A 461,373-nucleotide genomic window follows, 5' to 3' on the forward strand; every position below is an offset into this window, starting at 1 on the left:
AGAGACGATAACAGAGGAGAAAGAAAATCATTTGACAAGCCGTTCAACAGATCGGGTAGAGATGATAACAGAGGAGAAAGAAAATCATTTGACAAACCGTTCAACAGATCGGGTAGAGATGATAACAGAGGAGAAAGATCTTTTGACAAATCAGACTATAGAGGTAGCAAAAGAAACTTTAGCAGAGATGACGAGGGTAGTAACGGAGAAGATGGAAAACGCTTTTACCCAAGAAAAAAGATTGCAACGGCTGAGCCTAAAGATGACGGCTTAATTCGTTTAAACCGTTACATTTCCAATTCAGGTATTTGTTCGCGCAGAAAAGCGGATGAATTAATTGAGTCGGGTGTTGTCACTGTGAATGGAGAAGCAGTAACCGAACTAGGGACTAAAGTAGATCCAGCGAAAGACGAGATCCGTTATAACGGAGAACGTCTGAAACGTGAAAAAATGGTTTATATCCTTTTGAATAAACCGAAAGATTACATCACGACAACAGATGATCCACAAGAACGCCGTACGGTGATGCACCTTGTTGCAAAAGCAACAAAAGAGCGTATTTATCCTGTCGGTCGACTGGATAGAAATACGACAGGTCTTTTGCTATTGACCAACGATGGAAACTTAGCCGAGAAATTATCTCATCCTCGTAATAATATCAGTAAGATATATAACGTAGAACTGAACAAAAATCTAACACAAGGAGACTTCAATAAGATTGAGTTTGGTATTGAATTAGAAGATGGTTTAATTAAACCAGATGATTTGAGTTACGTACAGGGAGCGAGTAAGCGTGAAGTTGGGATTCAAATTCACTCCGGAAAGAACCGTATTGTTAGAAGAATATTCGAATCATTGGGTTACGAAGTCGTTAAATTAGATCGTGTCGTGTATGCTAACTTGACTAAGAAAGACCTTCCACGTGGAAGATGGCGTTATTTAGAAGACCGCGAATTGGTTCAAATAAAACACCTTATAAAATAATTAAAAGGCGCTTCTTAGAAGCGCTTTTTTGTTGCTACAAGATTTTGTATTTTTAACGCATATAATGAATAAAACTATGACAGATCCAAAAACGCTTACCTCGGTAGCAGAATTTCATAAAACATTTCAACACCCCATTTTAGAGGAACCGACAATCCCTTCACAAGCACGCTGCGAGCTACGCGTTTCGCTTATCGCTGAAGAGCTGAATGAACTTAAAGAGGCGATTGAGAATAAAGATCTAGTAGAAATTGCAGATGCATTATGCGACATACAATATGTGCTTTCAGGCGCTGTATTGGAGTTTGGGCTTAAAGACAAATTCAATGCGCTGTTTGAAGAAGTACAACGATCGAATATGAGTAAAGCGTGTAAAGACGAACAAGAGGCACAAGCGACCCAAGCTCATTACCGTGCAAAAGGAGTCGAGTCTTACTACAAAGAAGTTGATGGCTTGTACTTAGTTTACCGCGAGGGAGACAACAAGACCTTAAAGTCTATAAACTATTCTCCTGCGGACTTAAAAAGTATTGTAGAGGCATAGAAACCCTTTAATCCTAAAAGAAAAAAGGTGATCGTTAAAACGATCACCTTTTTTAAGCCTGGTAAAGACTTCCTTGCTTCACCCCTCGGGCTTCAAGTCCTTTATCAATATGTGTTTGAATTTTAGATTTTGGGAATCCCCAATTTGGCGCAATAAGTAATTCCTTATCAGCAATCCCGAAAACACGCTGTATAATAATATCAGGACGCAGCAAAGGGATAAAACGACTTAAAAAATCGGTATACTCTTCTATCGTAAATAGTTTGAAGGGCTCACGTTTGTACTTCACCCCCATAATCGAACCTTCCACAATATGTAAGTGATGCAGCTTAACAAACTTAATATCAGGTTGGCGATTGATTTCATGCGCATACGCTAACATCATCTCCTCAGTTTCCCACGGGAAACCAAAAATAGTATGCACACAGAGTTCCAATTTGGTACCTTTTAACATCTCCATTACATTCACGAACTCATCGTGTGAGCAACCTCTATTAATACGTTCTAACGTTTCATTATAAATAGATTCCATCCCCATCTCTAAATCTACGTCTAGTCGATCGGTATAGGACTCTAACAATGCGATTTTCTCAAAATCCAAACAATCCGGTCGCGTGCCTACAGATAGACCTACTGTATTTTCCGGATCAATACTTAAAGCTTCGTCGTACATCATCTTCAAAAGATGCGTCGGAGCATAAGTATTCGTATTGGGTTGAAAATAGATAATAAACTTCTCTGCGCCATAGGAGTTCCTGGCCCGTTCAATACCATTCTCTACTTGTTCACGTATAGAAGGTATCTTACGCGCTGTGTCCGGTGTAAAGGAGTCAACGTTACAATATGTACATCCACCAAACCCTTTGCTTCCATCGCGATTCGGACATGTAAAATTACCGTCAACAATAACCTTAAAAACTTTTTGTCCATTGTACTTATCTTTTAAATAAGCACCATAATGATTGTACGGCTTCACACCGCTATCTAATAATGTAGCCATCAGGGTGCAAAGATAGTAAAAAGTTAGTGTAGTTGGGGATAGTTCGTTGTTGCTAGTTTTTAGTTCGTTGTTGATAGTTGTTAGATCGTAGTTTATGGTTGGTTCTTTACAGACGATTCACTATAAACTACGAACTACTTTCCATAAAGTAAAGCCTACGAACTACCTTCCACAAACTACTTTCTATAAACTGCGAACTATTTTCTATCAACAAAAAAGCCCCTCCAGTTTCCTGAAGGGGCTTTCGTATAAAATTAGGCGCCGACCTACTCTCCCACCTGTTACGGCAATACCATCGGCTCTGGCGGGCTTGACTTCTCTGTTCGGAATGGGAAGAGGTAGACACCGCCGATATAGGCACCTGAATATCTTTATGTGCTTGCTATAAAATTTAAACAAACAACCAAATAACATATCAGGAAGAAAGAAGGGAAACAAGTAAGAAAACAACAGTGTTTCTATCGCTGTAGAAAGCTTCGGGCTATTAGTACTACTCGGCTTTGGTCTCTCAACCTTTACACCTATAGCCTATCAACGTTGTCATCTCCAACGACCCTATAAGGAAGTCTCATCTCGTGGCTAGTTTCGCACTTAGATGCTTTCAGCGCTTATCTATTCCAGACGTAGCTACCCTGCCGTACACCTGGCGGCATAACAGGTTCACCAGCGGTCTGTCCAACCCGGTCCTCTCGTACTAAGGTCAGATCCACTCAAACTTCCAACGCCCACAACAGATAGGGACCGAACTGTCTCGCGACGTTCTGAACCCAGCTCGCGTGCCACTTTAATGGGCGAACAGCCCAACCCTTGGGACCTTCTCCAGCCCCAGGATGTGACGAGCCGACATCGAGGTGCCAAACCTCCCCGTCGATATGAGCTCTTGGGGGAGATCAGCCTGTTATCCCCAGCGTACCTTTTATCCTTTGAGCGATGGCCCTTCCATACAGAACCACCGGATCACTATGTCCGTCTTTCGACCCTGGTCGACTTGTTGGTCTCACAGTCAAGCAAGCTTATGCCATTGCACTCCACGTACGGTTACCAAGCGTACTGAGCTTACCTTTGAAAGCCTCCGTTACCTTTTTGGAGGCGACCACCCCAGTCAAACTACCCACCAAACAATGTCCTCGATAAGATCGAGTTAGAAACCGAATACAGAAAGGGCGGTATTTCAAGGTTGATTCCACGACTCCTAGCGAAGCCGCTTCAACATCTCCCGCCTATCCTACACATCCTGTACCCAATTCCAATGTTAAGCTATAGTGAAGGTGCATGGGGTCTTTCCGTCCCGTTGCGGGTAACCGGCGTCTTCACCGATACCACAATTTCACCGAGCTCATGGCTGAGACAGCGCCCAGATCGTTACACCATTCGTGCAGGTCGGAACTTACCCGACAAGGAATTTCGCTACCTTAGGACCGTTATAGTTACGGCCGCCGTTTACTGGGGCTTCGATTCAATGCTTCTCTTGCGATGACATCCCCTCTTAACCTTCCAGCACCGGGCAGGTGTCAGGCCTTATACTTCATCTTTCGATTTCGCAAAGCCATATGTTTTTGCTAAACAGTCGCCTGGGCCTTTTCACTGCGGCTTCTCTATCTCTAGAGGAAGCGCCCCTTCTCCCGAAGTTACAGGGCCATTTTGCCGAGTTCCTTAGCCATGATTCACTCGAGCACCTTAGGATTCTCTCCTCGACTACCTGTGTCGGTTTACGGTACGGGTTTTTATAACCTGAAGCTTAGCGGGTTTTCTTGGAAGTCTGTTTACCTGCTCTATCAGCGCCACCGAAGCTTTGCTGTACTATTGGGTTTCAGCAGGGTCGGCGGATTTGCCTACCGTCCCTATACCTACGCCTTTCAACGAACTATTCCGTCAGTTCGCGGCAGTGTCACTACTCCGTCACCACATCGCAGTTATAAAAAGTACTGGAATATTAACCAGTTGTCCATCGGCTACCTCCTTTCGGATGCGCCTTAGGCCCCGACTAACCCTGATCCGATTAGCGTTGATCAGGAAACCTTAGTCTTTCGGTGGGCGGGTTTCTCACCCGCCTTATCGTTACTTATGCCTACATTTGCTTTTCTATGCTGTCCACAGCACATTACCATGCTGCTTCACCCACCATAGAATGCTCCCCTACCAGATGTAACCAATGTTACAAATCCATAGCTTCGGTAGTAATCTTGATGCCCGTTTATTATCCACGCCCGGCCGCTCGACTAGTGAGCTGTTACGCACTCTTTAAATGAATGGCTGCTTCCAAGCCAACATCCTAGCTGTCTGGGCAACCGGACCTCGTTAGTTCAACTTAGACTACATTTGGGGACCTTAGCTGATGGTCTGGGTTCTTTCCCTCTCGGCCTTGGACCTTAGCACCCAAAGCCTCACTGCAGATCATATCTAACAGCATTCGGAGTTCGTCTGGATTTGGTAGGATTTGACTCCCCCGCACCCAATCGGTAGCTCTACCTCTGCTAGACTTTATATCCACGCTGTTCCTAAAAACATTTCGGGGAGTACGAGCTATTTCCCAGTTTGATTGGCCTTTCACCCCTACCCTCAGGTCATCCGGAAACTTTTCAACGTTTATCGGTTCGGTCCTCCATTACATGTTACTGCAACTTCAACCTGCCCAAGGGTAGATCACAAGGTTTCGCGTCTACCTCTACTGACTATGCGCCCTATTCAGACTCGCTTTCGCTTCGGCTGCGTGGCTGAACCACTTAACCTTGCCAGTAAAGAGTAACTCGTAGGCTCATTATGCAAAAGGCACGCCGTCACTGGACCTGCCAGCTCCGACCGCTTGTAAGCACACGGTTTCAGGTTCTTTTCACTCCTCTGTTCGAGGTTCTTTTCACCTTTCCCTCACGGTACTGGTTCACTATCGGTCTCTCAGGAGTATTTAGCCTTACCAGATGGTGCTGGTGGATTCCCACAGGATTTCTCCGGTCCCGCGGTACTCAGGATACCACTATGCTGTCATTCTTTACCTGTACGGGGCTGTCACCCATATCGCGCAGTTTCCCACCTGCTTCCAGTTCATAGCGACAATACAATATCGTGGTCCTACAACCCCGGTATTGCCGTAACAATACCGGTTTGGGCTCTTTCCCGTTCGCTCGCCACTACTTGGGAAATCATTATTATTTTCTTCTCCTACGCTTACTTAGATGTTTCAGTTCGGCGCGTTCGCGTATTATACAACATACCTTCAGTATGTTAGGTTGCCCCATTCGGAAATCTTCGGATCAAATCGCATTTGCCAATCCCCGAAGCTTATCGCAGCTTATCACGTCCTTCATCGCCTCTGAGAGCCTAGGCATCCCCCGTGTGCCCTTATTTACTTTCTTCACCCATGCTCCTTTTGCTAAGCATGAGTTGCTTTTCGTGCCGCCCTAGCTAACCTCTACGATTAGTTAATAACGGACACTACTGTTGTTTTCTCTTGTGTCTTCTTTCTTCCAATATGTCAAAGAACTTTTCTTTTCGAACAGTCCATCTGTACCTATATACTATATATGTACAAACAGCGTCCAAAGATAGTGGAGAATAACGGATTCGAACCGTTGACCCCCTGCGTGCAAGGCAGGTGCTCTAGCCAGCTGAGCTAATTCCCCGTGTGATGGTAGTCCCGAGCAGATTTGAACTGCTGACCCCTACATTATCAGTGTAGTGCTCTAACCAACTGAGCTACGGGACTAGCTATTACTTCTCATCTTTCTCTCGGTGACCGAAACCCCTTAGGGATGGGCACTTTCTTCTTAATGTGTTTCTTTCCTATGAATCATGTGTGGCGTAACGAGCATCATTCCGGATACTCTAGAAAGGAGGTATTCCAGCCGCACCTTCCGGTACGGCTACCTTGTTACGACTTAGCCCCAATTATCGGTTTTGCCCTAACACGCTCCTTGCGGTTACATGCTTTAGGCACCCCCAACTTTCATGGCTTGACGGGCGGTGTGTACAAGGCCCGGGAACGTATTCACCGCGTCATTGCTGATACGCGATTACTAGCGAATCCAACTTCACGGGGTCGAGTTGCAGACCCCGATCCGAACTGTGAATGGCTTTTAGAGATTAGCATCACATTGCTGTGTAGCTGCCCGCTGTACCATCCATTGTAGCACGTGTGTAGCCCCGGACGTAAGGGCCATGATGACTTGACGTCGTCCCCGCCTTCCTCACTGCTTGCGCAGGCAGTCTGTTTAGAGTCCCCACCATTACATGCTGGCAACTAAACATAGGGGTTGCGCTCGTTGCGGGACTTAACCCAACACCTCACGGCACGAGCTGACGACAGCCATGCAGCACCTAGTTTCGTGTCCCGAAGGAAGGATGCGTCTCTGCATCCGTCACTAACTTTCAAGCCCGGGTAAGGTTCCTCGCGTATCATCGAATTAAACCACATGCTCCTCCGCTTGTGCGGGCCCCCGTCAATTCCTTTGAGTTTCACCCTTGCGGGCGTACTCCCCAGGTGGATAACTTAACGCTTTCGCTGGGACGCTTACTGTATATCGCAAACATCGAGTTATCATCGTTTAGGGCGTGGACTACCAGGGTATCTAATCCTGTTTGATCCCCACGCTTTCGTGCATCAGCGTCAATTATCGTTTAGATAGCTGCCTTCGCAATCGGAGTTCTGAGACATATCTATGCATTTCACCGCTACTTGTCTCATTCCGCCATCTTCAGCGACATTCAAGCCCATCAGTATCAAGAGCACTGCGACAGTTGAGCTGCCGTCTTTCACTCCTGACTTAATGGGCCGCCTACGCACCCTTTAAACCCAATAAATCCGGATAACGCTCGGATCCTCCGTATTACCGCGGCTGCTGGCACGGAGTTAGCCGATCCTTATTCTTCGAGTACATTCAGCTACTTACACGTAAGTAGGTTTATTCCTCGACAAAAGCAGTTTACAACCCATAGGGCAGTCATCCTGCACGCGGCATGGCTGGTTCAGAGTTCCCTCCATTGACCAATATTCCTTACTGCTGCCTCCCGTAGGAGTCTGGTCCGTGTCTCAGTACCAGTGTGGGGGATTCTCCTCTCAGAGCCCCTAGACATCGTCGCCTTGGTAAGCCGTTACCTTACCAACTAGCTAATGTCACGCGAGCCCATCCATATCCTATAAATATTTAAATACAGAACCATGCGTCCGTATTGTTATGCGGTGTTAATCCGACTTTCGCCGGGCTATCCCCCTGATATGGGTAGGTTGCTCACGCGTTACGCACCCGTGCGCCACTCTCACCAGAATGAAGCAAGCTTCACCCTGGATCCCGTTCGACTTGCATGTATTAGGCCTGCCGCTAGCGTTCATCCTGAGCCAGGATCAAACTCTCCATTGTAAAAATGAATTGTTCGACACCTAACTATTTATCAAAATAATTAGAATTGTCTTGTATTAATATCTAATCCGAATTGACTAAGGTTGATTTTGTTTTTTGTTAACTTTCGCTGAACAAAAATTCAACTACTCGTTACGCTACATGATATCATTTTCTTAAAGAACTGCTCTCGCCGCCGCGTCGCGCTTTGGCTTCTATATCTTGCCTTTTCAGGCTTGACCTATCTTGTTTATGTTCCTTGTTTTCGGCTTACCGGAGTCGGTAAGTTTCGGTTGGGATACCCTTCCTATCGGTTGGGACTGCAAAGGTAGAAAAGCTTTTTGGATTAACAAAATAAAAATGATTTTTATTTTGACCTTCCCGCTTTACAAAAATTCGGCAAAAACATGTTTAACTCACATGCCGACCTCGTTTTTGACCTCTATTTCAAGTGTTCCTCCCTTGCGGAGTGGTGCAAAGGTAGAAAACTTTACCTATTCCTTCCAAGACTTTGTCGGGTCTTTTTTTGGGATGCGGCATAATACGCTGTAAACGTGGTGGATATTTTTTGGCAGTTGGTGGTTCGTAGTAGGTGGTTGGTAGATCATAGTTGGTAGTTTGTAGAAAGTAGTTCGTAGATTATGGTTTGTAGATTATGGTTTGTAGGGGATAGATTATGTTTTGATAGAAAAGTGTGCGGGAATATGGAGCGACGTTCATGGATAATAGTTTTAAAGGAAGAGAGAATTTAGAAAAGAATAAGGACAAAAGGTTGCAGAAACATTAAGAGGACCGTAATAATGGTTGTTGCGTCGTGCCTCCGCGCAAGGACGACGCGGCATTCCTTGGCGTCTTTGCGAACCTGAGGCACGAAGCTGTGGCAATCTTACCAGCAACTAGTCTAATCTTTATGTGTGTTAGTTACAAACCTGCTTATCGCAGACTGCCTCATGTCAATGACACACCTCGCTAGTTCGATCCCACATAGTGCAGTGGCTTGAACCTCGGCTTTTTGATTTGGACACGAGCTACAAGCTCGCGCCAGCGAATTCGAAAACTCACCCGACAATCTATAAAACGACCAATTATAAACTAATCTCTATGAACTACCAACTAACTCTTCCGACAAACCACCAACCACAAACTAATCCCTATCAACGACCAACTATAATCTCTCCTCTATAAACTACCAATCATGACCTAACCTCTATCAACTATAATCTACCCTCTACAAACTACCACTCCCCCCCCTCTCAACTACCAACCAACTCTTCCGACAAACCACCAACCACAAACTAATCCCTATCAACGACCAACTATAATCTCTCCTCTATAAACTACCAATCATGAACTAACCTCTATCAACTATAATCTACCCTCTACAAACTACCAACCACAAACTAACATCTATCAACTACGAACTATAATCTACCCTCTACAAACTTCCAAGTACTATCAAATACGTATCGACAAAATTTGGTTTGGAACAATATTTGTTGTATATTGGGTAATTAACAGAAAGGTATATATATGATAAAAAAAGAAAAGATGAAAAAAACAAACCTACAAAAGAACCCTTACATGTATTACATGACAAACTGGGGATTTATCGAGCAAGGCTCACAAAAAACGGACAAACAGTCCAAATCAGTAAAAAGAAGCGAAGATTAAGCTTCAAGTATTAGACGAAACAAAAAGAGGTGCTTTATTAAGATAAAGCATTTTGTTTTTTATAAGGGCATCACACAATTCGACCTCACACGAAAGAAAACAATTAACTCTTCTTTGTTTCTGCCCTTTCATCTGCCACAACTTCATCATCGAATAGGATACGTACAGATGGCGTATATGTATCATCATGTTGACCAGTTCGGTTTGCCCAAAAGAAAGCTCCTAGAAAAATCAACGCAATCAATACGCTACAACCAATAAGAAAGAATATAATGTTCATATCAAATAATTTATTTTGCGTCTCGCGATTTTTTTGTGGTAACGAGATTATTCTTATCGTATAGGAGACTTAAAATTATGTCTCTTTCCTACAGCTTAATTCGTCAAACCCCACTCCACGGATTCACGCGCTTCTACTCCATTTAAACAAGTTACACTAATTTTCGTCTTTTAGCAAGCCATCTTGTGGACAAACTGGTAAACGAAATAATTGTTACCGTACTAATAGGCATCAAGATCGCCGCAAATAAAGGAGACATCGTTCCCTGCACGGCAAAACTCAAACCCACAACGTTATAGGTAAGCGATATCGCAAAGCTCAAGTGAATCACTTTCACCGCATCTTTTGCAAAAGCGAAAAATTTAGGCAGCTTTGCAAATGAATCCCCATCAAGAATCGCATCACAGCCTGGTGAGAAATTATTGATATCATCCGAAACCGCAATACCAAGATCTGCTTTACGTAAGGCTCCGGCATCATTCAACCCATCTCCCAACATACAGACTTGCTTTCCTTTATCTTGCCAAGCCTCAATTTCAAGAAGCTTCTCTCCAGGACTTTGGTTAAACAATAAACTAGACTCTTTCGGAAAGATCAGTTTTAGCGCATCCATTCTCCGTTCATTATCACCAGATATTAAATGCAAATCGTACCCCTCTTTCAAATCATTCACCACATCGACCAAACCTACTCGCCATGATTGTTCCAGCGTAAAGAAACCTTTTACTTCACCATCGATGGACACATAAACAACAGACCCATCCGCACTCCCCTGCTTCACACCGACAAAAGATGCAGACCCTACCAAAATAGAGACTTCACCTACTTGCGCCCGCATACCTTGTCCCGCAATTTCCTCAAAAGAAGATAGTTCTTGGAAAGATGATACATTCATCCATTTTACAATTTCACGACTGAGCGGATGTCCCGAATTACGACAAACAGACGCCACCGCTATTTTTTCAGCACCGGATAGCTGCCCTTCGAAAAACATAGAGGAGGATCTCGGTGACGATATCGTTCCTGTTTTATCAAAAACAATACAATCGATCGCTGCCATTTCTTCAATGGCAGCCGTATTTTTAATATAAAACTTATTGCGATCAAAAATACTCAGTGCTGCAGACAGTGTAAAAGGTGAACTCAGCGCTAATGCGCAAGGGCAAGCGATAATCAATACGGCCGTAAATGCTCCCCAGGCTTTCATAGAATCACCTCCCACAAGCCAAAAACCACAAGCCACCACCGCAATCGCGACTAAGCCTATTGTAAAATATTTACTGATAAACCCAATGAACGTATCAAACTGTTTTTCATACTGCTTAAAACTTTCATTGTTCCATAACTTGGTAAGGTAACTTTGAGAGACCGGTTTCACCACCTCCAATTCAATAGCCTCCCCAACCTGGCGACCTCCGGCATAGATCACCTCACCGAGTATTTTTTCCACCGCACGAGATTCGCCTGTTACAAAACTAAAATCTATCGATGCCTGTCCATTCAACAAGATAGAATCGGCAGGAATAATTTCATTGTTACGCACCAGAATACGATCTCCGACCTTTAGATCAGATAATTGCACCGGACGATCTACATTGTTTTCAATCCGTGTTACCGCAACCGGAAAATAAGAACGGTAATCCCGTTCGAAAGAGATGTGATAATAGGTACGCTGTTGCACCCACTTTCCGATAAGGATAAAGAAAACCAAACTACACAACGTGTCCGCGAACCCAGGCCCCGTCTTAGTTAGTACCTCAAAAGCGGTACGAATAAAAATAATAAAAATACCAAGCGCTAGAGGAACATCGAGGTTTAGCCGCTTTTGCTTCAGGCTCATCCATGCCGATTTAAAGTAATCGGAAGCACTGTAAAGTAAAGTCGGTACAGCAAAGGCTAAATTAAGATAACCGAACACACTAGCATATTGCTTTTCAAAATCCGCCATTCCAAAGTATTCTGGGAAACTCAGCATCATTGAATTACCAAAACAAAAACCAGCTACAGCAATCTTGGCAACCAACCCGTTTTGATTTACTTTTTTACCTTCTTTTACAACATCTTGCAGCGTTATTTTAGGCTCATAACCAATATGAATCAACAACTCAACTAAGCCCCGCAAGGATAGCTCATTATGTTTAAAAGTGATAGTCGCTTGCTTTTTCATAAAGTCGACCTGCGAGGTAACAACGGCAGGATTCAATTTATAAAGATGTTCCAAAAGCCATATGCAGGAACTACAATGAATTACAGGAATATAAAAGGTCATGACCGCAATATGGTCATCCTTAAAGTCAACTAACTTTGCTGCAATATTTGGTTCATCAAGATAAGAAACGTCAATCCCTTTCTTTTTTTGTGAACGTCCCGGATGCGTATTATACTTATAATAGTTTTGCATGTTACTATCATGCAAAACCTGATACACCGTTTGACATCCCAAACAACAAAAAGTATGTCCGTCTAATAAAAAGGGGGCTTCCTCAACTTTATCACCACAATGGAAGCACCCTTCTTCAACAACAGTATTTACAGTTTCGCTCATATATTGCAGGTATTAAATAGCCTGACTAAACAACTGCTCTCGTTCTTTAGAATGATGCAGTCTTTGGTCAAAGACCATACATATGTTTCTTAAAAATGATTTACCTACTTCGGTCACCTTAATAACTTGTTCATCGACCACCACTAAACCATCGTCTTCTAAAGACGTTAACCGATCTTTAATAATTGTATTTCCTTCAAATCCCGCTTGCAGCACCACCTTTCCTTTGCACATCATATCCAAAATATAGCGTCTCAATATCAAATCTTCATCATGCAAAAGGTGCCCTTTAAAAACAGGGAACTCCCCACTGTCCAATGCCTTATAATACTCCTCTACGGTTTTAACATTCTGTGCAAAAGCCGTCCAAGCATCACTAATCGACGATACACCAAGCCCAATCAAGACAGGCGTGTACCGATCGGCATACCCCATAAAGTTACGATGCAGCGTTTCATTACGAGAAGCTAAGAAAAGTTCGTCATTGGTCTTTGCAAAATGATCCATACCTACATCTCTATAACCCTTAGCTTCGATCATTTGTTTGCCTAACGTATAAAGAAATAACTTTGCCTCCCCCTGCGGAAGATCGTTCTCTGTAAAACGTCGTTGACCAGGTTTGATCCAGGGCACATGGGCGTAACTATAAAATGAAATTCGATCCGGCGACATGGCCAAAGCAAGGTCAATAGTTTGGGCTACCGTCGCTGCTGTTTGCAGCGGCAAACCATAGATAAGGTCAAAATTAATAGATGTATATCCAATATCGCGCGCTTCTTGCATCACACGCTCGACATCCGCGACACTTTGCTTTCGATTGATTATATACTGTACTTTCTCATCAAAGTCTTGAATTCCCAAACTCAAACGGCGAAAGCCAAGGTCAAACAGCACTTGAAGGTGTTCCTTGCTCGTATTCGCGGGGTGCGCCTCAAAAGAAAAGGACGCATTAGGTGTAATGGTTGCTCCTTGTAGCAAACCTTTCACCAACATCTCCAAATTTGTAGCCGTAAAAAAAGTAGGGGTTCCCCCTCCAAAATGAATTTCACTGATCACAATATCTGCTTCAAGCGCAGCCTTATACATCGTCCATTCCTTTAATACGTATTCGATGTAAGGGATTTCCACCTGATGATTTACCGTTATTCGTGTATTGCACCCACAATAGGTACATAAACTTTCACAAAAAGGAAGATGTACATACAAACTGATACCCTCTTCTTTATTTGCGTTGTAAGCAACCTGTAAGCGATCTATCCATTGTTTTGTTTCAAAACCCTGATTATCCCAAAAAGGAACGGTTGGATAACTAGTGTAACGAGGAGCCGCTACATTGTATTTTGCTATGAGATTGTTATTTACAAGCATATTGATTTTATCTATTCATTGATCTAAACTGCACTCCGTATTCATCGATCTAACGATGTCTTACCGAGACGGTGAAGAGTCTTGTTTTCCTGTTGTATTTGATGTATTATCGGGCAGCGCACTACAATTGTTTACACAGCAGCACGCTTTTCCAACACATTTTCCACCCCCCCATAGATTCAAGTTACGGATCGTTTGCTCCGCAATACCTCTTGGCGTTTGATCTGCATGTGGTGTATTGGCCACTTGAATTTTTAAATCGTGCGCTTTATATAGGTCGATATGGGTTGTGGTCAATGATCGTGTTATAATTTTCCGAACACCAATTTTGTATAGTTCATCAATCACCAACGCATCAAGCAGATCTTCTGCAGAGACGATAACCACCTCTTTGCCTTCCGCATAATGTATTGTATTAAGATTTAGCCCATTGGAAATCAATGTTAAATCATGAACCTTGCCGTTGGCTAGCGCCAACAGTTCCTTCTCATAATCTTTTATATTATAGGCTACCACTTTCATATAGCATGCATCGCTTTACTGTTTCTAACAAAAGTAGAACAGAAGCGCAGGTATTAGCATGCAGGCAATCAATAAATAAAATGATTTATATCACAAAGTGCCGGAAACCGGCACTTAGAATTTTATAGATTTTAGTTTGTTTATAGAGGCAATACGAATTGCATTCCCCTCTTTTGTAATCAGATGCTCATCTTTAAAGTCGGCCAACATACGACTTATGGTTTCATTGGCAGTTCCTGCCAACGCGGCTAAGTCATCGCGGGAGATACGTATCAAAGCTTCATCGCCATCTGGTGTTTCTACACTTTTTTCCGCAATATTAACCAGTGCGTTTGCAACTCGCTTGCGCACCGTATCATACGCAAAGCCCAACATTTGGCCTTCTTTATCACGAATATTACCAGAAAGTAGTTGAATAAACTTTCGAACAATAACCGGTTTATCATACATCAAGTCGAAAAATTTCTCCTTTGGCACCAAGGCTACTTCACAATCTTCCAATGCGGTAACGTTGTCACTATACTTCTCATTGAGAAGGACAGCCTCATAACCAAAGAAATTGCTGTCGACATAGATATCAGTAGACAACTCACGACCATCTTGATAAAAGAGAAAGCTACGAGCCCGACCTTTTACCAAAAAATAAATGAAGACGGGTGTATCGCCAGACTCATAAATAGCTTGTTTCTTCTTAAAGTTCTTAACGCGGACATCCTTTACCAGGCCATGCAAAAGCACTTCCTGTTCTTCTTCTGTAAATAGAACTGGATTTTTAGGGCGGGCTTTAAGTGCCAACTTTTCTCTCTTGCGTAAACGACTTTCAATCGCATTGAGAAGTTCAATGTCGTCAAATGGCTTGGTCAAGTAATCGTCTGCTCCCATCTCCATGGCCTTACGTAAATCAGAACGCTCCGTCTTCGCCGTCAGAAATATAAAGGGAATATCTGCGGTCACCTCATTCTTCGTCAGCATATACAATACACCATAGCCGTCTAGCTCTGGCATCATGATATCACACAGGATTAAATCTGGCAAATGCTTCAATGCCATATCAACACCTTTTTTCCCATCCGGTGCTGTGAGCACAGTATAGTCGCCCGTTAACTCGAGAACTTCGGCCGTCCCCTCCCGAATCTCTAAATTATCTTCAATAATTAATATTGTTTTAGCCATAACGTTCTATACTATTGCCAAAAAATCATTTTAAAAATTGCACCTTCATTCATCGCCGACATATAGGTAAGCTCACCTTCCATCAACTCTACATAACGTCGTACAATATTAAGGCCTAATCCTGTTCCCGGAATACTTCCTGTATTGTGCGCACGAAAGAACGCTTCAAACAAGTTTTTTTGATCTTCTTCCGGAATACCGATTCCATTATCCTTCACACAGACAATACAAACATCGTCTTTAATCTCTGTCGTAAATTCAATAAACGTATCCTCACCCGAGTACTTTATCGCATTGGATATCAGATTAATGATACTACTTTTCACCAAATGCTCATCTAACGAAAAAATACCGACATCACCTGTGTGCTGGTAAACGATATGTTGATTCTTCTTGCAGATCATCTGCATCTCTTCTGTAATTTCTTCCGCTAGCTGAACGAGGTTGATCGGTCTTTTATTCACCACAACGCGCCCCGCTTCTAGTTTCTCTAACGACAGAAAATCATTGAGTATATCATTCAACAACTTAACAGATCCACGAATACGATTCGTATGCTTCACCACATTGGCGAAATCCGGCTTTTCGATATATTTCTCAATCAACGAAGCCGATAATTGTACCGAGCTCAAAGGTGTACGAAACTCATGCGAAGCCATGGATACAAATCGAGACTTCAACTGATTTAGTTCCTTTTCTTTTTCGAGAGATATACTCACATCCGCTTTCGCTTTCTCTAACGCACTAACCAGCTTAATAAGATCCTGCGTTCGTTCACGCACCTTTTCTTCCAGCTCTACCGCATGCTTACGCAGCTGATCCTCCGCTTCGCGCTCTTTCGTTAGATCGTGAATAAATCCCGTAAAAATATTTTTATTTTTATAAAAAACCTCACTAACCGCTAACCGAAACGGAAAAGTGGTACCGTCTTTCTTTTGCCCATTCACTTCCCGACCGATACCTATAATCTTACGATGCCCCGTTTCCTGATAGTTGTGGATATATCCGTCATGACGACTGCGATCCGGCTCGGGCATTAACATCGAAATATTATTCCCTATAACCTCATCCGCCAAATAGCCAAACAGGGTTAGGGCGGCAGGATTAATGGACTCCACGAAACCACGATGGTCAATGGTAATAATCCCATCGATGGCATTATCAATAATTGCTTCCAGAAGTTTCGCGGACTCCATTTTCTATTTTACTAATTTTTTATACTTGATTCGCTTAGGCGCTACATCACCTAACCGCTTTTTACGATTTTCTTCATATTCGGTGTAATTCCCTTCAAAGAAATACACTTGCGAATCGCCTTCGAACGCCAAAATATGCGTACAGATACGGTCCAAGAACCATCTATCGTGGGAGATAACAACCGCACAACCACCAAAATTCTCCAATCCCTCTTCTAAAGCACGTAATGTATTCACGTCGATATCATTGGTCGGCTCATCCAGCAACAATACGTTAGAGGACTTTTTCAATGTTATAGCCAAGTGGACACGATTCCGCTCACCACCAGATAATACACCAACTTTCTTCTGCTGATCGGCACCGTTAAAGTTAAATTTCGACACATAAGCACGTGAATTTAACGATTTATTGCCCAACATGATGTTGTCGTTTCCATCTGTAATATTCTCCCAAACAGATTTCTCCGGATCAAGGTCATCGTGGTTTTGATCCACATAACCAAGAACTACAGTTTCACCAACTTTAAACGTTCCCGCATCGGGTTGCTCCTGTCCGGTAATCAGGCGGAACAAAGTTGTTTTACCCGCTCCATTCGGACCGATAATACCAACGATACCCGCTGGAGGCAATGAAAAACTTAAATCTTCAAATAAAATCCGATCGCCATACGCTTTCGAGATATTATTTGCCTCAATGACTACATTCCCCAAGCGAGGTCCTGGTGGAATAAACAATTCCAATTTCTCTTCGCGTTCTTTCGTTTCCTCTGAAGCTAACTTCTCATAGTTATGTAAACGCGCCTTAGATTTTGCATGACGCGCCTTTGGTGCCATACGCACCCATTCCAACTCGCGTTCCAACGTTTTTTGACGCTTCGTCTCTTGCTTCTCCTCTTGCGACAAACGCTTTGCCTTCTGATCCAACCAAGAAGAATAATTCCCTTTCCAAGGAATACCTTCACCGCGATCAAGCTCTAGGATCCATCCCGCTACGTTATCTAAGAAGTAACGATCGTGGGTCACGGCAATGACCGTTCCTTTATATTGTTGCAAATGCAATTCCAACCAATCGATAGACTCCGCATCCAAGTGGTTGGTCGGCTCGTCCAATAATAAAACATCTGGTTCCTGCAGCAATAGACGACAAAGTGCCACTCTTCTACGCTCCCCTCCTGACAAATTGGCAATGACCGCATCTGGCTCCGGACAACGCAACGCATCCATGGCACGCTCTAATTTACTATCTAATTCCCATGCATTTGTAGCATCGATTTTATCTTGTAACTCACCTTGTCGAGCCAAGAGTTTATCCATTTCATCAGCATTTTCATACACCTCTGGAAGTCCAAATTTCTCATTGATTTCTTCGTACTCCTTAAGGATAGCGGTGATCTCAGCAACCCCCTCTTCTACCACCTCTTTAACCGTCTTTTCGAGGTCCAGCTCAGGTTCCTGCGCTAAATAACCGACAGAATAGCCCGGTGAGAAAACGACTTCACCTTGATAAGATTTATCAAGACCTGCGATAATTTTCAAAAGAGATGACTTTCCAGAACCGTTCAAACCGATTACACCGATCTTAGCTCCATAGAAAAAGGAAAGATATATATTTTTAAGAACCTGTTTTTGAGGCGGGTATATCTTGCTTACACCAGCCATCGAAAAGATTATTTTTTCGTCAGACATAGATTAAAATAAACTGATTTTTTGTGCAAAGATAGTCATTTTTACTCGTTAAAGACTGACATTTTGCTACTTTCCGGCCTATGGCTCAATTGTTGATAAATTATACACTGTAAAGACATAGGGTTTATAATATATTTTATACATTTATACATCCTATTATCAAAAAAGGAAAGGAAAATACATGGAAGCAAAATTTTCACCACGCGTAAAGGATGTAATCTCCTACAGCCGAGAAGAAGCACTGCGGCTTCGCCATGACTATATCGGCACAGAGCATCTTTTGCTCGGGTTGATTCGAGAAGGTGATGGTGTGGCGATAAAGATTTTGAAAAACATTGGCATAGATACGGGTGCAATCCGACAATCTATTGAAGACGCTGTAAAAGGTTCTTCAATGTCTCGTGCACCTATTGGCAACATGCCTTTGACCAAGCAAGCAGAAAAAGTACTAAAAATAACTTATCTCGAAGCAAAAATTTTCAAGAGCGATGTTATTGGCACCGAACACCTATTGTTAGCTATTTTGAGGGACGAAGAAAATATTGCTTCTCAAATATTACAACAATACAGTGTTACATACGATCTGTTTAAAAACGAGGTTGAGCAAAATAAAACGACTATTACGGATGAGGCATCAAGTTCTCCAACCGGAGACGATGATTTCCCGGAGGACGATCAACAGTTCACCGCTCCCAAAAAAGTGTCCGATATTAAGTCAAAGACACCGGTATTGGATAATTTTGGTCGCGACTTAACAAAGGCGGCAGAGGAAGGTAAACTAGACCCTATCGTAGGCCGTGAGAAAGAGATAGAGCGCGTATCGCAAATATTATCGCGTCGTAAAAAGAACAACCCTATCCTGATCGGGGAACCTGGTGTTGGTAAATCAGCAATCGCTGAAGGTTTAGCGTTACGTATCGTGCAGCGTAAAGTTTCACGTGTATTGTTCAACAAACGTGTCGTTACCCTTGATTTAGCATCGTTGGTAGCCGGAACAAAATACCGTGGACAGTTCGAAGAGCGCATGAAAGCGGTCATGAATGAGCTGGAAAAATCACCCGATGTGATCTTATTTATCGATGAGATCCACACCATCGTAGGTGCTGGTGGAGCTTCAGGCTCGCTTGATGCATCGAATATGTTCAAACCGGCTTTGGCTCGTGGAGAAATTCAATGTATCGGTGCCACAACATTAGACGAGTACCGTCAATATATTGAGAAAGATGGTGCATTAGATCGTCGTTTCCAAAAAGTTGTCGTTGAACCTGCTTCGCATGATGAGACCGTGGAGATATTGAATAGAATCAAGGATAAATACGAAGAACACCACAATGTTTCGTATACGCCAGAGGCGATTGAAGCTTGTGTGTCTTTGACTACACGTTATATCACCGACCGTTTCTTACCGGACAAGGCGATTGATGCGTTAGACGAAGCGGGATCACGTGTACACTTGAACAATATCCACGTACCGCAATCTATTCTTGATATTGAAGAAAAGATTGAAGAGGTTAAAGTAGAAAAAAACAAGGTTGTCCGTAGCCAAAAGTATGAGGAAGCAGCAAAGCTTCGTGACACCGAGAAGAAGCTCCTAGAGCAACTGGAAAAGGAAAAGGCAGCCTGGGAAACGGAAACCAAATCAAAACGTTACACGGTAACGGAAGATAGTGTTGCTGAAGTGGTAGCGATGATGACAGGTATTCCTGTACAGCGCGTCAGTCAGTCAGATAGTCAAAAACTATTGAAGATGGGCGAATCCATGAAAGGCCGTATTATTGGTCAGGATGATGCCGTTCAGAAATTGGTTAAAGCGATTCAACGTACACGTGCAGGATTGAAGGATCCGAAAAAGCCAATAGGTTCATTCGTATTCTTAGGACCTACAGGTGTCGGTAAAACAGAACTTGCTAAAGAGTTAGCTCGTTTTATGTTTGATTCCGAGGATGCCTTGATTCAGATCGACATGAGTGAATACATGGAGAAATTTGCCGTATCACGTTTAGTAGGTGCGCCTCCGGGATATGTAGGTTACGAAGAAGGTGGACAGTTAACGGAGAAAGTACGTCGTAAACCGTACGCCGTTGTCTTACTGGATGAAATCGAGAAAGCACACCCTGATGTCTTCAACTTGTTGTTACAAGTTCTAGATGAAGGACAACTTACAGATAGCCTTGGTAGAAAAGTTGATTTCCGCAACACGATCATCATCATGACTTCGAATATCGGAGCGCGTCAGCTCAAAGAATTTGGACAAGGTGTTGGTTTCACTACGGCAGCCAAAGCGAATCAAGCCGATACACACTCTCGCGGTGTGATTGAAACGGCTTTGAAGCGTGCTTTTGCTCCTGAGTTCTTGAACCGTATCGATGATGTTATCGTATTCAACTCGTTGACTAAAGAAAATATCTTCAAAATTATCGATATTGAACTTAAGTCTTTATTCGGTCGTATCGAAAGTTTAGGCTACCAGATTACGTTAACAGAAAAAGCAAAAGACTATATCGCTGAAAAAGGATATGATAGTAATTTTGGTGCTCGTCCGTTGAAACGTGCAATTCAGAAATACTTGGAAGATCCGATTGCAGAAGAAATTCTGAAAGGCGAAGTAAAGGCTGGTTCTGAACTTCGTATTGACTACAACAGCGAGAAAGAAGAAATCGTTGTAGAAGCAATACATCCGGAAGTGAATGACAAGTCTATCGAGTCGGATGTAACGGAGTCTGACGATAAAGAAAAGGAATAGTCGAAAGACAGTTTTAAGTTAAAAAATAAGCCATAAAAGGGTGTTGTTTTACAAAACGCTCTTTTATGGCTTATTTTTTGTAGGAGAGATTAAACGATTAACATTTTTTAACGTCCTATTGAAATATAGAGCGGATTTTTAATAAAAATTGAAGTACAAAAAAATTGATAAAACCTTAAACACGATAGCGATGAAAAAAATTCTATTAGCCTTATTAATTGGTACAGCTACATTGGGAACATTGAGCAGCTGTACAAAGGAGTATTATGAAATGGTGCCAAGTATCTCCGTAATTTACACACGTGAAGCAAAAGACTGGAATACGAAGGACCCTCAAAGCGCTTACCTTGATTTAAATGTTCCAGAGCTTACAAATTATTATGTAAAACAAGGTGTCGTTAATATAGCCATAAGCTTTGATGGTGAAAAAACATACAATGCACTTCCTGCTACGATCGATGGAATATCGTATAACTATGATTACGCGACGCAGTCTGTAAGAATCTATGCGCAAGATCCGATTTTTGATGGCTTTCCTGTAGATGTACCTGCTAAAGCGGTTTTTAAGATTTCTCTTACCGACGCTGATTGGGTTCAATAAAAAAGCATATTAATAAAAAAACCGGATTGGTATTACCAATCCGGTTTTTTTATTGGGAGTTCCCTATTTACTTTTTCTTAAAACGCATCACCGCAATATCTCCCATCACGAGATTCAACGTATTACCGCTCACACCAAATGATGTCACCTTCTCTAAAGTCTGGAAAAACAAAGGCTCTCCCTGCCCTTCGCAAGCCATCTTTGTACCCGCTACCGGGCCAAATTTAATGGAAGCACCACTGATATCGACTTGAGATGTAAAGTTATTACAACTACCGTTTCCCTTAACACGCTTCTCACCTGCTTCAAAAATCAAGGTTGGTTTTTTACCTGGGTACAAACCATCGAAAGCGATACGTGGTCCTGAAATATAATCCAACTCCCATGTTCCCGTTAGGCTTGCTGATTGATCTTCCATAAGTTTAAATTTTGCTATTGGCGCCATTCTAGCTTTACTAAATGACAAAATATTTCCGCTTACTGCATAATTATCGGCCGTTTCAAACAACCTTCCTAAGCCTTGTTCGGCGCTCATATCCGGACAGGCCATCATCGTTGACATCCCACGCGTAAATTTCACACGATTGCCGGCCGCCAATGTATACTCGCCCCCCATACCATTACATCCACCACTCGCTTCATAGCGCCCTCCTGAAGCATTAAGCTCCAAGTAAGGTGTCTTACCATTGATCGTCGCCGGAACAGCCTTGCCATTCAATTCAATAAGTTGCCATTTTTTGCCAACAATATTCACCTGATCCTTACCTGGAGCCGGTACCGTAGGTTTGTTTGTTGCACAACCAGCAGACAATAAAACCATTGCTACCAGAGCGCCAAAATTCATTTTTCTCATAAGAAATAATATTAATTTATACAGTACAATATACAACAATGTTACATACAAAGCAATAACACCGATAGAATTCAATTGTTTCAATTCAATAAAAAAATAAAATCTATTAAGTTAGTATATTTACAAAAACCATGGGGTTTTGATTCGTTTTCCGTATGTTTGCGGTGCAATTAAGAATTATTCTAAAAAAGAATTGACCGAATGATCATCCATATCCTTACACCGATTGCAATATTTGGTTTTATTGCAGGTTTTACGCTATTTGCTGTTTATGCAGAGCGTAAAATAGCCGGTTTTGTACAGGATCGTCTAGGACCAATGGAAACGGGAAAATATGGCTTGATACAAACAATAGCCGATATTTTGAAGCTTCTCCAAAAAGAGTTTATTACCCCTTCTGCTGCGGACAAAGTGATGTTCGCCTTCGCTCCTATCTTAATCTTCACAGCTGTTTTCATTGGCTTTTCGGTTGTTCCGTGGGCAGCGGACTTCATGCCCAGCAACACACACACGGGGTTATTCTACTTAATGGCTGTCGTTTCCATCGATGCTATCGGAATACTTATGGCAGGATGGGGATCTAACAATAAGTACTCGCTACTCGGTTCCATCCGTGCTATAGCACAGATGGTTTCCTACGAAATACCAGTCGGGTTATCGCTTATTGCTGCCGTCATGATTACCCAAACATTAAACCTCAACGAAATCGCTTATCTTCAAGGTGTATCCTCACCGGAGACGATCTATTTTATGGGGTTCTGGGATGTAACCGATATCGGTGGTTTTCTAGCGTGGCATATTTTCCAGGCACCACACCTGTTGGTGGTTTATGTCATCTTCTTCATTGCATCATTAGCTGAATGTAATCGGGCACCGTTTGATATTCCGGAAGCAGAATCGGAATTAATTGGTGGCTTCCATACGGAGTATGGAGGTATAAAATTTGCCTTTTTGTTTCTGGCAGAATACGCCATGATGTTCTTGGTCGCATTGCTCGGTGTGGTAATCTTCTTGGGGGCATGGAATTCGCCCCTTCCTAATATGGGGCAGCTACGCCTGGCAGATTGGACCTCAGGCTTGGTCTGGGGTATATTTTGGACGTTGACCAAATCGCTATTAATCGTAGCGGTACAGATGTGGATTCGCTGGACACTTCCACGTTTCCGCGCCGATCAACTGATGACTCTGTGTTGGAAGATATTGATTCCTATCGCCTTTGTATGCATCGCTATTTCTGGTTTATGGCGTATATTCGTAATTGTTTAAGATTTGGTACTACGCACAACTATACAAGGATTTTTGACCGCCGTGAAAGGTTTAACACTCACGGTGCGACACCTCTTTGGTGCTCGAAAGTCACGTAGAGAATTGGATATCCGAAAGGAAAACTATTTTGAACAGCAAGCGGGTGTAACGACGGTACAATATCCAAAAGAAAAAATGCCTATCCCTGAAGTAGCACGCTACCAACTGGACGTTGAAATTGATGATTGCATTGTTTGTGACCTCTGCGCAAAAGCCTGTCCGGTAGACTGTATTGCAATCGAAGCCGTAAAATCGCCTGAAGCAATAGGAAAAACCTCGGACGGAAGTGTTAAACGTCTATACGCCGCACAATTCGACATCGACATGGCCAAGTGTATGTACTGCGGGCTGTGTACAGTCGTTTGTCCTACAGAATGTATCACTATGACCAACCAATATGACCGCAGCACACAAAAGCTGACGGATCTGATTTATGGTTTTTCGAAGATGAGTGATACAGAGGTAGCGCAACGAAAAGAAGAATGGACGCGTTTTCAAGCTGAAAAGGAGGCGGCCAAGAAAAAATAATTATGCTTGAAAGTATCATCTTTTACGCTTTTGCCTTCTTGGCAATCGGCTCGGCACTCCTCCTGGTGAATATCAAGAATACGGCACGCGCCTTATTCTTATTATTTGTCGTGCTATTCGCGATGGCCGCTCTATATCTATTTGCACTAGCTGATTTTGTCGCCATTACACAGATCTTAGTGTACGTGGGGGGCGTACTCATTCTTTTAATATTTGCTTTTATGCTCTCCAACAAAGAACTGTTGGACGATCTACAGAATACCTCAAAACGTTTTATTTCCATGCCTAATTGGCAAGCCACCATGCTGGCCTTGGCATTCTTTGGCCTAATGCTCTATGCCGTACAGGCATGGCATAGTCACATGCCACAATGGATAGTAGATGCAGAAGCAAAAGGATCTGTTATCCAGCCGCAAGACAATAACATTAAAGCCCTCGGTTTTAAATTTATGACACAGTATATACTACCATTTGAGGTCATATCAATCTTTCTTATGGTAGCCTTAATCGGGGCGGCTCACCTTTCACGGAAGGAGGATAATCGATGATTACACTAACACATTTCCTGATCGTCAGTGCCTGTATTTTTTGCATTGGTCTATATGCCGTATTGGCAAAACGAAACAGTATTATGATTTTAGTGGGTATCGAACTGATGATTAATGCAGCTATCCTGAATTTCGTCGCTTTCGGTCGCTATGACAAAGTCAATTACGGTGGTCAGATATTTGCGTTATTCGCCATCGTGTTAGCCGCGGCGGCTGTTGCCGTTGGTCTCGCTATTATTTTGAACGTCTATAGACAACATAAAACAATTAACCCAACCAAGATAAACGAATTAAAAGACTAGTTGGAATTTTTGACAAATATATCACCCATTCATATCAGCATCCTTGTGGTGCTACTGCCATTTCTAGCCTTCTTGACGCAAGCTATTGTTGGCAAGAAAGATCAATCCGGTAACATCGGTTTGATTGCCATTATCCTGAGCACGGTATGCAGTCTTGTTGGCGTTTTTATGGAGGTATGGAACCATATTCCAATGTATGAACGTATACATTGGTTCACCATTGGAGGAAAATCTTTCCATGTGGGAATACTCTTGAACAACTTAACTACCCTGATGCAGCTTGTTGTCTGCATTGTGGCTCTCCCTGTTCATATTTATTCGCGTGCTTATATGAAAAGTGATCCGGGCATACACCGCTATTGGATGTACTTGAGCCTATTTTGCTTTGCTATGCTGGGTTTAACGGTATCCATCAACTTGTTGCAATTGTATATTTTTTGGGAATTGGTGGGATTCGCATCCTATCTATTGATTGGATTTTGGTTCACCAAAGACAGTGCAGTCCAAGCCAACAAGAAAGCCTTTATAATAAACAGAATCGGAGACTTGGGTTTCTTGGTTGGTATTGCTTTATTATACAGCCAATTGGGGAGCATCGATTTGGTGGAATTATTTGGAAAAGAAGGATTAATCTATACAATGGACACACATGCCACATGGGTTACCTATGCTGGATTAGCGTTCTTTTTAGGAGCAATGGCGAAATCGGCGCAATTCCCATTACATGTATGGCTTCCCGATGCGATGGAAGGACCAACATCCGTATCATCCCTTATTCACGCAGCAACAATGGTGGCTGCCGGAGTTTTCCTGCTATGCACTGTATTTCCATTGTTCAATGAAACCGTACTGGCCGTCATTACAATTATCGGCTGTCTTACAGCGATCTTAGCAGCATTTTTTGCGTTGCCGCAATACGATATCAAAAAGATTCTTGCCTTCTCCACCATCTCCCAACTAGGCTTTATGATGGTTGCTGTCGGTATTGGAGCTTGGGACGCTGCGATGTTTCACCTGACCACGCACGCTTTTTTCAAATGTCTTCTCTTTCTTGGTGCAGGAGCGGTAATCCACGAGATGACACATCTCAAAGAACAAACCAACGCTACCTTTGACCCGCAGGATCTCCGCACTATGGGCGGTTTAAGGCACCATATGCCCAAGACGTTTGTTTTAATGGTTATTGCTTCATTGGCTTTAGCCGGATTCCCATTAACTTCGGGATACCTCTCGAAAGACAGTATTGTGATATCGGCTTTTGAATGGGCCAGTCAGTACGGAGGCTTATATTTCATTGTTCCGACATTCTTGATCTTCGTAAGTATCTTGACAGCCTTTTATATTGGAAGGTTGTTGTTTAAGGCCTTTTTTGGTCCATACAATTATACGGCTAAGGTACACGATGCACCCTCGACGATGCTTTACCCCATGTTGTTCTTGGGTAGCTGTAGTTTGTTCTTTGCATTCTCTTGGCAACCGCTCGATTACCACGCCTCATGGCTTATGGAAGCTTTTCACGTGAAAAAAAGTTTTGCAACCGTAGATATTGCACACATCATCATTCCATCCGTGCTAACCCTAGGCGCATTAGTGACCTGGGCCATCGGCTGGCAATGGTATGTAAAGTCTAAATACCCTTTTGCAACTGAAGGTCGCTGGATGACCTTTTTCCGCGAGCAAGGATACATCAATCAGTTGTATGCATTTACGTTTGTAAAAGGTACAGTTTACCTGAGTACGGTTTTATTCTGGTTCGATAAAAACATCGTTGATGGATGCACTAAATTACTTGCAACTGTTGTTCGCGAACTTGCACGAGTAGCAGATTGGTTCGATAAAAACATTGTCGATGGTTTAGTAAACGTCATCGCTCGATTTACATATTACCTTGGTCATTTGGTCCGCCAAGTGCAAAACGGTCAACTGCAAGGCTATTTAGGTTTTGCATTAACAATTGTTGTACTGGGCATTCTTTACTTGATAATTAAATAAAAATGGGCTTATTATCCATATTGATATTTTTACCACTCCTAGCTACGGCAATCATCTTAGCATTGCCAACCACGGCTAGAGCCTCCTATAAATACATTGCATTGGGCTTTACGGCGATACAATTCATCCTGTCGGCCTATATGTATACCCAGTTTAATCCACAACTTGGAGGCATTAACGAAATTGCGGCTTACCAATATGTGGAACAACTTCCCTGGATCCGTATGGATTTGGGATCAATTGGCAAACTAGAAATAGATTATTTCATTGGAATTGATGGTATTTCATTACCACTTATTGTACTAAGCAGTCTGGTTATGCTCATGGGAATTGGAGCTTCATGGAATATTTCAAAAAGCCTAAAAGGATATTTCGCTCTACTTATGGTGCTCAATACTGCCGTAATAGGGATTTTTTCTGCACTCGACTTTTTCCTTTTCTATGTTTTTTATGAGGTTATGCTCCTCCCCCTATATTTTCTTATTGGCATATGGGGAGGTGAACGTCGCGAGTATGCAGCCATTAAGTTCTTTATCTATACCTTGTTTGGATCGGTCTTTATGTTGCTTATTATCGTCGGACTCTACTTCTCGGTCGTCAACCCGGAAACAGGAGCTCACACCTTCAATATCTTGCACATGATGAACCCGAAAAATTATATCGAAGGTTCTTTCTTTGGATATCTGTCCAACTACCACGAAGTATTGGGTATTCCAGCGCGCATGATTGGCTTTATTGTCCTTTTCTTTGCCTTTGCTATCAAAGTACCCATCGTTCCACTTCATACCTGGTTACCTGATGCACACGTCGAAGCACCGACCCCCGTATCCATTATTCTTGCCGGTATCTTGTTAAAAATTGGAGGTTACGGCATCATCCGAATCTGCTACAGCATTTTTCCTGATATTGCTGCAGAGACCAACTATTGGATCGCATTGATCGGCGTAATATCTATTCTGTATGGCGCTTTCAATGCCTTAGCGCAAAAAGATTTAAAACGCATGATCGCCTATTCATCGGTTTCACATATGGGTTTTGTGTTGTTAGGTGTTGCTTCTCTTACGGCTGAAGGTATATCGGGAGCACTCTTTCAAATGATCTCGCACGGTTTTCTAAGTGCTGCCTTATTCTTTTTAGTGGGAGTCTTGTATGACCGCGTCCATGATCGATACATCTATAACTTCCGGGGACTTGCTACGATTATGCCAAAATACACTGCTTTTGTTGCGATTGCCTTCTTTGCTTCGCTCGGTCTACCTGGTTTTTCGGCCTTCATTGGGGAAGCTTTCGTCATTATCGGTGCCTTCAATGCGGAGAGTATGGCCACGGGGGTACCACGATGGATGGCTTTAGCCGGATCCGTTGGAATCCTCTTGAGTGCTGCCTATTTTTTATGGACCTTACAACGTATGTTTTTTGGATTACCAAGACTAAAAGGAGGAGATCAATGGAATGTTGCCTTGGTCGATGTGACGTCACGTGAACAGCTCATCCTCGTTCCTACTTTGGCATTAGCTTTAATACTCGGAATTATGCCATCATTGGTCTTTACAAACTTAAATGCATCTGTATTGCGACTGATCGAACTGATAACACCACACATTTAAAAACAACAACCTGTGAATATCAACAACATATTAGATCATATTATTGACTCGGTACCCTTCTTTAAGCCAGAGTTAAGCCTAATGGTAGCTTTTGTATGTTGTATTTTCGCCAGTCTGTTTATTCAAAAGTACTGGAAAAACATTACCTTCTGGATCAGTATAATTGGCTTCGCTGCAGCTTTTACTTTCCTTTTACCGCAGCTCAACACACCAAGCACCAGCTTCTTTGAGATGCTGGTCATCGACAACATGTCGATCTATGCTCGCATGCTGATCTTAGTAGGAACAAGCTGTACAGCTATTTTTATTCAGCAACGTCACCCAAAACATAATGGAGATATATTTAGTATCCTCATCGGCGCAACGATAGGTATGCACCTCCTAGCGGTAACCACCAATTGGCTCGTTGCTTTTATCGCCATTGAGATGGTTTCCATCTGTTCCTACATTTTGGTTGGTTATTTTGCACAGAACAAGGTGCAATCTGAAGCAACCATGAAATATGCTTTATTCGGATCCGTGTGCGCAGCGGTGATGCTGTATGGTCTTTCTTTGATTTACGGATTAACAGGAAATCTGGATTTCACTTCGGCTCAACATATTCGCGGTTTAATCGAAGCACCCGAAGTAATCATTATCATAGCGCTGCTATTTGTCTTTGTTGGTATTGGTTTTAAACTCAGTTTTGCTCCATTTCATGTTTGGAGTCCCGATGTATACCAAGGCGCCCCTACTGCTATAACAGCTTTTATTTCCACTGTTCCTAAGATCGGTGCTATTATTCTGTTTGCCCGTTTGTATAAAGCGTGGGCGGGAACAGGTTTTTATTTTTCAGATCTTATGATTTGGTTTATGGCGATTGCTGCCATAGCGACGATGCTTATTGGTAATCTCGCGGCGTTACGACAAACAGATCTTAAACGGATGATGGCTTATTCTGCCATCGGTCATACCGGCTTCTTACTGATGGCTATCTTTGCATACCAGGAGCATACCGATTATTTACTGTTTTACCTTGTGGCGTATACCGTCATGAATTTTGCAACATTCTTATTTATCGATCAGATTGAGCAACGAACTCTCTCGACTGAAATAAGTAGCTTTACAGGCCTAGGAAAGAAATTGCCTATTCTATTCACGGCGTTTACAATTACGCTAGTTTCATTGATAGGTCTTCCGCCTACAATCGGTTTTATAGGAAAGCTACTCGTCTTTTCAGCTGTATTTAGTGATTATCAACAAAATGAAGAAATAGCTGTGTTGATCTTGCTTATTGTGGGAGCCTTGACATCTGTGATCTCGTTGTTCTACTACTTTAAGATACCATTGTATGCCTTCTTGCGGGAATCCCAACAAGAAATTTCTTATAATGAGCAACGCAGTTTAATCCTTTTTGTCTTGGCCTTAATACTGGTTGGCATTATCCTTCTACTTGGCTTGTTTCCGAGCTTATTGTTAAATGCATTAAAGTAAGATTTATTAATCTTATCTTTGCTCCAACAATTTTTTATGTTAGAAGCATTAGTCATAACCCCCGTAAAAAACGCTCTAGAAAATACATTAGAGACGATAAAGGCTATTCAGAGAACAGAGTCTACTGTTTCTTATTTCGTGTATGATGATTTTAGTGACAAGGACGTTTCGCAAACTCTATTTGCCGAGCAAAGTAAATTAGGCTACAACTATATCCATCTTTCAGCGCTCACAAATACGCCATCTCCCAACTACCATACTGTATTAATCGACGCGCAAAAAAAAGCTATACAACTTGGTGTTCCGTTGATTATTGTGGAGTCGGATGTGGTGGTAAAGCCCCATGTTTTTAAATCTCTTTTAAGCTACATATCTCCCAAAACAGGTATGGTCGGAGCCATTACCGTTGACGATACAGGAACGATTAATTTTCCTTATCTCAAGTTTAAGAATGAAAAAGAAGCGGTGATAAAAACATCCCGAAGTCTTAGTTTTTGTTGTACCTTACTTTCTTTGGACTTCCTTAAAACTTTTGATTTCGCAGAATTAAATAGTGAAAAAGACTGGTTCGACACTATTATTTCGGAGAAATCAATTGAATCAGGATTTGAGAATTATGTTTTGCTGAACACTCCGGTACTACATAAACCACATGGTAGCAGACCTTGGAAACATCTTAAATATACCAATCCCTTAAAGTACTACTGGTTAAAGTTCACGCAAAAAAGAGATAAAATTTGATATGCCTCTAGTTCATAGCCTCCAAGAAGTTATTTTAAAACACAATGTACCTTTTGTTATCTGGTGTTATTGGGAAGGGGCGCCTATGAACAAAAATAGAGCTTTAAGTTTCGAGTATCTATGTGACAATATTGGGGTTCCTGTATTATTGGTGACTCGAGATAATCTACACCAATTTGTACGCCATGATTCGCCACTGCATCCATGTTTTGAACAGCTGAGCATTGTACATCGCTCCGATTATATTCGTGCATACCTCCTGCAGCACTATGGCGGGGGTTGGCATGATATTAAAGCGACAAAAGTTTCCTTCACGGACTCGTGGAACGACTTTGCTGACCAAAATATATGGATGATCGGTCGCCCGGAAACAGAGAACGGAGCTGCGCCCGTTTTTGATGCAAATGGTGCATACATGCCCGACAACTACCTGAATTTAATCAGTGTTCCGACTTGGATTGGAAGACCAGATACTCCTTTTTCGCGCGAGCTATATCAAGGCTTTCTGTCTCTTTTTGATACATATCAAAAGGAACTAAAAGAGCACCCGGCTCGACATCCACGAGAGAAAAAGATCAAAGCGAAGCACATGGGGCATCAGCTTGTTCTATTTTTCAAGTATTTACTTTCGGGCAGAAATCCGAATTATCCGTTACCGTGGACTGTTTTTGGTAATATCTTTCATCCCTTATGCTTGAAGTACAAAGAGCATATCGCTAGATCCCTTCCTATTGACATGGAAAAGAATGCAGGTATTTACCACCGGTAGACGCCGCTTCTTATTTCAACAATCCGAGCATACCTAATGCGATGTTATAGGGCCGGGACCAGCTCCGGTTTACACGCAATGGTCCTTTTAGTTCTCTCTTAAAAAATTCAGCGTGATGACTGTTTAGGTAGGATATTTCAGCTCTTTTCTTTGCCTTGGTCATACTTTTGCGTCGTGAATCAGTATGTATTCTATAGTAGAATCCAACAAAGGGTAATTTCACAACTTGCCCTCCATCTTTCAACAACTTGATCCAAAACTCCCAATCTTCACGTACACAGCGGGGATCGGTTGCGTATCCGCCCATCCGAATCCAATCTGCTTTACGAAACACAGCACTCACATAAATCATATTATCTAATGCCAACGCACGTAAAGAAAATGGTTTCAAGTGCCAATGTCTGGTCACAGCTCCAAATTTTTCGGCTTCCGCATATACAACCTTTACCGTCGGGTTGTTTTCTAAAACCGCGATCGCCTCTTCCAAATAATTTGGACTGATCAAATCATCCGCATCCAAAGGCAGAATGTATGTGCCTTTTGCTTTTTCAATTCCATGATTACGTGCACGTGATGGCCCCCCGTTCTCCTGGTAAAAATAGTGAACATTGCCATATCTAGCTGCCAAAGCTTCACCTACTTCACGACTATCATCTTTGGAACCATCATCGACAATAATAATTTCCAAGTCGGTCCAGGTTGAATCCAGGACAGATTGAACGGTAGATTCGAGAAAACGACCATGATTGAAACAAGGAACAACTACACTAAGCATTTTTATAACAATAAATCATTAGACCTAACCAAGGTTGATCAAATTTCTAATACATTAACGACTCAAAGTTCATTATTTCAAATTTGTATCGTCTGTTAATTTAGCAATTTGATTATCATTAACACAAAATAATAATCATTCTTATACCCTTAAATAGGGCTGTGTGGCATTTAAACGAAATAATACCAACAGCAAAACAATATGCATTAAAGCAAGTTAATAATTATTCAAAGATAGGCATAAAAATTGTGACACGCTTGGAACTAATATAGACATGAAATAGAGAGGAAATCAAAATTTATGAAAATAATAAATAAAAAACTGTAGCAGACACAAATATTGTAACGTTTATATTGTAATAAAAAAAATAAAATTAGATTTGTGTATGATAACGGTCATAATTCCAAACTATAATGGACGAGAGTTGCTGGAGCAATTCTTACCATCAATTTTTGCTTCGTTGGCTTATGCGAAAGTGGATTTTGAATTTATTATCGTGGATGACTGTTCAACAGACTCTTCCGTAGAATTTTTACAACAACAATACCCTGAAATCAAACTTTTAAAAAATGAGGTAAACTCTGGTTTTTCTAAAACGTGTAACTTGGGTATAGAGGCGGCTAGAGGCGAAAAACTATTATTACTCAATTCTGATATTCAATTGACTCCTTCCTATATCAAGACTTGTTTAGATAATTTTGTCGATGCGCAAACCTTTGCTGTGATGGGCCAAGCTATTGACGGAAGTGTTAAGCCGCAAACGACGGGTGTACTTTATAGACAGGGGCTTTTTTCAATCCAGAAATATGCGAACCATCAGAATAATGAAACCCACTTTGTATCTGGTGCAAACACATTGTACGATACAAGAAAATTAAAAGAGCTTGGTGGCTTTAACACTATTTTCAGTCCCTATTATTTTGAGGATGACGATTTAAGCTTCAGAGCCATGAAATGTGGTTGGAAATCTTATTTTATAAAAGAAGCAATTTGTTACCACTTAGGGTCAAAAACAATCAAATCTGCAGCTAAGAAGCAAAAAATAAAAAGAATCTACTTTCGAAATAAACTTATTTTTAACAGGTTGCATTGTAGATCTTCAGATACGTTTTACAACATCAGAGTGTTGACCACGAGCGTGGTACCCAAATATTGCGCAGGGCAGTTTTGGATTTGGAGTAGTTATAGAGACTCTCTCATCCTTGCACCTGGTTTCAAAGCCTAACATTAATAAAACCAATCTGTATCTTTGTTCTTAATGAGCGCTCCTGAAAAGCAAAAAACCCTTATCCTTTGTGCCCCGTCAGATTTTGGATTCTTTGATTGCATAAAAGTGCATCTAGAAAAATCTGGTTTTGAGGTATTTGGATTTCCAATTGAAGATGCGAACTACAAATATAAAAGCATATTAAATCGCATTTATAACAGCTATCGCAAAATCATACTTGGTGACAAACACTACAAAACAACGGTAAAACTAAAGGAGAGATATCAATCTTTAAGCCCCAAGCTAGAACGGTTACAAAATGTAGACTTTGCTCTTTTTATTCGTCCCGACATGTATCCTCAACAATTTATACAAGAGGTTAAAAATAAAGCCACTAAAACCGTTGCCTACCAATGGGACAGCTTCAATCGATTTCCACATGTCTTGAATTACATTAATCTCTTTGACCACTTCTTCACTTACGATTTCAGAGACTTAACATATGGTTCATCACTAAAATTGATCACGAACTTCTATATTGGAGAACCAGAGGTGTGCGCTAATACCGAACGTAAAACCGCTTATTTATTAGGTAGTTTTGATGAGGATAGATTCCAACAAGCTGTCGCACTCAAAAAAGAACTTGAATACTACGAATTCGATTGTAGTTTCACATTAAAGACAGCAAAAAAAGACCATATAAAAAGGCTCACTAAGTCTGGGTTAAAATCTATTACACGATCCATCTATTATCCCGAAAATTTAGCAGCTGTAAAAGAGTCAACCCTTTTAATTGATGTACAAAACACCAGCCAAGTAGGACTATCTTTCCGCGTCTTTGAGTCTCTTTGCTATGGAAAAAAACTTATCACGACAAATAAGCATATATCGAAATATGACTTCTTTCACCCTAACAATATCTTCATTTGGACTGGTGATAATCAAAAGGAATTAAAATCTTTTCTATCAACGAAGTACCATACCCTTGATACAGAAATTGTTCAAAAATACAGCCTAAAAAATTGGATACGGACAGTTTTTAATATCCCTCCCCATATTCAATAAAAATGAATATTTTACTTCATAATCCTGAAAACTAGATTAGTCTTTTCTTTTATTAGGGAACAATAGGTAATATAGCTTACGATACCATACATTATTATACTTTTCTTGATACTTTGCTTTCAAAAAGAGTTGATGTATTCCCAATTTATTGGATAAATAATATGCGTAATGCTTCTTGTAAATGTAATAGAAGCTTTGTTCAATAGTTTGACTTGCTTGGCTTAAATCGGTGATGGAGTTTCTAACTTCTCTCTTTCGGTAAAAATATAAATGTTCGGGTATTTGGTACACATGTGCACCAAATTTTTGAATAATTCGAATCCATAACTCCCAATCTTCATGATTTTTCAAAGACTCATCAAAACCGCCGACTCCCATTACTTGTTCACGACGTACCATTGCGAAGATGGGAATAACATTAGCCCGCAGAAAGGAAGAAATTTCAAACGCATTGAAAAGAAAGGCATTGTTTTCCCTCCCAAAATTTCGGATACCTGAATAGACTAGATTAAGCGAGGGCTTTCTTTTAAACATTTCTAAACAACGTACTATATAACTTGGATCGACGCGGTCATCAGCATCCATGAATACAACAAACTCTCCTCTAGCCTTTTCAATACCTACATTTCTCGCTTTGGAAGGTCCTTGATTCTCCTGTATAAATATGGAGAATTTTAAAAACTTATTAGTTAAAATAAATGATTCCACAACACTCGTTGTCGCATCAGAAGAACCATCGTCAATCACGATAACCTCAATATGGCTATAGGCTTGGTTTGCAACAGAGATTAAACATTCTTCTATAGTTTCTTCCACATTAAAAGCTGGAATAATCACGCTAACCAAAATATTATCTTTAATCATGACTTAAGATGTTATTAATTTTTGTGTCAATCCAAGAAGTAAAACTATACTTGGCAACAATACTTTTATCAATTCTTCTATACGGAAGCTTAAGAAAATTGGGAAGTTCGTGTAAATTGTCCTTTTCGAGAATAAAAAAGTTATGTTCATCATAAAAATCCGCTTCGCGTACAGTCGGATTTGTGGTGATTACTTTCTTCTCAAAACAAAGACCTTCAAATATACGAAATGAAAAGCCGACGTGACTGGAGATCACTAGATCTAAAATCAACTCCGACTTGGAAACATGCTGTAATTGATCATAAAAAGAAACATGCTGATGAACAATTTCCATGTGTTCATGTAAATAGGGAGGTAATGTCTGTGTTATATGCTTATTACAGACAACGACAAATCTAACCTTTTGAAACAATTCTGTTAATGCGCGATGAACAGCAATCAAGAAGTCTACTCGACTTTCATTATATGTACTCACATAGTAAACATTATAAACCTCCGTCTCTTTACTTTTCTTCGGAATAAGTCCCGGAAAATCAAAATAAAAATTCGTAGAATACATGAGATTAATATCGTTATATTTCATGACATCATTTCGATCAAAGACATAGAATTTATCAAAAAATTCAACGTAATCTAATACTTTAATATCTCGTCCGACTCCATCAAAATGAAAACCAATTAACAAATTGGTCTTACTACGTATGGTTTTAATTATTTCGAAATCAAAAAAGTCTGCACGTAAAACTAGTGCAAACTCAAAAGCCATATGCTGATCCAGAATCTCCTTCTGTTTATTCTGTAAGAATTTTTCACGAAGCTGACGTTTAAACTTCTTATCTCCTAAAAAAATTTTTCGTGCTATATTTTCGATTCTTTCAAAAATAGAGCTGTACCTAAAGGGGTAACCGGCATCTTGAATATGCACAACTTCGTAACCCAAAAACTCAAGATTACGAACAATAAGCTCATACAGTTTAAAACTATCAGTTGAAGCTAACAGAATTTTTTTTGACATCTTTAATATTAAAATTTCAGCACGTACAAATTTGTTGTACGCTAATTACAATTTTGTACCTTCGCCCATTAATTATTTAGCACAAAGGTATAGTATAGCACTTTTTATTTAACCATAATTGGATGGTCTTTTTAAAGACATAGACATTTTACCCACTCAGACAGGACAATATAATATAATGAATACAATAAAACCAGATAACCGAGCTAATAACTTTGATTTCCTAAGACTCCTTTTTGCTAGTTTAGTCGTGTTTTCTCATGCATTCGCGTTGACCGACACGAGTCCAGAAATACTTAGTAAGTATAGCTATGGACAGTTGAGTTTTGGCGGGTTAGCAGTAGACGTTTTTTTTATTATAAGTGGATTCTTAATTATCAGCAGTTTAAAACAAAGCAAGTCAATAAAGAACTACCTATGGAAACGCTGTTTAAGACTTTTCCCGGCTTTATTTTTCATGTTAATCTTCTCTTGTATCGTTATCAGTATCGTCTATACAGGAAACAATATCTTTAGAGAAAAAGATTTTTACAAATATTTTTTCGATAACATGACACTATACAAAGTAAGATACAGTATCCCTCATGTATTTGAAAATAATCCCTATCCGAGTGCAATAAATGGAAGTTTATGGTCTTTATCGTATGAATTTACAATGTATATCGTCCTACTATTAGCATATAAATTCAAAGAAAACAAAAAGATTCTTCTAACCTTTTTAATTTCTGCTTATCTACTTGCCGTATATGGACAATTTAACACCGCGATGCTAAAGACTTTTTTTAGTGAAATTCATCTCGACACCTCCCAACTATACCGTTTAGCAAGCTTGTTCCTTGCCGGAAGTATACTACGTATCATTGACATCAAGGCATTAAATAGATTGTCTATTAAATTAGTCATATTTTTTTTAATAATAGTAACCATACAGTTCCGAGTGTATAACTATTTTTCAATCATATTAACCCCCACATTAATCATTCTAATTGGTCTTTCCTATAGTGCAACCCTAAATTACATTCCTTCAAAAATAGGAGACCTATCCTATGGAATCTATATTTATGGTTTCCTTATTCAGCAGTTGTTTATGAATTATTTAGACCTGAACCCTTACCTCCTTACGCTCTACAGTCTAATAGTGACCTATATTCTCTCCTACATTTCATGGCATTTGATCGAGAAAAAATGTCTACGATTTAAAAACCGCTTTTAGCTCTTAAAACAATATTTGTCCTCGAAATAAGCAATACCTCGAAGGATAAAATACTGCGGTGAGTACAACAATTTAAAGCAATAACAGATATTATCATGAATCAAATCGTGCGTTATGTTATCATCAATTTGTTATAACTAAAGGGTATATATTCCTATATTTACGTAGTTTAAATGAGCTTGTTGGATTTACCTTAATTATCATCCATTTTTATATCATTATCAATGTCAAAATGAGAAAAAGGGAATTACAAATCCAACCGTTCAAAAAATACAACAAGCTTAGAGAATCGTAATAAATAAAGACTCATGGGAGTAATAAGTGCATTTTTAAGAAGAAATAAGCAAATTGCCGAATTAGATAAAGCCCACTCTTTTCAGGTTTCTGAACCAAATACCGAACGAAATCCTATACATTTTCCTTCTGTTGAAGAACCTTTGGTCTCTATTCTAATTTCATTTCATAATAGTGAAATGTATACGCGAAAATGTTTACAATCTATTTTAAAAAATCTCCCAAAAAATACCTTCGAAATATTATTAATTGACATCAACAGTTCAGAAGCTGTTGATTTCACCAATATAACCGGCGTTACACTCATTCAAAATCCAGCTCTTCATGATTTTGTTCAAGCCACAAACCAAGGCATTCATCAGGCACGAGGCGAATACATTTACCTACTTAACTCCTCCACTATAGTACGTGAAGGTTTTTTAGACGAATTACTACATGTCTTCGAGACAAACAACGATGTCGGTGCGGTGGGTTCTATGCTACTTGACAGCACAGGGAAACTATACGCTGCAGGTACAGCGGTGCTAAAGAATGCTAAAATAACACCAATAAAAGGTGTAAAATCTTATTTTCCACAAGTCAATTACACGTATAAAGTCGATTATTGCTCGGCGCACAGCCTTCTCTTTAAAAAGAAGGATATTCATGGCGATCTCAATCTACTAGATGATGCATTTTCACTATCCTCTTTTGCTGACGCCGATTTATGTTTTAGATTAAAGTATAACCAGGGTAGAAGCACTTATTACACTCCTTTTTCAAAAGTCGTGTGCTACACAAAAAATACTTCTAATGAAAACGTCTCCCATTCCGTAAGAAATAAATCGTTTAGCAAGAACTTGGAACTTTTCAAGCAAAAATGGAAGAGACAAATCGAGGCTATCAAGTCTACATCAATTCATCATCGAATTTTAGATTTTTACGATGGTCGACCAATGATCTTTTTTAATGATCAAGTGCCTCAATATGACAACAATTCAGGAGAGCTCCGATTGACGGAAATAATTAAGGCTTATAAAGAGCTGAATTATCATGTCACGTTGGTTACTTTAGACAACACGATTTATAACGCATACAACGCATATTTTCAAAAGTTAGGAATAGCCGTTCTCTACATAAATCGAAGACATTCCAACATATCTGACTATTTTAAGACAGTAAATTATGTTAATCCAATAATTTGGATGCATTCAGCGACAACCTTCAATCGATTTTACGAAACAGCAAGAAAAATTTTCAAAACATTTAGTTTGATTTTTGATATGGTAGATATACATCATCTCCGATACAAAAGAGAACTCGAATTATTTCCTAGGGACCTAGGCATCCAGCAGGCTTATGAAACCTATCTTGAAATAGAGACAAGAGCATCGCTCCTGGCTGATATAGTCATTCCTATTTCTGATCAAGAAAAACAATATATGCAATCCTTTTCTCCTGAGGAAAAGATGCTGGTTATATCGAATGTACATTACCCGAAAGTAAACGTGCAAGAAACGCCTAAATTTGAAGATCGAACAGGTTTACTTTTTATAGGCTCTAGACACACCCCAAATATTGATGCTATCAACTACATGATTGATGAAATAATGCCTATTATTTGGAAAACAGATAATACGATTAAACTACATATTGTAGGCAATGTTGCGCAATGTTTCTCGGAAGATAGAAAATCAATTTCAAATGTAATTTTCCATGGTTTTGTTCCTGAAGTTAGTTCATACTTCTTAAAACATAGGGTTATGGTCGCCCCGCTAAGATATGGGGCAGGCGTTAAAGGAAAAATTGGCCAAGCATTGGAATACCACCTCCCTGTTGTTTCAAGCAGCATAGGTGCGGAAGGCATGCACTTAGTAGATGGCAGACATATCCTTGTCGCTGAAAATCCAGAGGATTTTGCAAAAAAAACCATCTCGTTATATACTGATGAAAAAATATGGAAAGAAATTCAAGAAAATTCCATATCCGGACTAAAGCCTTTCTCTAAAGAAGTTCTGCATGAAAAAATTAAACAAATAGAAGAGATCTTGAAGTATGAATAAGCACTTTTTGAATTAATTTGTAATACGAGTTAGCAGCTCACTCCATCTTTGCAATACTAGCGCTGGCGCATAGCACCCCATAGATTTCTTGCCAGATTGACCTAATTCCTGGCGAAGAGAAGGCGATTCAATAAGTTTAACGAGATATGTCTGTAGATCTTCTTTCCCCTCCACCAGGTAACCATTGACCTCATGATTGATAAGCTCATTTACACCAGAACAAGACCGTAAACCCAATACTGGCAAACCGACGGACATCGCCTCCGTTAAGGCTAATGGAAAGCCTTCATACTTACTTGGAAACACAAAAACATCTGACTCTTTTAACTTATCTAATGGGTTCTCTGTAAAACCTTTTAGAAAAATTCTTTTTTCCATTCCCCGCTCTTCGATTAGACTTTGTAACATTTTTCGATCAGCTCCAATTCCCCAAAGTACCAGATCCCAATCAAGATAGCTATCCGCTATTTGTGCAAAGACCTCGATGGCGAGAGGCTGCTGTTTACCTGCATTATCTAATCGTCCAATATTTACGATTGTATATCTATCTTTATCTTTAAAATGATTGACAACTGCATTGTCAATAGGTTGCGGAACAGGATTCGGAATTACAAAACATTTGCCTTTAAATATAGTAGGTATAAACTCTTCGTAGCTCGCAAATAAGACTTGAACACCTGCTAATTTAGTGTATGCCGCTTTCAAAAGAGATGCTTCTTGTGTATCCCGATTCCAAAATGGAGACGCGTAATCATAATCTGGGCGACCGTTCACAGAATTTACTATAGGAAAAGCACAGCTATTCAGATAAGTAATCTCGAGCACAGACTCCAACGACATCGTCACAACCAACGCTGGTTTAACCCGTTCAAAATATCTATTCCATACCAATGCACGTTGTTTGAGATTGAACTCATATATCTTATCGTCATACGCCCGACGTATACGCTTATTAATGAGCTTAGCACGCTTCTTCCTTATCTTACTCAACAACCATTTCCATGGGTTTTTACCTGCATAATTAATTAACGGCTCTAACCGGACTTGTTCAATCGCTGCATCAAAGATATTCGTAACAGTGACTCCTTTATTTAGCGGAAACATGGGAGCACCAATAATATCTTCATTAGTAGCAATTTCAACAGTATATCCCATATCATGAAATCCGTTAGCCAGAAAACAACACATTTTCTCCGCTCCTCCTGAGCCATTAATAAAATCCTTATGTTGTACGAGAACTATTTTCATCGTTGATATGTTTTTCTAATCTTGGTCCTAAATTCACGACGCTTACCTGCAACAGGAATCAACTTACTTAGAAAAAGAAGGATCTTTCGCTTTATCGCTCTTCGTTTTTTGAAACGATTATAGAAATCATCAAATTCACGCGAATTCTTCGCTTTGAGAAAAAATCTAAAAGGTGTCGTTATGGGTAGTTTCTTCGAATCACATTTACCTAAAATTCTATGCTTTTTTTCAAAATCATGTATCAAATTAAACAGATAAGTTTTTTGCTCCTCATCTAAGGGTAATTCAAAATATCTAATATTAAAAGGCTCGTGCTCCAAAAAGAGTAAGAGATGTTCTACATGTGAATCCCATAAATCGTATTTATCGTAAAATGCAGTTAAAATCTCAAACCATTTCGGTATCTGTTTAAGTACAGCCCAACTATGTTCATTAATCCGTATATGATTTTGGCTATCATGCTGTCTATAAAAATACTGCGCCTCTGGATGAACCGTAACTTTCTTTGTTACTGCAAGCAAACGATGAGATAGTAAGCCATCTTCGCAAGGTTGTATCCCTTCAGGAAAACGAATATCAGGATACTCATTCAAGAATGATCGTTTTAAAAACTGAGCGCAGGTAGGGAGTGCTGCCGTATAGGGATGTGCGTGAACGAAATCCGCACCAACAATCACAATATCCGCACCACTATCTATCGCGACTTGGTAACAAGAAGTAAGAAAACCCGGTTCAATTGTATCATCTGCATCCATAAAAAAAACATAGTCTCCTTTAGCTCGTAAAAAACCATTGTTTCGAGCCACAGAGACTCCACCATTGCTTTGATACAGATAAGTAATATTTGAATGCGCAGCAGCATATTGCTGGCAGATTATTTCAGAATTGTCGTTACTACCATCATTCACCAGAATTACTTCAATATTTTCTAGTGTCTGACTCAAAATACTTTGAATCGCTTCCTCAATGTATCTTTCTATATTATAAATAGGAACAATGACGGAAACAAATATTTGATGAGGTACATTCATTTACTCGAAGGTAAGGAAATTGATTGAAGGACTTCCATTTTTAGTTACTCCAATGACTTTGAAAGCTTAGCCTTGCTGAGCATAAACTCACGATATTTAAACTCCCCACTTTTCAAACCAATAACGGCACCAAAATTTATTACATTTTCGTCTGACTTCATTTTAAAGAGGGCGGATCGGTAAGCGTTACGCTCCACCAGTGGCCTTGGAAACACCTGAAAATTAACACCATCTTTGGAATACGCCACATACAACGCTTCACAATTATATCGCGTGACATCACCTACCGCCAAACATAAAAAATAAAATCCGTCAACATACTCCGCATGAATATGCCAAGGAGAGTATTTCGCATCGACTTGCTCCCATGGCTTGCTCAAAAAATTAACAATCTTACTGCGATTAAAAGGTGTAAAATTAAGCCCATCTGCCGATGTACGTTGAATAACAAAAGATTTATCCTTTCCTTTAAAATTTTTCGCACCTGTGTTTAGTTCAATTTCATAACTTTTAAACTCAGAACCATCATGAATAAAGCTGGGAGACAAAAGATGATTATTCTTTGGCGTATATGGAGAGTTGCTTGTGAAAGCAACGTCTAAAGGTTTCCAATTTATTCCATCGACAGAAACTTGCCTTACAATAGTTCGTTGTGCATTTTTTACCAATTTTTCTTTGTTATTAAGACTCTTTGCTCCTCTTCGCTTTAAGCCTTCGGCTGTAACAAAACTGGCACGGGAATATAAACTAAACTTATTATTAGCATAAACCCAGTCTACGTCAGACCAAAACCCTTGCTTTGGCTCAGTTTTTTGATCAATAAAACTCTCTTTTAAGCTCGGCGTTTCCTGGAGTGGGCTCTTTATTCCAACCGGACTTATCCAATTCAACCCATCATTTGACACGACCAAAGTTGGGTTTTCATACCTCTTTGCATCTTGACTCGTACCAACGGCTCCAAAATAGGGGGTAAATACCATCCAGTAGCGATACCCACGAAAGCCATCCGGGAAATACAAAACATCAGGGTGACAATAACTGTGATTTGTACCCGATATATTTTTTAAAAAGGCATGATTAGTCTCGCCCTTATAATTTGCATTAGCAATGACATTGATATTAATATTTCCAATATCAGTCAGATAGTTCAAGTTATCTGCATACTCCCCGCCCCTTCCAACAGTCGGAACATCCTCCGCATAAAAGCTGTGCTCTTCTCTTGAGCATGAAAAGTTCAAACATATAAATATGATGAACAAACCAAAAAAACGATGCGACATAAATAATGATTAATGAATCAGTACCTTAACGGTGAGACAAATATAAACGCTACAGCGATATCTGCAATAGAAGGTGTCAAACTTTCTTTATTCTCCTAAAAAACCGATATTTTTGTACGGTTTTAAAATCAGTATATAATGCACAGAACACATACCTGCGGCGAGTTAACATTAGCCGATCTTGGAAAATCAGTAACCTTGAGTGGTTGGGTACAGAAATCACGTGACCTGGGAGGCATGACCTTCATTGATGTACGTGACCGTTATGGTATTACACAATTGACTTTTAACACTGATGATGACGAAACATTACGTGCACGTGCTCGCGAACTAGGTCGTGAATATGTTATTAAAGTTACTGGAACAGTAATCGAACGCTCCAGTAAGAATAGCAAAATCCCGACCGGAGAAATCGAAATCAAAGTAGCCGACTTAGAGATCCTAAACGCGGCGAAACTACCTCCTTTCACCATTGAGGATGAAACAGATGGAGGAGATGATATCCGAATGAAGTTTCGTTACCTCGACCTGCGTCGTAACCCTGTCCGTCAGAATCTAATCCTACGCCACAAAATGGCGCAGGAAATCCGTCGTTACCTTGATAGCGAAGACTTTTTGGAAGTAGAAACGCCCGTACTCATCAAATCGACACCCGAAGGGGCGCGCGACTTTGTTGTACCTTCCCGTATGAACCCCGGTGAATTCTACGCCCTTCCACAATCGCCTCAAACATTTAAACAACTGTTGATGGTTTCCGGTTTCGACCGCTACTTTCAAATTGTAAAATGTTTCCGTGATGAAGATTTACGTGCCGACCGTCAGCCGGAATTTACACAGATCGACTGTGAGATGGCTTTCGTAGAGCAAGAAGATATCCTAAACATGTTCGAGGGGCTTACAAAACACCTCTTCCAACACGTAAAAGGCATTGATCTGGGTACCGTACCACGAATGACCTATGCCGAAGCTATGCGTCTTTATGGTTCCGACAAACCCGATACCCGCTTTGGGATGCAGTTCGTTGAACTAAACGATATAACAAAAGACAAAGGGTTCCCTGTATTTGATGCGGCAGAACTTGTTGTCGGTATCAATGCCAAAGGTTGCGCACACTATACACGCAAGCAATTGGATGCATTGACTGATTTTGTGAAACGCCCACAGATTGGTGCAACAGGCCTTGTCTATGCACGTTACAACGAAGATGGAACTATTAAATCGTCGGTTGATAAATTCTATTCGCCTGAAGATTTACAAGCATGGTCAGCAGCATTTGATGGAGAAGCAGGTGACTTATTCCTGATCATGGCAGGCCCTAAAGATAAAGTGCGCAAACAACTGAACGAACTTCGTCTTGAAGTGGGACAACAACTCGGTTTACGTGATAAAAACAAATTCTCTCCACTGTGGGTAATCGACTTCCCACTGCTAGAGTGGGATGAAGATACAGAACGTTACCACGCTATGCACCACCCATTCACCTCCCCGAAACCAGAAGATATCGCACTTTTGGATAGTGCTCCGGGCGAAGTGCGTGCCAATGCATACGATTTAGTCATTAATGGTGTCGAAATTGGAGGAGGTTCAATCCGGATACACGACCGTGAGTTACAATCACTGATGTTTAAGCACTTAGGCTTTACACCAGAAGAAGCTCAAAAACAATTCGGCTTCTTGATGGAAGCATTTACATACGGTGCGCCACCACATGGCGGTCTAGCTTTCGGTTTCGATCGTCTGGTCTCCATCTTTGCCGGACTAGATACTATCCGTGATGTTATTGCATTCCCGAAAAACAACTCCGGAAGAGATGTCATGATTGATGCGCCAGCGACCGTAGCTCCAGCGCAACTAGATGAACTGAGCTTAGCGCTTAATATAAAAGCTAAATAAAGTACGAAACTATATTAGTACCGGCATACCTACCTGTACCAGAATGCGGCAGTTTTCGAATTAAAGAAGGCTGCCGCCTTTTTTTGCTGTAAGATCAGTTTACAACATAAGGGCCGAGATTTCAAAGAAAAAGCTTGTTGCAGCAAACAGGAGGTCCTACAATTCAGAAAAAAGCAGTAGTTTTGTTCTATGGCGCAAAAAATCGCAGACAAATTTCTAAAAGATAGTACAGAAAAAGCCTTTGACCAACGTCATCGCGATATTATCAATACCAATATTGATAAATACACCCATGCTTTTGAAAATGCTAAGGATAAGTTTTTTGATCTGCCTAACGCCAAAATAAAAGCTAATATCATCAAGTGGAAATCCATTGAAAACATGGATCGCTACCTCCTAGATTTCGAATCGAACTTCACCCGGCGGGGTGGGCATGTCATTTGGGCGAACGATGCAAAAGAGGCACAAGAGGAAATCCAAAAAATCGTTGAGCAGCACGAGGCTAAACTTATCGTGAAGTCTAAATCTATGGCCACTGAAGAAATCGAGCTCAACCACTTCTTAGAAAAGCTAGGTATCGAAGCCGTCGAGAGCGACTTGGGGGAATTTATCATCCAGTTGTTAGGACAAAAGCCGTATCATTTTGTGACGCCGGCCATGCACCTCAGCCTCGAAGATATCGCTAAATTATTCCACGAGAAGTTTGAAACGCCATTAGATGCAACCGCTGAACAGCTCACACAAAAAGCACGGGAACTACTCCGAGAAAAATATACCCAAGCTGATATCGGAATCTCGGGCGCAAATTTTATTATAGCGGATACAGGAAGCATAGCCATCACCGAAAATGAGGGCAATGCACGCTTGACAACGACCTTCCCAAAAGTACACATTGCAGTCGTTGGGATAGAGAAAATAATTCCAAGTATGCACGACCTGGATCTCTTTTGGCCGTTGCTTGCTTCACATGGAACAGGTCAAAATCTAACCGTATACAACACCATACTAAGTGGACCACGTCAATCGAGAGAGACAGACGGTCCAGAAGAAATGTATGTTATCCTGCTGGATAATGGACGAACCAATCTCTTGGCAGAAAAAGAACAGCGCCAGGGTCTCTATTGCATCCGTTGCGGAGCCTGTTTAAATGTATGTCCAATCTATCAAAATATTGGTGGGCATACCTATGAAACAACCTACCAAGGTCCAATAGGTTCGTTAATTTCTCCACACTTGCACGGCATGAAGTCATTTAAGCACCTTAGCTATGCTTCTTCACTTTGCGGAAAATGCACTGAAGTTTGTCCCGTCGGTATCGACATTCAGAAAATGCTCCTTTTAAATCGTCGGGATGCTGTCGAACAAAACCTGACAACGACCGCAGAAAAAAGAGCGTGGAAAGGGTTTACCTATGCCATTCAACGCCGAAAGTTAATCGACTTCTTTGGCGGCAAATTCAAAAACTTCTTCCTTCGGAATTTCTTTAAAAAGTCTTGGGGAGAACATCGAGACCTTCCAAAACTAGCCGATAAATCTTTCGCTAAGCAATGGAAGGAGCAAGATAAAAACGCAGGATAGCCGATACGTGGATTAATCGTCCCAGTCGTCGTCTTCCGACACACCCAAAGCCAAGTTATACGCACCTAACAACTCACCATAGGCATGGCGATTTCTTTTTTGTTGTGCGATCTCCATACCCTTTTGGTAAATGAGGAGTGCCTCCTCTTTTTCTTGTTGCTCTTCTAAGAACTTAGCATAGTGATAATACGTCCCTACATAATCAGCGTGGTCACGCACCAATTCCTCAAACCCAGCTCGTGTTTTTACAACATCACCCATTTTACGATATTCCATCGTCAATGCATATTTTAAAAATGGATCCTTCGGGCTCTCTTGTAAAAAAACAGTTAACTCCTCGATTCTATTTGACATATTACAATACTTGAATTTATCTACTCTTGATCCCTCAAAAATAATCATTTTGTTTTGTTAATACAGCCACCCTACTTAACCTCAAACAAGCAAACCCTCATTGTATTAATTCGAAGAAGCAAAATATTTTTAAATCACTAACTTCGGTTTTACCACTCGAGCTTTAACATATATTAAAATACTATGCTAGCATAGAAAAATGACACTTCGTTGACCTTTCTGAAAACACACTTTTTTTTTAACATTTCATCAATAAAAAATAAAACAATATAGCCCTAACAACAGTTTTATTAACGAAGTGGAATAAATAATAACAAATTGGCAAAAAAAGATACAATACATTAGCCCATTCAAGCCGCTTTAACATCTTGTAAATAGTCAAAAAAAATGATAGGTTTGTTATAATACGAACATTTAACAACCATTAGATAGTAAACCGAGCCGATTGAGGCTCCACAAAATTAGGATATATGAAGATATTAGTTTGTATAAGCAATGTGCCCGACACAACGTCTAAAATCACTTTTAGTGATAATAACAGCACTTTTAACAGTGCGGGTGTTCAATTCATTATCAATCCATACGATGAGATTGCTTTATCAAAAGCGGTAGAATTAGCAGAAGGCGGAAAAGGTACGGTTACCGTACTACACGTAGGCGATGCTTCCTCAGAAGCAACGATCCGTAAAGCTTTAGCTGTAGGCGCCGATGAAGCTGTTCGTGTCGATGCACCGGCACGCGACGCTTGGTTCGTTGCCAATCAAATCGCAACTTATGCTAAAGATCAAAATTTTGATTTGATCCTTACAGGGCGTGAGTCTATCGATTACAATGGAACACAAGTACCTGCTTTTGTTGCAGAACTCCTTTCTATTCCATCCGTATCCATTGCAAAAAAAATAGATATTTCTGACTCTTCAGCTACAGTCGAACGGGAGATTGAAGGAGGTAAAGAAATCTTAACAACGTCCCTCCCTTTAGTTGTAGGAACGGCGGAAGGTGTCGCAGAAGCGAAAATTCCGAATATGCGCGGTATTATGACGGCACGAACAAAACCGTTAAATGTGATTCCGGCAGTGGAAGTGGCCTCCTTATCAGCTATTAAAAGTTATGAAACACCAGCGCCAAGAAGCACTGTTAAACTTATCGACAAAGATAATGTGGCTCAACTCGTAGAATTATTACATAGCGAAGCGAAAGTAATTTAACCCCTTTAAGAAGAAATTTTATGTCAGTATTAGTATATATAGAGAATGTTGAAGGTACCTTTAAGAAATCTGCTTTTGAAGCAGTCTCTTATGCAAAGGCGGTTGCCGATCTAGCCGGACAGGACATTATTGCCTTGAGTATTGGTCAGGTCGAGGAATCGGAATTGAATAAAATCGGAACGTATGGTGTTTCTAATGTAGTGACGGTTAATACCGACCAACTGGGTCAGTTTGTAAACCAGGCTTACGCATCTGTAATTGCAGAGGTGGCAAAAAGTAAAAACGCATCTACCGTTATCTTATCCAATACCTTTTCAGGTAAAGGCCTAGCGCCTCGCATCGCGGCTAAGCTTTCTGCGGCCTTAGGCGCAGCGGCAACAGCTTTACCGACAGTAGACGGTAACAAATGGCAAATTAAACGCACGGTATTCTCAAGTAAAGCAATAGCGACAGAAGAACTATCGGCAGATAAACGCGTTATCTCATTAAGTCCAAATGCCTTTGAGGTCAAAGAAAATCCTGTTTCTGTATCCGTTGAGAATTTTCAACCGAATGTAGCAGGATCAGACTTATCGACCGTTATTAAAGACATCGTTCGTGCAACAGATAAAGTTTCTCTTCCTGAAGCAGAAATTGTTGTATCGGCAGGTCGGGGCTTAAAAGGCCCTGAAAACTGGGGCATGGTGGAAGAGTTAGCCGAAATATTAGGTGCCGCAACAGCATGCTCAAAACCCGTTTCGGATGCCGGTTGGCGCCCGCATTCTGAACACGTGGGACAAACAGGAATTGCTGTCAGTCCTAATTTATACATTGCTATAGGTATCTCAGGGGCAATCCAGCATCTTGCAGGCGTGAGCGCGTCAAAAACAATTGTTGTGATCAATAAAGACCCCGAAGCACCATTCTTCAAAGTAGCCGACTACGGTATTGTAGGTGATGCTTTTGAAGTTATTCCACAATTGATTGAAGCTTTCAAAGCGTATAAAAACAGTTAAACGTATACAGTGAAACAAAGTAAATGGCTAGACATCATTAAATTACGTCTAGCCATTTTTATTTTGTCTTGAATATTCCCATCTTTGTATTCCTGTAAGGCTTTAAGAATGAAGAAAATCAAATTAGATATTGTTGGATTATCCTACAGCCAAACGCAATCTGGCGCTTATGCCCTTGTGCTCGGAGAAGTTGGCGGAAACCGTAGGTTACCCATCATTATTGGCGGGTTTGAGGCGCAAGCTATAGCTGTCGAGATCGAAAAGATGCAACCTAGCAGACCTTTGACACACGATTTGTTTAAAACTTTCGCCGATAATTTCAACATCGTCATTCAAGAGGTATTGATATACAACCTTATTGATGGTATCTTCTTTGCCAAAATAATATGTTCAAATGGTGCAAAACCAATTGAAATCGATGCGCGGACTTCCGATGCGGTAGCCTTGGCGGTACGTTTTGGAGCACCTATTTTCACCTACGATTTTATTATGGATGCTTCAGGAATCGTTATCGAAACAAATGACTTGGCCTTCTTAGAAAATATCGACGCTCCAACAGCAAAAGAAAATATCACAACTCCAGCTCCAGACAAACCAAAGGAAAAAAGTCCAAAATCAACATATGGACACCTTAGCGACGAACAGCTGGAAGCGGATCTCAATAAAGCTATCGACAACGAACAGTACGAAGCTGCCGCAAAAATTCGCGACGAAATCGAGCGTAGAAAATCATAATTAAAATAATAAGCCCATATATGTCCGTTAAACTACGATTAACCATCATGAGTTTCTTCCAGTTTTTTGTTTGGGGAGCTTGGTTAATTACAATAGCGAATTACTGGTTTGGAACCAAACACTGGGATGGAACCCAATTTGGTGCTATATTCGCGACAATGGGAATTGCTTCCCTATTTATGCCTACTTTAATGGGTATTATCGCTGATCGATGGATTAATGCCGAAAAGCTATACAGTATCCTACACTTCTTGTACGCAGCAACGCTCTTTTATCTGCCTACGGTCAACGACCCGCAGATGTTTTTTTACATTATGCTACTGGCCATGTGTTTCTACATGCCGACGTTAGCACTATCCAATTCCATTTCTTACACCGCACTTACTTCGGGAAATTACGACTTAGTAAAATCCTTCCCCCCGATTCGCGTTTGGGGCACCATCGGCTTTATTGCCGCCATGTGGCTTGTAAACCTGACGGGAAATAAAGCTACAGGCCATCAATTCAACATTGCTGGTGGCGCAGCCTTAGCGCTAAGTCTATTTGCACTGTCCCTACCAAAGTGTCCCCCAAAAAATACGGGTGGAGAAAACAGAACACTTATGGAAACTTTTGGCTTGGAGGCCTTCAAACTTTTTGGCAACTACAAAATGGCCTTGTTCTTCGTCTTCTCTATGTTTCTGGGTGGCGCATTACAATTGACCAATGCCTATGGCGATGTTTTCTTGGATGAGTTCAAGTTCTATCCTAAATATGTAGATTCTTTCGTGATTAAATATTCCACGATTATCATGTCTATTTCACAAATATCAGAAACACTCTTCATCCTTGCTATACCGTTCTTCTTAAAGCGTTTTGGTATAAAAAATGTAATGTTGATATCGATGTTTGCGTGGGTATTACGTTTCGGGCTCTTTGCTTATGGCGACCCGGCAGGTGGATTATGGATGATTGTTCTTTCCTGTATTGTTTATGGGATGGCGTTTGATTTCTTCAATATCTCGGGGTCTCTCTTTGTAGAATCTTCGACCAATTCCCATATCCGCAGTTCTGCTCAAGGATTATTTATGATGATGACGAACGGATTTGGTGCGGTACTGGGAAGTTTGGTTTCTGGATGGGTGATTGATCATTATTTTACACTTTCTTTCCATGACATATCATCTTTAGCTACTTATCTGCATACAGAAGCAAGCAATACAACACTCTTATCGCTTGTACAGGAACGTGGTGTAAATATTGCGGAAAACGGACTATTTAACACCAGTATCCTACTAAAAGATTGGCATCAAATTTGGCTGGCCTTCGCCGGCTACACCTTAGTAATAGCCATCTTGTTTGCTTTTATGTTTAAGCATAAGCACGAAAAAAACACATAAAAAAAGAGACTTAATGTCTCTTTTTTTATGTGTAAAGCGATTCCACTTTTCCACAAATTGGTATTCCGAACAACTTTTTCTAAGTTTGTAAGACATGGAAGACAAAGATTTTATCGTAGTAGATGCAAAAAGAAACAGTAAGATTTTTGATTGGGCACTAGATTATGTAGAAAAAACGGGACTTCATGGTGGAATAGCTCAGTTCGTCACCTCTTTCCTTCTCCTAATTGCTATTACAGTCGGACTCCTGATCGTTGACTTTATCGTTCGAAAGATCCTGAGATCGCTCTTTGTGAATATCATAAAACGCACCAAAACACTTTGGGATGATTTATTGATAGAACACAAAGTACTCGATAATCTGAGCCATATTGTTCCGTTAATGATTGCACAACAGCTTTTACCTGTTGTATTTATAGACTCCCCTATTTGGTCGTCCTTCATTTTTAAAACCGTAACAATTTTTATCGTTTTTGTTATTTATCGATTGATCAATGGTTTTCTAAAAACTCTGCGGGATATTCTACGCGAGAAAAACGCCTTCATAGATAAACCCCTAGACAGTTATTTACAAGTCGTACAGATATTCCTTATTTTTATAGGCTTAACATTCGTTTTCTCGATTGTAACAGGCTCTTCTCCATGGGAGTTCTTAATCTCTTTAGGAGCAGCATCGGCAATCTTTATGCTTGTATTCAAAGATACCATTCTCGGCTTTGTAGCCAGCATACAAGTATCGGCAAACGATTCAGTTCGCGTTGGAGACTGGATCGAAATGACAAAATATGGAGCGGACGGCACCGTCCTTCAAATTAACTTGAACAACGTCAAAGTTCAAAACTTCGACAAAACAATTGTGACCATTCCCACGCATACACTTTTAACAGATTCCTTTAAGAATTACCGAGGCATGCAACAGTTTGGTGGTAGACGTATCAAACGTGCAATCAGTATCAAGATATCCTCGATTCGTTACTTAACAGATGAAGAAATCAATGAATTAAAAAAAATCAAGCTTTTAAAGGACTATATTGAGGAGCGGCAGCAAGAGATTGCAGCTTATAATGAAGAGACGCAAAACGATCCGCGTGTTATGGTTAATGGAAGGCGGATAACGAATGTAGGTACTTTTCGTGCATATATAACCCGTTATGCGCAAAACAATCCTAATATCCACCAAGACCGCATGCTTATGGTACGACAGCTACCACCCGATGAACATGGATTACCATTGGAACTGTATATGTTTACGACAAGTACCGAATGGACCTTTTTTGAGAATGTAATGGCGGATATATTTGACCACCTCTTCGCAGCAATAAAGTTTTTCCACTTAGAGGTTTTTGAATTACCTGCATCCGATGATCTCCGCGGGGTGATGAATAAGGTTAAAGAATTAGAGAAATAGAATGTTATTTAGCGGTCTCCAAATTCGACAGGATGATATGTTGGTGAGGAGTTGGAAAATTAGAGCGTTAGATAATTAGATAAAAAGAAAAAGGTTATCCCTAACACGATAACCTTTTCTCATTTGTTTGTATGAATAACAAATTCTTGGTTTGGCATATTTCACAACAGGCCTAACATTAACCATAACACTATGAACAAAAATTACTCTAACACAAAGGTGCTGTTCTCGTATTAAGTTAGTATTAGGCGCTTATTAAATAACAGCAAAATTTTTCTTTTACTCTTATTTGTTGCAAGCCTCTTATATTACCTGGCGTAAGCAACATTGATCCGGTCTAACACCTTCTCAATGGTTGTCTTGGCTGCATCCTTCATTTTTTGATTACCTGGGTAATCTGCATCTAATGTCACCCGCTTACTTTTCTCTTTATATTTGAACTCCAGCACATAACGAGGTACTTTAGCTCCTTCCGTCGAATCTTGCCGTGGGGTCGTCATATCATTATCTACATTCCAAAAGCCCATTTCCATTGCCTTACGGTGCAAGAACAGTAAGTCATCGTCAGACAACTTCAATCGTTCTTTAACAACCTGATTATTCTTATTGATGTATTGATACTCCTGCGTCGCCGTATTGTAGGTGTTCAACATGGAGTCCTGTAAGCCGTATTGGATCGAAATAGATTCAAAATCAGAAAATCGGAAAGGTGCATTCTTCAACATGTTTGAGTAGTAAAACACGCAGTAAATAAAAAATGACCCGATAATACACAAACCGAGGAAGATGGTTTTTGTTCTTTTACTCATAGTACATTAAAATATGTGCAAACATACGCAAATATGTGAAAACAATACAGCACTTGAATTTCACATTTCGGATGCTTATGTAATCTGAATGTTAGATTTTTGGCGAACCGCCGCGGACAAAATATTTATAATACCAGCTGTCCTTAATGTTGGAGATAATCACACCTTTTCGGGTCGATACATGAACAAATTTGTTGTTTCGTAAATAAACACCAACATGGTCAATGGTCTTCCCTCCGAATGAAAAGAAGATCAAATCACCTTCCTTCAATTCACGTTCATATTTACGTTTTACCTGCTCTCCCATATCGCGTGAGGTACGCGGCAGATCTTTACGATAAACTTGCTGAAAAAGTATACTGACAAAGGCAGAACAGTCAACACCCGACTTTTGAGTTCCTCCCAGCTGATGTGGACAACCCATCCAGTCATCAATAAAATGATACAACTGCTTATTGTCCAAATCTCGCACATCAACACCTAACAAGGACGCATAATTATCCATTTTTGAAGCATTGAGCACTTTACCACGAGCATCACTTGCATCGGTCAGAACAGCGGTCCCACGTCCCTCTGTTATTGGTCGCCCCGTACCTCGTCCTCCATGCGCAACCTTTCGCTTACTACCACAGGAGCTGAGAAGCAAAACCATAAAAAACAGGCTAAGCAGCGCTAAGTAAGGGGTTCGACGGATAAAGTACATATAACAAACTTAACCAAAAGAAAACCTTTCATCAAGTTTAATCGCGATTTTGTAACTTGCACCAAATATTATCATGGAAAAAACAAAAGGGGTTATCGCAGTTTTTTTGGGTGCAGCGAGTTTCGGTATCTTATCCACCTTTGTCAAAAAATCGTATGCATTAGGTTTCAATCTCGGCGAAGTAACAGGCATTCAGGCACTCTTTGGTATGCTTTTTTTATGGCTTCTGTTAGGTATTATTCTTATCTTCAATAAGTCATATTTCACGAAATATCCGTCAAAAACATCAAAGTGGAAAGTGTTGATTAGTGGCATTTCCACCGGTGCTGTAAGTATTCTCTATTACAAATGTGTACAACTGGTGCCCGCCTCACTCGCGATCGTTTTACTCATGCAATATATTTGGATCGGGCAACTAATCGAGTTTTTAGTCTTTAAGGCTAAACCCAGCAAGCGTAATATATGGGGAATTATTGTTATTCTAGCCAGTACACTCTTAGCCACGGGCTTATTTGAACACGATATTAACGGGATCAGTCTTTTGGGAATTGGTTATGGCCTTTTGGCAGCTACCGCCTATGCAGTTTTTATTATTGTTAATGGCCGTGTAGGTAATGATTACCCACCTTTATATAAGAGTGCACTGATGGTATCGGGCGCGTGCATATTGGTTTTTACACTTTTACGCCCCTTCTCGGTCCTTCAAATCGATACCCTCTCCAATCTATGGCAATACGGCCTGCTGCTTTCTATTTTTGGAACGGTACTACCTCCCGTGCTTTTCGCATACGGTATGCCGAAAACGGGTGTTTCCCTTGGTAGTATTCTTAGCTCCGTGGAATTGCCCGTAGCGGTATGCATGTCCTTTTTTGTATTGCACGAAGCTGTTACGCCATTGCAATTCGTAGGAGTTGCATTAATCTTAGCCGTTGTTGTAATATTGAATCTAAAAAAGGATGATGCTTCCACAGGCGCACCGTGACAAGCCCATCCACCGTGGCTAGACTCTCGATAGTTCGAGTCTGCGTTCCTTACAAACCAACAGCCATCTCTTCAATATCCACTTCACCGTGTTCCGTAATCGAAGTAAATTTGACCGGAATAATTTCATTCACCAATAGTGGATCGTATAGGCTACGTACTTTCACGTAGTTCTTCGAGAAGCCGTGCATATACCCATCTTTCACATCCCCTTCAAAAAGCACTTCACCTTCCTTCAGCAGCTGTGATTCGTAGAAAGCACGTCTCTTCTTTTCCGACAAGATATGGAGCATTTTGCTACGGTCACTGCGCTGTGCTCCAGGAACCGCGCCTTCCATTTGTGCAGCAATCGTATTCTCACGTTCCGAATAAGTGAATACGTGTAGATACGAGATATCCAACTCATTCAAGAAATTATAGGTATCCAAGAAATCTTCACGCGATTCATCGGGGAAACCAACGATAACATCGACCCCTATACAACAATCCGGCATTAAACTCTTGATCTTCGCTACACGTTCCGCATAAAGCTCCCGTTTGTAACGACGGCGCATCTTTGCAAGGACCTTATTATTCCCAGATTGCAATGGCATATGGAAATGCGGAACAAAACGTTTCGATTGCGCCACAAACTCAATAATCTCATTTGCCAATAGATTAGGCTCAATGGAAGAGATACGTATACGATCAATTCCATCCACCTCATCTAACGCTTTCACCAAATCCAAAAACTTATCTTGACGCTTTCCGTCGCGGATGCCAAAATCACCAATATTAACACCCGTCAACACAATCTCTTTTACACCGGATGCGGCAATCTCTTCCGCTTGACGCACAATATCTTCAATCTTTCCAGAACGACTAGCGCCACGTGCCAATGGGATTGTGCAGAACGTACACGAATAATCACATCCGTCTTGCACCTTCAAGAAAGTACGGGTACGGTCGCCAATCGAATATGCAGATACGAACTGGTTGGTCTCATCAATCGGTGCATTATGAACAACTGCTTTTTCATGCTTCGTCAGATCGTTGATGTGCTCAATAATATTAAATTTTTCCGCCGCACCAAGCACCATATCAACACCAGGGATCTCCGCAATCTCTTGTGGCTTTAGCTGCGCGTAGCAACCTACGATAGTGATATATGCATTTGGCGAATGCTTCAACGCCTCCTTCACCACCTTGCGACACTTCTTATCCGCATGATCGGTAACCGAACAGGTATTAATAACATACACATCTGCAGCGCTATTGAACGGCGTCGTTTCGTAGCCTGCATCCTTAAACAATCGACCTATAGAAGATGTCTCTGAAAAATTCAGCTTACATCCTAGAGTATAAAAAGCAACTTTTTTGTTCATAACAATTTTGCAAAAATACATAAAAACTCCTAGAATATAAGACTATGTAGAATTGTGATATTAACATGAGACAGAACATAATGCGGTACATCCTGTTTAAAGGATGTAATATGTCCTTTATTTTTTAGATATTGTACAGGCTAACATCCCATTTATAATGAAAACAACCCTCACTATCCTTGCCCTATGGAGTACATTATTTGTACAGGCACAAGTCAAACCACAGGTACCACAACCGGTCAGAATATATGCGGAAGAAAATAGAACCATGCGGGAGCCGCTCCTGGTCCTCGATCAAGGTTTCGTTTATCGGGAAGAGCGCAGCGCCTTCCGGGAGCCAATCTACAAATTTGAGGAAAACATGATGTACAAACTCGATCGCTGGCAAAACCGAAAAGAACCTATCCTGACGATAGAGAAAGGTAAAATCAAGCAAGGGGACGGACGCTTCTTTTCCAAGGTTATTTACACCGTTGATGGCAATCAGATTCGCGTTGGCGAAGGGACCTTCTTAAGCAATCCGGTTGTATATGTCATAGAAAATGGCACTATAAAACTAGGCGAAGGTGCTTGGGCACCGGTTCTTTATCGCATCCAGGGCGATTACACCATGGAACAGATTGCATGTTTGTTATTGACCTGCCTTTAGGCTCCAATTGTTAACGAAGATAAACCGGACGAAAGCCCATCAATTCGACTTGAAAACCGAGGTCAGTACTGAATAACAAAACAATAACTTGGATCAGCGTATAAATAAACATTAGGGCGACATACCTTTTAAAAGAATGTACTATCTTCGTATCGAATAACCCTCCTCCCATAGGCTCTGGATGACACGGAACAGGGAGGCAAAAAATAATAGAATCATGAAACAATATTTAGATTTACTAAAGCACGTATACGAAAATGGTGTAGACAAAACAGACCGGACAGGGACGGGAACACGTAGTGTATTTGGTTATCAGATGCGTTTCAACCTCAAGGAAGGCTTTCCCATGGTTACCACCAAAAAGCTACACCTACGTTCGATCTTACACGAATTGATTTGGTTCTTAAAAGGAGACACCAACATCAAATACCTTAAAGACAATGGCGTTAGTATCTGGGATGAATGGGCCGACGAAAACGGAAACCTAGGTCCCGTTTATGGTTCGCAATGGCGCTCCTGGCCAACACCCGATGGTCGCCATATCGACCAGATCGCGCAAGTTATTAAGCAGCTCAAAAACACACCCGACTCCAGACGGATTATCGTTTCCGCATGGAATGTCGCTGAAATCGAAAATATGGCACTTCCGCCATGTCACGCCTTCTTTCAGTTTTATGTCGCTCCAGCGCAGCCCGAAAAAGGCATACTAAAACCGCAGTTATCTTGCCAACTGTATCAACGTAGTGCTGATATTTTCTTGGGTGTCCCTTTCAATATCGCTTCATACGCACTTCTCACGATGATGGTTGCTCAAGTATGCGATATGGAAGCAGCCGATTTTGTCCATACCTTTGGTGATGCACATATCTATAGCAACCATTTTGAACAAACAGAGCTTCAGCTAAGCCGCGACCCTAAGCCTTTGCCAAAGCTTAAAATAAACCCTGCGGTGAACGATATTTTCGACTTTAAATTCGAAGATTTTGAGTTGTTCGACTACGAATTCCACCCACATATTAAAGCGCCTGTAGCTATTTAATTTTTTACTGCACACATTACATATAAAATGAGTAATCTTAAGATAACCCTTATCGTAGCGGCTTCTACTAATAATGTCATCGGAAAAGACAACAAAATGGTTTGGCATCTACCTGATGACTTTAAATACTTTAAAAAGAACACACTCGACCACAGTATTATTATGGGCAGAAAGACCTATGATTCTATTGGTAAGGCATTGCCAGATCGCCGAAATATAGTGTTAACAAACAACCAAGATTGGCTGGCTGAGGAAGTCGATGTAGCCAATTCCTTAGATGAAGTTTTGAGCTACTGCCGTGACGAACGCGAAATATTTATTATCGGTGGTGCAAACCTATATAAACAGACGCTGCCGATGGCGCAAAAGGTTCTCTTAACACGCGTACATACAGAAATCGAAGGAGATGCAGTATTCCCGGAACTATCCCCTGAAGAATGGAAATTGACGAGTCAGGAACAACATGCAAAGGATGAAAAACATGCATATGATTTTACTTTCGAAGTATGGGAGCGTCAATAAAGCAGATACTTTCGACCGTATCCCTCTCTATCTTCTTCGCTGTGGGCGTTAAGGGCCAAACGATGAATAACACCTACTTGGACAGCCTGCTCCAAGCACATCCCGATTTATTCGGTGATGTATTGGCGCATCCGCAAAAAAATGAAGTTCAGATTCTTTATACACGGATCGACAGGGATCAGCATAACACACCACATTTTACTAGTTTTGCTTATCGCCTAGACCCGACGTGGTATTTTTATCCGGCGAGTACCGTCAAACTCCCTACAGCAATCTTCGCCCTTGAAAAGATAAACGAACTGAATATCAAAGGGCTTACGAAAGAAACGTCCCTACGTATAGACTCGGCATACGAAAAACAAACAAAGGTCTTAACGGATCCAACGGCAGCAGATGGTTTACCTTCTATTGAACACTATATTAAAAAAGTTCTGCTCACCTCCGACAATGACGGACATAACAGATTATTCGAATTTGTAGGCCGCGCAGAGATCAATCGTAAACTCAAACAACACGGCACACAGCACAGCCGAATTGTTAATCGACTAGCTATTGGTGATAAAGGTATCTGGGCCAAGCACACCAATCCCATTACCTTTTACAATGGCAAAAAAAACATCTACAGTCAACCTGCACAATATGATGCAAATGACTATCCCATGCCATGGCTTCAAAATACAGTGCAAGGCATCGGATATACCGATGCCAACGATAACCTCATTCACGAGCCTTGGAGCTTCGAAGGGTTAAATGTATATGCTCTGGCAGATCAACAACTGATTCTCAAAAAGTTACTTTTTCCAGAAGCATTTCCAATCAAACAACGTTTCAACCTCAAAAAAGAAGATTACGCCTTCCTCTACAAATACATGTCGCGTTCGCCACAAGAAACAGATTTCCCGAAATACAATCCGGAAGAGTTTTGGCCCACTTATAGCAAATTTGTATACTTTGGCCGTGATAAAGGAATCGATGGTTTTACAACGATTCGTAGTTTCAATAAATACGGGGATTCTTACGGGTACAATATTGATAACGCTTACATTGTTGATTTCGAAAAAGGAATAGAATTCATGGTGGCGGTCGTCATACAATCCAACGACGATGGCATCTACAACGATGGAATCTATGGCTATGAAACTGTTACTTACCCTTTCCTGAAAAATTTAGGACAGATCCTGTATCAGGAAGAACAAAACAGAGTCAAGAAACACAAACCCAACCTAGAAAAGTTTAAGTTTTAAGAATAAAACCTTAACTTTGGTTATCGCACCGCAAATGACAGGGAGAATAATAACCATATTGCTTATTTTGATTAGCTACTTTAGCTTTCCGGAGCAAGCTATGGCTTGTGGTGACCAGAACAACTCCCCCCATCAGCAGGAACAGACGACAAAACACCAGAAAGAGACTAGCAACTGTACAGCAGAATGCTGTCAACGTGATCATCATAAACATGCCGACGGTGAAGAAAGCAACACTGATAACAGCCACGACTGTTCACCGCAACATTGTTTCAATATGTGCCACAGTGTGGTTAGTACTTTTGCGCACATGCAGTATGAACTGCAGATCTATTCAACAAGCAAAAGTGGACTAGATTTACCTTTGTATATATATCCTATTTACCAAAATCTGAACCACAACGTTTGGATTCCTCCGCGTATAGCTTAATCTATTTTACAATCTATTTATAGTGGCTCATAAACAATTAGTATGTTTTATGAGTTACCTTATTGTGTTATATTTTAATCTATAGAAAAATGAAATCAATCATATATGTGGTGTTGACCTTTATGGCCATCCACGCAAACAGTCGTGCATTCGCACAAATAAAAAATGCTGAAACAATCGAAGTTAAAGTCGAAGGGCTATGCAACATGTGCAAAAACACGATCGAAAAGGCAGGTTCAAGCGGCAATGTATCCACAACCAAATGGGACCGTACGAGCAAACTCGCAAGCATTACGTTTGACAACAAAAAGACCAATAAAAATGATATTTTAAAAAAAATAGCGTTAGTAGGTTACGACAATGCAGCATTCCTAGCACCTGATGAAGTATATAACGCACTTCCTGGTTGTTGCAAATACGAGCGGGAACCTAAGCGTAATGTAATGGCGAAGGACGCACATCAAAACCACGGTTCCACGCATAGTCCGTCAACAGACCACGATCAACATACAGCAACATCAGGCAACACATTTGAAGACGTACTCACAAGCTACTTTGCTATAAAAAATGCCTTGGTTGCAGACAACACGCAACAAGCGACCGCTAAGGCAAAAGATCTTGCTCAAGCCCTTCAATCTGTGAAAATGGACGAATTCTCTGATGATGCTCATACCTTATGGATGCGTACGCAGAAAGATATCACTGCACTTACCGCTAAAATTGTTGAAGCTAAAAACATCAGTCAGCAACGGGATACTTTTGCCCTCCTGTCAGATATACTATTTCCTATCCTACAAAAAACAAGTGTTGGAAACACGATCTACTACCAACATTGTCCGATGTATGCCAATGGAAAAGGAGCCAATTGGTTGAGCACAGAACAAGCTATAAAAAACCCGTATTACGGCAGTAAAATGTTAACCTGTGGCTCAACAGTAGAAACGATCACCAAGAAATAGGCTAATGAGATATATTGCAACACTATTTTTCTGGGCATGCGTATTAACACTGCATGCCCAGAAAGTGGTGCGCTACGACCTCTATGTCGCAGACACTACCGTTAACTTTACCGGCAAAGAACGCCGAGCCGTCGCCGTAAATGGACAGATTCCAATGCCCACATTGACTTTCACACAAGGCGACACTGCCGAGATTGTCGTGCATAACCGCTTAAAAGAAGGAACATCATTGCATTGGCATGGCGTCTTCCTTCCGAATCCCGAGGACGGCGTACCTTGGTTAACACAAAAACCAATCGCGCCTGGCGAAACTTTCATCTACCGATTTCCGGTTATCCAAAATGGCACGCACTGGTACCATAGCCACTCCGGCATGCAGGAACAGATTGGTATGTATGGTGCTTTAATTTTCAAAAAGCGCGCCGGCGATCCGACCTTTCGGAAAGGGATCGATGATCTGCCGAGTGTTCCTATCGTATTGAGCGAATGGACAGACTTGAACCCCGACAATGTACATCGCATGCTGCACAATGCAAATGATTATCCTGCAATCAAAAAAGGAAGTGTACAGAGTTATGCGGAAGCCATCAAAAAAGGGCATTTCAAAACCAAAGTGACCAACGAATGGAAGCGTATGTTGGCGATGGATGTGAGTGATATTTATTATGAACGGTTCCTCATTAATGCCGCTTCAGAAGAACAGCTTTCCCAATTCAAAGCGGGCGACAAGGTTCGTTTACAGATTTCGAACGGCGGTGCTTCCAGCTACTTCTGGCTGAACTATGCGGGCGGAAAGATAACGGTCGTTGCGAACGACGGCAATGATGTGGAACCCGTAGAGGTAGACCGCCTACTCATTGCAGTATCTGAAACCTATGACATCGTTGTCACCATTCCCGAAGAGGGAACAGCCTACGAATTTCTTGCTACTGCGGAAGATCGCACCAAGTCGGCTTCCCTCTATATTGGTGCCGGTAAAAAACAGCTACATGCTCCTCTACCGAAACTCAAGTATTTTGAAGGGATGAAGATGATGAACGACATGATGAAGATGAATGGAGACATGAAAGATATGGGCATGAAGATGAGCTTGCAGCAAATGGACATGAACACGGTGATGTACCCTGAAATATCTGGCCCAGAAACAAAGTCCAAGAAAGCAGAAGACCACAGTCAGCACAACAACGAGAAAACCGCAGCAACGAATAGTACTAATGGCCACGACGAACATGCTGGACATGGCACTTCATCAACAGATATGGTGACCTTGAACTACGGCATGCTACGCGCCACGCACAAAACAACATTAGACCCAGCCGCTCCCGTTCGGCAGCTGCGCTTTGAGCTAACAGGAAATATGAATCGATACGTATGGAGCATGGACAACCGCGTCCTATCGGAAGTAGACAAAATACTGATCAAAAAAGATGAAGTCCTACGCATTGTGCTCTATAACAACTCCATGATGCGCCACCCTATGCACCTACATGGTTTCGACTTCCGGGTGATAAATGGCCAAGGCGACTATGCCCCTTTAAAAAATGTGCTGGATATTATGCCTATGGAAACCGACACCATTGAATTTGCAGCCAACACACATGGCGATTGGTTTTTCCATTGCCACATTATGTACCACATGATGGCCGGCATGAATCGCGTATTCAGCACCGAAAATCAACCTCCAAATCCACGTCTTCCCAACAAAGAACATGCTTACAAAATGCTACAGCGAGAAAGCAATATGCCACATTTCATGTTTCGAAACGACTTTGCATCCAATGGTAATGATGGGATGGCCATGCTTCATAATGCAAGGTGGCAACTACAATCTGAATGGGGATTGGGTTACAACAAAAAACATGGTTACGAAGTGGAAACTCATTTAGGACGTTACATTGGAAAAATGCAATGGTTGATGCCTTTTATTGGTTTTGACTGGCGATACCGACGCATGGGACACAATGAAGTTGAAAAAAATATGTTTGGGCAAAAGAACAGCAAAGATAATAGAGCGATGTTCACAGCCGGGGTCGCATATACCCTACCTATGCTCGTTGTATTCCAAGCTGAAGTATACCACGATGGGAATCTACGTCTACAACTTATGCGGGAGGATATTCCCATATCAAACAGACTCCGAGCAGGCTTTATGGTAAACACGGACAAAGAGTACATGGTGGACTTCAGCTACATCATGACACGTCTATGGAGCATACGAACACACTATGATACGGATATGGGATATGGGATAGGCTTAAGTTTTACCTACTAGTAGCACGAAATTTACTTTCGTATGCAAGCATTTTAATTGCATATGAAAGTAAATTTATATATGTTTACAGATACAGCGGCCCAAGGTCATCCAAGTATTTATGAAGTATTTATTTATTAGTGCTGTGCTTTTTTTTAGCGCCGTACAGACTAGTTATGCACAGCTCTTACATGCAAGAGAAATATTCAGTAAAGCCGACTCGCTTCGCGGCACATTAACGCCCTTACGCACGTGCTATGACATACAGTATTATCACCTTGATGTTAAGGTAGATATACCCAATAAATCAATTTCGGGAACAAATCTTTTTCGCTTTAAAGCAACCACTGATTTCCAGAAACTTCAGTTCGACCTTTTCGAAAATCTATCCGTCGATAAGGTCACCTATCACGGACGTGAACTACCGTTTTCTCGCGCGTATAATGCTGTTTTCGTGGACTTCCCTCAGGTAATCGAAAAGGGACGAATCGACTCTTTTACGGTCCATTATTCTGGAACTCCAATTGCAGCAACCCGAGCACCGTGGGACGGTGGTTTCGACTGGAAAAAGGATAGCACCGGAAAGCCCTGGGTCGCAACCGCCTGCCAAGGATTAGGTGCCAGCGTATGGTGGCCTAACAAAGACCACCAATCTGATGAAGTGGACAGCATGCTTATTTCTGTGGCAGTTCCTACGGGATTGATGAACGTATCGAACGGCAGACTCATCAAAACAGAACAACTTCCCGATAACTATACCAAATACCATTGGAAAGTCGTGAATCCAATAAACAACTATAATGTGGCACTTAATATCGGGGATTACGCACATTTCAGCGAAATATACAACGGAGAGAAAGGACCGTTAACATTCGATTATTACGTATTGCAAGAAAATAAAGGTAAAATCGAACACCTCCGTAAAAATGCACGTGAAACCCTCCAAGCTTTTGAACATTGGTTTGGCCCATATCCATTCTACGAAGATGGTTATAAACTCGTCGAAACCGCCCACCTGGGCATGGAACATCAAAGTGCCGTCGCCTATGGTAATAAATACAAAAATGGATATTTAGGGAATGATGGATCTGGTACAGGATGGGGTCTGAAATGGGATTTCATTGTGGTTCATGAAACAGGACACGAGTGGTATGGCAATAATATTACTTCTAGAGACTTGGCAGACATGTGGATACACGAAAGCTACACAAACTATTCGGAAGCCTTATTTATTGATTATCACTACGGCAAACGTGCCAGTCAAGAGTATGTGTATGGAAATCGCAAGGCAATACGTAACGACCGTCCTATGCAGGGTCCCTATGGTGTAAACAAAGAGGGTTCGGGTGATATGTACCCCAAAGGGGGCGTATTTCACCATATGATCCGTACGATTATCGATGACGACGACAAATGGCGGAGTATCTTACGCAAGATGAACAAGACATTCTATCACCAGACCGTTGATTACGCTGATATCGTCACTTTCTTAAACGCGGAAACAGGGATAAATTTTGACAGTATTTTTGCACAGTATGTACAGCATAAAACATTACCGACACTCGAAGTAAAGCAAATGCCTAATGGTCAAATAGCCTGCCGATGGATGGCTGAAACACCTAACTTTCAGATGCCCATACACCTGGGAGTAAAGGGGCAGAAATCACAGCAATACAAGGTAGGTTCGACCTTCACAACAATACCACTTGAGATCGCAAAAATAGGAGATTTAGATATCGATACATTCAACTATTATATTCGTGTTTCAACACAATAATCACAGGTAGTAAAACGTTATGAAAGTTCTTCATCCTAGGTTATCAAAACATTTACGAGAAGGTTCATTTTTTCCTTAATAACAGATGGATAAAACCATTTTTTTTATTTAGGTTTGCATTAAATTAAAAACTAAGACAACACATACCAAATGGGGTTATTTAACTGGTTTACGCAAGAAGTTGCTATAGATTTGGGCACAGCCAACACCCTTATCATTCATAACGATAAAGTAGTAGTGGACGAGCCTTCTATCGTTGCTTTCGACCGCACCACCAACAAGGTGATTGCAATCGGTCGTCAAGCGATGCAAATGGAAGGAAAAACGCACGATAATATAAAAACTGTACGCCCCTTGCGGGATGGTGTAATTGCAGACTTTACGGCTGCTGAACACCTGATTCGCGGTATGGTAAAATTAGTAAACAACGGAAAATCTTGGTTCTTCCCTTCCTTGCGAATGGTCGTGTGTATTCCATCTGGAATCACCGAGGTAGAGAAACGTGCTGTACGTGACTCTGCTGAGATTGCTGGTGCAAAAGAAGTATATCTTATTCACGAGCCTATGGCAGCCGCGGTCGGTATCGGTATCGATGTAGAGGAGCCTGTAGGAAATATGATTATCGATATCGGTGGAGGGACCACAGAAATTGCTGTTATCGCCCTTTCAGGTATTGTATGCGACCAGTCCATTCGGGTAGCTGGAGATAATTTTGACTCGGATATCGTACAATACATCCGTCGTCAGCATAACATCATGATCGGTGACCGTACAGCAGAAAAAATTAAAATCGAGGTAGGTGCTGCACTCCCTGAGTTAGCAGATCCACCAGCAGACTTTGCCGTACAGGGACGTGACCTCATGACCGGTATTCCAAAACAAATTACGGTATCGTATACTGAAATTGCACATTGTCTGGATAAGTCTATCTCCAAAATTGAAGAAGCAATCCTAAAAGCATTGGAAATTACACCGCCAGAACTATCTGCAGATATTTACCAAACAGGGATTTACTTAACAGGTGGAGGTGCGCTGTTACGCGGTCTTGATCGTCGTATACAGGCGAAAACAAAATTACCGGTTCATGTGGCTGAGGACCCACTACGCGCTGTTGTACGTGGAACAGGCATCGCACTTAAGAATATCGGTAGATTTAAGTTTTTAATGCAGTAATTCGGATTAACGAACATATAGAAATTTTAAAATACGCGGTATAGAAAAAATAAGGATCTATATCGCGTATTTTTTCACAGATTAAGCAACAATAATAAATGAAAAACCTTTGGCTATTTCTTTCTAGATACAACGCTATTTTTTGGTTTATTATTTTTTTTGTTGTCGCTATTGTATTGGTCGTCCGAAATAACAGTTACCAGCGTGCCTCTTTTCTCAACTCTTCCAATGTTATGGTAGGCTCATTCTACAAACAGGTGAATTCCTGGAAAAGTTATCTTGCGCTAGCGGATGCCAACGAGAAATTGACACAAGAAAATGTTTTATTACGGCAGCAAGTCCAGAACATGATTCAGGCCAACCCTGTAGTAGACTCGGTACACCTTGTAGATTCAATTGAGCAAGGCCGCTATGCCTTTATCATTGCTAATGTTGCGAATAATAGTATACACCAAAAAAGTAATTACCTCACACTAGATAAAGGAAGTGCAGATGGCATCGAACGAGGAATGGGCGTTATTACATCCAATGGTGTCGTTGGTATTGTTTTAAACACGTCAGCACATTTCAGCTCGGTTCAGTCACTGCTACACCCAGATACAAAAATATCAGTGACACTAGATACCTCTAAAGTTTTTGGCTCACTTGTATGGGGCGGCAATATCGATCCGCGATTCGCTATGGTACGGGATATCCCTAACCACATCAAAGTGAAAAAAGGAGAAAAAGTGTATACCTCTGGTTATTCTCTTTTTCCTGCAGGAATTCAAGTGGGACATATCGTAGAGACGGGTATCACCTCCGGAGAGAGCTTCCTCGACTTAAAGATTAAGCTGACGACCAATTTCAGCAACCTTAACCACGTGTACATCGTGAAGGATTTGCTGGTTAAAGAAAAACAGGAACTCGAAGCAACACAAGACAATGGGTAAGGTTATTATTTTCAACGTAATACGTTTCTTAGTATTGATCCTATTACAAATAGCGCTCTTTAAAAACATTGGCTATTATAACCTTGTTTCTTTCTACCCATATATTTTAATTATCTTCCTATTACCAATAGGAATGCCAAATCTATTGCTCTTCACCCTCTCTTTTTTAACTGGGTTAACAATAGATGCTTTCTATGATTCGTTGGGGCTCCATGCGGCAGCCTGCGTGGCATTAGCTCTATTTCGCATTTTCTTTCATAAGATTACCTTGGAAGTAGATATGCAAGAGTCATTCAACACACCTTCTTTGGCAGAAATGGGAACAAAGTGGTTTCTCTCTTATGTCTTTTTTGGGACCTTAGTACACCATTTCACTTTGTTTATCATCGAGACTTTCTCTTTTACAAATTTCCTATACACGCTGGCAAGCATCATTTTAAGTAGTATATTTACAGTACTGACTATCCTGTTAATGAGCTTGTTAGTCTATAGAAAAAAATCACGCATTAGTAACATTTAAAAAGGACTTTGCGTTCATGAACAACAGTTTTTTTGCACGAAAATTCGTCATTCAAGGTATTTTTATTGCTATCGCTATCATTATTGTGGCGCGGCTTTTCTATATCCAAATAATTGACAAGAGCTACTTGCTGTCCGCTAATAACAACGTCTTACGTAAGGTGGTTGTATATCCTGCGCGAGGTGTAGTGTTTGACCGTAATGGTAAAGTCCTCGTGCAGAATGAGCCGGTTTATGATTTGATGGTTATTCCACAAGAAGCAAAAGAAATAGACACAGCTCTATTATGCCAGTTGATTGATATCCCGGTTGAAGGTTTTAAAAAGAGGATGGATAAAGCACGTGCACATTCACCGTATAGAGCTTCTCCCTTTGAAAAACAATTGCCTTCCACAACCTATGCGCAATTACAAGAACATCTTTATAAATTCCGTGGATTTTATGTGCAAAATAGAACTGTGCGTAGTTATCCAGACAGTGTCGCCGCGCAGGTTTTAGGCTATACCCTTGAAGCCAATGAGCGTGATATCGAACGATCAAAAGGCTTTTATCGTCCCGGCGACTATATTGGAGCTACTGGAATTGAACGATCCTATGAAGATCTACTACGAGGGCAACGCGGAGTTAAAAACCAAATGGTGGATGCTCTGAATCGACCTAAAGGTGTATTTATGGAAGGTAAATACGATACTTTAGCTGTTGCGGGTGATGGCTTGATATCAACGCTTGATAAAGACCTACAAGTACTTGCCGAAAAGCTCATGAAAGGAAAGATGGGTTCTATTGTTGCTATTGAACCATCCACTGGAGAAATCCTAACCTTTGTAAGTAGCCCGGGATACAACCCTAATATGATGGTCGGTCGTGAACGCGGCAACAACTATATGAAATTGCTGAACGATAAGACTAAACCGATGTTCGTGCGTCCTATTCAGGCGTATTATCCACCAGGATCAGTATTTAAGGTCGTTGCAGCATTAACGGCGCAACAGGCGGGCGTTATCGATGAACATACTGTTTTTAATTGTCCAGGCGGCTACCGTTATGGGGGTGGTCGTGCGATTATGCGCTGTACACACGTGGATGGTCCTACAGGGTTGATTAAATCAATTCAGAAGTCGTGTAATACATACTACGGTTATGTATACGCGCGGATGATTGATTCCCGTGGCATGCCTTCTACCAAAGCCTATGATCTATGGCGTGAAGCAATTGGTAAGTTTGGTATTGGTCACACCCTTGGGATTGACCTTCCGGGTGAAAAACCTGGACTTATTCCAACTTCATCCTGGTATACCAAACGATACGGCAACGACAAATGGAAATCGGGATATAACATTTCCTTATCTATCGGACAAGGCGAGATGGGAATTACACCACTACAAATGGCAAATATCATGGCCATTGTAGCAAATAGAGGTTTTTATTACCGTCCACATTTGGTAAAAGGAATTGGTGAAAAGAAAATTATCCGTAAAGAATATACAGAAAAGATACATGCCGGTGTTGATGCCAAATATTACGAAGCAGTAATCGAAGGGATGAGCCGTGCGGTAAACGTCCCTGGTGGAACTGGATACAGCGTACGTGTACCGGGAGTGGAAATGTGTGGAAAGACAGGAACTGCACAAAATCCACACGGTAAAGACCATGCTGTCTTCTTTGCCTTCGCTCCACGTGAAAACCCAAAGATTGCGATCGCTGTCTTTGTGGAGAATGCAGGGTTTGGAGGCGTATGGGCCGGGCCAATGGTTAATATGTTAGTCGAAAAGTACCTTAAAGACACCATCTCCTTACCGAAATACACGCAGGATCGTATTTTTAATGCGAACTTCCTTCCAAAAGAAACGGCTAAGAAAGAAGAGGTAAAGAAAGATTCAACAAAAACAAAAAAAGATACAGCAGCGGTGGTAAAAACTGCAGCGGTGCGGGATGAGAAAAAAGAAATGTTTGTTCACCATAGCCAAGTAACAAGACGTTAATGAACAGTACTACAGAAAAAAGCTTTTTTGGGCGTATCGATTGGATTACGATACTGATATGGTTAACCCTGTGTATCATTGGTTGGTTTAACATCCATGCAGCCGTCTTCAATCCAGAACATCCAGGACTCTTTAGTTTGGAGACAAACTACGGTAAGCAATCGATATACATTTTCACAGCGATGATCATTGGTTTCAGTATTCTGATTATCGATGCCAAGTTTTTTTTATCCTCTGCCCCTTTCATCTATGCGGTGGTCATTCTGCTTCTTATAGCCGTACTGGTCGTAGGACGAAGTGTTGGTGGAAATCAATCATGGATCCCTCTCGGTAGCTTTCGTTTACAACCTTCCGAATTTGGAAAACTAGCGACCTGTTTGCTTTTAGCCTCGTATCTCAGTAGTCAATCAAGTAAAGCGCCCAATATGCGCACTTTATTGACAGGTGCTGCGATTGTCGCATTACCCATTGCTTTGGTCATGCTCCAGAAAGATACAGGGTCGGCGCTCGTATTCTTTTCTTTAATCTTTGTGTTTTATAGAGAAGGTTATGTGGGCAACGGTCTTCTTATCTTGGCGGCTTTAGCAATTTTATTGTTTGTTCTAGCTTTGCTTATCAACCAATGGATCCTTATTGGCGTGATCTTCTTGATCTGTGGATTTTTCGCTTACAACTTACGTAAAAAAAGAAAACACCTTATTAATATAGGCCTACTATTTGCCCTAAGCTCCATTTACATCTTATGTGTAGATTTTGCCTATGAGCATATTTTGCAGCCACACCAGCGGAATCGCATCGATGTTATCTTAGGAAAAATAGATGACCCACGGGGCGAAGGCTACAACCTTAATCAATCAAAAATTGCAATTGGCTCCGGGCAGTTTTGGGGTAAAGGATATTTACAAGGAACACAGACCAAATACAATTTTGTTCCAGAACAAAGCACGGATTTTATCTTTTGTACAATTGGTGAAGAATGGGGGTTTGTAGGAAGTGTCATTTTGATTGCCCTCTATCTGACCCTACTTATACGGCTAGTGAATATTGCGGAACGACAGCGAACGGCCTTTGCCCGCATCTATGCATACGGGGTGGCTTCCATCCTCTTTTTCCACTTCTTTATCAATCTCGGTATGACTATCGGTATTGTCCCAGTAATTGGTATCCCCCTTCCTTTTTTAAGCTACGGAGGATCCTCTTTATGGAGTTTTACAATATTGCTATTTATCTTGTTACGATTCGATTCAAGCCGCAAGGGACTGAACAACTAAATTTTAGTCAAAACGTAACGAATCGCATTTTCAACAATCTCTTTCGGATTACTGGAAAACGTATCACTCAACCGGCTTGCCAAGATCGCGTTTACAGAGAGGGCATGGTGACCAAACATATTGGCCAACGCATAGATACCAGCCGTTTCCATCTCTAAATTGGTAATCGAACGGCCGTTTACACGGAAAGAATTAGCGCGTTGAATTAAATCGGGATAAACATTCACGGAACGCACAGAGCGACCTTGTGGCCCATAAAAACCAGGCGCAGTCATCGTAATTCCTTTTGGCAGATCTGTAGCGAATTGCTGCAGCAGCTTTTGGCTTGCCCGACCAACGTACGGTTTAAAGCTCAGTGTATTAAAATGCTGCTGAATAGCTTCCTGAATAACCTCTTCTTCGGCAGAATACTCTTTTACGTAATACTGCATTAACGCGTCAAACCCAATGGCATACTCACTCACCATAATGGTTCCCATCGTAATATCTCCTTGAATAGATCCAGACGTACCAATACGAATAATGTCAAGACTCGTCAGGTCTGTCTTCAACATACGCGTTTCAAAATCAATGTTTACTAAAGCATCGATTTCATTGCATACTATATCAATATTATCCGTACCTATACCGGTAGAAATTACAGATACACGCTTGCCATTTATTGTACCCGTATGCGTAATAAATTCACGCTTACCTTTACGCACTTCAATATGATCAAAATACTTAGACACCTCGCCCACACGGTCAGGATCCCCGACAAAAATGATGGTCGATGCCAAATCTTCAGGCAGTAAATTCAAATGGTAAATGCTACCGTCTGGGTTTAATATCAATTCTGAATCTGCAATCATAAGGTGGTTAAATAAGTATATCGAATATTGTCCAGTTTTTCCAACTTCTGAACAACTTGGTTAACCTGCATTTTTCGTATTTCTACTTCTATGGAACAAGCATTATCAAACTCTTGTTTTAAGATAGGTAAATTTTCCTCCTTCACCAAGCGCATTACATCGTTCATCTGCAAATAATCAAAATCAATACGATACATATCATTTACAGTGCGCTCTACTACAGTTGCCGCCTCAAGCGCTTCCAAGGTTGCCATTTTATACGCATTGATCAATCCCGGAACGCCTAACAACGTCCCCCCGAAATAACGAACAACTACAACAAAAATATTGGTGACATCTTTAGACAATAATACATTCAGGATAGGACGCCCTGCTGTACCCGAGGGCTCGCCATCATCATTGACCCGATAAACAGTACGATCGGGAGTTAACCGATAAGCCCAGCAATGGTGCCTTGCTTTGGGGTGCAAAGACTTCAGCTCGGCTATAATATCTTTTACAGCACGTTCGTCCCGAAATGGATAAGCATAAGCAATAAACTTACTTCCCTTATCCCTAAAAATACCTTCTGTAGGTTCCGCAATCGTAAAATATGTATCCTCAAATAAACTCACAGATATGCTATAATTAAAACAGAAATGACCGCCAAGGCTAAGCCGATCTTATTATACAATGTTAGGCGTTCATGAAAAAAAACTACGCCAATTAAGGCTCCAAGCAGGATCACGCCAATATTCATACCTGTAAAAACGACGGAGGGGCTCTCCGGTAAAGAGCGATGCGCTTTCATATAAAACAGGATATTCCCAAAATTAAACAATCCCAACAGGATTCCCCAACCAACAGACTTTATATTTATAGGTTCTTTTTTTATGACAACCCTGAACAAAAGCAATACAATAGTAAAAAACATCGCTAAAGCAAATACCATCAGCATAGAGAAGGAATAAGGGACTTGTTGATACAAGGCAACTTTCTTAAAAAGGACATCAATAACGCCCATACCAAAAAAGACCAATGCCGGATAAATCCATCTCATATTCTCTACCCCACTTCGTTTGTGCCAACCTATCGAGAAAAATATGGCACACAAACCAATCCCAATACCGATCAGTTTCGTATTGGCCATTTCTTCATGAAAGATAAAAATGGCAGCCATTAGTGGAATAAAGAGTGATAGTCGCTGGGCCACCTCCGTTTTCACTATACCGCTAAACTCTATGGAATAGGCAATGCAAATGAAGATAACCGGCAACAACAACGCTAGCGGTATATACAAATGCCATGGTAAAACGGCTTGTGAAAAGTCAATTTGACCCGGTTTAAGAAAAAAATAAGTCATTAACGTCGCCACAGGATAGTTCCACACGATAAGGTGAAGATGTTTAAATCCCCTATTTTTTGCCACCTTAATAATAACAGATACGGTGACGCTACAAAGCACACTTAATAATACGTATAACATAGAAAAGTAATACAACAATTAGAGGCTCAAGTCTACGAAAACTTTTGGAAAACGCCTCCATTTTTATCGTATGAATACCTACGTCACAGCCAGACCCAATAAAAAACCAATAAATAAACGCTAAAATTCTGTTAAAAAAACATTAAATTAATATAAATTTTACAGTTATTTTTCAAACAAAAAACACACAAAAATAAAGCTAATAAATCACATAAAACAAAAGATTAACTACACAAAAACAACACTAAAAAACAAATAAAAAACAGTTAAACATCTAATTAAAAGATTTTTACACAAAAACAAGAGATGAAAAACTGATTTAAAAAAACGCAAAAAAAATCAATAAATAACCATATAAAATGACAAAATAAACAACAATAAAAGCATTAATAATATATATTTAAAAAAAATATTTTGCATATATAAAATATATCCTCTACATTTGAACCATAAAGTTTGACAGATGACAAAGTGCACAACATATTTTTATTTTGGTTTCTTTTATTTTAACGATAAGAGCCGGGATTGATATGTTTATACACATAAAATTAAACAGAAGGTCCCGAGCAAATGTTCGGGACCTTTTTATTTGCCCTTAAACACAGACATGAAAACAAGAATAGCAATACAGGGTGTTAAAGCATCCTTCCACGAAGAAGCGGCCTTCAAGTATTTTGGTGAAGATATTGAAACCATCGAATGTGAATCTTTTAAGAAGACCTGTGAAATGCTAAAGCAAGGAAAGGCTGACTACGTGGTGATGGCCATAGAAAACTCGATTGCCGGGAGTATTTTACCAAACTACAATCTCTTGCGCGATTATCGTTTTCATATTATTGGTGAGGTACACTTAAATATTCAGCAAAATCTTTTGGCCCTGCCAGGCGTAAAAATAACTGATATTAAGTTTGTCGAATCACACCCTATTGCTATTCGTCAGTGTGACGAGTTTTTAAGTGACTATCCCGAGTGGACCGTAAAAGAAGGTATGGATACAGCCGCTTGTGCCAAAGGAATTGCCGATAACCAGCTTAAAAATACTGCTGCAATCGCAAGTGCTCTGGCAGCGAAACTGTATGGTCTCAATATCTTGGAAAAGCGAATCGAAACCAACAAGAAAAATGCAACGCGTTTTCTTATTTTGGCAAACCAGGTAATTGAACAAAAAAATGCAAACAAGGCATCCCTATCCTTTCAGACAGGCAACGCCGTCGGTGCCCTGGCAAATGTATTACAGTGCTTTGCCGAACAAAACGTGAACCTCAGTAAAATACAATCTATGCCCGTTGTAGGAAAACGAAATGAGTACGACTTTTATGTCGACGTAGAATGGAAAAAACAAAGTGATTATGATGCTGCAATCCGTAAAGTATTAAAGCACACCGTAAACTTCAATATCATGGGGGAATACCTCAAAAACGAAAAAGTGTAAATCAACCCACCCTATTTAACATATAAAAAAAACACAAAATGAAACATACATTAGACATCGTCCCTTTGAATTCTTGGTTAGATACAGGCGACAAACCTTTAATTATTGCAGGTCCTTGTAGTGCAGAAACGGAAGAACAACTTGTTTCTACGGCACACTTACTAGCGAACACCGGCAAAGTAAACATCCTTCGTGCTGGTATTTGGAAACCAAGAACGCGTCCTGGAGAATTTGAAGGAATCGGTAGTATCGGACTAACATGGTTAAAACGCGCTAAAGAAGAGACCGGTTTATTAACAGCGACAGAAGTTGCGACAGCAAAACATGTGGAAGAAGCCTTAGCAGCGGGCGTAGACGTATTATGGGTAGGTGCGCGCTCTACAGCAAACCCATTCACCGTACAAGAAATTGCTGACGCTTTAGTTGGCGTTGATATCCCTGTATTGGTGAAGAATCCAGTAAACCCAGATCTTTCACTTTGGATTGGTGCTTTGGAGCGTATCAACGGTGCCGGCATTAAAAAGCTAGCTGCGATTCACCGTGGGTTCTCTTCTTTCGAGAAAACAGCTTTCCGTAATGAACCGATGTGGGATCTTGCGATTCAATTGAAATCGGCTTGTCCAGACCTACCGATCATCAATGACCCAAGCCACATCTGCGGAAATAGAGAATTGATTCCTTACATTGCGCAAAAAGCGATGGATATGGATTTACAAGGATTAATCATTGAATCACACATCGATCCTTCTGTGGCATGGACAGATGCTAAACAGCAATTAACACCAGCCGCATTAGCCGAACTGATCGACAACCTATCTGTTCGTCGTCCAGAATCAAACAACCCGGCTTTCGAAGATAAACTTGCGGAGTTACGTCAGCAAATCGACAAATTAGATGACGCTATCTTGAAACAAATTGGTGATCGTATGAAAATCGCTGAAAAAATTGGTGAATACAAACGCGACAACAATGTGACCATCCTACAAGTAAATCGTTGGGATGAAATCGTAGAAAAAAGATTACAATTAGCAAAAGCATTAACACTAAGTGATGATTTTGCAACAAAATATCTTGAATTATTGCATAACGAATCTATTCGTAAGCAAAACGAAATCATGAACACTAAACCTGTTGCGGAGGCATAATGAGTTTAAAAAGCATTAGCCTAACCCACCCAACAAAAGCAATAAGCGGCACGGTACAATTGACTGGCTCTAAGTCAGAGAGTAACCGTGCGCTTATTCTTGAAGCATTGAGCCAGGGTCTCGTCCGGATCGAAAACCTCTCCGCGGCAGCAGATACGGTGATTATGCAACAGGCACTACAACAAGCCCAAGACACGCAGGCAACACACAAAACAATCGATATTGGTCCGGCAGGAACAGCTATGCGTTTCCTTACTTCGTACCTCAATCTTGCTAATGGTAGCTTTACATTGACGGGAACCGAACGGATGCAACAGCGTCCCATCGGAATATTAGTAGATGCCTTGCGCTCCATTGGTGCCGATATTACCTACGAGAAAGCAGAAGGATATCCACCGTTGCGTATTGTGGGAGGCTTCCAGCAAACAGCGGACAACTTACGGATTAAAGGTGATGTAAGTAGTCAATACTTATCATCTCTCCTCCTGGTAGCTGCTACTTTAGAGCAGGGACTGACCTTAAATATTGAAGGCGAGCTGACCTCTAAACCTTATGTCAGCATGACACTAGACATGCTTCAAGAAGCAGGAATTAAACACCATTGGTCGGAAAATAGTGTCGCTATTGCCAAACAACCATTTTTGGAAACTACGATCTATATCGAACCGGATTGGAGTGCCGCTTCATATTGGTATTCCATCGTTGCTCTTTCCGACAATGGACATATTATATTGCCGGGACTCAAAAGAAACAGTCTTCAAGGCGATATCGCCATTGCAGATATTATGCAACATTTTGGGGTCGAAAGTAGGTTTGAGATAGATGGCTTACACCTTATTAAAACCGACAATATTTCTACCGAAAAACTGTTTGATTTTAAGGAATGTCCTGACCTAGCACAAACTGTAGTTGCCTTAGCTGCGGGATTAAAACGCGACATCTCGATCACAGGCGTAGAGACCTTGAAAATTAAAGAAACAGACCGTATCGCTGCATTACGTCAAGAGATTTCAAAATTTGGAGCTGAACTAATTACCGATGGTGATATATATCACCTTCATACGGCAGGTGTGGCTTTGTCAGAACCCCTTACTTTTGACACCTACGAGGATCATAGAATGGCCATGGCATTCGCCCCATTAGCACTTATTTTCAACAACATAACCATAAACGAACCCATGGTTGTTGAAAAGTCATACCCACTATTCTGGGAACATTTGAAATCTCAGGGCTTCAAAATCGTGGAATAAACACACCAATTCAGCAATTACCCCTAGTTTGTTATTGCTGAATTGGTATATTTACCGAATAATACACAATTATGGCTGGAAATTCTTTTGGCACTCTGTTTAGCATAACAACCTTTGGCGAGTCGCATGGCAAAGCTATTGGTGTTATTATCGATGGATGCCCACCAAATATAGATATTGACGAAGATTTTATTCAATCTGAACTTGATAAACGGAGACCCGGACAATCTAAGATCACCACGCAACGTAAAGAAAGCGATACCGCACAAATCTTATCGGGTGTTTTTGAAGGTAAATCTACGGGTACTCCCATAGCAATTTTGATTCCCAATGAGGATCAACGCTCCAAGGATTATTCACATATAGCTGACAAATATCGTCCATCGCATGCCGATTTCACGTATCAGCAGAAATATGGTATCCGTGATTATCGTGGTGGCGGTCGCTCCTCTGCCCGTGAGACAGCTGCTCGCGTTGCCGCAGGTGCCGTGGCGAAGTTATTCCTAAAAAAACATGGTATCGAAATCTTTGCACACGTCTCCTCCGTTGGACCTATTGAAGCACCAAATTTAGACACAACGGATCTAAATGCGCTCCTAGAAAGACGTGAAAATAATATTGCGCGCTGTGCCGATCCTGCCACAGCTAATGAGATGATTGCACTGATCGACGAAGTACGTAAAGCAGGTGACACCATTGGTGGACAAGTTTCAACGATTGTCCGTCATGTTCCAGCAGGTCTAGGGGAACCGGTATTTGATAAACTACATGCTGATCTAGGAAAGGCTATGCTTAGCATTAACGCCGTACATGGATTTGAATACGGCTCTGGATTTATTGGTTCGCAGATGCGCGGCTCTGAACACAACGATATCTTCGTAAAAGAAAACGATAATGTACGCACCAGAACAAACTTCTCTGGCGGAATACAAGGCGGAATTTCTAATGGGATGGATATAACCTTCAGAACAGCATTTAAACCTGTAGCAACCATTATGCGCGACCAGGAAACGCTAAATGAAAGTGGTGAAGCTACCACAATAACAGGAAAAGGAAGACATGACCCTTGCGTTGTTACGCGTGCGGTTATTATTGTTGAGGCAATGACTGCATTGACCCTTGCAGATCATTTTTTACGGAATATGGCGTACACCAATGAGCGATAATTTAGTATTAACTGCCGATATTGGCGGAACACACATCACATCAGCAATAGTAGATATTTCGACATGGCAAATTCTAGAGGCTACAATCTCTAGAAGCCATGTTAATTCTAAATCGGATGCTAAATCGATTTTCTTATCGTGGAAAGACTGTCTCACAGATAGTTTACAGAAAACAGAACACATTATAAGCCATCTCGGAATTGCCATGCCCGGACCTTTTGATTATGAGAAAGGAATATCATTAATGTTAAATCAAGATAAGTACGATGCGCTATACCAACTTAATATACAGGAAGCGCTACAAGAAGTACTGGATTATAAAACTGAAATAAGGTTTATTAATGATGCGGCGGCATTTTTACAAGGAGAGGTTTTTGCCGGCGACCTAAACCAGCGTGCAGTTATGCTGGGGATTACACTCGGAACAGGACTCGGATCCGCTGTTTGGAAACGTGGACAAAAAGCGTTCGATGCGGATCTTTGGAGTAGCCCCTATAATGATACGATCTTCGAAGAGTACCTTGTAACGCGCTGGCTCACCAAACGATTCGAAGAACTTTCTGGTATCTCCGAAAAAGGATTTAAAGATATTATAGAAAAACACCGTCAAACAAAAGCCTTTGATATTTTACTCACGGAATATGCTAAATCGTTATATGACTTTCTGTGCTTTTTCTCGGAGAAACACCAATGCCACTCCTTTATCTTAGGTGGTAGCATTGCGAAAGCATGGCCGATTATTGAAAGCTATAATGCCTCAGATTTTCATGCTTTTGAAATATGGACGGGTCAATATGCAGAAAAAGCGGCCATGATGGGTGCCGCTTCTTTATTTAGATCTTAATTTCTTTCGGAATCAACCGCAAGAATATCCCAATTACGAATAAAGCTTGGGATATTCTTGCTCATTATATTCACTCATCATCTCATAGACCACCTCCACAACATCATCCACGGAAGGTTTTGTGAAGTAATCACCATCCGACCCATACGGAGGACGGTGTGCTTTTGCCGACAGCGTACGCGGTTGTCCATCGAGAAGGAAGTATCCTTTTTGCGTTTCCAAAATCTCCTGCAAAAGGTAAGCTGTTGCACCTCCAGGCATATCCTCATCAACAACGAGTAGTTTATTGGTTTTACTAAGCGACTTAACAGAAAGTTGTTCCCGATCAAAAGGCAACAAACATTGTGCATCAATAATCTCAATAGAGATACCGAGCTTTTCAAGCTCTATAGCAGCCTCTTGTACGACTCGTAAAGTTGCCCCATACGATACAACCGTTACATCTTTTCCTGGGCGAATAAGTTCTGCCACGCCTATTGGAACAGTAAATTCACCTACATTTGATGGCATTTTCTCTTTCAATCGATAGCCATTCAAGCATTCCACAACAAGTGCAGGTTCGTCCGAACGCAACAAGGTATTATACATACCCGCTGCTTGGGTCATATTACGGGGTACACAGACATGCATTCCCCGCAAACCACCTAACAAAACAGTCATCGGTGAACCCGAATGCCAGATTCCTTCCAAACGATGTCCCCGTGTACGAACAATTACAGGCGCCTTTTGCGTTCCTTTTGTACGATAACTTAAACTAGCCAAATCGTCACTCAGTACAGGCATTGCATAAATCAGATAATCCAAATACTGAATTTCGGCAATAGGTCTTAATCCACGCAAGGCCAAACCAATCCCCTTTCCGATGATAGCAGACTCCCGTATACCGGTATCAAAAACACGGAGTTCACCGAATTTCTCCTGCAGTCCCGCAAATCCTTGGTTCACATCGCCGATCTTCCCGACATCTTCACCAAAAGCTAAAATACGTTCATCTCGGATAAAATTCTCTTTGAAACAAGCATTGAGTACTTCGCGTCCATCGACTACCGCAGCATCATCGTCATACACCGCATCCGTCATGACTAAAGACAAAGGCGATTCATTCGTATCACTGAACAATTTATCATTATACCGGCTATGATTAATAGCCATCTTTTCTTTATACCAAGAAACAAGTGCTTCTTTTCCTGCCACATTCACCTGACGTAAGTCTCGAATAGCACGTCTCACATTCGCATACACTTCCTTGAGTGAAGGCTCAGCTAAGGACTGTAGCATTTTTAATGGCAGATCAACCATCGGATGCGGAATCTCTGAAAGTAGAGCGATGCTCTCATCAAGATCCACCTGAATAGTTTTATGATAATCAGCCCAAGCACGGCGCTGTTCGGTTCGTACAAAGGCCTTGGCCTCTTTTTCTATATGAGCAAGTTCTTCTGCATTGGCAACGCCAGAGGTCAACAACCACTCTCGAAATTTAACATTGCAATCATAGGCATCTTCCCATTCCAGGCGTTCTGCTGACTTGTAACGCTCATGCGACCCCGAAGTGGAGTGCCCTTGTGGCTGCGTTAATTCCGTAACATGTACCACACAAGGAACATGTTCCTCACGCGCAAACTTTGCAGCCCGTTCATATACCTCACATAGCGCTGCATAATCCCAACCACGGACTTTAAAAATCTCCACGCCAGATGTTCCAGCACTATCTCGCTGAAAGCCACGAATAGCTTCAGAAATATCCGACTTAGCTGTCTGGACTGCATTCGGAACCGAAATGCCATAACCATCATCCCATACCGATAAAACCACAGGAATCTGCTTTACCGCCATGGCATTAAGGGTTTCCCAAAAAACACCTTCCGATGTAGCAGCATTCCCAATCGTACAGAATACTACTTCATTCCCTTTTTGGGAAAAGTAGTTGAGATACTCGAGCTGATCATTTTCACGGTAAAGTTTTGAAGCAAGCCCCAAACCCATCACGCGCGACATCTGCCCACCAGTCGTAGAGATGTCAGAAGCCGAATTTTTCTGTTCGGTTTGGTTATACCAATTTCCAGCGCTATCTATCAATTGGGTCGAAAAGTGACAATTCATTTGTCGTCCTCCCGAAGAAGGATCCGCCTCTAAATCCGGATTTGCATATAATTGGGAGAAAAAATGATAGATATTGGATATCCCGGAGGCAAATATAAAAGTTTGATCCCGGTAGTATCCTGAACGCCAATCGCCTTCCTTAAAAACTTTTGACAAAGCAAGTTGTGCCACTTCCTTTCCGTCACCGAAAATTCCGAATTTAGCCTTCCCTGTCAAAACTTCTTTCCGTCCCAACAAACTTACATATCTGCTTTCCGCAGCGAGTTTATAATCGTTTAGAATGATTTCGCGAAAGTCTTCAAAACTGATTTTTGAAGTTTCAAAATCATTACTTATGTTCATGGTAATATCAGACATAGTTAAACTACGGTTTTAACAAAAGTAGTAAAATATAAGTTCTATCCCAATTCTTCCCTTCGTTTATCACTTGCTTAAAATGGTAAAGAAGTTTTTCATTACAGCAATTAATAGTTACTTTTAGGCTCTTTTTAGTAGCAGAAAGTAATGAGTAAGAATCCGAACAAGAACGAGCAGCAGCCCAATTTTTTAGGCGATTTAGAAAAGACCATCATTATCAATCAATTAATGGAAGTTCCTTTTACGGATCGCAATGAACAATGGCGGGATGATTTTTTGGCCCATATTGCGGGCGCCAATTTAAAGCTTGGCGATCCGGAGGTTATCATGAGTAACGACGGCTTTCCCTACATCCAACTACAAACGGTTGGTACAGACGAGAGTTTTCAAGCTTTTGTGTTACAGAATCAACTGGATGTTATCTTAGAACAGGGATTCGGAGTCGCTATCAATGCGCAATCAGGACAGCCAGATTGGGTATTTTCATACGGGGACTTAGTAAACCTGAGACTGAACCAATCTTTTTATTCTGAAGTGAGCTTGTTCTCAAATCCAAGCGAGTACCTCGGTATCGGACAAGATGAAGATATTTTGGTGGGTCAACCTTCCGAGGATATTTTTCCGGGCTACCTACGTCGGCAAGTCAAAGAGTTCTTACAGTATTCAGGGGTTAAAAATCCCAAAATGATGCTTATTGCCCGTAACTACACCGATGAAGAACGCGCTTCACAGGATTTGGTATTTAATATTATGCCAACACAATTTGCGACGGAAAAAGATTTCAACACGATTATGAACACGGTACAATGGTTTTTACCCAAGCACTATTCATTCTTCGGGGTTGACGAGATGAGTATCGAGAACGGGTTTCAACCTTTATAATTTTGGCGTAAACGATGTATTTATTTAATGTACGGGTATATGGCATACTCGTGAACGAAAATAACGAAGTGCTGATCAGTGATGAGAAATTATCAAAGGTCGCTTTCACAAAATTCCCGGGCGGTGGATTGGAATATGGAGAAGGATTAATTGACGCTTTAAAGCGGGAGTTCATGGAGGAATGCGAGCTCGAGGTTGAAGTATTGAGCCATCTATACACCACAGATTTCTATGAAAAATCGAGCTTTAACGAAAGTCAAATTTTATCTATTTACTATCAAATAAAAGCCGTCAGTCCTATTACATTTGAACTAAAGAAAAGCCCATTCGATTTCTCGAATGAAAAGCAACAGGAGAAAATGGAGGTCTTTCGGTTTATTCCTATAGCCGATCTTCAGGAGGACGATCTGACCTTCAAAACGGATAAAGCAGCGTGGAACGCTTTTAAACGGTTGCAGCAGAAGTAAGGTTTCTTATTTTAGTTAGACAAGAGTTTACCCTTACTATTTCTTACCCGCCTACTGCGGGCAAGCTTGTAGCTCCTAATTAGTTAGGATTAGTTCAGTAGTTCGAGTTTGTAGCTTGGACTCTTTTGAGAGGACACGAGCCAAAGGCTCGCGCCAGCGTGCGGTAGTTGGGTCGTTTGTAGAGCACAGCTAAATTTTGTATCTTGTTGAAAGATTTGCGACCACTTCTATACGCCAACAAATCTTAAAGATATGGTTCCCCTATTGGCAGCCACCTACTATGCTCTCTGTACTACAAACTCCTCACTACGAACTACAAACCACCAACTATATATACTTGAAAACGTAGTACAACACAATAATAATAACGATACAAGAAACGATAAGTGTTTTATTTCTTCTTCCATCGCTATAAGATTCCTCGCTCTTAAACTTATAATCTCGCTTAAAATTATTTAAGTCCATTTTAACCTCCTTTTATATATGAGATGCAAAAAAGCATCCTTTTTCACAATACACCAAAAATTATTCGTGATGATAAGGTTCCCCTCGCATAATGCTGAAAGCACGATAAAGCTGCTCCACAAAGAACATACGTATCATCTGATGGGAGAACGTCATCTTCGATAATGAAATCTGTTGGTTTGCTCGCGCATAAACCTCCGACGAAAAGCCATACGGTCCACCAATTACGAAAATAAGATGATTCACCGAGCCCACCATTTTTTGTTCGATAAACTTAGAAAAATCCACAGAACGATATTCTTTTCCCCGCTCATCCAAAAGCACAACAAAATCCAATGTACTCATATTTTTTAGGATCAATTCGCCCTCTTTTGTCTTCTGTTGCTCCTGACTCAAGTTTTTTACATTTTTAATATCAGGCAACACCACGATATTAAATGTAATATAGTGCTTCAAGCGCTTCACATAGTTTTCAATACCCGTCTGTACAAATCCCTCATCCGTCTTACCAATACAAAGCAATGTTATCTTCATCGTATACGATCTCGTTTTAAGAAAGCAAAATTAGTTAAAGTTTACCTGAATATAAGGCATAAAAAATGGTTCTGCGGTATTGCGCCCCAGAACCATTTTATATCAACGGCTATTAGCAATTTGCTGTTCGCCTATCGCATTACAGCTTACTGTTTATATCAATTGCATTAAGCTCTTCGAATGCTTGTGTCAAACGTGTAACAAAAGCCTCTTCACCTTTACGTAACCATACGCGTGGATCATAGTATTTTTTGTTTGGAGAATCTTCACCCTCTGGGTTACCGATCTGTCCTTGTAAGTAATCGTGGTTTTTCGCTTCATACGCACGAACACCATCCCAATATGCCCATTGCATATCCGTATCAATATTCATTTTGATAGCTCCGTAAGAGATTGCTTCTGCAATTTCTTCTGGGCTAGATCCTGATCCACCATGGAATACAAAGTTTACCGGCTTCTCTGCAGAAAGGTTAAATTTCTGACGGATAAACTCTTGTGAGTTATGTAAGATTACAGGTTGTAACTTCACGTTTCCTGGCTTGTACACCCCGTGTACATTCCCGAAAGCTGCCGCTACTGTAAATTTATCAGAAACTTGAGAAAGTTCTTCGTATGCATACGCTACCTCTTCTGGTTGTGTATAAAGTTTCGAACTATCAACATCCGAGTTATCAACACCATCTTCCTCACCACCTGTAACACCTAACTCGATTTCAACCGTCATACCTAGCGGTTTCATGCGCTCCAAGTATTTTTTTGATATCTCAATATTTTCTTCAATCGGCTCTTCAGATAAATCCAACATATGCGATGAAAACAAAGGCTTGCCATGTTGTGCAAAGAATTTCTCACCTGCATCCAATAAACCGTCGATCCAAGGCAACAATTTCTTCGCCGCGTGATCTGTGTGCAAAATTACCGCAACACCATAGTGCTCCGCCAATAAGTGTACATGTTGCGCCGCCGAAACAGCACCCAAGATACAAGCTTTCAACCCGTCATTATTTAATGTTTTACCCGCATAAAACTGTGCGCCACCATTAGATAATTGAATGATTACTGGGGAATTTACTGCCTTAGCAGTCTCCATAACAGCGTTAATAGAATTGGTACCAATAACGTTTACTGCTGGCAATGCGAATTTGTGTGTTTTTGCAATCTCAAAAAGCTCTTGCACTTGACTACCCGTCAAAACACCTTTAAAATCTTTTAGGCTCATTGTTTTATTTTAAGATATTGTCGATTTAATTATAATTCTGACTAAAGATACTACTTTTTTACAATACCCAACAATACTTAGTGTAAAAAATACACTATATAAAGCACCATTATTTTCCCAAAACTGAATTCGTCTCTTCTTAAATATATTAATATCTTTACTTTTCATAGACACAATTCATTTTTATGGTACATGTTTACGGCATTAAAAATTGTAACACAGTAAAGAAAGCATTAGACTGGCTTGATCATAACAAAGTTGCATACACTTTTCATGATTTCAAGAAAGAACCAGCGACAGAAGAAAAGCTTTTGGAATGGCAAAAGGAAGTAAGCTGGGAGGTTTTGGTTAATAAAAAAGGAACAACTTGGCGCAAATTAACGGATCCGGAGAAAGCAGCGGTAGTCGATCCTTCTTCGGCCAATCACGTTCTTTTAGCGAACAACAGTATGATCAAACGCCCGGTTATTGAAACAGCTAAAGGAATCATTTTGGGTTTTGATGAATCCGAATACACCAAAAAATTAGGATAAGATATGTTAAAGAGATTTTTGTTTATAGCGCTTTCGGGAAGCCTATTATGTAGCAACTTGTCTGCGCAAACACAAAGCATCTATGATTATACGGCAGCCTTTGATCCTATCTTTTACACGAACAATGGATCTGCATACCGTTCCGCCAGTGGAAAACCAGGACATGCGTACTGGCAGAATAAAGCCGATTATACTATTAAAGTTGCCTTAAACGATCAAACGGACAATGTCAACGGCACTGTTCGAATCACTTACACCAACAACAGTCCAGACGAACTTTCCTTTTTATGGTTTCAATTGGATCAAAATCTTTTCCATGAAGATTCCCGCGGCCAAGCCACAATCCCTTTAGACGAAAGTCGTTATGGATCCCCTAATTCCACGTTCAACGGTGGGTTTGCATTTGACAACATCCGCTTTGCTGATGGCACCAAAGCTACGTACCAAATTGTCGATACACGAATGCGATTGGAACTTCCTAAAGCCTTATCGGCGCAAGGAGGGACAGTAACATTGGATTTGTCATTCTCTTATACCGTGCCTGAATATGGAGCAGATAGAACCGGGATATTAACGACCCGAAACGGTAAAATTTACACTATAGCGCAATGGTATCCTCGGGTTTGTGTATATGATGATATCTTAGGCTGGAACACGGAACCTTATACGGGACCAGGTGAGTTTTACTTAGAGTATGGGGATTATGATATTGAGATAACCGCACCCGGCAATCATATTGTTGTCGCGGGCGGAGAGCTCCTCAATCCACAGGATGTTTGGACCGCAGAACAATTACAACGCTATAATCAAGCGGCGCAAAGTGATAAAACCATATTTATCCGTTCGGCTCAGGAGGTGACAGCACCAGGATCTCGCCCCAACAAGGCCCTTTTAACGTGGAAATACAAACTAAATCAAGCGCATGACTTTGCGTGGGCCTCATCACCAGCGTTTATTATTGATGGTGCAAAAATCAATAATCCGAGTGGTAAAAAAGCCTTGGCATTATCGGCCTATCCCGTAGAAAGCAGTGGAAACAACGGATGGGAACGTTCCACCGAATACACCAAAGCATCGATCGAATACTATAGCAAAAAATGGATGGAGTATCCCTACCCTGTGGCTGTAAATGTTGCATCAAATGTTGGTGGCATGGAATACCCGGGAATTTCGTTCTGTGGTCACCAGGCAAAGGGAGGAAACCTATGGGGGGTTACCGATCATGAATTCGGCCACAACTGGTTTCCTATGATTGTAGGCAGTAATGAACGCTTACACGGATGGATGGATGAAGGTTTCAATACCTTTATCAATGAATTATCTACTGAAGCATTCAACAAAGGTGAATACCACAAACGCTTTGGAAACCGCAATAGTATGACCCGCGCATTTTCAGCTCCTTCGCTAGAACCTGTCATGTCATCACCCCAAAATATGAAAGAACGGAACATCGGAACACTTGTTTACTACAAACCGGGATACGGTCTTCGTTTATTGCGTGATGAGATTATTGGTGCGGAGCGTTTTGACAAAGCATTTCGCAACTATATTGCTTACTGGGCATACAAACACCCTGCTCCGGATGACTTCTTCCGCACTATTGAAAATGAAACCGGAGAGAACCTAGCCTGGTTTTGGCGCGGTTGGTTTAAAAATAACTGGTCACTAGACCAAGCAATAAGCCGAGTAGAATACGACAAACTGGACCCGAAAAATGGTGCTTTAATTACGATCGAGAACTTACAAAAACTTCCAATGCCCGTTGTCATTGAAGCGACTACGGAATCAGGAGAAAAAATAAGAAAGAAATTGCCTGTCGAGATCTGGCAACGCAATAAATCGTGGACTTTTAAGTTAAAGACTACAGAAAAACTAACAAAAGTTGTTATCGACCCGGATCATGTTTATCCTGATATTAACCCTGATAATAATGTATGGCCGAAAAAATAAGTATATGAGAATTAAAAATTATATGTATCAGGTAGGCCTATGCCTATTCATTAGCGTGTTGACGAATCTTTCCGCGCAAGTTCAGGCACAAGAAGTCAAGGGGATTGTTCATGAACTGGAAAGCAGCCAACGCGTTAAAGATGTCAAAGTAAAAAACCTTCGCACTAAAGAAGAGACAAAAACAGACAGTCAAGGGAATTTCACGATCGGCGGACAGCTTAATGATTACCTAACATTTACACAAATAGGCTACAATGTTGATACCGCCTTTATCTATGCTGGCGGCGTGCAACGGATCTACTTAACACGCGATAATAAAAGCATTATAATTGACGAAGTCGTGGTAAGCCGTTTGACCGATAGCCGACTGATTGCAGAGATAGAACAGGCCCAAAATCAAGGAAAAGTAACGGAAGCTTCTCAGACCAGAGGTGGACTTCGCTTATCACCATCGCGTCTATTCGGAAAGAAAGGTAAGCAGGCGCGCAAAAACCTGGACTTACTTCTTGCGGAGCAAAACAAACGTAAGGTGGACCGCCTATTCTCCGACCAAACTATACTTTCCGTTGTTCCGTTGAACGATACGGAACTTCCTTTATTTAGGGAACAATTCCGTCCGACTTTAGAGTTTATCCAGACCGCCTCACCCGAGGATGTAAGGATATACATCTTGGATTCATACAGTAAATTTAAATCAAAAAAATAACTAGTAACACAACGACTATCATTAATACTACCTAATTTATGCTTTACAAAAAATCAATTCCTCAAATTATTCAAGAGGCTCGCGAAAGTGGCGAACACACGCTCAAGCGCACACTTTCCAGTACCGGCCTTATCTCTCTTGGTGTAGGGGCCATCATCGGAGCGGGTCTTTTCTCATTAACCGGTATTGCTGCTGCAGAAAATGCAGGACCTGCCGTTGTTCTTTCTTTCATTATTGCAGCCTTGGCCTGTTCATTTGCCGGTCTCTGTTATGCAGAATTTGCATCCATGATTCCAGTCGCCGGAAGCGCATACACTTATTCCTACGCAACAATGGGGGAGTTTGTCGCTTGGATTATTGGTTGGGATTTAGTCTTAGAATATGCACTTGCCAGTGCAACTGTTGCCGTAAGTTGGTCACAATATTTCAACGAACTATTGATCACTTTTGGCATGCATATCCCAGAGCAACTCTTAAAAGGCCCGTGGGAAGGCGGTGTTATTAATATCCCTGCGATCGTAATCGTATGCTTATTATCCCTGCTCTTAATCCGTGGAACGCAAGAATCTTCCGCCGTAAATAATATTTTAGTTGTACTTAAAGTTAGTGTGGTATTAATTTTCATTGCTTTGGGATGGAGTTTTATCAACCCAGCGAATCACGATCCTTTCATTCCGACCAACGTGGGTGAAGAGATGGTAAAAAGTGGAGAGATGGGCTTATGGTCTTTCTTCAGTAGTGAGTATTTCGGTCAATTTGGTATCAGTGGTATCCTTCGTGCAGCGGGTGTTTTATTTTTTGCCTTTGTAGGTTTTGATGCTGTAAGTACAGCCGCACAAGAAGCTAAAGATCCTAAAAAAGGAATGCCGATCGGTATTATTGGTTCTTTAGTAGTGTGTACAATCCTTTATGTTTTGTTTTCATACGTACTAACAGGGTTAGAAAATTACCAGATGTTTAAAGGCGATGCCAAACCCGTAGCTACGGCGTTTGCGAAAACAGGCTACACCTTTTTAAATACGGCATTAATTATCACCATCATCGCTGGATATACCTCGGTAATCTTAGTGATGCTTTTAGGACAAAGTCGCGTTTTCTACTCCATGAGTAAAGACGGTCTTTTACCAAAAATGTTCTCCGATCTAGGTAAAAACCAAACACCGTGGAAAACGAATGTTGTGTTTATGATCTTCGTTTCTCTCTTTGCTGGTTTTGTTCCGGTTTCAGATCTTGGACATATGGTGAGTATCGGTACCCTCTTTGCCTTTACCTTAGTTTGTATTGGCGTCTTGGTGCTCCGTAAAACAAACCCAGAGTTAGAACGTCCATTTAAAACACCATTTGTTCCTGTATTACCAATCTTAGGTGTTATTGTGTGTGTTCTCCTTATGGCCTCCTTACCTATTGAAAGTTGGGAGCGACTTGGTATATGGTTACTAATTGGGGTAATTATTTACTTCTTCTACAGTAAAAAGCACAGTAAAATCAGAAATAGCGTTAAACAGTCGAATAAATAGACGTTACGCTTTCTCAATAAAAAAAGCCATATCGCACTTTAAGTACGATATGGCTTTTTTTTATGTCGTAAAATATTTGATACGAAACGATCTATTCCCCACAACACAATCGATTGAACAAACCACTTCTTTATGGAAAGGCATCCAGAGGACGTAAAAAGCGTTTGGATCTCCAGCTTTACACTATGCGAACCTTTATCTTTGATAAAAGAACCAAGAAATATGAAACCATTCTATCCTATAATTGGCGCCATAACGTTAGCCTGCTTCGCTACCACCGTCCAAGCTCAACAAAAAGTCAGCCCGATCCAAAACAAGGTGTTAATAATGGACGGACTGGATAATGACGTACGTACCGGTATGGGTATCATAGATGGAAAATGGACACTGGAGGCGTGGATTAAAGGCGATGACAACACCTGGAAGCCAGAAGAAGCAATCATCACCGGCGGGGAGTACAGCGATTTAAATAGCTGCGATAATATGCCTTTAATTATTAAAGATGGATATCTATACAGCAAAGGCGCGAACTTAAAATCCAGCATAAAAATGGATGATGCGTGGCACCATGTCGCCGTCAGTTGCGACGGACGGACGACTCGTTTATTCTTAGATGGAAAGGAAGTAGCTCATCGTGACACGGCGCTCGCCATCCTTCCCGGCGCTATCGGCGTAAATGAGAAAAAGCATACCTTCGGCGGCAGCATCGATGAGGTTCGCATCTGGCGTACCGCACTTCCGTTATCAACGCTACAACGTTGGAAAGATACCCCGATTGAACGCACACATCCATCATTTCGCTATTTAATAGGTTATTATAATTTTGAAGACTTTACAGAAAGTATGTCTGTCAATTGGGTGGGCAAAGGACACCAGTCTTACCACCTTCGCAACGGCCGAAATGACTACTACGGCAATAAGCCAATGGCCTTTGTAAAACCCCAGGATGACCTCCATATCGTGCACCACCATGGAAAACAAAAGTTATTCCATGCCACGGTACTCCACAACGAATGGGATCTCGAACAAGGAAGTAAAGGTGGACAATTTATTAAATTACGTATCATTGTGCAAGGCACAGATAAACCACTATCGCTCGATCAACTGGAGCTCGATTTATCGGCCATGGAGAATCTAAAAGATATTGACAAAGTACACCTGTATTATACAGGACAACAGCCTAAATCCTCCCTGCGTCAAGAAATATTTGGTCGCGGACAAAAGGCGGAAAGCAAATTAAGGTTTATTCGCCAGAAAGGAGAGCCAATACAGTATATGCAACCTGGCGTCAACTATTTTTTGGTAGCTCTCGATCTCACAGAGAATGCAATACCAGGAAACAAGCTGGTAGGGAATATACCTATCATACAACTATCAGGTAAAAAACATAGCCCTGAACTAAGTACCGACTACGCGACACAACGGGTTGCTTACAGTAACGGAAAAAACAACGATATCATCAAGGTCTTGCAATGGAACATCTGGCACGGCGGTGTACACTTGGGTAAAACAGAGGGCCGTAATCGGGTGATCGATCTTATTCGTGCATCACAAGCCGATATCATCACCATGCAAGAAGGCTACGGTGCACAAGATACCATTGCGCAAGCACTAGGTTTCCATCTGCAAACGAAATCAGCTAAAGATAACCTGGCGCTCTTTAGTCGATTTCCGATCGATAAAATTCCTTCCAGCGAATCTTTCAAATCGAACCCTGGAATAATTAAACTAAATAACGGTAAGAAAATCTTAGTTAACGATTGTTGGTTACGCTACGCCTACCGTCCAGAATACACCTCCAGCTACGCAAGCTATGGACTTAACCCTAAGGTCTGGGAAGCTGAGGATGCCACTTTATCACTTGTAGATATTACGAACCTCATTAATAAAGATATTCTACCGCATCAGGAGAGTCCCGATATGCCCACAATTATTGCTGGCGATTTTAATTCTTGTAGTCATCTAGACTGGACCGATCGGACCAAGCCCCTGCACTTCGGTTATGGCGCGGTAAACTTTCCAACCTCTCAATACATGGCTACACAAGGCTTCAAAGATAGTTTTAGAGAACAAAACCCTGACGAGCTAAAATATCAAGGAGGCACCACGGCAGTCATCTACGGACAGATGCAAATGTCGCGTATCGATTTTATCTACTATAAAGGTAAGATGCGTACTTTATCTTCTAAGATCGTGCGTAGTAGCCCCGACATTGATGATGTTTGGGCATCCGATCATGCCGCGGTATTAACGACATTTCAAGTATTATAAAAAAGAAAGCCCCAGGCGTTAAAACGATAACTTCTGGGGACTCTCCATTAAACAACAATCTTGAAATTATTTATGCTGAAGCAAATAATCTTTAAATAAATCGTAATCAACCGGGAGCACGGTTGCTAGTTTTTCTTTTTCAGCTAACGCTTCTGCACCTTGCGGCAACGTTACTTTAGCAAAGGCCTCCTTCGAGATGGCGTCCGGGAATTTGCACGGATGTGCTGTTGATAAAAACACCGAGCCGTAGGTTCCAGGAACATCCTCCTGATATTGACGTGCCGCCAGATAGGCAATAGCTGTATGCGGGCATGCGACATAACCATAGCGTTCAAACAGCTCCTGCATACCAACCTTCGTTTCCGCATCATTGAACGTATACGTACTTATCAAGCTACGCACCATTTCTAGATCACGACCAAAAAGATCCATAATACGCACCCAGTTACTTGGGTCGCCGACATCCATCGCATTGGCAAGCGTCTGCACCGATGGTTTAGGACTATAGGCGCCACTTGACAAAAAGCGTGGTACGGTATCATTTACATTCGTTGCCGCAACAAAATGTTTGACAGGCAGCCCCATTTTGTAAGCCAACAATCCAGCGCCGATATTACCAAAGTTTCCACTTGGCACCGTAAATACCACTTCGCTCACTCCTTGTGCCTTCAACTGTGCATAAGCCCAGAAATAATAAAAGGTTTGCGGGATCAGTCGCGCGATATTAATCGAGTTGGCAGATGTCAGACGCAGCACATCATTTAGTGTTTCATCATTAAATGCTTTTTTCACTAATGCCTGGCAATCATCAAAAGTACCCTCAATTTCCAAGGCTCGTATATTCTGACCATTGGTCGTCAACTGCTCCTCTTGTACCTTAGAGACTTTCCCTTTCGGATATAGGATTGTCACACGTGTACCTTCCACACCAAGAAAACCCAGTGCAACCGCTCCGCCGGTATCCCCTGAAGTGGCAACCAACACGTCCAACAATTGATCTCCTTCCTGTGAAAAATACCCCATGATGCGGCTCATAAAACGAGCGCCAAAATCTTTGAAAGCGTAGGATGGGCCATGAAAGAGCTCGAGAACACCCATCCCCGCATCCAACAATTTTACAGGCGCATCAAAATTAATCGCGTCGTGAACAATTGCTTTTAGCGCATCGGCAGGGATATCATCCCCAATCAATGCTTTTGCTACCGTAAAACCGATATCTTGTAAACTGTACTGCTCAATATTTCGAATAAAAGCAGGGTCTAATTGTGGGATTACTTCAGGCATATACAACCCTTTGTCAGCCGGAAGGGAATTAAAAACTGCCTCCTGAAAGGAAACCCGTAAATCTTTATTATTTGTACTATATAGTTTCATAATAGTGTTCTTATATTACTTTCGGTCCATCGACATTAACGGCAGACACGTATTTAAAACTTTCGATATCGCAAGCCGTTAGATGTTGCTGGATACGAGTAGCTGCTTTCTCCGCAATATCTTTACCGCGCGCAATAGCAACTACCGATGGTCCTGAACCAGAGATCCCAAAACTGAGTGCCCCCTCTTCTAATGCTAATTGTTTCATTTCATAAAACTCGGGAATCAAAATGGCGCGTGTGGGTTCAATCAGCACATCGTGCATACTGCGACCAATCAGGTCGTAATCAGAATCGTATAGACCTGCGATTAACCCCGCGATATTTCCCCATTGTGTTACCGCATCTTTTAACAATACTTTCTCCTTAATCAACTGACGTGCATCACGTGTCGGCACATCGACCTTAGGAAAAACAATCCCAGCATAGAGCTCTGTGGGTACCGGCAGTTTTATAACATCCAATGGATTATATCCGCGGATTAAAGTAATCCCTCCCATCAAGGCTGGAGCAACGTTATCCGCATGCCCGTGTCCACAGGCTAAACGTTCACCTTCCACACAGAAAGGCATCAGCTCTTCCTTCGTTAATGGATCTCCCAAGAGGTTATTTATAGCAAAAAGCCCGGCGACAGTGCTTGCTGAACTTGACCCCAGCCCGCTTCCGATAGGCATGTGTTTTATCAACTCTATCTCTACACCGATCTGCTCTTGAATACCCAAAGCCTCCAATAGCATTTTTACACAAGCGCTTACTGTATTACGATCCGCATCCAGTGGCAAACGCCCCTCATCCCCTTCAATGGAACGTATACGCACCCCAGGTTCTTCCACCCGATACATCTTAACCTCATCGCCCGGAAAATCGACGGCAAAGCCCAGGATATCAAAACCACAAATCATATTGGCTACTGTAGCTGGTGCAAAAACACGTACTTCATTCTTAACGTTTTGGAAATCTATTCTTTTATCTTCCATTACTGTTGTTAAATTATTGCTCATTATAATACGACTATGCTCCCACATTAACCATGTCCGCAAAAACACCGGCTGCCGTAACTTCTGCACCTGCTCCAGGGCCCTTCACGACCAAAGGCCTATCTTTATAGCGCTCTGTTGTAAAAGAGATGATATTATCGCTTCCCGAGAGGGCATAAAATGGGTGATTATCACCGACCATCTGTAAGGAAATAGAAACCTGACCATCCTCCAATTTACCAATATAGCGCATCACTTTACCCGCGCTGGCAGCTTCCTCTTTCAGGGCATTGAAATAAGGCTCAGCCTTTAGTAGTTCCGTATAGAAATCATCTACAGATGCCGCCGCAAGACACGATGGCGGAAGGATAGCTCCTAAGTCCACATCGGTTGGTTCAATGGTATATCCGGCATCACGTGCCAAAATCAACATTTTTCGCATAAAGTCAATCCCCCCTAAGTCATCACGTGGATCTGGCTCCGTGTAACCCAATTCTTGCGCTTTCTTAACGACCTCATAAAAGGATGCATCTCCTGTAAAATTGTTAAAGATGTAAGAAATCGTCCCGGAAAGAATAGCCTCAATTTTAATAATCCGGTCTCCACTCATCATCAGGTCTTTTAATACCCGAACGATTGGCAATCCTGCGCCCACATTGGTTTCATAGAAAAAGTCTACGCCATGCTTACGTGCTGTATCATGCAGTAATTTATACTGCGCATAATCCCCTGAATTTGCAATCTTGTTACATGTGACAATCGATATATTAGACTTAAAGATATCCTCATAATATGTTGCAGGCAATTTACTGGCCGTATTATCTACGAAAATACAGTTCGGCAGATTCATTAATTTCATCCGCTCGATAAACCCACTTAAGTCCGCTACCTCGCCTTGGTGTTCCACCTGCTCACTCCACTGTGCTAAGTCAATACCATCCGCATCAAACAACATCTTACGCGAATTAGACAAGCCGACAACCTTTATTTCAATATCATTATGGTCAAGCAAAAAGTCATGCTGCTCATAGATCTGCTTAAATAAGGTAGAACCAATATTTCCTGTTCCCACATTGAACACATGCAATGTCTTCTTCAGCTCAGCAAAAAAAGCATCATGCACTGCATTCAACGCCTTAGCTAAGTTCTCTTTACCGATGATGACCGAGATATTCAATTCGGAAGAGCCTTGTGCAATTGCACGCACATTGATACCATTACGCCCCAAGGCATGGAACAGTTTCCCGGACATGCCTGGTGTACGCTTCATATTTTCGCCCACTATAGCCAACACGGAAAGATTGTCTTCAATAGTCGGCATCAGCAATTTATTGGCTTCCAACTCCAACTCAAATTCAATCTGAATTAAGCGAATCGCTTTATACGCATCGTCTGGATTAACAGCAAAGGTGATGCTATGCTCGGAAGAAGACTGTGTAATTAATACCACATTAATTTGCTCACGCGCCAACAACGTGAACAGACGCCCACTAAAGCCGGACTTTCCAATCATTCCACTCCCCGATAGATTGATAACAGAGATATCGGATATCGAAGAAATTCCCTTTATCGGAAAAGCCGATTTCCCACTATCAAACTGTATAACAGTTCCTTCAAAATCGGGTTGAAATGTATTACGTATTACGATTGGAATCTTTTTCATGAAAGCAGGAATCATCGTCGGCGGATAAATCACCTTGGCTCCAAAATATGAAAGCTCCATGGCTTCGGTATAGGAAAGAACCGGTAACGAGAAGGCTTTCTTGACGATCCGTGGATCTGCCGTAAGCATCCCATTGACATCGGTCCATATTTCGATCGCTGATGCATGTAGCACAGAACCAAAAATAGCGGCAGTATAATCTGATCCACCCCGACCTAATGTCGTTATACGACCTTTGTCATTCGAGCCAATAAAACCGGTTACAAACAATAGTTTATCACTATGCGTGTGTCCCAGCGCCTGAATAAGTTGGTTAGTAAGCTCCTCATTTACATGAGCATGCCCAAAATTACTATCGGTTTTCACATAGTGCGAAGCATCAAGAAACTCGGCCTGTGGCACATATTGTTCCATAATCTTGGCTACCATATAGTTCGAAAAACGTTCCCCAAAAGAAACAATTAGGTCTTTACTTTGCGCACTAAGTTCTTTCAGCGCAAATACCCCTTGCAATATTTCATCAAGCTCATTAATCAAGAGCTTCAGCTTGGTAAGAACCGGATTCTGATACTTAACAGCTATCAGTTTCTTCACAACGGCAAAATGGCGTTCTTCAAGATTCTTAATATCTTCATCGAAGGAAACACGATCCGCCGCATTCTCGGCCATTTGGGTTAATAGGTTGGTTACCCCCGACATAGCAGACAAGACAACCAGTGGTTTTTCACCGTCATCGTATGCTTTTTTGACAATATCCAGCACCGCTTTGATGCTTTCGATACTCCCGACCGAGGTTCCTCCAAACTTAAGTACTTTCATTTTTCTGTATTTAGTCGTTTTAAAATAGATGGTTCTGTTTATGGCACAAAAAAAGCCTTCCATTTTGAGGAAGGCTCTATATCTTATGTACACTTTTTATTAGACAATAGAATTACTTCCTCCGCTGTTTATGCCCGGTGGTAATAATAATCGTTGAAATAATAGTGTGCTGTATCATTTTTTCTTAAATCGGTCTAAAGATAAAACTAAATAATTGATAAATTCAAACTATTTTACATTTTTTATTAAAAAAATATTAAAAACAGCCTTGAAACAGTATTAAATAGACAATACTACATCGTCCTAGATTTACCGTTAGCCAAAAAATCATATGTTAAAAATCGTTAAAACTTTGTTAAATAAATGTCAGTTTACTTGGATTCCCAATACATAAGTGTTAATTTTGCTTTTGTCCTTGTTTATAAAACACCTGGATGATTAAAAAAGTTGTAATTAAAGCGAACAAATGAAAACAAAGAAATTAGTAGCAGGAATGCTATTCATAGGCTTATGTCTAGTGTCGCAGGCACAAACCAAAAAAACAACTTCCTCGGATCCCGATAACCTAGCCAAAGATTACTTTTCTCAAATAATGGGTGTTGCGAACAACGCAATGACTAACACGAAGCTGTACCAATTTGTTTACGAATGGTTGGGTACACCTTATCGGTTGGGTGGAGATTCTAAGCGTGGAATCGATTGTTCGAAGTTTTCTTTAGCGGTGTATGAAAATGTTTTCAACACCACAATTGGCTACAACAGCAGAAATCAATATGCAAATGTTAAGCCAATCGGAAAAAGTGATCTTCAACCTGGAGATCTTGTATTTTTCAAAATCCGCAGTAAACAAATTACCCATGTAGGTGTGTATTTAGGAGACGATAAATTTGCACATGCAGCTTCGAGTCGTGGTGTGATGATTAGCAACCTGAACGAAGCATACTGGAAGAGATATTATTATAATGGTGGACGTCCAATTGATGATGCTAAAACAATGACGGCGAACGCGGGATCGAATGACGACAATAAGAATTTGAATTAAGTCACCCTAAACAATATACAAAAAAGCCCTTCTCTATAGAGAAGGGCTTTTTTGTATACTCAACGATCGGCCTTTCTATTGCATGCGCATTGCAGGAATAGATTTGCTTGGTACCATCTTTTGTATGCCCAACTCATATTGTTTGAGCTCTGTTAAGATCTTTGCTTTAGCCTTCTCTTTCGCCTCTTTATCACCTTTGATCAGAATCCGCCACGTGAGCTCCGTAACCGTATCCGCATCATTCGCTTGATTGAAAATGGCAATCTCTAAATCATCGATACCTGGATCTAAAGACTCTTTAGCAACATGAATAACCATCAATTTATGTTGATCTTCCATTTGTGTTACCCTTTCCCCTCTTTTAGTTCCATCAGCGAAATACACAGTACGATCAATTGGCATGGTCGCATCATCAATAGTAATAGATTTCACAAAACCATTTGATGCTTTAGTCGATAGTTTATCATCCTTAATAATATTCCAAACATAACCAGATGTCGCATTTAAAGAGACTTTATGTTCGACATCCCAATTTACTTTCTTGGCTGCAGCCATTTGCGCATAAGACTCTTGCTGCGAAAGCAGCAAGAGCATTATACCTATTATAAAAGAAATCCTTTTCATAGGTGTATGATAATTAGTTTAATAATTTCGCTACTTCCTTCTCCAAGTCCGCACCACGTAAGTTCTTCGCAATAATATTTCCATCTTGATCTAACAGGAAGTTAGAAGGGATACTACCGATATTATAATATTGTGCTGCTTCATTCTTCCAACCTTTAAGATCCGAGACTTGGATCCACGGCAATTTATCATCTTTGATTGCTTTTAACCAGTTGTCTTTCTTATCATCCAAAGAAATCGCAAACACATCAAACCCTTTAGCTTTATACTTATCATATACGGCAAGTACATGTGGATTCTCTGCGCGACACGGTCCGCACCATGATGCCCAAAAATCAACTAGAACATATTTTTTGCCCTTCATATAATCATACAGTTTCACCTCTTTACCATTTTGATCGGCTTGCGTAATATTCAAGAACTTTACCCCCATCTCTGTCTTTTTAGCAGCAGCAAGAGCCTTATCGATATTATCCTTTGCTTCTTGCGCTTCGGTCAACCAAGGATATTTTTTCAATAAAGGATCAACCGTACCGATAATCAAGTCTTGATCGCGCTTTGGACTTAAGTAACCTAAAGCATATACAACCTGTGGATCGTTTTTAAAAGCACGTACATACCATTTAGCTCTCGTATTTAGGTTATCATACTGCTCCATCATCATATCCGTCAAAGACTTGTGCATCTCTGTATCTTTCTTCTGCGAAGCCATGTATTGACGCTTCCCGATCGCTATTGTATTTTGGTAGTTCTGATAAACTTCCCAGTTTAACATATTAATCAGCTGATTGTCTTTTCCTTCCGATTCGATAAATACGTAAGGCGGGTTTTTAATTTTCATCTTTGCCGTATCTTCTCCACGGAAATTGATTTTCAAATCGTCATTTCCGGCCCAAAATGTAATACGGTCCCATCCATACACATCGAGTGAATACAAACGAGGAGTTTTACTAGGCACCTTAATCGTATACGTACTATCTGCGTTTAATTGGATTGTTTGAAAAACTTTTGCATCCTTCATTGGCTTATCTTTCAATGTAAATGGATACTTCTCTTGGTGCTCTTTACTTGGCGGAAAATTAACTTTCCCCGTAACAGTAATAAACTCCTTTTGCTGCGCATTCGCGCTCAGACTAACTAATATGGCCGCAGCCATTCCCATTATCGACTTCTTCATCTCGTTTTGTAATATGTTGTTAAATTAAAATTTAGTTTTGAATATCTCTTCCAGTTTAAGTTCCATTGCCCCACCACCTTTTGGGTCGAAACCAATCTCTTTCATGATTATTTTTCCAGATGGATCGATAAGATATGACGTAGGAACGGCACTAACATTAAACCGAGCATAAGCCATCTTACTATCATCATATAGCTGTGGCCACGGATTATTTTCTTCTCCTACGGCCTTTAACCACGCTTCTTTATTCTTATCGATAGAAACATTTATAACAATAAAATTCTGACCTTTCAGTTTGTCATACACTTCCCGGATACGCGGAAAGGAAGCCCGACATGGACTACACCAGGAAGCCCAAAAATCAAGCAGTATATACTTACCTTTAAACTCTTCAAAAGAGCGTTGCTTTCCGTTCTCATCGGGTAAACTGAAATTTGTGACCGTTGCCCCTACATAAGCATTCTTCAAGCCTTGAATCTTCGCGTTCAGCGTCTGGCCCTCCTCACTTTCTTTCACCGCTTTAGACAGACGGCTGTAGTAGTTTTCCAATCTATCCGTAGGGAGATTAGAAATATGACTAAGAATTAAAACCGGTGCTAACATACTTTTACCATCCACAAACGTATTTAATAACGAGTCATACTTTTGAGCCGAAAGCTTTTCCATATAAGCCATCGCCTCTTTGTTCGCATCAGCTCCTTGTTTGAGGGCATCAGCTCCGTACTTTGCTTGCACTTGGGCTCGGATCTCCATAAAAGCTTTACTACGCGCTGCACTGTGATTGGCAAAAGTCACGGCAGATGGCATACCGCTTAATGTCGTAGAAGATAACCCTTTCTGGATGTCGAAACGCACCTCAATTGTTCCCGATTGATCCCAGAATAAAACAACCGGGGAATACATACGATGTTTCTTTTGATCATATTCAATCGCTATGGCACGTGAGCCAGCGGTTGGTTCCACCATATTAAATTCAAAATAACCGTCTTTAATAACAGCGGTGTCCTTTTTTATTTGATTATATAGATAAACATTATTATGACCTTCCGTCTGTCCAGTTACATAGCCTTTTACCTTAATCTTATACTGTGCTGTTACGCTGCTCACAAGAATTACACTGAGCAGCAGCATTACTAGTTTTTTCATTTATCTTTTTGTTTATAGTTTAAGATCTATTTTAATGTCCATGCCTTACGTACCGGGGAGCGTTCCATCACCAGACGGATGCGATCGATTTGCTGCTGTGTAAAACAATTTCGTAGCGAGGCATACCGTACGTCATCCATCGGATTATTGGCTAAAAATTTCTCACCATCGACACCAATCTTCAGCAAGCCGCTCGTTACATTGGCACTTCCGGTTCCTATTTGATACTTCTTCGTATCAGAGACGTGGTCAATGATGGGCAGCACACTATTATGCGTCGGGTAGAGTCCGTAGTAAACACCTAAGTATTGTGCAATTTCTATCCGTCTATCCATTCCGGGAAAGAAAACTGTGCGGTGAATTCCCAATCCATAGGTTGTGAAAAATTTCTTAGCCGGAATCTGGGATTCCGAAGTGATCGTGTTTGTAATACCAGGAATCGCTGTCTGACCTGCTGGAACAATCTGATAGGCCGCTCTATTATCTCCCAAACTATTATTCGCGGCTATTGGGTAGATATAAATATTCAAGAACTTCGTTTTGTCCCATTGATAAGCTACGGTAGAATCGATTTTCGACGTAAAATTAACAGCAGAAAATTGTGCCGTCGGCGATGTTTTCCAAGAAGCGTCATACAAGATCTTATTGTATCCCGGTTGTGCTAAAGTAGCGCCAGTAGCGTTATTTTTTGCTAAGCGAAATTCCAAATTAGCGCTTCCACCATTTGGATCTTTACCGTAAACATTATTAAAAACATCATTGGCATATGTGACCGCTTGCGCTAATTGAGCTGGGGTAATTTCTTGATTCGTCAGGGGGTCAAACGCTGGATCTGTAGGATTTAGCTCCAACACATGAAATATGATATCGACATATCGCTTCTCACCCATCACCTTGGGTTGCTTCACTTGAACTTGCTTAATCGAAGATTTTGCATTTCCTACCTGTGCATAAAATTGTAAGCTCGATTTGGTCGTTTCTTTCGTACGGTACTCCATGGCTGAGAGCAACTGCCCATCCGCATACACCTTAACGTCGCCTGTTGGTAATGTACGGTAATCCACAAACATCATGGTATCCTTTGTTTTTCCTTGGGAACTTTCAATCTGTACCTTACGGTACGTCTCCAGTACAAACTGCAGTGTAGCTTTACCGTCAGCAATGAGCGTAGTGCTCCCCGTAGAGAAATAGACAGAGTCAATATCTGTCGCATCAGCTTGATAGGTAGCGTAGTTGAACGCCTCTTTCTTACACCCTTGTAGCGCCAAGAGCATCGCCAATATATATATAGTCTTTTTCATTTTGATTCCAACTTAAAAATTAAAAAACAATAGGATTCCAACCCATATTAGGGACCATGACCGGATTTTCCTGCAACTCAGTCAACGGGATCGGCAGCGCATAGTGGTAATCGCCGGCTTCTACCTTAACAGTATATTCTTTATTAAAGAAACGAAGTTTACGTTCTATATTTCCAATGTTGTAGCGTTTCAAATCAAGCCAACGCTTGTCTGTATCGCAGAAAAACTCCTTACGTCGCTCGTTGACGATCTCCTGTAGAAGTTCCGTTCCATTCAGCCCCGCTTTGGCTTTCGCTCCACGGAAACCTTTAAATTTGTTCAGTGTTGCTAACGCCTGATCTTGTTGACCGAGACGATATTGACTTTCTGTTAAGATTAGGTACGCTTCTTCAGGTGTGAACAAATGAATACGAATATGCTTCTGGCCGTTTACCATACCATCCGGCCAGGTACTTGACATCACGCTACCGGTAAAGTACGCCGCTTTACGTATATCCATATCATCAAAGAGACTGAAAAAATCGGCCGGCACCTTTAGACTATTTGGCGAATAACCTATATAATCGAGGTTTGAGCCATAGATCGGCATCAACATACCGAAACTTACACTCTGTTGGTAAACAGCGGGGTAGTCCGGATTAAGGTTCCGCTGTACATTTTGGAATGCCACCAATGTATTAGGAATTAGTGCATCCACATCTTTCGTAGCCGCCTCGGCATAAACTTTTGCCTGTTCATAATCGGTCGACTCCTTGGCTGACGATTCCGCCTTAAACCAGTATACCTGGGCTAAAAGGTTCTGGATAAAACGCGCATTAAAGAATCTGTTAAAACCATCGTTCGGTCCTTCTGATTGGTAATACTCCAATGCCGCCTTCAGGTCGCCTGTAACGACACGGTAGATTTCAGACGATTTCTTGCGATCCATCACGATATCAATTTCCTCTTGCCCCGTATGCAAATACAAAGGAATACCCAACTCCTCTTTATCCATCGGTGCAAAATATTGTTGCAATTTGAATATATAAAAAGCACGATGTACCAACATCTCGCCTTTCACGCGCTTCAACTCACTCGGATCAGCATCTTTCAAATTATCACACTGATCAATCAATGCATTCAAAAAACCAATTGCAGCGTAGTAATTATTCCAGATATAATCAGTGGTCTCCGTATCATTGAACAACAATTTATTCGCATAAAACTTCTCCTGTGCATGAATGTTCTTTGCATTTATATACTGAGACATATTACCTGCGAAATCAAAATTATCCGAATACGCCTCAAACATCATATTTTGTGCTTCGGTAATAATGGGACTTGGACCAATTATAGGCTTTGTGTTAGTCCGGACAAAAGCGTCTAAATAACCTGCCAAAGCAGATTTCACATCGTTCAACGTCGTTACGGCACGTTGATTTTTTGGTGGTAGATCTAAGAAATCTTTACACCCCCCTAGCAGCAGCACGCTGCTAAATAATATGTAGGTTAATATCTTTTTCATCATGTTAGAATCCAATGTTTAGGGAAAAGGTATAGCTCGGTGTGGTCGGATATCCAAAAGCCATTTGTGTTTCCGGATCACTACCCGAATAAGGAGAAATTGTAAATAAATTATTGGCCATCAAACCGATCTGTAATTGCTTTACACAACGGCCTAAGTTTGTTGGGTTCGCACGCCAGTTTACACCTAACTCTGTACATTTTATATAAGCTCCCGACTCGATATCGCGGTCAACCAGGTATTCTGAATAATAAGATTTACTTGGAGAGTAAAACGGAATGTCCGTGATATCCCCATGTTGACGCCAGCGATATATTTGATTTTTCAACCGATTTGTTCGTCCGGCCGTGATATCATCCGTCATCCCACTCGGTCCCTCGCGGCGATCTTGAAACCCCTTAATCATGTTGCCGTGGGCAAAGACAAAGTTGCTAGCGAACGTCACATTCTTGTAGCGTACACGTGTATTAAATCCACCGTACAATTTCGGGTCTTGTTGTCCCAAATAATACGTACGATACTTCGTCTGCAGGTCTGCAGAAGATATTTTTGACAAGTCAATAATTTCATCCCCTATCACGGTACCTTGCGCATCAATACGCTGTGCTTGCACCATCATATGTCCATTATTAGGATCAATATGATCATACTTATACCCAAACCAAGAGCGTAGGGCATAATTCTCCACATTTTGTGGTGCCAAATTCGATATCGTTGGTGTTTTCTTATAATACACCCTATCGAGGTTATTTTTAACGGTGGTCAAGTTCCCTCCAATTTCCCAAAGCCAATCCGTAGTTTTTACGGCTTCCACACGAGCGGATAGCTCCCATCCTTTATTAGATAGTATTCCAGCATTAATCAAGGAAGAGGTACGCCCCACAGAAGCGGGTAACACCACTTTATCTAAGAGGTCTGTCACCTTATTATCGTAGTAGTTAGCTTCCACATTTAGACGGCTGTTAAACACCGAAAATTGAACACCGTAGTTGATATCTCGTTTTCTCTCCCACTTTAAAACAGGATTTCCATACACAAATTCCTGTGCCTTTACCACATCATCATACACCAAAGCGGTTAACTTGTAGGTATGAAAAGGATAAACAGTTCGATTTATACTTCCCGTGTATCCATATCCAAAAGAGAATACCAAACGATTTAACCAAGACATATTCTCTTTTACAAATACTTCCTCATGCGCATTCCATTTTAGACCCGCTGACCACAACGGCGTAAACTGGTTCTTTGAACCAATAATATCCACACCGTCAGATCTAAAATTGGCATTTAACACATAGCGATTCGCATAAGCATAGGCAAAAGAGCTAATAAAAGAAACTGAACGATCTTTCTCATAATATGTGCCACCTAACTGATCCAGCGCTAATTTTTTAGAGGTTGACGGTGGTACATCGTCCCATGAAGGATATCCCGCCATCCGGTAATCTTGCAGGTATACCGGGTTATAGTGAAAAAATCTATTATTGGTCCGTTCAGAAACTTCATTCGCTAGAAAAGCTTGCACATAATGCTTCTCTTGAAAGGTTTTGTTGTATTCAATGGTGTTACGCACCGTGTAATCTATTGTTTTGCCAGAGTTCTCTTCCAAGAATCCCTGGTTATATTTCGCAAGAATACCACCTCCAGAGTTCACCGTACGCGCAGTATTCAACCAATTAGTAGCGTATGAACGGTATGTTCCACCACGCGATTCATCCATTGTTTGCACATTCGTGTAGTTTAACACCGCAGAGCCACGGTATTGAAAACCATCTAAGAACTTCCATTCCACACCAAATTGCCCACGCACATTATTATAGTCCGTGCTCAATGTGTTTTCCCGTAATTCCTTAACGATATTTAGCGTTTCGTAATTCAAGGCCTGCGACAAACCGATATCGGTCGTTAAATCACGATAAGTTTTGTCCCATGCATATGAACCATCTGTATTAAAAGGCTTTTCATACGGATTTGCAAACATCGCGTACCGGAATGGATCCAAAGCAGATTGTCCTTCAACATTCTTTTTGATGGTCGAATACAAGTTAAAATCAATCAGCAAGCGATCGTTTACATTTCGCGTCAGTTTCACGCTCATACCTCCTTGTTTATTCTTATTTTCCATCAATGTACCATTCGCATCCTGGTAATTTAAAGACACATTATATTGCAGCTTCGTACTACCACCACTCATCGAAACATTATGCGATTGCTGATATGCTGGATTGTAAAGTACATTGATCCAATCTGTATTCACTTGCCCCAATTGAGCAATTTCCTGATCGGCTTGTTCTCTCGAAATAACACCGTTATCTGCCTGTAACAACAATTGCACGGCACGTCCACCGTAGACTGGGTGAAAATCATTGTACAACTGACGTTCGTAGGCCAGTTTCTCTGAGGAGTTCATAAAGTCAAAACCATTTTTCGGACTTAAGGTCAATCCCTGTTTTGTACTATAATTGATGTAGTCTTTTCCTGCTACACCGCGTTTCGTGGTAATCACAATAACACCGTTCGCTGCACGTGCTCCATATACAGAAGCTGCAGTTGCATCACGTAAGATATCGATCGTAGCGATATCCTCTGGCGGGATATTTCCGATTCCGTTCGTCAACAAACTATTGATATTAGAGCTTGTTTTATCCATCCCTGCGACCTCACCGTTTTGCATCGGCATCCCATCTAATATAATTAGTGGTTCTGCACTGCCCGTCATAGTATTGCTACCACGAATCACGATAGATCCAGCCTCTCCAGGTCGTCCAGAATTAGAACGAACATACACGCCTGTCATCTTTCCACGAAGTGCTTTATCCACGGTAGTGATGCCAGCTCCCTCTAGGTCTTCACCCTTTATCGAAGATACATTACCAACAAGCTTGCTTCGCTCCCGTTTCTGTAAACCAGTAGAGATCACCACATCTTCAATCTTTTGGGCCTTAGTAACCAACCGGAGCATTACCATTTTTTGGTCCGCAACAACCACCTCTTGTGGGTGATAACCAATGATGTTACACATCACCATCACCCCTTTTTCAGGACGCCTAAGGGCAAAATAACCCATCTGATTACTGGAGGTTCCGATTTTCGTTCCTTTGATAAGTAAAGTCGCTCCAACAATAGGTTGACCGTGTTCATCCACCACACGTCCTACCAAACTGTCCACCGTAGATGCTGTTAAAACCGCTGATTCGACGACTTTCTTGGGGGCATTTTTACGCTTGACCAAAATCTGTTTATCATTAACCCGAAAGTCTAAATCTGTTTCTTTAGCCAATTGCTTAACAATTTCTTCGATGCTGCAATTCGAACAGTTTAGTGTAACTGAAGATACACGAGCGACATCTTTATCATACAAAAAGACAAAGTCGCTTTGGCTTTCAATGGCCTTAAATACCGTTGTCAACGGCTTCTGCTTGATGGAAACACGAATCTGTGCCAGCGCACTGTTCGTGGAAAGTACCACAATAAGGAGTACAAAAAAGCACAGACGATGCTTCCTCAAGTCTTTAAACTTGAAAATACAATTTTTCATAAGTGGTTAATGGTTAAGTAATTTACTGGTGTGTTAGGTTAAATTTAAATTATCTTTCTGTGATAGAAACTTCAATATCAAAGAAGCGCAGCATTTCCACGACCTCTTTCATCGAGTCATCACGACGAATCCGCCCAGAGATTCGTTTTGTTTCGTCATGTTCTTTTAAGTGGATCCGAACCGGATACCACCGCTCCAATTCCTTTACAATTGACTGAGCATCTGCATCTTCAAAGTAGAACTGACCTTCTTTCCAGGCAATAACAGCCTCAGGATTGGTGACCACACGAGCATGTAAGCCTTCATTTCCCTGCTGTATACTCTGTTCTGCTGGCTTCAGGGTTAATTTCTTACTCATGTCGGCACTGCGAACCTCCACAGACCCTTCCAATAGGGTGACTGTCTTCATGGTTTCCGTTGGGTAACTACGCACGTTGAAATGCGTACCTAAGACGCGCACATGGTTGTGTTCAGACTTTACAATAAATGGTTGATTTTTATTCTTAGCGACTTCAAAATACACTTCACCTTCGATGGATACTTCCCTATTGCTATTCGAAAAACGTCCCGGGAACTGTAGTTTTGAATTTGCATTTAACCATACTTTCGTACCATCCGAAAGAATAACATGGCTTTGTTTCCCTCGTCCTGTTTCCATGGTTTGCACACTACGTGCTAAACTTTCTGATTCCAGCTTCCGAAAATCTAAACCGCCCTCACCTTGAAGTTCAGCGACATCCTCGCTTTTGGCCTGTGACCCATCCAATACAATCACTTCTCCTGAAGACAATGTTAATGTCGTATGCGAAGTAGTATCCTGATATACTTGAGCAAGCACGGATTCATGGAGCATCGGGCTTGATAATGGTTTGATCGCCAAATAATAAGCACCGCAAATAACTAAAATGGCTGCTGCAACGCTTGCGGTCCACCGAATCGCTATTCGCTTACGGGAACGAGCGAACGATACGACTTCTAGGCTATAATCGCCATCGGCACGTGCTTTATTCACGATACCTTTCCAAATCTCTCTTTTCTTATCGGTCAGTATTTTCATTTAGGATATTTTGACTTCTTTCCTATATAGTCTGTGTTTTCTTAAAAACATACTATAAGACACGAGAAAAAAATCAAAATTTTATAAAAAAGATAAATATAATCCACGCAGTCTTGTCTCCAAACTTAATTTTAAGACGTTTTAAAGCACTAGATATCTGGTTACGGACCGTTTGCACAGATATCCCCAATTTGGCAGCTATTTGCAAGGCAGAGAGATTTTCGAAGCGACTTAACAAGAATATTTCACGCATTTTTTCAGGCATAGCCTCAATTTCAGCTTTGACAGCAGCGTTCTTTACGGCAAAATCATCTTCCTTGGTTGCGTCTTCAAAATAGTAGTCCCAGTATTCTTCTTGATTATCGAGAGAAATAAACAAAGGCAAGCGGTCCTGCTTGGCATAGAAGTCATAAATCTTATGACGTAACATGGAAAAAAGATAGCCCTCAATTGTTGTGGTAACATTCCAAAAAGCACGATTCTTCCAAATTACATAGAAAACTTCCTGTGTAATGTCACTTGCATCCTCCTCTTTAGGTAATTTTTGCAACGCTCTTTTATAGATCTTGTTCCAATACAAATCGAAGATTTCTTTGAAAGCCTCCGGATCTGAGTCGTTGATAGATCGTACGATATCTAGTTCATCTCGTTTCACGTTAAATATGCATGTTAATCAATTAAGGTACACTTATCGTGGAATAAGTTATCGCCAATTATAGAAATAAAAAAAGACTTTAAAAAATTTAGTATTTTTACAAGCAACAAAAAACAACAGCATGTCCAGTAAAAGAACGTTAGTTTTAGATAAGGATCAGATCAAGCAAAAATCTATTCGTATTGCCTACCAGATTCTTGAAGATAATTTTGAAGAAGATTCTATCGTATTAGTTGGTATCGCCGAACGGGGTTATGTTTTTGCGGAGCGCTTACAAAAGATATTACAAGAAATTGCGCCAGATAAGGGTTTCGAATTGATTAAAGTAACCATAAAAAAATCAAAAAGAAGCTTAGAAGCAAGCATAGACACCCCTATTGAAACGGCCAAAAACAAAGTTATTATATTAATCGACGATGTATTGAATAGCGGACGTACTATGGCTTACGGTTTAGGTATGTTTCTTGATATTCCATTGAAAAAAATGCGTACAGCGGTACTGATTGACAGATCGCATCACCAATTTCCAATATTTAGTGATTACTATGGGATTAAGCTTTCAACGATCCTCAAAGAACATGTGGAAGTTGAACTTAGCGAATATGATCAGACAGAAGACGCAGCTTGGTTATCCTAAGCTGCGCCTATATTTTTTATCTTTTTGACACGATCTTATAAGGTTCTCACCTTCAGTTTTTGTCCAATTTGTAAGGAACTTCCCTTAAGACCATTATCATTCTTTAAGTGCGTAACGGTGGTGCCTTTAAATTTATTCGCAATATCGGATAGCGTATCACCTTTACGAACAACGTAACTTTGAAAACGGGGTCCACTGGACTGATTATTTTTTTTCGGTACACTAGCCAATCGGCTTACCTCTTCATTTTTCACAATCAACGTCCTTCCCGCAATTCTACTTTTTGACGTCAAATTGTTCCAGGCCTTCAAATTCTGCACCGTAGTTCCAAATCTATTCGCCACCGTACTTAACGTTTCATTCGGTTTAACCTTATACGTCTTATCACTTCCAGGAGATGGTTTGTCTGAACTTTCTGTGGCCGCATAAACAACGGGAGCTGTATCAATATGGTGCAATGCCGCATATAATAAGCTGTCGTTAAGATTTTGAGTTTGTGGAAGAATCAGTCGTTTGGGCCGATCCGAAGTGGCGGCAATTACCGCCGACTTATACGATGGATTAAATTTCTTCACTTCCTCTAAGGAAAGGTTTACAGCTTGTGCTATTCGTTTCAGGTCAACGTTTCGATCGACCATGATCGTTTTGGCTTCCCAATCAAACCCAACGCCTGCTGTACCAATCCCGTATTGATCCGCATATTTCAACGCATAGGTCATTGCTATAAACTTGGGAATATAATTCTGGGTTTCTTGAGGCAGGAACGGAGATAGCTCCCAAAAGGAAGGATTGGTAAGGCCAGATCGCTGGATTGCACGTCGAACAGCCCCTCGTCCACAATTGTAAGAGGCCAATGCTAACAACCAATCATTAAACTCCGCATACGCATCCATGAAGTATCGGCTTGCAGCGTGACAGGCCGCATAGGGGTCTTTACGTTCGTCCACATTCCGATCCATCGTCAGGTCATATACCTTTGCGGTGCCGTACATAAACTGCCATAACCCTACAGCCCCCGACCGAGATACCAGATGTGGGTCCAGTGATGACTCTACAACCGAGAGGTATTTCACCTCATCTGGTAGGTGATTCGCCTTTAGGATCTCCTCAAAAATCGGGAAATAATACTGCGACAATCCCTGGAGCTTACTCATGTAGGGATTGTAATTCTGCGATACGTACTTATCAATAAAGAACTTGATCTTTTCGTTATATGCAAGCGGAACCGTCTTTTGAATCGTTCGCATACGCTGATAAATCAAGGAATCTTCGTTGTTGTGCAGTGCATCGTTATAAGGAAGTTTTTTTAGGGAATCCAGACTGGCAACAAGGCCTTTTTTCTGCGTGTTCACTGCTTCAGTTAGGAACGTAATTTCCGAACTCTCGGCTATCGCCATCTCTTGGGCATACCCTCCAAAGGAAATACCAGATAGCGTTAATAGTAGTCCCCATAAATAATGTTTCTTCATAGGTTGAATATGATGAATGACGCCTTATTTAGGTTTTGTGCATAGATAATTTATGTATAAACGAAGTTTCCTCCAAGTTTAGTATATACATAAAATTCAAAAAGTTTCACCGTGTGTAAGGATGAAACTTTTTGTTAACTGAAAACAATAACGAATTAGTTTTGGTTATTGTTATTATTCGTTGTGTTTGTATTATTATTCTCTGTAGTGTCTTCTTTTTGACCATCTTTAAATTCCTTAACACCACGACCTAAACCGCGCATTAACTCTGGAATTTTCTTACCGCCGAATAATAATAGTACCAAAACAACGATAATAATAATTTCTTGTGTTCCGATAAATAATAATCCTGATGTGTACATAATTTTAATTTCTTAACACCCGCTCCGTATGGGGTATATTACAAATATATAATTTTCTCTCTTAAATCCTTGTAACTATTTTGCTAACCAGGAAGATGGATTCATAGCCGACTGTCCTTGGAATACCCCGAAGTTTACGACGGAATAACCTAAATCCGGATCTTCTGCAGCTGTACCAATTTGCTGTCCCCGGCTTACCTTTTGCCCGCGTCCTACCGAAACGCTGCGTAGATTACCATAGGATGTAAAATACTCCCCATGCTTGATAACCACCACATTTCCAAACACCTGCACCACTTCACCTTCGAATACAACCTTCACAGCAGCGTTACTTCCTGTACGAATAGCGACATCCATATTATCCATTCCGACACCACGCTCTACGGTTTCAAAACCAAAATCCCGCACAATGTTTCCTTGTCCGACTGGCCATGGTAAACGTCCGCGATTGGACTTAAAGTCAGCAGACAAACGAGCCGCTTCTGGCGTAGAACGTAACACTTCACTATCTGACTTCCGCGGTGTTGTTTTTTCTACCTCCGCCACAGTCTTACCTGTACGTTTCGCTTCTTCTTCAGCGGCTTTCTTCCTTGCTTCTTCCGCCTTCCGTCTCTCTTCAGCAATCTCCCGACGGATAGCTGCTTGGATCATCGCGTCGATACGTTTTTTCTCCTGTTGTTTTTTACTCAACTGCCCCTTGTAACTCGACTCCTCCTTACGCAACTGGCTCAACTCTCCGGCATGCGTTGCGCGATCCTTCGCTATAATATTTTTCTCTGCTTGTTGTTCCTGAAGAAGCTTATTCTGCGTTTGCTTATCTCGCTCTAACTGAGCGATTTTCAACTCAATCTGCTTCTTCGTGTTTTCTATCTCTGCAGCTTTAACCTTTCGCGCATCATTAAATTGCTGTAAATATTTTACACGCTTAAAAGCTTGGTTAAAATCCTTAGAAGCAAAAATAAACATCAATTTATTGTACCCACTTTTATTACGAAAGGCAAAAAGAATCATCTTTTCATAATCCTTACGCATTTTTTCCAATTCTGCCTTTAGTTGATTAACAACCTTTGTATTGGCTTGAATATTACCATTAATAAGGCGCAACTCCGAATTAATAGTACTTATTTTATCTTCACGCAGATCCAACTGTCTACTCAACGCATTCACTTCCTGCTGCGAAAGCAACTTCTCTTGTGTCTTCGCACGCAAAACCTTTGTAATCTCTGCAATCTCCGCATCAATTTTTTCCCTTTGTTTACGTAACTCGGCACTACTTTGCGCTGCTACCATACCTACACAAAGGCAACTAACGAAGAAAAAACTAAATAGTATCTTTTTAAAATCCATGAACCGCCTTTATCTTTCTATATATCGGGTTTTATTAAGCCAACAAAAATAGGTATATACCACCTACGAATGTAATTATTTTGTATAATTTATTCGCGATCTGCTAATCAATCACTTTGTAGCGATCAGAAACCGTGAATGGAAGCTCTATATTTTCATTAAATGCTACCTTATTAAAAACAAGCTGTGCCTTTAACGCGACATCACCTCCTGACATGTCTAACGCAATACGCTGCGGAAAATTGTATCCATCCGTCTTCGTGTAATCCCCATAAAAAGCCTGTAGATTCTGATTTGCACCGATACGCTCCATCAAAAAATTAAAAGGCCTGTTATCTTTGTTTATCCGATACTGATAGGATAGATCTTCTTTTATCCCTACAACGATAAACTCATCCTGGGCACTGGCAACCTGTACATTATTTGTCCGTAACAGGCTGGAGGATACATTAGCCATTAAAAGATCCTGCACCATGGCAAATGTAACCCCTTTATTTGTAAACCGCTGCACATAATCAAATGGTTTAGCTAGATATTCTCCTTGCAATTTATTCAATACCTTAATACTATCGGGCGTAATCAATACCCGAGCGGCTTCGACGCCCAGTAAAGCTGTTACAGAGATCCAAATCGCTTTGTCGCGCTGTATCCGAACATTTAAAGTCACATCCTGCACGCTCTTTCCCATTTCGATCTTGGTCTTTGCACGGCCCGTAAAACTATGAAAGTCTAAATTAGACATCTCAAAACTTTTAATGCTACTTACATGGGCAGCCGTTACGTCCGTAGGTGTCGCATCCGAAGGAAGAACAATTTTTTTCTTAGTCTTACAAGCACTCACAGTCGCTACAACAAGCACCATTATAATCCATCTACTCCACATAGCTTCGTTTTGTTATCTTCGACTTTAGCTTGTCCATATCTATCCCCGCTTCCGTATTACTGCTTAGTGCCTTTTCCCATTGCTTCACGGCCTCCTTACTATTCCCATTTTTATATAAGATATCACCATAGTGTTCATACAGAACAGCCGAAGGCTGTCCTCCAACCATCGCCTTTTCGATCCACTTTAACGCTTCACTATACTTCCCTTGCTTAAACAAAACCCAAGCATAAGTATCCTGAAAGGTACTTGATGTAGGATCCAGTTCATTTGAACTCCGCGATAATTTCTCTGCCAAGTCTAATTTTTCATTACGTTCAGATAAATAATAGGCATAATTGTTCATCGCCGTCGCGTTGGTGCTATCTAATTTTATAGCTTCCTCATAGGCGACATCAGAAACATCAGACATCTTCAGTTTATGATACAAGTCCCCCAAACCAGCGTAGATCAACGATTGAACATACGTATTTTCATCACCACTGTTATCGAGTGCTGTTTCTAACATTTTACGTGCATTATCGGTATCATCCTTAACCATGTAAGCTAAGCCTGTAAAATACAACAACATGGGATTATTACGATTGGACTCCAATGCTTCAAAACCATGGGCTATAGCATCGTCTACCTGGTTTAGTGCCAGTTCCACATTCATGAGCATACGCCATGCATCCACATGTCCGCGGTTCATACTAACGGCCGTCAAAAACAGAGATCGCGCTTCCTGTAAATTTCCTCTTCGCCACAAAACCTCCCCCTTCGCCACATGGCTATCCGCGACCCGAGGATGACGAAGCACCAGTAAATTTGCTAATGCTTGCACTTGATCAAGACTCAGCGATGTCTTACCACTTAAAGCCGTTATCATCACTCTATACTTTTCAGGAAAATCCACATCACTCGCATCAAAAGCCTTTGCTAGGCAATCAAACGCTTGTCTATCTTTTTTACTTGCCGCATAGGCATCCGCTAAGTCAAAATATAAGATATTCTCTCCGGTATTTGCTAATCCTCGTTCAAGAATTTGTATGGCAGGTTTCACCTTTTTCTTATCGAGATATAAGTAGCCTAATGTACTATATACTTGTCTTATTTTAGATCCTTTCGCGGCCCAAGGGAGTAACAACTGCTCTGCTTCCTCGTTACGCTCCAAATCGACTAAAATCTCACCTTTGATAATATCTAACGTATCAGACACACCGAACCTTTCTCGAGTGGAATCATAAATCGCCAATGCCTCTTCGGAACGTTTTGCATTATGCAACACCATCATCTTCTCTCTGTATAGCACTACATTTTCAGGGTGATAGTAAATCGAAGAATCGATAACACCTAAGGCACTATTCAAATCATTATTGCCTTTATAAAGGCCAACCAAGTAATTAGAAAAAATAAGATTTGAAGGTTCCAGCGCTACCGCCTGCTGCGCGACAGGGATAGCAATATTAAAATTTCGAGCTTGTCCAAACAGGAGTGCCTTCGCGTAATACACTTCTGCCGCTTTCGGGTATTTTGCAATAACATCGTCCAGGGTTTCCAGTGCGCCAGCGATATTTCCACTACGCAACTTCCCTTCCACCAATACCAATTGTTCTTTATACGGTTTATCGAGCGTTGTATCCTGTGCAGAAAGCATCCTTGGAGCCATTAACCCAAGGAGCATAACTAAGCTACCATATACAACTACTTTACATCTCTTCATTTATCTCCTTCTTATAACGGATTCACAATACTCTTATAAAGATGGCAAAAAAAAGCAATAGTTTACTTAAACTATCTTAAAACATGTTAAAAATGTATTACGTCATAAAAAACTGACAAAGGTGGCGACAAAGCTTGTGGAGACGAATCGAAAAGCATCATGAACTAAGGCTTAACAAGGGGTTAAAAGCATAAAAAAGGAGGTGAAATCAAAAAATAAAATCAATTTGGAAATAATCAGAAAAATATCGTACTTTTGCAAGCCTAATTGTAGTGATTACAATAGGTTTAAAAATATTTATTAATTAATTAAATAAAAGCAAGTGAATACGTTAAGTTACAAAACTGTCTCTGCCAACAAGAACACCGTAAATAAAGAGTGGATTGTTGTTGACGCTGAAGGAGAGATTTTGGGGCGCTTGGCAAGCGAAATTGCGAAAGTAATTCGTGGAAAACACAAGCCAACATTCACCCCACACGTAGACTGTGGCGATAACGTGATTGTTATCAACGCAGACAAAATCAAGTTGACTGGAAACAAATTGGGCGACAAAACTTATGTTCGTTACACAGGTTACCCAGGTGGTCAACGTTTCGTTTCTCCAAAAGAATTAATGGCGAAACACCCAGAGCGCATCATTGAGAAAGCGGTACGCGGGATGTTACCTAAAAACCGTTTAGGTCGTCAATTGTTCAAAAACCTTTACGTTTATGCTGGAACAGAGCACAAACATGAGGCACAAAGTCCAAAACCAGTTAAATTTTAAGGAGAGCAAACATGTCAACAACTAATACTTCAGGAAGAAGAAAAACTGCTGTTGCCCGCATTTACTTAACTGCTGGTAGCGGAATCATTACCGTAAATGGTAAAGACTACAAAGAATATTTCCCAACATTGCCATTGCAATACATCGTTACTCAATCTACAGAAGTAGCAGGTGTTGCTGGAAATTTTGATGTGAAAGTTAACGTTCAAGGTGGTGGTGTAAAAGGTCAGGCGGAAGCTGTGCGTTTAGCGATTGCTAAAGCATTAGTAGAGCTTAACCCAGAAGCTAAACCAGCTTTACGTGCTAAAGGTTTGGTTACACGTGATGACCGTATGGTTGAGCGTAAGAAACCAGGACGTCGTAAAGCACGTAGAAGATTCCAATTCAGTAAACGTTAATCAAAGGAGGAACACAAAATGGCAAGAGCAACATATCAAGAATTATTGGATGCAGGTGTTCACTTTGGTCACCTTACTCGTAAGTGGGATCCGAAAATGGCTAAGTACATTTTCATGGAACGCAACGGTATCCACATTATCGACTTGAACAAAACATTAACGAAATTAGAAGAAGCTGCTTCAGCTATCAAACAAATCGTTAAATCGGGTCGTAAAGTTTTATTCGTAGCTACGAAAAAACAAGCGAAAGAAATTATCGCACAACAAGCGAAAGACGTGAACATGCCTTTCGTTACAGAAAGATGGTTAGGTGGTATGCTTACAAACTTCGCAACAGTGCGTAAGTCTATCAAAAAGATGTCTAACATCGATAAAATGCAAAAAGATGGCACATACGATGTACTATCTAAAAAAGAGAAATTAATGATTCAGCGTGAGCGTATCAAATTAGAAAACCTTTTAGGAGGTATCGCTGATTTGAACCGTCTTCCTGCAGCATTGTTCATCATCGACGTGAAGAAAGAACATATCGCTGTTGCTGAAGCGTTGAAACTTAGCATCCCTACATTTGCTATGGTGGATACAAACTCTGATCCTTCAAACATTGATTTCCCAATCCCAGCTAATGATGACGCTACAAAATCTATTAGCTTAATCGCTGGTATCATTGGTAAAGCTATCCAAGAAGGTTTAGAAGAGCGTAAACGCGACAAAGAAGAAGAAGCTGAAAAAGATGCTGCTGCGGCTAAAGCTGCTGTAGATACAACAGATGCTTCAGATGCTAACGCTGGAAAACGCCCTCGTAAAGCGAAAGACGGAGAATAATATTCTTATTTAAAACCGGATAAACAAGTGTTAGCCTTTTTGAAGCCTGCTTCAAATGGTAAACATGGGTTTGTCCGGTTTTTCCATTAAATTGTAAATATTCTAAAAGAAATAAAACATGTCAGTACAAATTTCTGCATCAGATGTAAACAAATTGCGTCAACAAACAGGCGCAGGTATGATGGATTGTAAAAAAGCATTAGTTGAGGCGAATGGTGATTTCGAAGCGGCTGTTGATTATTTACGTAAAAAAGGAGCTAAATTAGCTGCTGCCCGTCAAGACCGTGACTCTAACGAAGGTGTTATCATTGCTAAAGCTGCTGCTGATGGAAAATCAGGTATCGTAGTAGAAGTAAACTGTGAAACAGATTTCGTAGCTAAAAATGCTGACTTCATCGCTTTCGCAGAGAAAATTGCAGATGTAGCATTAACAAACCAACCAGCTTCTTTAGACGAACTAAAAGGTTTACAACTTGATGGTAAAAACATCGCTGATTCTTTAATCGAGCAGACAGGTGTAATTGGTGAAAAAATTGATGTTTCTAAATACGAAATCGTATCTGGTGATAAAATCGTTGCTTACATCCACGGTAACTACCGTTTAGGTGTATTAGTAGGTCTTTCAGCTGATGCTGCTGGTGCAGAAGAAGCTGGTAGAGACGTTGCTATGCAAATCGCAGCAATGAACCCAGTTGCTATCGATAAAGATGGTGTTGATGCACATACTATCGAGCGTGAATTAGAAATTGCTAAAGAGCAGATCCGTGCAGAAGGCAAACCAGAAGAAATGGTAGAGAAAATTGCAGCAGGTAAATTGAACAAATTCTACAAAGAAAGTACTTTGTTAAACCAAGAATTTGTGAAAGACTCTTCTAAAACTATTGCTCAATTCTTAGATTCTGTATCTAAAGGATTGACTGTAACAGCTTTCAAACGTGTTCAACTAGGTGCATAAACCCATAGAATAACACATATTGAGTATGAAAGAGCTGTCCGAAGGGACAGCTCTTTTCTTTAATCTCAAATTTACGATCGGTATGCTTTAAACACACAGAAGGACTAAGAGCAGCATTAACATCACACTCCCGTAACTCATAAAGTAGTTCTGTAAGAAAATACCGGTCATCAACAATAATTCACTCCCCCCCTCACTGCGTATTTCTCCTTTTCCTGCATAGCTACTTTGGATATCCAACGCTACACCTTTATCATCTACCAACCGCCATCTTAAACGCATCCAGTCATCTGCTTTCCAGAAATATTTTTTATCAAACAACTGTACCGTTGCCTTATTACTCCATGCTCCGTAATCAATATCTCCAACGATACGTCCTTCTTTATCTACAATCCGTGTATACTGCTCAAAAAGACCTTTCGTCTCGAAATGGTATTTTTCATCCCCCAAAATAACCTCTGAGGTTGGCTTGAACGTGAAATTTTTCATCTTTCCAAGCAATGTCTTATCTTGATACAGATTAATACGTGTACCCCAGATATTATTTTTCCAACTGTATGTTTCTTGTCTCATGTTTATATGTTTTTAGTGTTTTCTAAATGCTTCGTAGCAATTTTGAATTGCTATTTATCCAGTAAGTACACCCTTTACATAAAACGTTACAATTTATTTTATTTTTTTTCACAGCAAAGAAAAAACTAACTCAAGACCGATACGAAGGAATAATTAAACCTTTACCGCACGCAACATCTCTCTCTTCCCAGGTGCGCCCGGCGCCTTCTCGATCTTGAATCCCAATGCTTTCATCGACCGTTTTAAGTTTCCCGTTATAGCATACGTAACGAAGACACCTCCTGGTTTCAGAAACTGACACACATGTGCTAGAGTTTCATCGTTCCACATTTCAGGCTGGTGAACCGCCGCGAATGCATCAAAATAAATAACATCAAATTGCTTTTCACTAACAAAGTCCAAAACTTTTTGGGGTGCAATAGTTAGCGTCAGTTCGGAACCAAGCGCAACTTGTTCCTCTAGCGCTTGTGGATAAGCCGCACAAAAGCGCTCCCACACATCATCGCCCACAAAATCACCATACCCCGTAGCCGCCACAGTCTCCTGTGGTAACGGAAAAGCTTCAATACCACAGTAGTCAACCGTAACATGATGTTCAGCAGCATAATCTGCTGTCATTAGAAAGTTTAGACCTGTACCAAAACCCACCTCAAGAATGGAACAGTCTTGGCGGCCATACAAGTTCAAAAAATAAACCATTCCAGATTGTAAAAAAACATGTTTACTTTCTTGCAAAGCACCGTGTGTCGAGTGATAATGCTCCCCTACAGCAGCATGGTAAAGGGTCTTCGAGCCATCGCCCGTGGTCACAAATTCCATATCCTACATTTTTTAACAAAACTAATATAAAAAACTACTATTTTAGTCGTACTATATGAACAAGACATTAGAAAACTACGGGAGTATTATCCTCTTGATTCTCGGTATTATAGCGGGAAGTATTATTGGTCTTTATTTCCCAGACTTGGTGGTCTATATCAAGCCTTTGGGTGATATATTCCTCAATCTACTGTTTGTTTCTATAATCCCACTCCTATTCTTTGCCATTTCCTCTTCCGTTGCTAATATCGAAGAACAGAATAAACTGGGCAAAATAATCGGTATCATGGCGGGTGTGTTTTTGGTCACCATTGCTATTGCAGCGTTAGCCACTGTTGCAGTACTTTATATATTCCCCGTAAATTCGGCTGTAGATACCGGCTCTTTTGTGGACGACCCTCTGGATGCATCAACATCGTCTTGGGGCGATCGTATCGTAAGCTTCTTAACAGTAAGCGAATTTGGAAATCTCTTGTCACGCCAGAGCATACTTGCCTTTGTCATATTTTCTTTTCTAGTTGGAATTTCTGCGCGCAATACAGGTGAAAAAGCAAAACCTTTTATTTCTTTCATACAGTCCGGGAATGAAGTCCTAAAACAATTACTCATTCTTATCATGAAGGGTGCGCCCATAGGACTCGGGGCTTATTTTGCGTTTCAAGTAAAAACTTTAGGCCCCCAATTATTCGGTTTTTATGCTAAACCTTTAGCCTTGTATTATATTTTCGGCCTTGTCTTTTTCTTTGTTGCCTTTAGTGTCTATGCCTTTATTGCTTACGGCAACAAAGGAGTAAGTTTATTCTGGCGCAACAACATCTATCCTTCACTAACAGCTCTTAGTACCTGTAGCAGTTTAGCAACCATGCCGGCAAATCTCGCAGCCGCCAAACGAATAGGTATACCTGCTCCAATATCCAACGTGGTTATTCCATTAGGCAATACGCTTTATAAAAATGGATCTGCTATCTCCTCAATCCTTAAAATATATGTAGCCTTTACCCTACTAGGGTGGAACTTCTTCGAGTGGGATACCATATTGACAGCTGTTGGCATCACAGTTTTGGTAACGATCGTAGCAGGCGGAATTCCTAATGGTGGCTACATTGGAGAAATGCTTATGATTTCTGTATATGGCTTACCACCGGAAGCAATACCAGCTGTTATGATTATAGGGACGCTTGTTGATCCGTTAGCAACCGTGCTTAATGCAACGGGAGATACCGTAGCAGCTATGCTAGTTACCCGATTTTCTGGCGAGAAATTCAGCACAGAGGTCAACGATATTGAAACATAAGCAGATAGAATTAGAAAAACGATATAAAATATTTGTTTAATTCGTGTAATATTGATGTTGGGAATGAGCTTCGGCCTCTAAACGAACGACCAAAACAAACACATAAACACCTAAAAACAAGCATCTTAACAAGGTAAAGCACCCCTATTTAGAACGACTACAAATAACCTCACTTCAGGTGCAAATTATAACCTTCAAAAAGCATTTCGTAATTTTGCAGTAATACAGGGATAGTGTAATATGAAGAAAAGCTCAATTATCTTAATCGCAATCATCGCCGTAGCGATCGCTATGATACTGGTAATCTATACGGATTCCAGTACATATTCAACATTTTCGGAAGCCAAGGAGAAGCAAACCGAGCTATATGTTGTTGGTGTACTTAACAAACAAAAGGAACTTCATTACGATCCTATCAAGGACGCAAATCGGTTTTCATTCTACATGTATGACAACGATAGCACGGAGTGTCAGGTTGTCTTTAATGGTTCCAAGCCGCAGGACATAGAACGTTCTGAGCAGCTTGTTCTTACCGGTAAAATGGAAGGTAACATCTTTCATGCAAGTAAAATTTTGATGAAATGTCCATCAAAATACAATCAAGATGAGGTAGAGGTGATTGAAACAAATGCCGCTCCGCAAACAGCAATGAATTAATCTTTTATATTAATATTCCTTACTAAATGGACGTCAATTACGTTGGAGAAAATCTACTACCGGGTCAAATCGGTCAATTCTTTGTTATTTTATCATTTGGGGCAGCACTACTGTCGCTGATCAGTTATTTTTTCGCAACACAAGAACCCGAAAATCGTACTTGGAAAAAGATAGGTAGGATATCTTTTTGGGTAAACCTGATATCCGTCGTGACCATCGGTAGTATACTCTTTTACATTATCTATAATCACCTCTTTGAGTACCATTATGCCTATGCACACTCTTCTAAATCTCTTCCCACACATTATATAATTTCTTCTTTTTGGGAAGGACAAGAAGGTAGTTTCTGGCTATGGATGTTCTGGCAAGTTGTTCTCGGCTCTATTCTGCTCTTTAAAGCAAAGTCTTGGGAATCACCCGTAATGACCTTTGTGATGCTATGTCAGACTTTCCTAGCGTCCATGTTGTTAGGTGTTGAGTTTTTCGGTACCCGTATCGGTAGTTCTCCATTTATATTACTACGTGACGCCCTGCAAGCACCAATATTCAGTGATCCAAACTACCTATCTCTAATTCCGGATGGTCGAGGTTTAAACGCATTATTACAAAACTATTGGATGGTTATCCACCCTCCTACACTATTCCTGGGCTTTGCTTCCATGATTGTACCTTTCGCCTATGCGGCGGCGGGCCTTTGGACTAAGCGCTACAAAGAATGGGCAGCTCCCGGATTACCATGGGCATTATTTGCTGTAATGATATTGGGAACGGGAATTATCATGGGTTCTTTTTGGGCATATGAAGCATTAAACTTCGGCGGTTTCTGGGCGTGGGATCCAGTAGAAAATGTATCAATCATTCCATGGTTAACACTAATTGCAGCCGTACACGTTATATTAGCTTTTAAACACTCAGGACAAGGTTTCTTTACAGCAACCTTCCTTACACTTATTAGTTTCGTGTTGGTAATTTATGCTTCTTACCTTACACGAAGCGGTATCTTAGGGGAGACCTCCGTTCACTCGTTTACCAGTCTGGGTATGTCCGGACAGCTGATTATCTTTAATATATCCTTTTTAATCATTATGGTTAGCCTATTGATCTGGCGATATAAGGATATACCAACAACAAAACAAGAGGAAGATATTTACTCCCGTGAGTTCTGGTTGTTTATAGGAGCGCTCGTTTTAACGGTAGCTTGTGTACAAATGATTGCGACGACCTCTATTCCGGTTTTCAATGCTTTATTTGGTACAAAAGTGGCACCCCCGATCGACCCTATACCACACTATAATAAATGGCAAGGAGCTTTTGCTGTAGTGGTTATGCTTTTAACCGCATTCACGCAATTCCTGAAATATAAGAAAACCGACCCTAAAAAGTTTTGGGCTTCCACGTTAGCTACTTTAGTTGTCGCCCTTATACTTGCTGCCGCTGTTATCTATATCACCAAGGTACACAACAACGTGATGTATATTCTCCTGGCCTTCGCTTGTATATTCTGTATTCTTGCAAATATTCGTGTCTTAGGGGATGCCTTACGTGGAAAATGGAAACTTGCGGGTTCCGCAGTAGCACACATTGGTTTTGCCTTGCTCTTGATTGGAGCACTCATTGCTGCTGCAACAAATGAAGTAATCTCCCTTAACAGTTCAGGTTATATTCAAGTAGCTGATTTCGATAAAGTAGAAAAACCGGGTGAGAACCTATTCCTAACTGAGAATGAACCGGTACAAATGGGTGACTATCGTTTGACATATATCGGTGATAGTGTTGCACCGCCGAATGTTTACTATAAAATAAAGTACGAAAAAATCGACGAAGAAAGTGGGAAAGTGATCGAGTCGTTTATATTGAGTCCATTTGCGCAGAACAACCCTGATATGGGCGGATTGATTGGCACACCGGCTACGAAGCACTATGTAACACATGATATTTATACGCTGATTACAGCTGCTGCCTCAGACTCTCAAGCTAAAGCATCCAAAATTCCTGAAGAAGAAAAAACAGGTTATGAAGACTACGATGAGCCTGCAACCTATCAGGTCAATATTGGAGATACGTTGCGCTACCGCAATGGTTATTACGTAATACAAGGTGTAAACCGTGAGGCGAAACTGAACAATATTCCCAAGGGACCAAATGATATTATTGTAGGGTTAAAAATCAAAGTTTTTGCGGCCGACAAAAAAGAATACGATGTCGAACCTGTCTTTGTTATTAAGGATGGCAATAGCTATGATTTCAATAAGGATGTAAATGAACAAGGTCTTCGTTTCCGTTTTACCAATATATTACCCAAAGAAGATAAATTAGAAATTATGCTTTACCAAAAACCATTGCCAGAGAAAAAATGGGTGGTTTTCAAAGCAATAAAATTCCCTTATATTAACTTTTTCTGGGCAGGTACCATTATTATGACCATTGGTTTTATTATGGCTATCTACCGTAGACTAAAGGATGCGAAACTTACCAAACAAAAAAAGTAAAATGAAAATTGTCATACTCGGCAGTGGAAATGTAGCCAGTACGTTGGCACAAGCTTTCCGAAGCTACGGGCATACTATTGCACAAGTATACAGTCGAAATAAAGCCAATGCGAATGCATTGGCTTCTCTTTTAGCAAGCAGCAGTACTGATAAACTGGAGCAGGTAGTTACCGATGCCGACATATATTGCATATGTGTATCCGACCAGGCAATTTCTTCCGTAGTGGCCGCTTTACCGGAAATCAGCCAAGGTATCGTAGTCCATTGCTCCGGTGCGACATCAATAACCGTTTTACATCGCTTTGAGCACCATGGAGTTCTCTATCCCCTACAAAGTATATCAAAAGCGGTAACGAAAGATTTAACATCTATTCCTTTCGTTGTAGAAGGAAATAACGCGACAACGACCACACAATTATTAAACCTGATCCTTCCTCTTGCGCCCAAAGCTTTTCAAGGAGACAGCGCACAGCGACTTGCCTTACATGTTGCGGCCGTTTTTGCGAATAATTTCACCAACTTACTTTTTCAAATCAGTCAGAACATTCTAGAAGAGCACCAGTTGCCCTTTGATTTGCTACGGCCAATTATACTCGAAACAGCCCAAAAGGTGCAAACCTGCCTACCGGAAGCCGTCCAAACCGGCCCCGCAAAACGTGGAGACATGCAAACCATAGAAACACATTTGAATTTTCTTAGTGAATCCCCACATTGGATTAAAATATATCAACAACTAACGGAAGAAATACTAAGAAGAAGAGATTCTGAATGAATATATTATCAAAAAAGTAAATCTTCGCAGAACGTCGTTCTTTTTTCGCTTTAACAATAGAAGTTTCTAATTTTGCATAAACCGTATGATTATGGTCATTGAATCTGCAAAAAATAAAACGTATGTAAATGGCTCGCGTTTTGCTAGCTATTGTATACATGTAAGGAAAAACAAACTATTCAGAACAGAAATAAGCAACAATTTTCACGAAAATCATGGCAATTAGAAATCTAATTCTTGCAACAATAGTAATTATAAACCTGATCATTATCTCTTTCGGGATTATCTTTACGCCACAATGGTTTTGGCTTCTCTTGATTCCATTTCCATTAATGATCTTAGCCTTTTACAACAGCACCCAAACACGGCATGCTATCCTTCGCAATTACCCTCTTTTAGGTTATTTTCGTTTTTTCTTCGAGGCTATCCGTCCCGAAATGCGTCAATACTTCTGGGAGTCAGATACCGATGGACGCCCGTTTAACCGCAGACAGCGCTCTATTGTATATCAGCGTGCGAAAAATGAAAGAGAAACCGTAGCCTTTGGGATGCAAACCGACCCACAGACGATTGGCAACGAATGGGCTGCTCACTCCGTTTTCCCGGTGCATATTGAAAACCATGACCTACGTACTACGGTAGGAAACCACGCTTGTAAACAACCGTACAGTCTAAGCGTTTTCAACATCTCTGCGATGAGTTATGGGGCGTTGAGTAAAACGGCAATCACCGCTTTAAATAAAGGTGCAGCATTGCAAAATTTTGCACACAATACAGGGGAAGGCGGGATTAGTCCCTACCATGTAAATGGAGGAGATTTAATATGGCAAGTCGGAACAGGTTACTTCGGCTGTCGGAATGAAATGGGTATGTTCGATGAAGATCTTTTTGCGGAAAAAGCATCACGTCCTTATGTGAAGATGATCGAGTTAAAATTATCTCAAGGAGCAAAACCAGGTCACGGTGGTATTTTACCTGCTGCTAAAAACACGCCTGAGGTAGCCGCCATCAGACACGTGGTTCCAGGTACTGATGTCATGTCGCCACCAGCGCATAGTGCGTTTAACACTGCCGAAGGCATGATGCACTTTTTACAAAAAATGCGTGAACTATCGGGATACAAACCGATTGGCTTTAAAATATGTATTGGTGACAAGCAAGAGTTTATCGACATCTGTAATGCGATGTTGACGACACAGATATTCCCGGACTTTATTTCGATCGATGGATCGGAAGGAGGAACAGGTGCTGCACCCCTCGAGTTCACCGACAACTTGGGAATGCCTTTGTATGATGCGCTATCTTTTGTAACAACGACACTTATTAAATTTGGTGTAAAAAAACACATTAAACTTATAGTCTCTAGTCGTATTGTAACAGGTTTTGACTTACTTAAGGTTATAGCTTTAGGGGCAGACGCTTGTTATAGTGCACGGGGTATGATGTTCGCCTTAGGATGTATACAAGCGTTGAAATGTAACGAAGATGTTTGTCCTGTAGGAGTCGCGACACAAAAACCACAATTATACAAAGCACTCGACGTACAAGATAAATATGTCCGTGTGGCTCAATTTCACCGTAACACACTTCGTGCTACAGTAGAAATAATGGAAGCTTGTGGATTCAAAACATTGGACGATGTTTCTGCAGATAAGTTCTTCCGCAAAGTAGATAATATTAACACATGGAGTTTTCAACAGATTTACTTTAAAGACACCGGAAAGTTGGTTAATAGTCATAGTGCTTTTGAACCACAAGAAATATAAAAACAAAAGGCTGATTGGAATTCCAATCAGCCTTTTGTTTATACGCTCTTCTCTGCTAAAGTAGCATTACTTTAAATTCGTATATACAATTTCAAGTGTATTTTTTGCTTTAATCATCTCTTCGTAGTTGAGCCCTTCTAGCGCTTCTCCAATCGTTTTATGCGCTTGTCTCATACATCCCTCACGAAGTTGGCGTCCCTGTTTAGTCAGAAAAATAAGATTGGAGCGTTTATCTTCTTTATCATTCACACGCATCACTAATTTCACTTTCTCTAAGTTATTGATAAGCCTGGAAACGCTTGGTTTATCTCGGAACGTTAAACAGGCAAGCTCTTGTTGTGTCCTTCCTTCTTCTATCCACAGATAATATAAAAGTGTCCACTGTTCAGAGGTAATGGTTATACCTTCGTACTTTAGATTTTTCTGTAGCCTCCTGGCCAGTGCTGCCGAAGCCTTTCCCGTTAAAAACGAAAAGAACTCGTCTGCGTGTTCAAAACTAGTTGTCATAATTGTTAAAACTTTAGGTTAGTTGTTTATACAAACAAAGTAAAAAAGGTTATACAAAACAAATAAAATGTAATATTTATATGTTTTTATTATATTTACGCTAATGGAAAATTTTCTACCAGCTTTACTAATAATCGGTGGTGTAATTTACAAAATCTATTCCGAGTACCAAAAAGAACAGGAAAAGATGCGTAAAAGACGTCCTCATATCCCTACGGCTGAACCTGTAGCTGTACCGATCCCTCCCCCGACAGCAAAGCGACCTATTCCGCCCACTTTTCAAAAAGAACACCCATCAATGGTGTCAAAAAAAGTGGAACAGCCGGTAAAACAACGGTATGATATTCCAGAGGAAGTAAATCGGGTGAGAGAACAGCGACAACATCGAAAGATAGAAACCGTCGATCTGGAACATCAGCAAAAGAACAAGGTACCCGAATTTAATCTACGTGACGCCGTTATCCAGGCTGCTATTTTGGAGCGCCCGTATAAATAGGGTATCACGAAATAAACAAATAATTATTCTAAAGATTTGACTACAACCCGTGTAAAATCGCTACAGGGTAAAACTATCTGCATCTTTTAAGAATGGGAATTGTTCGCGTGACTTTATCAGTTCCGTTGGATTTAAAGTAAAGGTGTATAAATCTTCGTCTTCTGGTTTATAGTACACGACATCCCCAACAGGAGATATACACATCGAACCGCCCGAATAGTAAACTTCATTACCATCGTAGCCGACCCTATTCACACCAATAACATACGCTTGATTTTCGATCGCACGCGCCGGGATTAAAGTACGCCAATGTGCGGACCTTTTATCTGGCCAAGAAGCGGTATAAACTAACAGATCGTATGCTCCACCGAGGTTACGCGACCAAACGGGGAAACGTAAATCATAACACACCATCGGACAAATACGCCAACCTTTCAACTCAACGACAACACGTGAAGTGCCCGCCGTAAACACCTCGTCTTCATTGACCATACCAAAAAGATGGCGTTTATCGTAATGTACATAGTTGCCATCGGGATACATCCATACAAAACGGTTATAATATTTATCGTTTTCCTTGATCGTGAGCGTGCCCGCAATAACACATCCATATGCTTTGGCATGTTCATACATCCAATGCATGGTCGGACCATTCATCGTTTCGGCACATTTTTCTACATTGGTACTAAACCCTGTATTAAACATCTCCGGAAGAATAATGAGATCTGTTTTCTCTTTCAATGCTGATAATCGTAAAGACAAATTGTTCAAATTCTTCTCCACGTTCTCCCAAAACAAATATGCCTGAAATACGGTAATCTTTATTGCTTCCATACTTAACCTATACCAGCTTTCGCCAAAAATTCAAAAAATGTTCTGTCACAATTTAACAAAAAGTAAGAGCAAAATAAACTTTTCAACAAAAAAAGCTATTGTTCTCGTTGCATTAATGCATCAGCTAATCTAAATAAAGCATCTTTTCTGCCCATCTCGACATCAATTGCGTGAAGCTTATCGTATGCGATCGCTGTAAACTCCTCTTTCAATCGTGTTGCCGACCCTTTGATGTCATACTTCGCATACAGATCTTTCATCTTCTCTATCTTATGCGGTTCCGCTACTAAATCTGTGCGCAACAAATTAGTTAACACTTCTTGATCCGCATCTGTCGCAAGATCCCGAAGCTTCACATAAAGAATCGTCTTTTTATTCGACAGAATATCACCTCCTACCTGCTTTCCAAATGTTGCTGGATCCCCATAAACATCTAAAATATCGTCCTGTAGCTGGAAAGCAATACCTAGATTCACACCAAAAGCATACAAAAGCTCTTGTGCATCCGGATGTGCATCAGCAAGAATAGCGCCTAACTGCAACGCTCCACCTAAAAGTACAGATGTTTTTAAACGGATCATGTCGATATAGGCGGACTCAGCTACGCGGTCAACCTTTTCAAAATCCATATCATATTGCTGTCCTTCACAAACTTCCACTGCCAGCTTATTGAATACATCCAATAGCTGAGGCACTTTTTCTTTCGGACATTTTGCCAATTCCAAATAAGCTTGAATCAGCAAGCCATCACCCGATAAAATAGCCACACTATCATCCCATTTCTGATGTACAGTAGGCTGTCCCCGACGCAACGGTGCCTTATCCATGATATCATCGTGAATCAGCGAAAAATTATGAAAAAACTCAATAGCGGCGCTTGCGGGAAGTGATTCTTCAATATACTTTTCATCAAAAAGCGCTGCTCCCATAAGAACTAGCATAGGGCGTATACGCTTTCCGGAAAGCGACAAAATATAACGAATAGGATCGTACAAGTTGGACGGACTTACCGGAAAATGCTTAAGATCCAGGTAATCTTGGAACAACTTGGCGTATGTAAGATTTTGAAACATCAATTTTTGTTAAGTCATGCGAAGATAACTATAATATTTATCTAAGTTTGTGTAAAGGTCAATATGCGCATTTTTATCATCCATAATTTTTATCAACACGCTGGTGGCGAAGACTTTGTTTTCCGCAAGGAAGTCGCAGAACTCTCGAAGATTCACGACGTAAAAACCTATTCCGCACAAAACAAAAAAGGAGTTACCGGCTTGCTGCAATATTTTTCATACCCGTTTAATATATCAGAAAGTCGAGACATCATGCGGGAGATAGATCTATTCCAACCCGACATTGTACATATTCACAATGTACATTATGCGATTGGCCCTTGGATAATCCGGAGGATTGCACAAAAGAATATTCCAATAGTCATGACCCTTCATAACTTTCGCTTGCTATGCCCTTCCGCAACATTATTCTTTAATGGTCAGCTGTTCACAAAGAGTCTGCAACAACAATTCCCATGGGAAGCCATCAAGAAACGGGTATTGGACCACTCCCTACCGAAAACACTTCTAACGGCTTTCACCTACTGGTGGCATCGCAAAATAGGCACCTGGAACAGCATCGATCGTTATATCGTCTTATCCCAGTTTGCCAAAGATCTTTTTGCGCATTCCACCTTTCCCGTCTCGGCAAGTAAATTTGTTATTCGCCCGAATTCGGCAGATGTTCAACCCACCAACCAAGCGCGTACTGCAGACTTTATATACATTGGCCGGCTGTCGGAGGAAAAAGGAATCCTACCCTTGTTAGAGGCCATGGCGGAGACAAACTATACCATTAAAGTATATGGTACAGGCCCACAACAAGCACGTGTGGAAGAAATGCAAGATAGATATCCAAACATTATTTACATGGGATTCCAACCGCAGGAGAAACTCGCATCTGCCCTTTCTACCGCCAATGCGCTTATTGTTCCTTCAGTATGCTATGAAGGAATGCCTATGACAATTATTGAAGCCTTTGGTTATTCTACACCCGTCCTCGCTAGTAATATTGGTATTTTACGTGAAATGGTCTTACCTTTGTATACGGGACTTTCTTTTGACCCCTATAATAAGGAAGATATCAAAGACGTTTTGAATCAGTGGGACAATTTGGAGAATAAAACCAAAGATACGATAGGAACAAACTGTCGTACGGTATACGAAAAAAACTATACCGTAAAGTCGAACCTGAGCAAGCTTCTTGAAATATACGATAGCATAAAGCATTAAAAAAGACGAGGATGAGTATTATCATAATGGACAAATTAAATCTCGCAAAAGAGATACAGGCACAACTGGAAACGGTATACGATCCAGAACTAAAGCCTGCAAATATTGTTGATTTAGGTCTTGTTTACGAAATCATTACAAAAGAAGACGGCACGGCTAAGATTGTGATGACGTTAACAGCTCCAGGCTGTCCTGTTGCGGGGCAAATCATGGACGAAGTTCAACAAAAAGTTGCCGCTGTAGAGGGCGTTAAAGAAGCCTTAGTGGAGTTAACTTTTGACCCACCCTGGACGAAAGATTTGATGAGTGAAGAGGCTAAATTAGAGTTAGGTTTCCTATAAAAAAACGAGCGTCTTCAAATGGACGATACCACGTCACTGCGAGAAGCGTAGCGACGTGGCAGTATTCCTTAATTTTATCTCTAAAAGATTGCCACACCTTCGTTCCTCAGGTTCGCAATGACGTTTTGCTCTGTTTAAACAGTCCCGTTTTACTTCTATATTTTTCTACGGTTGTTTTATTGACGCTTCTAATTGACTCAATGTTTTCTTTGGCTTATTGGGTTGTTGATCCTTTCCAAACAACTTGTTCCAGATCGTACGAGACTCTTTTGTTAGGAGCGGTGATACAATAGATAAGATTAATACATACACAACAACGAAAGATTGCACAATAGGAAGCAATCCGCCTGCTTTACCAATATTTGCCATAATAATAGAAAATTCGCCACGCGCGGATAATGTAAAACCAATATCAAAAGAAGTTCGTGGTTTCATATCTGAAAAGCGTGCTGCAAAATATCCGGATGCCACGTTGCCTATAATGGTTACAACTGCTGCTAAAGCAGCCCATCCCACAGCTCCTCCCAGTGTGTACATGTCGATAGAAAGACCGAAACTAAAGAAAAACATCGCTCCAAAGAAGTCCTTAAATGGCAAAATCATCCCTTCAATCTTCTTTATATATTTGGAGTCGGCAAAGACCAAACCTGCCATCAATGCTCCAATTGCCTCTGCCACATGTATCGTTTCTGAAAATCCAGCAATTAAAAATAATAAACTGAAAACAATCAATATAAAGAGTTCGGAGCTTTTATCTTGCAATAGCTTGTCAATCGCAGGCACCAATTTTCGTCCTAGAATCAGGAAGGTTAAAATAAAACCAAGGGCCAGTAAGGAAGTTCCTGCAACTGACCAAAACGAGGTACCTCCCGTCAAGATCAATCCCGATAAAAAGGAGATATGCATGGCGATAAACAAGTCATCGAACATAATCATCCCCATGATCACCTCTGTTTCCGGGTTCGCAGTTCGTTTGAGATCGGTCAACACTTTGGCTACAATAGCCGTAGACGAGCTAGTCATCACGCCACAGAGCACCATCATTTCCTTAAAAGGGAGATCCATCAACCACCCCACCAAGAGACCCGAGACAAAGTTAAGAAGAACGTAAACCGTCCCACCAGTAACAATTGATTTTCCCGACTTAATAAGCCGCCCAACCGAGAACTCTAATCCCAGATAGAAAAGGAGAAATAGGACACCTAATCGTCCCATAAAGTCGATGAACGGCTTACTTTCTGTAAATTTAAGATCGATATGCCAAAATTGAGGCGCATGTTGCCCTAAAACCATACCGATGATGATGAAGAACGGGATAACTGAAAAACGTAACTTATTGGCTAAAAGACCAACAACGGCCACCAAGAAGACAGCAACTCCAACTTCAAGAATCAGGGTAGGTGAAAGCATAAAACTATATAAGGATCTCTTTAAGTAATTTGATATTCATTTTTTTTCCGGCAATAACAAGCGTCGCTCCCGGGGTAATAACATAATCCGGCCCAGGGTTGATCACGGTCTCATCCTCTTGAATGGCCGCAATAATGGACGCGCCGGTGCGCTGTCTCACTTCCAACTGACCAATACTTTTGTTTACGCCATCACTTGACTCCCCTACTTTATACCACTCGATACGTAAATCATCTAAAGCCACCTCAATCGTTTCTAACGATTTCGGCTTATACGATAATCCACCCAAAATCCCGGCAACCTGACGCGATTCTTCATCCGACAGTGTCATAACGCAGTGTGTCTCGCTGTCATCATCCTCCGAACGGTATAGTTCACGTCTACCATCATCATGGATCACCACAATCATGTTATCGCCAGCTTCGGTCTCAATCTGGTATTTCTTCCCGATACCAATCAAGTCGGTTTCTCTAACTATTGACATAGTATAAATTTATTGTGTTTATTGCAAACAACAGGTAATACACACAAATTTAAGCAAAAATGACCGTATAAACAATTGGAATCCCTCCGCGCCTCCCTGACAGTATTTGCGCTAAAAATATTACAAAACGCAGGCTTTTTCTACATACAGCAAATCACTTCAATCCCTATCTTTAGCGCTACAGAAATCAAAAAAAATTATGAAAAAATTAACCTTGTTACTCGCACTTCTTATCAGTGTATGCAGCTATTCATTTGCGCAAAAAAGCACCCTAAAACTAGATCTGAAAGCCTCCAATATTCAATGGGATGCCAAAAAAGTAGTAGGTGGACATGTGGGCACTATCGCAATTAAAAATGGGCAAATATCTATTGACAAGAACAAAATTGTCGGTGGAGAATTTATGATCGACATGAATTCTTTACAGTGCACAGATTCACCTAAAGCAACCGGACATCTCAAGAATGAAGACTTCTTTAACGTTCCGCAATATCCATCCGCTAAATTTGTAATCACGAAAGTAGATAACAGCAAAAGTACACCTACGGTCACTGGAAATCTAACGATTAAAGACAAAACAAAATCGATTTCTTTTCCGATCAATGTGGTACGTATTAGCGGAAATGAGGTGGAGGCCGAGGCAAAAAATGTAAAGATAAATCGATTGGATTTTGATATCAAATATCGTTCATCAAGCTTCTTTGCCGATCTCGGTGATAAAGCAATTGAGGATTACTTTACGCTAAATATTCTTGTCAAAGCGACAAAATAAAAGAAGGGCATTTAAAAATGCCCTTCTTTTATTTTACAGAAACGTCGATAATCTTATATCCGCCATCCGGCTTCTGTTCCGCTTGTCCGATAGCTATCGTTTTGGAGTGGTAAAATAAATAAACCCATTCTGCTACACGGCCTTCCTCCCAGTATTGCTGACGTAAGTCTCTTGCCCGTCTACCATCGTAATCGTATTTGGCAATAAAGTTCTTAAAAATCTCTTCGGGTTCAGGAAGCACATCCCCACCAAAAAAGTAATGCTCCCCCCCTGTATGGATATGAAAAGCTTGATGATTTGGTGTATGCCCTCCATTCAGCTCATAGGATATTTGATGATTGACCTGACCATCGCCTTCCACCAAAACCAAATTTCCACTACGTTGAATAACATCGAAAATATCTGTCCTATACGATGAATTTTCTCCAGCATAGGCTTGCTCCCACTCTCCCTGTTGCACGAAATACTCCGCATTCGGGAATGAAACACGAGCTACACCGTCTTTAAAATCCACCAAACCTCCGGTATGATCTTTATGAAGATGCGACATCAAGACATACTTAACATCTTCCGGCTCATAGCCTAATTTTCGAATGTTTTCATGAATCACCAGATTTCCATTTTCAGCCCTAAAGCCCAATCCTGTATCACATAGAATCAAACCATCATCAGCAACAATCAAGAACGGATGTACATGGACGAAAATAGATCCTTTTCGCGTTAATGGGTCATCTTTTTCTGCATCAAAAGGCACAAAAGCCTTACTAGCATCGACTGAAAAAGAGCCCTCGTATAGAGAATATGCTTGTACCATTTTAAATTTAATTGTAAACAAGTATGTTTCAGAATCTTAATCTACCGAGCCTAGAGCTCATTAGGTAAACCAATTTACAAAACGTATATTTACACGTTAATACAACCGCAAAGATATGCAAAAAAGGTGGGTAGTAAAGCCAAAAAATGAGGTCAATAAAGTGAACACACTGAGAGATGAACTGGGCATAAGTACCGTCATCGCTGAGCTACTTATCAACCGCGGCATTCTCACCTTCGATCAAGCAAAAGCATTCTTTCGTCCCTCCTTAGACATGCTGCATGACCCCTTTTTAATGCAGGATATGGACAAAGCGATTTCCCGTATTGAACAGGCCATAGGCAACAAAGAGAAAATCCTTATTTATGGCGATTACGATGTAGATGGTACAACAGCTGTTTCCGTCGTCTATAGTTTCTTTCGAGACTTCCACACTGGTATGGAATTTTATATCCCTGATCGCTATAGCGAAGGTTACGGAATCTCTACCCAAGGAATCGATTATGCAGCAGAACATGGCTTTTCTTTGATTATCGCTTTAGATTGTGGTATCAAGGCAAATGATAAAATCGATTACGCAGCATCGAAAAACATCGATTTCATTATCGGAGATCACCACTTACCAGGGCCCGAAATACCACAAGCCGTAGCAGTATTGGATCCGAAACGTGTGGATTGTTTATACCCCTACAAGGAGCTGTCGGGTTGCGGAATAGGATTTAAAATCATACAAGCGTTTATTCAAAAAAACGATATGGATATCCAGCTGGCTTATCAGTACCTTGATCTGGTAGCTGTCAGTATCGCTTCGGATATTGTTCCAATTACAGGAGAGAACCGAATATTGACCCACTATGGGCTCAAGAAACTGAATACCAATCCTAACTGTGGCTTACAAGCGTTAATTAATCTTTCCTCCAATAAAACAGGCCAATTTTCAGTCAATGATATTGTCTTCCAAATAGGTCCCCGCATCAATGCTGCAGGACGAATAGAACATGCCAAAGATGCGGTAAAACTTCTGATTTCAAAATCGTTGCAAGAAGCAAAAGACTTCTCGGCGACAGTCGACGATCAAAACAACCTTCGAAAAGACTTTGATCTACGCATCACAGAAGAAGCTCTTGATTTAATTGATAACGACGAAGTATTGATTAAGCGTAAGTCTACCGTCCTGTATAAAGAAGACTGGCATAAAGGTGTGATCGGTATCGTTGCTTCTCGGTTAACGGAGAAGTATTATCGCCCAACCATAATTATGACCAAAACAAATGGGCATATTGCAGGTTCGGCACGCTCGGTACTGGGCTTTGACCTCTACGAGGCACTGAGTGAATGTAGCGATTTATTGGATCAATATGGTGGCCACAAATATGCAGCGGGATTAACCATGCCCATTGAGAATCTGAATGCGTTTCAGCAGCGTTTTGAGGATGTCGTGAGTGGCACCATTAAACCCGAAATGCTCCAACAGGAGGTCCTCATTGAAACAGCTATCAAATTAACAGATATTGACAGTAAATTCTATCGACTGTTAAAACAATTTGAGCCGTACGGCCCCCAGAATGAAGCTCCTATTTTCGTCTCACGAGCCGTCGAAGGTTCGGGATATATTGTAGGTAGTAATCATATTAAGATAACGATAAGACAAGGAGACTCTCCAGCTTTTGAATGTATTGGCTTTGGATTGTCTGAATACATAGACACCATAAACAGCGGAGCCTCCTTCGATGTATGCTACACCATTGAGGAAAACAACTGGCGAGGAAAGAGAAACCTACAATTGAACATTAAGGCTATTCGATTTTAACAAAAAACCTTCACTGTAATTGAGCGTTATATATACACAGAAAAGGCTTGCATGGGTGGATATTAAATTTACATAAATTTATATAAGTTTGTAATCAAACGATTAATGGAGAAGATGATACTAAAGGCAGAAAACCTGGTCAAAAAGTACAAGCAACGTACCGTTGTTAATGATGTTTCTTTCCATGTGGAACAAGGTGAGATCGTCGGATTGCTCGGACCAAACGGTGCCGGTAAGACAACCTCCTTTTACATGATTGTAGGACTTATTAAGCCTAACGATGGTCATGTATACCTGGATGATCAAGATATCACACAGGATGCTATGTTTCAACGTGCGCAGAAAGGGATAGGCTATCTGGCACAGGAAGCCTCTGTATTTCGCAAACTATCCGTAGAGAACAATATCTTAGCCGTACTGGAAATCCATTACAAAAATAAGGAAGAGCGTTTAGCAAAATTAGAAGAGTTGTTAACAGAATTCAGTTTGCACCGTGTACGCAAGAATCGAGGCGATTTACTATCTGGAGGAGAACGCCGACGGACAGAAATAGCACGTGCGCTAGCTGCTAATCCACACTTCATCTTACTCGATGAGCCTTTCGCCGGGGTCGATCCAATTGCCGTTGAGGAAATTCAAACCATTGTCTCCAAACTTAAAAGAAAGAACATTGGTGTGCTTATCACAGATCACAACGTACAAGAGACTTTATCCATAACGGATCGCGCCTATTTATTAACGGAAGGTAAAATCATGCTGACGGGCACTCCCGAAGAAATTGCGGACAATGAACTCGCACGTAAATTCTATCTCGGAAGACACTTTGAATTAAGAAGAAAAAAACTCTAACATAAGCTTTAACGTAAGATAAACGATGGCGCTATTAAATTCTCTCTTTACTTGGATCATGAAGAAACGTATTCATCAGATCGAACTATTCATGAAATACCCACATGATGTACAAGAGGAATGGTTCCAAAGCTTAATTTCTACCGCAGAAGCAACCGAATGGGGTAAAAAATATGATTACACCAGTATTCTAACTCCAGAAGAGTATAAAAATAGAGTACCAATTCAAGACTACGAAGACGTTAAGGTATATGTAGACCGAATGATAAAAGGTGAGCAAAACCTTATCTGGCCCTCTGATATAAAATGGTTTGCCAAGTCTTCAGGCACAACGTCAGATCGATCGAAGTTCATTCCAGTTAGTTTGGAAGCGTTAGAAGACTGCCACTACCAAGGTGGTAAAGATATGCTGTCCATCTACTGTCATAACAGACCCGAAAACAAAGTTTTTACAGGCAAATCGGTGGTGATCGGAGGTTCTTCCCAGATCAATAACTTCAGCCCCGATTCATACTATGGCGATCTTTCATCCATTCTGATCCGTAACTTGCCTTTTTGGGCGGAGTTTAAACGCACCCCCAACCTCGAGGTAACTTTGAATCCAAATTTTGAGGAAAAGATAGAGCAGATAGCACAGATTACCATTAAAGAAAATGTAACCAGCTTAGCGGGTGTACCAACCTGGAACCTCGTTATGGCAAAGCGTATTCTCGAAATCACGGGTAAAGACAATCTGTTGGAGGTGTGGCCAAATCTAGAGTTTTATGGTCATGGTGGCGTTAGCTTTAAACCATATCGTGAACAGTTTGAAAAACTGATCCCTTCTGCGGATATGTATTACCTGGAAAACTACAACGCATCGGAAGGTTATTTTGGCTTACAAGACCGCTCGGATTCGGAGGACCTATTGCTCATGTTAGATTATGGAATCTACTACGAGTTTCTTCCTATGGAACATATCGATGAAGAGCACCCGAAAACATTAGACCTGAGCGAAGTCGAAATCGGAAAAAACTACGCCCTCATTATCTCGACCAATGCAGGATTATGGCGTTATAAAATAGGAGACACCATTAAATTCACATCCCTATCGCCATATCGTTTTCAAATATCAGGTCGAACGAAACATTACATCAACACATTTGGGGAAGAAGTGATTGTTGACAATGCCGAGAAAGCACTGAGTGAAGCGTGCAAAGCGACTGGAGCTGTAATCAAAGACTATACCGCTGGTCCGATCTATTTCAATGACGGTAAAGCCGGTGCACATGAATGGATTATCGAATTTGAAAACCAACCATCAGACTTGCAACAGTTCAGCGAAGTGTTAGACAAAACATTGCGCGAAATCAACTCGGACTACGATGCCAAGCGCTATAAAGATATGGCATTGGGCTTCCCTATTATCCACAATGCAGCCCCTGATACCTTTTACATTTGGATGAAGTCCCGCGGTAAACTGGGTGGGCAGAACAAAGTTCCACGACTAGCGAATAACAGAGAGCATATAGAGCCTATTTTAGAGCTAATGGGTACGCGGTAGCAACTATCCTTTATCCTGTACCCACTAAAAATACAGCCGCTGTATGGGGTATCTATTGATTCTTTTTTCTAACTTGCACATTCTAAAATTTTAATGAAATGAGCGAGACGAATACTTATTCAATTCGCGTAGAGCCAACAAAACAATCGAGACTCTCGCAAGTAGATTTCAACAATTTGAAATTTGGTCAGATTATGGCTGACCACATGCTAGTTGCTAATTATGAAAATGGCACATGGACCGACGTCAGTATCCAGCCATATGGTGATTTATCCGTCAGCCCATCCATGTCTGCCCTCCATTATGGACAAGCAATCTTTGAAGGTATTAAAGGATATAAATTTGCAGATGGTACTGTTAGCATTTTTCGTCCCGACAAGAACCATGAACGTTTTAACAAATCGGCTTTTCGCTTACAGATGCCTGAGGTACCTGAAGAGATTTTTATTGAAGGATTAAAAGCCCTCCTTAATATTGATCGCGATTGGGTTCCTTCTAATGAAGGTACTTCGCTCTATATCCGTCCTTTCATGTTCGGAACGGAAGCGGCCTTGGGAGTTCACCCATCTGCTTCGTATAAATTTATCATTATTTGTTGCCCTGTCGGTGCATATTATAGTAAACCAATCAGCTTAAAGGTTGAAACACATTACACCAGAGCTGCGGAAGGCGGTGTTGGATTCTCTAAAAATGCAGGGAACTACGCATTATCCTTATACCCAACACAACTTGCTAATGACGAAGGCTATGACCAAATCATGTGGACCGATGCCTTGGAACATAAATATATCGAAGAAGCAGGAACTGCAAACTTAATTTTCCGCATTGGCGATACCATTATTACACCACATGGTGACACCATCTTACACGGTGTAACACGTCGTACGATTATCGAACTAGCGGATAAATGGGGATACAAAACAGAACAACGAAAAGTGTCCGTTCAGGAGCTTATCGATGGCATCAAAAATGGCTCAGTAACAGAGGCTTTTGCTGCTGGAACGGCTGCAACCATCACCCATATTTCACGCATTGGTTTTAACGGAACAGATTATGAATTGCCACCAGTTGAAGGACGAGACTTCTCTAATAAAGTGTTAGATTATTTGAATCAATTGCGTTACGGAAAAACTGAAGATCCATTTGGTTGGAACTTTATCGTTTAATATAAATACTGTTATTCGGACAAATACGAAGAAACACAATAAAAAGAGGCTGTTTTTAACAGCCTCTTTTTTTACGTAAAAAAAGAATCCCTCATCGTCGGGCGACAAAGAGGGATCCAAACCAATTATTAACCTAAATTATGAATTAATAGAAATGCAAAACACGTGTCATTAATTAATTATTATGCAACATCTGGTTTCCATATTTTGTCACATCTGCGTTACCAAATGAGTTAATATCCCTTCTTGATCGTTTGGCTCAAACCAGGTCGTATTTCCATACTTCTTAAACCAGGTTATTTGTCGTTTCGCATATCTTCTTGTATTCTGTTTAATCTTTTCCACCGCTTCCTCTAGAGAAATATGACCGTCTAAATAATCAAAAATTTCAGCATAGCCTACGGTAAGTAATGCCGGCTTTTCCTTGTAAGCGAACAATCTTTTAACTTCCTCAACTAAGCCTGCGTCGATCATCTTATCAACGCGTAAGTTAATACGTTCGTAAAGAGCCTCGCGTGGCATATTTAGTCCGATGGTAATGGTATTAAAAGTACGATCTGCTCCCCCACTTACTTGAAACGAAGAAATGGGTTGTCCCGTCGCTTCAAATACTTCTAATGCACGAATTACGCGTTGCGGATTATGAATGTCTGCTGTTGCATAATAAACCGGATCCACCTCCTTTAGTGCTTCTTGTAATACGTTTATCCCTTCATTTGCCAATCGCGCATTCAACCGTTCTCTCACTTCGACTGGAGCTTTGGGCAGATTGTCTAAGCCCTCACATACCGCACGTACAAACAAGCCAGAACCACCCACCATTACAACGACATCATGCTGCTCAAATAATGTCTCCAAAAGTGATAAAGCATCGCGTTCAAAGTCACCTGCCGAATACTCATCTTCAATGGAGTGGGAATCAATAAAATGGTGCTTAGCGGCCGCCAATTCTAGCGCATCAGGTTTTGCCGTACCAATCGTCATTTCTTTATAGAACTGCCTCGAATCTGCCGATATAATCTCCGTTTGAAAATGTTGTGCCAAAGCAATTCCCATAGCCGTCTTACCCACCGCGGTGGGACCAACAACAACAATTAATGTTTTTTTATTCTCTGCCATAACGACTTCATAAAAAAACCTTAAGCTTTCACTTAAGGTCTCCCTTTTATCTTGTATTGTTTACCAAGAAAAACCGGCCCTAGTACTCGTCCTCGTAGCCTTTTTCTTGCTGTTCACTCCCGTCTTCGCTCTCTCCTTCTTCCTCGTCATCGAACAAATCAAAATCATCCTCATCATCTACACCATATTCTGTATCATCAACTGGCACGTCGTCCTCATCATCGTCATCGTCCACCCCCGTAGATACAGGAAAATTGGCTGCCGCAGCAGACTTCGGTACTTCACCAACCGTCTTGAATACCTCGGGATATTCTTTCCCCTCCTCTTCTTTTAAAATCTTGATCAGCTCCACATGGAAATCATAGGGACGATCAAAGTTATAGATGTAATAAAATTTCTGATGCGGGTCTTCAATAAACTTACTCAACCGGATATCTTCCATTTTCAACACCCCAGCAGCATTTTTTTTATCCGTTGGTAAAAGTGCAATTTCGGTACCCTTTTTCCATTGGTCGTTACTCACATAAAACGAAGAAGGTACATTAATAATGTATCCCGTCGATTTGTGTATTGTTTCGTGTAACGTTAAGAACGTACTTTTCGAGGTCACATCTATCTCACGATAAACATCTTCATAATCCTCAAAAGTCACTCGAAATCTGTAAATAGCCATTTTAATCGTATCGTATAATTATTTTGCCCCCTAAAATTACAATAATTTTTAAAAAATTAAAGCAACACATTATTTTTAGCTGTCAAGCCCATTTCCTCCCCACGTTTCAATACAAACCCCAAGGCTTCTGCTCTATTGTTCGCGATCTCCCCTTCTAGAATAGCCTCACGCATTGCATTCTTAAGCATTCCAATCACACGTCCAGGACCTAGTCCAAAGAGCTGCATAATATCTTCTCCGCTTACTGGTGGTTGCCAATTACGGATCTGATCCCGTTCCTCCACATCTCTAAGCTTTTGTTTAACGAGTTCAAAGTTATCTCTATACTTTTTCTTCTTAAACTCGTTTTTTGTAGTCACATCCGCATGGCATAACATCATCAATGCATCGATATCATCACCTGCCTCAAATAACAAGCGACGCACCGCTGAATCACTAACGATATCTTGCGCCAAGACGATTGGTCTTAAATGCAATTGAACCAGCTTTTGAACAAACTTCATCTTCTCGTTCAAGGGTAACTTTAGTTCCGCAAATAACTTTGGAACCATCTTAGCCCCACGATCCTCGTGCCCATGAAAGGTCCACCCCACTCGCTTATCGAAACGCTTCGTTGCTGGTTTTGCAATATCATGCATAATGGCCGCCCATCTCAACCACAAATCATCCGACATTTCAGCCACATTATCCAGTACTTCCAATGTATGGTAAAAGTTATCTTTATGTCCACGTCCATCAATAACGTCTACACCATACAATTGCTGCATAGCTGGAAAAATAAGTTTTAGCAACCCGGTATCAAACAAATATTTAAAACCAATAGATGGTTTTGTCGCTAAGACAATCTTATTTAATTCATCTGCAATTCGTTCTTTCGAAATAATCTGAATCCGTTCGGCATTATCCACAATAGCTTGGATAGCCGCTATATCAATTTTAAAATTAAGTTGGGTCGCAAAACGGATAGCACGCATCATCCGTAACGGATCATCCGAGAAGGTTATCGTCGGGTCAAGTGGTGTCTTTATTATCCGCTCTTCAATATCCCCAACCCCATTAAAAGGATCGACGAGCTCACCATAGCGATCACCATTTAGGCAATATGCCATCGCGTTGATGGTAAAATCGCGGCGATTTTGATCATCTTCCAGTGTGCCATCTTCAACAATCGGGTTGCGTGAATTCGACCGATAAGATTCTCGACGTGCGCCTACAAACTCAATATTTATTTGATCATGCACCAACATGGCCGTTCCGAAGCTCTTGTATACCGCAACCTTTGTATGAAGGATTTCCCCCAATTTAGTTGCAAAATCAATCCCACTCCCAACAACTACAATATCCACATCATTCTTGAACGGACGGCCCATAATTCGGTCCCGAACAAAACCGCCGATTACATAGCACTCGACCTGTTCTTTATCCGCTAAATCTTTGATTATTTGAAAAATAGGATGTTGTAAATTCTCTCGCATAGCAACCCTGTGTAGGTAAAAATCTATTAGCGGGCAAAAATACGCAAAATTAAGATACAATTCGGTATCTATCGTTATTTAAAAGCAGCTCGCTTCTTAGTCACGGTCTTTAGAAAGTCGACGGAAAGCAAGCGGATTCGCTGTCAGTTCAGCCTGTTCTCTACGACATTTAACAATATGTACCGCCTTAAAAATCGCTTCTAAAAAAGATTCATGTGAGGCTAAATTTTTCCCTGCAATATCATATCCGGTGCCATGATCTGGCGAAGTTCGTACTACCGGTAATCCAGCCGTATAATTTACACCTTGACGCGAGGCAATATGTTTGAAAGGGATCAATCCCTGATCGTGATACATCGCCAAAACCGCATCAAACTTGGTATAACTATCTGTTGCAAAGAAACCATCTGCTGGATATGGACCAAAACAGAACACACCTTCCTGATTTGCTTTTTCGATAGCCGGTCTAATGATTTCATCATCCTCTGTTCCAATGATGCCATTATCACCCGCATGTGGATTAAGCCCTAGAACAGCGATTTTAGGTTTTTGAACCCAGAAATCCTTCTTTAAGCTCTCATGCATCATCTTTAATTTCTGCATAATAGCCTCCTCTGTGATCGAAGACGCGATATCCTTTACTGGAATATGTCCCGTAACGACCCCTACACGGAGCTCTTCGGTAATCATAAACATAAGCACATCCGATGCATTAGACTTCGCCTGTAAATACTCCGTATGTCCGGGAAAGTTAAAACCGTCTTGTTGGATATTGTGCTTATTGATTGGCGCTGTCACCAACGCATCTATACGACCAGCATTTAGATCTTCAACTGCTTTTTCAAGGGAAAGAAAGGCATATTTTCCACCTATTTCATTCTGCTCACCCAAAGTGATCTTAACGTCCTCCTGCCAACAGTTGATAATATTAGAGCGTTTAGGATTAGCTTGATCTGGTGAATTAATTACATTGAAACTAAAATCCTGCACCCCAATTGCCTTCCGGTGGAAAGATGCAACTTTAGTATTTCCATAAACAATAGGTGTAAAGTATTCGAGAACTCTATTATCCATTAAGGATTTAATAATAACTTCTAAACCTATACCATTGATGTCGCCTACAGTAATACCTATTTTTAGTTTTTCACTCATCTTTCAAAAGCTTTGATTCAAAATTACAAAATTTAGCAAACAAAAGGCTGTTTGAAAAGCAAATTGTTCGGAATAACTATCTTTGCATTCTATTCGATAAGCTATGAGTACAGTACGCGCAAAGAAACACTTGGGACAACATTTCTTAAATGATAAGAATGCGGCTCAAAAAATTGTAGAAGCTTTGGATCCTTCATTAGGGTTTACACAAGTATTAGAGGTGGGACCTGGTATGGGTGTTCTTTCTGATTTTCTATTAGAAAAAAAGGAATACGAGACCTGGCTTATCGACATTGACGACGAGTCCATTGCGTTTCTAGCCGACAAGTATCCGCAATTGGGAGACCGACTTATTCATGGGGATTTCCTGGCTTTGGATTTTGGCGCGTACTTTGGAGATAAGATGGCGGTCATCGGAAATTTTCCGTACAATATTTCTTCTCAAATCTTGTTTAAGATCTTGGACGAACGAGACCGCGTGGTACAAATGGCGGGGATGTTCCAAAAAGAAGTGGCAGAGCGTTGTGTCGCTAAGCCAGGAAGTAAGGAATATGGCATATTAAGCGTTTTCTTACAAGCCTACTATGATGTTCAATATCTATTCACGGTAAAAGCAGGCGCTTTCAACCCGCCGCCAAAAGTACAATCGGGTGTGATGCGGATGACCAGAAACGGCCGTGCCACCTTGGATTGTGATGAAAAACTATTTTGGCGTGTCGTAAAAGCAGGTTTTAACCAACGACGCAAAACACTGCGCAATGCCTTGTCAGCTGTTGTTCCCAAAGATAAAATGAGCGATAATCCACTATACGAACTACGTGCAGAACGACTCAGTGTAAAAGACTTTGAAAGTCTCACGAACGAAATTATGACTGTTTTATAGCCCATAAGATGAAAGCCAGATTTGCTATTGTTGGCGGAGGAATTGCAGGCCTTACCGCAGCTATTGGTCTTCGCAAACTGGGGTACGAACCTATTATTTACGAACGTACTCCTGTGCTAAAAGGTATCGGCGCAGGTTTTGGTCTTGCAGCCAACGCGATGCATGCATTCGACCTGCTCGGACTTCGCCAAGGTGTCGAAAAAATAGGTCATTTCCTCTCCTCTTACGCTATTCTGGATCAAAAAGGGCGAGTTATCGCGGCACCTGACACCGCAGAAATTGCCAAGAATTTTCAGCAACTGAACTTCGCCATACACCGTGCTGATTTGCATCGTTTTTTAATCGATCAGCTCCCGCCGGAAACTATTCTACTCGGTAAAGAAGCCCTCAATTTAGAACAAAACAAAGATGGGATCGTTCTTCACTTTGCGGATGGACAAAAGGTTGAGGCCGAGTATCTATTAATCACAGATGGCGTACGATCAAAACTTCGTCAACAATTGATTCCACAATCGGCACCTCGATATTCAGGATATACATGTTGGCGGGCCGTAATAGACAATACGGATATTAATTTGAAAGAGGGCAGTGAAACCTGGGGTGCCTTGGGGCGCTTTGGGATGACACCACTTGTAAACGATAAAATTTACTGGTATGCGTGTATTAATGCCTCCGAAAATAACCCAACATATGCCGCCTATAAAATCGCGGATCTACAACGCCATTTCCGTAGCTATCATACAGATATTCAAACATTATTAAAAAACACACAAGACGAACAGCTTCTTTGGAATGATATTATCGATATCAAACCGCTGGATACGCTCGCCTACAACCGGGTTTTATTGTTAGGTGATGCCGGACATGCGACGACTCCTAATATGGGGCAAGGAGCTTGCCAAGCTATCGAAGATGCCGTTGTATTGATGGATGAGCTCAAAACAAATCCAGCTATAGAAACTGTCTTCCAGCATGTGAATGAAAGACGCTTACACCGTACGCGCTATATCACCAACACATCCTGGCAGATTGGAAAGGTAGCGCAATGGGAAAACAGAAACCTCATTGCAGTACGCAACTTTTTCATGCGCAACTTACCTGCCCGATTTATGCAATCGAAGCTCCAGCAATTGCTTAGCGAAGACTTCATGACTATTAACAAAAGAAGATGAAAACACAGATATTAATCGTCGACGATATACACGAAATCTTACTGGAAAAGTTGAAATCAGCGGGCTTAGCGTATGATTACCAACCCAACATAGATCGCGAAGGTGCGGCGGCAATCATCAGTAATTACACGGGTTTGATCATTCGCTCCAAATTTCAAGTGGACCGAGATTTTATTGACTTAGGTACGAACCTCCAGTTTATCGGACGTGCCGGAGCAGGGATGGACAATATCGATGAGCATTATGCAACATCCAAAGGAATTGTGTTGATTCCAGCCAATGAAGGCAACCGGGATGCTGTTGGGGAGCATATGATCGGGATGTTGTTGAGCCTCATGAACAACTTGAATCGTGCACATAAAGAAATTACCGAAAAAGGCCAATGGCGCCGTGAAGAAAATCGAGGCCATGAGCTTAAAGGAAAAACAGTCGCCCTCATTGGATATGGTCACAACGGTCAAGCCATGGCTAAAAAGCTCGCCGGATTCGAGGTTAACGTCATTGCTTACGACAAGTACAAGACAGGATTCTCGGACAACTATGCCCGTGAAGTGTCCATGGAAGAAGTGGTGAAGCAAGCTGATATTTTGAGCTTTCATATCCCTTTAACGACCGAAACCAAAGGCCTTGTAGATGATGAATACCTGTTCCATTTCCGCAAACCTATCTTCTTTTTAATGGGCGCACGCGGCGGAATCGTCCAAGTACCGGCGGTATTAAAAGCACTGAATTCGAAAAAGATTATCGCTGCTGCTTTCGATGTTTTGCCAATCGAAAAATTCCCTTCACTTGGCGAACAAGAATGGTTTCATGACCTTAGCTCCCGTGATAATGTATTACTAAGCCCACATGTCGCAGGATGGACGTACGAAAGTTACTACAAGTTATCCGATGTGTTGGCAGAGAAAATAATTGCTTTGGAACATACAGCAAACTAACGTAATGCATTTACCCCCCGAAAGCTCGAAACAAAGCAACGGAAAGTAATACAAATACGAACTGTAATACCAAGGCCAGATCGAGCAGATAGGTATAGTGATAATGTCCTTTCTTCTCAAAAATAAAAAACCGATAAAATATAGCAATAAGGAGATTTGTCGCTAATATCCCTCCTTTTATAGGCCAAGGAATAGCGGAAGAAAAGACGACCAATAAACTGTGTATCGCTACAAGTATGTAGCATAATCGAATTGCCTTCTCTACGCCTAACATACTGGGGATTGTCCGAAGGTGATAGTAGGAATCCTGTGCAATATCTCGGATATCAAACGGCAAGGTACAAATCACCAAAAAGAGGAATTTAAAAGCAAAAAGGCTATAAAATAAGACACTGTCAACCGTTTCCCCTTGTGCCCAAAGTTCTACTGCTGGCAGAGCAACCGAACTAAGCGTCCAAACCAGCGCAATATGAAAAATTTTCATCGCTGGCAGCTGCCGCAACCCTACCCATTTGCCTTGGTAGGGAATGATGGGGAAAGAATACAAAATACTGACCGCCCCTATTACACCTAGAAATAACCAAGTATACAGATGCACGTGGAAAAGTGCGTAAACTAAAACACATGCCGCAATAATCATATTCAGCCATAACAGCCATTCATACCGAAACACCCATCGGGTGCGTGCATAGGCAGACTCCGCCGGCTGTTTGGGCTTAGATAACAGAAAGCTAAAATTATACAACAATAAGGTTGCTGCGCCTTCTATCAGAATGATAAATAGATTATAAGGCTGGTCAAATATTAAATACGTCAAAGCGCATTGTGCCGCGGCTGCAACAGCTATCAATATGTTCGTGAAAATCAAAACATAATAGACCCTCCTTAACAACTTCATAACCGACGATACAATTTATTTAAATTCTTGCATTAAATTAATCAAAATAAGGCATTTTTATATTTAAAATTGACAATAATGGCAAAAAAAACTAAATTAGCCTATTAAGATTCGATTCAGACACAAATGAATAAATAAGTGGCTGCTTCGAATAAATAACAAAATTTTACCGAGAATATGAGCCTACAGATTACAAGTTTTGAGGAGTATCAGGAAGTCTACAAACGTAGCGTTGAGGATCCTAAAGCATTTTGGGGAGAAATTGCTGAAAATTTCTTTTGGAAAAGAAAATGGACGAATGTATTAAATTGGAATTTCACAGAACCGAATGTAAAATGGTTCGAAGGAGGAAAATTAAACATTACCGAAAACTGTCTTGACAGACATATCTATAAGTATGGCGATAAGCCTGCTATCATTTGGGAGCCTAACGACCCGAATGAATCACACCGTGTACTCAGCTATAAGCAACTTTTAGCCAAGGTTGAAACTTTCGCTAATGTACTAAAGAACAACAATGTTAAAAAAGGTGACCGTGTATGTATCTACTTACCAATGGTTCCTGAGCTTGTTATTGCGGTACTTGCTTGTGCTCGTATTGGAGCGATTCACTCTGTCGTGTTCGGAGGTTTCTCCGCACAATCTATTGCCGATCGTATCAACGATGCCGAATGTAAATTAGTAGTTACCGCCGATGGTGGATTTAGAGCGAACAAAACATTGGAGTTAAAATCCATTGTTGATGACGCCTTAATGCAATGTAAAACAGTAGAACGTGTCATTGTACTCACGCGTACCCGCACCCCAGTATCGATGATCAAGGGACGTGATGTTTGGTGGGAAGATGAGATCAGTAAAGTGGAAACACAAGGAAATCCACCATGCCCTGCAGAAGAAATGGATGCTGAAGATCCGCTATTTATTTTGTACACATCTGGATCTACGGGTAAACCAAAAGGAGTCGTACATACTACGGGAGGATACATGGTGTATACCGGTTATACGTTCTCCAATGTATTTCAATATCAACCGGGGGAAGTGCACTTCTGTACGGCAGATATTGGCTGGATCACGGGACACAGTTATATCGTTTACGGTCCTTTATCGCAGGGCGCCGTTTCCTTGATGTTCGAAGGTACACCAACCTACCCAGATGCAGGTCGTTTGTGGGATGTTGTAGACAAACATAAAGTAAACATTCTCTATACAGCACCAACCGCTATTCGTTCCCTTATGGCATTTGGCGACGAGTATGTCGACAGTAAAGACTTGAGTAGCATCCGTAAGCTGGGATCTGTGGGTGAGCCGATCAATGAAGAAGCGTGGCACTGGTATAATGAGAAAATTGGTAAAGGTAAAGCGCCAATTGTAGATACATGGTGGCAAACGGAAAACGGAGGTATCCTAATCGCACCGATGGCCGGTATTTCTCCAACGGTACCGAGTTATGCAATGTTGCCACTTCCGGGCGTACAACCGTGCCTAATGGATGAACATGGTAATGAAATCGAAGGTAACGATGTGACCGGAAACCTATGTATCAAGTTCCCTTGGCCAGGTATGCTACGCACAACATGGGGCGACCACGAGCGTTGTAGACAAACATACTTTGCGACTTACGAGAACAAATACTTCACCGGTGATGGTTGTTACCGAAGCCCAGAAGGCTACTATAAGATTACAGGACGTGTAGATGATGTGTTGAATGTTTCTGGTCACCGTATCGGAACGGCCGAGGTAGAAAATGCCATTAATATGCACTCCGATGTAGTTGAGTCTGCCATTGTTGGTTATCCGCATCCTGTAAAAGGACAAGGTATCTATGCGTATGTTATTGCGAATCACCATATCGATGCGGAAAGCACGCGTAAAGATATTATGCAAACAATCACGCGTCTGATTGGTGCGATTGCAAAACCAGATATTATTCAGTTTGTAAGCGACTTGCCAAAAACACGTTCTGGAAAGATTATGCGCCGTATCTTACGTAAGATTGCAGAAGGCGATATCAAGAACCTGGGCGATACATCAACCTTACAAGATCCAACTGTTGTTGACTCGATTATCAAGGGCTCGCAAGAGTTTCAACGATAAAATAAAAAGGGCGCTTAAAGCGCCCTTTTTATTTTAGTTTAATGTGAAAGTAAATTCTTGATTGGCTTCTGTTTTATAAGCCATACTTTGTGTTGCTGGAGAAATGGCAAATAAAGGTGAGAATGTTTTCACTTTTACCGTATTTCCATCCGGCAAAAACTCAAGATAGCGTAACCATCCGTCCCCCCCATTACCATGCCATCCGCCCCCCATGGCCTGCGCATTAAAAGTCATTTGCGTCACAGTTTTACCAGACATATTTTTATCTTGTCTGAAACCTAAGTGCCCGTCAAAGACATCAGGATCACCAATATGTCCTGAAAATACAAGACGGATATTTTTGGATGGCTTCACCAACTTCTCAAATAAAGCTTCTCCATAGTTTACATCTTCCATCTTATACTTCTGCGTTTTGATGTGGTTACTGTTTTTATTCAAGAAAACGTGCGTTAATAAGATTACATCTTTATCCACATACTTCTTGTTGTTCAGCACATCCTTCGCCCAATTTACCACAGTATCTCGAGGTCCAAACTCAAGCACCATCACCAAAATATTCTTATTTTGTGGTGTTTTAAACTCGTACAATGCATTGACACTAGTAGACGCACCGTTTAAAGCAGGACCAATTTCACGAAGTGCTCTAAAATTCATGCTATTTTGCTCCACCGAAAAATACTTATCGTAATTAGTTGATCTGTATTCTGCACTTTTATAGCCATAATCATGATTTCCTGTCGCCAGTACATAAGGCACATGGTTATCGAATTTTGAAAAAGCACTGCGTACAAAGCTCCATTGCTGCTGGCTGTTCATATTGCCCGTATTGCCCTGTGGATTCATAAAATCATTCTGCTCCACCAAGTCTCCTGTACACAGCACAAATTGCATATTCAAGGCCTCCACATTCTCGTAGATCCAACTGGTCATTAAATTTAAAATACCACCATTGCGATGATAGCGCGAATACGTTTGAGGATCAGGAAGAAGAACCAACGACCACGAGTCTTTATCTGTTAATGTAGGTTTTTGGTACTGTGCATATCCTTGTAAGCTCCAAAACAAGCTCAATAAAAGGAAAGTTAGTTTGATGTTTTTCATGGCCTAAAATTAATATTTATCAAGAAAGTAACGCAAAAAACGGGTATTTTTTGTATTTTTATGTCGGTTCCATCATTAATAAAATACAAGACTGCATGCTATTTACTGTTTTAACAGGATTAATAACATCAAGCCTTCTCGTTCCTTTTGGCAAGTTTATTAAAACAAAATGGAGTATTTTACTCCCTTTTATACCTGTACTGCTATTTATTGTTTATCTACTTTATGTCCCGGATGTTGCTAGCGGAACTAATTTTCTACAACATCTACCTTGGGTTCCTTCCCTAGGCATTAATTTAGATTTCAAACTAGACGGCTTATCTCTCCTTTTTGCATTGCTCATCACAGGCATTGGTTCTGCGATTTTCTTTTACGCGCGCACCTACCTCAAAGGACATCAGTACTACGATCGTTTCTTCGGCTATTTATTGCTCTTCATGAGCGCCATGTTGGGTGTTGTTTTATCGAATAATATTATTACCCTTTTTATTTTCTGGGAACTGACCAGTATTAGTTCCTTCTTCCTGATTGGTTTTAATAACGATAATGCGGACTCCAGAAAGAGCGCGCTCACAGCCTTAAGCATAACCGGAATCGGTGGTTTCTTTTTATTGGCAGGTTTAGTTTTACTTGGGAATATCGCCGGTACTTACGTGATTAGTGATCTTGTCGCTCAACACAACATTATAACCAGCCACCAACTATACCCGCTATTTGTCGGGTTTATACTGATTGGAGCATTCACCAAGTCAGCACAATTCCCATTTCATTTTTGGCTCCCGGGTGCTATGAAAGCGCCAACGCCGGTCTCGGCTTACCTCCACTCGGCAACGATGGTCAAAGCAGGAATATACCTGCTAGCCCGCTTTACCCCAATTTTAGGAAACACCGACCTTTGGAATTACACCTTGATGATTGTAGGTGGTTTCACCATGCTCTATGCGGCAATACATGCATTATTCCGTATAGATTTAAAAGCTATCCTAGCATACTCCACCATTTCGGCACTTGGTGTTCTCACTTTTTTATTGGGATTAGGATCAAAAGAAGCTATTGTTGCAGCCAGTGTTTTCATTCTGGTTCATGCGCTCTACAAGGCGACCTTATTTATGGTAACGGGAATTATTGACCATGAAACACATACGCGTGACCTCACGCATCTATCTGGTCTTCGCAAAGTACTGGCTCCTGTTTTTATTGCCGCACTTCTAGCAGCGCTCTCCAGTGCTGGAGTACCTTTGACCTTCGGATTTATCGGTAAGGATCTCATATACGAAGCAACTCTCCATGCACCTTCTCACTTGGCCTTATGGCTAACGGTACTCGCGGTCACAACAAATGTAGCGCTTGTCGCTGCAGGATTTATGGCCGGTATAAAACCTTTTACAGGGAAGCTGCCACAAGCGTACGAAAAAATACATTTGCCCTATACATCGATGTGGTTACCTCCACTCATATTGGCCATATTGGGTCTCGTGTTTGGTTGCTTCCCAGGTTTAGTGGGCGATTTATTAAATCACCGTACAGCCAATAGCATCTGGGGGGGCGAAACAGCCATGCACCTCAAAATATGGCACGGCGTAAATACGGTATTACTGCTCAGTTTGGCCACGTTGGCGATCGGGACTTTCGTATACCTTATTAATAAACCAAGTATCCTGAAATTAGCCGCAATAGAAAAATTCAACCGCATTTCGCCGCAACGTATTATTACAGGTTACGCCTACGATATAAAGCGCTTTTCCAATTGGTACACTCATTTATTCCATGATGGCTACCTTCGCTCCTACCACTTCAAGATTATCCTGTTTGCCGAGTTATTGCTTGGTTATAAACTGTGGCTCAGTGGCCCGATCAGTATCGATTTTTCCGTATTGACGCCTCCCTCGTGGTATGAAGTGGTTATTATGCTGGTACTTCTAGGTGCCTTATATATTATTGTGACGACCAAATCAAGACTCACATCCGTCGTCTCCACCAGTGTTATCGGGTACTGTATCTGTCTAATGTTTGTTTTTTATAGCGCTCCTGATCTAGCTATGACACAGTTCACCATCGATACATTAACCACGGTGCTTTTTGTTTTGGTACTCTATAAATTACCTAGCTTCATGAACTTTGCTAAAAAAGGCATCTTGGTGCGTGACGCTGTAGTGGCATTAGGTTTCGGTACAATTCTCGCACTTATAGCATTACGTGTATTGTACGAACCAAATACGACAGAAATAAGCTCGTTTTACGGTGAAAATTCGTATCTCCTTGCCAAGGGAAAAAATGTGGTCAACGTCATTCTTGTAGACTATAGAGGTATCGATACAATGTTCGAAACGGTGGTACTTGCTATTGCTGCATTGGGTGTTTATAGTTTAATTAAGTTACGTTTAAAATCCTCCGAAAAAGAATAGCATATGAAAAGTGCAATTTTACAAACCGCAACACGATATCTGTTACCGATTTTATTGTTGTTTTCTTTTTTCCTCCTCCTACGCGGCCATTACTATCCAGGAGGCGGTTTTGTCGGCGGACTAGTCGCATCTATTGCTTTTGTCTTACACAGTTTCGCCAATGGCACGGAGAGTACCATGAAAATATTACGCTATAAGCCGATTTCTTTGATTCCAATAGGTTTAGGAATTTCTGCCCTTAGCGTCGTGATTCCCTTGTTGTTTGGTCTTCCTCCGATGACAGGCTTATGGTTTGAGCAACCCATACCGGTAATTGGTATGATTGGGAGTTCGTTGTTTTTTGATTTAGGGGTCTATTTCGTCGTTATCGGCGTGGTACTCACCATTCTGTTCACCATTTCTTTAGAAGGGTAATATGGAGCTACTATTAATATTGGTTATTGGTCTTCTGTACGCCGGTGGCGTGTATTTGATTCTCCGTCGGAGTATGGTTAAATTGCTTTTGGGTATCATGCTATTGGGGAATGCAACCAACATCTTAATCTTTTTATTGGGAAAAATCACGAAAGCTAAACCGCCTGTGATTGACGAATCCTACAAAATTTTCCAAGATATATATGCCGACCCTATCCCACAGGCACTAATCTTAACGGCAATTGTAATCAGTTTTGGACTGACTTCATTTGCCATTGTATTGCTAAAACGAGTATACGCATTGGTTGACTCCGATGATTTAGATGACTTAAACACGCCCGAAGAAGAAGATTTATGATTGACAACCACATTTTAGGCCCCGTCTTTATCCACCTGTTTACCGCCATTATTCAATTGATATGCTGGCGTAAAACGGTAACGCAGCGATTTCTGAGCGTTGGAGGTAGCCTCCTAGGACTACTACTTGCCTTCCGCTTATTCAGCCGAGTGGAGGAAAATGGAATCCTAACCATGAATGCTGCGAATTGGGATGCTCCGTTTGGGATTGTTTTCGTTGCCGACCTCCTTAGCGTCACTTTAGTACTACTCACTTCGATTGCGGGCTTTGCTGTTTCGATATTTTCATCGGTTGGATTAAGCCGACAACGGATGCTCTACGGTTACTTCCCTATTTTTCATTTTCTGATCATGGGGCTAAATGGGGCATTCTTAACGGGTGATATATTTAACCTATATGTCTTCTTCGAAGTTATTATAATCGCATCTTTTGTCTTAATGACACTTGGTGGTCGAAAAGCACAATTGGAAGGAGCAGTGAAATATATGGCGATGAATATCCTCGCTTCCACCTTTTTCTTAACTGGTATTGCCATTCTATACGGTATAACAGGAACCTTAAACATGGCGGACCTCGCCATTAAAATCCAAGCGGTACAAAACAAAACCTTAATAGGCATTACCTCTTGTTTTTTTATTATTGGCTTTGGTATCAAATCGGCTGTATTCCCACTCTATTATTGGTTACCATCGTCCTACCATACCCCACCATCGGCAGTAGCCGCCACGTTTGGAGGCTTGTTGACTAAGGTAGGGATCTATGCCTTACTGCGTGTTTTTAGTTTGATTTTCATCCCAGATGATTTCACACGAACCTTATTAATGGTGATGGCCGTTTTCACTATTGTTACCGGCGGCTTTGGCGCACTAATCAAGACAAATGTACGCCGTTTGTTTTCTTACTTGATTGTGTGTCACATTGGTTTTATGATAGGTGGTATTGCCCTATTCAGTCAGGTCGCATTGATGGGGACCGTCTTTTACCTAATTCACGATATCATGGTTAAGACAAATATGTTCTTGATTGCTGGGGTCATCCGCCAACTTCGGGGCACCTTAGATATGAACAAGCTTGGTGGACTGTATAAAGATTACCCAAAAATATCATTACTGATTGCGCTCGTATTGTTCTCATTGGTCGGAATTCCACCATTATCCGGCTTTTGGCCAAAAATCCTTCTCTTCCAAGAAGCCTTCACACAGCAACAGTATTTCTTCGTAATCGCGCTCATCATTGGAAGTTTCGTAACCATGTATGTCATCGCCAATATGTGGGCACAGGTTTTTTGGAAAAACACACCAGAAGGTGTTACGATTGATGATCGCTTTAAGCCGATGCAGTTATACCGTAAACTCCTCATGATACTACCTATTGCTATTTTAGCGGCGGCCACCCTCTATATTGGCCTCAACGCAGAACGGGTAGTACACGTTGCGGAGCAGATAAGTAATGAATTAATGGACACGACCCCTTACATTAATGCCGTGTTAGGGACTAATAGATAGCGTATGATAAAGAACTTTTTAATGAACCTCCTGCTGTCCGGTATTTGGGTAGCGCTGACCGGTTCTCTCTTTTATACCAACTTCCTGTTCGGTTTTATGCTGGGATTTTTCGTCCTATGGATCATGAACCGAAATGAAACCGATCAACGATATTTCTATCGCGTACCTAAGGTGATAAGCTTTATTTTTTACTTTTTATACCAACTTATCAAGTCAAATATCCAAGTTGCCTTCGATGTGATTACACCCCGTTACTTTTTCACACCGGGGATTGTGAAGTATCCGATGAATGCACGAACGGATTTTGAAATCAATTTATTGACGACAATGATCTCCCTGACACCAGGCACACTTATCATTGACATCAGCGAAGATAAAAAGACAATCTATATACATGTCATGTACCTGACCACGCCCGAAGCTTTCGTTCGCGAAACAAAAACAGGATTGGAAAGAAGACTATTAGAAATATTACGATGATTACTTTAGAAACCTATTTTGACTATGTTATCCTCCCCATATTGGCCATATCGGTTATGCTGGTATTTATCCGTCTTTTTAAAGGGCCTTCCGTAGTCGATCGTGTTATTGCATTGGATCTCATCATTACCATCGGGATTGGTATCATTACAGTTTACAGCATACGCTCCAACCAAAAGGTACTACTGGATGTCGCGATTATTCTTGCACTGATTGCCTTCCTAGGCACTGTTGCTTTTGCTTACTATATTGAAAAACAAAAAGATGATTAAAATAATCCTAGCCCTCCTCAGCACAGGAGGAGCACTTTCTATATTATTTGCGTCCATTGGTATTTTACGCATGCCCGATTTTTACCTCCGCCTCTCTGTGACCGTTAAGGCTTCTACACTCGGCGTCGGTTTGTTACTAATCTGTGCTGCCATTATGTTCCCAGATGTATCGGTTACAACCAAAGCTATCGCGATCATCTTCTTCCTTATCATCACTGCACCTATTGCAGCACATATGATTGGGCGTGCCGCTTATTTTACGGGCACACCACTTTGGAAAGGAACAGTTGTTGATGAACTTGCAGGAATGTACAACAAGGAAACGCACGAATTAGAGAACCATCCTGATGAAGGCACCGATGAACGTGGAAACATCGCCGAAACATCAAAAGAGACAAAGTAATTTGATAGTTATTTGTCTGTAGCTTATGGCGTGGGGCGGCAAAAAAGGCAAAAAAGGCAATAAATTATCATGTTGAACCTGCCTGCGGTACGCAGACCTATCGAAACACACAATGTATTGCCAAAAGTGCTGTTTATCCTTCCATAACACTTCGACAAGCTCAGTGTGAAATAGCTCAGGATAACAGCAGAAAAAAGGTTTTTTTAGACACCTTCGCTAGTTTACATCGCTACTAGAATGCGATGCAAACCGGACTTGCCACTCTAATTTCTCGTGTTTCATCACTCAGCTCTCCGGTCGCTGCGTTGCGCGGGAAGATCACAATATTATTAGTGTACTGATTGGCGACCAACAGATACTTCTCATCGGGTGATAAATTAAAATTCCGTGGTCCTTTCCCTTTCGTGGAATATACGTTAACCCGCTTTAATTCACCGCCCTTATCTACAGAAAATAAAGCAATAGAGTTGGCCTCCCCCCGATTGGAGGCGTATAAGAACTTACCGTCTTTTGAAAGTTTAATTTCCGCGGCCCCATTCTCTCCTTTAAAATCATCAGCATTGATAGAAGAAACGGTTAAGAGCTCCCATTTGTACCCATCCTTACGGTAGTGCACAACTTCCGCACTCATTTCAAGCAACACATATAAATTCTTGCCCTTTTCATCAAAAACAATATGTCTCGGGCCGCCGCCAGCGGGCGTAGCCAAGGTAGATTCTTCCTTCAGTACATAATCCCCTTTTTCTTTATCCACAGCATAAATAGTAATCTTGTCCGAGCCTAAATCCTGAAGGTATACATGTTTATAATCTGGTGTAAAGAAAGCGGAGTGCACGTGTGAAGCACCTTGACGGTCCTTATCTGGTCCACTTCCGGTATGTTGAATATGCTGCACCATGCGTCCCAGGCTACCGTCTTTTTCCAAGTTATATACCGATGCCGATCCGCCCCCATAATTAGACACCACAACAAGCGGATCCCGTTGACTCACAGCAATGTGACAAGGATACGAACCATTTGTCGGCAATGTATTGACAAACGATAGATTATCGCCATCAAAAGCATAGGCCGATACGGCGGCCGTTTGATCTCCCATCTCATTTACCGCATACACCATTTTTCCATCGGTAGACTTTGCAACAAAGGAGGGGTTCTCTGCCGATGTGGTTGCATAAAGATCTGTTGTACCAATCTTCGTATCAAACATATAGAAATAAATACCCTGACTGCCCTTATCGGTATATGTACCCACAAAAAAAGGAACCTGTTGTGCAGCCCCTTGAAGTGTTAAAAACGATAAAATAATAACTAATGTCTGTTTCATAAATCTACCTCCTTTGATGGCATTGACAAGTTACGTATTATTTCAAAAAGAAATACAAAATTCCCCCTGTTAAATATGGTTAAAGGCAAATTAATATTTAACATTTTTAATAACTTAGCGTGCAAAGAATTAGTAACTTTGGAAACGCTTAAAAGCGTTGATCAGAAGATAGTATATGATGAAGAAATATATCAGTTTATTAGCTATAGTAGCATTTTTTGGTGTTAGCAATTTAATGGGACAAAGCCGTTTGGTGGATCGTGTCGTTGCCACGGTGGGCTCCAGTATTATCTTGCAATCAGATGTTGAAATGCAATATGCCCAGCATTTGGCACAAGGTGAAAAACCAAATGAGACCATTAAGTGTTATTTACTACAGCAGCTGGTAACTCAAAAGTTGCTTTCTCAACAAGCTATTATCGACTCCATCGAGGTGTCAGAAGCAGAAGTAGATGACAACTTAAACCGTCGTATGCAAATGATGGTACGTCAAGCAGGAGGAAAGGAACGTCTGGAAGAATTCTTGAACCGTTCTTTATTACAGTACAAAGAAGAAATGCGTCCTAACATTTCGGAACAATTGAAAGCGCAAAAGATGCAACAAAATATTGTGTCGGCAATCAATGTTACCCCACAAGAGGTGAAGCGTTATTTCGAGGGCTTAAATCAAGACAGCTTACCGTACTTCAATACGGAAGTAGAAGTTGGCGAGATTGTCATCAATCCCGTTTTAACAAAAGAAGAAAAAGATCAATTTAGACAAAAAGCAGAAGGGTATAGAAAACAAGTGATCGATGGTTCTGATTTTGGTACCATAGCGCGTTTATATTCAGAAGATGGTTCTGCGCCCTACGGTGGTGAATTAGGATTTGCAACCCGTGACAACTATGTAAAAGAATTTTCAGCCATGGCTTTCCGTTTGAAAGAAGGTGAGGTATCTCCGGTCTTTGAAACCATGTATGGTTTCCACTTCCTACAAGTCTTGCAGCGCAGAGGCGAGGAAGTTAACGTTCGCCACGTCTTGATTAAATCTAAACCAACGACAGCGAGTCTCGATCGTGCAAAAGCAAAAATTGACAGTATCTACGACAAGGTGGTTGCCGGCAAAATTAGTTTCCATACTGCAGCTTCGCTTTACTCTGAAAATAACGAAACAAAATATACCGGTGGTATGATTATGAATGAAGAAGATCGTACGGGCCTTATTCCGGTAAATAAATTAGAAGCCGAAACATTTACAGCGGTTGACCCGCTTGAAGTAGGAAAATATTCAAAATCTTTCCGTGCGAAAGACAGAATGGGCAGCGATGTATATAAGTTTATGTACCTGAAGTCTAGAATTGCACCGCACAAGGCAAACCTAACACAAGACTTCGCCAAAATACAAGAAGCAGCCAAACAGGATAAAACAAACCGAATGCTGAGTGAATGGTTTGAACAACGTAAAGAAAATACATTTATCGACATCAATGAAGACTTCCTAAAGTGTGATGAGCTAAAGTTATGGATGACTAAAACTGGAACATCTTTAGCAAATAACGAATAGAAGAGAAGGACGGATATAAAAAGAAAGCGGCTGATTTAAATTAAATCAGCCGCTTTCTTTTTATGGATTGGTTCTTATCTTTCGAACATCATCTCCATAATAACCCGCCATTGGTAATCATCTTTTAATTGCCAGATGCGGATATAATTGAACTTAACAAGTTTTTCCTTGGATCGCACCGTTGCTGTACCTGAAGTGTACGCATACTCTCCGCTATACGCACGTCCAACGCCTGTTGGTTCTGTTGTAATCTCAATACGTTTCTTTTTCAAGAAAGCAAGCACATTCGCTTTCCCTTCAATCTCATCTTCCCACGGATAATAGTAACGCACGTCATCTGAGAGGAACTCACTAAAGGCCGCTTCATTGTTTGCTTTCAGCACGGTAGAAAACAACTCATCACTCTGCGTCACCACCTCTTCACGTTGCTGTAACCTTACTTTAGAACGATGTTTTAAGTACCAGGAGTTATCTGGTTCGTAATAAATTAAATCTGATTTTCCACCTTTACCGTAGTTCTCAACCTCCGCACGAATGTGTACTTTCCAATTTCCCTTTTTATCTCTACGCCAAACCGTCAAATACTGACCATTGCGCTTTACAGCCCCTACCTTCTGAAACTCCATGGGTCCAGAAGTAACCCCCCAGTCCATACTCTTGGAAACCAAAGCAAAATTAGGTTCCCAGCTCATGACATCCGGAATATTGGGTCTATTATTCAAATAGTTCAAAGCATTCACCGGAGAAGGTACAAACAGCGTAGACTCCTTATCGACAATCGATAATAAAGCCTGATGCGGATTTAATGTTTTCGAAATATTAGCAGCTGTACGATCAGCCGATATTAAGCTTCCGACACGCTCCGGCAGCTGCGCCTGTACGGTAAGTACAGAAGCACTAAGCAAGCACGTAACGAGGGAATAGGTAGGTATTAACTTCATCAATAAAACTTTGGGTTCTTATAATCAAATCTTATTCCAAAGTGTCCCGTCTTTGCTATCTTTCAATTGAATACCAATAGCATTAAGTTCTTCCCGAATTGTATCTGATGTTGTAAAGTCCTTATTCTTCTTTGCTTCGTTTCTAATATTGATAATAATTTGCATCAAGTCATCCATACTATCTGTGTCGGCTCCTAATACATCATCTTTTAAGCCCAAAACATCAAACACAAAGTTTTGCACCAAAGCTTTAACCTCGGTCAAAGTATCAACATCCATCACTGCTTTGCCATCGTACACCGCGTTGATATAACGAACAAGCTCAAACAACTCAGCAATTAACACCGGACTATTGAAATCATCATCCATTGCTGCGTAGCAATTTTGACGCACCTGTACGATATCAACTGTTGATTTTCCTTTGGCTGCCGGCTGAATTTTATCCAAAAGTGCAATCGCACTCATCAGGCGTTTATAACCTTTATCAGCAGCCTCTAGAGCATCATTTGAGAAATCGAGCGTACTTCTATAATGCGCTTGCATCATAAAAAAGCGCACTGCCATTGGCGAATATCCACGCGTTAACAACGGGTGATTCCCCGTGAAGAGCTCGTGCGGTAAAAACCCGTTACCCGATGATTTGGACATCCGTGCGCCATTAACCGTCAACATATTGGTATGCATCCAGTATTTTGCTGGCTGCACATGGTTACAAGCTTCCGATTGTGCAATCTCGTTGGTATGGTGTGTAGCTGCCAAGTCCATCCCACCACCGTGGATATCAAACTGTGCACCCAGGTACTTGCTGCTCATCGCTGAACACTCAATATGCCAACCCGGAAACCCAACGCTCCACGGTGAAGGCCAGCGCATGATATGTTCTGGCTTGGCCTTAATCCACAACGCAAAATCTAAACGGCCTTTCTTTTCATCCTGACCACCCAGTTCACGTGTATTGTTCAACATATCTTCCAGCTTACGGTTCGTAAGCATCGTGTAGTCATGTTTCTCCACATACTTCTCCACATCAAAGTAAACGGTACCGTTTACTTCGTAGGCATAACCATTCTCGATGATCTGTTTCACCATCTCGATCTGCTCAGAGATATGCCCTGTCGCGGTAGGTTCAATGCTCGGTGGAATAGTATTAAATAAACGTAGCACATCGTGGAAACCCAGGGTGTACTTTTGTACAATCTCCATCGGCTCCAACTGTTCCAACTTCGCTTTCTTCGCAAATTTGTCATCTCCCTCGTCCCGATCACCTTCCAAATGCCCTGCATCTGTGATATTACGTACATAACGTACCTTGAAACCCAAATGTAAGAGATAGCGAAAGATAAGATCAAACGACACAAACGTCCGACAGTTTCCCAAATGCACATCACTGTATACAGTAGGTCCACAGACATACATGCCCACAAAAGGTGCATTTAATGGTTCAAACTTTTCCTTAGTCCGCGTTAGTGTGTTGTAGAGAACGAGATTGTTTTCCATATATAAATGAAATCGCAAAGATTATTTTTGTCTGAAATAGATTTGAATAGGCACGCCAGTAAAATCAAAATTATCACGTAATTTATTCTCTACAAAGCGCTTGTAAGGATCTTTGATATATTGCGGCAGATTACAGAAGAAAGCAAACATAGGTGCTCTTCCTGGTAGCTGCGTTGCATATTTGATCTTAATGTATTTTCCTTTGGTTGCAGGCGGCGGATAGTTTTCAATCACATGAAGCATTACATCGTTCAATTTCGACGTAGGGATTTTCTTCATTTTATTGTTGTATACCTCCATCGCTGTTTCCACTACTTTGAATATACGTTGTTTCTCCGTCACCGAAGTGAAGACAATAGGAATATCCGTGAAAGGTGCGATTTTCTCTTTGATCTTCGCTTCAAATTCCTTCATTGTTTTGTTGTCCTTTTCAATGGTATCCCATTTATTAACAACAATCACAATTCCTTTTTTATTTTTCTCCGCCAAGTGGAAGATATTAATATCTTGTGCTTCGATTCCGTCGTTGGCATCAATCATCAACACGACAACATCAGAGTCTTCTAGGGCTTTGATGGTACGCATGACCGAGTAAAACTCGATATCTTCCCTCACCTTACTCTTACGACGTACACCGGCTGTATCGATCAACAAGAACTCATGTCCAAACTGATTGTAGTGAATACGAATCGAGTCACGCGTTGTACCTGCAATATCGGTAACGATGTTACGATCGACACCTAGAAGTGCATTCGTTAGGGATGATTTCCCTACATTCGGACGACCTACGATGGTAACTTTAGGAAGGGTTGTTTCTTCCTCTTCTTCGGGTTCTGGAAAGTGCGACACAACCGCATCTAACAACTCCCCTGTTCCCGACCCTGTTGCCGAAGAAACGTTATATATATCACCTAAGCCGAAAGCATAAAACTCCGCAGAGTCATGGTGCAGCTTAGCATGGTCTACTTTATTAGCAACAACATACACCGGCTTTGAACTACGGCGTAAAATATCGGCAATCTCATCGTCCAGGTCCGTAATACCTGTCGTTACATCGACCATAAAAACGATAACCGAAGCCTCGTCAATGGCAATATGTACTTGGTCACGAATAGCCTCTTCGAAGATGTCATCCGAACCATGTACAAAACCACCTGTATCGATTACGGTAAATTTCTTACCAATCCATTCTGCAGTTTCATAGTGGCGGTCACGAGTAACCCCGCTAAAGTCATCTACAATAGCTTTACGACTTTCCGTCAAGCGGTTAAACAAGGTCGATTTTCCGACGTTCGGACGACCTACAATTGCAACAATATTTGCCATATCTTTCGTATTATTTTTCTCGCGCGTTACCTCACGGCAACTAAATTTTTATGTCTGTATTATACTAAATACAAGGGTACAAAGTTACAATAAAATACGCTATTATTAAGGCGCAATAAAAAAATGGCTTTGCGATGAAGCAAAGCCATTTGATATACCAAATAATCGGTATTGATTATTGTGTTGGATTTTGTGTAAGGGTTCCTGGGTGCGTATCTATTGCACGTTGCGGAATAAAATAAATAACACGGTAATCCTTCGCTGTAATCTCTTCAAATTGCGCATGTGGACCAGGATACTGACGTGTTAGTGAACCACCGTTACGGAATACGTCATAGCTACGTTCGGCCTGGTAAGCCAACTCCAATTGACGCTCTTTATCGATACGCAAACTTGCATTTGAAGCATCTAGTGACGCGTAACCACCACCCACAATAGAACGTGTACGAATCGTATTCAAATCACTTAATGCGGCGCTGTAATTACCCAATTTCGCGTACGCCTCTGCACGGTTCAAATAAATTTCGCCCAAACGACTGATTACAGGAGAGTGCAAATGTGAATCTTCACCTTCACGCGATGCTTTCGTAATATAGAATTGTGGATACACCCGATTCAATGTAATGAAGTTATCCAAAACACCTTGATATGTCTTACCGTCTTTATACGTGATCGAATAGATTTCTTGCGCAGCGTCTACCGGTGTTAACGTATAGGTTGTTACCACTTTATCAATAGTCTCTGAACACGTAATTGTATTTCCATTACGTGCTACTGTCAACTGCGCATAATTCAACACATCTTTCCCATCTTCTTTAATAAAGCGAAAAACTTCGGTAAACGCACCAGTTGTCGCATCCTTTCTATAAGTCGGTTCGATAAATGCAGCACGCGCATCTACTATCTTGTACTTACTTGGACGCCAATCATTGCGACCTGTTTCGTTCAACAGGTCAATATACTTCGCACTCGCATACATCTCGCCCCAACCTTGACCACCGATATTCGCATACATACCACCAATACCATAGTAATGGTCGCTACCGGAATACTCCGATGCTAGACGCTTAACCGCAAAAATGGTCTCTGGATTGTTTTCTGGGGTAAAGGTATTGTACTTCATAAATTGCTCTCTCCCAAGTAAAGCATGTTCCCCTGAGTTGATTACTTTATTCGCGTAATCAATCGATAGTTGTGCATACTCCGCATTTGGCGATTCGTACGTACCACTCATGTACAAGTACACACGCGAAAGGATTGCTTGAACAGCTGCTTTAGAAGCAAAAATAGGGCCTTTATCCTTTGTGATCATCGTTTCTGCTTTTTTCAGATCCGCTATAATCTGCTCGTATGTTTCTTTTACTGTCGCACGGTCAGGAAGCGTAATGTTCACAACATCGTCTGGTGTACCATTTACAAGAGGCATACCCAAATTTACACTTGGGTTATCATAGTAAGGACGACCATACGCGCGAACTAAGTAAAAATACATCAATCCACGGATGTAATAACACTCGCCTAATCTATTATCTAATTCTGCATTTTGTCCTTCCTTTACCATGTTGATGATATTGGAAGACTGCGCTATTGCCTTATAACCGGCAGACCAAAACTGGTTCAGGCGGCCATTATTTGGCGTACGCGAAAACGAGATGAATTCGTAAAAAGCGTCAGTAGACGAACCACGAATCATCATATTATCCCCCGCATATTCCCCGGCTCTGTGCATGGGGTCAGACCATGCTTTTAATTGCGCATACGTACCATTCATCAACGCATCGATTACCGCTTCCGGATCTTGGGTAATTTGTCCGGTATCCATCGATCCATAGGGTTCTTTTTCTAATTCACATGACACCAATGCAACAGATGCCAATAGAGCTATAAATATCTTTTTCATGTATTTTCAATCATTAAAATGAAACATTCAATCCAAGCATATACTTGCGCGTAGCCGGATACACTCCCGGACCTGCCGATCCTAGGACTGCGCCATCGTTGGCTGGGATTTCTGGATCTACACCCGAGTAATTAGTCCAAACAAATAGGTTTTCACCCGAGAAGAACACGCGAAGATTCTTAATTTTATACTGGCTTAAATTGAAATTGTAACCAACATTTAGTGCACGTAAGCGTAGGAAATCATTATCCTCAACAAAACGTGAAGACGGTTGGTTTCCTTGATCCTTATTGTTATACTTCGCCACAGGGTGCGTCGCTACATCGCCTGGTTTTTCCCAACGGCTCCAACCATCTTGTAGTTTCATCTGGTTTCTGTCTGTATACGTACCATCTGAATCATATTCTTGACGAGCGTAATTATAGATTTTACCGCCCAACGAATAACCAAAGGTTGCACTTAAATCAAATTTTTTATACTGTAAAGCGGTAGAGAAACCACCAAATAGCTTCGGCGATGCTTTATCCAACTTTTCGAAAGTTGCTTGTGCATAGTTCGATGTTGTGGTACGATCCGTTTCATTACCGTTGGCATCACGCGTTACTTTGTACCACATTGGCGCACCTGTTTCTGTATTCACACCAGCCCACTCTTTTAGATAATAGGTATCGACAGGTAAGCCCGGCTGCAGGATGCGTTGCGCCGATCCCGCGATATTCATACCGTCGCCTATAATAAGCGGTTTAACCGTGTAACTTCCATCCGCATTTTTTGTCGGGTACAAGTTCACTAACTTATTCGTATTGTGCCCCACATTGATATCAAAACTCCACAACAAATCATTTGTCCGGATAATATCTGCTCCCACAGAAATCTCAATACCTTTATTGTTCATCTCCCCAACATTCTGCCACATTGCGCCGATCCCCATCAGTTCACTGATTGGCACTTGGTAGATAATATTGTCTGTATTTTTATTATAATAATCTACAGTTGCACGAAGTCTGTTCTGGAAAAAAGCAGCATCCACACCAACACCCGTTGTGTAAGTCTGTTCCCATGTCAAGTCCTTATTGCCTGCCTGCGCGATCAAAGCACCAGCGCCTCCATTATAATTAGTTGTGACGGAGTATAGATTGTACTGTGGATACAGCGAGCTTGGACGGTTACCTGCAGAACCATAGGAAGCGCGTAGCTTTAACGCATCAACATAATCCGCTTTAAACCAATTCTCCCTATGGATGTTCCATCCTCCACTAATGGAGAAGAAATTTCCATATTTCGCATTAGTACCAAAGTTTGAAGCTCCATCACGACGCAAAGACCCCTCGATCAAATATTTTCCATCATACGTATAGTTCGCTTTGGAAATCATCGACTGCATCGCCCACTCACTGATACCACCTTTAGTACGCTCTGGTTTAGCCACAACATCTAAAACTTCAAAGCCTGGCAAAAATCCAACCCCATAAGCATCTAATGTCTTACCCCAGTAGTCATTAAATTCGTAACCACCAACCGCAAACAAAGTATGTGGCCCCCATGATTTATTAACGGTCAACATCTGACTGGTGTATCGTCTGGCTGACTCCGAACGATAGTCGGTAATCCTTCCGCCTACACTCAAGCCGCCATTAGATCTCGGATCAGTATATCCAGCACCTGAATACGTAATATAACGATAGTTATTAACCGAATTGAAAGTTAACCAACTAGTCAATTTAACATCAAAATCCAAATTACCCATCAATTCATAGTTCACATTGGAAGAATGGTTCCACTGCAAATCGTATAAGTAGTTTGTACTTGCGCTATTCACCCAGTTTGGAGAGCGGTGCGGCTCTAGTTTACCATTGGCATCAAACGGACTATCCCAAGGCAAATTAGAATACATCGCCGTTACCGAGTATTGTCTGTCTTCTACGCCACGACGAGCACCTGAAATAGCAGGTTTGATAGATAACCAATCAAAGGGTTTATATACCTGTGTGATACGCGCGTTGTAACGTTTGTAATCATACCCTTTAACAGCTCCCTTTTCATCATACATACCTAATGAGAAGAACGATTGTAGTTTCTCTGTACCACTAGAAACAGAAACGTTATGGTTCTGTACAAACCCACTCTTGGTTGCTAATTTCCACCAATCGAAGTTGCTGTTCCGTAAATCAGCATTCCAACGTGGAAAAGAGATAGTGTTGGCATTCTGAAAAGAAGCATAATAGTCATACAACTCCTCACCATTCATCATTTCTACATTACCGTTGTTCAATGTATTGAAACCAGCACGTGAAGATATATTCAACGATGTTTTACCAACTTTTGCGCCCTTCGTTTTCACTAACACAACACCGTTCGCACCCTGAGAACCGTAGATCGCCGTCGACGCAGCATCTTTCAAGACCGTCATCGTTTCGATATCATCGGGGTTTAAATCTCCTGCGCTAGACCCTACAATTACACCATCGATTACCCATAACGGGCTTGCAGTTCCATTTAAGGTTGCTTGACCACGAATAACAACAGCTCCTCTTGATCCCGGTTGACCTGACCCCGGAGAAACGTATGCTCCGGAAACTTTGCTGTTCAGCATGTTCTCCACCGACGGATTGGTAATATCACGTAGCTCATCGCCTTTAACCACCTGCATCGCGCCAGTTAGACTTTCCTTTTTCTGAACGCCATAACCAACCACAACAACTTCCTCTAAGGCTTCATCACTACTTTTCAATACAACCTGCATTACATTACCTTGCACCACTTGGCTATAAGGTTCAAATCCAACCGCGGAGAAAACGAGGGTTTCACCCGCTTTCGCTTGGATGGAGAAGTTACCTTGTGCATCTGTCAATGTAGCCTGTGTAGGGCTACCTTTTACAGCCACTGTTACACCAGCCTCTGGCCCATTGGCGGAGGTTACTCGACCGGTTACTGTTTGTTGATAAAAAACATTCGCATAGGCATTCACTGTATTTCCAAGCACTGGCACCAAAGGCGCAGAAACACTCAGCATCAATACAGAAGCCAACCGAAAACTCTTACCGATGAACAAGGGATTTGTAGATCTCTTTGTCATAAAAATTGCTTTTAGGGTTTTCTTTTTCTAGTAGATTACCATAATCTAGTTGGCACCAAATTAACTTAAAGTAACCTAATCAAAAATTCCATGTTAAACGAAAACGTTTGCGTAAAATAACACAAACGTTTGCATTGCAACTAATTCATATCCAATAAATAACAAAGACAAAAACATTGCTTAAAATACCCCTGAGTGGGAAAATTTACATTTTACGAAATACAATAAATAACAAAAGAATTGCAAAACAAAAAAGTAGTTACAACTCTACAGCAAAAACAAAGCGATGAATAGTCCGTAAAATACTGGAAACAAATAATTGACAGGAGGTAAAAAGATTGATAAACAACTATAAAACAAGAAGCTTAACCTGATAAATACATGTGGAAATAATAGGCAATTACAGCATTAGCATTATTATGTAACATTCCAATACAATAACGCAAAAAGAAGCATTCCTATCCTTTTATCCCATCAGTGGAGGTAGATTATAAATACGGCTCCATTTTACAAAAAAATATGCTTCGTCAATTTCTGACGAAGCATGATATAAAAATCTTAAACAAGAGATAAAAGACTAGTCGTCGTATCCAAACTGCTTTAAGTAGTTCTTTTTACTACGCCAATCGGGAATAACTTTAACAAACAGCTCTAGGAATACTTTTCCATCAATAAAGGTTTCAATATCCTGTCGTGCATAGGTACCCACCTTCTTGATCATCTCCCCGCCTTTTCCGATGATAATATTTTTTTGCGAATCACGCTCTACAATAATCTCCGCTGCGATCCGTGTAATCTTAGCCTCCTCTTTGAAAGACTTAACAATAATTTCCGTACTGTATGGGATTTCTTTATCATATAATTTAAATACCTTCTCCCTAATAATCTCCGAAACAAAGAAGCGCATATTACGATCCGTCAATTCATCCTTCGCGTAAAACGGTGGATGGACAGGAAGCTTTTCTTTAATATATTCCATGATCCCCGACACTCCGTATTCCAGTTTCGCCGAAATCGCAAACACAGCATCCGGATTGATTTTCTCTTTCCAGAACTCAACCTTACTCATTACCTCTTCTTCCGACGACTTATCGATTTTATTAATCAAGACCGCTACAGGAGAAGCTGTCTTGCGCAATTTTTCGATGACATCATTTTCATCGTATTTCTCGTGTATATCTGTAACAAAAAGAATAACATCCGCGTCAATTAGCGATCCTTGCACGAAATTCATCATCGATTCCTGCAATGAATAGTTCGGTTTTATCACACCCGGGGTGTCAGAAAACACAATTTGATAGTTTTCTTCATTAACAATACCAATTATTCGGTGTCTTGTGGTTTGTGCTTTTGGTGTAATAATAGACATCTTCTCTCCTACTAATGAGTTCATTAGTGTAGATTTACCGGCATTCGGCTTGCCTATGATACTTACGAATCCTGCTTTATGCGACATTTTTTGCGTTCTTTATTTGGAATACAAAGAAACAAATAATATCTTTGTGCTCCAATAAAAGGAAATGATATCTTGCGTTTCACCAAAAACAACGCAGATTTTAGATAAAAATATATTGCGGGGTGGAGCAGTTGGTAGCTCGTCGGGCTCATAACCCGAAGGTCATCAGTTCGAGTCTGATCCCCGCTACTAAAAGAGCTAGGTGGCAATGCGCCTAGCTCGAAGAAATTTAAAATACATTGCGGGATGGAGCAGTTGGTAGCTCGTCGGGCTCATAACCCGAAGGTCATCAGTTCGAGTCTGATTCCCGCTACTAAAAGAGCTAGGTGGCAATGCGCCTAGCTCGAAGAAACTTAAAATACATTGCGGGGTGGAGCAGTTGGTAGCTCGTCGGGCTCATAACCCGAAGGTCATCAGTTCGAGTCTGATCCCCGCTACTACCAAGCCTTTAGGAAACTAAAGGCTTTTTTTATGCCCTAAAAATTTAGAAATATTACTTACATAGTTAAGCGGTAGTTCCCGCTTAACTATTCGCTTGGTTTATCCAGCACCTTCCATAAAGTAAGCGCGCAACGCCACAAGCTGCTTTTGGTTCAACACCGTCCGCAGCTCTTCATCCGAAGCCTCCTTAACCTTCTTCGCTGACTTAAAGGTCTTTAATAATTTCTCCACCGAGGTCTTTCCGATTCCTGGAATATTCTCCAACTCCGACACAAAAGTCTTCCGGCTGCGTTGATTCCGGTGGAACGTAATACCAAAACGGTGTGCCTCATCCCGCAAATGCTGTATCACTTTCAATGTTTCGGATTTCTTATCCAGATACAATGGATATTGGTCCCCTGGGTAATATAACTCTTCGAGTCTCTTCGCAATTCCGATCACAGTCAGCTGCTTTTCAATCCCCAACAACTTCAAGCTCTTCATAGCCGCGCCTAATTGCCCCTTGCCACCATCGATCACGATCAACTGAGGTAAGTCTCCACCTTCATCTAAAACACGACGATAGCGCCTAAAAACAGCCTCCTCCATGGTCGCAAAGTCATCAGGCCCCACCACAGTCTTTACATTAAAATGCCGGTAATCCTTTTTCGATGGCTTTGCATCCTTAAACACCACAATGGCGGATACGGGATAACTACCCTGAATATTCGAGTTATCAAAACACTCTATATGTCGCGGCAGAACGTTCATCCGTAAATCTTTTTGCATTTGCTTTAAGACTCTATCGGTCTTCACCTCTGGGTTTAGACGCTCATACTGCAACATACGTTCTTTTTTAAAATAGGCGACGTTCTTGAGAGACAATTCTAACAGGTTTTTCTTTTCTCCAACTTTAGGAACGGTAAACTTAATCGATTCATCTGACTCGATATCCAACTCAAAGGGAACGATTATTTCTCTCGAAGTACTTCTAAAGCGCCCCCTAATCTCCGGTATAGCTAATGCCAATAATTCTTGTTCCGTTTCATCCAACCGTTTCTTCATTTCTAGCGTCTGCGTCTGAATAACCACCCCATGAACCACCTTCAGATAATTCACAAAGGCATAATTATCCTCCGAGGCAATACTGAAAACATCGACGTTGGTAATAGAAGAACTCACGACCGTAGACTTACTCTGGTAATTAGACAGTTTATCCAACTTACTTTTCAACAGGTGCGCCCCCTCAAAATTCAGCTCGTTAACAGCTTGTTGGATATCTTCTTTTAAACGACTTGTAACAACCGAAATCTTCCCATTTAGAATGTCTTTTATATCCATCAAATTTTGGTTATAATCTACTTCTGTTTGAAAGCCTTCACAAGGTCCTTTACAATTTCCGATTTGGTACTCGAGACATACCTTGTACTTCCCTTTCGCAATATTCTCGGGCGCTAAATTCAAATTGCACGTACGTAGCGGAAACAATTCTCGGATCATATCCAAAATAACATGCATCATCCCCAACGAAGCGTAAGGCCCATAATATCGGGAACCATCTTTCACATACTGGCGCGTCCAATAGATCCGTGGGAAATGTTCATTCTTGATCACGATCCAAGGGTAGGTCTTATCATCTTTCAACAAGACATTATAACGAGGCTTGTACTTCTTGATGAGGTTGTTCTCGAGTAGCCAGGCATCAATTTCTGTATCTACAATCGTGAAAGCTATTCGGTTTATTTTACGGACCAATACCCGTGTTTTACCATTTAACTGTGCTTCATTTACAAAATAAGAGCCTACCCTATTCCGCAGGTCTTTCGCTTTTCCAATATAAATGAGTTCATCATTCTTATCGAAATACTGATAAACCCCCGGCTTGTGGGGTATCTTTTTTAACTCTTCTCTGTAATTAAACGAATCCATATCAATAAAAAATGCCGAACAACAAATTTCGTTAAAATTTATTGTTCGGCAATAGTAAGTATCTATAAACTACTGCTAAAATCCGAGTCGGTCATCATCGAGCGAACTTTGTTCCTCGGTGCCTCCACCGGTTCCATAAAACGGAACATAACGGCTACAGTCTATCTCGCGCGTCAATCCTCCCGGTGGCTGCGGAAAATCACCTTGCGTATAATGCAGGCTTTTATCGTTGTACACTTTCTTCATATACAAACCAAATATTGGCAATGCGGCCGAAGCACCTTGTCCCGAAGCCATACTATAGAAGCGAATACCACGATCTTCAGCCCCCGTCCAGATACCCGTGACCAAATCAGGTGTAATCCCAATGAACCACGCATCCGAGTTGTCATTCGTTGTACCAGTCTTACCTCCGATTGGATTAGTTAACCCGCCATACTCCGCTCGTCGCAAACGGGAAGCCGTTCCGCCATCAACTACACCTTTTAACATATCAACCATAATATAGGCGGACTCGCTATTAATCACTTTAACGACTTTCGGAGAGCGCTCATAAATCGGCGTACCATTTTTATCTTCAATACGTAAAATCATGGTCGGCTCCACCCATGTTCCATGGTTTACAAAAGCCGAATAAGCACCAACCATATCAAAAACAGAGGCTTCATAAGCTCCCAAAGAGATAGAAGGATAGCTCGGTACATTTGAAGTAATTCCCATTTTCTTGGTTAAAGCCGCTACATTGGATGCTCCCACTTCATTAATCACATAGGCTGATGCAAAGTTCTGTGAATATTTAAGCGCATTTTTCAATGTAATAGGATCTCCACCTTGCACTGTTCCACGTGGGGTCCAATCGCCGTAGCTACGGGAATGATTAGGTACCGTAAAACAAGGTGAATAGCCGTTATCAATGGCTACCGCATAGGTAAATGGTTTCGCTGTTGACCCGACCTGACGCTGCGCCAATTTCACGTGGTCAAATTTAAAATGCTCAAAATCAATACCACCAACCCATGCCTTGATATGGCCTGTTGAAGGCTCCATAGACATCACGGCGTTGCGGAGAAACAATTTATTGTACCGTATAGAATCCATCGGAGACATTACCGTGTCCACACTTCCTTTATAGGTAAACAAAGACATAGGCACCTTCTCCTTGAAAGCCTTTTTGATTTCCTCCTCCGAGTGCCCCGCATCTTTCATCATACGGTAACGATCAGACCGTCTCATTCCACTCACCAAAAGCTTTGCATTATCACCACGGAAAGGATCCGCACTGCGATACTGACGGTCAAAGTCACGTTGCAACTTCATCATCCATTCTTTTTGTGCATCTTCCGCGTACTGTTGCATCGCGTAATTTATTGGTGTATAGATTTTCAGACCATCTTTATCTAAATCATACGGCGTACCGTCTGGCTTAGTAATTGATAATCGTTGAAATTCTTTCTTAATCTCTTCCTTCAGTACGGCTCTAAAATAAGGCGCTAACCCTTCTCCGTAATTAGAAATACGCAACTTTAGATTAATCGGTTTGGCCTTCGCTGTTTCCGCCTCCTCGGCAGAGATAAACGATTGTGCAGACATATTATTCAGCACGGTATTCCGACGCGTAAGTGCATTTTCTGGATATTTTACAGGCGAATATAAGGTTGTACCTTTCAACATACCGACCAACATTGCAGCTTGATCAGCGGTTAATTTATCTGGCGTGGTATTGTAAAAAGTCCGCGCAGCCGACTTAATACCATATGTATTCTTATACCCATAATCTACGGTATTAAAATACATGGTTATAATCTCTTCTTTGGTATAGCTACGCTCTAATCGAACGGCCGTTAACCATTCCTGAAATTTCTGCATTACACGTTTGATCGTGCTCCGTTCACGGCGTTCCGCAAATAGATTCAGAGCAAGCTGCTGTGTAATGGTACTACCGCCTTGCTTACTTCCTGTCAATGTATGTAATACAGAAGTTATTGTTCGGGAATAATCGATCCCCGAGTGTTCGTAAAAACGCTTATCTTCTGTGGAAATTAACGCCTGCACCAAGTATGGTGACAGTTCACTGTATTTAACATTCGATCGGTTGTGTTTATAGTATGTACCTAAAACTTTTAGATCTTCTGATAGTACCTCAGATGCCAAATTACTTTTGGGGTTCTCTAATTCCTGAAAGGAAGGTAACTTCCCGAAAACACCTATTCGTACGCTTACAACAAATAAAACAGCAATCGCAACACATGCTAAGAATATTTTCCAAAGTCCTTTGGTATACCTCTTTACATCTTCCTCCGTCAGCTGATTTTGCTTAGACTCTCTTTTCATTGAATTTCAATATAGTGTTATTGCTCTATATATATTTGATGGTAATTCTTAATCATAATACCATCAGTTAATGTGCCAATTACTTCTTTTGTGATGATAAAAGTATTGTAATCCTCTACCGGGATCTTCATCAATTCCGGAAGCAAAGGTAATATTCTGGACTCATAAGTTTTCACTTCTTCATAAGATTCGAACGGTCCGATAAAAAGAAGCTGATTTTCAGCATTAACCAATTTCAATTGGTGATTCAGTTCCGCCCGCGCATATCGAGAACGATTAAATTGCCCGATACCATATCGACTTGGCGCCAGATTTACGCGCGGATCTTTCACATTGATCGTAAAGAAATAAGTGCCTTTATCCGGGAAGAGCTTCTTATCCCGATATTCATTCGGACCGTAGTTTATTTTAACTTCACCGACATCAACTCCTTTAGCATCCAATTTAACATTGGTGTTCACCCCTTTCCCCGCATTCACACCCGTACCTGTTTTTTGTTGCCCAAGTGCCAAGGCTAAACGCTGCTCTTCTTCTTCAATTGTCCCCAGATTAGCCACAATCGTTTCTTCCTTCTTCTGCAAATTAACATCGACTTTGGCACCGCCAATATTTGTTTTTATATCTTTTGCCTTGGTCGTCATCTCCCCAGCCAAAAGCAACTCGATCTCCTTACGTTCTTCTTCCGTCTTTGGTTTCTCTTCTTTCGGCTTCTCTTCTTTAACCTTCGGCTTCTCCTCTACCTTAGCGATAACATCTTCTTTCGGTTTAGGCTTAATAATAGCAACCCCAGTACGGTAATCACCATTAATATCCAAGGATGGCCAAGGGGTCATATCTGGTTCATCCACAAAGGCGATGCGACTTTTATCAATATCCTGAAGCGCATTCACCCGATTAACAAACATGGATGGATTCTTCTCCACAAATGCAATATTCTCCATTGCAAGAGGCACAACCAAACTATCTTCCGGATACTTCTCTACAATCTTTCCTAACGCATTGGTAAAATCATCTACCCGCCCAACTCGTCCAATAGCAAGTGCTTTCAGGTATTCAATTTGCGCCACCATTCCGGTACGTTGGAAAACACCTTCCAACTCTTCATTTGCTTGTTTAATAACCGCAACATGATCGCCTGCTGTATACAACGCAAATAACTTCTCAAAAGCACGATCCAGCACACGTTTATCCCGATTGATCTTATCCATATAATAGGGATCTTTAGCCACCATTGCATGCAATGAATTTGGATACATCTGAATCAGACGATCTTTATAAGCGGCACTTTTCACTGCGTCCACCCCATCATACATACGGTACAGTGAATAATAAATCTCTGCGCCCGCAGCAGTATTCGGAAAACGCGCTAAGAAAGACTCGTAGGCTATGATGGCATCCTTATTATCTTTCGTATAGTCACGGTAGATATTACCGATCACGATCATGTTATCGTGTACGATTTTTAACCTCTTGTCATAATCTCCTTGCGCTGTCGGCACTGAATCCAAGAAACGGCTCTTCTCTGCGGCCAAAAAAGCAACCGCATCAAACGTATCTTTTGGCGTAGTCACCTTACTTGCTGTCTCCACGTTACCTGTCTGAGCCACTAACGAAGGCGTGTTGTCGCCCGAGAATCGCCAATCATCTTTTAACTGTCTATTTCCCCACTTTCGTTTAAAGTCGGAAGTCCCCAACAGCATCGCATCTTGGTTATTGAAATAAAACTTGTTCCCTGTAAAGCTACTTGTAGCTGCACTCGTAGGCGTATTGTTCAACGCCAAGACATTGCTATTCACAAAGGTGCCAGTTTGTTGTCCCTTTTCCTTTTTCCCTTTCTTATTGCGGGCAGCCTCTTGCTCCAGTTGCTTTTGTTTCATTATAAGACTTGCACCTGCATATTTCCCCACCATCTCTTGACGATCATTTTCATTTAGCTTTCCTAAACTGATCAACGTATCTTGCCAAAGATTATTTTCGTACAAGGCCGTTAATTTTGACATATACGCCAATTTTCGCGTAACGCGATCTACATCAGTGTAATCCGAAGGCAAAGCCGTTGCAAGACTATCATAGTAGTTTTGTGCGTGCTTATAGTCTTTCTTTTGGAAAAGATAATCGCCGTATGTCAGATACGTTTCGGCCGTTTGGTAGCTATTGCGATTCGGTTCTGCTAAGGATTTATTAAAATATGAAAAGGCTTGTGCTTCATCATTTTCTGCCAGATAGATCCGGCCTATTTCAAATAAAATCTGATCTTTATATCCATCGTTCTTTCCTTCCTTCAACATAGACTTCAGTGGCTTCACCCGTTCGACAAGTGCCCCTCCACGGATTGCCCCGGTTAAAAAAGCGGCTTGTAAGCTCGCCTCGAATGACATATCATAGGGAACATTAGCTTTTGCAATCTTTTCAAACAAACCGAAGGCCTGATCACGCTGACCATTGTCCGCGTACAATTGCGCTAATAAGAAACGCCATCTATTTTTGTCGTAAGGATCCTTATTGGATTCAATCGCATATTCTAAAAAAGGAATAGCCTCCAGCTCTTTACCAACACGAATCAAGGCATTTGCCTTAGCCGCATTCACAAAGGTTCGGGTCTTCAAGCTTTCATCCAGAAACATAAAAGCCGAATCAACGGCCGATAGCGCTTTCTCCGGTTTCCCTATCTGCAAAAAAGATCGTGACTTCCAAGCGTAAGCCAGCGGCCGATAGGAAGGTGCATCTGCGGCCTCTTTGATCAACTTATCAAAAAATTCAATAGCTGTGTAATAGGACCCTTTAAGGTAATAGGCACGACCAATGATATAATAAGCTTCTTGAATATATTTACTTTCTTGCTTGGTATTTACAATTTTGTATGCCTTTTGAATTAAAGAATCCATGGCTTTATGTGGATCGCCATTCGCTGTTGGTTCATCAAACACCGTTAATCGAACCTGGTAGTTTTTATTTGCACCGCTGTAAATACTTTTCCGCTCTGCATTTAACATCAAGTTGGAGTTATACAATATATTGTACTTCGATGTTAGATTTTGAAAAAAATCAGTCTTTGCTGTATCATCAATTGATTTCTTTCCCGCTGCAGACTTCCCTTTGAAGAGGCCACAGGCAGATGCCACAAACAACAGAAGAACAAATAGCAACGGCACAATAGAAAGCCGTTTGCAAATACGATGCTTAATATTTACAATCATGAATATGACAATCTTTATCCTGAACAAAAAGACAGGCAAATAGTTCACACAAAAATACCATTATTCAAATAAATTTTAGCTACAAAAATTTTAAAAATAGTTAATTATCAACAACGTAGTAAAACTGCCACAATTAAACACTAAAAATTACTTCTTTTCAAGTAAACAAACGGCATAAGCTACAACACCTTCTTGTCGACCTATAAACCCCATCGTTTCATTGGTTGTAGCCTTAATCGAAATATCCTCGACATCCAAACCTGTCACCTCTGCAATATTTGCTTTCATCGCCTGGATATAAGGCTTGATCTTCGGTGCTTCCAGACAAAGCATGGCGTCAATGTTTCCCAGTACAAAATTTTTCTCACCAATAAGTCGGATACATTCTTTCAATAGCAACAAACTACTGATCCCCTTCCACTTCATATCGGTGTTAGGGAAGTGATAACCAATATCTTCCAAGTTAGCAGCCCCTAAAATAGCATCACATATCGCATGCACCAATACATCCGCATCCGAATGCCCGAACGCACCGGCATGATGCTCCAACTGAACACCACCAACAATAAATGGGTGCCCCTCTTTTATTTGGTGCACATCAAATCCAAAACCAACTTTAATTTTCATAATTCACGAAGTTAGACATTAATTGCAGATATACGAATCACCATTCTGTAGTCGGGCTACCACACTTTTAGAATTTTAACATTTTTTAAGACTTCGACCAAACATCTTGGTACGAAATCAGCTTGTATCTTTAAGAGAGAATAAATTTTATTTCTTACTTTTGAAAAGTTAAATTCATAATTTTAATTTATGAGGTTCAAGAAATACTTTGTTATGAAGAAAATGGTGCCACTAACATTGGCAATCTGTTCCCTTATTGCTTTATCAGCTTGTAGTAAAATCAGTAAGTCGGGAAAGAGTGGTGACGTATCGCCCAAAACTGGGGTTGCCTACAACGATCCTAATAATGGTGGCCTTCATATCAACAGAAAAGTGAAAGAAACACCAGGCCCGGGTTTAGTGGCTGTAGAGGGTGGTACATTTGTAATGGGCGGAAGTTTAAACGAAGACTTAGGCTATGCCTATGACAATGTGAAACGTCGTGTTACGGTTGCCTCTTTTTATATTGATGAAACCGAGGTATCTAATGCCGATTGGCTGGAGTACTTACATTGGATCGCACAAAATTTCCCAGATGATGGTAAACTGTACTATGATGCATTGCCCGACTCCTTAGTTTGGCGCCATCCGTTATCCTATAATGAACCTTACGTAAATCTATATTTACGTCACCCGTCATTCCAAGATTATCCCGTAGTTGGCGTTTCTTGGGAACAGGCAACAGCCTACTGTCAGTGGCGTACCGACCGTGTCAATGAAAACGTATTGCGTAAATCAGGCATGTTGGTCGACTATAAAACGCGCTCGGAACAAAAAACAACAGGCGACGCTTTCAACACGGAAATCTACCTTAACGGCCAGCTCAAAGGCGAAGGTATTGACGGTCCAAATATGCCAAAAGATAATCGCCCTGGTGCTGCCCCTGAAGCGAAACGTACAGTACGCATGGAGGACGGTATCCTAAAACAACCATACCGACTACCAACAGAAGCCGAATGGGAATATGCCGCTTTAGGTCTAATTGGCAATACGGTACAAGGAAATATCGAAAATAGCCGTACTTATCCTTGGAGTGGTTTAGGCGTGCGCTCCGATAAACGTAAAAATCAGGGTCGCATGTTAGCAAACTTCAAAATTACAAGCGGTAATAATATGGGAGTTGCAGGCGACTTAAACGACGGTGGTGATATAACCGTGCCTGTCACAAGCTATGCACCAAACGATTTCGGTCTTTATAATATGGCTGGTAATGTGAACGAATGGGTGAACGACGTATACCGCCAACTATCGTTTGAAGATTTTGAAGACTTCAACCCTTTCCGTGGTAATGTATTTATGGACAATAAATACGAAAATGCAGAAGGCCGTGTTTTGGCGAAAGACAAATACGGACGTCCGGTAAAAGTACCTGCAAAAGCGCCACGTAAACAAACATGGGAAGAGCTTCAGGCAGCTAAAGGTAATGAAGATGCAGCAAGCAGCTACCAATATGATGCCCGCGGTTTTGATGATGAGGAGATGAAAGAGCTCTATGGTAAAACAACCTTAATCAACAACAAAAGTCGTGTTTTCAAGGGCGGTTCTTGGAACGATCGTGCATACTGGTTAAATCCAGCGACGCGTCGTTTCATGCAACAAGATGAGTCCAATGCTATGGTTGGTTTCCGTTGCGCTATGACAATGGTGGGAAATGTTTTCGGTCCAACAAGCAAAGCTAAGAATGCACCAAAAAGAAAGTCACAGCCATAATTTGTGACTACACCATAAAAAAGACACCTAATTAAAGAACAACATACTTTTTAGGTGTCTTTTTTTTGAATATATTAGCCCCTAGTACCGACTAAATTTCACAAAATAAAAATTCCTCTGTGAAACAAGGTTACTATTTGATTAAAAAGGTATTAATAAGTGAGTAAGGAGAAAAGCGACATTGGCATTGATGAGGAAATCATCCTAGGGATCCGAGAGGGGAACAATTTGGCGGTACAGAAATTGTATAAACTGTATTACCCGCCAGTATTGAAGATGATCATCAACAATAGTGGAAGTTCGGAGGAAGCGCAAGATATCTTTCAGGAAACCGTTATGGTCCTGTACGACAAAATCAATAAAGGAGACTTTGAACTTTCAAGCAAGCTAAAAACATTTCTTTATGCTGTTTCTAAGCGTTTGTGGCTGAAACAACTTACTCGAGGCGAGTCCAAATATCGCAAAGATTCAATCGATGACTATGAGGACTCCCTGGTTGCTGATGAGGCTGGAGATGCAGTCCAGGAGCATGAAACCATAGAAAAAAATCTGCTGCAAATGGAGCAGGCTTTAGCCGGATTAGGCGAACCGTGTAAAACGATTCTCTATGATTTCTATATCTTGAACAAATCGATGGCAGATATTTGCGAAAAATTCGGTTATACCAATACCGATAACGCAAAGACCCAAAAGTACAAATGCCTACAGCGACTGAAGAAGTTTTTTTTCAAAAGTGTTAGTTAGAAGAATGAGGAGTTTAAGTCAACAAGAGTTTATAGATTGGGCAGATTTGTATCTGCGGAAAGAGCTTACGCCGGAAGATAATGAACGGTTTGAGTCTTTTTGCGCAGAGAATCCCCCATATCGTGCCCGATTTGAGGAGCACAAATCTTTAATAGAAAATATCCAAGTTACAGCAGATCGGCTTGCTTTCAAAGCGACACTACAGTCGGCCACCGAGGCATTCCATCAGGAAGAAAAACCTAAAGCGCCCACTAAAGTAGTCTCACTTTGGGACCGCTATAAATTCAATGCTGCTGTTGCTGCTGCGATTGCTATTATCTCTGTTTTCTCCACCTTATGGCTGACGGGATATTACTCCAATTTACGAAAAACGTCATCCGACTATAGTGCGCTCCGTCGAGATATGAATACCGTAAAACGGAATGTTAACGCCCATAACGATGCCATAAAGAATATCAATAGCAACACCAGTAACGAAGCTATTCATTACGGAGCGACCGGTTTTATGATCACCAAGGACGGTTATGTTGTCACAAACTATCACGTCATCAGCGGAGCCGATTCTATTCATCTGCAAAACCATAAAGGACAATCCTATAAGGCTGATATCATTTTTACCAATGCGGAAAAAGATTTAGCAATCTTACATATTAACGATTCGACATTTAAATCGCATAAAAATGTACCTTATACCTTTAAAAAGCAAGATTCAGAACTTGGAGAAGATATCTACACCATAGGTTTCCCTCGGGATGAAGCGGTGTATGGACAAGGTTACCTAAGCTCTTCCACAGGGTATGCAGGAGATACATTGGCTTATCAAATATCCATTCCGGTTAACCCTGGAAATAGCGGTGGACCTGTGCTGGATAAAGAAGGTAATATCATCGGTATCATTAGCGGTAAACAAAAAGGAATTGACGGTGCCGCCTTTGCCATAAAAACAAAGGCCCTAATAGAGACGCTCAATAGTATCCCCGCAGATATATTACGTGGTAATGTGGTCCTGACGAACAAAAACAGTTTAAACCACCTATCACGGACAGATCAGATCAAGAAACTTCAAGACTACATTTATATAGTTAAGGTGTATTAATAAATCTAAGTAATAAAAAACGGGCATCTAATTAGATGCCCGTTTTTTTATTTGTTCGGTTGTGGAGTCGTACGTAAATAAGGTTTTATTTCTTTAAACCCTTTTGGAAACTTACCAGCGATATCCTCCGTTTTAATAGCAGGAACGACAATTACATCCTCCCCATCTTTCCAATCAGCAGGTGTTGCTACAGAATAATCAGCCGTCAGCTGTAACGAATCGATCACACGAAGAATTTCATTAAAGTTACGCCCTGTTGAAGCCGGGTATGTCAGTGTCAATTTAATCTTTTTATCGGGACCAATTACGAAGACAGAACGTACCGTTGCCGTCGCTAAAGCGTTCGGATGGATCATGTCATACAACTCAGCTACCTTCTTATCCTCATCTGCAATAATAGGGAAATCCACTGTTGTATTTTGTGTTTCGTTAATATCTTTAATCCAATCCAGGTGATCGGCAACAGAATCGACACTCAATGCCAATACCTTCACGTTACGCTTTTCAAACTCACCTTTCAACTGTGCAGTCCGTCCTAACTCAGTCGTGCAAACAGGGGTGTAATCAGAAGGGTGAGAATAAAGAACCGCCCAGCTACCATCGATATAATTATAAAAATCGATATCTCCTATTGTTGTTTTCGCCTGAAAGTTAGGCGCTTCGTCTCCTAGTCTTAAACTCATTGTCTTTAAATTTAATGTTGATACTTATTTAATACTACTAATATAGTAGATTTTATTTTATATCGATAACTAAATAACAGATATGACAAAAAAAAGTTTTATTTGCTATGCTTGCATAATAAATAAATGTATATTTGAATATATCAATATAGACAGGTTATGCAATTCCAATTGAACGAAGACCATCAACTCCTGCGAGAAGCTGCACGCGAGTTCGCAAAAACCCTAAAAGCAGGCGTTATTGAGCGCGATGAACACGCTATTTTTCCTACTGAATTTGTTAAGCAAATGGGTGAATTAGGTTTTATGGGCATGATGGTAGAAACGGCTTATCATGGTGCTGGCATGGATACACTAGCTTATGCGATCGCAATTGAAGAGATTTCCAAGATCGATGCCTCCGCCGGTGTAATTATGTCTGCACACAACTCTCTTGTACTTTACGGTCTGCAGGAATTTGGTACCGAAGAACAAAAGGAGAAATATCTAAAACCACTGGCCAGCGGTCAAAAGCTTGGTGCTTTTGCGTTATCCGAACCAGAAGCGGGTTCGGATGCAACTTCACAGCATACTACCGCGATAGATAAAGGTGACCATTACCTCATTAACGGCACCAAAAATTGGATTACCAATGGTGGCAACGCAGATATTTACCTGATTATCGCACAGACCCATGTAGAAAAGGCCCATCGCGGTATTAATGTTTTCATCGTGGAAAAGGGAATGGATGGATTTACCATTGGTCCAAAAGAAAATAAACTAGGCATTCGCAGTTCCGATACACACTCACTCCTCTTTTCAGATGTAAAAGTGCCGAAGGAAAACCGAATTGGAGCAGATGGATTCGGATTTAAGTTTGCGATGAAAACCTTAGATGGCGGCCGTATTGGCATTGCGGCACAAGCGTTGGGAATTGCAGCGGGGGCATATGATCTTGCCTTGGCCTATTCGAAGGAACGTAAAACGTTTGGGAAACCGATTAGTGAGCATCAAGCTATTCAATTTAAGCTCGCCGATATGGAGGTTGAAATTGAAGCGGCTCGTTTACTGACGTATAAAGCAGCGTGGCTAAAAGACCAAGGCCTACCATATAGCAAAGAAGCCGCTATGGCGAAACTTTTTGCTTCGGAGGTCGCGATGAAGACCACCGTTGAGGCAGTTCAAATACACGGTGGCTATGGCTACGTAAAGGAGTATCACGTGGAACGCCTCATGCGTGACGCTAAAATCACCCAGATATATGAAGGCACTTCAGAGATACAACGTTTAGTAATCGCACGAGATATCCTGAAGTAACATTTTATTACACACGAATTTGTCCATTTCCACGCACAAACCATTTATCGGTTACCAGCTTTTCCAAAGCAAAAGGTCCCCGTGCATGCAGTTTCTGCGTGGAAATACCTATTTCTGCACCTAAACCAAACTCTCCGCCATCGGTAAAACGAGTGGATGCATTAGCATAGACTGCTGCCGCGTCGACAGCTGCTAAAAAACGGTCAATTTGCAGCTCATCTTGTGACACAATACATTCCGAGTGTTTGGAGGAGTATTCTCCAATATGTGTTAAAGCTTCCTCCATATTATCGACCACACGGATAGAGCAAGCTAATGCCAGGAATTCCCGCCCATAATCTTCAGGCGTAGCCCTCTGTAGCGTCGGGTAACCAAGTTCCTCTAATGCACTATACGCATAATGATCAGCAAAAACATCAACATTATCCGCCGCAAAATAGGGCTTTAAAAGTCGTAAAAAATCAATGGCAACCAGCTTGTCCACAAGTACGGTATCCAATGAGTTGCAAACCGATGGTCTGGAAATCTTCGCATTGGCAACTATGCGTGCCGCTTTGTTCAAATCGGCGGTTCGCTCGACATACGTATGGCAGACTCCCGCTCCTGTCTCAATAACGGGCACTTTCGCATTTTCACGCACAAAATTAATCAAGGATTGTGAACCACGAGGGATGATTATATCCACATACTTCGTCGCAGTCAAAAGTTCTTGTACAAAAGCACGATCCGTAGGCAAAAGCTGTACAATATGACGATCCAATCCACTATCTGCTAAAGCATCTTGAATAAGGCGTACCAGCGCATTATTGGTAAACCAGGCATCTGTACCTCCCCGAAGTACACAAACGTTCCCTGAGCGTACGCAAAGCGCTGCGACATCGATCGTAACATTCGGACGAGATTCATAAATCACGCCGACCACTCCCAACGCCACCGTTTTCTTCTCGATGTGCAATCCATTATCCAATATTTTTGAAGAAAGGATGACACCTGTCGGATCTGATAGCTTAGCAATACCGCACACACTATCCGCCAAAGCAACAATGCGCTCCTCGGTCAACAACAAACGGTCATACTTCGGATCTTCCGGATCCATCCGCTCTAGATCTTTTTTATTTTCCTCCAGGATCACGGCTACACTTGCTTTCAAGCGCGCTCCAAGTTCGAGTAAAAACGTTGTCTTTACCGCATCGGTACTACCTCGAAGTGCATGTCTCGCCTCTTTGGCGTCATGCAATTGTTTTTCAATACTTTTCATTACAATAATACGATATCGTCTGCATGTGCGATGGCCAAATTCTTCTGCTCCTTGATACCTGCTACATCGATAACATCTACTTTCGCTTTCGCTACAGCTACAATCTCCCCTTGCTCATTCGCAATTTGAAAGACCTCGCCTGTTTCCAAAATTTGATTAATATGCAAAACGCCAACCGCTAAAAGACTTTTCCGATTTAGTAAGGCTTGTTCTGCTCCTTGATCAACCGTCACCAAAGCTTTGATCAAGCCTCCGCTAGCCAGCCACTTATTTCGAGAGGAAATCTTCTTCGCCTGTGCATGGCATCGTGTCCCTGTTTGTCCCTGCACGGCTTTCAATATACCATCTTCGGTCTGCATACTGAAGATCACAGCCTCAATCCCCATTTGGTTTGCCAGACGTGCAAAATTGAGCTTCGAGGTCATACCACCTAACCCTACCGACGATTTATCCTTACGCGCCAAAGAAAGTGCTTGTTTGTCGATAACAGCGATCTCCGGCACTACCTTTCCACTCGCATCCAAAACACCAGGAACCGATGTGCTAAACAAGATCTTTTCTGCGCCAAAGCCAACTGCAATCAATGTAGCTAGTTCATCGTTATCCGAAAATTTCAATTCTTTGTTACTAACTACATCATTCTCATTCGCTATCGGAATAACATTGTTCTTCCACAACTCCTCATACGTGTCCTTCAGTTGTAAAAACTGATCTCTATTCGCAAAGTGTTGCCGTTCACACAGACTTTGTGCCAAGGCGATCTTAAAAGCTCTAAAATAATTGCTATACGTCGTCACCAACATGGGGTTACCGATAGCAGCTGCCGCTTTTCGCTCGGACAACGTTCCTGTATATTGTTTCAAATATTTTTTTCCCGCTGCGACAGCACCAGAAGAGACCAATACAATGTTATACTTGGGTTGCAACATGGCCGTTTGTCGCGCAATCTCCAGGACTACACGTTCATCAATCTCCCCATCTTTTGCGGTAATAGAGGCGGAACCAAATTTTATAACAAGTATAGGCTTCTTCATAGAATTACAAAAATATCAAAACAAATAGCTTTTATTTAGATTATTGTAAAAGTAACAACCATTTCTTTAAAAATGAATTATCACCGCTGTTTTTACCTCTTTTTTGGTACGATTTATGAAACAGCCTTATTAAAAGCAAATTATGAAGTTATACGTACTACTGCCTCTCGCAGCTTTGTTTTTCGCTGCTTGTCAAAATGGTAAAACAGGCTCCTCCGTGGTTGGCAACGATAGGGATAGCCAGGGGTGCATACCCTCTGCCGGATACCAATGGTCTGTTGTTCAACAAAAGTGTGTCCGCCCTTGGGAAGGTGGTGTAAAAATGCTTTTAGCGAATGCGCCAAGCGATCAACAAGAAAAAGCCGTATATGCGCTGATCGATCCCTCTAAGCAAAAAGCAGAGATTTTTATTCCGGAAACCGAGAATATGATCCTGGATCGGGTTGCTAATTTCTTATATTCAAATGAAGAATATCAGTTTATTGAAGAAGCCCATTGCTGGTCTTTGGTGCATAATGGTCAAAAAGTATATGAAGAGCGTAAATAATAAAGAAACGGGTTGAAACCTTTGTCTCAACCCGTTTCTTTATCTTATTCAAATCGTTCTTTAAACAATTGTTCCATCGCATACATTTCGTCCCGGAACTTAGCGGCAGCCAAGAAATCCATATCCTTCGCCGCTTTGTCCATTTTCTTACGGACAACCTCAATCGCTTTGCGTAGATCTTTCTCGCCCAAGTATTCCATGACAGGATCCGCAGCCAAAAGCGATGCTCTATCCGGTTCAACATACGCCTTCGCTTCGCCCGGTTTAAAGTCAGCAACAGATGTCTGTTCCATAATCTCTTCGCGACTCTTACCGACTGTACGCGGAATAATGCCATGCTCCGTATTATAAGCAATCTGTTTCTCGCGTCTCCGGTTTGTTTCGTCGATCGTAACACGCATGCTCTGCGTCATGTTATCAGCATACATAATTACACGCCCTTTATCATTCCGAGCGGCCCGGCCAATCGTTTGGATCAACGAACGCTCCGAGCGTAAGAACCCCTCTTTATCCGCATCTAGAATTGCAACTAACGTCACCTCCGGAAGATCCAACCCTTCACGCAACAAGTTCACGCCCACCAGTACATCAAACTCGCCCAAACGAAGTCCCCGCAAAATCTCTACGCGTTCCAATGTTTTAATTTCGGAGTGGATATAACGCACTTTAACGTTTAATCGCGTCATATATTTAGTCAGCTCCTCCGCCATCCGTTTCGTTAACGTCGTTGCCAGAATTCGCCCACCTTCTTTAATTGTTTTGTCAACCTCTTCCAGAAAATCATCGACCTGATTTACCGCCGGATGCACCTCAATTATAGGATCCAATAAACCAGTCGGGCGAATCACTTGCTCTACAACAACCCCTTCGGTCTGTTGTAGTTCATAATCCCCGGGCGTCGCTGATACGTAGATCGTTTGATTCGTGAGAGATTCAAATTCAGAGAAGTTAAGCGGTCTATTATCCATAGCGGCCGGCAATCGGAAACCATGTTCAACCAAAGAGACCTTTCGGGAACGGTCACCACCATACATCGCACGTAATTGCGGTAGCGTAACATGGCTCTCATCAATAATCATCAGGTAATCGTCCGGGAAATAATCGATTAAACAGAAGGGGCGCATCCCCGGTTTTCTACCGTCAAAGAATCGGGAGTAGTTCTCAATTCCTGAGCAATACCCGAGTTCACGCATCATCTCCAAATCGTAATTTACACGTTCCTCAAGACGTTTTGCTTCCAACATTTTTCCTTCCTCCTCCAACTGCGCTGTGCGCTGTACCAGCTCATCCTGAATCGCCCATATTGACTCCGTAAATTTCTCTTTGGGTGTCACAAATAAGTTTGCAGGAAACAAAGCTATATCCGCCACTTTATTTAAGGTCTTAGCCGAGACGGGATCAATCTCACTGATTTCATCAATCTCATCTCCAAAAAATGAAATGCGGAAAGCATAGTCTAAATAAGCCGGATAGATATCAACGGTATCCCCTTTCACCCGGAAAGTTCCTCGCTTAAAGTCAGCCGTTGTACGTGCGTACAAAATTTCAACTAATCGGTGTAAAAAAGCGTTTCGTGAAATGGTCATCCCTACAGCAAAACGAAAGATCGATCGTGAAAAATCTTCGGGATTCCCCATACCATAAATACAAGATACCGACGATACCACCACAATATCACGACGTCCTGACATCAGCGACGATGTAGTTGCTAATCGAAGTTTTTCGATCTCCTCATTGATGGCTAAATCCTTTTCAATATATGTATTGGATGAAGCGATAAAAGCTTCGGGTTGGTAGTAATCATAGTAAGAAACAAAATAGTTCACCGCATTCTCTGGAAAAAACTGCTTGAACTCACCGTAGAGTTGTGCCGCCAACGTTTTATTATGACTCAATATCAATGTTGGTCTTTGTGTCTCTTGAATAACGTTAGCAATCGTAAAAGTTTTCCCCGATCCCGTCACGCCCAGAAGGTTCTGGTACTGCTCGCCCTGCTCCAAACCTGCCACCAACTCTTTAATAGCCTGTGGTTGATCCCCCGTAGGCTTATAATCTGATGTTAAATTGAATTTCATGTAACCCGCTTTCAATAAGCTATAAAAATACTAAAAAAAATAGATATTTTTATCGCCTTACCGTCACGATTATCCAAACAAAGTATCAATTAATTGTATTACCTTAGTACAGATAACATCCTATACGATTTAATATTATGGTAACGATTCTCACCAAAGAAAACAGTATAGCCAACCACTTTTTGGCAGAATTAAGAGATGTCAATATCCAGCAGGATCGGATGCGCTTCCGTCGAAACTTAGAGCGTTTGGGCGAAATTATGGCATATGAAATTAGCAAAACACTAACATATGAACCACAAACAGTAGAAACGCCGCTCGGTATTGCAACCGTTAACCAACTGACCGAGCAGCCGGTCTTGGGAACTATCATCCGCGCTGGTCTTCCCTTTCACCAAGGTTTTTTAAATGTATTTGATCGTGCAGACAATGCGTTCATTGCGGCTTACCGGCATACTAAAAAAAGCGGTGAATTTGAAATACATAAGAAGTACAGCAACACCCCAAATCTCGATGAAAGAATTGTTATTATAGCAGATCCCATGCTGGCCACAGGACGCAGCTTAGTACTTTGCTGCCGCGACCTTCTCGCGGAATATAACATCAAGGAGCTACATATCGCTGTGGTGATCGCTTCGGAAGAGGGATTACAACATGTCCAAGCATTTCTTCCTGAAGCGACCTTATGGGTAGGTGCTGTAGATAATGAGATGACCTCGAAAGCATATATCGTTCCCGGATTGGGTGATGCTGGCGATCTCGCTTACGGCAATAAGGAATAACGGATGTAGCGTGACGGTGGTCTATAAAAAATCGGACAAATCACCTTTACCTTCCCGAATAACCTCAAAATCACCTGTCGTAACATCCACCACAGTAGAAGGCACATTATCACCATAACCGCCATCGATTACCAGATCGACCAAATCGGCGTATTTTTCGTAGATCAGTTCTGGATCTGTAGAATACTCCAAGATATCGTCTTCATCGCGGATCGAAGCCGTAACAATGGGATTACCTAACTCTTTTACGATGGCTCTTACAATATTATTATCAGGGACACGAATACCCACTGTCTTTTTCTTAGAACTCAACAGTTTAGGCACTTGACCACTCGCATTAAAGATAAAGGTAAACGGGCCGGGCAACGCTTTTTTTAATACCCTAAACACCGATGTATCAAAAGGCCGTGTATATTGTGATATATCTGTCAAATCATAACATATAAATGAAAGATTTGACTTATCAGGTTTTAACCCACGAATTTGACAAACCCTTTCTATCGCTTTCTGATTCGTGATATCACAACCAATACCGTAGATCGTGTCCGTGGGATAAATAATTACGCCACCTTTTTTCAAGATTTCCACCGCCTGCTGTATTGCTTTCTCTTGCGGGTTATCCTCATATATTTTTATCAGCATAGTATTCTTTTGTATAACTACAAATCTAACTAAGTAAAGTTTGTTACCAAAGTTTATAAATCAAATAAAACTGCGTATATTAGTAGTTAAAAAGGTTAACTAAATATTGAATAAACATAATACCCCCATTCAGATGGCAAAACGTAAAGTTACGCAGGAGAAAAAAGCAACCCCAATAGCAAAAGAAGTAAAGGAAAAGACAGATTACAGCAATTATTTATATTTGATTTTCATTGCATTTTATCTCCTCGTTGACATCCTCCCGCGGGAGCAAATTATTGATACTTCATATCAACATCGTTTCTATCTGGACATCATAAACGTACTTGCCTCGATATTTATCTTTCGAAATTTCGCTAAGTACCGAAGTAATTCTGAGCGCTTTTTTACCAATATAATCCCGATTTTATACGCCGGTTTTATCTGCTTTGCGATGCTGTCACTCTTTGCAGCCTACAGTCCGCTCGAAGGGTTAGTGACACTCGCCGGCTATGTTTCCAATTTCTGGATCTTTGCCAATCTTTTCATGTTACTCTATGCCGCGCGCAACAACATAAAGGCCGTCGCTCTCGTCATCACATTTACACTGTTTTATCAAGTGAGTATGGAGTTATACCGCTTTGTACAAGAACTAGGTACCACATCACTTGACAGCCTTATAGGGAGCTTAAAATGGAATACCGGGAACAAGAATATTTTTGCAGCAACGATTGTCATCAAGCTGTCTTTTGCAATCTATAGCAGTTTTCGCACACGTGGTTTCCTCCGCATTTTTTCTTACTTAACCGTTTTTTTAACCATCGTGATGCTCTTCTTTGTTAGTGCACGCGCTGCTTACATCAGTTTAGGTACCCTTATATTATTAATTGTGATCGGCAATATCTGGATTTACTGGAAAGATATAGAAAAGCGAAAATCAGCCATCGTTGAAAGCTCCAGTTTATTGGTTCTCTTTATTGTCGGTTTACTGCTGGCTAACAATACCCTCACGAAGTACCAAACATTACAGGCTGCTAAAACTCCCGGAATTGAAACAGAAGCAGCGGACTCCTTTGTAACGGGACGAATTGCGAGTATTGCCGACGATGACAACGCGTCCAACAGCATCCGGGTTGCCATGTGGAAAGAAGCCCTACATGCATACAGTCAGAAACCTTTTTTAGGATATGGTGTAGGAAATTACCGCATCTATTCGGAAGGGATTACCAAGAAACACTATACAACCAATGTTTATTTTAGACACGCACACAATGACTTTGTAGAGGTCTTGTTTGAAAGCGGACCCATTGCATTCTTATCGTACGTAGGTCTTTTCTTATTGGGGCTATTCTTCAGTATCCGGATTTTGTTCCGTTCCGAATACAGTCGGGAACGTAAATTTGTTGCGATTATACTACTTGGTGCTGGTATCGGGTTCTTGGTCGATTCATTCTTCAATTTCCCACTACCTCGCACTTATATGAACGTCTTGTTTGTATTGATTCTCTCGCTTATTGTTATTAATTACTTAGGCGGACGAAAAGTGGAACCGTTGGAGAACGAGCATAAAACAAAACAAAACCTTACCAGCTATGCGTATATTACAATCTTTGCACTTGGCCTCGTTGCTTCCTATATTAACTATCAAAGTTACATCTCCGGAAAAAACCAATACTTAGTTGATTCTGATGTAATCAAACAAAAACTAAGCGACCCACATCCACGTTTCACCTATGCACAGGTGGATAAAATGTTTGCAAGTAAAATTCCTCTTATTGGTGCCCAAGGCGGAGAACCAATCAGTGTAAAAAAAGCAAAATACTTGTTTTTTGAAAACCGCGATGCCGAAGCATTAAAACTGGCTGATGTTGCATCGAAAGAGATGCCTTATTCCATTCATGGAGAGCGTGTAAAGCTATTAATCTACTCCCGCAAGGGAGACATGGACTCCACCTATAAATACAGCAAAATAATACACGAGCACCGGCCTTTTAGCCAATCTGATTTTAAGATGCGAATTCAATTGGCCGGAAAGTTCGGTCAAGTGGACGATGTCAAAAAAGCTTTTAACCAATTCAATTCCTATGGCTCTAACCAAGAGGCTTATGAACTGTGTGTAAAGCAATTGGCGGCCAACAAATATGACTTTAATAAGGACGCTACAATTTTATCGGAAGGTCTTAAAGAATACCCTAAATCCAAATTATTGGTGGGTATAAAAAAATACTACGACTATTTAAAGGAACATAATTTAGATCCTTCAAAAATAAATTTAAACTTTAAACCGTCAAAAACGGAGTCCTAAAAGTCGCTCCACAGCCCGTTCGCCATTCGTAAGGCGATCGGGCCCTAACCCTGAAACGACACTATAGTTTGCTCCGAGCGTTTCAAGCTCTTGAACCCATACCTCGAGAAAGTGATCCCGCTGTTCAGGGAAATCACGCAAAGGGTCATCTTCCCAAGGTAGATCGATATCCATCACCAAGTAAAGATCATATTGGCGGCGCGCAATCTCCTCTGTAACCTCTGACGGAGTCGCTCCAAAAAGATGGTCGCACCAAATCTTTATTGTCATAATGGTCGTATCACAAACCAAGATGTCGTTTTGTGCTTTGGGTATCAGCGCCTCTTCAAGAGCTAGCTGACCGTAATACATATTTACCTCATCCTGCAAGGTATATACGTTATTGAGGTTCGCACAGTAATAGCGCGCATACTCTGGCACGCATACCGTACCCAATTGTGCAGCGAGGTGCTGCGCCATCGTAGACTTTCCGGTTGACTCTGGCCCGACAACGGCTATTTTCTTCAAATACTCACTCACCTATACAGCTGTTTTTGTCTTGCAATAATAACAAAATAAAGAACAGCTATCAACAACAGATTCCCGAGCAGACCTTCTATTACTGCACAACCTTATTCGCACAGTTTGTGCTCGCAAAGGATTCGGGTTTAGCCTTAAACTGAAACCCCATACCCATAATATAGCCCATCGCTTCTTTTAGCGCTACATTAGATTTGAAATTTGGATTGGTGTTAATGTCGGCATGGACTTCGAGATCCACATGGTATTGGTCTAAGAGGGGGCAGAGGCTATAGGCGATTTCGATGGATTTTTGGACTTCCAGCAGCATTCGCTCTTTGATTCCCATCCGGTGGAGCCGCCTATCCTTACAGATAAACATGAAACCACCCTTATGTTCCCGGAGAAACACGATAACTGTCGCAAAGTCTATCACACCACGTTTGACCTGTGAATCGGTACCGATGTAGACTTTGAGTTTATTCCCGAGATGGGTCTCTCGGCTAATGATCTCCTCTACAGCACTTGCAATTGGAATACGAATAAATTCGCCATTGTATTTTTGCCATTCCATAAAAAAAACTTTTAATGGTGAAAAAGAACAATACTATAATGATATAAATATAGTTATTGTACGTGAGAAATATCAGCAGGCAAGAATAAATAATTGTTAACTAATAACACACAATACCCACTAAATTAACCCTTTGGCATAAAACAAAAATGCTACAAAATAACGAATTCCTCTATAATAACGTGCCCAACATACTCGTTCACCCGACCAATAATCTGCCGGCGCATCATCGCTAATTCATGTTTAATCACAGCAGACTCCACCTTCACAAAAAGCTTTTTGTCGTATATATATATCTTTTGCGTGCGATTAGCAATCGCTTTTCCGATGATATGTGGCCATGCCGTAACAATGGATGATTCATCGTATTTCGAACGCAAGCGATACACCTCAAGCCATTTCTCAATCGCCTGCTTAATCCCGATATCATCCCGTGTCGGAATCTCATCAATTTTCTTCTTATACTTCAACGCTTCCTCCTTTTATTTCAAAAATACGAATCGGTTGTACAATCTCATCAAAAATTCTTTGCACACGCGATGCGTCTGTATCTGTCAAAAAAATCTGACCAAACTCATCCTCCGACACCAATTGCATTAACTTTCTCGTTCTACTTTCATCTAGTTTATCAAAGATATCATCTAATAAAAGTAAAGGTTTAAGCTTCCTTTTTAAACGTAGAAAACTGTACTGCGCCAGTTTTAATGCGATAAGGAAAGATTTCTGTTGCCCCTGCGAACCAAACTTCTTCAAAGGCATTTCTTCGTGAATGGTAAAGAGCATATCATCCTTATGTACCCCTTGTGTCGTGCGTTCCATCGCTCGGTCTCGGTCCAGATTCATTTCCAGAAGGGTCGTGAAATCGTGCTGCATAAGAGGCGACTCATACACCAACGACACCTCTTCAGCCCCATCGGTCAAGAAGTTATAGTACCTCGAAAATTCGGGTAAAAACTCCGCCATAAAATCTTTTCTTCGCTGAAAAATCTGTTCTCCAACATCCACCAACTGCATGTTCAAGACCTCTAGCAATCCCAAATCCAACACATAGGTTTGCTTAGCCTGCTTCAGCAGCATATTGCGTTGCAACAAGAGCTTATTATATAGAATCAACGTATCCAGGTAATGGTTGTCTGTTTGCGAGATAACATTATCCATAAACTTACGGCGTTCTTCACTACCATCGAGAATAATACTACTATCATTCGGAGAAATCATGACCAGCGGAAATTGTCCAATATGATCGGCTAACCGCTGATAATCCTTCTTATTTTTTTTGAATTGTTTTTTTTGATTTTTCTTTAGGCTACAGGAGACAACATCGGGAATGTCATCGCGCTCAAACTCGCCCTGTACCATAAACCAATCTTCACCTTTTTTGATATGTTGTGAATCGATTGGGTTGAAGTATGATTTACATAGAGCCAAGTAGTGTATAGCATCCAGTAAATTGGTTTTTCCGGCTCCATTTTCACCCGCAAAGGCATTTACTTGCGGAAGAAATGTTACAGTAGACTCTGTATAATTCTTAAAATTTAAGACAGAAAGGTGCTTTAGCCACATACCTCAAAGATACGCTTCTTACAGCAAGAAACACTTATTTTATTTCTTCGAAGTCTACAAACTCACCCGCCGTCTGCGTCCCTTTTCTTGGCTTAGACTCCTCTTCTGGAATATAATCAACCTTAATCTCTCCTTCATGCTTACGCCCCTGTTGTTTGAACTGATCAAAAGGATTATTCTGTGTGTATTGATACGATCCTGGTCTACCTTGAGAAGCCCCTTGTTGTGCTTTTTGCATTAAACGCTCCGTCATCTTGCGCAAGGCAAAGGGCATCAATAAACGAAAAATGTATTTTACACCATAATACACAGCAAAAAATATAATGACAAATTTCAATATTGCTTCCATCTCTTCTTTTTATTTACGCACATGCCTACCTACTTCTTCATACGCATTAGGTCATATATGCTTTTATATCATCAAGCCGCTTCTGTGCTGCTTTCCTCAAATTTATAAAATATTATACAGCATTTGGTCAATAAATTGTCAGCATGAAATTCGTTAACACATTTTAACGCGACACAACATGCGCTTATGCCCCTTTGTGATAGGCTTTACGATAGGTACTTGGTGAAAGCTTTGTCTCTTTCATAAAGAAGGCACTAAAATTATTCTCTTCTTCATAACCAAGTTTCCAAGCAATTTCACGTACACTCTCACTCGTATATAATAACCTGCGTTTTGCTTCCTTAATTATACAACGTGAAATAAACTGCTTGGGTGTCGTCTCCAAAACGGTCTTACACGCATGAGAAAGACGACGAGAAGATACGCCTAGTTTTTCGGCATAAAATGCAACCGACTTCTCGGTTGAAAGATGTTCCTCAACAAGCAGGCGGAACGATCGAACAATTTCATGATCCAAATCCACATAGTCGTTCATAGATTCATCCTTAGTCCCCATAAGGGTTCCTACCAAAAGCAACTGCTTTATTACACTATGAATTAAATCGTTGAAAACGACAAGATTCTTTGTGGTATAGATTTCGTTGAGAAAACGTACCTGCGAAATAAAATAAGGTTGTAATTCCGGCTCTATAGTAACGATATTAAACCCCCGGGCCGCATTAAAGGTAAGCTCGCTTTTTAGTAAATCCTCGTCAAAAGAAGTACGTCGATAAAAAACCTCAGAGAAATATAGGAAGTAAAAATGACAGTCATGCCCCGACACAAAAGATATCACCGCTTCGGCAGATATATACAGAATAGAGAAAGGGGGAATAGTTACTGGATGCGAATCGATCTGTAACGTAATCTCCTCCGTATCTGTTATTAATGCTCGATACAATGAAGCGTTATCAGAGACTGGAGAACTTGGAAGGGGCTCAAAACTATATTTTATTTCTAAAATTCCAAACTTCATATTTGACAGATATTGCGTATTACTGCCTAGCCGTAAAAGATTAACAAAAAACACAAAACAAGGTTTTTACCCTGTCTAGAATCCTCCAACAAAGATGGAAATTAAGCGAAGGACAAAAAAGGGCAAAAAAAATAGTTGTAGACTTTCGTCTACAACTATTTCATATAAATTTCAGCTATATCCGACTCTAGAACTTGCCTGGCATCTTCGGCATATTTCGCATCATCTTTGCAGCCATTCCTGGGTTAGACATCTGCTTCATCACTTTACGCATATCCGAGAACTGCTTCATCAACTTGTTTACTTCATTGATATTTGTGCCTGATCCGTTAGCGATACGTATACGTCTACGTTGATCAATGGCATCTGGATTTTCCCGTTCAAAAGGTGTCATCGAATCAATAATGGCTTCAATAGGCTTGAAAGCATTATCATCGACCTCCACATCTTTCAACGCCTTACCAACTCCTGGAATCATCCCCATTAAGTCTTTCATATTACCCATCTTCTTAATCTGCTGAATCTGGGTTTTAAAGTCATTAAAATCAAATTTATTCTTACGAATTTTCTTTTGTAGTTCTGCCGCTTCTCTTTCATCAAACTGCTGCTGCGCGCGCTCCACAAGAGATACTACATCCCCCATTCCTAAGATACGGGACGCCATACGATCGGGGTGAAAAACGTCCAATGCATCCATCTTCTCACCGGTACCGATAAATTTGATTGGCTTATCAACAACAGACTTAATCGAAAGCGCAGCACCACCGCGGGTATCCCCATCTAGTTTTGTTAGGACAACCCCCGTAAAATCGAGGCGGTCATTAAAAGCTTTTGCTGTATTCACCGCATCCTGACCCGTCATAGAATCTACTACAAAAAGAATCTCATGTGGTTGTGTCGCTTCTTTAACAGCCGTAATTTCTGTCATTAATGCCTCATCGATCGCTAGACGACCAGCCGTATCGATGATAACGATATTATTTCCGTTCCGTTTCGCCTCTTCCACACCTTCTTTTGCTATAGCGATAGGATCTGTTGACTCTCTGTTTACATAAACCGGGACATCAACCTGTTCACCCAATACCTGCAACTGATCGATCGCTGCAGGACGGTAAACGTCACCTGCCACTAAAAGAGGTTTCTTTCCTTTTTTCTCCCGTAGATAATTTGCTAGCTTACCGGAAAACGTGGTCTTACCCGCACCATTCAAACCTGCAATTAAGATAATAGTTGGATTCTTTGATGTTTCTAATTCTGTCACCGAACCACCCATTAGTGCGGTTAGTTCATCGTTCATGATTTTGGTTAACAATTGACCTGGAGAAATGCTTGTTAGTACATTTTCACCCAATGCCTTTTGCTTCACATCATCTGTAAACGTCTTTGCAGTTTTATAATTCACATCGGCATCCAAAAGAGCCTTACGAATTTCTTTCATCGTCTCTGCAACGTTTATCTCGGTGATACTTCCCTGCCCTTTTAATACTTTAAAGGCTCTATCCAGTTTATCTTGAAGGTTCTGAAACATGTTAATCTTTCGTCTTTATTATCTTAAGTGCCAAAGTTACAAAATACTGCTGAAACGAACAGTAGTTTGACGGAACAAAAAAAGCGGCATCACCTGATGCCGCTTTCGTATGTCAATTGTCCGTGAGATTAGTCCCTACGTCCAAATAATATATAAGCGTAATACAACAACGTTACAAGAGCAGATAATGCAGCAACTACATACGTCATAGCAGCCCATTTCAAAGCATCTTTAGCGCCGTCATGTTCACCCGTGCTGTGTGTTACATTTGCTTTATCCAGCCATGCTAGTGCTCTGTTTGAGGCGTCGAACTCTACGGGCAGGGTAATGAATGAAAACAACGTTGTCAAAAACAAAGCAGCAACACCAATACCTAAAAGCCATGGACTTTGTGTAAATGCCATCATCAAGACACCCGCCATCAATACCCACGAGGTCAGACGCGAAGCGATACTCACTACAGGCACCATCGCCGAACGGAATTGAAGCCAAGAGTAAGCGGTGGCATGTTGCACGGCGTGTCCACATTCGTGAGACGCCACAGCCGCTGCCGCAACACTACGTCCATAATAAACTTCCTGACTTAGGTTAACCGTTTTATTGCTCGGATTATAGTGATCTGATAACTGACCTTCGTTTGCGACTAAAATCTGTACATCATAAATACCATTTTCATTCAACATCTTTTGTGCAATTTCTGCACCCGATAGTCCCGAAGACAAAGGCATCTCCGAATATTTCTTAAACTTATTCTTAAAACGAGACTGAACAATCCAACTGATTAATGCAATCCCAATAAATATAATCCAATATAATCCCATAATTTTTTTCTTCTTTTTCTCTTATATCATCAAATCTCATTCCACTCGCTTACAAATCACCCAAAAGAGACTAAAATAGTACGTTTTGTCATTTCATCACTTCCCACGCACTCCTTTCCATGACAGTTTTACATATATGTTCAAGCGGGACAGCCTCCGATGAAGACAAGACCGACATCTAGTCTATATCACATTCAACATCAAATTATGATCCTCGATCATCTTCCTCAAATTATTCAAGGCATAACGCATCCGTCCCAACGCCGTGTTAATACTCACCCCCGTTACATCGGCAATATCTTTAAAACTCATATCACAGAAGTGACGCATGATAAGCACCTCCTTTTGATCATCCGGCAACCGCTGGATGATCTTCTTCAGATCTAGATCGCGCTGATTGATGGACAACTTAGACTCCGGGCTCTCATCGGCAAATTCCAGCACGCCGAAAATATCATAGCCATCACTGCTGACAACCGTAGGACTACGCTTTTCTTTCCTAAAATGATCGATAACCATATTCTGAGCAATACGTACTACCCAAGGCAAAAACTTACCCTCGTCGTTATACCGACCAGATTTCAGCGTTTTAATTACTTTTATGAAAGTTTCTTGAAATATATCTTCGGCCAAGTATTCATCTTTGACTTGTAGATAGATGGAGGTATAAATTTTGGTTTTATACCTATTCAATAAAACTTCGATGCCTAACTCATTACCCGCTACATAAGCTTGGATGAGTTCAAGATCACTCTTTTCTTTCCATGTTTTCATAATAAATCTCCGCGATTTAGTAGAACAATTTTTTTAAGAGTAATAGTGTTTTATAGGCGCTCCTTCGTTTTGTTGATTTATACCTCAAAACAACCAAAAAATACTGGAAAATCAAATTAAAAGGCCCTTTTTTAACATTTCTTTACATATTTAACAAACCCTTTAAACGCAAAAAAACCTGTTTGACCGAAGCACAAACAGGTTTTCTTTACTTTTATGTCTGTATAACTATTTTCGTTATTAAAATAGCTATATCACATGATTTACAGTTTATTTATATAATGGGAACTGCGCCATCATTGCGTTTACTTTTCCATGGATCTTCGCTAAAGCTGCTGCATCCGAACGATTATTGATTGCTTCGTGAATCAACTCACCGATCTGAATCATTTCAGCTTCTTTCACACCTCTTGTAGTAATCGCCGCCGTACCGAAACGAACACCTGATGTTACAAATGGTGAACGGGTATCAAAAGGAACCATGTTCTTATTCGTCGTAATACCAGCCTGACCTAAAACAGCCTCTGCCTCTTTACCAGAAATATCTTTATTACGAAGATCAACCAACATCAAGTGGTTATCTGTACCACCAGAGATAATTTGGTAATCTCTCTCAACAAAAAACTGTGCTAAAACAGCCGCGTTCTTTTGTACTTGTTTAACGTATGCTAAATAGTCATCGCTCAATGCTTCACCGTAAGCAATTGCTTTTGCCGCAATAGTATGCTCCAATGGGCCGCCCTGAATACCTGGGAATACCGCTAAATCTAACAATTGTGTAATCGTACGGATTTCACCTTTAGGTGTTTTGATACCCCAAGGGTTTTCGAAATCTTTACCGACCATAATCATACCACCACGTGGACCACGTAATGTTTTGTGTGTTGTAGTCGTCACGATATGACAATGCGGAAGTGGATCATTTAATAAACCACGTGCAATAAGACCTGCTGGGTGAGAAATATCAGCAACAACTAGAGCGCCGATTTCGTCTGCTACTTTACGGATACGTGCATAATCCCAGTCCCGTGAGTAAGCTGACGCACCACAGATGATTACTTTAGGCTTTTCTGCACGTGCCGTTTCTTCTAATTGTTCGTAATCTAATAATCCTGTATCTTGTTTTACACCGTAAAATAATGGTTGGTAAAGTTTACCAGAGAAGTTTGCTGGCGAACCGTGTGTCAAGTGACCACCGTGCGACAAATCAAAACCTAAAATTTTATCACCTGGCTTCAAGATAGCTAAGAATACTGCTGCATTTGCTTGTGCTCCAGAGTGAGGCTGAACATTCACCCATTCCGCACCAAATAATTGCTTTGCACGGTCAATCGCTAATGTTTCAATTTGATCAACAACTTCACATCCGCCGTAGTAACGCTTTCCCGGAAGGCCTTCAGCATACTTGTTGGTCAATACTGAACCTGCAGCTTCCATTACTTGTTTACTAACAAAGTTTTCAGAAGCAATTAATTCAATCCCTTCCTCTTGGCGCTTTAGCTCTTCAGCTATTAGGTTAAAAACGATCTGATCTCTTTCCATTATTTTATTCTTAAGGAGTAAATTTTAAAATTCTTATGATTTTGCTGCAAATATAGTATAAAAACAGCAAAACAACGAGCAAAAGCCGGATATTTCTATACAGACAATTCCTTTTTAAGTATCAGCTGTACAGCTGCATAAGGATTCTGCTCCAAATTCTTCACATGTTGCAGTACCGCACTGATATATTGATCTACTGGCGCATCCTTAGGCAGCCCCTCTTTCGCATTACGCAGCAAACTTAATGTATTGTCTTTCAGCTCACCCACAAAAGTCCAAGCAGTATCTGTTACATACAGTTGCTGTGTGAGATTATGTTGATATTCACTCTCTACTTCATTCAAGATTTGACGCACAAAACGATCTGTTGAAATATCAGCACTGTGGTTCCGTAACATCAGTTGTTGGGGCTCAACACGGTGTGTAAACAACAACAACCGCTCGTACGCCCCAAATCGCAGTTGCTGCATTTCCTTGGTGAATTGTCGATTTTGATTAATTGCATTTAAGCGCAATAAAAACGATTCTACCTTAGGCCATACCAGCCAAAAAAGAACCAAACCTCCCGCCAAAACACCAAATGCAATCACAAAAAGTTGGATAAAAAAATCAACAAATTCTTTACTCATTATCTCCTATATTACGTGTTCCCAAACTTAAAAAAATTCGTTTTGATTACAAAGCCGTGAACATGCCATACCAAAGTAAATTTATGCCAGTTACAGCAGGAACACACTCGTTCGCAATAGCAACACTAGTTTTTCCTCAAAAAACTATGTAATTTTGTTTTGTTTATAGCTTTAAATTTAAGACGATGAGTACAGATAGCATTACAGCAGTAGCTCCAGTAACCTTAACCGAAGGTGCTGTAAAAGAGTTAAAAAAACTAATTGACCAGCAAGAAATTGGCGAAGATTTCGGTCTGCGCATCGGCGTCGAAGGTGGCGGCTGTTCGGGCATGAGCTACCTTCTTGGTTTTGATCAAAAGAAAGAGGGTGATAATGAGTATCTTGTTTCCGGGATCCGTATGTTTATGAATAAGGCACACGGCATGTACTTGGCCGGCATGGAGGTTGACTTCAAAAATGGCTTAGATGCACGTGGATTCACATTTAATAACCCAAATGCGACCAGTACATGTGGTTGCGGAAGTTCTTTCTCGGCATAGATTACTTCTTCTTTCATCCTTTCGCTGAAATTGCTTAAATTAGCGACCTTTAGAAAAACAATAGCAATTTTCGGATGTACAAGGAATATAAGCAGTTAAATTTACCTGAGATAGGGCAAGAGATATTGAAACGTTGGGAATCGAATAACATCTTTGCAAAGAGTATTTCGAACCGTCCAGCAAGTAAACCGTACACCTTTTACGAAGGGCCACCTTCGGCAAATGGTATGCCGGGTATACACCACGTGATGGCGCGCTCTATTAAAGATATTTTTTGCCGCTACAAAACACTTAAAGGGTTCCAAGTAAAACGTAAAGGAGGCTGGGATACGCACGGCCTTCCTATTGAACTTGCCGTAGAAAAAACCTTAGGCATTACAAAAGAAGATATCGGAAAGAAGATATCCGTCGAAGCCTACAATGAAGCCTGCCGCAAGGAGGTCATGAAGTACACCGATGTTTGGAATGACCTTACCCAAAAAATGGGGTATTGGGTAGACCTGGAAAACCCATACATTACCTACGAAAATGAATACATTGAAACGCTTTGGTACTTACTAAAAGAGTTATATAAAAAGAATCTTCTTTATAAAGGTTATACGATCCAACCTTATTCACCTGCTGCAGGTACAGGATTAAGCTCACACGAGCTTAACCAACCGGGCACCTATAAGGATGTAAAAGACACGACCATTGTCGCGCAGTTCCGCTTAGATAAAAAACAGGTGCATCCGCTGATCTCTACCCTCGTGGAGTCTGGCGATGAAGATGTTGCTTTTTTAGCGTGGACAACTACGCCATGGACGCTACCAAGCAACACGGCTTTGGTTATCGGAAAGAATATCGACTACGTCAAGGTCAAAACGTTCAACCAATATACAGGCGCTCCGGTATCGGTAATACTAGCAAAAAACCTACTTGCTAAACATTTTAAAGCAGAAGGTCAAGGCGCCTCTTTCCAAGATTACCAAGTAGGTGATAAAATTGTTCCTTGGGAAGTTGCAGCAGAATTTAAAGGCGAATCATTGATTGGCTTACGCTACATTCAACTGATGCCGTACATCACCAGCGAAGAGCTTTTAGAGAAAGCCTTCCGTATTATCCCAGGCGACTTTGTTACCACGGAAGATGGTACAGGTATCGTTCATGCTGCACCAACCTACGGCGCAGATGACTTTAGAGTATGTAAAGAGAACGATGTACCAGCCATCTTGGTAAAAGATGAGAATGGCAAAGATGTTCCGACGGTAGACCGTACAGGTCGTTTTGTAGCGGAGATCACAGACTTTGCGCATCGCTTTGTTAAAGAAGAATACTACAGCAATGAAGAGAGAGAATCCCCAGACTTCCGCCCTACAGATGTGCTTATTGCCATTAAACTAAAGGAAGATAATAAGGCATTCGACGTAAAAAAATACGAACACAGCTACCCACACTGTTGGCGCACAGATAAACCGGTTCTATACTACCCGTTAGATAGCTGGTTTATCAAAACTACAGCTGTGAAAGACGAGATGGTGGCCCTGAACAAAACAATCAACTGGAAGCCAGAAGCAACAGGCACTGGTCGTTTTGGGAACTGGCTGGAAAATCTAGTAGACTGGAACTTATCTCGATCTCGCTACTGGGGTACGCCTTTACCAATCTGGCGTTCAGAAGACGAAAACGAGGAAATCTGTATCGGTTCCTTACCGGAAATGAAAAAGCTACTAGAAGAAGCGATTAACTCGGGGGTGTTGTCAGCTGAGGAAAAAGCTACAAACGAAGCTTACTTAGCAAAGTTTGACACCGACAGTCTCGATTTGCACCGTCCGTATGTAGATGATATTGTGTTGGTGTCTATCAACAACCAAAAGATGTTCCGTGAACCGGATCTAATCGATGTTTGGTTTGATTCCGGAGCTATGCCTTATGCACAATGGGGATTAGACCATGAAAAATTAGCAAACGGTGATGCCTATCCGTTCAAGGAGGGGTACAATAGCGCTTTCCCGGCAGACTTTATTGCGGAAGGTGTCGATCAAACACGGGGTTGGTTTTTCACATTACATGCCATCTCAACGATGATACAAGGCTCCGTAGCCTTTAAAAATGTCGTTTCAAATGGTCTTGTCTTAGATAAGAACGGAAATAAAATGTCCAAACGTCTTGGAAATGGTGTAGATCCATTTTCGACGATTGAGCAATACAGCGCCGATGCGACCCGTTGGTATATGATCAGTAACGCGGCACCTTGGGATAACCTTAAGTTTAATGTGGAAGGTTTAGACGAAGTACGTCGTAAATTCTTCGGCACCCTATATAACACCTACGCTTTCTTTGCTCTATATGCAAACATTGACAAATTTAGTTATGCGGAAGCAGATATCGCCATCGATCAACGTCCAGAAATCGATCGATGGATTATTTCTCTACTAAATAGTCTTACTGCGGAGGTCGATAACTATTATGCGGATTACGAACCGACGAAGGCTGCACGCGCCATTCAGAACTTTGTGGATGAACATTTAAGCAATTGGTACGTTCGTCTATGTCGCCGTCGTTTCTGGAAAGGTGAATATAGTGAAGATAAGATTTCAGCGTACCAAACGTTGTACACCTGCTTGGATACCATTGCGAAGTTGATAGCCCCAATCTCCCCTTTCTTTGCCGATCAGCTATATCTAGACTTAAACAGCGCATCGAAAAAAGAGAACTTTGAATCGGTTCACTTAGCGGACTTCCCGGTTTATCACGCTGATCTAGTAGACAAAGAATTGGAAGAACGTATGGCTTTGGCACAAGACATCTCTTCGCTCGCTTTATCATTGCGTAAGAAAACAAGTATCAATGTCCGTCAGCCGCTAAATAAAATTTTAGTACCCGTATTAGATACTGCGTTTCAAGAGCGCGTTGAAAAAGTTAAAGAATTAATTTTATCAGAAACAAACATCAAGTCGATCGAATTTATTTCTGATACCACAGGTATTATTAAGAAAAAAATAAAACCAAATTTTAAAATTCTTGGCGCGAAAGTTGGTAAGGATATGAAAGTCGTTGCTGCTGCAATCCAATCCTTGACCGATGAAGACATCAATCGCTTAGAACAAGCGGGAACGCTTGCACTATCAGGAACCGCATACAGTATCACCCCGGAAGATGTCGAAATCATCGCCGAAGATGTAGCGGGATGGCAAGTCGCTAACTTGGGTAAATTAACGGTCGCATTGGATGTGCATATAAGCCCGGAGCTCAAGAAAGAAGGATTATCTAGGGAATTGATCAACCGCATTCAAAACCTCCGTAAAGAGAAGGGATTTGAAGTTACAGATCGGATTAAAGTCATAATAAGTCAAAACGCTGATATACAAGAAGCTGCTAGCGATAATTTATCGTATATTTGCAGCGAAACATTGGCTGACTCTTTAGAATTCAAGGATACACTGGATAAGTTAGCTGATACCATCGAGATTGATGGCACAGAATTAAGAGTATTAATTGATAAAATTTAGATTATGGGAACCACGAATGAGAAAACACGCTACAGTGATGTAGAGCTTCAAGAATTTAAAGACATTATCTTGGAGAAGCTACGCATCGCTAAGGAGGAATTAGGCGCACTTACTTCCACGTTGAGCAATAGCAATGCGAATGGAACAGATGATACTGCAGGTACCTATAAGACACTAGAAGATGGATCTGCAACCTTGGAGAAAGAGCAAACCAATCAATTGGCTGCTCGCCAAAAGAAATTCATCGACAACTTAGAGGCTGCGTTGGTACGTATTGAAAACAAAACATACGGTATTTGCCGTGAAACGGGAAAGCTGATCCAGAAAGAAAGATTGAAAGCTGTACCGCATACCACGTTAAGTATTGAAGCAAAAAACAAACAGTATTAATTTTTGAAGATTCTTAAAATGGTCTTTGCATAAACAAAGACCATTTTTATACATTTATGAAAGGCTACACTAAACCCTTACTCCTTATCTCTCTTGTCTTATTAGTGGACCAATTATCTAAATTTTGGGTTAAACTAAATATGACCATCGGTCAAGACTTTAACATCATCGGCAATAAATTTCTGATTCATTTTATAGAAAACAATGGAATGGCATATGGTATGGAGTTTGGCGGAGAGTTCGGTAAACTATTTCTAACCCTATTCCGCATCATTGCTGTTGGCGGTATTGGATATGGCCTGTACTACATGGTCAAAAACAAGTATCATCGTGGCTTTATCCTAAATGTAGCGCTTATTTTTGCAGGTGCCTTAGGGAATATTATCGACTCGACCTTTTATGGTGTTATTTTCAGCGAAAGTACTTTTTATGAAAAAGCATCTCTTTTTCCAACGGGAGGTGGCTATGCCTCGCTCTTTCATGGAAAAGTAGTGGATATGTTGTACTTCCCACTTATCGAAGGGAATTTCCCTGATTGGTTTCCGGTATGGGGAGGCGAACATTTCTTATTTTTTAGACCCGTTTTCAACATTGCTGACTCCGCGATATCAGTTGGCGTGTTCTTGATTCTTATTTTCCAAAAACGTTATTTCAAAGAAGAACGGGTGGAAAAAGAAAGCATAAACAGTGAGGTCTTAGAAGACTAAACACACCTCTCAAAAACCTTATCGCGATCCCCTTGTTGTAGTAAAAGCTGCAACAAGGTATCAAATCCCTAACCTCAGCTATACTACATATGAAAAATAAAGCGACATCAGTTTCTTTTTTCCTTTGTCTGTTTCTTTTAGCATGGTCTGCTACTGCTATTGCACAGATTGATCAAAAGCAATTAAAAAAACACATCTATTTTCTCGCTTCCGACAAAATGAAAGGACGCGGAACAGGCTCTAAAGAAGTCCGTAAAGCGGCCGACTATGTGGAAAAGCATTTCAAAAAATACGGCCTCAAGCCGCAAGGTGAAGTGGGCTATAGACAATCTTTTCAAGCGAAGGTACGTCGTGTTGTTGTTCCTGACAGCATCAGGCAGGCCGATAATATTATAGGTTTACTGGATAACGGCGCCCGCAAAACCATTGTGATTGGCGCGCACTATGATCACCTCGGAATGGGACACCAAGGAAGCTCAAGAGATTCCTTAGGGGTTGGTAAGATCCATAATGGAGCCGATGACAATGCTTCGGGTGTGGCCGGACTGCTTGAATTGGCGCGTCACTATACGACAAACAAGGAAATCGAACCTTTTAATATTCTTTTTATTGCCTTTGGAGCGGAAGAGCTCGGCCTGGTCGGTTCTAAATATTTCACGGAGAACCCGACGATTCCACTTTCCGATATACACTGGATGCTCAATATGGATATGATTGGCCGATACAACCCAAATGGCGTCGCGGTGATCGGCTATGGCACAAGCAGTAAATTCCCTTTAATCTTTGAAGGAATTACCAGCACCATCAAATTTAACTTGAGCAAAGATGGTAACGGAGGATCGGATCAGACATCTTTTTACAAAAAAAATATTCCTGTCTTATTTTTTCATACTGGCGGTCACGATGATTACCACAAGCCTGGTGATGATCCGGAAAAAATTAATTATCCAGACTTGGCAGCGATCCTTCAGCTAGAGATTGATGTGGTTAATAATTCCATGAAATACCCATCGATGGATTTTATCTGGACAAACTAACAACAACTGTGATGCGTATACTACTAACGGGGTCGAATGGTTTTTTGGGACAAAAGTTAACCGATATGCTTTTAGATCGTAACGATGTGTCGTTATTTTGCACCTCTAAAAGTCCGAACAGAAACCCCAACCAAAGTGGCTATGCCTTTCAACAAATAGCGTTAGAAGATAGGGAGGATTTGCGCCAAGCCATCACTTCTTTTAAGCCGACACACATCATTCACACCGCAGCGATGAGCAGCGTGGAAGCCTGTGAGCAAGAGCCCGAACGCTGCCAACAAGTCAACGTTGAAACGCCACGCTTACTTGCTGAAATCGCAGCACAGCACCATATTCATTACACCTTTATTTCGACCGACTTTGTGTTTGATGGCCAAAATGGTCCTTACCGAGAAACAGATCCTACCGGCCCTTGCAATGCATACGGAAATAGCAAAATAAAGGCTGAAACAGCCGTTCTAGCGGCCAATCCTCAAGCAGCTATTCTTCGTGCCATATTAGTTTATGGGGTGATAGCTGACAAAAACAGGTCCAACCTTATCCTGTGGGCAAAAAGCAAATTAGAAAACAAAGAACCGATTCAGGTGGTAAGCGATCAATGGCGTATGCCCACTTGGGTAGATGACTTAGCACGTGCTTGTATACTAGCGGCTGAAAAACAAGCTGCCGGTCTTTATCACATATCAGGCGATACCTTATATAGTATCATCGAGGTTGTCCAGCAGGTCGCTGATTACTGGCGACTGGACAATAGTCTTATCCGACCTATAGCTGCCGAAACAATCGGACAAGCTAAAAACAGACCACGTACAACAGGTTTTATCCTCGATAAGGCCAAAACACAACTGGGCTATACCCCCACTCCACTTGAAGATACTTTTCGACAGATGGATATTCAACTCTTAAAATTACAGCAATCATGATCAAGAAATTTGCCAAAGACTCCTATACCGAAATGAATGAGCTCGTTCTACCGAATGACACCAATACCTTCGGAAACCTAATGGGAGGACGTCTTTTATATTGGATGGATATCTGCTCGGCAATGGCGGCACAGAAACACTCGAATAGCCCTGTTGTCACCGTATCTGTTGATAATGTTTCCTTCACACGCTCCATCAAATTAGGTGAAGTGGTTACGATCCAAGCGAAGGTTTCACGTGCTTTCTCTACTTCTATGGAAGTACGCATGGAGATATTCGCCCATAATTTACCGGAAGGTACACGTGTAAAAACAAATGAAGCCTACTACACATTTGTCGCCATTGATGAGCAAACAAGACCACGCAAAGTAGCGGAGTTAGTTCCTGAAACGGAAGAAGAGAAACAAATATTCGATGGCGCACTACGTCGTCGGGAATTACGCCTTATATTGGGTGGGAAGATGAAGCCTGAACAGGCAACAACATTAAAAGATTTGGTTAACCTATTTAGTGAGAAAGGTTAGTCCATATATAAAAACGGGGGGCAGTGCCCCCCGTTTTTATTATTCATTGCCCAATGCGACAATACGATCAAACTCTTCTACTTTTAGTGGCATCACTGACAAACGACCTTGACGTACTAGGGCTACATCTTGTAGCAATTCGTCTTCCTTAATTTTCTCCAAGGTCACGGGTGTTTTAAATGTTTCAACCGGTGCCAAATCAACCACCACCCAACGGGCATCATCCGTTGTTGGATCTTGGTAGAATTCCTTAACCACTTTTGCAATCCCAACCACTTCTTTTCCTTCATTGCTATGGTAGAACAACACCAAATCTCCCTTTTGCATCGCCTTTAGGTTATTGCGTGCTTGATAATTACGGACACCATCCCAAAATGTTTCGCCATCTTTATTAAACTGCTCCCAGCTGTATTTGAAAGGTTCAGATTTTACCAAAAAATAGTTCATAGCTTATAATAATTAATAGTCCTAAAGATTAGTTCTCCGGCTCTAGTACTTCCATCTTATCGGCAAAGTGTGCACAGTAATCCCGTAAGTCACCAATCACCTTATCGGCCATCGGGTCCCCCCCAGAAGCACGTAAAAAAGAATCGCCAAGCGTTTGCAACGTTTCATAAAAGAAACGCTTCATCTCGTCATACGGCATATCTTTTGTCCACAAATCAATACGCAATGAGTTTTTGTATTGAGCATCCCACAGGGCTAAAAACATCGCCTTCGCGGGCATCTCATCTGAGGTCTCTCCATCGGTAGAAGACCAATCGATCGTGTCCGGCACATTTTGCTCATCCAGTACTACATTTAGTTTTATCTCTGCTTTTTTCATTTCTCAATAGTTACTTTTTCTGTATATTTTATCGTCTCCGTTTCTACCGGGACCTGATTTAATGAACGACGTAAAAGATTAGGCCGCTACATGATTCTATTTTCCCGAGATATCCTCCCTCGTATAGTCAATCTCTGAACAACGTTCTTTTAAGCGGGTAAGTCTTTTTAATCCTAGAACAGTCCAGAATGGACATCATTTACGAATAACCTACATTATACGTATCAAAACAGCTAGAATTCCCGTGACCAAGATAAACCCGATCTCCCCCATCCAGAGCTTTTGCATATCCTTGACCAGCAGCCGAAAAACAATATCGGTTACAAGTAAAAAAACGATAAACAAAATGAACCGCCATACCGCAAATTCAAATTGATCATTTCCCCACTCCGTTACAAACCAAGCTATCACGACAGCCAATGCAATATTCAAGGGTGTTAATTTCATCGGTAGCGTTGCGTTGGTTTTTTACCTACGGGTTTCTTCCCGCCCGATTTCTTTCCACCAGACTTCTTGGCAGCAGGTTTGCGCTGACCAGACTCTTGTTGCTTAATCATCCATTTTTTATCATGGAAAGCACCTTTAAAATCAGGATTATCTTTCTTCTTCTGGTTATCTATCTCTCGTGCTATTGCTTGTTTTTCATCAAACCCAGTCTTCTCTACAAATACATCCTCCGGCAATTCCATCACCGGAATTTGTTGACGAATAAGCTTTTCAATCTTACCAATAAAATACTCTTCTGCCGGGTTCGCAAATGTTATAGCATCACCTTCATTAAATGCGCGTCCAGTACGACCGATACGGTGCACATAATCCTCGATCACAATAGGTACATCAAAATTAAAGACATGGCTTACATTCGATACATCAAGTCCACGTGCAGCCACATCCGTGGCAACCAAAATACGAATCGAACCTTCCTTAAAAGCATTGATCGAATTAATCCGCGTATTTTGACCTTTATTCGCATGAATCACCCGCACATTATCTTCCCCATATTTCCGCTCCAAGAAATGAAACACATTATCTGCGACCTGCTTCGTCTTACAAAAAACAATAATCCGATGAAAGGATTCATCATCCTTCAGCAAATGTTGTAAAAGATTGAGCTTGGTCTTTAGGTTGGGTACATGGTAGAGCGATTGTGTAACCGTTTTGGCCGGCGTAGCTTGTTCTGTAACTTCAACAACCGTCGGGAACAATAAAAAGTCACCTGAAATTTTTCGCACCAACTCACTCATCGTCGCCGAGAAAAGCAAATTCTGACGTTTGCGCGGTACAATTTCCAAAATGCGGTGAATCTTACTGATAAAACCCATGTCCATCATCTTATCGGCCTCATCCATAACCAAAAACTTTAAGGACTTGGTATTGATTTCGCCTTCAAGATATAACTCTAAGAAACGTCCAGGAGTTGCTACAATAATATCACAGCCCTTCTGTAACTGTTCTTTTTGTGTCTTAGGTCCTAAACCGCCATACAGCAAAACAGTACGCAAATCCAGATACGTCGAAAACAATCGAATATGCTCTTCAATCTGCATCGCAAGTTCCCGTGTAGGGGAGAGAATCAGTGCCCGCGGATCATTCCCTTGCGCATATTTGAGTTTCATCAATAACGGAAGTACAAAAGCAGCAGTCTTTCCTGTTCCTGTCTGCGCGATTCCCATCACATCTTGCCCTGCCAGGATTGGTGTAATTGCTTTCTGCTGAATTTCCGTCGGCGCATCGTAGCCCGCCTCCGCAATTGCATTTAATATTTGTTTGTTAAACTTGAAATCTTCAAATGATGCCATTCGACAAAGATAAATAAAAGCAACTACATCAGTTTATTTTTCCCAGATATATGACATAATCGAAGCACAAAGCATTTTATTGCGGCATAATTTTGATTTGAGCAGGAATTAAGTCAAATTTGTGGGTATAATAATAAGGTTGAATATGAAAAAAATATTGATTTTCTTACTACTTAGTGTAGTAAGTATGACCACCTTTGCCGATGAGGGGATGTGGTTTTTAATGCATTTGAAGCGTCTCAACGAAGCCGATATGCAGAAAAAAGGCTTGAAATTAACGGCCGAAGAAATTTATAGCATCAACAACTCTTCCCTAAAAGATGCTATCGTACAATTTGACGGTGGATGTACAGCGGAAATCGTATCCGGGCAAGGTTTGGTTTTCACCAACCACCACTGTGGATATGGCGCGATCGCTGAACTCTCGACACCAGAGAACGATCACTTGACAAACGGTTTCTGGGCAAAATCTTTTAAGGAAGAATTGAAACCAAAATCATTGTATGTCCGCTTCTTTGTGCGTATGGACGATGTATCAAAACGCATCTTAGGTTTGGTAAATGACAAAATGAGCGAAAAAGAACGGGAACGTGTTATCAACCAAGAAATTGCTAAAATCGAAAAAGAAAATAGCGAAGGTGGTAAATATGTAGTTTCTGTAAAATCATTCTATAATGGGAACGAGTACTACTATTTCGTTTACCAAGATTACACAGACGTTCGTTTAGTAGGAACTCCCCCAAACAGCATTGGTAAATTTGGTGGTGATACCGACAACTGGGAATGGCCGAGACATACAGGTGATTTCTCTATCTTCCGTGTATATGGTGATAAAGACGGTAACCCAGCAGCCTATTCAGAGAGCAACGTACCACTAAAACCAAAACACTTTTTACCTGTAAGTATCAAAGGAATCAAAGAAGGCGACTTCTCTATGATTTTAGGATACCCAGGTCGTACAAACCGTTGGATGCCTGCTGCGGGTATTGATCAAAATGTGAACTTCGCGTATCCCGCTTGGGTGGAAGCATCCAAAGTAGGTATGGATGCCATGAAAAAACACATGGATAAAGATCAAGCCGTAAAATTGAACTATGCTTCACAATACTCCGGCGTGGCCAACTACTGGAAAAACCGCCAAGGTATGATCGATGCTTTGACGAAACACAAAACAGCAGATACCAAACGTAAGCAAGAAGCATCTTTTGATAAGTGGGCCAACAAAAAGGAAAATAAAGCGCAGTACGGGAACGTGATTCAAACGATCAATTCTTACTACAGTGCGACCAACGATAAGGCACGCCACGACAACTACCTAATCGGTATGTTACGCTCTTCTACATTTGCTGCCTTACCAGCGAACCTAGGTAACGCATTCAAACAATATGCTGCTGCAAATGAGGCGAAACGTAATGAAATCCGCCCGCGCTTAGAGACTATTATTGCAGACACATACGAAAAAGCATACATTCCATTGGAAGTGGATGTCCTTTCGGATGAGTTAAACCTATACGCTAAAAAAGCAGGTAAAATTGCACCTTACATTGCCGAATTAGCTACAAAAAATGGTGGTAATTTTCAGCAGGACATCCATAATGCTTTCTCAAGCAGTATATTCGGATCTGCGGCTCATGCGAAAAGCTTCCTTGACAACCCGACGTTAAACAACGTGGAAGAAGATCCTTTATACCTTATCTCATCCGCATTGATGACGAAGTACCGTGAAAGCTCGCCCGAGACTGAAAAGATGAATGGTGAATTCCAGGCCGCACACCGTAAATACATCGCAGGAGTTCTTGCCTCTAATCCAAAAGGTAAATACTACCCGGATGCCAATTCGACACTGCGCTTAACATATGGAACCATTAGAGCTTTACCGGCGGATCCTAGAAACGATGCAAAAGTAAACAACTATACCACGCTAAAAGGTACAATCGCGAAGTATAAACCAAACGATGAAGAGTTTGATTTACCAAAACGTTTAATGGAACTATACGAAACTAAAGATTATGGACGTTATGCTGATAAGGATGGGTATATGCCTGTTAACTTCTTGAGTGATCAGGATATCACAGGCGGTAACTCTGGTTCACCCGTTTTAAATGCAAAAGGTGAACTTATTGGCCTAGCTTTTGATGGTAATATCGAAGCGATGGCAGGTGATGTGATTTTTGACCCTGTATTGCAACGTACCATCTCGGTGGACATCCGTTATGTATTATTCGTGATTGATAAGTTCGCTGGTGCTCAAAATATCATCAATGAGCTTAAAATCGTGGAGTAAAGGCCACAGAACAAATTTATTTATTAAATAAAATGCAAAAATTATGCTTTATTTCATTGTTTTTGTATATTTATGATATCTTAGAATATTAATTAATAGAAACTAAAATTATATAAGTAAAAATGGAAAACTACAACAAATTAAAAAGCTTAGTAGCTTCTATCGAAGCTGATGCAGACAAGTTCTTTAACAACGGTAATTCTGCTGCAGGTACTCGTGTACGTAAAGGTTTACAAGAAATCAAAACGTTAGCACAAGAGATTCGTAACGAAGTTACTTCTAAGAAAAACGACGTAAAGTAATCTTACTTTTCATTTATAAAAAATCCCGGTTTAGCTTACTAAACCGGGATTTTTTATGTGTCTCAACAAGATCAGTACGACAAGATATTGGGCACAACTTTACGAGACAATACGCTCGACCCCTTACAATAAACTGAGCTCAATTATATACTTCAACGTTTCTTTATTCAACCAGTTCGACATGGTTGAAGTGAATAACTCAGCGATCTGTTGACGCGACATTACCTTCGTTTTTTTATTCTCAAATACCTTTTTATCCATCACGACTTGGTTGCTAAGCTCTACTTTATTCGCAAAATAAGAGACGTGCTGACTCGGCACGACCAGCCCGAGGATCATTCCCGGAAGACCGTTTATAGACTCTGGTCCTCCAGATACAGGTAATTCATTAGCGTAGTAAGCAACCACATAAATCGAATCCGGAGTCAGGCCGTTGGCGCGACGACAATTATATCCTGCAATTTCGCGATACTCGTCGGTCATGCGCCAAGTAATTCGTTTCATCGTATCTTGGATAATTACCTTATCTCCAACGATATCATTAAAGCGTTTGTATGATCGATCTGATAGGCTGGATAACGTCTGTGCATCAAAGTCCAGCGCAAACATCATCATGTACTGACGTGTACGAGGCTCTATTTCTGCCCCTTTCAAAGGCTCAAAATAAGTCTCCTCTGGCGTGAACTTCAGCGTTTTTTTCAATACTACATTCTCAGGAATACTCGGCAACATCTGCTCAAACTGTCCGCGCGAACGTTCGTCGGCCTTATCAATAAACTTCTTCGCCACAATATTTTTCATATACATGGTCTTATCAAATGTGATAACCCCCGTACGTCCAAAGTGAGCATATTGCGCCTGGACAAGTTGCAGCACACAAACCGCCACAACTGTTACTATAATAGATTTTAAGTTCATTCTTTCTTGATTACTTGATAAACATTTTTGTGAAGTCCCAGGATACCTTTAACATATAGTAGCGACGGATCGTTTCAAAGCGTTGTTGTGTAAAGACAGAATTTCTGGCCGACCTACTAAACCCTTTATTCTCATTCAAAAGGTCGTTAACCGTAAAATCAACCACCAAAGACTCATTTTTAAAGAACTTCTTACTCACTCCCGGGTGTACTAAAAACTGCTCAAATTTTTCCCCAAAAGCATCCGTCGGAGCCTCATACGTATAATTGTAATTCACGTAGACCTTAAATGTCTTCGTCACGAAATACTCCACGTTTCCATTTGACCCAAATACAAAACCATTGCTATTTATCTCTTTCTGTAAGCTGGATTTCATCACCCGGTATTGCGGACTTAGGTTGATATTAAAATTCAACCCGGTCTTGGTATCGCGCATAAACTGATAGGTGAAATTATAGTTCGTCGTATTCACTTTGTTCAATTCTCCATTAAAAAAGTTGTAACTTTTAGATCCCGACAAGCTAAACTGAGGAGAATGTGCCAAGCCTAGTTTCTTAGAAATTTTTTCATAATGACCAGCCCACATATTAAAGCTCGAATTAGTCTTTCCATCAATATTCTGCCACTCGTAATAGTTAATCGACTTATCAACCGTAATATTCTGCGCAATTGGATCTTTCGTTAATTCGGCGTAACCACCAATGTACGTATAACTTCCCGATAATGCTTTAAAGGTATTGTAACCAAGATTAACGGAATTTGAAAAGGCAGGTTTCAGATTTTCATTTCCCAAGTAACGGTTCAAAGGATCCGCATTATCTTGGATCGGTTGAATCTGCGAGAGCGACGGCAAGCGATTCGTTCCGTTATAATTGAACCATAAATTCTTGCTCTTAGAGATATTATAATTACCACCTAATGAAGGATTATACGTCAAGAAATTACGTTTCAAATCTGATTGTGTATAATTATTCAACTGATGTAGATTATCATTATTCAAACTATTCGCTAAATTCAAGCGAAGTTTCTCTGTGATGTATTGCAAAGACAATTTATAATTGTTGCTATTGCGATTGAAATCATAGTTGTTACTGAAGCGACGGTCTAACTCATCGTAATTACCACTTCCTGATTTATTATAGGATTCCAACAGTGAACTGTTTTTACTTCCCACAAGCCCCACTACGGCTGATAAGGTAAGTACCTTCGAAAGGGGCTCGGTATACGTCACTTGCCCCTGTACCAAGCTGCTCTTTTGTAACCTGTTTTTCATCTGATCCGTAATAGTATCCTTGGATAGCAAGAAATTGTGCACCTCAGAATACAACGAACCGCCTCCGCTCGTTTCATCGTTGGTGTATTTTCCATAGAACGATAGTGAACGTCCTTTTTTCAAGAACTTATGCGTAAACAAGGCATTAACATCGTACGAATTAATCTTATTTTCCACCAATTCATTTGTCTTTTCACGCATAACCGTATCCTGCGTATCATTAAACAGCTGCGCTTTCCGCTCCGTATTTGTCCAAAGATTCTTACGGCTAGCACCTCCCGAAACAAGCAAAGAGTTTAACGAATCAAAAGCTAGATCATAACGCAGGTTAACCCGGTGTAGATCATTTTCAGAATCTACATTCCTTGACGAATTCTGGTTAATAATTCCTGTTTGGATAGTCTCTTCGGTACCATCGCTCTCAATACGTCCATATTTATAGTTCAAATTCAGTTTATGCTTATCGCCTTTAAACTTATCCGAAAAATTAACCCCCGTATTGATGGCCCGTGGTATACCAACGACGCCCTCCCCAGAGAATGGGTCACTAGATCCGACCATCATTGTTGCACCATCATCGCCATAACTAACACCCGAATCACCACCAAATTTTTGTGCATCCTGCCAGTTCATACTTGTGGTCCCATTATTACCAAACAGTCCATACGCCGATATTTTCTGACTTCCTTTAAACTTATTGAGCATCAACTGCCCCATATAATATTTATCTGTCCCAACGCCACCTAGCGCCTTTCCAAACATACCGTTCTTGGCATCTTCTTTCAACTTCACATTGATGGTCTGCTCCCGCTGCCCGTCATCCACTCCCGTTCGTTCGGCCACATCAGATTTTTTCTCATAGACCTGTACCTTATCCACCATATCCGAACGAATATTACGCGTCACCAAAGTCGGATCATCCCCAAAAAATTCTTCCCCATCGACCAACACTTTTTTCACGGTCTTACCTTGTGCCGTAATCTTTCCCGAAGCATCTACCGAGATTCCTGGAAGCACCTTTAACAGATCCTCCACCTTCGCATTCTTTTCCACCTTAAAACTACCGGCATCATATTCGGTAGTATCGCCTTTAATCGTAATCGGCATCCGACCTGTAACCACAATTTCTTCTAAAAGATGGCTAATACTAGAAAGTTTAACATCGCCCAGATTTGTATCTGTTTTGCCATTCACCATACGATAGAAATCGGCATACTTCGGATAGCTCACCACCAAGATATAATCTTGATCATCTCTTTGAGGCAAGGAAAATTGTCCGTTTTCATCGGCACGCGCAAAATCGACTAAAATAGAATCTTTGGCCCGTAGCAACATAGCTAGCGCATCTTTTAATTTTATGGACTGATCTGCTTCATCGCTGACCCGACCCGTAATTTTTGTTTGTCCATGAATGACTGTAAAACTACAGCATACAAAAAAGGCAAACAGGAGGAATAATCGCTTCATCTTATAAGTTTGGGTTTCTATAAATAAGTCGTACATCACGCCCTTTTGTTACAACTTTATTGTATTTTTTTTAAGTGTCTCTAAAATCTATAAAAACAAGCCCAGCATCTGTATCTTAAACTGCTTCTCCGTAGTCCATTCACCGACACTCATACTTTCTCGCAGAAAACTTTGAATCTCTTTACGCGTCATAGGTTTATCTCTTTTCTTTCCAACGACTTGAGTCACCTCCGGTTGTCCAATTTCAACTTTTGTTGCATAGATACTGGTATGCCGATCGGGAATGACCGCGCCGAGGATCATCCCCGGTAGGCCATGAAAGGTACTCGGTCCGGAGGAGAGAGGAATATCGTCTGTATAGAACGCAACGACATACACTGAATCCATGATAACCCCATTCGCACGCCGACAACTGTAACCTGCAATCTCCCGATACTCATCCGTTATCTTCCACTTCACGTTTAATAGCGAATCCTGAGTCCACATATTCGTCCCCTGGTAGTCCATAAGACTGTGCATCTGCTTCTTTTTCATATCCTGATAAAAGATGCCCTCATAATCTAAGCCGAACCAAATTAAACTCCGCATAAAGCCCGTTAGCTCTTGCTTTACTGGCTCATAACGCGATTTTTCATCAGAAAACAATAACTTACTTTTAAATATGTAGGTTTCTGGAGCTTTGGACATCATCTGCTCCATATAGGTCTTATCAAAATTATCGTTCTTTCCGACGGACGTCAGTGTTTTTAAGAAATTTTTGACATGCACCGTCTTCTCAAAGTGTATGGTTCCGCCCTGCGGAAAATAAGCATACTGTGCGGATAATGTGTGAGAACACAAAATGACTATCCATAAAATTACGATTCGAATACGCATTATTCAGCACCTCCTTTCATCGATGTAAAATCCCAACTAACTTGTAACATAAAAAAACGTCCTATTGTATTATATCTTTCTTGTACCAACGTACTTCCATTTTGTCTTCTGGAAAAACCAACATTTTGATTCAATGCATCCTGAACATAAAAGTCCATGGTTAATGATTCATTTTTCAAGAACTTTTTACTCACCCCTGGTTTCCACAACAGACGATCAAATTTCTCGTTAAACACCCCGGTTGGAGCCTGATACGTATAATCCATATCAGAATATACCTTTATCTTTAAGGGTAAAAAATAAGCAAGGTTCCCTGTTAATCCATATTCAAAACCATTGCTATTTAAGTTCGGCTGTAGCGAATTCTTTAACACATTGTATCTCGGTCTGAAGCCAACATCAAAGTCAAGCCCTTTCTTTGCATATCGATTAAAACCAAGGCTAAAGGCATAGTTCATATTATTATTTTCACTTAGATCTCCATTGATATAATTGAAATAGTTGTTATAACCTCCCGAAAGCTCCAGGTTAATGCGCACTTTTTTCTTTTTCCAGACGTTCATTCCGGTTCCTCCATAAAATCGAAACGTTTGTCCTACATCCTCCAAATTGGTGTAGAAAAATGTACGGATACCTTCGGCAATCGTTATATTTTGCTGAATATTATTGAATTGTTGGCTCCATCCTACATTAGCATACGAATAACGATCTTTTAACGGATTGTATGCATTATAGCTCAAGCCGTATTCGTTGGACTGGGACGGCTTCAAGTTTTCATTTCCAACAATAATATTGAGGGGGTCCGTATTTTGTTTCAAGGGTTGTACCTGTGACAACGACGGTAAATTATTGTACCGATTAAAACGAAGGCCTACACTTTTACTTTTCGATAATTTATAACGCAAAAAGACCGAAGGACTATAGGTGAAATAATCCCTATTTAAATCTAGTTTCTGATAGTTATTAACCTGATAGAGGTTATCATTTCGAAACGAATTGGTCACACCTGCATCCAACAAATCCGAACGGTAATTAAACGATAGGTTGGCTCCGTGCCTTGTCGTATTAAAATCAAAATCATTACTAAACTCAAGATCTAGATCATCGTATTCTCCATCGATTTTATTATATGAATTATTAACGGAAGAAGCGTTGCTCCGACTAAACTCGTACTGCAAGCTGCTTGTTAGCTTCTTCGTGATTGGTTCCGAATAAGTAAGGGACGAACGGAAACCTGTCCTTTTACTAATCATCTCTTTACGCTGGTCAATTTCTTGTTTGGAATGTAATTCCCCAGCATTATAAAGATTAGTCGTTGATTGTAAAAAGCCATTCCCCTTATCCTCGTTTACCTCTCCATTTGCACGCAACGAAAAGGATCGTCCTTCTTTTCGAAATTTACGCGTCAGGTACACGCTATAATTAAACCCCTGTTTATCGGTTATCGTATGCTGAGAAGAAGTATTATCATTCAATGTCACATCATCTCCATCAGAATTTCTTGCTTTCCTGGTCCGATCGGATTCCGATTTCCCTTTCGAAGCACCCATCGAAAAAGTTGCTGTCGTAAGAGAATCAATATTCAAATCATAACGTCCATTAAAACGATGCTTATCATTACTTGAAAAATTAGTACTATTGTCATTGCTGTTTAATATAGAATCTTTCGCATTCTCTTGTGAGAGCACAGCAGCCACTTCATCCTTCTCCGTATGTCCAAGCTTGTAACTCATATTTACTTTGTGCTTCCCACCCTTCCAGCTATCAGCGAAAGAAACGCCCGTGCTCCATGCCTTTGGCTTACCTCGTCCATCCCAATAATCCATTTCATCACCAGACCAAGAAAAATACATTCCCCCATCATCCCCGACCTCAGTCGACATATTGGAAAAACCAAATTTATCACTGTCTTCCCAATTCAGAGAAACCGTACCGTCATTACTTCCCAGCGCATAAAATCCAATCTTTTGCGAACCCGAAAATTTATTGACCGCAACTTTTCCCGTGTAGTACCCGGCAGACTTGTCTCCACCGCCACCAGCATCAATCTTACCAAAGACGCCTTTCTTTGCGTCTTCTTTTAGCTTCAGGTTTATCGTTTGAAGGCGCTGTCCATCATCCACCCCCGTACGCTCTGCCTCCTCCGTTTTTTTCTCATACACCTGTACTTTATCCACCATATCCGAACGGATATTCTTCGTTACCAAGGTCGGGTCGTTGCCAAAAAATTCCTCCCCATCGACCAGCACCTTCTCTACTTTTTTTCCTTGCGCGGTTATTTGACCATTGGCATCCACGGTGATACCAGGCAATACGCGAAGCAGATCTTCTACTTTCGCATTCTTCTCAACCGTAAAACTTGAGGCGTTATATTCCGTGGTGTCTCCCTTAATAACAATAGGTATTTTTCCTGTAACGACAATCTCCTCTAATAAATGGCGAACACTCGTTAAGGCAACTTGACCCAGATTTAAATCTTTATTTCCAATGACATTTTTTACAACAGCCCCAAATTTAGGGTAGCTTACGACCAGCAAATAATCGGCCGTATCGGGTCGCATTAATGAAAATCGACCCTCAAGATCGACACGTGTATGCGCCACCAGGATAGAGTCTTTTGCCTGCAATAACATAACAGTTGCATGTACAAGTTTCGTAGTCCGCTCACCATCATCCACGACCTCTCCAACAACTTTGGTTTGGCCAAGTAAATCCATGCTACAGAACAAAAAACAACATAACATAAAGGTTAGTCTTCTCATAAAAAAGTAAAGGTTGTATCTAAGTACTACGAAAATATCATAATTAAATATGAGTTACATACAAGGCAAAACTATTTAACACTTAATTAACACGTACACAGAGAATGATGCAAATATTAGAATTTTCCATACAAAGGGAAAAAATATTTTTATATCGCGTTTAATCTCCTATTTATTACACTTAAACACACACGTTAAACACGTATACCAAACAATCATATTTGCCAAACCTTTACCCTCGCAAAGCCGTTTTATGAAATATTAATTATGTAACTTTGTAAAAACTTAAAATATATGCAAACGATAAAAGAATATGTTCAATCCAATAAGGATAGATTTTTAGAGGAATTGTTCGCCTTATTACGTTTTCCATCGGTTAGTGCTGATCCTAAATACAAGAATGATGTTGTCAAAACAGCTGAATTCGTTGCGCAAAAACTTAAAGATGCTGGCGCGGATAAAGTGGAGGTTTGCCCAACAGCTGGCAATCCGATTGTGTATGGAGAAAAGATTATTGACCCAGCACTTCCTACCGTTTTAGTGTATGGGCATTATGATGTACAACCTGCTGATCCATTAGAGCTATGGGAAACACCTCCTTTTGAACCAACCGTACGTGATGGCAAAATCTATGCGCGCGGAGCAGCGGACGACAAAGGGCAATTTTACATGCATGTTAAAGCTTTTGAATACATGATTGCCAACCAAGCACTGTCATGTAATATCAAGTTTATGATTGAAGGAGAAGAAGAGGTAGGTTCTGTAAACTTAGGCACATTCGTAAAAGAAAACACAGAACGCTTAAAAAGCGATGTAATTGTTATCTCTGATACCTCTATGATTAGTCTGGAACAACCTTCCATTGAAACAGGCTTGCGCGGCTTGTCCTACGTAGAGGTGGAGGTAACAGGACCGAACCGTGATTTACACTCAGGGGTGTATGGGGGTGCTGTAGCCAATCCGGCGACGATCCTCGCGAAACTTATTGCGTCTTTACACGATGAGAACAACCATATCGCAATTCCTGGATTTTATGATGATGTATTGGAATTATCTCCCGCAGAAAGAGAAGCATTAAATAAAGCTCCTTTTGATATTGAAGAATACAAACAAGATTTAGGCGTTGGTGATATTTGGGGGGAAAAAGGTTTCACTACGATCGAAAGAACAGGTATCCGTCCAACTCTAGAGGTAAATGGTATCTGGGGTGGGTACATTGGTGAGGGTGCCAAAACGGTATTACCGTCTAAAGCATTTGCAAAAATATCAATGCGTTTGGTCCCAAATCAGAATTCGGAAAGAGTGACCGAACTGTTCAAAAAACATTTTGAAGGTATTGCTCCGGCCTATGTTAAAGTTGAGGTAAAACCACACCACGGCGGTGAACCAGTAGTTACACCAACGGATAGTATTGCCTATAAAGCGGCGGAAAAAGCGTTGGAAGAAGCTTTCAACAAGAAACCAATTCCAACAAGAGGAGGAGGTTCAATTCCTATTGTAGCCCTTTTCGAAAAAGAGCTTAATGTAAAAACGGTACTACTAGGCTTCGGCTTAGACAGCGATAACTTACACTCTCCGAATGAGAAGTATGGTATTGAAAACTACTTAAAAGGGATCGAGACCATTCCTTCTTTCTTCAAGTATTTTGCTGAATTAAGTAAATAATTTCATAAAAGAGAAAAGCTCCACGACATTGGAGCTTTTCTCTTTTTTAGCTATGTTTGGTGCATGAATAAGCTTCTGCGAAAAATGCATCTATATGCGTACTACGGTTTTGTTCTCTTTTTTTTCGCACTAGCATACCCTAGATTGGCGTTCTTAGCACGTAAACCACAAAAAAACTACCAACGCATTGCACAAATCAGAAGGTGGATCAGCTTATCCTCTCTTCGCTTAGCAGGCATTCGTATCCAAGTTCTCCATCAGCCTGACCTGGATTGGTCTCAGAACTATATTATCTGCCCGAACCATACCTCCATCTTAGACATCAGTATATTAAACTATATTGTGCCACCCAACTTTTCCTTTATGGGCAAGGTAGAATTGCTCAGCAATCCAGTAACCCGTATATTTTTCAAAACTATTGATATTGCTGTTGATCGGAACAGTAAAGTATCTTCTTTCAAAGCTTTCAAACAAGGAGACACCTTACTCAAGGAAGGGAAATCCCTCGTTATCTTTCCCGAAGGAAAAATTGACGATGAATATCCACCAATTATGCATCCTTTCAAGGCAGGGCCATTTCGACTCGCAACAGATAATAATAAGGCTATTCTTCCAGTCGTTATACACAACGCTTGGGAACTTTTGTGGGACGATGGTTTTAGATTTGGCATGAAATCTGGCACCCTATATCTATCGATTCTAGATCCCATATCTCCGCATTTAGAGGGGCACGAAAAAGATAAAGATTTAGCAGACTCTGTTTACAAACAGATGAATTTTTCTTGGCAAATGTATAATAAATCGTAACTTAACCTACATATTGCGAACTACATGAACAATGAATACTTAATTGAGATTGATGACATCGGCAGACAGTATATTGTTGGTAATCAAGAAATAGACGCCCTCAAATCTGTTACATTAAAGATCAAAAAAGGTGAATTTGTCGCCTTAATGGGTCCCTCCGGATCAGGAAAATCAACCTTAATGAATATCTTAGGGTGTTTGGATACACCGACCAAAGGACGATATGTGTTGAACGGCCACGATGTTTCGGATATGAGCGAAAATGACCTTGCGGCGATCCGCAATAAGGAAATTGGTTTTGTTTTTCAAACGTTCAACCTACTCCCTAAAAGTACGGCCTTAGAAAACGTAGCCCTTCCATTAATTTATGCGGGTTATAGTAAAAAGGTGCGGGAAGAACGGGCACAGCGGACCTTGGAGAACGTAGGCTTAGGAAATAGGGTCGATCACCGTCCTAATGAACTGTCGGGAGGACAACGTCAGCGTGTTGCCGTTGCACGGGCTTTAATTAATGACCCATCCATTATCTTAGCGGATGAGCCAACAGGAAACCTCGATACTAAGACTTCTATTGAAATTATGGGATTGATTGAGGATATCCATGCAAAAGGAAATACCATTATCCTCGTTACCCATGAGGAAGATATCGCACAACATGCGCACCGTATTGTAAGAATGCGTGACGGATTAATTGAAGATGATTATACGAACCCTAGCATAAAGTCCGTAAAGCCCCGATTGGAAGCATTACGAGAAAAGGGTTCAGACTTTGAAAATTTATAACTTTTTAAATCACTCAAAATCAACAAATTACCCACAACGCGGTAACATAACATTCTTTTGACTTGATTTAGTTAATAATTATGTTATTTTTGCGAAAATAGCAAATATAAATTATTAGATATGTATTGGACACTAGAACTAGCATCACACTTAGAAGATGCACCATGGCCAGCAACTAAAGACGAGTTAATCGACTATGCTATTCGTTCAGGAGCTCCAGTTGAGGTGATAGAAAATCTCCAAGCTTTGGAAGACGATGGCGAGCCATATGAAAACATTGAAGAGATTTGGCCTGACTATCCGACGAAAGACGATTTCTTTTTTAACGAAGACGAGTATTAAGTATTATAAAAAACGCCTCTCCGAGGCGTTTTTTATGTGTAAATCCATTTTTATCATGCGACAATACATTTGCACTATTATAATCCTTCTAACTGTGCTTACGGTATCTGCTCAACAAAGCACTAACGAAGTAGACAAAGATATATCGATCATAAAAAACTTTGTTACTAGTGTTGCGGATGAGGAAGTCCGTGCGGATGTCATCTTAAGTCAACATCTGCTCCTAAAAGGGGAACTGTCTAATGACACCTACGATTACCTGGAAGCGAGTGTGCAGGAGATCCGATTGAACTTACAAAACAGAAAGCTAGAAGATATTCAATACATTCCCTTCAATAAATTACCCCGTAAAGAAACAAAAGATATAGATCCGGAAGGGAAACCAACAGACAAAATGTACTTCTTGCGATACAAAGACCGTCAGTTACTCGCGGTTTATATCGAAGCGGATAAAATCGCTTCTTTTACACTGGTATCCAAAGGCAATAATATGGCACATTTTGTAACCTACTAGATGCTGTTGCAAACGGTTATTCAATGGTAAAAAAATATTCATCCTTTCCGTTCTCACTATTTAATTATAAAAGTTTTTTATAAAAATTTGCAGTTCATTATTTAATTTTTGATATTTGCTTTAATCAACAACAAAAATGATATTTTCAATCGTAAATAAAGCATGGTGGTGGCACAACAGTTAATGTTGTGGCGAAATCCTATTGCTTGAAATATTTACATCAAAAAATAGTGGGCTTGCCGTTTTGGCGAGCCTTTTTTTGTAGAAAAAACCTGCGTGTTCGCTAAAACAATATACCCATCAACTGTATCCATTATGTGGAAGCAGGGTAGCGTACATTAGTTTATTTATTTTCTTTATTCTGTTATGAAAGAAATACTAGCTCATTTATTTGAGTACAAAACATTTACAAAAGAAGAGGCTTACAATATCCTCACGAATATGGCGACGGGCAAATATGATGCACACCAAATAGCGGCCTTTATGACCATATATGGGATGCGTAGCATTCGCGTGGAGGAGCTCAGTGGCTTCCGTGACGCCATGTACGATCTATGTCTTAAAATGGAGTTTCCAGGATACGATCTTATCGACTTATGTGGTACAGGTGGCGATGGAAAAAATACATTTAACATCTCAACACTGGCCTCTTTTGTTGTCGCTGGCGCCGGATACCATGTAGCGAAACACGGGAACGTAGGCGTTTCATCGGGCTGTGGATCTTCCAATGTTATGGAATATTTAGGCTATACTTTTACGAATGATAAGAGTATCTTGAACAGCCAACTGGATGAAGCAAATATATGTTTCTTACATGCGCCTCTATTTCACCCCGCCATGAAGACAGTCGCTCCTATTCGCCGTGCACTTGGCGTAAAAACTTTCTTTAATATGTTGGGTCCCTTGACAAATCCTGCAAGCCCCAAATATCAAGCCGTTGGTGTTTTCAGTTTAGAGCTTGCCCGATTATACAACTATCTGTATCAACAAACCGAAAAGCAGTATAGTATTATTCATGCCTTAGATGGTTACGATGAAATATCACTGACAGGTGATTTTAAAATTATAAGTAATGCCGGAGAAAATGCCTACGAAGTGACACAATTAGGTTTCGAACCACTTGCGGCGAACCGCATCACAGGCGGTGATACCGTAGAAGAAGCGGCCAAAATATTCACCACGATTATCCAAGGGCAGGGCGACGATGCCCAGAACAATGTTGTCCTTACCAATGCGGCATTTGCAATAAAGACGATCCACCCCGAAAAGAGTTTTGCCGACTGCTTCTATGAGGCAGAAGAATCCTTACTTCGGGGCAATGCGTTACGTTCATTCAAAAAAATTACGCAAAATTAATATGGCAATCTCTTTGGTCAAAGTATGTGGCATGCGTATCCCGCATAATATCGAGGAATTGACGCAGTTACCAATAAACTACATCGGTTTTATTTTCTATAAAAAATCGAAACGTTTTGTGTCGACACTGCCATTAGTAGAAATGCCCGATACGATTAAGAAAGTAGGGGTTTTCGTAAATAGCACCATCGAAGACGTTAAAACGGAGATTGCGCATGGACTCCAAGCGGTACAACTTCACGGCGATGAATCTGCTGCCTACTGCCAGTCCATTAAAGACACCGGAGTGGAGGTCATCAAAGCTTTTGGTATTGGGTCCGTTATGGATTGGAAGCAACTTGAACCTTACACCACCGTTGTAGACTATTTTTTGTTTGACACCAGTAGTGCACAATACGGCGGAACGGGGATTACCTTTGACTGGCAGATATTAAAAGAATATCCCTATGATACACCTTACTTTTTAAGCGGCGGTCTCGATATCGATAATATTCCAACCGCCCAACAAATAACAGATCCTAGATTGGTAGGACTAGACTTAAATTCTCGGTTCGAAATTGAACCAGGACTGAAAAACATCAACCGAATTAAAGAAGCTTTGAAAATCATAAAAAGATGAGCAAGTACCATGTAAACGAAAAAGGCTATTATGGACCTTTTGGCGGCGCTTATGTCCCTGAAATGTTGTACCCCAATGTAGAGGAGCTGCAACAGAAATACCTAGCAATCATGGAAGAAGACAGCTTTAAGGCCGAATTCAATGAATTGCTGCGGGATTATGTAGGCCGTCCTTCTCCCCTATACTATGCGAAACGTTTATCGGAGAAATATAAAACCAATATTTTCCTGAAACGGGAAGACTTAAATCATACTGGAGCACATAAAATCAATAATACAATCGGTCAGATCCTGTTAGCAGAACGTCTGGGGAAAAAGCGCATTATTGCTGAAACAGGAGCTGGCCAGCATGGTGTCGCTACCGCAACAGTATGTGCGCTGAAAGGATTGGAATGTGTTGTCTATATGGGCGAGATTGATATTCAGCGGCAGGCACCAAATGTTGCCCGTATGAAAATGATGGGGGCGACAGTTGTTGCAGCACAGTCAGGCAGTAAAACCCTAAAAGATGCCACAAATGAAGCTTTGCGAGATTGGATTAATAACCCCGTAGACACGCATTATATTATTGGGTCAGTCGTGGGGCCTCATCCCTACCCCGATTTAGTGGCACGCTTTCAATCCATCATTTCTGAAGAAACAAGAAAACAGCTGAATGAAAAAACAGGTAAAGAATTGCCAGACTACGTCTTGGCATGTGTTGGCGGTGGGTCAAATGCTGCAGGGATGTTTTACCACTTTCTCGATGAGCCTTCGGTGCAATTAATTGCGGTTGAAGCAGCAGGACATGGGGTGGACAGTGGTGAATCAGCGGCAACTACTGCTCTCGGCCACGAAGGTGTACTACATGGTAGTAGATCCATTTTAATGCAGACTCCGGATGGTCAGGTTATTGAACCCTACTCTATCTCTGCCGGATTAGATTATCCAGGGATCGGCCCTCAACATGCCTGGTTGTACAAAAGTGGGCGCGGCACGTATGTGAGTATTACGGATAACGAAGCGATGGAAGCGGGGCTACAGTTAACACGTCTCGAAGGAATTATCCCTGCAATCGAAAGCTCCCATGCTTTAGCACAGCTCGAAAAAATGGCGTTCCAACCCGAGGATAATGTCGTCGTATGCCTGTCCGGCCGTGGCGATAAGGATTTAGATAATTACATGAAATATTTTGGTTTTTAATAGCATGACAACGAACAATATATTTACTGACCCAGAAAAATCAAGGCTCTTATCCATCTATTTTACAGCCGGATATCCAACCTTAGGTAGCACTATTGATATTGCAGAGAGCTTAGAAAAAGCAGGAGCCGATTTTTTAGAAATAGGTTTCCCGTATTCGGATCCCGTAGCAGATGGCCCGGTCATCCAACACAGTTCGGAAGAAGCGCTTAAAAACGGAATGACGCTGGAAGTCCTCTTCACGCAGCTACGGGAGTTACGTCAACGTGTTTCTATTCCTATTTTCTTGATGGGTTATTTTAATCCTGTCCTTCAATTTGGAGTCGAAAAATTCTGTATCGCCTGTAAAGAGGTCGGTGTAAATGGCGTAATCATCCCCGACCTTCCCATGTATGAGTATGAGGAACTCTATCGGGATGTCTTCGAAAGTAATGGCATTAGCAATATATTCTTGATCACGCCACAAACTTCAGAAGAACGGATACGAAAGATAGATCAACTTTCGACCAGCTTTATCTACGTCCTCTCATCCAATGCGACCACCGGGAAACAACTCGAGGTAAACAACTCGGCAAGTGATTACTTTACACGTCTCGCTTCGATGAAGTTGAAAAACCCGTTAGTTATCGGCTTTGGTATTTCTAATGCTGATACGTTTCGAAAAGCAACAGACCATGCAAAAGGGGCTATTGTAGGAACTGCGTTTGTTCGCCTGTTAGCTGAAGAGAATTACGCTGAAAAGATTCCTGCTTTTATAAAAGCTTTAAAATAACTTCAAATACTAAATATGAAGGGAGTAAAAACTCCCTTCATATTACAGATGATTTACATATTTTGAATATACTTTAAACACAGCAATGGCTGTAATGATAAGTATCGCCGCAATAGAGAGCGAGATTTCCGGATTTAGATTGAGCTGATCCATCTTTAGGTAATAATTTTAAGGTTTCATAATTTTATTACGTTAAAAATAACTGTTGTAACATGAAATTACAACTTTTTTTTTCGCTTTTTAACAAAATAATTACAATTGCTATCCCAATTCAACCATCTTTAATTCATTATATTTGCCAGCAGTGAAAACCTTCGTTACATATCTATTACTATTTTTCTATGCGCTGACAAGCACAGGAGCTTCTGTGTATATGCACCAGTGTCATGGAGGAACAGTTCTTGTAACCCAAGATAATATCGAAGAGCACCACAAAAAATGCCCACTTTGCAACGCAGAAGGTGAAACTAAGCCGCATGCTTGTGATAAAGGAAAAGCAGATTGTTGTAAAGACATTAAACTAGACCTTAAGAAAAGTAAAGACGATGCAGAAAACACGCATGCTTCTTTAGCTTTTTTAAGTCTTTCACCTGCCATAATAACTTTACACTGGATACTATCCGTGCAATACAGCGCGGACCAGGAAATTGCACCCAAACAAGTCGACACCACCAAACTGCTGGTCTCGTCCTCCCCTACCTATCTCAAACACTGTAACTTCAGAATTTGATTTCTTCCTTTTTTGATTATATCTAGGTATTAGAAGATCTACTTACCTATGCGATCAACTCATTTTTGTGAATGCGTCAAAACACGTACGGCAAAAAAGATGCTTGATGTACTATTATTCAACTTTAATCGAACACAATGAAGATAAAATCATTATTTACAGGGATTTTAACCCTCGTACTTGTTACCTTATATAGCACCACCTTTGCACAAAAAGCAACCAGTATTACTTTTGATGTCGCTGGAAATTGCGGTATGTGTAAACAACGAATCGAAAAAGCCGCAAAGGTTAAAGGCGTTTCCGAAGCAACATGGAATGCCGAAACTGGAAAAATAACAGTTGCCTTCGACAGCAAATCGACAAATGCCAAAGCCATAAAACAAGCGATAGCAGACGTAGGTCATGATACAGATGAAGTGCGCGCTAAAGACGACGTCTATGCGAAGTTACATGAATGTTGTATGTATGACCGCATCGGCGATGATGACCATGACGATCATGCGGGACATGATCACAACGATCATGCCGGGCACGACCATGCCAAAGCTGGCGATCCTAAAAAGGCGGAGGAAGAAGATGATCACCATGCGCACGACCACGAACATGTGGTACGCGGTGTAGTGGTTAGAGAAAATGAAAAAGGCGAATTAACACCTATCCCCGGCGTAAATGTACACTGGTTGGATGACCCTAAAAAACAACTCCAAAGTAATGAGAATGGTGTGTTTGACATCAAACATGAAAAAGGATATAAGCAATTGGTTGTAAGTTTTGTAGGTATGAAATCGGACACAATAACGGTTAAAAATCTACACGACATTTTGGTTATACATGCGAAGAATAACGTACTGGAAGAGGTTGTTGTTTCTCGTAAACAAAAATCTAGCTATATCTCCAAGATGACACCTAACAGGGTGGAGATGATCACAGCAAAAGAACTATTTAAGGCGGCATGTTGTGACCTAAGTGAAAGCTTTACAACGAATGCCTCTGTTGATGTTGTTAGTAGTGACGCTGTAACAGGCGCCAAGCAGATTCAATTATTGGGTTTAAGTGGTGTTTACACACAGCTTACCGTGGAAAACCTACCCGGTCCACGCGGTTTTGCGGCACCATTAGGATTAAACAGCATGGCTGGACCATGGATTGAATCCATCCAGATCAGTAAAGGAATGGGGTCCGTAGCAAATGGTTTTGAAAGTATGTCGGGACAAATCAATGTTGAATTGAAAAAACCGCATAACAGTGACCGCTTGTACTTCAATGCCTATGCCAACAATATGGGGCGTACAGATGTGAACCTTAATCTTTCGCAAAAGATCAATGACAAATGGTCTGTTGGTATGTTGTTACATGATAACTTCATGTACAATAAAACGATGAACTTCAGTAACAATGGGTTTCGCGATATGCCTGTAGGTAACACGTTCTCCGGCATTAACCGTTGGCATTATGAAAACGGCAAAGGACTAATCGCACAATTTGGTATCAAATATCTAAATGATGATCGTGTAGGTGGTGAGATTGATTTTAACGAAAAGACAGACAAACTGACGACCAATAAATACGGTTTAGCATTTGATATCGAGCGAATCGAAGGTTTTGCAAAAATTGGTTACATTTTCCCAAATCACAAACTACGTAGTATTGGTTTGCAGTTATCAGGTTCACATTACAAGCAAGATAGTTACTTTGGGCTAACCACCTATAATAACGAACAGAATAGTGGATATGCCAACCTATTATTCCAAGATGTGATCGGCAGTGTAAAACATAAGTATAAAGCTGGAGTCTCAGTCGCGTACGATAAATACAACGAATCGATCCTAACAAATAAATTCGATCGCACGGAAACAGTCTCTGGTGCTTTTGTAGAGTATACCTATGCGCCCAACGAAAAGTTTGATGCCGTTTTGGGGTTACGCCAGGACTACAACAGTATCTACGGTTGGTTTACGACACCAAGAGCGGTATTGCGCTATGCGCCAACGACCACAACGACTTTACGTCTTAGCTCGGGTCGTGGCCAACGTACCGCAAATATCTTCGCCGAAAATATGGGAATTTTTGCTTCCAGCAGATTGATCGATTACACCAAACTATCGAATACAGATGGTACAGCATACGGCCTAAAACCAGAAGTATCTTGGAATACTGGACTGACCTTAGACCAAGATTTTAAACTCTTTGGTAGAGAATCAGGCTTCTCTGTAGAGTTGTTTCACAACAACTTCTCTAATCAGGTTGTCGTAGACTATGAAGACCCTCGTGCGGTATCTTTCTATAACTTAGCAGGAAAATCATTCTCTAACAGCGTACAAGCAGAATTCCGCTTTATGCCTATGCAGCATTTCGAAGCAAAATTAGCGTACCGTTTATTGGATGTACAAACGGATTATGAAGCGGGTAGATTACAAAAACCTTTGACAGCAAAACATAGAGGTTTTGTGAACCTAGGCTATAACCTTCACAGTGGATGGAGCTTTGATTACGTATTCAACGTAACAGGTAAAAAACGCCTACCATCAACAGCAAGTAATCCAGTGGAGTACCAGCGTGGAGATTATTCCGACGCTTATGTAACCATGAATGCACAAGTGAGCAAGAGCTTTGGCGCAAACAAGAACTTTACGATCTATGTTGGAGGGGAAAACTTAACGAACTTCTACCAAAAAGATCCAATCCTTGCTTTTGACCAACCATTTGGTGAACATTTTGACACCAACTTATTATGGGGGCCGGTTGCAGGTAGACTTTTCTACACGGGTGTTCGCTTTAACATCAAGTAAGCGTCACACGAAAGTAATATATAGGGTGCTTCAGCGGATGTTGAAGCACCCTATATATTTAAAGGCCTATTCTAACAGGTTTTTTACAATACTTAATTGGTTACGCAAATTCGGCTTAGTAGCTTTGCCCTGAATGATACTTAAACTGATTCATTTTTTTGTCTTGCTATGCTATGTCAACATTCTCGCCTACGAAGTCGGCGTTAATGCGCATACGCATGAGGGCATTCTCAATGGTGAATCAATACTAGAGTTTGTACTGGACGACGTGTTAGACATACCTATTAGTAAAACAAGTGAAGATGTGACCATCCCATACGATGAGTACAGATCCATGTCACACCAATCGTATCTTATACCCCTGTTTGTTTTTCTTATTACCATCTCCTTCGCTATTGCCAGTGTTATGGAGCAACCGAAGCATCCCAAGTACGATGGTAAAAAGAGACAGATTTTCCCAGGCTATTACGCATTTTTATATCGGTATAAGCCCTTTTAATTTCCTTTCCTAATAATTTCCTAAATCATAGGATTCCTTTGTCACAGTAAGCGATGAAGTAATAGCCTTACTATGCTTTAATTATAGGTATTGCCCCCTATTGGGTCAACAGCTATACCATGCGTAGTAGCCAATTGGTAGCGCTATCAAATTATGCTTCACCCTTGCTGGTTGTATTTTTTCAATCATTTACCATTAACAATTAAGTACATGAAATCGATTTCATTCGCCTTCCCAGCATTGGCTATTCTCCTTGGTGCGAGCAGCTGTGTTAGTAAAAGCTCCGAAACCACTAATGAGAGCGTAAAGCAGGTCCCTGTTACAGGACTGACCGTTATGGACACCACAATCTATAAAGAATATATCGCTGATATCCAAGCCACCAAAAATGTAGAGATTCGTTCCCGGCTTACCGGCTTCTTAGAACGCATATATGTCGATGAAGGTGCCGCGGTAAAAACCGGACAAGTGTTATTTAAACTAAATGACACGGAGTATAAAGCTGATTGTGCGCGTGCGGAAGCAGCCCTTAATATTGCTATTGCGGAAGCAAAAAAAGTAGAACTTGAGAAAGAACGCACGAAAAGATTAGTCGAAAAAAATATCGTTTCGGAAACTGAAGAAGAGCTGATTGCCGTACAACACAAAGCAGCCCTTTCGAAAGTAGAGGAAGCGCGAGCCGTACTCAATCAAGCACGCACCCAATTATCCCAAACATTAATCCGTGCCCCATTTAATGGCCGTTTGGATCGCATCCTTTTAAAAGAGGGATCCCTCCTTACCGAAGGTGCCTTACTGACAAATATTTCAGATCTAAACAACCTGAATGTATACTTTGACATTTCGGAATCAGAGTATCTCGACATGGCCAATGACTCCAGCATCAACACCAATACGATGCAAAAAGAAGTGAAACTCATGTTGGCCAATGGACAAGAATACCCATACAAGGGAATCGCACAAATTGTGGAGAGTGAATTCGAACGTAATACAGGTTCCATATCACTGCGAGCTAAATTCCCGAACAGCGAGGCTATTTTAAAACATGGTGCTTCAGGTAAGATTGGTGTTCCGATCTCTACAGGAGAAACCATGTTCATTCATCAAAAGTCAGTGCTAGAAATCCAAGATAAAACGTATGCCTTCCTCTATAATACAGATGGTAGGATCAAGATGCATCCCTTTCAGGCTGGGCCACGCGTAGGGCATTATTATATTGTGGAGGATGGCCTTGATGTAGACAGCAAAATTGTTTACGAAGGTATTCAAAGTCTTCGCGACGGAATGAAAGTAAGGGCAATCACTAAAAGATAAAAGCCCGTTAACAAATACTAGAACTTATGTTTGAAACTTATATAAAGAGACCAATATTATCATTGGTCATATCCATCTTCATTACCTTGCTGGGTCTTTTAGCCCTGTTTACGCTGCCGATCACGCAGTTTCCCGATATCGTTCCGCCCTCTGTTGTTGTTACGGCAAATTATACAGGAGCAAATGCTGAGGTGAGTACAAATGCTGTTGCTATCCCACTCGAGAAGGCCATCAACGGTGTTGCCGGTATGACATCCATGAATACCGTTACGACCAATAATGGTACGACACTGATTCAGGTTTCTTTTAAAGTAGGTGTCGACCCGGATATTGCAGCTGTAAACGTACAAAACAGGGTTACTACTGTGTTGGATGAACTTCCTGAGGAGGTAATCCGTGCGGGTGTAACAACGGAAAAAGAAGTCAACAGTATGTTGATGTATCTGAACATTTACACCGATGACAAGACCGCTGATGAACGCTTCATCTACAATTTCACGGATATCAATATCTTAAAAGAACTCAAGCGTATCGAGGGTGTTGGTTTTGCTCAAATCATGGGGATGCGTGACTACGCTATGCGGGTGTGGTTAAAACCGGATCGTTTAGCGGCCTACCAGATTTCTACCGATGAAGTTATCGAGTCACTCCGTCGACAAAATATTGAAGCAGCGCCCGGACAGACAGGAATCAGCTCGGATAAAACGGTGAACATGCAACAGTACGTACTGCGCTATCCAGGAAAATTCTCTGAGCCCGAACAGTATGAAAATGTGCCTATTCGAGCAAACGTTGATGGATCCATTGTCCGTATCAAAGATATTGCCGAAGTAGAATTTGGTTCCCTCGACTACGAGATGGTCTCCAAAACCGACGGTCGTCCTTCGGCATCGATCATGCTCAAGCAGCTTCCAGGATCTAATGCACAGGATGTAATCCAGCGTGTTAAAGATCGAATGGAAGAGTTGAAGACGGCAAACTTTCCTGCAGGGATGACCTACACTATGGGGTATGATGTATCTCGTTTTTTAGATGCTTCCATTTCCAGCGTTATAAAAACCCTTATCGAAGCTTTTATTCTAGTTTTTCTTGTCGTTTTCATTTTCTTGCAAAATTTCCGGGCAACCATAATTCCAATTCTTGCTGTCCCGGTGAGTCTAATCGGCGCCTTATTTTTTATGCAAATGATGGGATTCTCCATCAATTTACTGACGCTTTTCGCGCTGGTACTAGCGATAGGTATTGTCGTCGATAACGGTATTGTCGTCGTCGAGGCCGTGTATGCGAAGATGGAAGAAGAACATCTTCCTCCGCTAGAAGCAACCTTGGCCGCTATTAAGGAAGTGGGGACGGCCGTAATTGCAATTACACTGGTCATGTCAGCGGTATTTATTCCCGTCGCATTCCTCTCTGGACCGGTCGGTATTTTCTATCGTCAATTCTCCTTAACGCTAGCCTCAGCAATTGTAATTTCCGGTATTAATGCATTGACTTTAACACCTGCTTTATGTGCGCTTATCTTACGATCACCGCACGACAAGAAGGAATCTAACAATTGGCTGGATCGCTTTTTCCGACAATTCAATAAAAGGTACGACAAACTGGCTAACGGTTATAAAGCATTACTCGCTCGTATTGTGGGCCGCCGCTCGCTGACCTTAATCATGCTAACCATTTTCTTTGTCGCCACCTGGGGAACCAGTGCAATTCTTCCTTCGGGATTTATCCCAACTGAAGACCAAGGTATGGTTTACTTAAGCGTAACGACACCTCCGGGCGCTACAGTCGATCGAACGGAACGTATTTTGGATGAGGTCGATGCTATTTCACGCGATTTAGAAGCGGTCGAAACCGTCTCTACGTTGGCCGGATATAGTATTTTAACAGAAGTTTCAGGCGCATCCTATGGAATGGGGATGATTAACCTGAAGGCTTGGGAAGATCGTTCCCAGAGCGTAGATGATATCATCCGTGAACTCCGTGCGAAAACAGCACATATCGCGGATGCAGAGATTGAATTTTTCCCACCACCAACCGTACCAGGCTTTGGTAATGCTGCTGGTTTCGAACTGCGTTTATTGGACCGCAGTGGCAATGAAGATCTTGGTAAAACGGATGAGGTCGTTCAAAAATTCCTGACCGATCTCGCCAATGATCCTGCCATTGAGAATGCCACTTCCAGCTTTGATGTCAGTTTCCCACAATATATGTTGGAAATAGATTACGACTTGGCCGCAAAAAAAGGTATTTCTGTAGAAAATGCAATGAACACCCTTCAAACATTGATGGGAAGTTTCTATGCAACGAATTTCATTCGCTACGGTCAGATGTATAAAGTTATGGTTCAAGCCGATGCACATTACAGAAAAAAACCGGAAGACGTCCTGAATCTGTTTGTAAAAACCAAGGATGGTGAAATGGTACCCTACTCCTCCTTTGTTCGCATGAATAAAATATATGGTCCGGAGCAGATTACACGTTACAATATGTTTACCTCGGCAATGGTTACCGGGCAACCCGCTCCTGGATACAGTACCGGGCAGGCTATCGAAGCCGTACAAAAGTTAACCAAGAATCTACCACAAGGATACTCCATTGAATGGGCAGGAATGACGCGCGAGCAGGTAATCTCAGGGGACCAAGCTATTTACATCTTTGCACTGTGTTTGGTCTTCGTATACTTATTATTGGCAGCCCAATATGAAAGCTTCCTTCTTCCATTACCAGTAATTTTATGTTTACCTGCTGGTATTTTCGGATCCTTCTTATTCTTAAAGTTGTTCGGACTCGAGAACAATATCTATGCGCAAGTTGCACTGGTTATGTTGATTGGTCTATTAGGTAAAAATGCGATTCTAATTGTCGAGTATGCCGTGTTAAAACAAAAACAAGGAATGGGAATTGTGGAGGCATCCATTGAAGGCGCATATGCACGTTTGAGACCCATCCTAATGACCTCATTTGCCTTTATTGCGGGCTTGATTCCTCTTATGCTTGCCTCCGGGGCCGGTGCTATTGGAAACCGTACCATTGGTACAGCTTCGGTAGGCGGAATGTTAATAGGTACGGTCCTTGGTGTTATTGTTATTCCAGGTTTATTCGTATTATTCTCCAAAAGCAAAAAGAAAAAAGTTCCTGTTAAAGCGACAGCCGTAATTGCACTCCTTTTGTTTTTTGTCTCCTGCAGCGTCCCTAAGCAGATGGAGCGCCCGGAGCCGAAAGCACTACCAGCTACTTATCAAGAGAAGTTGGCTGACGCAGCGCCAGATACAAACTCTTTAGCCCATCAACAATGGCAGGATGTATTTCAAGATCCCGAACTAAAGATGCTGATCGATTCTGCACTCCTCTACAACTACGACCTACAACAAGCCATCAAACGTATTGAAATGGCACAGTCCAGTTTTAGGCAGAAAAAAGCAGCCTTGCTCCCTAACTTAGATCTTGCCGCAGAAGCGGGGTTACGCAAATATGGTTTTTACACCGAGTCTGGAATCGGAAACTACGACTCTAACTTTTCGGAGAACCTCAAAGCAGACGAAAAAATCCCAGAACCGGTCGTACCAGATTACTTTATCGGTGTACGTGCCTCATGGGAGCTGGATTTATGGGGAAAACTGAAAAATCAAAAACAAGCAGCCTTCAATGAACTTCTAGCTAGTAATGAAGCACGTCGACTTATTGAGACAGAGATTGTAGCAAATATTGCCTCAGCATATTATGAACTATTAAGTTTAGATGCGAAAATAAAAGTGTTCGATAATAATATTATACTGAACGAGAAAGCCCTGGAAATTACACAACTCCAGAAGGACGCAGGCCGTTCTTCCCTCTTGGGCGTCCAGCAGTTCAAAGCTTTTCTAGCGAACTCAAAAAGTCAGCGAGCACAAACAAAACAGGAGATTAGTATTCTAGAGAATCATATCAACTACTTGTCGGGGCGTTTCAATAAGCCAATTAAACGGGAAGTAAGAGAGGTAGAACATGTTTCCCTTTTTGACACCTTGCAGGTAGGCACACCGATGCTATTACTGGCACAACGCCCTGATATTAGAGAGGCAGCATTCCACTTGCTCTCCGCAGAGCATGAACTGAAATCTGTTCGCGCGGCCTTTCTTCCTTCAGTCGTGTTATCTCCATACCTGGGTCTGCAAACCTTCAGTTTTAATAAACTCGTTAGTCTCGAAAAATCATTGACTTACGGCATTTTCGGAGGATTAACAGCCCCTATTATCAACCAACAGCAGCTTAAAGCGCAATACAATAATTACAAAGCAAGCTACGGCATTAATTTCTTAGAGTACGAAAAACGCGTATTGAATGCTTACAACGAGGTGTCAAGTGCGATTCAGCTACAAGATCATATCCAGGAGCGGCAGGTGCATATCACCGAACAGGTGGAAGCACTAAATGGAGCTGTGGAAGCAGCAGGCGAATTGTTTATCGCGGGTCGCGTATCCTATCTCGATATTATTACCGCCCAGAAAGATGCATTGGAAGCACAGATAAACGAAGTTGAAATTCAAAAAGAACGAATTCTAAACCAAGTCGTAATTTATAAAGCCCTTGGTGGAGGCTGGAAATAACAAAAAAGGGGAGTTTGCTCCCCTTTCTTGTTATACTATTTTTTTCAGTTCTTTATACAGCCGCGCTGTTGGCAAACCTACCACATTTTCAAAAGCTCCAATAATCTTTTCCACACCGACCAATCCAATCCATTCTTGAATACCATACGCCCCGGCCTTATCCATGGGTTTAAAATTTTCCACATAATAGCCTATTTCAGCCAAATCGAGCGCTGCAAAAGTAACCGTTGTCGTTTCCACAAAAGACTGTTTCTCTCCCTTATACAAAATACCTACAGCCGTCATCACCTGATGCGTTTTCCCTTGTAAAGCAGTCAACATCGCCATCGCTTCCGCATCAGCACCTGGTTTATTTAAAATCACCCCATCATTGACCACAATCGTATCCGCCGTAATCACAAGAGCCGATTCAAATTCCCCCCCTACAAAGCCCGCTAATTTATTCATGGCAATGTGCGTCACGATGTCCTCCGGCGACAAAGTCACATCAAAGGCCTCATCGGTTTCCTTTACAATAACTTCGAAAGAGACACCCATCTTTGCTAAAAGTTCCTTTCGGCGGGGCGACTGTGACCCTAACACGATCCGTATATTTTTCAATCTATCTAGCAGCATGTTATATACTTTTTACCGTTATATCTTCACCCCATTTCCCTTGTAATTTCAGGATTTTCTCTAAAATATCACGCACGCACCCTTCTCCTCCCTTTCGCGGTGAAATATAAGCCGAAATTTGTTTAATTTCTTCAACGGCGTCATGAGGACAAGCTGCAATGCCGACCTTTTGCATACAGGCTAAATCTGGTATATCATCTCCAACGAAAACAACGTCGGACAAAGAAAAGCCATATTCTGTTATCTTCTTCAACATCAGCTCCTCTTTGTCGGATATCCCCCAGAAAATTTCTGTAACTCCCAGTCCTTGCAAACGGCGTAAAACTCCCTGCGAATTTCCGCCCGTAATGACAGCAATAAATAATCCTCTTTTAATAGCCAACTGAATAGCATAGCCATCCTTAATAGAAAATGTGCGTAACTGTTCCCCCTGTTCCGTAACCTGTACCGTACCATCCGTCAGCACACCATCAACATCAAGAAAAACAGCTTTAACACGTGAAAAGTCTTTCAAAATCATATTCAAACTTAGATAAATTCAAGAAGTCTTACAAGTTCGGCAAACCTACACGCACAAAAAGAAAACACGCAACAATACATATATTTATTGATTAACAATACATCGTTGATTCAAAAAAGACATAGAATTATCAAGAAAAGACAGTGCATCAAAAAAATGTCAGAAAGTAGTTGTTTTCACAACTAAGCCTAAAAAAGGTTTGCAAATACAATTATTTGCCTTATCTTTGTGGTGTAATTAGGGAATAGAGCTGCAAACAACAGCAGATTCCAATATTACGAATTAAAATTGTCTTTTCATAATTTAGGTTTATAATTGGTTAGTAGCAAACCCTGGCGCCCATCGTCAGGGTTTTGTTTTTGAAACAACCTTCTACTGCACCGGTAAATCTGACACTGCTACAGTAGGCTTATTCTTAGAAGACTCGCGCACAAACATGCTACCTATAGCTGTACGTTCACCAAAGAAACCGCAGTTTTTAAGATAAAATACGCCTGCTTTCAAACCTCCTTGATAATCTAATCGATATCCTTTTCTTGCTGTCGCATCCGCGGTGAATCGTGCCTGTTTGCAGTCATGCCATTCTCCATCAATATCTCTGGCCCATTGGTTATTAAAACTGACCTCACGTGTGATATAACCTTGCGACGGACTGAAGTTTTCTAAGAATGAATGAAATCCTTTTAAATAGGTGTGTGTGGCTGGGCGTAAAAATTGTGCAATCAAACGCCAATGCCCTTCTTCTGCGGCAAAAAACCAAGCTGTAAATTCAGTCATGTTATTTTCAACCGGTCGGCCACGTAACATAAACTTATACGTATTACCTGCCTTCCAATTGTACTTCAAGAACGATTGTCCACCGGATCCTTCATTACCAAATTCTCCTGTATACACATCCTTTCCTTTCTTGGTCATCACAATCTTTTGCTCATCCGGAATAGCTTTTGGATCATCAGTATGAAAAGGACTCCACACAGAAAATAAAATACGACGCTCTTGTGCACTGTTCACCTGCATCCCAAAGTAACCTTGTGAAAAACCATTCGCCATAAAATAAGAGCCAATAACATCTGAACCGACAGGCACCGTTACTTCATTGTAGTAGTACTCGACGTCTTTTGATGTAGGTACCTGGTAACCTAAATGCACAGATGGTCCTCGTCGTCCCCAATAGAAGTAATTATCATCATTGCTCGCGACATAAGAACTGGTCTTCATAAGATCACTTTCTCCACGTATCTGATAGGCACGAATAGCAGGAATCTCCCCCGATAAGCTTTTTACACGGATAGCAACATACCCGCTATCTTTCACTGTAAACGTACCAACTTCGACCGTACTATTAGATGTAGAAACAGCAATCGTACGTTTCTCTCCTTCAATATCAAAGACCAACTTCCCGGCCTTTTCAACGGCTCCGAGTTCTGCCCCTACGACAAACTTACCCGCTTTTCCAAAGCGTATATAAGTGGTAAAGGTACTGCTACTTTTTCCGCCAATAATACCATCCGTGCGGTGCAACGTATTAGTCTCTTGTGGGGATTGCCATGTATTCCCGGAAACGGGAATATGAATAGTCGCTTGATTGACGTTTTTCTGTGCTCGAACCGGATTCAAAAAAGCCATAAACAGCACTAAAAGCATCAAGCTTTGCATCTGTGGTTTCATAGATTTGATTAACATAAATATTGTTTTATACCCTTAATTTTAGGCATAAAAAAGCAGTAAAAACAAAAAACCGATTGACCCTAAAAGAATCAATCGGTTGTGTATTTTAAATATTACTAAATATTAGCTTTTGTCTTTACCAGCACCGCCTGGTTTAGAGATCGAAGATCTCATATCCGTATCCGCTTGAATATTTTGCATCTTATAGTAGTCCATTACACCCAGATTGCCATTTCTAAAAGCCTCAGCCATCGCCAATGGGACCTGTGCTTCAGCCTCGATTACCTTCGCTTTGGCATCCTGTGCTTTCGCTTTCATCTCTTGTTCGGTAGCAACAGCCATTGCTCGACGTTCCTCTGCTCTAGCATTCGCAACTTTAAGATCGGCTTCCGCTTGATCTGTCTGCAACTTAGCGCCCACGTTTTCACCGATATCAATATCTGCAATATCAATAGACAGAATCTCAAAGGCTGTCCCAGAGTCCAATCCCTTCGAAAGCACAGTTTTCGAAATACGATCCGGATTCTCTAATACTTCCTTGTGGTTGGTGGACGAACCGATCGTCGTTACAATCCCTTCGCCAACACGTGCCAAGATTGTTTCTTCTCCCGCACCACCGACTAATTGGTTTATATTGGCGCGCACCGTTACACGAGCTTTCGCAATCAACTGAATACCATCTTTCGCTACTGCAGCCACGGGCGGCGTATTAATTACCTGTGGATTTACAGATAACTGAACGGCATCGAATACATCACGACCAGCTAGATCAATTGCGGTAGCTAATTTAAAATCTAAGGGGATATTTGCTTTATCTGCCGATATCAACGCCTTAATTACTTTATTTACATTACCGCCTGCGAGATAATGTGTTTCGATTTCGTTACTTGTTATACGTAAACCGGCTTTCGTAGAGGTAATCATCGCATTGGTCACCAAGGATGGTGGCACTTTCCGAAGCCGCATTAAAACAAGGTTCAAAAGACTAATCTTTACATTTGACAGTTGTGCTGTAAACCAGAGGTTCACCGGTAATAAGTACAATAAAAAGAAAAAAGCGATAACGCTACCAATAATAATTAAGATTAAGCTAATTCCTGGTTCCATAGAATATTATTTCATTAATTTCCTTAAAGATATTGTTTTCTTTCATAAAAGAGATAGAAGTGGACGATTATTTTGTATCTTAATCAAGAAAACCAAATAGCCTTAAGTTAAGCGCATGACAAATAGATTCGTCGAAGATATAGATACAATACTCCGTTCAGCACGCATGAAAGCCCTCCAAGAGATTAATAGTCTTATGTTGACTTGTATTTGGGAAATTGGAAAGCAAATTTCGGCAGAGAAAAAACACCAAAACCTCGATAATGAGTGTGCTGCGATGGAGAAAATTGCCTTAACATTAACACCGATACAGGATCTATTGTTAAACCCGGAAAATCTGAGGCTGTACAGCAGATTCTATACGTTATTCCCGGTGTTCCAACGTATCTCCTTGGCCTTATCTTGGGCACATTACCTCGTGCTGATGGAAATAACAGATGATCTAGCTCGTGCATTCTACCTCAAACAAGCCGAAAAAGAGAACTGGGATGTGTCGACCTTGGAGACACGCATTAATCAGTCACTGTTTGAAAAATTTGTAAAAAGTATCGATAAAACGGAGTTCCTACAAAACCTCCCGAAAACAAATTACGCTGTTATTAAAGCACAGCCAAAGCTTGATACACATCAGCTTGCTTTCCTTCGTTTTGAGGATATGAGTACAGATGGACCGGCACACACACAAATCTCATCCACTTAGCTCTTATGGGATTAAACTATTTAGCTCCTCTTAAAGACACGAATTAAGCACTTAGCTATTTGTCGTTAAACAATAAATTTTATTTTCATTAGCTATATGTACATATAAATAAATTAATAGTTATTTTTGCATCCGAAAACAAATTTTAGTTATGGCAAAATAAAGCCCTTTCTATTGAACATCTATCTTGAAAAGCTTCGATATCGTGTTACAGTTCTCTTTTTGAACAACGACTAAAGCAAAAAGGCACTGTAATTGCATACAGCAATAAGCATTCTTGATACTACTTTATAGCAACCTATACCTATTCTCCATGGCGAAAAAAGCATGAGTTAGGTAGGATTATTTTTTAACAGATGCCTTTTCGCGCTGAAGAGTGTATTTTATAGTATGATTTTATTTTTGCAGTAAACAGATAAGATGAGAAAAGAGACTATCCAACGATGGAATATTTTTATAAGTATTTTAGTTGCTTATTTAATAGTACTCAGTATTGTGATCTATTTTTTCAACAACCTGGTTCATCGGGTAGAAGAAATTAGAGATGTTACGGAAAAAACCCAAATAAAGATCAGTGCTCTTGACGGGCTAAACCAAAGTTTCCAACATGCAATGGAACAAAAGAGCACCTACTTTTTTGTAACGGGAAAACTTCCTTACGACTCCTTATCAAATATTGGCCATATCATGGATGGCACTTTTATGCTTCTCAAAAAAAGCCTAGCAGACAACCATACGATCTTACCAAAAATCAATAAATTAGATAAAGATCTACAACGGTTTCTATCGACCGATAGTCTCTCCGCGATCAACAACAAGCCTACCGTGGAGAAAATGGGTATTCTCAGTAAGGAGCATGATGTTATCAATCGTGAAATAATTGAAGTTCGAAAATTACTCGTTCAAAACAAATCAGTCGTTACCAAAGCTATTTTTGAGAAAATTGACAACCTCAAGAAAACAGGGTATGTATTAGTGACCTTGCCTTTTCTATTTATTCTGTTTATTTTTTATCGAATTCTACAAATATTTAAAGAGTTAAGCCTTCGTTCCAAACAAACGCATTTACTAAATAAAGAATTACAGGAAACTCGAGTAGATATTGAGAACTCGAATTGGATCCTCCAAGAATCGAGTAAACTTAATGAAGCGCTCAACGGAGTGGATAATGAGGATCAGATTGCAAAAATTAGTTTTAACACGGTTCTACAGTCATTGGATTTTTACGCCGGAACCATATATATTAGAAAATCTGACTCCCATGAATACCATCTTAAGCAGCAAATAGGAATAGACAAATCACATCAGCCTATTCGTCAATTCGTCGACAACGAAGGACTTCTTGGTCATGTTACAGAACAGCAGGAAATCAAGGTGATTGCTGCTAATAATGAACAAAACTTTACATCTTCCACCTCTTTAACGAAAGATGCAATTAAGGATATAATCCTTGTGCCGTTGGTTTACGAGCACCATACCTTTGGCTTAATAGAAATCGGTGGGGACTTTGCCGACCAATCCACTTTAGCGAGAACACTCAAATATTTGTTACGCATTTCTAGAACAATCGCGGTATCCATAAAGTTTGGGCAAAGCAGAACATTGGTCGAAAACCTGTTAGAGGAAACGCAACAGCAGACAGAGGAACTGGAAGCACAACAAGAGGAATTACGAATTACAAATGAAGAACTGATCTACAAGACGAACCTGTTGGAAGCTTCCGAAGAAGAGTTACGCGTTCAGCAAGAAGAGCTTCAACAATCAAATACAGAACTTGAAGATAAAGCCAAACAACTGGAGGTGCGCAATGAGGAACTCAATGTTACACAGCGTATCGTCGAAGAAAAGATCAATGAAGTAGAATTGGCGAGTAAGTATAAGTCTGAATTTATGGCGAATATGAGTCATGAACTCCGCACACCGCTCAACAGTATCCTGATCTTGGCCAAGTTGCTGCAAGATAACAAAACATTAAACCCTGAACAGATCAAATATGCTTCCGTCATCCACAGTGCAGGTAGCGACTTGCTTCAGTTGATCAATGAATTATTAGATTTAGCAAAGATCGAATCCGGCAAAGTAGAATTAAACTTTGAAAAGGTAAATATTAAAGACTTTGTAAACAACTTGGATAGTCTGTTCCAAGAGAATGCGAGGGAGAAAGAAATCGATTTTACCATCAATGTTTCTGACCAGGTGCCGGCATCTTTCATTACCGATGAATACCGCTTGGAACAAGTGGTAAAAAACTTCATCTCCAATGCGTTCAAATTCACCGATAAAAAAGGCAAAATCGAATTCAATATCAACGCCGATGACGAGCATCTGCGCTTTATTGTTAAAGATAATGGAAAAGGCATATCTGCTGAAAAACAAGACTTGATCTTTGAAGCTTTTCATCAAGAGGATGGTTCCACAAGTAGAAAGTATGGAGGCACGGGTCTTGGTCTTTCTATAAGCCGAGAAATAGCGAGTTTGCTAGGTGGTCGCATCACCTTAGATAGCACCTTGGGTGAGGGAAGTACTTTTACACTCATTATTCCACATTCGCAGTCTCCTGAAATAAGTGATAGCTCGAATGTTGAAGCTATGGATCAGCGAGTACATCATCCACGCCCTGTTACCTATAGCACCGTCGCAGAGAAAACCCCGGCACCTAATGACCAGAAAAGAGGAGATAATAAAACCCTCCTTATCGTAGAGGACGACAATAATTTTGCTGATATATTAAAGAATTTTGCTGAGGAGTATGGCTTTAATGTGATGCTTGCGCATGATGGAGCTGAGGCGATAGAAAAAGCAAAAGCACACCGGCCACACGCGGTAATTCTCGACGTCATGCTGCCTATATCTGATGGATGGGAAGTTTTACGAACGTTGAAAGGTTCCCCGGAAACAAAACACATCCCTGTACATATGATGTCGGGTGCAAATTTCAACCAACGCGATTTTATAGAAAGTGGCGCCATCGGCTTCTTATCCAAACCGATGACCGAGGAATCTTTAAAAAAGGCGTTTGAAAATATAAACCTCAATATCAGAGAAGGGATTAAAAAGGTATTGTTAATTGAAGATCAGGAGTTTCAAAGTCAGATCATAAAATCAGCCTTTGCCGAAAAGGACATCAATGTTATTCAAGCTTTCTCTGCACAAACAGCGATGCACAAGCTCGATGAGGAAGATAATATAGACTGCATTATCTTGGACATAAAACTTCCTGATGCGAACGGTTTCGACCTACTGGATGAAATCAAGGCACTTCCGAAGTATCAAGAAACCCCTATCATTATCAATACCGCGTCCGAGCTGACCAAAGAACAGCTGAATCACGTACATCAGCATACCAAGGCTATGATTGTTAAATCAAGCAAGAGCAATAATCGATTAATTGATGAGGTTAATCTTTTTCTGAACAAAATCAGCTCAGAAAACTACTCTCCTGTTCGCAACATGGCAAAACTTGACACCATCAGTAAGCACAAAGACAGCTTAAGTGGTAAGCGAGTTTTGATTGCTGACGATGATATGCGTAACGTTTTTGCATTAACAACCGTACTGCAAGCATACGACATGGAAATTGAGATTGCGAACAATGGTTTAGAGGCCCTTGAAATTGTAAATAACAACCCAGAGCTGATCGACATTATCCTCATGGATATCATGATGCCAGAAATGGATGGTTATGAAGCGATCAGTAAAATTCGTGAAAATCCAGATAATGGAAAATTACCTATTATTGCGGTCACAGCAAAAGCCATGAAAGGAGATCGTGAGAAATCCATCCAGATGGGGGCTAATGATTATATAAGTAAGCCTATTGACATCGATAAGTTAGTATCATTAATGCGCGTATGGTTAAGTTAACAACGTCCTTAATAAGTTTTGCGGAACTTGAAGAAATCGTAGTACTCCTACAAAATGCTTCAGGTTTTGATTTTTCCGGGTACAGCAAGTCCTCTTTAAAAAGAAGGATACAACGTATCATGGATCTGGAACGGATGGATGTTGTAGATCTTAAAAATGCGATTATTAATGTCGAATCTTTTCAAGGTTTCCTAATCAATGAGATAACGGTTAATGTAACGGAAATGTTCCGTGATCCCAAATACTATGCGACGCTTGTTTCAGAGGTCTTCCCTTACTTGGAAACCTATCCTCGACTTAAATTCTGGAGTGCTGGCTGCTCCACAGGAGAAGAAGTTTACTCACTCGCTATCTTACTCGAAGAGTACGGTCTTTATAACCGCAGCTTTATCTATGGCACAGATATCAATAGTGTCGTCCTAGAGACCGCACGGAAAGCGATATATCCATTAAAAAAAATAAAAACATATTCCGAAAACTATATCGCCAGCGGCGCTAAAAATAGCTTATCAGATTATTACACGGCACGCTACGATGCGGCGATTATCAATGCTGATATCCGAAAGAACATCCTGTTCTCACAACACAACTTAGTGAGCGATTACACGTTCAACGAGTTTCAATTCATCTCCTGCAGAAATGTACTTATATACTTTGATCTAGAGCTTCAGAAAAAGGTATTTGACCTTTTCTATGAATCGCTCAGTGAATTTGGTTTCTTATGTCTTGGTTCAAAAGAAAGACTCGTAAATCATGACATTATTTCTAAATTTAAAGTCATAAATAAAGAATTCAACATATACCAAAAGATTAAATAATGCCTAAAGCAGATCAAATTATATTGATTGGTGGCAGTGCGGGGTCTTACAATCTGATTGTTGACATTATCGAAGCACTACCGCTGGTTTTTAAACCAGCTATAGTCGTTATTATTCATCGCAACCCAAAGTACAGTACGCGCATTGAAGAACTCCTATCCAACAGGCTTAATCGCACTATTTTGCAAGCAACAGATAAGGAAGCGATTCTATCCAACACGATTTATTTTGCTGGCCCAGGCTATCATTTACTGGTGGAGCCAGATCACACATTTTCGTTAGATCTTTCTGATTTCATCCAGTTTTCGCGCCCCTCGATCGATGTCTTGTTCGAGTCGGCCGCGGATTCGTATGGCAAAGAGTGTGTTGGATTTCTTCTCTCCGGTGCGAATAAGGATGGTACAAATGGTCTTTTACACATCCAATATCAAGGTGGTAAAGTATATGTGCAATCACCCGATGAAGCCTTAATAGCTACCATGCCGGAAAGTGCAATCGATGTAAATAAGGAAGCAACGGTATACAACAACCAAGAAATATTATCTTATTTTAGCAGATTAAAATAATTGCGATATGAAAAATGTCAATCTCCTTGTGCTGGATGACAAAGAGGAAAACATCATCAGTCTATCAGCTCTTCTTTCTCAGATAGATCACATCAATATCATTAGTTCAACCGACCCCAATGAGGCACTTAAGATCTGTTGGAAAAACGATATTTCGATCGCATTGGTCGATGTACAGATGCCGGAAATAAACGGTTTCGAATTTGTTTCATTGCTCAAGTCTAATCCAAAGACCAGCCATATTACGGCCATTATGGTAACCGCCATTTCCAAAGAGGATAAATATCTCCTTAAAGGACTAGAAAGTGGAGCTGTAGATTATTTATACAAACCTTTAAACCCGGAGATAACCATAGCAAAGGTCACCTCTTTTGTGAAGCAGATACATATCCAGGAAGAAATCAAGCAAAAAAATATTGCACTCGAAGAGTCCAAGAAGCAACTAATTATTGCAAAAGAAGAAGCCGAAGAAGCACGTAAATCCAAAGAGATTTTTCTCGCGAATATGAGTCATGAAATACGAACACCAATAAATGGTATCATGGGAATTATTCATATCCTTAAAGAGTCTAATCTTGACGAACAACAACGTGATTGGTTAAACCGGCTGGACAATGTTTCGGACTCCCTTTTATTGATCGTGAATGACATTTTGGATATCTCCAAAATCGATTCTGGGATGATGAAAATAGAGCAGGAAAGCTTCTCCATAAAACAAAAGTTACTCGACATCAATGATCTTTTTAAGATCAAGGCTGAGGACAAAAAACTGAGTTTTGAAGTAGAGGTTGATCCGAAACTACCGGATCATATTAAAAGTGACCCCCTTCGGTTACAACAAATCATTTTCAATTTTATATCGAACAGTCTCAAATTCACGGAAACTGGAAAAATAACCCTCCGTGTAGATGTGGTGGACCAGCGCGATAATAAACATCGCATAAAATTTACAGTGAAGGATACGGGCATCGGAATCAAAGAAGAAGCCCTGCAAAAGATCTTCCTTGCTTTCGAACAAGGAGACGACGGAATTACCAAGAAATTTGGCGGTACCGGTTTGGGATTAGCCATTGTAAAACGACTGGCTCATCTCTTAGGCGGACAAGTTACCGCGAAAAGTGTCTTTGGAGAGGGCTCAGAATTTTCGTTTGAAGCCGATTTTGATAATGGCGAAGAATTAACAACAGCCAAGCAAATCGACAAACAGATTATGCTCAAGCTCGACAATTTTTCAGGCAAAAAGGTGTTGGTCGCTGAAGACAATGATCTGAATAGCTTTATGCTGGTCCATATGCTAGAATCTTGGGGCTGTGCAGTAGATACCGTTAAAAACGGAAAGCAAGCTGTCGAATATACAACCCGGAATAACTATGACCTGATCATGATGGACACACATATGCCGATCATGTCTGGTTTTGAAGCTATTCGTGAAATTCGCAACCACCCGGAAACCAGCAAACGTTCAACACCGATCATTACCATTTCGGCATCGGTACTAGAACATGAACAAGCTGCCGCCTACGAAGCAGGTGCCGATGCGGTGGTTGGTAAACCATTTAACCCGACGGATTTACATGCTAAAATAACGGAGCTGATTTACAATAACAAAGTGACTTCCATATTATAAAAATATTAGTAGCTTTGCTTCAAGCACACATATTTAAAGCATATATGAAAAGATTATTTGTATTACCTGCGGTAGCGCTTGCACTATCGTTGGCAGCTTGTGGCGGCAATGAAAACAAATCAACCTCTACCGCAACTGAAGAAAACAAAACAGAAGAAGTAAGCACGGCAACAGAAACTGTTCCGGGAATTGAAAATGTTGAGTTATCGAACACGCTTTCTATTGAAGGAAATGATCAAATGAAATTCAACAAAGAGTTATTCCGTGTTAAAGCAGGAGAACCTGTTGAATTGACATTGAAAAATGTGGGAACGTTACCAAAAGAATCCATGGGACATAACTTAGTAATCCTTAACCCAGGTGTTGATATTGCCACATTTGGTGGTGAAGCAACAAGTGCGGCGGATAGCGAATATATCCCTAAGACTTCGTTGTCTTCCATCGCTGCGCACACCAAACTTTTGGGTCCTGGCGAAGAAGATAAAATTTCTTTTACACTAGAGAAAGGTGTTTATACCTTTATCTGTAGTTTCCCTGGCCATTTTGGTATGATGCAAGGAAAAATCGTTGCTGAATAATCAGAATTAACAAAACTATACGCAAAAGCACGCCCTATTTGAGCGTGCTTTTGTTGTATAAAAACCAACCTTATCTAAGTTTTATTAATTAACTTTGAGGACGAAACATTAAAGATATTTTTATGCAATACGACGTAATCGTAATAGGAAGCGGTCCTGGAGGCTACGTAGGCGCTATCCGTTGTGCTCAACTAGGATTAAAAACGGCTGTTATTGAGAAATATAGCACTTTTGGTGGTACCTGTCTAAATGTTGGCTGTATCCCGTCAAAAGCACTATTAGATACTTCAGAGCATTTTCATAATGCCGCTCATAACTTCGAAACTCATGGTATCGCTTTGAGTAACCTGAAGATTGATGTAAAGAAAATGATCGCCCGCAAGGACGATGTAATTGCGCAGAACACTGCGGGTATTACATACCTGTTCAAAAAGAATAAAATCGACTCTTACGAAGGTGTAGGATCGTTCATCGATAAAAACACCATCAAGGTTACCAAAAAAGATGGGACAACCGAAGAATTGAAAGCTAAGAATGTAATTATTGCAACAGGTTCTAAACCGACGGCTTTACCTTTCTTACCTATCGACAAGAAACGCATCATTACTTCGACGGAGGCTTTAAACTTAACAGAAGTTCCGAAACACCTTATCGTTATCGGTGGTGGTGTGATTGGTTTGGAATTGGGATCGGTATACGCACGTTTGGGCGCTAAAGTATCGGTTGTAGAATTTGCTAAATCAATTATCGGCACGATGGACGGTGGATTAGGTAAAGAACTTCAACGTGTCCTTAAGAAATCTTTAGGCATGGAGTTTCTTATGGGCCACAAAGTAACAGGCGCTACTGCAAAAGGCAAAACAGTGACGGTTACGGCAGAAGATTCAAAAGGTCAGTTGGTATCTATTGAAGGTGACTACTGTATTGTTGCGGTTGGTAGAACGGCTTACACCGAAGGTTTAGGTCTAGAAAACATCGGTATCAAAACGGAAGAAAGAGGCAATAAGATCACGGTTAATGAACACTTAGAAACTTCTGTTGAAGGCGTATACGCTATTGGTGATGTGGTTAAAGGTGCTATGCTTGCGCATAAAGCGGAAGACGAAGGAACTTATGTTGCGGAAAGAATTGTGGGTCAGAAACCACATATCGACTACAACCTTATTCCAGGTGTGGTTTATACATGGCCTGAAGTGGCATCTGTTGGACAAACCGAAGAGCAATTGAAAGAGTCTGGTGTGAAATATAAATCAGGATCATTCTCCTTTAAAGCATCTGGCCGCGCTAAAGCGTCTGGCGATACAGATGGTTTCATCAAGGTGCTTGCTGATGCGACAACGGATGAGATCTTAGGTGTTCACATGATTGGCCCACGTGCTGCCGATATGATTGCAGAGGCAGTGGTTGCTATGGAATTCCGCGCTTCAGCTGAAGATATCGGTCGTATTTGTCATGCGCATCCAACGTTTACGGAAGCATTTAAAGAAGCAGCTCTCGCTGCAACAGCAAACAGATCAATACACGCATAACATAGAAAAGGCAAGATTTATTCTTGCCTTTTTCATATACCTTATACTTAACTATGAATTTCTATACCAGAAAATGGATTAAGCCCGAAGATCTGAATCCCAATGGCACCTTATTCGGTGGTACACTGCTACGTTGGATTGATGAAGAGGCGGTTATTTATGCGATTGTTCAACTGGGCAATCCTTTTGTTGTGACAAAATATATCTCGGAGATCAACTTTGTGAGTTCCGCCAAACAAGGAGATATTATTGAAATGGGAATCGAGGCGGTAACCTTTGGGACAACCTCCCTGACTATGCGCTGCGAAGTGCGAAACAAAATTACAAGAAAGACAATTCTGTCTATCGATAAGTTAGTTTTCGTAAACCTTGATGAAGACGGAAACCCGACACCGCACAACAAAACAGAAATTACATACGCCTATATAGGCATTGAAAAAACAAACAAATAGTCGCTTTATTTTTTAGCGACTATTTGCTTTTTAAGGTCTTTTTCTACCCAAAAAGACACGATAGGAATCAATGATACTACAAAGTAGGTAGCAACACGCTTGAGCGTCCACTTGTATTCGCTCCAACACATGATGAGTAGGATTACAAATAAGACGACTAGGAATCCGTGTATAGACCCAGCGACTTTCACCGCTTCGGGTACACCAGCAAAATACTTTAAAGGCATTGCTACTAAAAACAACACAACCGTGGAGATCGCTTCCCAAAGCGCTACTTGTTGAAAAATTCTTAACATTGTTCGAAAAATTAGTATCCACAAACATACATTCTTAAAAACTATTCCGTGCACCGAAAACATCTATTTACCAAGCATTGACAGTGGATTCTATTTTTTGGTCAGATTCTTATCAAAACAAGTCAATATCCAAAAAATCGGTTGCCATATACTTAAAAAAATATGTATTTTTGGATGTTTATAGTTGAAGTAGACACTTCAATTAAAACGCTTTGCACAGGAGCCTACGCTATCTAGTAGCGTAGATAAGACAAGAATCGGGTAAAACAATATGGATCCGCAAGCTGGCGGACAACCTTAAAAAAACAAATAACAAAGATATGAATTACGACATCATAGTAATTGGTAGTGGTCCAGGCGGATATGTTGCAGCAATCAGAGCTGCACAGCTAGGTTTCAAAACAGCCGTTATTGAGCGTGAAGCCTTAGGTGGTATCTGTTTAAACTGGGGCTGTATCCCTACCAAAGCACTTCTAAAAAGTGCACAGGTATTTGAATATTTGAACCATGCTGAAGAATACGGTATCAAGGTTCAAGGAGGGGAAGCAGATTTCTCTGCCATCGTTAAAAGAAGTCGTGGTGTTGCAGATGGCATGAGTAAAGGTATCCAGTTCTTGATGAAGAAGAATAAAATCGACGTCATCATGGGTACGGCTAAAATCAAAAAAGGTGGTAAGATTGAAGTGAAGGCTGCCGATGGCTCTGTAAAAGAATATACTGCTAAACATACAATTCTTGCAACAGGAGCACGTTCGCGTGAACTACCTAACCTACCTCAAGACGGTAAAAAAATTATTGGCTACCGTCAAGCGATGAACTTACCACAACAACCTAAATCGATGGTTGTCGTTGGATCGGGCGCTATTGGTGTTGAGTTCGCATATTTCTACAATGCGATTGGAACACAAGTGACAATCGTTGAGTTTATGGATCGTATAGTCCCTGTAGAAGATGAAGAAGTTTCTAAGCAGTTAGAAAAATCATTGAAAAAAGCAGGTATCAATATCTTAACGAAATCAGAAGTTCAGTCCGTAGATACAAGTGGGGCTTTAAGCAAAGTATCTATTAAAACAGCTAAAGGTATCGAAACGTTAGAAGCTGAGATTGTTCTTTCTGCTGTTGGTATTGCACCAAACATCGAGAACATCGGCTTAGAAGAAGTTGGTGTTAAGACGGACAAAGGACGTGTTTTAGTTGACGATTTCTACAAAACTAATATTGAAGGCGTTTACGCAATTGGAGATATCGTAAAAGGACAAGCGTTGGCACACGTTGCTTCCGCTGAAGCGATCACATGTGTGGAGAAAATCAAAGGTCTTCACGTGGATCCAATTGATTATAATAACATCCCAGGATGTACATACTGTTCACCAGAGATTGCTTCTGTAGGTTACACAGAGAAAGCAGCTAAGGAAGCAGGCTATGAAGTTAAAGTTGGTAAATTCCCGTTCTCTGCATCCGGAAAAGCTTCCGCAGCAGGTGCGAAAGATGGCTTTGTAAAATTAGTTTTCGATGCTAAATACGGTGAGTTACTAGGTGCACACATGATTGGTGCTAACGTTACGGAAATGATCGCTGAAATTGTTGTTGCTAGAAAACTAGAAACAACAGGTCATGAGCTTATCAAATCGGTACACCCACACCCAACCATGAGTGAGGCGATTATGGAAGCAGCAGCAGATGCTTACGGTGAAGTGATCCACTTGTAAGACAAAGGCATACATAAAAAAAGAGAGCAAATTGCTCTCTTTTTTTATGTATGCTATTCGTATTATTTCAATACCAATTTCGATTCAAAGACCACAGTCTCCGGCTTTACTTCTTCCTTATTCCCGATATTCGCAAATAATATTTCTGCCGCTTTTCTAGCTTGTTTATCTGGATACTGTTCAATACTTCCCATCGGTGGATTCTCCATATAATTCCATAATGGATAGTTCGCATAGCTAATGAAATAGATATCCTTTTTCTGTACAAGTCCTTTCTGCCGTGCGTATTTAATAACATCAAGTGTTACGAAATCATTGAACGAAACCACTGCAGAAGGACGTTCCGATAATACCAATAGCTTCTCCATGGCATCGACATTCCCTTCCTCCGTTAAGTCGGTATTCACGACATACTTATCGTCAAAAGCCAGATCATTTGCTTCCAATGCTTTCTTATAGGCCTCTACCCGTTCCGTTGATGCTAATAAATTCTCTGGTCCGTTAATCAACGCTATATTTTGGTGTCCGATCGAAGCAAACGCATGGATTGCCTCCCGCATACCAGAAGATAGATCACTATACACCTTGTTTACACCGTCGATATTAGGTACACAATCAAAAAATACAATCGGAATTTCAGACTCTTCCAATAAATCGATAAAAGAAAGATCTTCCGTATTCTTACCCAAAGACATTAAGATACCATCTACACGATGCTTCTTGAAAGTCTGGATAATCTGCAATTCACGTGCTGCATCATCATGCGACTGCCCCATGAGCACCGTATAATTCTGCGCACCTGCCACATTCTCAATTTCGCTAATAGCAGACGAAAAGAAAGGTTCTGATAAACTAGGCAGGATAACACCAATAGTAAATGTCTTCCGTTGCTTAAAGAAAATTGCCGTTTGATTTGGCTCATAATTCAATTCCTCTGCCACCTTTTTCACCCGCATTGTGGTCACCAACCCAATACTTGGGTGGTCATTCAGCGCCCGCGATACAGTAGATGGGGAAATTTTGAGCTTTTTAGCAATTTCTTTTATTGTAGCTGGCTTTTTCTTCATAATATAGATTTACACCTCCTTGTTCAAAGGTACATTTATTTTATCAATTTACCCTTTGGATACTTAAACATCCCCTGTAAGCCTCCCGTTTCTTGCAAACGATCGTTGGCATGTGGCTTCCGGATATTGGAAACGCCTAAGGCGGCTTGTGCTGTACGTTCTGCGGCAAAATTACCGTTCTTTACGTGAGCCAATGCCGCAGCAATCATCGGTTCTTCAGGATCTCCAAAGTCACGAAATTTGCTGTATTCCCAAACATGGTGCTGCGGTATCAATCCGTTGTAATAATTTCCTTCTTTATTTTTATTGAACGTCTTAAAAGAGGACACATATAGTTCTATATTTTTATCCAACACCTCGATGCCAAAAAATCCAACAGGTTTGCCGTATGTATTTTGTGCTACAGCTTCCTTCTTCTCATTCCGTACATACGTACCGATAATATGAACTTGCATGTAGGGTTTCAGCGAATTAATCAACAACTCGCTTGCCGACGCCGTAGACCGGGTCACCAAAAAATACACTTTCGGCAGATTAAGTTTCCCCTTTTTCGCAAACTTAACAGGACCAAATTCCTCCCCTTCAGCGGTCCATTCCCAATCTCTTGACAAAACCGTATTCATCTCATAATAGAGCATCTGCTGTTTATCCGCAGCTAAAGGAGCAATATGATCTGCCAAATACTCAGCCGTTAATACAGATCCTCCCCCGTTATAGCGTAAATCAACGATCAAATCGTTGATACCTTCCGCATCAAAACTATTAAATACATTTTCAAAGTCGGTATGCATTCGCGTAAAGACATTTTTCTCCATAATACTAACAAAGGAGCTAAATGCTAAATAACCGACTTTCTTACCTTCAAAGTTGATTACCCGGCTATCTAAAATAGGGTCGATATTATATTGGACATTAGCAATCTGCTTCTCTTCGATTACACCGGAAGGTTTACCAAATTTAATAAGCATCGTGCTTTCGTTTAGGTATCCATTGACCGTCTTAAAATTTTCTTTTAGTTGGGTCGGATAATCAATTTTCGTATTTCCATTAATACTCAAAATTCGATCACCGCGACGAACTCCGGCTATATAAGCTGGCGAATTCTTATCCACCATCCGTACATAAAGGTCGTCATCCAGATAAAAAACATACATACCGAAGCTTTTTGCTACCGCACCATATATTTCACCACTGATAACGCCCGCGCGATCCAAAAAACTGTAACGGTCAATCGGTTTCTTTGTATCAGGATCAATCGGTGTTAGGCCCAGCATCCATGCCAAGACCTCCTCACCGGTCTTATACGACTTCGTGTAGGACCGAATAACCTCTGATTTCAAAATATCATTGACGTTACGTGGTGGCATATAATCTTGCCACAACGAAAGAAGTTTTGTGTAGTAGAAAATTGTGTCTTTGATACTATCCTCTTTGACCAAGACCTCGATAGGCTCTTCAACGTCCGGATCAGCATCTTGTTTGGTTTCTTTTTTACAACTCGCCAGACCAATTAACAGTCCAAAGAACACCACGGTTGTCCATCCTTTTTTCATAACTTAGATTATACTTGTGCTTCTAATACATCCTCGGCACGAATTCCATACTCCTCTGCAATATAAGCAATAGGTTCAATACCTCGGAACAATAATTCATCTGTAAAGTATATTTTCAGTTGGCCACGTAGTTGATCAAGCTCCTGCCAGTCAATATGTTTTAGCTTATTCAGTTGCTCTACCGGATTGCCACGAGTCAATAAGGCAATATTCTTACCCGCCTCGAGCAATGTTCGAAACATCTCCTTCGAGTCTTCGGGTATATATAATCGCAAGGGTAGCTGCGCATTAGCTTTCAAGCGCTCAAAGTTCCCGACATAGCTTTCTCCCAGATTGAAGTGTGCCCTTGTCTTGGGCAGCACCGCAGCCTCTCCCTCCTCTTCATACCTAGCCTTCATAAAGTCGACCACCTCTTTTGCTATCGCTTGCCCTTCGGTAAATTCTACAAAATTCGCAAACAAATAGTAAACCTGTAGTAAGTAATCGCGCTTGGGAAATAAAATATCGTCCACCTCAAACAGGTAGAGGACTTTATCTAGTGGTATCGATTTCATAACGCAATATTAAACCACACACAACACAACCTCTTCACCGGAATCAGACACAATCCCTGCGCCTGAAAAGGATTCCTCCGCGACAGTCTCTCCGGTCCCGATATCGACTCCTGCATGTAATATACGCACCGGGAGCTCCTTCTCCGGCTTTTCAACTAGAAACGTATCCGCTAAGGATACTGGAATCAATAACTGCTGTCCGTATTCTTCAAATAAGACGCGTGCTTGTTGCACGATAGGAAGCTCCTCTTTCCCTAGAGGAAGGACATAGTCTATCGACTCATCCAAGCCTAGCTTTAAGAGCTCATGGACAAACGTTGGGTTCGCCAAGGGAGGAAGTTTCTGATAATTAAGTTTCTTTAACACCTCCGGAAAAGGTTCACTACTGGCAAAAATCACTTCGACCTGACCCTCCAACAATTTACCGAGGCGCTGTGCCAAAGGGACCGTGCCATGGGTTATTAAGATTCGCTTCATATTAAAATATTTTTCCGTCCCGCATATGGATTGTCCGATCAGAAATCCTTGCAAGCTCTTCATTGTGTGTTACGATAATAAATGTTTGATTCAACGAGTCGCGCAGCTCAAAAAACAACTGGTGCAATGAAGCCGCATTTTCAGAGTCTAAATTTCCTGACGGTTCATCGGCCAAGATCAACGAAGGATTATTCATTAGGGCGCGTGCTACCGAAACCCGCTGCTGCTCTCCTCCTGACATGGCGGTTGGTTTATGATCCGCACGTGCCTGCACACCGAGTCTTTCCAGCAACTCCATCCCGCGCTTCTCGGCTTCCTTTTTGGGGACACCATTAATAAAAGCAGGGATACATACGTTTTCCAACGCTGTAAACTCAGGCAGGAGATGATGAAACTGAAAGATAAAACCAATATGTTGATTTCGAAAAAGACTTAGCTTACGTTCATTCAGGTGATTAACATCAACATCATTGATAATAAGATGCCCTTGATCGGGGCGATCCAGCGTTCCGATTATATGAAGTAACGTACTTTTCCCTGCCCCAGAGGCGCCTACGATGGATACAATTTCTCCTCTTTCGACCTCCAGATCTACACCTTTCAAGATGGCTAGATTTCCGTAGGATTTATGTATGTTATTCGCGCTCAATATCATCTTACGAAGGTAATGAAAATGCAACAAAATAAGGGACTAGAATTGTGGTCGCTTATTCCAATAAGACAAACATCTATTGGAATCTACTTTTTTACCCAACATTTACTTGACCCTTCCATTTAAAAACCATATTTTTACCTCAAATTTTTTAAGATGAACATTCACGAATATCAAGCAAAAGAAATACTTAAAAGTTTTGGGGTAAGAGTTCAAGAGGGAGTTCTTGCAGAAACGCCAGATCAAGCTGTAGCAGCTGCACAAAAACTAAAGGAAGATTATAACTCGGACTGGGTTGTAGTTAAAGCGCAGATTCACGCTGGTGGCCGTGGAAAAGGTGGTGGTGTTAAATTAGCAAAAAACCACGATGAGGTTTTACAACGTGCAACAGATATTATCGGTATGCAGTTGGTTACGCCACAAACAGGTCCTGAAGGAAAAAAAGTAAACAAGGTATTGGTAGCACAGGATGTATACTACCCTGGAGAAAGTGATATCAAAGAGTTTTATGTATCGGTTTTATTAGATCGTGCTAAAGGTCGCAATATCATTATGTACTCTACAGAAGGTGGAATGGATATCGAGGAAGTAGCTGAAAAAACACCACACCTTATCTTTAAAGAAGAAATAGATCCTAAAGTAGGTTTACAAGGATTCCAAGCACGTAAGATTGCTTTCAACTTAGGTTTATCAGGTGCTGCTCATAAAGACATGGTGAAATTTATCGCTGCGCTTTACAAAGCATACGATACAATTGACGCAGCTTTATTCGAAATCAACCCGGTGTTAAAAACATCTGATGATAAAATTTTAGCAGTTGATGCGAAAGTAAACTTTGACGAGAACGCTATGTACCGTCACCCAGATTACTTAGCATTACGCGATACAGCGGAAGAAGATCCTACAGAAGTTGAAGCGGGTGAATCAAACCTGAACTATGTAAAACTTGACGGTAACGTAGGTTGTATGGTTAACGGTGCTGGTTTAGCGATGGCAACAATGGATATCATTAAGTTGGCTGGTGGTGAGCCTGCAAACTTCTTGGACGTTGGTGGTACAGCAAATGCTGAAACAGTGAAAGCTGGTTTCAATATTATCTTGAAAGACCCGAACGTAAAAGCGATCTTAATTAATATCTTCGGTGGTATTGTTCGTTGTGACCGTGTTGCTCAAGGTGTAATCGATGCTTACGAAGAAATTGGTAATATTCCAGTGCCAATCATCGTTCGCTTACAAGGTACAAATGCGGAAGAAGCGAAGAAATTGATCGATGAATCAGGATTAAAAGTATACTCTGCAATCTTGTTAAAAGAAGCTGCAGAATTGGTAACTAAAGTATTAAAAGGTTAATACGTTAAACCAAGCATAAATAAAGCCTGTACATCGATCATGTACAGGCTTTGTTCGTTAAAAATAATAACCTATTTTTGTGAACTCAATTTAAATCAACAGAGTTGTACGATACGGCGTAAGACGGCATCAGACCACTCTATTATATTACATATGGAACATACACGGATTAAAGAATTACTAGGATCGGACGAATTTGGCAAGGAAGTCATCGTTAAAGGTTGGGTTAGAACATTTCGCAACAACCAATTTATAGCTATTAATGACGGTTCTTCCATAAATAATATACAAGCTGTTGTAGACTTCGAAAACACAGAGGAAGCTTTACTGAAGCGTGTGACAACGGGAGCTGCCATTCGCGTGAAAGGTACACTGATTGAATCGCAAGGTAAAGGACAGCGTGTGGAAGTCAAGGTGAATGACTTGACGATCCTTGGCGATTCGGATCCAGAGAAATTTCCATTGCAACCCAAAAAACACAGCTTGGAGTTTCTACGTGAAATCGCACACTTGCGTTTCCGTACTGGAACCTTCAATGCCATATTTAAAGTGAGAAACGCCCTTTCTTTTGCCGTTCACAACTTCTTTAGAGAGCGTGAGTTTGTGTATATGCACACCCCAATCATCACTGGTTCGGACGCAGAAGGAGCAGGAGAAATGTTCCGCGTAACAACACTTGACCTGGACAATATTCCACGTACCGAAGAGGGTAAAATTGATTTCAAAGAAGACTTCTTTGGTAAATCGACGAACCTGACTGTATCGGGACAGTTGGAAGGGGAATTGGCGGCAATGGCTCTAGGTAACATTTATACCTTTGGCCCTACTTTCCGCGCTGAAAACTCCAACACGACGCGTCACTTGGCTGAATTTTGGATGATCGAACCGGAGATGGCTTTCTATGAACTGGAAGACAATATGGATCTGGCAGAGGATTTATTGAAATACGTCATCAAGTACGCTTTAGACACCTGTCCAGAAGAAATTGAGTTCTTAAAAAATAGACTTTTAGAGGAAGAGAAGTCGAAACCGCAGAATGAACGTTCAGAGTTTGATTTAGTTCAAAAATTAAACTTTGTTCTTGAAAACAGTTTCGAGCGTGTAACATATACAGATGCTATTGAAATCCTTAAGCGCAGTAAACCCAACCAAAAGAAACAGTTTAAATATCTGATCGAAGAATGGGGCGCTGATCTACAGTCGGAGCACGAGCGTTACTTGGTGGAGAAGCATTTCAAAAAACCGGTTATCTTAACGGACTACCCGCGTGAAATAAAATCATTCTACATGAAACAAAATGCCCCTGATGCAGAAGGTAGACATACCGTGCGTGCTATGGATATTTTGTTCCCAGGCATCGGTGAGATGGTCGGCGGTTCCCAACGTGAAGAAAACCTAGAAAAGCTCTTAACCAGAATGGCTGAAGTGGGAATTCCGGAAGAAGAAATGGATTGGTTCCTTGACACACGCCGCTTTGGTTCAGCTCCACACTCCGGTTTCGGCGTTGGTTTTGAACGATTGGTGTTGTTTACAACTGGAATGACGAACATTCGTGATGTTATCCCATTCCCTAGAACACCGAAAAACGCTGAGTTTTAAAGCATAAAAAAAGCCAAGATTTATAAATCTTGGCTTTTTTTATGCTTTACGTCCTGACCTAGTAGCGATATGCTTCTGGCTTGTAAGGACCTTCTACTGTTACACCGATATAAGATGCTTGCTCTTCTGTAAGGACTTCAAGCTCCACACCAATATGTGCCAAATGTAAGCGAGCAACCTTCTCATCCAAATGTTTAGGCAAAGTATATACTTGCTTTTCGTACTGATCGGTGTTCAACCATAGCTCCAATTGTGCTAATGTTTGATTCGTAAACGAATTCGACATCACAAAAGAAGGGTGTCCCGTTGCACAACCCAAGTTTACCAAACGACCTTCTGCCAACAAAATGATATCGTTACCATCGATCGTATATTTATCAACCTGCGGTTTAATCTCTACCTTAGTCGAACCATAGTTACCGTTTAACCAAGCCATATCAATTTCATTATCGAAGTGACCGATATTACAAACAACCGTTTTATCTTTCATGCTTTTGAAGTGTTCTCCACGCACGATATCTTTATTTCCAGTTGTTGTAACGATAATATTCGCCTCTTTTACCGCGTCAGCCATTTTCTTCACCTCAAATCCTTCCATAGCCGCTTGTAGCGCACAGATTGGGTCAATCTCTGTCACAATAACACGTACACCTGCTGAGCGTAAAGACTCTGCAGAACCTTTACCTACATCACCGTAACCTGCTACTACCGCAACTTTACCTGCTAACATTAAATCTGTAGCACGACGGATAGCATCCACTAAAGATTCGCGACAACCATATTTATTATCGAATTTTGATTTGGTTACCGAATCGTTCACGTTGATTGCTGGCAAATGTAAGGTACCGTTCTTCATACGCTCGTGTAAACGATGAACACCTGTCGTCGTTTCTTCAGAAAGACCTCGGATACCATCGATCAACGCCGGGTACTGATCAAAAACCATATTTGTTAAATCACCACCGTCATCTAAAATCATATTCAACGGTTGACGATCTTCACCAAAATAAAGCGTCTGCTCGATACACCAGTTGAATTCCTCTTCCGTTAACCCTTTCCACGCATACACAGGAATACCCGCTGCAGCTATTGCAGCCGCTGCATGATCTTGGGTAGAAAAAATATTACAGGAAGACCACGATACATCAGCTCCCAGTTCTACCAATGTTTCAATCAAAACAGCTGTTTGGATTGTCATGTGCAAACATCCCGCGATACGCGCCCCTTTAAGAGGTTTTGTTGCACCGAATTCTTTACGTAAGCTCATTAGTCCTGGCATTTCCGCCTCGGCAAGCTCTATTTCTTTTCTTCCCCATTCTGCTAAAGAGATATCTTTAACTTTATAAGGAACATACGTTGTTTCTACTGAAGACATATTATGTTTTTTTATGGATTACAAAAATAGCTGATAAACACCTCAATTCAAAGTTTTTCGTTGCTCTTTAACTGTAAATCTGACATTCAGTTGAGAGTGCCCTCTTGACGACGGCATAGAATAAAACTATATTTGTACCTAGCAAATGATAGCACCGAGCGAGGAGCCCATTTGTATGGTTTATTCAATCGTTATTAAGATTTTAATTTAGAAGAGATATGTATCCAGAATATTTAGTAGCCCCAATGCGTCAGGAACTTGTTGACGCGGGATTTCAAGAGTTGAAATCATCGGAAGAAGTAGACAGCGCCATTCCTTCAGAAGGTACTGTATTTGTTGTTGTGAACTCTGTTTGCGGATGTGCAGCAGCAAACGCACGCCCTGCAGCTAAATTTGCTGTTGAAAATGGCAAAAAACCAAATAAATTGGTTACTGTTTTTGCAGGTATGGAAAAAGATGCTGTTGATAAAGCACGTCAATATATGTTACCTTACCCTCCATCCTCTCCAGCAATGGCTTTATTTAAAGATGGCAAGTTGGTACATATGATTGAAAGACATATGATCGAAGGCCGTCCGGCACAAATGATCGCGGATAACCTTATCGCTGCATTTGACGAGTATTGTTAATCAATGTATTTTGATTTTTTGAATTCAAAAGCTCTCCCAAAAGGGAGAGCTTTTTTTATTACATTGAAAAGAAAAAGGAACTACAGATCACCTTGTTAATCCCAGCATTTTTAAGTAAGTTTAGCATAAACAAACGCACCCCACCATGACGCCAATTAGAGCATTTATTATATGTAGTATAATCTTTTTCCTTATGAGCTGTACAACCAATAAGCAGGTAGACCTCATCGTCTTCAACGCTAAGGTATATACGGTCGATTCCTCTTTTTCCAATGCGGAAGCATTTGCTGTAAAGAATGGTATTTTTATTGACATCGGCACTAATGCGGAAATGCAAAAAAAATACACCGCCCGTGAAGTTATTGATGCCCAAGGCATGCCTATCTACCCAGGTTTCTATGATGCACATGCTCACTTCCTTATGTTGGCCGAGCTCATGGAGCAGGTGGATCTTAGTGGTAGCAAATCTTTTGATGAGGTGGTAAACAGGCTAAAAGCTTACCAAAAAATAAACCCGAATAAAAAATGGATCGTCGGTGGAGGCTGGGATCAAAATCTATGGCCAGACAAAGCATTCCCAACCAAAGATAGCCTGGATAAATATTTTTCAGAGACACCTATTTTTCTTTCCCGTGTAGACTATCATGCCGCTGTTGCTAATTCAGCCGCACTAAAAATTGCAAAAATAGATAGCGCTGTGCATGTAGAGGGAGGGGTAATCGGTGTTGGTCCAGATGGGAAGCCTAATGGCTTGTTTATTGACAACGCTATGCAACTTGTTTCCAAGTACATTCCGGAACCGAAAGAAGAAGAACTACTTGCCCGGCTCCAGAAAGCACAGGATTCTTTGTTTTCAGTAGGCTTAACTTCTATTGTAGATGCAGGGCTCTCCACAGAACAGCTGGAAGATCTAAAGAAATTCTATCAAAAAAATGAACTCAAAATAAGAGATTACGCGATGATTGCAGGTAACCCGCATAGCATCGAGAAGTATATCAAGGACGGTATTTTTGAATCTGACAGACTAACAATCCGTGCCGTAAAACTTATGGCGGATGGCGCGCTGGGTTCTCGCGGTGCTTGCCTTTTGGATCACTATCACGATGCTCCGACACGTGGCTTTTTACTACATAGCCCTGCGGAGTTTGACCAAGTCATCAAAAAATTAGCAAATACCGAGTTTCAAGTAAACACACACGCAATCGGCGATTCCGCCAATCGACTAATTTTAGATACCTACGGAAAATATCTAAAAGATGGAAAGCAAAGGAGATGGCGCATTGAACATGCTCAAATTATTGCACCGACAGATTTTCCGAAATTTGCGCAATTTCACATTATTCCATCGGTCCAACCCACACACGCAACATCCGATATGTACTGGGCCGAAGAGCGTCTAGGTGCCGAGCGCATGAAAGGAGCATATGCCTATAAAAGACTGCTTGAACAGTATGGAATGTTAGCGCTAGGCAGCGACTTTCCTGTAGAACATTTCAATCCTCTTTATGGATTTCACGCGGCTGTAGCTCGTGTCGATAAGGCTGGTTTTCCTCAAGGAGGGTTTCAAATGGAGGACGCCATCAGTAGGCAAGATGCACTTCGAGGAATGACAATATGGGCGGCATACGCTTCCTTCCAAGAGAAAAAGCGTGGTAGCATTGAACGCGGTAAGGATGCTGACTTTGTAATCTTGCAGGCAGATATTATGACGGCACCATTTGAGGAGCTCCGACAAATAAAAACCATGCGTACGGTAGTCGCTGGGGAAACCGTATTTTTAAAATAAAAAAAGACGCCTAGGCGTCTTTTTTTATTGCATATCGAAAAGATGTTTTTCCGCATGGTACGACGAACGTACCAAAGGACCCGATTCTACATATTTGAATCCCATCTCTAGACCAATCTGTTTATAACGCTCAAACTGTTCCGGCGTAATCCATTCCACAACGGGATGATGTGCTTTCGTCGGCTGTAAATACTGCCCTATCGTAAGAATATGTACACCTACATCGTAAAGATCTTGCATAGCTTCAACCACATCCTCTTCCGTTTCACCAAAGCCCAGCATTATCCCTGATTTAGTACGCACCCCTGCTTCCGAAATACGTCTTAAGCATTCCAACGAGCGGTCATATTTTGCCTGGATACGCACCTCCCGTGTCAAACGGCGAACGGTTTCCAAGTTATGAGATACCACCTCAGGGCGAACAGCTAAGACACGGTCAAGATTGTCCCACTGCCCTTTGAAGTCAGGTATCAATGTTTCTAATGTTGTCTCAGGGCTTTCGCGACGGATGGCATTGATTGTTTCGGCCCAGATAGTAGATCCTCCATCTTTCAAATCATCACGATCTACCGAGGTAATAACGCAATGCTTTACTTGCATAAGCTTAACCGAATTTGCTACCCGATTAGGCTCATCCAGATCAACAGCCAAAGGTCGCCCAGTCGCCACCGCACAGAATGAACATGAACGCGTACAGATATTACCTAATATCATAAACGTAGCTGTTCCAGCACCCCAACACTCCCCCATATTTGGACAGTTACCACTCTCACATATCGTATGCAGCTTATGCTCATCGACAAGACTACGCACATGACGATATTCTTTACCCACAGGCAGCTTTACACGTAACCAATCTGGCTTACGTTGTTTTTCAGTAGCAGAAATTACTGGAAGTTCAATCATAACGCAAAGTTAATGATTATTTGTTTAGCGCCCGACAAATAATTTGTTAACGAAATATCATAAATAACACAAAAGGGAGTCCTAAGGACTCCCTTTAACAATTCTATAGTATTCTATTTAAAATGAAAAACCTAAGCCAACGCTCCACACTCTGTTTTTCATCTGTACCGCATCTACATTTAGGAGATTCTGTAATCCAAGTCCGTAACCTACATTTATCGTTAAGCCATTCACCAGCTGATAACCACCACCAAAGTTCAGACCGTAGTCAAGGCGTGACGCCTGCTCTTCGTTAGATCCTAATTCCAATTTCTCACTCACATTTCCAGCCTTTGCTTTAGCCGATACATTCACACCAACATACGGTCCCGCATTGATCAAGAAAGCGCCCGAATTCGCTACAGGAATCGTGTACACCAGGTTCACTGGAACTTCAATCGATGTAAACGTAATTGTTCCCTTACCACCCGGGAATTCCACCACGCCATCTGTTTTAAATTTCCCTCCTTTTCGTTGCAGGGTAACACCCGGTTGAACAGCAAAATTCCCACCAACAGGGAGATTAGCATACCCGCCCAGGTAAAAGTTAGCCGCAGCATCAGAAGTGTAGCTTGCAGCAGAACCGTCTGCGGTAATCTGTAATTTCGGTAAGTTTAAACCCGCACGAACACCAAAGGTAGTCTGTGCACTAACAGCGCCTCCAAATAATAAAAAAAGAAACGAAGACGTCAAAAATAAATTTCTCATAATCGGTAAATTAATAATAAGCGAAGATATAACAAAAAGATCAGATTATTGTCACAACATCAGTCAATTCCAATCCTACAAACAATTCTCGAAACGAGATGTTAAATAAATTAAGATATTTGCACTATCAGCCTCTTTTTAGCTATGCGGTATTTATTAGTTTTATTGTCCTTTTTAGGTTTTCAATTCTTTGGTTTTGCACAACAACAGTCGCTAGACCTTATTCCAGTACCTAATAAAATCACGTACGGCGAAGGGACCTATACCTTTGCGACAACAGGAACACCTCTTTATATAACGGAAAGCTTCGCCGATTTAGGGGCGCTGCTTTCGGAATATCCTCAATTAAAGATATCTACCACGGAGATTCTTAAAAAAGTAGGTAAAAAGCACAATCAAGGTATCCGACTTTTTCAAGCAGAGGATATCGATAAAATTGGCCCTAAAGCTTACCGGCTCACTATAGATAACAGCGGAATCCTACTCAAAGCACACAACAAGGAAGCTATGCTTTCTGGTCTTTACACATTAATACAAATCGGGTTACTGCAGGAACAACCTCAATATATACCGCAGGTCACGATAGACGATAGTCCACGCTTTTCATACCGCGGCTTACACCTTGACGTTTCTCGCCATTTTATGCCGCTTTCTTTTATAAAGAAGTATATCGATGTTATGGCGCTGTACAAATTCAACGTGTTTCATTGGCATTTGACTGATGGTGCAGGATGGCGCTTGGAAATTAAACAGTATCCCGAACTTACCCAAAAAGCAGCCTGGCGTACCCATGCTTCCTGGAAAGATTGGTGGAATAATGGCCGTCAATACATAGAGCAGGGTGCTCCGAATGCCTATGGCGGCTATTATACACAAGAGCAAGCCAAAGAGCTGGTCGCGTACGCCGCCAGTAAAGGGATCACCGTCATTCCAGAGATAGAAATGCCCGGGCACAGCGAAGAAGTGCTGGCCGTATACCCACACCTGGCTTGTACAGGCAAACCGTATACGCAAGGTGAATTTTGTATCGGAAACCCGGAGACGTTTGTCTTTCTCAAGAATGTCCTCGATGAGGTATTAACCATTTTCCCTTCACCGTACATCCATATCGGAGGCGATGAAGCTGAAAAAAAGCACTGGGCATCATGTGATAAATGCCAAAGTCTAAAGAAAAAAGAAAACCTTAAGGATGAGCATGAACTGCAAAGTTACGCCATAAAACAAATGGATGAATACTTACAAGCTAAGGGACGCAAACTTATTGGATGGGACGAGATTTTGGAAGGTGGCCTGACCAAAGGAGCTACGGTTATGAGCTGGCGTGGCGAAGAAGGGGGCATCAAAGCGGCCAATGCAGGGCATGATGTGATTATGACGCCTGGTGAATATCTTTATTTTGATAGTTACCAAACAGACCCACGCTCACAACCTGAAACAATTGGTGGTTACCTGCCTATTGACAAGGTATACGCTTACAACCCTATTCCAAAAGGAATCGAAAAGGACAAAGAGAAACATATTCTTGGGGCGCAGGCGAACTTATGGGCTGAATATATGCCAACATACCAGCAGGTAGAATATATGGCATTCCCGCGCGCGTTAGCCTTAGCTGAAATCAATTGGACAAACCAAGAGAACAGAAGTTGGGTGGATTTCAAAGCGCGATTACAAAAACATTATCGCATTTTACAAGAACTGGATGTCAACTACTACAGGCCCTCCTACGATGTTCGATCTGAAGTAACTTTTCACCCAGATCGTAAAAGCAATACCGTCTCTTTAACTTCAGAACAAACAAACCCTGTCATTTTTTACACGACGAATGATGCGATTCCAACCAGTAAATCGACACGCTATACAAATCCAATTGAACTCGCAGGATCGCACACGATAAAAGCAGCTTCATTTATTGATTCATTCCGTGTCAGTGCAGTCGAAAATATCCGACTGGATATCCATAAAGCGATTGGCATGAAAGTCTACTACAACACCCCGTGGGAAGGTTATCCGGCACAAAAAGAACTAACCTTGACCAATGGTATCAATGGCGGATTAACCTATCAAGACAAACAATGGCAGGGCTTTACTAAAGATATAGATCTATATGTCGATTTTGAACGCAGAGAAGAAATCAAGTCGGTAACTATGCGCTTTATGCAAATGCCTGGTCCGGGAGTTTATTTCCCAGGTGTTTACAAAGTATACCTCTCCGATAATGGCAAGAATTACCGGGAAGTAGGTGTCATCACCAATTATGAGGACACACAGGATCCAAAGCTAAGGTTTAAAACCTTTACCTATACATTGGATAAACCACAAATGGCACGCTATGTAAAAGTGGTCGCAACGAATCCTATGAAAGGTTATTTATTTACGGACGAGCTGATAATATATTAAGAAAGTCATATCGACTTTCAACAAAGTAAAAAAAATACATCTCATTTAATAAAAAAAATGTAACTTTGCACTCCGACAAAGCAGTCGGAATACCTCCTCGTAATAAAAGGCATTTTTCCTTGCTTTGCCAACACAACACAGTGAAAGTTAATTTTTTGAAAAAGAAAAATAATGCCTAGAAACACCTCCATTAATTCAGTTTTAATCATTGGTTCGGGACCTATTGTTATCGGTCAAGCCTGTGAATTTGATTATTCAGGATCTCAAGCTGCCCTTTCTTTAAAAGAAGAAGGTATTAAGGTATCCATCATCAATTCGAACCCTGCAACGATTATGACCGATAAGGTTATTGCAGACCATGTTTACTTGTTACCCCTAACATGTGAAAGTATCGAGCAGATTTTACAAGAACAACAGATTGATGCTGTTCTCCCTACGATGGGTGGACAGACAGCATTGAATCTTTGTATTGAAGCTTCTGAACTTGGCCTTTGGGAAAAGTACAATGTAAAAGTAATCGGTGTGGACGTTGCTGCGATTGAGAAAACAGAAAATCGTGAAGCATTCCGCCAGCTGATGGTTGACATCGGTGTAGGTGTAGCTACTTCTAAAATCGCGAACTCTTTCCTTGAAGGAAAAGAAGCCGCACAAGAGATTGGTTACCCACTGGTTATTCGTCCTTCTTATACACTAGCTGGTACTGGAGGTGGATTTGTGCACCGCAAAGAGGATTTCGACGCTGCTTTAAATAGAGGTTTACACGCTTCACCAACCCACGAGGTGCTTGTTGAACAAGCGGTATTGGGCTGGAAAGAGTTTGAGTTGGAGTTACTTCGTGACACAAATGATAATGTAATCATCATCTGTACGATCGAAAACTTTGACCCGATGGGTATCCATACGGGAGACTCGATCACTGTAGCACCAGGTATGACTTTATCTGACAAGTGTTACCAAGATATGCGTAATCAAGCGATCCGCATGATGCGCTCTATCGGTACTTTTGCAGGTGGTTGTAACGTACAGTTCTCGGTTAATCCAGAAAACGAAGAAATTATCGCGATCGAAATCAACCCGCGTGTATCTCGTTCTTCCGCACTAGCTTCTAAAGCGACAGGTTACCCTATCGCAAAAATTGCCGCTAAATTAGCGATTGGTTACAACTTGGATGAACTTCAAAACCAAATTACTAAAACAACATCGGCTTACTTTGAGCCTACGTTGGACTATGTAATTGTTAAGATTCCTCGTTTTAACTTTGATAAGTTCAAAGGCGCAAATAAAGAATTAGGCCTTCAAATGAAAGCTGTAGGTGAAGTTATGGCAATCGGCCGTACATTCATTGAAGCGTTACAGAAAGCATGTCAATCCTTGGAAACAAACCGTTGGGGGTTGGGGGCCGATGGCCGTCAATTACGCAACTTAGAAGATATTATGGAAAGCTTAGAGCACCCAAGTGGTGACCGTATCTTCCATATCAAAGATGCATTCGAATTAGGTGTTCCGTTGGAATCTATTCGCAAAGCGACACTTATCGACAAATGGTTCTTAGTTCAAATCCAAGAATTAGTACACTTAGAAACAGAATTACGTAGATATCAGTTAAATAATATTCCACGTGACTTCTTTATGACCTTGAAACAAAAAGGGTACTCTGATGCACAGATCTCTTGGTTATTAGGTAATGTGAGTGAAGATGAGGTTTACGATCGTCGTAAAGAACTTGGCATCAACCGCGTATACAAAATGGTAGATACTTGTGCAGCGGAATTTCCAGCGCAAACGCCATATTACTATTCGACATTTGAAGATGAAAACGAGTCGATCGTATCGGACAAAAAGAAAATTGTTGTATTAGGCTCTGGTCCTAACCGTATCGGACAAGGTATTGAGTTTGATTACTCCTGTGTTCATGGCTTGTTAGCCGCTAAAGAATGTGGTTACGAAGCGATCATGATTAACTGTAACCCGGAGACGGTTTCTACCGACTTCAACATGGCTGATAAATTATACTTCGAGCCGGTATTCTGGGAACATGTACGTGAAATCATTGAGCTCGAGAAACCTGAAGGTGTAATCGTTCAGTTGGGTGGCCAAACAGCTTTGAAAATGGCAAAACAATTAGAAGCATTAGGTATTAAAATCATTGGTACTTCTTTTGAAAACATGGACTTAGCAGAAGACCGTGGCCGTTTCTCAGATCTATTAAAAGATTTAGATATTCCTTACCCTCAATACGGAGTGGCGACCTCTGCAGAAGAAGCTTTAGTCGTCGCAAACAGAGTCGGCTACCCAGTATTAGTACGTCCTTCTTATGTATTAGGTGGACAAGGAATGAGTATTGTGATCAATGATGAAGACCTGGAGAAAGCAGTAGTGAACTTACTAAAGACACTACCAGGTAACCAGATCTTAATTGACCACTTCTTGGATCGTGCGGAAGAATCTGAATCAGATTCCATCTGCGACGGTGATGATGTACATATCATCGGAATGATGGAACACATTGAGCCAGCAGGTATTCACTCTGGAGACTCTTCGGCAGTACTTCCTCCGTTTAGCTTATCCGAAAATGTTCAAAAGAAAATGGAAGAGTACTCCGTTAAACTAGCAAAAGCTTTAAATGTAAAAGGTTTATTGAACATACAGTTTGCGGTTAAAGACGAGAATGTATTCGTAATCGAAGCCAATCCACGTGCATCACGTACGGTTCCTTTCATCGCAAAAGCTTACGATGTTCCTTACATCAAGATCGCAACAAAAATTATGCTTGGTGAGAACAAGCTTAAAGACTTCAATATTGAGCGCAAGCTGACCGGATGGGCAATTAAAGAGCCAGTATTCTCTTTCTCTAAATTCCCTGAGGTTGACAAGCAGCTAGGCCCTGAAATGAAATCAACAGGTGAAGCGATTCGCTTTATCAAGGATCTACACGACCCTTACTTCAGAGAGCTTGTAGCTAAAAAATCAATGTTCTTAAACGCACAATAAGCTGTCGTAGAACGATAAAAAAACCTATCCAAATTGGATAGGTTTTTTTATGTCTATTGCTTTATATCTTGAACACAGCGAAAGCCTACATTATTTGTCGGGCTATTCACCTCCCCTTTCCCTCTACTTCCTGCTTTATATCGTTCACAGTACTGATCGTTACATAAAAATGAACCACCTCTTTGCACACGCTTGACCATTCCAGGCTCTTGTGGATCGTGCGATTCAGCAGGTCCCTTAGGATTCGTTTTAGGACTAGTCGCATAATAATCGGCCTTATAGTAATCCGAGCACCATTCCCAAACATTTCCTTCTAGATCATACAGTCCCCAAGCATTAGACGGAAATGATTTAACAGGTGCTGTAGTTTCAAATCCATCTTCCTTACTATTTTGTTTCGGAAACTCTCCCTGATAAATATTAGCCAACCATCTCCCTTTTTCCTTTTTCTCTGTTCCCCAATAATACGTTTCATTAACATGCTTTCCAGCTTTAGCAGCATACTCCCATTCGGCTTCTGTTGGCAATCGCTTCCCTACCCATTTCGCATAAGCTTCAGCATCTTGGTATGCCAGTTGTGTTACGGGATGATCTTCCCGTCCTTTAATCGTACGCTCTGGTCCTTCGGGTTGCTTCCAATTTGCTCCCGGCACATAACTCCACCACTGTAAATGGTCTGACAAACTGGTGGCGTCGCTTACTGGTGTAAAGACCGCTGATCCCGGTACTAACATCGCTGGATCGGCATCAGGAAACTCTTTGGGATCCAATGGTCGTTCAGCTAAAGTAACATACCCCGTTGCTTTTACAAAAGCAGCAAACTGTCTATTGGTCACTTCATGCTCATCCATGTAGAATGAAGAAACCACGACATCATGTATAGGTTGCGCATCTGGAAAACTATTTGATCCCATTTTAAAGGTTCCTCCCTGTATAAACACCATTTTTACCCCATCCTTTCCTGTGCCACCGTACTGCACCAAATTACGATCTTGTGGTGCAAAACGGGAAGGGATAGCCCCTACATGACATACAGAGACTGAGTCTGAAACTGTCGTTTGTATGACCTTAGCTTGATTAGTCGGAAGCTGACAGGCATATAGAAATAAGGGAGATAGGTATAGGAGATGTTTAAATTGCATAACAGGTGAACTTAACAAAAAAGGCTGTACCCTAAAGATACAGCCTTTCTTTAATATTTTAAGAAAGATAGATTAATCTATTTTCAATTGATTCTTTTGATCTTTTGATACTTTTGGACGGATGCCCGTATTACCACCACCGTTCAATGTTAAATCATGTGGTTTGTTGGTTTTCCAAGCACCTTTTGTAAAGTCTGGAATCAATACCGTTTTGCTGTTCTTAGCTACGGACTCACAGCTCAATGGTACAATAACACTCCATGACGCGCCGTCGTAAACGTCCTGATCAAGAGGTAAACCGTTACGTAAACAGTCGATCAAACGCCAATCCATCATAAAGTCCATACCACCATGTCCACCAACTTCTTTTGCCTGTGCACCGATGTACTTGATCAATTCTGGTGTATATTTGTCGTACAAACCTTTTAATTCGTCTTCTTTAATAAAAGAGTGTCCAAAGGCGATGCCTTCTTTTGGATATTTTTGTGCAAATCCTTTCGTTCCACTCAATAAGTGAAGTCTCGAGTAAGGACGTGGTGATGTAACGTCATGTTGTAACATCATAGTCTTACCGTGTTCTGTCTTGATCAACGTAGTATCCATGTTTCCGCGGTATCTCTGTCCCACAAATTCTTGGTAGAAAGAATCTTTTGCCGCTAATTCTTTTGCCTTTTCACCCATTTGGAAATCTGCAGATTGCATAGCCACAAGATGCGTCATGCGGTCACCTCTATTGATATTCAAACATTGTGCGATTGGTCCTACACCATGTGTCGGGTATAAGTTACCGTTCATTTTGATGTTCTGACGTAAACGCCACATATCATCATATCCTTTTTTATTAAAGTTCAAGTCTAATAAATCGTGGATATATGCCCCTTCTGCGTGAACTAATTCACCAAATAAACCTTGACGTGTCATATTTAATGTCAGCATCTCGAAGAAGTCATAACAACAGTTCTCCAACATCATACAGTGTTTTTTCGTTTCTTCTGAAACTCGAACCACTTCCCAACATTCTTTTACTGTCAAGCCAATTGGCACTTCACTCGCTGCGTGCGCACCTGCTTTCATCGCAGCAATACACATCGGAGCATGATATTGCCAAGGTGTACAGATATAAACTAAATCTAACTCTACCTCTTTCAACATCTGTTGCCAGCCGTTTTCACCGGAGTAAGATTTCGCTTCCTTAAGTCCTTTGTTTGTTAAAATTTTCTGTGCTTTCTCTACGCGATCGGCATGTTTATCACAAAGGGCAACAATTTCAGCTCCTTCAATATACGATAAACGATCTACCGCACCTGGCCCACGCATACCCAAACCAATTACAGCTATACGGACTTTATCAATCTTTGGAGCCGCATAACCCGTCATATTGAACGCTGGAGCTGCAGCAAACGCAGCATTGTTAATAGACGGAAGGGTAATAGCCACACTCGACAATAGTGAAGCTTTCTTTAAAAAATCTCTTCTATTAGAACTCATAAGTTTAGATAAATTTACTTTTACATTAAAGGGGACAAATAAGCGTCCCCTCTAAAATCACCTATTTTAAAACAAACTAAACAGTCTATTTGAAATAACCTATTGACACTGATAATAGGACACAAATGGTTATTGTTCGAGGGATTCTCTTTCCCTTTACTTCTACAAGTATAGGTGTATTCAGAGGTAAAAAAAAACCAAAATCTAAAGCAAACGTTTGCTTAATTTTTTTCAAACAAAAATGATACAAACTTGGTACAAAGGACTTAATATAAAAAAGACACAATCAGCCTCCAAAAAAAACGAAAGCTGATTATGTCTGTATACTATCTAAATCAGGAGGTGTAAAACCGCAATAAAAGGCGTTATAGTTCGAGTTGACCTATTAACTCTTTCAACTGTATCTCTGTCAACTTTGCCTGTAAACGTGCAGCATTGGAGCGCGATACGGCATTTATAAAGTTCTCCTGGGCATCGCGAAACTCAACCGCACTAATAGAACCAATGGTATATTTTGCCAAAGTAATATCTAAATTTTGGCGCGCTATAGCTTCATTTTTATCCTCTAACTTCGTTAGCTGTAAGTTGGTTAGATAGGTCTCATAAGCGGTCTTAATACTGGTTTTTATAAACAGTTGTTGTTGCTCGAATTGTAGCGCTACCTGATCTATTTGCCGCTTAGCAACACGCTCATTCCGACGTTGATTAAAACCGTCGAAGATATTCATAGAGGCTGTGACACCATAATTCAAGCCACGAGCATTGGAACTTGAGACAAAACCTAAGCTCGATTCGGACCGCGAAAAATTATAACCACTATTCACGCGTACGACAGGGTAACGCGATGCTTTAATATTCTTTAAGTCAAGTTCTGCAAGGCGTTTATTAATCATGATGAGCTGCAAATCTGGGTTGAGCTGTTTTGCTTTATCTAGCAAATCATCATAAACCAATCCCTCGTCAATACTTACTAGCCGATCGACATGAAACGGCTCATCCAGATCACGTGCCATAAGACTATTCAGGTTTGTTTTCATGTTTTTCACAACCTCCACTTGTCGCAACCTTGTGGATACATCGCTATTGAGGTTTACTTGTACATTGAGGACTTCAAGTTTAGATGCCTTACCAATAGAATATCTGTTTTCTGCAGTATGTAAACGTTCTTGCGAAATAATAATATTAGAATCCATGGCACTCAACAGATTCTCCTGCTCAACAATCATATAATACTGGGTAATGACATCTGCGATCGTGGTTAACATAGTCCGCTTTAGTTCCGCATCACCCAACTTCTCCATTTCTTGCAACCTTTCGTAACGGGTAAACATCCCTAAACCGTCAAAAACTGTCCAACCTAAACTCACCCCATAAGTAAGGTTATTATTTTTCGCATTATCTAAAGAGCGTTCTTCACCATTACTCTGCACCTGACGCGAATTTTGAACACTATTATTCTGTGTTAAGTTTGCCGTAACAGAAGGTAACATGCCCGCATTTCCATGTGTCACATTTTCTTTTGCTATAAGCAGATTATTCTGTGATAAACGAACGGCATAATTATTTTCAAGTGCAATTTCCACCGCTGTCCGAACACTCAATAGCGACTGTCCCAAACTTGCTGTTGCTTGTAGCAAAAACAGACAACAAATACCTATAATTCTATGTTTCATCTAATCCTCTATCGTATCAAATTCTGGACGATGCACTTTTTTTCTGGACATCATCATATAAAAAGCAGGAATAACAAAAAGTGTCAACACCAATGAAAACAACGTTCCTCCTACAATAACTACCCCCATTCCGATTCTACTGGTGGACGCTGCTCCCAAAGACAAGGCGATTGGCAATGCCCCCAAGGCAATAGCCAAGGAAGTCATTAAAATAGGTCGTAACCTCGCTTCTGAAGCCTCAACAACCGCTTGGTACTTCTCCAAGCCTTGCTCACGTAACTGATTGGCAAATTCTACAATCAAAATTCCATTCTTTGTAACGAGCCCAATAAGCATAATGGTACCTATCTGGCTGAAAATATTCCACGACTGACCAAATAACCAAAGGGAAAACAGAGCCCCTGCAACCGCTAAGGGAACGGTGATAATAATAATCAGAGGATCAACAAAACTTTCAAATTGGGCAGCTAATATTAAGAAAATAAGCAATACTGCTAAACCAAAAGCGAACATAGTATTGGAACCACTTTCCACAAAATCACGTGATTCTCCCCCTAGATCAGTTGTAAAAGTTTCATCCAACACTTTTTCTTTAATACGTTCCATCGCCTCAATCCCCTGCCCCATGCTACGACCGGGCGCTAACCCTGCCGATACTGTAGCCGACATATACCGGTTGTTATGATAAAGTTGTGGCGGACTGCTTTTCTCCTCCATCTCTACAATATTATCCAGCTGGATTAACTCCCCTCTATTATTCTTCACATAAATCGTAGCCAAATCTGTTGGCGTTGCACGATCTTTACGATCAAATTGCCCCATGACTTGATATTGTTTACCATTCATCATAAAGTAGCCGAAACGCTGTCCTGACAGAGACATTTGCAACGTTTGCGCGACATCTAAAACAGATACTCCCAAGGATTGGGCTTTCTCCCGATCTATGGTAACATATATTTCCGGTTTATTGAATTTAAGGTTGACATCGGTCATCGAGAACGTATTATCCTTCGCCAATTCCTCCATAAATTCAGGAATTTTTTCCTCTAATTTCTGAAAGTTGGGAGCCTGGATAATATACTGGATAGGTAAACCACCACGTCGATTCACTGAAATTGTAGGCTGCTGCGAAACCGCTACGCGCGCTTCTGAATAAGATTTTGTGATTTTTGAAAGGTAGTTAGCGATCTCTTCTTGCGATCTGGTTCTCTCTTCCGCCGGAACCAATCCTAAACGAACCATACCACTATTAGAAGATGCTGAACCAAAGCCTGGCGATGTAATTACTAAACTCACTTTCTTTTCGGGAACAGAATCGTTGATGAGCAGGGTCAAGTCTGTCATAAACCGATCCATATAGTCGTATGATACACCTTCTGGTGCTGTAGCACGTAAGCTTACATAGCTACGGTCATCGTATGGAGCTGTTTCTTTCGGAAGCAGCTGATAGAAGAGGGCGATTAGTCCAAAACAAACTAATAGCACGACGAAACTTAGCCATTTATACTTTAAGAATCCGCGTAAAAAACTGGCATACTCCTTATTCATAAGCTCAAAATAACGCTCCGTCCGCATATAAAACTTACTACGCTTTTGTTCGCCTCCCTTCATCAAATATGCATTAAGCATAGGGGTCAATGTAAGTGAAACAAAGGCTGATATTAACACAGCGGCGCCGATAACGATACCAAACTCTCGAAATAATCGTCCGACGAACCCTTCCAGAAAAACAACCGGAAGAAATACCGCGGCTAAGGTTACTGATATGGAAATTACAGCGAAGAAAATCTCATTTGAGCCTTTAACAGCTGCTTCGATCGGAGACATACCTTCTTCTACCTTTTTAAATATATTCTCCGTTACAACAATACCGTCATCTACCACTAATCCGGTGGCCAAAACAATAGCCAGCAACGTAAGAACATTAATCGAAAATCCGCATAAGTACATCACAAAGAACGTAGCTATTAAGGAAACGGGAATGTCAATAAGAGGCCGAAAAGCAATGGACCAATTCCGGAAAAAGATATAAATAATAATTACGACCAGAACCACGGCAATAAGTAATGTTTCAACCACCTCCAGCACAGACTTCTTTACAAACTGTGTATTATCAATGGCTACATTCATATCGAAACCTTCGGGCAGGTCGATTTCCAGCTTATCCAACTCATCGTAAAATTTGCTCGCTATATCCAGGTAGTTTGTCCCTGGCTGTGGGATAACCGCTAAACTAACCATTGGATAACCTGAATCAGACATCTTGGTCTCAAAGTTTTCTGCTTCCAACGCAGCATTTCCAATATCGCTAAGACGAACAATACGATCGTTATCCGAACGTACGATGATTGAATTAAATTGTTCTTCTGTGGCAAGGTTGCCAATAGTTTTTACTGTTAATTCTGTATTCTGTCCCGTCAATTTACCGGAAGGTAATTCTACATTCTGTGCATTTAAGGCTGTACGGACATCCAGCACGGTTAAACCATAAGCGGCCAGCTTACTTGGGTCTATCCACAAACGCATCGCGAACTTCTTTTGTCCCCATATTTGAACAGAACTGACTCCAGGAATAGTTTGTAAACGTTGTGCAACCACATTCTCAGCATAGTCAGATAGCTCTAATACATTTTTTGTAGAGCTCTGCAAAGTCAACGTAATAATCGGTTCTGAATCGGCATCTGCTTTGGATACAACCGGAGCCGCATCAATATCTTGCGGTAAACTACGCTGTGCCTGTGAAACTTTATCCCGCACATCATTTGCTGCCTCTTCAAGATTTTTATCTAGGTTGAACTCAATATTGATATTACTAATTCCTTGACTACTGGAAGAAGAGATGTTCCGAATACCATCAATGGAGTTAATAGCCTTTTCCAAAGGTTCGGTAATTTGTGACTCAATAATATCAGGATTAGCACCAGCATAGCTGGTTCGCACCGAGATCTGTGCCGGATCAATGGAGGGATACTCTCGGACACCCAAAAAGGTATATCCAATAATTCCGAAAAGAATGAGCATCAAGTTCATAACGATAGTTAGAACGGGACGCTTTATACTTAGGGTTGATAAACTCATATTCCTGATCTAAACTAACGCAAATTAACTTGAACAGAAGCCCCATCACGTAACGACATAACGCCAGAAGTCAACACCGTATCGCCCGCTATAATTCCCGCAGATATTAACACGTGGCTATCTGTTCGACCTCCCGTCTCCACCATAATCTCCTTCGCTTTACCACCTCGCATAACAAATATCTTCTTGCCATTCTGAACAGGGATTAAAGCCTCAGCAGGTACCAGTAAACCATCCGATAGTGTTTCCAATGGGAAAGTAACACTAGCAAATGTACCAGGGATAAGTTTTCTAGAAGGATTATCAGCGACTCCTTTGACTAATAATGTCCGTGTTGTCGTTTCAATAGTTGGCTCGGTAGCGATAACACGTGCTGTATATGCTTCTTCGCTTCCTTTCACGGTGAAACTGACGCGAGTCCCCTTATTTACCATACCCGCATATTTCTCCGGAATAGAAAACAAGATTTTCACTTGAGCCAGATTAACGAGCTGTGCTACAACTGTAGCAGGCGTAACATAACTACCTTTCGAAATATTACGTAGACCAATAGTCCCCGAAAATGGTGCACGTACAACCGTTTTATTTAATTGTGCTTGAATGAGTTGAATTTGAGCTTTAGCGGTTCTAAAATCTGCACTTGCAATATCATACTCTTCCTGACTGATAGCCTCTTTTTCTAAGAGCAATTTGGCTCTTCTTTCATTTTCTCCAGCGAGCGTACTGCGCGTTGTTGCTTGCGCTAATTGCGCGCGAAGCTCTGAATCATTAACCGTAAAAAGAACTTGTCCTTGTCCTACATGATTACCTTCCGAAAAAATGATTGACTCTACAATTCCTGAGACTTCGGAATGTATATCGATCTGCTCGTTAGCTTCAATAGAGCCCGATAATGAAATAAAATCAGCAAACTCCTCTCCTCGAACAACAATACCATACACTTTAGCACCTTTACCACTTCCTCCTCGCCCACCACTGGCTGCATTTTGTGCATCCTTCTCCTTGTTTTTGGTAATACGATACCCAACAAGCCCTAGGATCACTAATAACATCACAGTAATAGCAATAATTGATTTCTTTTTCATACAACAGTTTAGTCTGACTTTTAGCAATCTAAAATTAACAAATAATAGACTAGGTTATTGTAATAATGTTATGATGAAGGAGGAAGTAGTTGGGTGCAGTTCGTTGTTGATAGTTGTTAGATGTTAGTTGATAGTTCATAGTTCATAGTTCTACAGACTACTATCTATGAACTACCCTCTATGCTCTACGAACTATCATGTATTAACAAAAAAGCCCCTCCAGTTTCCTGAAGGGGCTTTCGTATAAAATTAGGCGCCGACCTACTCTCCCACCTGTTACGGCAATACCATCGGCTCTGGCGGGCTTGACTTCTCTGTTCGGAATGGGAAGAGGTAGACACCGCCGATATAGGCACCTGAATATCTTTATGTGCTTGCTATAAAATTTAAACAAACAACCAAATAACATATCAGGAAGAAAGAAGGGAAACAAGTAAGAAAACAACAGTGTTTCTATCGCTGTAGAAAGCTTCGGGCTATTAGTACTACTCGGCTTTGGTCTCTCAACCTTTACACCTATAGCCTATCAACGTTGTCATCTCCAACGACCCTATAAGGAAGTCTCATCTCGTGGCTAGTTTCGCACTTAGATGCTTTCAGCGCTTATCTATTCCAGACGTAGCTACCCTGCCGTACACCTGGCGGCATAACAGGTTCACCAGCGGTCTGTCCAACCCGGTCCTCTCGTACTAAGGTCAGATCCACTCAAACTTCCAACGCCCACAACAGATAGGGACCGAACTGTCTCGCGACGTTCTGAACCCAGCTCGCGTGCCACTTTAATGGGCGAACAGCCCAACCCTTGGGACCTTCTCCAGCCCCAGGATGTGACGAGCCGACATCGAGGTGCCAAACCTCCCCGTCGATATGAGCTCTTGGGGGAGATCAGCCTGTTATCCCCAGCGTACCTTTTATCCTTTGAGCGATGGCCCTTCCATACAGAACCACCGGATCACTATGTCCGTCTTTCGACCCTGGTCGACTTGTTGGTCTCACAGTCAAGCAAGCTTATGCCATTGCACTCCACGTACGGTTACCAAGCGTACTGAGCTTACCTTTGAAAGCCTCCGTTACCTTTTTGGAGGCGACCACCCCAGTCAAACTACCCACCAAACAATGTCCTCGATAAGATCGAGTTAGAAACCGAATACAGAAAGGGCGGTATTTCAAGGTTGATTCCACGACTCCTAGCGAAGCCGCTTCAACATCTCCCGCCTATCCTACACATCCTGTACCCAATTCCAATGTTAAGCTATAGTGAAGGTGCATGGGGTCTTTCCGTCCCGTTGCGGGTAACCGGCGTCTTCACCGATACCACAATTTCACCGAGCTCATGGCTGAGACAGCGCCCAGATCGTTACACCATTCGTGCAGGTCGGAACTTACCCGACAAGGAATTTCGCTACCTTAGGACCGTTATAGTTACGGCCGCCGTTTACTGGGGCTTCGATTCAATGCTTCTCTTGCGATGACATCCCCTCTTAACCTTCCAGCACCGGGCAGGTGTCAGGCCTTATACTTCATCTTTCGATTTCGCAAAGCCATATGTTTTTGCTAAACAGTCGCCTGGGCCTTTTCACTGCGGCTTCTCTATCTCTAGAGGAAGCGCCCCTTCTCCCGAAGTTACAGGGCCATTTTGCCGAGTTCCTTAGCCATGATTCACTCGAGCACCTTAGGATTCTCTCCTCGACTACCTGTGTCGGTTTACGGTACGGGTTTTTATAACCTGAAGCTTAGCGGGTTTTCTTGGAAGTCTGTTTACCTGCTCTATCAGCGCCACCGAAGCTTTGCTGTACTATTGGGTTTCAGCAGGGTCGGCGGATTTGCCTACCGTCCCTATACCTACGCCTTTCAACGAACTATTCCGTCAGTTCGCGGCAGTGTCACTACTCCGTCACCACATCGCAGTTATAAAAAGTACTGGAATATTAACCAGTTGTCCATCGGCTACCTCCTTTCGGATGCGCCTTAGGCCCCGACTAACCCTGATCCGATTAGCGTTGATCAGGAAACCTTAGTCTTTCGGTGGGCGGGTTTCTCACCCGCCTTATCGTTACTTATGCCTACATTTGCTTTTCTATGCTGTCCACAGCACATTACCATGCTGCTTCACCCACCATAGAATGCTCCCCTACCAGATGTAACCAATGTTACAAATCCATAGCTTCGGTAGTAATCTTGATGCCCGTTTATTATCCACGCCCGGCCGCTCGACTAGTGAGCTGTTACGCACTCTTTAAATGAATGGCTGCTTCCAAGCCAACATCCTAGCTGTCTGGGCAACCGGACCTCGTTAGTTCAACTTAGACTACATTTGGGGACCTTAGCTGATGGTCTGGGTTCTTTCCCTCTCGGCCTTGGACCTTAGCACCCAAAGCCTCACTGCAGATCATATCTAACAGCATTCGGAGTTCGTCTGGATTTGGTAGGATTTGACTCCCCCGCACCCAATCGGTAGCTCTACCTCTGCTAGACTTTATATCCACGCTGTTCCTAAAAACATTTCGGGGAGTACGAGCTATTTCCCAGTTTGATTGGCCTTTCACCCCTACCCTCAGGTCATCCGGAAACTTTTCAACGTTTATCGGTTCGGTCCTCCATTACATGTTACTGCAACTTCAACCTGCCCAAGGGTAGATCACAAGGTTTCGCGTCTACCTCTACTGACTATGCGCCCTATTCAGACTCGCTTTCGCTTCGGCTGCGTGGCTGAACCACTTAACCTTGCCAGTAAAGAGTAACTCGTAGGCTCATTATGCAAAAGGCACGCCGTCACTGGACCTGCCAGCTCCGACCGCTTGTAAGCACACGGTTTCAGGTTCTTTTCACTCCTCTGTTCGAGGTTCTTTTCACCTTTCCCTCACGGTACTGGTTCACTATCGGTCTCTCAGGAGTATTTAGCCTTACCAGATGGTGCTGGTGGATTCCCACAGGATTTCTCCGGTCCCGCGGTACTCAGGATACCACTATGCTGTCATTCTTTACCTGTACGGGGCTGTCACCCATATCGCGCAGTTTCCCACCTGCTTCCAGTTCATAGCGACAATACAATATCGTGGTCCTACAACCCCGGTATTGCCGTAACAATACCGGTTTGGGCTCTTTCCCGTTCGCTCGCCACTACTTGGGAAATCATTATTATTTTCTTCTCCTACGCTTACTTAGATGTTTCAGTTCGGCGCGTTCGCGTATTATACAACATACCTTCAGTATGTTAGGTTGCCCCATTCGGAAATCTTCGGATCAAATCGCATTTGCCAATCCCCGAAGCTTATCGCAGCTTATCACGTCCTTCATCGCCTCTGAGAGCCTAGGCATCCCCCGTGTGCCCTTATTTACTTTCTTCACCCATGCTCCTTTTGCTAAGCATGAGTTGCTTTTCGTGCCGCCCTAGCTAACCTCTACGATTAGTTAATAACGGACACTACTGTTGTTTTCTCTTGTGTCTTCTTTCTTCCAATATGTCAAAGAACTTTTCTTTTCGAACAGTCCATCTGTACCTATATACTATATATGTACAAACAGCGTCCAAAGATAGTGGAGAATAACGGATTCGAACCGTTGACCCCCTGCGTGCAAGGCAGGTGCTCTAGCCAGCTGAGCTAATTCCCCGTGTGATGGTAGTCCCGAGCAGATTTGAACTGCTGACCCCTACATTATCAGTGTAGTGCTCTAACCAACTGAGCTACGGGACTAGCTATTACTTCTCATCTTTCTCTCGGTGACCGAAACCCCTTAGGGATGGGCACTTTCTTCTTAATGTGTTTCTTTCCTATGAATCATGTGTGGCGTAACGAGCATCATTCCGGATACTCTAGAAAGGAGGTATTCCAGCCGCACCTTCCGGTACGGCTACCTTGTTACGACTTAGCCCCAATTATCGGTTTTGCCCTAACACGCTCCTTGCGGTTACATGCTTTAGGCACCCCCAACTTTCATGGCTTGACGGGCGGTGTGTACAAGGCCCGGGAACGTATTCACCGCGTCATTGCTGATACGCGATTACTAGCGAATCCAACTTCACGGGGTCGAGTTGCAGACCCCGATCCGAACTGTGAATGGCTTTTAGAGATTAGCATCACATTGCTGTGTAGCTGCCCGCTGTACCATCCATTGTAGCACGTGTGTAGCCCCGGACGTAAGGGCCATGATGACTTGACGTCGTCCCCGCCTTCCTCACTGCTTGCGCAGGCAGTCTGTTTAGAGTCCCCACCATTACATGCTGGCAACTAAACATAGGGGTTGCGCTCGTTGCGGGACTTAACCCAACACCTCACGGCACGAGCTGACGACAGCCATGCAGCACCTAGTTTCGTGTCCCGAAGGAAGGATGCGTCTCTGCATCCGTCACTAACTTTCAAGCCCGGGTAAGGTTCCTCGCGTATCATCGAATTAAACCACATGCTCCTCCGCTTGTGCGGGCCCCCGTCAATTCCTTTGAGTTTCACCCTTGCGGGCGTACTCCCCAGGTGGATAACTTAACGCTTTCGCTGGGACGCTTACTGTATATCGCAAACATCGAGTTATCATCGTTTAGGGCGTGGACTACCAGGGTATCTAATCCTGTTTGATCCCCACGCTTTCGTGCATCAGCGTCAATTATCGTTTAGATAGCTGCCTTCGCAATCGGAGTTCTGAGACATATCTATGCATTTCACCGCTACTTGTCTCATTCCGCCATCTTCAGCGACATTCAAGCCCATCAGTATCAAGAGCACTGCGACAGTTGAGCTGCCGTCTTTCACTCCTGACTTAATGGGCCGCCTACGCACCCTTTAAACCCAATAAATCCGGATAACGCTCGGATCCTCCGTATTACCGCGGCTGCTGGCACGGAGTTAGCCGATCCTTATTCTTCGAGTACATTCAGCTACTTACACGTAAGTAGGTTTATTCCTCGACAAAAGCAGTTTACAACCCATAGGGCAGTCATCCTGCACGCGGCATGGCTGGTTCAGAGTTCCCTCCATTGACCAATATTCCTTACTGCTGCCTCCCGTAGGAGTCTGGTCCGTGTCTCAGTACCAGTGTGGGGGATTCTCCTCTCAGAGCCCCTAGACATCGTCGCCTTGGTAAGCCGTTACCTTACCAACTAGCTAATGTCACGCGAGCCCATCCATATCCTATAAATATTTAAATGTCCGACCATGCGATCAAACATTGTTATGCGGTGTTAATCCGACTTTCGCCGGGCTATCCCCCTGATATGGGTAGGTTGCTCACGCGTTACGCACCCGTGCGCCACTCTCACCAAGATGAAGCAAGCTTCATCCTGGATCCCGTTCGACTTGCATGTATTAGGCCTGCCGCTAGCGTTCATCCTGAGCCAGGATCAAACTCTCCATTGTAAAAATGAATTGTTCGACACCTAACTATTTATCAAAATAATTAGAATTGTCTTGTATTAATATCTAATCCGAATTGACTAAGGTTGATTTTGTTTTTTGTTAACTTTCGCTGAACAAAAATTCAACTACTCGTTACGCTACATGATATCATTTTCTTAAAGAACTGCTCTCGCCGCCGCGTCGCGCTTTGGCTTCTATATCTTGCCTTTTCAGGCTTGACCTATCTTGTTTGTGTTCCTTGTTTTCGGCTTACCGGAGTCGGTAAGTTTCGGTTGGGATACCCTTCCTATCGGTTGGGACTGCAAAGGTAGAAAAGCTTTTTGGATTACCAAAATAAAAATGATTTTTATTTTGACCTTCCCGCTTTCCAAAAATAAGGTAAAAACATGTTTAACTCACATGCTGACCTCGTTTTTGACCTCTATTTCAAGTGTTCCTCCCTTGCGGAGTGGTGCAAAGGTAGAAAACTTTACCTATTCCTTCCAAGACTTTGTTGGGTCTTTTTTTGGGATGCTGCATAACGTACTGTAAGCGTGGTGGATATTTTTCGGTAGTTGGTAGGTCGTAGTAGGTGGTTGGTAGATCGTAGTTGGTAGTTTGTAGAAAGTAGTTCGTAGATTATGGTTTATAGAAAGTAGTTCATGTTTGGATTGCTAAGAGCTCGTTGTTTATAGATTATGTTTTGTAGAAAGGGGCATGGGGACATGGAGGGACACGAACCAGAGGTTCGCGCCAGCATCAATTAGTTTATCAGAGGACACTCGACAGGTCGTAGTTTGCAAAGAAGGACAGGTCATAGAAAGAATAAGTACATAAAGATTGAAGACAGTAAAAGCATGGTTGCTGTTCATCGTTTAGAGAAGGTCGATAGAGAGAAGGACGTATAATCGCAGAAACATGGGCAACAAGTCGTCGGCAGTTGGTAGCCCCTGGAAGGATTCGTCTTTAGGAAAATAGGTCATACTCGATCTCCGGAGAGATCGACGGACCATACAGACTACCTGCCTAAGCGCTGAACTTCCTCCCCTTCCTCGCGATCACCGACAGGGTTGTTGGCTATCGGATTAACCGACTAATTCCTCTAAAACAAAGCTGTCTCAATTTTCTTCCCGACAAACCAACAGCGATATACAATGAACAACCAACGAACTACAATCAATGAACTTCCCCTGCCCTCAAACGTTTTCGTTAAAAAACACTGCTTAACATTTAAAAATCATCCGGTTTATTAATATCATTGTAATAGGCCAAAAAATGATTATAAACAATACCCTCGCAGAACACACATGAACAAGGTCTAACTTCTTTAGATAATGCAAAGATAAAGTCACAAAAAAAGCAATACCATAACAGTAAAGCTTTCTCATGTTCTCGAGCAACTATAAACCAAATTTGAATACTACAATGAAAAAAACATTACGAGCCACATCGCTTATCCTTGCAGGGTTATTTTCAGCAGGCATGCTTCCTTATAGCTTATCTGCACAAACGACTACAACAGATCAAAAAGGTTGGCATGCCCTTTTTGATGGTAGCACATTAAATGGCTGGAAAGCCGTTGGCGGAAAAGCACCGTACACGGTTGAAGATGGAGCAATTGTGGGACGCATGACAAAAAAGACCCCCAACTCATTCTTGATTACAGAAGCAGAATATGGCGATTTTATACTAGAGTTGGATGTAAAGCTTGAAGGGAGTCAGACCAATTCCGGTATACAGACACGGAGTCATTTCGACGCCGCAGCCAATAATGGACAAGGACGTGTATATGGTCGCCAGATGGAGATCGATCCGACCCCACGCGCTTGGACTGGTGGTGTCTACGATGAAGCACGTCGCGGATGGCTTTACCCTGTAGATCTCAACGAAAGTGCAAAAAGTCTATATAAAAGCAATGCATACAATCATTACCGCATCGAGGCTATTGGAGACGAATTAAAAACATGGGTGAATGGTGTCCCCGTTGCGTCTGTCATAGATACCATAGATAGAAAAGGCTTTATTGGGTTGCAAGTACATAGTATCCCTGAAGATCTAGACGGGCAGAAGGTGTATTTTAAAAACATCCGCATCCAAACAACAAACCTAAAGCCTAAATCGTCGACAAATAATATACATATTGTCAATCTACAGCCTAATCAGTTAAGTAAATCGGAGAAAAAGGATGGCTTCAAGTTGCTGTTTAACGGTCAAAATGCCAACGAATGGCGCAGTGTACGCTCCGATAAATTCCCTTCGCAAGGTTGGTCTGTGGGCAATGGTACGATTACTGTTCTAAAATCCGATGGCGGCGAATCTACCAACGGGGGAGATATCATCACAAAAGATAAATACGCAGCATTTGACCTATCCTTCGAATTCAAATTATCACCTGGGGCTAATAGTGGTGTTAAATATTTTGTTACGTTAAAAGAACAAACGAACGGTTCTGCTATCGGACTTGAATATCAAATATTAGACGATGAGAAGCACCCCGATGCTAAGCTTGGTCGGGAGGGCAACAGAACACTCGCTTCTTTATACGACTTAAAGACATCAAATAGAGAAGGAAGAGCACGTAGACCTATTGGAGAATGGAACAGAGGGCGTATTGTTGTCACGCCAGACAATCAAGTTACACACTACCTTAATGGTATAAAAATGTTAAGCTATCAACGCGGGTCGCAAGAGTTCAAAGAGCTTGTTGCTAAAAGTAAATACAAAGACTGGGAGGCTTTTGGCGAAGCTAAAGAAGGACATATCCTCCTACAGGATCATGGCGACAATGTATCCTTCCGCAACATAAAAATTAAAAAGATCAAGTAATCAAAAAAGACGAAAAATGATCCACTCTTTATCACGTAGAAGCTTTATTAAAAAGACCACTATGGTCGGTGGTGCTTTAATTATGTCAAATAGCCTGCTTGGAAATATCAAGATGGCGTCCCCCAACGAGCGCATTAACTTGGTTTGTGTAGGTATTGGCAACCGAGCCGCTGAAATCATTAAAGATCTACATAAAACCGGCTTATGTAATGTCGTGGGGTTATGCGACGTCGATTTAGGGGCTAAACACACGTTGGATATCTTAAAGCTATTTCCGGATGCAAAAAAATTCCAAGATTTCAGACGTATGTTCGATGAGATGTCCAATGAATTTGATGCTGTCTCTATTGGCACCCCTGACTTTGCTCACTTTGCCGTAACCATGCAAGCAATCGACATGGGAAAACATGTATATGTCGAAAAACCAATGGCCAGTACTTTTTGGGAAGTTGAGCTGATGATGAACAAAGCAGCCAAACATCCTAATGTTGTGACTCAAATGGGAAATCAAGGCCATTCTGAGGCCAACTACTTCCAATTTAAAACATGGCAGGAAGCAGGTATTATTAAGGATGTTACCCGTATTGATGCCCACATGAATATGCCGCGTCGCTGGCATACATGGGACCCGAATATAACGCGTTTTCCACACGCAGAAACAATTCCTGACACCTTGGATTGGGACATCTGGCAAATGCAAACCTTAGGGCACGATTATAATAAAGACTTTGTAAATGGACAATGGCGTTGTTGGTTCGATTTTGGTATGGGGGCTCTAGGCGACTGGGGCGCGCACATTTTAGATACAGTACATGAGTTTTTAAATCTGGGATATCCAACTTCAGTAGAGGCGATTAAATTAGATGGTCATAACTCATTCTTTTTCCCTATGTCTTCGACATTAAAATTCCATTTTCCGAAACGTAGCAAGATGCCGGCACTAGACATTAACTGGTACGACGGGCTAGATAACCTCCCTCCTATTCCTACGGGTTATGGGGTATCTGGACTAGACCCAAATATTCCACCCCCAAGCACAGGTAAAATAGAGCCTGTAAAATTAAATCCAGGAAAAATCATCTATAGCAAGAACCTAACGTTTAAAGGTGGGTCTCACGGAAGTACTTTGCAAATTATACCAGCAGATAAAGCGAAAGAGATGGAGCGAAAACTACCGGAAGTACCAGCCTCTCCTTCCAATCACTTTGCTAATTTCCTCAAAGCTTGTAAAGGAGAAGAAAAAACACGCTCTTCATTTGATATAGCCGGACCACTCAGTCAGGTCTTCTGTTTAGGCGTTATCACACAGCGATTAAATAATAAAATTATCTTCGACCCGAAGAAAAAAGAAATAACCAACGATAGATTTGCAAACGCACTATTAATGGGTCCCCCTCCTGCAAAAGGATGGGAACAATATTACAAAGTCTAATACACGCTTGTCTTTTGCAGCGCCGAGGGTGCTGCAAAAGACAATTACGAAAACGCACTTAATCCCGTAATATCTTGTCCTGTGATTAACAAATGAATATCGTGCGTTCCTTCATACGTAATTACAGACTCCAGATTCATCATATGTCGCATCAGTGGAAAATCCCCAACAATTCCCATCGCACCAAGCACTTGACGCCCTTCGCGCGCCACTTTCAAAGCCATCTCTACGTTGTTTCGTTTCGCCATGGAGATCTGTTGCGGCGTAGCTCTTCCTTCGTTTTTTAAAACTCCTAAACGCCACGACAACAACTGTGCTTTGGTTATCTCCGTCAACATTTCAGCCATCTTACGTTGTTGCAACTGAAATGCCGCGATCGGTTTACCGAACTGCTCTCGCTCCGTAGCATACTTTACTACCGTTTGATAACAGTCTAAAGCAGCTCCAATCACCCCCCATGAAATTCCATATCGAGCCGAATTAAGGCACGATAACGGGCCTTTCATGCTGGCAACATCCGGCAAAATATCTGTTTGCCTTATATATACATTATCAAATACCAGCTCGCCTGTACGAGAAGCACGTAAAGACCATTTATTTCCGGTCTCTATACGCGTAAAACCCGCATATTCTCTCCGCACGATAACACCACGAACCTTACCAGCCTCATCGCGTGCCCACACGACCGCAACATCACATATAGGAGCATTCGTTATCCACATCTTAGCACCATTCAAACGGTAACCGTCACCATCTTTTGTTAATCGCGTTTCCATTTGTCCGGGATCCGAACCATGATTCGGCTCTGTTAGTCCAAAAGCACCAATTAAATCCCCCTTTGCAAGAGCCGGTAGCAATTCTTGTTTTTGCTGTTCCAAACCGTATGTGTATATTGGAAACATCACCAAAGACGATTGTACCGATGCGGCAGACCGTACAGCCGAATCGCCCGCTTCTAATTCCTGCATAATCAAACCATACGACATCTGATCTAACCCCGCTCCTCCATATGTAGCGGGAATATAAACTCCCAATGCTCCAATATCTCCTAGTTTTTTCATCAATCCGGGTATTTCGGTATGCCCCTGCGCGTGCTCCTCTATAGTCGGACGGATTTCACGTTGAACAAACTCGCGAACGGCCTGCCGAACCATCTTTTGCTCCGCACTCAATAAGTCATCAATGGCGTAATAATCGATATTGATATTTCTCATAAAATAGATCTATTCGTTACTGAACTAAAATTATAAAATATTTTACACTTAAAATTTTATTTATAGAAATAAAATTCATTATTTTTATGAAATCATAGAATAATATAAACCTACATATGATCAAGAAAGAATTAAAAGCGCTTGGGATCGATCTGCATGTTAATGGAACATCAACAGGCACCAAATGGTTTGGTCAAGGCGAAAAAATTACTTCGTTTTCGCCTGTCGATGGTAAATCAATCGGACAGGTCTCTTCTTCCACACGAAAAGATTACGACAAAGTACTTCAAGCTGCCGAAAGCGCTAAAAAGGTCTGGGCTGATATCCCTGCCCCAAAGCGAGGAGAAATCGTCAGACAGTTTGGAGACAAATTGCGTGAACTAAAAGATGTTCTCGGAAAATTGGTTTCTTACGAAATGGGGAAATCTTACCAAGAAGGACTAGGAGAAGTACAGGAGATGATTGATATCTGCGATTTTGCAGTGGGACAATCGCGTCAATTGTATGGATTCACGATCCACTCAGAGCGCCCGTCACACCGGATGTACGAGCAATATCACCCACTCGGTATCGTCGGTATTATTTCAGCTTTTAACTTCCCTGTTGCTGTTTGGTCCTGGAACGCGGCGCTCGCTTTAATATGTGGCGATGTTATTGTTTGGAAAGGTAGCGAAAAGACTCCTTTATGCGCTGTCGCCTGTCAAAAGATACTAGCAGATGTATTAAAGGCGAACAAACTCCCCGAAGGAATCTCTTCTCTTGTAACTGGGGATGCTGAAGTGGGCAAATGGCTTGCAGAAGATAAGCGTATCGCTTTGGTTTCAGCAACAGGATCTACCCGCATGGGCAAACAGGTTGCTGTTACAGTAGCTAATCGGTTAGGCCGATCTCTATTAGAGCTTGGAGGGAACAATGCCATTATTGTCACACCACAGGCCGATTTAAAAATGACAATCATAGGTGCTGTCTTTGGCGCAGTCGGCACAGCAGGTCAACGCTGCACCAGCACCAGAAGACTAATCATTCACAAAGACATCTATGAGCAGGTGAAAAAATCTTTGACCGACGCTTATAAACAGATTAAAATTGGAGATCCATTGAACACTAAAAATCATATGGGGCCTTTAATCGATACCGATGCCGTTCAAAACTATCTCGCTGCCATTGATAAAATAAAGGCCGAAGGTGGAACATTACTTGTCAAGGGTGGAGTTCTAAAAGGGAAAGGCTACGAAAGTGAGTGTTATGTACAACCTGTTATAGCCGAAGTCGAAAATAGCTATGAAATTGTTCAAACAGAGACATTCGCTCCTATATTATATCTCATCAAGTACGAAGGTGAAGTGGAAAATGCGATCGCTTTACAGAATCAAGTAGCGCAAGGTTTATCCTCAGCAATCATGACGACCAATTTACGTGAAGCCGAGCTATTTCTCAGCCAGAATGGTTCAGATTGTGGTATTGCCAATGTCAATATCGGCACCTCAGGTGCGGAGATTGGTGGGGCCTTTGGCGGCGAAAAAGAAACAGGAGGGGGACGAGAATCGGGATCGGATTCATGGAAAGCTTATATGCGCAGACAAACGAACACAATTAACTACAGCACAAGCCTTCCTCTTGCACAAGGCATTAAATTTGATTTATAATGAGAGAACTACATAAACAACTTTCAAAACATATCTTAGCCGATGGTCTGCCTATAGAGCTAGATCTTGAAAACTCACACGGTTCTTATTTTAAGGATCGCAATGGAGATGAATACATTGATATGTTTAGCATGTTTGCCTCCTCACCTGTGGGCTACAATCATCCGCATATCGTCTCTCAACAGGATTTCCTTGGGAAGATGGCGATTAATAAACCTGCCATGTCAGATGCATATCCTTATCAATATGCAGACATTGTCAATACCTTTGAACGTGTTGCTATGCCGAAGGAACTTTCCTACTGCTTCTTCATCTCTGGAGGTACACTTGCCGTAGAGAACGCATTAAAAACCGCGTTCGATTGGAAAACAAGACTTAACCTTTCACGTGGAATACAAAAAGAAGCTTCACAGGTTATTCACTTTAAGCAAGCATTCCACGGCAGATCGGGCTACACCTTATCGTTGACCAACACCAAAGATCCCAGAAAGTACATGTATTTTCCAAAATTTGATTGGCCAAGGATTACCAACCCGAAGTTAACCTTCCCAATAACAGAGGATGCGATTAGCGAGACGATACAGGAAGAACGTTTAGCGATTAAACAGATTGAAGAGGCTTTACAGAAAGCACCTCATGAAGTTGCCTGTTTAATTATTGAGCCCATCCAGGCCGAAGGTGGCGACAATCATTTTCGCAAAGAATTTTTCAAAAAACTACGTCAGATCTGTGACGAACACGAGATTTTATTAATATTGGATGAGGTACAAACGGGGCTCGCTATGACCGGTAAAATGTGGGCTTTCCAGCACTATGATATTATTCCTGATGTAATCGCTTTTGGAAAAAAATCACAAGTTTGTGGAATCCTTGCCAATCGGGAAAAGCTGGACCAGGTCGAAAACCATGTTTTTAAAGAATCAAGCCGTATCAACTCCACGTTCGGTGGAAATTTCATCGACATGATTCGCTTTAAATTGATTCTGGAAATTATTGAAAAAGAAAAGCTCGTTGAGAAAGCTGAAAAAACTGGTGAATACCTGCTAGACAAAATAACAAAATTGACCCATACACATAAGCACTTAAGCAATGCTCGCGGACTAGGCTTACTGGTTGCATTTGATTTTGACACACCTGAGCAGCGTGATGCTTTTGTACATACAGCATTTGAGAACAAGATGATTATTTTGGGTTGTGGCGAACGGAGTGTCCGTTTCAGACCACACCTCACTGCGACTATTGAAGATATAGACAAGGCTATTGCTGTGGTCGAAAAATCGTTATAAGAATATGCCCCGGTCACTTCTTAGTCCCGGGGCATATTACGATAAGTGTTATTGTTTCGGTATATCTTCAATAACCCGAAAAGCTCCACTTTCATCGGCAATAAAAGTCATGGGTTGTTCTGGATTTTTTATAATTTCAAACAATGTAAATCCCCATGGTTTCCAAAAGTTCTCCAACACCTGCCCATAGGTTTTCGCTTGCCAATTATCAAAAATAGGTTTCAACGTCCAATCGTTTAGTGGCATAGGTTCTACAAAAACCTTTTGTGGTGTTTCCATAAATGTATATTCGGGCAAACGATTAAAGAGGTATGCGGTGTAGAAATACCGAGCACAGATTTCTTCAAACTGAATCGGGTGCAACACATGGTCCTTAACTTTCTCCAAAACTTCTTCATGATAAATCGCATTGGTACCATTGTCTTGCAGTGTAGCAATAATCGCAAAATCCTTCATTCGTAAAGAAAAAATCAACGTATTGATTTCATCTCTATAATTAAATGTATCAGCTGGATTATCTACCGGGAGCACAAGAATGGTAAATGGATTCTTGTGCTCAAATTCCATCGGTAGAATCAAGGATTGCAACATGGTATGCAGGTTACGAAACTTATGCACTAAAGCTTGTGAAAAGTTCATATCCCCCCCACTGATCAGGGCTTGCTTGACGCCGGCCTGTATTTCATTAAAGACAACACCATATAAGATACGTCCCACCCATTGAAACAGGAGTTCTTGCGGTAATTCCCGAACTCCATGATAGCCTTGCTCAACCGCTTGCTCAACCGCATCATCCATAATTCCAATCGCTTGAGCCGCATCCACACTACACGGCAGCTTCAGGCTTTTGTAGGTAACGATATTCTCATCCAACATTTTAAAAGGACTTTCCTCTAACCCAAAAGCACGCATCATCCATACCGGGAACACTTGTATTTGCTCGTCCGCAGAGACAAGCGCATCACCTGTTAAGAAACAGGTTTGATTATCGAATTTAAAATCTAAAAATGGATTGTAAAGTTTCCGTGCCATATAGGGGCAAAGGTATTTCTTTTACCCTACAATCGTGTATGACTAATGTCAATAAAGATTCTTTTAGCATTTCCGTAAATTTCCCCTAGCTTTGTATCGTCAAACCAAATACAATGGCTATTAAACGCGCTGCAACAAAGAAAAAACAAACGAGTAAAAGAACTACAGTAAGCTGGAAACGAAAAATCGGAATATGGATAGCGCGTATTACCATTGGTTTCTTTGGTTTTTCGCTTTTTTGGGTTTTACTGTTGATTTTCATGAATCCCCCTGTGACCTTTCTTCAGCTACAACGTGCGATAGAGCGCAAAGCAGCAGGCAAAGAATGGAAAATAGAGAAAGATTGGCTTCCATACGACGAGATGTCAGATAATCTAAAACGAGCAGCCATTGCCGGAGAGGATGCCACTTTCCTGAAGCACAATGGCTTCGATACCAAAGCTATTATGGAAGCCTTTGAAAAAAATCAAGAAGGCAAAAAATTAAGGGGCGGAAGTACGATTAGTCAACAAGTGGCTAAGAATGTATTTCTATGGCCTGAACGATCGTGGTTTCGTAAAGGATTGGAGACCTACTTCACCGTATTGATCGAAGTATGCTGGAGTAAAAAACGTATACTTGAAGTATACTTAAATGTTATAGAAATGGGGCAAGGGGTGTATGGTGCCGAGGCCGCGGCTCAGTATTACTACAGCAAATCAGCCAAGAGCTTAACAAAAAAAGAAGCCGCTTTAATCATTGCGATTCTACCAAGCCCACAAAAATGGGATGCGCGCCGCCCATCCTCGTATGTAAATAGGCGAGCAAACAGTATCGTGCGTTACATCAACTATTACGATATCCCAAAATAAACTTCGCTAATCTTTGTAGATCCGTACGTCAATTTTACCCTCTTTGGTGATTGTCCCGCGATACATCCCTTCGGTATTGAAAGGCATGGCAACTTGCCCATTATGATCTAGAACGATCATACCACCATCGCCCCCGAGTGCACCGATCTTTTCGATTACTGCTTTTGCTGCCGCTTCAGTACTTATAGCGGAACTATACGACAACTGCGCCGCCACATCGTATGCAGCAACCGTACGAATATAAAATTCACCCCAGCCTGTACATGAAACAGCGACCTGCTTGTTTGCATAGTTTCCAGCCCCGATAATAGGTGAATCTCCAACACGACCATATTTCTTGTTCGTCATCCCTCCGGTCGACGTCCCCGCAGCTAGGTTTCCATAGCTATCCAATGCCACACAACCTACCGTACCAAATTTTTCATCATTAGGCTTTGCCAACTGCGTTTGTGGTGCCCCATGATCTAATTCTGTTTTTTCAGCGTCTCGTTTTAAAATGCGTTGCAGTGCATCCCATCGCGGTTGGGTCCAAAAATAAGATGGGTCAACGATTTCCACTCCTTTGGTCGCTGCAAACTCTTCGGCTCCACGGCCCACCATCATCACGTGTTCAGACTGTTCCATCACAGCTTTAGCGGCCATAATAGGGTTACGAATCGTCTGTACCCCGGCAACGGCACCTGCTAGCAAAGTTTTTCCATCCATGATCGAGGCATCCAATTCATTTTCTCCTTTATGATTAAAAACAGCCCCCTTTCCTGCATTGAATAACGGAGAATCTTCCATTACCCGAATTGCAGCAGCCACAGCATCAACACTCGTTCCGCCTCCCTTAAGCACCTGATACCCTTCGTGTAGAGATTGCTCTAAAACAACGCGATAGGCCTGCTCTAGCGCATCACTCATATTCTTTTTCAAGATCGTTCCGGCACCACCGTGGATGGCCAATACGTAGGTAGGTTGTTTCATCTGCTGTGCCTGAAGGATATACGAACCACACCCCAAAAGTGCAAGTACAAAAATTCTCTTCACCATCTTACTCGTCGTCTAAAAGATCCGACTTTAAATCGTCAATTTCACGACGATCTTTCTTCGTAGGCCTTCCTGTTCCGCGGTCCCGCTTCAGCATAGGCGCATGAAATACCGACTTAAATGCGTAGGTTTCCTCTTCCGGTGTCTGGTCCTCGTAAAACTGAACAGCCGTTTTCGCGTCGACGCGACGTTCCAATAATCCAACTACACGAATAACCTTACGCTCTGGTCCTTTTTGAATCTGATAGACCTCCCCTACTTTAACAACATAGGATGCTTTCACATTCTGTCCATTCAGCTTCACCCGACCCGCTTTACATGCCTCAGTCGCCAAGCTCCGTGTTTTAAACAGTCTAATCGACCATAGATATTTATCGATTCTTAGTTTTTCCTTTTCTTCAGCCATACAGCAAATTTACTTTAATTTTTATAAGTTTGTAACTACATTAAAATACATACAAAATCAACATGGAACTAGAAAAACTTCAGAAACAGATAGAAGAAGCTTGGGAAGATAGAAACTTATTGACATACTCGGAATATACTGATGCTATCCGTTTCGTCATTCAACAATTGGATGAAGGAAAACTTCGTGTTGCGGAACCTATTGGATCACGTTGGCATGTAAACGATTGGATTAAGAAAGCCGTTATCCTTTACTTCCCTATTTGCGATATGAAAGAGATTGACAATGGTCCTTTCATTTATCATGACAAAATGAAGTTAAAAACCAATTACAAAGAAATTGGTGTGCGTGTTGTTCCTGGTGCATCTGCTCGCTATGGCGCGTACCTATCCAAAGGCGTAATTATGATGCCTTCCTATGTGAATATTGGTGCTTACGTGGATGAAGGCACGATGGTAGATACTTGGGCAACTGTAGGTTCATGTGCACAGATTGGTAAAAATGTACATTTAAGTGGTGGTGTTGGAATTGGTGGTGTGTTAGAACCCGTACAAGCGGCTCCAGTTATTATAGAAGATAATGTATTCGTTGGTTCACGCGTTATCGTCGTAGAAGGTATCCGTGTGGAAACTGAAGCTGTTTTGGGTGCAAACGTCGTGTTGACAGCCTCCACGAAAATTATCGATGTATCCGGTGATGAGCCTGTGGAATACAAAGGTTATGTACCAGCACGTTCCGTGGTTATCCCGGGATCGTACACAAAGAAATTTGCTGCAGGCGAATACCAAGTTCCTTGTGCGCTGATTATCGGTAAACGTAAAGAGTCAACAGACAAGAAAACATCATTGAATGATGCTTTACGTGATCATAGTGTAGCCGTATAAATTAAACGATGTATACATCTTTCGATAGAGAAGATTTAAATAAGGCCTTAGAAACGCTAAAAAGCGGAGGCCTTATTTTGTATCCCACCGATACCATTTGGGGCATTGGTTGTGACGCCACAAATGAAGAAGCTGTTGCCAAAATATTCGCCCTCAAGGGGCGTGATATCGGTAAAAGCATGATTGTTCTATTACACAATGACAATCAGCTGGCCTCTTATGTCAACGATATTCCCGAAGTAGCCTACGAATTGATCGAATACACGGAGAAGCCGCTAACGATCGTATATAGCAATGCCAAAAATCTGGCTGCAAATGCGATTGCAGAAGATGGATCTATCGGCATTCGAGTTGTCAAACATCCTTTTTGTGAGCAGCTGTTGCAGCGTTTTAAGAAGCCTATTATCTCGACCTCAGCCAACCTGAGTGGCGAACCTTCGCCTAAAAGTTTTGCGGACATTGATGACGCTGTAAAACAAGGCGTTGACTATATCGTCGAATACCAACAAGATGAGGAAGGTGACGGCAAATCTTCTACCGTCATGAAACTTGATCCTAGCGGAAAATTTGTATTTTTGAGAAAATAAATAGCTAAATAGTAAAGACGATGAAAAAAATAATCGGACTCTTGTTCTGTGTGTTGGTTTCGCTTCAACTGAGCCAGGCACAACAAAAAATAGAACCTGCAAAAGCGGGTGTACAATATGGCAAAAAAATTGATGCCAAAAATGCAATCTCCGTAAACAAACTGGAAAACAATCTTAAAAAATCGGAAACCTTCACTGGAAAAATTGAAGGTGAAGTGGTTGAAGTTTGTAAAAAGAAAGGTTGCTTCATGACACTTAAACGCGATAATGGCGAAACCATTATGGTGCGTTTCACAGATTACGGCTACTTTGTACCAGCAGATCTGATCGGTAAAAAAGTAGCAGTAGAAGGCCGTGCGAAAGTGAAAGAAACATCTGTAGAATGGTTGAAACACTACGCGGAAGATAAAGGTGCCTCAAAAGAGGAAATTGCTAAGATCTCGAAGCCGAAAACGGATATCAATATCGTGGCTGATGGTGTATACGTTATCAAATAAGTAAGGATAATTCCACCATAGAAAAGGGCTTCCATACTTTGGGAGCCCTTTTCATTTGAAAGTCTAGGCCTCAAAAAAACACATTTCTCGGCTGTGTTTATTATCTTAGCTGTTAATGAATAGCTTAAAGACGCACAAAACACAATCGATCAACATCAAAGGGAAACTATTCACATTTGATCGCCCTTTAGTGATGGGAATCCTCAACATCACGCCAGACTCCTTCTACGATGGCGGGCAACATAATAACGTAGAGCAGGCCATGGCTAAAGCCAATGAGCTATTGATAAATGGTGCTGACATTATCGATATCGGAGCTTATTCCTCTCGACCTGGAGCACCACTCATCAGCGTGCAGGAAGAGCTTAACCGCGCCATACCTGTAATTGAAAAACTGCACAAGGCCTACCCTGACGCGATACTCTCTATTGACACCTTTCGAGCGGAGGTCGCTGAAGCAGCAATTACTGCCGGTGCTCATATCATTAATGATGTATCCGGCGGAACTATAGATCCCAATATGTTTGCTACCGTAGCACAGTTACAAGTGCCGTACATCTTGATGCACATGCGCGGTATTCCAGAAAACATGCAAGAGCTAACCACCTATGATGATATCGTAGAAGATGTAGCTACTTTTTTGGCAGAAAAAGTAAACCAGCTACGTGCCTTAGGTGTAAAAGATATTATCTTAGATCCAGGCTTTGGTTTTGCGAAAAATCTAGATCAAAACTATGAACTCCTTCATCGTTTGGAGGAACTACAATATCTAGGTCTTCCGATTTTAGGCGGATTGTCTCGAAAATCTATGATTTACAAAAAACTAAATATTACACCCAGCGAAGCATTGACAGGCACCATTGTCTTAAATACGATCTTACTAACAAAAGGCATCCACATTCTACGGGTTCATGACGTTGCTGAAGCAAAACAAACTATTGATCTACTATTTAACCCCATACTGTGAAGAAGATAAGTGACATTGTAACCATTGGATTTGCACTCTTCGCGATGTTTTTTGGTGCCGGAAACTTACTCCTTCCTCCATTTATTGGCTTACAGATCGGCACACATATTTGGATTACGATCTTGGCCTTTGCCTTGACCGGCATTTTACTTCCTTTTATGGGAATTATATCCGTCAATAATTCCGGCGATAACTTTAATGATCTAGGACGTCGTGTTCATCCACAACTCGCACCTATTCTTGGAAGCATCATCATGATATGTATCGGTCCTCTAATTGCGATTCCTCGAACAGCGGCCACGACCTTCGAAGTAGGCGTGCTCCCGTCCTTTCCGGATAGTAACCCCATTTGGACATCGATTATCTTTTTTGCTGCCACCTGGCTTTTCGCCATCGTTCCTTCTAAGGTTGTCGATCTGGTCGGTAATTTCCTGACTCCTTTTTTACTTATCCTCTTAACAATCTTAGTGGTCAGCGGTATTATCCATCCTACAGCCGTTCCTACAGAACGTTCTGTATCAACGACAGAAGCATTTAGTTTTGGTTTTATGGAGGGATATCAAACATTGGATGTCCTCGCTTCCGTCGTTTTCGCAGGCATTATTATCGCTGCAACAAAAACCAAGGGATACGCGTCTACAAAAGAAAAAAGCAAAGTCGTGATTGCTGCGGGTGCGCTCGCTGCTTTTTGCTTATTGTGTATATATGGGGGATTAATTTATCTCGGTTCCACTTCAGGCATAACGAATCTCGATATCAAGAGATCCGAATTACTTATCCATATTTCTAGAACCGTTTTAGGAGAATATGGCACCCTCGCCATTGCGCTTAGTATAGCCTTAGCCTGTCTGACAACCGCTATCGCTGTAACCGCTGCCGTTGGCACCTTTTTTAGTGAGCTCACCGGCGGAAGAATAAGCTACAAAATATTGGTCACCATTTGCTGTCTGATCTCTGCCGTATTATCGATTACCGGTGTAGACAACATTATTCAATTTGCGTACCCTCCTCTGGCCTTCGTATACCCTATTGTCATTACACTCGTCCTTTATATTGTAATTTTTGGACGTTTCATCACCTCCAAATTACCGTATATCGGAGCACTTATTGCGACGACGCTTATTGCTTCGTTAGGGTTATTGAATATGTTCGATCTGCTCGCGCCACAGGTCTTGGTTCAACTTAATCGTATTCCGTATTTTGAATACGAATTGGGGTGGGTTGTGCCGTCTATTGTATTTTTTGTCTTGTTCTTCGCTATTGAAAAAATCAGGAGCTTACGCAATTAGTCTTTGCCAAACTTGCGAGTACTCCGAACCATAGATTCATAAAAAAGAGCGTTAAATCTTCTTCGATTTAACGCTCTTTTTATAGTAGCAGCCCGGTCATTGACTACCCCCGCGCTACCAACTACGATCTACTAACCACACACTACCGAACCGTACTACCCGGTTTTATCGTTGATGTCGGATTAACAAAATCAAGGCGTCCATCCGCATCTTCTGCCATTAGGATCATACCCTGTGATGTAATACCTTTAATCTCCCGTGGTTCAAGGTTCACTAAAATAGAAACTTGCTTACCGACAATATCTTCTGGTGCAAAAAACTCAGCAATTCCAGAAACCACAGTACGTTGATCTATTCCCGTATCAATCTTCAACTTCAAAAGTTTTTTTGTTTTAGCGACTTTCTCTGCTTCGATAATTGTTCCTATGCGTACATCCATCTTCAAGAAATCATCATAGCTGATATTCGCTTTTGCTGGCTCCGCAGTAGACTGGCTCAACGCATTGTGCGCCTTCGCATCGGCCAACTTCTGTAACTGGAAATCAACTTGTTCATCTGTAATTTTCTCAAACAACAAAGCCGATTCGCCCAATGTGTGCCCGGTAGGGATGATATCTGGACGACCAGCATTTTCCCATTCCTGCTTTTCAAGGTTCAACATAGCAAACAAACGATCCGAAGATTTCGGTAAGAATGGCTGCGCTAAAACCGCTAAGTTAGCCACAATTTGCCCCGCCACATATAAAACGGTTTTCACACGCTCAGGATCCTCTTTAAAAACTTTCCAAGGTTCTTCATCCGCCAAATATTTATTCCCCAAACGTGCAGCATTCATAAAGTGCCCCAGTGCCTCACGGAATCTATACTGCCCTATTGAATTGCTAATCTCTACCGGGAAAGATTTTAACTCATCCAATACCGATTGATCTTGCGCCCTCAGTGCAGAGCCCATCAATAGATCTCCATCAAAATATTTCTGACTCAAAACCATAACACGATTCACAAAGTTGCCAAGAATAGCAACGAGCTCATTGTTTACGCGGGCCTGAAAATCCTTCCATGTAAACTCACTGTCCGAAGTCTCCGGTAAAATAGAGGTAAGCACATACCGTAACTCATCCTGCTTACCCGGGAACTCTTCCAAATACTCATGTAACCAAACGGCATGATTTCTGGAAGTCGACAGCTTTTCTCCTTCTAAATTCAAAAACTCATTAGCCGGTACGTTATCCGGAAGGATATACTCCCCGTGTGCGTGTAAGATCGCTGGGAAAATAATACAGTGAAAAACAATATTATCCTTGCCAATAAAATGAATCAACGTCGAGTCGTCAGCTTCATTTTCATGTTTTTTCCAATAGTCTTCCCAATTCTTATTATTATCTATCGCCCATTGTTTCGTCGCAGAAATATAACCAATTGGGGCATCCAACCATACATACAGTTTCTTTCCTGCAGCTTCTTCCAATGGTACGTCTACGCCCCAATCCAAATCACGCGTCATGGAACGCGGCTGTAAACCCGACTTAAGCCAGGATTGACATTGCCCGAATACATTAGACTTAAGCTCTCCCTTCTTTCCTTCAATGAGCCACTCTTCGAGCCAAGGTTGATATTTATCCAACGGCAAGTACCAATGCTTCGTTTCTTTAAGAATCGGCGTCTTTCCGCTAAGCGTAGATTTTGGATTAATGAGATCTGTCGGGTTTAAAGAGGTACCACACTTCTCACATTGGTCGCCGTAAGCTCCTTCGTTGTGACAATGTGGACAAGTACCGACAATATAACGGTCCGCTAAAAATTGTTGATAATCCTCATCAAAGTATTGTTCAGAAAACTTCTCAATAAACTCACCTTTTTCATAAAGGTTCAAGAAAAATTCCTGCGATAATTCATGGTGAATTTTCTCCGATGTACGGTGATAAATATCAAAGTGAATACCAAACTCTTCGAAGCTTTCTTTGATTTGTTTATTATACTTATCAATGATCTGTTGTGGTGTAACACCTTCCTTTTTCGCTTTAATGGTGATCGCAGCTCCATGTTCGTCCGAACCACAAACAAAAACGATGTCCTTTTTATTCAAGCGCAAAAAACGCGCAAATATATCTCCCGGAATATATGCACCTGCAAGATGTCCGATATGGAGAGGTCCATTGGCATACGGCAAAGCCGATGTAATAGTAAAACGATTCTTCGATAAAATACTCAAGGTGTAGTAATTTTAAATGATACGTAAATGGCCTGATAAACAGAAAAGACTAACAGTCACAAGACAGGTTGGAGTCCCTTAGCTTCTGTTGAAAAAAGGCTCTTTAAAAAAAGATTTGTTTCTTTCGCAAAGATAACTCAATTTGCGGTTAAAATAAGCGTGTCGTATGAAAATACCTGAATTTCTTAAGAAAGGCGATAAAGTAGCCATTGTATGTCCTGCAAGTTACATTAAGGGCGATATCGACCTTGCCGTTACGGTATTAACGGAATGGGGATTAGAAGTGGAAGTGGGCGAAACAGTCACCTCACAGTTTCACCAATTTGCGGGTACCGATGCCCTTCGTGCTGCCGACCTACAGAAAGCGTTAGACGACCCGTCAATAAAAGCAGTATTTGCGGCTCGCGGCGGTTACGGAACCGTTCGCATTATCGATCATATCAATTTCAACCGTTTTAGAAAACACCCTAAATGGGTGATTGGCTTTAGCGATATTACGGTATTACATAGCCATATACACCACCGATTTAATATTCCTACTATTCACGGACAAATGCCAAAGTCATTTGAAGATAGCTCCAAAGATGCGCTAGAATCATTAAAGCGTGCCCTTTTCGGACAAAAAATGGATTTCACATATAGTCAAACCGATTATCCAAATAGGTCGGGCAACGGATCTGGTCAACTAATCGGAGGTAATCTAGCCATATTACAAAGTATTCTTAGCTCAAAATCAGATGGCAAATATGATGGTAAGGTATTGTTTATTGAAGATGTTGGTGAATCACATTATAACATCGATCGTATGTTGTGGACACTTAAGCGTGCAAAAAAATTAGACAAATTAGCAGGTTTAATTGTTGGAGGCTTCACCTCGCTCAAAGATAGTGACCCCGCATTTGGTCAACGATTTGAAGACATAATAATGGACAAAGTTAGGGCGTATGATTTCCCGGTAGCGTTCGGTTACCCAGCGGGACACATCGACAATAATCACAGTCTCATAATGGGGAAAAACATCAAACTACGGGTAAAAAACGAAGAAACTTCGTTAAAATACCTTGATTAGTTTGCATAAATTCTGTTTTTTCCATTTTAATATTTTCAACAATTCCTCAATAGCTCTATAACTATTGAGGTTTAATTTTTTTATACGCCCAAATATCATAACGATTAAACGTTTTTATTCAATTCTTTACGAAAAGTATCCGCGGTGACATTCCTCATGATATTCTCCATAACTTAGCATCAGTAAAAATAAATTATGATATGGTTATGGAAATGGGACAACCAAATCCACTAAGATCCACAGATAGTTTGGATACGCTAGCGGCAAAGGTTTATTTAAATGTGGACGCCGACACACTTGTCGAGCAGACGATTGAGCGCGGACAGGGAAAGATAAGTGACCAAGGGGCACTTTGCATTGAGACCGGTAAATTTACAGGACGTTCCCCAAAAGATCGGTTTATTGTTAAAGATGATTACACTAAAGATGTAATCGACTGGGGAGAAGTAAACATTCCAATATCCACTTCAGCTTTTGATAATCTTTTGGAGAAAATGCAAATTTTTCTTCAAGATAAAGAGGTATGGGTACGCAATTGCTACGCTGGGGCTGATTCTAATTACAGAATCAATGTTACGGTTATCAATACGCTACCATGGGCAAATTTATTTTGTCACCATCTATTTCTTCGACCAACGAATGAGGAGCTAGAAACTTATAAACAGGAGTGGACTATTGTACAAATTCCTGAATTTTTAGCCGATCCAGCAACAGATGGTACCCGCCAAGAAAATTTCTCGATCATCAACTTCACCAAAAAAATGATTTTGATCGGTGGCACGGCCTATACAGGAGAAATGAAAAAAGGTATCTTCTCGGTACTGAACTTCATCCTACCGCATGAGCATCAAGTGTTACCGATGCACTGCTCGGCTAACGAAGGTGCTAAAGGGGATACCGCTTTATTCTTTGGCTTAAGCGGAACAGGAAAGACCACGTTATCGGCTGATGTTCATCGTATGTTAATCGGAGATGATGAACACGGATGGACAAACGATACGGTGTTTAATTTTGAAGGAGGTTGTTATGCTAAATGCATCGATTTGAGTGCGGAAAAAGAACCGCAAATATTCGCTGCAATAAAGCATCCTACTTTACTGGAAAATATTCAATTCTTTCCGGGAACAAATACAGTGAACTATGCGGATGCGAAGCTGACAGAAAACACACGCGCCGCCTACCCTATTGATCATATTGAAAATGCGAAGGAAGTATCTGTGGGAAATATTCCCAAGAACATATTTTTCTTAACATGTGATGCCTACGGCGTATTACCTCCAATCTCTAAGCTTACTAAGGCACAGGCGATGTACCACTTTATTTCGGGGTATACCGCTAAAGTAGCAGGGACAGAGATAGGTATCACAGAGCCACAAACAACATTCTCTGCTTGTTTTGGAAAAGTATTCTTACCGGCACACCCGACAACATACGCAGAATTACTGGGTAAAAAATTAGATCTACACGGTGATGTTAATGTATGGTTAGTAAATACGGGCTGGACAGCCGGAGCGTTCGGTACAGGTAATCGCATAAGCTTGAAATATACACGTGCAATGGTTCAAGCAGCTATTGAAGGTCAATTGGACAACGCAACTTTTCTACCGCATTCGGTTTTCGGTATACTAATGCCGACATCTTGCCCGAATGTACCAGATGAGATCTTGAACCCGAAAGATACATGGGCAGACAAAGATGCTTATGATAACCAAGCGAATAGACTCGCTCAATTGTTTATCAACAACTTTGAAGAATATAAAGCTAAGGCTAGTGCAGAAATCATCAGTGCTTCGCCAAGAATACAAGAAGTAAAAATCTAATATAAAAAAAAGCAGCGTAAAGCTGCTTTTTTTATATCTACAAATAAACCTTGGCATGCCAGCTATCTCGTAACGGCACTTCCCATTTAAGGTCAATATCATCCGCATGGGTAAGCATATTATTAAATACTATAGTATCCTCATTCAACGCACCACTTTTCACTAACTCCTCAAATACCGTACTAGGTACAACCCTAAGATTGCCATCCTCATGTTTATAGGCTATTTTCAAACGGTCGAAAAGTTGAATGGATAGTTCATTTTCGATTTTCTTAAGCAGGTGAACTGATTTGTCTACAGAACATCCAGTAACCATGGCTTGTTCTTCATCCACAATTAAGAAAATAAACAAATTATACCGTATCTCGAACGAGCCAAGTAATTGGTTGCCGTGTGCAGTCCATTGTTTTACGAAATCACCAAGAATCTCACTTACTTGAACACACTCCAAATCAGTTAATAACCGATCACTCTGATAAATCCATAATCTTTTCATAGCACAATAAATTAATGCGCGTAATAAGGTGATATCATTATGTAAACAACAACACCTGTTACAGCAACATACAACCACATCGGATACGTAATACGGGCCAATTTCTTATGCCGCTCATACGCTCCAGCAATTCCTCTTACAAAGGTAATAAGTACAAAAGGAATAATGATAATAGATAGGAGAATATGGGTAATCAGGATAAAATAATATACATAACGTATCGCACCTTCTCCACCAAAAGGTGTAGAGTCTGACGTCATGTGATAAGCGACATACATGACTAAAAACGCAATAGAACAAGCCATGCACAGCTTAATCAAGGTCTCATGTAACTTTACTTTACCTTTCTTTACAGCAGAAACGGCGGCAACCAATAAGATAGCTGTAATACCATTAATGGTTGCATAAATTGGAGGCAAAAAGGATAATGGCTCTACGTCATAACCAAGTTTACGAAGATTTACACCAAATAATGCCGCAACAGCAACAGGAATTACAATGGAAAGAGTTACAATCCATTTTTTATATTTCTTTTCAGCTTCAGTCATTGCCATACTATTTCTGCTTAATTTTTAACGGTCTATTTCTTACTTCTTCCACCACCTGTAGTTTAATTTCATCCTCCAGACGTTCTACTTCTCCTTTTTGACTAATATCATAAAAGCCTCTAATTCTACGCTTAGAATCGATCAGTACAAATTGATTACTAATCAAAAATTTCGAAGAGTCCGCTGGGTCAATCATAGCATCAATCAACATCTGCTTTTGCGCGTAATCGAAAATATCCACATTGGGTTGGAACACCACCTGCCAATTGCCCTGCTCTACATTCTTATAAGGCTTCACAAAGGAGCCTAAAGTAGATACAGATTCCTTCGGATCGACGGAAATAGAGTAAAAAGAAACAATAGGATTGGTTTTAAAGCGATCTGATAATGCATTTACATGATTAAACATAAGCTTTGAAAAGGACTGATCTTTACTGTAGAAAAGATGTGCTACCGTCAAAACAGTGTCCACTTCAAAAAAAGCCTTATCATTACCCTTAACATCTTTGAAGGAGATGTTAGACAAGGTGTGGAAAATGGTATCAGGGTATTCTCTACCCCAATTACGTTTCATTTCACCACTTAACTTTTTCTCTCCAAACACAGGAAGAGAAACATATTCGTTTGAACCGAGCCGGTTAACGGCTATATATAAAAAACCTGGCAATAGTAAAACCATTGCCAGGATAATTACTTTGGATCTACTTCTTTGAGTAGGCTTACTCATCGTATATCTCCTATTTTAAAAAATTACTTATTCGGGAAAATTGGGTGTGCTTGCATTGCTCCGTGAAGGAAGTCACCTTCAATAAGCATTAATACAATGAAGTATAAAATAAATATGAAAACCACACTACAACAGACAATAAATCCTGATTTCTCAAATTTTAAGTGCATGAAGTAAGCAACAATATAGAATGCTTTTACTAGGGTAAGGACAATGTAAATAATATTGACCAACATACCTTTTTGTAAAATTCCCCAATGGTGCACAAATCCAAGAGCGATTAAGAATTCTAAAGCTGTTAATGCTAATAAAATAAAGAATACTCTCCAGATACCTTTTTTATCCATACCAGCATGGTCATCATGGTGGTCGTGTGCTGCAATATTTTCGTGATGATGTGACATTATCTCAATTAAAATAATTAAAAAACTTTGTTAAACGAAATCAGATTAAGTAGAAGAACGTAAATACGAATACCCATACTAAATCCACAAAGTGCCAGTACAAACCAACTTTTTCTACCATAAGGTATGTACCTCTACGCTCGAACGTATTGTTCAACGTCATACTCAAAATAATAATATTTAAAAGTACACCGATTGATACGTGAAAACCGTGGAAACCTGTAATTGTAAAGAACAAATTAGAGAACTGTAATGCTGCTGTATACGAAATATCTTTCGTGAAATAAGGTGCTAACGCATCCACTATAGCATTACCTTCTAGACCTGTAGCAGGATTTCTTCCGAACCAAAAACCTTGGTGATGTAAGTGGCTCCACTCAATTGCTTGACAACCTAAGAACATCAAACCACCTAAGATGGTCCATAACATCCATTTTACAACTTCATCTTTTCTATTTCTATGTCCCGCATCCACGGCCAATACCATCGTTACAGAAGACATAATAAGGATAAATGTCATAATACCGACAAACACAAGTGGTTGTCCTGATTCGGCAATTCCTGGAATAGATTGGAAGATTTTATCCGCATCGATCCATGTAGGCTGCGCAAACTTCTGCGTACCGTAATAAATCAAGAATGCAGAGAAAGTAAATGCATCCGATACCAAGAAAAACCACATCATGATTTTCCCATACTCTAAGTTCCAAGGAGACTTACCACCATTCCAAGGGCCGTCTTTTACCTTATCTAATTGCGATACAGTTGTTGTACTCATTTTTTACTATTATTGATTCAAAAGTAAGAAAACATATATATAAATCCATAAAAGATCGAGAAAATGCCAAAAAATACTGGCCAAATCCATGCGGAAAAGATTATCGGCATGTGGGATAGGCTTCATTGCCCCCATCAAACATCTAATCAATACGATCAAACCCGCAATAATGTGTGCTAAATGCAATCCTGTAAAAATGTATATAAAGGATTGCGAAGCATTAGGGTTAACAAAGAAAATACCTTGTCCAGCCAAAACCGTCCAAGAATGTACCTGTAAACCAAAGAAAACCAAACCCAGTAACAACGTCAAGATTAAGAAATTCTTTTGTTGTCCCAGTCTTTGCTTTTTTGCTGCATTATGCGCCAAATACAAGGTCACACTGCTTAGCAAAATCGTTATCGTACTATAGATAAACGCATTGGGTAACAATGTTTTGATTCCCTTATCAACGCCACTAGCTGTATACACGATGAATCCGCTGGATAATGCAGCAAACATCATGAACATACCAATCATACCTAGCCAAAGGTTAAACTTTTTGGCTTTTCTTGACTGGATAACTTCCTCAACTACCTGTTCCGTATTTTCCATCTATTAAAAAGGAATAAAATCAAACAATAAAACTAACTGTGTCAAAGGCAAATAGAAAAAAGATGTAAACATTACTTTTCTAGCCGATGCATCAGTCATGGATTTAGCATGTTGAAATCCATAAAAAGCAAACATTATCCCACCTAACAACGAAACAGCTGTAAAAACCCATCCGCCAAAACCATAATACATGGGCAAGAAGCCAACCGGTATCATAAGTAAAGCAGAAATAGCAATCATCCAAGCCGATACACGATCTTTTTCGCGGGTCGGTAACAAACGAAAGCCGGCATTTCTATAGTCCTCATCTGCCACCCATGCAATGGCCCAGAAGTGCGGAAATTGCCATACAAACTGAATTGCAAATAAAACGAGCGGTGTGATAACAATTGCGGCTTCACTAACAGCAGCATATTCCAAGCCAAAGCCCGCCGATTTAAAGGCAGCATAATAACCAATTAATGGTGGCAACGCGCCCGGAAAAGCACCAACTAGAACCGCAATTGGCGATTTTTGCTTAAGTGGTGTATAAATAAAGGCATACAGGATAATGGAGAAAACGGATAAAAGCCCGGCGATAAAATTTAATCGCACCAGCAATAACGTTCCAAAGATCCCCATAAAGACACTCAGTACCAACGCCTGCCCTGTAGTCATACGACCAGAAGGAAGTGGGCGATCGGCAGTACGTTTCATTAATTTATCCAAGTCGCGCTCAATGATCTCATTAAAACCATTTGCCGAACCAGTAATGAAGAAACCACCTATGGTAAGAATCAGCCAATTGATCCAAATAATATCTCCCTGCTGTTTGGCGCCTATCAGAAAAGCTATGGAAGCCGAAAAAACGACTGTTAAAGTTAATCTTAGCTTAACTAATTTTTTAAAATCAGACAAAAACTGCTTCATGTAAACTACGTTAATCTCTTTAATGTTCTACAATTACACTAATCCGGCAAAGTTCTACAACAAACAGCATATTATCGTTGTAATTTTGTCATTAATAGCATCAAATAATATTGCGCTCCGAATAGCAAACTCGCCACTACCAAGTGCGTTGTTTGCGCGAAAGCAGGAACATTAAATCGGGCCAAAACAATACCAGAAAGCATCTGTATACCAATTAATACAATAACTATCCAAGCATATTTGCTTTGCAATGTCAATGAACTAAACCTACTTCGAACAAGGAAGAAAAGAATAACTGTTAATCCCAGTGAAACATAGGCCAATACTCTATGTACAGAAAATGAATCGCCTAAATTTGCTACCCATTCTTGTCGCGCGACGAGCTGACTACTTAAGTGGTCAATCGTTTCTCTAACTTCTGTACCAAAAACAACCTGTACAACCATTAAAACTAATGAAACAAAGGCCAATGCCTTTATTCCTTTAACATGTTGGTTACTGAGAATTGTTTTATTTCTTAATGTTGTTGCTTGATAAAATGTATATATACTGATCGCTACGATTAACAGCGCTAACAACATATGTACTGTGATAATCCAAGGCATCAGATTCGTGGATACCACGATAGATCCTAACCAAGCCTGAAGCACCACAACAAAAACATTTAAAACGCTCCATACTACAATGGAGGGTTTTGTTTTTAAATAGGTAAAAGAGAATATCGCCGAAAAAAGCAGACAGAAACCAGCAGCAACACCAACCAAACGATTAACATACTCCGTCCAAGTCTTAGCCGCGTTGAATTCTTCATGCGCCAATATCGACTGGTCGTGTCTAATCTTATCAGCCATTTCTGGATGACCAAAAAACTCTACAATTTTTGCAAATCGTTGATTCTTTTTGGCTCGGCCATCAATATATTGCTGTTCGTATCCCTCTGGAAGTTGAGATACATCCGTCGGCGGTATAATGCGATTAAAGCATTTTGGCCAATCCGGGCATCCCATTCCGGAACCTGTGCTTCTTACAATTCCGCCTGCTGCTATGACTAGAAACAGCACGATAATTGTAATTCTATTTGTTAAGACAAATCTTTTTTCTGCACGCGGATACATATATCCTCTCTTTCTACTAAAATATAAAGAGAGGTAGGTAAAAACCTACCCTTCTACTTCTCTATTATTTTGCTTATTCCACTCATTCTGAATGCGTACCGCTTCTTCGTTACCTTCGAAGTCGTGCGCCTGATTTGAGCTCATAGTCTCAGAGAATGGTGTTGTTTGTGGAATAAAGTCTGTGTCATGCCCAGGCTTACTGTAGTCATATGGCCAACGGTATACTGTAGGGATCTCTCCTGGCCAGTTACCATGGATATGCTCTACTGGTGTAGTCCACTCTAATGTATTTGATTGCCAAGGGTTTTGTGACGCTTTCTTACCAGTCCAAATCGAAGCGAAGAAATTCCAAAGGAAAGCCACTTGACCTAAACCTGCAATAATCGCTGCCCAAGTAATTAACAAGTTAACAGATACCCATTTCTCCATGAAAGGGAATGCGGTAAACGCGTAGTAACGACGTGGAACCCCATCAATACCCATAAAGTGCATTGGGAAGAATACTAAATATGCACCAATAAATGTTAACCAGAAGTGCAAGTAACCTAATTTAGTATCCATCATACGACCGAACATCTTAGGGTACCAGTGGTACACACCACATAACATACCAAATATAGATGCTGATCCCATTACTAAGTGGAAGTGGGCTACAACGAAGTAAGTATCGTGCAAGTTGATATCTAATGCAGCGTTACCTAAGTACAATCCTGTTAAACCACCAGACACGAAGAAAGAAACCATACCGATTGCAAACATCATTGCTGGAGTAAAACGGATGTTACCTCTCCATAATGTCGCGATGTAGTTAAATGCTTTTACCGCTGAAGGTACAGCAATAATCAATGTTGTGATCATAAATACACCACCTAAGAACGGATTCATACCCGTAACGAACATGTGGTGACCCCATACGATAAAAGATAATACTGTAATACCTACCAACGAATAAACCATCGCATGGTAACCAAAGATTGGTTTACGTGAGTTAGTCGAGATAACCTCAGATGTAAGACCTAATGCAGGCATTACTACGATATATACCTCTGGGTGACCTAAGAACCAGAACAAGTGTTGGAACAAGATAGGTGAACCACCTTCATTTGGTAAAATTTGTCCTTGAACTACTAAATCAGAAAGGTAAAATGATGTTCCTACCGAACGGTCAAAGAACAATAAAACAACCGCAGATACAAGAACTGGGAATGAAAGTAAACCAACAATGGCAGTTAAGAAGAAAGACCAAATAGTCAATGGCATTCTCCAAAGATCCATACCTTTAGTACGCATGTTCAAAATTGTACTGATATAGTTTACACCACCTAATACCTGAGATGCGATAAACAACGTCATACTAACTAACCAAAGCGTCATCCCCAATCCAGAACCGGAGATTGCTGTCGGTACCGCGGAGAGCGGTGGATAGATTGTCCAACCAGCTGCTGCAGGACCACTTTCAACAAAGAAAGAAGCAACCATGATAACACAAGCAACAAAGAAGAACCAGTAAGATAACATGTTCATCAATGGCGATGCCATATCACGAGCACCAATTTGGTAAGGAATAAGAAGGTTACTAAATGTACCTGATAAACCCGCCGTTAATACGAAGAAAACCATCATGGTACCGTGGATAGTAACCAACGACAAAAAGAAGTCGGGTTTAATACGACCACCTTCGGCCCATTTACCTAAAAATATTTCTAAAATCGGGAATTCTTTATCCGGCCACGCGAGTTGGATACGGAATAGAATCGAAAGCACCATAGCGAAGACTGCCATCACAATACCTGTGATCAAAAATTGCTTCGCAATCATTTTGTGGTCTTGACTAAATATGTATTTAGTTAAGAATGTCTCATGATGGTGATCATGTGAATCATGATGCGCTGCGCCGTGCGATATAACTGTACTTGACATATTCGTTTAATAAATTCTTATCTCAAATTAATTTAATGAAGCAGTAGTAAGCTCCTTAGCTTCTGATGATTCTAAAGCGCTATACTCCTTTTGCAAATCTTCAGTAAAATACTTGTTCTGTTTGCTTAACCACTCTTTGTATTCCGCTTCCGTAACAACGATTACTTTCTTCTGCATGTTCCAGTGACCAGAACCACAGATCTTCGCACACAACATCACGTAATCATATTTTGGATCGTTCATACGCTCACGCATTTCTTCTGTTGTAACCGTAGGTGTAAACTGGAAATAGTTAGTCATACCCGGTACCGCATTGATTTGAACACGGAAATCAGGAATATAGAACGAGTGAATAATATCTTTAGATACGATATGGAAACGCACAGATTTATTAACAGGAATAACAATATCTGATGCCTGAATATCATCCCATGCCGATTTATCACTAAAATCGATACCATAAGAGTTTAATGGTGTAGTCAATTTGTAGTTACGTTTACCAATTTTGCCATCAGCACCTGGGTAACGTACTTGCCATTGAAACTGCTCCCCTAAAACCTCTACCTGTAACGCAGATTTTTGCAAATCTTCAGGAATGTTAGTGATAGATCTCCATGTGAAGAAACCGAACAATACTAATACCGTAAGAACAACAGCAGGTACAATCGTCCAGATACGTTCGATTGTATCGTTGTGCGGATAGAAGTAAGCCTTCTTATCTGCACGCATTCTGTAGATATAGGTAAACGATAATAATAAGATGTGAACAATTACCAATACAATTGTAATAATGATTGTAGTAATAATAAACATCGTATCAATACGTGCACCATGTTCCGTTACTGCGGGTCTCCATGACCATGCTCCCCATACGGCATACCCGTAATAGATGAAAGCTAAGAACAATATCAAAAAGATGAACAACAATACGGCTTGAAACGTATTGTTCGCTAATGGATTGAACTTACCATTCATTTTACGCGTTAGATCGTAAATAGAAAGGACTTTTAAAACGACAGCTACAATCGTACAAACTACCAAAAACAATAAAATGTAGTAGGTTAAGTTTTTGTACGCTTGCGGATCAATCTGTTTTACTTCTTCTGGTGCCGCAGTTGTTGCTGCTACCGTAGCATCTGCTGCCGCAGCAACCGTTGTATCAGTAGCGGCAGCTGTGGTAGCCGCAGCAGTATCGGTTGCCGCCGCTGCTTCAGTCACAGCGACTACAGTAGTATCTTTAGCTACTGAATCTTGTTGCGTTGCAAAGCTAGGCGTAGCGAAAAATAATCCTACGGCTAGTAAGCATCCCAAAACGGCTTTAAATCTGTTATTTATGTTAAATTTCATTTCTTATTATGACGTTTAAACGTATTTTACAACGATTAGAAATTATAGTTGATGATGTAAACTTTCATCTAAGAATGGATGATTCTTAGGTGCTAATGGATGCTTGCTAAGTTTCGTCATGACCAAGAAAGTAAACAAACCAACAAAACCAATAGCTGTACCAATTTCCACAAAACCAAAACCACGGTGTGCTTCAACTGTTCCTGGCATAATCATGATATAATAATCTAACCAGTGACCGCAAAGTAACAAAATTGCCACGAACAACATCATTCCTTGTTTACGCTTTGCATCACGATCAACTAACAACAACAATGGTGCTAAGAAGTTGATGATAATGCTTAACCAAAACCAAGGTTTGTATTCAGGCTCCCATCTTTTGTAAAAATAAACCGTTTCCTCTGGAATGTTAGAATACCAAATCAACATGAATTGTGCAAACCAAACATACGTCCAGAAAATAGAGAAACCAAACATAAGCTTACCTAAATCGTGTAAGTGGTTTTCATTAACCCATGATAGGTAACCTGCTTTTTTCACTAAAATAGTAATTACAACGATCGTAGCGATACCACTCACCCACATAGCGGCGAAGTTGTACCATCCAAACATAGTCGAGAACCAGTGTGCCTCTAGCGACATAATAGTATCAAACGACCAAATAGGTGTTGTAAAACCAAAGATAACTAAGAAAATCGCAGATAATTTAAAGCTCTGTTTATACGAGTTCAAACCACCTTCTAAATCTTCTTTGTATGACAACTTCGCTAAAATTACTGCGAAGATGCTATACGTTCCCATAAAGATCACTTGACGGATCAAGAAACCTGGTACATTCAAGAACGTAGATTTTCCTGCTACTAATTTATCAAAATTAGGGCTGTTCGGATCTGTAAGTCCGTCAGCATGCCAATGGTGATATAAGTTGTGTGTAGTTAATCCTAATCCTACGATTAAAAGTAGAATTAAAGCCGCAATCGGCAATATACTTGCCATAGCTTGCGGAATACGAATCAAACCAGCAGACCAGCCTGATTGTGTAACCATCTGAAGCGCTACGAAGAAAGCTCCAGCTGCACATACACAAGTAAAATAATAACCCATCAATAATAGGTTAGCGTATGTACGTTCAACCATAATATGGTCACTTGACATGAGGCCTATAACAATTGCTATAACGCCTACGGCAATTCCAACAAGACTTAGTATCTTTCCGATACCAGCAAATTGAAATCTCTCGCTGAAATTATAATCGTGATGATGATTGTGAGTTCCCATTTATTATATTGATGTTAGATTATTTTTTTTGTAATTCATGAACATACATAACCACTTGCCAACGTTCTTCAGGTGACAATTGAGAAGCGTGTGAGCCCATGGTGTTATGTCCATAGTAAATAGTATGATAAATTTTACCATCTGTCAAGTCGCTCATCAAACCTCCACGTGAAGAGTTAGCTGCATCGGATTTCGCATACGATGGTGGCGGCGGGAAATTCTCCAACTGACGTTTTCCACGTGAATCCTCTACGCTTCTATCTTTTGTCAATGGACCATCACCTTTACCATCTTTACCATGACAAACCGCACAGTAGGTATGGAATAATGCATCGCCTTTAGCTAAGTTTTCTTTGGTTACAGCTAGTGGGCTTGTAAGCTCTCTACCCGCACGCTCATACTCTTCTAAAGAATTAGCGAACTCAAAACGCTCAAAACCGATTGGTGTCGTACCTGATGGCGGCAATTGCGCAGTGATATTATTTTTAAAATTATTGTTTGGCTGATCCGGGTTATAAGCGATCGGATCATACATATTTCTGGAGAATTCCCATCCTGTACTACGCTTTGTTCCATCTCCACAGCTAGAAACTACTGCCGCTAATGCGAAAGCAGCACATACAGATCCAAGAAAATTCTTCTTATTCATAGCTAACATATTTTCTTTCATTGTATTTAACTTCAACAGCTCCTGCTTCTTTCAACAACGATTCCACCAAGGCGTGATCTGCATTTTCTTTCGCATCAATTGCGATAATAAAACGATCGTCAGAAGCACGTAGATCCATTACACGTGGTGCACGTCCTGGGAACAAATGGTTACGGTAAAAGAATGTCGCAACCATACCTAAGGCACACAACAAGATCGTAACCTCAAATGTAACCGGAACAAAGTTTGGCAACGGCAATGATGGTTTACCACCAATATTCATCGGCCAATCGTGTGCCATTGTGAAATACAACAAGCTAAACCCTAAACATGTTCCTAATGCACCAAAAACAAATGCTGCAATAGGTAAACGAGATGGTTTAACACCTAGCTTCGCCTCGATACCGTGGATAGGCATTGGTGTAAAACAATCATATATGCTGATATTGTTTGCTTGCAATTTATCAATCCCATGCATCATTTCATCGGGATCAGCAAAACTACCTAATATATATTTTGTATTGCTCATTGCTATTATTTTTGTTTTAATGCGTTAATGTCTTCTTCTGATACCGTATCATACTTCTTCAACGAGTTCGCAAAGAACTCTACTTGCTCAGCAGGGAAAGCACCTTCTTGCGCCAATTTAGTTTTATGTTGTAAACTAGATGACTTCAATAATAATTTAACCTCTGCAATCGCAATACCTGGTAAGAAACGTAAGAACAATAAGAACAACGTAAAGAATAAACCAATAGATCCAATGAAGATACCTACGTCCACCCAAGTTGGATAGAACATCGCCCATGACGATGGAAGGTAATCTCTATGTAAAGAGGTAACGATAATTACGAAACGTTCGAACCACATACCGATATTTACGATGATAGATAATACCCAAGAAATCGGAATACTTGTACGGATCTTTTTGAACCAGAACAACTGTGGTGAAATTACGTTACACGTCATCATCGCCCAGTAAGCCCAAGCATACGGACCAGCAATACGGTTTTCGAATGCATACATTTCGTATTCTGAACCAGAGTACCATGCGATGAAAAGCTCTGTTAAGTAAGCAACACCTACGATAGATCCTGTTACCATAATGATCTTGTTCATCGACTCAATGTGGAACATTGTGATGTAGTCCTCAAAGTTCATTACTTTACGTAAAATCAAAAGTAAGGTCTGTACCATCGCAAAACCAGAGAAGATCGCACCCGCAACGAAATATGGCGGGAAGATCGTGGTATGCCATCCTGGGATTACAGAAGTTGCAAAGTCCATGGATACAATCGTGTGTACAGAAAGTACAAGTGGCGTAGAGATACCAGCTAAGATCAAGGAAACAATCTCAAAACGCTGCCAGCTTTTAACCGAACCGTTCCATCCGAAAGATAAAACGCTGTATACCTTTTGTTTCAAACCAGTTGCACGGTCACGTACAGATGCGATATCTGGTAAAAGACCACAGTACCAGAACACTAATGATACAGTGAAGTATGTAGAGATCGCAAACGCATCCCATACAAGTGGAGAGTTAAAGTTTACCCACAAAGAACCGAATTGGTTTGGAAGTGGGAAGATCCAATACGCCAACCAAGGACGTCCCATGTGTGCTACAACATACGTAGCGGCACAGATAACGGCGAAGATCGTCATCGCCTCTGCGGAACGGTTGATGGAGTTACGCCAGTTTTGGCGGAAAAGTAATAATACGGCTGAAATCAACGTTCCGGCGTGACCGATACCTACCCACCATACGAAGTCGGTGATATCCCAAGCCCAGCCTACAGTTTTATTCAGACCCCAAGCGCCGATACCTGTCCAAAAAGTATATCCAACACTCACAACCCATAACATAGCGCCTAATACAGCAACGGTAAAACCGATCCACCAGGCCTTGTTAGGTTTATTTTCAACCGGAAGCAAGATATCATCAGTCACTTTTGCGTAAGTGATGTTCTTGCCGGTTACTAAAGGTTCTCTTAATATTGATTCGTTATGCGATGACATAGTTTTTTTATTTCAAATTAGAATAAAATTACGCTTCAAAAGTATTTCTAACTTTGGTCATGTAACCAATGTTCGGTTGAACATTAATTTCTTCCAAGACGTAGTAAACACGCTCGTTACGTAGTGCTTTTGAAACTTCTGATTCTGGATCGTTCACATCACCAAAGATGATTGCATTTGCGGAACAAGCTTCTTGACAAGCCATTTTCACATCGCCGTCTTTCAACTTGCGATTTTCCATCTTCGCGTGTAGTTTACCCGCTTGAATACGTTGAATACACATCGAACATTTTTCCATTACCCCACGTGAACGTGTTGTAACATCAGGGTTCAATACTAATTGTGTAAACTCATTGTTCAAGTAATTGTCAAAACGTGAATCATTCCAGTAGTTAAACCAGTTGAAACGACGCACTTTATATGGACAGTTGTTCGCACAGTAACGTGTACCGAAACAACGGTTGTAAGCCATATGGTTAAGACCTTCTGAAGAGTGTACCGTCGCTAATACTGGACATACCGTCTCACAAGGAGCATGGTCACAGTGCTGACACAACATTGGTTGGTGAACAACCGTTACACTTTCGTAATCTAGATCTGTTGCTTTAGCAATTTCTTTCTCTTTTGTAAGCTTCGCATCGCCAGCTTCTAATGTATAGTAACGGTCGATACGTAACCAGTGCATCTCACGACGACGACGAACCTCATCACGACCTACTACTGGAATATTGTTTTCAACATTACAAGCCACGATACAAGAACCACAACCCGTACAAGCATTCAAATCGATTGCCATAACCCATTTGTGACCCGGCGACTCAAATTTATTCCATAAGTCATACGTCTTATGTGTATCAGAGAAACGACCAGATTCCGAGTTAGGATCTTTTAAATATTTAGCGAATGTCGTCTCACGGATAATGTTACGACCTTCAATAGTATGGTGTGTTTGTGTCTGTGCTAATTCATATGTAGCAGAAGCTTTTGTAACAGTGGCTTTCGCTTCAAACTGAACCGTTCCATTTGCTAAGCGAGCGAAAGGGAATGCATTCTTACCAACATCATTACCTGCTTTACCAACTTTAGTACGACCATAACCGACAGCAATAGAAACGGTGCCTAATGCTTGTCCTGGTTGCAATACAACTGGTAACTCTACCGCATAACCATTTGCTTCCACTTTAACTGTACTGTTTTCACCTAATCCTAATTGCTCAGCAAATTTAGGGTTGATCGCAGCATAGTTGTCCCAAGTTACTTTTGAAACTGGATCAGGAAGCTCTTGCAAGTACGCGTTGTTCGCATAGCGACCGTCACGCATTACTGTAGATTCGTATAACTTCAATTCAACCTCACCTGCAACAGCTTTGGCTGCCGACGCAATTGCTGCCGCAACAGCATTTACATCTACATTAGCTGTATAGGATGATCCTGTCTCCGAACCTTTGTAAACAAAACCTGTTTGCAATAATTCTTTCCAAGACTTACCTGTTCCCGCTAAGATATTAGCTTCCCAATTCTGTTTAACAAAATCGTAGATGTTTGTATTATCTCCAGCCCACACCAAGAAACTTTGCTCTGCTTGGCGTGTATTGAATACCGGGTTGATTGTTGGTTGAACGATGGTATAGTAACCCTCTTTTGCCGAAGCATCACCCCACGCTTCTAAGAACGTACATGTAGGAGCAATAGCTTTTAATTCAGAAGCTGTCTCGTCCGCACGATCCGAGAATGAAAGTGTAAACTCAACTTTAGAAAGTGCCGATTTAACATCAGCTGGTTTAAAGTAATCGTATACAGGGTTACTATTTAAGAACAAAGCTACACCTACTTGACCAGCAGTTGCATTCGCTAAGAACTGTTGGAAAGCAGCATCAGAACCTTGGTATTTCTTCGCGAAATTATCTAAATCGATAATAGCTCCGTATGCACCTAAAGCAGTGTTGATTGCATTGGCTAACAATTGTACATTCACATCGTTAGAACCTGCCACAACAACGGCATTTCCTTTAGCATTCACCAATTCTTTGGATGCTAAAGCAATCGCTGTTTGTGCTTTTTTATTGCTTACTCCACCTGCTAATGATTGTCCTGTAATAGCGTTATACAACGAAATTAAAACAGCACCTTCTTCTGATGGTTTGATGGCAATACGTACATCCGCATTTGAACCTGTCATGCTTAGACCTGATTCAAACTGAATGTGACGTGACATCTTACCGTTTTTCAACGATTTGTAGTCACGGTTTTTGATATAGTCTTGTGTATGCTCCTCTCCTTCTAACCAAGATCCTAAGAAATCGGCTGCAACAGAAACAACAACATTTGCATTTTTAAAGTGGTAAGATGGCACGACAGCTTTACCGAAGCTTGCTTTGTTTGCTTCAATAATACCGCTATATGATACGGCATCTACCTGCACTAAAGATGTAGTAGGGTATTTCGTCGTAAATTTCGCAATTGCCGCTAGCATAGATGGGCTATTCACCGTACTTGCTACAACAGCAATTTGTTTTCCAGCTGCAGCTGCTTTATCTAAAGCAGCGATAACTGTACTGTCTAATTTCGACCATTCAACATCTTTACCACCTACTTGTGGATTCTGAAGCTTGGACATGTCGTACAAGTCCAATACCGAAGCTGCCGTTGTTGAATCTGTACCTTGATTTAAACCTATAGAGTTCGGGTTAGCCGCCAACGAAATAGGGCGTCCCTCACGTGTACGAACTAATACACTTTGTCCATTGAATGACGAAGCATAATAATTCGGGATTCCAGGAGTTACTTCTTCTGGTTTAATTATATAAGGTACTGCTTTATGAACAGGTGTACGATTACACGCTGCCAACGTAACAGCTCCTAAACCGAAACCTAAAGCTTTCAAGAAGTCACGACGAGGTGTCTTCGTACTCAAGCCGGCTTCATTTAATACATCTTCTACAGGAATAGATTCGGCAAACTCACCCTTACTACTTTCAACGAAAGCAGGTGTTTGTTGCAATTCTTCCAAACCTTTCCAATATTTTTTATTGCTATCCATTTAAGCTGTATATAAGATTGCGTATTCCAAATTAATTATTAATAGTGACACTTACCACACTCCAGACCACCGATCATGGCTGCAGTCATCTTCTCACCTTTCTTCAATTTCTCGTGTGCTTCAATCAGTTGATCGTAGTAAGCATTATCTGAATTAACAGCGGTCTCACGGTGACAATCAACACACCATTTCATTGTTAATGGCGAGTATTGATAAACCTCTTCCATTGTTTCAATTGGTCCGTGACATGTTTGACACTCCACACCAGCTACAACAACGTGTTGCGAGTGATTGAAGTAAGCAAAGTCTGGCAAGTTGTGAATCCGAACCCATTGAATAGGTCTAGGATTGTTACCGTATGTACGTGTATCTGGATTATAATCCAATGCTTTGTAGATCTTTGCAATTTCCGGAGAAAGCTCACCGTCGTAATGATCTGAACCCGTAATCGTGTTGTGACAGTTCATACATACGTTAGCCGAAGGAATCGAAGCATTTTTCGATTTAAACGCACCACCGTGACAGTACTGACATTCAATTTGATTTACACCGGCGTGAATCTGGTGCGAGAACTTAATAGGCTGAACAGGTTTATATCCTGTATGAACACCTACATTCCACATCGTATTCCATCCAGCAACACCTAAGAGTGCAACCAACATTAACACAGCAAAACCAACAAGCTTTTTGTTTTTCAAGAAAGCCTTAGCAAATTTCGCTTTACCACTTTCTTTGTACTGCTCATTTCTAGCTTGTGCAGCCTCGATTGCGGCCTGATTGTTTGCAATAACTTTCTCCAACGTACGAATAACGCGGTTCAATACCACAATTACTACGACCGCTAAAACAACGATTGCAAGCAAACCAACGATCATCAACAAATTCGCATCGTCAGATTTAGCAGCACCACCGTCAGCAGCAGTTCCTTCAGCAGGACCAGCAGCAGCTTTAGCTTCTTCGTCTTTTACGTAAGCAATAATGTTTTTGATTTGATCGTCAGACAAATCAGTAAAGGATGTCATTACTGATTTATTGTACTCTTCGAAAATCGCTTTTGCTGCTGGATCACCAGAAGCAATTAACGCTTGCGAGTTGTGGATCCATTTCACTAACCACTCCTCTGAATGTCGCTCTGCCATACCTGCCAAAGCTGGTCCAACCATCTTCTTAGTCACACTGTGACAACTTGTACACTTGGACTTAAAAAGCGCCTGTCCTTCTTTGACATCCTGCGCATGCGACATTGTAACGGCAAATAACAACATCAACCCAACTGATATTGTCTTTGCAAGTCTTCCCAAAACGGATGAGATATTTCTCATATTTAGCACTTTATACTATTTATTTATGATGTAATAACTTTTAAAATGTATCGCAGAGAGGGTCTAATCCCTCCAAACAATGCACAAAAGTATAACTATTTAAGCAATCACTGACAATTTAATGACGCAAAATATCAATTTAAAACGATTCTAAATAGTTGTCAAAGTTTTGTAATAAATGGCCCTGATCAACCATATTGCATAAACAACGAATTCCATCAAAACATCAAAACGAAGGTAATCTTATTGTTTTTGAAAAAAATTAACGCCCTATGGTTTGACGGTAAAACACACGAAGCTTGCTCCTTGCCCACAAATTAAAATGTTGACTTTTGACTAACAAATTCTTACCCACAGAATCGTATCTTCGTATCTATGAAAGGGAGCTTTTTCGTCATATTGCTTTTACTTTGGGGCTGTAGCTCCTGTCGGCAACCAGCCCGGTCTGCTCTCGTTCAACATACACATGATAAGCACCTACAGATGAGCGATAGCACAAAATACAATGACCTGACTCCAGAGGAGGAATATGTAATTTTACATAAAGGAACAGAAAGAGCGTTTACAGGCGCATTATTGAATAATAAATCGGAGGGCACCTATGTTTGTAAGCGATGCGACGCACCGCTCTACAACTCTAAGGATAAATTCGAATCACACTGTGGCTGGCCTAGTTTTGATGATGAAATTAAAGGCGCTGTAAAACGAGTTACAGATGCCGATGGCCGTCGTGTAGAAATCTTATGCGCAAAATGTGGCGCACACTTAGGACATGTATTTGAGGGGGAACGTTTCACCGACAAAAACACACGCCATTGCGTAAACTCCATCTCGATGAAGTTTGTACCCGCTGACACAAGTGCTAAATTATAAAAAGTGCGTTCATCAGTTAGATGGACGACTCCCGAACAATGAGTTCACACGGAATAACAATTTTTCGCGTTTCTTTTAATTTGCCTTCAATTTCGGCAATTAAAGTTTGAATCAACTCTAATGTCAAATGCTCTATATCTTGGGAGACTACACTGATTGATGGATCGTGCAATTTAAATAAGGTATGTTCATCAAAAGCTACCATTTTAGGCAAAGCAACGTTTTCTCCTTTCAAAGCCTTTAAACCTGCAATAGCCAAGTAATTGGTAGCAAATAGCACCGCGTCAAGATTATTGGATTGTACAAATTCGACAATTTGCGCTTTTGACTCTTCATCATCTGTTTCCATTTGTAGCTTTTTGATGAAAGACGGTGTTTGAAACTCATCCATCGCTTGCATGTAACCATCCAAGCGATCACGCATCTGTGTCTGATTCGAATAAAGTGATATCAATCCGATCCGTTTATTAGCTTGTTCCAATAAGTGTCGTGTAGCTTCATATGCACCTTTTTTATTATCCGACACCACATAGCTCGTATCAACCGTTGGGATAAAACGGTCAAACAATACTACGGGAATATTATTTTGCTTGATATTGGAAATCGTTTCTTCCAAACCTTCCGAAGGCGTAATAATAAAACCATCAACTTGACGATCCATAAAAAGTTGAATCAGTTCTTTTGCTTTGTTCTCGTCGTTATTCATACTACAGTAAATAATATGATAACCGGCACTGTAAGCTTGACGTTCAATATACTTCGCTACATTAGAGAAAAAGGGATTGGCAATATCTTCTACTAAAAGACCTAAGATCTTGGTCTGTCCTGTACGCAGACTCTTTGCAAGTTGGTTGGGCTTATACCCTACTTTCTCCACATATTCCAAAACACGCTTCGTCAAAGCATCACTTATACGCTTCTCCTTAGCTTTATCATTTAAAATAAACGAAACGGTAGTTACGGAAATACCTAAAGCCTTAGCGATATCACTAATCAACACTCTTTTCTTCATACAATTTTACTTGGATAGATTCAGTCTGACTAAACTACTAAAAAATTTTAGCAAAAGCGAACTAATATGCTAAAAATAATTCTGCTAAAAGGTTTTATAAGAACAAAAACATTTTTTTCGTATTATTACACCGAAACAATAAACATAAATCTATGATTCATAAAACAGCGTGGGGGACAGCCATGCTTCTGACGGCACTGAATATAGCAACCCCACTCCTATCCAGCGGGCAACAGCTTACCAAATATGTGGATCCACTGATTGGAACGGGCGGACATGGACACACCTATCCTGGATCTACACGACCTTTTGCATTAGTGCAACTCTCGCCAGACAATGGAAAAGGTGGTTGGGACTGGGTTAGTGGATATCATATATCCTCAGATAGTATTGCCGGATTCAGCCATATGCATCTCAGCGGAACGGGAATTGGAGATTGGCTCGACATTGCATTGATGCCGATGCTTAAAATAAATGATAATCCAACAGCAGATATCAAACAAAAATTTGATCGTAAAGACGAAAAAGCAAGCGCGGGTTACTACCGCGTACAGCTCGAGAATGGTATACAGGTAGAGCTAACGTCAACGGAGCGCGTAGGCTTCCATCGCTATACTTTCCCCAAAAACACACCTAAAGCAGTCGTCCAAATTGACCTTAAACATCAATACAATTGGGATAAACCGACAAACAGCTATTTAACCCGTATCAATGATTCCACACTCGTAGGTCTTCGCGAATCTTCGGGATGGGCCGGTAAACAACATATCTATTTTGCAATCCGAACATCTAAACCTATAGATAATTTTACCGCGGTATCAACGTCTCAGCAAGAAGTACAAACTTTACAAGCGCAGGGCGTCATCGGACAAATAGCATTCAACAATACAGAAAATCTATTGCTGAAAGTAGCTTTATCAACGACTAGTCATGATAAGGCACTCCTCGCATTATCTGAGATACCGTCATGGAATTTTGAAGACACACAGAAAAATTCGAATATAGCTTGGGAAAATGAGCTGGGTAAAATCAAAATTGAAAGCCGTGATGAAAGACTAAAAACCATATTTTACTCCGCGCTTTATCATACAGCGGTAGCTCCCACGTTATATTCAGACGCTGATGGAGTCTATAAAAACTACAAAGGAGAAACACACCGCATGACCAATCAAGGACAAAGGTATACCTTCTTCTCTTTATGGGACACCTTTCGTGCGTTGAAACCACTTTTCACCATCACACAACCCGATCGACATACAGACTTTCTAAATAGCATGCTTGCGTTCTATGATGAAAATGGCTTATTGCCTGTTTGGGATCTCAGCACTTTTGAGACCAACACGATGACAGGTTACCATGCGATTCCTGTACTAGCAGATGCCATCTTAAAAGACTGGCCAGGCGTAGACGCTGAACGGGCTTATGAAGCGATGCGTAAGAGTGCTTTTCAAACTATTCGCGAGGTGCCGGCATACAATGAGTACGGATATGTTCCACAAGATGTAAATGGAGGCAGTGTAACTAAGACATTAGAATATGCGTTCGATGATTACTGTATTTCATTGGTCGCTGAAAAACTGGGCAAAACAGCGGACTATACCTTGTTTACCAAACGAGCCAAAAATTACACCCATCTTTTTGACCCGACAACGGGCTTTATGCGCGCCAAATATAAGAATGGTCAATTTGTAGAACCTTTTGATCCATTTTATTCAGAACATGATTTCGATAAGAGCCAATACATTGAAGGCAACGCATGGCAACACGCATTCTTTGTCCCGCACGACATTCGCGGATTGGCCAAGCTCTTTCCAAAGAAAAATGGCTTAAGTGCCATGTTAGATACCTTATTTACGGCACCATCCTATATGACCGGAGAAAACCAATCACCCGATGCAAGTGGTTTTATTGGCCAATATGCCCATGGTAATGAACCCAGCCATCACATCGCTTATATGTACAGTTATATCGGAGAGGCCTGGAAGACGCAAGAAAAAGTACGTATGATTGTCGATTCCATGTACCATGATCGCCCAGACGGCTATGCGGGCAATGAAGATGCTGGACAGATGAGTGCGTGGGCCGTATGGTCTATGATGGGATTGTACCCCGTATCCCCGGTCGGTGGCGAATATGTGTTTGGTAGCCCAACCCTCGATAAATCGACTATAGCCATGCCTAATGGCAAGCAATTTACAATTACCGCACGCAACAATGGCCCGAAGCAGGTATATATTAAATCGGCTAAGCTGAACGGAAAAGTATATAATAAAACATTTATTACGCATGCAGATATGTTAAAAGGCGGCGAACTTGTTTTTGAGATGTCAGACAAACCCAACAAAAAATTCGGAAGTAGCCGAGATAGTTGGCCCACCTCCATGGAGAATTAAAAAAATAAAAGCGACGAAAAGTCGCTTTTATTTTTTGGGAATAGTTATTGATTAGTTCTAGTAAGGAGAATAAAAAATGACAGATTTCAACAACATTAACATTCAGGATTTAGGAGACGACCAGAACACGCCGCAAGATTTCTATGATACCTTCAGGGAAAAACTTAACGCTGTGGAACAATTTCCATCATTATACACCTTTAAATTTATTCTAAAGGCTGATTTAGAGAAAATAGAGCAAGTAAAGGCGATCTTCGAACATCCGAGTTCAAAATTTTCGGAAAAAGAATCCGCTGGAGGAAAATACAAATCCATTACGGTAGAAACTTTTGTAAACAACGCCGAGGATGTGATTAACTACTACAAAGAAGTATCAAAAATAGAATCAGTAATGATGCTATAAAACAAAAAAAAACGCTGTCAAAATGACAGCGTTTTTTTGTTTTATGATCTAATCAAGATTACGCTTGTGGCGCATCAGGAGTTCCTGCATTTTGATCTTGTTTCGGTTTATCTTCACGTGGAGGGCGTGGCAATAAAGCCTTACGAGAAAGCTTCATTTTTCCTTGCTTATCCACATCTAATAATTTCACCGTTACCATATCGCCTTCTTTCAACACGCCGTCCATTGTTTCAAGACGTTTCCAGTCGATTTCAGAAATATGTAATAAACCGTCTTTACCTGGCATGATTTCTACGAAAGCACCAAATGCCATGATCGATTTAACTTTACCTTCATATACTTCACCAACCTCTGGTTTAGCAACGATAGCACGGATACGTGATACTGCAGCGTCGATCGACTCTTTGTTATCAGCAAATACCTGTACGATACCTTTACCATCCACCTCTTCGATAGAAATAGTTGAACCCGTTTCGCGTTGCATCTCTTGAATAATTTTACCACCAGGGCCAATTACAGCACCGATAAATTCTTTATCGATTGTCAAGGAGATAATACGAGGAGCGTGTGGTTTGTAGTCTTCACGTGGAACAGCAATAGTTTTCTGCATCTCACCTAAGATATGTAAACGTGCTTCACGCGCTTGGTCTAATGCTTGTGTAAGCACTTCCCATTTCAAACCGTTTATTTTTAAGTCCATCTGACAAGCAACAATACCTTTTTCAGTACCTGTTACTTTGAAGTCCATATCACCCAAGTGATCTTCATCACCTAAGATATCAGATAAAATCGCATATTTTCCAGTTTTCTCATCAGAGATCAATCCCATAGCAATACCTGAAACTGGTGCTTTTAATTTAACACCCGCATCTAATAATGCCAATGTACCTGCACAAACAGTTGCCATAGACGAAGAACCATTCGATTCCAAGATATCCGAAACAACACGGATTGTGTATGGATTTTCTGCGTCAGCAGGTAAAACTTGTTTCAATGAACGCATTGCCAAGTTACCATGCCCCACCTCACGACGACCTGGACCACGATTTGGTCTTACCTCACCTGTAGAGAATGCCGGAAAGTTATAGTGCAAAATAAATTTGTTGTAGCCATTGATAAATGCGCCATCAATCATTTGCTCATCATCCTTAGCACCTAAGGTTACCGAAGTCAACGCTTGCGTTTCACCACGTGTAAATACTGCGGAACCGTGTGCCGCTGGTAAGTAATCTACTTCAGACCAAATCGGACGTACCGTACGTACATCACGACCATCTAAACGCATGCCTTCATCCAACACTAAGTTACGTACAGCATCATACTGCACATCATGGAAATATTTTTTGAACAAGAATGCTGTATCGTCATCGATTTCTTCCGGCATTGTCGCTCTGTAAGCTGCTGCAATTTCAGCAAAACGCTCCGAACGATCGTGCTTTGCCGATGCTGATTTAGCAACTGCATATACTTGATCGTACGTCGCTGCAAAAATTGAAGCTCTCAATTCTAGATCTTCCGGCTCGTGGTTAAACTCACGCTTAGTTTCTGAACCTACTAATTTTGCTAATTCAAGCTGTGCTGCAACTTGTTTTTTAATTGCTTCGTGTGCAAAAGCGATCGCTTCTACCATCTCCGCTTCAGAGATTTCTTTTGCTTCACCTTCCACCATACCGATATCTTGTGCAGAACCGGCAACAATAAATTCTAGGGTTGCTTTTTCAAGCTCAGACAACTTCGGATTAATCACCAACTGACCATCAATTTTCGCTACGCGAACTTCTGAAATTGGTCCGTTGAAAGGGATATCGGAAACAGCGATTGCTGCCGATGCTGCTAAACCAGCTAATGCATCAGGCATAATATCTTTATCCGCAGAGATCAAGCTGATTGCCACCTGCGTATCTGCGTGATAGTTTTCAGGGAATAAAGGACGTAATGCACGGTCTACCAAACGAGAGATCAAAACCTCGTAGTCAGACAATCTAGCCTCACGGCGTAAAAATCCACCAGGAATACGGCCTGTCGCCGCATATTTCTCTTGGTAATCTACAGATAAAGGCAAGAAATCAACACCTGATTTTGCCTCTTTAGCAGATACAACTGTTGCTAATAGCATCGTATCGCCTTGTTTCAATACTACGGCTCCATCAGCTTGTTTCGCTAACTTACCTGTAGACAATTCGATTGGGGCTAAATTACCACCAAGATCAATTGTAACTTTTTTTTCGTTATAACTCATTGTTTCTTAATTGCGGTGCATGTTTCGTCTTTGTAATTAAATGCACCAAGTTTTATGACCTTTAAAATCACACAAAGGTAAATAAATTTATACGATAAACGGACATCAAAAAAAAAAGCCATTTACGAAAGTAAATGGCCTCTTTGTTAGTTTCCTAAAAGCTTATTTGATGATATCACGTAAACCTAATGCCTTAATAATAGCACGGTAACGGTTGATATCTTTTTTGTACAGGTAAGCTAATAATGAACGACGTTTACCTACTAACATTTGTAGAGAACGCTGTGTGTTAAAATCTTTTCTGTTTTTTTTCAAATGCTCTGTTAAGTGAGCAATTCTTTTAGTGAATAAAGCTACTTGTCCTTCAGCAGAACCAGTGTTTGCTGCTGCACCTGCAAATTCTGCGAAGATACCAGCTTTGTACTCTTTACTTAAATACATCTCTTGAATAATATTGAAGTGTTAAAAATAAATTAATTGCCTGCAAAGGTAGGTAAAATAGTACAGAGTACAAAGCACTAAGTATAGAGTACCAAGTAACGTGCATTCAATACTTAGTATTACATACTATAAACTCAATACTATACACTCATTACTACGGACTATACACTACCAACTAAGCACGACTACACTTTAACATAAATTCCTTTTTTATCTAGTGCATAACAGATCGCCCACATCACCGCTAAGAAACACAATGAATAGACAAAAGAACCAACCTCTGGTGGCCCCGGTATCTGCGCACATACATTGTTATAAAACCAAGCCAAAGCCGTCGTATATTTTGCTGTTCCATCTTCCGCCATACCATTCGGAATTCGAAACAACCCTAAGAACCGAGGAAGCAGACCACTAAGCACGAAAATAAAAAGAGGATTCTTACCAAATACATCAAAAAACTTCGTCACGGCATTCTTGACTCCTTGAACCTCGATAAACCAAATCATACCTCCGATCGTCATGATCCCCAGTCCTGTCGTATATAAGACATAGGAACTGGTCCATATTTTCTTATTGATTGGAAAGCCTAACGACCACGTCCAGGCCAGAACCACCAAGATAAATCCTGTTACAAACAAACCGGAAAGCAGCTTGAAATGTGGCTCCGCTGAAGCCGGCACTTTTGTCCATAACCAATCCACTTGTCCCTGTTTTTTAATAAACACACCTGCTAAATATCCAAATACAACTTGTACTATCGCCGGCAGGGTACTCATCAAACCTTCGGGATCAAAAGGCACCCCTTCTCCTTTATACATGTGGGCAACACCTAAAATCTGTTTATCAATGGCAGTACCAAACCATCCTTCCAACGAGTAAGGATCGCTTCCACCCAAGAAAGCACAGAGTCCCCAGTATCCCAATAGCAACACCGCAGATATATATATTAACCGTTTAGGCGAAAAATAATACGCCAATACTGATGCAAAGAAGTATGCAACTGCAATACGCTGAAGTACTCCGAATATCCGGATCCCTTTTTCTGGGTTCTCGGCATTCACCCACTCCTTAAAATGCAGGCTATCTCCGACCCATTGCACAAAAGGCCACCAGTTCAAAAAGAGTCCAATAGCAAATATCAATATCGTACGTTTGACGACTTTCTTCCAAAACACGCTATCTCCCGCATCTTGTAATCGTGGAATAACAAAGGACATCGCGTTTCCAACGGCAAAAAGGAAAAATGGAAACACCAAATCTGTGGGTGTACAACCGTGCCAAGGTGCATGTTTGAGTGGGGCAAACATATGCGCCCAAGTACCTGGATTATTGACCATAATCATCAAAGCGACCGTAGCGCCTCGAAATACATCCAGTGAATAATAACGTTGCTTCATACCATATATAGGTTAAATATGTATCGAAACTATGAAAAATAACCAACATGTTGCAAGAAAACGCACAAATAATAACAAAACCGAACTTATTAAAAAAATTAAAAAGTATTTGGAAGTTACTGAAAATTAACACGATATTTACATTACTATAACTAATCATATTATCGTGGAAAACCTAAAATCATCGATATTAAAGTCGCTGTACTTTTCGAGTACACAATCGATTGCGGAAATGAGTGAGACAATTGGCAAGAGTGTTCCATTGATTACTAAGACAGTTAATGAACTTATTTCAGAGCAAAAGGTCGTTGTCAACGGATTACGGCCATCGACCGGTGGACGCCGGGCGACGAATTACATGTTAAATGTAGAAGCCCACGGCCTCATCATTGCTATCGCTATAGATCAATATTTTGTATACGTTACAAGCTTCAATATAATCAATAAGCGCATTACTGCCCGATTAGAGGCAGCCATTTCGGGACAAACTGATGGAGAGACCTACGAAACGATTATCGCACTTGTACGCAATACCCTATCTCAAATTGAAGACAAACAAATATTAGCCATCGGGATTACAATGCCAGGGTTTGTTGATACAGAAACGGGCGTAAATAACTCCTACAGTCCGTCCTCCCCACTACACAATTTGCGAGCAAATGTAGAAAACAGATTTACGATACCGACATTTTTAGAAAATGATTCCACTGCTATTGCTATTGCCGAAAAAGAGTTTGGCTTGGCAAAAAAAATAAGTGAAGCCCTGATTATCAACCTAAACTGGGGCGTAGGATTAGGCATGATAATTCAAAATCAACTCTTCAAAGGTCATAGCGGATTCGCGGGTGAGTTTAGTCACATCCCGCTTGCTAACGAAAACAAATTGTGCTCCTGTGGAAAAAAAGGCTGTCTTGAGGTGGAAGCGTCCCTGTTTTGCGCCGTGGAAGAAATTAAAAATGCAATACAAACTGGGGAACGATCTGTTTTGGAGACCATGGACCTTGACATCAATAACCTTACGTTCGACAAAATAGTAGAAGCATATAATAAAGGTGATCAGGTAACGATCAAATCCATACGCAAAATTGCGCATATGCTTGGCAAGGGAATATCCACATTGATTCACATTATGAATCCTGAAAAAATCATTATTAGTGGTCGTGGTGCGATATTTGGTGAAACCTTGCACCCACAGATCCAATCTTCAATTCAAGAATACTGCATACCGAGATTATCTAAAAATACAACCATAGAAATATCGACAATTAAGAACATTCAATTATTGGCTTCAACTTGCTTCGCTGTACAGCAAATAGGTTGGATAACCAAACAAACACTAACCATCAATTAATAAACAAAAACAATGAGCAAGATTTACAAACATTGTTGCACCTTAACGCTGCTTATGCTGCTCAGCATTTCAACGTTATTTGCACAGCAATCTGTTACCGGGAGAGTAACAGACGCTAGCGTTCCTCTTTCGGGCGCAACCATCTCTGTAGTAGGAACTACAAGATCTACACAAACTGATGCAACCGGTAGCTTTACGCTACAAGTAGCCAAAGGAGAGAGATTACGCTTTACCATGATTGGATATGCTTCAAAAGAAGTCCTGGTAGGCGACACGAAGACAATTGATGTGCAGCTATCGGCTAATGAGGGAACCATTGACGAAGTTATTGTGACAGCCATGGGTATCAAACGAGACGCTAAATCATTGGGTTACTCCGCACAAAAAGTAAGTGCTGATGAAATTATGAAAGCATCACCTCCAGACCTGACATCCGGTTTGATGGGAAAATCTGCCGGATTAAATATAACCAGCTCTAACGGTGTACAGGGTAATTCCCAACGGGTCGTTATTCGGGGTAACAATAGTATCCTTGGAAACAACCAGGCGCTAATTGTTGTGGACGGTATCCAAATAGATAATAGCCCTCTTGGTGGACAACAGTCCAGTGTTGGCAAAGAAAGTCTTGAGAACCAAAAAGATTGGGGTTCTTTTATGAACTCCCTAAATCCTGATGACATCCAAGAAGTTTCTGTACTGAAAGGTGCTACGGCAGCGGCTCTTTACGGTTCCCGTGGCGCAAACGGTGTCATTTTGATTACAACGAAAAAGGGTGAAAACAGAAAAGGCTTAGGAATTGACTATAACTTCAGCACGTTGTTTTCTGATCCATTTAGATTTTCAGAGGTTCAAAATTCATACGGGATGGGATTAGCCCGCGACATGTGGAGCGCCAATAAAACCTTCCGTAAAACAGATACCGGAAAAGATCGTTTCCCTGACCCTTGGGTTGATCTTTATGCCGACATCCCTGGCGGATATCAAGCATATGAGTTATTTAGTTGGTTCGGTCGTGGTGTTTCATGGGGCCCTAAACTAGAAGGACAAGAGATTGTATGGTGGGATGGTGAGGTTCGAAAGTGGGAACCACAACCTGATAACAGAAAAGCATTCTATAGAACTGGAAACACCAGTACACATAATGCTTCTTTCAGCAAAAGTGGAGATTTTGGTAGCATCCGTTTTGGTTACACTAGATTAGACAATACAGCTATCTTAAAAAATAGCGATTACCAACAAAATAATTTCAGTTTAGGGTCTAATGTAAATATCTCAAAGAGACTTAAATCCGAAATTTCTGTGAGTTACAACGATTATAATAGAAAAAATGCGCCTGACCTCGGCCAAGACTTTAGTTGGGGTACCTTTTCTATTTATAATATGTCCCGAGAATATCGTCCTATAGAATTCGATATGTACAAAAATGAAGATGGAAGCAAAGCTAACCTGGTAGGTTTATCCGCTATTGGAGCATACCCGTATCAAAACAATTACAATCAGCATCTATTCTGGCATTTATTGGAACAAAACCAATACATGAAACGAAACCAACTCTTAGGTACCGCTAAACTTACTGCGGAAGTAACAGACTGGTTGAACTTAACCGGACGTGCCTCTTTAGTAAATGCCAACACAACGGTTGAGAGTAAATACACACCTACCGATGCCGCAGGCCTCCAAGGACAGTATGGACTAGAAACTATTAAAAACCAAGATGTGAACCTAGAAGCTTTTGGTACCCTACATAAAGATAGACTTTTTGATAGCGATTTTTCAGGAAGCCTACTCCTAGGTGCTAGTTCACTCCGCAGTAGAATGCATAACGTTAGCGCATGGAATAGTGGTGAAAAAGATGCAACCTATGGTCAATCCAGTAATTATCCATGGATCGTTCCTAATAAATATTATTTAGCAAATACCTCTTACCAAGGACTTCAATCTCTACCTATTGAAAATAGAGCCGATTACAACATCAATTCGGTCTTTGGTATCTTAGATCTTTCATATAAAAACTTCTTGTTCCTTCAGGTTACAGGAAGAAATGACTGGTCATCAACCTTGCCGCTTAAGAATGCTTCCTATTTCTATCCTTCCACTAGCTTAAGTTTTGTCTTCACAGACGCTTTTCAAGGATTAAAGACGGATTGGTTTAATTTTGGTAAGTTGAAAGCGTCCTACGCCGGTAGTGCAAATGGTACCGATCCTTATCTTGCCTACTATACGTATAGTCCTTATATTATTTCTAATTACATCAATGGCCAAGAACCTTCTACTTTTGGAGGTATGCCTGTCAGAAGTTATAAGGATGAGCTTCCACCAGCAGACGAATTAAAACCGCAAAGAAATACATCACAAGAATTTGGTCTTGAACTTGGATTTTTTCAAAACAGACTGGGATTGGAGCTAACTTATTATTCTACGCGTAGCAAAGACCAAATATTATCCAGCTCATTGGCTGGTTCCTCGGGCGCAAAATCCGTAAAATTCAACACGGGAGAACTTAGCAATAAAGGTTTTGAGTTTATTGTTAAAGGATCGCCAATTCGCAATGAAAACTTTAATTGGGATATCGTATTGAACGGAGCACACAACAAAAACAAAGTAATATCATTAGCGGATGGCATCGACATATTCCCATTACAGGATCTATGGGGAAATAACGGCGTTAGAATGTATGTGAAAGCGGGCGAAGAATATGGAACAATATATGGATACGACTACACCTATGTAAACGGGAAGAAAGTGGTAGAGCCTATTCGTGAGAAGAGCGATCCGGTAAACGGTAAAGTTGTTGGCTCTCGTTACGTTACGACAAAAGATTTAGTGCCTATCGGAAATGCTATGCCTAAATTAACTGGAGGTTTAGCAAATACATTCCGGTATAAAAGAATGAGCCTTTATTTCTTGACTGATTTCAGAATAGGTGGTCAGATCTATTCTGCAGACTACGCTGCCTCGATGGCCAATGGTATGGCACCGGAAACACTCTACGAAAGAGATGGAAATGGACTTTCGTACACTTATCCTGACGGAACAACAGCAAATCATGGCGTGATACTAGACGGTGTCTATGCTGATGGAACACCAAACAAAGATGTCGTACATTATATCTATAAATATAGCGGTCAGTATGGGGCTTGGTCGAATGTACCAATGCCGCGCAGCAATGCAATATTCACAAATTCTTGGGCAAAATTACGGGAACTGACTTTCACCTATTCTGTTCCAGGTAAAGTGCTAGACAGAACAGGTTTTATACAAAATCTCGATGTCTCACTTATTGGACGTAACCTATTCTACATCTTCACCACCTTACCAAACAAATTAAATCCAGAAGCAATCAACGGTATTGGTAATGCACAAGGTATACAATGGGCGCAATACCCGGGCACAAGAGAATATGGACTATCGCTAAAAGTTAGATTTTAAAAATTGAACAAGATGAAAAGAAAACATTTAATCTATATAGGAATCCTTTGCTATAGCCTAGTTGGATGTACCAAAGATTTCGTAGAAATCAATACGCCCCCCAAAGATCCGGTAACCGCATCTAACGAGGAGCTATTGAATGGAATTATTAGCTCTCTACCGATGACGGCAGGAGAATATTCAGTTATTAATTCCTGGATTTATCCGATTACGCAACAAGGTGTAGTCGCCGGAAGTCATCATTACAACTTTGATAATGCTAGAGATGGACTGTGGGAAACATATTATCAAGCATTGGCGAGTTACAGGCTGTTGGAAACACGTATAGCAACAGATCCGGTTCCGGCCTCTAAGAATAATCTTCATGCGATGATCAAAACGCTTATGGCGTACCGAACATTCAAAACGACGAATTACTTTGGTAATATTCCATACAGCAAAGCAGGTTTTGCTCCAGCAAAAGATCCGGCAGGTTACAAAGTTAGTTATGACAAACAAGAAGATATATACACGGCGATCTTAACGGACCTAAAATGGGCTGTAGACAATTTCAGTACAGCGGCGGGACAGTATTCTCCGGGTGCATATGATACATTCTTTAAAGGAGATATTACAAAATGGATTAAATTTGCAAATAGTCTTCGACTACAAGTGGCCATCACTATGCATCATAAAAATCCAACCTTGGCAGGACCTCAAATCGTTGAATCCCTCGCGAAACCCTTGTTAGAAAAAGGAGATGATGTCGGACTATGGCCTGCACAAATTCCAGGACTTCAATTTCAGTGGCGCCAATGGTCTTTTGTACAAGACTGTAACTTAAGGCTTGGTAGTACCATGTGGAATTTACTATCCGATAACAACAGTACAGATGGATCAGGTATTTTCGATCTCCGTGCAAGGCTCTTTTTTGAAACCAATGGTACAGATCTATGGGCTCCAATTCCCCAGAATCAAAACCCAATCGTCGAAATAGGTACCCCCTATGATGTGAAGGTTAGAAATAATAGCGGCAATTGGAATAATAAAGGTGGAAACCATTACTCCGCATTTAATTTAAACTTTGCTAATGATATTGAATATATTCCTGAGCTGATTCTTACCGCGGCGCAAGTATATTTTCTGAAAGCAGAAGCTTATAATAGAGGCTTGGGCGTTACCGCCAATCAAGCGACCGCTAAAGCGGAGTACGAAAAGGGAGTAGAGTCATCGCTAACGATGTGGAAAAAGGTTGCGTTCAATACATCAAAATGGGTACAGGACAAACCTACTGCAGAAAATTTGAGTACACAAGAATTAAATGATGTACTACAGAATACGAAAGTGGCTTACGTCGTTGGAGATCCAGCCAATTCTTTGCTCAAGATTTATGCGCAATTGTGGATCGATCAATACAGACAACCTTTTGACAGCTGGACATTGTTGCGTCGTACCGGTGGAAAAACACCGATGGCAACCCTGAATGCATCAAACTACACCAATACATATGGTTCATTAAATCGCTTCCGGTATCCGGATAATGAACAAAGCTATAACAATGAAAATTGGAAAGCAGAGACGGGAAGTTCAGATCTGAATAGCAAAAAAATCTGGATTCAACCATAACGTTAAATAGAAACAAAGAAGAGGAGGCACAACAGGCCTCCTCTTTTGCGTTAATTACTCCCTTAACAGCGGTAAAACTTAGCTTGAATGAGAGGTTTGTACAACCAAAAATGGCATCAATCTTCAAATACTTTTTAAAAAAATAAACGATATTTTAAAAAGAAACATAAAGTTTAAAATTATTTTAAAAAGAGTTTGCAGGTTAATACGTTAATATATAATTTAGTAACACTAAAATCACTTTTTAATAAAAAGAATAGGTGTATTTGGTAATACTAACGAATTAAGAGTAACAGATTATTAACGTGCTAAAACGATTGACTAATCACAATCTAGAAATGAATTATTTCTTTGTTTCTATAGCGCCTAATAAGCTAAATCCATTTTTATAAGATTATTAACAATTATGTATTATGAAGAAAGGAATAGATAGAACAATATAAACCAAACTCCGCAACCCTTTCGGGTTATTTAAACAACAACAAAGCAGAAGTATTGACATCACATATGGTACACTGAACAGATCTTTTCACGATTCATCAAATACCTAATGTTTAATCGCTTCATCACTAACAACTAAAACAAAAAAAATGAGAGAAATCTACAAAAAGTATTGTGTCATGATACTTTTATTCCTCGGTGGTCTTTCTGTTGCGTTTGCACAAGAATCGATTACAGGAAAAGTAACAGATGGTAACGGGCCATTAGCTGGCGTAACCGTCACTATATCGGGTACTACTCGTGGCACTTCAACCGATGCAGAGGGTAACTTTGACATCCAAGCAACAAGAGGGCAAAAATTAAAATTCACATTGATCGGCTATACACCACAAGAGTTTACTATTGATGGCAGCAAGATCAATGTTCTGATGACGACGGGAGCGAATGCCATCAACGAGATCGTTGTAACCGGTCTCGGAGAGTCTAGAGATAAAAGTAAACTTGGTTACGCTATGACTCAGGTCACTGGAGAAGATATTCGTAAAACTAATGCAGTGAATCCTATCGCGGCCTTACAGGGAATGGTCCCGGGTATGCAGGTGAATGTTGGTACGGGAGGACCACAGGCTACTCCTCGTTTCTTAATTCGTGGTGCCGGTTCTTTAAATTCATTCGGGAACACACCACTTATTGTCGTAGATGGACTAATTATGGATGACGAAGTCGTTCTACCAAATAGAGGTGGCGAACAAGACTTTGGTAATATTCTAAAAAACTTCAATCTTGATGATATCGAATCTATTTCGGTACTTAATGGAGGTTCCGTTACAGCACTATATGGTAGCCGTGCTAGTGGGGGTGTCATCATGATTACAACCAAAAAAGGATATTCACAACGTGGTATCGGTATTTCCTTAACGCATACACAAGGCTTTGAAGATCCGTATGCAACAGCTAAATTCCAAGATAAATATGGAACAGGAACAAGTCCATCTGCTGTTTATCCGAAAGGTCAAGACGGCATCGAAGATATCCCTGCAAACGTATTTGGTTATAGCTTCGGACCTGAATTTGATGGACGTCTAGTCCGTGATCCGGGAGGTCACATTATGAAGTTCCAACCTAATGCAGATGTCCTTAAACTATATGAAACAGGACAATACCGTAATTCCAACTTAGCATTATCCGGTGGAAATGAGCAAACGACTTTCCGTCTATCCTATTCCAATAGCGGTGCTAAAGGAACTTCGCCTAATAATAAATTTGACAGAAATAGTATTGCTTTACGTGCGACACATCGTATCCGCAACGCCCTCATCGTTGATGCTGGTGCAACTTATGTAGGTAGTGTCGGCCTTAACCCCAACAGAGCATTTGGTGATAATAGCATTATGTATGGACTAACATGGGGCATGCCTCGTGAATACGATATGATGCATTGGAAATCACAATATCTTGATGCCGTCAATGGGGGTACTAGTAACTTAGATCCTGCCGGAGTACAAGGTCTTTATTTTCGTTTATATGAAAACGAACAAAAACAAAAAGAGCAAAACTTCAGAGGTAATGTAAATGCAAAAATTAACTTTACTGACTGGCTTCAAATGGAGAATTTGTTCACGGTAAACCTTTTAACCACAGCTAATGACCAGCTTACACGTGGACAAGAAAGAAACTTCAACGGTGGTCGCTACTATACAAGCAATTCAAGAATTCTTCAAACAAGATACCACAGTAACTTAAATGTACGTAAAAACTTCAACGACTTCGAAGTAACCTTCTTAGCGGGAGCCGAGATCAACCGTACAGAAGGAAAGGGAATGGAAGCCAACACAAACGGTATGCGAATTCCAGATATCTTCCGTCTTTCTAACACAGCAGGTCCAATTGGTTACACAGAGAATAAACCTCGAATCAAACAGGGTTTTTCATTGCTTTTCCAAGGAGCAATGACGTATAAAAATACCCTGACATTGAATGTTTACGGTCGAAACGATTGGGATTCCTCCCTATTGTATCCTGATGGTCATGGTAAGTATTCCTACTTCTATCCAGGGATGGATGCCGCATGGACCTTCCACGAAGATCTAAACTTACCTTCTCTATTCACGTTTGCTAAAGCACGTTTTTCTTACAATATCGTAGGTAAAGGAACAAGTGTTTATAATGCAATGACGGGCTACTATCTACCGCGTGGTAACTACAACAGTTTAAGCAACGGGGAACTTACTCGTTACGGCTTTGATTCAAATAAACTTGGAAATGCAAATTTAGTTCCAGAAAGAAGCTCCACTTGGGAAACCGGCCTGGACTTAAAAATGTTTGAAAATCGCTTTGGTGTGAACTTCACATATTATCAAAAAAACACCAAAGATCAAATTATCGACCTTCCAGTATCGTATGAATCGGGCGTAAGCAGCGCATTGATTAACAGCGGAAATATCAGAAACCGTGGTATTGAAGCACGTATTTTTGGAACACCAATTAAAAAGGATAACTTCTCATGGGATGTTGCGTTCAACTATACCCGCAACAGAAGTAAAATCTTATCATTGGCACCGGGTGTTACCGTTTCTTCTTTAGAAGGTGACGATGGTATCCGTACAATTGCAGAAGTTGGTGGTGAATATGGCATTATGGTTGCAAATTATGGCTATGCTCGTTTCCAAGCTCGCGATGGTAGTGGTGCGCCAATTGACCATGTTAACAATGGTAAATATGTAATGGCAACAAATGGTACAGCTGGTTATTTCATTCGTTCAGGAAATTATGGCCAAGGACTAGAACGTGAAGTTAGAATCGGTTCTACCCAACCAAAATTCCTAGGAAGTATTGTTAATACTTTTAACTACAAAGCTTTTACACTAAGCTTTATGCTTGACTCTAAGTTTGGAGGTTTTGTATACTCTCCAACCTATAACTATGGTTCGCAAACCGGACAAATGGCAAACACACTTTGGGGAAGAAAAGGTGAAGAGGGAAGTGTAAAATACACGGATGCGAATGGTAATGAAGCTTGGGGGATTATTCCTGACGCTGTATTCGCGCAAGGATCTAAAGGAACCGGTGGTGTAGATATTGGTGGTATGACGTATCAAGAAGCTGTGGACAAAGGATACAGAACACCTGTAAGCGCTTACTCATACTACGCAAACTCCCACAGTTGGGCTAACGGTATTCGTGAAAGAGCTGCTTTCGAATCTTCTTGGATTATGCTAAGAGATGTCTCCGTAAGCTTTGATATTCCGAGAGAGACTGCCTCCAAACTTAAATTAAATAATCTTCGTTTAACCTTAACAGGAAGAAATCTAGGTTATCTATACAATAGTCTTCCTGATAGATTAAACCCTGAAGACCTGGTAAGTACTGGTGCCGGAGCAGCATTCCTTGGAGGTGGAACTCCTATGACAAGAAGCTTTGCCTTTACGATAAATACTAATTTTTAATTGACATAGTACAATCTTTATGAAAAGATATTATAGATATATAGCATACGCCCTGTTGGCATCCTCATTGGGGACATCCATGATAAGTTGCAGCAGAGAAGATTTTGCAGAATATAACACCGATCCGGATGCGGTAATGAATCCTGCAATCCAACCTTTGTTTACTCAAGCTTTAACTTCGGTTCACGATACAGATTTTGAAGCTTTTTACGACAACTACAACTTCCTAAGTCGCTGGTCACGCACTTTTCTACAACGAACAGGTAATAGCGTAACGCTAGGTGAAAACGCGGCAAATACAAACCAACGATATAGTAGGTTTTATACCGGAGTAGGTCCCTTGTTAGTGGATATACAAAAGATGGTAGATAAAATGCCTGAAGCTGAGAAAGCTAGACATATATACATCCGTACATTGCCGACTATTGTAAAGGTATACTTTGCCTGGTATGTTTCCGACACGAACGGTAGTATCCCGTACTCGGAGGCTTTTCAAGCACGTTATGGAGGTACGATGACTCCTAAATACGATACCCAAGACGAACTATTTGCAACATTTGACCGTGAACTAAAAGAGGCCGTTACAATCTTACAAACGAAACAACCCGTAGATCAAGTTTCATATGGAACGAGCGACATTTATTTCCAAGGTAATATTACCAAATGGATTAAAGCTGCAAACTCCCTACGCTTACAGATTGCATTACGCCTCTCTAAAAGGGATCCACAACGTATGGCAACTATCGTTAAAGAGGTTCTTGCGGACAAAGATGGCGTTATAAACAGTGCAGCTGAACAGTGGGTATTCTACCCTGGTGCACGATTCACTGAGGGAGGGAACTGGAATATCACAGGTAATGGCCGCGCTTTCGTTGGAGATCATGATGTCGTAAACTACATGTGGAAGAATAACGATCCTAGACTTCGCTTTTTCTTTGTAAAAAATATGTGGAGTGAGGAAAATTTTGCTGCAGCCAAAGCACAGGGTAAAATTCCGGCAACAGCGGTATTTGATCAACGTCGCTATTACGGTCAGTTCTCTAGCCCAGATTCGCAAAAAGATCCCGCAAAATCCCGTTTCTTTGCGCCAATTCAGATTAAAAATGGCGATGCAAACGTTACGCTAGACACCGTATCTCGAATTCAGGATCGCTTATTCCAACCAGAAAACAATGGTGGATCAGGTTTGGGTACTATGCCAATTATCACCTATGCTGATATCTGTTTCATCCGTGCCGAACTAGCTCAACGTGGTGTCACTAGCGAAAATGCAGAAGAATGGTATTACAAAGGTATCGAAGCTTCTTTAAGATTCTATGATGACGTGGCAAAAAGAGCCGTAATATACGATTACACTGCCCTTACCGATACAGAAATCGAAAACTTCAAGAAACAGCCTAGCATTGTTTATTCTTCGGCAAAAGGCCTCGAACAAATCGTTATGCAGTCTTACTTGAATTTCTTCCGAAACTTCAATGAAGCTTGGGCAATTGTAAAACGTACTGGCATGCCGAATAAAAATACGGCCATTGCTTTCGAAGATTGGTCTGTTGATAATGCTCCTATCGAAATGCCTAGACGTTACGTAATCAATTATCCACTTACAGGAGACTACAATTACAGCAATAAGCAAAAAGCAGTCGAAGACATGGTCAAAGATCCAGATTTTGGAGCACCGACTAATATATCCGGTCGCATTTGGTGGGATAAAAAATAAAACCTTTAAACATCGCAGCAATCTCGTAAAGGGGTTGCTGCTTTTGTTTATATAATAATCCTTTAAAAGTTTAAAGCACACATAATCTGTCTCTCATGAAGCGCATTACTTTCAATTTATTTCGAAAATACCTTACACGATTAGCCGTATATTTCTTTTCTATTATCAGTGTTGCATACGCACAACGTGTTCATCAATTCACAGAAGGTCTATATCTAGAAACACCATATTCCTACGGCCGCGAAGCGGTCTATTCCGATGAATTTCTTTGGGGATACTACAATGCAAAAACAACCACCCCCAAGGGGGGGGCACCCGGACTGGTTGGCACAAATGAAGCAAAATGGACGGCGATCCAAACAGATACCTCAGGTTTCTTTCGACCGCAACGAACCACTGCTGGAAATTTATCATCGCCCAATAATCCACCTGGACCAGGCCGCATTGCCACCGCTTCAGCCCCCACTAGGAATACACCACAGCAGTATCGTGGCCCAAGATCCACGTATCTGTATCTTACCTATCAATCCGAAAAAGAGCAAGCAGCAATACTCAATATAAGAGGTAATAGTGCTGTTCTCGTTAATGGAGAACTCCATACTGGCGACCCTTATCGTATGGGATGGATGCATCTTCCTATACAGTTAAAAAAAGGACATAACGAATTTTATGTCCGTGGTTTATTTATTGCCGCAAACTTAACCTTTCCGACAAAAAAAATCAGCCTATCCACGGATGACCTTACAATCCCGGATATCATACAAACAGAAGACAACAGCCACCTTCAACTTGGGGTGATCATTATAAACAACACAAAAAACAACATTAACGATTTAACCCTACGCACAACAACAGCAGGCCGTGTGCGCACTACATCCCTCCCAACGGTATTAGCTAACAGCACGCGAAAAGTTGCGACCAACCTTGATGCCTCCGCTGTGACTAACACCGGAGATGCTATTACATACCTACAATTATTTCAGGGAGATAAACCAATTGATCAAAGTGAAATCAAATTACGAAGCATCTCCAATACAACCTCTTACAGAAAAACCTTCGTCAGTGCAATTGACAATAGCTTACAATATTATGCTGTTACGCCAGCGCAAGGTGGAATAAAAGAAAACCAAGCCTTATTTTTCTCGGTACACGGCGCTGGTGTGGAAGCGTTGGGACAAGCACAAGCCTACGAGGCAAAGGAATGGGGCACGCTGGTCGCCCCCACAAATCGTCGTCCACGTGGTTTCAACTGGGAGGATTGGGGTCGACTAGACGCATTAGAAGTACTTGACATCGCAAAAAGAACATTACAGCCCAATCCTTATGAAATCTATTTAACAGGGCATTCCATGGGCGGACATGGAACCTGGTTCCTGGGCGCAACCTACCCCGATAAGTGGGCCGCAATTGCGCCTTGCGCCGGATATCCAACACTCAAAGGCTATGGATCAGCCGATGGTCTTGTTCCAGACAAAAGTGATAACCCGATCGAGCAAACGTTGATTCGCTCCAGCAATCAAAGTGATGTGATTAGCTATGCTTCCAACTATAAAAATCTAGGTGTATATGTCTTGCATGGGGACGCAGATCGAACTGTCTCCGTTGATTATGCCCGACAAATGAGATCGGTACTTAGCCAATTTCATCCCGACTTCAGCTATTATGAGTATCCGGGCGGATCACATTGGTATAGTAACGAAAGTGTCGATTGGAAACCACTTTTCGATTACTTCAAATGGCATAAACGAAAAGTCAGTAATGAAGTCAATGAAATAGATTTCAAAACGGCCAATCCCGGGATCTCAGCGTCCTACTACTGGACCACAATCTATCAACAAATAGAGCCCCTAGCCTATTCGCATCTACAATTACAGCGGGATCTCAAGCAAAATACGATTACGGGACAAACAAAAAACATAGAAACAATTTCTCTTAATTTGAATGACTTTTCTGTTGGCAGTTCGATAAACATCACGTTAGACAGTTTAAATACAATTGTACATACACGTAAAGACACCGATAGTTTAATTTTTATCCGTAAACAAATGAACCAATGGGTAGCGGTACCTCCACTATCCTTATCCGAGAAAGGCCCACATCGCAATGGGACATTCAAAGAGGCCTTCAATCATGGCATGATTTACGTTTACGGGACTAATGGTTCAGCAGCAGAAAACGCGTGGGCACTAGAAAAATGCCGTTACGATTTAGAATCTTGGTATTATCGGGGTAACGGTTCATTCGACATCGTTGCTGATAAAGATTTCGACAAAGAAAAGTACAAAAATCAGAATATCATCCTGATCGGCAATTCAAAAACAAATACCATGTGGCAGAGCTTTCTTTCTGATTGTCCAATTACAATTACACCCGGACAGGCAAAAATTGGTTCGAAAACCTTTAATGGTACAGAAATTGGCGGTTACTTCGTCTGGAAACAAAAAGATAACCCTACACTTTCTGTTGGCGTCATTACTGGTACAGGCATCCGTGGAATGAAAGCTGCCACAGCAAATCAGTATTTTGCTGGAGCTAGTGGATTCCCTGATTTTATGTTCTTTAATTTGGACATGTTAACCCAAAAATCAGCAGGTCTTTTAGATGCAGGGTTCTACACAAACGAATGGAATATCTTAAATTAACTGATATAAAACATAACGCTTCATATAACAAAAAAACATGCGATCACTATATACCACCATTTTAGCACTTGGTCTTCTATTATCGGAACAACAAGTGTATGCACAAGCCCACAATGTTTCCGCCGGCTATCAAAAACCTGTGGATCCTTTAGTCATTGAGAACCTTGAAAGCTGGCAGGATATGAAGTTCGGTCTTTTTATGCACTGGGGAACATACAGTCAATGGGGCATTGTAGAAAGTTGGAGCCTATGCCCGGAAGATGAAGGCTGGACGCAACGAAAAGCCGAGCATGGAAAAACATATTACGAATACGTAAAAAACTACGAAAACCTACAAACAACATTTAACCCGACAGCATTCAATCCAAAAAAATGGGCCGATGCAGCAAAAGCAGCGGGCATGAAATATGTAGTTTTCACGACAAAGCACCATGACGGCTTCGCCATGTTTGATACACAAGAGTCAGATTATAAAATCACTTCTTCGAAGACACCTTTTTCGAAGAACCCTAAGGCTGACGTTACAAAAGAAATATTCACCACCTTTCGACAAGAGGGCTTTAAGATTGGTGCGTATTTTTCGAAACCAGACTGGCATACCGAATACTATTGGTGGTCGTACTTCCCACCCAAGGATAGAAACGTAAACTACGACCCTGTCAAGTACCCTGAGCGTTGGGATCGATACAAAAAATTCACATTAAACCAGCTCAATGAATTAACATCTAAATACGGCAAGGTCGATATACTTTGGTTAGATGGCGGATGGGTACGTCCTTTTAAAACCATTGATCCTACCGTCGAATGGCAGCGTACAATAAAAGTAGAACAGGACATCGATATGGACAAAATCGGAGCTATGGCACGCAAGAACCAACCGGGTATCATTGTCGTCGATCGAACTGTACCTGGCGAATGGGAAAACTATGTCACACCCGAACAAGCCATTCCAGAACATCCATTGGATATTCCCTGGGAGAGCTGTATTACTATGGGGAATTCTTTTTCATATGTTCCCAATGATGCATACAAACCAACCAAAACAATTGTCGAAACGTTAGTGAAAATCATCTCCAGAGGTGGTAATTACTTGATGAATATAGCACCAGGTCCTACCGGAGATTTCGATCAGGCGGCTTATGATCGCTTAGCTGAATTGTCTTCGTGGATCAAAACAAATGAATCAGCAATTTACAAGACACGTACTATCGCTCCATATCATGACGGAGACTATTACTATACGCGAAGCAAAGACAACAAGACCATTAATGTGTTCCATTTAAGCGAAGGTATACAATATGAGCAACCTAACGTATTTGAGTTTACCGTTCCCGAAGGCTTCCAGGCCAAAGAGATAAAGGTTCTCGGTTACAAGGGAAAAGTTAAATGGAAGCAACAGCAGAACAAAGTGACGATTCAACCGATCCACGGAGCACTCCAATATGCAACTGTTATTCAGCTATCAACACGTTAAAAAAGAGTGACACATATGATAAAGAAAATAGGTTATGGTTTAGCGCTATGTGTTAGTTCATTTTTAGTAAGCACGACAGCTTACGGGCAGCAACCCAAAATAGAGATCGTTAAGCAGGAATTGCTCTTTACGGAAGGAGCACATTTCGCACAATGCCATGCATCTACCATCGAAGAAAACATAGAGGGTCAATTGGTGGCAGCTTGGTTCGCCGGAAGTCACGAAGGACATGCTGATGTGGCGATATGGGGTTCCGTTCGCCAGGGAAACCGCTGGAGTGAACCAACAGTATGGGCAAATGGAAAGACAGCAGACAAAACCCATCCGTGTTGGAATCCCGTATTATTTAGGCCTAAAGTGGCGCATAAAATATACCTCTATTACAAGGTCGGCCCTAACCCTAGAACCTGGTGGGGCATGGTAAAAACATCGGATGATGGCGGACTGTCTTGGTCTGAAGCAAAGCGATTACCAGAAGGGATTCTCGGACCTATAAAAAACAAACCCCTCGAGATACAGGATGGAACCATCCTAGCCCCTTCCAGTGTCGAGTTGACGGAAGATCGATGGGTTGCGCATGTGGAAATCACGAATAAAGAACAACAAATCTGGACCGCCTTTCCCATAGATCAACAATCGGCATTCAACGTCATTCAACCGAGTTTGATTCAGCACCAAGATGGAAGGATACAAGCACTATGTCGCAGCAAAGAAGGCGCAGTCATCAGTTCTTGGTCTCATGACCAAGGGCGCACATGGTCTACCTTAGCCAAAACAAATCTTATCAATCCGAATTCGGCAACAGATGCAATTCGTGTAGACAATTACCTGCTTATGGTTTACAACCCAGATATACCTGGCAAGGACTGGTGGGAAGGACGAACAAAATTGCGCCTTGCTTATTCCTATGATGGGCTTCAATGGGAAGATTTACTTGTACTGGAAGATGAGGAAAAAGGAGAATTTAGTTACCCTACAATCATTCAAGATACAAAAGGCTTTATTCATGTCACCTATACCGATAATAGAAAAAACATAAAACACGTTGTGTTAGCAGCCAACAACGATTAAAAAGTAAAGGGCGAATCATAGATTCGCCCTTTACTTTTTAATATACGCTTCCTTAAAACAGATAATCCTTTTTAAGTTCCAGGATAGCATTAAGCTTGACCGCATCCGATGAAGAACCAACCAATAATTTAAAGCGTCCTTTCTCCGTCTTCCATTGTCCATCCAGCCCCCACAGCTTTAAATCCTCTTTTCCTAAATTAAATGAAAAGGTTTGCTCTTCTCCTTTCTTTATAAACTTTCGTTCAAAAGCTTTCAATTGCGTCACCGGTGTCACTACTGAACTGACCTCATCCACCACATACAACTGCGCGACTTCGTCCCCATCCCGAGCACCTGTATTCTTAACCTGAAAACTAACCGTACAGCTAAAATCATTATCGCCTTCCTTCAAATCCACCAAAATATTGCTGTACGCAAAATCAGTGTAGCTAAGTCCATATCCAAAAGCGTATAGCGGTTTAGCATCTATCTCAATATAGGTATGATGCTTGGGTTTATCATGATTGTAATGTACGGGAAGCTGCCCAATATGACGCGGCACAGAGATTGGCATACGCCCAGCAGGGTTATAATCACCAAACAAGACATCCGCTATAGCAAGACCACCCTCCTGCCCCGGATACCAAGCGTCCAAAATTGCAGGAATATGTGCATCGGCCCAGTTCAAGTTCAGCGGTCTTCCTTTAATGGTAACCAACACAATCGGCTTACCCGTCGCATGAAGCGCTTGCAACAACTTCAATTGGTCGCCCATCAAGTCCAGTGACACCCGGTCGAACCCTTCGCCACTTTCCATATCGCTCAGTACCTTTGCGCCTGTCTCCACATTTGCCGCCCCAGTTGCCTGATAAGAGGTTTTAAAATCACGTGCGCTAGACCCACCCATCACAACAATAACAACTTCAGCTCGTTTTGCAGCCTCAACAGCGGCAGCGATATCGCTTTGGGTCGTATCTCGTATAGCACATCCTTTCACATACTCCACCTGCGTTCCTTTCGACACCAATGCACGTACACCATCCAAAACAGTTTTCACCTTTCCAGTTGCTTGAGGTGCCGTATAATCGCCTAGCTGATTGTACATATTATCCGCGTTCGGACCAATAACAGCCAGACGTTTTATATGTTTAGACAACGGCAAGAGGCCGCCTTCATTTTTTAATAACACAGTCCCTTCACGAGCCACCTGTCTCGCGAGCTCTTGGTGTGCTGTTGTAGCGACTTTCTTATCCACGAGGTTTTCATCCACAAAGGGTTTGTCGAATAAACCAAGGGCAAATTTTTGGTATAAAACCCGTGCTACTGCTTGATCTAAAACAGATCTATCAACTAGACCTTGCTGCACAGCATCCAACAAATTCTGACCGTAACCAGAGCCACTCAAATCTACATCCAAGCCAGCTGTTATACTCTGTGCTGCCCCTTCAACGCCATTTATTGCCGTAGAGTGCCCCCCCGACAATCCAGAGATACTCAACAAATCCGAAACTACAAATCCTTGGAATCCCCACTGCTTACGTAACACGTCATTCAATAGCCATGCATTCGAAGAACAAGGAACACCGTCAATGGAGTTGTATGCTGTCATCACCGATCCTGCTCCCGCTTTTACCGCCTTCTGAAAAGGTGGTAAAAAGTGATGCCGCAACGCTCGTTCGCCTACCGAAATGCTTCCGCCATTGTGTCCTCCATCTGGGGCACCATAGGCCACAAAATGTTTTAAGGTTGCAATAATACGATCCGGCTCACCGATCCGCTCTCCTTGAAAACCACGCACCATCGCCTGTCCCATTTGGCCTATTAAATATGGATCTTCGCCGTACGACTCTTCCGTCCGAGACCAGCGAGCATCCCGTGCCAAATCCAAGACAGGACCATAACCATTTTTACCACCAACGGCCGATGTTTCACGTGCTATCGCCGTGGCCATATCACCAATCAAACGTGGATTCCAGGTACTGGCTTGTCCAATGGCTGTAGGAAATACTGTAGCACCAATCGCCATATGCCCGTGAGGAGCTTCTTCCGACAAAAGCAACGGGATTCCCAAACGCGTACTATCCAACATAAACCGTTGTATAGCATTGGTCGCTTTAGCCGCTTCACGTGGAGATAAACCATTATCTAACGTTTTTTGCGTCCACGGATCGGCTCTTAAAGTAGCCCATAATAAACCAATATGTTGCTTTTTTACTGCATCTTTTAACTTTTGACTTACCCGTATTCCACGCGTGTCCTTCTCATACATCTCCCAGCCCAATAATTTGGATAACTGACCGACCTTTTCCTCTACCGTCATACGCGATAAAAGATCAACAACACGATCCTCAATAGGCAGTTTCGCATTCTTATAAGGCAACACCTGTGCTTGGAGACCTAGCGTCGTCCCGTATAGCATCCCGGCTAGTATTACATATTTTATCTTCATCGTCTTTTATACCTATAAGTTAAACTACTGCACAGATTGTGGTCTATTGGCCTTTTCTACACCAAAAGTCGGAGATGGTTTGTCCCCCATCTCGAACTCCAATTTACCACCTTTACAGATATCTTCGTAACTAATATAAGATTTGTTGTATGGTTCACCGTTAAGCTTTACCGATTGTATATACTTGTTTGTAGCACTATTGTTATGAGCCAAAACCACAAGAGACTTTCCTTCACCCAGACGAATAGTTGCCTCTGTAAAAAGTGGACTACCAAAAACAAATGGACCACCCGCAGGAGAAACCTGATAAAAGCCCAAAGAAGACAAGACATACCAAGCAGACATCTGTCCCACATCCTCATTTCCAGACAAACCATCTACCTTATCCGTATACATCGTTCCCAAAACCTGTCTCACTCGGTCAGCAGCTTTCCACGGTTGACCTGCATAAGAATACATATAGATCACATGATGGCTCGGTTCATTGCCATGCGCATATTGCCCAATCAGACCACTAATATCCGGAGAAGCATGTTCCCCAAGATCTCCCTCTACGACAAACAAAGAGTCCAATTTTTGCACAAAAGCAGCTTCACTACCAAATAGATCGATAAAACCTTGCACGTTGTGTGGCACCAACCAGGTGTACTGCCAAGCATTGCCTTCCGTATAATCATTCGCTAAATGAGCCGAGTGAAAAGGATCAAATGGCCCTGGTCTAAACTTTCCATTAGCATCTATACCTCTTAAAAACTGTAGTTCTTTATCAAAATAATGCACAAAGGAATTACTACGTTTTATAAAATATTGATAATCTTCTTGTGCGCCACGTAATTTAGCGACCTGCGCCAAACACCAATCAGCAATCGCAAACTCTAACCCTTTCGCAACCGACTCTACCTTTTCCTTATCATACGGAACATAGCCGTATTGTTTGTACCAGTTTAAGCCTCGATCATCTTTCATAGCCGACACTTTCATGGCTTCATAGGCTAGGTCCTTATCAAATCCTTCTACACCTTTCAGGTAGGCATCAGCCACCACAATAATCCCAGGGTTTCCAACCATACAGTCCGTTTCGTTGCCAACCAAATGCCATACCGGAAGCTTTCCTTGTTCTTGATAGATGCGAAGCATGCTATTAATCATATCCGGCAATCGGTCTTGATGGATCAAACTCATCAAAGGATGTGCAGCACGATACGTATCCCATAGTGAAAAAGTAGTATAATTATTTCCTTTAGCTAATTTATGAGGCTTAAAGTCTGACCCCATATACGCTCCATTGACATCATTGAAAAGCGAAGGTGCAATCATCGTATGATAAAGTGCCGTATAAAAAACTTTACGCGCAGTCGTATCATCGGTCTTGATGGCAATCTTACTAAGTTCCGCATTCCAAGCCTCGTCGGCAGCAAGTTGTGTCGCTTCAAAATTCCAATCTGGTAGTTCACTATCCATATTCAATTTTGCATTCTCGATACTGACAGGAGATAAGGCGACCTTAACAAGCACCTCCGACCGGCCCTTGTCTTCCTCGCCGAAACGTAACTCACCGTATGTCCTAGTTCCTGTAATACTATTCCCGGTCTTATTGACCGTGCTATCCGCAAGCTGATAACTTTTAATTGGTTTGGAGAAAGTAGCCGTAAAATAAATTTTTTGATTTTTGGCCCATCCCATAGAATAACGATACCCCGAAACCACGGTATCATTCTCGACTATAAGGTGCCCTTCTTTTTCGCCTTCCCAACCAATACCCGCGTCCAAGTTGATCAATACTTTAGGTTCTTGTTTCGCCGCATAATTGTACTTATGAAAACCTACACGCGCTGTACTGGTCAACGCGACATCCACATCGAAACGATCCAGATGAACCGCATAATAACCTGGCTTTACACGCTCTGTTTCCCTCCGAAACAAGGAATAAGCTCCTGTTTTTTCGTCGCCATGCACCCCTCGGTCATACCGGACGTCTCCCGTAAAAGGAAGAAATACCACATCCCCCAAGTCGCCAATCCCCGTACCGCTAAGGTGTTGATGTGCAAAGCCCATGATCGTAGAATCCGAAATATGGTAGCCAGAAACCCAATCCCAACCGGTAGAAATATTGGACGGACCAAGTTGCACGGCACCATACGGTACATTTGCACCCACAAAAACGTGCCCATGCCCGCCAGTGCCAATATATGGATCGACATATTGCGTAAACGAGTCGGCGTTATTTGTCCCCTGCTGGAGTCCGCATGAGCTGGCCAAAAACAAAAGTGAACCGCCTATAAAAAGTTTAGTCATAACTGAATTATAAAGTCTAGTATTCGGTATTTAGATCTCTAAAATAACGTTTTAGCTGATACTTAAAGACTATACATCTAATTTTTTACGTAAAAACACGAAGTTTATGCAATCGGTTACATAATAAGATAATTTTTAACAGAGAATAAATCAAAAGAGGTAAAATATCACCGCTATTTCGTATTTTTATAAAAACCAATTTCATGAACTGTTTCCAACCAAAATTCATTCTCATCTGTCTTATAAGTCTCTTGTCATACACACTCGCTGCGCAAACACAAAGTCGTACGGGATGGTTTGAAGATGCACGTTTCGGCATGTTTATTCACTGGGGGTTATACAGCGGCGCAGAGGGATTATGGAAAGGTGAAAAACTACGTTACCTCAATAATTACGCCGAGTGGATCCGTTACCGCAACCGTATCTCTAAAGAGGAATACGGCACCTTAGCCAAGCGCTTTGACTGGGAGCAGATCAACCCAGAAGAATGGGTACTTTTAGCCAAGAAATCCGGCATGAAGTATATAATCATGACGGCAAAGCACCATGATGGGGTGGCGATCTGGGATACTAAAATAGGTGACTATTCCTTACCCAAATTATCAGGCACAAAACGTGATGTAATCAAAGAAATAGCAGATGCCTGCCGGAAACACAACATGAAACTGGGCTTTTATTATTCACATTGGATTGACTGGGCGCATCCCTATGCCTGGGACCACAATCAAGAGCTAACCGGTCATGTTACGGATGCGCAGTTCAACACCTATTGGCAAGAAAAAGCTTTACCACAGCTTCAGGAATTATTGACGCAATACGGTGATATTGCCGTTATGTGGTTTGATATGTGGATCCCCTACCAACAGACCATTTTCAAAAAGGAACAGCTGGAACAAGCCGTATCGCTCATCCGTCGTTTACAACCCCAGTGCCTGATAAACTCGCGGCTGGGTCTCCCCACAGATGCAGAATATGTAGACTTTGAAACACTAGGCGACAATCAATTCGGATCCAATTATGTACAGCATCCCTGGGAAACACCCGGCACTATCGCTCATTCTTGGGGATACAATGGACAAGAACAAGAGTGGAAGTCAACGGGGCAACTCTTTACCTCCCTTGTGGGTAACGTCGCTTTAAATGGTGGATTTACACTAAACATAGGTCCACGTGCTAATGGAAAAGTACCCTACGAAAGTATTAGTCGTTTAAATGACTTGGGAACGTGGTTAACAAAATATGGTGAATCGATATATGGAACAACGGGGGTGTCGCTCCGTCCAAATCAACACGATTGGGGAAAAATTACGGTGAACAAAGAAAGTAATGCTGTTTACCTGCATGTTTTCAACTGGCCGCTAGATCGGGTTTTACGTGTTTCCGGATTTACGGAAAAGCCGGAGAGCGTAGCACTGTTGACAGCCGACGGCGTTACCAAACTGAGGTATGAGCAAACCGGACCGATCATGCACATTAACTTACCCATGAATGCGCCCGATCACTTCGATGCAGTCATACGTGTAACGTTCAAAAATATAGCGATAGATTCGGAAGTGGTCGCAGAGTCCACATTCGGTGGGTTTGCATTGAACGCCATGAATGCTAAAAACAATCAAACCCTCCACATCGTAAAATATGATGGCACACGACCATCCTTCGTAAAGTCCAACGAAGAAACCGACATACAGTGGGACATATTTTTCCCAAAAGCAGGTCTATACAACGTCGATCTCTCCGCACACAACCCAAGTGATAGCAGCAGCACAGTAGCCATCGAAATTGGAGATAAAACAGTGTCAGGCGAGATTCCTCCTAGTGGTAAAATCGTTGTCGAGCCTAATGAAAACAATTACACAGACGAGTTTGTGAACCATCAACTCGGCCAAGTCAACATCACACAACCGGGGCGTTATACGATACGACTAAAGGTAAAAGGCGAGCCCATTATATGGATACATAACATTTGGTTATCAAATAAATAAAAAACTAATAGTATAAAAATTAAACAAACGGTCGTGAAAATAATTAATTATTGCGTAAATTCACAACGAACTGATTAATATATTATGCTAGCGGCATTTAAACCTGACGAACAAACAAACCTACAATCGTTACGAAATGGAGTGCAATCTGCCTTTGCCATTATCTATGGAATATATGCGCCAAAGCTAACCGTACATCTCTTACGTTTGTTAAAAGATCAAGCCCTCATAGAAGAAGTTTTGCAAGATACTTTTCTTGTACTTTGGGAGCATAGACTCCGTGTGGATCCGGGCAGATCCGTCGGCCCCTATCTCTACAAAATAGCCACCAACAAATCCCTCGATATCTTTAAGAAAGCAAATCTTGAACGCAAGCTCAGAGAAAGACTATACCCTCGTATCGAGGAAAGTTACAGCCACATTGAAGACCTCATCCTCAAAAAGGAAAATGACGCAACCTTGCAACGCCTCTTAGCGGGCATGTCAGAGCGACAAAGAGAAGTCTTCTTGCTATGTAAGCTAGAAGGCAAATCGTATGAGGAGACCGCAACCGAATTAAATATATCGGCACAAACCGTACACACCTATATCAAGCGTGCAAACCAGCATATAAAAGAATACCTTGCAAACCACCCCGATTTGTCACTTTATATTTTATTACTTATCTATCAACAAACTTAATAGCTGTCCATTTACCGCGACGACTTACCTCAAAAATAGGTCTGCAACAAAAAAAATAAAAATCGTGTACCCCATTTTTAGTTGTAGACCGTATTAGTAATAAACAGTTGTACAATGGAACAGAAAAAAAAGTTTGAAAGTCTATTCGAAGGATACCTGAGTAATAAATACTCAGCGGACGATGTGGACCAAATCATTTCGGATATCCCCAAGGACGAACTCCGGAGGCTAATCCTCCAGGAATTTTATGAAACAAAAGAACCGAAGGTCGATAAAACACAGGTCCAGCGTATCGTGGACAATGTAAAACTACAGTTAGATGAAATCCTAAGGAAACAACCAAAAAAATTAATCAACTACCGGACTATTGCATCCGTCGCAGCAGCAATTTTATTATGCTTATCCATCGGATATTACTTCCTCATGGACAAACCTACCGCCCCATCAATGATATCCAGCTATGTTGACCGATCTCCCGGCACATATAAAGCTACCCTCACATTAGATGATGGCTCCAAGGTCGATCTTAATACGAGCAAAGGTGGTCTTAAGACGGACGACAATACAATCCGCTATGAGGATGGCACCAGAGCGACCAGCAAAGCGACAGAGTTTGCGACCCTGGTAACACCACGTGGAGGTGAATATCGCATCACGTTACCAGATGGCACAAAGGTAAGGCTGAATGCGGCAACCTCTCTCACCTACCCATTACAGTTTACTGACTCAATCCGACAGGTTACCGTTGCTGGAGAGGCCTACTTTGAAGTAGCCCATAATGCCAAAAAATCTTTTGTTGTTAAAAGTGAACAACAATCGATTACAGTTCTCGGAACTAAATTCAATATAGACACCTACTCGGAAGTGGGCAAAACAAGAACAACCTTAGTATCAGGACGACTTCAACTACAACAATACGCAACAAATAAAAAAATAGTTCTTACCCCAGGACAGGAAGCGACCTTGAACAAAAACAGTTGGACTGTTCAAGACGTCGACCCAGAAAACAGCATCCTGTGGACAGAAGGATACATCAATTTAAACAAACAAAAACTGGAGCAAATCCTTTCAAATTTATCTAGATGGTATGACGTAGATTTTAGCATTGTAGATCGTAAAATAGAACATTTGGTATTCGAAGGTGAGATTCCAAAAACCAAAAATCTTTCTACAGCTTTAGCTATATTGGAAAAAGCAGGTAATCTCGTGTTTGAAGAGAAAGGTGGCGTGATCGAGGTCACGGCACGCCGATAAAAACACGGACCAGCTAGCTAAAAACCTTGTCTTGCCATCCAAACGAAAGGGAGGATTAATATGATGAATCAATATGAAACGAAACGATGGCAGTCAAGGTATCGGAGCCCCTATATATCTATATGGGGGCACGCGGTTAGCGCATTTACTTTCTTTAATCCTATTACTCGCGGTATTCTTTCCCGCAAAAACCTACGCACAGCAAAAGGTTTATACGGTTGAAATCAACAACCTTCCGATGGGGGAAGCCTTTAAAAAGATTAAAAGTAAAAGCGGTTTGACGTTTGTCCGCCTTAAAGGTGTCGTGGATAATGAGGAACGCATCACTGTCTCTTTAAAAAATGCCAGCCTACAAGAAACCCTGGATAAAGTATTAACGACAAAAGGATATGAGTATACCATCGATGAAGATGTCATCATCATAACGGGTCGAAAAAAAATAAAAACTATAGCCACAAGCGCACAAAAAAAACAACACACCATCACTGGCATCGTACGTGATACAGAAGGAAAGCCTCTACAAGCTGCCTCTGTCCGTACGAAGAACAATATAAAAACATCAACTTACACCAACAAGGACGGTCGCTACATCCTCCAGACACCTTACGTCGAAGGAATGATTCTCTTGGTCTCCTATGTAGGCAAAATATCCATTGAACACCACCCGCACACGATCGACGATTTCGATATTGTATTAACAGATGATAAAAAAGAAATTGAAGAAGTTTCCCTTACTGTTTCCACAGGATACCAAGAAATAAATAAAGATCGTATGACGGGTTCTTATACCGTTTTAACTGCAAAAGATTTTGAGAATAGCTCCTTCAAAAACTTGGATCAACTCTTGGAAGGTAACGTTGCGGGTCTATATTCGGTATCTCCAAATGGAGCGCCTGGCGCTGCTTCCCAGATCAGAATCCGAGGTGACAATTCAATTTCTGGAAACAAGGAGCCCCTTTGGGTGATCGATGGATTACCACTTCAACAGGGTGTTCCTTCGATTAACGATCTTACAAATGGAAATATCCAAGAATCTATTTTAGATCATGGAATTGGAAATATTGCACCCAGCGACATCCATTCGGTAACCATCCTCAAAGATGCTGCAGCAACAGCCATTTACGGCGCCCGCGCTGCCAATGGCGTTATTGTTATTAAGACAAAAAAAGGAGAAACCATCGGTAATGCCATTCATTACCTCGGGAATTACGGGATATCTACGGCACCCAAAATGAGCGCCTTTGGGTTTATGAATGCACGTCAAAAGGTGAATTTTGAAATCAACCTCATGGAAGAATTTCAACAACGAGACGAAAACGGAGGGCAAGTATCCCGATTATGGGATGAATGGAAAAAAGGCATGATCAGTGATGCTCAATATTACAATAAAATAGAAGAACTAAGCAACGTGGACCAAGATTGGTTTAGTACTATCTATAAAACAGGTTTCTCCCAGAAGCATGCCCTATCTATGCGTTCAGGTACCGAAAAAAGTTGGTTTTATAGCTCCCTGAACTATCGCGATCAACAAGGGGCATTACTATCAAATAATTATCAGAGCCTTGGTGCAAATATCCGTGTCGGCCATCGCCCACATAAAGATGTTACGATAGACTTTCAACTTACCGGAAACTACCGTAGCGCCAAAGACCACAACTCGAGCGTAAACCCATTTGAATATGCGGTATTCGCCAATCCATATGAAAAAGCATACAATACGGACGGTAGTTATGCCTACGATCAAACCTGGACGAACCAGCACAGTAATAATAACCTGGGGTTAACCTATCCCACATTCAATATTTTAAACGAGCTTAACAACACTTTTAATAACCAGAAAGCCTCCGATATTATATCGACATTGAACTTAGGCTGGAACATACATCGCACGTTGCGTGCAGAAGCATACGGACGTGTTGGTTATGCCACCAACAATGGCGAGCATGGGGCCGCACCTGGCACCTATACTTCAATGGTCAACTATTGGTCGCTCAGACCTTTCAACTCCACACTATACACCGAGCTTCCGGAGGAATTCAATCAGGGATACATCCTGGTTTCTTCCGGCCAGGCAATCACATTCTCGAGCCGAGCATCACTCGCATACAACAACACTTTTTCCGACACGCATACTGTTACTTTTTTTCTAGGAACAGAGATTGCGAGCAATGAGCCTAAAAACACCCGTTTCAAACTGGCACAATATGATCCAGCATACTACTTTGGTTCGTTCCCAGACTACACGTGGAATCCTGTTTTTGATAAATTTCTACAAGAAAGTGTCAAGCAATTAGGAACGTATGTTCAGGGCAACAAGGACAGAACGGCTAGTTTTATGTCTGCCGCAACATATAGTTTGCGAGATCGCTATGTCGTGAATGCCAATATTCGATTCGATGGCGCCGGCACAATTGATCCAAATAATCGCTTCACCCCCTTATGGTCAACAAGTGCGCGATGGAACGTACATAAAGAAGCCTTTTTTAAGGCCCTCTTCCCCTTTGTGAACGAATTTGCTTTTAGAGGTGTCGTTGGATATACCGGGAACATCGATAAAAGAGCCCTCCCTTATCCGTGGTTGATTATATCCAGCGGTAAATATGACGATGACTATGTTGCGAACCAAATCTACTTTCCAAACCCAAGCATTAAATGGGAAAGAAAGATGGACCGCAATATCGGGATAGACTTCTCTTTATTTAACAATATTTTTGGTGGTAGCTTCAATTATTACGACAACATCACCGACAACCTGCTGGGCACCATGAAATCACCTCCCTCTTACGGTAACCCACGCTTAGTGATGAATGGTCACAGCCTCAGTAATAAAGGTTGGGAGTTCAATTTCAATCTTCGTTTGCCGCTCACAACTGAACTTCGTTGGACCACATCCTTCAACGTGTCCCATAATACAAATAGGGTAAAAAAATCAAATGCAAAAAATCCGACCGAATGGGAGAATAATACAGTCACGAATCTCTGGGCCGGTTTCACCGCTAGTGACATCGAGCAATATGCTGTAGGCACCACATTTGGATATCGTTTTGCCGGTATTAATCCCGAAAATGGAGAACCGACATTCTTTCTTTCGGAATCAGCACGCGCAGCCTATGCAAAATCCAACAACATCAACATCGATCAGGCGCCTACAACATGGGAAATGAACAATCTACAGATTCCAGGCGGGCTTTCTTGGACGCAATTTTTCCGGATGTCTATGGAGGAGATTGGAACGGTTCAACCGAAATACTTTGGAGGTTTTCGATCTACACTACAATGGAGAAAGATCGAATTACAAACCTCATTTGTGTATGCGATAGGTCAAAGCATGCGTCAATTTGACGGCAGTAATTTCAGTTACCGAACAGAAGGTAGTACATCAGAGATGTATGGCCCCCGTAGAAATGTTTTACAAAGTACGGTTAACCGGTGGCGCGTGCCCGGAGATATAACGGATTACCCGCGCTTTACCACAGGCGAATCAAATTATTTCATCATGAACACCGATAATAGATTTCAACGAGCAGACTATCTCGCGTTCAGAGACCTGGTATTAAACTATACCTTGGACAAAGACCCTATTAAGCGTTTCGGCTTACAATACATGCGAATCGGATTTCAAGTAGACAATCTAGCTGTATTCAGTAAGTTTAGATCGACCGACGTTACAACAGGAAGTGCTTTCGGATATCCACGAACGAGAAACTTCTTGTTCAATTTACAATTAACCTTCTAGCTGCCATGATCATAAAAAAAGCACGCATCATACTGCTGTTAACCGCATTAACCTTCATTTCTTGTAAGAAATTCTTGGAGATCGAACCTATCGGTGCCAAGTTTACAACGGAATTAACGGCCGTTAAAAGTATTCTTGGCGCTTGGTTATATAACTTCAAAAGTAATGGTAAGTTTACAAGCTCCTCCATAGATGCCCCCTTCCCTTGGATCCCTTTACAATTCTCCTTCGAAAATACATTTACAGCGTATGCTGATGTGTGGAATTTTCAGGAATGGAACAATAGATCGACTAGATTAACCGCAACCGAAAAAAGAATTCTCGACCGCGCAGTACTCCGCAATGATTGGCGCCGATATTACGATCTTATCGGATTAATGAACCTTGTTATTGCAGAAGCGAAAACAGCAAGCGGAACAGCGGAATTGCGCGCACAGCTACTAGGCGAAGCCTATATACAACGTGCATATTACTTCTTTAAACTGCTACAATATTATGCGCCGTTAAATGATCCCAATTTGGGTATTGTAATTCATACCGATATCTATCAGGATTTGGCGCATGCAAACCTTCAAAGACAGCCACAAGCCATGGCTTATAATCAAATTATAAGTGATCTCGCAGAAGCAGAAAAATTATTAGGCACCTACCAACCAAAGGCAGACTATAATATCATGTTCAACAAAGACTGGTTCTTACGGATATCGGCACAATTCTACCTTTGGAAAGCTAGTTCAACAAATAATTCTGAGGATTGGCAGAAGGCTGCTAGCTATGCAAAACAAGCCATATACAATACGAATGAAGGAGGCGCGCCGACACTTCCTTACACTATCGAAAAGCTCAAAACGACCGTATTTTATGGTTCCTTTACGGAAACTGTCACTGGCACCTATCCAGAAACGCTGTATTTTATAGCAGATAAGATCGACAATTTGTTAAATACCAAATGGACGTATGACCTGAATGTATGGAAAGAACTATACAAGGACGGAGATCTGCGAAAGACAAATTGGTTTTTACTCCCCACAAAATACAATACCCCTTCCGAAACAATCTTACAAAGCGATATCAATCCTTCTCGAAAAATATCGGGGTTTATATTTCTGCCTCAGGCATTTCCTCTTCGCCTTGCTGAACAATGGCTTATTTGGATTGAAGCTTCCGCCATGGCGGGCGATATAACCACCGCACAAGAGCAACTGCAAACATGGCGCAACCTCCAGTACAAGCAAGGCACGTCCCTATCTTTGCCCAACACGGCAAAAGATATCCAATACGAAGTGTATCTGGAACGTAAACGTGAGTTTATTGGTGAAAGCGATATTCTGTGGCTCGATATGAAGCGCTTTCATATCGCGAACGAAAGAAGTGCGCAAAACTTCCATGTAACGCTCAAAAATGACGATTGGCGGTACCAATTTCCAATTCCCGATGATGAAATAAAAGCAAATCCGACCATCATCGTAAATCCGGGATGGTCGGATGCGACCAATTATTAACAATCAACGTTTCGCACTACAACTCAAAAACAATGAACAATAAATATATATACCTATTCCTATTTTCCCTGCTATTCTCTTGCAAAGCCGACCGTGAGTCGCTATTGGACCTAGATTATAAAATAGATAAAGTCGTTTGCCAATCTAACAGCAATTATTTTATTGCTGACGGGGTTTCAGAGATCGGATTGGAGGTGAAATTATACACGACCGCAGGCTCATACACTGCTGTAAACGGCAAGCAGCAGCTTATCTATAAAGAGATTCCACAAGAAAGGTGGAAACACCATATTATTAAATTTTATGATAAGTCCGGCAAAGAATATCCTGCCAATTTTACTACCACATCGATCCCGGCGGAAAAAATGGAATTTTATGCCGAAGTAGATGGCTTACGCTCGTCAAAACCCGTTTTACTCGAACAGGCTGAAAATCCCTTACAAGGAACCCCAATTTCACCTGTAAGTGACCCGTACTTTTATGAAGTATCCATCAGATCGGCACGACCTACCCCTGCCTTGAAACGCTATCCAATAATCTTTCATGTAATTGATACAGAGCAATCAAAAAAACAATCCCAAGAATTAAACGCGGATGCTATTTATTACGTTCTTAATCAATACAACGCTATCTTCAGCAAACAGAACAACAAGGCTTCCAATGGCGCCAACGCCCATATTGAATTTGTAGCAGCCCTAAAAGATCCCAACGGAAAGTTACTGAAAGAAGCCGGAATAAACCGGACCTATCTCACGGACCAACAGAACTTAAATTTAAGTACGGAGTATATTCTGAATAGTCCATCGCTCTATTGGGATTACGATAAGTATTTAAACGTTTGGATTATAAACAACAGCAAGTGGTACAGCCTGGCAGAAATAGATCTATATCGAAGAGCTTTACCGTTTACCTTTAGGGAAGGCACTTATAATTCACAAAAACTACCGCTACCAGACTTCCTACCGGTGCAGTCACTAAATGCGTCCCAATTAGCAAACTGGAAGAAAAAACCAGACTACTTAGATCATGTCGGTTTAGTTTTCGTACGCACCGGTTTTTCACAATTGAAGCATGACTTCGTTGGACAACCCGCGGCATTTCTGGGTGTAATCCCGAATCGGCCTGCGAACGGAAATTCTACTCAACTTAATAATGGAAAATGGGTGGACGATTACTGTGAAGATACACCAACATTCAATCCCTACTATGCCAGTACGGCAAACGGTGGGATAGAACGTTTAGATTTCGGAAGCACGCGTAAGAAATACACGGCAAAAATAGCCCTGGATGGCAAGACGGGAAGCCCCGCATTTCCATGGATCACCTACAATTCTCAAAATGTAGGGGAGAAAAACTCGTTTAGTAGCACCATTACGCAAGATCAAGCGCAACGAATCGAATGGACCTTAAATCATGCCGAAGCCCGACAAGCTTGGAGAAACCAAACAGCAATAACCCCGTAAAAAGGTAAAACGAATGCTGTTTCATACGTCGTCTGAACCAACATAAGGCCTGTTGGCTCCACAAGGGGAGCGGAACTAAGAAGATTTCAAATTCTTCTTGGCCGTCATGATTGCTTGAGCAAGCCCTTCGGCCTTATGTGACCCAATAATATAAGTCAAGCCTTCTTTGTCGGTTAGGTAAACCGCATCTTTACCGCCCGAATAGAAACGAATTTTACCGTTCTTATGCAGATTATAGACCGGATTATTAAAAACAAAAGTGCTGTAAGGTTTCAGTTCTACCTTGGCAATATTATACAAATCGATCTTCACTAATTTGGAAGACCAGAGCCCACTTAAGATTAAATACTTTCCATCTACCACCGTTTTATAGTGCACCATGTAGATCATAATGATCGACACGATAATGACCCCAACACCAACAATAAAGAACAGCTGGCGTGAAGGTAAATCCTCTAAATTGAGATAATATGCAACGAAACAAAATAAAGCCAAGATCATACGCACACTAATCCAAGTAGCGTCGCGTCCCAAATATTGTTTCTCTTGAAAAAGATATTGTGTTCCCATAATACTATTTGCAAACTAAAGTAAACACTTTTTTTGTACTTCCTGTCATTTTATACCGATTATCCAACCGATAGTTTACTAACCAAATAATTTCGTCGTTCCCATTCACCAACAACAGTACTTCCTTTTTCTCAAAAAGATTAAGCTTCTCTTGTATGAAAAAATCACTCAACTTCTTCCTTCCCGACATCCCTAAAGGCACAAAATAATCACCTTCGCGCCAGTACCGCATATGCAAGGGGAAAATGAGCAAATCCGCATCAATTTGCGCAATCCCATGTTCCCGACAAACTTCTCCCTTCTCTTCATAGGATATGGTAAAATTCTTCCTGCCAAAAGAGAAAACAGTATCGTCTCTATTAATCGGTATCGATGTCACCTCCGTTTTGGCATCCAAAGGCCTCAATATGAGATAATCCCGATCCAGCAGTAACGCATAAGCGTCTGAATAAAAAACACGTCCTGGCTCGCCTTGAAACACCCGTAGCAAATCACCAATCACCTCCTTCGTAAAACCCCAGGGACGAAACAACTCAAACAATAAAGGAAGATTATTCGTATGCGGTTCTATCTCCTCTTTTTTCACATATACCACTTCACCAGAACGATGGATAAACAGTCGCTCTCGAATAGGTGTGATAAAGGACTGCAATAAAGCGTTTGTTTCTTGAAAATGTAGAATATTTTGCTGCATCGTTTGCTCAAAATCAGGAGCAATATCCTTGAATTTAGGCACAATCTCTAACCGGATTTTATTACGCGCATACTTGGTTGAAAAATTAGACTGATCATCTCGATACGAAATCTGCAAGCGTTGTACAGCATCGAGAACTTCTGAAGCTGTTAAAAACAAAATCGGCCTAATAATGGTCCCTCTTTTCGACAAAATACCTTGCAATCCCAACAACCCTGTGCCTCGTGTCAAATTCAATAATACCGTTTCGATATGATCGTTCAGATGCTGCGCTACAGCAATCCATTTTGCACCGACTTCCTGTCGAAGACTTTCAAACCATGCATACCGCAAGTCCCGAGCGGCCATTTGTATGGATATCCCCTCCGCTTCGGCATAGCCAATGGTATCAAATCGGTTGGCATAAAAAGGTATGTTGTTCGCTGCTGCATAGTCTTGCACAAGCGCTTCATCCGCGTCCGCCTCTGCATCGCGCAATTGAAAATTACAATGGGCAATCACACAATCGTAACCCGCAGTCACAAACAAATGCGCCATCAACATAGAATCTCGTCCACCACTCACGGCCAACACGACCTTATCCCCCTCCTCTATGTGAACAGTCTCCGTCAAAAAAGCATTAAACCGCTGTAGCAATTCCATGACCAAAGGTAACGAAAATCGGGAATACAACTTCACGGCTTTACACCTTCGTAAATTCACGTCTTAACATCTTCACAACTTTGCATTTTTTAACAATATATTTAATTATTTTTGTCTCCGTGAAGTACTATCTAACCCTCATTTTAAGTGTGTTCTTCCTGAACAGCTTGCTTGCTCAGGATGAGCTCCGCCTTGTATCATCGCTATACAGTACCATTATCGAGCAGAAAGGGATTAGTAGTATCACACCTGTATATCAGCACAAGGGGAATACACTGATGGCAGATAGTGGCATCATCTACCAAGACGCTATTGGTCGCCAGTTTTTTGAGGCCTTTGGAAATGTGGTCATCATACAAACCAACGGCACCACTATCCATGCCGATAAGCTGCATTACGATGCCGCTCCACAAGTGGCAACCCTGACCAATAACGTGCGCATGGTAAGCCCTAATTCGGTGCTCACCACCAACCACTTAGTATACAAAATGCGGGACCGCATTGGAACCTATACCGGCGGAGGCCGTATTATCAGTCGTGGCGATACAATAACCTCGCGCAATGCTTATTATTTTGAAAATACGCAAGATGCCTATTTTAGAAATAAGGTTATCGTACGTACGCCGGATGTCAAAATATACACCGACACGATGCGCTACAATTCCAATGAACGCATGACGTATTTCTTTGGTCCAACCAATATCAAAGGTAATAAAGCGGAAAATCTATATACCGAAAAGGGCGATTATAACACCGGCACTGGTGTTGCACGTTTCTCCAAAAACAATCTATACACCGAGGGATCCCGCTTTTTAAAAGGAGATAGTCTCTATTACGAGCGTGCGACAGGGATTGGTAAAGCATACCGGAATGTTGTTTTTGTGGATACAGTTGATAAATTTATAGGCTCTGGAGGATACGGATTATACAATCAGGCGGATGGTTCCATTACTTTAACGGATAAACCGCTCGTCATCACCGTTGTTAAGAAAGATTCGACGGAGCAAACAAAAACGGACAGCACGGCTGTTAAATTATCGAAAGAAGATAAGAAAAACAGTAAAGACAAAGAAAAGGAACGAGACAAAGAACTGGCAAAAAAGAAGAACGATAAAGATGATAGCGAAAAGATTGCCACAAGAGATAAGCTAAAGGCCAAAGAACCAGATGAACCGGAACTCATAGCGATCGCGCCTGAAAAGAAAGTAGAAATGGATTCTGTTTATACCACAGCGGACACGTTATTTTCGAAACTCATCTTCCTGCGAGACTATAAAGCCCTGAATTTTAATCTGGATCGAAATGGCGGTGAGCTCGAAATCGATAAAGATGTAGATTATGGCGATGATGAGGATGAATTGAGTGAGGGTGAAAAGGCAAGTCTTTCGGATTCATTGACTGTCGATAGTCTGGAACTTCCAAAAGTTATCGCGCCGTTAATTGATAATGAAGCACAAACAACAAAAAAGGCAACGGCAGCGAAAAAAACAATTACGCCAATCAAAAAGGATGATACGCCCTTAGATATTGGCGCAACAATTAAACAAGATTCCTTATTACGCCAAAAAGCAGTCGTGCCCACTATTGGACAGGCAGACACTCTCATGAATAAGGCGCTTACCATCGCCAATACACCGGAGACAATTACCATCCCTCCTGTTCGTGATAGCGCTTACCTCGACACGGCAAAAACCCGTATTATCAAAGCCTATCATAACGTTCGTTTATTTAAGTCCGACCTGCAAGCAGTAGCAGATTCAGCCTACTACGGAATGGCAGACTCTATGTTTCGCTTTATGGGAAAACCCATGATTTGGGCACAGGGATCGCAAATCTCGGGAGACACCATCTACATGCAAGCGGTAAATCAAAAACTGGACAATGCATTACTCCTGGGGAACGCATTTATGGTAAATGCCGTATTGGATAGTGTAAAGTTTAATCAACTAAAGGGGCGAAAGATTACAGCCTTCTTTACGAACAACAGCATTGATCGTCTTTATGTGGATGGGAATGCAGAAAATCTCGTCTTTTCAACCAACGATAAAACGAATACCATTACGGAAATGTTTCATGACCGAGGCGCGCGTATTAAGATCAAAATGGAAGACAAAAAGATTATCGATTATATTACCATCCGCAAGGTGGATCAGAAGGTATACCCGTTTAAACTTGTCACCCAAGAAAATGAGGTTCTTCCTGGTTTTATCTGGCGACCGCAGGATCGACCAACGTCCAAAGAGGACATGATGAACCGCAAGCGTGAAATCAACAAAGAAGGGGTACCGAGTGGTACAGAAGCAAATCCTGCTGATGTAACCGCTCCGGCAGATAAAGAGAATGCTGTAAAAGAAGGCACTCCAAAAGTGCATTCATCGAGCACGGAGGAAATAAAAGAAACAGTACAGGAAGAAGTAAAAAAAGATCTACTTTTGCTTTAGGAAATCGGCAAGCTTTCCGACTGCAATCGAACGATGACTGATTGCATTTTTTTCTTCAGCACTCATCTCTGCAAAAGTTTGGGTATATCCTTTGGGAATAAAGATTGGATCGTACCCGAAGCCCTTTACGCCGCGACGCTCACGGATGATATCGCCCTCAATCGTACCTTCAAAAAAATGTTGTTGCTCATTAAAATAGAGCGAGATTACAGTACGAAATCGCGCGGTACGGTTGGTGTTATCTCCTAATTTTTCTAATAGCAGATCGATATTCGTCTCCATATCACGGGATCCCGAGTAACGTGCAGAATAAACCCCTGGCTCTCCACCTAACGCATCAACCTCTAAGCCCGAATCATCACCAAAGCAGTAAAGACCATACTTATTAACTAAGTAATCTGTCTTTTGTTGCGCATTTTCTTCAAAGGTCACGCCCGTTTCGGGAATATCATCATGACAGTCGATATCCGCCAACGAGCGTATAACAAACTTGTTCCCGATAATGGCTTGAACTTCTTCTAATTTGTGGGCGTTATTCGTTGCAAATACTAATTCTAACATAGCAAGTCGTTATTCGTTGGTATGGGTAAGTTAATAGTCGTGGTCGTTAGTTATGATTTAAGAGCCAATAAAGGTCTTGAATTCATTCCAAAAGAGCTTTTTCTTTTGGATATCGGCAAACATCTCCTCAAAGCTAAAGGTGTTGAAGACAGTAGCCACCTTACCTTTCATGTAAGAATTGTGTGCGATAGCTGGTAATTTCAAAGATGCAGGCTCTACACCTAACAACGTAATCTTCTTCGGAGAAAAAAACGTCATAATCTGCTTGAAATCATTTGGATTGTGTGGATTTGCTAAGTTGACAACAGCAACATTTTCTGCTGTCAACTGAAGCGCCCCTATCGTCTTCACAAAAGCTTCTTCCGCCTGTGGCGAGAAGTAGGGATACTCCGGGTAACGGAGGATAAATAAAACACCGGTAGATTTATCACCTTGAAAGATGAAAGTTTCTTTTGTATCCACCGGAGCAGGCGTATTTTCCGGTGATGAATCGACCACAATATTTTCCGTAGAAACAGCAAAATCACCAACTTCTCCATGACCAAATAATGTCTCCGACATTAAGGCCTGAAGTGCAGCAGGATTATGGGTTAACAGGTTGCTCATAAGGTGACGAAAAAAAAGGTGTCACACACCTTTTGTGTGTGACACAATCTACAGTATTATTGTCCTAAAAGGTATGCAAAAACCAACGGAGCTACGATAGTAGCATCGGATTCAATAACATATTTAGGCGTATCAATATCTAGTTTACCCCAAGTGATTTTTTCATTTGGAACAGCCCCAGAATACGATCCATACGAAGTAGTGGAATCAGAAATCTGACAGAAATATGCCCAGAAAGGAACATCTTCCCATTCTAAATCCTGATACATCATTGGCACAACACAAATTGGGAAGTCACCAGAAATACCACCTCCAATTTGGAAGAAACCAACGCCTTTTCCAGAAGAGTTCTCACGGTACCACTCTGTCAAATAGATCATGTATTCGATACCCGATTTTACGGTGCTCGCCTTCAACTTACCTTTAATCACATTGGAAGCGAAGATATTTCCTGTCGTTGAATCTTCCCATCCTGGACATACGATAGGTAAGTTTTTCTCAGCCGCTGCAATAATCCAAGAGTTCTTCGGATCAATTTCATAGTATTGCTCCAATACACCAGAGTTTACCACTTGGTATAAGTACTCATGTGGTAAGTAACGCTCACCTTTAGCTTCCGCAGCATGCCATACATCCTCTAAGTGTTTTTGTAAACGACGGAATGCTTCCTCTTCAGGGATACATGTATCCGTTACACGATTATAGTGTTGATCCAGCAATTCACGTTCTTGCTCCGGCGTTAAATCACGGTAGTTAGGAACACGTTTATAGTGCGAGTGCGCCACTAAATTCATGACATCTTCTTCCAAGTTTGCTCCTGTACAAGAGATAAAATGAACTTTATCTTGACGAATCATTTCGGCCAACGAAATACCTAGTTCCGCAGTACTCATCGCACCACCTAATGAAACTAGCATCTTACCACCTTCTAGGAGGTGTGTCTCATACCCTTTAGCTGCATCAACTAAAGCAGCAGCATTGAAATGTAGGTAGTTTTTCTCTATAAATTGAGAAATAGGACCTTTTTGTGTACTCATAATCATTAATTTTCAGATACAAGCACAAAGGTAAGCAAACGAATCGAGAAGCCGGATGAAAAACTCTATTTCCTCCGCAACAGCTTATGAAAGATCATCCAGAAAAAAATCAACAATACAAGGAGGACAAAAAGAATGAAAAGTTCCTGTGTGCCGATAGACCAAGCTAAAATTTTCATACACTAATTTTACAGGGTTTTATATACACGATAGTCCTCAAAAAATGAACCAAAGTAAAAAAGAGAGGCAAAAGCCGAAATTCGTCCTTTACCCCTCTTCTTACGACCCACTTATTATTCTTTTATTTCTTCGTCAAGGTCGCCGTAAAAGCTCCTGGCTTCAGATGTAGTTCGATATCGTAGGTACCTGCCGCATCGATCTTTAGGTTATCGCCATCCAGCACCAAAGCCGACGATGTACCCCCCAGATTCATGCCCCAGTCGTTGTTTGCCCTAAACTTAAGCTCCCCAACGACTAGATCTGTGGTAAGTTTCCATGTATAAGTTCCTTTAGCGCCGGCAAAAGACATCTCCGTATCTTTATCCCAGCCACCCGCCGTTGCGCTCCCCACAATCCCCCAGGTCAAAGGCAACAGTTCATAGGTCAATGCCTCAGCATCCATCCGCAGGCGATAAAAACCATCCTTCAACACCGTAATGTTCCCTGCTTTTTCATCCTGCAATAGCGTGCCGTCCGTCGCTCCTTTCCCATAGGCATTGTCCCAATTCACATTTGTCGGTAAGAACTTAAAGCCATCTCCTGCAACCGTCACGTACTCATAGGTTTCAAACTTCGTTTTACTCTCTTCGTCATATAGGGCCATCGGCACAGAAAGCGTAGGCTCCCAACCCGCACCAATAGCACCGCCCACGACATACATCATCGGATTACTCTCCGAAAAGACAATAGGTTTCGTCTTCTCGATCGTGCCGCCAGCAGCAGCATACCTCACCATTAAGGAAGCCTCACCAACCCAGCTTTCGTCCAACGGAATATCAAAAGACTTCGACACAATATGTGCCCCTTTCTCGATGGCGACCGTCTCGGACAACAACACCTCGCTGCCCTTGACGATACTAAACTCAAAAGAACTTATATTATTCGCAATAAAGCCAACCTTTAATACCTTCCCAACTTGAATCGTCGCTGCCGTAGTTTCATTGATTGAAACAATAGCATCATCGATACCATGCTCCACCTTTTTACATCCCGTAAAAAAGCCGCCTATTAAAACCGCCATAGCGGTTATTACAACAAATTGTTTTGTCCGTTTCATCTTTGTAAATTCTAATAGCCAGGATTTTGCGTTAAATTCCCATTATTTGTCATCGCTCTTGCTGGCACCGGGAATAAGCGTTTATGACTTTCACCTGCATTTGCTGGTTTAAACAGCAGTGCATCCTCCCATTTTCCAAAGCGGATCATATCCGTACGACGCGTCAGCTCGAAGGTAAACTCCAGTCCCCGTTCCTTATAGATCGCATCCAGCGTCAAACTGCCTGCCGTAAAATGTTTTTCAGGGTTTACAGGAAACGCCCGTTGACGCACCTGATTTGCAGCCGTTACTGCCTCGGTTAATGAACCATTCGTCGCTCCACGCAAGATCGCCTCTGCCTTCATCAAGAGCACATCTGCCAAACGAAAAACCACCACATCATTTCCTGCATTATTGCTGATTTGGTTTTTATCGGGATAGTATTTAATACAACGTGCACCAGCCAAACGACCGCCATCATCGGCACCACCAATATCAAAATCCGAACCTGGCAACAAATTATAACTATACGGATTGATAACAATATTCATCCCATTATAGATTAAAGGTTGTCCTGTTGAATTATACTGTTGTCCGTGAAGCCATTGCTGTTTTCTATTGTCCGAATCTTCAAACAAATCAAAGTAAGCCGGGGGCGCGCTCCACCCGTTCCACGGGTTTACACTTAGTTCAAAAGTCTGTCGGTGTGCGTAATGAAGCACCCGATTAAACAAGGTGTTCCCCGTTGCCCGCGCCGCATCATACGGAATGGAGAAAATAGGCTCTGGCGAAGAAGCGCCGTTATCCGGCATAAACTGCGCCAAGAAATCATTCTCCAGCGCATACTTACCCGAAGCAATAACCATATTTGCATGGTCCACCACCTTATTCCAATCCATCGCCTGCGCATACACTTGCCCATTAAGATATACCTTGGCTAGCAACGCATGAGCAAACCATTTTGTTGGCCTTCCGTATGTTGCTTCCGTTTTATCTTCACTCAACAAAGCGAGGTTCTCTTCCAGCTCGCTCGTAATAAAACTATACACTTCCGCCCGTGGAGTCGTTTTTGGCAACTCCGTTCCGGTATCAAATGTCTTCACCAACGGAATATTACCATACGTATCCATCATCATGAAATAATACCAAGCCCGCATGGTCTTAATTTCAGCGACCGTTTGATTCTTCTGCGCTGAATCTTCTGCTTTTTCCAGTACACTTAATACTCTATTGCAGGTACCGATGGCATTAAACCCCCAGTCCCACGTATCGCGCACCACTTCATGTGAAGGGGACCAGCTATGATAGTGCATATCACGCCACTTTCCACCATCAAACCAGTCGCCTCCACGCGTAGGAACAATAACCTCATCTGCTCCTGCAGTCTGTAGGCTAAAGTAATTATCAAAATATCCCCGTGCCGCTGTGTAAACTGGTCCCGTAACCGCGACAAACTGATCCGGTGTCTTTGGAAATGTTTCTTCTGTATACGCCGAATGTACATCAACGTCAAATTTTGTACACGATACTCCTAGCCCCAATACACCAGCTAAAAGCATTATATTTAATTTTGTTCTCGTTTTCATTTGTTCTAAAAAGTTAAGTTCACACCCAAGCTAAAGGACCGTGTTCTCGGGTAATAATTCCGATTATCAATACCTGGAGCTAAACCGCCCAGACCAACTTCGGGATCCACTCCCGTATAATCAGTCAGCACAAATAAATTTTGACCCGTTGCATAAATTCGAGCCTGTTTAAAATATTTATGCCCGGCGACAGCAAAACGATAACCCAGAGTAGCATTATCAAGCCTTAAGAAAGAACCATCTTCAATAAATCGACTAGAAGCAATCAATGGCGTTTCAAAAACACCTTCTTTAACCGCATCTTTAGAGATATTGGTTACGCTTGCTTGTTGAAGACGTGAAAGATCAGCACGCGTAGCATTGAAAACCTGATTGCCATACATTCCGCGGAAAAAGATATTCAGATCCCAGCTTTTGTAACGCAGATTATTGTTCCATCCATACGTGAATTTTGGCAAGGCATGTCCCATGATCTGGTAATCGTCCGGCGCAGAAATTTGATCCTGCGTCACCAGTTCACCAGAAGGTTTTTGATAAATGGTGCGTTTGGCAGCCTCATCATAGCCAACGTACTTCGCGACATAAAACGTTCCCAAGGCTTGCCCCGGTAAAACGATGGCAGCCGTTTGTCCCGTCCACCCCTCTAATCCAATACCTCCTTCATAACGTTGAGAGACACCAATATTTTCAATATTAGAAGTCAATGAACCCACTTCATTTATATTTCGTGCAAAATTAACCGTTGTGTTGTACGAGAAATTGCTGTTACTAACCACCCGAGCATTCAAGACAATTTCAACACCTTTGTTACTCATCGTTGCCCCATTTGCGAGAAGACGATTAAACTGGTATGGTGGAGAAGGTACGTCATACTCGTACAATAGGTCTTTTGTTTCCTTATTGTAATACTCAACAGAACCGCCCAATCGTCCTTTCCACAGTTCAAAATCTAAACCCACATTGAACATCGATGTTGTTTCCCATTTCAGATCCGGATTCGCGTTTTGGTTTACACCGTAGGCATTCATCCATTTGCCATTATAAAGAAATTGACCATTCTGTGGACCAAAAATCACAATCTGACAATATGGATCGATATTCTGGTTTCCGGATACTCCATAACCAGCACGAATCTTCAATTCAGAGAAGAGCGTTTGATTTTCCATAAACGCCTCTTTTGTCAGGCGCCAGGCGGCCGAAACCGAAGGGAATGTCGCCCAGCGATTATTTACGCCAAACTTAGACGAACCATCTTTACGTAACGAGGCACTCAATAGGTATTTTTCATTAAAGCTATAGCCCAAACGACCATAAAAAGAAATCAAGAGAGACTCCAATGTGGCCGGTGAATCCGTAAACGGATTATAGCCTTCCGGTAAAGTACCTAGGTTCAGGTTATTCGACCCCAGATCATCCGACATAAAACCAACCGAAGAAGCCCACATGCCATCATTGTTCTTCGTACGTTGATAGGAATAACCCGCCATAGCGTCAACGGTATGTTGTCCACGTGTTAGGTTGTAGTTCAGATAGGTTTCTAAAATTTTATCAATATGTTTGAGGTTCGTCCGGTCACCATAACCACGTCCCAAAGCTTTTGAGTCAAAATCTGTTCGGTGCATATAATATCTCTTATCATAGTGCGTTCGCTGATAAGAAAGCACATTCGACCACACCAAGCCGTCCAAGATGGTCAGATCGGCCTTGAAATTTCCCAGCAATGTATTGTTACTTCTCGTTTCATCTCTTTGGTTGAGCATGGCTACTGGGTTCATATAATTCGTCCGTCCCGGTACTTGAAAATATCCGCCATATTGAACATACTCTGCTCCATCCGACATAATCGGGGAAGTAGGTAAATACCGGGCTGCCCCATTAAAGATACCATAGTCTACATGATCGGAATTATTGATGCTATTGGCCATATTAAAAGCAAGCTTCAGTCGGTTGTCAAAAGCAGATTGATCGATACCGGCGCGCGCAATAATACGCTCTATGCCATTCCGCTTAACAATACCTTGGTTATTGAAATAATTCACCGAAGCATTGTAACGCGTCCCCTCGGATCCACCTGTCATCGAAAGATTATGGTTGTGCGAAAACCCCGTTCTTGTAATCTCTTTCTGCCAATCCGTATCATAACCTGTTTCACTTCCTGCTACCGCCAAAGCATGCTCCTCCACAAACATCTTATGTTCACTTGCATTCAAAACATTGACCCGGTTAGCCACCCGTTCCGTTGCAGCATAGCCACTATACGACAAAACTGGAGCACCGGCTTTACCGCGCTTAGTCGTTACGAAAATAACACCATTCGCCGCCCGAGAGCCGTAAATAGCTGTCGAAGAAGCATCTTTCATCACATCCATCGAAACAATATCATCGGGTGCAACAAGTTCAATATTCGCCCCAACAACACCATCAATTACATAAAGCGGAGCGGAACTCGCCGTTAAAGAGGATGGCCCCCGCAGCTGAATTGTCGCGCCTGCCGTAGGATCTCCACCAGAACGATTTACTGTTAACCCCGCCACTTTACCGGCCAAGAGTTGGTCCGGAGAACCCACAACTCCTTTGTTAAACTCCTCGGGCGTCACGCTCGCAATCGAACCGGTAACCTGCTTTTTCTTTGCCACCCCATATCCGATAACAACCACTTCCTCTAAAGCATCCATTCCATTACTCATTGTAAAATTGAGGACATTTTCGCCTGCAACCAGGCGTACAGTCTGACTTGAATTACTAAGTCCCATCATCTTCACCGTAATCGTATGGTTTCCCAACGGAAGATTTGAAATACTATACCTTCCGTCCATATCCGTGGAAGTCGCCTTTTTCGTATCTCCGATAACAACGGTTGCCCCCACAACCGGTTCTCCTTGTTCGTCGAGCACCCGCCCTTGTAGAATCACGCTCTGCACAACGCCAGCTTCCGCATGGCTCGTAAAAGCGCAACCCCATAGCGTAAGGAATAGGCTTAATACCCATCCACGGCATAAAGTAAATGTTTGCATAAAATCAATTGTTTTGGTTTATAGTTTATTATTTAATCATGCGATCCCTCCTATCGCACATGCTTTTATTTCACGCATTAGTACACCCCTATACACATCGTATATTCATGCACAATCATGCTTTAATGGGAACGTTCCCGAAAGTGATTGTAAAAACCCGCATCCCAATCCACCTATCCCATCCTTCTACGCTGTAAAAAAGGAATATCGGTAAATACTTTCGCACACTCCAATAAAATAAGATGATAGACATCCGGTGATAGCAAAAGCTTTGGATGCCGTGATTTATAATTGATCATCTTTACAAAATGGGAACGTTCCCATTTTGTAAAGCTAAAGATAGAAAATTGTTCTCAGCCTCCAAAAAAAAACTGCACAAAAAGTAGATTTGACTTTTCTTCCTACGAAAAACAATCGATTCCTCATTTATTTTCGCATCTTTAAGTCACAAACAGCGGCACCGCCCCGAGACGCGCTACCCTGCTTTCTATCGTGAGAACGGTCTATGAAACCTAAACAAAAAATAGCACAACTTCTAAATTTAAGTATTGGATTTTTGGGAATCCAATCCGTTTTTGCTCTTCAGGCAGGGCATGCATCACGTATTTTTCAAACTTTAGGAGCACACCTCGAACAGCTTCCTCTTTTCTGGTTGGCGGCTCCATTAACAGGCCTTATTGTCCAACCTATTCTCGGTTTTTACAGCGATCGTACATGGACACGCTTAGGAAGGCGCACCCCTTTTCTCCTCGCTGGGAGTTTATTCACAATCTTCGCACTCATTTTGCTTCCTAATGCGCCAGCATTTATGTGGCTTGTTTCACCTTTGGTTTTTGCCGTGATGATGATGATCGTCCTAGACATTGCATTTAACATGAGTATGCATCCAATGCGTGCGCTAGTTCGCGACCAACTATCCTCAACACAGCAAGGACAAGGCTATGCTCTACAAACTTTTTTAATCGGCATTGGCGCTATCATTGGTTCTATATTGCCCTACCTTTTATCACAATATCTAGGTGTGCCTAAAACTGCCGAGACGGGCATAATTCCGCCAAATGTAAGGTGGTCTTTTTATTTAGGTGCCGCCCTCTTGCTGGTATGCATCCTATGGACTGTGTTCACCGTGCGCGAAAAGCAGTATTATTCAGCTGAAAATAAAGATGCGGATTCCACTATAGTATCATCAACCTCAGCCCCTAAGACCACAATCTTAACCAACATCCCAAAGGTCTTATTAAAACTAGGTTTGGTGCAGTTCTTTTCTTGGTTTGCGTTCTTTTCAATGTGGGTATTTACAACCTCTGCGGTTGCCCAGCATTTTTTCAAACTTCCGGTACGGGATACATCGTCAGCAGCATTCGCCGATGCAGCAAATTTAACAGGACTACTATTCGCAACATATAACCTTACCGCGACGGTCCTTGCCCTATTGCTCCCAAAACTGTATGGTTATCTGGGACAACGCAACACCCATACAGTAGCCCTATTTATTGGTGCTATTGGCTTTATATCTATTTATTACATGCCCACTACAACGCTGCTTTTTTTCTCCATGGTCTTAATAGGAATTTCCTGGGGCAGCGTCCTTTCTACGCCCTTCGCGCTATTAGCCAACAGCATCCCGTGCAAAAAAGTAGGATTATATATCGGTCTTTTCAACTGTTTTATCACGCTCCCCCAAATTGTAAATGGACTGATTGGTGGCTGGCTGATGAAACACATATTTGATAACCAAGCCATTTATGCACTATCTCTTTCCGGTGTATTCATGCTTTGTGCGACGGTGGCCAATCTATGGCTTCACAACGATAAACCTACAGGCGCGAAGAGTCCCTAACCACAAGTTCGGATGACAAGACAATTTGTGGTTGCAGTCCTCCAGAATCGACTCCCGACAACTTATCCAACAAGATATTTGCCGCGTGCTCGCCAATCTGAATAGCGGGCTGCGTTATGGTACTTAAGCTTGGGTTTAGCAACTCGGCAATCTCTAAGCTGGAAAACGCAACAATTTTAAGATCCTCCGGAATCCTGATCCCCTGATCCCGGCATACATAATATGCCGACACGGCTAGACGTTCCACGGAAGCCAAAACCCCATCTGGATTTTGCTCCGCAAGAAACGTTTTTAAAATCAAAGCATTCTCATCATATGCATTCGAACAATCCGCGATAAGCAACTCATCCGTCGGGAGACCTCCATCATGCAGAGCATCCATATAACCTTGCATCCGTGTCTTACCAATCGACTGTTCCTTGTTCACCACCAAATAAGCAATCCGCTTGCAACCATTGGCAATCAAATGTTGTGTCGCCAAGTAACTACTATCGTAATCATCCGTCACAACAGTTGGCAGTTCAATATCATCATACACCCGATCGAAGAGAACAACAGGCAGCCAATCGAAATCCACCCGATTTAAGTAACTATGATCCTCCGACTCACCACTTACCGACATCAAAACACCATCGACACGCCCATTCGAAATGCTACGAATAAACTCCTTTTCCTTTTGGATATCATCATCCGTTACGAAAATCAAAATATGATAACCTTTGGTTTTTGCAACGCGTTCCACGCCCTGAATAATCTGGGTAAAATAATTATTGGCCAACTCCGGCACCACCACCGCAATCGTCTTGCTTTTTTGCTCCCGCAAATTGCTTGCGTAGTGATTCGGTCGGTAATTTAACTCCTTAGCCATCTTCAAAACCCGTTCTTTGGTCGTCGGATTAATATCGCTATTATCTCGAAAAGCACGCGAAACAGTAGATTTGGACAGATTTAAGGCTTTGGCTAGTTTAATGATATCTATCTTACTCATAAAATGATTAGCTACACGAAAGTAAAGAATATTCTAAACTTTCAATATAAAAAAATGGACGATTAAATCGTCCATTTTTCACATGTATCTAAAAACGCTTGTTCCACATCGGCCCCAATCCCAGGCGCATCTGAGATAGAGATTCGATATCCGTTATATTGGATACCTCCCACAATTGGATCTTCCAAATGACCAACCATACAAGTATCTAAATCAAAAAACTTAACATTCGGAGCCGCATAGGCAAAGTGCACTTTTGCAGCCAACGCCAATCGAGATTCTAACATCCCTCCAATCATACATGGAACACCATATTCAGCAGCGATAGCTTGGATCCGTAGTGATTCTGCAATCCCTGTCGACTTAGAAAACTTAATATTAATATAATCGCAGGCATCATTCCGGCATAGACGGTCCGCATCCCGATGCGAATAAACAGATTCATCTGCCATAATCGGAACGATGGTCTGCGTGCGAAGCTCCGGCAACAAATGATCATTATAAGTCCGCATAGGCTGTTCACAAAACTGAATCTTAAACGGTTCCAAACCAGTAAGTGCTTCGACTGCCCCTTCAAAAGACCATCCTTGATTGGCATCAATTCGAATAGGAATATCAAAGCCTACAGCCTTCCGGATTTCCCGAATACGTTGGATATCATCCGCCGGCACTTTCCCTAACTTCACTTTGAGCGCCTCCGCGCCACCTTCTTTCAACACCCGTGCTTTCTCCGCCATAACCGCTGGCGAAGCAATCCCCAGCGTGATATCCGTAACAATTTCGCGCTTCGTACCGCCCAAAAATTTATACAACGGTAGCCCGGCATCCTTCGCTGCGATATCATGCAATGCCATATCAAAGGCAGATTTTATCGTACTATTTCCTGCAATAAACAAATCCAACTCCGCCATCCGTTCACTGATATCCAGCGGATTTTTATCCCGCCATAATGCAGCAAAATCGCGCGCAAGCACCAAGCAGGTTCCTTGTGTTTCCCCGACAATCATGGGAAAGGCAGAACATTCACCTACCCCATAAATACCTGTATCAGTAAAGATACGGACGAACGTATTCTGTGCATAGTCCATCGTACCTGTTGCAATAACAAAGGGCTCCATGGGAATGCTAAAACGGTATATTTCGGTTTTTATAATGCGCATAATAGATAAAATAATAAACTGATTAAAACAGGCTAAAGCTCGCTTAAATAAGTGAAAAGTCAAAATTTATAGCCAAACCTCTTTCGATTATTCGTCGCAACAGAAATATGACAGAATGATATTTCAGGATTCCCTCAATCAACCAACAAGAATACAAAATCTATAAAAAAATGAAGTTTGATTGAAAAATAATCAACAATATTTAATAATTATTATCAAAAACATAAATTTATAATAATAAAATTTCTATATTAGCAACCTAATATTTTGAGGAGACGATGATTAACGAAAGAATACCAGAGCAGGGGCTTTATAACCCAGACTTTGAACATGACGCTTGTGGTGTGGGGTTTGTTGCCCACATAAAAGGAAATAAGTCGCATCAACACGTTCGCGACGCCTTAACCATGTTGGAGAATATGGAACACCGGGGAGCTTGTGGATGCGATCCTGAAAGTGGTGATGGTGCCGGAATTATGATTCAACTGCCCCATGAATTTCTATGGGAAGAATGTATCAATCTAGGTATCCAACTCGAAGAACCAGGCTATTACGGAACAGGGATGCTTTTTTTACCAAAAGAAGCCGACCTCAACAAACTATGTCGCGAAACAATCGTAGAAGCTACCCAAGAAAGAAATATGAAGTTCTTAGGTTTCCGGCCTGTTCCGGTAAACCGTGAAGGGATAGGCCCTACTGCGCTTGGTGCAGAACCTGAAATTGTTCAATTCTTCGTTTCCCGTCCTGAAGGAGTTTTAACGACAGAAGATTTCGAAAGAAAACTCTTTGTATTAAGACGCCTAATTATTCAAAAAATAAAAGAACACCAAGCTTACCCGCTCCCTCTCTATATCGCGTCGTTATCTTGTAAAACGATTATTTATAAGGGACAGCTTACCACCTATCAAGTCGGCAGCTATTTTGAAGATCTGCGCGACCCAAGAGTGGTATCTGCTTTTGGCTTGGTTCACTCTCGTTTCTCCACAAATACGTTCCCATCGTGGTCCTTAGCGCAACCTTTCCGCAATATCGCACACAATGGAGAGATCAATACTTTAACGGGTAACCTCAACTGGTTCTACGCAGGTGTTCGTTCCTTATCTTCGCCCTACTTCACGGATGAAGAAATGCAGATATTACTTCCTGTTGTGGACCGTGGACAATCGGATTCGGCATGTCTAGATAATGTGGTGGAGCTTCTGCTCCATAGTGGACGCAGCTTACCGCATGTCATGCTGATGCTCGTTCCTGAAGCTTGGGACGGCAACACGCAGATGGATCCGTTAAAAAAAGCATTCTACGAATATCATGCAACGCTGATGGAGCCGTGGGATGGACCAGCAGCATTATGTTTTACCGACGGAAAAACTATTGGTGCGACATTAGACCGCAACGGTTTACGTCCATTACGCTACGCCGTCACTTCCGACGATCGCGTAATCGTAGCATCCGAAGCTGGCGCTTTGCCGATTCCGGAAAGTTCCATCATAAAAAAAGGAAGACAACAGCCCGGAAAAATATTCGTTGTCGATATGGAGGCCGGCTGCATCCGTTCAGATGAAGAAGTAAAAGGAGAGCTTATCCGTCAACAACCGTATGGTGAGTGGCTGAACAATTATAAAATACGCATGGATGAATTGGAAGATCCACGTGTAACCTATACGTACCTCAAGAAAGAATCCGTTTTTAGGTATCAACAAGCTTTTGGGTATTCCCGTGAAGATTTGGAAACCATATTAACACCGATGGCTTTAACAGGGTATGAACCGATTGGCTCTATGGGAACCGATGTACCTTTAGCGATTCTATCGGACCAACCGCAACATCTATCAAGTTACTTTAAACAGTTCTTTGCGCAGGTTACCAACCCTCCGATAGATCCCATCCGGGAACGCTTGGTCATGAGCTTGGCAACATTTATTGGAAATGCAGGAAATATACTGATCGAAGACAAAAAATTCTGTCACTGCGTCACGCTAGAACATCCCATCCTAACTTCCAGCGAATTAGAAAAACTACGGTCTATTGATACCGGTATATTTCAAGCAAAAACACTTCAATTATATTTTAAAGCGGATGGCAAGCCCGGTTCCCTAGAAGCAGGACTAGAGCGTCTTTGCCGCTATGCCGACGATGCGGTACGCGATGGCTTCGAAGTCATTATTTTATCGGACCGCGCAATCGACTCGCAACATGCTGCGATCCCTTCTATCTTAGCTGTTTCAGCGGTACACCATCACCTGATAAAAACAGGAAACCGGGGTGCGGTCGGTTTAGTCGTGGAAGCTGGAGATGTTTGGGAAGTTCACCATTTCGCGTGTTTACTCGCTTTTGGCGCTACTGCAATCAATCCATACATGGCTTTAGCTACAATCCGTACGCTCAAAGAACAGGAATTAATCGAGACAAACTTAACCTGGGATGATCTCAAAAAGAATTATGTTAAAGCGATCTGTGCTGGCTTACTGAAAATATTCTCTAAAATGGGAATCTCGACGTTACAGTCTTACCATGGCGCCCAAATATTTGAGGTTCTAGGTATTGATTCAAGTGTTGTTGACCGATATTTCTGCGGTGCAGTCTCCCGAATCGGTGGCTTAACACTCGATGATATCGCCACCGAAGCACTGGCGAAACACTGGCGTGCTTTTGGAAATAACCGTATTGAGAAAAAGCTTCTACCTGAGGGCGGACTTTACCAATGGAAACGTCGTGGCGAAGGTCACCTGTGGAATCCAGAAACAGTGCATTTATTACAAAAAGCATGTCGTGATAATGATTACGATGCCTACAAAAAATATGCATCGATTATTAACAACCAAAAAGAGCGTATGTTTACCTTACGTGGCTTATTGGATTTTGCAAAGCATCGTACCGCTGTTCCTTTAGATGAAGTAGAACCTGTCGAGCTTATCATGAAACGCTTTGCAACGGGCGCCATGTCGATGGGTTCCATATCCACGGAGGCACACAGTACGCTGGCAATTGCCATGAACCGAATTGGTGCAAAAAGCAACACCGGCGAAGGTGGAGAAGATGATGCGCGCTTCGTGCGTTTACCAAACGGAGATTCTATGCGCTCGGCAATCAAGCAAGTGGCATCGGCACGTTTTGGGGTCACCTCGCATTACCTCACCGAAGCGGATGAGATCCAGATAAAAATGGCACAAGGTGCAAAGCCAGGTGAAGGGGGGCAGCTCCCAGGCGACAAAGTGGATGATTTCATCGCCCGATTACGTCACGCCACCCCTGGTGTCGGACTCATCTCGCCACCACCACACCACGATATATATTCGATTGAGGATTTAGCGCAATTGATTTTCGACCTCAAAAATGCGAACCGTGCCGCACGGATTAACGTAAAACTTGTTTCTAAAGCCGGGGTAGGCACAATTGCTGCGGGTGTAGCCAAAGCACATGCCGATGTTATCCTGATTGCAGGTTACGACGGTGGTACAGGGGCCTCTCCTATCAGCTCCATAAAGCACGCAGGTTTACCTTGGGAGCTAGGGCTCGCCGAAGCACACCAAACCCTGGTGCAAAATAAATTGCGCAGTCGCGTAGTATTACAGGCTGACGGGCAGATGAAGACGGGTCGTGATATCGTCATCGCAGCACTGTTAGGGGCGGAAGAATGGGGTGTTGCTACCGCAGCTCTAGTTGCTGGAGGCTGCATCATGATGCGTAAATGCCACTTGAATACCTGTCCGGTTGGCGTGGCGACACAAGATCCTGAACTACGTAAATTATTTTCAGGAAAACCAGAGGACATCGTAAACTTATTCCGTTTCCTTGCAGAAGAGATACGTGAAATCATGGCGGAACTGGGCTTCCGCACCATCAACGAGATGGTCGGCCGTGCACAATTCTTAAAGAAAAGAGAAAACAATCAGCATTGGAAAGCATCCAAAATAGACTTCAGTAAATTACTGCATGTCGCCAGAAATGAGCCAAACGAATCACTGTACAATACGCAAGAGCAAGACCACGGCTTAAGCATGATTTTAGACTGGGGATTACTAACGCAAGCTAAAATCGCCTTAGAATCTAAAACACCGGTATTTGGCACTTTCTTGGTAAAAAACACAGATCGTACAGTCGGCACGATGTTGTCCAATGAAATCTCTAAGCTTTACGGTGCAGAAGGTTTACCGGATAACACCATCAATTTCAAATTTGAAGGATCTGCCGGACAATCTTTCGGAGCGTTTGGTGCAAAAGGGCTTTCATTTGAACTAGAAGGAGAGGCGAACGATTATGTTGGAAAGGGACTTTCTGGTGCACAACTAGCTATCTACCCGACAAAAGATAGTCCGCTTACTGCACATGAGAATATCATCATAGGAAACGTAGCCCTATATGGAGCCACATCAGGTCATCTGTTTATAAACGGTATGGCAGGCGAAAGATTTGCGGTCCGCAACTCTGGAGCTACGGCTGTAGTCGAGGGAATCGGTGATCACGGATGTGAATATATGACGGGTGGGCGCGCACTTATCCTTGGTCCAACAGGACGAAACTTTGCTGCAGGGATGAGTGGTGGTATCGCGTGGATCTACGACATCAACGGAACGTTCCGCGAAAACTGCAATCAAGAAATGGTCGATCTGGACCCTTTAGATACAGAAGACGAAAACACGATTATTGCTTTACTGAAACGCCATATCCTTCTTACAAACAGCGAGAAGGCGAATGATATTTTACAACAATGGTCGAAGGAGAAAAACAAATTCATTAAAGTGTTCCCGCGTGAATACAAGAATGTTTTACGCAGAAAATTAGTGGAGGCATAGTACAGACACAAGATTTAGCTACACGAAGCCCTTCGGGGTTTGTATCTAAAAAAGTAGAAACAACAACAGATCATGGGAAAACCAACAGGATTTTTAGAATTTGAACGTACGCTTCCACAAAAGGATGCTGTAGAAAATAGAAAACAAAATTATCAGGAGTTCGTCAACAGCTATTCTGACGACCAACTGAATAATCAAGCAGCACGTTGTATGAATTGTGGCATTCCTTTTTGCCACTCGGGCTGCCCACTAGGCAATGTGATTCCCGAGTTCAACGACGCCGTGTATGACGGTCGCTGGGAAGACGCTTATTTAATCCTCTCCTCCACCAATAACTTTCCAGAGTTTACAGGTCGGATTTGTCCAGCACCGTGTGAAGCGGCCTGCGTATTGGGTATTAATAAATCGCCTGTATCCATCGAGGAAATCGAAAAGCACATCATTGAAATCGCCTACAAAAAAGGATATGTGCAGCCAAATAAAAGTTTTCTCAAAACAGGAAAAAAAGTAGCTGTTGTAGGTTCAGGTCCAGCCGGACTCGCTGCCGCAGCACAATTGAATAAAGCAGGACATGATGTGGTCGTTTATGAGCGGGACGATAAGGTCGGAGGGTTGCTTCGTTATGGCATCCCAGACTTTAAACTAGATAAGTCTGTTATTGATCGTCGAGTCGAGGTCATGGAACAATCGGGTATTGAATTCCGTACCAACGCAGAAGTAGGAAAGAATGTACATGTAAGTGAGCTACAGTCTTATGATGCTGTGGTCTTAACAGGTGGCTCCACCATACCACGCGACTTACCTATACCTGGTCGTGAATTAAAAGGGGTTCATTATGCGATGGAGTTCTTAAAACAGCAAAATAAACGCGTAGGCAGTTCTCCTATTGAGGTCGAAGAAATTCATGCCCAAGGTAAAAATGTCCTCGTTATCGGTGGTGGCGATACCGGTTCTGATTGTGTTGGTACCTCCAACCGACACGGTGCAACCTCAGTTACTCAATTTGAGCTTATGCCGCAACCACCGAAAGAGCGCACAGCAGCTATGCCATGGCCAACGTACCCGATGTTGTTAAAAACAACCACATCGCACGAAGAGGGATGTCAGCGTTTTTGGAGCATCAATACCAAAGCTTTCTTAGGAGATGAGAAGGGAAACCTTCGCGCTGCCTTAGTGGTAGATTTGGAGTGGGAAACAGACACCTACGGACGACCAACAAAGTTTCAGGAGGTTGCAGGTTCCGAACGCGAGTTACCGTGTGAACTCGTAACCTTGGCAATGGGATTCTTACACCCACAACATCAAGGTCTTTTGGAGCAGCTTGGCGTTAAATTGGACGGACGTGGAAATGTAGAAGCCACAGAAGGAGAATATAAAACCTCTGCCGACAGAATATTCGTTGCCGGCGATATGCGCCGCGGTCAGTCACTCGTTGTCTGGGCTATATCCGAGGGACGCGAATGTGCACGTAAGGTGGATGAATACTTGATGGGTTATTCCGAGTTGGAGTCCAAAGATAAAATAGTCTCATACGCTTAATTTCATATACTTTAGTACGTTCTAGTACAAAAGTAAAAAAGCCGGATTCCCATCCGGCTTTTATTATTTATTAAGGTTTTGTATTTCAAAGTTGTAGACCAAACTCCGAAGGGCTCAACGCAGCTATATCTTATAATTTACTTTTTTAGACACAACATCTTACGTCTCTACTATAACAAAATCTTATTTCTTCACCTCTCTACACCTATACCTCTACATCCTTTTACCGCTTCACTTCTTTACCTCTGCACTACTTCTCCCCTTCTTCACCTCTATACACCTTCACCCTTTTACCGCTTCACTTCTTTGCCCCTTCGCCTCTTTACCTCTCCCCACAACAAACCAACAACAAACTACTTCGGTGCTTTATGTTTTAACCACAACGCAATAACGAGAAATAAAACATTAGGAATGAGAATAGCGATCAACGGGTCTAACCCACCCTTGAGAGAGAACATGGTAGAAAACTGCACCAGCAGAAGGTAGGTAAAACTTAAGGCTATACCAATACCCAAACTAAGACCGATCCCACCACGCACTTTTTTTGAAGATAGAGACACCCCCATTAATGTTAAGATGAACGCGGAGAAAGGTCCAATATATCGTTTATATTTTTCCAACAATAAGTCTGTCATCATGCCCGTCCCGCGTGTTTCCTCTTTGCTAATCCGTTCATTCAATTCCTTCGTATCCATGGCCGTAAAGACATTATCATAGACCTCAAAATCACGCGGCAGCATATCCAATGTTGTATCTCGGACGGTACCATTCTCCATGGTCTCTTTAAAACCATCGATCTTACGCACGGTATAATCTTCAATCTTCCACTTCGTCGCAACTGAATCCCATGTAATACGCTGCGCCATCAATTTCTCTACTAATTTATCCCCATCGAATTTCTCCAAAGAAAAATCGTAACCAATATTAGTCCGGGTTTCGAAATTCCCAACATACACATAGGTATTCGAATCTATTTGCATATGGGTAGATAAAGTCGATGAGCTTACCTTTTGGGGTTTTACATACACATTTTCAAACTGTACTTTTACCTTGTTCGTATAAGGAATAACCCACAGGTTCAATACTAAGGTAAAAGAAAATATCAATCCCGCCGAGATCATATATGGCCGCAGGAATCGGTTGAAGCTCATTCCTCCACTCAGGATTGGAACAACCTCCGTTTGATCTGCCATCTTTGAGGTAAAGAAAATAACAGCAATAAAATTGATTAGCGGTGTAAGCATATTCAGGAAGAAAGGAATACTTCCCAACGCATAATACTGAAGAAAGACCTTTGACATCGGCGCTTTATTCTTCAGAAAATCATCCAGCTTTTCCGATACGTCAAACACCACGATCACCACAATAAAAATCCCCACTGTGAACACGAAAGTACTCAGGTATTTTTTGATGATATAGCGATCAATAATGTTCATCTTCCGAAATCAAAAATAGTAAGTTTAGTTGATAATGATATACCTAATTTAGCGATTTACCTTTTACAATCGCTGTCCCAATACTTTCACCATTTTCTCTTTCCAATCGTAGAATGTACCATCAATAATCTTTTCACGAGCCTGTCCAACTAACCACAAATAGAAATGAAGGTTATGCAACGAAGCAATCTGTGCACCTAAAATTTCTTGCGAACGAATAAGGTGGCGCAAATAGGCCTTTGTATGGATCTGATCTACTAAAAGATCACTCTCTGCCTCAATCGGCGAGAAGTCATCTTTCCATTTTTCATTCTTGATATTGATAATACCGTTGCGTGTAAATAGCATTCCGTTACGTGCATTACGGGTAGGCATCACACAATCAAACATATCGATACCCAATGCGATATTTTCTAAAATATTTATAGGTGTACCAACGCCCATCAGATAACGAGGTTTCTCGTATGGCAAAATATTGGTTACCACCTCGGTCATTGCATACATCTCTTCCGCTGGCTCTCCAACAGAAAGCCCGCCAATCGCATTACCATCCCGATTGAAGGAAGCAATTGCCTCCGCCGATTTAGCGCGCAAATCTTTATACACAGAACCTTGAACAATCGGGAATAACGTTTGTTCATAACCATATAACGGCTCTGTACTATCAAAACGATCCACACAGCGCTTCAACCAGCGATGTGTCATATCCATTGATCTACGTGCATAATTATACTCACAAGGATAAGGTGTACACTCGTCGAAAGCCATAATAATATCCGCACCGATTATTCGTTGCGTATCCATGACATTTTCGGGTGTAAATAAATGTTTAGAACCATCCACATGTGATCTAAAGGTCACCCCCTCTTCCCGAATCTTACGCACTTCTGTTAGGGAGTAAACTTGATAACCACCCGAATCGGTCAAGATAGGTCTATCCCAATTGATAAACTTATGCAGACCTCCTGCTTTATTCAACACATCCAATCCGGGACGTAAATAAAGATGATACGTATTTCCCAGAATAATCTGTGCTTGTATATCGTTTACTAATTCCTGCTGATGTACTGCTTTAACAGTCCCTGCCGTACCAACGGGCATGAAAATCGGTGTTTGAATATTTCCATGAGCAGTTTCCAATACCCCGGCTCTGGCGCGTGAACCTTTATCTTGTGCTTGAAGCGTAAATTTCATATTGTCTTCCCTCCTGCCCTTATGGCAGAATCCCTGCAAAAATAGGATAAAAAAAGCGACGAAACGACTAGGGAGTAAAATCTTAATAAAACTTAACCTTTTCTCCCTGTATTCTTAGTAGAAGACCTTATCTTTGAGACTTCAATATGACGCTTCTCGAACAAGTTACACCCTTTATTTCCTTTATTCCTTTTGGGATACTAGGCATTCTACTATTCATTCAGTTATACTACCTGATTTTTGTGTACGGAAAGCTCGCTGGCTATCGGGTAAAATCTTTCCAAGAAGCCACGCCTCAGCCGCCGGTCAGTGTTATTATATGCGCGCACAATGAGCAAGAAAACATAAAGACCTTCTTACCCGGCATCCTGGAACAGGAATACCCGGACTTTCAAGTCGTGGTTGTTAACGACTGCTCCACAGACGACACCGAATGGATCTTACAAGATTTCTTAAGACAATATCCAGACAAACTGAAGGTCGTTCAGATTCAAGAACACGTACAGCTTAAGCATACCAAGAAATTTGCGGTTACGCTAGGCATTAAGGCGGCAAAGCATGAATATCTAGTCTTTACCGATGCCGATTGTCAACCCAATTCCAAATTATGGTTGGCGGAAATGGCCGGAGCTTTTACGGAGGACAAAGAAATTGTCCTAGGTTATTCTCCCTATTTCCGACATCGTGGATTTCTGAACAGACTTATACGCTTTGAAACGACGCACACAGCCATGAGTTATCTCGCCTACGCCCTTAAAAAAAATGCGTATATGGGCGTGGGTCGTAATCTCGCTTACACCAAATCCTTATTCTTTAAAGGCAAAGGTTTCAATAAACATATGCATATTAAATCTGGCGATGATGATCTTTTTGTCAACCATAATGCGACCCGTTCTAATGTGAACATTGCAATTCATCCAGATTCTTTTATGCATTCTGTCCCGAAGGATACATGGAAAAGCTATTACAAACAAAAAGCGAGACATAGCGGAGCATCTGTTTTATACAAATCCCGTCATAAGCGCATGCTTGCCACACAGCTCGTCACTGCAGTCTTATTTTATCTGACCCTTCTTGCCAGCATATTGCTGCTTCCTTCCTTCTGGTATGTACCCCTTGCTGCGTACCTGTTACGCTTACTTGTTCAGTATATTATATTTAGTAACATATATAGAAAGTTAGAAGTTCGAGACCTCTTGTTGTGGCTTCCCTTTCTCGACCTATTTTACTATTTCTATATTTGCATCAACGGACTGTTCAACAGAAAGAAAAAACAAACTTCCTGGAAGTAGTAACAATTTAATCCCCGATAACAATGAATCCAACAGTAGATATTATATACAAGTATTTTCCGAACCTCACGGACAAACAGAAGGAACAATTTGCTCAGCTCGCTGAAGTATATCCTTTTTGGAACAATCAAATTAATGTCGTTTCGCGGAAAGATATCGAAAGCTTATACCTGCACCATGTACTGCATTCCTTGGGCATTGCGAAGTTTATAACAAAATTTGCGGCAGGTACACGTGTCTTAGATGTCGGTACCGGCGGTGGCTTCCCCGGAATTCCATTAGCAATTTTATTTCCGGAGGTTCACTTTCACTTAGTAGACTCGATCGGAAAAAAGATAAAGGTAGTACGTGAAGTGGCACAGGCTATTGGTTTAGAAAATGTCGAAGCAGATCACATTCGTGCAGAAGAACTGGATTACAAATATGACTTTGTCGTTTCTCGCGCAGTAACACGCCTCGCCGATTTCGCGCCGTGGATTCGTAATAAATTTGAAAAGAAAGATAAAAATGGTGTGCCTAATGGCATTCTTTACCTTAAAGGAGGAGACCTAAAAGAGGAAATCAAAGAGTCTCGATTAAAAGCGGAATTGCACCCACTTTCTGATTATTTCGAAGAGGACTTCTTTGAAACAAAGTATGTCGTTTACGTGCCGATGTAGGGCTTAATTTTTAGTTGGTGGTTTTGTAAAAAACGACCAACTAAAAACTCTTTAGATATGCCGAAGAATCTCCTGCCCGATGGTATTGACTTCCTCGTCCATACCAAACATTGGCAATTCGGTCTCAGGATGTAGTTTCAACCACATGGAATCGGTGTCCTTTATAATTTTAACATACTCCTCACCATCTTTAAAAACCATAAACACATCTTCTTCTTCCGGAAAGATGGAGTAAACGGATTCTCCGATTTCAATATCAAATGGTTCTTTTGCGCCTTCTAATTCCATAATATTTATTTTCCTTCAAAGATACCGTTTTTCTGTCATTTGACACAAGCCCGGAAGGACACAGCGTAGCTTAATCTAATAGCTCTACGCTAGTAGCTCAGGTGTCTTATGTTCGCAAAAAAATAACGAATCCGCTAGAACAAGGCAACCATCCACGTCCAAAAATATACCGTGCAGGCTCGATACCCTTTCATGCTTTACTAACGACCTACCATAAAACACAAGCAATAAACTACACGCTACAAACGAACTACTACAAACTAGTAATGCAGCATACTAAATAACAAACAACGCATCCTAGTTTACTGACAAGACACCGTCAACCAGAAACAACCAACGAGAAACAACCAACCACGAACGACCAACTAAGAACAACTAATGCTGTACATTAAATAACAAACAACGCATCCTAGCTTACTGACAAGACACCGTCAACCAGAAACAACCAACGAGAAACAACCAACCACGAACGACCAACTCTATAAAGCCAACGCTAAAAACTTAACAAGATAAATATTGCAGGTGCGCGCTATTTTTTTTAAGTTTAACTATCCAATTATGAACAAACTACATCAAATAGCACTCTCAAAGATCAAAGGTGTTGGGCCAAAAACGGCCCGAAGCCTATTGACACATTGTGGTTCTGTGGATGCAATTTTCCATGCCTCAAAAGAAGAATTACTTCGTATCCCCAATATAGGGCATGTGACGGTAGAATCTATTCTTTCCAAAAGCTATATGTCCCTTGCTGAAGAAGAGCTTAAGTTCGTAGAGAAACACAATATAGAGGTGCTAAGTGTAACAGATGATTCTTATCCGAAGCGCTTAAGGCAATGTGCGGATGCTCCTTTGGTATTATATTTTAAAGGGAATACAAACCTGAACCCACAATATGCTGTAAGTATTGTCGGCACCCGAAATGCGACCAGCTACGGTAAGGGAATTTGTGACGATTTGGTAACCGAATTAGCGGAGCTTGGTGTACAAGTAATCAGTGGTCTAGCCTATGGGATAGACGTTCAGGCTCATCGCATGGCACTAAAACACAATCTGTCAACAATTGGTGTTCTAGGGCATGGTCTCGATACCATTTATCCAGCTCCTCACCGTGAAGTAGCTTCGAAGATGCTGGAAAACGGCGGTCTGCTCACCGAGTTTCCATCCCAAACCAAGCCCGACCGCATGAACTTTCCTGCACGCAACAGAATTATTGCGGGCCTAAGCGATGTAACCATTGTAATTGAAGCCGCTAAAAAAGGAGGAGCACTTATCACCGCGGAGATCGCAAATAGCTACAACCGCGACGTTTGCGCTTTTCCTGGTGCTATAGATCAAGAATATTCCGAAGGCTGTAATTACCTGATTAAAACACATCGGGCTCATTTAATACGAAACGCAGCTGATCTGCTTTATTTACTGGGATGGGAAAGATCAAAGCCTGAGACACATGGCAAACAACTACGTCTACTTCCCCCGGATCTAAATACAGATGAAACCTCGCTTTATAGCTTCATCCTAGAAAAAGAAACAGCTCATATCGATGATATTGCTCGACATCTGGGCTGGCCACTAAGTAAGCTCGCTATGATCTTGCTGGACCTCGAGATAAACGAGCATATCATTTCCTTACCCGGAAAAATATACAAAAACCTATAAACCTAATAAACACACATGCAAAACAACAAAAAGACCTTATGGAAGGTTATTGGTGCTTCGTCACTGGGCACGTTAATTGAATGGTACGACTTTTTCATCTTCGGAAGCCTTTCTGTCGTCCTGGCAACCAAATTCTTTCCAGCCGACAATCCAACAGCCGCCTTTCTATCGACATTAGCAACTTTTGCGGCGGGTTTCGTAGTCCGCCCCTTTGGCGCACTCTTTTTCGGCCGTCTAGGCGATATGATTGGCCGAAAATATACCTTTATGGTTACCCTGATGCTGATGGGAGGAGCCACCTTTCTTATTGGCTGTACGCCCAGTTATGAATCTATTGGTTTTTTTGCACCACTCATTGTACTTGTTCTCCGACTTCTTCAAGGACTGGCTCTCGGTGGTGAGTATGGAGGAGCGGCTACATATGTCGCCGAATATAGCCCCAAAGGGGAACGCGGGTATTGGACCTCCTGGATACAGACAACGGCCACCTTTGGTTTATTTATATCATTAGTCGTGATTCTCCTAACACGCTTCCTGCTAACGGAACAACAATTTGATGACTGGGGCTGGCGCGTTCCCTTTGTTCTCTCTATTTTCATGGTGTATGTATCTTATCTTATCCGTAAAAACATGGATGAGTCACCTGAATTTAAGCAAGCAAAGGCAGAAGGAAAAACAGCGACCAACCCGCTCAAAGAAAGTTTCGGGAACAAATACAACCTCAAGTTCGTGTTATTAGCATTATTTGGAGCTGCAATGGGGCAAGGTGTTGTTTGGTATACCGGACAGTTTTATTCCATGAGCTTTATGAAAACAGTAATGTTTCTGGAGAGCGATCAGGCAGACTTGATTTTAGGGATAGCTTTGTTATTGGGAACACCTTTCTTTGTTATCTGTGGTAAACTAAGTGACAAAGTTGGTCGAAAATGGGTGATGTTGACAGGTATGCTCTTGGCACTATTAACGTATAGACCAATCTATGAAAGCATGTATCAAATCACGAACCTAAGTACGAAAACAGAAACGGCTGCAGTTATCGCGGCATCGCATACCACCATAGAAACATCGGATGGGATGAATGAAATACACACGACAACGCAATCCTTTACGGACGGGACGTCGGTTAAAAACACAGAAATTACCCACCTGGATAAAAACAAAACACCTATTTTAAAAGATGGCAAACCTTATATCACCGCGAAAAGTGTAGTACACATCTCTGGTGGTAACTATGCAAAATTGGTATTCTTAATTTTTATACAAATCCTGTACATTACTTTAGTCTATGGTCCAATCGCAGCCTTTCTGGTAGAACTATTCCCGGTCCAGATACGTTATACGTCCATGTCTTTGCCGTATCATATCGGAAACGGCATCTTCGGCGGATTACTTCCTGCTGTATCTACTTACCTGGCCAGCAATGCCCTGAGTAAAGGTCAAGCCGATTATTATTTATCAGGCCTTTGGTATCCCATCATTATCTCAGCTGTCTGCTTCATTATCGGCGCTATTTATATAACAAAATCTATGTCAGTAACTAAAAAAGATCAATAACAATGGAAGGTTTAAAACGAATACTCGGCATCGTATGGATTGCACTAGCACTTTTAACAGCTTATTTCTGTGTATTCCATTTTGGTTTGCCCAAATTGAGTACCGGGCACCAAGAAGATCTCGTTTTTGGAATTATCATATTATTCATCCTTACTCCTATTATTAGTATTGGCTTAGCCGTTTTTGGTTATTTTGCTCTAACGGGAGAATATGATCAGAAAAAAATGTAGCCAAGAAATATAAAACAATCTCGTACTTTTTAACCGACGGCCTAAAAAGTACGAGATTGATAAAAAGCTATAATTTTTCCTCACTGACAATCAGACACCTAAGCAAATAAGGGTAAATAACTTTGCATCCTATTAATTTTTTCCTACTTTTGTCGCGGGTAAGTCTCCTACGACCAGCTCCCATTGACTCCCCCAGGTTGGGAACAAAGCAAGGGTATTTGGTTGAGCGGTGCGATAGGAATCGCTTACCCACTTTTTTTCTCTCCCTTTACCATCCATTTTTACATTCCAGAATAGACGAAGAAATATCAAGCACATTTGTTTTTTACAGCGCAAAATCTTGTGTACCTATCACGGTAGATTAATTCTTTATTGACAGGAGACGCAAATGCGCCAGACTTTCTAAGGCACAAACGCCTCCCTCACGAGTTACGTCCCTATACGCGGCACTCCGCACGAACTACTTTGTGTACTAACTACGAACTACTTTGCACTTTGTACGATATTTTTTGTTTCTTTGTAGTCCGAATTAACGAAAAAGCATGAGTTGGTTTAAAAGAAACAAAGCAGGAATCAATACTGCAACAGAAAATAAAAAGGAAGCACCTGACGGGATGTGGAATAAATGTCCGAACTGTAAGAAGCCTCTATTAAATAGTGAGCAAATTGAAAACAAGTATGTTTGCCAATATTGCGACTATCATATCCGTATCGGTTCTTCAGCTTATTTTTCCATCCTTTTTGACGACAACAATTTCACGGAATTGTTTCCGAACCTTACATCGGGAGATCCCCTTAAATTTTCAGACACCAAGCCATATCCTGTACGTCTAGCTGACAGCCAAGCAAAAACAGGACTAAAAGATGCAATCCGCAGTGGCCATGGTAAAATGGATGGACAAGACATCGTTATTGCTTGTATGGATTTCAACTTTATTGGTGGATCAATGGGATCCGTTGTTGGAGAAAAGATTGCACGCTCTATCGATTATTGTATCGAACACAGAATCCCGTTCATGCTGATCTCGAAATCAGGTGGCGCACGTATGATGGAAGCTGCATTTTCTTTAATGCAAATGGCGAAAACATCTGCCAAGCTAGCCTTATTAGCGAAAGCTCAAATTCCCTACATCTGTCTATTGACAGATCCTACAACGGGTGGGGTAACGGCTTCATATGCAATGTTAGGGGATATCAATATCGCAGAACCTGGAGCTTTAATCGGTTTTGCCGGCCCGCGGGTAATTAAAGAAACAATCAAAAAAGACCTACCTAAGGGATTCCAAACATCTGAGTTTGTTTTGGAGCACGGATTCCTAGATTTTATTGTTGACCGAAGAAAACTAAAAGAAAAAGTAGCGGCCTACTTACGTCTTGTAAAGTAGTGTACTGCTGAAACAAAGTATATCAATAGAGTCACATATTATGTGGCTCTATTTTTTTTCCTAAACGTTGTTGCTATTAAAATATGCTGTAAAAGCCCAAAACTTACGTGTCTTCAAATACTGCAGATTCGATTCATTGCGGTAAGCCTCCCGCTCAAAGGAAATACGTAAATAGGCTTGTTTAAAATCTCTGATTCGAATATAGTGAAGTAAAAATTCTGTGAAATACCACACATAAAAAGGAACAATCAGGAGCTCCAAAGCTTGCGATAAATGTATACGTTCATGATTCACAAGAACGCGATCATACCGAAAAGACTTATCGATAATCAATATGAATGGAAAAATAGTTATCGCCGCCGCTCTTCGACCCGACAAAAAATTAGTCCAAAACTTACTGACAATAATCTTACCTTTCATAATGCAATCCAATACAGAAGTAAGTTTACACAATAAAAATCTTTTATCCATACATTCGTATTGCATATAAAGGCAAATTTATCTAAGTTTGTTAAAGCAGAATTTAAACTATGCCGTACAAAGAACGCGAAATAAACAAGTTATACTATACCATGGGTGAAGTGACCGAGATGTTCAACGTCAACGCTTCCCAAATACGTTTTTATGAGCGAGAGTTTGATATTCTTCAACCCAAAAAGAACAAAAAAGGGAATCGACTCTTTACCCAAGATGATATTGCCAACCTTAAGATTATCTTTAGTCTAGTAAAAGACAAGGGGTATACCTTGCAGGGTGCACGCGACTATTTACGTTCCAATAAAAATGAGGTAAAGGAAAACCAACGGGTCATTGATTCTTTAGAGAAACTGAAAGGGTTTCTTCTGGATGTACGCGACAGTTTATAGAAATTCTTGAACTACCGTTCACCAAGCTCGATTACTTCTAATTTTTCGATTTTATCGCCATCAATTACAAAACGCATCAAGGTACGTACTTTATGCCATCCATGTTTTCCTGCCGCACCCGGGTTCAAATGTAACAACTGTAGCTTGGGATCAAACTGAACCTTCAGAATATGGGAATGTCCGCAAATAAATAATTTAGGCGGGTTTATCATAATTTCAGGTTTCACCAACGGTGAATACCGTCCTGGATACCCTCCAATATGCGTCATCCATACATCCACGCCTTCACACGAAAAACGCTGATGTTCGGGACAGGATACACGTATATCTTTACCATCGATATTACCGTAAACACCTTTAAACGGTTTAAAAGTAGAAAGCTTTTCGACAATCTCCAATGAACCAAAATCGCCTGCATGCCACACTTCATCACACCCATCGAAATGCTTAAACACCGCGTCGTCTAAATAGCTGTGAGTATCTGATAATAAACCTATTTTCTTCATTGTATTTTTTTAACTCTTCATTACATAATGAGCGTGGCATACGAATAGTAGGCGACTCACTTGCGGATAACCAGCCTGTGGCTCCTGTCTACTTACGTTCTATTTTAGCACCTATTTGAACTAAAACGCTAAAAAGAAAGACTGCAACAACTTTTTGTACTGCGGCGAATAGACGCCCTTACTTTCATAAATAAACAGTTCTTTGCGGACTGTCGCAATCGGCAAATAACCGACTTTCAAAATCTTACGAATAACATCTGATCCTTTAAAGGAAGATATGGCCGTCACTTCGTGTACAAACAATCCCTTTCCTGGCAGCAAAGCAGCTCCAATCCAATCCGCTAATTCTGAAGGAACTATACACTGAAACACACCATTAGGCGACAAATAATCAGCAACAAAACAAACCAGTTTTTCAAAAAACAACTCATCGGCATGTCTTGCCAGGCGCTTTCTGTCGTCCGGATTATGCAATGATTTTGTATAAAAGGGTGGATTAGAAACAATAAGATCATACGTATATTCCGGTCTAAAATTTTCAAATGAAGTATGAAATACTTTCATCTGATTCGGAAAAGGTGCCGTCGCAAAATTCTGCTCCGCTTGCCGAGCAGCGATTTCATCCACTTCAACCGCATCAATACGTGCTTCGGGATACTGCTGCGCCAACATCAACGCAATTACTCCTGTCCCCGTACCTATATCCAAAACATACGCTACCTTTTGCTGATCGGCCACCGCTCCCAATAATACGCCATCGGTATTAATTTTCATCGCGCATGCTCCTTGATCCACTTCAAACTGCTTAAATCGAAAAACAGAACCCATATGCAAAGATAATGTTAAATTTCGCTCCTAAAATCGACAACGTTTTATAAACCAATAAAAATTCCTAATTTGGCGGTAACATACAAATTATGTCTAGATTCTACCTTATTCTCCTCTACATCACCGGTTTCTCTTTTCTGTCGACAGCAGCAACAGATAAAACGTGGCAAGATTGTGAACAGATAACAAAAATTGCCTTGGACAAAATCGGTCCCATGGTAACAAAAAATGACTATGCAGCGCTTGAACCTACACTCGCAACAATAGAAGGCGTCTGTGGTCAAAATGAATTCACGCAACGTTTACGCATTCTTCGCGCATTGATTGAACGTCAACATACTGAAAAACTCATCCAAGACTATTTAGATAAAAAATATCACGACGTGTTGGTCATGCGGTGGGATTATAGTGTTGAAACAAAATATGCACAGATTTATAGGGAGAATAAAGCAGACTTCAACTACGTGCCTTTAAATCACCCCATAGACTCTCTCGTTCGATTAAAAGCACGGGCTTTGCTTCAGTCGACAGCATTTAGTCTGCGTGATTCTGAAAAACAAATTGCCTTTCTATTTGCCGATGACATTGATAGCTTTTATCAATCTTACGAAAAGCAGACCGCAACACCTCAAGCAAGTGCTATTCAAAAAATCAGAACCAACTATACAGATAGAGATCGTTCCGGATTTAGTATTTATGCCGGTATAGAAACACCATTAACAGGATCCAACCCCGTATTTAAGAGCAATCCTGTTTTCGGATTCATGTTCTCTTCCAAAATATCATCCGCCGTTCTCTACGAGTTAGGTATCCGTGTCCGTATCAATAGTAACGATCGAAACTTTGATTACTTACTGTATGGCAATACAGAAGATGTCAACTCGAGCGCAAGCTATAGTTTTGGTGGCACATTGGGTTACAAAGTGTTCGATAATTATAAGTTTATCCTCTATCCAAAAGTTGGGCTTTATTGGGAGTCTACAGGCACTGGATTGAGTGAAGATACTGGTGGAGACTACTGGGGCGATGAAAATTATGGCTCCAACATAAAATACAACAACGTCAATACGATGCGTAGCTCTGTTGGCTTTGCGGCCATGCATCATTTGGGTGGAAAGAAATATATCGGCCTAGAAGCGGCATACAATTATGTGCCTTACAACTGGGACAATAACCTGTTAACAAGCATTCAGCCCAATTACGGTAGCTTGCAAGTATTCTTCAGGTTTTAGAAGGACAATTTTCATGGTATTTGAGCCTGCCTAGCTCCGGCCGGCAGGCTCCGTGTAGGATTGGGGTACCCCAACAATTCCCGCGATAACTTTAATGCTTCAACAAGCGTTGAATCTCATCCAGCTTCATTAAAGCCTCTACGGGCGTCAAGGTATTAACATCTAAATTATTAAGCATATCCCGTATCTTACTCAAAACAGGATCATCAATAGAAAACATCTGCAACTGATACGCCTGTTTTTGAATCTTACGCATACTATCTTTGATCTGCTCCCCACCAGTCCGCTCCTGCTCCAATCGTTTCAAAATTTCGCCGGCGCGACCGATAAGTTTTGGGGGCATCCCCGCCAATTTCGCGACATGAATACCAAAACTATGTTCGGAGCCGCCTGGAACCAGCTTACGCAAGAAGATGACTTTGTTATTCATCTCCTTGACCGTGACATTATAGTTCTTGATACGGTTCATCGAATTAGTCAGTTCATTAAGCTCATGATAATGTGTCGCAAACAATGTCTTTGCACGCGCCGCAGGATGATTATGCAAGAATTCCGCAATCGCCCATGCGATCGAGATACCATCATACGTGCTTGTACCACGACCAATCTCATCCAATAAAATCAACGAACGATCTGACAGGTTGTTCATGATGCTTGCCGTTTCATTCATCTCCACCATAAAAGTAGATTCTCCAGACGACAAATTATCCGAAGCGCCTACCCGCGTAAAAATCTTATCAACCAAACCGATATAAGCTTCCTTTGCCGGAACAAAAGAACCAATCTGTGCCATCAAAACGATCAATCCCGTCTGTCGTAACAAAGCCGACTTACCGGCCATGTTAGGTCCTGTGATAATAATAATCTGCTGCGTTTCAGGATCTAAAAAGGTATCATTCGTAATATAGTCTTCTCCAATCGGAAGATTCCGTTCAATCACAGGGTGGCGTCCTCCCTTAATATCCAATACCTTACTGTTACTTACTTCAGGCTTGATGTAATAGTTCTTCTCTGCAATAACAGCGAAATTCAACAGCACATCTAACTTTGCAATAAGCTGGGCATTGAGCTGAATAGGCTTGATGTATTCTGCGATATCAACCATGAGCTCTGCATAGATGCGATTTTCAATAACCTGTATCTTTTCTTCTGCGCCTAGGATTTGCTCCTCATATTCCTTTAACTCTTCTGTTATATATCGCTCTGCATTGACCAAAGTCTGCTTACGAATCCAACCTTCAGGCACCTTATCTTTATGCGTATTGGTCACTTCCAAATAATAACCAAACACATTATTAAAAGCGATTTTCAACGATGGGATTCCCGTAGCTTCCGCCTCGCGTCGCTGTATTTCCAACAAGTAATCTTTTCCACCAAACGCTACTTTACGTAACTTATCCAGCGCCTCATCGACTCCATCGGCAATCACATTACCTTTGTTTAAAGCAACGGGAGGTTCTGCCTGAATGGTAGTTTCAATTTTCGTTCGGATAACCTCGCATACATTCAACTGATCGGCGATCATCCGTAAAGGTTCCGAGTCTTCAATATTCGCCAAAACCTTCAGTTTTTCTACCGCATAGAGTGCACGCTTTAGCTGTGTAATCTCGCGCGGATTAGCTTTCTGAAGACCAATTTTCGAGATCAATCGCTCTAAGTCTCCTACTTGTTTGATTTCCTGAATCAACGAATCCCGCAAATCTTTATGCGACAAGAAATAGTCCACTACATCGAGACGCTCTTGAATGGATTTAAGATCTTTCAACGGCATCACAATCCAACGCTTGAGCAAGCGCGCCCCCATCGGAGAGGAGGTTTGATCTAAAACATCAGCTAATGTTGTCGCATTTTCATTGGCCGAACCGATCAATTCTAGATTACGTATGGTAAAACGATCCAACCACATAAAGCGGTCCTCTTCGATCCGCGAGACATTCGATATATGTTGTAAGTTACGATGTTCCGTCTCATTCAGATAATGCAGCGCCACCCCGGCAGCCACAATACCAAGATTCATCCGTTCGATGCCAAAGCCCTTCATGGAATTGACCTCGAAATGCTTTAAAAGAGCCTCTGTTGCATAATCACCTGTATACGGCCATTCATCCAACGTGTATGTATAATAGTTAGAACCGAAATGTTCTACAAAATCTTTATATTGCTTTTTGGGAAGTATAACCTCAGTGGGTTTAAACCCCTGCAACAGTTTATCGATGTAACTCTCGCTCCCTTGCGCGACCGAAAACTCACCCGTGGAAATATCTAAAAAAGAAATACCATATTGCCCTTTCTCACCAAAAATCGATGCCAGGTAATTGTTTGATTTCTGCTGTACAATGTTGTCGCTATAGGAGACCCCCGGCGTCACCAATTCGGTCACACCCCGTTTTACAATAGTCTTTGTTTGTTTTGGATCTTCCAGCTGATCGCAGATCGCAACACGTTGGCCCGCACGTACGAGTTTAGGTAAGTACGTCTCCAAAGAGTGATGCGGAAAACCAGCTAGTGCCGTCTCCGACTCTGAACCATTTCCACGTTTTGTTAAGACAATGCCCAAAATTCCGGCAGCCTTAATTGCATCCTCTCCAAAAGTTTCATAAAAATCCCCTACCCGAAACAGCAATAAAGCACCTGGATACTTCGCCTTAATGGTGTTATATTGTTGCATCAAAGGGGTTTGTTTCTTCTCTTTTGCCAATGTATTTTGATTTTAGTAAAGCGTAAACTTAGATAAATTTGCTTTTATATGCAATATTAAACATAGCGGTATAAACAGGCTTAAAGTGCAGCTATGTTCACTTTAAAATCCTGAAAAACCAAGGCTGCTTCGGTGAAAGTTCCAGCTTTAGGCTGCACTCCTTTTAAGACCGAAGTCCGCCCTTTTTCCAAGAGATTTTTCATCTCCTTTTCCTCTAAAAGCACCCCGTGCAAAGTGCGCCAAATCTTGAAGTCGCAACCTCGTGCATAGTGGTCACATTGCGCCACCTTATCGTACAGTTGTATTTGTCCGGGCTGACATTTAGGGCACTTGATCTTCCCTTTTTGCTGTGGCTTTAATTCCTCATGCTGAATCGCAATCCGTAATTGCAGCAATTCTTTCGTGATGCGCTCCGTGTAATCCTTGATATGTTTCATAAACACATCGTACGACACCTTATTTGCACGCATTTCCTCCAGCTTCTGTTCCCATTTACCGGTCAGGGTCACTTTCGCTATCGATCGATCTTTTACCAGGTTATAGACCGCTAATCCCTTCTCTGTTGGGATCAGCTTCTTTTTATCCCTTTTAATGTAATCCCGTTGAAATAGCGTTTCAATCGTCGCTGCACGTGTTGCCGGCGTTCCCAAACCACAATCCTTCATGGCTTGGCGCATCTCCTCATCGTCAATCTCTTTACCCGAGGTTTCCATGGCCTTCAACAAAGAAGCTTCCGTATGTATAGGCTTTGCTTTGGTGAAACGTTCCGTCAACTCTAACGTCAAGACTTCCAGCAACTCTTCCGCCGTTAATTTAGGCAGTTGCGCATTTTCATTATCCTGATCGTCATTATTTTTATCTTCATCAGGGAGCTCCACCTGATCGGCAGAAAGGCGCCATCCATACTGGCGGATTACCGTTCCCTTCGCAATAAGCTCAACCCCCTGTGCATCAATAGTCACGGTTGTAATGTCTTTAAGACAAACCTCCGAAAAACTCTCCACCATACGCTTAGCAATCATATTATAGATATGCTGCTGATCTTTCGGCATCGGTCCAGGTTTCTCTTCAGTAACCAATAAAGCATGGTGATCTGTTACTTTCTTATCATCGACCGACCGCTTGTTCAGCTTGGCCCCCACCAAGTTTTTCGATATCGTAGCGATTCCTTCCTCTGCTGTATCCGCGAGATGCTGAAACAGCTCATCGATCTTTTCAAAAACATCTTCCCCAATATAACGCGATCCCGTACGCGGATAGGTAATCACCTTTTTCTCATACAGTGTCTGCGCAATCGTTAAAGTTTGGTCCGCAGAATACCCATATTTCTTATTGGCATCCTGCTGCAGTGATGTCAGGTCAAACAATAGTGGAGGTGGTTCTTTCGTCTCCTTTGCTTCCACCTTGACCACCTTAGCCTCCGAACCTACGGTAATCTTAGCTACCGTATCCTCGGCATCTTCCTTTTTATCGATCCGGTTAGAAGTCGCCTTGAAGGAGATATTATCCTTTTCAAATCCCGCTTGTATCTTATAAAAAGCCTGTGGCTTAAAATCTTTATTCTCTAAATAACGCGAGCAAATCATCGCCAACGTCGGGGTTTGAACACGCCCAAGTGACAACAAGCCCCGATTTCCTGCGGCTAAAGTCAATGCTTGTGTCGCATTAATTCCGATTAACCAATCGGACTCCGACCGCGACCGTGCCGACATATATAAGCTATCGTACTCCGTCCCTTCTTTAAGTTTCGCGAACCCCTCTTTGATGGCTTTATCCGTTTGTGAAGAAATCCACAACCGCTTAAAGGGCACATTGGATTTTAAATAGTAATATATATTTCGGAAGATCAACTCACCCTCCCGCCCAGCATCCGTTGCTACGATAATCTCCTCGGCTTCCTCCAATAATTTTTTAATGGTGTTCAGTTGCTTTACCGCCCCCGCATCATCCATTTGCTTACCATCACGTTTTACTTTTTTCGCTTCAAGACGGAATTCCTGGGGAATAATAGGCAAATTACCGACGGACCATGTGGCATAGCCATACGCCTGCGGTGTACACAGCTGCACCAAATGTCCAAATGCATAGGTAAAAGCATATCCGTTACCGCTAATATAACCGTCCTTCACTTCTTTTGCCCCCATCACACGCGCCAAATCTCGCGCTACCGACGGCTTTTCAGCTATCACTACTTTCATCGTATCGTGCTCAACTATTTTCTTATTCGTAATACCTTATGTTAATCTAACGAAGGAATCGAAATCCCTTTAATCTTACGGTACAGATCAACCGCATAAACATCCGTCATTCCCGAAACAAAATCCAATACTGCCCGGATCTTACTGTATGCATCTTCTCGTTGCGTATGGAACTGCGCCGGAATCATAGCGACTAACTTCTTATCAAACAAAGTCTTGTTTGTCTTGAGGTATGCAGGAACAAACTCTTCCAACAAGGCGTTCATCACCTTAAAACCTGCAATTTCGATCTGTACCACCGTCGGTGCATTGTATATCTGTGCGACCGATAGCTTTTCGATTTTTTTCATCTGCGCCACGATCACGGGATCCAAAGCATCCATTAAGGCACTTTCGAATGTTCCGCTCAGTAATTTATCTTGATGCCTAACAAATACTTCCGCACAACCATTTATCAACGTATTGATCGCCTTGGCGCGCAGTAGCTCCACACGGCTTCCACTATCGGCCAAACCATCCAATCGCGCACGAAGGTTCTCACCGCCACATAAAGGTAAAAGCAACTCTTCAACTTCATTGTATGACAAGATCTTAAGATGATGTGCATCCTCTAGATCGATAATATTATAACAAATATCATCCGCAGCTTCAACCAGATAAACCAAAGGGTGTCTAAGGTAACAGCGCGGATTAGATGGGTCTTGCTTTAACCCCAACTCTTTTGCAATTTTCTCAAAACTATCCTTCTCACCCGCAAAAAAACCATACTTCTTTCGGTGATGGCTTCCTTTCACATGTCCATCAATAGCCGCACAAGGGTATTTCACAATAGCTGCTAAGGTGGCATATGTTAAAGCAAAACCTTTTTCATCTTTTCCATTGAAATGATGTGTCAAGATACGAAGAGCGTTGGCGTTTCCCTCAAAATGTGTCAAATCCTCCCACTGCTCTGCCGACACCTGCTCCCGGTATTTCTGTCCTGATCCTTGTGTAAAATAGGAAGAGATTGCCGCTTCTCCAGAATGTCCAAATGCGGGATTTCCTAAATCATGTGATAAACAAGCAGCGGATATAATATTACCGACCTCCTGTAGAAACGGGTATTTCTCATCTAGCTCAGGGTCTTCCTGTTTCATCAACGTATAGAACAAACGACCTAAGGAGCGACCAACACTGGCAACCTCTAAACTATGCGTCAATCGATTATGCACAAATACAGCCCCAGGTAATGGGAAGACTTGCGTTTTGTTTTGTAACCTCCGAAAGGGCGATGAAAAAATTAAACGATCATAATCCCGTTGAAACTCCGACCGCGCATCAAGCGGATCGGTAACATCACGATGCTCATAGCCCCAACGTTTTGCAGAAAGCAGCTGTTTCCAATTCATGTAAGAAGTAAATTTTGCTTACTAGCAAAGATAAGATTTTCAAACCGCTGTTACGTAAAAATTACCAACAACTGAAAAGAAGGTAATGGAGATTGCCCTATTCACCGAATCATGCACGCGAAAAACTAAATTACAAAATGCCGTTTTCATTACAATCAACAAACTAATCTGATTAAATTGCATTTGAAGGCTATTTTCGTTAAATTTATAGCATAAATACGAAAGACCATGGCACACTATAGACTCCCCGACACCAAGAACTTCGAGCATAAAATTGATGGTAAAAACACACATTTGATTGTCCTTCGCAACAGAAGTGGTATGCAAGTCGCCTTTACTGATTATGGTGCACGTATTGTCAGTATCTTGGTTCCCAACAAATCGGGAGATCTTACGGATGTGGTTTTAGGATTCGATTCTATACAGGATTACTTAAAAGCTGATGAGCAGTACCATGGTGCAACCATCGGCCGTTTTGCAAACCGCATAGCCCATGGAAAATTCAGGTTGGATGACCAAACATTCACCCTTGCACAGAACAATGGCACCAACTCACTTCACGGTGGCCCCGGTGGTTTCCATACGAAGGTATGGGATAGGCAGGTATCATTCAAAAAACGTGTTGACTTCTATTATTGCTCCCGCGATGGCGAAGAAGGCTTTCCTGGAAATCTACGGGTAAGCATCTGCTATGAGTTAAGCGAGGATAATATGATTATCATAAAATATAAAGCGGAGACAGATAAAAAAACGGTAATCAACCTGACGAATCATGCATATTTTAATCTAAATGGAGAAGGACACAGTGATATCCTCAATCATATACTAACAATTCCATCGGAGCACTACTTACCCATCGATGAGCAGCAAATTCCCTTTGGCTTTATGTCACCAGTCGAAGGAACCGCATTTGACTTTCGCACGGGCAAACGCATCGCGGATGAAATTAGCAACGGCGAAGAGCAACTGGAGCGAGGAAGTGGCTATGACCACACCTTTGTAAACACACAAAATTTATCGCGCTGTGCCGCCACAGCCTTTTCAGCCACTACCGGCATACATCTTGATGTCCACACAACCGAACCGGGCATTCAGCTGTATACAGGAAACTTCTTAACCGGCAACGACATTGGAAAATCAGGAGGACGCTATACAGCACGCACTGGTTTTTGTTTCGAGACGCAACATTTCCCTGACAGCCCCAACCACCCGGAGTTCCCTTCGGTAGTCTTGGAACCAGGAATGATCTTTGAGAGCGAAACACAATATCGCTTTTCACTAAAAAAAGAGTCGCATTAAGTGAAAGTGAAGGACTAGCGTGATGTGATGCAACCATCGCTGGCGCGAGCTTGCCTACCGTAGGCAGGCTAGTAGCTCATGTCCGCTTGAGAAAGGCCGGAAGTTACGAACTAGTGCTATGGCACTTCCCCAAACAGATGGCAGTATAACAAAAAAGTGCGTGCTAATTAGCACGCACTTTTTTGTTATACACTTATTTTTTTAATCGCTCTATTTCACCAACTCCGTTAGCGCCTGTTCCACTTTTTGAAAGCCGAAACCTCCTTTAACCTCATCAAACATCCGTTGGATCTGATCGTTGCATAGGTTTCCAATACTTCCTTCGTGTGTATGATTCACTTCTTTAGCCGGTCTAAATGTTCCGTTATCAATATCCAAACCTATCTGACGATATGCCTCCCGAAAAGGCACTCCTTTCAGTACTTCGTTATTTACGACCTCTACACTAAAGAGGTAATCATATTTAGCATCATCCAGAATATTATCCTTAATAGTAATATGCTCCAGCATAAACGTAGAAATCTCCAGACAATCGCTCAACGATTGAAAAGCGGGGAACAAGTTTTCTTTCAGCAGTTGTAAATCACGATGATAACCTGAAGGAAGGTTTGTTGTCATCAGTGCAATCTCATTAGGCAGAGCCTGAATCTTATTACAGCGCGCGCGTACGAGTTCAAATACATCCGGATTCTTCTTGTGCGGCATAATACTCGAGCCTGTGGTCAAGTGTGCCGGAAAAGAAATAAATCCAAAATTCTGATTAATGAACAAACAGGCATCCATAGCAAACTTCGCCAATGTAGCAGCCACGGCGCTCATCCCTTGCGCTAAGATGCGTTCTGTTTTACCGCGTCCCATTTGTGCATAAACAACATTATAATTCAGATCATCGAAGCCTAAAAGCTCCGTTGTCATGGTACGATTTAACGGAAAAGAAGAACCATAACCTGCAGCCGAGCCGAGTGGATTTTTATTACATACTTTCCAAGCCGCCTTTAGAAGTTCCAAATCATCGACTAAACTTTCGGCATAAGCGCCAAACCATAGACCGAAAGAAGAGGGCATCGCAATTTGAAGGTGCGTATACCCTGGCAGTAATACATTTTTATGTTGTTCACTCAATTTGAGCAGTTGCTCAAAAAGTTTTTCCACCTGTCCGACCAAATGTTCGATCTCCGAACGGAAATATAATTTCAGATCCACCAAAACCTGATCGTTACGGGAGCGTCCTGCATGTATCTTCTTGCCCGCCTCTCCGACACGCTGCGTCAACAACATCTCCACCTGGGAATGAACATCCTCAACCGTATCTTCAATGACAAAATTACCCGCCAAGACTTCCTTGTAAATAGCTTTTAATTCTTTCTGTACAACAGCTAAATCTTCATCTGTCATTAAATCAATGCTATTCAACATACGGGTATGTGCTAAAGAACCCAACACATCAGCCGCAGCTAAATGAAGATCCATCGCGCGATCGTTACCTACCGTAAAAGATTCTACAAAGGAATCAACGTCAATGTTTTTTTGCCAAATTTTCATGTCTATCGGTTTTCTGCACAAAAATAGACAAAATTGCGGGGGTGTACAATTATTTTAAAACAGCAGTTACCGATTAATCTGCAAGCAAGAGTCTCTTCCAAAAAATAAAAAAAGCGCAAACGATAGCGTATTTCAGAAGAACCTAATCATCAGTACACTACTAAAGCCCTAGATAAATAACCGCGTTAACTCGCAGGAAACACAATAAAAAAGTGAGCACTTACTTTTTTTAAAAAAAAGTCTTTGCACCGAGACTTTATATACCTATGTTTGTAGACGTAAAGGGGAAATGGAAAATACAAAAATAGAGAACAGTGAGTTAATACTCACACTTTATTTACCAAAGAGTAAAAACTAAATTTGATAGACGGAGGTCTTAAATCTTAAAAAAATACGACTAACCATTTATAAACTGATTTTGTTCTGAAGCGTATCCTGACCTGTGATACGCTTTTTTCATGCCCAAAATCGAATAAAATATAATGCACTGCGCCATAGCATGCTCTGATTATTGCACAAAAAAGGATGCACCCTATGATACATCCTTCCTAATTCACGTTTTCACTTGCTCTTCTTTATTTTATCTCCTTATAAGGAACTTTCATATTTTGCAACATAAAAGCCCATTTATCCGTTTGCTCTGCAATGACCATAGCCGTGGATTTACCCGCACCGTGCCCCGCTTTAGTATCAATACGGATAAGCACTGGATTAGCTCCTTTTTGATATTCCTGCAGACGCGCTGCAAATTTGAAAGAATGCGCAGGTACGACACGATCATCATGATCCGCGGTAGACACCATGGTAGCAGGATAGGAAGTTCCAGCTTTTAACGCGTGATAAGGCGAATACTTATACAAATACTCAAACATCTCCTTGCTATCATCAGCCGTTCCATAGTCAAAAGCCCAACCGGCTCCTGCTGTAAACTTATGATAACGCAACATATCCAACACCCCTACTGCAGGAAACGCCACCTGGAACAGCTCAGGACGCTGTGTCATACAAGCTCCTACGAGCAACCCTCCATTCGATCCACCAGCGATTGCCAAACGTTCCGAAGAGGTATATTTTTCGCTAATCAAAAACTCCGCAGCGGCAATAAAATCATCAAATACATTCTGCTTCTGCAATTTCGTTCCGGCCACATGCCAATTCTCACCATACTCACCGCCACCACGCAAATTCGCTACAGCATACACCCCACCTTGTTCCAGTAAAATCACGTTGCTTGTTGAGAAAGAAGGTGTAAGGCTAATATTAAAACCGCCGTAACCATAAAGCATCGTAGGATTTGTCCCATCTAGTTTAATACCTTTTTTATACGTGATTATCATCGGAACTTTCGTACCGTCCTTCGACGTATAAAAAACCTGTTTCGACTCGTACTGTGATGGATCAAAATTAATAGCTGATTTCTTATATACCTCCGATTTACCATCCGCAATCGTGTATTTATAAATTGTACCCGGATTTACATAATTCGTGAACGAATAATACAAATCTTTATCGTTACGTTTTGCACCAAATCCAGCGGCGGAGCCTATCCCAGGAAGTTCAATTTCACGTTCCATTTTTCCATCACGACTGTATTGCTTCACCAACGACGTTGCATCTTTCAAGTAGTTTGCAAAGATCTTCCCTCCACCAATAGAGGCGGATAGCACCTGATCTGTTTCTTTGATAAGATCGGTCCAGTTCGCAGGTTGTGGTTGCGCAAAATCTGTTGTCACCACACGCCCGTTTGGTGCGCTCAACTCGGTATAAATAAACAACTTAGACCCTTCATTATCAATAATAGAATGGTTCTTATCCATATTATCGACCACGGCAACAAAATCAGCAGCAGGGTTTGTCAAGTCCTTTACATACAATTCATTTCCGGAAGTAGCATTAGCTGCGCTTACAACCAAAAAACGCTCGTCTTCCGTTAAGCCCGCTCCAACATACCGACGTGGCTTCGTGGCACCTCCAAAAATTAGTTGATCATCTTGCTGTGGTGTATTTAATTTATGGAAATACAACTTATGCTGGTCGGTCATCGCTGAGAGTGCTGACCCTTCCTTAGGCTTGTCGTAGCTACTATAGTAAATACCTTCGTTTCCTTTCCAAGCTAAACCGGAGAACTTCACATCAACCAAAGTATCTCCCACAACGCTTTTATCGGCCGCATTTAAAATAATGACCTTACGCCAATCAGAACCTCCTTCTGACAACTGATAAGCAACTAAAGAACCATCTTTACTAAATGAAATATCGGCCAACGAGGTGGTGCCATCCTCAGAAAACTTATTGGGATCTAGAAAAACCTCTTCGGTACCTGTATCACCTTTCTTACGATACAAAACATATTGATTTTGTAAACCATCGTTCTTATAGAAATAGGTGAAATCTCCTTCCTTAAAAGGAGCCGTTTCTTTAGCATAGTTCCATAAACTTTCCAATCTCTTTTGGATAGCGTCACGATATGGTATTTGACCAAGATAGTCTTGCGTCACCTCATTCTGTGCCGTTACCCAGGCTTTCGTATTCGCCGAGAGATCATCCTCCAACCAACGATATGGATCTTCTACTGTCGTACCGAAATAAACATCTTTTTGGTCTATCTTCTCTGTTTTGGGATAAGGCTTCAATACCATTTCTTCTCGGGGTTCAATTACTTTTCCTTGATTACACGCTGTAAGAGTCAGGGCGACCAAGATTACACTTAATTTTCTACTCATAATCAGTTTTTTGTGATTAGGCAATTTACAAAAAAAATGACCACTTTGGGTCATTTTGCAAACAGTCTTAAAAAGCGAAAGGCCACTACGGCCTAGATACGAGTAGAATAAAAAAATTATTTTAATACCACGCTGGCTCTACCCATAATTGCATTATCGCAGTACAATAATATCGTATAGGCACCTTTTTTAAACTTATCAGTACCCCATAAGAACTGGTATTCCTCGCCATTGTTAGAGAAATTAATAATTTGCTTAAAGGTATATTGCAGTTTTTCTCCGTGTACATAAAAGAGATTATTTGCATCTCCAAAGAGGTTCCCGGAAGGGTCTATAACACGCGCGAAGATTTCCTTATCGCCTTTGCGAGCCAGGGAATTATCTGCCACTGAAAACAGAACTTGTAGTTTATCTACCCGCCGTGCCCGAGATTCAGTTTCTATTACATCTCTTTTATTAATTGACACCCCAATCACTTGAATATTTGAAACTTTAAGCGCAGATGCCGCATTCACTTTATCTTTCAACACCGTATTTTCTTCTGACAATGACGATACTTTTTTATCCGTCACGACGACCTGGTTAGAAAGATTAGCGTTCTCCTTTTGAAGAACTTCATTCTTTGCCCGTAATTCATTCAGGCTAGTCCTCAAGGTAGACACATCTCCCTTTAGTCTCGCCACCTCCCGTTTTGCATCGTAGATATCCTCATCGGTAATGGTTTGTCCATCCAGCTTTTGACGCAGCTCACTAATCATCTGGCGGGCTTGCAATTCAGAATTCTCCAATCCTAGATCAGGATCTCCGCCTTTCAAAGCTGCTAAATTATCTAATTCAGCTTCGATGCGATCAATTTCAATCTGTAAATCCTGCTTCTGAATGGCTATTGTATACAACTTTTCCCCAGACGATTTATACTTAATATAGAAGTATACATTCGTTGCCAGAAGAGCTGCGATAGCTATGATGAAAAAATATATTTTTGAATTATCTTTCTTTTGTTGCGGCTCTTCCACGTCTTGTTGGATAAATCCAGGTATATCAATATTATCAGCTTTATTTTGATTCTGCATTTCGTTCATTAGTAGTTGTTCGCTTTTCGCTAACTTCATCATCCCTAAACAAAAACTATTCCAATACAGAATAGGCGGGGTTGTATTCTACTTTTATTCAAAATAATTCATCACAGAGAAACCACCTTTCTTCAAATATTCTTCTTTCCGCATCAATTGCAAATCAGAGTTAACCATATCCTTCAACAACATGGGTAAATCATACTTTGGCGCCCACCCCAACTGGGTATGTGCTTTGGTCGGATCCCCAATCAACAAGTCTACTTCGGTAGGACGGAAATACTGTGCATCAACCTTAACAACTGTTTGTCCCAGCTTAATATTTTCAACAGGAATGTCTAATTCACGTAAACGCGCCTCATCGCAATCAATGATAACCCCTTTTTCTGCTTCATCCTTCCCACTAAACTCGACCTCAATGCCTAATTCGGCAAATGCCATCCGAACAAAATCACGAACCGTAGTGGTTACGCCAGTAGCGATTACATAATCTTCGGCTTTATCTTGTTGCAACATCAACCACATAGCCTCTACATAATCCTTGGCATGCCCCCAGTCCCGCTGTGCAGAAAGGTTCCCCAAATACAACTTATCTTGCAAACCTAAAGCAATCTTTGCCACGGCACGGGTTATCTTACGGGTTACGAACGTTTCGCCCCGAACAGGGCTTTCATGGTTAAAAAGAATACCATTGCAAGCATACATACCATAGGCTTCCCGGTAATTAACCGTAATCCAATAACCGTATAGCTTAGCGACAGCATAAGGACTTCGTGGATAGAAAGGGGTAGTCTCACTCTGCGGAACAGCTTGAACGAGACCATAAAGTTCTGAAGTAGAAGCTTGGTAGACACGCGTCTTATCTTTCAAACCGAGCAAACGGACGGCGTCCAAAATACGTAAAGTACCAATTCCATCCGCATTCGCCGTATATTCAGGTGTATCAAAACTAACCTTCACATGGGATTGTGCAGCTAAATTATATATTTCGTCCGGTTGTACTTCTTGTATAATACGGATCAAATTCGTCGAATCAGTCAGATCGCCGTAATGCAAAATAAAATTACGGTTACTCAGATGTGGGTCTTGATATATATGATCGATACGATCGGTATTAAAGAGCGAGGAACGTCTCTTCAAGCCGTGAACAATATAGCCCTTTCTCAGCAAAAACTCCGCTAAATATGCGCCATCTTGGCCCGTCACGCCCGTAATAAAGGCTACCTTCGGTTTATTTGAATCCATAGTCTACGATAAGTAGACAAAGTTACTAATAAAATAATTATTATCTTTGTTTTCGATGCGGTGTACACCACCCAAAAAACACAATAGCTATGGGAATAGAAAGCAAGAGACAACAACGATTTGCAGGCGTGATACAGCAAGATTTAGCAGAACTTTTTCAGCGTGAGGGAAATAGCTGGGCGCCTGGCGCTTTTATTACAGTAACAAAGGTCAGAGTAACGCCAGATTTGGCAATTGCTCGCGTTTACTTAAGTTTCTTGAACACGAAAACAGCAAAAGAAGACCTCGAACAAATCCGTAAAAAAACAACGGAGATACGTTTCAAACTTGGCACACGCATTAAAAACCAAGCGCGAATTGTTCCTCAACTCGAATTCTTCCTCGATGATACCAACGAATATGTAGAGCATATGGATAAGCTCTTCGACGAAATAAGTAAAGAAACAAGACAACCAGATTAATCTGGTTGTCTTGTTTCAACCCTATTTGTTATCATGCCATTTGCACTTGACGATCAGCTGATTTTCCCACACCCTTCTTTAGCCGATGAAGATGGACTTCTCGCTATCGGAGGTGATCTTTCCAGCCAACGCTTATTACTCGCCTACGAACACGCTATATTCCCTTGGTTTTCGGAAGACACTCCCATCCTTTGGTATGCGCCACATGAACGATTTGTTTTGAAACCCGCACAACTGAAAGTATCCAAGAGTATGCGTCAGTTTATGCGAAACACCAAACTATCGGTGCGAAAGAACACGAATTTTGCCGCTGTAATACAGCATTGCGCTACTGTGACTCGTTCGGGGCAAGATGGCACTTGGATCACAGCGGATATGCAAAAGGCCTACATACAGTTACACCACCAAGGCATTGCTCATAGCATAGAAACATACGATGAAAATAATAAGCTTGTCGGCGGTCTCTATGGGGTTAAGATAGGTCGTGTTTTTTGTGGGGAGAGCATGTTTGCTAAACAAAGTAATGCCTCCAAACTCGCTTTCATTTATCTCTGTCAACAACAAAGTATCGATATCATAGACTGTCAAGTATATACCGAACATCTCGCTTCACTAGGGGCGGGGTTTATTTCGGGAGAAACCTATTACGAGATCCTGCAACAACAAAAAACAAACGACCATGCCCTTTAAAACACATTTTGATATCCCTGATCATCTGATTTACATCAACACGCCAGGCAACGGGCTCATGCCAAGGAGTCACTATCATTGGCGATCGGAAAGAGAAGCATCCTTTTTTGCTCCTGAGGGTAATCTCCGGGACTTGCAGCCTCAATTTATCCAACATGTGCGTCAAGATATTGCGGCATGCTTCGGAACGGATTCAAAACGTGTTTATTGCACGCCGAATTTTTCGTTCGGTTTCAATGTTTTGTTGGAAGGACTACCCAAGAATAGCCGATTTTTAATCATTGAGGGTGATTACCCTTCCTTGAACTATCCCATCATAAGTAGAGGTTTTGCTTACCAAACAGTGGAAATAAGCGAACGGATAGAGGAAGATCTCTGGCATAAAATAGAAACAGATGCGCCCGACGTATTAGCCATCAGCATGGTCCAGTATATAAGTGGCTTAAAGATTGACCTCTCCTTTATCAAAAAACTAAAGGCAGCTTTTCCAAACCTATTGATTATAGGGGATGGCACACAGTTTATTGGTACTGAACCCTTCGACTTCGATAGTTCAGGATTTGATGCCGTAGGTACTAGTGGATACAAATGGCTCATGGCAGGTTTTGGAAATGGCTTTATTATGCTCAGCTCCGCGATGGAAGATACCATCTACCAAGACGCAAAAAAGAAACAAAGACCACAGGAAACGATGTGGATAAATAAAACCATACTACATACTTATTTTGAACCCGGACACCAAGATACGCTCAGTCATGGCACGTTGCAGCAATCATTATTATTCTTACAACGATTAGGTTTACAGCACGTAAAGACACACCTAGATCCCTTACGTGCGCATGCATATGGTTTATTTAAAGAACGACAGTTGTTGCTTCCCATCGCGGCGAACAGAGACATAAAGTCATCCATCATTAATTTGCAAATAAACCCCGACCTATATCCAAAATTAATAGAAAAAGGTGTATGTTGCTTTCCGCGCGGAACCGGGATTCGCATAGGTCTTCATCTATATAACGACACGACAGATATCGATCGATTAATACACATTGTTGATCATCTATAACATAAAGAACATGACATATAAAATAGGAGATTTAGTTCGTTTTGTTGACGAACCTATTGAAGGACACATCACCTCCTTCCAAGCTAATAATATCGTTGGCGTGACAGACGAAACGGGCTTCGAGATTCCTGTACCTCAGAATAAAATAACCTTGGTACATGGCAACATGAAGCGTGAAGACGATGATTTGGTGCGTACACCAACCCCCAATGCTCCATTCATCGAACGAGGCATCTTTCTCGCTATTGAGGGCGAACAAAAAGAAGGGTTAGCAAAATTCTTTATCGTAAACCGTACGTCATATGATATTTTGGTAAGCCTCTCCGAAATCTCCGGGACCAAACGGACCGGTCTTTTTGCGGAGAAGATAATGCGTAAAGATTTTGTTCAGGTTTACTCGGCAAACTTTAGCAACTTGGGTAAATGGCCAACCTTCCAAATTCAAATCATAAAACACAGTAAGCACCCACACCAGCCAACTGCCCCCATCGATAAGGAGTACCGTGTTAAACCGTTGGATTTAGTCAATTCCAAAGAATTAGACGAAATAATGAACAGTAAAGTCTGGTTGTTTGAATTGGACAAACCCGAGGAGAATATCGGTCTGGATAAATTGAAAGATCATTTCATCTCCCACAGACCAAGTAAAAAATAAATGAGAGGCCTAGGCCTCTCATTTATTTGGTATCTGCATCTATTTTCTTGACGCTAAAAACAAGGATGAGCGCACCTATAAACAATACAATCCATCCCCATTTTAGGTGCAGGGTCTTTGATAGTAAACCATCCACGAACTTCATCCCAAAATAGTTGTTTATTTTAAAGTATACTGCAACGAATCCCAGTACACACCAAGCTAGATAAAAACGAGTCAACCATCGAAAGACCGAAACCTTTCGCAGAAAAAAAGCCAACATACATAAACCCAGTATACCATTCGTTATAAAAAATAGACTCACATCCGTTTGATACAAATTCCAGTTGCCTTTTATGGGCACCCTAAGAAAAGGTGAAAAAACAGGTGCTAACACGGAAATAATCATCCCGACTATTGCCAAGGGTTTACGAAGTATATACATAGGACTAAAATTATATGCAAATGTTGGAAATTTTACGGATTTGCAAAAGAACTATTAATACACAAGTTTAGTCACAAAATTAGGATCTTCAATTTCCGTCAATTTAGATTCCTTTTCTAAGATCGGAGCATACTTTGAGCGCGCTTTTGTCCATCGGCCTAAAGTCATATTAAACTCACCACCAAGTATATAGAAAAACCCTGCATCTGAAGGTGTATTATAAGTCAAAGCGGTCGTATTCGTACCACTTCTATAAAACGGTTGTTCTTCTAGGGTGATCGGATTAATCACATCATAAAAATCATTGTTTGCGATTTTATACCCGTAACCATTTCCAAACAGTGTACCGCCAGTTCCCACGAACATTACATCTTCAGGAACTGAATTAGCATCAATTTTCGTCCCCTGAAATATCGATATACCATACGCATTACCACTATTAGCTAATAAATTGGTTGTTTTTGTTCCTACGCCATCAAAACCATCTCTCGTATTATACGCATAAGCCGTAATCCAATTTGCATCTGCAATACTGGTAGACCCTGTACTCATAATCAACTTACCTGTTCCTCCCACATAGAAAAACTCCCCCTTCTTCGCTACCCCCGTAGTCAGATTAAACTTATAGGTCCGCAAACCACCTGTTGCCCAACCTTTAGCGGGATAACCAATAGGTGTAGAAGCGCCTGCATTATTCGTGGTAATTACTGCATAAGGTGTTTTCGAAAAATCTATATCTTCGGTCGCCATAAACTGCATATACTCATAGTTAGCGTCCGTTCCTCGCGGATCATTAGACCATCCTGTAATAATCACCTTCGGAATATTATAAACAGATTTAAGCTCCACAATATCACTTGCAACACGTGGCTTTAAATAAGGCACTAAACTATCTCCCTGTACCTTATTCAGTATTAATCCATAATAGTTACCCATACGGTATAATGCTTTGTCAGCAAAATTCGCCGTTGGTTCCGTTCGCAGCAAAAGGTTACCAAACCCATCGTTTAGCTGCCAATCACCCGCCAATTTTGCACCTGTTTCTGGGATGGGGTTAAAACCACCCTTCACCACAACAGTCATTGTGCTTTCATAGGCGTTTGGATTTGCAAGCACCTGCGCTACATTGACTTTTTGGTACGCCACAGGAAGTCCTCGTGACACCCGTTGAATCTTACTTCCAGAAATATTACTCAACTGAAGGATACCTTCTACACGATCCAACATCGCCCCTTTGATATCGACTAGGATCGAATCTCCTGGCAAATAATCTTTTGCTTCCGAGCCTAAGTTTAATGCCAAGCCGCGCAAGAATCCTAATCGACGTGCGTCTTGAACGAACACCAAATGCTCTGGAATATTGCCACCGCTATGGTCAGAAGTAACAAGCACCGCTAATTTACTCGAGCCATCTAAATTCGATTCATTAAGCTCCACCGCTGCATTTTTATAAATATTTCGTACATCATATGTACCGATAAATGGACTGATCTCCCCGCCAGGGTAATTACCTTCACTACACCCCCACAAAAGTAAAGCTGCACCAATGGCGATCATTAATTTTTGTATGTTATTCATCATGATTACTCTTTTTTAAGGCTTCTGCCACCAAACTTTAGTATTAATTTCATCAGCACCCTGTTGTTGTACCGCCAGCTTGTAATTTGTTGGATTAGAAGACTGCACATAAAGTGGATACTGCATACGAGCCGGCATCTCGCCGTTATTTTTCAGACCGGCACCTTTAGGCAATACCGGGTAGCCTGTACGTCGATACTCATACCACTGCTGCATATCCACTAAGAACAGTGCAAAGTATTTGAGCAAATGGATCTGCTCCAACTGTTCTTCAAAGGAGCCATCGGTTTTCCATTCGCGATCTGATGCCATCAGGTGATCCTTTATATTGTCCGCCCAGGTAGGTGTCCAAAGTTTGATATCGTTTTCCGCTCCGCTATAAAAAAATGATTCCGCCGTCCCATTGGTGATCCATCCTCGCAAGGCAGCTTCCGCTTTTATAAACTGAACCTCCGAAAAATTCATCAAAATACCGGTCATCGGATCCGTCTGCAATGTATTTCCAGTACCACTATTCTGATCGCTGGAGAAAAAGTAAGACATCTTACTATAGTCTTCCGAAACCGCAGCATAACCACTAGGCACGCCAACAAAATCTCCACCGTAGGTAGCAATTCCCCATCTGTTGGTACCATTCTTACCGTAAAGTGGGATATTAATACGAGGATCGTTCGTATCGCGCAAATAGTCAATAAAAAAGCTACAGATTGCCGTTGCTCTAAAATCTTGAACCCGCGTACCTGCATAAGGCGAAACATAAGCACCCAATCCTGTCCATTTTAGAATCGCACTATCATCATTGCTGGTCATAATAGGGTAAACACTCGTATTCGTTTGTAAAATTTCCTGAATCTTTGGAATAACATAGGCCTTTACCTCCTCCTTATGCGAAGCCCGCAATAGGTGACGTAAAAACAAAGAATTACCAAGCTTTCTCCATTTTGTCAAGTCACCAGCAAATAAAGGATCTGCCGTTCCTTCAATAGCGGTAGCTCCTGTTCTCAAAAGTGTATTCGCTGAATCCAGCATTTTAAACATCCCCATATACACATCCTGTTGACGGTCAAATTTTGGTTCTAAGATGAGTGAATCCCGGCCCAAATTAGATTCTGTAAATGGAACATCCCCATAAGTATCTGTCAATACACCATATGAATAGGCTTGCATGATCAATGAAATCGCTTGGTATGAACGGCTAAAATTAATCTCGTTCAACGCTTTTGCATACATATCTTTGTAGTTCGACAACTGCGAAAAATGTCCATTCCATGTATGATCAGACCAGCTTCTGCGAAAGTCGTAACGGAACACTTTTCCATCACTATCGCCCAGTGATACGGTCACTTGCATCAGCTCATTATTGAAAGAACGGTTACGAGACATGTTGTTGCTAATGGTATTAATTAGCGCGTTTGCCAAAAACTGTTGCGGATAAGCTTCCGTAGTTTTGGTCGGATCGGTATTCAACTCTTCAAATCCTTTGTCACAGGATTGCAGACCAATCAAGCTCAAAAGAGCAGTATATAATAAATATTTTAAGTTCATGATGACGCAATTTAGAAACCAACAATAAGATTAAAACCGAAAGTCCGGGTAGAAGGGAATTGAGCAATTTCAAATCCTTTAACGATATCGGAACCACTAATTGTCCCGAACTCAGGATCAAATGCAGGCCACTTCGACCAGATAAATAAGTCTCGCCCATAGAGTCCAACAGTAGCTTTTTGGAGTCTCAGTGAACTCAGCATCGATTTAGGCAACGTATAATCAAGGCGTACCTCCCTCAGTTTTATAAAATCTGTTTTGTAGGTACTTCCTTCGGCGTTGTCTCCCCCATAATGCGAACGATAGTATTCATCTATATTTTTTGCTATCACATCATTTTTACGGAAGGTACCGTCTCCGTTAGCTAAGACGCCATTACCTATGATACCACTGTAACGACCGGGCAATGTATTGGTGGTCTTCCCTTGTTCAGCTAGTTTATAGTGCGTTAATGAGTGCGCTACTGCTCCCCACTGACCATCGAACAATACATTTAGGCGAATATTCTTGTAGGTAAAAGCATTCCCGATACTCGCTTTTCCTTTCGGGATCGTATTTCCCAGATAGACCACATCGGAGGTCAACAGTGCGTTCCCTGTATTGGGATCATAGATAACCTGTCCATCAGGTGCTCGCTGATAGCCAATACCATACAAGTCTCCCATACTTCCGCCCTCAAAGGCAACGAGTTGTCCATTCCCCACTGAACGTTGTTGCAGCACAAGCGAACTATCTGCTAATTCCACAATCTTGTTCTTATTGGAAGTGAACGTCAGACTGGATGTCCAATTAAAGCCACCTTTTTTGACTATATTTTTGGTATTCAATGCCACCTCAACGCCTGAATTACTTACCTCCCCAATATTCATCAAGTAATTTCTATTTCCAGAAGCAGCATCGATTACACGATACAAGTGTTGATTATAGGTATTGCCTTTGTATAGCGCTAAATCTACGTGAATACGACTTTTGAACAAGCGCACATCTAGACCACCTTCAATAGAACGTGTACGTAAAGGTTCAATATATGGATTCACTAAAGTCGACGGGTTGGCTAAACCACCAGGCAACAGACTGTTCGGATTCGTGAATGAAAATTGGGTCTGATAAGGACGCTGTACACCAGAACCTACGTTGGCATAGGAAGCACGAACTTTTGCAAAGTTGATTGCTTTTGGTAATTTAAACACTTCAGAAAACACAAAACTACCATTTACCGAAGGGTAAAAGAACCCTTTTGCTTTATCCGGATATCCCGGAGCCGCCAACGTACTGGTCCAATCCATACGTCCCGTTACATCCATAAAGAGAAAGTCTTTGTAACCTGCCGTAAATAATCCGTAAAAACTATTTACTTCTAAATTTTCGAGCCCTTTAGAAAATTTGGTTCCATACTTATTGTTGTTATGATTATAGACACCTGGGAACGTTAAACCATCGGAAAACAAGCTTTCGATTCGGTACTCATTCTGACGTGTACTTCCTCCAACGATAGCAGACAAATCCCACGTTTTATTAATCTTCTCCGCGTATTTCAGCAAGAAGTCGGCGTTTGTCTCTTTGGAAAAGATTTCCTGCGTCCGGTGTGAACCTTCATTTAGCTTAGAACCGGCATCGTACGGCCTATTTTGCGTTCTATTTTCGGCAGAAAAGTCTAACGAAGCGCGCAATTGCGCGGAGAATTTCTTATTGAATTGATAAGAAGCCTGCGCATTTCCTGTAAATGTATTTCGGTTATTCGAATTTATAAACTCGTAAGAAACGGCATAAGGGTTCTCCGGATAGGTACTAAAAGGATATTGAATCTTTAAATTCTCTTTCCCCTTTACCCAGTAATCCCGCAACCAATTGTAATCCGCATTCGGTTGCCAGAAAATATACCAATACATAATCGACTGGTTACCATACCCCGCTCCTGGCAGGTTATCAGACCAACGGTTATTATAATTCACCTTCGCGGAAATTGACAGTTTATCGCTCACTTTAGAGTTTACCGACAAAGCGAACGTGTTTTTCTTATACCCGGAGTTCGGAACAATCCATGAATTTTGAACATTCGTAGCCGAGAATCGAGCTGTTGTGCGCTCTGTACTACCGTCAATAGTCACCGAATTTGTAAAGGTTTTACCGACGTCCCAAAAATCATTGATATTATCGTACGCACGCCACGGTGTCCTTTCTTTCCCGACAGACTGTGTCAGCGGATTATATTGAAAGAAATTTTGTCCGTCAAACCGAGGACCATAAGCCGAACTTGTGCCGCTGGTACTTCCACCGTCCGCAGAAGAGCCAAAAGAATAATGTGCCGCACCATCCAATCCTTGACCATACTCATATTGCAGATCCGGCGAACTATTTAACGTTTGAAATGCGGTATTCGAGTTCAACGTGATACCGAGCCCCTTATCTTTCTTAGCTCCCGCCTTTGTGGTAATAATAATCGCACCGTTGGCACCTCTTTCTCCATACAAGGCGGCGGCACCAGGCCCTTTTAATACCGTTACATTTTCGATATCTTCTGGATTAATATCATCCATGCTTGAACCATAATCCACCGGCATATTGTCTGACCCGGTACCATAAACATTGTCCGAAGCATTCGCCGAACGGCGACCAGACCCACTGTTTATAACAACTCCATCCACCACGATCAGTGCTTCGTTTTCGCCGGTTAAGTTGTTTTCCCCACGCAGGATAATCTTTGTACCTCCAACAGGGCCCGCATTCGAACGCATCAGGTTCAGACCGGCAACTTTACCGGATAGCGCATCCATCCAGTTATTAGACAAAGCGTTCGTGAGGTCTTCACCTTTCACCGTTGTTGTCGCATAACCTAATGCTTTCTCCTCGCGCTTGATTCCCAATGCTGTCACCACAACCTCTTCAATCTCCGTATCGATTGCTTTTAGGCTAATTGTTTCCTGTGCTTTGCTGACACGAAGCGTACGACGGTCATAGCCGACCATATTAAAGATTAAGGAGGTGCCCTTGACAACACTTTGCGAAAACAAACCAGCCGCATCAGTCACGCCAATAACTTTATTATGGACAAGGACGCTCACCCCTTCCATTGGTGCTCCTGTCGCTTGATCGACAACCTTAACACGCACGTGAATAAGTTCCTGATTAACCGTAGGGAATGCCGAAACATCCCTAAAGTGGCCTGTAGCATGCACATTAAATGCACAGCCCATTGACAAAACAAGGCCAATTTTGGACAAGCCTAAATAAAATTTAGTCATTTGCTTTAAGTAAAATATTGAGTTTAGTTTAGTTGAAAGTCTACAGTAAGATGCTGGTCACTGCGCACATACGCGGTAATAACATCATAAGAAATAGAACGCTGTCCTGTAGGAACAGTAATAATCTGCGTGGATCCAGGGTATAAAACAACATTTTTAGTCCCTTTACCTTTCTTCAACACAAGTTCGAAGTGTAAATCACTGGTATTTTTAAGCTCATAGTAACGCGTAACCGCACCTTTACTGTTCTCTTTTTCATGAAAAGCCGGCGTCAATTGCACACATGATTCAAAAAGATCCCGTACATGCTCCTCCTTTCCGAATAAGTATTTGCTCGACCATGCCACTGTACGTCCTGCCTCTAATGCTTCTCTTATTCCAGAAGTAGATCGTTCTTTGGCCATAACCAACGTCATCGTACGGTGAATTCCCTTCTGTTCGATATCATACTCGTGGGCAATAAGATTATGGATATCTGTATTTCCAATGACAGTAAGATTCCTGTCCAAAGCCCAATCCAATGCTTTTCGATGAAAACCAAAACCATTTACCACTTCGATGCCATGCAATTGCTTGGCTTGATACATCTTTTCTACAAAGGGAATCCATTCATACGAACCGGGGATCTGCGTCTCCTTCCATCCTGGATGGTTCCAAAATATAAAGGCCTTCTGATCTGCTACAGCCTGAATTGCCTTTTCATCCAATGAATTATCTGTGCGATCGGTAACTAGATTTTTATCGTCTGTAATATATAAAGCATTGAAATGCCCCGGAGGCGTGTTTCTCGTAACCTCAGTACCTTTTATTAACAGAATATTATGCTCTGCAGCCAAATCTTTGGCCAAAGCATATGACCTCAGATTTCCTGGTTTTACATCCTCGTGGTGTGGCGTATATTCAACATGTTCTGTAAAAGAAATCGCATCAAGCCCTTCCTTCCACGCCTCTTGTACACGTACATTGGGCCAAACATGCCCGTCTGTAAAAACCGTATGCATGTGAAAATCACATTTTAGAACATGAAGTCCTTTAACACGAGGGATATCGATAATATTTCTCTTTTTAGCATATTTAAACGCATCTAAACGAATGACATCTGAATCAACTTGCGCGGAGGCCGTACAAACACAAAAACCGATGAGGGTTAAAAGAAAATTTACTTTATTCATGGTTGGATTAATAATGTGCTGCAAAACTATCCCAACTATATAAACTAGGTATTAACAAACCATTTCCAATTCCTTAAGAATTCCCACGGATCCGCAAACCAGATAACACTAGGTTTACATACGGAATCAAAAGATAAAAAAGACCGAAAACGAGGGTACAGCAAGGAAGCGAGTACGGATATATGATGGAACCGTAAAAAAAATAAATGATTGTTATCACATTCTCTTGTTAAACAAATTTACAACAACCTGATAAACAATATTATACGCAAAAAAACAGCTATTTATAATCGTTCTAAATTCATTCTATTGACAGATTTTTGACAGAACAACACACCTTTTAATCTACATTTGTATCGATAATATTATTGAGCAGGATAATACTTTGAAGAATTTAAAAGTTATAGCATTCACCCACAAGCATGTCGAGCTAAAAGACTTGGGCAATTTGGTTATCTGTAACGAGGAGTTAGAAGATCGGTTAGCCAGTCTAAAAACTACCTTAGATATACCTGAGATTTTTTACATCGCCACTTGTAACCGTGTCGAATTTGTGTTTCGTGGTGCTCATGAATTATCAGATGAGTTCATCGCAGAATTTATGCATAAGATGAACTTTTGCGTTCCAAGCGATCGCTTGCAGTGTTACCTCGGTCAAGTCACCCGCTATGAAGGGATGGATGCCTTGAATCACCTCTTCCGGATGTCTTGTTCTTTAGAAAGTTTAGTGGTCGGAGAAAAGGAGATCTTGGCACAAGTACGTCGCGCATATGAAAGATGTCGTGAATCTGGCTTTACAGGAGACTACCTTCGCATGATGATGGATCGCTTAGTAAAAACAGCTAAAGAAGTATATACCTATACCAACATTTCCAGAAACCCTATTTCTGTCGTTTCTTTAGCCTATCGCAAACTAAAGGAAACAAAGCTACCTGCAAATGCACGTGTTTTAGTTATCGGATCCGGCGAAACCAACCAAAACTTAGCCAAATACTTTAAGAAACAGCAGAATGCTAGTTTTGTGGTTTTCAATCGGACCCTAACAAATGCGCAAAAATTGGCGAAAGAATTGAATGCTGAAGCCTATCCTTTATCGGAACTAGGTCAATATAAAAAGGGATTTGATGTCATGATTGTTTGTACAGGATCTCCTGAAGCTATTATCGATGCCAATTTATATCGGATGTTACTCAATGGAGAAACCGACAAAAAAATTGTTGTCGATCTAGCTATTCCAAACGATATCGCCGAAGAGGTTCTCCAACAGTTCCCTATTCATTATATTGAGGTGAGCAGTCTGCAAGCTATTGCGGAGAAAAACAAGCAAGACCGTTATAATGAACTAGATAGCGCTGTAGCGATTATCGAACAAAACATCCAAGAATTCCTTCCACTATTAAAGCAACGCCGTGTCGAAGTGGCCATGCGCGAAGTACCAGAAAAAATCAAAGAAATAAAGTCTTTCGCACTAAACGAAGTATTTGCGCAAGACCTACAGGCGCTCGATCCACAAGCGCGCGAAGTGCTCGAAAAGGTTATTAATTACATGGAGAAAAAATACATTAAAGTCCCTATGTTAATGGCCAAAGAGATTCTGGTTAAAAACGCACAGACAGAAATTAACTAAGTCGCTCTTTCCCTAAAAATTTAGCCTAATTCTGACAATGATAGTCGGGATTGTATGACTATTTGGTTAAATTTGTGAGCATTTTCAACAGATAAATTATCTAATAGTGAACAGAAAACTTATAATTGGAACCAGAGGCAGTCAACTAGCCCTATGGCAAGCTAACTTTGTGAAAGATAGATTAGCCGAAATAGGTATAGAATCAGAGCTTAAAATAATAAAAACTCAAGGAGATATTATTCAGCACTTACGCTTGGATAAACTCGAAGGCAAGGGATTTTTTACCAAAGAGCTCGAAGAAGAATTACTCAGTTCACAAATAGACCTCGCTGTTCACTCGCATAAAGATTTACCTACTGTAAACCCTCCTGGATTAATTATCGCTTCGGTATCTGAGCGTGAAGACCCGGCGGAACTCCTGATCGTCCACAAAGACTGTGTAGACATCAAGAAACGTTTATCCTTGAAACATAATGCATCGGTTGGTACATCCTCTAACCGCCGTAAAGCGCAACTTTTATCGTTACGTCCTGACTTAGAGTTTACCGATTTACGCGGTAATCTACAGACCCGCATCCAGAAGTTACGCGATGAGCAGTATGATGCTATTATGTTGGCAAAAGCTGGAATTGCACGTATTGAGATGGATCTATCAGACTTTCATATCGAAGAGATTCCACCAATAGAAGTTGTACCAGCACCAGCACAAGGTGTTCTTGCCATCCAAATTAGGGAAAGTGATAGTGATCTCTTCGATATACTACAAAAAATAAATAACGCGGAGGTTGCCCAAACGATCGCTGTAGAACGAAAAGTTCTCAATATGTTTGATGCTGGTTGTCATGCACCATTGGGGTGTTACTGCCGCAAAACCAATGACGGTAAATATGAAGCATGGACATCCATTGCAGAAGATAACGAGGACTTCCCAGACCGCTATTACCTCCAATCGGAAACGACGGAAGGTATGGCAGAGAAGATATTTGCCAAGTATCAAAAAGATAGAAAACTTCCAAGTAGCGTGTTTATAACCCGCGACCTTGACGAGAACTCGTACTTAGGTCGATATTTAGCAAAGCATAACATCCAGGTGGATGCGCGTTCGTTGATACGCATCTATCCAACGATTAATAAATTGGACTCTTTTATCTTGAAGCGTGCTGATTGGATCTTTTTCAATAGTAAAAACGCGATCGACCATTTCTTCAAGTTGGAGCCATTAATCTTAAAAAAGACAAAAATTGCAGTTTTGGGTAGAGGTTCCGAAGATGCGCTTCGCAAATACGATCGCATAGCGGACTTCTCCGGTGATAATCTTGGAATCCGAACAGAAGATATCGCCAAGGAATTTGCAAAGCTAGTGGATGGCCAAACGGTATTTATTCCACGCGCAAAAGACTCCCTGATGTCGATCCAAAATGCATTGACAGAAAACACGCATGTCATTGATATGCCTATCTACGAAACTGTTTTAGAAGAAAACGTAGATAAGACCAACGCCGAAGTGTTGATCTTCACGAGTCCGAGTAATGTGGAAGCATATTTTCAAGAAAATTTAGTTGAACCCGATCAGAAAATCATATGTATCGGTTACTCTACAGCTAAAGCCATTGAAGCTATGGGATTATCGTACACATTACCGTTTACTCCTGATGAGATCGGTTTATCAGAAGCCGTATTTGGATTAGAATACTAAAGAATAAAATAAGGGGCTTCAATGCCCCTTTTAAATATTACAAATTTTCAAATCATGTTACAACGTCCCAGAAGAAATAGAAAATCAGCTGTTATTCGCGATATGGTCCAAGAAAACCACCTATCAGCAGCTCATTTAATATTCCCTTTGTTTATTGTCGAAGGCCAAAATCAAAAAACAGAAGTTTCATCCATGCCGGGTATCTTCCGTTACTCGATCGACAACCTATTGCGTGAAGTTGAAAGCTGTCTTAACTTAGGACTTCGTGCTTTCGATTTGTTCCCGAATATAGAAGATTCCTTAAAAGATAAGTACGCTACAATTAGCTACCAGCAAGGAAATCTGTATCTCCGTGCAATCGAAGAAGTAAAGAAAAATTTCCCTGAAGCTTGTGTCGTTACCGATGTAGCGATGGATCCTTACAGCTCAGATGGCCATGACGGTATTGTCGAAAATGGCGAGATCTTAAATGATGAAACTTTGGCAATCTTAGGTAAAATGGCCTTGGCACACGCGCAGGCAGGGGCTGATATCATCGCACCTTCTGACATGATGGATGGACGTATCGGCTATATTCGTGAAGTACTAGATCAAAATGGGTTTACGAATGTTTCTTTGATGTCTTATACCGCAAAGTATGCATCTGCTTTCTATGGACCATTCCGTGACGCCTTGAACTCAGCGCCAAAAGCTGGTGATAAAAAAAGCTACCAAATGAATCCGGCTAATTCCCGCGAAGCATTGATCGAAGCACAACTGGATATGGAAGAAGGTGCCGACTTCTTGATGGTTAAACCGGGCCTTCCGTATTTGGATATTATTAAATTATTGCATGATAATTTTGATTTACCAATTGCCGCTTATAATGTTTCGGGTGAATATGCCATGTTAAAAGCAGCCATACAAAATGGATGGCTTAACGAAGAACGGGCAATTATGGAAACATTATTAAGCTTCCGTCGCGCTGGTGCAACGTCCATCCTTACCTACCATGCAAAAGAAGTGCTAGAAAAAGGATGGTTGAAATAAGTTCAATAAATCGTAACATTCAATTTTAATATTATGTCAACAACCACTAAAGATATTTCACGTGAAAAGTCTGCCGAATTGTTCGAAAAGGCTAAACAATATTTCCCAGGCGGTGTAAACTCACCCGTACGAGCATTTAAATCGGTTTACGGTACACCTCTATTTATTGAGCGCGGTGATAAAGCACACCTGTGGGATGCCGATGGGAACGAATTTATCGACTTCTGTTGTTCTTGGGGGCCGTTAATCCTGGGGCATAACAACGACAATATTCGCGAAGCCGTAACCGCTCAATTAAGTAAAGGATTAAGCTTTGGTGCGCCAACACAACTTGAAAATAAATTAGCTGAGCTTATCCTTTCTAACAACAAGCATATAGAAAAGATCCGTTTTGTAAGCTCCGGAACAGAGGCCGTAATGTCCGCGATCCGCTTAGCGCGTGGTTACACGAAGCGAGATAAAATTGTAAAGTTTGAAGGATGCTACCATGGTCACTCCGATTCTTTATTGGTGAAAGCAGGGTCTGGATTAGTTACTTTTGGGGAAACCTCATCTGCAGGTGTTCCGCAAGCTTTTGCTGCAGAAACTATTGTTATTGCGTTGAATGATCGGGAGGCTTTACAAGAAGTGTTTAGCACCTACAAAGATGAGATTGCAGCGGTAATCATAGAAGGAATCCCAGCCAATAACGGTTTATTGATTCAAGATAAAGATTATGTACAGTACCTGCGTCAAATAACAAAAGACAATGGTGCGTTATTAATCTTTGATGAAGTAATTACGGGTTTCCGTTTAGGTTTTAATGGAGCGGCAACGTATTATGATATCCAACCCGATATCCTGACATATGGTAAAATTATTGGTGGCGGTATGCCTGTTGGTGCATATGGTGCTTCAAACGAGATCATGGCGCATATCTCGCCGGATGGCGGTGTATATCAGGCCGGCACCCTATCCGGAAACCCAGTGGCTATGGCCGCAGGTATTGCAGCACTTAGCATCTTAGCACAGCCGGGCTTCTACGAAAGACTGGAAGAAGTAACGACAGCCTTTGTGAACGAACTCCGTCAGTATATTCAAGAAAAAGGTTATGGCGTGAAAATATTCACCGTTGGTTCGATCTTTTGGTTTGCCTTTACCGATCAAGAACACATCAAAAGAGCAGATGAAATCGATCCTGCTTCAATGGAGAAATACAAGGTTATGCACCGCGCCTTGTTGAACAAGGGCATTTACTTCGGCCCATCGGGGTATGAGGTAGGTTTTATCTCCCATGCACATACAGCGGAAGATCTTGCTGTGTCAATAAAAGCAATCAAAGAGTCGCTAGATATTGTATATCAATAATCATAAAAAAACCGCTTCAAATGAAGCGGTTTTTTTATGATTATTACTCTTTAGAACCCCACACTTTTCAGGTTCAAGCCTGTGCGCTCGTCCAAGCCGAATAAGAGATTCATATTCTGTACCGCTTGCCCAGAGGCTCCTTTCAACAGGTTATCCGTCGCATTTAAGATCAACAGTTGATTACCATGTTTCTCCAAATGGATAATACTCTTATTGGTATTCACCACCTGTTTCAGGTCTATATTTTCGCGACTCACCCAGGTAAATGGATGTTCTCCGTAGTACGTTTCATACAGCGCATAAGCCTCCTCTTCTGTCAAGGCGCACTCCACATAGCTTGCGGAGAAAATACCACGGGCGAAATCACCACGTTGCGGAACAAAATGAATCTTTTCAGCTGCGCGTTCTAATAGCGATTTTTCTGAGGTCGGTAAGAAACCCACTTGCAGTTGATCTAATGACTCCGAAATTTCCTGCAAATGCTGGTGTTCAAAAGATTTATAGGCAGATAGATTATTGTTACGCCACGAGAAATGCGTTGTTGCGCTAGGTTTCTGCCCCGCTCCTGTTGAGCCTGTCGTCGCATTCACATGAACGTCCTTCGGTAATAATCCTTTTGCAGCCAACGGCAATAAAGCGAGTTGTATATTCGTTGCAAAACAACCTGGATTCGCAATATATTGTGCAGAGCGAATGGCTTCCCTATTGAGCTCCGGAAGGCCGTAGACAAAGGATTGTCCTTGATAGCTCACATTAGCACGTAGTCTATAGTCTTGCGACAAATCGATAATCTTAACAGATGAATCTACCGGATTATTATCTAAAAACTTACGTGCATCGCCATGCCCTACACACAAGAATAGAACATCGATATTACTGTGAAAATCAGCTGAGAATACAAGATCTGTATCACCAAACAGGTCATTATGAACCGCAGCTACGCTGTTCCCTGCATTAGAAGCAGAGTTTGCAAATACGATTTCTACCTGCGGGTGATAGATCAATACACGGAGTAATTCTCCGCCTGTATATCCTGCCGAACCAACAATACCAACTTTAATCTTGTTCTCCATTATAATTTGTTTATCGTTTAGCGTTCTACAAGCAGATGACTTAAATCTTTTAAATGCTTTTTTTAAAGAGCAAAAAATCAGTTCCTCTCTCCTGTAGTACAAAGCCCATCTTTAGATACAGCCCTTGCGCTACGCTATTATCAATCTGTGTTTCCAATTGAATTACATCCGTACCATCGGCCTTCGCAAATGCAATGGCACTATTGATCAGAGACTCTCCAATCCCCGTTTTCCTTGCCGTAGCAGCTACATACAAGTCATTTAAGATCCAACTCTTATGTGTCCTTACGGAAGAATAAGTAGGATATAACTGCGTAAAGCCAACAGCGCGATCATCTTGATATGCAATAAAAATGATTGACTCTTGGTTATTTAAACGGGAATCTAAAAAAAGTCGGGCACGCTCCAAATCACTAGCTTGTCCATAGAAAATGCGGTATGCATCAAAAAGAGGAACAATATCCGCTAGATCATCAATCGAAGCACGCCTTATCATTAACCTTTATCGTTTACTTTATGCCAAATAATCGTTTGGTTACCAAAGATCTTAGAGAAACCTTTTACGTCATCTCCAGTGTAACCTGCATTCATTTCTCCGTAAGTACCAAACTTATTCGACATTAAGTCATGTTCAGACTCAATTCCGATAACCACGAAGCGATGTGGGTGCAACTCAACGATTACGCGACCAGTCACTGTATCTTGTGATGAAGATAAGAAGGCTTCGATATCACGCATCACTGGATCGTGCATCTGTCCTTCATGCATCCAGTTTCCATAAAATGCTGCAATTTGATCTTTCCACGAAAGTTGCCATTTAGTTAGCGTATGCTTCTCTAAGGTATGGTGTGCTTTCACTAAAATAAGCGAAGCTGCGGCCTCAAAGCCCACACGTCCCTTAATTCCGATAATGGTATCACCTACGTGCATATCACGACCAATACCGTAAGGTTGAGCCAATGCCTGTAATTGCTGAATAACCGATACAGCACCAATCTTCTCTCCGTTCAACGCTACGGGTTCACCTTTTTCAAAATCAATCGTTATTTGACGTACTTCACTCGATGTTATGGGAGTAGGCCAAGCCGATTCTGGTAAGTATTGGTTCGATGTCAATGTCTCCGCACCACCAACGGAAGTACCCCATAAACCTTTATTGATAGAATATTTTGCTTTTTCTGCTGAATATTCTACCCCATGGCTGTTCAAGTATTCGATTTCCGCTTCACGCGACAATTTTAAATCACGAATCGGTGTAATAATCTCGACTCCAGGAATCAACGTATGGAAAATCATATCAAAACGCACTTGATCGTTTCCAGCTCCCGTTGAACCATGTGCTACACATTCAGCACCTATTTTCTTCGCATAGTTTGCGATGGCTGTTGCTTGACATACACGTTCTGCTGAAACAGAAAGTGGGTAGGTTGCGTTTTTCAAAACGTTTCCAAAAATCAAGTATTTAATCGTATCGCGGTAGTAATCTTCCGTTTCATCAATGGCTGTATGCGATTTCACACCTAGTTCATAGGCACGAGCTTCGATGGTTTTCAACTCTTCGTCAGAGAAACCACCGGTATTTACAACCACAGAATGTACTTCAAGACCTAAATCTTTCGTTAGATAGATACAACAAAAAGAGGTATCCAATCCTCCGCTAAACGCTAATACTACTTTCTTCATTTTTATTTGATTATAAATGCTCAATTAGAGCCTTTTAAACTTAGTTAAAGTTACAATTTCAATTTGGTTCACGGCGCAACCTTGCTGTGTTTTTTCGTTACTTTATCACCCTTCCTCCCCTGCTAGTGTGAGTTTTCAACTCGTGCTTCTGTCATACTAGGACACGAGCTACAAGCTCGCGCCAGTGGTAAGCGTCGCTTCGCTCCGCACAATGACGGAAGCCTTCCTACTAATTACTAACTCCCCTCTATATACCCTTTATCGACCCCGTACCCACAGGCAAAAGAGTCGCTATAAACTTCTTCGAAGAGCGAAACAACTTCGCTTCAATACGCTTCAGCAAGGATTGCTTTTTCACGATCCGATCTAAACGTTCTTTTGCCTCGGCTTTCCGTTGGATCTTTTCTTTTAACTCACGTTCTTTATCTTCCGGGTTCCATAGCATAGCAGTACACATACAGTTCTTCCGGTCTTTGCTCACCAAAATATCAAAGTTAACGCAAGACTGACAGCCCTTCCAAAACTCTTCATCTTGTGTCAGCTCCGAATAGGTTACAGGTTCGTACCCCAGGTCTGAGTTTATCTTCATAACAGCCAATCCCGTTGTTAAACCAAATATTTTGGCCTGTGGATACTTCTCTCTGGACAATTCAAAGACACGCTTTTTAATTGCTTTTGCCAACCCCACTTTACGAAATTCAGGATTTACGATCAGTCCCGAATTGGCGACATAATCCCCGTGACTCCAGGTTTCAATATACACAAAACCAGCCCATGTGCCATCCTTATGCAACGCTATAACGGCCTTTCCTTCCTCCATTTTGCGTGCTACATATTCTGGCTTACGACGTGCAATGCCCGTCCCCCGCGCTTTTGCGGATTCGAACATTTCATTACAAATAGTATCAGCGTACGCTACATGCGCTGATGTCGCTGGGATAATTAAGAAATCTGAAAGTGTCATCTAAGATGTCGACCTAAAAAATACCTGCACTTAACGTGCTAAAAAAACAATTAACAGATATAGAAATCATCGAGCTGGATGATTTATCAAGATGAGAATTTGCCTGCCTCCGAATCAAGCTCGAGGCAGAATAGGTCGTCGGAATCGTAAGATTGGACAATTGAATGACTGCAACGCATAGTAAAACCTCAACACCAACTTCGTGTGAAGCTGTTGCGAAATTTGACTATGTAGTGTTGAACGTTTCATTTTACTGTCTTATATAAATTCTTGACAAGGCAAAAGTAAAAAAATATTTTTTTCTTTTATGCAATACTATTGTAGTTTTTTTGAAAGATAAACATTCCTGTATTGTCCTTTTCATTAATATGATACTTTGACTCGACTTTTATTGGAAGGTTTAAAATCGAAAGCAATCATGTCATTCCGACGTCACGAATAGCCCATATTTTTATTATGGGCATAATTTCAATACTTTTGTAAAAAAAAGAAGATGGTAGGTCCGAGTATTATATTTTATATTTTCTTTGCAATCCCCTATATTTTTGTGATGTATTGGCTCGTCAAACAGGACAAAAAAAAATATGCGTGGGGTCTTATCGTTGTAACAGCCATCGCTATTATTGCGATTGTTGTATCACAAAAAGCAAGCAAGATTGCTGTAGAGAATTACAAACAGCATCAAATCGATTCCCGTGCAACAGAACAAGAGCATCAAGCGGACTCTACCGCGCACTAGATAAAAAAGGCCTTAACGCGGCAATCTTACGTTTCCAAAAGATTGCCGCGTCGTACCTCCTCGCAATGACGTTCTGAGGTCACTGTATGTGGCGGAGGCCTTAAATTAAAAACCTGGTCGACAAACCGTTAATATATAAAGTCCTTCTCTCTATTTTTAACCCCGAGAGATGGTGTCTCTACGCCCTATACCAGACTATTCCCCCTCTGGGTATCAAGCCCGCTCTACTTAAATACGTTGCACGATCTACTTCGTACTAACTACTCTCTACCAACTACTAACCACCAACTACTCTCTACCAACTACTTCTTAATACCTTCCAGCTTGAAAAGGAACGCATAATTAAGCGCGATATCTTTTAGATAATCAAAACGTCCAGAAGCACCTCCATGCCCATAATCCATATCAGTTTTCAAGAGAACAACATTGTTCCCCTTCTTCATCACCCTTAGTTTCGCCACCCACTTGGCCGGTTCGAAATACTGCACCTGACTGTCATGAAGCCCGGTCGTAACCAACAAATTTGGATACGCCTTTGCTTCAATGTTTTCATATGGGGAATATGATTTCATATACATGTAGGCCTCTTTATTATTTGGATTTCCCCATTCATCATATTCGTTCGTTGTCAAGGGGATCGTTTCATCCAACATCGTGTTTACCACATCCACAAACGGCACTTGCGCAATTACTCCATTCCATAACTCGGGGGCCATATTGATAACAGCTCCCATCAACAAACCACCTGCACTTCCACCTTGTGCGTAAAGGTGTGCCGAACTCGTATACTTTTGATCTATAAGAAATTTTCCACAGTCAATAAAATCAGAAAATGTATTTTTCTTCTTTAGCATTTTACCATCCTCATACCACTGTCGCCCCATCTCCTCTCCGCCGCGAATATGCGCAATCGCATAAGCAAAACCACGGTCCAACAAGCTTAGTCTAGAAGAATTAAATGTTGGATCCATAGACATACCGTATGAACCATATGCATACAACAACACCGGTGCTTGTCCATTTTTCTTAAAACCTTTTTTGTAAACTATCGATATGGGTACTTTCGTTCCATCGGTTGCCGTTGCAAAAAGACGTTCTGTTACATAGGCCGATTTATCATATCCCCCTAACACCTCAAGTTGTTTTTTCAGTTCTTTATTTTTGGTCTTCATGTTATAGTCATACGTCGAAGAAGGCGTAATCAGTGAACTGTATCCATAGCGAAGAACATCCGTATTGTATTCAACATTCGTACTGGAAGAAACCGTATATGTTTCCTCATCAAATGTCAAATAATGTTTATTATTATCGCGTAAAGACTGTACAAACAATTGCGTAAGACCATTTTTACGCTCCGATACGACTAAAAAATCTTTAAATTCATCCAAGCTTGACACCAACACATCTTTACGATGTCCTATAAACTCCTTCCAGTTCGCTTTTGTCGTCTTATCCAACGGCGTTTCCATTACCTTAAAATTCAATGCTCCTTCATCGTTGGTTAACACCAAGAAACGATCTTCTAGTGCCGTAACGGAATACAACACATCTTTTATCCGTGGTTGAAATGATTTAAACGCTCCATTGGGTTGGTTTGCGTCTAGAATAAACACTTCCGAAGACAATGTTCCCATCGAAGTAATCAGAATAAACTTCCCATTCTTAGATTTCTCTACGCCAATATAATTGGTGTTATCCTTTTCATCATACACAACCACATCACTTTTACCATCTGTTCCTAACGTATGTCTTTTTATTTTTTCACTCAATAGCGTTACTGGATTTTTAGCGGTGTAGAACAGCGTCTTATTATCGTTCGCCCATACAGCGTCTCCTTCAGTCCGTGCCACCCGATCTTTTAATATTTCTCCCGTCTCCAAGTTCTTTACGTGAAGTACATATTCACGTCGGGAGACAGTATCTACCCCATATGCCAAAAGCTTATTGTCTGGGCTTACGGAAAAACCACCGACCGCATAATACGGAAAACCTTCTGCTAAAGCATCGATATCTAACAACACCTCTTCTGGTGCATTCAGATTACCCTTTTTGCGACATAACTTATAATATTGCTTCCCTTCTTCGGTACGACGATAATAATAATATCCGTTCTCCAAGTAAGGCACAGATTCATCCTTCTCTTTAATCCGTGCTTTCATCTCATCAAACAGCTTCCCCTGAAACGGTTCGGTATCTTTAAGCATGGCGGCTGTATACGCATTCTCTGCTTCCAAGTATTGAATAACCTTATTCGAATCAGGTCCTTTCTTAAAATAATCATTCATCCAGAAATAGTTATCCTGAACGGTATCACCATGAATAATCCGTTTAAAGGCTTTCGCCTCTGCCAGCGGCGCAGTCGCCGATGGCCATTCCACTGTATCACGTTGCTCTTGCGATGAGCAAGAACTCAAAATAGCTCCCATAAGTAATATTATTGTATAGTCTTTCGTTCTCATTGTACGCATATATAAAATAGGTTAATAGACCATAAACTTAACAAAAGTTAGGCGTACATGCAACAAGGCTTACTTTCCGGTCGGTTTCAAAAATATTACCTCGTTTAATAAAAGCAAACATATTACATGTAAGTAAAAATATCTAAGTTTGTTAACACATTAACAAAGAACTATGACTAAAACAATAAGATGGTGTGCCCTACTTGGCATAGGCATACTCCCATATTTTGGATTCGCACAAACGAAAACCGAGAACCCTGCAAATTGGTATAACCTAGACCTCAAGAAGGATGGGATTATGGGGATCAGTACCGAAAAAGCATATGAGCTTCTGAAAGGACGTAAGTCGACTCCTGTTATCGTTGGCGTGTTGGATGGTGGAGTAGATTACAAGCATGAAGACCTGAAGGATGTCATGTGGGTAAACAGCGGCGAGAAAGCGGGCAATAAAGTAGACGATGATGGCAATGGATATATTGATGACATCCATGGCTGGAATTTCTTAGGCAATGCCAACGGCGAGAATGTACAATACGACAACCTCGAAATGACCCGGTTAATTCGCATTTATGAACCGAAGTATATATCGGTTCTTCCTTCCACCCCATTGACCGAAGCCGAACGCAGAGAATTTGTTGCCTATCAACGTATGATTGGCGCTTATACAACAAAACTAGATGAAGCAAATTTCGGTAATCTAAACTACAGCAACCTTAAAAAGGAAGTAGATATCATGATTAAAGCAATTGGCAAAGAACCTGCGTCGATCACAAAAGCGGATATCGAGGGCTACAATGCCGTCTCCGACCGTCAGAAAATGGCGGCACGGATGGCTAAGCGTGAACTGGACAATACAACTTTCGAGAAATTCTACAAAGATCTGGAGGAAGGTGTTAAATACTTCAGTAGTCAGGCGGAATACCATCTCAATAAGAAATATGACTCACGCCCTATCGTGGGCGATAACTATGAGGATGCTTCAGAACGATTCTATGGCAACCCGGATATCAAAGGGCCCGATGCAGATCATGGAACACACGTCGCAGGGATTATCGGCGCTAAGCGCAATAATGGTATTGGCATCGATGGCGTAGCGAACAATGTGCAAATTATGGGAGTACGCTTAGTTCCAGATGGCGATGAACGGGATAAAGATGTAGCAAATGGTATTCGTTACGCGGTCGATAATGGCGCTAAGGTGATTAACATGAGTTTCGGCAAAGGTTATGTATATAACAAAAAAACGGTAGATGATGCTGTTCGTTATGCGGAAGAGCATGATGTACTACTGGTGCACGCCGCAGGAAATGACGCAAAAGACAATGACATCGTTAAGAATTACCCAACGAAATATTACACGGATAGCTTAGAAGCCGTCTTAGGCGAAGCGAGCAATTGGATTACCGTGGGAGCAACCTCTTCACTTGTGAATGATGAGCTGCTAGCAAGCTTCTCTAATTTCGGCTATCGTTCTGTAGATGTCTTTGCTCCGGGAGTAAAGATCAACTCAACGATGCCAGAATCTACGTATAAAGAGCAAGATGGCACCAGTATGGCCGCTCCTGTTGTCTCCGGCTTAGCCGCTGTTCTTCGCTCCTATTACCCAACATTGTCTGCAAAAGAAGTGAAAGACATTATCATCAAATCGGTGACTAAAGTTGATCAAAAAGTTAAAATAAAGGTGGATGGATCAAACAAAAAAGTGTACCTAGACGAGATCTCTGTATCTGGTGGTATCGCAAATTTGTATAATGCCATTGTCGAGGCTGATAAGTTGCTTAACAAGAAGTAAGCGCCACTATCTAACTGGCCCTTTGCACCTTTTAGAAAAAAAAGTAAAAAAATGTTAAATAAAAAATAATATATATTCTGATCTTGCGTTTTATATGTACTTTACTAAATAAAAACGCTTATGGTAGAATACTTTACTCAACAAAAAAATGATACTGAAATAGGCGAAGAGCGCGCAATCACCGTAAAAAAAACGGAAAACTATTGTGAAAATAGCTTGAAACAAGAGCTAGACAAATTGGTCAAAGAACCAAGTAAAGAAACAATAGAGCGTATCTTAAATTTCTCAAAAAACCTACATCAGTAGCAGGCAAAGTCTCTAAGCAATTAGGGACTTTGTTTTTATAATTCGTTATCTTTGTTCATGCTAAAACAGGAACGGTACCAAGAATTTGTAAATTACTTTTCTACCCATAATCCAGATGCACAGACAGAGTTAAACTACAGCAACCCATACGAGCTATTGGTCGCCGTAATATTATCTGCACAGTGTACCGATAAACGTATTAATCAAATTACCCCTGCTTTATTTGAACGCTATCCTGATCCGGAAACCTTAGCCGCAAGCTCTGTTGATGAGGTCTTTTCTTATATTCGATCGGTCAGCTATCCCAACAACAAAGCCAAACATCTGGTAGGGATGGCGCAAAAGCTATGTGATGAATTCAAGGGTATTGTCCCAGAGAAGATTGAAGATCTAGTGAAACTTCCTGGAGTCGGACGAAAAACTGCTAATGTGATTTCTTCTGTTGTATATAACAACCCAGCTATGGCAGTTGACACCCACGTCTTTCGCGTGAGTAACCGACTTGGGCTGACCAGCCGTGCGACAACTCCACTTGCCGTCGAAAAGCAATTGGTGAAATTCCTACCGAAGGAAACAATAGCTATTGCACACCATTGGCTAATCTTACATGGACGCTACATTTGTTTGGCACGAAAACCTAAGTGCGAAATATGCCCCATTACTTACTTCTGCAAGTATTTTGAAAAAACACATAAAGTTGTTGGGTAAGGTTTAGTAGTTGGTAGTTGGTAGTTGGTAGTTCGTGGTTGGTAGTTCGTGGTTGGTAGTTCGTGGTTGGTAGTTCGTGGTTGGTAGTTGGTAGGCGCTGGGCTTGTACTCGCCCAAATATATATTTCTTGTCGGTTGGCATATTATAGCAACCAACAGCCAACTAATAATATTAGTAAAATAAATTTTTATATTCCATTTTAAATTGTACTTTTGATTCGTAAATACTAAAAATATGAGCAACGCAGATAAATTAAAAGCTTTACAGCTTACCTTAGATAAATTAGAAAAGTCGTACGGTAAAGGTACGATCATGAAGTTGGGTGATACAGCGGTAGAACCGATCGAAGCTATCTCAACGGGATCTTTAGGATTAGATATCGCTTTGGGTATTGGTGGTGTGCCTAAAGGACGTATCATCGAGATCTACGGTCCAGAATCGTCCGGAAAGACAACCTTAGCTACACATATCGTAGCAGAAGCACAGAAAAAAGGTGGTATTGCAGCAATCATCGATGCGGAACATGCATTTGACAAATACTATGCACAAAAATTAGGTGTCGACGTTGAGAACCTATTGATCTCACAGCCCGATAACGGCGAGCAGGCGCTAGAAATTGCAGACAATCTTATTCGCTCGGGAGCGATTGACGTGATCGTGATTGACTCCGTTGCAGCGCTTGTTCCTAAAGGGGAAATCGAAGGTGAAATGGGTGAGTCCAAGATGGGTTTACAGGCACGTCTAATGTCACAAGCTTTACGTAAACTAACTGGAACGATCTCTAAAACGAACTGTTGTTGTATCTTTATCAACCAATTGCGCGAGAAAATTGGCGTTATGTTTGGTAACCCTGAGACAACAACAGGTGGTAATGCCTTAAAATTCTATGCATCGGTACGTTTGGATATTCGTCGTACATCACAGATCAAAGACTCAGACGAAGTTTCTGGTAACCGCGTTAAAGTTAAAATTGTAAAAAACAAAGTTGCCCCTCCTTTCCGTATCGCTGAATTTGATATTATGTTTGGCGAAGGTATCTCTAAAGTAGGTGAAATTATTGACTTAGGTGTTGAATATGGTATTGTTAAAAAATCAGGTTCTTGGTTCAGCTATGGGGACACGAAACTTGGTCAAGGTCGCGATGCCGTAAAAACATTGTTGTTAGACAATCCAGATTTAAGTGAAGAACTAGAAGCAAAAATCAGAGCTGAGGTAAATGGTGTCGAAGCTGAAGTAGCTAATCCATACGACGAGCAAGGATAGAAGAGTCGTTGGTACGGAGTAATTAACAGAGGCGCAAACCCGAAAAGCTCAACGCAGCTAAATCTTGGGGCTAAAAGAGTGAAAAACAAAGCAGATGACTATATAATCATCTCATATAAAAGAAAAACCACCGTATCATACGGTGGTTTTTCTTTTATGTCCTACATCCATGTTCTTTAGCTATAAACTAAAAACCATGAACTCCAAACTATCAACTACTTCGCTGCTTTGTAGCGTTCTGCCACTGCATCCCAGTTGATAACATTAAAAATCGCTTCTAAATAGGCCGGACGTTTATTTTGATACTTCAAGTAATACGCATGTTCCCATACGTCAATACCTAAAATTGGAGCACCTTGTACTTCTGCAACATCCATTAAAGGGTTATCTTGATTTGGAGTTGAAGTGACCGCCAATTGTCCATCAGCTTTAACAACTAACCACGACCATCCTGATCCAAAACGTGTAGCACCAGCATTTTGCAATTGTGTTTTCAATTCTGCAAAAGAACCGAAAGTTTTATTGATTGCCTCTGCTAATTCACCTGTAGGCTCACCACCAGCGTTAGGGCCCAGAATAGACCAGAACAATTTATGGTTGTAGTGTCCACCACCATTATTACGAACAGCTGCAGGGTACTTAGAAATGTTTTTGTTGATATCTTCCAATGACAAATTCTCCGCATCCGTACCCGCGATAGCTTTATTCAAGTTATCTACATAAGCTTGGTGGTGACGGTCGTGGTGAATTTCCATCGTATCTTTGTCAATGTGTGGCTCCAACGCGTTATTAGCATACGGAAGAGCTTCTAATTCAAATGCCATAATATTATAATTTATTTGTACTACGAATATAACAATTTAGCCCCACTTAAGGTTTGTATGGAGAGACAATTTTCTGCAAACCTTATCTTTTATTACGAAAGAATGATTTTACTAAAGTAGCACACTCCTCTAACAATATGCCGGACACCACGTTAGTTTTAGGATGAAAAAGATTCCCGAATTTTGACGCACCTCGCTTTTCATCGGGCGCACCATACACCACACGACTTACCTGCGTCCAGTAAGATGCTCCTGCACACATCACACAGGGTTCAACCGTAACATAAAGGGTGCAGTCTTTCAAATACTTTCCACCCATAAAACTGGCCGCCGCCGTAAATGCCTGCATCTCTGCATGCGCTGTTACATCATTCAGCCGCTCGGTTAGGTTATAGCCTTTCCCTATTATCTTCCCCTGACTCACGACAATAGCACCGATGGGAACCTCGTCCTCTTCAAAAGCTTTCTGCGCCAACTTTAATGCCTCTCGCATATAAAGCTCATCGTTCAACACCGGATCGCTACTTCCGGATTCAAAATCATATATCTTCATTTTATCGACACTGTTAGAGGGTAACGGCTACGTTTGTCCGCTTCCTAAAAGACGTAAGTTGAAGGCTAAGAAACCTCCAGCTACATAGCCCTGTTCTCCTTAAATTAACCGTGAACCGTTTGGCACAGGCCGTTCAACGGATGTTAAAACAATATCTCCGTTATCATCAGCAAAGCCGGTTACGAGGCACTCCGACATAAAATCAGCAATTTGCTTCTTCGGAAAATTAACAACTGCTACCACTTGCCGGCCCACCAACTCCTCTTTTGTATAGTGCTTCGTAATCTGTGCGCTCGATTTAAGAACACCTACTTGTGGTCCAAAATCAACTTTTAACTTGTAAGCCGGCCTACGCGCTTTCTCGAAATCTACAGCTTCCACTATTGTTCCAACCCGCAGTTCAACCTTCTCAAAATCTCCCCACGTTATTGTTGCGGCATCTTTCATTACAGTCTATTAGAAGAAAGATCAGCCATTTCTTTCGCTAGCGTAAACTCCACATAGGTGGTATCTCTATTTAAACGTTTCGCTAAACGAGCCACAAGTGATATCTCCTCCCCTGCGTTATACTGCAAATCCTCAGCTGTCAAGCTGTTATACTTCCGATTAAGCTTAACCTTCAGTATATCCCAATCGCTATCGGATATTTTTAACATATTCATACACACAATTATTAAATAATTTACGTTATTATTGTAGTTCTAAAAGTAAAAAAATATTTTTTATGAAAAAATCTTTACTCACGTTAATTTGCTTTATCGCAGCAATTAGCTTCGCACAGGCACAGTTACTTCCTTCGTTTAAACTAGGTATCAAAGGCGGATTAGGTTTTTCAAACCTCCGTACGGAAGGTAAGTATTTCAACTCAGACACCAAAACAGGTTTTCAATTAGGTCTTTGGGGAAGAATCGGTGTTGCGGGATTCCATATCCAACCAGAAGCATACTACGCGAGCAAAAAAGCAGGCATTAAATTAACCGAAGGTAACGAATCTGGCGATGTTACTTTTAAAAGCTTAGATGTTCCTCTATTATTAGGTACACGCATTGGCTTAGGTCCAGTTGGTTTCCGACTACAAGCTGGCCCCGTATTCTCTTTTGCACAAAAAGAAAAACTGACTATCAGTAATGTGACGAACTTCGATGACTACAAAAAAACATCGACAGGAATTATCGGTGGTATCGGTGCTGACATCAGTAAATTCACGATTGATCTACGTTACGAACATGGTCTTTCGAACTTAAATGCAAATAGCTCGAACGATCAAAAATTAAAGATGTGGACTGTTGGTGTAGGTATCGCCATTCTATAATAAAAACAAGTCGAACATAACGTTCTACCCTCGTATTAAAAAGCCGTATTGACCTGTTCAATACGGCTTTTTAATTTGATTAGAACAATTCTAAATTGATTTATTTTCCTACAGTTTTGTCAAATTTGTGTTAACAATTAGATAGATTTGCGAAAATAATATAAAACAATAAGGATAATGAGCAATTCAAAGCCAGTTTTAAGTTCTTCCATAGGAAGGAAACTGATCATGAGCTTAACAGGGATTTTTTTATGTACATTCCTGATAGTTCACTTGATTGGTAACTTGCAGTTATTTAAAGATGATGCGGGGTATGCGTTCAATAACTACGCGTATTTAATGACCCATTTTGCCCCGATTAAGGTAGTATCGTACTTACTATACGCTTCTATTATTATTCACGCTATTTACGCTTTAGTGTTAACATTAAAGAATAGAGCAGCCCGCCCGATTGCCTACGCTCAAAATGGTGGTAAGGCAAACAGTAAGTGGAATTCACGTAACATGGGAATCTTAGGAACCGTAATTCTGGTTTTCTTAGCGACACACATGAATAATTTCTGGTGGAAATACCACAACGACCAAACTCCTTACATTGAATACAGCAAGGATCTTGCAACAGGTGTTGTTACATCCAAAGAAATCAGCGCAAGTGAATTTCACGATTACCAAGTAACTGTTGTAAACAATGTGGAAGTAACAAAAGCACGTGACTTGTATAAGCAAGTAGACTTTGCTTTCCAAAACATTGGTTTGGTTATCTTTTATGTAATTGCCATGATCGCTTTGGCCTTCCACTTAATTCACGGTTTCCAATCGGCTTTTCAGTCCTTAGGTTTTGCACACAAAAAATATGTGCCGCTTATTAAAGGACTAAGTGTTTGGTTGTTCGGTGTTATCATCCCTATCGGGTTTGCTTTAATGCCATTATATTTTTATTTCGTTAAATAATATTTAGGATAGTTAACCCTATCTGTTAAATACAAATTATTTAAAATATGTTAGATTCAAGAGTACCAGCAGGCCCGTTAGCGGAGAAATGGTCAAAACATAAATTTGAGATGAAGTTGGTAAACCCAGCTAACAAACGTAAGTTCACAATTATCGTTGTTGGTACAGGTTTAGCAGGAGCTTCAGCAGCCGCTTCCCTTGCGGAGCTTGGCTACAATGTAAAAACATTTTGTTACCAAGATTCACCCCGTCGTGCGCACTCTATTGCAGCTCAAGGTGGTATCAACGCAGCAAAGAATTACCAAAATGACGGTGACTCTGTTTTCCGTCTTTTCTATGATACAATTAAAGGTGGTGACTACCGTGCACGTGAGGCAAACGTTTACCGTTTAGCGGAAGTATCTGTAAACATCATCGACCAGTGTGTGGCTCAAGGTGTTCCTTTTGCCCGTGAATATGGTGGTCTTTTGGATAACCGTTCATTCGGTGGTGCACAGGTATCCCGTACGTTCTACGCGCGTGGTCAAACTGGACAACAATTATTATTAGGAGCTTACTCGACGTTAAACCGTCAAATCCGTAAAGGAAAAGTAAAATCATACACACGTCACGAGATGTTGGATCTTGTGAAAATCGATGGTGAAGCACGTGGTATTATCACCCGTGATATGGTAACCGGAAAAATCGAATCGCATGAAGGTCACGCTGTATTGTTATGTACAGGTGGATACGGAAACGTATTCTTTCTTTCTACCAATGCGATGGGCTGTAACGTAACAGCAGCGTGGAGAGCACACAAACGTGGTGCATTCTTCGCCAACCCTTGTTACACACAGATTCACCCTACGTGTATCCCTGTTACAGGAGACCACCAGTCTAAGTTAACATTGATGTCTGAATCATTACGTAACGACGGCCGTGTATGGGTTCCAAAAACAGTTGAATTATCACAAAAACTACAAAAAGGAGAATTAAATCCTTCTGACATTAAAGAAGACGATAGAGATTACTTCTTAGAGCGTAAGTATCCTTCTTTCGGTAACTTGGTACCACGTGATGTGGCATCACGTAACGCCAAAGAAATGGTAGACGAAGGTCGTGGTGTTGGTAAAACAGGTATCGCTGTATTCCTTGATTTCGCTGAGGCAATTGGCCGTTTAGGAGAAGATACTGTACGTGAGAAATACGGTAACTTGTTCGACATGTACTACCAAATTACGGACGAGAACCCATATAAACAACCAATGCGTATCTACCCGGCAGTGCACTATACCATGGGTGGTGTATGGGTTGATTATAACTTGATGACAACCATCCCAGGTTTATATGCGTTGGGTGAATGTAACTTCTCTGACCACGGTGCAAACCGCTTAGGAGCTTCTGCCCTAATGCAAGGTTTATCGGATGGATATTTTGTTATTCCGTTTACGGTTGGAGATTACTTAGCGAAGCTAGGAAACTTCAAACCAGTTGATAAAAACCACCCTGCTTTCGAAGAAACGCGTAAAGAAGTAGAAAATAATGTCAATAGACTATTGAGTCTTAATGGTTCAAAAACTGTCGATGATATCCACAAGAAACTAGGCCACATTATGTGGGAGTACTGTGGTATGGCACGTACAGCTGAAGGTCTAACAAAAGCAAAAGGCTTAATCCAGGAGCTTAAGAAAGAATTCTGGTCTGATGTGCGTGTATTAGGCGAGAACGAAGAGTTGAACATGTCTTTAGAAAAAGCTGGACGTGTGGCTGACTTCTTAGAATTGGGCGAGCTTATGGTTGATGATGCATTGAACCGCAATGAATCTTGTGGCGGTCACTTCCGTTTGGAATCACAGACTGAAGAAGGTGAAGCGAAACGTGATGATGAGAACTACACATACGTTTCGGCATGGGAGTTCAAAGGAGATAATCAAGCAGAAGTTCTTCACAAAGAAGAGTTGGTTTTTGAAAACGTTAAACTAACCCAAAGAAGTTACAAATAGTAGTTGGGTATTTAAAAAGACTATCATGGCACAACATATGAATTTAACGCTGAAAGTTTGGCGTCAAAAAAATGATAAAACAAAAGGTCAATTCGTGACCATCCAAGCGAATAACATTGCGGACGATATGTCCTTTTTGGAAATGCTTGACATTGTAAACGAAGATCTTACTCGTAAAGGCGAAGACCCGGTTTACTTTGACCACGATTGTCGCGAAGGAATTTGCGGTATGTGTTCATTAGTAATCAACGGACGTCCACACGGACCGAAATATGGTATCACGACATGCCAGTTGCACATGCGTTCTTTCCACGATGGACAAACAATCGTTATCGAACCATGGCGCGCAGCAGCATTCCCTGTATTGAAAGATTTAGCGGTAGATCGTACAGCTTTCGACCGTATCCAACAAGCAGGTGGTTATGTCAATGTAAATACAGGAGGTGTTCCTGATGCGAACACCATCGCCATTCCGAAGCGTATCGCTGACGAAGCTTTTGAATCGGCTACATGTATCGGTTGTGGTGCATGTGTGGCTGCTTGTAAAAATGCATCAGCCATGCTTTTTGTATCAGCTAAGATTTCACAGTTTGCACTTCTTCCACAAGGTCAAACAGAGCGCTACGAAAGAGCACAAGCTATGGTAGACCAGATGGATGCGGAAGGTTTCGGTAACTGTACGAATACAGGAGCATGTGAGGCTGAATGTCCAAAAGGCATTAAATTAACAAACATTGCACGTATGAACCGTGAGTACCTCACGGCAAAATTCTTCCGCGAGGAAGATGTACACGTACAATCATAAAAAATTCAAACTGGGCAGTAATGCCCCGTATGGAGAAGAGAGAAAATCCTCGCAGCACGAGCTGCGGGGATTTTTATTTTTTCACTATATTTACTTCTACTTGAACACCATATAGGATGCTGACAAAGATTCGTATACTTCTTCTTATACTCACGTTAACCCTCATAGGCACCGCTGTCACCATACACTTTACCATAACAGATGATGATATGCTTGCCCTGGATGCCAATAAGCTGACACATCGCATTCATCAATTTGAGGATCGGATCGATGAGATATGGGCGGACAGTCTCTCCCTCAAAACTTTTCAGAATGTAGAAAAGTATCCCGTTCAAGTTGCCGATCTAGCACAGAAACTCACGCAGGAGTTTATATTCCTTTTTATCTATAAGAATCACCAACTTGTACATTGGTCCAATAATATCTATGTCCCCGTGACCGATCTTGGACTAAAAAACAAAACCTCTTTTGCTCAATCCGAAAACCGTTCTTTCCTACTAAAAAAAATAGACTTAAAGAACAACATCTCTGTCGTCGCTCTGGTTCCCATAAAGCGTAACTTTGATACGACCAATGAGTATCTGACCAATAGTTTCACGTCTAATATCGATGTTAAAAATATTGATATCGCTTTGTATGATGATAACACCAATATTCGAAACATATACAGTAAGGCAAACGACTACCTTTTTTCCATCAAACTTATTGATGGAAAAAAGGATAATATATATATCCATCTACAGTTTATATGTTGGCTTACCGCGCTGATCTGTATACTGATTCTCAGCAATAGCATCTGTATACATATCGCCAAACAGGGTCACGGTTGGTTAGCTGCAATATTATTTTTGAGTGTTATCCTCTTTGTACGCTATATTGATCTGAAAACAAATTGGCTTTCTATTCACTCGAGTCTCGAGCTATTCGATCCTAAATACTACGCCTACAATGAGTTTTTACCGAACCTATGGTCTTATCTCATCACGACAGCCGTTATCTTCTGGTATATCTGCTTTCTCCGGATTATTCAAGATAATATTTCTGTGCCGGAACACCTACGCAATAAAGTATCCGCCACCTTTATTTCTCTCCTAGCGATTCTATCTGTGTATTTTTGGGGATATGTCATGTACCACTATTTGGGTACCCTGCTTACACATTCGCCTTTCTATGAAAACGATTTCACCAAAATATTGAACCTCGGTTCCTACGGTTGGCTTACGATCATGATTATGTGCTTTAACATTACCTCTTTGGTCTTGTATATCGACAGTATAGCCCAACTTATTAAGTATTTTAATAAGGAGATTACCGCAATCCTCAATATCCAGTTAATCTGTATCGTAATTTCACTCATCGCATGTGCTCTGCTGGACCTCAATATACTTTTCTGTATTTTGTTTGGGGTTCTTATCCTACTCCGGACCTATCGTACGTATAAATTTTCGCTTCCTTACAAGCTTTCCATATTTATTGTTAGTGTACTGCTCCTCTCCTCCATCTCTGTGGTATCCTATGATTATTATAATACCATCCGTAAAAAGGAAGGCATGAAATTGGCTGTAACACACCTACTGGCGGAGGATGATACCAATGCAGTTTCCTTATTTATGGATTTCGAAAAAGAACTTAAAGAGGACCATAAATTGGCAACGCTCCTAAGCTTTAATGACACCATAAGTGATGCACACTTTATCGAGGATTACATTCGGACACGTTATCTAAATGGATATCTTTCCAAGTTTGAATTTAAGGCCTATTTCTATAACAATGAGGGTATCCCTTTAGATCACTACGGAATCGATAAAGCGAATGAATATCGAGAGAAAGTAATCAAAAACGCCATTAAAATCCCATACACAGATAACTTTTACAGACTAAAAAGTGAATTGGGTAGCTTAGAGTACTTTACGCATATTACCATTCCTTACCTAAATAGTCCAGATAAGGTTTTTAATGTATACGTCAACTTAAAGAACCTTTCCTTTGGCACCTTGATCCCCTATCCCGAGATTCTTTCGGATAACAGGGTTATGAATAAGCAATTCGATCAGTTTCAAGGTAACTCCTATGCCTTTTACAAAGACGGGGGGCTCGTGACGCAATATGGTAATTTTGATTACCCAAATAATGATCGTAAAACGACCAAAAAATTAAATAAGTTCACGCAGATTAGAGACAATAGTAACTATATACACTTAGCCTATAAGCCAGATCAGTATACCACGATCATATTCAGTAAGATGAAGCCTAGTGTATGGGATTACTTAGCGCTGGGGTCTATTGTATTTATTTTTCTTTTATGCTTCTTTTGTGTATTCAACCTTTTGAGCTACACCATACGTACACTATCCAGCACCCAATTCAAATGGAAAAGAATACGCTACCAACTTCGCCAGGTTTTCAATAACATCCAATATAGTACGCGTATACAGAGCCTGGTAATCCTATCCGTTTTATTAGGAATCTTGATTTCCGGAGGGATTGCATTTGTCAGTATCAATAGGCAACTCGAATCCAACCAAACAACGAATCGTCTTCGTGAAATCGCGGAAATTACGAAGAAGATTGAAAATACGGTTGCTGGTATGAAAGACTTCGGAGAGAGCGATTTGATCCAAATCTTAAAGGACGTATCTACGACCTCTATCAGTAACTTTAACCTATTTGATAAGCGCGGGAAACTTATGTATTCCACCCAGCCACGTATTTTTGACCTGAACTTAATCTCTTCTTATATCAATCCCGATGCACTGACAAAACTCGCTGCATTACGCAAATCTGTTGTTTACGAAGAAGAGCAAATCTCCAAATTCAATTTTGCAGCGGCATATACGGCCATAAAGAACGAAGAGTATAAAACCATAGCTTATCTAAATATTCCGTATTACAACACCGTAAAGGAGGCTGCAGCAAGCAAAAATTTATTATTGAATACGATTCTTAATATTTACACCGTCATTATTATCTTATTCGGTTTCATTGCAGTCGCCGTGTCTAGTAAAATTACCGAGCCATTAAATATTGTACGGGCAAAGTTAGCGGAGACCCAACTTTCCAACAAGATTAACGAACCGCTATATTGGGAACGTAATGATGAGATAGGGATGTTGATCAAAGAGTATAATTATATGTTGATCAAATTGGAAGAGAGTGCCAAGCAACTGCGAGACGCGGAACGAGAGAAAGCTTGGCGTGAAATGGCTAAGCAGGTCGCACACGAGATTAAAAATCCGTTAACGCCCATGAAATTGGGTATCCAGCAGCTTATACGTTCCTACAATGAGCAAGACCCTCGTTTTACAGAACGCTTTGACCGCATCTCGACATCAATCATTGAGCAAATCGATAGCTTATCTACTATTGCGACTGAATTTTCGGCCTTTGCCAAATTACCGGAGACGAACTTGATTAAGATCGATATACTAGAGAAAATACAAACGACAACCAACCTGTTCAACAGCAGCGTGAATATCATGATTACGCTATCCAACAGTACAAATCTGGAACGTATTTATGTTTTAGGGGATAATGACCAGTTTATGCGCTCACTGAACAATCTCTTCAAGAACGCAATTGAAGCTAGTAAAGGAAAAAAGAAGCATAAGATCGATATTATGGTTGACTTGTATAACGAAAACTGGGTCCGTATACTCATTAAGGATAATGGCTATGGTATTCCTGAAGACGTGATTCCGAGTATTTTCAAACCCAACTTTACGACAAAAAGTTCCGGAACAGGCTTGGGACTTGCTTTCGTTAAACAAACTGTCACAGGTATCGGCGGTTCTATCCGTTTTATTACCAAAGCAAATAGCGGAACAACCTTTATTATTACGTTACCGATCTATGAAGAAGGAAATGGGTAGAAAATAAAAAAGCCTTGAGAAAATATTCTCAAGGCTTTTACAATTTAATGAAGCGGTCTGGACGGGACTCGAACCCGCGACCCCATGCGTGACAGGCATGTATTCTAACCAGCTGAACTACCAGACCTAAAACTTTCAATATCTTACCTAAGAAGAAATCGCTTCTTCTTTTTTCTTAGCGGTCTGGACGGGACTCGAACCCGCGACCCCATGCGTGACAGGCATGTATTCTAACCAGCTGAACTACCAGACCTAAGATTTTCAGTTCTTCATTAATCAGAGAAATCGCTTCTCCTATTGTTACTATTTTAGCGGTCTGGACGGGACTCGAACCCGCGACCCCATGCGTGACAGGCATGTATTCTAACCAGCTGAACTACCAGACCTAAAACCTTCCCTTGAGAAGGTGTGCAAATATAGCGTTTATTTCGATAACTGCTAAACTTTTTTTAAAAAAACCTAGTCTACGGCGCCGTCCTTCATCTTTTCAGCGTTCTCCGCAAATTGTAAAGCATCGATAATTCCTTGAATATCACCATCCATAACAGCTGGTAAGTTGTACATCGTTAACCCAATACGGTGCTCCGTAACACGCCCTTGTGGGTAGTTATATGTACGCACTTTTGCCGAACGGTCACCCGTTGACACCATCGTTTTACGTTTTGCAGCAATATCTCCGTGTTTTTTCTGCACTTCTAGCTCGTACAGTTTGTTACGCAACATCTCCATCGCCAACTCACGGTTCGCTAATTGAGAACGCTCCACCTGACAAACGACCACAATTCCTGAAGGCTTATGCGTTAACTGTACTTTTGTTTCTACCTTATTTACGTTCTGTCCACCAGCACCACCCGAACGAGATGTCTGCATTTCGATATCACCTGGGTTCACTTCAACATCCACTTCCTCCGCTTCTGGTAATACGGCAACCGATGCGGCTGAGGTATGCACGCGACCTTGCGTTTCTGTATCAGGAACACGCTGCACACGGTGAACACCCGATTCGTATTTCAATTGACCATACGCATCGTCACCGATCACCTTCAACACAACCTCTTTGTAACCGCCGGAAGTACCCTCCGTAACATCCATCACCTCTGTACGCCAGCCCTTCGTTTCAAAGAATCGTGTATACATACGGTATAAATCACCCGCAAATAAAGCGGCCTCATCACCTCCGGTACCACCACGAATCTCGATAATAGCGTTCTTACCATCTTCCGGATCTTTAGGAATCAACATCAAACGAATCTCCTCTTCTTTCTCTTCCTTCTGCGTAAGCAAAATATCTAACTCTTCTTTTGCCATTTCACGCAACTCCTGATCCTTCTCATTCGCTAAGATGTCCTTGTTTGTATCGATATTGCTTACCATATTTTTATACAAATGGTACTGCTCTACGATTTTTGACAAGTCTTTGTATTCTTTATTCAACTTAGCAAATCGCTTCATATCATTGATGGTATCTGGGTTGCTCAATTCGGCTTCCACTTCTTCCCATCGTTCCTTTATGGCTTGTAATTTTTCTAACATATCTTGTGTAACTTTTTCACAGCAACATATTTGCCCCGAAATTTATAGCGACAAAAGTAAAGAATTTTTTGGTATTAATGAGCGGAAACCGCTTTCAAACCGACGATGGATGCGATGAGCGTAAAAATAAAAAACACACGCCAAAAATCTGCAGGCTCTTTAAAGACTAGAATACCCACCAAAACAGTCCCTACAGCACCGATCCCCGTCCATACGGCATATGCTGTACCCAAAGGGAGGCTTTGTGTTGCTTTCATCAATAAACCCATACTAACGGTTAGACATATAACAAAACCGACATACCAGCCATACATCTCCGTTCCCGTTGTAACTTTCGCTTTTCCCAAACAGGAGGTAAAACCGACCTCAAAAAGACCGGCAATAATTAAAAAAATCCAATTCATTGTATAACCTTTTTAGGATGCAAAGGTCGTGTTTTTCAGAAAATTTATTTTTAACAAATGTTAAAAAATTAAATTTTTGCCCGGATTCGGCTCAAGGTGACCTGACTGATTCCCAGATAGGAAGCAATAAAACCCAATTTTATGTGATGAATAAGAGCGGGAGCCCTTTCCAATAACTCCTTGTAACTTTCGGCCGCAGTCTTAAACAGTTTTGACATCAATCTATATTCAATTTTTAACGTCTCCACTTCGGCCAACTTTCGTCCCCAGTTGGCAATCCCTAGTGATTCATGAAACAACTGTTGCAAGGCATTTGCCTTAACCCGATAGAGCACTGCATCTTCCATGGTTTGGATATTTTCATAGCCTGCTTTACCATGTACATAACTATTTAGCGACATGAGCGCATCACCAGGAAAAGCAAAATCTAAAATTACCTCCTTTTCTTCTTTGTAATAGAAAATTCGACAGGATCCTTCTTTAATAAAATACAAATAGTGTGAATGTCGGTCCACTTCGATTACATTGGTACTCTTTGGGACTACGACCTCCTCAAACAAAGGATATAACAAATCGATATCTTTTCCTTGCAGCGGAAAGAAATGTTGTATAATGGTTAATGCGTCCATTTCTCCAGACTTAGATTTTTACCGTCCCACACAGCATACGTATAATGATGAAACCAATCCCCAAGATTTACAACACGGCTATTTTCACCAATAGGCAAGTCATACGGAAGATGGCGATGTCCAAACACAAAGAAATCATAATGTTTCTTTTGCAGTATTTCTTTAGCGTATAATATGAGCCATTCCTTATCTTCACCCAAGAAGACCTCCTCTCCGCCACTCGCTCCGCGACTATGCCTGGACCAACGATTGGCAATGCCAATTCCAATACTTGGATGCAAGCAGCCAAATAGCCACTGACAGATGTTACTTCTAAAGAATTTTTTCAGGAATTTATACTTCGCATCACCCGGACCTAATCCATCACCATGATGTATATAAAACTTTTTGCCGTCCAGTGTTAATTCCAGTTCATTATCGATTATCCTTGCACCAAGCTCTTCTTTCAGGTAGCCGAACATCCACATATCATGATTCCCTTTAAAGAAAGTAATCTCTACACCTAGATCCGATAATTCAGCTAGTTTTCCTAAAAAACGCACAAAGCCTTTGGGCACAGCCGTCTTATACTCAAACCAAAAATCAAAAATGTCTCCAACAAGAAACAATGCTTTTGCATCCACCTTAATCGTATCCAACCACGCTACGATCTGCTTCTCCCGTTCTTGAGAAACGGCAAGAGGTGACACGCCTAAATGAAAGTCTGATGCAAAATAGATTTTATCCCTCATAGCACAAAAGTATAAAGTATCAGGTACAAAGTATAAAGTATTTAGTACAAAGTATCAGGTATAAAGTATTTAGCACCATGATGAGACAAGATCTTGTGTCTTAATGCAGAAACACAAACCCGGAACGGCGCAACGCAGCTAAATTTCGTGTCTATCAAAACACAAAAAAGGCGCTTAAAAAAGCGCCTTTACCTATAATTTAATCTAGAAAATCTTTACGCGGTCTCTGCGTCGACTGTTGCGAACTCATCGAATAGTTCGCCAAAGCCTTCATAGTCGTCATCGCCTTTCGGTGAGAAACTACGAATACCCTTCTCGGCTATAAAAGCCTTCAAAGTAGGATCAATCGTTTCGTCAGCATACACAGCAATGTCTGTATATGTAAGCGCCCCTTTGTAAAGATCTACATACGAACCATCTCCATAAACAGCTGCTTCTTCAGGCGTCATATCCTCTTGTCCAGCCATTTCTGCATACTTTGGTGTCAACGTATCGAAGTCTTCATCTGCATACAAAGAGTACATCACTTTAGCATCTTTAAATGCAGGATCATCTTTATACGTCGTTTTCAAAAAGGCAGGAACCATTGCTGTAAACCATCCGTGGCAGTGGACCACATCGGGCGACCAACCTAGTTTCTTAACAGTTTCCAGTGCACCTTTACAGAAGAACAATGATCGCTCATTGTTGTCTGCAAAAAACTCACCCTTCTCGTCACGAAAAACTTTTTTCCGCTGAAAATACTCTTCATTGTCCAAAAAGTAAACCTGCATACGTGCTGCAGGCAATGAAGCTACTTTAATAATTAGCGGATTATCATTGTTATCCACCACGATGTTCATTCCCGACAACCTTATCACTTCGTGAAGACGATTTCTGCGCTCATTAATATTACCAAAACGTGGCATTAGGATCCGAATCTCAAATCCCTTTTCCTGCATCGCTTGCGGCAATTGGCGTGTTATTTCAGAAATTTTACTTATTTCAAGGAAAGGCGACATCTCATGGGTTACAAACAATATTTTCGTTTTTGCCATCTCCAATTGTTTTTTTTTGTTTTATAGAACAGTAAAATCGGTCTACAAAGGTACGTAAATTTTATCAATTCCACAATCCATTAGTTTTCACCCTTTTATATTTCAAAAACATTTTCGCAATTTTGCGGTCTTATTTTTGACTACATACCCTGTCATGATGGAAATATTTGAAACAAAAAAACAACTGCAAACACATCTTGCGGACTTACGGCAAGCTGGTAAAAAGATAGCCCTCGTACCGACCATGGGCGCGCTCCATGAAGGACATTTATCGCTAATATCAGAAGCTCAAAAAGTTGCAGACATTGTTGTATGCAGTATTTTTGTGAACCCAACC

366 protein-coding genes, 10 tRNA genes and 6 rRNA genes (2 of these 382 only partly in view) are annotated in these 461,373 nt (G+C 41.3%); 191 read left to right on the forward strand and 191 right to left on the reverse strand.

Going from position 1 to position 461,373, the window contains the following annotated elements; translation table 11 throughout:
* A protein-coding gene (locus E2P86_RS18445) for a pseudouridine synthase (RefSeq protein ID WP_134433579.1) crosses the window boundary here: on the forward strand, positions 1–984 show its 3' portion. It extends 465 nt beyond the left edge of the window; only the last 984 of its 1,449 coding nucleotides appear in the window; the start codon falls outside the window, past its left edge; it ends in the stop codon at positions 982–984.
* Positions 985–1,048: 64 nt separating this feature from the next.
* Entirely contained in the window at positions 1,049–1,528 is a 480-nt protein-coding gene (locus E2P86_RS14040; RefSeq protein WP_240775514.1) for a nucleoside triphosphate pyrophosphohydrolase family protein, read from the forward strand.
* 52 nt (positions 1,529–1,580) lie between these two features.
* Here E2P86_RS14040 and E2P86_RS14045 read toward each other — a convergent pair whose 3' ends face one another.
* The 6 genes from E2P86_RS14045 to E2P86_RS14070 all read right to left on the reverse strand — a co-directional run bounded on the left by E2P86_RS14045 (position 1,581) and on the right by E2P86_RS14070 (position 7,879).
* Positions 1,581–2,528: a TIGR01212 family radical SAM protein gene (locus E2P86_RS14045; protein ID WP_085471189.1), complete on the reverse strand. Its 948-nt coding sequence runs from the start codon at positions 2,526–2,528 to the stop codon at positions 1,581–1,583.
* 253 nt (positions 2,529–2,781) lie between these two features.
* Positions 2,782–2,893: ribosomal RNA gene (rrf, locus tag E2P86_RS14050) — 5S ribosomal RNA — on the reverse strand.
* 100 nt (positions 2,894–2,993) lie between these two features.
* Positions 2,994–5,878: ribosomal RNA gene (locus E2P86_RS14055) — 23S ribosomal RNA — on the reverse strand.
* A gap of 193 nt (positions 5,879–6,071) precedes the next feature.
* Positions 6,072–6,145 (reverse strand) — tRNA-Ala (locus E2P86_RS14060).
* Between the two features lie 6 nt (positions 6,146–6,151).
* Positions 6,152–6,228: transfer RNA gene (locus tag E2P86_RS14065), tRNA-Ile, on the reverse strand.
* 123 nt (positions 6,229–6,351) lie between these two features.
* Positions 6,352–7,879 (reverse strand): 16S ribosomal RNA (locus E2P86_RS14070).
* Together the 16S, 23S and 5S rRNA genes with 2 tRNA genes alongside form the textbook arrangement of a ribosomal RNA operon.
* Before the next feature lie 1,527 nt (positions 7,880–9,406).
* Here E2P86_RS14070 and E2P86_RS18330 point away from each other — a divergent pair.
* Entirely contained in the window at positions 9,407–9,529 is a 123-nt protein-coding gene (locus E2P86_RS18330; protein ID WP_262507891.1) for a hypothetical protein, read from the forward strand.
* 103 nt (positions 9,530–9,632) lie between these two features.
* Here the strand turns inward: E2P86_RS18330 and ccoS are convergent, their stop codons facing one another.
* From ccoS to ettA, 7 genes are all read right to left on the reverse strand, one after another.
* Positions 9,633–9,809, reverse strand: a complete 177-nt coding sequence (gene ccoS / locus E2P86_RS14075) for a cbb3-type cytochrome oxidase assembly protein CcoS (protein ID WP_085474216.1) — start codon at positions 9,807–9,809, stop codon at positions 9,633–9,635.
* Between the two features lie 151 nt (positions 9,810–9,960).
* The gene (locus tag E2P86_RS14080) at positions 9,961–12,354 is read right to left on the reverse strand and encodes a heavy metal translocating P-type ATPase (RefSeq protein WP_085474217.1); all 2,394 of its coding nucleotides are present in this window, start codon (positions 12,352–12,354) and stop codon (positions 9,961–9,963) included.
* 12 nt (positions 12,355–12,366) lie between these two features.
* Positions 12,367–13,722 (reverse strand): oxygen-independent coproporphyrinogen III oxidase, encoded by a 1,356-nt coding sequence (gene hemN, locus E2P86_RS14085; protein WP_134433580.1) that lies wholly within the window; start codon positions 13,720–13,722, stop codon positions 12,367–12,369.
* 60 nt (positions 13,723–13,782) lie between these two features.
* Complete coding sequence (locus E2P86_RS14090) at positions 13,783–14,244, reverse strand: Rossmann-fold NAD(P)-binding domain-containing protein (RefSeq protein WP_085474219.1); 462 nt, start codon at positions 14,242–14,244, stop codon at positions 13,783–13,785.
* Positions 14,245–14,358: 114 nt separating this feature from the next.
* A complete protein-coding gene (locus E2P86_RS14095; protein WP_134433581.1) occupies positions 14,359–15,417 on the reverse strand; it encodes a response regulator in 1,059 nt (352 codons plus the stop codon).
* An 11-nt stretch (positions 15,418–15,428) separates the two neighbouring features.
* The gene (locus E2P86_RS14100; RefSeq protein WP_085474221.1) at positions 15,429–16,613 is read right to left on the reverse strand and encodes a PAS domain-containing sensor histidine kinase; all 1,185 of its coding nucleotides are present in this window, start codon (positions 16,611–16,613) and stop codon (positions 15,429–15,431) included.
* A 3-nt stretch (positions 16,614–16,616) separates the two neighbouring features.
* Positions 16,617–18,299, reverse strand: a complete 1,683-nt coding sequence (gene ettA / locus E2P86_RS14105) for an energy-dependent translational throttle protein EttA (protein WP_085474222.1) — start codon at positions 18,297–18,299, stop codon at positions 16,617–16,619.
* A 181-nt stretch (positions 18,300–18,480) separates the two neighbouring features.
* On the opposite strand from ettA, the gene E2P86_RS14110 reads away from it, so the two are divergent.
* Positions 18,481–21,042 carry an ATP-dependent Clp protease ATP-binding subunit gene (locus E2P86_RS14110; RefSeq protein ID WP_085474223.1) on the forward strand — a complete coding sequence of 854 codons (2,562 nt, stop codon included), beginning with the start codon at positions 18,481–18,483 and terminating at the stop codon, positions 21,040–21,042.
* A 190-nt stretch (positions 21,043–21,232) separates the two neighbouring features.
* A complete protein-coding gene (locus E2P86_RS14115) occupies positions 21,233–21,643 on the forward strand; it encodes a hypothetical protein (protein WP_134433582.1) in 411 nt (136 codons plus the stop codon).
* A gap of 67 nt (positions 21,644–21,710) precedes the next feature.
* Here the strand turns inward: E2P86_RS14115 and E2P86_RS14120 are convergent, their stop codons facing one another.
* Positions 21,711–22,496 carry an META domain-containing protein gene (locus E2P86_RS14120; protein ID WP_134433583.1) on the reverse strand — a complete coding sequence of 262 codons (786 nt, stop codon included), beginning with the start codon at positions 22,494–22,496 and terminating at the stop codon, positions 21,711–21,713.
* Positions 22,497–22,697: 201 nt separating this feature from the next.
* On the opposite strand from E2P86_RS14120, the gene E2P86_RS14125 reads away from it, so the two are divergent.
* From E2P86_RS14125 to E2P86_RS14165, 9 genes are all read left to right on the forward strand, one after another.
* Positions 22,698–23,762 (forward strand): complex I subunit 1/NuoH family protein, encoded by a 1,065-nt coding sequence (locus E2P86_RS14125; protein WP_394346502.1) that lies wholly within the window; start codon positions 22,698–22,700, stop codon positions 23,760–23,762.
* Positions 23,763–23,795: 33 nt separating this feature from the next.
* Complete coding sequence (locus E2P86_RS14130) at positions 23,796–24,329, forward strand: 4Fe-4S binding protein (protein WP_240775515.1); 534 nt, start codon at positions 23,796–23,798, stop codon at positions 24,327–24,329.
* Positions 24,330–24,331: 2 nt separating this feature from the next.
* On the forward strand, positions 24,332–24,877 hold the full coding sequence (locus tag E2P86_RS14135) for an NADH-quinone oxidoreductase subunit J family protein (protein ID WP_240775516.1): 546 nt from the start codon (positions 24,332–24,334) through the stop codon (positions 24,875–24,877).
* Positions 24,874–25,179 (forward strand): NADH-quinone oxidoreductase subunit NuoK, encoded by a 306-nt coding sequence (nuoK, locus tag E2P86_RS14140; protein ID WP_085474228.1) that lies wholly within the window; start codon positions 24,874–24,876, stop codon positions 25,177–25,179. The genes E2P86_RS14135 and nuoK overlap by 4 nt, the downstream gene beginning before the upstream one ends.
* 9 nt (positions 25,180–25,188) lie before the next feature.
* Positions 25,189–27,171, forward strand: coding sequence for an NADH-quinone oxidoreductase subunit L (nuoL, locus tag E2P86_RS14145; RefSeq protein WP_234991296.1), 1,983 nt, complete (start codon positions 25,189–25,191; stop codon positions 27,169–27,171).
* Positions 27,172–27,173: 2 nt separating this feature from the next.
* Entirely contained in the window at positions 27,174–28,778 is a 1,605-nt protein-coding gene (locus E2P86_RS14150) for a complex I subunit 4 family protein (protein WP_085474230.1), read from the forward strand.
* Between the two features lie 12 nt (positions 28,779–28,790).
* Positions 28,791–30,251 carry an NADH-quinone oxidoreductase subunit N gene (locus E2P86_RS14155; protein ID WP_234991297.1) on the forward strand — a complete coding sequence of 487 codons (1,461 nt, stop codon included), beginning with the start codon at positions 28,791–28,793 and terminating at the stop codon, positions 30,249–30,251.
* Between the two features lie 36 nt (positions 30,252–30,287).
* On the forward strand, positions 30,288–30,992 hold the full coding sequence (locus E2P86_RS14160) for a glycosyltransferase (RefSeq protein WP_134433587.1): 705 nt from the start codon (positions 30,288–30,290) through the stop codon (positions 30,990–30,992).
* 85 nt (positions 30,993–31,077) lie between these two features.
* Positions 31,078–31,761, forward strand: coding sequence for a capsular polysaccharide synthesis protein (locus E2P86_RS14165; RefSeq protein WP_159451881.1), 684 nt, complete (start codon positions 31,078–31,080; stop codon positions 31,759–31,761).
* A 10-nt stretch (positions 31,762–31,771) separates the two neighbouring features.
* Here E2P86_RS14165 and E2P86_RS14170 read toward each other — a convergent pair whose 3' ends face one another.
* Positions 31,772–32,536, reverse strand: coding sequence for a glycosyltransferase family 2 protein (locus E2P86_RS14170; RefSeq protein WP_085474234.1), 765 nt, complete (start codon positions 32,534–32,536; stop codon positions 31,772–31,774).
* A gap of 385 nt (positions 32,537–32,921) precedes the next feature.
* Between E2P86_RS14170 and E2P86_RS14175 the strand changes: the two genes are divergently transcribed.
* Positions 32,922–33,761: a glycosyltransferase family 2 protein gene (locus E2P86_RS14175; protein ID WP_085474235.1), complete on the forward strand. Its 840-nt coding sequence runs from the start codon at positions 32,922–32,924 to the stop codon at positions 33,759–33,761.
* 33 nt (positions 33,762–33,794) lie between these two features.
* Positions 33,795–34,808 (forward strand): hypothetical protein, encoded by a 1,014-nt coding sequence (locus tag E2P86_RS14180; protein ID WP_085474236.1) that lies wholly within the window; start codon positions 33,795–33,797, stop codon positions 34,806–34,808.
* A gap of 36 nt (positions 34,809–34,844) precedes the next feature.
* Here the strand turns inward: E2P86_RS14180 and E2P86_RS14185 are convergent, their stop codons facing one another.
* Both E2P86_RS14185 and E2P86_RS14190 read right to left on the reverse strand, forming a co-directional pair.
* On the reverse strand, positions 34,845–35,672 hold the full coding sequence (locus E2P86_RS14185; RefSeq protein ID WP_085474237.1) for a glycosyltransferase family 2 protein: 828 nt from the start codon (positions 35,670–35,672) through the stop codon (positions 34,845–34,847).
* Complete coding sequence (locus tag E2P86_RS14190) at positions 35,665–36,687, reverse strand: hypothetical protein (protein ID WP_085474238.1); 1,023 nt, start codon at positions 36,685–36,687, stop codon at positions 35,665–35,667. Before E2P86_RS14190 ends, E2P86_RS14185 begins: the two co-directional genes overlap by 8 nt.
* A gap of 178 nt (positions 36,688–36,865) precedes the next feature.
* Here E2P86_RS14190 and E2P86_RS14195 point away from each other — a divergent pair, with 178 nt between their 5' ends.
* Both E2P86_RS14195 and E2P86_RS14200 read left to right on the forward strand, forming a co-directional pair.
* Positions 36,866–37,900, forward strand: a complete 1,035-nt coding sequence (locus E2P86_RS14195) for an acyltransferase family protein (RefSeq protein WP_134433588.1) — start codon at positions 36,866–36,868, stop codon at positions 37,898–37,900.
* A 308-nt stretch (positions 37,901–38,208) separates the two neighbouring features.
* On the forward strand, positions 38,209–40,236 hold the full coding sequence (locus E2P86_RS14200; protein ID WP_134433589.1) for a glycosyltransferase: 2,028 nt from the start codon (positions 38,209–38,211) through the stop codon (positions 40,234–40,236).
* A 12-nt stretch (positions 40,237–40,248) separates the two neighbouring features.
* On the opposite strand, the gene E2P86_RS14205 is transcribed toward E2P86_RS14200, so the two are convergent.
* From E2P86_RS14205 to E2P86_RS14215, 3 genes are read right to left on the reverse strand one after another with little or no spacing between them, the layout of a single operon-like run.
* On the reverse strand, positions 40,249–41,484 hold the full coding sequence (locus E2P86_RS14205; RefSeq protein ID WP_134433590.1) for a glycosyltransferase: 1,236 nt from the start codon (positions 41,482–41,484) through the stop codon (positions 40,249–40,251).
* Positions 41,481–42,515, reverse strand: coding sequence for a glycosyltransferase family 2 protein (locus tag E2P86_RS14210; RefSeq protein WP_085474242.1), 1,035 nt, complete (start codon positions 42,513–42,515; stop codon positions 41,481–41,483). The genes E2P86_RS14205 and E2P86_RS14210 overlap by 4 nt, the downstream gene beginning before the upstream one ends.
* A 44-nt stretch (positions 42,516–42,559) precedes the next feature.
* Positions 42,560–43,795, reverse strand: coding sequence for a hypothetical protein (locus E2P86_RS14215; RefSeq protein ID WP_085474243.1), 1,236 nt, complete (start codon positions 43,793–43,795; stop codon positions 42,560–42,562).
* A 138-nt stretch (positions 43,796–43,933) separates the two neighbouring features.
* Here E2P86_RS14215 and aspS point away from each other — a divergent pair, with 138 nt between their 5' ends.
* Positions 43,934–45,688 carry an aspartate--tRNA ligase gene (aspS, locus tag E2P86_RS14220; RefSeq protein ID WP_085474244.1) on the forward strand — a complete coding sequence of 585 codons (1,755 nt, stop codon included), beginning with the start codon at positions 43,934–43,936 and terminating at the stop codon, positions 45,686–45,688.
* 189 nt (positions 45,689–45,877) lie between these two features.
* On the forward strand, positions 45,878–47,266 hold the full coding sequence (locus E2P86_RS14225; RefSeq protein WP_085474245.1) for a LutB/LldF family L-lactate oxidation iron-sulfur protein: 1,389 nt from the start codon (positions 45,878–45,880) through the stop codon (positions 47,264–47,266).
* Between the two features lie 12 nt (positions 47,267–47,278).
* Here E2P86_RS14225 and E2P86_RS14230 read toward each other — a convergent pair whose 3' ends face one another.
* Entirely contained in the window at positions 47,279–47,620 is a 342-nt protein-coding gene (locus E2P86_RS14230) for a tetratricopeptide repeat protein (protein WP_085474439.1), read from the reverse strand.
* Positions 47,621–48,090: 470 nt separating this feature from the next.
* Here E2P86_RS14230 and E2P86_RS14235 point away from each other — a divergent pair, with 470 nt between their 5' ends.
* The 5 genes from E2P86_RS14235 (at position 48,091) to E2P86_RS14255 (ending at position 53,345) form a co-directional block, all read left to right on the forward strand.
* Positions 48,091–48,828 carry an electron transfer flavoprotein subunit beta/FixA family protein gene (locus tag E2P86_RS14235; RefSeq protein WP_085474246.1) on the forward strand — a complete coding sequence of 246 codons (738 nt, stop codon included), beginning with the start codon at positions 48,091–48,093 and terminating at the stop codon, positions 48,826–48,828.
* A 20-nt stretch (positions 48,829–48,848) separates the two neighbouring features.
* Positions 48,849–49,823 carry an electron transfer flavoprotein subunit alpha/FixB family protein gene (locus E2P86_RS14240; protein WP_085474247.1) on the forward strand — a complete coding sequence of 325 codons (975 nt, stop codon included), beginning with the start codon at positions 48,849–48,851 and terminating at the stop codon, positions 49,821–49,823.
* Between the two features lie 108 nt (positions 49,824–49,931).
* Entirely contained in the window at positions 49,932–50,558 is a 627-nt protein-coding gene (locus E2P86_RS14245) for a bifunctional nuclease family protein (RefSeq protein WP_085474248.1), read from the forward strand.
* Between the two features lie 20 nt (positions 50,559–50,578).
* The gene (locus E2P86_RS14250; protein WP_085474249.1) at positions 50,579–51,937 is read left to right on the forward strand and encodes a nucleoside permease; all 1,359 of its coding nucleotides are present in this window, start codon (positions 50,579–50,581) and stop codon (positions 51,935–51,937) included.
* 94 nt (positions 51,938–52,031) lie between these two features.
* Positions 52,032–53,345, forward strand: coding sequence for a mechanosensitive ion channel family protein (locus E2P86_RS14255; RefSeq protein ID WP_085474250.1), 1,314 nt, complete (start codon positions 52,032–52,034; stop codon positions 53,343–53,345).
* 308 nt (positions 53,346–53,653) lie between these two features.
* On the opposite strand, the gene E2P86_RS14260 is transcribed toward E2P86_RS14255, so the two are convergent.
* Both E2P86_RS14260 and E2P86_RS14265 read right to left on the reverse strand, forming a co-directional pair.
* The gene (locus E2P86_RS14260) at positions 53,654–54,070 is read right to left on the reverse strand and encodes a hypothetical protein (protein ID WP_134433591.1); all 417 of its coding nucleotides are present in this window, start codon (positions 54,068–54,070) and stop codon (positions 53,654–53,656) included.
* Positions 54,071–54,245: 175 nt separating this feature from the next.
* Entirely contained in the window at positions 54,246–54,806 is a 561-nt protein-coding gene (locus tag E2P86_RS14265) for a C40 family peptidase (protein WP_085474440.1), read from the reverse strand.
* 124 nt (positions 54,807–54,930) lie between these two features.
* On the opposite strand from E2P86_RS14265, the gene E2P86_RS14270 reads away from it, so the two are divergent.
* The gene (locus tag E2P86_RS14270; protein ID WP_085474252.1) at positions 54,931–55,839 is read left to right on the forward strand and encodes an EamA family transporter; all 909 of its coding nucleotides are present in this window, start codon (positions 54,931–54,933) and stop codon (positions 55,837–55,839) included.
* A 49-nt stretch (positions 55,840–55,888) separates the two neighbouring features.
* Here E2P86_RS14270 and mtaB read toward each other — a convergent pair whose 3' ends face one another.
* A complete protein-coding gene (gene mtaB, locus E2P86_RS14275) occupies positions 55,889–57,202 on the reverse strand; it encodes a tRNA (N(6)-L-threonylcarbamoyladenosine(37)-C(2))-methylthiotransferase MtaB (protein WP_200811828.1) in 1,314 nt (437 codons plus the stop codon).
* A gap of 157 nt (positions 57,203–57,359) precedes the next feature.
* Between mtaB and E2P86_RS14280 the strand changes: the two genes are divergently transcribed.
* The 13 genes from E2P86_RS14280 to rodA all read left to right on the forward strand — a co-directional run bounded on the left by E2P86_RS14280 (position 57,360) and on the right by rodA (position 71,950).
* Positions 57,360–57,851: a hypothetical protein gene (locus tag E2P86_RS14280; protein ID WP_085474254.1), complete on the forward strand. Its 492-nt coding sequence runs from the start codon at positions 57,360–57,362 to the stop codon at positions 57,849–57,851.
* Between the two features lie 217 nt (positions 57,852–58,068).
* Complete coding sequence (locus E2P86_RS14285; protein WP_085474441.1) at positions 58,069–58,890, forward strand: thymidylate synthase; 822 nt, start codon at positions 58,069–58,071, stop codon at positions 58,888–58,890.
* A gap of 27 nt (positions 58,891–58,917) precedes the next feature.
* On the forward strand, positions 58,918–59,412 hold the full coding sequence (locus E2P86_RS14290; RefSeq protein WP_085474255.1) for a dihydrofolate reductase: 495 nt from the start codon (positions 58,918–58,920) through the stop codon (positions 59,410–59,412).
* A complete protein-coding gene (locus E2P86_RS14295; RefSeq protein WP_085474256.1) occupies positions 59,397–60,656 on the forward strand; it encodes a serine hydrolase in 1,260 nt (419 codons plus the stop codon). The genes E2P86_RS14290 and E2P86_RS14295 overlap by 16 nt, the downstream gene beginning before the upstream one ends.
* A gap of 34 nt (positions 60,657–60,690) precedes the next feature.
* Positions 60,691–61,086, forward strand: coding sequence for a hypothetical protein (locus E2P86_RS14300; RefSeq protein ID WP_085474257.1), 396 nt, complete (start codon positions 60,691–60,693; stop codon positions 61,084–61,086).
* A gap of 89 nt (positions 61,087–61,175) precedes the next feature.
* The gene (locus E2P86_RS14305) at positions 61,176–62,045 is read left to right on the forward strand and encodes a DUF3347 domain-containing protein (protein WP_085474258.1); all 870 of its coding nucleotides are present in this window, start codon (positions 61,176–61,178) and stop codon (positions 62,043–62,045) included.
* Between the two features lie 4 nt (positions 62,046–62,049).
* Complete coding sequence (locus tag E2P86_RS14310; RefSeq protein ID WP_085474259.1) at positions 62,050–64,317, forward strand: multicopper oxidase domain-containing protein; 2,268 nt, start codon at positions 62,050–62,052, stop codon at positions 64,315–64,317.
* Positions 64,318–64,417: 100 nt separating this feature from the next.
* Positions 64,418–66,073: a M1 family metallopeptidase gene (locus E2P86_RS14315; RefSeq protein ID WP_134433592.1), complete on the forward strand. Its 1,656-nt coding sequence runs from the start codon at positions 64,418–64,420 to the stop codon at positions 66,071–66,073.
* A 150-nt stretch (positions 66,074–66,223) separates the two neighbouring features.
* Entirely contained in the window at positions 66,224–67,246 is a 1,023-nt protein-coding gene (locus E2P86_RS14320) for a rod shape-determining protein (RefSeq protein ID WP_085474261.1), read from the forward strand.
* A 98-nt stretch (positions 67,247–67,344) separates the two neighbouring features.
* Positions 67,345–68,178, forward strand: a complete 834-nt coding sequence (gene mreC / locus E2P86_RS14325) for a rod shape-determining protein MreC (protein ID WP_085474262.1) — start codon at positions 67,345–67,347, stop codon at positions 68,176–68,178.
* A gap of 133 nt (positions 68,179–68,311) precedes the next feature.
* Positions 68,312–68,698: a rod shape-determining protein MreD gene (locus tag E2P86_RS14330; RefSeq protein ID WP_234991298.1), complete on the forward strand. Its 387-nt coding sequence runs from the start codon at positions 68,312–68,314 to the stop codon at positions 68,696–68,698.
* Between the two features lie 16 nt (positions 68,699–68,714).
* Entirely contained in the window at positions 68,715–70,679 is a 1,965-nt protein-coding gene (gene mrdA / locus E2P86_RS14335; RefSeq protein ID WP_085474264.1) for a penicillin-binding protein 2, read from the forward strand.
* Positions 70,679–71,950, forward strand: coding sequence for a rod shape-determining protein RodA (gene rodA / locus E2P86_RS14340; RefSeq protein WP_085474265.1), 1,272 nt, complete (start codon positions 70,679–70,681; stop codon positions 71,948–71,950). Before mrdA ends, rodA begins: the two co-directional genes overlap by 1 nt.
* Here rodA and E2P86_RS14345 read toward each other — a convergent pair.
* The 3 genes from E2P86_RS14345 to E2P86_RS14355 are packed head-to-tail and all read right to left on the reverse strand — an operon-like array spanning position 71,947 to position 74,266.
* Positions 71,947–72,801 carry a nucleoside phosphorylase gene (locus E2P86_RS14345; RefSeq protein ID WP_085474266.1) on the reverse strand — a complete coding sequence of 285 codons (855 nt, stop codon included), beginning with the start codon at positions 72,799–72,801 and terminating at the stop codon, positions 71,947–71,949. The genes rodA and E2P86_RS14345 overlap by 4 nt on opposite strands.
* On the reverse strand, positions 72,798–73,415 hold the full coding sequence (locus E2P86_RS14350) for an IMPACT family protein (RefSeq protein ID WP_085474267.1): 618 nt from the start codon (positions 73,413–73,415) through the stop codon (positions 72,798–72,800). The genes E2P86_RS14345 and E2P86_RS14350 overlap by 4 nt, the downstream gene beginning before the upstream one ends.
* Positions 73,412–74,266 (reverse strand): DMT family transporter, encoded by an 855-nt coding sequence (locus E2P86_RS14355; protein ID WP_134433593.1) that lies wholly within the window; start codon positions 74,264–74,266, stop codon positions 73,412–73,414. The genes E2P86_RS14350 and E2P86_RS14355 overlap by 4 nt, the downstream gene beginning before the upstream one ends.
* Before the next feature lie 607 nt (positions 74,267–74,873).
* Here E2P86_RS14355 and E2P86_RS14360 point away from each other — a divergent pair.
* The 5 genes from E2P86_RS14360 to E2P86_RS14380 all read left to right on the forward strand — a co-directional run bounded on the left by E2P86_RS14360 (position 74,874) and on the right by E2P86_RS14380 (position 80,103).
* Entirely contained in the window at positions 74,874–75,698 is an 825-nt protein-coding gene (locus E2P86_RS14360; RefSeq protein WP_085474269.1) for a prephenate dehydratase, read from the forward strand.
* Positions 75,699–75,736: 38 nt separating this feature from the next.
* Positions 75,737–76,843 carry a chorismate mutase gene (locus E2P86_RS14365; protein WP_085474270.1) on the forward strand — a complete coding sequence of 369 codons (1,107 nt, stop codon included), beginning with the start codon at positions 75,737–75,739 and terminating at the stop codon, positions 76,841–76,843.
* The gene (aroA, locus tag E2P86_RS14370; RefSeq protein WP_134433594.1) at positions 76,843–78,093 is read left to right on the forward strand and encodes a 3-phosphoshikimate 1-carboxyvinyltransferase; all 1,251 of its coding nucleotides are present in this window, start codon (positions 76,843–76,845) and stop codon (positions 78,091–78,093) included. The genes E2P86_RS14365 and aroA overlap by 1 nt, the downstream gene beginning before the upstream one ends.
* A gap of 71 nt (positions 78,094–78,164) precedes the next feature.
* The gene (gene aroC / locus E2P86_RS14375) at positions 78,165–79,259 is read left to right on the forward strand and encodes a chorismate synthase (RefSeq protein ID WP_134433595.1); all 1,095 of its coding nucleotides are present in this window, start codon (positions 78,165–78,167) and stop codon (positions 79,257–79,259) included.
* Positions 79,249–80,103, forward strand: a complete 855-nt coding sequence (locus E2P86_RS14380) for an ROK family protein (RefSeq protein ID WP_134433596.1) — start codon at positions 79,249–79,251, stop codon at positions 80,101–80,103. The genes aroC and E2P86_RS14380 overlap by 11 nt, the downstream gene beginning before the upstream one ends.
* Before the next feature lie 33 nt (positions 80,104–80,136).
* Here the strand turns inward: E2P86_RS14380 and E2P86_RS14385 are convergent, their stop codons facing one another.
* The gene (locus tag E2P86_RS14385; protein ID WP_134433597.1) at positions 80,137–82,560 is read right to left on the reverse strand and encodes an alpha-ketoacid dehydrogenase subunit alpha/beta; all 2,424 of its coding nucleotides are present in this window, start codon (positions 82,558–82,560) and stop codon (positions 80,137–80,139) included.
* 147 nt (positions 82,561–82,707) lie between these two features.
* On the opposite strand from E2P86_RS14385, the gene E2P86_RS14390 reads away from it, so the two are divergent.
* Together E2P86_RS14390 and E2P86_RS14395 are read left to right on the forward strand one after the other, a co-directional pair.
* Entirely contained in the window at positions 82,708–83,442 is a 735-nt protein-coding gene (locus tag E2P86_RS14390; RefSeq protein ID WP_085474275.1) for a hypothetical protein, read from the forward strand.
* Between the two features lie 14 nt (positions 83,443–83,456).
* Complete coding sequence (locus E2P86_RS14395; protein ID WP_085474276.1) at positions 83,457–83,909, forward strand: NUDIX domain-containing protein; 453 nt, start codon at positions 83,457–83,459, stop codon at positions 83,907–83,909.
* 525 nt (positions 83,910–84,434) lie between these two features.
* Here E2P86_RS14395 and rlmH read toward each other — a convergent pair.
* Both rlmH and fbaA read right to left on the reverse strand, forming a co-directional pair.
* Positions 84,435–84,908, reverse strand: a complete 474-nt coding sequence (gene rlmH / locus E2P86_RS14400; protein WP_085474277.1) for a 23S rRNA (pseudouridine(1915)-N(3))-methyltransferase RlmH — start codon at positions 84,906–84,908, stop codon at positions 84,435–84,437.
* 139 nt (positions 84,909–85,047) lie between these two features.
* A complete protein-coding gene (gene fbaA / locus E2P86_RS14405) occupies positions 85,048–86,127 on the reverse strand; it encodes a class II fructose-bisphosphate aldolase (protein ID WP_085474278.1) in 1,080 nt (359 codons plus the stop codon).
* A gap of 185 nt (positions 86,128–86,312) precedes the next feature.
* Between fbaA and E2P86_RS14410 the strand changes: the two genes are divergently transcribed.
* The 5 genes from E2P86_RS14410 to E2P86_RS14430 all read left to right on the forward strand — a co-directional run bounded on the left by E2P86_RS14410 (position 86,313) and on the right by E2P86_RS14430 (position 93,104).
* A complete protein-coding gene (locus E2P86_RS14410; RefSeq protein WP_085474279.1) occupies positions 86,313–86,660 on the forward strand; it encodes an arsenate reductase in 348 nt (115 codons plus the stop codon).
* A gap of 3 nt (positions 86,661–86,663) precedes the next feature.
* Complete coding sequence (locus tag E2P86_RS14415; protein WP_134433598.1) at positions 86,664–88,610, forward strand: M1 family metallopeptidase; 1,947 nt, start codon at positions 86,664–86,666, stop codon at positions 88,608–88,610.
* A gap of 4 nt (positions 88,611–88,614) precedes the next feature.
* Entirely contained in the window at positions 88,615–89,316 is a 702-nt protein-coding gene (locus E2P86_RS14420; RefSeq protein WP_134433599.1) for a hypothetical protein, read from the forward strand.
* A 38-nt stretch (positions 89,317–89,354) separates the two neighbouring features.
* The gene (locus E2P86_RS14425) at positions 89,355–90,833 is read left to right on the forward strand and encodes an amino acid permease (RefSeq protein ID WP_085474282.1); all 1,479 of its coding nucleotides are present in this window, start codon (positions 89,355–89,357) and stop codon (positions 90,831–90,833) included.
* Positions 90,834–91,055: 222 nt separating this feature from the next.
* A complete protein-coding gene (locus tag E2P86_RS14430) occupies positions 91,056–93,104 on the forward strand; it encodes an endonuclease/exonuclease/phosphatase family protein (RefSeq protein WP_134433600.1) in 2,049 nt (682 codons plus the stop codon).
* Between the two features lie 66 nt (positions 93,105–93,170).
* Here the strand turns inward: E2P86_RS14430 and thrC are convergent, their stop codons facing one another.
* From thrC to thrA, 3 genes are read right to left on the reverse strand one after another with little or no spacing between them, the layout of a single operon-like run.
* On the reverse strand, positions 93,171–94,478 hold the full coding sequence (gene thrC, locus E2P86_RS14435) for a threonine synthase (RefSeq protein WP_134433601.1): 1,308 nt from the start codon (positions 94,476–94,478) through the stop codon (positions 93,171–93,173).
* 10 nt (positions 94,479–94,488) lie between these two features.
* The gene (locus tag E2P86_RS14440; protein ID WP_234991300.1) at positions 94,489–95,478 is read right to left on the reverse strand and encodes a homoserine kinase; all 990 of its coding nucleotides are present in this window, start codon (positions 95,476–95,478) and stop codon (positions 94,489–94,491) included.
* A gap of 10 nt (positions 95,479–95,488) precedes the next feature.
* A complete protein-coding gene (gene thrA, locus E2P86_RS14445; protein WP_085474285.1) occupies positions 95,489–97,936 on the reverse strand; it encodes a bifunctional aspartate kinase/homoserine dehydrogenase I in 2,448 nt (815 codons plus the stop codon).
* 466 nt (positions 97,937–98,402) lie between these two features.
* On the opposite strand from thrA, the gene E2P86_RS14450 reads away from it, so the two are divergent.
* Complete coding sequence (locus E2P86_RS14450; protein WP_085474286.1) at positions 98,403–98,978, forward strand: C40 family peptidase; 576 nt, start codon at positions 98,403–98,405, stop codon at positions 98,976–98,978.
* 75 nt (positions 98,979–99,053) lie between these two features.
* Here E2P86_RS14450 and E2P86_RS14455 read toward each other — a convergent pair whose 3' ends face one another.
* The 8 genes from E2P86_RS14455 to E2P86_RS14490 form a co-directional block, all read right to left on the reverse strand.
* Positions 99,054–99,602 carry an SRPBCC family protein gene (locus E2P86_RS14455; protein WP_134433602.1) on the reverse strand — a complete coding sequence of 183 codons (549 nt, stop codon included), beginning with the start codon at positions 99,600–99,602 and terminating at the stop codon, positions 99,054–99,056.
* A gap of 13 nt (positions 99,603–99,615) precedes the next feature.
* On the reverse strand, positions 99,616–100,779 hold the full coding sequence (locus E2P86_RS14460) for a peroxiredoxin family protein (protein WP_085474288.1): 1,164 nt from the start codon (positions 100,777–100,779) through the stop codon (positions 99,616–99,618).
* Between the two features lie 24 nt (positions 100,780–100,803).
* Complete coding sequence (locus E2P86_RS14465; protein ID WP_085474289.1) at positions 100,804–101,925, reverse strand: TlpA family protein disulfide reductase; 1,122 nt, start codon at positions 101,923–101,925, stop codon at positions 100,804–100,806.
* Positions 101,926–101,951: 26 nt separating this feature from the next.
* Positions 101,952–103,226 carry a hypothetical protein gene (locus E2P86_RS14470; protein ID WP_085474290.1) on the reverse strand — a complete coding sequence of 425 codons (1,275 nt, stop codon included), beginning with the start codon at positions 103,224–103,226 and terminating at the stop codon, positions 101,952–101,954.
* A gap of 19 nt (positions 103,227–103,245) precedes the next feature.
* Positions 103,246–104,733, reverse strand: a complete 1,488-nt coding sequence (locus E2P86_RS14475; RefSeq protein WP_134433603.1) for a RagB/SusD family nutrient uptake outer membrane protein — start codon at positions 104,731–104,733, stop codon at positions 103,246–103,248.
* A 1-nt stretch (position 104,734) separates the two neighbouring features.
* A complete protein-coding gene (locus tag E2P86_RS14480; RefSeq protein ID WP_134433604.1) occupies positions 104,735–108,268 on the reverse strand; it encodes a SusC/RagA family TonB-linked outer membrane protein in 3,534 nt (1,177 codons plus the stop codon).
* Between the two features lie 49 nt (positions 108,269–108,317).
* Positions 108,318–109,325 carry a FecR family protein gene (locus tag E2P86_RS14485; RefSeq protein ID WP_134433605.1) on the reverse strand — a complete coding sequence of 336 codons (1,008 nt, stop codon included), beginning with the start codon at positions 109,323–109,325 and terminating at the stop codon, positions 108,318–108,320.
* A 73-nt stretch (positions 109,326–109,398) separates the two neighbouring features.
* Entirely contained in the window at positions 109,399–109,980 is a 582-nt protein-coding gene (locus E2P86_RS14490) for an RNA polymerase sigma factor (RefSeq protein WP_166785208.1), read from the reverse strand.
* 121 nt (positions 109,981–110,101) lie between these two features.
* Here E2P86_RS14490 and E2P86_RS14495 point away from each other — a divergent pair, with 121 nt between their 5' ends.
* Positions 110,102–110,617, forward strand: a complete 516-nt coding sequence (locus E2P86_RS14495; RefSeq protein ID WP_085474295.1) for a phosphoribosyltransferase family protein — start codon at positions 110,102–110,104, stop codon at positions 110,615–110,617.
* Between the two features lie 35 nt (positions 110,618–110,652).
* On the opposite strand, the gene E2P86_RS14500 is transcribed toward E2P86_RS14495, so the two are convergent.
* The 5 genes from E2P86_RS14500 to E2P86_RS14520 all read right to left on the reverse strand — a co-directional run bounded on the left by E2P86_RS14500 (position 110,653) and on the right by E2P86_RS14520 (position 116,380).
* Entirely contained in the window at positions 110,653–112,086 is a 1,434-nt protein-coding gene (locus tag E2P86_RS14500) for a lytic transglycosylase domain-containing protein (RefSeq protein WP_134433607.1), read from the reverse strand.
* A gap of 155 nt (positions 112,087–112,241) precedes the next feature.
* The gene (gene tatA / locus E2P86_RS14505; protein ID WP_134433608.1) at positions 112,242–112,448 is read right to left on the reverse strand and encodes a twin-arginine translocase TatA/TatE family subunit; all 207 of its coding nucleotides are present in this window, start codon (positions 112,446–112,448) and stop codon (positions 112,242–112,244) included.
* A gap of 75 nt (positions 112,449–112,523) precedes the next feature.
* Positions 112,524–113,738, reverse strand: coding sequence for a murein hydrolase activator EnvC family protein (locus tag E2P86_RS14510; RefSeq protein ID WP_234991301.1), 1,215 nt, complete (start codon positions 113,736–113,738; stop codon positions 112,524–112,526).
* A 160-nt stretch (positions 113,739–113,898) separates the two neighbouring features.
* Complete coding sequence (locus E2P86_RS14515; protein ID WP_085474299.1) at positions 113,899–114,678, reverse strand: DUF4292 domain-containing protein; 780 nt, start codon at positions 114,676–114,678, stop codon at positions 113,899–113,901.
* Positions 114,668–116,380, reverse strand: coding sequence for a tetratricopeptide repeat protein (locus E2P86_RS14520; protein ID WP_134433609.1), 1,713 nt, complete (start codon positions 116,378–116,380; stop codon positions 114,668–114,670). Before E2P86_RS14520 ends, E2P86_RS14515 begins: the two co-directional genes overlap by 11 nt.
* Positions 116,381–116,702: 322 nt before the next feature.
* Between E2P86_RS14520 and rplM the strand changes: the two genes are divergently transcribed.
* From rplM to tsf, 4 genes are all read left to right on the forward strand, one after another.
* Positions 116,703–117,146, forward strand: a complete 444-nt coding sequence (gene rplM / locus E2P86_RS14525; protein WP_085474301.1) for a 50S ribosomal protein L13 — start codon at positions 116,703–116,705, stop codon at positions 117,144–117,146.
* A gap of 11 nt (positions 117,147–117,157) precedes the next feature.
* Positions 117,158–117,544 (forward strand): 30S ribosomal protein S9, encoded by a 387-nt coding sequence (rpsI, locus tag E2P86_RS14530; protein WP_085474302.1) that lies wholly within the window; start codon positions 117,158–117,160, stop codon positions 117,542–117,544.
* Between the two features lie 18 nt (positions 117,545–117,562).
* Positions 117,563–118,369: a 30S ribosomal protein S2 gene (gene rpsB, locus E2P86_RS14535; protein ID WP_085474303.1), complete on the forward strand. Its 807-nt coding sequence runs from the start codon at positions 117,563–117,565 to the stop codon at positions 118,367–118,369.
* 118 nt (positions 118,370–118,487) lie between these two features.
* The gene (gene tsf / locus E2P86_RS14540; RefSeq protein ID WP_085474304.1) at positions 118,488–119,324 is read left to right on the forward strand and encodes a translation elongation factor Ts; all 837 of its coding nucleotides are present in this window, start codon (positions 118,488–118,490) and stop codon (positions 119,322–119,324) included.
* Positions 119,325–119,411: 87 nt separating this feature from the next.
* On the opposite strand, the gene E2P86_RS14545 is transcribed toward tsf, so the two are convergent.
* A complete protein-coding gene (locus E2P86_RS14545) occupies positions 119,412–119,897 on the reverse strand; it encodes a hypothetical protein (protein ID WP_134433610.1) in 486 nt (161 codons plus the stop codon).
* 153 nt (positions 119,898–120,050) lie between these two features.
* Positions 120,051–120,716, reverse strand: a complete 666-nt coding sequence (mnmD, locus tag E2P86_RS14550) for a tRNA (5-methylaminomethyl-2-thiouridine)(34)-methyltransferase MnmD (protein ID WP_134433611.1) — start codon at positions 120,714–120,716, stop codon at positions 120,051–120,053.
* Between the two features lie 55 nt (positions 120,717–120,771).
* Here mnmD and E2P86_RS14555 point away from each other — a divergent pair, with 55 nt between their 5' ends.
* From E2P86_RS14555 to E2P86_RS14575, 5 genes are all read left to right on the forward strand, one after another.
* The gene (locus E2P86_RS14555; protein WP_134433612.1) at positions 120,772–122,010 is read left to right on the forward strand and encodes a dicarboxylate/amino acid:cation symporter; all 1,239 of its coding nucleotides are present in this window, start codon (positions 120,772–120,774) and stop codon (positions 122,008–122,010) included.
* A gap of 240 nt (positions 122,011–122,250) precedes the next feature.
* Positions 122,251–122,667: a cytochrome c maturation protein CcmE domain-containing protein gene (locus E2P86_RS14560; RefSeq protein WP_085474308.1), complete on the forward strand. Its 417-nt coding sequence runs from the start codon at positions 122,251–122,253 to the stop codon at positions 122,665–122,667.
* A 26-nt stretch (positions 122,668–122,693) separates the two neighbouring features.
* On the forward strand, positions 122,694–125,156 hold the full coding sequence (gene ccsA / locus E2P86_RS14565) for a cytochrome c biogenesis protein CcsA (protein ID WP_134433613.1): 2,463 nt from the start codon (positions 122,694–122,696) through the stop codon (positions 125,154–125,156).
* A gap of 1 nt (position 125,157) precedes the next feature.
* Positions 125,158–125,928 carry a Rossmann-like and DUF2520 domain-containing protein gene (locus E2P86_RS14570; RefSeq protein WP_240775517.1) on the forward strand — a complete coding sequence of 257 codons (771 nt, stop codon included), beginning with the start codon at positions 125,158–125,160 and terminating at the stop codon, positions 125,926–125,928.
* A 215-nt stretch (positions 125,929–126,143) separates the two neighbouring features.
* Entirely contained in the window at positions 126,144–127,694 is a 1,551-nt protein-coding gene (locus E2P86_RS14575) for an FMN-binding glutamate synthase family protein (protein ID WP_085474311.1), read from the forward strand.
* Positions 127,695–127,760: 66 nt separating this feature from the next.
* Here the strand turns inward: E2P86_RS14575 and E2P86_RS14580 are convergent, their stop codons facing one another.
* On the reverse strand, positions 127,761–128,201 hold the full coding sequence (locus E2P86_RS14580) for a MarR family winged helix-turn-helix transcriptional regulator (protein ID WP_085474312.1): 441 nt from the start codon (positions 128,199–128,201) through the stop codon (positions 127,761–127,763).
* A 103-nt stretch (positions 128,202–128,304) separates the two neighbouring features.
* Here E2P86_RS14580 and E2P86_RS14585 point away from each other — a divergent pair, with 103 nt between their 5' ends.
* On the forward strand, positions 128,305–128,697 hold the full coding sequence (locus E2P86_RS14585; protein ID WP_134433615.1) for a hypothetical protein: 393 nt from the start codon (positions 128,305–128,307) through the stop codon (positions 128,695–128,697).
* A gap of 60 nt (positions 128,698–128,757) precedes the next feature.
* Here the strand turns inward: E2P86_RS14585 and E2P86_RS14590 are convergent, their stop codons facing one another.
* Both E2P86_RS14590 and E2P86_RS14595 read right to left on the reverse strand, forming a co-directional pair.
* Positions 128,758–129,531 carry an amidohydrolase gene (locus E2P86_RS14590; protein WP_085474314.1) on the reverse strand — a complete coding sequence of 258 codons (774 nt, stop codon included), beginning with the start codon at positions 129,529–129,531 and terminating at the stop codon, positions 128,758–128,760.
* 95 nt (positions 129,532–129,626) lie between these two features.
* A complete protein-coding gene (locus E2P86_RS14595; RefSeq protein ID WP_085474315.1) occupies positions 129,627–130,604 on the reverse strand; it encodes a polyprenyl synthetase family protein in 978 nt (325 codons plus the stop codon).
* Positions 130,605–130,667: 63 nt separating this feature from the next.
* On the opposite strand from E2P86_RS14595, the gene E2P86_RS14600 reads away from it, so the two are divergent.
* On the forward strand, positions 130,668–131,816 hold the full coding sequence (locus E2P86_RS14600) for a glycosyltransferase family 4 protein (RefSeq protein ID WP_134433616.1): 1,149 nt from the start codon (positions 130,668–130,670) through the stop codon (positions 131,814–131,816).
* Positions 131,817–131,827: 11 nt separating this feature from the next.
* A complete protein-coding gene (locus E2P86_RS14605; protein WP_085474317.1) occupies positions 131,828–132,157 on the forward strand; it encodes a metal-sulfur cluster assembly factor in 330 nt (109 codons plus the stop codon).
* A 165-nt stretch (positions 132,158–132,322) separates the two neighbouring features.
* Here E2P86_RS14605 and E2P86_RS14610 read toward each other — a convergent pair whose 3' ends face one another.
* Both E2P86_RS14610 and E2P86_RS14615 read right to left on the reverse strand, forming a co-directional pair.
* Positions 132,323–133,567: a cation:proton antiporter gene (locus tag E2P86_RS14610; RefSeq protein ID WP_134433617.1), complete on the reverse strand. Its 1,245-nt coding sequence runs from the start codon at positions 133,565–133,567 to the stop codon at positions 132,323–132,325.
* A gap of 4 nt (positions 133,568–133,571) precedes the next feature.
* Entirely contained in the window at positions 133,572–134,051 is a 480-nt protein-coding gene (locus tag E2P86_RS14615) for a cation:proton antiporter regulatory subunit (RefSeq protein WP_085474319.1), read from the reverse strand.
* A gap of 199 nt (positions 134,052–134,250) precedes the next feature.
* On the opposite strand from E2P86_RS14615, the gene E2P86_RS14620 reads away from it, so the two are divergent.
* Positions 134,251–134,823, forward strand: a complete 573-nt coding sequence (locus E2P86_RS14620) for a YceI family protein (RefSeq protein ID WP_134433618.1) — start codon at positions 134,251–134,253, stop codon at positions 134,821–134,823.
* A gap of 28 nt (positions 134,824–134,851) precedes the next feature.
* On the opposite strand, the gene E2P86_RS14625 is transcribed toward E2P86_RS14620, so the two are convergent.
* Positions 134,852–135,637: an MBL fold metallo-hydrolase gene (locus tag E2P86_RS14625; RefSeq protein ID WP_085474321.1), complete on the reverse strand. Its 786-nt coding sequence runs from the start codon at positions 135,635–135,637 to the stop codon at positions 134,852–134,854.
* A gap of 115 nt (positions 135,638–135,752) precedes the next feature.
* Here E2P86_RS14625 and recJ point away from each other — a divergent pair, with 115 nt between their 5' ends.
* The 4 genes from recJ (at position 135,753) to E2P86_RS14645 (ending at position 141,005) form a co-directional block, all read left to right on the forward strand.
* Positions 135,753–137,447 carry a single-stranded-DNA-specific exonuclease RecJ gene (gene recJ, locus E2P86_RS14630; RefSeq protein ID WP_134433619.1) on the forward strand — a complete coding sequence of 565 codons (1,695 nt, stop codon included), beginning with the start codon at positions 135,753–135,755 and terminating at the stop codon, positions 137,445–137,447.
* Between the two features lie 114 nt (positions 137,448–137,561).
* The gene (gene lptB, locus E2P86_RS14635; protein WP_085474443.1) at positions 137,562–138,296 is read left to right on the forward strand and encodes an LPS export ABC transporter ATP-binding protein; all 735 of its coding nucleotides are present in this window, start codon (positions 137,562–137,564) and stop codon (positions 138,294–138,296) included.
* Between the two features lie 25 nt (positions 138,297–138,321).
* Complete coding sequence (locus tag E2P86_RS14640) at positions 138,322–139,839, forward strand: GH3 auxin-responsive promoter family protein (RefSeq protein ID WP_085474323.1); 1,518 nt, start codon at positions 138,322–138,324, stop codon at positions 139,837–139,839.
* 98 nt (positions 139,840–139,937) lie between these two features.
* Positions 139,938–141,005 (forward strand): branched-chain amino acid aminotransferase, encoded by a 1,068-nt coding sequence (locus E2P86_RS14645; RefSeq protein WP_085474324.1) that lies wholly within the window; start codon positions 139,938–139,940, stop codon positions 141,003–141,005.
* Positions 141,006–141,215: 210 nt separating this feature from the next.
* Here the strand turns inward: E2P86_RS14645 and miaA are convergent, their stop codons facing one another.
* The 4 genes from miaA to pdxA form a co-directional block, all read right to left on the reverse strand.
* Complete coding sequence (gene miaA / locus E2P86_RS14650; protein WP_085474325.1) at positions 141,216–142,124, reverse strand: tRNA (adenosine(37)-N6)-dimethylallyltransferase MiaA; 909 nt, start codon at positions 142,122–142,124, stop codon at positions 141,216–141,218.
* Between the two features lie 79 nt (positions 142,125–142,203).
* Entirely contained in the window at positions 142,204–142,797 is a 594-nt protein-coding gene (locus E2P86_RS14655; RefSeq protein ID WP_085474326.1) for an IS1096 element passenger TnpR family protein, read from the reverse strand.
* Between the two features lie 56 nt (positions 142,798–142,853).
* Complete coding sequence (locus E2P86_RS14660; protein ID WP_085474327.1) at positions 142,854–144,272, reverse strand: CCA tRNA nucleotidyltransferase; 1,419 nt, start codon at positions 144,270–144,272, stop codon at positions 142,854–142,856.
* 96 nt (positions 144,273–144,368) lie between these two features.
* A complete protein-coding gene (gene pdxA / locus E2P86_RS14665; RefSeq protein ID WP_085474328.1) occupies positions 144,369–145,424 on the reverse strand; it encodes a 4-hydroxythreonine-4-phosphate dehydrogenase PdxA in 1,056 nt (351 codons plus the stop codon).
* A gap of 103 nt (positions 145,425–145,527) precedes the next feature.
* Here pdxA and rsmA point away from each other — a divergent pair, with 103 nt between their 5' ends.
* From rsmA to E2P86_RS14680, 3 genes are read left to right on the forward strand one after another with little or no spacing between them, the layout of a single operon-like run.
* Positions 145,528–146,307, forward strand: coding sequence for a 16S rRNA (adenine(1518)-N(6)/adenine(1519)-N(6))-dimethyltransferase RsmA (rsmA, locus tag E2P86_RS14670; RefSeq protein WP_134433620.1), 780 nt, complete (start codon positions 145,528–145,530; stop codon positions 146,305–146,307).
* Positions 146,308–146,315: 8 nt separating this feature from the next.
* On the forward strand, positions 146,316–147,479 hold the full coding sequence (locus E2P86_RS14675; protein ID WP_134433621.1) for an FAD-dependent monooxygenase: 1,164 nt from the start codon (positions 146,316–146,318) through the stop codon (positions 147,477–147,479).
* Positions 147,476–148,417: an NAD(P)-dependent oxidoreductase gene (locus tag E2P86_RS14680; protein ID WP_134433622.1), complete on the forward strand. Its 942-nt coding sequence runs from the start codon at positions 147,476–147,478 to the stop codon at positions 148,415–148,417. Before E2P86_RS14675 ends, E2P86_RS14680 begins: the two co-directional genes overlap by 4 nt.
* Positions 148,418–148,427: 10 nt before the next feature.
* On the opposite strand, the gene E2P86_RS14685 is transcribed toward E2P86_RS14680, so the two are convergent.
* A complete protein-coding gene (locus tag E2P86_RS14685) occupies positions 148,428–149,315 on the reverse strand; it encodes a UbiA prenyltransferase family protein (protein WP_134433623.1) in 888 nt (295 codons plus the stop codon).
* Positions 149,316–149,492: 177 nt separating this feature from the next.
* Here E2P86_RS14685 and acs point away from each other — a divergent pair, with 177 nt between their 5' ends.
* Positions 149,493–151,409, forward strand: coding sequence for an acetate--CoA ligase (acs, locus tag E2P86_RS14690; protein WP_085474333.1), 1,917 nt, complete (start codon positions 149,493–149,495; stop codon positions 151,407–151,409).
* Positions 151,410–151,442: 33 nt separating this feature from the next.
* Here acs and E2P86_RS14695 read toward each other — a convergent pair whose 3' ends face one another.
* Positions 151,443–152,510, reverse strand: a complete 1,068-nt coding sequence (locus E2P86_RS14695) for a metallophosphoesterase (RefSeq protein ID WP_134433624.1) — start codon at positions 152,508–152,510, stop codon at positions 151,443–151,445.
* Positions 152,511–152,605: 95 nt separating this feature from the next.
* On the opposite strand from E2P86_RS14695, the gene E2P86_RS14700 reads away from it, so the two are divergent.
* The 7 genes from E2P86_RS14700 to mnhG are packed head-to-tail and all read left to right on the forward strand — an operon-like array spanning position 152,606 to position 158,347.
* Positions 152,606–154,915 carry a putative monovalent cation/H+ antiporter subunit A gene (locus E2P86_RS14700; protein WP_134433625.1) on the forward strand — a complete coding sequence of 770 codons (2,310 nt, stop codon included), beginning with the start codon at positions 152,606–152,608 and terminating at the stop codon, positions 154,913–154,915.
* A gap of 3 nt (positions 154,916–154,918) precedes the next feature.
* Positions 154,919–155,329, forward strand: coding sequence for a Na+/H+ antiporter subunit B (locus tag E2P86_RS14705; RefSeq protein ID WP_085474336.1), 411 nt, complete (start codon positions 154,919–154,921; stop codon positions 155,327–155,329).
* A gap of 1 nt (position 155,330) precedes the next feature.
* Positions 155,331–155,687 carry a Na+/H+ antiporter subunit C gene (locus E2P86_RS14710; RefSeq protein ID WP_085474337.1) on the forward strand — a complete coding sequence of 119 codons (357 nt, stop codon included), beginning with the start codon at positions 155,331–155,333 and terminating at the stop codon, positions 155,685–155,687.
* Complete coding sequence (locus tag E2P86_RS14715; RefSeq protein ID WP_085474338.1) at positions 155,684–157,192, forward strand: proton-conducting transporter transmembrane domain-containing protein; 1,509 nt, start codon at positions 155,684–155,686, stop codon at positions 157,190–157,192. Before E2P86_RS14710 ends, E2P86_RS14715 begins: the two co-directional genes overlap by 4 nt.
* Positions 157,193–157,195: 3 nt before the next feature.
* Positions 157,196–157,672: a Na+/H+ antiporter subunit E gene (locus E2P86_RS14720; RefSeq protein WP_085474339.1), complete on the forward strand. Its 477-nt coding sequence runs from the start codon at positions 157,196–157,198 to the stop codon at positions 157,670–157,672.
* Positions 157,669–157,944 carry a monovalent cation/H+ antiporter complex subunit F gene (locus tag E2P86_RS14725; protein WP_085474340.1) on the forward strand — a complete coding sequence of 92 codons (276 nt, stop codon included), beginning with the start codon at positions 157,669–157,671 and terminating at the stop codon, positions 157,942–157,944. The genes E2P86_RS14720 and E2P86_RS14725 overlap by 4 nt, the downstream gene beginning before the upstream one ends.
* Positions 157,937–158,347, forward strand: coding sequence for a monovalent cation/H(+) antiporter subunit G (gene mnhG / locus E2P86_RS14730; RefSeq protein WP_085474341.1), 411 nt, complete (start codon positions 157,937–157,939; stop codon positions 158,345–158,347). Before E2P86_RS14725 ends, mnhG begins: the two co-directional genes overlap by 8 nt.
* Before the next feature lie 232 nt (positions 158,348–158,579).
* Here mnhG and E2P86_RS14735 read toward each other — a convergent pair whose 3' ends face one another.
* Positions 158,580–159,671: a lactonase family protein gene (locus E2P86_RS14735; protein ID WP_134433626.1), complete on the reverse strand. Its 1,092-nt coding sequence runs from the start codon at positions 159,669–159,671 to the stop codon at positions 158,580–158,582.
* Positions 159,672–159,846: 175 nt separating this feature from the next.
* Here E2P86_RS14735 and E2P86_RS14740 point away from each other — a divergent pair, with 175 nt between their 5' ends.
* Positions 159,847–161,217: a peptidylprolyl isomerase gene (locus E2P86_RS14740; protein WP_317128135.1), complete on the forward strand. Its 1,371-nt coding sequence runs from the start codon at positions 159,847–159,849 to the stop codon at positions 161,215–161,217.
* Positions 161,218–161,291: 74 nt separating this feature from the next.
* Here the strand turns inward: E2P86_RS14740 and E2P86_RS14745 are convergent, their stop codons facing one another.
* From E2P86_RS14745 to era, 6 genes are all read right to left on the reverse strand, one after another.
* Entirely contained in the window at positions 161,292–162,158 is an 867-nt protein-coding gene (locus E2P86_RS14745; RefSeq protein ID WP_085474343.1) for a DUF4440 domain-containing protein, read from the reverse strand.
* Between the two features lie 24 nt (positions 162,159–162,182).
* The gene (cysS, locus tag E2P86_RS14750; protein WP_134433627.1) at positions 162,183–163,655 is read right to left on the reverse strand and encodes a cysteine--tRNA ligase; all 1,473 of its coding nucleotides are present in this window, start codon (positions 163,653–163,655) and stop codon (positions 162,183–162,185) included.
* A 21-nt stretch (positions 163,656–163,676) separates the two neighbouring features.
* Positions 163,677–164,981 (reverse strand): ribosome biogenesis GTPase Der, encoded by a 1,305-nt coding sequence (gene der, locus E2P86_RS14755; protein ID WP_085474345.1) that lies wholly within the window; start codon positions 164,979–164,981, stop codon positions 163,677–163,679.
* 175 nt (positions 164,982–165,156) lie between these two features.
* A complete protein-coding gene (locus E2P86_RS14760; RefSeq protein ID WP_134433628.1) occupies positions 165,157–166,881 on the reverse strand; it encodes a RagB/SusD family nutrient uptake outer membrane protein in 1,725 nt (574 codons plus the stop codon).
* Positions 166,882–166,894: 13 nt separating this feature from the next.
* Positions 166,895–169,957 carry a SusC/RagA family TonB-linked outer membrane protein gene (locus E2P86_RS14765; RefSeq protein WP_085474347.1) on the reverse strand — a complete coding sequence of 1,021 codons (3,063 nt, stop codon included), beginning with the start codon at positions 169,955–169,957 and terminating at the stop codon, positions 166,895–166,897.
* 577 nt (positions 169,958–170,534) lie between these two features.
* On the reverse strand, positions 170,535–171,413 hold the full coding sequence (gene era / locus E2P86_RS14770; protein WP_085474348.1) for a GTPase Era: 879 nt from the start codon (positions 171,411–171,413) through the stop codon (positions 170,535–170,537).
* Between the two features lie 116 nt (positions 171,414–171,529).
* Between era and E2P86_RS14775 the strand changes: the two genes are divergently transcribed.
* The 3 genes from E2P86_RS14775 to E2P86_RS14785 all read left to right on the forward strand — a co-directional run bounded on the left by E2P86_RS14775 (position 171,530) and on the right by E2P86_RS14785 (position 171,850).
* A tRNA-Met gene (locus tag E2P86_RS14775) sits at positions 171,530–171,602 on the forward strand.
* 51 nt (positions 171,603–171,653) lie between these two features.
* A tRNA-Met gene (locus E2P86_RS14780) sits at positions 171,654–171,726 on the forward strand.
* Between the two features lie 51 nt (positions 171,727–171,777).
* A tRNA-Met gene (locus E2P86_RS14785) sits at positions 171,778–171,850 on the forward strand.
* A 103-nt stretch (positions 171,851–171,953) separates the two neighbouring features.
* Here the strand turns inward: E2P86_RS14785 and uvrC are convergent.
* The 4 genes from uvrC to ispF all read right to left on the reverse strand — a co-directional run bounded on the left by uvrC (position 171,954) and on the right by ispF (position 179,917).
* On the reverse strand, positions 171,954–173,762 hold the full coding sequence (gene uvrC / locus E2P86_RS14790; RefSeq protein ID WP_134433629.1) for an excinuclease ABC subunit UvrC: 1,809 nt from the start codon (positions 173,760–173,762) through the stop codon (positions 171,954–171,956).
* Between the two features lie 75 nt (positions 173,763–173,837).
* The gene (locus E2P86_RS14795; RefSeq protein ID WP_134433630.1) at positions 173,838–176,093 is read right to left on the reverse strand and encodes a penicillin-binding protein 1A; all 2,256 of its coding nucleotides are present in this window, start codon (positions 176,091–176,093) and stop codon (positions 173,838–173,840) included.
* Between the two features lie 17 nt (positions 176,094–176,110).
* On the reverse strand, positions 176,111–179,290 hold the full coding sequence (gene porW, locus E2P86_RS14800; RefSeq protein ID WP_134433631.1) for a type IX secretion system periplasmic lipoprotein PorW/SprE: 3,180 nt from the start codon (positions 179,288–179,290) through the stop codon (positions 176,111–176,113).
* 147 nt (positions 179,291–179,437) lie between these two features.
* The gene (gene ispF / locus E2P86_RS14805; RefSeq protein WP_134433632.1) at positions 179,438–179,917 is read right to left on the reverse strand and encodes a 2-C-methyl-D-erythritol 2,4-cyclodiphosphate synthase; all 480 of its coding nucleotides are present in this window, start codon (positions 179,915–179,917) and stop codon (positions 179,438–179,440) included.
* A 213-nt stretch (positions 179,918–180,130) separates the two neighbouring features.
* Here ispF and E2P86_RS14810 point away from each other — a divergent pair, with 213 nt between their 5' ends.
* From E2P86_RS14810 to E2P86_RS14820, 3 genes are all read left to right on the forward strand, one after another.
* Positions 180,131–181,666, forward strand: coding sequence for an SUMF1/EgtB/PvdO family nonheme iron enzyme (locus E2P86_RS14810; RefSeq protein ID WP_085474353.1), 1,536 nt, complete (start codon positions 180,131–180,133; stop codon positions 181,664–181,666).
* Between the two features lie 159 nt (positions 181,667–181,825).
* The gene (locus E2P86_RS14815; protein WP_085474354.1) at positions 181,826–182,410 is read left to right on the forward strand and encodes an RNA polymerase sigma factor; all 585 of its coding nucleotides are present in this window, start codon (positions 181,826–181,828) and stop codon (positions 182,408–182,410) included.
* A 4-nt stretch (positions 182,411–182,414) separates the two neighbouring features.
* A complete protein-coding gene (locus E2P86_RS14820) occupies positions 182,415–183,506 on the forward strand; it encodes a S1C family serine protease (RefSeq protein WP_134433634.1) in 1,092 nt (363 codons plus the stop codon).
* Between the two features lie 47 nt (positions 183,507–183,553).
* Here the strand turns inward: E2P86_RS14820 and E2P86_RS14825 are convergent, their stop codons facing one another.
* Positions 183,554–184,189, reverse strand: coding sequence for a peroxiredoxin (locus tag E2P86_RS14825; protein ID WP_085474356.1), 636 nt, complete (start codon positions 184,187–184,189; stop codon positions 183,554–183,556).
* A 159-nt stretch (positions 184,190–184,348) separates the two neighbouring features.
* Between E2P86_RS14825 and E2P86_RS14830 the strand changes: the two genes are divergently transcribed.
* Positions 184,349–185,485 carry an acyl-CoA dehydrogenase gene (locus E2P86_RS14830; protein ID WP_085474357.1) on the forward strand — a complete coding sequence of 379 codons (1,137 nt, stop codon included), beginning with the start codon at positions 184,349–184,351 and terminating at the stop codon, positions 185,483–185,485.
* 7 nt (positions 185,486–185,492) lie between these two features.
* Here E2P86_RS14830 and E2P86_RS14835 read toward each other — a convergent pair whose 3' ends face one another.
* Together E2P86_RS14835 and proB are read right to left on the reverse strand one after the other, a co-directional pair.
* Complete coding sequence (locus E2P86_RS14835; protein WP_134433635.1) at positions 185,493–186,743, reverse strand: glutamate-5-semialdehyde dehydrogenase; 1,251 nt, start codon at positions 186,741–186,743, stop codon at positions 185,493–185,495.
* The gene (proB, locus tag E2P86_RS14840; RefSeq protein WP_085474359.1) at positions 186,743–187,777 is read right to left on the reverse strand and encodes a glutamate 5-kinase; all 1,035 of its coding nucleotides are present in this window, start codon (positions 187,775–187,777) and stop codon (positions 186,743–186,745) included. The genes E2P86_RS14835 and proB overlap by 1 nt, the downstream gene beginning before the upstream one ends.
* A gap of 142 nt (positions 187,778–187,919) precedes the next feature.
* Here proB and E2P86_RS14845 point away from each other — a divergent pair, with 142 nt between their 5' ends.
* Positions 187,920–188,324, forward strand: a complete 405-nt coding sequence (locus E2P86_RS14845; RefSeq protein WP_085474360.1) for a hypothetical protein — start codon at positions 187,920–187,922, stop codon at positions 188,322–188,324.
* A 44-nt stretch (positions 188,325–188,368) separates the two neighbouring features.
* Here the strand turns inward: E2P86_RS14845 and uvrB are convergent, their stop codons facing one another.
* Positions 188,369–190,399, reverse strand: a complete 2,031-nt coding sequence (uvrB, locus tag E2P86_RS14850; RefSeq protein WP_134433636.1) for an excinuclease ABC subunit UvrB — start codon at positions 190,397–190,399, stop codon at positions 188,369–188,371.
* A 137-nt stretch (positions 190,400–190,536) separates the two neighbouring features.
* On the opposite strand from uvrB, the gene upp reads away from it, so the two are divergent.
* Positions 190,537–191,181 carry a uracil phosphoribosyltransferase gene (gene upp, locus E2P86_RS14855; protein WP_085474362.1) on the forward strand — a complete coding sequence of 215 codons (645 nt, stop codon included), beginning with the start codon at positions 190,537–190,539 and terminating at the stop codon, positions 191,179–191,181.
* Between the two features lie 21 nt (positions 191,182–191,202).
* Here upp and E2P86_RS14860 read toward each other — a convergent pair whose 3' ends face one another.
* Positions 191,203–191,823 carry an L-threonylcarbamoyladenylate synthase gene (locus E2P86_RS14860; protein WP_085474363.1) on the reverse strand — a complete coding sequence of 207 codons (621 nt, stop codon included), beginning with the start codon at positions 191,821–191,823 and terminating at the stop codon, positions 191,203–191,205.
* Positions 191,824–191,956: 133 nt separating this feature from the next.
* On the opposite strand from E2P86_RS14860, the gene E2P86_RS14865 reads away from it, so the two are divergent.
* Positions 191,957–194,107 (forward strand): O-antigen ligase family protein, encoded by a 2,151-nt coding sequence (locus E2P86_RS14865; protein ID WP_134433637.1) that lies wholly within the window; start codon positions 191,957–191,959, stop codon positions 194,105–194,107.
* On the opposite strand, the gene E2P86_RS14870 is transcribed toward E2P86_RS14865, so the two are convergent.
* From E2P86_RS14870 to E2P86_RS14920, 11 genes are all read right to left on the reverse strand, one after another.
* Entirely contained in the window at positions 194,090–194,626 is a 537-nt protein-coding gene (locus E2P86_RS14870; protein WP_134433638.1) for an AAA family ATPase, read from the reverse strand. The genes E2P86_RS14865 and E2P86_RS14870 overlap by 18 nt on opposite strands.
* Positions 194,627–194,705: 79 nt before the next feature.
* The gene (locus E2P86_RS14875; RefSeq protein WP_085474366.1) at positions 194,706–195,179 is read right to left on the reverse strand and encodes a ribonuclease H-like YkuK family protein; all 474 of its coding nucleotides are present in this window, start codon (positions 195,177–195,179) and stop codon (positions 194,706–194,708) included.
* A gap of 152 nt (positions 195,180–195,331) precedes the next feature.
* On the reverse strand, positions 195,332–195,649 hold the full coding sequence (locus E2P86_RS14880; RefSeq protein WP_085474367.1) for a DUF721 domain-containing protein: 318 nt from the start codon (positions 195,647–195,649) through the stop codon (positions 195,332–195,334).
* Entirely contained in the window at positions 195,639–196,742 is a 1,104-nt protein-coding gene (recF, locus tag E2P86_RS14885; RefSeq protein WP_085474368.1) for a DNA replication/repair protein RecF, read from the reverse strand. The genes E2P86_RS14880 and recF overlap by 11 nt, the downstream gene beginning before the upstream one ends.
* A gap of 34 nt (positions 196,743–196,776) precedes the next feature.
* Positions 196,777–197,091, reverse strand: coding sequence for a DUF4834 family protein (locus E2P86_RS14890; protein WP_134433639.1), 315 nt, complete (start codon positions 197,089–197,091; stop codon positions 196,777–196,779).
* Positions 197,092–197,275: 184 nt separating this feature from the next.
* The gene (locus E2P86_RS14895) at positions 197,276–198,106 is read right to left on the reverse strand and encodes an AraC family transcriptional regulator (RefSeq protein ID WP_085474370.1); all 831 of its coding nucleotides are present in this window, start codon (positions 198,104–198,106) and stop codon (positions 197,276–197,278) included.
* Positions 198,107–198,293: 187 nt separating this feature from the next.
* Positions 198,294–199,634: a signal recognition particle protein gene (gene ffh / locus E2P86_RS14900; RefSeq protein WP_085474371.1), complete on the reverse strand. Its 1,341-nt coding sequence runs from the start codon at positions 199,632–199,634 to the stop codon at positions 198,294–198,296.
* A 128-nt stretch (positions 199,635–199,762) separates the two neighbouring features.
* Positions 199,763–200,455, reverse strand: coding sequence for a zinc metallopeptidase (locus E2P86_RS14905; RefSeq protein ID WP_085474372.1), 693 nt, complete (start codon positions 200,453–200,455; stop codon positions 199,763–199,765).
* A gap of 183 nt (positions 200,456–200,638) precedes the next feature.
* Positions 200,639–201,229 carry an RNA polymerase sigma factor gene (locus E2P86_RS14910; RefSeq protein ID WP_085474373.1) on the reverse strand — a complete coding sequence of 197 codons (591 nt, stop codon included), beginning with the start codon at positions 201,227–201,229 and terminating at the stop codon, positions 200,639–200,641.
* 270 nt (positions 201,230–201,499) lie between these two features.
* Positions 201,500–202,771, reverse strand: coding sequence for a serine hydroxymethyltransferase (locus E2P86_RS14915; protein WP_085474374.1), 1,272 nt, complete (start codon positions 202,769–202,771; stop codon positions 201,500–201,502).
* A 95-nt stretch (positions 202,772–202,866) separates the two neighbouring features.
* Positions 202,867–203,400, reverse strand: a complete 534-nt coding sequence (locus tag E2P86_RS14920) for a DUF7935 family protein (protein ID WP_085474375.1) — start codon at positions 203,398–203,400, stop codon at positions 202,867–202,869.
* Between the two features lie 185 nt (positions 203,401–203,585).
* Between E2P86_RS14920 and E2P86_RS14925 the strand changes: the two genes are divergently transcribed.
* The 7 genes from E2P86_RS14925 (at position 203,586) to E2P86_RS14955 (ending at position 211,011) form a co-directional block, all read left to right on the forward strand.
* Positions 203,586–203,939 (forward strand): HesB/IscA family protein, encoded by a 354-nt coding sequence (locus tag E2P86_RS14925; RefSeq protein ID WP_134433640.1) that lies wholly within the window; start codon positions 203,586–203,588, stop codon positions 203,937–203,939.
* 74 nt (positions 203,940–204,013) lie between these two features.
* Positions 204,014–207,430, forward strand: coding sequence for an isoleucine--tRNA ligase (gene ileS, locus E2P86_RS14930; protein WP_085474377.1), 3,417 nt, complete (start codon positions 204,014–204,016; stop codon positions 207,428–207,430).
* 3 nt (positions 207,431–207,433) lie between these two features.
* Positions 207,434–207,820 carry a TraR/DksA family transcriptional regulator gene (locus tag E2P86_RS14935; RefSeq protein ID WP_085474378.1) on the forward strand — a complete coding sequence of 129 codons (387 nt, stop codon included), beginning with the start codon at positions 207,434–207,436 and terminating at the stop codon, positions 207,818–207,820.
* A gap of 56 nt (positions 207,821–207,876) precedes the next feature.
* Entirely contained in the window at positions 207,877–208,527 is a 651-nt protein-coding gene (locus E2P86_RS14940; RefSeq protein ID WP_085474379.1) for a lipoprotein signal peptidase, read from the forward strand.
* 89 nt (positions 208,528–208,616) lie between these two features.
* Positions 208,617–209,564, forward strand: a complete 948-nt coding sequence (locus E2P86_RS14945; RefSeq protein ID WP_085474380.1) for a M20/M25/M40 family metallo-hydrolase — start codon at positions 208,617–208,619, stop codon at positions 209,562–209,564.
* An 11-nt stretch (positions 209,565–209,575) separates the two neighbouring features.
* Positions 209,576–210,487: an SDR family oxidoreductase gene (locus E2P86_RS14950; protein ID WP_134433641.1), complete on the forward strand. Its 912-nt coding sequence runs from the start codon at positions 209,576–209,578 to the stop codon at positions 210,485–210,487.
* Positions 210,484–211,011: an acyl-CoA thioesterase gene (locus E2P86_RS14955; RefSeq protein ID WP_134433642.1), complete on the forward strand. Its 528-nt coding sequence runs from the start codon at positions 210,484–210,486 to the stop codon at positions 211,009–211,011. Before E2P86_RS14950 ends, E2P86_RS14955 begins: the two co-directional genes overlap by 4 nt.
* Positions 211,012–211,050: 39 nt before the next feature.
* Here the strand turns inward: E2P86_RS14955 and E2P86_RS14960 are convergent, their stop codons facing one another.
* The 4 genes from E2P86_RS14960 to E2P86_RS14975 form a co-directional block, all read right to left on the reverse strand.
* Positions 211,051–211,458, reverse strand: coding sequence for an EVE domain-containing protein (locus E2P86_RS14960; protein ID WP_085474383.1), 408 nt, complete (start codon positions 211,456–211,458; stop codon positions 211,051–211,053).
* A 28-nt stretch (positions 211,459–211,486) separates the two neighbouring features.
* Complete coding sequence (gene gldC / locus E2P86_RS14965) at positions 211,487–211,837, reverse strand: gliding motility protein GldC (RefSeq protein WP_085474384.1); 351 nt, start codon at positions 211,835–211,837, stop codon at positions 211,487–211,489.
* A 210-nt stretch (positions 211,838–212,047) separates the two neighbouring features.
* Positions 212,048–212,284, reverse strand: a complete 237-nt coding sequence (locus tag E2P86_RS14970) for a hypothetical protein (protein WP_085474385.1) — start codon at positions 212,282–212,284, stop codon at positions 212,048–212,050.
* Complete coding sequence (locus E2P86_RS14975) at positions 212,281–213,636, reverse strand: DEAD/DEAH box helicase (RefSeq protein WP_085474386.1); 1,356 nt, start codon at positions 213,634–213,636, stop codon at positions 212,281–212,283. Before E2P86_RS14975 ends, E2P86_RS14970 begins: the two co-directional genes overlap by 4 nt.
* Before the next feature lie 145 nt (positions 213,637–213,781).
* Between E2P86_RS14975 and E2P86_RS14980 the strand changes: the two genes are divergently transcribed.
* Entirely contained in the window at positions 213,782–215,920 is a 2,139-nt protein-coding gene (locus E2P86_RS14980; protein ID WP_085474387.1) for a S46 family peptidase, read from the forward strand.
* 122 nt (positions 215,921–216,042) lie between these two features.
* On the forward strand, positions 216,043–216,222 hold the full coding sequence (locus E2P86_RS14985; protein ID WP_085474388.1) for a histone H1: 180 nt from the start codon (positions 216,043–216,045) through the stop codon (positions 216,220–216,222).
* Positions 216,223–216,345: 123 nt separating this feature from the next.
* Here E2P86_RS14985 and E2P86_RS14990 read toward each other — a convergent pair whose 3' ends face one another.
* From E2P86_RS14990 to E2P86_RS15005, 4 genes are all read right to left on the reverse strand, one after another.
* Positions 216,346–217,140, reverse strand: coding sequence for a GLPGLI family protein (locus tag E2P86_RS14990; protein ID WP_085474389.1), 795 nt, complete (start codon positions 217,138–217,140; stop codon positions 216,346–216,348).
* A gap of 10 nt (positions 217,141–217,150) precedes the next feature.
* Positions 217,151–219,880 carry an outer membrane beta-barrel protein gene (locus E2P86_RS14995; RefSeq protein ID WP_134433643.1) on the reverse strand — a complete coding sequence of 910 codons (2,730 nt, stop codon included), beginning with the start codon at positions 219,878–219,880 and terminating at the stop codon, positions 217,151–217,153.
* A gap of 87 nt (positions 219,881–219,967) precedes the next feature.
* A complete protein-coding gene (locus E2P86_RS15000) occupies positions 219,968–220,756 on the reverse strand; it encodes a GLPGLI family protein (protein ID WP_134433644.1) in 789 nt (262 codons plus the stop codon).
* Complete coding sequence (locus E2P86_RS15005; protein WP_166785210.1) at positions 220,756–223,473, reverse strand: outer membrane beta-barrel protein; 2,718 nt, start codon at positions 223,471–223,473, stop codon at positions 220,756–220,758. Before E2P86_RS15005 ends, E2P86_RS15000 begins: the two co-directional genes overlap by 1 nt.
* 339 nt (positions 223,474–223,812) lie before the next feature.
* On the opposite strand from E2P86_RS15005, the gene E2P86_RS15010 reads away from it, so the two are divergent.
* The 14 genes from E2P86_RS15010 to E2P86_RS15075 all read left to right on the forward strand — a co-directional run bounded on the left by E2P86_RS15010 (position 223,813) and on the right by E2P86_RS15075 (position 241,475).
* Positions 223,813–225,183 (forward strand): dipeptidase, encoded by a 1,371-nt coding sequence (locus tag E2P86_RS15010; protein WP_134433646.1) that lies wholly within the window; start codon positions 223,813–223,815, stop codon positions 225,181–225,183.
* A gap of 63 nt (positions 225,184–225,246) precedes the next feature.
* Positions 225,247–225,990, forward strand: a complete 744-nt coding sequence (locus E2P86_RS15015) for a lysophospholipid acyltransferase family protein (protein WP_085474394.1) — start codon at positions 225,247–225,249, stop codon at positions 225,988–225,990.
* 24 nt (positions 225,991–226,014) lie between these two features.
* Complete coding sequence (locus tag E2P86_RS15020) at positions 226,015–226,773, forward strand: ABC transporter ATP-binding protein (RefSeq protein ID WP_134433647.1); 759 nt, start codon at positions 226,015–226,017, stop codon at positions 226,771–226,773.
* 120 nt (positions 226,774–226,893) lie between these two features.
* Entirely contained in the window at positions 226,894–227,115 is a 222-nt protein-coding gene (locus E2P86_RS15025) for a DUF2795 domain-containing protein (protein WP_002996718.1), read from the forward strand.
* A gap of 94 nt (positions 227,116–227,209) precedes the next feature.
* A complete protein-coding gene (locus tag E2P86_RS15030; RefSeq protein WP_085474396.1) occupies positions 227,210–227,629 on the forward strand; it encodes a hypothetical protein in 420 nt (139 codons plus the stop codon).
* 366 nt (positions 227,630–227,995) lie between these two features.
* A complete protein-coding gene (gene trpD, locus E2P86_RS15035) occupies positions 227,996–228,985 on the forward strand; it encodes an anthranilate phosphoribosyltransferase (protein WP_134433648.1) in 990 nt (329 codons plus the stop codon).
* Position 228,986: 1 nt separating this feature from the next.
* The gene (locus tag E2P86_RS15040) at positions 228,987–229,604 is read left to right on the forward strand and encodes a phosphoribosylanthranilate isomerase (protein ID WP_085474398.1); all 618 of its coding nucleotides are present in this window, start codon (positions 228,987–228,989) and stop codon (positions 229,602–229,604) included.
* A complete protein-coding gene (gene trpB / locus E2P86_RS15045) occupies positions 229,601–230,785 on the forward strand; it encodes a tryptophan synthase subunit beta (protein ID WP_134433649.1) in 1,185 nt (394 codons plus the stop codon). Before E2P86_RS15040 ends, trpB begins: the two co-directional genes overlap by 4 nt.
* A 4-nt stretch (positions 230,786–230,789) precedes the next feature.
* Positions 230,790–231,557, forward strand: coding sequence for a tryptophan synthase subunit alpha (gene trpA / locus E2P86_RS15050; protein WP_134433650.1), 768 nt, complete (start codon positions 230,790–230,792; stop codon positions 231,555–231,557).
* A 295-nt stretch (positions 231,558–231,852) separates the two neighbouring features.
* A complete protein-coding gene (locus E2P86_RS15055) occupies positions 231,853–232,287 on the forward strand; it encodes a hypothetical protein (protein WP_134433651.1) in 435 nt (144 codons plus the stop codon).
* 137 nt (positions 232,288–232,424) lie between these two features.
* Positions 232,425–235,076 carry a TonB-dependent receptor domain-containing protein gene (locus E2P86_RS15060; protein WP_134433652.1) on the forward strand — a complete coding sequence of 884 codons (2,652 nt, stop codon included), beginning with the start codon at positions 232,425–232,427 and terminating at the stop codon, positions 235,074–235,076.
* Between the two features lie 133 nt (positions 235,077–235,209).
* The gene (locus E2P86_RS15065; protein WP_085474403.1) at positions 235,210–235,575 is read left to right on the forward strand and encodes a hypothetical protein; all 366 of its coding nucleotides are present in this window, start codon (positions 235,210–235,212) and stop codon (positions 235,573–235,575) included.
* A 210-nt stretch (positions 235,576–235,785) separates the two neighbouring features.
* Entirely contained in the window at positions 235,786–236,889 is a 1,104-nt protein-coding gene (locus tag E2P86_RS15070) for an efflux RND transporter periplasmic adaptor subunit (protein WP_134433653.1), read from the forward strand.
* 26 nt (positions 236,890–236,915) lie between these two features.
* Positions 236,916–241,475, forward strand: coding sequence for an efflux RND transporter permease subunit (locus tag E2P86_RS15075; protein WP_085474405.1), 4,560 nt, complete (start codon positions 236,916–236,918; stop codon positions 241,473–241,475).
* A gap of 30 nt (positions 241,476–241,505) precedes the next feature.
* Here the strand turns inward: E2P86_RS15075 and E2P86_RS15080 are convergent, their stop codons facing one another.
* The 4 genes from E2P86_RS15080 to floA all read right to left on the reverse strand — a co-directional run bounded on the left by E2P86_RS15080 (position 241,506) and on the right by floA (position 245,385).
* The gene (locus tag E2P86_RS15080) at positions 241,506–242,090 is read right to left on the reverse strand and encodes a Maf family nucleotide pyrophosphatase (protein WP_240775518.1); all 585 of its coding nucleotides are present in this window, start codon (positions 242,088–242,090) and stop codon (positions 241,506–241,508) included.
* Position 242,091: 1 nt separating this feature from the next.
* Positions 242,092–242,610, reverse strand: a complete 519-nt coding sequence (locus E2P86_RS15085) for a KdsC family phosphatase (RefSeq protein ID WP_134433654.1) — start codon at positions 242,608–242,610, stop codon at positions 242,092–242,094.
* A 372-nt stretch (positions 242,611–242,982) separates the two neighbouring features.
* Complete coding sequence (locus E2P86_RS15090; RefSeq protein WP_240775519.1) at positions 242,983–244,293, reverse strand: DUF3472 domain-containing protein; 1,311 nt, start codon at positions 244,291–244,293, stop codon at positions 242,983–242,985.
* 108 nt (positions 244,294–244,401) lie between these two features.
* Complete coding sequence (floA, locus tag E2P86_RS15095; protein WP_085474408.1) at positions 244,402–245,385, reverse strand: flotillin-like protein FloA; 984 nt, start codon at positions 245,383–245,385, stop codon at positions 244,402–244,404.
* Between the two features lie 115 nt (positions 245,386–245,500).
* On the opposite strand from floA, the gene E2P86_RS15100 reads away from it, so the two are divergent.
* The 8 genes from E2P86_RS15100 (at position 245,501) to E2P86_RS15135 (ending at position 255,519) form a co-directional block, all read left to right on the forward strand.
* Entirely contained in the window at positions 245,501–246,085 is a 585-nt protein-coding gene (locus tag E2P86_RS15100) for a DUF1016 N-terminal domain-containing protein (protein WP_134433655.1), read from the forward strand.
* Positions 246,086–246,505: 420 nt separating this feature from the next.
* The gene (locus E2P86_RS15105) at positions 246,506–249,949 is read left to right on the forward strand and encodes a hybrid sensor histidine kinase/response regulator (protein WP_134433656.1); all 3,444 of its coding nucleotides are present in this window, start codon (positions 246,506–246,508) and stop codon (positions 249,947–249,949) included.
* Complete coding sequence (locus E2P86_RS15110) at positions 249,937–250,767, forward strand: CheR family methyltransferase (protein ID WP_085474411.1); 831 nt, start codon at positions 249,937–249,939, stop codon at positions 250,765–250,767. Before E2P86_RS15105 ends, E2P86_RS15110 begins: the two co-directional genes overlap by 13 nt.
* Complete coding sequence (locus E2P86_RS15115; protein WP_085474412.1) at positions 250,767–251,333, forward strand: chemotaxis protein CheB; 567 nt, start codon at positions 250,767–250,769, stop codon at positions 251,331–251,333. Before E2P86_RS15110 ends, E2P86_RS15115 begins: the two co-directional genes overlap by 1 nt.
* Positions 251,334–251,340: 7 nt before the next feature.
* A complete protein-coding gene (locus E2P86_RS15120; protein ID WP_085474413.1) occupies positions 251,341–252,960 on the forward strand; it encodes a response regulator in 1,620 nt (539 codons plus the stop codon).
* Positions 252,961–253,004: 44 nt separating this feature from the next.
* The gene (locus E2P86_RS15125; RefSeq protein WP_085474414.1) at positions 253,005–253,538 is read left to right on the forward strand and encodes a plastocyanin/azurin family copper-binding protein; all 534 of its coding nucleotides are present in this window, start codon (positions 253,005–253,007) and stop codon (positions 253,536–253,538) included.
* A 122-nt stretch (positions 253,539–253,660) separates the two neighbouring features.
* Positions 253,661–255,067 carry a dihydrolipoyl dehydrogenase gene (lpdA, locus tag E2P86_RS15130; protein ID WP_085474415.1) on the forward strand — a complete coding sequence of 469 codons (1,407 nt, stop codon included), beginning with the start codon at positions 253,661–253,663 and terminating at the stop codon, positions 255,065–255,067.
* 53 nt (positions 255,068–255,120) lie between these two features.
* Positions 255,121–255,519 (forward strand): acyl-CoA thioesterase, encoded by a 399-nt coding sequence (locus E2P86_RS15135; RefSeq protein WP_085474416.1) that lies wholly within the window; start codon positions 255,121–255,123, stop codon positions 255,517–255,519.
* 5 nt (positions 255,520–255,524) lie between these two features.
* Here E2P86_RS15135 and E2P86_RS15140 read toward each other — a convergent pair whose 3' ends face one another.
* Positions 255,525–255,815, reverse strand: coding sequence for a DUF3817 domain-containing protein (locus tag E2P86_RS15140; protein ID WP_240775520.1), 291 nt, complete (start codon positions 255,813–255,815; stop codon positions 255,525–255,527).
* Between the two features lie 320 nt (positions 255,816–256,135).
* On the opposite strand from E2P86_RS15140, the gene lpdA (E2P86_RS15145) reads away from it, so the two are divergent.
* Positions 256,136–257,524 carry a dihydrolipoyl dehydrogenase gene (gene lpdA / locus E2P86_RS15145; protein WP_085474418.1) on the forward strand — a complete coding sequence of 463 codons (1,389 nt, stop codon included), beginning with the start codon at positions 256,136–256,138 and terminating at the stop codon, positions 257,522–257,524.
* Positions 257,525–257,586: 62 nt separating this feature from the next.
* Here lpdA (E2P86_RS15145) and E2P86_RS15150 read toward each other — a convergent pair whose 3' ends face one another.
* The 5 genes from E2P86_RS15150 to E2P86_RS15170 are packed head-to-tail and all read right to left on the reverse strand — an operon-like array spanning position 257,587 to position 261,830.
* Positions 257,587–258,591, reverse strand: coding sequence for a LacI family DNA-binding transcriptional regulator (locus E2P86_RS15150; RefSeq protein ID WP_085474419.1), 1,005 nt, complete (start codon positions 258,589–258,591; stop codon positions 257,587–257,589).
* Between the two features lie 35 nt (positions 258,592–258,626).
* Complete coding sequence (locus tag E2P86_RS15155) at positions 258,627–260,144, reverse strand: S41 family peptidase (protein WP_085474420.1); 1,518 nt, start codon at positions 260,142–260,144, stop codon at positions 258,627–258,629.
* 8 nt (positions 260,145–260,152) lie between these two features.
* Positions 260,153–260,698 (reverse strand): hypothetical protein, encoded by a 546-nt coding sequence (locus tag E2P86_RS15160; RefSeq protein WP_085474421.1) that lies wholly within the window; start codon positions 260,696–260,698, stop codon positions 260,153–260,155.
* Between the two features lie 9 nt (positions 260,699–260,707).
* Positions 260,708–261,175 (reverse strand): hypothetical protein, encoded by a 468-nt coding sequence (locus tag E2P86_RS15165; RefSeq protein ID WP_134433658.1) that lies wholly within the window; start codon positions 261,173–261,175, stop codon positions 260,708–260,710.
* A gap of 1 nt (position 261,176) precedes the next feature.
* On the reverse strand, positions 261,177–261,830 hold the full coding sequence (locus tag E2P86_RS15170) for an ABC transporter ATP-binding protein (RefSeq protein WP_085474423.1): 654 nt from the start codon (positions 261,828–261,830) through the stop codon (positions 261,177–261,179).
* 153 nt (positions 261,831–261,983) lie between these two features.
* Between E2P86_RS15170 and sucC the strand changes: the two genes are divergently transcribed.
* Positions 261,984–263,177: an ADP-forming succinate--CoA ligase subunit beta gene (sucC, locus tag E2P86_RS15175; RefSeq protein WP_085474424.1), complete on the forward strand. Its 1,194-nt coding sequence runs from the start codon at positions 261,984–261,986 to the stop codon at positions 263,175–263,177.
* A 153-nt stretch (positions 263,178–263,330) separates the two neighbouring features.
* A complete protein-coding gene (gene asnS, locus E2P86_RS15180; protein WP_085474425.1) occupies positions 263,331–264,776 on the forward strand; it encodes an asparagine--tRNA ligase in 1,446 nt (481 codons plus the stop codon).
* Between the two features lie 58 nt (positions 264,777–264,834).
* Here asnS and ahcY read toward each other — a convergent pair whose 3' ends face one another.
* Positions 264,835–266,151 carry an adenosylhomocysteinase gene (ahcY, locus tag E2P86_RS15185; RefSeq protein ID WP_085474426.1) on the reverse strand — a complete coding sequence of 439 codons (1,317 nt, stop codon included), beginning with the start codon at positions 266,149–266,151 and terminating at the stop codon, positions 264,835–264,837.
* A gap of 218 nt (positions 266,152–266,369) precedes the next feature.
* On the opposite strand from ahcY, the gene E2P86_RS15190 reads away from it, so the two are divergent.
* Entirely contained in the window at positions 266,370–266,780 is a 411-nt protein-coding gene (locus tag E2P86_RS15190; RefSeq protein WP_085474427.1) for a BrxA/BrxB family bacilliredoxin, read from the forward strand.
* A 193-nt stretch (positions 266,781–266,973) separates the two neighbouring features.
* Entirely contained in the window at positions 266,974–268,566 is a 1,593-nt protein-coding gene (locus E2P86_RS15195) for an amidohydrolase (RefSeq protein WP_240775521.1), read from the forward strand.
* A 24-nt stretch (positions 268,567–268,590) separates the two neighbouring features.
* Here E2P86_RS15195 and lipA read toward each other — a convergent pair whose 3' ends face one another.
* Together lipA and E2P86_RS15205 are read right to left on the reverse strand one after the other, a co-directional pair.
* Positions 268,591–269,472, reverse strand: coding sequence for a lipoyl synthase (gene lipA / locus E2P86_RS15200; RefSeq protein WP_085474429.1), 882 nt, complete (start codon positions 269,470–269,472; stop codon positions 268,591–268,593).
* Positions 269,473–269,589: 117 nt separating this feature from the next.
* Entirely contained in the window at positions 269,590–270,219 is a 630-nt protein-coding gene (locus E2P86_RS15205; RefSeq protein ID WP_085474430.1) for a porin family protein, read from the reverse strand.
* Between the two features lie 144 nt (positions 270,220–270,363).
* On the opposite strand from E2P86_RS15205, the gene E2P86_RS15210 reads away from it, so the two are divergent.
* Both E2P86_RS15210 and carB read left to right on the forward strand, forming a co-directional pair.
* On the forward strand, positions 270,364–272,616 hold the full coding sequence (locus tag E2P86_RS15210; RefSeq protein ID WP_134433660.1) for a glycoside hydrolase family 20 protein: 2,253 nt from the start codon (positions 270,364–270,366) through the stop codon (positions 272,614–272,616).
* Between the two features lie 171 nt (positions 272,617–272,787).
* A complete protein-coding gene (gene carB, locus E2P86_RS15215) occupies positions 272,788–275,607 on the forward strand; it encodes a carbamoyl-phosphate synthase large subunit (protein ID WP_085474432.1) in 2,820 nt (939 codons plus the stop codon).
* A 53-nt stretch (positions 275,608–275,660) separates the two neighbouring features.
* Here carB and E2P86_RS15220 read toward each other — a convergent pair whose 3' ends face one another.
* From E2P86_RS15220 to E2P86_RS15265, 10 genes are all read right to left on the reverse strand, one after another.
* On the reverse strand, positions 275,661–276,749 hold the full coding sequence (locus E2P86_RS15220; RefSeq protein WP_134433661.1) for a formylglycine-generating enzyme family protein: 1,089 nt from the start codon (positions 276,747–276,749) through the stop codon (positions 275,661–275,663).
* Between the two features lie 72 nt (positions 276,750–276,821).
* The gene (locus E2P86_RS15225) at positions 276,822–278,237 is read right to left on the reverse strand and encodes a Gfo/Idh/MocA family protein (protein ID WP_134433662.1); all 1,416 of its coding nucleotides are present in this window, start codon (positions 278,235–278,237) and stop codon (positions 276,822–276,824) included.
* Between the two features lie 365 nt (positions 278,238–278,602).
* The gene (locus tag E2P86_RS15230) at positions 278,603–279,910 is read right to left on the reverse strand and encodes a TolC family protein (protein WP_134433663.1); all 1,308 of its coding nucleotides are present in this window, start codon (positions 279,908–279,910) and stop codon (positions 278,603–278,605) included.
* The gene (locus E2P86_RS15235) at positions 279,911–282,988 is read right to left on the reverse strand and encodes an efflux RND transporter permease subunit (protein WP_085474436.1); all 3,078 of its coding nucleotides are present in this window, start codon (positions 282,986–282,988) and stop codon (positions 279,911–279,913) included.
* A gap of 14 nt (positions 282,989–283,002) precedes the next feature.
* Entirely contained in the window at positions 283,003–284,073 is a 1,071-nt protein-coding gene (locus E2P86_RS15240; RefSeq protein WP_134433664.1) for an efflux RND transporter periplasmic adaptor subunit, read from the reverse strand.
* 248 nt (positions 284,074–284,321) lie between these two features.
* Positions 284,322–284,433: ribosomal RNA gene (rrf, locus tag E2P86_RS15245) — 5S ribosomal RNA — on the reverse strand.
* Between the two features lie 100 nt (positions 284,434–284,533).
* Positions 284,534–287,418: ribosomal RNA gene (locus E2P86_RS15250) — 23S ribosomal RNA — on the reverse strand.
* A 193-nt stretch (positions 287,419–287,611) separates the two neighbouring features.
* Positions 287,612–287,685 (reverse strand) — tRNA-Ala (locus E2P86_RS15255).
* A gap of 6 nt (positions 287,686–287,691) precedes the next feature.
* A tRNA-Ile gene (locus E2P86_RS15260) sits at positions 287,692–287,768 on the reverse strand.
* Positions 287,769–287,891: 123 nt separating this feature from the next.
* Positions 287,892–289,421 (reverse strand): 16S ribosomal RNA (locus E2P86_RS15265).
* Between the two features lie 1,404 nt (positions 289,422–290,825).
* Here E2P86_RS15265 and E2P86_RS15270 point away from each other — a divergent pair.
* The gene (locus E2P86_RS15270; RefSeq protein ID WP_085473061.1) at positions 290,826–292,226 is read left to right on the forward strand and encodes a 3-keto-disaccharide hydrolase; all 1,401 of its coding nucleotides are present in this window, start codon (positions 290,826–290,828) and stop codon (positions 292,224–292,226) included.
* Positions 292,227–292,242: 16 nt separating this feature from the next.
* The gene (locus E2P86_RS15275; protein ID WP_134433665.1) at positions 292,243–293,658 is read left to right on the forward strand and encodes a Gfo/Idh/MocA family oxidoreductase; all 1,416 of its coding nucleotides are present in this window, start codon (positions 292,243–292,245) and stop codon (positions 293,656–293,658) included.
* Positions 293,659–293,702: 44 nt separating this feature from the next.
* Here E2P86_RS15275 and E2P86_RS15280 read toward each other — a convergent pair whose 3' ends face one another.
* Positions 293,703–294,872, reverse strand: coding sequence for an acyl-CoA dehydrogenase family protein (locus tag E2P86_RS15280; RefSeq protein ID WP_134433666.1), 1,170 nt, complete (start codon positions 294,870–294,872; stop codon positions 293,703–293,705).
* A 116-nt stretch (positions 294,873–294,988) separates the two neighbouring features.
* Here E2P86_RS15280 and amaB point away from each other — a divergent pair, with 116 nt between their 5' ends.
* Positions 294,989–296,518: an L-piperidine-6-carboxylate dehydrogenase gene (gene amaB / locus E2P86_RS15285; protein ID WP_134433667.1), complete on the forward strand. Its 1,530-nt coding sequence runs from the start codon at positions 294,989–294,991 to the stop codon at positions 296,516–296,518.
* Positions 296,518–297,804 (forward strand): L-lysine 6-transaminase, encoded by a 1,287-nt coding sequence (gene lat / locus E2P86_RS15290; RefSeq protein WP_240775522.1) that lies wholly within the window; start codon positions 296,518–296,520, stop codon positions 297,802–297,804. Before amaB ends, lat begins: the two co-directional genes overlap by 1 nt.
* Before the next feature lie 48 nt (positions 297,805–297,852).
* Here the strand turns inward: lat and E2P86_RS15295 are convergent, their stop codons facing one another.
* Complete coding sequence (locus tag E2P86_RS15295; protein ID WP_134433669.1) at positions 297,853–298,836, reverse strand: hypothetical protein; 984 nt, start codon at positions 298,834–298,836, stop codon at positions 297,853–297,855.
* 113 nt (positions 298,837–298,949) lie between these two features.
* Between E2P86_RS15295 and mtgA the strand changes: the two genes are divergently transcribed.
* Complete coding sequence (mtgA, locus tag E2P86_RS15300) at positions 298,950–299,687, forward strand: monofunctional biosynthetic peptidoglycan transglycosylase (protein WP_085473067.1); 738 nt, start codon at positions 298,950–298,952, stop codon at positions 299,685–299,687.
* A gap of 6 nt (positions 299,688–299,693) precedes the next feature.
* Here mtgA and E2P86_RS15305 read toward each other — a convergent pair whose 3' ends face one another.
* Both E2P86_RS15305 and E2P86_RS15310 read right to left on the reverse strand, forming a co-directional pair.
* The gene (locus E2P86_RS15305; protein WP_134433670.1) at positions 299,694–300,722 is read right to left on the reverse strand and encodes an isoaspartyl peptidase/L-asparaginase family protein; all 1,029 of its coding nucleotides are present in this window, start codon (positions 300,720–300,722) and stop codon (positions 299,694–299,696) included.
* A gap of 1 nt (position 300,723) precedes the next feature.
* Positions 300,724–301,125 (reverse strand): RNA-binding S4 domain-containing protein, encoded by a 402-nt coding sequence (locus E2P86_RS15310; protein ID WP_085473069.1) that lies wholly within the window; start codon positions 301,123–301,125, stop codon positions 300,724–300,726.
* 62 nt (positions 301,126–301,187) lie between these two features.
* Between E2P86_RS15310 and E2P86_RS15315 the strand changes: the two genes are divergently transcribed.
* The 5 genes from E2P86_RS15315 to brnQ all read left to right on the forward strand — a co-directional run bounded on the left by E2P86_RS15315 (position 301,188) and on the right by brnQ (position 305,349).
* Positions 301,188–302,009 carry a 2,3,4,5-tetrahydropyridine-2,6-dicarboxylate N-succinyltransferase gene (locus E2P86_RS15315; protein ID WP_085473070.1) on the forward strand — a complete coding sequence of 274 codons (822 nt, stop codon included), beginning with the start codon at positions 301,188–301,190 and terminating at the stop codon, positions 302,007–302,009.
* A gap of 8 nt (positions 302,010–302,017) precedes the next feature.
* Positions 302,018–302,596 carry an L-threonylcarbamoyladenylate synthase gene (locus E2P86_RS15320; protein ID WP_085473071.1) on the forward strand — a complete coding sequence of 193 codons (579 nt, stop codon included), beginning with the start codon at positions 302,018–302,020 and terminating at the stop codon, positions 302,594–302,596.
* A gap of 20 nt (positions 302,597–302,616) precedes the next feature.
* The gene (locus E2P86_RS15325) at positions 302,617–303,093 is read left to right on the forward strand and encodes a DUF4920 domain-containing protein (RefSeq protein ID WP_134433671.1); all 477 of its coding nucleotides are present in this window, start codon (positions 302,617–302,619) and stop codon (positions 303,091–303,093) included.
* Between the two features lie 115 nt (positions 303,094–303,208).
* On the forward strand, positions 303,209–304,060 hold the full coding sequence (folP, locus tag E2P86_RS15330) for a dihydropteroate synthase (RefSeq protein WP_134433672.1): 852 nt from the start codon (positions 303,209–303,211) through the stop codon (positions 304,058–304,060).
* Complete coding sequence (gene brnQ / locus E2P86_RS15335; RefSeq protein WP_134433673.1) at positions 304,057–305,349, forward strand: branched-chain amino acid transport system II carrier protein; 1,293 nt, start codon at positions 304,057–304,059, stop codon at positions 305,347–305,349. Before folP ends, brnQ begins: the two co-directional genes overlap by 4 nt.
* A 142-nt stretch (positions 305,350–305,491) precedes the next feature.
* On the opposite strand, the gene metG is transcribed toward brnQ, so the two are convergent.
* Entirely contained in the window at positions 305,492–307,561 is a 2,070-nt protein-coding gene (gene metG / locus E2P86_RS15340; protein ID WP_134433674.1) for a methionine--tRNA ligase, read from the reverse strand.
* A gap of 166 nt (positions 307,562–307,727) precedes the next feature.
* On the opposite strand from metG, the gene E2P86_RS15345 reads away from it, so the two are divergent.
* Together E2P86_RS15345 and pckA are read left to right on the forward strand one after the other, a co-directional pair.
* Entirely contained in the window at positions 307,728–308,630 is a 903-nt protein-coding gene (locus E2P86_RS15345) for a S66 peptidase family protein (RefSeq protein ID WP_134433675.1), read from the forward strand.
* 206 nt (positions 308,631–308,836) lie between these two features.
* Positions 308,837–310,450, forward strand: coding sequence for a phosphoenolpyruvate carboxykinase (ATP) (gene pckA, locus E2P86_RS15350; protein WP_240775523.1), 1,614 nt, complete (start codon positions 308,837–308,839; stop codon positions 310,448–310,450).
* A gap of 37 nt (positions 310,451–310,487) precedes the next feature.
* On the opposite strand, the gene E2P86_RS15355 is transcribed toward pckA, so the two are convergent.
* The 16 genes from E2P86_RS15355 to E2P86_RS15430 all read right to left on the reverse strand — a co-directional run bounded on the left by E2P86_RS15355 (position 310,488) and on the right by E2P86_RS15430 (position 327,593).
* Positions 310,488–310,946 (reverse strand): ABC transporter ATPase, encoded by a 459-nt coding sequence (locus tag E2P86_RS15355; protein WP_134433677.1) that lies wholly within the window; start codon positions 310,944–310,946, stop codon positions 310,488–310,490.
* An 11-nt stretch (positions 310,947–310,957) separates the two neighbouring features.
* Positions 310,958–311,500: a DUF420 domain-containing protein gene (locus tag E2P86_RS15360; protein WP_206367973.1), complete on the reverse strand. Its 543-nt coding sequence runs from the start codon at positions 311,498–311,500 to the stop codon at positions 310,958–310,960.
* Between the two features lies 1 nt (position 311,501).
* On the reverse strand, positions 311,502–312,221 hold the full coding sequence (locus tag E2P86_RS15365; protein WP_134433678.1) for a photosynthetic protein synthase I: 720 nt from the start codon (positions 312,219–312,221) through the stop codon (positions 311,502–311,504).
* Between the two features lie 23 nt (positions 312,222–312,244).
* Positions 312,245–312,625, reverse strand: a complete 381-nt coding sequence (locus E2P86_RS15370; protein WP_085473080.1) for a cytochrome C oxidase subunit IV family protein — start codon at positions 312,623–312,625, stop codon at positions 312,245–312,247.
* Positions 312,626–312,665: 40 nt separating this feature from the next.
* Positions 312,666–313,403 carry a cytochrome c oxidase subunit 3 gene (locus E2P86_RS15375; protein WP_085473081.1) on the reverse strand — a complete coding sequence of 246 codons (738 nt, stop codon included), beginning with the start codon at positions 313,401–313,403 and terminating at the stop codon, positions 312,666–312,668.
* A 9-nt stretch (positions 313,404–313,412) separates the two neighbouring features.
* On the reverse strand, positions 313,413–313,997 hold the full coding sequence (locus E2P86_RS15380; RefSeq protein WP_085473082.1) for a cytochrome c oxidase subunit 3: 585 nt from the start codon (positions 313,995–313,997) through the stop codon (positions 313,413–313,415).
* A 3-nt stretch (positions 313,998–314,000) separates the two neighbouring features.
* Complete coding sequence (gene cyoE / locus E2P86_RS15385) at positions 314,001–314,906, reverse strand: heme o synthase (protein WP_085473083.1); 906 nt, start codon at positions 314,904–314,906, stop codon at positions 314,001–314,003.
* Positions 314,907–314,977: 71 nt separating this feature from the next.
* Positions 314,978–316,021 (reverse strand): COX15/CtaA family protein, encoded by a 1,044-nt coding sequence (locus E2P86_RS15390; protein ID WP_134433679.1) that lies wholly within the window; start codon positions 316,019–316,021, stop codon positions 314,978–314,980.
* 45 nt (positions 316,022–316,066) lie between these two features.
* Complete coding sequence (locus E2P86_RS15395; protein WP_200811795.1) at positions 316,067–317,941, reverse strand: cytochrome c oxidase subunit I; 1,875 nt, start codon at positions 317,939–317,941, stop codon at positions 316,067–316,069.
* A 27-nt stretch (positions 317,942–317,968) separates the two neighbouring features.
* Positions 317,969–319,288 (reverse strand): cytochrome c oxidase subunit II, encoded by a 1,320-nt coding sequence (locus tag E2P86_RS15400; protein ID WP_240775524.1) that lies wholly within the window; start codon positions 319,286–319,288, stop codon positions 317,969–317,971.
* A 42-nt stretch (positions 319,289–319,330) separates the two neighbouring features.
* Positions 319,331–320,566: a quinol:cytochrome C oxidoreductase gene (locus E2P86_RS15405; protein ID WP_085473086.1), complete on the reverse strand. Its 1,236-nt coding sequence runs from the start codon at positions 320,564–320,566 to the stop codon at positions 319,331–319,333.
* A gap of 19 nt (positions 320,567–320,585) precedes the next feature.
* Positions 320,586–321,236 carry a c-type cytochrome gene (locus E2P86_RS15410; RefSeq protein ID WP_085473087.1) on the reverse strand — a complete coding sequence of 217 codons (651 nt, stop codon included), beginning with the start codon at positions 321,234–321,236 and terminating at the stop codon, positions 320,586–320,588.
* Complete coding sequence (locus E2P86_RS15415) at positions 321,208–321,744, reverse strand: DUF3341 domain-containing protein (RefSeq protein WP_085473088.1); 537 nt, start codon at positions 321,742–321,744, stop codon at positions 321,208–321,210. Before E2P86_RS15415 ends, E2P86_RS15410 begins: the two co-directional genes overlap by 29 nt.
* 5 nt (positions 321,745–321,749) lie before the next feature.
* On the reverse strand, positions 321,750–323,231 hold the full coding sequence (nrfD, locus tag E2P86_RS15420) for an NrfD/PsrC family molybdoenzyme membrane anchor subunit (RefSeq protein WP_085473089.1): 1,482 nt from the start codon (positions 323,229–323,231) through the stop codon (positions 321,750–321,752).
* Positions 323,232–323,259: 28 nt separating this feature from the next.
* A complete protein-coding gene (locus tag E2P86_RS15425; protein WP_134433680.1) occupies positions 323,260–326,271 on the reverse strand; it encodes a TAT-variant-translocated molybdopterin oxidoreductase in 3,012 nt (1,003 codons plus the stop codon).
* 38 nt (positions 326,272–326,309) lie between these two features.
* Positions 326,310–327,593 carry a c-type cytochrome gene (locus tag E2P86_RS15430; RefSeq protein ID WP_085473091.1) on the reverse strand — a complete coding sequence of 428 codons (1,284 nt, stop codon included), beginning with the start codon at positions 327,591–327,593 and terminating at the stop codon, positions 326,310–326,312.
* A 375-nt stretch (positions 327,594–327,968) separates the two neighbouring features.
* Here E2P86_RS15430 and E2P86_RS15435 point away from each other — a divergent pair, with 375 nt between their 5' ends.
* Positions 327,969–328,466, forward strand: a complete 498-nt coding sequence (locus E2P86_RS15435) for a methionine-R-sulfoxide reductase (RefSeq protein WP_085473092.1) — start codon at positions 327,969–327,971, stop codon at positions 328,464–328,466.
* A gap of 16 nt (positions 328,467–328,482) precedes the next feature.
* On the opposite strand, the gene E2P86_RS15440 is transcribed toward E2P86_RS15435, so the two are convergent.
* A complete protein-coding gene (locus E2P86_RS15440) occupies positions 328,483–329,478 on the reverse strand; it encodes a LacI family DNA-binding transcriptional regulator (RefSeq protein WP_134433681.1) in 996 nt (331 codons plus the stop codon).
* A 152-nt stretch (positions 329,479–329,630) separates the two neighbouring features.
* On the opposite strand from E2P86_RS15440, the gene E2P86_RS15445 reads away from it, so the two are divergent.
* Together E2P86_RS15445 and E2P86_RS15450 are read left to right on the forward strand one after the other, a co-directional pair.
* Positions 329,631–331,871, forward strand: a complete 2,241-nt coding sequence (locus tag E2P86_RS15445; protein ID WP_134433682.1) for a GH92 family glycosyl hydrolase — start codon at positions 329,631–329,633, stop codon at positions 331,869–331,871.
* A 76-nt stretch (positions 331,872–331,947) separates the two neighbouring features.
* Positions 331,948–332,274 carry a DUF493 domain-containing protein gene (locus E2P86_RS15450; RefSeq protein ID WP_085473095.1) on the forward strand — a complete coding sequence of 109 codons (327 nt, stop codon included), beginning with the start codon at positions 331,948–331,950 and terminating at the stop codon, positions 332,272–332,274.
* Between the two features lie 58 nt (positions 332,275–332,332).
* Here E2P86_RS15450 and pnp read toward each other — a convergent pair whose 3' ends face one another.
* The 3 genes from pnp to E2P86_RS15465 form a co-directional block, all read right to left on the reverse strand.
* Positions 332,333–334,513 (reverse strand): polyribonucleotide nucleotidyltransferase, encoded by a 2,181-nt coding sequence (gene pnp / locus E2P86_RS15455; protein ID WP_085473096.1) that lies wholly within the window; start codon positions 334,511–334,513, stop codon positions 332,333–332,335.
* Between the two features lie 162 nt (positions 334,514–334,675).
* Positions 334,676–334,954, reverse strand: a complete 279-nt coding sequence (rpsO, locus tag E2P86_RS15460) for a 30S ribosomal protein S15 (RefSeq protein ID WP_085473097.1) — start codon at positions 334,952–334,954, stop codon at positions 334,676–334,678.
* Between the two features lie 185 nt (positions 334,955–335,139).
* Positions 335,140–336,351 carry an acyltransferase family protein gene (locus E2P86_RS15465; protein WP_134433683.1) on the reverse strand — a complete coding sequence of 404 codons (1,212 nt, stop codon included), beginning with the start codon at positions 336,349–336,351 and terminating at the stop codon, positions 335,140–335,142.
* A gap of 232 nt (positions 336,352–336,583) precedes the next feature.
* Between E2P86_RS15465 and E2P86_RS15470 the strand changes: the two genes are divergently transcribed.
* From E2P86_RS15470 to E2P86_RS15505, 8 genes are all read left to right on the forward strand, one after another.
* The gene (locus tag E2P86_RS15470; RefSeq protein ID WP_085473099.1) at positions 336,584–337,702 is read left to right on the forward strand and encodes an ROK family protein; all 1,119 of its coding nucleotides are present in this window, start codon (positions 336,584–336,586) and stop codon (positions 337,700–337,702) included.
* Positions 337,703–337,714: 12 nt separating this feature from the next.
* Entirely contained in the window at positions 337,715–341,131 is a 3,417-nt protein-coding gene (locus tag E2P86_RS15475; protein ID WP_085473100.1) for a SusC/RagA family TonB-linked outer membrane protein, read from the forward strand.
* Positions 341,132–341,143: 12 nt separating this feature from the next.
* The gene (locus E2P86_RS15480) at positions 341,144–342,736 is read left to right on the forward strand and encodes a SusD/RagB family nutrient-binding outer membrane lipoprotein (protein WP_134433684.1); all 1,593 of its coding nucleotides are present in this window, start codon (positions 341,144–341,146) and stop codon (positions 342,734–342,736) included.
* A gap of 620 nt (positions 342,737–343,356) precedes the next feature.
* On the forward strand, positions 343,357–346,623 hold the full coding sequence (locus E2P86_RS15485) for a SusC/RagA family TonB-linked outer membrane protein (RefSeq protein ID WP_159451839.1): 3,267 nt from the start codon (positions 343,357–343,359) through the stop codon (positions 346,621–346,623).
* Positions 346,624–346,642: 19 nt separating this feature from the next.
* Entirely contained in the window at positions 346,643–348,340 is a 1,698-nt protein-coding gene (locus E2P86_RS15490; protein ID WP_085473103.1) for a SusD/RagB family nutrient-binding outer membrane lipoprotein, read from the forward strand.
* A gap of 95 nt (positions 348,341–348,435) precedes the next feature.
* Positions 348,436–350,982: a carboxylesterase family protein gene (locus E2P86_RS15495; RefSeq protein ID WP_134433685.1), complete on the forward strand. Its 2,547-nt coding sequence runs from the start codon at positions 348,436–348,438 to the stop codon at positions 350,980–350,982.
* Positions 350,983–351,019: 37 nt separating this feature from the next.
* Complete coding sequence (locus E2P86_RS15500; protein WP_134433686.1) at positions 351,020–352,456, forward strand: alpha-L-fucosidase; 1,437 nt, start codon at positions 351,020–351,022, stop codon at positions 352,454–352,456.
* 15 nt (positions 352,457–352,471) lie between these two features.
* Positions 352,472–353,527, forward strand: a complete 1,056-nt coding sequence (locus E2P86_RS15505; protein ID WP_134433687.1) for a sialidase family protein — start codon at positions 352,472–352,474, stop codon at positions 353,525–353,527.
* Between the two features lie 52 nt (positions 353,528–353,579).
* Here E2P86_RS15505 and E2P86_RS15510 read toward each other — a convergent pair whose 3' ends face one another.
* Both E2P86_RS15510 and E2P86_RS15515 read right to left on the reverse strand, forming a co-directional pair.
* Entirely contained in the window at positions 353,580–355,955 is a 2,376-nt protein-coding gene (locus E2P86_RS15510; protein ID WP_134433688.1) for a glycoside hydrolase family 3 N-terminal domain-containing protein, read from the reverse strand.
* A gap of 24 nt (positions 355,956–355,979) precedes the next feature.
* Complete coding sequence (locus E2P86_RS15515; protein WP_085473107.1) at positions 355,980–358,250, reverse strand: GH92 family glycosyl hydrolase; 2,271 nt, start codon at positions 358,248–358,250, stop codon at positions 355,980–355,982.
* Between the two features lie 203 nt (positions 358,251–358,453).
* Here E2P86_RS15515 and E2P86_RS15520 point away from each other — a divergent pair, with 203 nt between their 5' ends.
* The 6 genes from E2P86_RS15520 to E2P86_RS15545 all read left to right on the forward strand — a co-directional run bounded on the left by E2P86_RS15520 (position 358,454) and on the right by E2P86_RS15545 (position 368,868).
* Positions 358,454–360,232 (forward strand): alpha-L-fucosidase, encoded by a 1,779-nt coding sequence (locus tag E2P86_RS15520; protein ID WP_134433689.1) that lies wholly within the window; start codon positions 358,454–358,456, stop codon positions 360,230–360,232.
* 84 nt (positions 360,233–360,316) lie between these two features.
* The gene (locus E2P86_RS15525; protein WP_134433690.1) at positions 360,317–360,913 is read left to right on the forward strand and encodes an RNA polymerase sigma factor; all 597 of its coding nucleotides are present in this window, start codon (positions 360,317–360,319) and stop codon (positions 360,911–360,913) included.
* Between the two features lie 114 nt (positions 360,914–361,027).
* Entirely contained in the window at positions 361,028–362,167 is a 1,140-nt protein-coding gene (locus tag E2P86_RS15530; RefSeq protein WP_134433691.1) for a FecR family protein, read from the forward strand.
* A 73-nt stretch (positions 362,168–362,240) separates the two neighbouring features.
* Positions 362,241–365,903, forward strand: coding sequence for a SusC/RagA family TonB-linked outer membrane protein (locus E2P86_RS15535; protein WP_134433692.1), 3,663 nt, complete (start codon positions 362,241–362,243; stop codon positions 365,901–365,903).
* Between the two features lie 5 nt (positions 365,904–365,908).
* A complete protein-coding gene (locus E2P86_RS15540) occupies positions 365,909–367,405 on the forward strand; it encodes a RagB/SusD family nutrient uptake outer membrane protein (protein ID WP_134433693.1) in 1,497 nt (498 codons plus the stop codon).
* A 32-nt stretch (positions 367,406–367,437) separates the two neighbouring features.
* Positions 367,438–368,868, forward strand: coding sequence for a hypothetical protein (locus E2P86_RS15545; protein ID WP_134433694.1), 1,431 nt, complete (start codon positions 367,438–367,440; stop codon positions 368,866–368,868).
* Positions 368,869–368,943: 75 nt separating this feature from the next.
* Here E2P86_RS15545 and E2P86_RS15550 read toward each other — a convergent pair whose 3' ends face one another.
* A complete protein-coding gene (locus E2P86_RS15550; RefSeq protein WP_085473114.1) occupies positions 368,944–369,438 on the reverse strand; it encodes a hypothetical protein in 495 nt (164 codons plus the stop codon).
* A 4-nt stretch (positions 369,439–369,442) separates the two neighbouring features.
* Positions 369,443–370,774 carry a tRNA lysidine(34) synthetase TilS gene (gene tilS, locus E2P86_RS15555; protein ID WP_134433695.1) on the reverse strand — a complete coding sequence of 444 codons (1,332 nt, stop codon included), beginning with the start codon at positions 370,772–370,774 and terminating at the stop codon, positions 369,443–369,445.
* 119 nt (positions 370,775–370,893) lie between these two features.
* Between tilS and E2P86_RS15560 the strand changes: the two genes are divergently transcribed.
* The gene (locus E2P86_RS15560; RefSeq protein ID WP_240775525.1) at positions 370,894–373,215 is read left to right on the forward strand and encodes an OstA-like protein; all 2,322 of its coding nucleotides are present in this window, start codon (positions 370,894–370,896) and stop codon (positions 373,213–373,215) included.
* On the opposite strand, the gene E2P86_RS15565 is transcribed toward E2P86_RS15560, so the two are convergent.
* The 6 genes from E2P86_RS15565 to E2P86_RS15590 all read right to left on the reverse strand — a co-directional run bounded on the left by E2P86_RS15565 (position 373,201) and on the right by E2P86_RS15590 (position 381,274).
* Complete coding sequence (locus E2P86_RS15565) at positions 373,201–373,776, reverse strand: non-canonical purine NTP diphosphatase (protein ID WP_134433696.1); 576 nt, start codon at positions 373,774–373,776, stop codon at positions 373,201–373,203. The two genes, E2P86_RS15560 and E2P86_RS15565, sit on opposite strands and share 15 nt — an antisense overlap.
* Before the next feature lie 57 nt (positions 373,777–373,833).
* A complete protein-coding gene (locus tag E2P86_RS15570) occupies positions 373,834–374,382 on the reverse strand; it encodes a hypothetical protein (protein WP_085473117.1) in 549 nt (182 codons plus the stop codon).
* A gap of 56 nt (positions 374,383–374,438) precedes the next feature.
* Positions 374,439–375,419 carry a deoxyhypusine synthase family protein gene (locus tag E2P86_RS15575; protein ID WP_085473382.1) on the reverse strand — a complete coding sequence of 327 codons (981 nt, stop codon included), beginning with the start codon at positions 375,417–375,419 and terminating at the stop codon, positions 374,439–374,441.
* A 301-nt stretch (positions 375,420–375,720) separates the two neighbouring features.
* Entirely contained in the window at positions 375,721–376,695 is a 975-nt protein-coding gene (locus E2P86_RS15580; protein ID WP_134433697.1) for a SusF/SusE family outer membrane protein, read from the reverse strand.
* Positions 376,696–376,706: 11 nt separating this feature from the next.
* On the reverse strand, positions 376,707–378,260 hold the full coding sequence (locus E2P86_RS15585) for a RagB/SusD family nutrient uptake outer membrane protein (RefSeq protein WP_085473119.1): 1,554 nt from the start codon (positions 378,258–378,260) through the stop codon (positions 376,707–376,709).
* A 5-nt stretch (positions 378,261–378,265) separates the two neighbouring features.
* Positions 378,266–381,274, reverse strand: a complete 3,009-nt coding sequence (locus E2P86_RS15590) for a SusC/RagA family TonB-linked outer membrane protein (RefSeq protein ID WP_134433698.1) — start codon at positions 381,272–381,274, stop codon at positions 378,266–378,268.
* Positions 381,275–381,779: 505 nt separating this feature from the next.
* Here E2P86_RS15590 and E2P86_RS15595 point away from each other — a divergent pair.
* Positions 381,780–383,114: an MFS transporter gene (locus tag E2P86_RS15595; protein ID WP_134433699.1), complete on the forward strand. Its 1,335-nt coding sequence runs from the start codon at positions 381,780–381,782 to the stop codon at positions 383,112–383,114.
* Here the strand turns inward: E2P86_RS15595 and E2P86_RS15600 are convergent.
* Together E2P86_RS15600 and E2P86_RS15605 are read right to left on the reverse strand one after the other, a co-directional pair.
* Positions 383,092–384,102 (reverse strand): LacI family DNA-binding transcriptional regulator, encoded by a 1,011-nt coding sequence (locus E2P86_RS15600; protein WP_085473122.1) that lies wholly within the window; start codon positions 384,100–384,102, stop codon positions 383,092–383,094. The genes E2P86_RS15595 and E2P86_RS15600 overlap by 23 nt on opposite strands.
* Before the next feature lie 62 nt (positions 384,103–384,164).
* Entirely contained in the window at positions 384,165–385,262 is a 1,098-nt protein-coding gene (locus tag E2P86_RS15605; protein ID WP_085473123.1) for a mandelate racemase/muconate lactonizing enzyme family protein, read from the reverse strand.
* Between the two features lie 278 nt (positions 385,263–385,540).
* Between E2P86_RS15605 and gltB the strand changes: the two genes are divergently transcribed.
* Both gltB and E2P86_RS15615 read left to right on the forward strand, forming a co-directional pair.
* Positions 385,541–390,055: a glutamate synthase large subunit gene (gene gltB, locus E2P86_RS15610; protein WP_085473124.1), complete on the forward strand. Its 4,515-nt coding sequence runs from the start codon at positions 385,541–385,543 to the stop codon at positions 390,053–390,055.
* A gap of 72 nt (positions 390,056–390,127) precedes the next feature.
* Positions 390,128–391,594: a glutamate synthase subunit beta gene (locus E2P86_RS15615; RefSeq protein ID WP_134433700.1), complete on the forward strand. Its 1,467-nt coding sequence runs from the start codon at positions 390,128–390,130 to the stop codon at positions 391,592–391,594.
* Positions 391,595–391,947: 353 nt separating this feature from the next.
* Here E2P86_RS15615 and E2P86_RS15620 read toward each other — a convergent pair whose 3' ends face one another.
* Together E2P86_RS15620 and tgt are read right to left on the reverse strand one after the other, a co-directional pair.
* Positions 391,948–393,030 (reverse strand): LptF/LptG family permease, encoded by a 1,083-nt coding sequence (locus tag E2P86_RS15620; protein WP_134433701.1) that lies wholly within the window; start codon positions 393,028–393,030, stop codon positions 391,948–391,950.
* A 63-nt stretch (positions 393,031–393,093) separates the two neighbouring features.
* Positions 393,094–394,224 (reverse strand): tRNA guanosine(34) transglycosylase Tgt, encoded by a 1,131-nt coding sequence (tgt, locus tag E2P86_RS15625; RefSeq protein WP_085473127.1) that lies wholly within the window; start codon positions 394,222–394,224, stop codon positions 393,094–393,096.
* A 146-nt stretch (positions 394,225–394,370) separates the two neighbouring features.
* On the opposite strand from tgt, the gene E2P86_RS15630 reads away from it, so the two are divergent.
* Both E2P86_RS15630 and rsmG read left to right on the forward strand, forming a co-directional pair.
* Complete coding sequence (locus E2P86_RS15630) at positions 394,371–395,516, forward strand: glycosyltransferase (protein WP_134433702.1); 1,146 nt, start codon at positions 394,371–394,373, stop codon at positions 395,514–395,516.
* A gap of 23 nt (positions 395,517–395,539) precedes the next feature.
* Complete coding sequence (gene rsmG / locus E2P86_RS15635) at positions 395,540–396,175, forward strand: 16S rRNA (guanine(527)-N(7))-methyltransferase RsmG (RefSeq protein WP_134433703.1); 636 nt, start codon at positions 395,540–395,542, stop codon at positions 396,173–396,175.
* Between the two features lie 51 nt (positions 396,176–396,226).
* On the opposite strand, the gene E2P86_RS15640 is transcribed toward rsmG, so the two are convergent.
* Positions 396,227–396,463 (reverse strand): hypothetical protein, encoded by a 237-nt coding sequence (locus tag E2P86_RS15640; protein ID WP_085473130.1) that lies wholly within the window; start codon positions 396,461–396,463, stop codon positions 396,227–396,229.
* Positions 396,464–397,021: 558 nt separating this feature from the next.
* On the opposite strand from E2P86_RS15640, the gene dprA reads away from it, so the two are divergent.
* The 3 genes from dprA to E2P86_RS15655 are packed head-to-tail and all read left to right on the forward strand — an operon-like array spanning position 397,022 to position 399,903.
* On the forward strand, positions 397,022–398,119 hold the full coding sequence (gene dprA, locus E2P86_RS15645) for a DNA-processing protein DprA (protein WP_134433704.1): 1,098 nt from the start codon (positions 397,022–397,024) through the stop codon (positions 398,117–398,119).
* Between the two features lie 15 nt (positions 398,120–398,134).
* Positions 398,135–399,673, forward strand: coding sequence for an MFS transporter (locus E2P86_RS15650; protein ID WP_085473132.1), 1,539 nt, complete (start codon positions 398,135–398,137; stop codon positions 399,671–399,673).
* A 2-nt stretch (positions 399,674–399,675) separates the two neighbouring features.
* Positions 399,676–399,903 (forward strand): DUF6814 family protein, encoded by a 228-nt coding sequence (locus tag E2P86_RS15655; protein ID WP_085473133.1) that lies wholly within the window; start codon positions 399,676–399,678, stop codon positions 399,901–399,903.
* A 132-nt stretch (positions 399,904–400,035) separates the two neighbouring features.
* Here E2P86_RS15655 and E2P86_RS18450 read toward each other — a convergent pair whose 3' ends face one another.
* Positions 400,036–400,221: a hypothetical protein gene (locus E2P86_RS18450; protein WP_449448548.1), complete on the reverse strand. Its 186-nt coding sequence runs from the start codon at positions 400,219–400,221 to the stop codon at positions 400,036–400,038.
* A 224-nt stretch (positions 400,222–400,445) separates the two neighbouring features.
* On the opposite strand from E2P86_RS18450, the gene accD reads away from it, so the two are divergent.
* Positions 400,446–401,288: an acetyl-CoA carboxylase, carboxyltransferase subunit beta gene (gene accD, locus E2P86_RS15665; protein ID WP_085473134.1), complete on the forward strand. Its 843-nt coding sequence runs from the start codon at positions 400,446–400,448 to the stop codon at positions 401,286–401,288.
* A gap of 60 nt (positions 401,289–401,348) precedes the next feature.
* Here accD and E2P86_RS15670 read toward each other — a convergent pair whose 3' ends face one another.
* Positions 401,349–401,759: a hypothetical protein gene (locus tag E2P86_RS15670; protein ID WP_240775526.1), complete on the reverse strand. Its 411-nt coding sequence runs from the start codon at positions 401,757–401,759 to the stop codon at positions 401,349–401,351.
* Between the two features lie 59 nt (positions 401,760–401,818).
* Between E2P86_RS15670 and E2P86_RS15675 the strand changes: the two genes are divergently transcribed.
* Positions 401,819–402,154, forward strand: coding sequence for a MerR family transcriptional regulator (locus tag E2P86_RS15675; RefSeq protein ID WP_085473136.1), 336 nt, complete (start codon positions 401,819–401,821; stop codon positions 402,152–402,154).
* 11 nt (positions 402,155–402,165) lie between these two features.
* On the opposite strand, the gene E2P86_RS15680 is transcribed toward E2P86_RS15675, so the two are convergent.
* Both E2P86_RS15680 and E2P86_RS15685 read right to left on the reverse strand, forming a co-directional pair.
* Entirely contained in the window at positions 402,166–402,660 is a 495-nt protein-coding gene (locus E2P86_RS15680) for a metallophosphoesterase family protein (RefSeq protein ID WP_134433705.1), read from the reverse strand.
* A 120-nt stretch (positions 402,661–402,780) separates the two neighbouring features.
* Complete coding sequence (locus tag E2P86_RS15685) at positions 402,781–403,488, reverse strand: tRNA1(Val) (adenine(37)-N6)-methyltransferase (RefSeq protein ID WP_134433706.1); 708 nt, start codon at positions 403,486–403,488, stop codon at positions 402,781–402,783.
* Between the two features lie 89 nt (positions 403,489–403,577).
* On the opposite strand from E2P86_RS15685, the gene E2P86_RS15690 reads away from it, so the two are divergent.
* On the forward strand, positions 403,578–404,720 hold the full coding sequence (locus tag E2P86_RS15690) for a hypothetical protein (RefSeq protein WP_134433707.1): 1,143 nt from the start codon (positions 403,578–403,580) through the stop codon (positions 404,718–404,720).
* 91 nt (positions 404,721–404,811) lie between these two features.
* Here the strand turns inward: E2P86_RS15690 and mutS are convergent, their stop codons facing one another.
* The 3 genes from mutS to E2P86_RS15705 form a co-directional block, all read right to left on the reverse strand.
* Positions 404,812–407,418, reverse strand: coding sequence for a DNA mismatch repair protein MutS (mutS, locus tag E2P86_RS15695; RefSeq protein WP_085473140.1), 2,607 nt, complete (start codon positions 407,416–407,418; stop codon positions 404,812–404,814).
* A gap of 80 nt (positions 407,419–407,498) precedes the next feature.
* The gene (locus E2P86_RS15700; RefSeq protein WP_134433708.1) at positions 407,499–409,616 is read right to left on the reverse strand and encodes a type IA DNA topoisomerase; all 2,118 of its coding nucleotides are present in this window, start codon (positions 409,614–409,616) and stop codon (positions 407,499–407,501) included.
* 41 nt (positions 409,617–409,657) lie between these two features.
* Entirely contained in the window at positions 409,658–411,004 is a 1,347-nt protein-coding gene (locus tag E2P86_RS15705; RefSeq protein ID WP_085473142.1) for a deoxyguanosinetriphosphate triphosphohydrolase, read from the reverse strand.
* Positions 411,005–411,232: 228 nt separating this feature from the next.
* Between E2P86_RS15705 and E2P86_RS15710 the strand changes: the two genes are divergently transcribed.
* Complete coding sequence (locus E2P86_RS15710) at positions 411,233–412,303, forward strand: aldose epimerase family protein (RefSeq protein ID WP_134433709.1); 1,071 nt, start codon at positions 411,233–411,235, stop codon at positions 412,301–412,303.
* Between the two features lie 210 nt (positions 412,304–412,513).
* Here E2P86_RS15710 and argH read toward each other — a convergent pair whose 3' ends face one another.
* The 4 genes from argH to gmd all read right to left on the reverse strand — a co-directional run bounded on the left by argH (position 412,514) and on the right by gmd (position 418,886).
* The gene (gene argH / locus E2P86_RS15715; protein ID WP_134433710.1) at positions 412,514–413,845 is read right to left on the reverse strand and encodes an argininosuccinate lyase; all 1,332 of its coding nucleotides are present in this window, start codon (positions 413,843–413,845) and stop codon (positions 412,514–412,516) included.
* A gap of 575 nt (positions 413,846–414,420) precedes the next feature.
* The gene (locus E2P86_RS15720) at positions 414,421–416,568 is read right to left on the reverse strand and encodes a prolyl oligopeptidase family serine peptidase (RefSeq protein ID WP_206367974.1); all 2,148 of its coding nucleotides are present in this window, start codon (positions 416,566–416,568) and stop codon (positions 414,421–414,423) included.
* A 116-nt stretch (positions 416,569–416,684) separates the two neighbouring features.
* Positions 416,685–417,683: a hypothetical protein gene (locus E2P86_RS15725; protein WP_240775527.1), complete on the reverse strand. Its 999-nt coding sequence runs from the start codon at positions 417,681–417,683 to the stop codon at positions 416,685–416,687.
* Between the two features lie 51 nt (positions 417,684–417,734).
* Entirely contained in the window at positions 417,735–418,886 is a 1,152-nt protein-coding gene (gene gmd, locus E2P86_RS15730) for a GDP-mannose 4,6-dehydratase (protein ID WP_134433711.1), read from the reverse strand.
* 89 nt (positions 418,887–418,975) lie between these two features.
* Between gmd and rbfA the strand changes: the two genes are divergently transcribed.
* The 4 genes from rbfA to E2P86_RS15750 are packed head-to-tail and all read left to right on the forward strand — an operon-like array spanning position 418,976 to position 421,758.
* Positions 418,976–419,347: a 30S ribosome-binding factor RbfA gene (gene rbfA / locus E2P86_RS15735; RefSeq protein WP_085473146.1), complete on the forward strand. Its 372-nt coding sequence runs from the start codon at positions 418,976–418,978 to the stop codon at positions 419,345–419,347.
* Positions 419,348–419,380: 33 nt separating this feature from the next.
* Positions 419,381–420,037, forward strand: coding sequence for a leucyl/phenylalanyl-tRNA--protein transferase (gene aat, locus E2P86_RS15740; protein WP_134433712.1), 657 nt, complete (start codon positions 419,381–419,383; stop codon positions 420,035–420,037).
* On the forward strand, positions 420,027–421,103 hold the full coding sequence (locus tag E2P86_RS15745; RefSeq protein ID WP_134433713.1) for an aminotransferase class V-fold PLP-dependent enzyme: 1,077 nt from the start codon (positions 420,027–420,029) through the stop codon (positions 421,101–421,103). The genes aat and E2P86_RS15745 overlap by 11 nt, the downstream gene beginning before the upstream one ends.
* Before the next feature lie 10 nt (positions 421,104–421,113).
* The gene (locus E2P86_RS15750; protein WP_134433714.1) at positions 421,114–421,758 is read left to right on the forward strand and encodes a hypothetical protein; all 645 of its coding nucleotides are present in this window, start codon (positions 421,114–421,116) and stop codon (positions 421,756–421,758) included.
* A gap of 22 nt (positions 421,759–421,780) precedes the next feature.
* Here E2P86_RS15750 and E2P86_RS15755 read toward each other — a convergent pair whose 3' ends face one another.
* From E2P86_RS15755 to E2P86_RS15775, 5 genes are read right to left on the reverse strand one after another with little or no spacing between them, the layout of a single operon-like run.
* A complete protein-coding gene (locus E2P86_RS15755) occupies positions 421,781–422,182 on the reverse strand; it encodes a hypothetical protein (protein WP_134433715.1) in 402 nt (133 codons plus the stop codon).
* A 54-nt stretch (positions 422,183–422,236) separates the two neighbouring features.
* On the reverse strand, positions 422,237–423,763 hold the full coding sequence (locus E2P86_RS15760) for a DUF5689 domain-containing protein (RefSeq protein WP_206367975.1): 1,527 nt from the start codon (positions 423,761–423,763) through the stop codon (positions 422,237–422,239).
* A 12-nt stretch (positions 423,764–423,775) separates the two neighbouring features.
* A complete protein-coding gene (locus tag E2P86_RS15765) occupies positions 423,776–425,305 on the reverse strand; it encodes a SusD/RagB family nutrient-binding outer membrane lipoprotein (RefSeq protein ID WP_085473152.1) in 1,530 nt (509 codons plus the stop codon).
* A gap of 11 nt (positions 425,306–425,316) precedes the next feature.
* A complete protein-coding gene (locus tag E2P86_RS15770) occupies positions 425,317–428,547 on the reverse strand; it encodes a SusC/RagA family TonB-linked outer membrane protein (protein ID WP_134433716.1) in 3,231 nt (1,076 codons plus the stop codon).
* Positions 428,548–428,570: 23 nt separating this feature from the next.
* Positions 428,571–429,719, reverse strand: coding sequence for an Sb-PDE family phosphodiesterase (locus E2P86_RS15775; protein WP_085473154.1), 1,149 nt, complete (start codon positions 429,717–429,719; stop codon positions 428,571–428,573).
* Positions 429,720–430,104: 385 nt separating this feature from the next.
* On the opposite strand from E2P86_RS15775, the gene hemA reads away from it, so the two are divergent.
* The 4 genes from hemA (at position 430,105) to hemL (ending at position 435,418) form a co-directional block, all read left to right on the forward strand.
* Positions 430,105–431,346, forward strand: coding sequence for a glutamyl-tRNA reductase (hemA, locus tag E2P86_RS15780; RefSeq protein WP_085473155.1), 1,242 nt, complete (start codon positions 430,105–430,107; stop codon positions 431,344–431,346).
* A gap of 106 nt (positions 431,347–431,452) precedes the next feature.
* Positions 431,453–433,042, forward strand: coding sequence for a hydroxymethylbilane synthase (gene hemC, locus E2P86_RS15785; protein ID WP_085473156.1), 1,590 nt, complete (start codon positions 431,453–431,455; stop codon positions 433,040–433,042).
* Between the two features lie 54 nt (positions 433,043–433,096).
* Positions 433,097–434,071, forward strand: coding sequence for a porphobilinogen synthase (gene hemB / locus E2P86_RS15790; RefSeq protein ID WP_085473385.1), 975 nt, complete (start codon positions 433,097–433,099; stop codon positions 434,069–434,071).
* 33 nt (positions 434,072–434,104) lie between these two features.
* Positions 434,105–435,418, forward strand: a complete 1,314-nt coding sequence (gene hemL, locus E2P86_RS15795; protein WP_206367976.1) for a glutamate-1-semialdehyde 2,1-aminomutase — start codon at positions 434,105–434,107, stop codon at positions 435,416–435,418.
* 50 nt (positions 435,419–435,468) lie between these two features.
* Here hemL and argC read toward each other — a convergent pair whose 3' ends face one another.
* The 4 genes from argC to E2P86_RS15815 form a co-directional block, all read right to left on the reverse strand.
* On the reverse strand, positions 435,469–436,491 hold the full coding sequence (gene argC, locus E2P86_RS15800) for an N-acetyl-gamma-glutamyl-phosphate reductase (RefSeq protein ID WP_134433718.1): 1,023 nt from the start codon (positions 436,489–436,491) through the stop codon (positions 435,469–435,471).
* 49 nt (positions 436,492–436,540) lie between these two features.
* Entirely contained in the window at positions 436,541–436,987 is a 447-nt protein-coding gene (locus E2P86_RS15805; RefSeq protein WP_134433719.1) for a GNAT family N-acetyltransferase, read from the reverse strand.
* Positions 436,987–438,174 (reverse strand): argininosuccinate synthase, encoded by a 1,188-nt coding sequence (gene argG, locus E2P86_RS15810; protein WP_085473160.1) that lies wholly within the window; start codon positions 438,172–438,174, stop codon positions 436,987–436,989. Before argG ends, E2P86_RS15805 begins: the two co-directional genes overlap by 1 nt.
* Before the next feature lie 247 nt (positions 438,175–438,421).
* Positions 438,422–439,138: a GNAT family N-acetyltransferase gene (locus tag E2P86_RS15815; RefSeq protein WP_085473161.1), complete on the reverse strand. Its 717-nt coding sequence runs from the start codon at positions 439,136–439,138 to the stop codon at positions 438,422–438,424.
* Positions 439,139–439,631: 493 nt separating this feature from the next.
* Between E2P86_RS15815 and E2P86_RS15820 the strand changes: the two genes are divergently transcribed.
* Positions 439,632–439,877 carry a hypothetical protein gene (locus tag E2P86_RS15820; protein WP_085473162.1) on the forward strand — a complete coding sequence of 82 codons (246 nt, stop codon included), beginning with the start codon at positions 439,632–439,634 and terminating at the stop codon, positions 439,875–439,877.
* Between the two features lie 302 nt (positions 439,878–440,179).
* Here E2P86_RS15820 and E2P86_RS15825 read toward each other — a convergent pair whose 3' ends face one another.
* The gene (locus E2P86_RS15825; RefSeq protein ID WP_240775528.1) at positions 440,180–442,345 is read right to left on the reverse strand and encodes a S9 family peptidase; all 2,166 of its coding nucleotides are present in this window, start codon (positions 442,343–442,345) and stop codon (positions 440,180–440,182) included.
* Positions 442,346–442,508: 163 nt separating this feature from the next.
* On the opposite strand from E2P86_RS15825, the gene E2P86_RS15830 reads away from it, so the two are divergent.
* The 4 genes from E2P86_RS15830 (at position 442,509) to recA (ending at position 446,406) form a co-directional block, all read left to right on the forward strand.
* Complete coding sequence (locus E2P86_RS15830) at positions 442,509–444,128, forward strand: S8 family peptidase (protein WP_085473163.1); 1,620 nt, start codon at positions 442,509–442,511, stop codon at positions 444,126–444,128.
* Between the two features lie 120 nt (positions 444,129–444,248).
* A complete protein-coding gene (locus E2P86_RS15835) occupies positions 444,249–444,434 on the forward strand; it encodes a hypothetical protein (RefSeq protein ID WP_134433720.1) in 186 nt (61 codons plus the stop codon).
* Between the two features lie 57 nt (positions 444,435–444,491).
* Positions 444,492–445,142 carry an endonuclease III gene (nth, locus tag E2P86_RS15840; RefSeq protein WP_085473165.1) on the forward strand — a complete coding sequence of 217 codons (651 nt, stop codon included), beginning with the start codon at positions 444,492–444,494 and terminating at the stop codon, positions 445,140–445,142.
* A 235-nt stretch (positions 445,143–445,377) separates the two neighbouring features.
* A complete protein-coding gene (gene recA, locus E2P86_RS15850) occupies positions 445,378–446,406 on the forward strand; it encodes a recombinase RecA (protein WP_085473166.1) in 1,029 nt (342 codons plus the stop codon).
* Positions 446,407–446,621: 215 nt separating this feature from the next.
* Here the strand turns inward: recA and E2P86_RS15855 are convergent, their stop codons facing one another.
* From E2P86_RS15855 to E2P86_RS15870, 4 genes are all read right to left on the reverse strand, one after another.
* A complete protein-coding gene (locus E2P86_RS15855) occupies positions 446,622–447,230 on the reverse strand; it encodes a superoxide dismutase (protein ID WP_085473167.1) in 609 nt (202 codons plus the stop codon).
* A gap of 82 nt (positions 447,231–447,312) precedes the next feature.
* On the reverse strand, positions 447,313–447,783 hold the full coding sequence (locus tag E2P86_RS15860; RefSeq protein WP_085473168.1) for a nucleoside deaminase: 471 nt from the start codon (positions 447,781–447,783) through the stop codon (positions 447,313–447,315).
* Positions 447,784–447,882: 99 nt separating this feature from the next.
* The gene (locus E2P86_RS15865) at positions 447,883–448,230 is read right to left on the reverse strand and encodes a tRNA-binding protein (RefSeq protein WP_134433722.1); all 348 of its coding nucleotides are present in this window, start codon (positions 448,228–448,230) and stop codon (positions 447,883–447,885) included.
* The gene (locus E2P86_RS15870) at positions 448,230–448,445 is read right to left on the reverse strand and encodes a hypothetical protein (RefSeq protein WP_085473170.1); all 216 of its coding nucleotides are present in this window, start codon (positions 448,443–448,445) and stop codon (positions 448,230–448,232) included. The genes E2P86_RS15865 and E2P86_RS15870 overlap by 1 nt, the downstream gene beginning before the upstream one ends.
* Before the next feature lie 62 nt (positions 448,446–448,507).
* Here E2P86_RS15870 and E2P86_RS15875 point away from each other — a divergent pair, with 62 nt between their 5' ends.
* From E2P86_RS15875 to E2P86_RS15895, 5 genes are all read left to right on the forward strand, one after another.
* Positions 448,508–449,095, forward strand: a complete 588-nt coding sequence (locus E2P86_RS15875; protein WP_085473171.1) for a porin family protein — start codon at positions 448,508–448,510, stop codon at positions 449,093–449,095.
* Between the two features lie 177 nt (positions 449,096–449,272).
* Positions 449,273–450,046, forward strand: a complete 774-nt coding sequence (locus E2P86_RS15880) for a succinate dehydrogenase cytochrome b subunit (protein ID WP_085473172.1) — start codon at positions 449,273–449,275, stop codon at positions 450,044–450,046.
* A 47-nt stretch (positions 450,047–450,093) separates the two neighbouring features.
* Positions 450,094–452,028, forward strand: coding sequence for a fumarate reductase/succinate dehydrogenase flavoprotein subunit (locus E2P86_RS15885; RefSeq protein ID WP_134433723.1), 1,935 nt, complete (start codon positions 450,094–450,096; stop codon positions 452,026–452,028).
* 25 nt (positions 452,029–452,053) lie between these two features.
* Entirely contained in the window at positions 452,054–452,833 is a 780-nt protein-coding gene (locus tag E2P86_RS15890; protein ID WP_200811798.1) for a succinate dehydrogenase/fumarate reductase iron-sulfur subunit, read from the forward strand.
* A 116-nt stretch (positions 452,834–452,949) separates the two neighbouring features.
* Positions 452,950–456,702, forward strand: a complete 3,753-nt coding sequence (locus E2P86_RS15895) for a sensor histidine kinase (protein ID WP_134433724.1) — start codon at positions 452,950–452,952, stop codon at positions 456,700–456,702.
* Positions 456,703–456,755: 53 nt separating this feature from the next.
* Here E2P86_RS15895 and E2P86_RS15900 read toward each other — a convergent pair.
* From E2P86_RS15900 to E2P86_RS15935, 8 genes are all read right to left on the reverse strand, one after another.
* Positions 456,756–456,829, reverse strand: a tRNA-Asp gene (locus E2P86_RS15900).
* A gap of 52 nt (positions 456,830–456,881) precedes the next feature.
* Positions 456,882–456,955: transfer RNA gene (locus E2P86_RS15905), tRNA-Asp, on the reverse strand.
* Between the two features lie 59 nt (positions 456,956–457,014).
* Positions 457,015–457,088: transfer RNA gene (locus E2P86_RS15910), tRNA-Asp, on the reverse strand.
* A 73-nt stretch (positions 457,089–457,161) separates the two neighbouring features.
* The gene (gene prfA, locus E2P86_RS15915; RefSeq protein ID WP_085473175.1) at positions 457,162–458,235 is read right to left on the reverse strand and encodes a peptide chain release factor 1; all 1,074 of its coding nucleotides are present in this window, start codon (positions 458,233–458,235) and stop codon (positions 457,162–457,164) included.
* Positions 458,236–458,309: 74 nt separating this feature from the next.
* The gene (locus E2P86_RS15920; protein WP_134433725.1) at positions 458,310–458,639 is read right to left on the reverse strand and encodes a DMT family transporter; all 330 of its coding nucleotides are present in this window, start codon (positions 458,637–458,639) and stop codon (positions 458,310–458,312) included.
* A 68-nt stretch (positions 458,640–458,707) separates the two neighbouring features.
* Complete coding sequence (locus E2P86_RS15925; protein ID WP_134433726.1) at positions 458,708–459,268, reverse strand: Crp/Fnr family transcriptional regulator; 561 nt, start codon at positions 459,266–459,268, stop codon at positions 458,708–458,710.
* Complete coding sequence (locus E2P86_RS15930) at positions 459,256–459,999, reverse strand: UDP-2,3-diacylglucosamine diphosphatase (protein WP_134433727.1); 744 nt, start codon at positions 459,997–459,999, stop codon at positions 459,256–459,258. Before E2P86_RS15930 ends, E2P86_RS15925 begins: the two co-directional genes overlap by 13 nt.
* 215 nt (positions 460,000–460,214) lie before the next feature.
* Positions 460,215–461,036, reverse strand: a complete 822-nt coding sequence (locus E2P86_RS15935; RefSeq protein ID WP_085473179.1) for a glycogen/starch synthase — start codon at positions 461,034–461,036, stop codon at positions 460,215–460,217.
* A 154-nt stretch (positions 461,037–461,190) separates the two neighbouring features.
* On the opposite strand from E2P86_RS15935, the gene panC reads away from it, so the two are divergent.
* Positions 461,191–461,373, forward strand: partial view of a pantoate--beta-alanine ligase gene (gene panC, locus E2P86_RS15940; protein WP_317128136.1) — the start only. 666 nt of this gene lie beyond the right edge of the window; the window shows 183 of its 849 coding nt (coding positions 1–183); it begins with the start codon at positions 461,191–461,193; its stop codon lies beyond the right edge, outside the window.

This window comes from Sphingobacterium psychroaquaticum (assembly GCF_004421025.1).
GTDB lineage: Bacteria > Bacteroidota > Bacteroidia > Sphingobacteriales > Sphingobacteriaceae > Sphingobacterium > Sphingobacterium psychroaquaticum.

What these genes read in the sequence shown, in the direction of transcription:
- E2P86_RS15765 (WP_085473152.1), bottom strand. Translation starts at nt 425,305, where the DNA reads ATGAACTTAAAATATTTATTATATACTGCTCTTTTGAGCTTGATTGGT.
- E2P86_RS14410 (WP_085474279.1), top strand. Translation starts at nt 86,313, where the DNA reads ATGGTACATGTTTACGGCATTAAAAATTGTAACACAGTAAAGAAAGCA.
- E2P86_RS14040 (WP_240775514.1), top strand. Translation starts at nt 1,049, where the DNA reads ATGAATAAAACTATGACAGATCCAAAAACGCTTACCTCGGTAGCAGAA.
- E2P86_RS15310 (WP_085473069.1), bottom strand. Translation starts at nt 301,125, where the DNA reads ATGGCTGAAGAAAAGGAAAAACTAAGAATCGATAAATATCTATGGTCG.
- E2P86_RS15595 (WP_134433699.1), top strand. Translation starts at nt 381,780, where the DNA reads ATGAAACCTAAACAAAAAATAGCACAACTTCTAAATTTAAGTATTGGA.
- E2P86_RS18330 (WP_262507891.1), top strand. Translation starts at nt 9,407, where the DNA reads ATGAAAAAAACAAACCTACAAAAGAACCCTTACATGTATTACATGACA.
- E2P86_RS14180 (WP_085474236.1), top strand. Translation starts at nt 33,795, where the DNA reads ATGAGCGCTCCTGAAAAGCAAAAAACCCTTATCCTTTGTGCCCCGTCA.
- E2P86_RS15545 (WP_134433694.1), top strand. Translation starts at nt 367,438, where the DNA reads ATGAACAATAAATATATATACCTATTCCTATTTTCCCTGCTATTCTCT.
- E2P86_RS14100 (WP_085474221.1), bottom strand. Translation starts at nt 16,613, where the DNA reads ATGGAGTCCGCGAAACTTCTGGAAGCAATTATTGATAATGCCATCGAT.
- tgt (WP_085473127.1), bottom strand. Translation starts at nt 394,224, where the DNA reads ATGAAATTTACGCTTCAAGCACAAGATAAAGGTTCACGCGCCAGAGCC.
- E2P86_RS15225 (WP_134433662.1), bottom strand. Translation starts at nt 278,237, where the DNA reads ATGAGTTCTAATAGAAGAGATTTTTTAAAGAAAGCTTCACTATTGTCG.
- E2P86_RS15835 (WP_134433720.1), top strand. Translation starts at nt 444,249, where the DNA reads ATGGTAGAATACTTTACTCAACAAAAAAATGATACTGAAATAGGCGAA.
- pckA (WP_240775523.1), top strand. Translation starts at nt 308,837, where the DNA reads ATGGAAATGGGACAACCAAATCCACTAAGATCCACAGATAGTTTGGAT.
- E2P86_RS15160 (WP_085474421.1), bottom strand. Translation starts at nt 260,698, where the DNA reads ATGAAATCGATACCACTAGATAAAGTCCTCTACCTGTTTGAGGTGGAC.
- E2P86_RS15725 (WP_240775527.1), bottom strand. Translation starts at nt 417,683, where the DNA reads ATGATGAAGTTAGCGAAAAGCGAACAACTACTAATGAACGAAATGCAG.
- mtaB (WP_200811828.1), bottom strand. Translation starts at nt 57,202, where the DNA reads ATGAACAAAAAAGTTGCTTTTTATACTCTAGGATGTAAGCTGAATTTT.
- E2P86_RS15700 (WP_134433708.1), bottom strand. Translation starts at nt 409,616, where the DNA reads ATGAAAGTAGTGATAGCTGAAAAGCCGTCGGTAGCGCGAGATTTGGCG.
- carB (WP_085474432.1), top strand. Translation starts at nt 272,788, where the DNA reads ATGCCTAGAAACACCTCCATTAATTCAGTTTTAATCATTGGTTCGGGA.
- trpB (WP_134433649.1), top strand. Translation starts at nt 229,601, where the DNA reads ATGAGCAAGTACCATGTAAACGAAAAAGGCTATTATGGACCTTTTGGC.
- E2P86_RS15525 (WP_134433690.1), top strand. Translation starts at nt 360,317, where the DNA reads ATGCTAGCGGCATTTAAACCTGACGAACAAACAAACCTACAATCGTTA.
- E2P86_RS15605 (WP_085473123.1), bottom strand. Translation starts at nt 385,262, where the DNA reads ATGCGCATTATAAAAACCGAAATATACCGTTTTAGCATTCCCATGGAG.
- E2P86_RS15275 (WP_134433665.1), top strand. Translation starts at nt 292,243, where the DNA reads ATGATCCACTCTTTATCACGTAGAAGCTTTATTAAAAAGACCACTATG.
- E2P86_RS14695 (WP_134433624.1), bottom strand. Translation starts at nt 152,510, where the DNA reads ATGAAAAACATCAAACTAACTTTCCTTTTATTGAGCTTGTTTTGGAGC.
- E2P86_RS15865 (WP_134433722.1), bottom strand. Translation starts at nt 448,230, where the DNA reads ATGAAAGATGCCGCAACAATAACGTGGGGAGATTTTGAGAAGGTTGAA.
- E2P86_RS15365 (WP_134433678.1), bottom strand. Translation starts at nt 312,221, where the DNA reads ATGAGTAAGCCTACTCAAAGAAGTAGATCCAAAGTAATTATCCTGGCA.
- E2P86_RS15885 (WP_134433723.1), top strand. Translation starts at nt 450,094, where the DNA reads ATGTTAGATTCAAGAGTACCAGCAGGCCCGTTAGCGGAGAAATGGTCA.
- E2P86_RS15470 (WP_085473099.1), top strand. Translation starts at nt 336,584, where the DNA reads ATGAGTGAGACAATTGGCAAGAGTGTTCCATTGATTACTAAGACAGTT.
- E2P86_RS14300 (WP_085474257.1), top strand. Translation starts at nt 60,691, where the DNA reads ATGACAGGGAGAATAATAACCATATTGCTTATTTTGATTAGCTACTTT.
- E2P86_RS14700 (WP_134433625.1), top strand. Translation starts at nt 152,606, where the DNA reads ATGCTATTTACTGTTTTAACAGGATTAATAACATCAAGCCTTCTCGTT.
- E2P86_RS14720 (WP_085474339.1), top strand. Translation starts at nt 157,196, where the DNA reads ATGATAAAGAACTTTTTAATGAACCTCCTGCTGTCCGGTATTTGGGTA.
- E2P86_RS15775 (WP_085473154.1), bottom strand. Translation starts at nt 429,719, where the DNA reads ATGAATAAAGTAAATTTTCTTTTAACCCTCATCGGTTTTTGTGTTTGT.
- E2P86_RS15530 (WP_134433691.1), top strand. Translation starts at nt 361,028, where the DNA reads ATGGAACAGAAAAAAAAGTTTGAAAGTCTATTCGAAGGATACCTGAGT.
- E2P86_RS14555 (WP_134433612.1), top strand. Translation starts at nt 120,772, where the DNA reads ATGAACAAGACATTAGAAAACTACGGGAGTATTATCCTCTTGATTCTC.
- E2P86_RS15680 (WP_134433705.1), bottom strand. Translation starts at nt 402,660, where the DNA reads ATGAAGAAAATAGGTTTATTATCAGATACTCACAGCTATTTAGACGAC.
- era (WP_085474348.1), bottom strand. Translation starts at nt 171,413, where the DNA reads ATGTCGCATAAAGCAGGATTCGTAAGTATCATAGGCAAGCCGAATGCC.
- E2P86_RS15630 (WP_134433702.1), top strand. Translation starts at nt 394,371, where the DNA reads ATGACGCTTCTCGAACAAGTTACACCCTTTATTTCCTTTATTCCTTTT.
- recJ (WP_134433619.1), top strand. Translation starts at nt 135,753, where the DNA reads ATGCAAAAAAGGTGGGTAGTAAAGCCAAAAAATGAGGTCAATAAAGTG.
- E2P86_RS15375 (WP_085473081.1), bottom strand. Translation starts at nt 313,403, where the DNA reads ATGAGTACAACAACTGTATCGCAATTAGATAAGGTAAAAGACGGCCCT.
- E2P86_RS15880 (WP_085473172.1), top strand. Translation starts at nt 449,273, where the DNA reads ATGAGCAATTCAAAGCCAGTTTTAAGTTCTTCCATAGGAAGGAAACTG.
- E2P86_RS15875 (WP_085473171.1), top strand. Translation starts at nt 448,508, where the DNA reads ATGAAAAAATCTTTACTCACGTTAATTTGCTTTATCGCAGCAATTAGC.
- asnS (WP_085474425.1), top strand. Translation starts at nt 263,331, where the DNA reads ATGGAACATACACGGATTAAAGAATTACTAGGATCGGACGAATTTGGC.
- E2P86_RS14215 (WP_085474243.1), bottom strand. Translation starts at nt 43,795, where the DNA reads ATGTCGCATCGTTTTTTTGGTTTGTTCATCATATTTATATGTTTGAAC.
- cyoE (WP_085473083.1), bottom strand. Translation starts at nt 314,906, where the DNA reads ATGAAGCAGTTTTTGTCTGATTTTAAAAAATTAGTTAAGCTAAGATTA.
- E2P86_RS14605 (WP_085474317.1), top strand. Translation starts at nt 131,828, where the DNA reads ATGAGTATTATCATAATGGACAAATTAAATCTCGCAAAAGAGATACAG.
- thrA (WP_085474285.1), bottom strand. Translation starts at nt 97,936, where the DNA reads ATGAAAGTACTTAAGTTTGGAGGAACCTCGGTCGGGAGTATCGAAAGC.
- upp (WP_085474362.1), top strand. Translation starts at nt 190,537, where the DNA reads ATGGTAACGATTCTCACCAAAGAAAACAGTATAGCCAACCACTTTTTG.
- aat (WP_134433712.1), top strand. Translation starts at nt 419,381, where the DNA reads ATGCCATTTGCACTTGACGATCAGCTGATTTTCCCACACCCTTCTTTA.
- E2P86_RS14485 (WP_134433605.1), bottom strand. Translation starts at nt 109,325, where the DNA reads ATGAAAATACTGACCGATAAGAAAAGAGAGATTTGGAAAGGTATCGTG.
- ettA (WP_085474222.1), bottom strand. Translation starts at nt 18,299, where the DNA reads ATGTCTGACGAAAAAATAATCTTTTCGATGGCTGGTGTAAGCAAGATA.
- accD (WP_085473134.1), top strand. Translation starts at nt 400,446, where the DNA reads ATGAGTTGGTTTAAAAGAAACAAAGCAGGAATCAATACTGCAACAGAA.
- E2P86_RS15450 (WP_085473095.1), top strand. Translation starts at nt 331,948, where the DNA reads ATGACAGATTTCAACAACATTAACATTCAGGATTTAGGAGACGACCAG.
- E2P86_RS14430 (WP_134433600.1), top strand. Translation starts at nt 91,056, where the DNA reads ATGAAACCATTCTATCCTATAATTGGCGCCATAACGTTAGCCTGCTTC.
- E2P86_RS14820 (WP_134433634.1), top strand. Translation starts at nt 182,415, where the DNA reads ATGAGGAGTTTAAGTCAACAAGAGTTTATAGATTGGGCAGATTTGTAT.
- E2P86_RS15465 (WP_134433683.1), bottom strand. Translation starts at nt 336,351, where the DNA reads ATGAAGCAACGTTATTATTCACTGGATGTATTTCGAGGCGCTACGGTC.
- E2P86_RS14830 (WP_085474357.1), top strand. Translation starts at nt 184,349, where the DNA reads ATGCAATTCCAATTGAACGAAGACCATCAACTCCTGCGAGAAGCTGCA.
- E2P86_RS15615 (WP_134433700.1), top strand. Translation starts at nt 390,128, where the DNA reads ATGGGAAAACCAACAGGATTTTTAGAATTTGAACGTACGCTTCCACAA.
- tsf (WP_085474304.1), top strand. Translation starts at nt 118,488, where the DNA reads ATGTCAGTACAAATTTCTGCATCAGATGTAAACAAATTGCGTCAACAA.
- rpsI (WP_085474302.1), top strand. Translation starts at nt 117,158, where the DNA reads ATGTCAACAACTAATACTTCAGGAAGAAGAAAAACTGCTGTTGCCCGC.
- E2P86_RS14095 (WP_134433581.1), bottom strand. Translation starts at nt 15,417, where the DNA reads ATGGCTAAAACAATATTAATTATTGAAGATAATTTAGAGATTCGGGAG.
- E2P86_RS15535 (WP_134433692.1), top strand. Translation starts at nt 362,241, where the DNA reads ATGAAACGAAACGATGGCAGTCAAGGTATCGGAGCCCCTATATATCTA.
- aroA (WP_134433594.1), top strand. Translation starts at nt 76,843, where the DNA reads ATGAGTTTAAAAAGCATTAGCCTAACCCACCCAACAAAAGCAATAAGC.
- E2P86_RS14460 (WP_085474288.1), bottom strand. Translation starts at nt 100,779, where the DNA reads ATGAAGAAGTCGATAATGGGAATGGCTGCGGCCATATTAGTTAGTCTG.
- E2P86_RS14115 (WP_134433582.1), top strand. Translation starts at nt 21,233, where the DNA reads ATGAAAAAAATTCTATTAGCCTTATTAATTGGTACAGCTACATTGGGA.
- E2P86_RS14675 (WP_134433621.1), top strand. Translation starts at nt 146,316, where the DNA reads ATGAAAGCCAGATTTGCTATTGTTGGCGGAGGAATTGCAGGCCTTACC.
- E2P86_RS14125 (WP_394346502.1), top strand. Translation starts at nt 22,698, where the DNA reads ATGATCATCCATATCCTTACACCGATTGCAATATTTGGTTTTATTGCA.
- E2P86_RS15075 (WP_085474405.1), top strand. Translation starts at nt 236,916, where the DNA reads ATGTTTGAAACTTATATAAAGAGACCAATATTATCATTGGTCATATCC.
- E2P86_RS15415 (WP_085473088.1), bottom strand. Translation starts at nt 321,744, where the DNA reads ATGAGCAATACAAAATATATATTAGGTAGTTTTGCTGATCCCGATGAA.
- E2P86_RS15710 (WP_134433709.1), top strand. Translation starts at nt 411,233, where the DNA reads ATGGCACACTATAGACTCCCCGACACCAAGAACTTCGAGCATAAAATT.
- E2P86_RS14580 (WP_085474312.1), bottom strand. Translation starts at nt 128,201, where the DNA reads ATGACAACTAGTTTTGAACACGCAGACGAGTTCTTTTCGTTTTTAACG.
- E2P86_RS14260 (WP_134433591.1), bottom strand. Translation starts at nt 54,070, where the DNA reads ATGTTGAAGAATGCACCTTTCCGATTTTCTGATTTTGAATCTATTTCG.
- E2P86_RS15435 (WP_085473092.1), top strand. Translation starts at nt 327,969, where the DNA reads ATGAAAGGGAGCTTTTTCGTCATATTGCTTTTACTTTGGGGCTGTAGC.
- E2P86_RS15140 (WP_240775520.1), bottom strand. Translation starts at nt 255,815, where the DNA reads ATGTTAAGAATTTTTCAACAAGTAGCGCTTTGGGAAGCGATCTCCACG.
- E2P86_RS14890 (WP_134433639.1), bottom strand. Translation starts at nt 197,091, where the DNA reads ATGGAAGCAATATTGAAATTTGTCATTATATTTTTTGCTGTGTATTAT.
- rodA (WP_085474265.1), top strand. Translation starts at nt 70,679, where the DNA reads ATGAACAGTACTACAGAAAAAAGCTTTTTTGGGCGTATCGATTGGATT.
- E2P86_RS15705 (WP_085473142.1), bottom strand. Translation starts at nt 411,004, where the DNA reads ATGAATTGGAAACAGCTGCTTTCTGCAAAACGTTGGGGCTATGAGCAT.
- E2P86_RS15755 (WP_134433715.1), bottom strand. Translation starts at nt 422,182, where the DNA reads ATGTATATACTTCGTAAACCCTTGGCAATAGTCGGGATGATTATTTCC.
- E2P86_RS14760 (WP_134433628.1), bottom strand. Translation starts at nt 166,881, where the DNA reads ATGAAAAAGATATTTATAGCTCTATTGGCATCTGTTGCATTGGTGTCA.
- E2P86_RS14740 (WP_317128135.1), top strand. Translation starts at nt 159,847, where the DNA reads ATGATGAAGAAATATATCAGTTTATTAGCTATAGTAGCATTTTTTGGT.
- E2P86_RS14480 (WP_134433604.1), bottom strand. Translation starts at nt 108,268, where the DNA reads ATGAAAAATTGTATTTTCAAGTTTAAAGACTTGAGGAAGCATCGTCTG.
- ileS (WP_085474377.1), top strand. Translation starts at nt 204,014, where the DNA reads ATGTACAAGGAATATAAGCAGTTAAATTTACCTGAGATAGGGCAAGAG.
- E2P86_RS15370 (WP_085473080.1), bottom strand. Translation starts at nt 312,625, where the DNA reads ATGTCACATCATCACGAAAATATTGCAGCACACGACCACCATGATGAC.
- E2P86_RS15670 (WP_240775526.1), bottom strand. Translation starts at nt 401,759, where the DNA reads ATGGATAAAAGATTTTTATTGTGTAAACTTACTTCTGTATTGGATTGC.
- E2P86_RS15305 (WP_134433670.1), bottom strand. Translation starts at nt 300,722, where the DNA reads ATGGTGAAGAGAATTTTTGTACTTGCACTTTTGGGGTGTGGTTCGTAT.
- E2P86_RS15100 (WP_134433655.1), top strand. Translation starts at nt 245,501, where the DNA reads ATGACAAATAGATTCGTCGAAGATATAGATACAATACTCCGTTCAGCA.
- E2P86_RS14190 (WP_085474238.1), bottom strand. Translation starts at nt 36,687, where the DNA reads ATGTCAAAAAAAATTCTGTTAGCTTCAACTGATAGTTTTAAACTGTAT.
- E2P86_RS15770 (WP_134433716.1), bottom strand. Translation starts at nt 428,547, where the DNA reads ATGACTAAATTTTATTTAGGCTTGTCCAAAATTGGCCTTGTTTTGTCA.
- E2P86_RS14270 (WP_085474252.1), top strand. Translation starts at nt 54,931, where the DNA reads ATGGAAAAAACAAAAGGGGTTATCGCAGTTTTTTTGGGTGCAGCGAGT.
- E2P86_RS14415 (WP_134433598.1), top strand. Translation starts at nt 86,664, where the DNA reads ATGTTAAAGAGATTTTTGTTTATAGCGCTTTCGGGAAGCCTATTATGT.
- E2P86_RS14310 (WP_085474259.1), top strand. Translation starts at nt 62,050, where the DNA reads ATGAGATATATTGCAACACTATTTTTCTGGGCATGCGTATTAACACTG.
- E2P86_RS14230 (WP_085474439.1), bottom strand. Translation starts at nt 47,620, where the DNA reads ATGTCAAATAGAATCGAGGAGTTAACTGTTTTTTTACAAGAGAGCCCG.
- E2P86_RS15120 (WP_085474413.1), top strand. Translation starts at nt 251,341, where the DNA reads ATGAAAAATGTCAATCTCCTTGTGCTGGATGACAAAGAGGAAAACATC.
- lpdA (WP_085474415.1), top strand. Translation starts at nt 253,661, where the DNA reads ATGCAATACGACGTAATCGTAATAGGAAGCGGTCCTGGAGGCTACGTA.
- lptB (WP_085474443.1), top strand. Translation starts at nt 137,562, where the DNA reads ATGATACTAAAGGCAGAAAACCTGGTCAAAAAGTACAAGCAACGTACC.
- E2P86_RS14425 (WP_085474282.1), top strand. Translation starts at nt 89,355, where the DNA reads ATGCTTTACAAAAAATCAATTCCTCAAATTATTCAAGAGGCTCGCGAA.
- aroC (WP_134433595.1), top strand. Translation starts at nt 78,165, where the DNA reads ATGGCTGGAAATTCTTTTGGCACTCTGTTTAGCATAACAACCTTTGGC.
- E2P86_RS15360 (WP_206367973.1), bottom strand. Translation starts at nt 311,500, where the DNA reads ATGGCAATGACTGAAGCTGAAAAGAAATATAAAAAATGGATTGTAACT.
- E2P86_RS15600 (WP_085473122.1), bottom strand. Translation starts at nt 384,102, where the DNA reads ATGAGTAAGATAGATATCATTAAACTAGCCAAAGCCTTAAATCTGTCC.
- E2P86_RS14160 (WP_134433587.1), top strand. Translation starts at nt 30,288, where the DNA reads ATGTTAGAAGCATTAGTCATAACCCCCGTAAAAAACGCTCTAGAAAAT.
- E2P86_RS14640 (WP_085474323.1), top strand. Translation starts at nt 138,322, where the DNA reads ATGGCGCTATTAAATTCTCTCTTTACTTGGATCATGAAGAAACGTATT.
- E2P86_RS14245 (WP_085474248.1), top strand. Translation starts at nt 49,932, where the DNA reads ATGAAGAAAATCAAATTAGATATTGTTGGATTATCCTACAGCCAAACG.
- E2P86_RS14355 (WP_134433593.1), bottom strand. Translation starts at nt 74,266, where the DNA reads ATGTTATACGTATTATTAAGTGTGCTTTGTAGCGTCACCGTATCTGTT.
- E2P86_RS14305 (WP_085474258.1), top strand. Translation starts at nt 61,176, where the DNA reads ATGAAATCAATCATATATGTGGTGTTGACCTTTATGGCCATCCACGCA.
- E2P86_RS15855 (WP_085473167.1), bottom strand. Translation starts at nt 447,230, where the DNA reads ATGGCATTTGAATTAGAAGCTCTTCCGTATGCTAATAACGCGTTGGAG.
- E2P86_RS14090 (WP_085474219.1), bottom strand. Translation starts at nt 14,244, where the DNA reads ATGAAAGTGGTAGCCTATAATATAAAAGATTATGAGAAGGAACTGTTG.
- E2P86_RS15930 (WP_134433727.1), bottom strand. Translation starts at nt 459,999, where the DNA reads ATGAGGGATAAAATCTATTTTGCATCAGACTTTCATTTAGGCGTGTCA.
- miaA (WP_085474325.1), bottom strand. Translation starts at nt 142,124, where the DNA reads ATGGCAGAGAATAAAAAAACATTAATTGTTGTTGTTGGTCCCACCGCG.
- ccoS (WP_085474216.1), bottom strand. Translation starts at nt 9,809, where the DNA reads ATGAACATTATATTCTTTCTTATTGGTTGTAGCGTATTGATTGCGTTG.
- E2P86_RS14825 (WP_085474356.1), bottom strand. Translation starts at nt 184,189, where the DNA reads ATGAGTTTAAGACTAGGAGACGAAGCGCCTAACTTTCAGGCGAAAACA.
- E2P86_RS15745 (WP_134433713.1), top strand. Translation starts at nt 420,027, where the DNA reads ATGCCCTTTAAAACACATTTTGATATCCCTGATCATCTGATTTACATC.
- E2P86_RS15405 (WP_085473086.1), bottom strand. Translation starts at nt 320,566, where the DNA reads ATGGGAACTCACAATCATCATCACGATTATAATTTCAGCGAGAGATTT.
- E2P86_RS15895 (WP_134433724.1), top strand. Translation starts at nt 452,950, where the DNA reads ATGCTGACAAAGATTCGTATACTTCTTCTTATACTCACGTTAACCCTC.
- E2P86_RS14280 (WP_085474254.1), top strand. Translation starts at nt 57,360, where the DNA reads ATGAAAACAACCCTCACTATCCTTGCCCTATGGAGTACATTATTTGTA.
- E2P86_RS15685 (WP_134433706.1), bottom strand. Translation starts at nt 403,488, where the DNA reads ATGGGTTCTGTTTTTCGATTTAAGCAGTTTGAAGTGGATCAAGGAGCA.
- E2P86_RS14320 (WP_085474261.1), top strand. Translation starts at nt 66,224, where the DNA reads ATGGGGTTATTTAACTGGTTTACGCAAGAAGTTGCTATAGATTTGGGC.
- amaB (WP_134433667.1), top strand. Translation starts at nt 294,989, where the DNA reads ATGATCAAGAAAGAATTAAAAGCGCTTGGGATCGATCTGCATGTTAAT.
- E2P86_RS14575 (WP_085474311.1), top strand. Translation starts at nt 126,144, where the DNA reads ATGGCAATTAGAAATCTAATTCTTGCAACAATAGTAATTATAAACCTG.
- tilS (WP_134433695.1), bottom strand. Translation starts at nt 370,774, where the DNA reads ATGGAATTGCTACAGCGGTTTAATGCTTTTTTGACGGAGACTGTTCAC.
- E2P86_RS15815 (WP_085473161.1), bottom strand. Translation starts at nt 439,138, where the DNA reads ATGACACTTTCAGATTTCTTAATTATCCCAGCGACATCAGCGCATGTA.
- E2P86_RS15485 (WP_159451839.1), top strand. Translation starts at nt 343,357, where the DNA reads ATGATACTTTTATTCCTCGGTGGTCTTTCTGTTGCGTTTGCACAAGAA.
- E2P86_RS14980 (WP_085474387.1), top strand. Translation starts at nt 213,782, where the DNA reads ATGAAAAAAATATTGATTTTCTTACTACTTAGTGTAGTAAGTATGACC.
- E2P86_RS14135 (WP_240775516.1), top strand. Translation starts at nt 24,332, where the DNA reads ATGCTTGAAAGTATCATCTTTTACGCTTTTGCCTTCTTGGCAATCGGC.
- hemL (WP_206367976.1), top strand. Translation starts at nt 434,105, where the DNA reads ATGTCAACAACCACTAAAGATATTTCACGTGAAAAGTCTGCCGAATTG.
- tatA (WP_134433608.1), bottom strand. Translation starts at nt 112,448, where the DNA reads ATGTACACATCAGGATTATTATTTATCGGAACACAAGAAATTATTATT.
- mnmD (WP_134433611.1), bottom strand. Translation starts at nt 120,716, where the DNA reads ATGGAATTTGTGACCACGGGCGATGGCTCGAAGACCCTTTACCATGCT.
- E2P86_RS14235 (WP_085474246.1), top strand. Translation starts at nt 48,091, where the DNA reads ATGAAGATATTAGTTTGTATAAGCAATGTGCCCGACACAACGTCTAAA.
- E2P86_RS15720 (WP_206367974.1), bottom strand. Translation starts at nt 416,568, where the DNA reads ATGAGTAGAAAATTAAGTGTAATCTTGGTCGCCCTGACTCTTACAGCG.
- E2P86_RS14255 (WP_085474250.1), top strand. Translation starts at nt 52,032, where the DNA reads ATGGAAGACAAAGATTTTATCGTAGTAGATGCAAAAAGAAACAGTAAG.
- E2P86_RS15830 (WP_085473163.1), top strand. Translation starts at nt 442,509, where the DNA reads ATGACTAAAACAATAAGATGGTGTGCCCTACTTGGCATAGGCATACTC.
- E2P86_RS15580 (WP_134433697.1), bottom strand. Translation starts at nt 376,695, where the DNA reads ATGAAACGGACAAAACAATTTGTTGTAATAACCGCTATGGCGGTTTTA.
- nrfD (WP_085473089.1), bottom strand. Translation starts at nt 323,231, where the DNA reads ATGTCATCGCATAACGAATCAATATTAAGAGAACCTTTAGTAACCGGC.
- E2P86_RS18450 (WP_449448548.1), bottom strand. Translation starts at nt 400,221, where the DNA reads ATGTGCTTGATATTTCTTCGTCTATTCTGGAATGTAAAAATGGATGGT.
- E2P86_RS15550 (WP_085473114.1), bottom strand. Translation starts at nt 369,438, where the DNA reads ATGGGAACACAATATCTTTTTCAAGAGAAACAATATTTGGGACGCGAC.
- E2P86_RS14990 (WP_085474389.1), bottom strand. Translation starts at nt 217,140, where the DNA reads ATGAACTTAAAATCTATTATAGTAACAGTTGTGGCGGTTTGTGTGCTG.
- rpsB (WP_085474303.1), top strand. Translation starts at nt 117,563, where the DNA reads ATGGCAAGAGCAACATATCAAGAATTATTGGATGCAGGTGTTCACTTT.
- E2P86_RS14615 (WP_085474319.1), bottom strand. Translation starts at nt 134,051, where the DNA reads ATGTCAATAGTTAGAGAAACCGACTTGATTGGTATCGGGAAGAAATAC.
- E2P86_RS14925 (WP_134433640.1), top strand. Translation starts at nt 203,586, where the DNA reads ATGAGTACAGATAGCATTACAGCAGTAGCTCCAGTAACCTTAACCGAA.
- ccsA (WP_134433613.1), top strand. Translation starts at nt 122,694, where the DNA reads ATGGACGTCAATTACGTTGGAGAAAATCTACTACCGGGTCAAATCGGT.
- E2P86_RS14745 (WP_085474343.1), bottom strand. Translation starts at nt 162,158, where the DNA reads ATGAAGTTAATACCTACCTATTCCCTCGTTACGTGCTTGCTTAGTGCT.
- E2P86_RS14450 (WP_085474286.1), top strand. Translation starts at nt 98,403, where the DNA reads ATGAAAACAAAGAAATTAGTAGCAGGAATGCTATTCATAGGCTTATGT.
- E2P86_RS15870 (WP_085473170.1), bottom strand. Translation starts at nt 448,445, where the DNA reads ATGAATATGTTAAAAATATCCGATAGCGATTGGGATATACTGAAGGTT.
- E2P86_RS15060 (WP_134433652.1), top strand. Translation starts at nt 232,425, where the DNA reads ATGAAGATAAAATCATTATTTACAGGGATTTTAACCCTCGTACTTGTT.
- lipA (WP_085474429.1), bottom strand. Translation starts at nt 269,472, where the DNA reads ATGATTGAACTTCCAGTAATTTCTGCTACTGAAAAACAACGTAAGCCA.
- E2P86_RS15750 (WP_134433714.1), top strand. Translation starts at nt 421,114, where the DNA reads ATGACATATAAAATAGGAGATTTAGTTCGTTTTGTTGACGAACCTATT.
- E2P86_RS14200 (WP_134433589.1), top strand. Translation starts at nt 38,209, where the DNA reads ATGGGAGTAATAAGTGCATTTTTAAGAAGAAATAAGCAAATTGCCGAA.
- E2P86_RS15170 (WP_085474423.1), bottom strand. Translation starts at nt 261,830, where the DNA reads ATGATATTGAGCGCGAATAACATACATAAATCCTACGGAAATCTAGCC.
- E2P86_RS15230 (WP_134433663.1), bottom strand. Translation starts at nt 279,910, where the DNA reads ATGAAACATAGAATTATAGGTATTTGTTGTCTGTTTTTGCTACAAGCA.
- E2P86_RS14360 (WP_085474269.1), top strand. Translation starts at nt 74,874, where the DNA reads ATGAAAACAAGAATAGCAATACAGGGTGTTAAAGCATCCTTCCACGAA.
- E2P86_RS14170 (WP_085474234.1), bottom strand. Translation starts at nt 32,536, where the DNA reads ATGCTTAGTGTAGTTGTTCCTTGTTTCAATCATGGTCGTTTTCTCGAA.
- E2P86_RS15205 (WP_085474430.1), bottom strand. Translation starts at nt 270,219, where the DNA reads ATGAGAAATTTATTTTTGACGTCTTCGTTTCTTTTTTTATTATTTGGA.
- E2P86_RS14185 (WP_085474237.1), bottom strand. Translation starts at nt 35,672, where the DNA reads ATGATTAAAGATAATATTTTGGTTAGCGTGATTATTCCAGCTTTTAAT.
- E2P86_RS15425 (WP_134433680.1), bottom strand. Translation starts at nt 326,271, where the DNA reads ATGGATAGCAATAAAAAATATTGGAAAGGTTTGGAAGAATTGCAACAA.
- E2P86_RS14365 (WP_085474270.1), top strand. Translation starts at nt 75,737, where the DNA reads ATGAAACATACATTAGACATCGTCCCTTTGAATTCTTGGTTAGATACA.
- thrC (WP_134433601.1), bottom strand. Translation starts at nt 94,478, where the DNA reads ATGAAACTATATAGTACAAATAATAAAGATTTACGGGTTTCCTTTCAG.
- E2P86_RS15320 (WP_085473071.1), top strand. Translation starts at nt 302,018, where the DNA reads ATGTATACATCTTTCGATAGAGAAGATTTAAATAAGGCCTTAGAAACG.
- fbaA (WP_085474278.1), bottom strand. Translation starts at nt 86,127, where the DNA reads ATGAGCCTAAAAGATTTTAAAGGTGTTTTGACGGGTAGTCAAGTGCAA.
- E2P86_RS14735 (WP_134433626.1), bottom strand. Translation starts at nt 159,671, where the DNA reads ATGAAACAGACATTAGTTATTATTTTATCGTTTTTAACACTTCAAGGG.
- E2P86_RS15675 (WP_085473136.1), top strand. Translation starts at nt 401,819, where the DNA reads ATGCCGTACAAAGAACGCGAAATAAACAAGTTATACTATACCATGGGT.
- E2P86_RS15345 (WP_134433675.1), top strand. Translation starts at nt 307,728, where the DNA reads ATGAAAATACCTGAATTTCTTAAGAAAGGCGATAAAGTAGCCATTGTA.
- E2P86_RS15570 (WP_085473117.1), bottom strand. Translation starts at nt 374,382, where the DNA reads ATGAGCAACCTGTTAACCCATAATCCTGCTGCACTTCAGGCCTTAATG.
- E2P86_RS14250 (WP_085474249.1), top strand. Translation starts at nt 50,579, where the DNA reads ATGTCCGTTAAACTACGATTAACCATCATGAGTTTCTTCCAGTTTTTT.
- E2P86_RS15220 (WP_134433661.1), bottom strand. Translation starts at nt 276,749, where the DNA reads ATGCAATTTAAACATCTCCTATACCTATCTCCCTTATTTCTATATGCC.
- E2P86_RS14395 (WP_085474276.1), top strand. Translation starts at nt 83,457, where the DNA reads ATGTATTTATTTAATGTACGGGTATATGGCATACTCGTGAACGAAAAT.
- E2P86_RS15540 (WP_134433693.1), top strand. Translation starts at nt 365,909, where the DNA reads ATGATCATAAAAAAAGCACGCATCATACTGCTGTTAACCGCATTAACC.
- E2P86_RS14985 (WP_085474388.1), top strand. Translation starts at nt 216,043, where the DNA reads ATGGAAAACTACAACAAATTAAAAAGCTTAGTAGCTTCTATCGAAGCT.
- ahcY (WP_085474426.1), bottom strand. Translation starts at nt 266,151, where the DNA reads ATGTCTTCAGTAGAAACAACGTATGTTCCTTATAAAGTTAAAGATATC.
- rpsO (WP_085473097.1), bottom strand. Translation starts at nt 334,954, where the DNA reads ATGTATTTAAGTAAAGAGTACAAAGCTGGTATCTTCGCAGAATTTGCA.
- E2P86_RS14940 (WP_085474379.1), top strand. Translation starts at nt 207,877, where the DNA reads ATGAAAGGCTACACTAAACCCTTACTCCTTATCTCTCTTGTCTTATTA.
- E2P86_RS15235 (WP_085474436.1), bottom strand. Translation starts at nt 282,988, where the DNA reads ATGAGTTTATCAACCCTAAGTATAAAGCGTCCCGTTCTAACTATCGTT.
- E2P86_RS15295 (WP_134433669.1), bottom strand. Translation starts at nt 298,836, where the DNA reads ATGGCACGGAAACTTTACAATCCATTTTTAGATTTTAAATTCGATAAT.
- E2P86_RS14625 (WP_085474321.1), bottom strand. Translation starts at nt 135,637, where the DNA reads ATGGTACAAGCATATTCTCTATACGAGGGCTCTTTTTCAGTCGATGCT.
- argG (WP_085473160.1), bottom strand. Translation starts at nt 438,174, where the DNA reads ATGAAGAAAGTAGTATTAGCGTTTAGCGGAGGATTGGATACCTCTTTT.
- E2P86_RS15315 (WP_085473070.1), top strand. Translation starts at nt 301,188, where the DNA reads ATGGAACTAGAAAAACTTCAGAAACAGATAGAAGAAGCTTGGGAAGAT.
- E2P86_RS14970 (WP_085474385.1), bottom strand. Translation starts at nt 212,284, where the DNA reads ATGAAATTAACACCCTTGAATATTGCATTGGCTGTCGTGATAGCTTGG.
- E2P86_RS14705 (WP_085474336.1), top strand. Translation starts at nt 154,919, where the DNA reads ATGAAAAGTGCAATTTTACAAACCGCAACACGATATCTGTTACCGATT.
- E2P86_RS15585 (WP_085473119.1), bottom strand. Translation starts at nt 378,260, where the DNA reads ATGAAAACGAGAACAAAATTAAATATAATGCTTTTAGCTGGTGTATTG.
- E2P86_RS15445 (WP_134433682.1), top strand. Translation starts at nt 329,631, where the DNA reads ATGATTCATAAAACAGCGTGGGGGACAGCCATGCTTCTGACGGCACTG.
- E2P86_RS14195 (WP_134433588.1), top strand. Translation starts at nt 36,866, where the DNA reads ATGAATACAATAAAACCAGATAACCGAGCTAATAACTTTGATTTCCTA.
- mreC (WP_085474262.1), top strand. Translation starts at nt 67,345, where the DNA reads ATGAAAAACCTTTGGCTATTTCTTTCTAGATACAACGCTATTTTTTGG.
- E2P86_RS14620 (WP_134433618.1), top strand. Translation starts at nt 134,251, where the DNA reads ATGAAAAAATTAACCTTGTTACTCGCACTTCTTATCAGTGTATGCAGC.
- uvrB (WP_134433636.1), bottom strand. Translation starts at nt 190,399, where the DNA reads ATGAAATTCAATTTAACATCAGATTATAAGCCTACGGGGGATCAACCA.
- E2P86_RS15165 (WP_134433658.1), bottom strand. Translation starts at nt 261,175, where the DNA reads ATGAAGCGAATCTTAATAACCCATGGCACGGTCCCTTTGGCACAGCGC.
- E2P86_RS14290 (WP_085474255.1), top strand. Translation starts at nt 58,918, where the DNA reads ATGAGTAATCTTAAGATAACCCTTATCGTAGCGGCTTCTACTAATAAT.
- sucC (WP_085474424.1), top strand. Translation starts at nt 261,984, where the DNA reads ATGAACATTCACGAATATCAAGCAAAAGAAATACTTAAAAGTTTTGGG.
- E2P86_RS15510 (WP_134433688.1), bottom strand. Translation starts at nt 355,955, where the DNA reads ATGAAGATAAAATATGTAATACTAGCCGGGATGCTATACGGGACGACG.
- rsmG (WP_134433703.1), top strand. Translation starts at nt 395,540, where the DNA reads ATGAATCCAACAGTAGATATTATATACAAGTATTTTCCGAACCTCACG.
- E2P86_RS15270 (WP_085473061.1), top strand. Translation starts at nt 290,826, where the DNA reads ATGAAAAAAACATTACGAGCCACATCGCTTATCCTTGCAGGGTTATTT.
- E2P86_RS15000 (WP_134433644.1), bottom strand. Translation starts at nt 220,756, where the DNA reads ATGCGTATTCGAATCGTAATTTTATGGATAGTCATTTTGTGTTCTCAC.
- rbfA (WP_085473146.1), top strand. Translation starts at nt 418,976, where the DNA reads ATGGGAATAGAAAGCAAGAGACAACAACGATTTGCAGGCGTGATACAG.
- E2P86_RS14655 (WP_085474326.1), bottom strand. Translation starts at nt 142,797, where the DNA reads ATGGCTATTTACAGATTTCGAGTGACTTTTGAGGATTATGAAGATGTT.
- E2P86_RS14725 (WP_085474340.1), top strand. Translation starts at nt 157,669, where the DNA reads ATGATTACTTTAGAAACCTATTTTGACTATGTTATCCTCCCCATATTG.
- E2P86_RS15475 (WP_085473100.1), top strand. Translation starts at nt 337,715, where the DNA reads ATGAGCAAGATTTACAAACATTGTTGCACCTTAACGCTGCTTATGCTG.
- E2P86_RS15690 (WP_134433707.1), top strand. Translation starts at nt 403,578, where the DNA reads ATGTCTAGATTCTACCTTATTCTCCTCTACATCACCGGTTTCTCTTTT.
- E2P86_RS14955 (WP_134433642.1), top strand. Translation starts at nt 210,484, where the DNA reads ATGATCAAGAAATTTGCCAAAGACTCCTATACCGAAATGAATGAGCTC.
- E2P86_RS14390 (WP_085474275.1), top strand. Translation starts at nt 82,708, where the DNA reads ATGAGTAAGAATCCGAACAAGAACGAGCAGCAGCCCAATTTTTTAGGC.
- E2P86_RS14645 (WP_085474324.1), top strand. Translation starts at nt 139,938, where the DNA reads ATGAGCGAGACGAATACTTATTCAATTCGCGTAGAGCCAACAAAACAA.
- E2P86_RS14875 (WP_085474366.1), bottom strand. Translation starts at nt 195,179, where the DNA reads ATGGAATGGCAAAAATACAATGGCGAATTTATTCGTATTCCAATTGCA.
- E2P86_RS14500 (WP_134433607.1), bottom strand. Translation starts at nt 112,086, where the DNA reads ATGAAGAAACATTATTTATGGGGACTACTATTAACGCTATCTGGTATT.
- E2P86_RS14685 (WP_134433623.1), bottom strand. Translation starts at nt 149,315, where the DNA reads ATGAAGTTGTTAAGGAGGGTCTATTATGTTTTGATTTTCACGAACATA.
- E2P86_RS15090 (WP_240775519.1), bottom strand. Translation starts at nt 244,293, where the DNA reads ATGTTAATCAAATCTATGAAACCACAGATGCAAAGCTTGATGCTTTTA.
- ispF (WP_134433632.1), bottom strand. Translation starts at nt 179,917, where the DNA reads ATGAAAATTAAAGTTGGTTTTGGATTTGATGTGCACCAAATAAAAGAG.
- E2P86_RS14560 (WP_085474308.1), top strand. Translation starts at nt 122,251, where the DNA reads ATGAAGAAAAGCTCAATTATCTTAATCGCAATCATCGCCGTAGCGATC.
- E2P86_RS15395 (WP_200811795.1), bottom strand. Translation starts at nt 317,941, where the DNA reads ATGTCAAGTACAGTTATATCGCACGGCGCAGCGCATCATGATTCACAT.
- E2P86_RS14710 (WP_085474337.1), top strand. Translation starts at nt 155,331, where the DNA reads ATGGAGCTACTATTAATATTGGTTATTGGTCTTCTGTACGCCGGTGGC.
- E2P86_RS14895 (WP_085474370.1), bottom strand. Translation starts at nt 198,106, where the DNA reads ATGAAGTTTGGAATTTTAGAAATAAAATATAGTTTTGAGCCCCTTCCA.
- E2P86_RS15105 (WP_134433656.1), top strand. Translation starts at nt 246,506, where the DNA reads ATGAGAAAAGAGACTATCCAACGATGGAATATTTTTATAAGTATTTTA.
- rsmA (WP_134433620.1), top strand. Translation starts at nt 145,528, where the DNA reads ATGAGTACAGTACGCGCAAAGAAACACTTGGGACAACATTTCTTAAAT.
- E2P86_RS15495 (WP_134433685.1), top strand. Translation starts at nt 348,436, where the DNA reads ATGAAGCGCATTACTTTCAATTTATTTCGAAAATACCTTACACGATTA.
- E2P86_RS15010 (WP_134433646.1), top strand. Translation starts at nt 223,813, where the DNA reads ATGCAAACGATAAAAGAATATGTTCAATCCAATAAGGATAGATTTTTA.
- prfA (WP_085473175.1), bottom strand. Translation starts at nt 458,235, where the DNA reads ATGTTAGAAAAATTACAAGCCATAAAGGAACGATGGGAAGAAGTGGAA.
- E2P86_RS14610 (WP_134433617.1), bottom strand. Translation starts at nt 133,567, where the DNA reads ATGCTTTCACCTACCCTGATTCTTGAAGTTGGAGTTGCTGTCTTCTTG.
- E2P86_RS15005 (WP_166785210.1), bottom strand. Translation starts at nt 223,473, where the DNA reads ATGGATTTACTTGGCCAAACCAAAGTTGTTGGAGAGGTCGTGGATGAT.
- E2P86_RS15195 (WP_240775521.1), top strand. Translation starts at nt 266,974, where the DNA reads ATGAGCTGTACAACCAATAAGCAGGTAGACCTCATCGTCTTCAACGCT.
- hemN (WP_134433580.1), bottom strand. Translation starts at nt 13,722, where the DNA reads ATGCTTGTAAATAACAATCTCATAGCAAAATACAATGTAGCGGCTCCT.
- E2P86_RS14920 (WP_085474375.1), bottom strand. Translation starts at nt 203,400, where the DNA reads ATGAGTAAAGAATTTGTTGATTTTTTTATCCAACTTTTTGTGATTGCA.
- uvrC (WP_134433629.1), bottom strand. Translation starts at nt 173,762, where the DNA reads ATGGATTCGTTTAATTACAGAGAAGAGTTAAAAAAGATACCCCACAAG.
- hemB (WP_085473385.1), top strand. Translation starts at nt 433,097, where the DNA reads ATGTTACAACGTCCCAGAAGAAATAGAAAATCAGCTGTTATTCGCGAT.
- E2P86_RS14845 (WP_085474360.1), top strand. Translation starts at nt 187,920, where the DNA reads ATGAAGTTATACGTACTACTGCCTCTCGCAGCTTTGTTTTTCGCTGCT.
- acs (WP_085474333.1), top strand. Translation starts at nt 149,493, where the DNA reads ATGAGCCTACAGATTACAAGTTTTGAGGAGTATCAGGAAGTCTACAAA.
- E2P86_RS15325 (WP_134433671.1), top strand. Translation starts at nt 302,617, where the DNA reads ATGAAAAAAATAATCGGACTCTTGTTCTGTGTGTTGGTTTCGCTTCAA.
- E2P86_RS15430 (WP_085473091.1), bottom strand. Translation starts at nt 327,593, where the DNA reads ATGAGAAATATCTCATCCGTTTTGGGAAGACTTGCAAAGACAATATCA.
- E2P86_RS15390 (WP_134433679.1), bottom strand. Translation starts at nt 316,021, where the DNA reads ATGTATCCGCGTGCAGAAAAAAGATTTGTCTTAACAAATAGAATTACA.
- E2P86_RS15935 (WP_085473179.1), bottom strand. Translation starts at nt 461,036, where the DNA reads ATGGCAAAAACGAAAATATTGTTTGTAACCCATGAGATGTCGCCTTTC.
- E2P86_RS14440 (WP_234991300.1), bottom strand. Translation starts at nt 95,478, where the DNA reads ATGAGCAATAATTTAACAACAGTAATGGAAGATAAAAGAATAGATTTC.
- nuoK (WP_085474228.1), top strand. Translation starts at nt 24,874, where the DNA reads ATGATTACACTAACACATTTCCTGATCGTCAGTGCCTGTATTTTTTGC.
- E2P86_RS15040 (WP_085474398.1), top strand. Translation starts at nt 228,987, where the DNA reads ATGGCAATCTCTTTGGTCAAAGTATGTGGCATGCGTATCCCGCATAAT.
- gltB (WP_085473124.1), top strand. Translation starts at nt 385,541, where the DNA reads ATGATTAACGAAAGAATACCAGAGCAGGGGCTTTATAACCCAGACTTT.
- E2P86_RS15505 (WP_134433687.1), top strand. Translation starts at nt 352,472, where the DNA reads ATGATAAAGAAAATAGGTTATGGTTTAGCGCTATGTGTTAGTTCATTT.
- E2P86_RS14210 (WP_085474242.1), bottom strand. Translation starts at nt 42,515, where the DNA reads ATGAATGTACCTCATCAAATATTTGTTTCCGTCATTGTTCCTATTTAT.
- lat (WP_240775522.1), top strand. Translation starts at nt 296,518, where the DNA reads ATGAGAGAACTACATAAACAACTTTCAAAACATATCTTAGCCGATGGT.
- E2P86_RS14345 (WP_085474266.1), bottom strand. Translation starts at nt 72,801, where the DNA reads ATGATTGCAGATTCAGAATTGATATTAAACCCAGACGGTAGCATTTAC.
- recA (WP_085473166.1), top strand. Translation starts at nt 445,378, where the DNA reads ATGAGCAACGCAGATAAATTAAAAGCTTTACAGCTTACCTTAGATAAA.
- E2P86_RS14205 (WP_134433590.1), bottom strand. Translation starts at nt 41,484, where the DNA reads ATGAAAATAGTTCTCGTACAACATAAGGATTTTATTAATGGCTCAGGA.
- aspS (WP_085474244.1), top strand. Translation starts at nt 43,934, where the DNA reads ATGCACAGAACACATACCTGCGGCGAGTTAACATTAGCCGATCTTGGA.
- E2P86_RS15210 (WP_134433660.1), top strand. Translation starts at nt 270,364, where the DNA reads ATGCGGTATTTATTAGTTTTATTGTCCTTTTTAGGTTTTCAATTCTTT.
- E2P86_RS14495 (WP_085474295.1), top strand. Translation starts at nt 110,102, where the DNA reads ATGTCCAGTAAAAGAACGTTAGTTTTAGATAAGGATCAGATCAAGCAA.
- E2P86_RS15020 (WP_134433647.1), top strand. Translation starts at nt 226,015, where the DNA reads ATGAACAATGAATACTTAATTGAGATTGATGACATCGGCAGACAGTAT.
- E2P86_RS15640 (WP_085473130.1), bottom strand. Translation starts at nt 396,463, where the DNA reads ATGGAATTAGAAGGCGCAAAAGAACCATTTGATATTGAAATCGGAGAA.
- E2P86_RS14295 (WP_085474256.1), top strand. Translation starts at nt 59,397, where the DNA reads ATGGGAGCGTCAATAAAGCAGATACTTTCGACCGTATCCCTCTCTATC.
- E2P86_RS15125 (WP_085474414.1), top strand. Translation starts at nt 253,005, where the DNA reads ATGAAAAGATTATTTGTATTACCTGCGGTAGCGCTTGCACTATCGTTG.
- gmd (WP_134433711.1), bottom strand. Translation starts at nt 418,886, where the DNA reads ATGGATTCAAATAAACCGAAGGTAGCCTTTATTACGGGCGTGACGGGC.
- E2P86_RS15920 (WP_134433725.1), bottom strand. Translation starts at nt 458,639, where the DNA reads ATGAATTGGATTTTTTTAATTATTGCCGGTCTTTTTGAGGTCGGTTTT.
- cysS (WP_134433627.1), bottom strand. Translation starts at nt 163,655, where the DNA reads ATGGAAAACAATCTCGTTCTCTACAACACACTAACGCGGACTAAGGAA.
- E2P86_RS14420 (WP_134433599.1), top strand. Translation starts at nt 88,615, where the DNA reads ATGAGAATTAAAAATTATATGTATCAGGTAGGCCTATGCCTATTCATT.
- mnhG (WP_085474341.1), top strand. Translation starts at nt 157,937, where the DNA reads ATGATTAAAATAATCCTAGCCCTCCTCAGCACAGGAGGAGCACTTTCT.
- folP (WP_134433672.1), top strand. Translation starts at nt 303,209, where the DNA reads ATGAATAGCTTAAAGACGCACAAAACACAATCGATCAACATCAAAGGG.
- E2P86_RS14225 (WP_085474245.1), top strand. Translation starts at nt 45,878, where the DNA reads ATGGCGCAAAAAATCGCAGACAAATTTCTAAAAGATAGTACAGAAAAA.
- E2P86_RS14285 (WP_085474441.1), top strand. Translation starts at nt 58,069, where the DNA reads ATGAAACAATATTTAGATTTACTAAAGCACGTATACGAAAATGGTGTA.
- E2P86_RS14520 (WP_134433609.1), bottom strand. Translation starts at nt 116,380, where the DNA reads ATGAAGAGATGTAAAGTAGTTGTATATGGTAGCTTAGTTATGCTCCTT.
- E2P86_RS14915 (WP_085474374.1), bottom strand. Translation starts at nt 202,771, where the DNA reads ATGGAAAGAGATCAGATCGTTTTTAACCTAATAGCTGAAGAGCTAAAG.
- E2P86_RS14380 (WP_134433596.1), top strand. Translation starts at nt 79,249, where the DNA reads ATGAGCGATAATTTAGTATTAACTGCCGATATTGGCGGAACACACATC.
- E2P86_RS14935 (WP_085474378.1), top strand. Translation starts at nt 207,434, where the DNA reads ATGGGAACCACGAATGAGAAAACACGCTACAGTGATGTAGAGCTTCAA.
- mrdA (WP_085474264.1), top strand. Translation starts at nt 68,715, where the DNA reads ATGAACAACAGTTTTTTTGCACGAAAATTCGTCATTCAAGGTATTTTT.
- E2P86_RS15155 (WP_085474420.1), bottom strand. Translation starts at nt 260,144, where the DNA reads ATGAAAAAAGGATGGACAACCGTGGTGTTCTTTGGACTGTTAATTGGT.
- floA (WP_085474408.1), bottom strand. Translation starts at nt 245,385, where the DNA reads ATGGAACCAGGAATTAGCTTAATCTTAATTATTATTGGTAGCGTTATC.
- E2P86_RS15115 (WP_085474412.1), top strand. Translation starts at nt 250,767, where the DNA reads ATGCCTAAAGCAGATCAAATTATATTGATTGGTGGCAGTGCGGGGTCT.
- E2P86_RS15440 (WP_134433681.1), bottom strand. Translation starts at nt 329,478, where the DNA reads ATGAAGAAAAGAGTGTTGATTAGTGATATCGCTAAGGCTTTAGGTATT.
- E2P86_RS14950 (WP_134433641.1), top strand. Translation starts at nt 209,576, where the DNA reads ATGCGTATACTACTAACGGGGTCGAATGGTTTTTTGGGACAAAAGTTA.
- E2P86_RS14835 (WP_134433635.1), bottom strand. Translation starts at nt 186,743, where the DNA reads ATGAAAAGTATTGAAAAACAATTGCATGACGCCAAAGAGGCGAGACAT.
- pnp (WP_085473096.1), bottom strand. Translation starts at nt 334,513, where the DNA reads ATGAGTTATAACGAAAAAAAAGTTACAATTGATCTTGGTGGTAATTTA.
- E2P86_RS15380 (WP_085473082.1), bottom strand. Translation starts at nt 313,997, where the DNA reads ATGGAAAATACGGAACAGGTAGTTGAGGAAGTTATCCAGTCAAGAAAA.
- E2P86_RS15150 (WP_085474419.1), bottom strand. Translation starts at nt 258,591, where the DNA reads ATGAAGAAAAAGCCAGCTACAATAAAAGAAATTGCTAAAAAGCTCAAA.
- E2P86_RS14515 (WP_085474299.1), bottom strand. Translation starts at nt 114,678, where the DNA reads ATGTGGAGTAGATGGATTATAATGGTGCTTGTTGTAGCGACTGTGAGT.
- E2P86_RS15760 (WP_206367975.1), bottom strand. Translation starts at nt 423,763, where the DNA reads ATGATGAATAACATACAAAAATTAATGATCGCCATTGGTGCAGCTTTA.
- E2P86_RS14475 (WP_134433603.1), bottom strand. Translation starts at nt 104,733, where the DNA reads ATGATGAAAAAGATATTAACCTACATATTATTTAGCAGCGTGCTGCTG.
- argH (WP_134433710.1), bottom strand. Translation starts at nt 413,845, where the DNA reads ATGAAAATTTGGCAAAAAAACATTGACGTTGATTCCTTTGTAGAATCT.
- E2P86_RS14150 (WP_085474230.1), top strand. Translation starts at nt 27,174, where the DNA reads ATGGGCTTATTATCCATATTGATATTTTTACCACTCCTAGCTACGGCA.
- E2P86_RS14975 (WP_085474386.1), bottom strand. Translation starts at nt 213,636, where the DNA reads ATGGCATCATTTGAAGATTTCAAGTTTAACAAACAAATATTAAATGCA.
- E2P86_RS14795 (WP_134433630.1), bottom strand. Translation starts at nt 176,093, where the DNA reads ATGAAAAGAGAGTCTAAGCAAAATCAGCTGACGGAGGAAGATGTAAAG.
- E2P86_RS14585 (WP_134433615.1), top strand. Translation starts at nt 128,305, where the DNA reads ATGGAAAATTTTCTACCAGCTTTACTAATAATCGGTGGTGTAATTTAC.
- E2P86_RS15240 (WP_134433664.1), bottom strand. Translation starts at nt 284,073, where the DNA reads ATGAAAAAGAAATCAATTATTGCTATTACTGTGATGTTATTAGTGATC.
- E2P86_RS14600 (WP_134433616.1), top strand. Translation starts at nt 130,668, where the DNA reads ATGCGCATTTTTATCATCCATAATTTTTATCAACACGCTGGTGGCGAA.
- E2P86_RS14680 (WP_134433622.1), top strand. Translation starts at nt 147,476, where the DNA reads ATGAAAACACAGATATTAATCGTCGACGATATACACGAAATCTTACTG.
- E2P86_RS15280 (WP_134433666.1), bottom strand. Translation starts at nt 294,872, where the DNA reads ATGAGAAATATCAATATCGATTATTACGCCATTGATGACTTATTGAGT.
- porW (WP_134433631.1), bottom strand. Translation starts at nt 179,290, where the DNA reads ATGATTGTAAATATTAAGCATCGTATTTGCAAACGGCTTTCTATTGTG.
- E2P86_RS15025 (WP_002996718.1), top strand. Translation starts at nt 226,894, where the DNA reads ATGTATTGGACACTAGAACTAGCATCACACTTAGAAGATGCACCATGG.
- dprA (WP_134433704.1), top strand. Translation starts at nt 397,022, where the DNA reads ATGAACAAACTACATCAAATAGCACTCTCAAAGATCAAAGGTGTTGGG.
- E2P86_RS14660 (WP_085474327.1), bottom strand. Translation starts at nt 144,272, where the DNA reads ATGCGAGAGAATTTACAACATCCTATTTTTCAAATAATCAAAGATTTA.
- E2P86_RS14510 (WP_234991301.1), bottom strand. Translation starts at nt 113,738, where the DNA reads ATGGTAGCAGCGCAAAGTAGTGCCGAGTTACGTAAACAAAGGGAAAAA.
- E2P86_RS15190 (WP_085474427.1), top strand. Translation starts at nt 266,370, where the DNA reads ATGTATCCAGAATATTTAGTAGCCCCAATGCGTCAGGAACTTGTTGAC.
- E2P86_RS14595 (WP_085474315.1), bottom strand. Translation starts at nt 130,604, where the DNA reads ATGTTTCAAAATCTTACATACGCCAAGTTGTTCCAAGATTACCTGGAT.
- E2P86_RS14470 (WP_085474290.1), bottom strand. Translation starts at nt 103,226, where the DNA reads ATGAAAAAGACTATATATATATTGGCGATGCTCTTGGCGCTACAAGGG.
- E2P86_RS14995 (WP_134433643.1), bottom strand. Translation starts at nt 219,880, where the DNA reads ATGAAGCGATTATTCCTCCTGTTTGCCTTTTTTGTATGCTGTAGTTTT.
- argC (WP_134433718.1), bottom strand. Translation starts at nt 436,491, where the DNA reads ATGGAGAACAAGATTAAAGTTGGTATTGTTGGTTCGGCAGGATATACA.
- E2P86_RS15820 (WP_085473162.1), top strand. Translation starts at nt 439,632, where the DNA reads ATGGTAGGTCCGAGTATTATATTTTATATTTTCTTTGCAATCCCCTAT.
- E2P86_RS15065 (WP_085474403.1), top strand. Translation starts at nt 235,210, where the DNA reads ATGATACTTAAACTGATTCATTTTTTTGTCTTGCTATGCTATGTCAAC.
- trpA (WP_134433650.1), top strand. Translation starts at nt 230,790, where the DNA reads ATGACAACGAACAATATATTTACTGACCCAGAAAAATCAAGGCTCTTA.
- E2P86_RS15515 (WP_085473107.1), bottom strand. Translation starts at nt 358,250, where the DNA reads ATGACTAAACTTTTTATAGGCGGTTCACTTTTGTTTTTGGCCAGCTCA.
- E2P86_RS14080 (WP_085474217.1), bottom strand. Translation starts at nt 12,354, where the DNA reads ATGAGCGAAACTGTAAATACTGTTGTTGAAGAAGGGTGCTTCCATTGT.
- E2P86_RS15085 (WP_134433654.1), bottom strand. Translation starts at nt 242,610, where the DNA reads ATGATTTTGAAAGACTTTTCACGTGTTAAAGCTGTTTTTCTTGATGTT.
- E2P86_RS15080 (WP_240775518.1), bottom strand. Translation starts at nt 242,090, where the DNA reads ATGCTGCTAGATAGATTGAAAAATATACGGATCGTGTTAGGGTCACAG.
- E2P86_RS15490 (WP_085473103.1), top strand. Translation starts at nt 346,643, where the DNA reads ATGAAAAGATATTATAGATATATAGCATACGCCCTGTTGGCATCCTCA.
- E2P86_RS15110 (WP_085474411.1), top strand. Translation starts at nt 249,937, where the DNA reads ATGGTTAAGTTAACAACGTCCTTAATAAGTTTTGCGGAACTTGAAGAA.
- E2P86_RS15410 (WP_085473087.1), bottom strand. Translation starts at nt 321,236, where the DNA reads ATGAAAGAAAATATGTTAGCTATGAATAAGAAGAATTTTCTTGGATCT.
- E2P86_RS14765 (WP_085474347.1), bottom strand. Translation starts at nt 169,957, where the DNA reads ATGACAAAGAGATCTACAAATCCCTTGTTCATCGGTAAGAGTTTTCGG.
- E2P86_RS15500 (WP_134433686.1), top strand. Translation starts at nt 351,020, where the DNA reads ATGCGATCACTATATACCACCATTTTAGCACTTGGTCTTCTATTATCG.
- E2P86_RS14905 (WP_085474372.1), bottom strand. Translation starts at nt 200,455, where the DNA reads ATGGGATTATATTGGATTATATTTATTGGGATTGCATTAATCAGTTGG.
- E2P86_RS15575 (WP_085473382.1), bottom strand. Translation starts at nt 375,419, where the DNA reads ATGAGTACACAAAAAGGTCCTATTTCTCAATTTATAGAGAAAAACTAC.
- E2P86_RS15565 (WP_134433696.1), bottom strand. Translation starts at nt 373,776, where the DNA reads ATGTTAGAATTAGTATTTGCAACGAATAACGCCCACAAATTAGAAGAA.
- der (WP_085474345.1), bottom strand. Translation starts at nt 164,981, where the DNA reads ATGGCAAATATTGTTGCAATTGTAGGTCGTCCGAACGTCGGAAAATCG.
- E2P86_RS14910 (WP_085474373.1), bottom strand. Translation starts at nt 201,229, where the DNA reads ATGAAAACATGGAAAGAAAAGAGTGATCTTGAACTCATCCAAGCTTAT.
- E2P86_RS14545 (WP_134433610.1), bottom strand. Translation starts at nt 119,897, where the DNA reads ATGAGACAAGAAACATACAGTTGGAAAAATAATATCTGGGGTACACGT.
- E2P86_RS14120 (WP_134433583.1), bottom strand. Translation starts at nt 22,496, where the DNA reads ATGAGAAAAATGAATTTTGGCGCTCTGGTAGCAATGGTTTTATTGTCT.
- E2P86_RS14315 (WP_134433592.1), top strand. Translation starts at nt 64,418, where the DNA reads ATGAAGTATTTATTTATTAGTGCTGTGCTTTTTTTTAGCGCCGTACAG.
- E2P86_RS15620 (WP_134433701.1), bottom strand. Translation starts at nt 393,030, where the DNA reads ATGAACATTATTGATCGCTATATCATCAAAAAATACCTGAGTACTTTC.
- E2P86_RS14175 (WP_085474235.1), top strand. Translation starts at nt 32,922, where the DNA reads ATGATAACGGTCATAATTCCAAACTATAATGGACGAGAGTTGCTGGAG.
- E2P86_RS15805 (WP_134433719.1), bottom strand. Translation starts at nt 436,987, where the DNA reads ATGATAAGGCGTGCTTCGATTGATGATCTAGCGGATATTGTTCCTCTT.
- E2P86_RS14240 (WP_085474247.1), top strand. Translation starts at nt 48,849, where the DNA reads ATGTCAGTATTAGTATATATAGAGAATGTTGAAGGTACCTTTAAGAAA.
- proB (WP_085474359.1), bottom strand. Translation starts at nt 187,777, where the DNA reads ATGAAGAAGCCTATACTTGTTATAAAATTTGGTTCCGCCTCTATTACC.
- E2P86_RS15520 (WP_134433689.1), top strand. Translation starts at nt 358,454, where the DNA reads ATGAACTGTTTCCAACCAAAATTCATTCTCATCTGTCTTATAAGTCTC.
- E2P86_RS15860 (WP_085473168.1), bottom strand. Translation starts at nt 447,783, where the DNA reads ATGAAGATATATGATTTTGAATCCGGAAGTAGCGATCCGGTGTTGAAC.
- E2P86_RS14865 (WP_134433637.1), top strand. Translation starts at nt 191,957, where the DNA reads ATGGCAAAACGTAAAGTTACGCAGGAGAAAAAAGCAACCCCAATAGCA.
- trpD (WP_134433648.1), top strand. Translation starts at nt 227,996, where the DNA reads ATGAAAGAAATACTAGCTCATTTATTTGAGTACAAAACATTTACAAAA.
- E2P86_RS14385 (WP_134433597.1), bottom strand. Translation starts at nt 82,560, where the DNA reads ATGTCTGATATTACCATGAACATAAGTAATGATTTTGAAACTTCAAAA.
- rlmH (WP_085474277.1), bottom strand. Translation starts at nt 84,908, where the DNA reads ATGAAGATAACATTGCTTTGTATTGGTAAGACGGATGAGGGATTTGTA.
- E2P86_RS15890 (WP_200811798.1), top strand. Translation starts at nt 452,054, where the DNA reads ATGGCACAACATATGAATTTAACGCTGAAAGTTTGGCGTCAAAAAAAT.
- gldC (WP_085474384.1), bottom strand. Translation starts at nt 211,837, where the DNA reads ATGAAAAAAGCAGAGATAAAACTAAATGTAGTACTGGATGAGCAAAAT.
- E2P86_RS14960 (WP_085474383.1), bottom strand. Translation starts at nt 211,458, where the DNA reads ATGAACTATTTTTTGGTAAAATCTGAACCTTTCAAATACAGCTGGGAG.
- lpdA (WP_085474418.1), top strand. Translation starts at nt 256,136, where the DNA reads ATGAATTACGACATCATAGTAATTGGTAGTGGTCCAGGCGGATATGTT.
- E2P86_RS15070 (WP_134433653.1), top strand. Translation starts at nt 235,786, where the DNA reads ATGAAATCGATTTCATTCGCCTTCCCAGCATTGGCTATTCTCCTTGGT.
- E2P86_RS15650 (WP_085473132.1), top strand. Translation starts at nt 398,135, where the DNA reads ATGCAAAACAACAAAAAGACCTTATGGAAGGTTATTGGTGCTTCGTCA.
- pdxA (WP_085474328.1), bottom strand. Translation starts at nt 145,424, where the DNA reads ATGAGTGAAAAACTAAAAATAGGTATTACTGTAGGCGACATCAATGGT.
- nth (WP_085473165.1), top strand. Translation starts at nt 444,492, where the DNA reads ATGCTAAAACAGGAACGGTACCAAGAATTTGTAAATTACTTTTCTACC.
- E2P86_RS14945 (WP_085474380.1), top strand. Translation starts at nt 208,617, where the DNA reads ATGAAAAATAAAGCGACATCAGTTTCTTTTTTCCTTTGTCTGTTTCTT.
- E2P86_RS14045 (WP_085471189.1), bottom strand. Translation starts at nt 2,528, where the DNA reads ATGGCTACATTATTAGATAGCGGTGTGAAGCCGTACAATCATTATGGT.
- E2P86_RS15400 (WP_240775524.1), bottom strand. Translation starts at nt 319,288, where the DNA reads ATGAAATTTAACATAAATAACAGATTTAAAGCCGTTTTGGGATGCTTA.
- E2P86_RS15015 (WP_085474394.1), top strand. Translation starts at nt 225,247, where the DNA reads ATGAATAAGCTTCTGCGAAAAATGCATCTATATGCGTACTACGGTTTT.
- E2P86_RS15355 (WP_134433677.1), bottom strand. Translation starts at nt 310,946, where the DNA reads ATGAAAAGATTATGGATTTATCAGAGTGATCGGTTATTAACTGATTTG.
- E2P86_RS15480 (WP_134433684.1), top strand. Translation starts at nt 341,144, where the DNA reads ATGAAAAGAAAACATTTAATCTATATAGGAATCCTTTGCTATAGCCTA.
- E2P86_RS14265 (WP_085474440.1), bottom strand. Translation starts at nt 54,806, where the DNA reads ATGGTTTTGCTTCTCAGCTCCTGTGGTAGTAAGCGAAAGGTTGCGCAT.
- E2P86_RS15590 (WP_134433698.1), bottom strand. Translation starts at nt 381,274, where the DNA reads ATGCAAACATTTACTTTATGCCGTGGATGGGTATTAAGCCTATTCCTT.
- E2P86_RS14330 (WP_234991298.1), top strand. Translation starts at nt 68,312, where the DNA reads ATGCCAAATCTATTGCTCTTCACCCTCTCTTTTTTAACTGGGTTAACA.
- recF (WP_085474368.1), bottom strand. Translation starts at nt 196,742, where the DNA reads ATGTGGCTAAAGCACCTTTCTGTCTTAAATTTTAAGAATTATACAGAG.
- E2P86_RS14110 (WP_085474223.1), top strand. Translation starts at nt 18,481, where the DNA reads ATGGAAGCAAAATTTTCACCACGCGTAAAGGATGTAATCTCCTACAGC.
- E2P86_RS14590 (WP_085474314.1), bottom strand. Translation starts at nt 129,531, where the DNA reads ATGGAAGCAATAAAGATTACCGTATTTCAGGCATATTTGTTTTGGGAG.
- E2P86_RS14860 (WP_085474363.1), bottom strand. Translation starts at nt 191,823, where the DNA reads ATGCTGATAAAAATATATGAGGATAACCCGCAAGAGAAAGCAATACAG.
- E2P86_RS15925 (WP_134433726.1), bottom strand. Translation starts at nt 459,268, where the DNA reads ATGGACGCATTAACCATTATACAACATTTCTTTCCGCTGCAAGGAAAA.
- E2P86_RS15825 (WP_240775528.1), bottom strand. Translation starts at nt 442,345, where the DNA reads ATGCGTACAATGAGAACGAAAGACTATACAATAATATTACTTATGGGA.
- E2P86_RS14455 (WP_134433602.1), bottom strand. Translation starts at nt 99,602, where the DNA reads ATGAAAAGGATTTCTTTTATAATAGGTATAATGCTCTTGCTGCTTTCG.
- E2P86_RS14715 (WP_085474338.1), top strand. Translation starts at nt 155,684, where the DNA reads ATGATTGACAACCACATTTTAGGCCCCGTCTTTATCCACCTGTTTACC.
- E2P86_RS14465 (WP_085474289.1), bottom strand. Translation starts at nt 101,925, where the DNA reads ATGAAAAAACTAGTAATGCTGCTGCTCAGTGTAATTCTTGTGAGCAGC.
- ffh (WP_085474371.1), bottom strand. Translation starts at nt 199,634, where the DNA reads ATGTTTCAGAACCTTCAAGATAAACTGGATAGAGCCTTTAAAGTATTA.
- E2P86_RS14165 (WP_159451881.1), top strand. Translation starts at nt 31,078, where the DNA reads ATGAACAAAAATAGAGCTTTAAGTTTCGAGTATCTATGTGACAATATT.
- E2P86_RS14810 (WP_085474353.1), top strand. Translation starts at nt 180,131, where the DNA reads ATGAAGAAAATGGTGCCACTAACATTGGCAATCTGTTCCCTTATTGCT.
- E2P86_RS15135 (WP_085474416.1), top strand. Translation starts at nt 255,121, where the DNA reads ATGAATTTCTATACCAGAAAATGGATTAAGCCCGAAGATCTGAATCCC.
- E2P86_RS15655 (WP_085473133.1), top strand. Translation starts at nt 399,676, where the DNA reads ATGGAAGGTTTAAAACGAATACTCGGCATCGTATGGATTGCACTAGCA.
- E2P86_RS14570 (WP_240775517.1), top strand. Translation starts at nt 125,158, where the DNA reads ATGAAAATTGTCATACTCGGCAGTGGAAATGTAGCCAGTACGTTGGCA.
- mtgA (WP_085473067.1), top strand. Translation starts at nt 298,950, where the DNA reads ATGGCTATTAAACGCGCTGCAACAAAGAAAAAACAAACGAGTAAAAGA.